The following is a 461373-nucleotide window of genomic DNA, read 5'->3' as shown; positions in this document are numbered from 1 at the left end:
TTACCTTTACCCACGGGTTTTGGCTCACGTGCTTTCCACTCCAAGGTAATATGGTCTTCGGAGGTTTCCACCAGTTTTCCCTCCACTTCTTCGGAGCTGGTTCTCACCTTTAATTTTCTTCCAATATTCTTTTTGTACTGACGGGGCAATTCCAATGGAGAAGTAGCTCCCGCAGAGGTCACTTCCAACGAAAAATCTTCATCTTCCCTATCCAAGTTATGCTCAATGGCACGGCTCACGTTCATGCAATCCTGAAGGTTCACCCCATTGTCACCATCCAAAATAACTCTGATTGTGTTATCACCTCCTACGGTAAAATCTATCAAAAACAAGGAAGGATTTTCTTCCAACGCCTTGTTCAACAAGGATTCCACTTTTTCCTTCAACATAAGAAATCAGTAATAAAAGAGGGGACTCAAGGTCCCCTCATGAATACTTTTATATCCGTTCAGTGGTGCAAATATACGACAAATTATATAGTCTACACAACCTATCCCTTTTTTAAAAAATGGTTAATTATTATTTATCAAGGATTTACTTTTTCCGAATCCACCCTCACCCTGAAAAAGGACTACAAATTCCTACATGCGAACACACTTTATCATAAAAGTGAACCATTGGCAGTGGTTTAGTCCAGTTTCGCAACAAATATTTTGAGGCTTAATAGTCCTGTTTAACTTTTGCGCCCAAATCATCAAGAGCAAATGGGCACAACCTCAACCAACATAAAACCCATAGATTTTTTAAAGAGATGGATACCTATAGTGATAATCTTGCTATTGGGGACATCACTTTCCTATTCACAAACCACGCTTTGGAGCGAGGATTTTTCTAGTTATGCGAATAATACGGAAAATGGAACTGCATCTGGATCATCTGCATCCAATTGGACAACAACCTTAACTGGTAATGTTTGGGTACAAGGAAATCGTATTGAAGCCAACAACCTAGGCACTGAGGGTATTTGGCAAACCAACCCAATCAATATTTATGGCTACCACACTGTAAATTTCAGCCTTGATGTAGCTACCCAATCTGCGACCAACCAGTTTGAAGCGGGTTCAGATTATTTTATAGGTGAATACAGAGTAGATGGTGGTTCCTGGATTGAATTTGAAAATGCATCTGGCGATTCCAACCCATCAGACCCTTTGGATTCCTCATACACCGTTAATCTACCTTCAACAGGAAACACTTTAGAAATTAGAATTCGGTTTTACAACACTGCAAGCAACGAATATTATTATATAGATAACATTTTAGTACAGGGCTCAACAGACTTTTGTAATGGAGAAGTTGACTTTGAGTTTTATGACAGCTCTCCTTCTGGAAGCACAACCGACAATATTCCTACTGCTGGATATCTAGGATCTGGAACTATTTCAACCTTTAATGTTGGAACCCTTCAAAATCAGGAAGACCCAGGAGACACGGATAATTTTAGTATTCGATATACTGGCTACATCCAAATAGATACCCAAGGATCATATACTTTTTACACCACATCCGACGATGGTTCCAAATTATATATTGATGGGACTCAAGTAGTGGATAATGATGGAGCTCACGGATCACAAGAAAGATCAGGTTCTATTACCCTTACTTCTGGCCTACATGACATCACTGTCTTGTTCTTTGAGAACGGGGGAGGAGAAAACCTTTCCGTTTCCTACCAAGGACCATCTATAAGCAAACAAAATATTCCATTTTCAAAATTATATTCCAACTGTAGTGTGGCAAGTGCTGACCTTGATGGTGATGGCGTGGACGATGTAACAGATATAGATGACGATAATGATGGCATTTTGGATGTTGATGAATGTGGTGGATTAGGTGGAAATTTTGTACAAACCGCGACCAATGTTCAAAATTTCAGCAACACTTCCAATGCGGAGGGAGACCCAGGTACCACATATGCCTCTAACCCTGTTTATACCTATTCAGGGTCATCTATTATTTTATTTCAGTTTGCCCAAGTAATTCCAATAGGAACAACAGTGAGTGTTTTCTTAAGTGCGGATCCCGCTGTTTCTACGTCAGATATGCAAATACAAAATTCTGGTGGAGGATGGATTGCCAGTGCTAACGCAATACCTTCTGGTTCCATAACAGAAATTACCTTTAACGTATCTTCCAGTAATTTCCAATCCTTTAGGGTTGAAGCTTACCAACTTGGGGCACGTGTACATGGTGCCAGTTATGGGGGCACCGTGGATTGCTCTACCGTAGATACTGATGGTGATGGAATTCCCAATTATCAAGATTTGGATAGTGATGGCGATGGCATACCCGACAATGTAGAAGCCCAAACATCTTTAGGCTATGTTGCTCCTTCTGGAGTCGACGCCAACAATAACGGTTTGGATGATGCCTATGAAAGTAATGGTATTTCCCCTATTGATACTGACGGAGATGGAACTCCAGATTTTATGGACACCGATAGTGACGATGATGGCACTTCTGATACAACGGAAGCAGCACTTACGCTTTCAGGATCCGATAGTGATAGTGACGGATTGGATAATGCTACGGATACCTCCACAGGATATTCCGACCCTGGAGGAACCATAGACAACCCGTTGAACACAAACGGTGGCTCTTTAATGCTACCCGATTCTGACGGTGACGTAAACTCTGGTGGCGACCTTGACTTTAGGGATGACACGGTGGACGATAACGACCCACCATCGATTACCGCCACAGGTGACCAAGTATTTTGCCCTGGTTCCACCATTGCAATTGCCGAAAGTGTTTCCATAACCGATGCCGACAGCAGTACTTTGGACGCGGTTTATATCCAAATTTCTTCGAATTATGATGTATCGGGCGATCTTTTGAGTTTAACAGGAACCCATCCAAATATCACGGCAAGTTGGGATACTTCAGAAGGGAAACTAACACTAACTGGCCCCGCTACCTTGGCTGAATTCGAAACTGCAATCGCCGCGGTTGAATTCCAAACCACAGCAACAGTAACTTCAGGAGACACAAGAACTTTCTCAATCGTATTGAACGAAGCCAATTATTTGGAATCTACTGGTCACTACTATGAATATGTACCTGCACTAGGAATTACATGGACCTCAGCTAAAGCTGCGGCAGAATTAAGAACATTTTACGGTCTTCAAGGGTATTTGGCCACTATTTCCATTCAAGATGAATCTGATTTATTGGGTTCCCAAGCTCCTGGAGCTGGTTGGATTGGAGCAAGTGATGCCACTACCGAAGGAGATTGGTACTGGGTAACTGGACCTGAAGCTGGAACTCTATTCTGGAGAGGGAACGCAGGAGGTACAGCTTACGCCTATGAATTCTGGAATTCAGGAGAACCCAACCAATCAGGCGATGAAGACTATGCTCATATTACAGCACCAGGTGTTGGTTTGCCAGGTTCTTGGAACGATCTTTCCAATACAGGAGCTGCAAGTGGAGATTACCAACCCAAAGGGTATTTGGTAGAATATGGCGGAATGGCTGGGGATCCACCTTATCCTAACTTGGCGGCAACAACCAACATCACCGTTGATACAATTGCTCCAACGGCAAGTGCCCCTGCACCTATTACAGTTTATTGTTCTGACGATATTCCAGCTGCAGATGTAACCGTTATTACGAATGAAGCTGATAATTGTGATGCCGATCCAACCGTAACTTTTGTAAGTGATGTAAGTGATGGAGGTTCAAACCCAGAAATTATTACAAGAACTTATAGGATTACAGACGATTCAGGAAACACTTTTGATGTAGAACAAACCATTACTGTTTCACCTTTCACAATTTCATCCCAACCGACGGATCAAACAGTGATTGTTGGAAACAATGGGACTTTTTCGGTTTCCGCGTCAAATGTGGACACCTACCAATGGGAAGTGAGTACCGATGGTGGAAGCAACTTTGCCACAATTGTGGACGGAGGAGAATACACAGGAACCCAAACGGCAAGCTTGAGCATTTCTCAACCCGACACCAACAAAAATGGATATATTTTCCGTGTCTTGGTTTCCAATAGTTCGGGCAGTTGTTCCGCATTAACATCTGACGAGGCAACCTTAACCGTTAAATCTGGACGAGTGATTACCAACCGCGGTATTACCTTTCGTGTGAACAAAAACTAAATCCTTCAGAATGCTCTTCCAAAATTGATTGTCAAACAAACAATTTTTTAGGACCCGAGCCGTTTTTATTTAGCTAGGGGGTTAGATTTTTTGGCTGGACTTTCCAGTCAACCTCTAGGTTATCATATGAAGATTATCCCATTAAGCGTAATACGGTTTTTGTTTTTCATTACCATCTCCGTTTTCGCATCAAAAGCAGTAAGCGCCCAATCTGTTGGCGACTATAGATCCATTGCATCTGGAAATTGGACCAACACTTCTATTTGGCAAGTTTATAATGGCACTAGTTGGGTATCCGCAACTGGTTATCCAGGTCAGTCAACAGGAACCAACGATGTTTACATTCAAGGTGGTTACAGCGTGACCTTAACCTCTAATATTTCGAACACCCTTAATTCCCTTACAGTGGGTGATGGAACTGGAGCAACCGATAATTTCTATATTGGAAATACCTCTAGCCTGCAAACCGAATTAGTGACAATTGAAAATGGAGGTTTGGTTGAATGGACTGCAAACAAAGACTTTTCCCTTCCTTCTGGGGCAGCATTTGTCGTAAATTCAGGAGGAACACTTGCTACCGACAACCCTTGTAGCGCTTCAAAACGATTAATTATCGGAAGTACCACCTATTCAACTTGTAATGGTAATGGAAGTGGGATTTACAGCTTTCAAGACATAAACGATTCAGGCGGAACCATAGCGGTGAACCCAACATCGAACGGCCCAATTTGTGAAGGTGAAACCTTGAACCTTTATAGCAATCCTTCTGGGGCTGGTTCCTCAAGCGCAACTTATAGTTGGTCCGCAACTGGACCATCTGGCTATAGTTATAGTTCTTCCAGTGAAAATCCAATAATAACTGGATTAATTGAAGGTTCTTACACCTATACCGTAACCATTTCCGATGGCACCATTAGCAATACCAAAAGTGTGGATGTAACCGTTAATGGAGCTCCTTCGGTAGTATTGCAGCCTCAAGATCAAGAAACTTTCAAAGGGACCAATGGTACTTTTTTCATCACTTCATCTAATGCTGATACTTTTCAATGGCAGGTGAGTATGGATAATGGAGCCAATTATTCCAATATTTCTGACGGAAGTGCCTATTCAGGAACCCAAACAGAAAACTTGACCGTAATCACACCAGATATGAACAAGAATGGCTATCTATTCCGAGTTTTGGTGTCCAATGTAGGGTCATCTTGCAACACACCTATTACCTCTGACGCAGCTACTTTAACCGTTAAATCAGGCAGTGTAGTTACCAACCGAGGTGTTACGTACCGAGTGAACAAAAATTAGAAGCGAATCTTAATTGGATTGTTTCACTTTTTTCTCGAACGAACCCACCATTTGGTCTTGAAACAACTTTTCGATTTCATTTAATATTTCTGGATCATCAATAGTTGATGGTACGGTGAATTCTTTTCCATCGGCAATGGCCCTTATTACTTTTCGTAATATTTTGCCTGATCTAGTTTTGGGCAATCGTTCCGCAATCAATACTTTTTTCAAAGAGGCCACTGGACCGATTTCTTTACGGACATCGCCCACTACTTCCGATTGCAATTGAAAACTCTCTATACATGCCCCTGCTTTTAATACTGCAATGGCCAACGGAATCTGACCTTTTAGGTCATCTTCAATTCCAACCACACAACATTCGGCAACATCGGGATGTTTGGCAACCACCTCTTCCATTTCTGCAGTAGACAAACGGTGTCCTGCCACATTAATGATATCATCTACCCTACCCGTAATGAACACATAACCATCTTCATCGATATATCCCCCATCACCAGAGAAATAATAACCATCAAATTTATTTAGGTATCCTTTTATGAAACGTTCGGTATCTCCCCATAAATTGGGCAAAGTACCTGGGGGCAATGGCAATTTTACAGTCACATAGCCTTCCTCTCCTCTTTCTGCTTCACTTCCATCTTCCCGCAAAATTTGCACATCATAACCACATACAGCTTGGGTTGCTGAGCCTGGTTTTACATCAAAATGTTCATTGAAGCCCATCATGTTGGCCACAATAGGCCATCCTGTTTCGGTTTGCCACCAATGATCGATAACGGGAACATTTAATTTTTCTCCTGCCCAATTCAAAGTGGAAACATCACAACGCTCGCCTGCTAAAAACAAATAACGCAATCGGCTCATATCAAATTGTTTGATGAATTCCCCTTCGGGGTCTTCTTTTTTAATGGCCCTGATGGCTGTTGGCGCCGTGAACATCACATCCACCTCATGGTCACTGATTACTCTCCAAAAAGTGGAGGCATCTGGCGTACGAACAGGTTTACCTTCAAACAAAACCGTTGTGCAACCATAAACCAAAGGAGCATACACGATATAACTATGACCTACCACCCATCCAACATCACTGGCTGCCCAGAACACCTCTCTTGGGTTGACACCATAGACGTGTTTCATACTGTAATGCATGGCTACGGCATGACCTCCATTGTCCCGAATAATCCCTTTGGGTTTTCCTGTAGTTCCTGAGGTGTACAAAATATATAATGGGTCTGTGGCATCTACCTCAATGCAACGAACAGGGTCGGCAATCTTCATTAAAGTTGCATAGTCGATGTCGTTTTCTTGATCAGGACGAACTGCCCCCATCCTACGGTTGTAGACAATTACATGATCTGGTTTATGGGTTGACTTGGCAATGGCTTCGTCCACCATGGGTTTGTATGGAATAATTCGATCTACCTCAATTCCCGAAGTGGCCGTGATGATCAATTTCGGCTTGGCATCATCTATTCGAATGGCCAATTCATGTGGGGCAAAACCACCAAAAACCACGGAGTGTACCGCTCCCAAACGGGCACAGGCCAACATGGAAATGACGGCTTGGGGTATCATGGGCATATATATAATGACCGTATCGCCCTTTTCAACCCCCAACCGTTTCATTCCTCCAGCCAGTCTGCTTACTTGATCTCGAAGTTCCAGATAGGTATATTTCTCAATCGATTGCGTAACAGGCGAATCGTAAATCAATGCTATGTCTTCTCCCCGACCATTTTCTATGTGAACATCTAGTGCCAAATAGCACGTATTTAGTTTACCTCCTTTAAACCAGCGGTAAAATCCATTTTGATCTTTGGTAAGTGCTCGTTGTGGTTTTTGAAACCAACTAATGTTCGAAGCTTGGTCCATCCAAAAGTTCTCTGGATCTTTGATGGACCGCTTAAATTCCTGCGCGTAATTAACCTCCGCCATCGTTCTTTAGTTTGAATAGTATTTTATGTGCTTGTTTGTTTGCCGTTGCAACCACCATTTCAAATCCTTGAAAATGAAACTTTTGAAACTGCAACTGCACTAAATTACTATTTTAAGACCCTGCTCTCTTCATAAATATCGCTAAATTGATATAGCTTACTTTGGATTTAAACAAGCATAAACTTCTGCACCTCAACAAAATCATTTTACTTTACAGCATGCGTCTGTTTAAAAACCCCAAGACCAAATACTATATAAAACGGATTTTACCCTTTGGGGTTATTTGGTTGGCATTGAGTTGGTTTATACTCTTAATTGAATCCATGGCCAATGAATACGAAAACCATAGGCCCGATACGGATATTACTGTTACTTGGACTGTTTTAATATTCGCCTCTACTGCTGTATTTCTTGTGGGTATCACTATGGGAGCCGTGGAGGTACTTTGGTTGGGAAAGCGGTTTAAATCGAAAAGCTTCAGCATTAAGATCCTTTACAAAATGGGATTTTACTTGTTGTTCATGCTGGTGATCAACCTTATCACCTATCCCATTGCCGCAAGTATTGAATTAGGCGATTCCGTTTTAAGCGAAGGTGTTTGGGAAAAGTTCTCCCATTATATTGTGAGCCTTACCTTTTTGAGCACCATGGTTTCGTTAGCCTTTAGCATTTTTGTTTCGTTATTGTATTCAGGTTTTAGCGAACATTTGGGACACAATGTGCTCCTAAATTTCTTTTCGGGCAAATACCATCAACCTAAAAATGAGTCGAGGGTTTTTATGTTTTTGGATATGCAATCCTCCACTTCACTTGCAGAGCAATTGGGTCACACTGTTTATTTTCGGTTTTTGAGTGACTATTACAATCAATTGTCAAATGCCATTATTCAATATGAAGGAGAGGTGTACCAATATGTTGGGGATGAAATTGTAATCACTTGGAAAAAGGAGGATGGTCTAAACCATGCAAACTGCATCCGCTGTTTTTATGCCATGAAGCAAAGCTTGACAAAAAAGGCTTCTTACTTTGAAAAAACCTACGGAGTACAACCTGCATTTAGAGCTGGTTTGCATTTAGGTGAAGTAACCACTGGTGAAATTGGTGCTTTAAAAAAAGAAATATTTTTTACAGGCGATGTGTTGAACGTTACCGCCCGCATTCAAAAGCTCTGTAAAAAATTTGATGAAGAACTGATTGTTTCAGATGATTTGGTCAACCAATTGACCAAAACAAAGGACATTTCATTTACTTCATTGGGCACCATGGATATTGAAGGCAGAGCGGCAGATATTGCTCTTTATGTGCCGAAAATCAAAAGTTAACTTGCAATCAATTGCTGTTCCCTCCGTTCAACATAAAATTCAAGCCCAAAGAAAGGTTGTTATACCCTTGCAAAGTGTAATCCAGATTAATACTGAACCAATTGATATTCACCTTGCCACCTAAGGAACCTCTTAGCCCAGAAATCTTGGTCTGTACATCAAAAGGATCTACAAACTCTAAAGTATTGTTCTGGGTTTCTATCACATAAACCCCTTTAAGCTCGTAATTAGATTTCCCTGTGATATACCCAATACTTCCATAGAGATTCCAAACGGGGTTTTTGGTGGAAATCAATGTTTCAAACAAAAAGGTATTCAAATATCCATCCACATGTTGGTCGCTACCTGTAATAAATCCATTGGCTTGAAAATCGTATTTGGCATCCAATCGGGTAAAGGCCCCAAACAACGAAATTGCCACAGGCAAGGATTTCCCTCCTTCAAAATGCTCGGTGATTTGATTTTTGAGACCAAAACCAATCACTCCAAATGCTGCATCATCAATATTTAGTTTGGGAAAATACCTGAAACTTGCTTCAAAATGCATTGGTAGACCAACACTTCCCTGCAATAAGGGAGCAGGCAACCAATTGGTGGAAAACAAACCAATACCTGTCGGTGCATCAAACTGATACTCCTCTCCCTCCACCGTGGCCACAAATGTGACATTGGAATTGGTGCTGCCTAAAATAGTTGGAATCTCAACTTGATTTCCTCCTCCCAACACCGACAAATTTTCATAATCACCAATATTAATGGTTCGGGATAATTTATCATTGGGAACAAAAGAACCATTGGTCACAAGGGATAATTGCACTTGCCATTCATTGAGTACTTGAGCATCATTGTTCCAGCCACCAGTCAAGGCATACATCAAACCTTCGTTCAAAGGCTCCAAATAAATGGATGTCAAGTCTTCGGCATACTCAACTCCCAACACCAAATAATCCTTGAAATTAAAATCCTGTGCTTGCGTGGGAGCTCCTACAATTAGAAATAAAAAGAAACAAGCTTTTTTAATTGAATTGGGCCACTTAACATGCCAATTGATTTCAGAACGCCGCATAACTGAAAGAGATTGAATTATACCTATTAAAGGTATTTAATTTTTGGCTCTTAAGCGAACACAATCAAGACTTAATTCAATCATTTTAAAATGATTACCTAATTAGGAACAACTTAGAATGTAGTTATGGAATAATTTTGAACACCTGGAGTAGACACAAAAAAACAAACCCCCTTAAAACGTGTTTAAGAGGGCTTTCTGTTGGCCTACAAGGACTCGAACCTTGAACGACTGAACCAAAATCAGCTGTGTTACCAATTACACCATAGGCCAGTACCATTCAAATGCCAAAACTGATTCAGCAATTGAGCGTGCAAATTTATAACAAACTTTGGTTTCAACAAATATTTTAATCAGAATCCGAATAATTTTTCTCCCAATAGCATGTTAAAGGTTTTCCAAAATTGGCTAACCGTCTGTGCTATATTTACTAAATTCGCCCCAACTCGGTCAATAACCAGCTTTATGTTTGCAAAAGACTTCAAAAAATGGGACACCATCCTTGGGTGGGTTTCTTTCGCTATCGCCTTTATAGTTTATGCACTTACCGTTGAACCCACTGGAAGTTTTTGGGATGCAGGGGAGTATATTTCCACCTCGGCAAAACTACAGGTAGGACACCCTCCAGGAGCACCCTTGCTTCAAATGATCGGAGCGTTCTTTGCCATGTTCGCCTTCGGGGATGAAACCAAAGTTGCCCTCATGGTGAATGCAGTTTCTATTGTTTCCAGTGCTTTTGCAGTGTTGTTCACCTTTTGGACCATTACGAATTTGGTGGGAAAACTTATTTCTAAAGAAACAGCCATTACCAATAGTCAAGCTATTGCTATTTTTGGTAGTGGATTGGTGGGTGCATTGGCATTTACTTTTTCCGATAGTTTTTGGTTCAACGCCGTAGAGACCGAGGTGTATGCCATGGCCAGTTTTATCATGGCGCTTTTACTTTGGCTGGGGCTTAAATGGACCGACAATCTGGAAGACCCTAGAGGCCACCGTTGGTTGTTGTTGATTTGCTTTGTAATCGGTCTGACCTTCGGAATCCAGTTCATGGGCTTCTTGGCCATTCCGTCCATTGGACTTTTATATTACTTCAAAAAATACAAGACCACCACCGTTAAGAATTTTCTATTGGCAAACATTATTGTGGTTGCCCTTTTGATTTTGGTCTATAAATTCTCCCTGACCTACGTATTGGAATTGTTTGGTTGGAGCGAGGTGTTCTTTATCAACGAAATTGGCCTGCCGTTCAACTCAGGGACCCTAATTATGGGACTGATTTTCGTAGCGGCCTTTTATTTTGGACTTCGATATACCAGAAAACATCATTTCCATAACCTAAACATCATTGTATTGAGCTTAATGTTCTTGCTTTTAGGTTTTTCTTCTTGGTTGATGTTGCCCATCCGTGCCAATGCCAAAACCGTGGTTAACGAGAACAATCCAGCCGATGCACGTTCCCTTTTAGCCTATTACAACAGGGAGCAATACCCAGGGGTAGACAGCCCTATTTATGGCGCTTATTATTCCGATACTTTTGCGCCAGCAGGAGATGACAGGGATGACAGCCCCAAATATGAAAAGGATTATGCAACGGGCAAATACATTATTGTAAACCATTACGAGGGTGCTGTTCCAGGACCAAATGAAAAGCATGTAGGCATTCTGCCAAGGATGTGGAGCGATCAACATGCCGAAAATTACATGCGCTACTTTGGCGCCCTTGATTTTAAAATAAAATCGGAATACATTTCCAACAACGAGCTACGTCAGGCCGTTAGCCAATTTAAAACTGCCTACTCACAAGGGGAGATTGATACACCACAATACATTCGATTCTTAAGGGAATTTGGAGAATACATCGAGGTGCAACCTCCTACTCTGGGTCAAAACCTAAGTTACCTGTTCGATTTTCAATTCGGATATATGTACATGCGCTATTTCATGTGGAATTTTGTTGGAAAGCAAAACGACATGCAAGGCAAGTACGACGAAAACGGAAATTGGCTCAGTGGTGTCGGGTTTATAGACAGTCTTCGCTTGGGAAGTCAAAAAAATCTACCTAGCGATTGGGAAAATAATAAAGGAAGAAACACCTACTATTTCTTGCCCTTATTGCTCGGAATTTTGGGTATCGTATTCCAGATTTCAAAAAACCCAAAACAATTTTGGATGCTGTTTGTGTTCTTCATGTTCACAGGATTCGCCATCCAGTTTTATACCAACCCTTCCATTTTCCAACCTAGGGAAAGGGATTATTCACTCGTAGGTTCGTTCTACGTATTCTGCATTTGGATCGGACTTGGGGTTTATGGATTGTTTGAAGAATTTAAAAAACTACTGTCTGCTAAAATCGCGGCACCAGCCATCAGCGCTATTTGTTTATTGGCCGTACCTTTTTTAATGGCTTTCCAAAACTGGGACGACCATGACAGAGCGAATCGCTACACGGCAAAATCAACAGCAAAAGCTTATTTGGATTCCTGCCAGGAAGATGCAGGGGCCATTCTGTTTACCATTGGGGATAACGATACGTTCCCAATCTGGTATGCCCAAGAAATTGAAAACTACCGTACCGATGTTCGTGTGGTCAACACCAGTCTTTTTGCTACGGATTGGTACATCGATCAAATGAAACGCAAAGCGTACGAAAGTGATCCGATTCCGTCTCAATTAACCCACGACAAATACCGCTATGGAACACGAGATGCCATTTATTACCGTGGCATTACCGAAAACCGTTGGGATATCAAAGATTTCATGAACTGGGTCGGAAGCGATAAAGAACAAACCAAATTTGGTCATATTTTGAGCAATCAAGGAGCTGATTTATCACAATACCCACAGAGTACTTTGGATATTGTGTACTACCCTACCAACAAAATCCGAATCCCTGTCAACAAGAAAAATGTTTTGGAAAGTGGATTGGTAAAAGAGAAAGACTCAGCATTGATTGTGGACTACATCGACATAGACCTTCCAGAAAGCGCTTTGCCGAAAAACCGAATTTTAATGTTGGATTTGCTAGCCAATAACGATTGGAAACGTCCAATTTATTTCTCTGGTGGAAGTTTTGACAGCGCGGAATACATTTGGTTGAAAGATTATCTACAATTGGATGGATTGGTATATAAATTGGTGCCAATTAAAACTCCAAACCGCAATTCTTTTGAAATGGGTCGCATTGATTCTGATTTGATGTACGACATTGTGAAGAATTGGGATTGGGGCAATTCAGGAAGTGATAAAATCTACCACGATCCACAAACCCGTTCTCAAGGACTTTCTTTTAGGAGCAACTTGGCCCGATTGATGGAAACTCTAATCCAAGAAAACAAAATTGACAAAGCCAAGGAGGTCATCGATATGTCATTGACCAACATGCCAGTTGAATATTATTATTTCTATGCGTTTGTAGAACCTTTCGTTGATGGCTACTATAAAGTTGGTGAAACTGAAAAAGCGCGGGAATTGTTCAACCAACTCAAAAAAATCTATCAAGAGCATTTGGAATACTACGCCGCCTTGCCTTTGGATGAGCAATACGATAAAATAGACGATATCTTATCCGATATGCAAGCCTATCGCCGAAACATTGATATCTTAATTGAGAACAGCGACAAAGACTTGGCAGAATCCGAGACCATCATCTTTAATGAATACATTGATATGTTCTCCCAATTTGTGGATGACGAAGAAGAGGTTTTGGACGACCCAATGCTCATGGACCCTGACTTGGAAGATTCCATTCCATTGGATACCATAGAATCGGTTCCCGATTCAATTGAAATGGAACAGCAATAAAAAAGAAAAGCGAGGTAAAAACCTCGCTTTTTTGTTTAAATATATTCGTTTAGAATGCCGATGAGTGTATTGGCATCTTGCTCACCGCTCTGTCGCCAGACCATTTCTCCTTTTTTGTAGATCATTAGGGTTGGTAGTCCTTTAATGCGCAAAGCTTGACTCAGTTCTTTGTTCTTATCCACATCTATCTTGATTACTTTTCCTTTTTCGCCAAGTGCCGCAGCAACATCGCTCAAAACAGGATGCATGGACGTGGATTGCTCGTTCCATTCTGCATAAAAATCCAACAGAACTGGAATTTTCAAATCGATAAGTTCACCAAATTTAGACATGAATTCAAAGGTTTACAGTCAAAAGTAAGAAAAATTGTTAACGTTTTTGCATGGAGTAGTAAGTTCAATTCTTTTCAAAATCAACTTACTCTAGCCTTCACTTGCTTCACCCCTAAAATCCATTGTCCTACCTCCAATTTTAGCAGTTTCACCTTTTTTACTTCCATAGCGCCTCAAGGATCAACCTAAACTTGCTTAAAATTTAAATAAACTACCATGAAAAAATTAATGTTTGCCTTAATGTTTTGTGTGTCTATTCTAGGTTTCTCGCAAGAGAGTGATGAGGAATTTGCAGCAGTTCTAGATCATCAAATCGAAACTTTACAATTAACAGGGGAAAAGAAAGAAGCCTTTGTTGAAATCAGCAATAAGTACTTTGAACAATTTAAGAGTACAAGGGAAAGTGAGGGGTCACGATTAACCAAAATGAAAGCATTAAAAACTATTCAGGACAATAAAAATGAAGAATTGAAACAACTTTTGAGCGAGAGTGAATTTGAATCGTTCAAAGAGATGCAAAAGGAAAATAGAAGTAAGCTCAAAGAGCGTTACAAGCAACGAAAGAATTCATAACAAATAACTTTTTCACACAGTGATCATGGCTTTCCCTGTCCAATGTTGTGGATTGGGGAAGCCTTTGTATTTTTAAACAATGAAAATGACCAAATCGGAAAAAAGAATACTGCTCCTCGCCTCAGTATTTTTGGCCATCGCATTAAACGTTCATCGCTTGTTCGTGATGCTGCCCGGAGAGGCTAGACGAATAGGGTTACCTTGGGTCTTCAATGCACCAGAGCTCGCCTATCAGACACTTTTCCAATTTGGCTATTGTATTTTTATTGGTTTCTTAAACTTAAAGTGGCTTCGATGGGAAAATACAAACAAGAAAGAAATCACCAAGAACCTGCTGTTTAATTTACTGTTTTTGGTTTTGTTTCTGGCGATTGGAAGCATTAGCCAAAAATATTTGTTTCAAAATGCTCCGAACCTTAAACTGTTTATACTGGGCTACATGTTTCGCTTGATTACCAGCTTGGTACTGCTTTCCATTATGCTCAAAATTGTTTTGCTGAATCGGGTTCAAAAACGAAAGGAACTCGAAAACGAACAATTGAAATCAGCTTATTTTGATGCCGAAATAAAAAATTTAAAGGCACAGATAAACCCCCATTTTTTGTTCAACGCATTGAGCAGCCTGTCTGCCTTGGTCAGGGAAAATCCAAACAAAGCACAAGATTACATTACGCACTTATCAAAGGTGTTTCGCTATTCCTTGGGCAACCATCACGAACAACTTATTGGTCTGGATAAAGAATTGGAACTGTTGGATTCCAATATACAATTGCTGAAAATGCGTTTTGAGGATGCCTTGGACATCCATATCCATGTTCCCAAAACCCATGGCATAAACCTACCCCATATGTCACTACAACCGCTTTTGGAAAATGCGGTAAAACATAATTATGTCTCTAAAGAATATCCGCTGCGCATCGATGTTTTTCAAGAAAATGATAAACTCATTTTCAAAAATACCCTCAAAGAAGCCATTTATAAGGAACCTTCAACAGGAATTGGACTTTTAAACCTCAACGAGCGTTACCAAATTTTGATGGGGAAATCCATAGATATCGTAAAATCCGACACACATTTTACCGTACAATTGCCCTTAAATCCATAACCCTATGCCTATCAATATTGCCATTATTGAAGATGAACCTGCCATTGCGCGTAATTTGGAATTCACACTAAAAAATTTGGAACCCGAAATCAATGTGCTTCAAAAATTGGACAGCGTAAAAGGTTCCATTGATTGGTTGCAAAATCATATGGGGGATTGCCAGCTTTTGTTCATGGATATTCGACTTACCGACGGACTTTCTATCGAAATTTTCAAATCCATTTCACCCAGCGTTCCAGTAATTTTTATTACCGCTTATGATCATTATGCCTTGGAGGCTTTTAGGGTGAACGGACTTGATTATATTTTAAAACCTTTTCAATCGGAAGATGTAGAAAAGGCCCTTAAAAAATATAAAACCACATTGGGCAACAAAACTGTGGAAAACGATAAGATCCACGAGCTTTTAAACTACATACAAAACAACACCAGCAAATCCTATCGCGAAGCCTATTTGGTTCATTACCAAAACAAGCTCATACCCCTTCCAGTTGATAAAATCCAATGGTTTTTTACGGAACAGGAAATTGTGTATGCCCACACCGCAGATGGAAAAAAATACACTATAGAGTCTACCTTGGACAAAATTCTGGCTGAAATATCCCCCAAACTATTTTTTAGGGCCAATCGACAATTTATTGTGCAGCGCTGGGCCGTTAGGGACATCGACTTTTATTTTAATGGCCGACTTGTGGTCAATGTGGAACCCAAACCACACGAAAAAATAATAGTGAGTAAGGCCAAATCCCCAGAATTTAAAAAGTGGCTGGACGAATAGCCTTCTTGAAAAGTCTCAACACCGATTTTGTCAGCTTCACCTTTTTTTCCCCTTCAGTAATTTCCATTTTAAGGCAACTTCACTTTAAAAAGTGAAGATTATGGAAAACGAAACACGAATGGAGCATGGAGGAGCAATCTTCCTTATTTTGCTCATCTTGGTAATCTTGGAGATTATCTGGAGCTGGAAAAATGATAAAAAAGTCTATGAAACAAAGGACACCTTAGCGAATCTGGCCATTTTTGCGGGTTTTCAAATGTCTAAAGTGTTCCTTTTTGGGTTTCAATATGCCACCATGTCCTATTTGGCGCAATTTGCCTTGCTTCAATTAAAAATCAATGCGTGGGTATTCCTCATCAGTTTTATCGCAGTAGATTTTATGTACTATTGGTACCATAGGTACAGTCATAAAATAAAATTTCTTTGGGCATTTCATTTGGTGCACCATTCGAGTTTGTTCATGAACCTTACCGTTTCCTACCGCCTCAATTGGCTCAGTGCATTGTTGACCCCTTTTGTGGTTGCTCCACTTATTTTAATAGGCCTTCCTTTTGAGTTGGTCGCTGTTTCCTTCGGATTAAACTTGTTGTATCAATTTTTTCTACATACCGAGGCCGTCGGCAAATTAGGATTTATTGAAGGTATTTTGGCCACACCTTCTGCGCATCGAGTACATCATGGATCAAATGAAGATTATATCGACAAGAATTTTGGCGGTGTACTTATGATCTGGGACCGTATGTTCGGCACCTATCAACCCGAAACCGAAAAACCCACTTATGGAATCACCACGGGTTTCATCAGCAACAATCCTTTGGTACTAATCTTCAAAGGATTTTATGATTATTTCAAGGGCAAAATGGATTACAAGGGCTAAGGGTTGATTCACCCCCAAAATTGACAGCTTCACCTTTTTTATGCCCCCCAAACATTACAGACCAGCCTAGTTTAGCCAAAAAATAACAATAAAAAGAAAATTAATTTTTAAACCTTATCAATTATGAAAAATCTAATCTTACCAAAAACCAAATTCAACACAAAAAACCTTATCGTATTGGGAGCTGCAGCTTTCACCTTGACTTTTGCTTCCTGTAGCAATGGAGACGATGGTGTAGGCGAACCAGAAGCTACCATTACCGAAGAGGAAGCCGCAGAAGCCATTGCAATGTCAGTTTCTCCAGACTCTGGCGGAATGGTAGAAATTACCCAAGAGGCCATTTACACTCTTGAGGAAGACAACTCAACTTCAGGTAAAGCTGAAGATTACGAATGTGGAGTGGAGTATGGCTCATCCTACAACATTTCGGGTCAATCCGGAAGCATCTCATACGATGCCAGTTTAATCTGGAGCTGGATGGTACAATGTGGAACGGGAATTATTCCTTCTGCTGCAGATTTTGAATTGGACGGCACATCAACCTACGATGGACCTAGAATTTCAAGCGAAGCCAGTACAAGTGCCACTATAAATATCACCAATCTGGATGATGCCAGCAATAGTTATCTTGTTAATGAAACCTTCAGTATTTCCGGAACACAAGAATCCAATGTGAGTACCATCAATTCATTTACAAGCACCATTGAATTCACTACTACAAACCTGGCCATACTAAAATCCAATTACAATATTGCTTCGGGTACCGTATATGCAAGTTTTGTAGGCAAAGCAACCAACGGAAACTCCTATAATTTTTCAGGCACCCTGGAATTTACGGGTAACCAAACTGCAACACTAACCATGGGCAGTGGAAACACCTACAATCTGGCGTGGTAGGTTAGTTCCATAATTCTAGTTTGTTGTTGATTAAGCCCCTTTTAAGGGGCTTTCCCTTTTTTACACCATGATTCATGATTTTTATCATACACTTTACTCCAGTTTATTAGTAGGTTTACACTAGATTTAACTGTACAGCATCTGACTGAACAATCTACTACACATCAGCCACTTACTGTGTAAAACCTCTTCGTATGAAAACTTTATTGGCAACACTTGTTGCATTATTAATGACCACCATCACCTTTTCTCAGGCAGGACACATTATGCAAGGTGTTGGATCGGTGAACATGTCCATGGGGGGAGCGGCCACCGCACAACCGCTGGACATCTCTGGAGCATTACAATGGAATCCTGCCACGATCACTACTTTTGATGACAACATTATTAAATTGGATGTTGGTTTGTTTTTCTCTTCACCTGAAGTAAGCTCAACTGTACCGGAATTTGATGATCAAGGACAGCCCACAGGTAATTTTTACAGTGGAACAACTGAAGATGACAGAGGTGTTTCGCCAATGCCTGCCTTGGCAATGGTTTGGAGCAAACCAGAAAGTAAAAGCACTTTTGGAGCTTCCATTTTTGGTATCAGTGGCTTTGGGGTCACGTTTCCTGAAAGCATGAGCAATCCCATTACCATGCCACAAGCCAATGGCGGTTTTGGACGCATTGAATCGGATTATATGCTGTTACAGGTTGGACTTGCATGGGCCTATGAGATTTCAGACGAATTCTCCATCGGAATCCAACCCACGTTTAACTACTCTTCATTGGAATTAATGCCAAACCCAACAGCAAATCCAACACAAGCAGGTTACCCAACCGCCGATAGGGCTTCAGCATTAGGTTTTGGAGGTCAAATTGGTGTGTTTTACCATTCATCAACAGGAATTAAAGCTGGGGTTTCCTATAAAACCACTCAGTATTTTGAAGACTTCGAATTGGAGAATACCTATTTGGATGGCTCAACAAGCACTAATGATTTTAATATGGATTACCCATCCATACTTTCCTTTGGATTGGGCTATTCTTTGGGAAACATCGACATTGCTTTGGACTATAGAATGGTCGATTATGAAAACACTGATGGATTTTCCACTGCTGGTTGGACACAAACCGCTTCTGTAGCTGGCTTTGGATGGGAGAACATAAACATTATTTCTGCAGGTGTGCAATACAAAGGAGTGAACAAATTACCCATTAGGGTTGGCTACACTTACAGTTCCAATCCTATTAATAGTGACGTTGCATTTTTTAATGTGCCTGCGACCGCCATCATTAAAAATGCCTACCAATTTGGGATAAGCTATGAATTTAGCGAACGCTTTACCTTGGATGCATTGATTCATTATGGCACAAGTGGCGATGCCACTTCAGGTCCATTGCTGAATCCCCAATTCATTCAAAACTTCCCACCCTACGGAGCCATTCCAGGAAGTGAGGTTTCTTATGACATGACCACTATGATGATCGGTTTTGGCGCATCCCTCAAACTTTGAAATAACCCAAAATAACCATAGAAAAAGGCGCTGAATTATCTTCAGTGCCTTTCTTAATTCAAGTATTCACCCCCAACAGGTAGATAATTATCTCACTGAATTTCAGTATCTTTAATAGGCAACACATAAATATATCGTCATGGCAATTAAAAGTTACACAGGAAGAAGAGTCAAGGAGATTCCCAAAGAAACAAGACTAAAAGTGAGTGATTATATGACTCGAAACCTCATCACCTTTAGCCCAGAACAACCCGTTGAAGAAGTTATTGAAGCATTGTTGAAATACAGAATTTCAGGAGGACCCGTAGTTAACGATAAAAACGAACTTATCGGGATGATTTCAGAGGGTGACTGCATCAAGCATATCAGTGATAGCAGATACTACAATATGCCCATGGCCGAGCGTAAAGTAGGTCTTCGCATGATCAAAAATGTTGAGACCATCGATGGCAACATGAATATCTTTGATGCAGCCAAGAAATTCCTCGAAGTAAGAAGAAGACGTTTCCCCATTGTTGAGAACGGCAAACTTGTAGGCCAAATTTCCCAAAAGGATATTCTGAAAGCCACTATGAGCTTAAAATCGGAACATTGGAAATAATTGCTTTAAGCAACCTTTCCTTTTTTCTTTAAGGTGATTACAGACACCTCTGGCCAAATACCAAAACGACCAGGGTAACCAATAAAACCAAAACCTCGGTTCACATTGATGAACTGATCCATTTCTTTATAAATACCAGCCCAATATTTGTAACGCCATTTTACAGGACTCCATTTTACCCATCCAGGAATCTCAACGCCAAATTGCATTCCATGGGTGTGACCACTCAATGTTAAATGAAAATGGTAGTCATCATGAATCACTACATCTTCCCAGTGGGATGGATCGTGGCTCAATAATATTTTGAAGTCATCTTGATGGACGCCCTCCTTGGCCAATTGTAGGTCCCCAGCTTTTATAAATCCACCACGGCCCCAGTTTTCAACACCGACCAAAGCAATTTTTTCGCCATCTTTCTCCAAATAACGGTTAGAATTCAAAATCAGGTCAAAACCCATTTCTTTTTGCATGGCCTTAAGGTCTTCCAAGTTTTGGGCTTTGGCTTCTTCGGTATCCCAAACGGCATAATCCCCATAATCGTGGTTTCCTAAAATGGAAAAGACTCCATCTTTCGCCTCCAAACGGGAAAATACCTCCTTCCAAGGTTTCAACTCTTCAGAACGATTGTTTACAATGTCACCCGTAAAGAAAATCACATCACTTTGTTGTTCATTCACCAAGTTTACCCCATATTCTACTTTTTGGTAATCATCAAAACTACCACTGTGCACATCACTAATCTGGGTGATTTGATAGTTGTGAAAAGCATCAGGTAAATCATCAAACTCAAGCTCGTATTTTAAAACTTGGTAGTTGTATTTACCTCGATACATGCCATAGAGCAATGCACCAAAAGGCAAAGAGGCCAAACCAAGGGCCAAACCACTGATAAATTTTCTTCGGGATGGAAAATAACCTGTATCGGCATCAGAAACTCCAACTATTTTATTGTAACCGTAGCCAATCAACCGTACCACATCTTCCAACAAAAGAAAGAAACCCAAAACCAAAGCCAACAGAAAAAAGGCGGCAAAAATGCTTCCTGCAATGGCTGCAGTTCCTTTAAACCCATCACTAGGGTCATAAGTCATCACCTTAACAGCCAAAAATAATAAGGCGCCCAAGAACAGGGCAATATAGGTCCAATGCATCCATGGACTTTTAAATAAGGTCCTAAATGCTTGAAAACCATAAGTAGCCAAAATCATATAAATAATGGCCAACACAATAAATCTCGACATACAATCTTTTTTGCAAAATTAGGGTTAATCTCCTATCTAGCAGTGCTTTTAAATATTATTTAACGGCTGCCACAATGGCCTTGAGCACTTCTGGATTGGAAACTGCAACTTGGTCTTCCACCAAATGTTTAGACGAGTTCATGCTTATTTTGTTACTGATGTTCACTGCATTCTGAAAAGAAGATCCTGAACAGTGAATAGCAATTAAGCCTTCATTTTTAAACTTCAACGCATTAGCTGATGAGACCCCTCCCCCAGCCATAATCGTCATGGTGGTTTGCTGCTGCCATGTCTTCAAATTTTTCAATCCTAGTTCTGCTGAAGTTTTGCCACCAGAAGTCAATACTGTCTGCACTCCGATGGATTCCAATTGTTTTATGGCTTTTGACGGATTCGCCACCCAATCAAAAGCGCGATGGAAAACAAAATGCAACTCCCCACTCAGTTCGACAAGAACTTTAGTTCTTTCAATATCAACTGTAAAATCAGGATCTAAAATACCAGACACAATCCCATCGACCCCCATTTCTTTACAAGCTAAAATATCGGCTTTCATTACCTCAAATTCATAATCCGAATAGGTGAAATGCCCCCCTCTCGGACGCAGCAGCACATGTACAGGAATATTCAACTCCTTTTTAACCAATCGGATAAGTCCAGCTGAGGGAGTTATGCCTCCAACACCAAGCTCCGAACACAGCTCAATTCTGTCCGCCCCAGCCCTTTCCGCATTCACTGCCGATTCCAACGAATTGGCACAAACTTCTACCAGCATATTGTATATTTATGACCCTTAAAAGTAAACATACCAACGCATGGAACGACGCAAATTCCTTAAAAATTCGAGCCTTACCGCTGCAGGACTGGTTTCTGCCACCACATTGGCCTCTTGTAAAACCGAAACTAAGTCCGAAGCAGCTGCGATTGCTGCGATAGAACCCATAAAACCTATTGTGGTTTGCACTTGGAATTTTCTCAATGCCACCAACAAAGCATGGGAAGTATTGAGCGCTGGTGGAAATGCCCTCGATGCCGTAGAACAAGGTGTGATGGTGGAAGAAGCTGATGTAACCAACGAGACCGTGGGTAAAGGTGGTCGTCCAGACCGTGATGGCAACGTGACTTTGGATGCCTGCATCATGGACAAAGATGGGAATTGCGGTTCCGTGGTCTACCTACAAAATATTGCGCACCCCGTTTCGGTAGCCCGTAAAGTGATGGAAGAAACCCCACACATTATTTTAGCTGGAAAAGGTGCCGAAAAATTCGCCTATGAGCAAGGCTTCAAAAAAGAGGATTTGTTTACAGAAAGTACCCGAAAACAATACGAAGAGTGGTTAAAAACCTCGAAATATGAAACCACCATCAACATAGAAAACCACGATACCATTGGCATGTTGGCCATCGATGCCAACGGGGATATTGCTGGAGCATGTACCACGAGTGGCATGGCCTACAAAGTAGGAGGTCGTGTTGGAGACTCCCCCATTATTGGCGCTGGACTTTTTATCGATAATGAAGTCGGTGGTGCTACCGCTACGGGAGTGGGTGAAGAAGTAATCCGTACTGTAGGCAGTTTTTTAATTGTGGAATTGATGCGTCAAGGTAAAAGTCCACAAGAAGCCTGCGAAGAGGGTGTAAAACGCATCATGAAAAAAAATAAGGGCCGAAAAGATTTCCAAATCGGATTCTTGGCCATCAATAAAAATGGAGAAACAGGTGGCTATTGTGTTCACCCTGGGTTTACCTATCGGGAATATTCCGAAAAAGGTCACGAGAATCGAGAGGTGATCAGTTTTTATGAATAGAAGTTAGAACGCTTCGCTGTTAGACGTGAGATGCTAGACCGCTGCGCTTTTAGATTCAAGAATTAAGAGCGCTTCTAGAGTCAAGGTAAACGATTTCAATAAAAAAATGACCAAATACTATTCATCCTCAAGCTATTTTATTTTTGAAGCAATTTTTGCCTCAATTATATTGTGCTTAATCGGTTATGGCCTATTCTCAGCAACTACTTCAATATTTTTGAAGACTACTACCATTTGCTTTACACTATTGATTTTGGTTTCAATTGCCTTATACTTAAGAAATATTGTGTTTAGTATTTTTTTTGAAGAGACTGAAATCATAATTGATTTTCATTTAAAAAAACAAAAAACTAGAATTCAATATTCCGACTTGGTTGAAATAAAATACATATCTGTTCAAAAAGCTCCCGACATGAACAGAATTTATTTTAAAACAAATAAAAGTAGAAAATCTAAAAAATTTCAAGCTGTTTCTATTAATGATGAATTTGTTGAATTTTATAATTGGCTCAAAACTAAAAATCCAAAAATCAAGGTTTCCCTAACTCCACCAGATCATTATTTAAATGAATTATTATTTGGTCCCAAATACAGGAAATTTATTAAAAAAACCTTGTGAATTAATTCTTCCTCTTGCATCCTGACTCTTGTATCCAATATCTAGAAGCGAAGCGTTCTCAAATCTAACATCTAGTTTCTTGCTTCTATTAAAACATCAATTCGTACTTTTAATCCCCATCCTATTTTGGGAACCTCATATTGTTTATTGAACATTGCTAATTGACAACTGAAAATACATGTCCGAACAAAAAAGACTTTTCCTTTTAGACGCCTACGCACTTATATTTCGTGGTTACTACGCCCTCATCAAAAACCCAAGAATCAATTCAAAGGGAATGGACACTTCCGCCATTATGGGGTTCATGAATTCCCTTTTTGATGTAATCAAACGTGAACAGCCCGACCATTTGGCCGTAGCTTTTGACAAGGGGGGCAGTGTGGAGCGTACTGAACTTTTTGAGGAGTACAAAGCCAATCGTGATGAGACTCCAGATGCCATTCGAATCGCAGTGCCCTATATTCAACAAATATTGGAAGCCATGAAAATTCCCGTGGTGGAATTGGCGGGCTACGAAGCGGATGATCTTATCGGTACTTTGGCCAAACAAGCCGAAAAAGAAAATTACAAAGTTTTTATGGTAACGCCCGACAAGGATTTTGGGCAGTTGGTAAGTGAAAATATCTTTATGTACCGTCCAGCCAGAATGGGTAACGGTATTGAGATTTGGGGGATTCCCGAGATTCAAAAACGCTTCGGAGTTAAACGTCCAGAGCAAGTTATTGACTATTTGGGAATGATGGGGGATGCCAGTGACAATATTCCTGGATTGCCAGGTGTGGGTGACAAAACGGCCAAAAAATTCTTGGAACAATTCGATTCTTTGGAGGGCTTATTGGCGAACACCGACCAGCTCAAAGGCAAAATGAAGGAGAAAGTTGAGGAAAATGCCGAGTTGGGCCGCCTTTCCCGAAAACTGGCAGAAATAAAAACGGATTGCGACGTACAATTCCATGCGGAGGATTACGAAATGTGTCCACCTGATGCAGAAAAAGTTCAGGAAATCTTTGAAGAATTGGAATTCCGAAGATTAAAGGATCAATTCATAAAACTTTTTACCGAAGAAGCCGAGGCAAGCACCCCTGTAACCAGCACGGAAACCGCCAAAGAGGAGGCCAAGGTTGCTGGCAGTGGTCAATTTACCTTGTTTGGTGGAGACCCAACTGAAGCGGCAGCGACCATCAAGGATGTGAATAGCAGAAAAACCATTGCCGATGTTTCCCATTTGTACCAAAACGTGCAAAACGGATTGGGCATGGACCTCTTTTTGGAAATGCTGATGAAACAACCCTCCGTTTGTTTTGATACTGAAACCACCTCCCTAAACCCATTGGAAGCCGAATTGGTGGGCATTGCCTTTAGTTGGTCACCAGGAAAAGGATTTTATGTCCCATTTCCCGATAACGAGAACGATGCCAAACCTTTGATTGAAAAACTACGCCCATTTTTCGAATCCGAGGATATTGAAAAGGTGGGGCAAAACCTAAAATACGACATCAAAGTGATGCAAAACTACGGTGTGGAAGTCAAGGGCAAATTGTTCGATACCATGTTGGCCCACTACCTCATCAACCCAGATATGCGCCACAATATGGATGTGCTGTCCGAGACCTATCTCAACTACACTCCCATTTCCATTACCGAACTGATTGGTAAAAAAGGCAAGAACCAGCTCAGTATGCGTCAAGTTCCATTGGAAAAGCAAACGGAATATGCAGTAGAAGATGCCGATGTTACCTTTCAATTGGGATTAAAATTTACTCCTGAGTTGAAAGAAGCCCAAACCGATAAATTGTTCAACGATATCGAAATTCCATTGCTTCGCGTTTTGGCCGATATGGAATTGGAGGGTATCAATTTAGATGAAAAGTATTTAAATGACCTCTCGACTGCGCTCGAGGTAGACATTGCAGATCTGGAAAAGAAAATTTATGAAGATGCAGGCGAAGAATTCAATATTGCTTCCCCAAAACAATTGGGTGACATCCTATTTGGAAAATTGAATTTGGTGGACAAACCCAAAAAGACCAAAACGGGACAGTTTTCCACTTCGGAAGATGTACTCTCCTATTTGGCCAAAGATCATGAGATCATTAAAAATGTGTTGGATTACCGCGGATTGGCCAAACTAAAAAGCACCTATGTGGATGCATTGCCCAACGAGGTGCAACCAAAAACAGGTCGCGTGCACACCGATTATATGCAAACCGTAGCGGCTACGGGCCGATTGAGCAGTAACAATCCGAACCTGCAAAATATTCCTATCCGAACTGAACGTGGACGCCAAGTGCGAAAAGCGTTTATCCCACGTGATGAAAACTATGTTTTATTGGCTGCGGATTATTCCCAAATAGAATTGCGTATTATTGCGGCATTGAGCGATGAGGACACCATGATTTCAGCCTTTAAACATGGAGAGGACATTCACGCATCTACCGCTTCCAAAGTGTTTAACGTACCGATTGAAGAAGTGACCCGTGAACAACGTAGCAATGCCAAAACAGTAAACTTCGGGATTATTTATGGGGTTTCGGCCTTTGGGTTGAGCAACCAAACTGATTTGAGCCGAACTGAGGCCAAAGAACTCATCGACACCTATTACAAAACCTATCCAAAATTGCGCAATTACATCAGCGAGCAGATTGATTTTGCCCGTGATCATGGGTATGTGCAAACGGTGTTGGGGCGTCGTCGCTATTTAAAAGACATCAATGCGGGGAACCAAGTGGTGCGCGGCGCGGCTGAACGCAACGCCGTAAACGCGCCTATTCAAGGGAGTGCTGCGGACATCATCAAGATTGCGATGATCAACATCCACAAAAAGCTTTCGGATGGCAAATACAAGACCAAAATGTTGCTGCAGGTGCACGATGAATTGGTTTTCGATTGCTACAAACCCGAGTTGGAAGAAATGAAAGCACTAATCAAAACTGAAATGGAACACGCTTATGAGTTATCCGTTCCCCTAGATGTCGAAGTGGGTATTGGCGAGAATTGGTTGGAGGCGCATTAAGGCATATTTTTTGATTACTTCCTAACATGAAGAATCAATTCAAAGTTTACTTGCTTATTTGTGCATCCACCATCTATTTAAGTTGTGAAAATTCAACAGAAAACTATCTAGATGGAAATCCAATTCAATTTTCTGCTTCAAAAATATACTCAAATGAATATTTAAAGTTTGAAGGCGACCCGAAATTTGAGGTCATCAATCTTGACGAAACATCTAACTTCGAATCTTTGATTGAAAAAATGCAGCTTTTATCTTGTGAAGATAAATTTACGGGACTCACATATAGTTTAAATGACACCATCCATTATCAATATGGCGTTACCATTTGCCCAACTAGCAACGTCACTTCATGCTTTTTCAATCGAAATACCATTCGCATAAAGAACGATTCATTAAAAAATTATCGTGTTTCCATTGACCAATATTATCCAATTGAGTCAATAGCCGAGCAATTGAAAACTATGGAACATGTGGACTACATTGACACCAGTGGAAACCCTATTCTAAAAAAGGTATTGATTTATTTGTATGTAGAAGAGAAATATCCAATTATAAAAACCAAGCAGATACTTTCAGAGATTGAAAATCAATTTAAGTTAGCGAATTTAGTAATGGGCGAAGACTATTATAGATACCTATTGATTTTTGAGGAGGAAAACTATTTTGATATTTCCTTTCCACCGCCACCACCACCCCCAATTTTTGAAGCTCAAGAAAACAAGGGATTTAAATTGAATTAAATATTACCTTAATTCGTAAGGCTAAATAAGTAAGTTAGACCAATCGTTTTTAAGTTCTTAACCTCAAACATTGATTTCCAGTCGTTGAAACCCTCTAAAATCATACTGCCCATCATTGTGTTTTCGCAGTTTTGCTGTACGTCACTTTGGTTTGCAGGCAATGGGGTGATGCAAGATCTTGTGTCCACTTTTGGGTTAAATGATAGCGCTGTGGGGCATTTAACCTCGGCGGTACAGTTTGGGTTTATCGTGGGCACTTTACTTTTTGCCATTTTATCCATAGCAGACCGCTTTTCGCCCTCCAAAGTGTTTTTAAGCTGTGCCATTTTGGGTGCAATCTTTAATCTTGGAGTGATTTGGGATGGCAATAGCCTTACCAGCCTTTTGAGTTTTCGGTTTTTCACAGGATTTTTCTTAGCTGGTATCTATCCCGTAGGCATGAAGATTGCCGCAGATTATTATGAAAAAGGATTGGGCAAATCTCTGGGTTTTCTTGTCGGGGCCCTGGTGGTGGGTACTGCATTTCCGCATTTATTAAAAAACATGACCCATGCCTTTCCTTGGAAAATGGTCTTGGTAGCCACCTCCAGTTTGGCAATTTTGGGAGGAGTACTTATGTTGAGTTTTGTTCCAGATGGACCATTCCGAAGACCAAGTCAAAAACTGGAAATATCGGCATTTGTCAAAGTCTTTCAGTTTCCCAAGTTTCGTGCTGCTGCTTTTGGCTATTTTGGACATATGTGGGAACTCTACACCTTTTGGGCCTTTGTTCCTATCATGCTGCAAACCTATGCATGGGCACACCCAGAAGTTGCATTTAACATTCCTTTGTGGTCCTTTTTAATTATTGCCTTAGGTGGATTGGCATGCATTGTAGGAGGATATATATCACAGCAATTGGGGACCAAAAAAGTGGCCTTTGTGGCCCTTTTGCTTTCTTGTATTTGTTGCCTGGTTTCGCCATTGCTATTTGGTCAATCATCCGAAGCAATTTTTATAGCCTTTCTTATTTTTTGGGGTTTGGTAGTGATTGCCGACTCTCCCCTATTTTCCACTTTAGTGGCTCAAAATGCTTCCCCAGAAATTAAAGGCACCGCACTTACCATTGTCAACTGCATCGGATTTGCAATTACCATCATCAGTATTCAATTGTTGAACATCATGAGAACCTGGACTTCTTCCAACTTCATATATATGGTTTTGGCCATTGGTCCCATTTTAGGGTTGTTGGCTTTGCTTTCTAAAAAACCTCATCTAGAACAAAAAAGATAATCAGCAATTAATCCGTATCTTGAAACGTCGTTGTAAAAACACATATACGACATCACATCAAACTAAACAGCTGAACAATGAAAATCATCAAATTCCTCCCCTTGCTACTTACTTTAGTGGCATTGACCAACTGTGGAAACCCTAATCCTGAAACTACCGAAACCGAAACCATTCCAGAAACAACCCAGGACGAACGAGAGTTTTATCAACTTAAAATCTATTCCTTTAGTTCCGAAGAACAAATAGCTGCTACCGACGATTACCTAAAAAATGCCTTTATGCCCGCGGTGAAAAAACAGGGCATAGAAAATGTGGGTGTGTTTAAATCCCGTACCAACGAGACGGATACGGTGCCTAAAACTTTTGTGCTATTGCCATTTAAAAGTTTGAAGCAGTTTCAAGAGTTGGAAAGTAAACTTTTGGAGGATGAAACATATGTAACAGCGGGTGATGCCTATATCAATGCGAAATTTGATAATCCACCCTATGACCGTATTGAATCGGTGCTGCTTCAAGCCTTTCCAGACATGCCTAAAATGGCCACTCCAAATTTGGACAGTCCACGTGCCGATCGCATTTATGAGTTAAGGAGCTATGAGTCGTCCACTGAAAAATATTATCGCAACAAAGTAGATATGTTCAATGCGGGTGGTGAAATTCCTCTTTTTGACCGATTGGATTTTCAGGCCGTATTTTATGGGGAGGTGCTTTCTGGGCCCAAAATGCCTAATTTAATGTACATGACCACCCATGCCGATATGGCCACAAGGGAAAAACATTGGGAGGCTTTTGTGGAATCCCCTGAATGGAAAGAACTGATTGCCATGCCCAAATACGAAAACAATATGTCGCATATTGATATGTGGTTCCTCTACCCTACCGAATATTCCGATTATTGATTTAAAATGATTTTTTAAATGATAGAACTCATCTACTTTACTGGAAAAACTTGTGGGGTTTGTAAAGTGCTAAAACCAAAACTACTTGAAGCGGTTCAAGAAAATTTTCCTGAAGTAAAGATTCGTGTGGTAGATGTTGAGGAAGAAGTGGAATTTACAGGGCAATCCATGGTGTTTACCTTACCTGTGGTCATCCTTAAAGCCGATGATAAGGAAATGTACCGTTTTGCCCGAAGCTTTTCTATTTATGAGGTACTTCAAAAACTAGAGCGACTGCAAGAAATTCAAAATGAAGGTTAATACTTCCTTTGATACCAAATAAAAAAGGCACCCCGAAAGGTGCCTTTTTCATCTTCTTCATAGCATAATTAGTTGCCAAAACTATTGGCCAATCGTGGTTGCGAAGTTTTGCTTTTTATAAACAAATCCGTAAGCGGTTTAAAGTGTCGCTTCCACTGGTATGGAGCAAAATCGAACCACAACTTAACTTCTGGGGCATGTCCTTCTGCTACTTCAAACCCTCCATCAATGGTAAAGTCCAAACGGTCGAATGCATTTGCAGATTCTTCTTTCCCATCCTGATACATAAATTGGTTACCCCAACCTGCCAAGTAAAAACGTAAGGCAGTATATGTTCCATTCGGCAAGGAGAGCACACTTTTGGAACGCAAAAATGTTCCAGAAGCGATTCCTTTTAAGGAAACTGGGTTTTGACCAGGAAAATCTATTATAAAATGTTCTTTACCACTTTCGTCGATTGCGGCGAATTTGGTAATGTTCAGCATCATTTCAGAAACCTTGAGCGATGTTGCAGGCTCGTTTCTTAAGATCAACTCGGCACTCCCGTTATGGGATTTGTACCAGCCTTCCATCACATGTGGTGCATAAGGCGCTGTTGACCATATTGTTGGGTAAAAATTTGTCTTTTTCATAGCAATTGTATAACTAACACTATACGGGTACAAAGTTGCGGCAGTTTTCCTACCACCACGTCCAATAAATTATCCATTTACTATGCTGTATTAACCTAAATAAGCGATTTTAAGATTATTTTAGGTTAAAATGACATAACCATAACTTTTCTATCTTTAGATTTCCAACAAAAGCACATGAAAAACATCTTTTTGGGCCTAACTATCCTAATGGCCTCAATTACCAATCTCTGGTCCCAAGATCCAGATGCATTATTGATTAATACCACAAACCGAAAAACCACCTCTCTCAACGGAGCTTGGCATTATATTGTGGATCCCTATGAAAATGGGTATTACGATTATCGTTATCAACCTTTTGACCAACAGGAAAAACCATCTCGCAATGCCTATTTCACCAACTCAAAACCCAACAGTCCATCAGATCTGATTGAATACAATTTTGATGAGGCAGATACTTTACAAGTTCCTGGCGATTGGAATACCCAGAAAGAGAAGCTATACTATTACGAGGGGACCATTTGGTACAAGAAATCGTTTGATTATACCAAAACGGATGCGGCCAACAGAGTATTTGTTTATATCGGGGCATCCAATTACAAAACCGAAGCTTATTTAAATGGGAAAAAACTCGGAACCCATATCGGTGGATTTACTCCTTTTAATTTTGAGGTAACCGACCTTTCAAAAGAAAAAGACAACTTTCTAATTTTTAAGGTAGATAACAAACGCTCTAAAGAGGGTGTTCCTACCTTAAATACAGATTGGTGGAACTACGGTGGCATCACACGAGATGTAAAACTGATTGAAACGTCCCCCACTTTTATTCAAGATTATGTGGTGCAACTGGATGCAGATGACACTTCACTTATTAAAGGTGAAATCAACTTAAATGGTCCATCCGAAGAGAACCAAAAAGTTTTGGTTGAAATTCCAGAGCTAAAAATCAAAAAGCAAGTGACCACAGATGCATCGGGTACAGCTTCTTTTGAAATCAAATCCAGAAAAATTGAATATTGGTCACCCGAAAATCCAAAACTTTATCAAGTGGATTTAACATTAAATGGGAATACGCTCTCCGACCGAATTGGATTTAGAACCATCACTACCAAAAACGATAATATTTTATTGAATGGAAAATCCATTGTGCTAAAAGGTATCAGTTTGCATGAAGAAAGCCCTATTTCCAAAGGACGGGCAAATTCTCTGGAAGATGCCAAAAAAGTATTAGGGTGGATCAAAGAAATGGGTGGAAACTATGTGCGCCTTTCACATTATCCGCACAACGAACACATTGTGAAATTAGCTGATGAAATGGGAATTTTGGTGTGGGAAGAAAATCCTGTCTATTGGACCATTCAATGGCAAAATGAAAGCACCTATGCAAACGCTGAAAATCAATTAAAGGAATTGATCCAAAGAGATAAGAACCGAGCTTCGGTGATTATTTGGTCCATGGCCAACGAAACTCCTGTAAGCGATGCCCGAAATACATTTCTAACTCGATTGATTGAAACAGCTCGTAATTTAGACCCGACCAGACTCATTAGTGCCGCCTTGGAACAAACCAGTTCACCTGACAATCCCAACGTAAAAATAATTGATGACCCCATGGCCGATGTGGTGGACGTGCTCAGCTTCAATCAATATTTGGGATGGTACGGAGGCACCCCAGAAAGTTGCCGAACAGCAGAATGGCATATTGAACAAAATAAGCCCGTGATCATTTCAGAGTTTGGGGCTGGAGCCAAACAAGGCTATCACGGAGATAAAAACACGCGTTGGACGGAGGAATATCAGGAATATTTATACGAGGAAACTTTGGCCATGCTCAAAAAAATTCCCCAATTAAGAGGAATGTCACCATGGATTTTGGTCGATTTTAGATCTCCGAGAAGACCGTTGGCCAACATTCAAGATGATTACAATCGAAAAGGCCTCATTTCTGAAGACGGCATAAAAAAGAAAGCCTTTTGGACCTTGCAGAATTTTTATAGCACTTGGGAATAGATCAGCATTTAAACGATAGGAAAAGCGTAACTTTTCTCTTTTAACCAGCAGTATGAAAATCAGCTATGTTTTTTTGTTGCTCGCGCTTGTGGCGGAAATTATCGGAACCATTGGAGGTTTTGGTTCTTCGGTGTTCTTTGTGCCTTTGGGTAATTTTTATTTTGATTTTTATTCCGTGTTGGGCATGACGGCCATTTTTCACCTGTCGAGCAACCTCAGCAAGATTTTCTTTTTTAAAAAAGGATTGGACAAAAAGCTATTGCTCTATATCGGGGCACCCTCAGTTTTGTTTGTGATTGTGGGTGGATTTCTTTCAAAAATGGTGAATGGTTATTATTTGGAAATCGTTCTGGGAATATTTTTAGTGGTTTTCAGCCTGTTGTTCTTGATCAAAAATGAAATTGTGGTGCTTCCCAATAAAAGGAATGCGGTAGTTGGAGGAATACTTTCTGGATTTTCTGCAGGACTTTTGGGTACCGGAGGTGCCATTCGTGGGTTGACCATGGCGGCTTTCAATCTGGAGAAAAGTGCATTTATCGCCACTTCAGCATTTATTGATTTTCTGATTGACTTCTCGCGAACCTTTGTCTACTATGAAAATGGCTATATCGGCAAACAAGAATTGATGTACCTACCTTTTTTATTGGTGATTGGATTGGTGGGCACTTATTTGGGCAAAAGAATATTGCACTATATCCCCCAGGATAAATTCAAAAAAATTAGTTTGATTTTAATTTTACTGATTGGTTTGGTCACCATCGCCAAAATCGCATTCAATCATTGGGGCTCTGTCTCGTCGTAGTTGGCCTCAATTTGATTCAAAACAATTAAAAAAGTGGCAAATTGGGCAGGATCAATATCTTTTACTGCCAATTTTCGAAGTTGCATGGCTGTGGGAAGTGTTACATCCAAAATTTCCTTTCCTTGAGGAGTAAGTTCAAGCTTGAATCGCTTTTGATCCCCCTCAAAACGAGTTTTGGATATCCAACCCTTCTTTTCCAAACCACCGATGACTCGAGAGGTAGTGGCTCTGTTTCTAAAATTGTTCTTTACAATGTCACGCTGGCTGGCTTCATCTCCCAATAAATGAATTTGATAAAGAATCACCCATTGCTCAATGGTGATATCCACACCCAAAGCCTCAAATGCCCTTAAATAGGCTTTTTGAATCTTCCGAAGCACCAAATCCAAATGGTACCCCATCCCCTGTATTTCATCTATTCGATTGAGCATGTAGTCAACAAAAATAGGGATTCAGACTTTATATTGGTCTTCTCACAAAATACCACATTCAATTTTAACCGAAAATTTGGCCAACGAAATCGCTTTCGTAATTCAATTTTACTATTTTTGTTGTTGATGCAACAAAAAAGAATTGAACAATAAAAACAAAACAAGTCATGGAAACTACAGTACTTCCAAAATCAAAAGATACCTCACAAGATTTTATGCCCATTAATGGGACAGATTACATTGAACTTTATGTGGGCAACTCCAAACAGGCCGCACATTTTTATAAAACCGCTTTTGGATTCCAATCTTTGGCCAAAGCAGGATTGGAAACTGGACTAAAAGACCGTGAAAGTTATGTTGTGGTTCAGGATAAAATTAGATTGGTGCTTACCTCTCCCCTTAAAAGTGGCACAGCTATAGGTGAGCATATCGACAAACACGGGGATGGCGTAAAAGTCGTTGCCCTTTGGGTTGAAGATGCTACCCATGCGTACAATGCAGCCATGGAACGTGGTGCCAAATCGTATATGGAGCCTACTGTCGAGGAAGATAAGAATGGTAAAGTGGTTCGTTCTGGAATTTACACCTATGGTGAAACCGTTCACGTTTTTGTAGAGCGCAAAGATTATGAGGGTACTTTTCTGCCAGGATTTGTACAATGGGAAACCCCTGATTACAATCCAACCTCAACAGGCCTGAAATTTGTAGACCATATGGTGGGCAATGTAGGTTGGAACAAAATGAACCACTGGGTGAGCTTTTACGAAAATGTACTTGGTTTCAAAAACATCCTATCATTTGACGACAACGATATTTCTACCGAATACACTGCACTGATGAGTAAAGTGATGAGCAACGGAAATGGTCGAATTAAATTCCCGATCAACGAACCAGCAGAGGGTAAGAAAAAATCACAAGTAGAAGAATATTTGGATTTTTATGAGGGTGAAGGTGTTCAGCACATAGCCGTTGCCACAGATGACATTATTCAAACTGTTCGCGACCTTAAAAGTAGAGGAATTGAATTTCTACACGTACCCGAAACCTATTACGATGCGGTGACTGACCGAGTAGGTGAAATCGACGAGGATATTGCACCGCTTCGCGAATTGGGCATTTTGGTGGATCGTGATGATGAAGGCTATTTACTTCAAATATTCACCAAGCCCGTAGAGCCAAGACCGACAATGTTCTTCGAAATCATTCAAAGAAAAGGGGCACAATCTTTTGGAAAAGGAAACTTTAAAGCCTTATTCGAGGCAATTGAACGCGAACAAGAACTAAGAGGCACATTGCATTAAAAATCGTAAATTTTAAGTGTTAAGTTTTGAGTTGAGGCTAAAACTCTTCACTTAACACTTTGAACTTAAAACTAAAGCAATGCCTATTTATCATAAACTCGGGAAAATTCCGCAAAAACGGCATACCCAATTCGAAAAACCGAATGGTGGACTCTATTACGAGCAACTTTTCGGCACTATCGGATTTGATGGCATGTCCTCACTTTCCTACCATGTTCACAGACCCACTCAGGTAAAAGAAATTGGAAAGGCGATAGACGTAAGCCCAAAAATTGCGGTGGCAAAAAACATCACCAGTCGAAAGTTTATTGGTTTTGATGTGACTCCCAAAGATGATTTTTTGGAAGCACGAGAACCCCTTTTGGTGAACAACGACGTTCATGTTGGTTTAGCTGCTCCGCAAAAATCCGTCACAGACTATTTTTATAAAAATGCTGATGCGGACGAAATGCTTTTCATCCACAGAGGATCGGGAACTTTAAAAACCTTTTTGGGCAATATTCCATTTGAATATGGGGATTACCTCATAATTCCAAGAGGTATGATTTATCAAATTGAATTTGATACCGAGGACAATCGCATTTTGTATGCTGAATCCTTTCATCCGATATATACTCCAAAAAGGTATCGCAATTGGTTTGGTCAACTTTTGGAGCACTCCCCTTTCTGTGAGCGCGATTATAAATTGCCTCAAGAGCTAGAAACTTTTGATGAAAAAGGAGAGTTTCTAATAAAAATCAAAAAACAGGGCATGTTGCACCAACTCGTTTATGCCACACATCCATTTGATGTGATCGGCTGGGACGGTTACAATTACCCCTACGGATTTTCCATCCATAATTTTGAGCCGATTACGGGTCGAGTGCACCAACCGCCACCAGTGCATCAAACTTTTGAGACTAGTGCTTTTGTGGTATGTTCGTTCTGCCCTAGGCTGTACGATTATCATCCCAAAGCGATTCCTGCACCCTACAACCATTCCAATATTGATTCGGATGAAGTATTGTATTATGTGGACGGTGATTTTATGAGCAGGACAGGTATTGGCCCAGGCTATATTTCATTACACCCAGCCGGAATTCCACATGGACCACACCCTGGTACTTATGAAGCTAGCATTGGTAAAAAAGGCACCGAAGAATTGGCTGTGATGATTGATACGTTCAAGCCTTTACAGGTGACTGAGAACGCCCTCAAAATTGATGATGGCAAATATTACAAATCGTGGTTGGAGTAGTTTAGTAGTTAGACATTAGATTTCAGATATTAGAAATGGAAAAAATCAACCTTATACGAAGAATCTAAATTCTAACTACTCAAATCTCACATCTTATAAAAAATGATCATAGAAATACCTGAAAACTCAGACTTTTCAATTTACAATATTCCTTTCGGGATTTTTTCCACGGAGGATAGAAGTCCACGGGTGGGCGTTGCCATTGGCGACCATATTTTGGATTTGGCCGCAGTGGCCGAATTGGATGTGTTTGATTTCAATACTGCCCTCTTGGAAAAGGACACCTTGAACGATTTTATTTCCCTAGGAAAAGAAATCACCTCTAGGGTTCGAAAAAAGATTCAGTTTTGGTTGAAAGATGATGAATCCGTTTTGGCAGGAAAACCCGAACTCTTCGTTAAACAATCGGAAGCACAAATGCATATGCCCGTTTCCGTGGGCGATTATACCGATTTCTATTCAAGTTTGGAGCACGCCACCAATGTGGGAAAAATGTTCCGAGACCCTGAAAATGCGCTATTGCCGAATTGGAAACACATTCCAGTGGGTTATCACGGCAGGGCAAGTTCTATCATCGTGAGTGGTCAACCCATCCACAGACCAAAAGGACAAACAATGCCCAAGGGAGCAACGAATCCTGTTTTTGGTCCTACCAAACGTTTGGATTTTGAACTCGAAATCGGTTTTATCTGCGGAAAAGAAACAAACTTGGGTGATTCCATTTCAACAGGCGAAGCCGAGGATTACATTTTTGGTTTGGTTTTGTTCAACGATTGGTCAGCCAGAGATATCCAAAAATGGGAATATGTGCCTTTAGGCCCATTTTTGGCCAAAAATTTCGCATCCTCCATTTCACCTTGGGTGGTGACTTTGAAAGCTTTGGAACAGTTCAAAACAGAAGGCCCTAAACAAAATCCCGAAGTACTTCCCTACCTACAATTCGAGGGCAAAAGGAATTACGACATCAACCTTGAGGTGAGCATAACTCCCGATTCTGGAAAGGAAACCACAGTTTGTCAAAGCAATTTCAAACATATGTATTGGAATATGAGTCAGCAATTGGCACATCATACCGTAAACGGATGCAACATTGCTATTGGAGACATGATGGCTTCTGGAACCATTTCGGGCAAAGATGAAAATAGTTTTGGCTCTATGTTGGAACTGTCTTGGGGAGGCACCAAGAACATCAAACTAGAAGATGGCTCGGAACGCACCTTTATTGAAGATAGGGATACCGTGACGCTTCGCGGTTTCGCCCAAAAAGGCGATATTAGAGTCGGATTTGGAGCAGTGAGCACTAAAGTGTTGCCTGCTAAATAAAATAGGTGGTTGAGCGTAGTCTAAACCACTGTGATTTTAATGTGACTTCGACTTCGCTCAGTCACCCACATAATAAATTAAATAGATTACCCACGGATGCTGAGCGGAGTCGAAGCAACCGAAATAAAAATTGTGACTTCTACCGAACTAAGTCACCTTTATATAATAGATTCCCGCTTTCGCGGGAATGACACTAAAAAGTGATATGATCAAAACCATAGACCCAGCAACATCCAATAATTTGGATTTATACAACCTCATGTCGACCGCGATTGCGCCACGACCCATTTGTTTTGCAAGTACGGTGGACAAAAATGGGAATGTGAACCTGAGCCCGTTCAGTTTTTTCAATATGTTCAGTTCCAGTCCACCCGTAATGGTATTTTCACCAGCTCGAAGCGGCAGGGACAACTCCTTAAAAAATACCCACGAAAATGTTTTGGAAGTGCCCGAGGTGGTCATCAATGTGGTGAACCACGACATGGTGGAGCAAATGTCGCTTTCGAGTACGGCCTATGCCAAAGGGGTAAATGAATTCGTAAAAGCAGGATTCACCGAAATTCCCAGTGAAAAGGTAAAACCGCCGCGAGTGGCCGAGTCACCCATTTCTTTTGAATGTACCGTGCAAGAGGTGATTGAATTGGCTCAGACTCCAGGGGCTGGTAATTTGGTGATTGCCAAGGTGGAATTAATCCATGTTGATGAAAAATATTTCACCGATGGCATTTTGGATACCGAAAAATTAGATTTAGTAGGCAGAATGGGTGGCAATTGGTACATCCGAGCCATAAAAGAATCACTCTTTGAAGTCACCAAACCCATCCGCACTTTGGGTATTGGAGTGGATGCTTTACCTAAAGGTATTCGGGAAAGCGATGTGCTCACTGGGAATGATTTGGGCCGTTTGGGCAATTTGGAGCATTTACCCTCTACTTCTGAAATTGATGTTGCTGCCGTTATGGAGGGTGCTGAAGCTTTATCCAAAAAAGATATCCATTTATTGGCCCAGCGTATGCTTAAAGATGGTAATACCAAAAAAGCAATGGCATTATTGCTTTATGGGGAGAGTTTGTAAAGATGATTTAAATGAAAAAAGACATCACATTCATTTTCAAGGCCCATTTGGTGCCCAAAGAGGTGTACCAAGGAGGAAAAAACATACCCCCAACCGATAAAAAAATTCATAAGCTTTCTTCCAACGAAAATCCATTGGGTGCATCGCCCAAGGCCGTTGCAGCGATGAAAGCCGCTTTGGACCATATTGATATTTATCCCGACCAAACCGATATCCGTTTGCGGGAAGCTTTGGTCAAAGATTTTAATGGCCAATTGACTGCCGAGCAGTTTTTGTGTGGCAACAGTGGTTCGGAAATTTTGGATATTCTACTTCGAGCATTTATCAATGAGGGAGATGAAGTGATTTTTTCCAACCCCTGTTTTCTGCCCTACGCTGTTTTTTCAAGGTGGTATGGTGCCAAACAAGTGGATGTTCCGCTTTTAGCTCCTAACTACGATTTGGATGTGGAGGGTATTTTGAATGCCATCAACGAGAAGACCAAAATCATTTTCTTGACCAGTCCCAATAATCCTACGGGCACCTACATTCCAAAATCGGTAATGGATGATTTTATGGCCCGTGTTCCCAAAAACATTGTGGTGGTTTTTGATGAGGTGTACCGTCATTTTGCGGTTGCCGAAGATTATGTGACCGCTTTGCCGTATGTTTTGGAGGGTCACAATGTTGTTGGACTGAACAGTTTTTCCAAAACCTATGGATTGGCTGGGCAACGTATTGGATACGGATACACTACGCCTACCATTGCCAATTATGTGCGATTGATCCATAAACCATTTTTACTTCCATTGACATCCATCGAGGCTGCCATTGGAGCTTTGAATGACACCGAATTCATTGAGAAAACGGTAAAAACTGTTTTGGAGGGCAGGGCTTTTATAGCCAAAGCCTTTAACGAATTGGGCATTACATATTGGCCAAGTCAAGCTAACTTTTTTATCATAGACCCACCTTTTCCTGAAATGGAGTTTACGGAAAAAATGATGGAAGAAGGGATTATGGTTCGTCCTGTTTCCCAATTCGGTGCTCCTGGCAAGGTTCGGATCACCATAGGTGATGCAGAAGCGAATGCTGCTTTGGTGAATGCGTTGCGGAAGATAATGCAGCATTAAAGAAATTCGTCAATTCGAGTGGTTTTTGAAGTGAAACGAAAAAATTGTATCAAGAATTAGAATTTTAATTTCACCAAACCAGATCTCGATACTTTTTCCTAAAGGAAAAAACTCGAACTGACGATTCGACCATTTGGATTCCTGCTTTCACAGGAAGAAAATCTAACTACAAGACATTTCAACTGACTGCCCTAGACAGAAATTCATTTTGACCAAAGAAATAGATTCTTCACTTCGTTCAGAATGACATCTAAATCCGAACACTCGTCATGCTGAATTTATTTCAACATCTCATCAAAGTTGTATTTAGCAAACCATATTTAACACTTCGACTTCGCTCAGTGTCCGAACAGAATTATTTTAGAGCACAAATCTATAGGTAGCCTTCAACAAGAAAATGTTTTGCGGTTTTTGACCAAAAATGTTGTCTCCCAAACTAGGCAATAATCCTGCTGTGGGGTCTCCGCTTCGGGATACATCTTGCGACCAAACCAAGAAAATTTCAGAACCTGGAATGTACTCCCATCGAATTACCAAATTTGAACGGAACTGTACAAAGGAGAAATCAGGGTCATCAAACGTAAAGTCATCAATACCATCCAAATCTTCATCAATGGCGTATACTCCATCCGAATAAGAAGTTTGTTGAGGGCTGTACTGTATAAATCGGTCTTCAAAATTCTTAGCTAACGGGTCTGTTATATGTTTGAAGTTGGAATATCGACCCCTCGAAATAAAAGGTTGCCCCCAATATTGAATGGTTAAATTCGGGTTAATGGTAAAATTCAATCGAAATGACATACTTAAAGTTCGTTGGTCGATTTCTCCATTAAGGTACCGCGGACTGCCATTGACATCATCATAATTATTTATGAATTGAAGTTTGTCGTGGTTCACGTTTAAGGAAGGGAATACCGAAATACGTAGTGCATTGATGGGTTGGTACGAAAATCCTCCCTCTATATAATAGGTCTTAAGGGAATTGTCCACCGCTTTTCTCCCATTGTGAAACACAGAAAATCGGAGCTTTTTTCTGTAATCGGTATTGATGCCATTCCAAAAACTCATCCAAGGGGATTGTCGAAGCCTTGGACCTCCCCTAAGCGCAAAATTATCATATTCGATGGGTGCATAATTGAAACCTATATTGGTTCGCCAGTTACCTTTCCAGTTTTGCCAACTGTTTGTGTTGAACTGTAAATAATTATGGTTCCCAGCAAAATCCCAAGCCGTCCAATGGTTGTAATTGATACCCACTCGTCTAAAAGTACTGTCTGGTTTTAGGGTTTGATACCCTACCCAAGTGTAATGCCGAATATCGTCACCTCTTCTTTGGAAACCAATATCGTTGAGTTCCAATTCGGGAGAACGCCAAGTGGCTCCAGATTCAAATTTCCAATGTCCGTTCCCTACTTTACCGATTTGTATATTACCACCAGTTCCCGTTAAGGATGTTCTGGTCGTATCCACACTCACATGGTCGGCGTCTACCCTATTAAATAAATGCCCAATGGATTGTTGGGTGTTGGTGATAGCCTCTTCACTACCTTTTACATGGCTATACGTGATATTTCCACCTACATACCAATCTCGGTTGGCCCATTGGTGTTTAAAATCGAATCCTCCAGTATAAGCCGAGGTATGCAAAAAGTTCAAGGTTTCGGGAAGGTTCTCCCGATTGGTTGCTGTGAAAAGTCCACCAATGTATGAGTTACGGTCATTGAAATCTTTTTGCAGTCGCCCCACAAAATAATTGGTCATGGGCTCCACCATTTCTTTTCTTTCATCACCATTACCTGTTCTAATCACCGCATTTCTTCTAGCCGTAACACTTTCCAATACACCAATGGCCCATCCATCTTTGGTTTTCCCACTAAATTTTGCCGCACCTATAATAGGTGTATTATCAGGTTGATCTACGAATTCACCGTCATTTGTACTGGGATAAGATTGCGGGCTCCTACCAATTCTACGGGAGTAAAACACATTGTCGGACCCAAAAGTATTTCCTGCTTCGGATTGCGATACTCTAAAATCAAAAATGTTCTTGTTCTCTACAAAAAAAGGACGACGTTCCTGAAAAAATATTTGAAATCCATCCAATGCAATGGCCGAAGGATCCGCATCCACCTGACCAAAATCGGGGTTTACCGTTAAATCCAAAGTAAGATCGTTGGTGATTCCAATTTTGGCATCTAGTCCAGCAGTGATGTTACTTTCGCTTCCATCCCTAAAGGGATTTCCTTCTTCTGCTTCATAGGTTTCAGTTTTGGCTACTGTATAAGGTTGGATTTCCAATTGTTTTTGGGGTTGAATATTTTTCAAACCGTGCAATTCACCAAACTCACTCACCCAACCTGGTTGATCCACAGGCTTACGTTGCCATAGGGAACGCTCTTCATTTCTAAAGTACCGTCTGGTAGATTGAAGTCCCCATACTTGTTCTTCTTCGTTTCCAAATTTTAACTGACTTAAAGGAATCCGAAGCTCGGCTGTCCAGCCCTCCTCATCAATATTTGTTTTTACATACCAAATGGGGTTCCAACTTGCGTCCCAATTGTTCCCATTGTTTGATACGAATTCATCGCCTTTTACCCCTGCGGCAGTTATACTAAAGGAAAATGCTGTTCTTTTATCATTATAGCTATCGATATTGAACTCGACCCAATCGCCCTCAAAGCCATCGCGCCGCGAAAGTCGCTTTACAATTTTATCGGGTTCGGCATCATAACAGCGTACACCTATATATAGGTTCTTACTATCATATAGGATTTTAAACTTGGTTTGCTCAGTGGGCGGCGTGTTTTCATCGGGTTGCCATTCTATATAATCGTTTCCCCATTCGACCAAGTCCCATGCTTGATCATTCAATAACCCATCAATGGCTGGGGCGTCCATTTCACCCAAGGCTTGGGTCACATATATTTTCTTTTCAATTACTTCGGTAGAATCTTGGGCGTAGGTTACAATGGTAAACAATAGGCATATTATGCCAAGGAAGGAGTGTTTCAAACTGTTCGTTTTTTGATTGATGATGTTTTAAAGACCCATCAAAATGCAATCAGTTACAGTTTGTGGTTTATTTTAAGATTTTTTAACAAAATCTCCCGATATTTGCACTCCAACTACACCCCAAAAATTGAATTATAAAAAAGGTGAAAAAATATTCCCTACCAACCGTTTGTAATTCAATCTAATAATTGTACATTTGCAGCCCGTTTATCGGGATAGGTTTTTAAATCAATAATATTCGAGAAGTGGATACATTAAGTTATAAGACTATTTCCGCCAATAAATCTACTGTAAACAAGGAGTGGTTATTGGTTGATGCTGAAGGACAGACCTTGGGAAGAATGGCGTCTAAAATTGCCAAATTTCTTAGAGGAAAATACAAGCCAAGCTACACTCCCCATGTTGACTGTGGAGATAATGTTATTGTCATCAATGCTGAAAAGGTTACTATGACCGGTAACAAATGGGATGACAAAGAATACCAAAGATATACAGGTTATCCTGGTGGACAACGTTCTGCAACTGCCAAAGAAGTATTGAGCAAACACCCGGAGCGTATTGTTGAAAACGCTGTGAAAGGAATGCTTCCAAAAAACAAATTGGGTGCAGAACTTTTTAGAAACCTTAAGGTGTACAGTGGTGCTGAGCACGGACAAGAAGCGCAAAAACCAAAAGCAATAAACTTAAACGACTACAAATAATGGAAGTGGTTCATAAGATAGGTAGAAGAAAAACTGCTGTAGCAAGAGTATATGTTTCCGAAGGTTCTGGAAACATTACTGTGAACAAAAGGGATTTGAACGATTACTTTCCTACTGGTACACTTCAGTACAAGGTAAAACAACCTTTCACCCTAACAGAAACCGATGGCAACTACGACGTAAAAGTAAATGTTTACGGTGGTGGTATCACAGGTCAAGCAGAAGCTGTTCGTTTGGCTTTGTCCAGAGCAATGTGCGAAATCAACGAAGAAAACAGAACTGTTCTTAAACCAGAAGGTCTTTTAACAAGAGACCCAAGAATGGTAGAGAGAAAGAAATTCGGTCAGAAGAAAGCCCGTAAGAAATTCCAATTCTCCAAACGTTAATATTACAGGGTGCTTTTGCACCTATTATATAAAGTTCATTGAAAACCCTGGAATCCATTTTTCAGGGTTAAATTTTTAACCAAGTTGTCGTTGTTCCAAAAGGAAAAAAGAATCGACTTTTTGGAATTTAGTTTAGCATCTAAATGGATTGGGCGAACCAAAAGTGACCACCAACCCATTGCTTACTACAACGGAACGTAAACTAAGTACAAAAATGGCAAGTAAGATTGAAGTAAAAGATTTACTGGAAGCAGGTGTGCATTTCGGACACCTAACAAGAAAGTGGAACCCAAACATGGCCCCTTACATCTACATGGAGCGTAATGGGATTCACGTAATCAACCTCTACAAAACGGTTGCAAAATTAGAGGAAGCCAACGAGGCCCTTAAAAAAATTGCATCCTCAGGAAGAAAAATCCTTTTTGTAGCCACAAAAAAACAAGCAAAGGACATCGTTGCGGATAAAGTATCCAAAGTAAACATGCCATACATCACTGAAAGATGGCCAGGTGGTATGTTGACCAACTTTGTAACCATCCGTAAAGCCGTTAAAAAAATGGCTTCCATCGACCGTATGAAAAAGGATGGTACTTTCAACACCCTTTCCAAAAAAGAAAGATTGCAAGTAGACCGTTTGCGTGCCAAGTTGGAGAAAAACTTAGGTTCCATCGCAGACATGACTCGTTTGCCTGGTGCTATCTTCATCGTGGATACCATGCGTGAGCACATCGCTGTAAAAGAAGCCCAAAAATTGAACATTCCAATTTTTGCGATGGTAGATACCAACTCTGATCCAAGAGATATCGATTATGCTATCCCATCCAATGATGATGCAGGAAAGTCTATCGAAATAATCTTGGAAGAAGTAACCAAAGCAGTTGCCGAAGGTTTGGAAGAGCGTAAAAGCGAAAAAAGCAACGGTAAAGAAGAGGAAAAAGAAGCTCCAAAAGCAGAAAATGCTCCTAAAAAAGGAACCAAAGCTGATGACCTTACCAAAATTGAAGGTATTGGACCAAAAGCTGCTGAAGCTCTAGTGGAAAGCGGTATCGTTTCTTTCTCTGATTTGGCTAAAGCCGATACAGAAGATATCAAAAGTGTATTGACCGAAGCTAGTTCTACTTTGGCTCACTTGGATCCAACTTCTTGGCCAAAACAAGCCAAAATGGCTGCCGATGGTGAGTGGGACGAACTAAAAGAATGGCAAGACAAAGTAAAAGGAGGGGTAGAATAATCCAACCTTGATTTAACATTGTCCTAAAACGAAACACTGTTATAGTGTTTTACTTTACATAAAATTTTAAAAAGCAAGAAAATGGCAAAGATTACCGCCGCAGAGGTAAATAAATTGAGAAAGACCACCGGAGCTGGAATGATGGATTGTAAAAAAGCTTTGGTTGAAGCTGAAGGTGATTTTGATAAAGCAATTGAGATCCTTAGAAAAAAAGGTCAAAAAGTAGCTGCAAAAAGAGCCGACAGAGATTCTTCTGAAGGAGCTGCAATTGCAAAAGTAAGCGACGACAACACTCAAGGTGTAGTTATCTCTTTGAACTGCGAAACTGATTTCGTAGCGAAAAACGATAGCTTCGTGAAACTTGCTACTGATTTGACTGAGCTAGCTCTTGGATTTGACAGTAAAGAAGATTTCTTGGCTGCATCTTTTGATGGTATGACCGTTGCTGAAAAATTGACTGAGCAAACAGGTGTAATCGGTGAAAAAATCGAGGTAGGAAGCTTTGAAAAATTGAGCGCTCCTTTCGTAGGATCTTACATCCACGCTGGTAACAAAATTGCTACATTGGTTGGTTTGTCTGCAAATGTTGATGGTGCTGGTGAAGCTGCAAAAGACGTTGCTATGCAAGCTGCTGCAATGAACCCGGTTGCTTTGAACGAAGAAGGTGTTGACCAATCTGTAATCGATAAAGAAATCGAGATTGCTAAAGACCAATTGCGTCAAGAAGGTAAGCCAGAAGCCATGTTGGATAACATCGCCAAAGGTAAATTGAAGCGTTTCTTTAAAGACAATACTTTGGTGAACCAAGATTTCATTAAAGATAACAAGCAAAGTGTTGCCCAATATGTTAAATCCGTAGACTCAAGTTTAGAGGTTACTGGATTTAAAAGGGTAGCCTTGGGTTAATCCCCTGCTAAATAAATTATAAGAAACCGCTTCTTTTAGGAGGCGGTTTTTTTATGCCCAATTCTCACCATTATTCTATATTTCCCATAAATAATTTTGACTATTTTTGTCCGGACTTCAAGAAACTTCAATGCAATACAAGAGAATTTTATTAAAACTCAGTGGAGAAGCCCTAATGGGGGAACAACAATACGGTATAGATGCCAAGCGACTGGAAGAATATGCCGAAGAAATCAAAGCCGTTGTAAATAAAGGTGTTGAAGTTGCCATTGTTATTGGTGGAGGAAACATTTTTAGAGGTTTGGCCGGTGCAAGTCAAGGTATGGACCGTGTTCAAGGAGATCATATGGGAATGTTGGCCACCGTGATCAACGGATTAGCCTTACAAAGTGCTTTAGAACTTAAAGGTGTGCAAACCCGTTTACAATCTGCCATTAAAATCAATGAAGTTGCCGAACCTTTCATCCGAAGAAGAGCCATGCGCCATTTGGAAAAAGGAAGAGTTGTTATTTTTGGAGGAGGAACAGGAAATCCTTACTTCACCACCGATTCAGCTGCCGTTTTAAGAGCCATTGAAATCAAAGCCGATGTGATTTTAAAAGGAACCCGAGTAGATGGTATTTACACCTCCGATCCTGAAAAAGACAAAACCGCCACAAAATTTGACTCCATATCATTCAACGATGTACTTTCCAAAGGTCTAAAAGTGATGGATACCACCGCTTTCACCTTAAGTCAGGAAAACGAATTGCCCATTGTTGTTTTTGATATGAACACCCGTGGCAACTTAATGAAATTATTATCTGGAGAAAATATAGGAACAGTGGTCAATGTGTAATTTGACTCACAATTTGGTTTCAATTTTTAAAATTTAAAATTATGGACGAAGAAGTAAAATTTGTACTTGATAGCGCAAAAGAAAGCATGGACGGTGGAATTTCCCACTTGGAAAAAGCCCTTATAAAAATCCGTGCAGGAAAAGCCAGTCCAATGATGTTATCCACCGTGATGGTGGAATATTACGGTTCAAAAACCCCACTTTCACAAGTCGCCAACGTAAATACTCCCGACGCTAGAACCATTTCGGTTCAACCTTGGGAAAAAAGTCTTTTAAGCGAAATTGAAACCGCAATCATGAATGCCAATTTGGGCTTCAACCCGATGAACAATGGAGAGATGATCATCATTAACGTACCACCATTGACAGAGGAACGAAGAATTCAACTGACCAAACAAGCAAAAGCTGAGGCGGAAGATGCAAAAGTTAGTATTCGAAGTGCTCGACAAGAAGCCAACAAAGATTTGAAAGCATTGGATATTTCTGAAGATTTGTTGAAAAATGCCGAAGTGGACGTTCAAGAGTTGACCAACAAGTACATTGCTAAAATTGACTCGATCCTTACCGTGAAAGAAGCGGAAATTATGAAGGTTTAATTCTTTAGGATTGAAAGGTTTGTTTCCTAGGAACACAGCATTTCATTTTTTACCTTTGCGCCCTATAAAAACCAAATGGTAGCAAAGCTCTCAAAAGGATTTTGGCCTAAGGTCGCTCGCATTATACTTCGGAATAGAATCCTCATTCTTTTAGGTGTTGTAGCATTCACTGTATTCTTGGCAATGCAGTGGAAAAACATACGCTTTTCCAATTCCGAAGCGAATATATTACCCGACGACCACCCTGCAACCATCGAGTACAGATCCTTTACCAAAATTTTTGGTGAAGAGGGCAATGCCGTTGTGCTGGCCATTAGGGACTCTGCACTGTTTGAACCCGACAATTTTAACCGTTGGAACCGACTCGCTAAACAATTGGCCGCTTTCCCTGAGATTGATTACGTAATCTCTTTGGAAAATCTTTTGGTTTTGGAAAAGGATAAGGAAACCCAATCCTTTACCATGGGGCCGTTCATTGAGAATGAGCCCACAACCAAACAAGAAATTGATTCACTTAAGTACCATTTATTTAAAGAACTTCCATTTTACGATAATCTAGTCTACAATCCAGAAAGTGGTACCATTCAGACCATTGCTTACATGGATAAGGACATCATGAACACGGCTGTTCGAAATGAGTTTATCTTGAATGATCTTCGTGATTTGGTTGACACTTTTGAGGCAGAAACCCAAATGGATGTTCGCATCTCGGGAATGCCCTACATCCGAACTTGGAACACAAAATCCATCACGGATGAAATAGGTATTTTTATTGTTGCTGCCCTGTTGGTCACCTCCATTATTTTCTTCTTTTTCTTTAGAAGTTTCAGAGCCACTTTCATCTCTATGTTTGTTGTGATCATTGGGGTAATGTGGGCCTTTGGAATTTTGGGACTTTTACAGTACGAGATTACCATTTTAACGGCACTTATTCCACCGTTGATCATCGTGATCGGAATTCCAAACTGTATTTTCTTGATCAACAAATACCAGCAAGAAGTAAATAAGCATGGCAATCAGGCCAAGTCATTGCAACGTGTGATTTCCAAAATTGGAAATGCCACATTGATGACCAACATTACTACGGCTTCTGGATTTGCCACCTTTATTATTTTGGATAGTGACCTTCTTAGAGAGTTTGGTATCGTTGCCTCCATTAACATAATTGGAATTTTTATCCTATCCCTTTTGATCATTCCAATCATTTACAGTTTTATGCCGCTTCCAAAAACCAAACACTTGAAGCACTTGAACAAAAAGTGGATGGATTTCTTTGTGAACTGGATGGAACGCATGGTTCGCGATCACAGAATTGCCGTTTATATGGTCACTGTTGGCGTTTTGGTTTTGAGTATCGTGGGTATTTACCAGATGAGAATTACTGGAAGTCGAATAGAAGACCTTCCCAAAGACTCGCATTTTTATAAGGACATTCAATTTTTTGAGCAAGAGTTCGATGGCATTATGCCCATGGAAATTGTGGTGGACAGCAAACGTAAAAACGGAGTGACCAAACCAGCTACGCTAAAACGAATGGATAGATTAGGTGAGGTAATAGATGAAATTCCAGAACTTTCGCGACCCATTTCCATTGTTGATTTGGTAAAATATTCCAAACAGGCCTATTACAACGGTATACCAAAATACTATCAATTGCCCACAAGCCAAGAAAACACTTTTATCATGGATGCCGTTTCAAGGTCCTCCACTGATGGCAATCTATTGGAAAGTTTTGTGGACAGTACAGGTCAAACCGCTCGCTTGACCACTTACATGCGCGATGTAAAAATCGACCGTATGGAAGAGATTGAAAAGGATATGCAAGAGGCCATCGCCAAAAATTTTCCAGCGGATCGCTTTGATGTGTTTATGACTGGAAAGGCACTTTTATTTTTAAAAGGCACCAAATATTTGGTAAAGAACTTGCTCATGTCATTGGCACTGGCTATTGGTTTGATATCACTATTCATGGCCTATTTGTTTCGATCATTCCGAATGGTGCTTATTTCATTGGTTCCGAATTTGTTGCCATTGGTCATCACCGCTGGACTCATGGGCTTTTTGGGAATCCCCATTAAACCTTCTACCATTTTGGTGTTTAGTATTGCCTTTGGTATTTCGGTGGACGACACCATTCACTTTTTGGCCAAATACAGACAAGAGCTGGCCACTCACCGTTGGCATATTAAAAAGTCTGTTTATGCTGCACTAAGGGAAACAGGAGTAAGCATGTTCTATACCTCCATCGTATTATTCTTTGGATTCTCGGTCTTCATAATTTCCGATTTTGGAGGCACCAAAGCATTGGGTGGATTGGTTTCTGCAACCTTGTTGTTTGCGATGTTGTCCAACTTGATCCTTTTGCCCTCCCTCCTACTTTCCTTGGAGCGAAGTATCGCGAACAAACAGGTCCTCAAAAAACCACAAATCGACATTCTACCCAAAGAAGAGGAGGCAGATTTGGACAAATAGTCTACGGAAGCACTATAAATTAGCCAATTCCATTGCCATCGTTTTTTATCAAAAAGCTATCTTTACCGACTAAATTACCATAGTCGAAAAATGATGTCTTATTCCATAAAAGAATTGCTAGAAAAGCAACCCGTAGGAGATTCCGTTGAAGTAAATGGTTGGGTAAAAACATTTAGAAGTAATCGATTTATCGCATTGAACGATGGATCGACCATACATAATTTACAATGCGTCGTTGATTTCGAAAATTTTGATGAAGCATTGCTTAAGAAAATAAGTACTGGTGCTGCCTTAAAAATAACTGGGGAGCTTGTGGAAAGTCAAGGTAGAGGACAATCTGTCGAAATTCAAGCTACCGATGTATTTGTTCACGGTACTGCCGACCCAGAGACTTATCCCATTCAACCAAAAAAGCATTCCTTGGAATTCTTAAGGGAAAAGGCACATTTGAGAGTACGCACCAACACTTTTGCTGCAGTTATGCGTGTAAGATCGGCCCTTTCATTTGCTGTACACCAATATTTTCAGCAAAACGGTTTTTACTATATGCACGCTCCGATCATCACAGGTTCCGATGCCGAAGGTGCTGGGGAAATGTTCCGCGTAACTACTTTGGATGCCCAAAAACCACCCGTTGATGAAGCAGGAGCAGTGGATTATTCCGAAGATTTTTTCGGTAAGGAAACCAACTTGACGGTTTCTGGGCAGTTAGAAGCGGAAACCTATGCCATGGGATTGGGCAAGGTGTACACCTTTGGACCCACTTTTAGAGCGGAAAACTCTAATACTTCCAGACACTTGGCCGAATTCTGGATGATTGAGCCAGAAATGGCATTTTTCGATTTGGATGCCAACATGGATTTGGCAGAAGATTTTATCAAAAATATTATCCAATACGTCCTGGAAAACTGCAAGGATGACCTTGAGTTTTTAGAAAATAGGTTGTTGGATGAAGAAAAATCTAAACCGCAAGCCGAGCGTTCTGAAATGGCCTTATTGGAAAAATTGAAGTTTGTTGTGGATAACAACTTTAAGCGCGTTTCTTACACCGAGGCTATCGAAATATTGAAAAACAGCAAACCCAACAAGAAAAAGAAATTCCAATTTCCAATCGAGGAATGGGGCGCTGACCTTCAAAGTGAGCATGAACGCTTCTTGGTAGAGAAACATTTTAAATGTCCCGTTATCCTTTTTGATTACCCTGCCAACATCAAAGCATTTTATATGCGTTTGAATGAGGATGGAAAAACCGTAAGAGCAATGGATGTATTGTTCCCTGGTATTGGTGAAATCGTGGGAGGTTCTCAAAGGGAAGAGCGTTTGGATGTGCTTCAACAAAAAATCAAAGAACTTGACATTGACGAAAAGGAACTTTGGTGGTATTTGGATTTAAGAAAATTCGGAACTGCGGTTCACAGTGGCTTTGGTCTTGGGTTTGAGCGCATGGTGCAGTTTGCTACTGGTATGGGCAACATCCGCGATGTAATCCCTTACCCAAGAACTCCGCAGAATGCCGAGTTTTAATTTGAATTTATACCTTTAAGGAAAGAAGTTTCCAATTGAACTAACATGCTGAAACAACATTTACAGTTTAAGCTTTCCCAAAAACTGTCTCCACAGCAAATCCAACTCATGAAGTTGATTCAATTGCCTACACAGGCCTTTGAACAGCGATTAAAACAAGAGCTGGAAGAAAATCCTGCATTGGAGAGCGGAAAAGAGGAAACTGATACCGTAGATGATCTTTATGAGGATAGTTATGATGATTCATCGGACAATGACAGCATTGATACTGATGAGATCAATATTGATGACTACCTAAGTGACGATGAAATTCCAGATTACCGTACCCAAGCGAACAACTATAGTGCGGATGATGAGGACAAAAATGTACCTTATGCTGCTGGTATTTCGTTCAATCAATACTTGCTCAATCAGCTCAACACGGTTTATTTGGATGATGAAGAGTGGTCCATTGCCGAGTTTTTAGTAGGCAGTGTGGATGAGAGCGGCTACATACGCCGTCCGTTGACCGACATCATGGATGACCTCGCTTTCACCCAAAATATTTATGCTGAGGAAGTCAAAATAAAAGAGGTACTCAAAGTGGTTCAATCTTTGGATCCACCAGGAGTTGCTGCACGTTCGTTGGATGAATGCCTGATCATTCAATTGAAGCGAAAAGAGAAAAAACCATCGGTTGAGCTGGCCATCAGTATTTTAGAAAAGTCTTTTGAGCAGTTTACCAAAAAGCATTACGACAAGCTCATCCAGAAGCACCATATAACCGAGGAGGAATTAAAGGATGCCATTTCCGAAATAGAAAAACTCAATCCAAAACCAGGTGGGTCCTATTCAGGTGGCACGCGAATGATCGAACATATTGTTCCTGATTTTTCCATCAAAATTACAGATGGGGAACTGGAACTTACCTTAAATGGCCGAAATGCTCCTGAATTGCATGTTTCCAAAGAATACAACAACATGCTTCAAGGCTATAAAGATTCCAAGGAAAAGTCAAAATCCCAAAAGGATACGGTTATCTTCATCAAGCAAAAATTAGATGCGGCCAAGTGGTTTATTGATGCTATTAGACAACGTCAACAAACGCTTTACATCACCATGAAAACCATCATGGATTACCAAGAGGAATATTTTTTAACTGGGGATGAACGCAAATTGCGTCCGATGATCTTAAAAGATATTGCTGATAAAATCGATATGGATGTTTCCACGGTTTCGAGGGTAGCGAACAGTAAATATGTGGACACACCCTATGGCACCAAATTGATCAAAGATTTCTTTTCCGAGGCTATGAAAAATGAGCAAGGAGAGGATGTTTCTACCAAGGAAATCAAAAAGATATTGGAAACCGTTATTGGTGATGAAGAAAAGAAAAAACCATTGACGGATGCAAAATTGGCCTCAATTCTAAAAGAGAGGGGCTATCCCATTGCTCGAAGGACCGTTGCCAAGTACAGGGAACAGCTGGGTATTCCTGTGGCAAGGTTAAGAAAGCAAATCTAATGCACCACGTTTATAACATCATCTCCTATGTGTTCCATCCATTGTTCATACCATTTGGAGGAACGGTGATGTATTTTTTGGTGGCACCTTATAGCACCTTGCAAACGGAAAGTGGGAACATTTTACCCATTTTCATTTTAACGGTGATCATCCCCATTATTTTCTTTTTGATATTGAAAAACCTGGGGTTGATAAGTTCCATCTTTTTACCCAAACTACAAGAACGAAAATACCCGCTTTATATTAGCTGTATCATCTTTTTGATGATATTGTATAAGGTAATCCCCAACAACTACGTAAACGAGCTCTTTTTCTATTTTACAGGCTTATTGACTGCCACCAGTGCAACGCTTATCCTATTGTTCTTCAAATTTAAAACAAGCATGCATTTATTGGGGATGGGAAGTATTTTAACTTTTATGGTAGCATTGAGCATTCATTTTGAAGTGAACATCACCTTGGCGATAAGCTTGTTTGTTTTGTTTACTGGATTGGTAGCCACGTCTCGCCTATATCTAAAGGCCCATAGCAGAAATGAATTGTTGATTGGATTTATTTTAGGATGTTGTTCTCAACTGATCATCCTAAAATACTGGTTATAAAATGTAAAAAATAAGCCCGATACGTAGTACTTGAAAATCCAACGGAGCACCTGAATCCAAAGCAACTCCATCTTCGAGTAAAGATTTTAACCCGTAATAGGCATGCATATTCCATGTATTGTAACCAAAATTAAAGGTCAATCCGTATTGGAAGTCTTCAATATCATTATTTGAAAATTTATGGTTTCCATCATCCGTGACCACCTTGGAAGTACCTGAAAACACATAGCCTAATTTAACCCCTGCATAAATACGCCAAAATTTATAGTCTTCTGCAGTTGATGTGCGCCATCTTATTTCAAAGGGTATCTCAAGTGAGTGTAGTTCAAACTTACTTCTATTGAACATGGACTGATCCATAATTTCATAGCTGACTACACTATTTGTTTCTGTGGCAACCACATTGGAGTAATAGGAATTTACAGCATATCCAACTCCCAGACCTATACCAAAATTTCGTCTTTTATTAAACGGAATGTCTTTCATAAAACCAGCTTGCAGATTGTAGGAAAGATTTCGCTGCACTACTCCATCTGGTCTATTCATCAAAATATTGTATCCAACACCAAAATAGAATTGGTCTTCCAGATACCGCGTATCTAGTTGTACGGAATCTTGTTCAACCTGAGCATAAGCGGTAAATCCGACACCCAAGAAACAAAAGATGAACAAATATTTTAGAACTGAATATTTCATTACATACTTTTTAAACAAAAAACGCTCCAAATATTATTTGGAGCGTTTCCCACTAAATCTAAGCTATTGCCTACTGTAGATTGTTAAAAGCGTCACCTTCGTAGGTGGTATAGTTTACCTTAAGGGCATTTACTTTTCTCAATTCCTGTTTAATGTCAGTGATAAGACCCATATTGGCATTCTTATCAACCTTCAAAGCAGTAGTCAATACATTTTGAAGTTCTTGCGGTTTTTTTGCACGCTCAGCCAAGATGTAAGAACCTACTTCGTCCACATTGGCAAACTTATCATTTAATTGGATTTTTGGTTCAGTACCAAAAACCTTTTGATATTCACGCGTCGGTGTACCTACAAAAATGTAGATTACACGGTCCTTCTTCTCCAATTTCTTTACTTCTGTAGCATTGGGAAGTGTATTTTCAACCATTAACGAACTATCTTTCATCGTGGTTACTGTCATAAAGAAGAAGAGCAACATGAAAACGATATCTGGCAATGACGCCGTGGACACCGCTGGCAAATCCCCATCCTTCTTTTTTGTAAACTTAGCCATACTAAATTATAGTTTAATTGGTTGATGTTTCGGCCTCTGAAAGCTTTTGTGGGAACATATCTTGGATACGTTTCACTTTATCTTTCAATTCATCTTTTACGGAACTTGGAGTTTCAGGATTCAAATAATCTGATTCCATAGTTGTAAAATCCTGTCCGTATAGACGTTGTGCCTCTCTGTTACGTAAATCGTTATAGGCTCCTACCAATTCATTCTGAACTGTGATGTAGGTGCTATATTTAGTTTCCCTATCATTTTTTAGCGAGATAATCGCCTTGGTAGGGTTGTCAGATGATGAAGGGTCTTTCTTTCCTTTACAGAAAGTACATGATCCGTCGGCATTGTTTTCAAGAAATGCCATTGCAGCTTCTCTCAAATCCTTAAGATCCATTAACCCATCTTCAACTAAAAGTTGACCATTTTTATTAATGTTAACCGTAAAAATGTTCTTCTGTCTAATTACAACATCAGTATCTGGCGGTTCTATTGGAGGCAACATACGATCCAAACCTGCATCTGTTTCAATGGTAGTAGTTACCAAGAAAAAGATAAGTAAGAGGAAAGCAATGTCAGCCATAGAACCGGCATTCACTTCCGGCGCTCCTTTTCTTCTAGGCATAATTTACTTTTTTACTTTACAAACATTTTTTTCAAACCTGGTAAAACCATTAGAAGTACTGCAATTACAGTAAGGATAAAGAATACATTCAATCCCATTCCAATATTTTTAACAGTTCCTTCTGTAGTTTCAAGACCTCTAGCGGCCATTTCTTCAACTACAGGGGCGTTCCCAGACGAAAGTCCGTAAGAGATAGCCACAATAATGGCCAATCCACCGATACCGAACAACGCCTTTTTTATACTGCCTGGTGTGGTAAGTAATTTTGTTATTCCGAAGAATACCGCAGAAATTACCGCAATGGCCAACAATATGTACATGATAATGAACATAAAGTTCATGGCACCACTATCTATAGCTCCTGGATCCTCAGCAGAAGGCAAAGAGAACCAAAGTACGGCAGCTATAAGTCCAATGACAATAAGTACTATTTTTATTATTTTATTCATGATTCTCGATAGTTTTTAATTCGTAATTATTTTTTGTGGGCAGCCAACATGTCAATCAAAGAGATTGAGCTGTCTTCCATGTCATTTACGATACTATCGATTTTAGCAATGATATAGTTGTAGAAAATCTGAAGGATAATCGCAACAATAAGACCGAATACTGTTGTCAATAACGCTACCTGAATATCACCTGCAATCAAAGAGGCACTCAAGTTACCAACAGCTGCAATTTTTTGGAAGGCCTGAATCATACCGATTACCGTACCCATGAACCCAAGCATTGGAGCAATAGCGATAAACAAAGACAACCAAGAAACGTTCTTTTCCAATTGACCCATTTGAACACCACCGTAAGCCACAACAGCTTTTTCAGCAGACTCCAAACCTTCATCAGCTCTATCCAAACCTTGGTAGAAGATAGAGGCAACAGGTCCTTTTGTGTTTCTACATACTTCTTTAGCAGCTTCAACACCACCGGAAGCCAAAGCATCTTCTACTTGTTGCTTCAATTTAGCAGAGTTTGTAGTTGCCAAATTCAAATAAATAATTCTTTCGATGGCTACAGCCAATCCCAAAATCAAACAAAGTAATACAATACCCATGAAAGCAGGACCCCCTTGGATAAATTGTTCTTTTAATACTTGGGTGAAACCTTTGCTGGCTTCAGCCTCTTGCAACATTGCTGCAGATGCATTCGTAGTTCCCATCACAAACATTCCGGCAGCAGCCAGAGTAAAGGATATTTTTTTCATTTTACTTAAACTTAAATTTAGTTAGTTAATAATATAAAGATATAAAAATTTTACAATTGAAAAACTAAAATACCTAGCAGAGAGGAAGGGATTCGAACCCTCGATACACTTTTGGTGTATACACACTTTCCAGGCGTGCGCCTTCGACCACTCGGCCACCTCTCTATTCCTTCAATAAGGGCGACCAATAAACGAAAAAATAATCAGTTATAGAAATTTGACGCGTTAATTTTACACCATCTCTCCACGCAGTGGCGTCTCAAAAATTGTCTTGAACAGTTTATCGGAAATACCAGTGCCCAAAAGGTACATTGCTTTGGCCAAAGCCGCCTCTGTTGTAATATCCTTGCCATTAACCAGTTGCATCTCTTTCAACTTTTCACTGGTTTCATAATGTCCCATAAAAACACTTCCTCCCGAACATTGTGTAACATTAATTATGTGCAATCCATTTTTTTTTGCAGATTTTAATCCATTTAAAAACCATTCGTCCATTGGCGCATTTCCAGCCCCGTAGGTTTCCAAAATCAAGACCCGCAAATCGGGAATATTCAACATACTTTGCAGTACTTTTTGATTAAGTCCCGGAAACAATTTTAATACCGCCACACGGTTATCCATTTTTTTATGAACCAACATTTTTTTTCGTTTGGCAGGTTTTTGCAACAAATAATTCTCGTGCACTTTTAAATGCACCCCGGATTCCACCAAAGGAGGATGGTTCAAAGAAGCAAAAGCTTCAAAATGTTCGGCATTAATTTTGGTGGTTCTGTTACCTCGGTACAGTTTGTACTCAAAATAAAGTCCCACTTCTTGCACTACGGGTTTTCCATTTTCTCGCAAAGCAGCAATTTCTATGGAAGTAATCAGATTTTCCTTGGCATCGGTACGCAAGTCTCCAATAGGTAATTGGGACCCCGTAAAAATGACCGGCTTACTTAAATGTTCCAACATAAAACTCAAAGCAGAAGCAGAATAACTCATGGTATCGCTACCATGCAAAACCACAAAACCATCGTTATCCTCATAATGCTCCTCAATTATGGAAGCAATCAAGGCCCAATAGGTCGGATTCATGTTAGAGGAATCGATGGGTTTTTCAAAAGAGACACCTCTAAGATTACAATCCAATTGTTTTAGTTCTGGAATGTTCTTTACCAGCTCTTCAAAATTGAAAGCTTTTAAAGCACCAGTTTTGTAATCCTTCACCATACCGATGGTTCCACCCGTATAAATTAATAGTATGTTGGATTTCCTTTTCATGCTCAAATACCGAATATGTCTTTTGAATTTTCCGTAGTGATTTTGGCAATTTCCTCTTCGGATAAACTGTAAATAGAAGAAAGCTTTTCCAATACCTTAATAATATAGGAACTTTCATTGCGTTTTCCGCGATAAGGTGTCGGTGCCAAATAAGGCGCATCGGTTTCCAAAACAATATGCTTAAGATCGAGTTGATTTAAAAACTGATCTATTTTTCCATTTTTAAAAGTGGCCACTCCTCCAATACCCAATTTCATATTATAGGAAATAGTAGTTTGGGCCTGTTCCAATGTTCCCGTGAAGCAATGAAAAATTCCAAAAAGACCTTCTCCTTTTTCTTGCTCCAACACCTCAAACACTTCATCAAAAGCATCTCGACAATGGATCACAATGGGCAATTCGTATTTTTTGGCCAACTGAATCTGATAGGCAAAGGCATCTTGCTGTTCCTTCAAAAAGGTTTTGTCCCAATATAGGTCCACCCCTATTTCGCCCACGGCGTAAAATTTCCGTTTAGTCAACATTTCCTCTACATGAGCTAACTCTTCCTTATAGTTTTCCTTTACATGGGTTGGATGCAATCCCGTCATTAAAAAAACATGATCTGGGTAATCAGATTCCAAATCCAACATGGATTGGGTATAAGTGGAATCGATGGCGGGAATAAAAAAACGCTCCACGCCAGCATCCAATGCGCGTTGCATCATTTCTTTTCTATCCTCGTCAAAGGCTTCACTATATAGATGGGTATGGGTATCGGTTATGATCATATTATATTTTAAAAATCTAGAATCTTTATTCTTAGTTTTTCATTTCAAGATTCAAAGAATCGTTATTATTCTCAAATAATTGAATGGCCTTTTGAAATTTGATTGCGCCTTCTTTTGTTTGGTCATACAAAAATCCATCAAGCTCTGGGTGATTCTTTTCCGTCCACTCCACCAGTTGTGCTCTTTTTGCACTCCATAAAGAATCGTTGAAATCGACGTACTCCACAATAGCAACACTGTAAATCTTTCCTTCTTTTATATTCATGACCTCACTTGAAAGAAATGGCGCCTCATGCAAAAAGCGCATGCGTTCACATTCTTTTGAAATGGTCAGATGTAGATTTTCACCTTCTTCCTTTATGTCCAAAATCTCATATTTTGGATTGAAAACAGAATCCCATTGGAACAAATCACGGTAGCCCTCTTTATCAAAAGTTCGTATGTATTCCATTTCGTTAAATCGAATGCTATCCTGAAAAAGCCCGACCAATTGTTCAAAATCTGAAGCATTCAATGCATGGATATAATTTTCAGCAATTGTAATTTTATCTACTTGCTTTGGATTGCCCCCACAGGACAAAAAGATGACCATTAATATTAATGGGGCCATTAGCTTCTTAAAGTTGAATTCAATCATAACACAAAAATAGATTTATCTTAGACGACCCAAAACTTTGTTTTGGTTTAAACCGATTTATCCTTCGACTGCGCTCAGGATGACATTGCCCAAACGAAATATATGGCTTCCCTTAAAAAATTCCTCAAATCCAAAAACTACATTAAAATACCATTGGTATTCACCGAGACCAACCATTTTGAGATTGATGCCACAATAAATGGTGTTGATGGGAAATTTATTTTAGATACGGGCGCCTCCAACACTTGTGTGGGCATGGACAAAATTGAGTTTTTTAAAATGGCTTCCGAATCCACAGACATAAAAGCGGCTGGAGCTGGTGCCACCGAGATGGAAACTATGATTTCCACCAAAAACAATATCCAAATTGGCAAGTGGACCAAAAAGAAACAGAAAATTGTGCTTTTTGATTTGGTGCATGTGAATCAAGCTTTGGTTGCACACAATGCATTGCCTGTTGATGGAATTATTGGTGCCGATATTCTCAATAAAGGAAAGGCCATAATCGACTACAATAAAAAATGCCTCTACTTAAAAAAGTAAAGGCATTTGTATTATAAACCTCTAACACAACACTTCGACTTCGCTCAGTGTCCAAGTTAGAGGTGACAATATTTTACAGCTCCAACGCTTTTTTCACGTTACCATCCATCAACAATTCTTCTGGACTTTCCAATGCTTCTTTAACGGCAACCAAGAAACCAACAGATTCTTTTCCGTCGATAATTCTATGGTCGTAAGAAAGGGCAACGTACATTACAGGTGCAATGGCAATGGCTCCATCCCTAACAATAGGACGCTCAACGATGTTGTGCATACCCAAGATTCCACTTTGTGGAGGGTTGATGATTGGAGTAGATAACATAGAACCAAATACCCCACCATTGGTAATGGTAAACGTACCTCCTGTCATTTCATCTACAGTGATTTCACCCTCCCTTGCGCGGATGGCCAAGCGTTTTACTTCAGCTTCTACACCTCTAAAAGTTAAGTTCTCTGCATTTCTGATTACGGGGACCATCAGACCTTTAGGTCCAGATACCGCAATACTGATATCACAGAATTCATAGGTGATCATTTCTTTACCATCGATCATTGAATTCACAGCTGGATACATTTCCAACGCACGAATTACAGCTTTGGTGAAGAATGACATAAACCCAAGGCTTACCCCATGTTTGTTTTTGAATTCTTCTTTGTATTCTGAACGCAATGCGAAGATGGCTGACATATCCACTTCGTTGAACGTGGTCAACATCGCAGTTTCGTTCTTGGCGGCCACCAAACGTTCTGCCACTTTTCTACGCAACATAGAAAGTTTGGAACGGGTTTCGCCACGGTTACCACCAGTTGGAGTTCCCATAGATGGCACGGCTTTTACTGCGTCATCTTTGGTGATTCGTCCATCTTTACCTGATCCAGAAACCGATGAAGGTGCGATACCTTTTTCATCCAAAATTTTCTTGGCTGCAGGTGATGGGGTTCCAGAAGCATACGTCTCTTTTTTAGGCTCAGCTTTCTTGGGCTCCTCTTTTGGTTCTTCTTTAGGCGCTTCTGCTTTTTCAGCTTTTGGTGCAGCACCTTCAGGTTTTTCTGCACTGGTGTCGATCAAGCAAACCACCTCTCCCACAGCTACGGCATCTCCTACCTCAGCTTTTAGGGTAATAATTCCGCTCTCCTCTGCAGGAAGCTCCAATGTTGCCTTGTCCGAATCAACTTCGGCAATGGCTTGGTCTTTCTCCACATAGTCTCCATCCTCTACCAACCACTCGGCGATTTCTACCTCTGTAATGGATTCCCCAGGTGAGGGAACTTTCATTTCTAAAACCATTCCTATATAGTTTATACTTGTATTATCTAATTAACATATTATCCTTAGTCTTGTCGAAAACATAGTCCAACACTTGGGCATGTCTTCTTCTTGAGCGCACTGCACTACCTGCTGCTGGAGCACCGTAAAATCTACGCGATGCCACCCTGAATTGCTTGGCTTCATCCAAATGCATCAACATATGGCTCCAAGCACCCATGTTTCTAGGTTCTTCTTGCGCCCAAACAATGTCATCCGCATTCTTGTATTTTGCCATTAGCTTTCTCATTTCTTCGGCAGGTAACGGGAACAATTGCTCTACCCTTACCAAAGCTACATCATCTCGTTGCAATTCTTCTTTTTTATCCAAAAGATCGTAGTAGAATTTACCTGTACAGAACACCAAAGTTTTTACTTTGTCCACTTTGGCCTCTGCATCGTCGATAACCATTTGGAAACCACCGTTGGCCATTTCCTCCTTGGTGCTCAACACTTTTGGGTGACGCAATAAACTTTTAGGCGTGAATACCACCAATGGTTTTCTGTAATCGGCTTTCATCTGTCTACGCAACAAATGGAAAAGGTTGGCAGGTGTAGTTACATCGGCCACGTACATATTATCCTTGGCACAAAGCTGCAGGTATCTTTCCATTCGGGCAGAAGAGTGTTCCGCTCCTTGACCTTCGTAACCATGTGGCAATAATAGCACCAATCCATTTTGCAATTTCCATTTATCTTCCGCAGAAGATAAATATTGGTCAATTACAATCTGTGCACCATTACTAAAGTCACCAAATTGTGCTTCCCAAATGGTCAATGTTTTTGGACTTGCCATGGCATAGCCATAATCAAATCCCATGACGGCATATTCTGAAAGCAGGGAGTTGTAGATATGGAACTTACCATTTTGGTTATCGCCCATTTCGTTCAACAACACCACTTCTTCTTCGTGCATTTCGGTTTTAATGACGGCATGTCTGTGCGAGAAAGTTCCTCTTTCGACATCCTGACCCGACATTCTAACATCGTAACCTTCCTCGATCAATGATCCATAAGCCAACAATTCACCCATGGCCCAATCGAGTTGGTTGTCTTCAAAGTACATTTTTTGACGACCTTCCACCAAACGCTCCAATTTTCTTAGGAACTTTTTACCTTCTGGAAGTTTGGTAATGCTCGTGGCCACCTCATCCAACTTTTTAAGGTCGTAAGTGGTATCCATCGGCTTCAACATCACGTCCTCAGCAACCTGACCAAAGCCTTCCCATTCATCTTGCATGAACGGGGTGATTCGGGTTTTTTCAATCTTTCGGGAATCCAAAAGATCTTCTTCCAAATCGTTTTTATATTTTTCCTCTAGGTCTTTTACGTAATTTTCATCGATAACACCTTCAGCGATCAACCTTTCTGCATAAATATCCCGAGGGTTTTTGTGCTTGGAAATGGACTTGTACAATAACGGCTGAGTAAACTTAGGCTCATCCCCTTCGTTGTGTCCATATTTACGGTATCCCAATAAATCCAAGAAAATATCGCGCTTGTAACGCATTCTATATTCCAAAGCGAAGATTGCGGCATGCACCACAGCCTCTGCATCATCGGCGTTCACGTGAAGTACGGGAGACAAAGTCACCTTTCCAACATCGGTACAATAGGTAGATGAACGTGCATCCAAATAGTTGGTGGTAAATCCAATCTGGTTGTTCACCACAATATGGATGGTTCCTCCAGTGTGGTAACCGTCCAAACGTGCCATTTGAATGATTTCATATACCACACCCTGACCTGCAAAAGCAGCATCTCCGTGCACCAAAATTGGCAATACTTCGGATACGTTTTCGCTGTGATTATGATCTTGCTTGGCTCTGGAAATTCCTTCAACAATAGAATTTACGGTTTCCAAGTGGGAAGGGTTGGGAGCAATATTCATGTTCACCATTTTCCCAGAATCGGTTTCTCGCATGGAGGTCCAACCCAAGTGGTATTTTACGTCCCCATCAAAGATGGTTTCCTCGTAATCCTTACCGTCAAACTCACTAAAAATGTCTTTGGGCGATTTACCAAATATATTGGTCAATACGTTCAAACGACCCCTGTGGGCCATCCCCATTACAAATTGTTTTACACCTTTGTCGGCAGCTTTTTCTATAATTACATCTAAAGCAGGGATCAAAGATTCGCCACCTTCCAATGAAAAACGTTTTTGCCCCACATATTTGGTATGCAAAAAGCTTTCAAAGGAAACAGCTTCGTTCAATTTCCTTAAGATGTTTTTCTTTTCTTCAGCAGAAAAGTTCGGATGGTTATCGTTTACGTTCAACCAATCCTGAATCCATTGGATACGCTCTGGGGTACGGATGTACATGTACTCCACCCCAATGGAATCGCAGTAGATGCTCTCCAAGTGACGAACGATTTCCTTTAGGGTAGCTGGGCCAATTCCCAATATCTTCCCTGCATCAAAAACAGTATCCAGATCGGCATTGGTCAATCCAAAATTGCCCAATTCCAAAGTTGGCTCGTATTGTCTACGATCTCTAACTGGGTTGGTTTTGGTAAAGAGGTGCCCGCGGGTACGGTAACCATCAATCAATCGAATTACCTGAAACTCCTTTTGTAGGGTCTCTGGCATTTCCACTTGCCTTCCATTGGAAAGCACAACCATTCCTGTTTTCTCTGATTCAATCCCTAGGTCTTCCAAGGATCCTTCCAATCCGAAATCAAACCCCTGAAAAAAAGCCCTCCAACTGGGCTCAATGCTATCAGGGTTTGTTAAGTATTTATCGTACTGCTCCGCAAAAAACGATGTGTGCGCAGCATTTAAAAACGAATATTTGTCCATTCTTCCTATTTCTCCAAAACTTTATGGAAAATTTTGTCAAAAATACGGGTTTTAGCGTTCATACAAATGAGATTTAAGTAAATATTACCCAAAATTTGAAACTATGTTATAGAACCAACGAGTAACCAATAAAAATGAAATTTATAACGGAATTCCATAGAATACATTAAAAAAACATAAATTGGATACACCTAAAAACCAAACCACAAATGTCCAAACTAAAAAACAGGTATCTGTCCCTAGATGTTTTTCGGGGATTGGATGTCGCTCTAATGATCGTTGTTAATTCCCCTGGTAACGGATCCACCTCATTTTCTCCATTATTACATGCCGATTGGAACGGTTTTACATTGACCGACCTTGTTTTCCCTACTTTTTTGTTCGTCGTGGGGAATTCCATGAGCTTTAGCATGAAAAAGTATGAAGAGATGGGAAATGCAGCCGTTTTCAAAAAAGTATTGAAACGAACTGCGATTATTTTTCTTTTGGGCTTTTTAATGTATTGGTATCCATTTTTTGATGATGGACAGTTAAAACCATTTTCAGAAACAAGGGTTTTTGGGGTGCTACAGCGAATTGCCCTTTGTTATATGTTCGCTTCCATCATTCTTCACTTTGTGAAGACCAAAACGGCCATTTGGCTAAGTGTTGGATTTTTGGTTGCCTATCAAATTATTCTGATGGCTTTTGGCGACCTGACCCTCACAGGAAATGCGGTTCTCAAATTGGATGAATGGCTGATCGGCGCTAACCATATGTACCATGGTGAAGGTTTAGCTTTTGACCCTGAAGGATTATTGAGTACACTTCCAGCCATTGTAAATGTGATCATTGGTTATTTGGCAGGGAAATTTATTCAGAAAAGTGGACAGAACTACGAGACCATTTCCAAATTGATGATGGTCGGGTTTGCTTTGGTTTTTGCTGGATTGGCATGGGATTTAATTTTCCCGATCAACAAGAAATTATGGACCAGTTCTTTTGTACTCCTAACTTGCGGAATTGACCTATTCGCCATTGCCACCCTGATCTACTTTTTAGATATGAAAAAAGCAAAAGGCTGGAGCTACTTTTTTGAAGTATTTGGCAAAAACACCTTGTTTATCTATCTACTTTCCGAAGTCATTGTTATTACCCTATTTGCTATAGATGTTAATGGAGAAAGTTTGTACAGATGGATTGCAGACAACGTATTTATATCTTGGTCTGGAGGATATATGGGATCCTTGCTATTCGCCCTTTGGGTGATGCTCACCTGCTGGGTTGTAGGCTATTTTATGGACAAAAAAGGAATTTATGTAAAGGTGTAGGCCAAGCTTATGAGCTATACTTGGCTTTGTACCATACTTTTTGCCACTCTCTTTTCAATAATAAGAAACATACCTCTGCCGAAATGTCCACGACATCCGAAGGAGGTATGTTTTTTACTGCTTGTTCCGAAATATCCACTACATATAAAAGATTGAGATATTCAGGAAATTTTTCAACAATGAGAAGATAAATTTTCTCGTGAAGTAAGCTTTTTAATTCGGTGGGCGAGATATCTGAAGGGATTTCCACAGACACATTAGCCAACTCAAAATCCTTTTGCAATTGCTGCAATAATTTTTGGTACAACTGTTCCTTTTGGACAGTTTCCAATAATTCAAGGCTATTGTTAAAGTTGGACAGCATACCTTAATTTACGTTCGAATTGGATTTTAGGTTTATTCTCCTTTAAAAACCTGACCCTCTTTCATTACAAAAACCACATTTTTCAAAGTTTCCACATCCTTACTTGGATTAGTATCCACAGCAATAATATCGGCCAAATAGCCCTTTTTTAATTGTCCTAGACTTTCACTCAAGCCCAACAAAGTAGCGTTGGTTACTGTAGCCGCTTTAATGGCTTCCATAACGGGCATTCCCGCTTCTACCATATACACGAACTCTCTTGCATTCTCTCCATGCGAATAAACTCCCGCATCGGTACCAAAAGCAATTGGAACACCTTTTTTATAGGCTCTTGCAAACATATCTTGGATCTGTGGGCCTATTTCTATTGCTTTTTTGGCCACCACTTCTGGATAATACCCAGGCTTTGCACCATTTTCAGCTGCTTGTTTTCCAGCTGTAATGGTAGGCACCAAATAGGTATCATGCTTCTTCATTAATTCCATGGTTTCTTCGCTCATCAATGTACCATGCTCAATGGTTTTGATCCCACCAATAATGGCTCTTTGCATCCCTTCGTCTCCGTGTGCATGGGCAGCCGTCAAAAAGTTGTAGTCTTTGGCTGTTTCAGTAATTCCTTTGATTTCTTCCAAAGTAAATTGTGGGTTTTGGCCACTTTTGGCCACACTCAACACACCACCTGTAGCCGTAATTTTAATCACGTCTGCTCCATCTTTGTAGCGTTGACGCACAGCTTTGCGAGCATCTTCAGCAGAATTTACAACTCCTTCATTAGGCCCTGGGTCACCCATCAAAGATTTTTTAACACCATTGGTTGGGTCAGCGTGTCCTCCAGTTGTTCCAATAGCTTTACCAGCCGTAAAAATTCTTGGGCCAATAATGGTTCCTTTGTTGATTGCATTACGCAAAGAAATGTTAACGCCACTTCCACCCAAATCACGAACTGTGGTAAAACCTGCCATTAATGTCGCTTTAGCATAAATGGTGGATTGAAATGCCACATCAGCCTCGTTCAAGGTAAATTTTTGAATGTAGGTACCTGGACTGGATTGTGATTCGATGTGCACGTGCATATCGATAAATCCAGGCATAACAGTTTTGTCTTTTAAATCGACAACTTTGTCTTTTTTACCTCCAGATTTAAATCCATCCACAATGGATGTAATGTTTTTTCCAGAGATAATAATAGTTTTTTCGGTAAGGACATTCCCTGTTTGAACATCCAAGATTTCACCACATTGCAAATACGTTTCTTGCGCAAACATTGTGGCACTAAAAAGTAAAGAGAAAAGAATAATTGATTTTTTCATTGGTCGGGGGTTATTTATTTTCTTCGAAAATAAACACTCCTTGTGGACCGCACCTAATTTAAATGGGTAAACGACAAAAAAAAACCCTTCTTCGGACGGGCTCTTGGTATATTTTATTTTTTGCTTACGCTCTAACTGTTTTTTCCCAATCCCAAGCAGATTTCAACGCTTCATCCAAAGTGGATTTTGCTTTCCATCCCAAAACTTCGTTTGCTTTTTGGGTATCTGCATAGGCTGCAATCACATCTCCAGCTCTGCGGTCCACTATTTTATAGTTTAGCTTTTCACCTGAAACGCGTTCAAAACTTTGAATCACCTCCAAAACAGAACTACCTTTTCCTGTTCCCAGATTGAAAACTTCATAATTGGAATCATTTTTATCTTCCAACAATCTTTGCAATGCTTTAACGTGGGCTTTTGCTAAGTCCACCACGTGAATATAATCCCGAATACCTGTACCATCTTCAGTTGGATAATCATTGCCGAAAACCAAAAGTTGTTCTCTTAAACCTATTGCTGTTTGAGTTACAAATGGAACCAAGTTTTGAGGTACACCTAAAGGAAGCTCCCCAATTTTAGCAGAAGGATGCGCACCAATAGGATTAAAATAACGCAATGCAATTGCTTTTAAATCCGAATTCACCTTGCAGGTATCCCTAATAATTTCTTCACCAACCTGTTTTGTATTCCCATATGGGGATTCGGCAGGTTTTACAGGAGCATCCTCGGTAATAGGTAAAGAATCCGCCTGACCATAAACGGTACAGGAAGAACTAAAAATAAAGCTGGCCCCACCCTTTTTTTCCAATTCTTGAAGGATATAAGTTAATACCCCAATATTGTTTTCGTAGTATAAAAGTGGTTTTTCAACGCTTTCTCCTACTGCTTTGGATGCAGCAAAATGAATTACACCAGCTATATCATCATACGAATTGAAAAACTCTTGAACCTTTGGCTTGTCCCGCAAATCGAACTCCTCAAAAAGGGGCTGCTTGCCTGTTATTGCTTCAATTCCCTTAAGCACATCTTTGGATGAGTTGGATAAATTATCCACTACTACCACTTCAAAACCTTCGCTTTGCAGTTCTACTACAGTGTGTGATCCAATAAATCCTAAACCTCCAGTTACTAGTATTTTCATTTTATTGATTTACAAAGTCAATTACCAATTTGGTAATGTAATTGATTTGTTCATCATCCAATTCTGTGTGCATAGGTAGCGAAATCACTTCCTTGACCAATTGATTGGTCACTGGAAAATCAGCTTCATTGTATCTTTCGTCCACGTAGGCTTTTTGCTTGTGCAACGGAACTGGATAATAGACACCACATGGAACGTTGTTATCGTTCAAATGTTGTACCAAGCCATCTCTTTTTCCATTGAGAATTCGAAGCGTATATTGGTGAAACACATGACAATCGCAAGTATTTTGGATTGAACCACAAGCACATGAAATCTTAGGCACAACAATATGTTCTTGCCCTTCCAATGCTTCGGAATATTTAGCGGCAGACTCCCATCTTTTTTGGTTGTAGGTGTCCAAATTCGGCAATTTGGCCCTTAAAACTGCAGCTTGAATGGAATCCAAACGGGAATTTACCCCAACCACATCATGATAGTATCTAGTGTACATTCCGTGGTTCACGATACCTCGGATTGTATGCGCCAATTCATCATCATTGGTGAAAATAGCACCACCATCCCCGTAGCAACCTAAATTCTTGGATGGAAAAAATGAAGTGGATGCCACATGCCCAATAGCTCCTGATTTTTGTTTCTTACCCGAACTTGAAGTATAGGTCGCCCCAATCGCTTGGGCATTATCTTCAATCACATACAGGTTATGCTTTTCTGCCAAGGCCATAATCGCATCCATATTGGCACATTGCCCGAACAAATGCACAGGAACAATGGCCTTTGTTTTAGGTGTAATTGCTTTTTCAATGGCTGCTACATCAATATTAAAGGTATCAGGTTCCACATCTACCAAAACAGGGGTGAGATTTAAAAGTCCGATTACCTCAACAGTGGCTGCAAAAGTGAAATCGGCAGTAATCACCTCATCTCCTGGCTGAAGACCTAACCCCATCATACAAATTTGCAAAGCGTCGGTTCCGTTGGCACAGGGAATCACATGTTTTACGCCCAAATAATCTTCCAATTCCTTTTGAAACGCATGAACCTGTGGACCATTAATAAAAGCTGAGGATTCCAAAATCTCGGTTATCGCATCATTTACCTCACTTTTTATGCCTTCGTATTGACCTTTAAGGTCAACCATCTGTATTTTTTTCATCCGAATAAATTAATAGTCCAAAATTAAGAAATTAAGCTGCCATAATGCCCTCTAAACGAAAGAATGTATTTTAGCGAAAAATGATGCCCTTGCGTTTTCTGTATAACATCCTAATTGCCCTTTCTTGGCAAGTACTCAAAGTGGTTGCCCTTTTTCAACCGAAGATAAAATTGTTTGTTTCGGGTAGGAGAAACACTTTCGCCTTTTTGGAAAGTAAACTTAGCGGCAAACCCAAAACCATTTGGATGCATGTGGCCTCTTTGGGTGAATTTGAGCAAGGACTTCCTATTTTGGAACGTTTACGGATTCAATATCCCTATCATAAATTGATACTTTCTTTTTTCTCGCCTTCAGGATACGAGGTTAAAAAAAATACTACCGCTGCCGATGTGGTGGTTTATCTTCCGATGGACACCCATACAAAGGCCAAACGATTTTTGAATTTGGTCTGCCCTGATTTGGCCATCTTTGTAAAGTATGAAATTTGGCCCAATTATTTGCAGCAATTGAAGCATCGCAACATTCCCACTTTATTGATTTCGGCGATATTTTCGGAGCGACAAGTATTTTTTAAAGGATATGGCGGATTTATGCGTAAAAGTTTATCCACTTTTTCCCATTTCTTTGTTCAGGATGAAACTTCAAAAAAACTATTGACGAGCATTGGATTTAAAAACGCAACAGTGGGAGGAGACACTAGACTAGATCGTGTTTCCGAAATTCAGAATCGAGACAATCAACTGGATTTTATGGACTCCTTTAAAGGAAACCTTAATTGTTTGGTTGCTGGAAGCACTTGGTCCGAAGATGAAGAGATCCTAATCGAATTCATCAATTCCACCAAAACAGAAATGAAATTCGTTATTGCTCCACACGAAATTAAATCTGCCCATATTGAGAAAATAACCTCCGCACTTCAAAAAAAGACGGTTCTCTATTCCGATTTGGAACATAAAGATCTTGGTGAATTCGATGTGCTCATCATAGACACCATTGGCCTGCTCACCAAAATTTACAGCTATGCTAATCTAGCTTACGTTGGTGGTGGTTTTGCTACGGGATTACACAACACCATGGAACCTGCCGTTTTTGGAATTCCCATCATAATCGGACCTCAATATTCAAAATTTAAAGAAGCTGAAGATTTGGTAAACCAGGGTGGTATTTTATCCATTTCAACTTATGATGAGTTTCAATCCTTGACGGAAAAATTAATTACGGACCCTGAACACACTCATAAAATTGGGGAGATCAACAGTGATTACATCAATTCCAATAAAGGCGCTTCGGATTTGATCATGAAGCACATCTCCGAGATTTTGTAAAATTTGGTTAGCTTTAACAAATTTCATCCTTCATGGACAAGCGTATTTTCAGAATTTCGATTACAGCTGCCTTAGCTGGATTTTTATTTGGCTTCGACACCGTTGTAATTTCGGGAGCTAATCAACCTATTAAAGAATTATGGGGCACCAATTGGTTTTTAGGTGATTCCATTTTTACATTCCACGGCATTTTTATCATGTCCATGGCTCTTTGGGGTACTGTTTTGGGTTCCCTTTTCGGAGGAATACCAACCGATCGTTTGGGTCGAAAAAAGACCTTGTTCTGGATAGGTATCCTGTATTTTCTTTCTGCTGTGGGCTCCGCCATGGCACCCGAAGCTTATAGCTTTTCCTTTTTTAGGTTTATTGGAGGAGTTGGAGTTGGTGCCTCTTCTGTAGCGGCTCCTGTTTATATTTCTGAAATTTCCACTGCAGCCAATCGTGGTAAGCTGACGGCCATGTACCAATTCAATATTGTATTTGGGATTTTGATTGCCTTTATCTCAAATTATTTGATTGGGGTGATTTTTGACGAAAGCATAGCTTGGCGATGGATGCTTGGCATTGAAGGGCTTCCAGCGTTGATTTATACCATATTAGTATTCAAAATTCCGCATAGCCCAAGATGGTTGTTGCTTAAGAATAAGGCTGATACCATTGTAATAGAGTCCATAACCTCCTTGGGAATAGCTACGGAAAAAGCTTCTTTGCATCTCACAGAAATAAAAACCGCTCTTTTTGATACCGCTGAAAAACATAAGGAAAGTCTATTTTCAGGCAAATACAACAAGTCTTTGGTTTTGGCTTTTCTGATTGCATTTTTCAATCAATTATCAGGAATCAATTTTGTGCTTTATTACGCTCCCGAAATATTGGAACGAGCTGGTTTGGCTTCTGGCGAATCGTTGTTCAGTTCCATTTCCATTGGAATCATCAACCTCATATTTACTTTTGTGGGAATTGCGCTTATTGACAAGTTAGGACGAAAACAGCTCATGTACATCGGCTCCATCGGCTATATTATAAGTTTGGCCATGGTTGGTTGGTGTTTTTATTCAGGAGCCAGTTCGGTGCTATTATTGACCTTTATTTTGATTTTCATTGCCTCACACGCTGTTGGACAGGGCGCCGTGATTTGGGTTTTCATTTCCGAAATATTCCCCAACAAAGTGCGCTCCTACGGACAATCTTGGGGTACAGGAACCCATTGGGTGTTTGCCGCTTTGATTACTTTAATCACCCCAACGTTTTTGGATGCTGAAATTGGGATTTTCAAAGACAATCCATGGCCCATTTTTATCTTCTTTGCGGTAATGATGGTGTTGCAATTGTTATGGGTCATGTTCATGATGCCCGAAACAAAAGGCATCACTCTGGAAGAACTTGGAAGGTTGCTCAGCTCCAAAAAGGACAAGTCCAATTGATTGTTTAACAGGATATGCCATAAAGCCAGCCTTTAGTCGAATATTGACATCGACTATACCAAAAGCTGATATAATTCCTTAAATTGAAGGAAATTACACTATTATGGCACATGAAATTAGCATTGGAAACAAGCTTATGGTTGGTTTCCTTCGAGTAATGGTTTTTGTATTGATTGTAATCTTGATTGCAATCCCAGTTTGTATTTTATTGGATTTTCTGGGCGTATTGGAAGCCATTGGATTTAATTAAAAAATCACTTCTTGCTCTCCCATTGACTTTGTGATTTTCTTGATGTAGTTCTCCACTGTTTTTTCCATATTGGTGGGATCGGTTACATCTACATCGCCTCTCCAAATCAATTCTACATCTTTACCGATACAAATACAGTAAAGTGAAGTTTCTACGTGGTAAATATTAAAACTATCGTAGTGTTCTGGATTGTAGAAAATATCTTGGTGTTCCAAATAATCTGCATTGAATCGAACAAACATATGGTCAATGTCGTTCATATGCTCTTGAAAGGTTCTTCGGTTTTCAGTTTTCACCAATTTGGTGAACAAAATGGCATCAAACCCTTTGTCCAATAATTGTTGTTCCACTTCTTCCAATTCCTTTTCGGTTTTTTCAGAAGCAGTAAACTCCACATCGAATAAATCAATGCTGCGCATGGCATCCACACCCTCTTTTTTTAACTCTTCAACAAAACGGGTTTCAAATTCCACGCGTGCGCCATCATCAGGAGTCATACCCACTACAAGAACTTGGTATGCGTCAAAGAGTACGATATCTGGATTTTTCCAGGTACTCACGAGCCTTGTAGAGGAACACCCCATGAGGAGCAATAACACTATGGCTACCAGTTTTGTTTTCATCAGAATGGGTTTATCGATTCATGCGCAGCAAAAATCATCTATTTATTTCAATGGGTAGAAAAAGTAGCCTGTCTTTTTTCAAGCTGCTTTCTCAAATCTTCCACGGTATTAGACATGGATTTCTCAAAATCATCAGAATTGGATTTGGCAAAAATTCTCGGTCCTGGAGCACTCAGTTCAATTTCGCAAATCTTGCCTTGTCCAGATTTATCGTTTTCAGTTTTAAATAACACATTGGCTTTGATTAACCAGCTGTACTTGTTTTCCAAACTTTCCAGTTTTTTCATCAACAAATCGGTCATTGCCTCACTGGTCATCATTTTCTGGTATTGAACATGTACTTCCATAATTATTGTTTTGATTCTATATCAAATCTACAACCTACACCCCTTAAATTTGATGACAATTGTCAGTTTTAAGACTGATTCCTAGCTCAAGAAAAAGGGTTGACCTGTACTTTGCAGCACTGAGAACCATAGTTCGTCTTCCAAGTCTATCTTTTTTCTTTTTTTGGTGACTTCAGAAATTGGAATGTACACATATTTGTTGTTCACTCTACTAGCTACAAACTTAGTTTTCCCTGCCATTGCTCCATGTACTGCGTGATAAGCCAATCGGCTACAATACACACTATCGCTCGAATTGGCAGGCGCACACCTCACAATATAACTTGGATCGATGTACTTTATGGTCACTGGTGTTTCCTTGGATTTAAAATAAGCTGAAATCTGTTCCTTTAGGAAAACCCCAATATCTTGATGCTGCACATTGCCCGATGCATCTTTCACTTCTTCCCGTTCTTGAAATAAATGCTGTCCTGCACCTTCGGCCACCACAATTACGGCATGCTTTTTCTGTTCAAGGCGGTGTTCCAATGCCTTTAAAAAGCCACGTTCACCGTCCAATGAAAAATGCATTTCAGGAATCAAAACAAAATTGACCACAGGCATCGCCAAAGCGGCAGATGCGGCAATAAAGCCACTATCCCTTCCCATTAATTTAATAATGGAAATTCCGTTATAAGCTCCAGTTGCCTCATTGTGCGCATCTCTTAAAATTGGGCTAGCTACATCAAAAGCGGTTTCAAAGCCGAAAGATTCATCAATCAGATCTATATCATTGTCAATGGTCTTTGGAATTCCAACCACACTGATCTTGGCATTACGCCTTCCTATTTCTTCACCAATGGCATTTACGCCTTTTAAGGTTCCATCTCCACCAATGGCAAACAACATATCCACATTATTGGCTTCAAGGGTATCCACCATAATCTCAACATCTTGCCCTCCTCTTGAAGATCCCAAAAATGTCCCTCCGAATTGATGTATGTTGTTTACCTTTTCGGGTGTCAACTCAACCAATTCATGGCCCTTTTCGGGATTGAGCCCTTCGTAACCGTAGGGTACCCCAATTATCCGTTTAACTCCATAAAAATAATGAAGCGCCATAACCACACCACGAATCACATTGTTGATTCCTGGACAAAGTCCGCCACAGGTAACTATGGCTGCGGTTACGTTCTTGGCATCAAAAAAAAGGTCTTCCCGTGGTCCAGCCATTTCCATACAATCGGGTTGAACCCCCGTTGATAGACAATGATGAAAATGATCTACGGAAAGGTCGAAAACCAATCGATTCGATTCGTTGATAAAATCGAACAATTGGTCTCCTGGCTCCTTCCCTAGTTCCATGGGTGATTTATATTTGGGCGCACCCAAATGTTCTATATCAAATTTGTTCTTATTGCTCACTTAATTCAATCTTATAAATGTTCTGTTAAGCTATGGTGCGAGTCAATTAGCGGTCCTCCTTCCATAATCTCATCCGATGCTTCACTGGCAAACTTATCAAAGTTAATATGGAACGAATGTGCCAATTGAATGGCCTTGCTCACATATGCTCCTTTTTGTAACCAGGTGTTCATTGGGTCCAATATTTCAGTTGGTACTCCAGGACAATATTTTGGCATATGTAGACCAAATATTGGGTGGGTTTCAAAATCCACATCATCCAATTTACCATCCAAAATGGCAGAAATCATGGCTCGTGTGTATTTCAATTTTATTCTGGATCCCACACCATAAGGGCCTCCACTCCAACCTGTGTTGATCAACCAAACGTTTACTCCTGCCTCTGTCATTTTTGCGCTTAGCATTTCGGCATATTTAGCTGGGTGCAATGGCATAAATGGTTCACCAAAACAAGCCGAGAACGATGGAACAGGTTCCGTAATTCCAGCTTCGGTTCCCGCTACTTTCGCGGTATATCCCGAAATAAAGTGATACGCTGCTTGACCAGGTGTTAATTTAGATACTGGAGGCAAAACACCAAAGGCATCACAAGTTAAGAAAAAGATATTCTTTGGGTTGGATGCGTAGGATGGAACTTGAATATTATCGATATGATCGATAGGGTAGCTCACCCTTGTATTTTGGGTAATGGAGCTATCAAAATAATCCACCTCCTTGGTTCCTTCTTTAAAAACTATGTTTTCCAACAAAGCTCCTGGTCGAATAGCGCGATAAATGTCTGGTTCCTTTTCTTCAGTTAGGTCTATTACCTTGGCGTAACATCCTCCTTCAAAGTTGAAAATATTGTTTTCCTTGGTCCAACCATGCTCATCGTCACCAATCAATTTACGGTTAGGATCTGCAGAAAGAGTTGTTTTTCCTGTCCCTGACAATCCAAAGAAAATAGCAGTATCTCCATCTTCTCCAACATTGGCTGAACAGTGCATTGGCAATACTTCTTTTTCGGTGGGCAATATGAGATTCAAGGCAGAGAAAATACCTTTTTTCATTTCACCTGTATATGCAGAACCTCCTACCAAGGCAACTTTTCTCGTAAAGTTCAAAATGGAAAAGTTCCCGCTCAAAATTCCATATTCGGATGGATTCGGCGCTTCATAACCTGGCGCACAAAGTACCAACCATTCTTCTTCAAAGTTTTCCAACTCGCTTTCATCAAGTCTCAAGAACATATTTTTGATGAAGTAATTGGACCATGGATATTCGGTCACAGTGCGCACATTCATTTGATATTGCGGATCGGCACATACAGCGGCATCCCTAACATATATCTCTTTTCCAGAAAGATAGTTTGCCACTTCATCATAAAGTTTATCAAAATTTTCTGGAGAAATTGGCTTATTGATTCTTCCCCACCATATTTTATCCTTGGTGTAATCATCTTTCACCAAAAAACGGTCTTTGGGCGATCTACCTGTAAACTTACCTGTATTCACGCAAAGCGTACCATTTTCGGTCTCTACGCCCATTCCTTTTTCCAATGTAATTTCCTGTAGCGTTTCTGGAGATAAATTCCAGTGTGCATTTACATCTTTTAATCCGTACTTACTTAGGTCTGTGGTTGTGTTCATATCGATTGTGTTTGTAGTGTCCATATCAATAGTTTTTATATTAGAAGTTCCAAATCCATGGAACCAAAATCAGTGTTGCGATAAAAAACAATAGTAACAATGGGCCACCTACCTTTAGGTAGTCCAAAAACTTATATCCCCCTGCCGACATTACCATGGCGTTTGTAGTTGTACCCACAGGGGTTAAAAATGCAGTAGATGCACTAATAGCTACCGCCATCATAAATGGTTTGGGTGATACTCCCAGCGTCATGGAAGCCATAATGGCAATTGGGGCCATTAACACAGCTGTTGCTGAATTATTTATGGTTTGACTCAATGCTGCGGTGAGCAAAAATACTCCTGCCAGCAATGCCACGGGGTGAATAGACCCCAATGTATCCACCAAACTGGTTGCGGCCATTTGGGCCACCCCTGTTTTATCCAAGGCCACACCCATCGGAATCATTGCTGCAATCATCACCACACTCGTCCAACTGATTCCTTTATAGGCTTTGCTAATGGGTACGCACCCTGTTAACATCATAATTCCTGCACAAACCAAAGCGGCAATCGCACCTGGCATCACTTTAAATACCAACAATAGAATCATTAATATCAGCGTACCTAAAGCGATATAGCTTCTTGGGGTAAGTTCGTCCACATTTTTAGCTAAAGCTTCGGGACTACCTGAAATTACCAAATTCTCATACACGGATTTTAGGGCAATGATGTTTTCCCATCGTCCTCGAATCACAAAGGCATCCCCTGCCTTGATTCTTATTTTTCCTGTTAGCGGAACATTGTCGCGGCTAACTGCCAATAATTGTACCCCTGCTTGTTGTAGGTGGTGCCCAAGTGGAATGGTTTTTCCCACAAAGACAGAGTTTGGGGTTATCAACATTTCGGCCATACCTACCTCTTGGTTGATCAGTTCTTTTTTGAGGTTATCATTCTCAGGTTTCCACGTGATAAACCCTAAATGAAATTTCAACACCAATTTATCTACATCTTCTGGTTCCCCTTTCACAGTGATGATATCGTGATAGCGCATTTCGGTATCCAACCCTGGCATTTCCACAAATTGGGGCACTCTTTTTAATTTATTTGGATGTCTACGTTTTAACCTCATAACGGAAACCTTATGGTTTTCCTCAAAATTCCAATCTCCAATTTTAGTATTGATCAATTGCGACATAGATCGGATACGAAGGCGATACATATTATCTCCAATACTGTAATTCTCCACCCATTTATGTAATTCTTGGTCTATTGCAATGGGCTTATTATCGGTTCTATGACTTGGCAACAATTTATACCCCACATACCTAAAATAGAGAATTGAAATAATCAATAATGGTAATCCAATCAGTCCAAATTCAAAGAACGAAAATCCTTCAATGCCATTTTCAACCAATGCATTGCTCACAATAATGTTTGGAGGTGTACCTGTCAGGGTCAATAATCCGCCCGTATTGGATCCGAATGCAACGGGAATCAGCAATTTGGAAGGGAATGTACCTGCACTCCAAGCTGCTGTAACTACTACAGGTAGCATAGCTGCCACTGTTCCCGTATTGCTCACAAATCCAGACAGCAAACTTGATCCTGACGAAACAATCACCATGAGCCTTGCAACACTTTTGTGGGCCCATTTCACGAACATTTGTCCCGCCATGGCCGTCCAACCTGTTCTTGAAAGCCCTTCTCCAATAATGAACAAGGCCGCAATCATAATCACCGTTGGATTACTAAAACCTGATAGGGTTTCGGTTAGGTTCAACACTCCAGTTAGAAAAAGTGCCAGCATGGCCATCAGGGCTACCACATCGGGCGGGAATTTTCCCCATACAAACAATACAATAGTGATTCCTAAAATAATCAGGAGTGCAATCATTCTGTGTGATTATGGTATTAATCCAAGGCCAAAACAGGAACCTCGGAGTGCAGGGTCAACAGCATGGTCAATCTGCCCTCGGATGGGGTACTCATTTCTGCATGGTTTCTTGGCAATATGGTTAAAAGGTCGATTTCCTTTTCTTTGATGTAGGTTAAAATTCCTTCCTCTACATCGTCGCTTTTTTTGAAAACATGATCTACATAAAAATGCTCCAAGTAATACTCCAACAAATTCTCGTTGGATTCTTTAATCGCATTTTCATCGTAAATGGATTCTTTATAAATGGTAAGCACGTGCACCTTTGCATTAAAGGTTCTGCTCAACACCAAAAGCATTTCGAGTGTATGTTTATCCTCAATTTTCTCACCACCCAAAACCAAAGCAATTCGCTCAGGAGTCTTAACCTCGGTTCCATAAGGAATTGAAATTACAGGGCAATTGGCTTCAACGACTAATTTTGAGGTATTTGTAATGGCTTCATCAGTGATTTTGTCACCCATGGTGCCCATCATGATCATGTCTGCTTTTGTTTCTGCTTGGGTAGCCAAAATGGTTGGTATTACCTTACCTACTTTAGTAGTCAATACAGGTACTACTTTCAATCGTACTCCAAAAGCTTCGACGGTTTTGGAAAAATCTTTTTTCAAACCCTCTTCATCGGATTCGCTCAAGGGCATTGTGCTAACATAAAGGGCCAAAATTTCTGTGGAACTTTCAGTTCCGACAAAATTGACCACATACTCCAGTGCGTTGACCGAAGCTTCAGAAAAATCAAAGGGGATTAATAATTTATTTAAACTGCTCATACCTAAAACTTTTAATTGTTTGCTTTTTCACTTTCAAAATTAGAACCGCCCTACCATCTAAAACATGACGGAAGTCAGGTTTATAACTTTACCTTGATATTAACAAAAATTCAAGCTTTAGAAAAGTATCCTAAGTTATTTTTTTGAAACCATTATGGTTATATTTAAAAACCCTAAAATAACAGTAGATTTTATATGGATTTAGTAATTGGAGTAGATATAGGTGGCACCAAAACCAAAATAGGTTTAGTTGATGAAACAGGACATTGCCATGAAAAAACATTTTTTAGAACACGGGAATACCCGAATCTGAATGAATATCTAGACAAAATCAAATCCACGGCCGATGAACTTATTGAACAATTGGGTAAAGAGGTCAATATAATTGGATGTGGTATCGGTGCTCCAAATGCATCCAGTAAAAATGGCACTATTGAAAGAGCCAGTAATTTGGTTTGGAAAGGCAGCGTTCCTCTGGTGGAAAAACTAAAAGAGCGGATGCCAATGCCCATTCGTATTATGAACGATGCCAGTGCGGCCGCTTTGGGTGAAATGTTGTTCGGTGAGGCCAAAAACATGACCGATTTTATCGTGATTACCCTCGGAACTGGATTTGGTGCTGGCATTGTTGCCAACGGCAGATTGATTGATGGTTATGATGGTTTTGCAGGTGAATTGGGACACGTGGACATGACCATTGGTGATGGACGACTAACTGGTTTGGGAGTTCGAGGTGGACTTGAAGCCTATGTTTCGGCCACAGGATTAAAGCGTACCATTATGTTTATGCAAAGCAAATATTTGGTGGAAAGTAGATTCAGGGATATCGCCTACAACGACCTTCATGGAGAAGACATTACTCAAGCCGCAGAGGAAGGTGATGAAATAGCCTTAAAAGCATTTGATTACACAGCACGAATAATGGCCCTGGCCCTGGCGAATTTTACCGCATTTACCCAACCCGAAGCTTTTATTCTTATGGGGGGACTTACCAATAGTGGAAAATGGATCATGGATCCATTGGAAAAATATTTTAATGGATTCTTACTTGACGTTTATAAAGGAAAAGTGAAGATAATCCATTCTGGGATGCACGGTAAAGATGCGGCCATTTGTGGAGCTGCAGCCTTGATCTGGGAACAGCAGAAAAAAGCGTAAAAACAACACTTTTTTTCAGTTCATGATAAACATCATACAATAAGGCCTTATTTATAAGAAAACTTTGTACTCCAGCAATCCCAAAATAGTAGATTATGGAGTTTGCAAAGTATGGCCCTAGATTACTTTGTTGCCTAATTTTCTCAATTTCCTCCCTCACTCCCCTTCATGCCCAAAATTCAGCAGAAAACGAATATGGCTCTTGGTGGATGTTTTGTGGCACTACCAAAATCCATGAAGCTTGGAGTATTCCTACTGTTGGCATCTTGAGGTACCACGATTTAATGGATAAATATGCCTTCGGATTTGTGAGTTCTGGAGTTTCTTATAAAATAAGTTCGGCCAGTTCCGTTGAGGGTGGCGTTGCATTTTTAAACTCGACCTCCTATTCCGACCTTTATGATTCGAAAAATTCAACCCAATTTTGGCTGTATGGTTCCTACACCTTAAAATCCAATTTTAAAAAGGACCTCATCCTTCAACGATTTCGAATGGAAAATCGCAGGTTGATCACAGATGAAGATCCTAAGGAGAACAACAGATTCCGTTACCGACTGCAATATGTAACTCCCATTTCAGAAAGTTTATATTTTAAAACCTACAACGAGCTATTCCTCAATCTAAAAGGAGATGTCTTTAACCAAAACCGATTGTTTGTTGGAATAGGCCAAAAAATCAATAACCATTTAAAAGTTGAAACAGGCTATTTTAATCGAAAATTCTCCAATAGACAGGAGCACATGATTTTGTTTGGATTGAGTTTTACCATCGATCTTACCAAAAACCAGGATTTAGCACTTCAATCAAATTAAGGGTTGTATTTTATCAATTTGGTAATTTAAGCCAACTTTTAAACCTGATTTTTATCATATTTTTTAAAACCATGGTCTTCTACCTTTATCATATATAAATACAAGAAGTCATGAAACCTAAAAAGAACCCAAACGCCGAAATAGGACGCAATAGCAGTCTTTATTTCATGATAGGCCTTACTTCCGTATTGTTTGTAACATGGCAATCCTTGGAAGTAAAGTTCTATGAGAAGGAGACCAAAGTTTCAGAAGTTGTTCAATTGACCGATGATCTTAAGGAAGAAGTTCCCATCACTGAAATGATAAAAACCCCTCCACCTCCTCCTCCACCATCTGCCCCAGAGGTAATTGAAATTGTGGAAGATGTGGTTGAAGTGGAAGAAACCGTAATCCAAAGTACAGAGAGCAGCCAAGAAACCTATATTGAAGATGCTGTTGTTTCTATAGACGATGTGGTCGTGGAAGAAGTAGAGGAAAATATAGTTGTTCCTTTTGCAGTTATCGAAAATGTTCCTGTTTTCCCAGGTTGTGAAGACTTGACAAGTCAAGCAGATCGAAAAGCATGCTTTAACCAAAAAGTGCAAGAGCATATTAAAAACAACTTTAAGTATCCTCCAACCGCATTGGAAATGCACATTACTGGGCGGGTTTATGTTCAATTTGTGATCGATAACCAAGGTCGAGTAACGGGAATTCAAAAAAGAGGCCCCGACAAACTTTTGGAAACTGAAGCTGAACGTATTATCGCTTCCTTACCTAAAGTAAAACCAGGGGAACAAAGAGGTAAAACTGTAAGTGTAAAATACAGCATCCCCATTAACTTTATAATGGATAACGATAAAGATGATTGATTTTAGATAAGATGTATTAGGGCCCAAGTGAAAGCTTGGGCTTTTTTTATGGTTAAAACCAAGAGGTTTCCACATAGTCATTTGTTCTGGAGGCTCTTTCCCTGCTTTTAATGCGTAAGTGGGTCTTATCAACTTGTCTTGCCCTATACCCCAGCAAGTGGAAAAGTTTTTTGGCAAAAAATCGGGTAATCCTTAAATCTACCACTAAGGTGTCCTTAACTTTGGAATCCCATTTAACACCTGGTAAAATTGCCAGCAAATAATCGACTTTAAATTGACGAAGTTGTTTGGACAACCATAACAAAAATCTCGGAACGGGTCGTACAAAATAAAATCCTTCGTTTCCTTGTTTTTGATACAAGGGCATAAAAATCTGACGTTGGTGCTTGGTCTTCAAAATAGTGTTGTTCTCCAATGCCAATTCCGTTCCTTTAGGAACTAGTTGAAAATTGATAAAGCCTGGTTTCATCTCAAAATTATGCCCAGGAGCAATTAAATGCTGATGGTAAATTTCATAGAACCGATGCGAAGTTGAACTAGCTTTAAATATGGATTCATAGTGTAGTTTTTTTGCTTTTTCATCTGCTGGAATGGAATGTGTAAGCATCAAAGAATACCAAATAAAATCGATGTTGGTTTCCACTGCTTTTACATCTTCGTGTTGCCCGCTTTCAAAACCCAAGGATACATAGCCCAATTCATTGATATAGCTCAAAAGGGCTCCATGCAAATATTCTTCAATCCCCAAAATAATGGGCAATGGGTAATTGGAGGCGTAATTACGATTCAAAAGACTATCATTCAGCACCATAAAAGGGGTAGTGTCGCTAGATGTAGTATGCAGATCTAAAAAATAAAAGGGAGGTTCGCCATTTTCCAGAATCTCTTCGATGATTTGAAACAGCTCTTTGAGCTGCTGCTCTTCGGGGTGCGCCAATACCTCTTCTGCTAATATCCTTTGAATTCTATCAGGAAACCAAATGCGATTAAAGTCCTCTTGCTGGAACCGCATTTTATGCTCGAGGGCACCAAGGTTACCCGACAAGGCATAAATGTTTCCAAAAACGGGTATTTTCTTTTCCCTTATTTCTTCAAAAACTTGCTCAGATGCCAAAACGCCCGCTGGTTCGTTCCCATGAATGCCACCAAAGAATACCACGGTGGGCCCATTTTTTTCACCTTGAATATGATCAATGACCCTCCTAACCTTCATTCCTTCTGCCTTCGCTACTTGTTGCATCATCGATATTTATAAATCCACTTTACTCACGATGCCCACCACATGGGTATCTACCAATACAGGCAAACATCCTATTTGATGGTCTTGCATTATCTTTTTTGCTGCTTTGATTTCTGTTTTGGGTTCAACAGTAAATACATCCTTGATCATAATATCCGAAACTCTTGCCCCATTTTGACTCATCGTGCCCAATCGTTCAATATGTGTCCAGGTTAAAAGCCCCACAAGTTCTCCCTGCCCATTCTCCACGGGTAAATGATGGATGTTGTTCCATTTCATAATGGCCATGGCAAGGTTAGCGTAGTCGTCCTCATAGAGTTTCATGAGTTTGGTGGACATAATCTGGCCCACCCATTTAAATTTATCGGTAGTTTCGGCCATATTTCCGACCGATTCCCATTCATGCACTGGTTTTTCTGTTTCCTGATTTTTGCTCATCGCTTTGGTCAGTTGCACAATGGCACTGTCCAACTTCATTTGCTTGCGGAGACTCCTAAAGTTTTTGATTTGCCATTCCGCCCCTGTTCCTTTTTTGGTGCGCTGTGCAATTATCCCTAGCAAGCGTTCAATATCCTGCTCGTCCACCCCGTATTTTCTTAACCCGTCATAAGCTATAGGCAAAAGTTCTTCCAGCACCATTTTCTTGGCCGTAATAGCTTTATCTTTCCAAGTGAACATGGCATTCCTTCCATTTGTAGCAGCCCTTAAAAAGTTTAATTTGGCTTCTTTAAAGTCCATTTGAGAGGGCATGTCATCAAATCTTTTTGGTCTCCCAGCCATTAATCCCACCCAAAAAGCGAAGTTGGCCATTTCATCAATCACTGTTGGGCCCGATGGAATATACCTATTCTCAATTCGAAGATGTGGTTTGCCATTCCCAACACCATAGCAAGGTCGGTTCCAACGGTACACGGTACTATTGAATAAACTTAACGCTTCCAACTTGGGTACTTCGCCCCGATCTAATAATTCCAGGGCATTTTGCTCAATGGGCTTGGTCAATAAAATTCGGTGGGTAGAAATATCTTGTTTGAATATTTCCGCAACTGAATGTTTTTGCCACCGTTCCCCGAATCCAACTCGGGCCACCTGTTCCTTCACAGCCTTGGTCCATTTGCGGGTATCCAAACTTTGTTGAAACAAGGCGATTCGGGTTTCGCTCCATAATTCTCTTCCCAAAAGCAGGGGTGAATTGGTGCAGATACTCAAAACAGGACCTGATATGGCCTGTGCCCAATTATAACTCTTTATAAAGTCGTCTGGGTGAATTTGTAAATGCAATTGAAAACTGGTATTACAGGCTTCGAACAAAACCGAATCGTGGTGCAAAGACAGTTCATCCACTCCTTTAATCCTTACAGAAAAATCATCTCCCCGCCACTTTCGCAACACATCATTTATGCGATAATATCGCGGAATAGGAGTCATAAAATCCATTCCCAATTCATCTTTGCTGATGGATGGCAAAATTCCCGTTAAAATAATTTTGGCATCAAATGCTTTGGAGGTGTGTTGTACTTTCGTCAATAACCCCCTTAATTGTTCCTCCATACCCGCAAAGCAGCCTGACTCCAAGGTTAAAGGATCTAGATTGGCCTCAACGTTATAAGTTGCGAATTCTGTGGTAAAATGGGAATCATCCAACGCCTTTAATACATCCATGGAAATTGGCGCTGGCCTATAATCGGAATTGACCAAACACATTTCTTGTTCGGCTCCAATTCGGACAATATCATCCTCTATCATCCCATTTTGAATCATTCGCTCCAAGGCTCGAATATCATCAATAAGATGTTGCACAAAAGCTTTTCGCTCCTGCTCATCAAATGCACTGGAAGCAATATGTTCTCCCATGGAATATTGATTTAATCCGTTATCTCAACTGCTTAAATGTACAATGAACCAACGGCCAAAAAAATGACGATTATCATTTATCAAACCCAACAAGGGGGCAATCCTGACAATTGTCATATTTTTTGAGAACATGCAAAAGTACCTTTGACCTATAATGTAATGGTATGCAGCTATGTGTGATTTAACCCAAAAATACAATGTCCCAGGTCCCCGCTATACGAGCTACCCTACTGTACCGTATTGGGATTTGGATAGTTTCTCTGGAAAACAATGGAAATCCAGTGTGCTGAAAACTTTTCAGGAAGACCCGAAGGAAGGAATCAGTATATACATCCACCTACCTTTTTGCGAAAATATGTGCACCTTTTGCGGTTGCCATAAACGCATCACCAAAAGGCACGAGGTGGAAAGACCTTATATCAATGCCGTGTTGAAAGAATGGGAGCTGTATTGCGACCTTTTGGGCACAAGACCTTTGATCAAGGAACTTCATTTGGGAGGTGGAACCCCTACCTTTTTCTCACCAGAGAATTTAAAAATACTTATCGAAGGTATTCTTAGATCAGGAAAGGTGGCCGAAACCTATGATTTCAGCTTTGAGGGTCACCCGAACAACACCACCAAAGCCCATTTGCAAACGTTGTATGATGTTGGTTTTAGAAAAGTTTCGTTTGGAGTTCAAGACTACAACTTGACCGTGCAACGGGCCATCAATAGGATTCAGCCTTTTGAAAATGTGAAGAATGTGACTGAATGGGCCCGAGAAATTGGGTACACTTCGGTAGGACACGATATAATTTATGGTTTACCTTTTCAAGATTGTGCCAATGTTGAAGAGACCTTGATCAAAACAAAAGCCATAAAACCAGATAGAATTGCCTTTTACAGCTACGCACATGTGCCATGGCTTAAAGGAAACGGACAACGTGGGTACAAAGATTCTGACCTTCCTTCATCTGTGGTTAAAAAAGCCCAGTACGAAATGGGAAAAAGAATGCTCACCGAGTTTGGCTATAAGGATGTAGGTATGGACCATTTTGCCTTGCCTACGGATAATTTGTACAAAGCACTTGTACAAGGAACTTTGCACAGGAATTTTATGGGCTACACGCCTTATAAAACCAACCTGATGATAGGTTTGGGAGCTTCGAGCATCAGTGATAGCTGGTACGGATTTGCCCAAAACGTTAAAAATGTGGAAGAGTATGAAAATTTGGTTTCCCAAGGGGTTATCCCTATTTTTAGGGGACATATTCTCAACTTGGAAGATCAAATCGTAAGAAAGCATATCCTCGACATCATGTGTCAATTTGAAACCACATGGACCAACGAGGAAGAGCAAGAAGTTGACTTTTCCAGCATATTGGAAAACCTCTCTGAACTGGAAGCCGATGGATTGGTTGAAACTACCTCGAATTCCATAAAAGTGACCGAGAAAGGAAGACCTTTTGTTAGAAATATCAGCATGGCTTTTGATCTTAAATTACACCGTAAGAAACCAAATACCCGAATTTTTTCCATGACCGTTTAACCTAAAAAACAAAAACAATGAAAAGTATAATCGTACCCGTTGATTTTTCAAATCAATCTGAGAAAGCGCTCAAGGTAGCTGCTTCTCTGGCCAAAAAAAACGGAGCCAAATTATTGGTGCTCCACATGTTGGAACTTTCTCCAGCAATTATGGGTGAATCTGGCTATATCTCCCAAGAACAAGTGGTACATCTAATAAAACTTGGTGAAAAAAGGTTTGAAGACTTTTTAAACAAACCTTACCTCAAGGATATTGAACTAGTTCCTGTAATCAAACATTACAAAGTGTTCAGTGAAGTGAATGAAGTTGCCGAAAAGCATAAAGTGGACCTTATTGTAATGGGCTCCAATGGTGCCGATGGTCTTCAAGAAATCTTTATCGGTTCCAATACTGAGCGTGTGGTAAGAACTTCCGATGTTCCTGTATTGGTTATTAAAGGGGACTGTGAAGACTTTAACCCAGAACATTTTGTATTTGCTTGTGATTTTGAGGAAGAAAGTGTTCCTGCACTTCAAAAAGCAAAAGAAATGTCCGATTTATTGGGTTCTAAATTGCATTTGGTATACATCAACACTCCAGGGGATGAATTCTTAAGTACTGCAGACGCCTACGACAAAATCTCTAAGTTCTTAAATGCCGCTGGAATTGGTATGGAAGTAGAAGTGTACAACGATTACACTGTGGAGAAAGGCGTTTTGAACTTCAGTGAAAAAATCGCTGCTGATTTGATCGGAATCCCAACTCACGGAAGAAGAGGATTATCCCACTTCTTTATGGGTAGTATTGGTGAGGATATTGCCAACCATTCCCAAGCACCTGTAATTACGTTTAAAATTTAATTTGGATTACATTTTTAATTGGTTTCATGTGATTCAAAAAAGGGAGCAAAAATTAATTTGCTCCCTTTTTTATTGGTTAGATTCTGGTTGTTAACCGTGAAACCTTTCATATGCTGCTTTTTCCAAGGCCTCCCTATGGTCTGGATGCGCAATGGAAATCAAAGCATTTGCTCGTTGTTGTAAGTTTTTTCCAAATAGGTTTACCACTCCAAATTCAGTCGCCACATAATGCATATGGGCCCTTGTGGTGGTTACCCCAGCGCCTTGCTTTAAAAATGGAGTGATTTTGGAAACACCTTTTTTGGTTATGGACGACATGGCAATAATCGGTTTTCCCCCTTTGGATAGCGAAGCTCCTCGCATGAAGTCCATTTGCCCACCTACCCCAGAGAATTGGTAACCTCCGATTGTATCGGCACACACCTGACCCGTTAGGTCTATTTCAATGGCACTATTAATAGCCGTTGCTTTTGGGTTTCTACGAATTCGAGCTGTATCGTTGGTATACCCTGAATCCCTAAAATCGCAAATAGGGTTGTCGTCAATAAAGTCGTAAAGTTTTCGAGATCCTACAGCGAAGCAGCTCACGATTTTTCCTCTTTTCACGGCTTTTTCCTTTCCATTGATTACACCACTTTCCAATAAAGGCAATACGCCATCGGAAAACATTTCGGTGTGGATACCCAAATTTTTATGGTTGCCCAAGTTGGACAATACGGCATTTGGAATGTTTCCGATTCCCATTTGAAGGGTTGCTCCATCTTCAATCAAAGAGGCTACGTGTCTTCCAATTTCATGCTCAACGTCGGAAATTTCAGTTGGATTATGTTCATGGATGTGTCTATCCACTTCAATGGCATAGGTTATTTCATCTATGTGCACGATTCCTGTACCATGGGTACGTGGCACTTGTGGATTGATCTGCGCCACAATTTTTTTAGCCGTTCTAACCGCTGGCAAAGCCACATCCACCGAAACGCCCAAAGAGCAATATCCATGTTTATCTGGGGGAGAAACTTGCACAAAGGCTACATCCAACGGAAGGTATTCGTCCGCAAACAACCAAGGTATCTCACTTAAAAACACAGGGATATAATCCCCCATATAGGTGTTTACAAAGGGTCTAACGTTGCCTCCCACAAAGCAGGCGTTTAGGGTAAAGGCTTCGCAATACGGTTTGCGGGTATATTTGGCATCTCCTTCGGTATGAATGGAAATAATTTCAACATCCTTTAGTTCATTGTGTCGCTCGCAAAGCCCATCGATCAATTCGTTAGGGGTCATGGCTGCTCCTTGAAAAAACACTCTATCTCCAGAATTAACTATTCCGACGGCTTCTTCAATTGTAGTTATTTTCACTTTATCTAAGTTTTAAGGTTGATGGCATTCAATGGTGGCGGTTACCGAGTTGGTGGCCATGGGTTTGGGAGATACATACGGAATTCCCAATCCAAGACCCCTAACAATAAACAAAGCACCAATGATTACCACAAATACGGGAATTAATTTTCTAAACTTGTTTTTTATGGAGTTGCCCAATATTCCTTTGGAATATACTACCAAAGACATTAAAGGTACTGTTCCCAATCCGAACAACATCATATATAATCCACCTTGTAATGGGTTGCCCATGGCAATGGCACCCAAAAGAGCCATATATACCAAGCCACAAGGCAAAAACCCATTTAGGAACCCAATGGTCAAAAAAGCATCGGGTGTTTTTTTCTTGAGTTCACCACCAAGTTTGGATTTTACTTTTCCTAATAGGGAATAAACGGGGGTCAAAAATTTATGCCCGTTCAGGTATTTTGTTGGAATCAGCACCAATAAAATCATGATGACTCCGATACCAATGGAAAGCTTTTGCTGGATTCCGAAAAGGGCCAAACCCTTACCTAAAAATCCGAACAACATTCCAATAATGCCATAGGCCAGCAATCTACCAAAATGGTAAATGGACAGCTGGATTGTCTTTTTGGTCATATTGCTTTGGTCCAATGGCAACATAAAGGCAATGGGGCCGCACATGCCCAAGCAGTGCAAGCTTCCCAAAAGTCCCAAAACCAAAGCCGACGTGATCATGATCAGTACACTAATTTTTGTTTATGTAAAAATGGCTTACCTTCATACTCCCATATAATGGAAATATCCCAGCGACCGTCTACCAAGCGATTGTCAGGTATGAGCAAATGTGTTTTGGACAAACTTATAGGAAAGTTAGAATCCAAGTGCTTGTTAGACGGTCTATAAAGGGACACTGTTCCAGTAATCTTTTCTGGGTCGAATTGCTCAGGAAACTCAATGACCAAACCTTCAACTGTTTTCTCGACCTTGAGTTCTACACCCGCTTCGGAAGCAGATTTTGAGGCATCTATTTCCTGTTGATAAGACAATTCTTTTTTATAATATTCTTCTGTTACCAAGTCGTGATTGGCCCTGTCGTCGGTACTCATGCGAACCACAAAGTATAGAATAAATGCAATGAAGCCTATAAATGCCAATACGATTCCTGTTCCCCAATTTATCTTCATCTCTTTCTCTTTAATTATAGCTTCTAGGTGCCAAAAACTGTGTTATGGTTGTTTCAATGAGCTTCTCGCCACTGTACACCCCAATTTTTAATTTATCCTTATCCCCGTTGAGTGCCGAAGCATTTATTTCGATGAACAAGGTTCCTTCTGCCAACTGTTCTGCTGGAATAGTGAACTTTTCCAACGAGACCATTTTTATTTCCCCAGGATGCGACATCAACTTAAAGGAAACGTTTTCTATATCATTGGTGGTCTTGTTCAACAATTTATAAGTAAACACATTACTGATGATGTTATTCTCCTTTCTTTCATACAACTGTCCTGGTAAGCGAAGTACATTGGCCTCTACTTCGTTCCGCATAAATAGCATTCCGATCAAAATCCCGATCAAAACCACAAGCACGGCTGTATATCCTTTCATGCGAGCTGTAAACTTGAACTTGTTCTTATGATTGATCTCGTCCTCGCTAGCGTATCTGATCAAACCTTTAGGCTTGTCAATACTTTCCATAATATGGTCGCACTCATCGATGCAAGCTGTACAGTTTACACATTCCAACTGGGTTCCATTTCGAATATCAATTCCTGTTGGGCAAACATTCACACATTGGAAACAGTCGATACAATCACCATGTCCCAATGCGTTTCTATCTTCATTTTTTCGGAACTTTTTGCGTCCGTTTTCGCCTTCCCCACGCTTATGGTCATAGGCCACAACTATGGATTTATTATCGAGCAATACGCCCTGCAATCTTCCATAAGGACATGCGATGATACACACCTGCTCCCTGAACCATGCAAAAATGAAATAGAACACTGCTGTAAAAATCAACAGAGGAACCATGGTGCTCACATGCGCCATAGGGCCATCGGTGATGTAGGCCAACAGCTGGTCACTACCGATCAAATAGGCCAAAAAGACGTTGGCAATAAAAAACGAAATGATGAAGAAAATACTCCACTTCAACAATCGTTTCCAGATCTTTTTTCCAGTCCAAGGTGCTTTATCCAAACGCATTTGGGCACCTCTATCGCCATCAATCCAAAATTCGATCCTGCGGAAAACCATTTCCAAAAAAATGGTCTGTGGACACATCCATCCGCAAAAGATTCGACCATACGCCACCGTAAACAGTGCGATGAAAATGACCCCAATGATCATGGAAATCACGACCAAATGGAAATCTTGCGGCCAAAACGGAAATCCGAAAATATTGAAACGCCGTTCGAGCACATTAAACATTAGAAATTGGTGTCCCCTAATTTTGATAAAGGGGGATGCTATCAAAAAAAGCAGTAGAAAGTAGCTTACGTACTTACGGTAATCATAGAACCGTCCACTGGGTTTTTTTGGAAAGATCCAATTCCTTTTTCCTTCTTCTGTGATTGTGCCTATGGAATCTCTAAAATTCTCTTCCATCGCATTTTGTGGTTTATGGATAAATGACTGTTGTCTGGCGCCTTAACAAGGCTTAATCCATGGCAACTTGTGTTGAATCTGTTGCTTGCTCCATTTGTTCGGGTTGGGCTTCAGATTCGCTTTCGTTTGTTTGTGGTGCATCGGGGTCTTTCCAAAGATCTCCTTCGGCTTCTTTTGGATTTGCTGGGGTTGTACCTCCCAAAGTGATGACATAACTCGCCACCTGTGCCATTTCAGCTGGTTTTAAGCTTTGCTTCCAAGCAATCATCCCTTTTCCTGGTCTACCTCCTTCGGATATGGTGTTGAATACATTTTTGATTCCACCACCATTGATCCAATAGGCATCGGTTAGGTTAGGACCAATTCCACCTCCACCGTCTGCCATGTGACATGCCACACAATTGGATTGGAAAATGGATTCCCCAGCACTTAGATCGGATGCATCTGTTAGCAATTCAACCGTATTTACATCCACCAAATCTTTGGCTGTTCTTTTGTATTCTTCAATTTCAATTTTGGCTGCTGCTACTTCCTGTTCGTATTCCAAGGCCTGATCATATTCACCAATCACATGGAAACGCACCAAATAAATAACACCAAAAATGATGGTTACATAGAACAAGTACACCCACCACGGCGGAAGTACGTTGTCCAACTCTCGAATACCATCGTAATTGTGGTCGAGAATAATCTCTTCCTCTTTTTCTATGGCTTTGGTACGGGTCAACTTTTTCATCAAGTTTTGAACCCATGTCCATTCGTACTTTTTGGTTTTTGCTTCCAAATAGCGCTCCTTGCCTTCTTCTGAAAGGGTTTGGAACATGATATTTTCGATGGAAGCTAGTATAAGCTCTATGGCTATTAAGATCATCAACACCAACAACAAGAAAAACTGTGTAATGGGATATTCTATGATTGCGGGTTTATCTCCAGAGTCAATAAAAAATTCCATCAATCCGAAGATCAAGAAGAATAAAACGGGGACACGAATCCACCAAGGTGTTTTAGTACTCATAATTTTATAGTTTGTTTTGTTGATCGTTGTTATCCAAAGGCAGTTCTCCCATTTCCTTGATGTGCTCCTTGGTAGCCGTGAACACCCACCAGAAAAGCAATACGAAGAACACGAAGAATATCATGAGGGAAATCATCGGATAGTTGGCTATCCCGTCGATGCTTTCCATATGGTTTTTTACAAATTTCAACATGGTTGTATTAGATTTTAAATTTGAGAGGCAAGAACCAAGACTTTAAAGTCTCTTTATGTAGTGCCCTGGTTCTTGACTCTTTTTTCATGATTCCTATTTTTTAGTCTTCTGCTTCAATAATTTTGATATCGGTACCCAATCGTTGTAAGTAAGCGATCAAGGAAACAATTTCTCTATCGCGCATTTCTACAAAGTCCTGTCCGTTTTCTGCGGCAAACTTTTTATCCGCTTCATAGGTTTTAGCAAACTCGGGGTCGGTGTACAAATTCTTTTCAATTTGTTCCGCTTGTGCAGCCATTGATGCTGGTGCATTGGCAATATCCTCTTCTGTATAAGGAACACCCAATTTTACCATGGCCTCCATTTTCGCCTGCACATCGCTTCTATCGTGTTCACTGGTCACTAGCCATTCATAGGATGGCATTATGGAACCTGCAGATGTACTTTGTGGATCGTACATGTGGTTCAGGTGCCAGTTGTCGGAGTATTTACCTCCTACACGCAAAAGGTCTGGACCAGTACGTTTACTACCCCACAGGAATGGGTGATCGTAAACAAACTCCCCTGCTTTGGCGTATTCGCCATAGCGTTCTACCTCACTACGGAATGGACGTATCATTTGGGAGTGACAACTCACACATCCTTCTCGAATGTATAGGTCACGACCTTCCAATTCCAAAGGTGTATATGGTTTTACACTAGTGATGGTAGGAATGTTTGATTTCACCAAAATGGTAGGTACAATCTGGATGATACCTCCTATCAAAATGGCGACGGTTGCCAAAATGGTCAACTGAACTGGTTTTCTTTCCAACCAGTTATGGAAGGTTTCGCCAGCCACTCTTCTTTTGGATACTCTTGCCAACGCTGGTGCCTCAGCCAATTCATCTTCAACTTTGCTACCTGCTTTGATGGTTTTAACAATGTTGTACAACAATACGAACATACCCAAGATGTACAAACTACCTCCGATTGCTCTCATCCAGTACATTGGAATGATCTGTGAAACGGTTTCCAAGAAGTTACCGTACACCAATGTTCCATCTGGGTTAAATTCTTTCCACATCAACGCTTGGGTAAACCCAGCTACGTACATCGGCAAAGCATAAAGTACAATACCCAATGTTCCTATCCAGAAGTGGAAGTTGGCCAATCCTTTGGAATACAATTCTGTTTTGAACATTCTTGGTACCAACCAATAGATCATACCAAAAGTCATGAATCCGTTCCAAGCCAAAGCTCCTACGTGAACGTGGGCAATGATCCAGTCACTAAAGTGGGCAATGGCATTTACGTTTTTCAGGGAAAGCATTGGACCTTCAAAAGTGGCCATACCGTAACCTGTAATGGCTACCACCATAAATTTAAGTGTGGCATCGCTACGCACCTTGTCCCAAACTCCACGAAGGGTCAACAGACCGTTGATCATACCACCCCAAGATGGAGCAATCAACATTACGGAGAATACCACCCCTAAGTTCTGAGCCCAATCTGGCAATGCAGAATACAACAAGTGGTGAGGTCCTGCCCAGATATAGATGAAAATCAATGACCAGAAGTGGACAATAGACAATCTATAGGAATAAATTGGACGGTTGGCCGCTTTTGGAACAAAATAGTACATCAACCCCAAGAACGGAGTGGTCAAGAAGAATGCCACCGCATTGTGACCGTACCACCATTGTACCAAGGCATCTTGTACCCCTGCATACACAGAGTAACTTTTTAGAGCGGTAACTGGAAGCTCCAAGCTATTAAAAATGTGCAGTACCGCAACGGTTACGAATGTTGCCAAATAGAACCAAATGGCCACATACAAGTGTCGTTGTCTTCTTTTTAAAATGGTACCGATCATGTTCCATCCAAAAACTACCCAAACGGCTGCAATGGCTAAATCGATCGGCCATTCCAATTCGGCGTATTCCTTAGATGTTGTGTATCCCAATGGCAAGGTCAACGCTGCGGCAACAATGATCAATTGCCAACCCCAGAAGTTGATGTTGCTCAGGACATCACTGAACATTCTCGCTTTTAACAAGCGCTGCAGTGAGTAATACACCCCTGCAAAAATGGCGTTACCCACAAATGCAAAGATCACGGCATTGGTGTGCAACGGACGCAAACGCCCAAAGCTCAGCCATGAAATACCCTCGGTTAAATTGGGAAACAGAAACATAAAGGCCAACAATAGCCCTACTGCCATACCCACCACGCCCCAAAGTATGGTGGCGTATAAGAACTTTTGCACGATTTTGTTATCGTAGCGAAACTGTTGTATTTCCATATTTATTGGTTTGTACTTTTAGTTTGTTTGATTTTATCTGTATTTGAATTAGATACATTTTTGTCGGATACCACCTCATCTTCAAATAGCATACGCACCGATGGTGTATAGGTATCATCGTACTGTCCGCTTTTTACCGAAAAAACAAAGGCTAAAAAAAAGACTATAGCCACAGTTATACTTATGGCCAGCAACACATAAATTACACTCATACCTTTTGTAATTTGGGGTTAAAACTACTGTGATGATATCCTTCAAAAAATGACATATATCAGCTTTATTTAATTTTTTAATCCTTTTCCAATATAATTTGTGGCCAGTGTAGCAAACACCACTATACTAATGGAACTCAAGGGCATTAAAATGGCCGCAATTACGGGTTGCAATTGTCCTGTTACCGCAAAATAGAGTCCCACAATATTGTAACATAGGGATAGGATAAAACTCAATTTTATAATTGAAATACTTTTTCTACTCAATTGGATAAACTTGGGGAGCCATTGCATTTTGGTGGCATCCAAAATTCCATCACAGGCAGGTGAAAAAACATTGATGTTTTCCGAAACCGCCAAACCTACATCACTTTGTGCCAGGGCTCCTGCATCGTTCAATCCATCGCCCACCATTAAAACACTATGATCTTGCTGTAAGTTTTTGATGAATTCCAGTTTATCTTCTGGTTTTTGGTTGAAAAGCATCTGGGTATTCTCTGGAAGAATTTGTTCCAACTGACCACGCTCCCCATCATTGTCACCCGAAAGGATTCCAAGTTGCAAATGTTCTTTTAAGGCTTCAAAAATTTGACCAATGCCATGTCGATAGGTATTCTTAAAAACAAAACGACCTTTTACATCTTCGTCTGCACTGATATACACTGCAGTGTTTGTTGTACTGGTCGATTTCTCGCTTCCCACATAGGAAGCGGAACCCACTTTAATGGAATGTTCGTTGGCTTTGCCCACAATCCCCTTGCCCGTATGTTCTTCAAATTCATCGAGGGTCATGATGGCATTGGATTGCAAAATATTATAAAGGGAACGACTCAAGGGGTGATTGGATGCCCTTAGAGTGGTTTTCAACAGCGCTTTTTCCTCATCGCTCAACGCAATACCTTCATAATAAATGGTATCTTTTTGACTTGTGGTCAAGGTTCCTGTTTTATCGAAAATTGCCGTATCGATTTTGGACAACCGTTCGATCACATTGGTGTTCTTCAAATAAAATTTATGCTTGCCAAAAATCCGCAGCATATTGCCCAAAGTGAATGGGGCTGCCAAGGCGATTGCACATGGACAGGCAATAATCAATACCGAAGTAAACACATTCAAGGCCATGCTGGGCTCAGCAATCAACCAATAGATCGTTGCCACGGTAGCTATGGTCAATACCGCCATAGTAAAGCGTCTTCCAATACTATCCGTTAAGGTTTGAAATTGACTGGCCTTATCTTTCGTGAACACCGAATTCCCCCATAATTGGGTGAGATAACTTTGGGAAACGGTCTTGAGCACTTCAACTTCCAATACGCCTGACAATTGTTTGCCTCCTGCAAACAACTTTTCCCCTGATTCCTTCATTACAGGTTCGGATTCCCCCGTAACAAAACTGTAATCGATTTCAGCTGTACCCTTGATCAGAATACAATCCACAGGAATGATTTCATGACTGCGTACCAAAATACGGTCCCCTACATTAATATTGTATATCTGCACATTCTCTTCTTTCCCATCTTTTTCCAAGCGGGTTACTGCAATGGGAAAATAAGATTTATAATCTCGTTCAAAAGAGAGATAGGCGTAAGTTTTTTGCTGAAAGAATTTCCCGAGCAGCAAGAAAAAAACCAAACCCGTAAGGCTATCGAAGAAGCCTGAACCCAAATCAAAGATGATGTCTGCAGTACTTCTCACAAAAAGAGTGAATATTCCCAGAGCAATGGGCACATCAATATTCAACATTTTGGAACGAATGCCTTTATAGGCAGATATGTAGTAATCCCTCCCTGCATAAAATACCACAGGAATTGAAAAGGCGAACATCAGCCAACGGAAAACATGCTTGTATTGATCCAACCAAAATTCCTCTACTTCAAAATATTCTGGGAATGACAACAGCATTACATTGCCAAAGGCAAAACCTGCAACGCCCAATTTATAAATCAAGGAACGATCTACCTTGTTTTGCTTTTTTTCAAATTCCTCTAAAGAGATGTAAGGCTCGTAACCGATACTTCCCAGCAAGAGCACCAAAGCTTTTAAAGAAAAATCGTTGGTTTTATAGGTGACCCGAATGGTCTTTTTTGGAAAGTCGACCTGTGAAACGGTAATGGATGGGTGCAAACGGTTCAAATTTTCCAGCACCCAAATACAAGAGCTACAATGAATGGAAGGAATACTTAACCCGACTACCTGAACACCTTCTTCATCAAACTCCACCAATTGCTTTACGATTTCTTGATTGTCCAAAAAATCGTATTTCTTGCGGATCTCGTTAGGTGTGGTTCCTGCCTTTGCCTCTATTTCGTAATAGGCGGAAAGACCATTGGATGAAAATATTTCATAGACAGTCTTGCAACCGTGACAACAGAAACTTTTATCATCGAAACTTACCCCATCTTCGCCGCAATCATCGCCGCAGTGGTAACAGGTTGTGTTTGCCATTTACATTTGCTTTACCTGACGCAAAATTGTAATAGTCTTACCCTTAAAAATATGATATTTATCAGTAAATTTGGGAGTATTAAACATTAATTTTGTTTAATCAGGTAAACACTACAGTTATGGAAAGCAGATGTGAAAATTGTATCATCAGACAATTTAACTCGCTCCGCGCGATGAGCAAAGAGGAATTAAAGCAAGTTTCTGACTCCAAGACTGTCAAAACCATTAAAAAGGGTGAGTCGCTTTTTCAAGAGGGCGACAAACTGAATGGTGTTTACTGTGTTAGAAACGGTGTTTCCAAACTTTCCAAACTAAGCTCCAACGGTAAGGACCAGATTGTAAAATTGGCCAGTAAAGGTGAAGTATTGGGCCAACGCTCCGTTATTTCGGAGGAAAGCACCAACCTTTCCGCCATCGCTGTTGACGATATGGAAGTGTGTTTTATTCCTAAGGAAAGCATCAACAACACACTTCAAAAAAATCCAAACTTTACCATGGAGGTGCTCCGACACATGGCACACGACCTTAAAGAGGCCGATGATGTTATTGTGAACATTTCCCAGAAAACGGTAAAGCAACGTATGGCCGAAGCCTTCCTATACCTTAAAAACAATTTTGGTGAGGATGAAGAAGGTTATTTGGCACTTACACTTTCACGCGAAGACATTTCCAACGTGGTAGGAACGGCTACTGAATCCGCCATCCGAATTATTTCCGAATTCAAGAAAAAAGGCCTCATAGTGGCCTCTGGAAAAAGAATTGGAATCAAGGATGAACGCAAACTTCTGGAGTTGGTAGAAGGGTTTTAATCCCTAAACTGACATTTGTCATAGTATTCCCTGTTTTACGCCTTTAATTTTATCGCATCTTAACCTTAATAAGATGCAGAAGATATTAATACCCACGGATTTTTCGGAAAACGCATGGAACGCGATTGACTACGCTATGCAGTTGTTCCGCAACAAACGTTGTACTTTTTATCTACTCAATACCTACACACCCGTTATACCCAGCAGTCGATTTATGGCTAAAATGATAGATGGCGTAAGTATTGTTGATGCGGTAAGGGAGACTTCTGAAAGAGGTTTGCAAAAAACCGTTCAAAGGATAAAAACTAAATATGGTAATCCCAACCATCGTTTTGAAACCATTTCTTCCTTTAACCTATTGGTGGAAGAGGTGAAAGATGTAGTGGAAACCTTTGGGATACATCTGGTGATTACGGGCACCAAAGGAGCTTCGGGCGTCGACGAGGTTTTTATGGGCAGCAACACGGTGCGTATTATAAAAACCACCAAAAAGTGCCCTATTTTGGCGATTCCTTACCATTTTGAATATGTAACTCCCACTGAAATAGCTTTTGCTACTGATTTTAATAGATTTTATACCACTTCAGAACTTGAGCCATTGTTACAAATGGCAAAAATGTTCAATGCTACCGTTCGCATAGTACATGTGCAATACGGAATCAAGGCCCTAACGGAACTGCAGCAATTCAACCTTAATATGCTGCGCAGATATCTCGGAGATGTGGAACACTATGTTCATACCGTATCAGAATTGAGTTCTGTTTCGCATACCCTGGAGACTTTTTCCAAAGAATTGGGCATCCATTTATTGGCTATGTTGAATTATCAGCATAGCTACATGGAAAAAATGACCCGTGAGCCCATTATTAAGCGTACGGCTTTCCACACCCAAATACCATTATTGGTGATACCTGAATTGGGCATGGAAGGGGTTGCTTCTACCGAAAAGGAAGAGGAACCCAGTGTTGAGGCACACAATTAAAGTTCTGTGGTTATCTTTATGCGGGGTTTTTACCCTACCAACTAACAACCCCGCATAAAGAATTCTATGGACAAACAACTTCTTATCGATTGCCACGAACGAATCAAGCCTTTTGTTCACAATACACCCGTTCTAACTTCTAGCCAAATCAATACTTTTGTTGGGGCTGAATTGTATTTTAAGTGTGAGAATTTTCAAAAAATGGGCGCATTTAAAATGCGTGGAGCTGCCAATGCCATTTTGCAACTTTCCCAAGCACAAAAAGAGAATGGCGTTGTCACGCATTCTTCGGGAAATTTTGCTCAGGCCCTGTCCTTGGCTGCAAAAAATCTGGGTGTGAAAGCTTACATTGTGATGCCCAATTCGGCACCTCAAGTAAAAAAAGATGCAGTGAGAGGTTATGGTGGTATTGTTTTGGAATGCGAACCCACTTTGGAAGCCCGTGAACGAGAATCGAAACGTATTCAAGACGAATTTGGTGCTACCTTTATTCATCCCTCCAATGACGATCAAGTTATTTTAGGCCAAGGAACTGCTTGTATGGAACTCTTAGCATTTCATCCAGATTTAAATTATGTAGTGACTCCAGTTGGTGGTGGCGGACTGATTGCAGGAACTGCTTTGGCAGCCCATTATTTTGGAAAAGATTGCAAGACCATCGGTGGCGAACCCATGGAAGTGGATGATGCCTACCGTTCCATGATCAGTGGAAAAATTGAAACCAATACCTCAATCAACACCATTGCCGATGGATTAAAAACACAATTGGGTGACCGAAATTTTCCGATTATACTAAAGTATGTGGATGAAATTATCCGCGTTTCCGAGGAAGAAATCGTTGCTGCAATGCGATTGATTTGGGAGCGATTAAAAATTGTTTGTGAACCTTCCAGCGCGGTGGCATTGGCTGCTATCATACGAGATAAAGAAAAGTTTAAAAATCGAAAAGTGGGGATAATTATTTCGGGGGGTAATGTTGATTTATCCCGATTACCTTTTTAAGAAAGTCATTTGGCGAAGTACACCCTAAAAGTTGTACCCACTCCGATCTCACTTTCAACTTCTATTTTTCCATTCATAGCCTCGATCTGATTTTTCACCAAATAGAGTCCCAACCCTTTTCCTTCTGTGTTGCCACTGAGTCTACCATACATATCGAAAATTTTGCGCTGACGCTCAGGAGTGAGTTCAATACCGATTCCGTTATCAGAAACTTTGAGCACAATATGCTCTAGGGCAACTTCAGTATTAATTTGAATAAGTAATTTCTCCTCTTCCTTTCGATACTTAATGGCATTCTGCACCAAATTGTACAAGATATTGGAGACATAACTTTTTGCCCCAAAAACAGTTTCCGCATTGGAAAAATCAGTTAAAACAGTGGTCTTTGTTTTGGTGATATCCTCGGCCAACAAAGTATCCACCTCCTTCATTACTTCATTTAAGTCTACCTCTCTAAATCTGTCCTTATCTCCAGATTTTAAAGAAAGGGATAAGTTTAAATCTTTAATGGTCTGATCGAGCGCCTCGGTGGTTTGCTCAATTTTTTGCATGATGTCATCGTTCATCTCATTGTGGCCCCAATCATAGATCTTGGACAACATTAAAAGATTGGCGATAGGCCCTCTTAGATTGTGGGAAATAATTCGGACAAAATTCTGAAGCTCGTGATTCTGTTCAATTATTTTATGATTGTAGGCAATATCTTTGGTGACATCCTGGGTGGTCCCAGACATTTGGTAAGGTTTCCCATTTTCATCATAAAAAACACTTCCCTTTTGATGCACATATCTTGTCTCACCATCATTTACAATAATTCGGTGTACTATGTCGTGCAACACATTGTTGGAAATGCTATTTTCAACATCTTCTTGGAAAGCCTCCCTATCTTCGGGATGAAGAATGGCCATTAAACTTTCGAACGTTGCTTCGAACTTTCCAGGAATTTGACCAAAAATTCGATACAGCTGATCGGACCATGTGATTTCGTCGTTAAGCATATCCCAGTTCCAGTGTCCTACATTGGCAACTTTTTGGGCTTCACGATACTTGGTTTCGCTCTCCTTTATTCTTTTATTGTTATTGACTTCTTCCGTAACGTCCTTTTGCCAAATACAACAACCGATTACATTTCCCGATCCATCCATGTACGGCTGAAAGGAAAACTCATGGACCAGCATGGCGCCATTAAGTTCGAGTGTATGGTTTGATGTAGTTGCATACCTATTTAAAGCACGTTCACACCCATTTTTACATGAGCTAAAAAACACCCCCTTTTCATAGATAGGCCTAAGGTCCATTCCCTTTTCGGGAATACCCAAATTCTCGTTTTGAAACTTTTGTTCAAAGGATTGATTGAAAGCCGTGAGTCGAAAATTGACATCCATAGCCCAGACTACGTCGTCTCGGTTTTCTACAACCTCTACTTTATTATGAATAAGTATTTGATTTTGCTTCACGTATAAAGTTTTGAGACCATAAGCCTAGCCAACATTTAAATATCGGGGTTAATGTGGTAACCTAGAGATGGAAAGATTAAATGGTTTTTTGCAGGTAATCTTCCAAATGCTCTATGCGCAAAGGTTTGGTTATAAACTCCTTTACGAATTTACCATATTTCTCAGCTTCTTCCTTGTCTGCGTCAGATTCTGATGATGTTACCAATAAAACCTCGTTGGTTTCGGGGAAATCTTCCAACATCATAAATTCCAAGAATTCAAATCCGCTCATTTCTGGCATATTGATATCTAAAAGAATCAAAGTTTTAACATCGGGGTTGTCTCTGTAACGAAGGTCATCCAAAGCCAATTCGGGGTTTGTAAAGGTTTTAACCCTGTCCTCCATGCCCATTCGTCTAAAATGAATCACATTAATGGTATTAACCAGGTCTTCGTCATCTACCAAATAAATTTCCTTATACATAAATTCTGGCTGTAAAAAATAGTTAGTCTTGGTTATTTAAAAATATTGACAAATATCAATATTTCTTTGTTTTAAAAACTCTAATTAATTTTTTTTATTGCTATTTCACAAGGTAAAACCACTTTTTTTAAACAGTTTTGATTGATGTTACTCGTCAAAACTTCAAAAATCAGAATACATTGTTAATTTAAATGTAGTGTTTTTAAAACAATTTGTCGGAAAGAATTTACACTGTAAACTCAAAAACAAACGAATGAGATTAGTAAAAAAGAATTCAAGTAAAGTTTGGAGTTAAAGCAATTTCTTCAACTTTTCTGGGGCATTAAAACGATATCCAACAAAGAACAGACCGTGCCATAAATTGTTGGTGATGGTATTTTCTTCCTCACTTTTATAGGAATAGCCATTGTAGTTTCCACGAACTCCCATATAAAGTTTATCGGTATTATACCCCACCTGAAAACCAGCTCCATAGTCAAAGACAAAATAGCTGTTCTTTTCCACAACACCATCCAAAGTATATTTAGAAAATTTTGGCCCAATTCCAGCTCTTACATATGGAGCAATATTTACATTCGATGTAACTACCCAATTGTAATAATAGCCCAAGTCAGCTCTTAAATCTACCTGGTTTTCCTTTCCATAGCTACCATCATCAAAAGGATTTGTCATTTTGGTAAAATCATAACGCAAGGCAGGAACAAAACTTCCACTGCTCTCCATCTGCCATTCTTGACGGCTGAGCAATGCTCGTAGGGAAAAATCCTTGTTGAGCACAAAACCTGTGTACCCTCCCCATTCTATACTTTTTAAATCCGAAAATTGAAAATAGGGATCGGTTCCCTCCTGCCATAATGGGAAAAAATCTTCCGTATTTTCCACATAAAAGCCTTTCATCCGTCTGTAGAACAAGTTTTGCACAAACTGTTTTGGAAACAAATTCACACTATATTCTGTAAAGGAGCTTTCCCCTTTTAATTCATCGTCATCATTTCCAGGTAAAAAACCAGGTGCAAACCCAAAACTAATGTCCAAAAACTTATAACTCATTCGCATGGTCATTTTAACATCGTTATTGGACACCAAATGAAAATTTAAGTCATTGTTATGTAGCACATATTCGGATAGATCCGTACTAAAATCAACACCAAAAGCTAATTGGTCAACATAAGATTTAATGCGATTTTCATCTTCTTGACCAAAGCTTTGTTCAATAAAAATTAATGCAAAAAGAATAAAGGAATATCGTAGCGATTTTGAAAAATAAAGATGGATGGTATTCATTTTACTTGAAATTAAAGTGATCGAAATAAGCCTAAAACCAATACTGGCTTAATACAAAAAGAAGCTAGATCAGTTTACTTCTGTAAAAAGAATGGTAAAGTCAATGATTTCATTTGAGGTTGATTTAAAAGTATTTAGCACTTAAAGATACATAAAATAAAACCTTAGAATTTCAGATAAAGGACTAATTATGTGAAGGTTAAATCACATCTGATTTCATTAAAATAAATGCCATAATCAATACGGTGACAATCAGTAGGCCAAACGAAGCAAGGAGCTGCTGTTTAACATTTTTCATTTTCTTTAGTTGAGTGTTCTAGATTCAATATAGTGTAAGATTATACAACATAAAAACTAAGGGGTTTATATTATTGATTATCTAAATGGTTTTTATTGAAAAATCAATATAATTGACTGATTTTTAATTAATTCACATCCATTCCCTCTTCATTTGGAGCAATTTTCTCAACATAAATCAAGTCAAGAGTCGAATTAAGTTGATTTAATTGCGTAAAAAACGCCCAAACATCGTTTGGGCGTTCCAACCAACCGTTCATGAATCACATGAACATTCGCCTTTGCACAGCAATTTAGTTTACAGTAATCGTAACTCTTACCAAGTTTTCTATCGCGGGAATATTTTCTGGCAAATCTATTTCCTCCATAACTAAACCATTCTCTGCTGCTCCAGTATCGGGTCCACTTTGTCTAGGGGCTTGATCTGCTCCTGCTCCAGGGTACTGATCCACTTCGGTCCCTGAATCATAAATATGAAGTTCCAAAGTAATATCGCCAGAAATAGGCATTCCATTTTCAAATAAACTTATGCCTTCCGATCCTACAACCCAATCGTTCGATTGCCCCAACATGGTGGCAAAAGACAAAATATCACCGTTTTCTGCAGTAAAATCAAAACTAAAGACATCGCCAGGAAAAATAGGTCCTGGACCTGAAGCACCAACTGGGGTATTGAAAATATTGTCGTAACCCGATGGATCGGCATCTTCTGCCAAAGCTTCAAAAGCCATAGTGGCGGCTACACCTTCTTCAAAAACTGGGCTGTTTATACCAAAAGCACCAGGGGCAAATGGCGAAACATATCCACTATTTTGATTCAATTCCATAGCAGTCATTTCATTATTTCCATCTTCGGCCATTCGCTCTAGACCTACCGAAGACGGCATTCCTTCCATAAAAAATGGAGCAATCCCATCACCATGTATCACCCAAGCTCCTGGAGCAAAAGGGGAAGTCAATCCACTCATATCAGATATGTTGTTAATAGTCAATGTGAACTCCGTTCCCCCATCATGAGACAACTCGACCCGTATCATTTCGGCTACTTCTGGATACATAAACCCATCTGAAATATTTTCTAATGATTCAACAGTTCCGTTTTCATCCATCCCCGTATTTGGCTCTGGTTGCCTTGGTGCCTGATTGGGACCAACCCCTGGCTCTTCGTTCACCTCGGTACCTGCATCCCATAAGGTTACCAAATTGGTAATATCTCCTGTTAAGGCGACTCTATTTTCATCATAAAGCTCAATTCCATTCTCATAAGGGGCAAAAAACAGATCGTTGGATTGCCCTAACATGGTGGCAAAATTTAGATAATGCCCAATTCCCGCATTGAATGAATAGGTCACTGATGCCCCTGGTGGTATTCCTTCCGTGGGACCGCTACTGAAATACGTTTTAGGGGTTATCACATTCTCAATGGTCACAGTAAAACTGGCACTTGGATTGGCATTTCTTGTTACCATAATGCTATTGGAAAGGTCGTATTCCCCAGAGAGATTGTTGAGATTCATTCCTGTTTCCAAGCCTTGTAAACCACCTTCATACACTACGTGATAAATAAGACAAATTCCTGTACCAGCAGCATCAAAATCAACTCCTTCCAATGCTTCTATTGTTGGTGGCATACCTAAAATTGCGCCTGTATCATCAGTAATCACAAAACCACTGTTACTTCCAACAAGTTCACTGGCATCCAATGTAATTCCACTAACCATATCTGGGGTACCATCAACGGTAAAAGTAAATGGCCCGCCATTAAGTACACCAGCATTAAGTTGAACGGGCGTAATACTGTTGTCATCATCACTACACGAGACTATTAATGTCCCGAAAATAAAAAGGGTAAATAATAATTTTAAAGTTTTCATTTCTGCTGTTTTAAAGTTTATGGCACAAATGAACCCTTTAGATATTGCAAAAGTTTCACATAAAATTCAAAAATTATTATCTATTGATTTTCTGATACTTAACCAAACAAATCACTGATTTTGTAAAGTTTTACGGCAAAACAAGACTTTTTAAAAGAGTACCAAATTCAAATGTTTAGAAATCGGTGAACTTTTTGTGATACTTCACCTTTTAATTAGCCTTAACATGAAAAAAGTATTAATTGTAGAGGACGATGTTGAAATCACCCATCTTTTAGAAATCCACTTAAAAGATCTGGGTTGCGAAGTTCTATCAGCTACTAGAGGTGATATAGGGCTAAAACAAGCTATTAAAGAACTTCCAGACCTTATCATTTTAGATGTGATGTTACCAGAAATGGACGGTATTGAAATCTGCCAAAAGATACGAGCCAAAAACATTACTTCTCCTATTATGATGCTTACTGCCCGTTCTGAAGAAATTGATAAAGTATTGGGATTAGAGGTGGGTGCTGATGATTACTTAACAAAACCTTTTAGCGTCCGCGAATTTATTGCCCGAGTAAAGGCGATTTTTAGAAGACAAAAAATGGACCTTACGGAATCTAATACCGAGAAAGATGCAAAACTGATGCATTTTGACAGTTTGTCCATTGATATTGAAATGCGAAAAGTAATCTTGGACGGAAAAAAGATAGAGCTCTCCCCGAAAGAGTTTGAACTTTTGGTGCTTTTATCTTCCAACCCAGGAAAAAGCTACGACCGCAGCAAATTGCTGAATATGATCTGGGGCTATGATTTTCATGGATATGAGCACACGGTAAATTCCCACATCAATAGGTTACGCTCCAAGATAGAGCCAGATATGGGAAATCCTAAATTTATATTGACCACTTGGGGTGTTGGATATAAATTCAATGAAGAGCTCCTTAAACCCTAGCCTACCACCATGAAAAACAATATTCTTTCTACAAGATTCATTTTAAAACTCGTCCTTTCTTTTTCTGCAATTTTGGTGCTTGCAGGAGTTGGCTACACTTTTATATCCTTTTATTTTTCAAACAAATATTTTTTTGAAACCACCCAACGCCTGCATTCAAATCTGGCACAAGATCTAATTGATGAAAAGTTTAAGGATGCACATCCCTTTGACTCAACTGGATTGGTAAACAAAGAGCTTTTTGGGGATATTATGCATGATATGATGGCCGTGAACCGAGCCATTGAAGTCTATTTATTGGATAGCAAAGGTCATGTACAATATTCAGTTGTATTAAACCACGATGCCCCAGAAACCAAATTAAAACAGATAGACCTAGCCCCCATTAAAAAGTTCATAGCAGATAAAGGATCCCATTATATCGTGGGCGACGACCCCAAAGATTTGACCAAACAAACAGTTTTTTCTGCCGCACATTTTAATAAAGAAGGTCGTGAGGGTTACATTTATATTATTTTGGCTGGAGAGGATTTTATAGCCACACGAAGTGACCTTTTCAGCAGTTATTTTATGCGTTTGGGAATGGGAGGTTCCATCCTTACCTTAATTTTCGCCACTATTTTGGGAGTTTTAGCCATATGGCACCTAACCCGTAGTCTTAGAGAAATTATTTATGCCGCAGAACGATTTCGAGAGGGTGACCTAAAGTATCGCATTGAGAATGCTGAAAAAACAGATCTGTCCAATTTGGCCACCACCTTTAATGGTATGGCCGATACAATCCTTGCGGACATGGAAAAAATAAAATCTATTGAAGAACTTCGCCGAGAACTTATTGCCAACATTTCGCATGATTTGCGAACGCCTTTATCCATAATTCAAGGATATATTGAAACCTTACATATGAAAGGAAGTCAACTATCCGTGGAAGAAAAAGACGTGTATTTAAAGACCATTTCCAAGAGCAGCGAAAAACTATCCAAACTAATTTCTCAACTGTTTGAGTATTCCAAATTGGAGGCCAACCAGATTCAACCTCAAAAAGAACCCTTTTTGATTAATGAGTTGGCCAACGACATTCATAGAAATTATTCATTAATCACAGAACAAAAAAACATTGAATTAAAATTATCAATGGATGATAATATTCCGCTAGTCTTTGCAGATATCTCTTTGGTGGAGCGTGCGATTCAAAACCTAATGGATAATGCCTTGAAGTTCACTCCAATTGGCGGTACCGTTATTGTTCAGATAAGAGCCATGGAAAAACATGTTCAGATTACTGTCCAAGATTCGGGACCGGGTATCGCTAAGGAAAATCAAGCACTCATTTTTGAGCGTTATCGTCAAACCAAGGTGGGACAACAAAAAGAAGGCATTGGTTTGGGTCTTGCCATAGTGAAGAAAATAATGGAAATTCACGATAGTCATATCAAAGTGCTTAGTCAACCCAATCAAGGAACATCTTTCAGCTTTGAACTTCCTGTCCATTTTAATCAATAACCAAAACCCACTTTTGGATCTAATCACGTAGATAAGGTTTAATTTTCAAGTTGAATTGGGCTTAAAACAAAAAAGCTCCCAATACATTGAGAGCTTTTTAGTGCGGGTGAAGGGAGTCGAACCCCCACGCCTTGCGGCACTAGATCCTAAGCCATCCCTATCTTGCACCAAAATAGGTCAAATCAACTGATTTATAATTGGTTACATTTTTAATGGATTCCTTTGAATTCAAGTAAAACCATCGAAAACCAATAAATGTTTTACTTATATTGTACCAATTTTTCAGTACATTTAAGACAGTACTTTCCAGTAGAGTATGTTTTTCCTGATTTGACTTTCCAACAGGACGAACATGGCTGCAAGTTTACAAATAATTTTGAGAAAAAAGCCCAATAAAACGGGCGAGTGCCCTCTTGCAATTAGAATAACCAAATATCGCCGTTCCACATACAAATACATTGGACTGCGGATAAGAAAAGAATTTTGGGACGATAATAAGAAGAGGGTAAAAAAGACCCATCCAGATTCGAAAAAATTGAACAAGTTTATAAAGGCCAGAATTAGGGAGGCCAAAAAAGGGATGGTGGCCCTCCAAACAAAGGACAAGGATGCCTCAGTACATTATATGAAGAAAGAAATTTATCGAGCTAAAAGAAAGCTTAGTTTCTTCGAGTTTGCCCAAGAACATTTGGATGAAGCTGAATTAGCGGGAAAACATGGAAGGTTCATCGCTGAATCAGCCTATACAACCTACATCTTGAAGTTCAGCAAAACCAAAGGATTGACTTTTAATGATATTGATGAACGGTTTCTAAAGAGGTTTAAAATCTATCTCAGAAAAAAACATTCATTAAAAGAGGTCAGTGTCATGAACGTCCTTGTTTACATTAGACTTCTATATAACAAGGCCATTAGGGAGGGAATTGTCAAAAGAAAACATTACCCCTTTGGGGCCGGCAAGGTCAAAATCAAATTCCCTGAAAGCGAAAAAATCGGTCTTACCAGGGAAGAAATTTTAACCATAGAAGGATTAACAGATTTAACAGAACTGGAAATCCATGCCAGAAATGTTTGGCTCTACTGTTTTTATTTCGCAGGAATCAGGGTATCGGACGCTTTAAGGACTCGTTGGAGTGATATTAGAGATGGGAGACTTTACTATAGAATGAGTAAAAACTCGAAATTGCTCAGTCTAAAAATCCCAGAGAAGGTATATCCCGTTTTGGATTATTATAAAAGAGAGCAACGAGACGCCAATGATTACATTTTTCCTGAAATGAAAGGTGTTGACCTAACAGACTCCAAAAAAGTTTACAATAGACTCAGAAACGGTAATTCAAAACTCAATATCAGGCTAAAATCAATTGCTGAAAAGGCCAAAATTGATAAGAAAATTACCATGCACATAGCCAGACATAGCTTTGGTAATATAGCAGGAGACAACATACATCCGCTCATGCTCCAAAAACTGTATCGTCATAGCGACCTAAAGACCACCATCAACTATCAATCGAGTTTTATCCATAAGGAGGCTGATGATGCCCTTGACAAGGTTATTAATTTCTAATGTAAAGAATATCAAACCTCTGGCATTTGCAAAGCAGTGGATTTATGTTAAACGTTTCATTTATTTCGTTTATTTCGTTTATTTTTGTTTCAAAACATTCAAAATTGACCCATGGAAGAACTGGAAAATATAAAGAGGCCTTCAAAAGAAGAGCAGTCTACTGCAATAGAATCCTATAATGCATTGGAAACCGTGTTAAAGGAAATTAAGGACAAATCGCCTGAAATTGAAATTGAGGAAACCCAGGATAAAATAAGAATCCCCCTTAAGGCCTTAAAGCTATTGGCCGAAATCCTAAAAGCAATGGGAGATGGAAAACCAATTTCCATAGTTCCAATCGCCGCGGAAATGACCACGCAATCTGCTGCAGAGTTTTTAGGATGTTCACGGCCTCATTTAGTAAAATTGTTGGAGCAGGGGAAAATTCCGTTTACCAAAATCGGAAAACATCGAAGGGTAAGATTTGAAGATATTTCCAAATACAAAAATCAAATGAAGAAAGAACAAGAGGCTTTAATCATTCAAATGATGAAGTCAGACGAAGAATCCGGGTTGTATGATTCATAGTGTCAGATTTACATGTGTTTTGGACACAAATGTCATTTACCCACTATTGATCAGGGACTTAATGTTTTGGTTTGCCCATTACGAATTGTTTACCCCGAAATGGAGCAAGCATATTTTTATGGAATGGGATGATGTTATGAAAAGAAAGAGGATTGGTAAGGATGAACGCAATAAGCGAATCGATGTTGCCAATAGAGCATTTCCAGACACAATGGTAAATAATTACGAGCCACTAATTGAAACTTTACAATTACCTGATGAAAAGGACCGGCACGTTTTGGCTGCAGCCATAAAAACAAACGCCAACGTTATTATAACTGAAAATTTAAAGGATTTCCCCAAAGAGTATTTAGCAACCTTTGGTCTCAGCGCGAAATCCAGTGATGATTTTCTAACAGATATCATTGACTTAAATCCAGAAAAAGCAGTAGAGGCTTTTAAAAAGTTAGTAATGAACCGAACCAACCCAAATCTAGATGAGTTTGAGATTTTGGATAGATTAAGGGCTCTTGGTTTGAAGGATACTGCGAATTATTTGCACGCTTACCTATAATTAGACAAGCCATACTTTCTCTAGAATCCAGGATATATACCTTTTTATAGGAGTTAAGCTGAAAAGTTTTATTCAGCTCATTTTTTTGACTCTCATGAGCCGAATAAGACCTATAAACGGCTCAAATGAAACACAATTAATTAAAAATCTACCTAGCGAACGAAGCGAAGCGAAGTGCTGCAAGCCCAAATCTTGCCAAACTAATTTACTGAGCGAGGCTAGACATCGTTATATTTTCGATTTTATTTAAAATTTTATGAGGACACGATATACTGTTTATCTTAGTTTGAATATTTGACGAACAATAGTCTATATGAGTATAACCCATCAAGATTTAGAAAAGTTTGAGAAGGACTGTGAACAGGATTTAAATTTAATTAAAACCCATTTAAATGCTTTCAACATATTCAATGTATTAGGAATTCAATTCAGGGAAATACGCCATAGTAACTTCTTGGGTTGGTTGTTGGACCCCATGGAATCCCATCACTTAAAAAGTACTATTTTAAAGGAGTTACTAAAACATCTTGCAACAATGAATTTAATTGGCAGCTCGGATTTAAATTATTTTTTTAATCCGGAGTTGGAAGGCACAAAAGTATTTCGAGAGAGCATAAACAATATTGATATTTTAATAGTCAACGAAAAACTCGGTCTTGTGATCACAATAGAAAACAAAATCCATTCGGACTTCTCCAAGCATCAATTATCCAAGTACTATGACTATATCGAAAAGCATTATAAAGCGTTAAAGACAAGAATTTATTTGACCCTGACACCTTTCGATAGCAATCGTCACAATGACTTTAAAGCAGGTGAATATTATACCAATATCACATACAAATCCATTATCAGACTTTTGGTGGCAAACGAGGAAAAGATTGACAAAACGAAACCTTCAATAAAAGAAAGTATACAACAATACATATCTATGGTAGAAAAAGACCTTACAAGAACAAGTAAAGAATTTGCCCTAGCAAAGGAGATATATAGAAAATACAAAAAGGAAATCGAGTTTATAATCAACAATCAAGAAGATTTTACAATTTATAAATCCATGATTGTTGATTATTTAAAAAACGGCATTGAAGGGTATGTTTTTAGCCATGAATCACCCAACAGAAATGTTCTCTTTTTGCTTCCAAACGATGCAAAAGTTCTTAACTTGTTCCATTATCCAAAGGCTGAATCCAGAGGAGGAAATTATATTTTTAGCTACGTTCTTCATATTGAAAAAAACAGAGTGTGGATAAAACTGGGATTCGGTAATATTGTTGATTCCGAAGAAAAGGACATGATTCTGGAAGAAAGGGACAACCTTCACTCCAAAATGAAAGAATTTCACACTATATATCAAAACAATATACCCAACCTTGAAATATTTTCAGATGATTCTAAAAGTGACTACATTAGAATTTGTAGCATATCCCTTTTTAACGATAATGACTTAATCTCTGCAGGAAAGACTTTTATGGATATGTTTAAGTACAAGTTCAATGATGTTGATAGAACTATTTTACAACCATTTACAGAAGAATGTGTAAGGTTACAAATACCATAAATTCTATTAGTTCATAAAGTATTAGTGTGAAATGTTATAATTGATATCTCTTAACTTATTGGGGTAGTGTCTAAAACAAACTATTTAATAAATTAATTTGGTGCTAATCTAGTAAAAACGTGTGGTTGTTAGATACACTAACAATCACAACATTAGGAAAATAATGCTCAATTGAGATAGTGTCGTTTATAAGGAATAAAACTGATTCCTTATGTATATTCCCTAGAATGTAAACTTAAACTATCGAAATAGGTCTTCATAGGTGTCCAAGTTTTCACGAAATCTTATTGCCTTAAGAATAAAATCTTGGTCAGATTTATTAAACATTTCCATAGCATTAGAACACATGTGTAGATTTGTGTAATCCGTTAGATTATTTTTAATATCATTTATGTTTTCTTTAAAGCCATTATATGAAATACTGACCATACTTTTGTGTTCTTCAACAACAGACAACCAACCTTTTGACAAAATAGTTCCTGAGTTGAATTCTTGTTTCCAACCTCTATTTAGGTCTTTGTAGAAATTAACTAATGTTGGAATCCTAAAAAGAGAATCAGTAACTTCAACATTAATAGTCTCTAATAGTTCCAAAATTGAATGGGGATTTTCTAAGAATGTATTATAGTGTTGCTTTCCCCCTCTGATTATCGACCATCTAAAGTCCCTGTAAGTACTCAGAAAAACGTTGTCGTAGATTCCTTCAAAATTTCTTTTACTATTATCAAAAACACAAGTGTAATTCCCATTCATCTCAAAAAAATTATTTGAAATGGCATAAAGTTGCAAAGCTGTAATGTGCTTAATTGTAAATAGATTATGAAACTTTTTAAATAATATGTCTATGAAAGAAAGATATTCTTCATTGGATAATGTAGAAAGTTGAAAAGACAGTCGTAAAATATATTCATGACCATTGCAAAAGTCATTTTCATCCAGCAAGTACTTCTCGTTTTGATTTAAAATATTCCAAAAATATTCATCGGATTGATCCATTAAAGCTTAGTATTTATTGGTTTGGGGAGCTTCTAATTTATATAAAAACAAATTGGCAAAAGCGAACCAAGTTAGCTGGTGAAATAGGATTAAGTCCTAATAGTATAGGAAAAGAATCGCTAGGGTTGAATTTAATGCTGGAATATGTCAATTAAAAATTATGATTTGAGTGCCAAGATTAACATCGTAATTTACTGAGCGAGGCAACATTAATCTTATTAATTCCTATGTTTTTCCAAATAGGCAACTTTGTCCTTTTCAGCTTGCAACAAACGCTCGTAAAGCTTTTTGTTCTCTTCATAAGCCTCAACTAATTTATCCAAAGGATTAAAAGTTGGCATGTAATTGAAAAATGCAGCATTATCATTATTGGTTACAGTATTACCAATAATGTTGAAAACCGCTTCTTCAGAAAAATTCTCAATCCCTTCCTTGGTAACACCCAGTGCCTTTGCAACCTGCTCCAACTTGGCATCATCTACCTTCTCACTGTTCTCAATATTGGAAACGGCCTGTTGGCTAATGCCCAATTCTTCGGCCAGAGTCTCCTGCTTCATTCCACGAAGTTCCCTAATCCTACTGATCTTTCTGCCTATATGATTGCTCTTGGTCATTGTCTCCATATCCCAAATATAGGGTGTTTCCCACAATAATCCGATTGTAAAATACAAAACAGCATCAATAAAGTACAAGTGCCCATGGTGGGATACATGGAAATGTGGCCTTAATATCGTGGATGATTCTCGAACCCTTTAATACACATTTCTATGACACATGGCACAAACATACCAAAACACTTTGAAAAAGCGGAAGAGCTGTCCGAATTGCTCGACAGCATCCTGAACATTATTACTATTGACAGGGCCTTTCTATCCCGTATACAAAATGAAGGCAATACAGAATATTATTTCCTCACCCTTTTTGTGGATGTAAACAATGATCCCCTTCCCAATGAGATCCGTTCCTTAGTTGCAAAAAAGGGAAAGAAACATCCTGATTTCAGGATAAGGGTCTATACAGAGAACCAATCCGAAACAGGTCTTGAAAGAGGTTCACTCTATTTCTTGGAACATTGCTGCTTCGGGAAAACCGTCTTCGCCCATCCCGAGGGGGAGAATATTATGGATTATTCAACAATGGCCTACAACACTCTCATGAAAAGGGCTTCTCGCTATCATAGATCGGAATTGGGAAAAATAAATGCCTTTGCCAACACCGCGGACATCTTGATCAAGGAAGGGGATTATGCCATTGCTGCCTTCAACATGCACCAGGCCTTTGAGCTTTCATTCAGGTTCATCGAACAGATGTGCATTGGAAGGAGCATGGTGACACACAGTATCATCAGCCACATCAACTATTGCAAACACTTCTTCCCCACCCTGCGGCCCTTTTTGGAAACTTCCGAGTTGAAGAGCAATGAACTTCTGCTCCTATTGGAACATGCCTACAGTGTTGCCCGGTATGGCAATGAGTTTGAGATTACAAAAGTTCAGACCAATACCATCCAATCCAAGATGAAGGATTTCATCCAAGAAGTGGAGTCCATTTTCACTAGACATCTCGAACAGTGCAAAAACCAAATCGAGGGAATTGAAAAGAATAAAACATCTCCAAAAGAAACCAGGACCGTCAAAAACAATAATGAACCATCCTTGTTCAGTCAATTGAAAGAACTGGAAAAAGAGCACTTCTTTGCCCTGAAGCCCTATATTCCAGAAAAGGGATTGTACAGCATCGATCTCATAACCGAGGGATATGGGGAAACCTCATTTATGATCTCCAACTTGATCAAGGTCTGTATCACGGCATTGGAAACCGAAAATTTCTCGACACGTTCCGTTCCCCAACCCCACCGAAACATAAGTGAGGTTCTTGGATATATTTTGCATTTGATACCCCATGATGAAATGGATTTCTTGGACAAGGTCAGAAAACTGTTATCCGAACAAAAGACAGCCACAACCCAATAAATCCATAGAAATGAAATCAAAGAACCAAAGGCTAAAGACCATGGAAGAAATCCAGCAGCTCAGAAGCAATCTTTCGGGACTGTTGGGAAATAAAAAGTCCATCGACCCCAAGGGAAACTATGTATCCTTCAAGGTCAGGGACAACAATCATCTTATGACACAGATTATCAGTCTTCTGGAGGTCTGTGTATTTGCTCTAGACGGAGAGGGAATGATGTTGTTCCCTGCCAACCAAAATGCATCAAAAGAGGATAGTGTCATCCAAGTATTGGAACTGGTATTGAGCATCCTTCCAGATAGTCAAATGTACTTCATGGACAAATTGGACGAAAAGCTATCGAAACTTGAAAACAAACAATGAATCCATGAACCCAAACGAAGAGAAGTTAATAAAGGATTTGAGACTTCACTCAAATGACCATTCCCCTACCTTGGTTCCCCATCCATTGTACATGGACAAATTCCAACCAGCGTTCTTTTACCTTGACGGTCATGCCGATCTATTATTGACCGTTCGCTCATTGCTATACCTTTCCATGAGGGCAATAAATCCTGATCTTGGTTCGGACGATGTAATGGACAGGAACGAAGAGGAATTCATCCATCAAGCGATGACCATTGCCAACCGATTGATGCCGGTCGGGGAAGAGGCTTTGATGGACCATTTGAACCTGTTTTATCGGGAGGAAAAGAAGGGCAAAGTAGAGGAATGATTAAGGAATAGCTAAACATTTTTTCCACAAATAAGCAGGGTTTTTTATGATTTTTACGCTAAAAATTCCTTGATTTTACTGGGCTGAAAGCATTTTTCCGTTAAAAATGGGAATACTCTAGAAATTTAAACTGGGTTAAAAGTGGAATGAAATCCACATCTAAGGGTCACAACAAATTACCGTTTTTTAGTCAAAAATCCATTGATTTTACTGGGCTGGAGGCCTTTTTTAGTCAAAAATGATGTAAACGCCAATAACCATTATTTTTAAAAAACATCCTAATAATGGGCTTTTCCGAAGGAAAATGAATCAATAGCGCCGCATTTGCGCGCTATCCTCTTGCTATACATTTCTCGTCCCGCAAGCGGGACAACAAATGATAGCCTTATTTAAACTATATTTTTTAAGGCATCAGTCCACTACCTTTGCTGGGCGGGTTCATTGCCACACCACGCTGTCTTTATCAGCCGTCTGTGCCCCCATTACCCGCAAGGTGCTAGCCCATTCTTAACCGCGGTATGGCAACTAAGGTGTAAAGTTATCTAAAACCGAGTTACTATGATAACTTTAAAAAGTTGCCGACACTGAAAAAGATTGAATAAAAAATAAAACCCATTATTATCAGTTGTAATTATGGATTAATTCCCCAAGATTTAGAAAAAAATTAACCAACCAATTATAAAAATGGCAGAATTTTTACAAGGCGACCAGCTTAATGCAGCACTTTCGACAATTTTTGATAAGGCCGAAGAAGATCTAATCATTATTTCCCCATTCATCAAACTTCATTCAAGAATAAAGGACATCCTAAAATCCAAGAAAGAAAATGACAAGCTAAAGATTACCATAGTTTTTGGTAAAAATGAAGGCAAGATTTCAAAAAGTTTCAGTCAAGAGGAATTTGAATTACTTAAGGATTTTCCAAGCATTGAAATAAAATATGAACCACGTCTTCACGCCAAGTACTATGCCAATGAATCATCAGCCCTTTTAAGTTCAATGAACTTATACGACTATTCACAGAACCATAATATTGAATTTGGCATATTGACCAAATTCAATTTATTGGGAGAATTGACAGGAAATATGCTTGGCGACACATTGGACAAAGAAGCCCTACAATACTTTTTAAAGGTTGCTGATAATAGTCAAACGTTATTTAAAAGAACACCAAAATATGATGAAGCACTAATGGGCTTAAAGAAAAGGTATACGGGTTCAACAACAGAGGATAACTTGACTGACTTGTATCGAGAAAGTTCTACTGAAACTAAATCTTCCAAAAAGAACCGTCCGGCCACAATGGAATCTTTCGGCTATTGTATTCGAACGGGTGTGAAAATTCCCTTTAATCCAGAGCGTCCCTTTTGTGATAAAGCGTATAGATCATGGGCCAAATACAAGGATGAAAATTATCAGGAAAAGTATTGTCATTTTTCAGGAGAAGAATCAAATGGTGAAACTTCCTTTTCCAGACCGATTCTTAGAAAGAACTGGAAAAAGAGCCAGGTTATTGCTTAAATACCAAACTACTTTTCGACATCATCATTAATTTTTAGGCTTGCCATAACTCGTGGGTAGGCCTAAATAGTTTATGCCATTTTCAAGGATGGCTTGAAACCCATATATTAGTAGGAAAAATCCACCTTATTTGGATTTTAATTTAACTCCCCCATTTATTTTATAATTCGAAGGTGTTTTAACAATAGATTCTAACAGGTTCAAATACGTTAATTTGAATTCCCTGATTAATTTCAGGAAGACCATTTATAAAAATTTTTAAATGTAAAATCAAATCATGGGTAAAACCAAGACTGAAAAAACCAAATCCATAGAAGAAACCCTTTGGCAATCTTGCGATAAATTAAGAGGCTCTGTTGAACCATCAGAATACAAACACGTAGTATTAGGGTTAATATTCTTAAAGTTTACCAGTGACAAATTTGAAAAACGTAAGGAAGAACTCATATCCGAAGGCAAAGAGAAATATGTAGAAATGAAAGATTTCTACAACATGAAAAACGTTTTCTTTTTGGAAGAAATTTCCCGGTGGTCATACATCAGCAAAAATGCGAAACAGGATGATATTGCCATTAAGATTGACACGGCATTACACACCATCGAAAAAAACAACCCATCGTTAAAAGGGGCTTTACCCGACAATTACTTTTCACGCTTGGGCTTGGATAAAGCCAAATTAGCCTCATTACTCGATAAAATCAATGAAATTGATACCCTTCAGAATGAAGGCCAAGATATCGTGGGCAGAGTTTATGAATACTTCCTGTCCAAATTTGCCTTAAAGGAAGGAAAAGGAAAGGGAGAATTCTACACTCCAAAAAGTATTGTGAACCTTATTGCGGAAATGATTGAACCCTACAAAGGAATCATTTATGACCCCGCTTGTGGTTCGGGCGGTATGTTCGTGCAGTCAATCAAATTCATCGAGAACCATCATGGTAATAAAAAGGAGGTTTCCATTTATGGTCAAGAATACACCAATACTACATATAAGTTGGCCAAGATGAACTTGGCTATCAGGGGAATTTCTGCCAATTTGGGTGATAAAGCAGCGGATACTTTCGCCCAAGATCAACACAAAGATCTAAAAGCTGATTTCATAATGGCAAACCCGCCTTTCAATCAAAAAGATTGGAGAGGTGCGGATGAGTTATTAGACGACCCACGTTGGAAAGGCTACGATGTACCACCAAAGAGTAATGCCAACTATGGTTGGATTTTAAATATGGTGAGCAAACTTTCCGAAAATGGTGTGGCAGGGTTTATTTTGGCAAATGGCGCTTTATCTGGTGGTGGCGAAGAATACAAAATCCGTAGAAAACTCATTGAAAACAACTTGGTGGAAGCGATTGTAATTCTACCAAGAAGTATGTTCTACACTACAGATATTAGTGTAACGCTTTGGATTTTAAATAAAAACAAAACCGAACGCACGGTTGAATTACCAGATACTACACGAAATTACCGCAATAGAGAGGATGAAATTTTGTTTATGGACTTACGCCAAATAGGCGAACCGTTTGAGAAAAAGTATACTCAATTTTCAGAACAACATATTCAAGAAATAGCCAAAACCTACCACAACTGGCAGCAAAAAGACTCAGGTTACCAAGATGTTCCTGAATATTGTTATAGTGCCAGTTTAGAAGAAGTTGCTAAAAAAGACTTCTCCTTAGTGCCAAGCAAGTATATCGAGTTTGTAAACCGTGACGAGAACATCAATTTTGATGAGAAAATGACTGCTTTACAAACCGAATTGACCCACTTACTACAACAAGAAGCCCAGAGCAAAACCGAATTATTAACCGTGTTTAAAGAGTTAGGTTATGCAATCAAATTATAAAAAACTCGGGGATTACGTACAACCAGTAAACAATCGCAACACGGATTTAAAAGTTGAAACACTTTTAGGGGTAAGTATTCAAAAAATCTTAATACCCTCTATTGCAAATACAGTAGGCACAAATATGAAAACCTACAAGATTATCAAACAAAATCAATTTGCTTATGGTCCGGTAACTTCTCGGAATGGAGATAAAATTTCAATAGCTCTATTACAAGAATATGATGAAGCTATAATTTCACAAGCTTACACAGTATTTGAAGTTGTCGATTCGAATAGATTGCATCCCGAATATTTAATGATGTGGTTTAGAAGACCAGAGTTCGATCGTTACGCACGCTTTAAATCGCACGGTAGTGCACGTGAAACATTTGATTGGGAAGAAATGTGCGAAGTAGAGCTCCCCATTCCAAGTATAAAAAAACAACGAGAAATTGTTAAAGAATACAACACCGTTATCAACCGCATCATACTCAACGAACAACTCAACCAAAAACTGGAAGAAACTGCTCAGGCCTTGTACAAGTATTGGTTTGAAGACTTTGAGTTTCCTAACGAAGAAGGAAAACCATATAAGTCTTCTGGTGGGGCTATGGTGTATAACGATGAATTAGATAAAGAGATTCCTGAAGGGTGGGCAGTTGTTTTTCTTTCCGATAAAATAGAGTTTAAAAACGGAAAATCAAAACCCAATCAAGTAGGAAATATTCCAATCTATGGTGGTAACGGAATACTTGGTTATGCAAACAAATTTAATTTTGAGAATATAATTGCAATTGGAAGAGTTGGTGCATACTGCGGTAGTCTCTATTATGTTCCAAATAAGTGTTGGATAAGTGACAATGCCATATGTGGCAAATCAAAAAACGACAACAACTTATTTTCATTCTATTTATTAAAATCCTTTAATCTTAATGAAAAAAGTGAAGGTACTGGACAACCTTTGCTAACCCAAGGATTGTTAAATTCATTAATACTTGAATATCCAAATAAAAATGTAATTAGAAAATTTGAAGATGTGATCCAAATAGTTTTTGATAATATTTATCAACTCTTAAATGAGACAGAATCATTATCAACTTTTCAAAAACTACTTCTCTCAAAAATGACAAGCGTTGAGGAGGTGAAAACGGAAATAGTATGAAATATAAATATCAATTAATCCTGCTCGGTACGCTTAGTGAAAACTCCAAGGATATAGAATCCTTGTTCTTTGATAAAGTTTCGGAACTAAAATTACCTGCTGACGCCTTTATTATAATTGACGAGAGGAATTTTAGCAGTGACTACAAGCAAAACCAGCCTGCCTTTTGTATGTACTTTGGGGATAACAAGGGTGATTTTAATAGTCTAGATGAATTAGATATTTTAATTAAAGATGCAACACCAATACTTCCAATATTCAATAATTCATTTAGTGCCGAAATTCCTAAAAAACTAGAAAACTACAACGGCCAAAAATACGGTGCCTCAAAAGACAATAAGATTGTAAACCTTGCTTTGGAGTCATTTGGAAAATTACGACATACTAGAAAGGTCTTTATAAGTTATAAACGTGAGGATTCCACCTCAGTAGCTATTCAATTATATGAGGCATTAGAGCGAAATAGTTTTGATGTGTTTTTGGATACCCATTCAATAAAACAAGGTGAGCTATTTCAGGAAGAACTTTGGCACAGGATGACGGATTGTGATGTCATTGTAATGCTTAACACCCCTCATTTTATGACAAGCCGATGGTGCAAGGATGAATTAGCCGAAGCAAGCGCTAAACAAATTGGCATTTTACAATTGATATGGCCAAAACACAAAATTGAAAGTATTTCCCATATCTGTGAACCACTGGAATTAAAGAGAGGAGATTTTAGAAGATGTAATTACTCATCCAAGAACACCTCTAAATTAAAGAACAAGGTAGTCGAACAAATTGTTCAATCCGTTGAATCTTTAAGGGCTAGAAATTTGGCGGCGAGACAGGATAATTTAATAACGGAGTTCACAAATATTGCAACTAAATATGGTAAATCCATTAACCTACAACCCGAACGTTATTTAACCGAAAATTTGAATAATACTAAACGGAGAGTGTTTATTCCAGCTGTTGGTATGCCTCAATCCATTGATTGTAACTATTGGGATGAACAAAAAATGAAAATTAAAGGGTTTAAAGTAGATAGTTTACACTTAATCTATGATGATATTAGGATTAGAGAAAAGTGGTTAAATCATTTGGCGTGGCTTAATAAGTCCTTACCCGTTAAAACAATAAAAAAACAAGAATTTGACAGATGGCTAAAAAGCAACTAGAAAATATTTTTCTTTCTGCGAGTATTCCATTACCGGAAAGAGATGAAAAATACCAGGCTAATTGTGATGTAATTGCTATTAGGGACGCAGTTATTGCTTTGGTCACAACTATTCTTCCACATTACAGATTAATATGGGGGGGGCACCCGTCCATTACACCATTAATTTATCATGTAATGCAAAAAATGGAAATTAATATCCAAGAACATCTGACCCTGTACCAATCTGATTTTTTTAGTCAATTTTACCCAGAAGACAACAATAAGTTCAAAAATGTAATTATCACTCCAAGAGGTGCTGATAGAGATTCCAGTTTAGAGATAATGAGACAACGAATGATTGCAGGAAATCAATATCGTGCAGGTATTTTTATTGGTGGCATGGAAGGTGTTGAAGATGAACACAATATGTTTTTGAAAAACCATGCTGCATCCTTGGTTTTACCTATTGCCAGTACAGGCGCAGCAGCAAAAATAATCTATGAAAGAAACTCGTATGCCCCCGATACAAGATTATTAGAAGATTATGCCTACGCTTCGCTTTTTAGAGACTATTTATTAAACGACAATTCAAATAATTATGGGGAGGAAGGTATTTATCAGCTATAAGTATGCTGATACACAAGTGGAGTCTTTGGGCAGTCAAGATTTAAAGTTTGATGGTTCCAAATTTTATTATCAAAATAGAACCACTAGAGTTCGGGATTATGTAGATGAATTACAAAAGTTAATTGGAAAGGATAATATAAATCTTGGAGAAAAAGATGGAGAAAGTTTAGCCGAATTTACAGATGAAACCATTAGAACTTCCTTAAAGGAAAAAATTTTTGGGAGCAGCATTACTATTGTTATGATTTCAAAAGGAATGAAAGATATTTTCAAATTGGAAAAAGATCAATGGATACCATGGGAAATTTCATATTCATTGAAAGAGATAACGAGGTCTGACCGAACCAGTAGAATGAATGCTGTTCTAGGGATTGTTCTTCCAGATATAACAGGCACATACACTTGGTTTTTAGAAAAGAACCCTACATGCAACTCATTAACTCATAAAACAGATCAATTATTTGACATTATTAAAAAGAATATGTTCAATCAAAAGTTACCAGAAACTTCGAATTGTAATGGTAATACAATATTCTATGGTGAGTCTAGCTATATTAAAATGGTTAGATGGGATGAATTTATATCAAACCACTCCACATACATTCAAACATCAATTGATATTAGGGATAATCAGGACAATTATAAAATCACAAAAACTATTTAATAATGGCTAAATATTCCGTTCATCAACAACCTGTGGAGACTCTTCTTAGTTGGATAAAATCCGGTGAAATAGCCATCCCTGAAATACAACGACCTTTTGTATGGAAAGCTTCAAAAGTTAGGGACTTTATAGATTCACTTTATCAGGGTTATCCAGTAGGATATATCATTACTTGGCGTAATCCTGACGTAAAGCTTAAAAATGGAGACCTATCTGCAGGCAAAAAAGTGTTGATTGATGGTCAACAGCGAATAACTGCGTTAACTGCGGCCATTGTTGGACAAAAGGTGTTGAACAAGAATTACAAGGAAGTTGCCATACGTATTGCATTTAACCCCTTAACAGAAAAGTTTGAGGTGCTTAATAAAGCTAAAGAGAAAAGCAATGAATGGATCAATAATATCAACCCTATAGTCAATGATGAAGTTTCTATTACCAAATCAATAAGGAATTATCTTAATGCCAACCCAGACGCTGACGAAGATTTAGTGGAAGATAGGATTGAAAACTTAAAACGCATAAAAAACAAGCAGGTTGGGATCATTGAGCTTGATCACTCCCTGGATATTGACACAGTAACGGAGATTTTTATTCGTATTAACCAAAAAGGTGTTGTGTTAAGCAATGCTGACTTTGTTATGTCGAAGGTTGCTGCTGACGAACTTAATGATGGAAATAAAATGCGGAAATTAGTGGACTATTTCTGCAGGTTAATCGTTGACAAAGGCTTTAAAAAACATATAGAAGATAACGACAAAGAATTTTCGTCACACAGATATTTTGGTGCCATTAAATGGATGGCCGGTGGAAAAGATGAGCTCTACGTCCCCAATTATGTTGATGTATTAAGGGTTTCATTTACTTATAAATTTAGTCGTGGTAAGTTTAGTGATTTAGTGGCCTTACTATCTGGTAGAAATTTTGAATTAAGAACTTATGAAGCGGAAATAGCGGAAAGTAGTTATAAGTTACTATCGGAAGGTCTTATGGATTTCGTGGATAAAACCAACTACCAACGCTTCTTGATGCTGGTACAATCTACAGGTTTAATACACAATAAGCTTATCTCCTCAAAAAACAGCTTAAATTTCTCCTACACCCTTTACTTAAAATTAAGAAATGAAGGTAGATCTGAAACCGAAGTACAACAATTTGTGAAACGGTGGCTGATTATGTCCTTGCTGGTTGGGCGATATTCTGGATCTTCAGAATCGATGATTGATGAAGACATCAAACAAATAAATGAAAAGGGCATTGAAGCATACTTGCTTCAAATGGAACAGACCTATTTAGGTGACGGATTCTGGGATTTTGGCTTGGTGTCAGACCTTGAAACAACGAGTGTAAACAATAATGCATACAATGTTTATTTGGCCGCACAATGTAATGAAAATGCAACAGCATTTCTTTCGAAGAGTATGAAAATAAATAGTCTTATTGAACAACGTGGGGACATTCATCACATCTTTCCCAAAAAGTATTTGACGGATAATGGGTTTGTTCAGAGACAATATAACCAAATAGCCAATTTTGTTTATACCGAGCAGTCTACAAACATTAAAGTTGGCAAAATGGCCCCCAAAGAATACATGAAGAAAGTGTTGGAAGAAATTGATGCAAAAAGATATGATATAAGCACTATTGATTCGAAACCTATAATAGAACAAAATCTTGAAACGAACGATATGCCAAATCTGCTATACAGCGCTGATTATACGGATTACCAAGACTTTTTAATTTCAAGACGTAGAATGATGGCAGATAAAATAAAGAACTATTACAAGAGTCTATAGTAGTAACACATGAAATTCATTGAAGCAAGATTAGAGGACGTATTTATTGAACTTTTGGGCAATCAGGATTTCCCACATTTCTTGGGCAATACTATAAACCGCGTTCCCGAAGAAGTCCTGATTGAAAAAGATTTAATTGATTTTCTGTTAAACCAATATAAAAATGAAGGGCTGACGCTAACTGAGGCCAAGTCCATTTTATTACAATTAAAAACCCTACCTGCTTCAGATCTATATGAGACCAACAAAACATTCATGCAATGGCTTTCCGACGGCTTTAGTTTTAAACGGGAAGACCGCAACCAAAAAGACATTTGGATCTATCTTATCGACTATTCCGAGATAAACAACAACACGTACAAGTTTGTAAACCAACTGGAAATCGTTGGTTCGGAAAAACGCATTCCCGATGGTATCATCTATATCAATGGATTGCCCGTTGTGGTGTTTGAGTTCAAAACGGCCATTCAAGAAAATTGTACCATTCATAATGCATACGTACAGTTGACCACACGTTACAAGAGGGATATTCCCGAGTTGTTCAAATACAATTCATTTTGTATCATCAGCGATGGGGTCAACAACAAAGCAGGTTCATTTTTTGCTCCTTATGAGTTTTTCTATGCTTGGCGTAGAATATCTGGCTCCAATAAAGAGGTTGATGGTATTGATAGTATGTTCACTCTTGTACAGGGTATGTTCCATCAGGATAGATTTAGAGATATCATCCAAAACTTCATTTATATACCCGATACCTCAAAAAAAGATGAGAAAATTGTATGCCGGTATCCACAATATTATGCAGCACGGGCCTTATACGAGAATATAATAAAGGCCCAAAAGCCTGAAGGCGACGGCAAAGGCGGAACCTACTTTGGCGCAACGGGAAGTGGCAAGAGTTTTACCATGCTATTTCTTACGAGACTATTAATGAAAAGCCCTTACTTCGAAAACCCCACTATTGTTCTCATTACCGACCGCACCGACTTGGACGACCAACTCTCAGGTCAATTCACGAATGCCAAGAGATATATTGGCGACAATTCGGTGACCAGTGTTGAAAGCAGGGCCGATTTAAGGGAACTGCTCCAAGGACGTGCCAGTGGTGGTGTATTCTTAACTACCATACATAAGTTCACCGAAGACATCGAATTATTAACAAAGCGTAGCAATGTCATCTGTATTTCTGATGAAGCCCACAGAAGCCAGACCAACTTAGATCAAAAAATACGGGTAACTGAAAAAGGTGTCAAAAAATCCTATGGTTTTGCCAAATATTTGCACGATTCATTGCCCAATGCCACCTATGTTGGCTTTACAGGCACTCCTATTGATGCCACTTTAGACGTATTCGGCAAAGTGGTCGACGCCTATACCATGACCGAATCGGTCCAAGATGAGATTACCGTAAGAATTGTATATGAAGGCAGAGCAGCTAAAATCGCCCTACAGAACAGCGAGCTTGAAAAAATAGAGAAATACTATGAGGAAGCAGCCGAGGCCGGGGCCAATGAATATCAAATAGAGGAAAGCAAAAAGCAATCTGCCAACATGAACGCCATTTTGGGCGACCCGGACAGACTAAAGGAATTGGCAGCCGATTTTGTTCAGCATTACGAAAAGCGGGTGACTGAAGGCGCGACCGTAAAGGGCAAGGCCATGTTTGTCAGCAGTTCTCGTTTTATAGCTTATGAGTTCTATAAAAACGTACTTGAATTAAAACCTGAATGGAACGATATAAAAGTAGCTGAGGACGGTGCTGTCTTGACCGACAAGGAAAAGCGGGAAATAAAGCCCATGGAACGGATCAAAATGATCATGACCCGGGGAAAAGACGATCCAAAGGAATTGTACGACATATTGGGAACAAAGGATTATCGCAAGGAACTGGACAGACAATTCAAGAACGAGAAATCCAATTTCAAGATAGCCATTGTGGTGGATATGTGGTTGACCGGTTTTGATGTCCCCTTCTTGGACACCATCTATATTGACAAGCCTATCCAGCAACATAACCTGATACAGACCATTTCCCGTGTGAACCGTAAATTCAAGGGAAAAAATAAGGGCTTAGTAGTGGATTACATTGGCATCAAAAAACAAATGAATCTAGCCCTTAAAAAATATTCCGAGGGCGACAAGGACAATTTTGAGGATATACAACAATCCTTGACCATAGCCCGTAATCATTTGGATTTACTGGACAAACTCTTGCACAAGTTTGACAGCTCAAAATATTTTAATGGCACCCCATTGGAGCAGTTGGACACATTGAACAAGGCCGCAGAATTTGTTCAACTGACCAAAGAAATGGAAACCCGTTTTATGGGCTTGGTCAAGCGACTTAAGGCCGCCTACGATATTTGTGCCGGTAGTGAGGAATTATCACAAAAGGAACGAGATCAAACCCACTTCTATTTAGCGGTGCGCTCCATAGTTTTCAAATTGACAAAGGGCAATGCACCCGATACAGCCCAAATGAATGCCAAGGTAAGGGAAATGATTAAAAATGCCCTGCAAAGTGATGGTGTGGATGAAATCTTCAAAATGGGCGAAGCAACCGACAAAGAGCAAGATATTTTTGACGAGGACTATTTGGCCAAAATCGATAAAATCAAGTTGCCCAATACCAAGATCAAGTTGTTACAACAATTATTGGCAAAGGCTATAGGAGAAATGAAGAAGGTAAACAAGGTCAAGGGTGTGGACTTTTCAAAGAAAATGGAATCCCTTGTAAATCGTTACAACCAAAGAGACGAGAACGATATCCTCCGAAGCGAGGTCTATGAAGAAATGGCCGAACAGCTGACCAATTTGATTTGGGACGTTTATACGGAGTACAAATCCGGCAATGATCTAGGGATAGATTTCGAGGAAAAAGCCTTTTATGACATCCTCAAGGAATTGTGTATCAAATATGATTTTACCTACCCAGAGGACAAATTGATAAATTTGGCCAAAGCGGTAAAGGAACTGGTTGATGGTCAAGCCAAATTCCCTGATTGGAATAAACGAAATGATATCAAAGCTGCCCTAAAGGTAGGCTTGATACTTTTGTTGGACGAACATGGTTACCCCCCTGTGGAACGGGATGAAGTTTATGAAGAAATCTTTGAGCAGGCAGAGAATTTCAAAAAGTATTCCAGTGGTAATTTCTGACCAAGAAAAGCGCTAAACAACATTTCATATTTTCACTTTTACTAAAGGTCGGAGTATCTAAATGGCAATCCACCAAAACAAGTCAAAAGGCATCAAAACAACTAGTCCAGAACTTGTTTAAAATCGGGACAAGCATTGAACAAGTACTGAACAAGTACTGAACAAGTCTTAATATGTATAATAAACATATATAAACTATTTAAAACATAATATAAACTGAATTTTAAAATTTCACTTTTTTTTGATTTACTCAAATTGGAACAAATAAAATGGGAGCATCCAGCAACCCATACAAGTTAAAATCGATCAATACGCAAAAAATCACCTGGTCCCCAAAGACATATCGGTCAGGGATGCATTCGTTGCAACAATATTACATCCCGCACAATCAAATTTAGACCTGATTTAAAAGCATAAATACCAATTCTCGTAAAATCATCGTTCCAACACATTTAAACATCTTAAATCGACCCCTATGGACGAATCAAGATTTACTCCAAAAAGTCAAATTTGGTCATTCCCTTCATTTGCATTTCTTTGATTTCTCACTCAAAAATCCATCAAACCATGGAAACCAAAACAATAACGAGAAAAGAACTTTATGAATTGGTCTGGACGACCCCATTGACCCAATTGGCCAAACAATACAACATTTCGGACAACTGCCTGAGAAAAATTTGCATCAAACATGAAATACCATTGCCCAGGGTCGGGCATTGGTCAAAGGTGAAGTATGGCAAAAAAGTGACAAAAACACCTTTGAAAAAAAAGGAGAAAAAACTAGATGACATCAATCTGTCAGAGAGAAAAGAGAAAAATGACAAAAAAGCGCATTTCAATAGCAAGTACAGTGCCTTGAAAAACGAAATTGTTAACGACCCCTCCCTACCCCTTTCTGTTCCGAGTAAAATGTACAAACCCGACATTCTCGTTCAAAAGGCAAAATCCGACCTAGCAACTTCTAACTTTCAACCCAACCATCAATATCAAGATATAATCCATACAACCAAAGGAAATTTAAACATAGAGGTTTCAAAAAAGATGGTTCCTAGGGCACTAAGGTTCATGAATGCCCTGATCAAATTACTTAGGAAAAGAGGTCATGACATTGAAATAGATGGATATAGTACTTATGCCATTGTGCTTGACGAAAAAATCAACATACGCTGTCGCGAAAAATCAAAAAGGGTGTTGGTCAAAAAAGAGCGGTGGACGAATTATGAATACCACGCAAGCGATATTTTAATGTTAAAGATGGAAGCAGATTACTTCTTGAGAAAAGATTGGGCAGACAATAAAAATGAACTTTTGGAGGAACAACTCGCCAAAATACTGACCAAGCTTGAGTTGACGGCCAAGCAGTTGAAAAAAGAACGAATCGAAAGGGAGGAATGGCACAAAAAATTTCAGGAAGAACAAAAAATCAAACAAGAGCTTCAAGACCGGAAGGACAAAGAACTTCAATCCCTGAAATCACTTTTCAAGGACATGAAAAGACATGAGATGACCGTTAGGCTCAGAAGTTATGTCCAAGAATTTAAAAACCACAAGGAATCGAACGGTGAACTGACAGAGGATCTATTGCTTTGGTTGGAATGGGCCAATGAGAAGATTGAATGGTTCGACCCCATGATCGAAAGGGAAGTTCCTTTGTTGGAAGATGTCGAACGAAATTCCCTTGTGGAAACCGAAACAAAAAGATCAAGTCTGTTTTATCCCTAAACCAACTATCAAGAAAAGTTTCTGGAAAAATAAATTGCCTTGGCCAAGATAAATAATCAAAATCAACTAAAAGAAAGCAAAAAAAAGTGCTAAAATTAAATTTGACGCCCTTTGAATTAGTATGTAAAAAGATCTAGTGTCGACAGTAAAAAAAGGCCAATGTTTTACCTATGTTGTACCAATACAAAAAAAGCCCCTCAAAATTGAGGAGCTTTTAACGTAAGTTTCAGAAAACTTAAAAGTGCGGGTAAAGGGAGTCGAACCCCCACGCCTTGCGGCACCAGATCCTAAGTCTGGCGTGTCTACCAATTCCACCATACCCGCATTTAACAATATTTTAAGAGCTTAGACTTGACTAGATCCTAAGTCTAGCGTGTCTACCAATTCCACCACACCCGCGGAAAGGAGTGCAAATATAAATCAAATTTCCGATTTGCAAATGCACACCCTATAAAAACTTGTTTTTTGTACTTTTAGTGTCCTTTTTAAAACATATATGAAAGATTTAAATAATTACATCGAGTCCAACAAAGACAGATTCCTTAACGAACTCATTGACTTACTAAAAATCCCCTCAATAAGTGCCGACACGGCCTATTCACAAGACGTTTTGCACACAGCGGAAGCTGTTAAAAAATCGTTGACGGAAGCTGGTTGCGACAATGCCGAAATTTGCGAAACCAAAGGTTATCCCGTGGTATATGCCGATAAAATTATTGACCCAAACCTTCCAACAGTATTGGTGTACGGTCATTACGATGTGCAACCACCAGATCCTATCAATCTTTGGGACTCCCCTCCTTTCAAGCCTGTGATCAAACCCACAAAATTGCATCCTGATGGAGCCATTTTTGCACGTGGTGCCTGTGACGACAAAGGTCAGTTTTTTATGCACGTAAAAGCTGTTGAATATATGATCAAAAACAACACCTTGCCTTGCAATGTAAAATTCATGATTGAAGGTGAAGAAGAAGTGGGCAGTGATAGCTTGGCTGGCTTTCTGGATGACAACAAAGAAAAACTCAAAAACGATATCATTTTGATTTCCGATACTGGCATGATTTCCATGGAAAATCCGTCCATTACTACGGGTCTTAGAGGGTTGAGTTATGTAGAAGTAGAAGTAACAGGGGCCAATCGTGATTTACATTCAGGAATTTATGGTGGTGCTGCACCCAATCCCATCAATGTTTTGGCAAAAATGATTGCTTCATTGCACGATGAAAACAACCACATTACCATTCCAGGATTTTATGATAAAGTAGAAATCATTTCAGATGAGGAACGCGCCGAAATGGCAAAAGCTCCGTTTGATTTAGAAGAATACAAAGCTTCTTTGGATATTGATGATGTGCATGGAGAAAAAGGATACTCAACCTCAGAGCGTTTCGGTATCAGACCAACCTTGGATGTAAATGGAATTTGGGGCGGCTATATGGGTGAAGGTGCTAAAACAGTAATCGCCAGCAAGGCTTACGCAAAAATTTCTATGCGTTTGGTGCCCAACCAAGATTGGCATGAAATCACCGATTTGTTCACCAAGCACTTTACGTCCATCGCACCCAAAAGTGTGAAGGTTAAAGTTTCCCCGCATCACGGAGGTCAAGCTTATGTAACTCCTATTGACAGCATAGGCTACCAAGCGGCAGCTAAAGCTGTAGAACAAACTTTTGGAAAAAGTCCTGTACCTCAACGTACAGGTGGTAGTATTCCAATCGTGGCACTTTTTGAAAAGGTACTGGAAAGCAAAACCATTTTGTTGGGATTTGGATTGGATAGTGATGCCATCCACTCACCTAACGAGCATTTTGGTGTGCTCAACTTCTTAAAAGGGATTGAGACCATCCCGTATTTCTATAAATATTTTGCGGAGTTGAACGCTTAAGTCTTTTTGACATATTTGGTAATTATGACAATCTGTTGACCGTCTACCTTACCTTCAATATATTCAGCATTTTCGTGATCCAGGGAAATCCGTCTAACGGCGGTTCCCTGTTTTGCGACCATGCTTGAGCCTTTCACTTTTAAGTCTTTAACAAGCACCACATTGTCACCGTTTTCCAAAACCACCCCGTTCACATCTCTGTGGATGATTTTCTCCCCTTCTTCTTGACCTTCACCCGTAGCTTTGGCCCAAGTGAGCAGCTCATCTTCCAAATACATCATATCCAAAAGATCTTGAGGCCATCCTTCAGACTTTAAACGGTTTAGCATTCGCCATGCCACCACCTTCACGGCATCATGCTCGCTCCACATGCTATCGTTCAAACAACGCCAATGGTTGGCATCTGTGGTATCGGGATTTTCAATTTGACCAATACAAGTAACACAACCCAATAGACTTCCATCCATTCCACCAACAGACACTGGTGGAACTTCATACATCTGTAAGTTTTCAGTTGACCCACAAAGTTCGCAGGTATTTCCACTTCGTTCCTTTAATTCATCCAATAATGCCATGATGCTTGATTTGATTGCAAAATTAACATTTTAGCACCGCTATCCTACTTAATCCTAAAGCAAAAACAAACTCTACATTTGTAGAATTAAAATAATTGTTCTATGTTTGTAGAGCACAAATGATAAAAGCCGAACAAATGCAGTTGTCAAAATCAGAAGAAGAGTTAATGAACATAGTCTGGAAATTAAAAAAGGCCGTTATGAAAGACCTTTTGGATGCCTATCCAGAACCTAAACCTGCCACCACTACAGTTGCCACGCTTTTAAAGCGAATGACGGACAAAGGGTTTGTTGCTTACAGCAACATTGGCAGAAGTAGGGAATACTATCCGTTGGTCAAGAAGAAAGATTATTTTTCCAAGCATGTGAACGGACTCATTAAAAACTTCTTTAATGATAGTGCCACGCAGTTTGCCTCCTTCTTTACCCAAGAAACCAATTTGAGCAAAGCTGAATTGGAGGATTTGAAAAAATTGATCGACAACGAAATTAAAAAGAAGTAATTATGCTGCCTTTTATTCTGAAATCAACGGCATGTTTGGCCATTTTCCTTGCCTTTTACAAATTGGTGTTGGAAAATGAAAACATGCACCACTTTAAACGTTTTTATCTAATTGGAGCTTTACTGGCTGCACTGATTATCCCAAATATTGTTTTTGTGGAATATGTAGAGGTTGCCCAAAGTGCTACCATTCTACATCCAGTTACGGACATAAATGACGCTCCTCAGCCTTTGGTTGAAACAGCTGATACCGAATGGAGCGAAATTCTTTGGGGAATCTATGCCCTTGGTGTAGTTGTATTTGCCATCCGTTTTTTCAAAAATCTGGGACAAATTGGATATCGCATCCGTAAAAACCCGAAGCTGAAGCAGCAATCGACCACTCGCGTTTTAATGGGTCAGCCCATTCCACCGCATACCTTTTTCAGCTACATCTTTTTGAACAAAAGGCAATATGAGGACCACAATATTCCTGAAGAAGTACTGCTTCATGAGGAAACCCATGCCAAACAAAAACACAGCTTGGATATTCTGTTGATAGAAATGGCCCAAGTCATCTTTTGGTTCAACCCACTCATCTATTTTTTAAAATACAGTATCAAATTAAATCACGAGTTCTTGGCCGACCAAGCCGTCGTTAATCGCAGTCAAGACCGTGCACAATACCAAAACACATTATTATCGTACTTATCACACGATAGTTTTGAAACACATCAGTCGATTGGCATTGCCAATGCCATTAATTATTCATCAATCAAAAAACGTTTTACAGTCATGAAAACAAACACATCAAAAACATCATTTGTATTGCGAAGCTTTTTGCTTCTGCCGCTAACGGCACTCCTATTATTCGGATTTAGTTCGTCTATCGAGGTTCCAAAAAATTCGGATATTGAAAATGATCCTGCTCCTATTGAAATTCAAGCTGACAATTCAGGTTCTGAGGTATTTTTCAACAAGAACAACACCCAAACCATCAACCCTATTGAAATTCAAATTGACAAAAACGGGAAATTATGGTTACAATCCAAAGAGGTTTCTATAACTGATTTAAGTGACGAACTCGAAAAACTTAATGGACATCTAACTTTTGATGAACGCAAAAACATCATTCGTTCCATTGTTCAAGTGGAGGCAAATACCCCTAAAGCTGTCATCAGCAAAATTGACAAAGCATTGGCAGAATACGGCTCTGCTACCATCAATATTTTAGGTCCAAAAGAAACACCTCAACAAAGTGCTTCCCGTGAGGAAATGAAAGCGTACAACAAGTTGGCCAAAAAGTACAATGCCATGGACCGCAACAATATGGCCATTCAAAAGAAAGAGGTAATGCGCCTAAAGGAAATCTATGGGAAAATGTCTAAAAAACAACGCGAAGATGCGGAACCCTTTCCAGATTTTCCGCCACCACCTCCAGCACCTGGTTCTCCAAAAGCACCAAAACCAACAAAAGAGGTAATTGAGGTGAACCCAAACAATCCTCCAGTTCCTCCTGCACCTCCCGCGCCTCCAAAGCCTATTGAGCATGTAAAAGAAATGGCCCAAAAAGGAGCATCTTTCACCTACAATGGCAAAGCCATATCAGCAAAAGAGGCTATTGAAGTGGTTCAAAAGAATCAACACATCAATATTGATGCTCGTGAAGCCAATGGAGCCAATCCTGTTGTTAAGATTTCAACAGATCCCATAGTGATAGAAAACTAAACTATCATCCCAATACAAATAATGTTAAAAGCCCCAATTCTGGGGCTTTTTATGTAACAAATCATCCAAAATTGCGTTCTAATACTCTATCAATCAAATCAGAACACTATAATGCTACAACGTTTTTTTATTTTCTGCTCGGGAGCCGACACCAACATTCTTGAAACCTGCTCCAATGGCGAGCGCAATAAGTATGCTGGCATTGGCGCCACCGTTTTCTTTACCGCCGTAATGGCTTTTATTGCTAGTGGTTATGCCCTTTACACCGTTTTCGACAACATTTACACTTCCATTTTTTTCGGATTTATCTGGGGTTTGCTCATTTTCAATCTGGACCGATACATTGTTTCCACCATTAAAAAGCGGGACAATTTTAAAGGGGAATTGCTACAGGCCGCACCTCGAATTGTGCTTGCTTTGATTATTGCCGTGGTCATTTCCAAACCTTTGGAGATGAAGATTTTTGAAAAAGAAATCAACCAAGTGTTGTTGGAAGAAAAGAACGCCATGACCTTGAACAACAAGGAACAATTGGCCTTGCAATTCACTCCTAAGATTGAAAGTCTCAACCAAGATATAGCCAATTTAAAAGGTGAGGTTACTGCCAAAGAAGCAGAGACCAATGCACTTTACGATACCTATATTTCAGAGGCTGAGGGAACGGCAGGAACAGGTTTATTGGGCAAAGGTCCTGTTTACCAAGAAAAGCGGGATAAGCACGACGCTGCTTTAGCGGAATTGAACAGTTTGAAAGAAACCAATGCCTCCAAAATTGAAAATATTGAAGCCCAAATAGCGGCTTTGGAAACGGATTACGCTACCGCCGTGACCAATTCACAACCGATTATTGATGGTTTTGATGGTTTGATGGCCCGAATCAATGCCCTGGGCAAATTGCCTTGGTTTCCCTCCTTTTTCATCTTTTTATTGTTCTTGGCGATTGAAACCGCTCCGATCATTGCCAAATTACTGGCTCCAAAAGGAGAGTACGATTATAAATTTGAGGAACAAGAAAGTGTAGTTGCTACTTGGGTGACCCAAAAAGTGGAACAGCGCAAATTGTTGTTGGCCACCGATGGGGAAATCAACCAGCAGATTTATGCCGACATTAAAAATGAAGAAGAACTGTACCGCTACAAAAAGCAAAAAGCAGAAGAATTGCTCCGCTTGCAGGCCGATTCGTTTCACAATGTGCAGGTAAAAGGGCTTTAATCCACAATCCCCATATTTTTCAGCAAGAAAGAGGCATTCATGTTTTGACAAATGCCCTCTTTAAACTTATAGTCAAAGTAGAGTTCGCCATTTACAATTTGGGCATCAAAATATTTGTTTTCCACTTGCGAGAGTTGGTCGGATAAGGTGCAGAGACTTAAATCGTGGGTGGCGACCAAACCTGTGGCGCCAATGCGCACCAATCGCTCCACAAACTTTTTAGAGCCCTCGGCTTTATCCACACTGTTGGTGCCTTTCAAAATTTCATCGAGAACCACGAAGCAGTCGCCTTTTTCCAGTTCTCCCACAATAAATTTTAAGCGCTTGAGCTCTGCGTAAAAATAAGAGGTCTCATCCGCCAACGAATCGGAAGAGCGCATACTCGTCAACAAACGGACAGGAGCATATTTTACATCCTTTCCTTTTACGGGCAATCCCAAGTTCGCCATCACAACTTGCAAAGCAACGGCACGCAAAAAAGTACTTTTTCCAGCCATATTAGCCCCAGTGACAATACAAAATCGACCTTTTCCAATCTCAAAATCGTTAAGCACATTCTTTTCAGGATCTACAAGGGGGTGCCCCACAGCTTTGGCTGTCAGCACCGTTTCCCCACTTTCAACCAATTCGGGATAGGTATGATCGGGATGGTTAAAGGCATAATTCCCTAAACTGATGTAGGCATCAAATTGCGCAATGGCCGAAAACCATTCTTCCACATCTTTGCCATAGGTTGCCACCCAAGATTCAACTTTATGGGCGAAAAACAAACTCCACAATCCGAGCCCTTGCCCAAAAATGGAAACGATCAAATTGTATTGCTGCTCCAACATGTTCATATTGTGGGCAAACTGTTTTAAAACTTTGGAGGTTTTGCCACCCTCAACGTTGAGTTTATGTTGCAGCTCTTTTAAAAGTTCAGATTCAAATTGTTGGTCTTCCAGTTCAGAAATCAACCGTTGGTGCTGCTGAATGGTTTCTTGGGCTTCGGTCACTCTTACAGAAAAAGAAAGAATAGATTTGGCATAACGTCCAACCAATCCGACACCTATAAAGTACCAGACCAACACCAAACTTTCTGGCACTTTTCCCATGACCGCCAAGGTGATCCATACAATAGAAAGCACTACAAAAATTGGAGTCACTACGCCCACCCATTTTGGAGTTACCGTTTTGTGGTTTTTCATCCAATCGGCAACTACTTTAGGTGCTACTTTAGGTTGGGTTTCCCCTACCAAGGCTGAAAAATGCTGTCGCCATTCGGGTAATTGGGACAACTCCTTAATCGCCTCTTGTTTTTTGATGATATCCTTTGGGTATCCATCCAACAATAGACTTGAAAAAACCTCTCGTCCCTGCTGCAAGGTGGTTCTGTTGGCATATTGATAAAAAGAACCGCGACCAAAAATGTCCAAATCTTGCGCGTAGGGATGCTCGGGTTGCAAAAACTCCTTTCCATCGGGCAAGTGATGAAACTTACGCTCCAACACCTCCAATTCTGTTTGGTTGATGGCCACCAAGCGTTCCAAATACGCTTTTTCCTTTTTTAGATTGACGAATCGGGCCACGAGATATAAAAACAGGGCCATGCCCACCACAAAAATTCCGAATACAAAAGAGGCACCCCAAAAGAAATAAATGCCTGCCACAAGGGCCAGAAAAACGGCAAGTCGAACCGTGGCCAAAAGACCCAATCGCTTTTTTACTTCTTGTAAATGAGTGGTATGCTTTTCCCGTTGCTGGGTATAGAACTGCTTTAAATCTTTCATTCAAAAATCAATCTAATTCCTTTAATTCCTGTTGCAGTTTTTTGGTGAGACTGCCTACGACCAAATCGTAGGAGTGGTCTACTAATTCAATGATCAATTGTGGGGGAAGTTGCTCCAAAAACAAGGTATTCCAATGCTTTTTGCTCATGTGATACCCTGGCGTGATCACGCCATCATGATCAGCACGAAGCTCTTCCGACCGTTCGGGATCACACTTTAAATTGCATTGCGAGGGCAACCGTTCCAAAGGAATGAGCGCGAACATTTTGCCCATTACCTTGAACACTAAAGTGTAGGCATCAAAAGGAAACTCCTCCGTAACGCCTTTTTTGGACAGGCACAGCTCGCGGAGCTCCTCTACATTCATTCTGTGATACCCTGAGAATCGTACACGATCACTTTCTCCCACATTTGTTGGCATTCCTCGATAAACACCAAATGAGGTGGTTCAGTCTGGTAGGCCGCTTGATCTTCGGCAGATTCAAAGGTCAAAATCAAGGAGTAGGTAAACGAATCGTCCACTACATCGCGAATGGCCTTTGGCGGTTTCCCAATAAATTTGGTTTTTGCGAATTGCGAATTTTCCAAAAATTTGGTCAACGAAGCCTCAAAAGTGGCTCTATCAGCCGCGCTATCCGGATCTTTGAACCAGAAATATACCACGTGGGCAAAAGTGTGGTCGAAATTTTTATTCATATCGTTCTTGATTTGTACACAACTGGAGGCTACTACGCCCACCAAAAGCAGGGTTAGGATTTTTGTTTTCATACGGATTCTTCTATAGTTTGTTTTTCTTGGTTAGATATTTCCAATGCGGAATAGTCCAGCTTCCACCCGATGGTTTCCACGATTTTCTCCACCACCAAAACGGCTTGCAAAGCTTCTTTTCGGGCGGTTTCCATCAATCCGCTTTCGGGTATTTTCCGTTTGATGTGCTCTTTGGCCTCTTGGTTCAAATTGGTCAAATCGGTAGGTGAAAAGCTATTGAAAATCCCATTTTTGATGTCGTAAAACTGCAATTCGGGCTCGATGGAAAGCACTTCGGGTTCGGGAAAATGACTCAAAATGATTCGTTTTCCATCATTGTCAGCCTTTAAGTTGAGCTTGTTCAGGTCGTAACCGATATGCGCCTTGGCCTTGATCACGATCAGTGCTTTCTTTTTGCTCTTAAAAAGGCTCATAAAGCTGTCCTTGGTGTTTTCGTAATGGTAAATCTCGGCGAAATCGCCCTCCACGGATACCAATTTACACACACTTCGGATTTTGTTCAAGATGACGGTGGATTGCTGTTCGGTAATTTCCCTGTTCCGTTTTTTTCGAAACAAAGAAAAGAACCAATACATGAGTATGGCTCCCAAAATCAATCCTAAAATCATTTCGACGACGTCCCCCATTAATTTTTTCCTATTTCACCCAAATGGGTAAACTTGAATCCTTTTTCGTATTTCAGACCATATCCCATGATGCGGTCAAAAGCGGAGTGGGAAAATAAAATAATCCCAATCAGTTGACATAAAGGTATTGAAAAGTAGGTTCCCAACAAGTAGACGACAATCGCCACCCCTTTGTGATGAAAAAGATTGTACCCGATGGCACCTGCCTTATTACCAAAAAGATAACCCAACATACCAATGTCGGGGGTCAATAGCAATACCAGGAACCACCACCAGGCGTAGTCCAGTTGATTGAAGAGGTAGATGCCCAAAACGAACATCATCAGCTCTTCCAATTTTAATGTTGTTTTCACTAGTCTTCGATTTTATATAAAATGGGCCTGCTGGGACTGGCATCGTTCTCCATGGGTGCCACCTGAAGATCTAAAAAATACGTACCGTCCTCCGCAGTGTTGGGCACATAGATAAACTCGGTGATGGTTGCTTTTTCCCTTGGTTTTCCATTCACGTTCCAAAAGGCTTTGTGCGCCAAAAGATCTCCGTTATCCCGTTCCTTATCCACCGAGGGCAGGTCTATCAATAAATGATCCACGCCTTTTTTTACCAAATATTGAGCGGCTTCCTCCAACAAATAGGGCGGATTGGAATCCGAATATTGTCGGGTACGCTTGTCGCTCAAATTGGGCAGGGTTCGGATCACTACGGCTTTTCGTTTTTTGTTGCCCAAGGCATATTTTAATTGCTTTTCGGAAATCACAAAATCCCCGTTCATTTGCTCGGGCGCTACGGTGACCAACTCGGCCAAAAAGAAAAACTTCTTCAACTTTTGGTTCACGGAATGAAACGCCTCGGTTATATGTCCCAAACACTCTGTATGTGTTACATGCGAATGCGGATTAAACCAAATATCATTGAAATTTACGGGGGCACCATCTTCCACGCTTCCGATAAAACCGTCCTGTTTATGGGCAGTAATGGTGGGCGGACCCAAATACCATGCGTTCACATTGTCTTCCTTGCCCGTTAACGGAATGGAAATATCTATGGGGTTGCCGAGGTCTATTTTATAAATTCTTGAGTTGTGTTTTATAGAGGCTATCATGTAGGCTGACTTGTTTATGGTAATTAAATCAATTCCGAGGATAAATCCAATTATTAAGTTCTTTTTGGATGAAATCTGCTAACTTCACAAATCCGTCGATAGAATTTATTGAATCGTAGTATTATTTATAATTTCAGCCCAATAATTCATGAATAATCTTTCATTTGATATAAATAGTTCAAAAGATTTTTTAAATAAACTAATTGAAGATTTCAAGGACTATTTAAAATCAGATAATTCTTCAAGAATGGCCTTGAATTGTGCAATGACTTCATGGCACTTATCTGAATGGGTCTTTCATGAGTATGAGTTAGGTGGACAATTTTCTAAAATAAAGGATTTCCAAAAACACTTAAAAGAACTATGTCCAAGTTTGCAAATAATGCATGATATATCTAATGGTTCAAAACATTACAAACTCAACACTCACAAACCCAAAGTAAAAGAAACAGAAAGAAAAACAGGCACCTTTGATAAAACTTTTGACTTCTCTTTTGATAGAACAATGTTAAAAATTGTTATGCCAAATAATCAAATTGCTGTTTTTGATGAAGAGCTAGAAAAGACGATTGCATTTTGGAAAGAATTTATGAATAACTTAGATAGTTAAAAGTTAGCTGTCATAATAAGGCATCAATAAATGCTAACTTTTAATTTAAACACCAACCCACCTCAACCTCGCAAATATGAACACTAAACCAAAATTGAAATCCTTATTGTCGGCATTGCTGCTTGCCTTGTTCGGGACAACTATAAATGCCCAACAACCTGAAAACAAAATGGAAAAGAAGATTGAAGTTGCCTTTATCATGTTCGATGATTATGAAACCTTGGATGTTTTTGGGCCAGCAGAAATTTTTGGTCGATTGGTGGATCAATATGCGCTTAAATTTTATTCCCTCGAGGGTGGTGTGGTCAGCAACAGGCATAAAGTTCCGATCATGACCGAAAAATTTGAGACAATGGGCAATGGACCCAAAATTATTTTGATTCCTGGGGGTATGGGCACCCGAAAGGAAGTGAACAATAACCAACTTTTGGATAAAATTGAGGAACTTTCCCAAACGAGTGAGTATGTGCTTTCCGTTTGCACAGGGAGTGCATTGCTTGCCAAATCTGGACTTTTGGAGGGCAAGCAAGCGACTTCCAATAAGCGAGCCTTTTCATGGGTGGTTTCTCAAGACACCAAGGTAGATTGGGACAAAAAAGCGAGATGGAAAGTCGATGGTAAATACTATACCTCTTCGGGTGTAAGTGCGGGCATGGATATGGCATTAGGTTTTTTAGCCGATAGACATGGCATTGATTTCGCCAGAAAAGTGGCCAAGGAAATCGAATACAACTGGACCGAGGATAAGGACAATGATAATTTCGTGGCGCAATAAGCTGTTTTACTCCACAAAAAACAAATCGCTTGCAATCCCATCCGCTAAAAACTTACCTTTTTTGGTGGTGAGCAGTTTTCCATCCACATATTGAAGTAAACCTTGCTCCACATATTTTTGGGCTTGTTGGTTCAGGTAGTCTAAGTAGGTATGTCCGAACTCCTTTTCGATTTTTTCTAAAGAAACACCCCAAATAGTACGCAGACCTGTCATTACAGCCTCGTTGTACCTGTCGGATTGGGAGAGGGTTTCCACTTCCATTGGCAAGATACCCTCGGTTATTTTTTTAATGTAGGTTGGGTTGTTTCGAATGTTCCAACTGCGGTTTGTACCGTCAAACGAATGTGCGGAGGGGCCTACTCCCACATATTTTTTGCCCAACCAATAGGCTGTGTTGTTTTTGGAGAAATACTCAGGTTTTCCAAAATTGGAGATTTCGTAGTTTACTAATCCATGGGCTTCCAATGTATCCACCAATATGTAAAATTGCTCTTGGGCCTGTTCGTCGTCCACATCGGGCACGGTTCCTTTTTCAATAAACTTTTGGAGCGCCGTTCGTGGTTCCACGGTCAATGCGTAGCTGGAAATATGCGGCAATCCAAAATCCAAGGCTTTTTGAATATTGTTCTTCCATCGCTCGTTGTCCATGCCAGGGATGCCATAAATCAAGTCAATGGTAATGTTATCAAAGTACTCCGTAGCTTGCTGAATGCATTTTTCTGCTTCGTAGGCATTGTGGGCACGGTTCATCAGTTTTAAATCTTCATCAAAAAAAGATTGGATGCCGATACTGAGACGGTTTATCCCTGACTTTTTATATGCTTCAAAGAGATCGCTCGACTGCGCTCGAGATGACACTAGATCATCGGGATTGGCTTCCAAAGTGATTTCGGGATGGTCAATTACTTTGTAATTGTCATAAACGGTTTGGATCAGGAATTCTATTTCCTCATTGGAAAGTACTGATGGAGTACCTCCTCCAAAATAAATGGTCTCGATTACATCCTCCACCTCCGATTTTCGAATGGAAATCTCCTTGGCAATGGCCTGTACCATGGCTTCCTTTTTTCCCAATTGTGTAGAAAAATGAAAATCACAGTAATGGCATGCTTGCTTGCAAAATGGAATGTGAATATATATCCCAGACATCAGTTATCAGTAATCAATAAACAATTTACAATAATCATTTAGCTCTCTTTGTAGTTTTTAGGATGGAGAACATGATTTTCGAAAGTTCATCTGCCTGTGAAATCAATTTATTGGCGTTGTCTTTGGTTACATAATCCGAATCTTTTAAAAGTGACAACCAATATTTCACTTCCAAACTTTCTTTATAGGCTATTGAAATCTTTGCTGAAAAATCGGCGGTGGAAATTGCGCCATTGGCCTCACTAATATTTGCTCCGATTGATGTTCCTGAACGCAACATTTGTTTGGACAGCACAAACTCCTTTTTTGATGACACTATGCGCTTATACAAACTGACCGTTTGCAAAGCAAAATCATAAGATTTTTCCAATAAGGGATTTTTGTTTTTCATAAAGTAGGCTCATTTGGGTATTGTTTATTGTTAATTGGTCATTGTAGATTGTTACTTGATTTTATCTGGATTTTGTTTGATGAATGCCTCCCAACCCGTGTAGTTTTTCCCGACTTCTACCCTACCCTCATTATAGAAATGACATACGGCCGCGGCCAATCCATCCGTACTGTCCAAGTTTTTGGGGAGTGATTTCAACTTTAAGACACTTTGCAGCATTTTGGCCACTTGTTCTTTACTTGCGTTTCCATTACCCGTGATGGCCATTTTAATTTTTTTGGGCATATACTCCGTAATCGGAATCTCTCTGGAGAGTCCAGCTGCCATGGCCACGCCCTGCGCCCTACCCAATTTGAGCATGGATTGCACATTTTTGCCATAAAAGGGGGCTTCAATGGCTATTTCATCAGGGTGATAGGTATCGATGAGTTCTATGGTGCGTTCAAAAATAAGCTTGAGTTTGGTGTAGGGATCATCGTATTTTTTGAGCATCAACTCGTTCATCTGCACAAAGTGCATCTGCTTATTGATGACCTTGATGATGCCAAAACCCATAATGGTGGTTCCGGGGTCGATTCCCAATATAATTTTTTCCGTTGCCAAATTTTAGTTGGTGTTAAGTACAAGGGGCAATCGAAATCGAAGTCCGACGGGATTCCCTCTTTTTAGTGCTGGGGCTACTGTGGTCAAATCGTTCAATCGGGCAGAAATCTTGTCGTTGAAATTTGAGATTTCATTGAGCACCGATGTTTTTTCCTCTACATTCAACACAGAGATAAATCCATGTTCGTCAATCAAAAAATCAATGTAGACCGTATCGTGCAAATCGTTTCGAACCTGAAATTCCAATCCTGCCAAGGCTTCTGCAAAGTATTCCGATATCACATTCTGAAAACATTCCCGCTGCGCCTCCTTGTCGGCTGTTTCATCACAATCTTCAAAAAGAGGGTATTGGTCCACATCGTTCCAGTCGATGGCCAAAAGTTCTTCGTTCACCAATTTTTGGGTCTTGACTTCCTTGGACTCAAAAAGCTCGCATGACACGAGCAGCCCTAAAAAAAAGGTTATCGACCATAACTTCCGCATAACAGCCCCTAGAATTTGGCTGAAATTACAATAATTTGAAGAATTTAATTGCGCGCCATGTGTATTTCCTCCTTTATTTCGGAAATGCGCTTTTTCACCCGTTCGGCAATGAATGGGGCTGCATCGGGATATAGGTGCAGCAATCTTTCGTAGTAGGCCAGCCTAGTTTCTGGATCTTTAAAATATTCATCGGCCAAAATACAGACCTGATAATAGTTGTAGTAATTGTCCTTGTTTTCTTCCCAAGCTTTGGTGTAGAGATCCATGGCTTGTTTGGTTTTCCCTTGAATTCGGGCAATGCGGCCCAAATCGGCATATTCTTGATCAAAAATTTCGGTGCGCTCTTCGATGGACTTTTCAATATAAAATTGCGCACTATCCAATTGCTTTTCTTGAAAATAGACATCGCCCAAACCTGAATAGGCATCGGCCACAGACCAAGGATCCATCGCCAGCATTTGATAGGTTTTTATGGCCTCCTCGTTTTTGTAGGCTCGGAAATAACAAAAGGCCACCCGTTTTAAAACAAAAGGTTGGGTTTCTCCCAGTTCCATCAACCGTTCAAAATGGGGAATGGCTAGTTTAAATTGCCCATTATTATAATAGGCTTGCGCCTTAAGGTTGATCATGGCCACATCGTTCTCATAAAAACGAAGTCCCTGGTCGATGTACACCAATGCGGAATCCCGAATTTCCTGACCCACAAAATATTTGCCGAGGGAATAAAGGCTCCGCAAATGGGTGCTATCCAATTGCACCGCTTTTCGGAATGCTTGGTTGGCCTTTACCTGGTTCATTTGGGTTTCCAAAGTGCGTCCGAGGTAATAATAATACTCAGGATTCTCCTGTTTTTGGTTGATTAAGGCATTGAAAGCAACTAAAGCAGCATCCTTATTTTTGGTTTTGAGCAGGAGTTTACCCAGTTCAAACTGGGCAATGCTCAATTCGGGATGGGATTGTAAAGTAGCCTGATATTGCGCAATGGCCTTTTCATAATTTCCGATGGCATTGTACGATCGAGCAATCTGAATACTGGACATTGGTGAATCTACCTTTGCATATTGATTGATGGCTGCCGTGTAGTTGCCCAAAGCATACAAACTATCCGCAACGGCCAAAGCCGATGTTTGCGCACCGACTTTGAACGAGAACAAAAATATTGCAATACTACATATTGGTATTACCCTTAACATTAAACAGAAGATTTAGACTTGTATTATTTTAAAAATCAGCCACCTTGACCATTTTGTTTGGCAGCCCTGCATATTGAAACTTCACTACATCTCCTTCATCAACTTCCAATGAAAAAACACCATTGAAATTTGACATTACTCCAGCTTCTTTTCCTTCTATGGAAACTATCACTCCAGATAACCCTAAAGATTCTCTGTCAGTTACAACTCCCTCAAATACTGTCTTCCCTTGTTTACTAATTTTACTTCCACTTACCAACATATAATCTTTGGAACCATTTACAGTGGTGCCTTCGGGTTGGGTTTGTAACCTAAAGGTTATCGGTATTGCATATGGTACATTCATCACTTTACCCTCATGTCTACCTGGTTGCATTTTGGGCAAACGTTCAATGATACGTACAGCCTCATTTTCCAGTAGTTCATGGGGTCCTCGTTTTTTAATAGAAGAAATATCACCGTTCACATCAATTGTAAACACAACACTCACCCTGCCTTGAATACCTTGCTCTTGTGCAGCTTCTGGATACCTGAAGTTCTTTTTGATATGCTCTACCAATTTTTCTTGAAAACACTCTTTTGGATCCGCTGCATTTTCACAGCCAGGAAATACAGGAACCTCATCTATAGTGGCGAAAGGAACCGATTCCGATTGTTCTTGACTATCAGTAGTTGGAGGGTTTCCGATTCCTGCTTTCACAGTCCACCCATTTACTTCCTTGGCTGACTTGTTCATTCGGTCAATCATGGTTTGGGCCATTTTGGCAATCTGATTTCTTTCATTCTCGGTTAGGGAATCTTTTCCCTCAATTTCACTATTCAGATTCACCAAACGTTCCTCTAAAGAGAGTTCTGCACTTTGATTTGAGTCTGAGCTTGAATCGGATTCACATGAAGTATACACCAACATACCCAATACCATGGGCAACAACAACACATACTTTAACTGCCATACGGCTTTGGATTGCTTTTTTTGTAACATGACTATTCGTTTTTTGATTAGTGATTTATTGAAAAATTGATTGACAAAACTGATGTTCTGGGTGTTGAATGCTTCGGACAATAGTATTTCAAAATGGGCCTGTTTGTTGTGTTTTACCGCTTTGGCATCGGCAATAAATTCGTGCAGTTCAGCCACTCGACTTTGATACACATACACCAAGGGGTTGAACCAAAATAGGATGCGAGCCATTTCAAAAAAGAGCAGATCAAGGGAATGTAATTGCTTTACGTGCACCAATTCGTGCGCCAAAATGTTGGGCTCTTTATCCTTTTTGATATTCTCCCCCATAAAAATGTTCCTGAAAAACGAAAAGGCCACGGCACTCTTAGGTACTGATATTTTGGTGAAATCGTTGTAATAGGTAACCGAACCGTTTTTGCGCATTTGGTTCAAACGAAGCAATTTATAAGCAAACCATAGTGAAGCTAAAAAGCAACCTGCCCCCAACACCCAATATGGCCATGGAATGCTTGCCAAAAAGCCTGGTTCACTTACTTCTGGACCTAAAACCACCCCGTTCAACTGGGTCAGATACACCGTTGTGGCTCCAAATTCTTGGGGCATGGTAGTTTGTAGTGCCTCTACCTTAATCCAAGGCAACACCAACGAGAGGGCAAATGTGCCCAATAAATACACACGGTTCCATTGAAAAAAGGTCTCTTTCTTTAGAAAAAGATCATAGGTCAACAAAAAGACCAATTGAAAAACCAAAGATTCTAGAATGTATGTGATCATTTTTCCTCGTCTTTAATGTTCTTCATGATTTCTTCTAGTTCCTTTAGGCTGATATCGTTCTTCTTCATAAAAAAGGATACCATACTGGAAAACGACCCTTGAAAATAGCCATCGACCAAGGTGTTCAAGCGTTGGTTGCTATACTCCGATTTTTGAACCAACGGAAAATATACATGCCCCTTCCCCACCTTTTCGTGGGAGACAAACCCCTTATCCTCCAAAATCCGAACGATGGTGGAAACTGTATTGTAGGCTGGTTTTGGTTCGGGCAATTCCTCTAAAATGGCTGCAACATTGGCCTTTTTTAATTGCCATAAGAGCTGCATTACTTCTTCTTCTGCCTTGGTGAGCTGCTTCATTTTTAACTAACTTTTTAGTTCAACATGAAACAAATATAACTAATTATTTAGTTTAAACTAATTTTTTAGTTAAAAAGTGAAAAAAAATCCGCCGGTGTAGTTTACTGACGGATAATTATTTAGTAGCGTTGGAATTTTTTTAATGACCATTCTAAATGTGAGGTCGAGCTGTCTTATCGAGCGCAGTCGAGATGCGAGACCGATATAATTCTCAGCTAAAAGACCTCTCGACTGCGCTCGAGGTGACAATTATTGACATCAATTTATTTAGAACGTTACGGTAACCTTTCCCCGTAAATAAAAAGGCGTGCCAGGTGTAAAATGTATCTCCTCAAATGAGTTGGGCTCATTGAATAAACGGCTTTCGGTTGCGAATTGCGTTTCGTTCCATTCAATATCGAATAGGTTTTCCACAATCAGACCAAAGGTCCAATTCTTTAGAGTATAATTGAGTGTGGTATCGGTCACAAAATAACCCTCGGCCACAATTGAATTGTCCTCATTGGCAGGTCTATCATCAATATAACGGTAATTGATTCCACCTGAAAAACCTTGATTACCTCCTATAGTTACACCGCCTGCCATGGTGAAATCAGGTGCCAATGGGATGTAATCTTCACCATCGACTTCCTCGGTGCTCCTCGCATGGGTATAATTGGCATCAGTATATAGGTACAACCAATCCAAAGGTTGGTAACGGGCCCCTACTTCAATCCCCATACGTCTTGTTTTTCCGCTAGGTTCAACTATGGCCGCATCGCCAACATAAACAAACTCCTGATCCAAAAACAAGGTCCATAAAGTTGCATTCACAACCAATTTGTCCGCAGGTCTGATGATTGCTCCCAAATCCACACCGTAAGCAGCAGGCAAAATATCTTCGCCCCCATTCGCAACCACAACCCGTGTATCGTTGGAATGAAACCCAATTCCCGTTTTCAAAAAGATTTGGGTATTTTCGGTTGGACTGTAAATAGTATTGAACTTAGGACTAAAAGCAACTTTTTCCTCACTTCGACTATCGTATAGTTCGTTCATCTTATCCACATAATCGAATCGAAAATAATCCATTCGAAGAGCGGGCTCAAAAGTGAACTTTCCTGATTTAAATTCTGCTCCTGCAAAGGCATAGCCATTCACTTCATCCACATCGCCGTAGGCTAAACGTTCCAACAACTCTTGACGGTTCAAGGTGTGGGACAGCTGGTTATCGTCTACATTGTCGTATCTGAATCCTATTCCTGCATTGTATTTGAAATCCACTCCGCCCAAGTTGGCCGAATTGTTCTGAAAAACAGTTTTAGCTCCTGCCAACATACGGTCTTCGAACTGGTTAATTTGGTCACCATTTACAGCATCTTCCAAGAAAAAAGTAAAATTGGAATAGAGTTCAAAATCGTAATGCGACACAAAAGCCATGGTGTTTAGGGATTTTCCTGTTCCAAGATTCTTGATATGGTTTAAAATGATGTTGGTTCTACTCGTTTGACCGCCCTCGGTATCGTCAATGGCCCCAAAACGACTAATCAATCCTTGATCAACTGCCCGTTGAGGAATTTGACCCGAGGCATCCCACTTACTCGAAAAATGTGAAGCGGTCAACAGCAACTCTTGATCACCTGGCAAGGCGTAGCGATATCTTCCCATAATATTGATCCGATTAAAATTCTGGGGGGAATCAAACGGACCATCTGTCAAATACAATTCGGAAGCCAAGTAGGCATTGCTGTTTTGGTTGTCCATCACGCTGAACATCCCAATGAATCTGCGAGTACCAAACTGACCAACTTCTGCGGACAATAAACTTTTGTCCAAGCTTTTTCTCAGTTTTAAGTCCACATAGCCTGCGGTGTTGAAATTCCCTTGGTCTGCATAATATGGACCTTTTCCAAAATTTACATTTTCGATGGTTTCTGGAATCACAAAATGAAGATCGGCATATCCTTGTCCATGGGCATGTGAAACCATATTCACGGGCATACCGTCAACATTGATAGCCACATCGGTTCCGTGATCCACGTCAAAACCTCTTAAAAATATTTGCTCCGCTTTTCCTCCACCAGCGTGTTGGCCAATGATCAATCCAGGAACTTTTCTTAAAATTTCTTGGGATGATTTTACAGGATTCGTTTTCACATCCGCATCCACCACTCGGCTCAAGGCATCCACTTCAGACACCAAAACCACTTGATCTAAAGAAATGGAGGTTTCCTCAAGTACCAAAGTCAATGGATTCTGAAAATCAGCCTGATTCACCACTCTGGTCAGCGTAGCATATCCTAATTTTGAAAAGTAAATCGTATCGTTAACCGAAGTTCGGTCCAGAACAAAGTGTCCTGTGCCATCGGTATGGCTATGTTGACCACTGGTTTTGTTAAAAATTCCAGCATCCTCTATTGGGGAACCAGCTTCGTCCACCAGTTCTCCTTTAATGTTTTGCGCAGCAATAGTGCCCATGAACAGCATGGACAATACCGCCATAAAATATTTCATGTCGTTGTCTTTTAATTTGAATTGTGTAAATAAATCTGAACAATAACAGCACTAGACCAGTCTCAAAAAGATTGAAACCCGTTCATAAAATTAACCTAGCTGTTTTTAGCTAATTTGAGGAGGAGGGGAATTTATACTTAAGCACCAAAATGAAGTCCTGTTTTGGTATGCCCAATTTCCATTACGGTTTAGTAATGCAGCTATTTCGGAATCAATCGAAATTTCTTCCGATATATGTTTGTCTAACTTTAGGCTGATATCGTCTTGGGATTCTTGTTCATCAGGTTCATTGGCTTGCAACAATTCTTTTATGGCTTCCAAGGCTTCGTGAGAGTGACCTGCCATGGCTTCCAATGAAGAGTAATCGATTTCTTCATGGTCAGAAGCAAAACCATGTTGGTGGGTTTTGGGAGACAAAACGTGTGATACCTCGTGCAAGGTTTCCAACACCAAACCATTAAAAAGTCCCAACAAATAAAAGAGACACATCAGCGTACATCCTATTCGAACGAACTTTGATTTTTTATGTGTTTTTGTTGCTTTCACCTGTATTTGAGATTCCATTTCAAATTTACCTACGAAAAAATTAAGAGGAGGGTTTTATTTTGATTTTGTGTGTAACAATTCTCGGCTACATTTGTCTAACAACAAAACACAACCATGGACATTGCCTTGCTTATTTTAGGGTTTCTTTTAATGCTAGTTGGCATATTAGGAAGCTTTTTACCCGTATTACCAGGACCGCCAATAAGTTGGGTTGGACTGCTACTACTTTATTTAACCAAAGCCGTTCCCGACAACTGGTGGGTGCTCGCAATTACCTTTGTTCTCGCCATAACTATCACCATTTTGGATTATGTAATTCCTGCCATGGGCACCAAAAAGTTTGGAGGCAGCAAAGCTGGTATGTGGGGTACGATTGTTGGATTGCTCGTTGCGATTTTTGTTCCTGTTTTTGGACCATTGGGTATCATTATTTGGCCATTTATTGGTGCTTTGGTCGGTGAATTGCTGAACAAAGCCAATAAAAAAACCGCTATGAAAGCGGCTTTTGGTTCATTCTTAGGTTTTTTAACGGGCACTTTTATGAAGTTCGTCCTAACTGTGGCCTACGCAGTTTTCTATGTGTACATCACCATCAAGTACGCTGGGGACCTATTCACTATTAGTTAGTCCAACCATGTAACTTTATCTGCAATTGGGGTTCTTGCTGACGGAATCACGTCTCCCTCAAAATACCCCATGTAGAAAAAGCCCAAACATTTTTCGCCCTCATTTAGGTCAAAAAACTCATCCATATATTTAATGAGCCCTGGGGAAGACCAATAACTACCAATACCCAGTTCGGTACAACACAACCACATGTTTTGCACTGCCATGGCCACGGCTGCGATTTCCTCCCATTCAGGTAGACTCTCAGCAGGCTCACGTTGCATACAAATAGCAATCACCGCTCCCGATTTTGTTGGGTTATAATGTAATTTTTTGATTTTAGTTTGCTTTGGATTTGGGTCCACTTCCTCATATTTATTGGAAAGAAAAACACCCAACTCCTGTTTCTTCTCACCAGTCAAAACCTTAAATCGCCATGGTTCGGTTTTTTTGTGTGTTGGTGCCCAATTGGCAGCCTCCAAAATCTTTTCGAGTGTTTCCTTTGCAATAGGTTTATCGGTGTATTGAGGAGGAAAAATACTTCTACGCTCCTTGATCAAATCAAATATCATAGGTCTTTTTTAAGTTGAATTCCAAAGTTACACCCCAAATCGTTCCTATCATAATTTCTGAAGCAAGTCCATACATTTTTGAAGCGCTGGATTACGATTATCCGTTTTCCATACCATGCTCAACACCGCCCGCTGTTTTATTTTTTTCATTTCAATGAACTTTACTTTCATTTGGAACCCATATTGAAGCGTGGTCGGCACTATTGCAATTCCCAATTTATTCTCTACCAATTTAAAAATGGTCTGTGCATGAACCGATTTATGCGAAACATGGGGTACAAACCCACTATCCTCACAAATGCTCAGCACCGTATCGTAATACATTGGGCTGTAATCTTGGGAGAAAAGGATGAAATCCTCATCTGCCACCTGATTGATGTTTTTGAAATGCTTTGCATCCAAAGGATGGTCTTCAGGCAACACCAAAGAAAAAGTATCCTCAAAAACGGGTTTTACATCTAACCCTTTGGGTACTCGTGATAAGCGTACAAAACCCAAATCCAAGCGGTCGGTCAAAATTGCATTGATTTGTGCTCTGTTTGAAAGTTCTTCCAAAGTGGTATGGACGGTTGGATATTTTTCTTTCAATCCCAACAATAAATTGGGTACTACATTTTGCATGGCCGAACCCAAAAACCCGATTCGCACCTCCCCTAATTGTCCATCTCCTATGAGTTTTACTTGTTTTTTGGTTTGATCAAGGTGATTCAAAATAAACTCCACTTCTTTTTTTAAAAACTCCCCTGCAGGCGTTAAACTCACCTTTTTCTTATCCCGAACAAATAATTGGGTTCCCAAAATTTCTTCCATTTGTTTGATTTGCGTACTCAAACCTGGTTGAGAAATAAACAACTTCTCAGCAGCCTTTCTATAATGAAGTTCTTCGGCCACGGCCAAAAAGTAGACGAAATGACGAAGTTCAATTTGATAATTCATACTTATTAATTATTACAAAAATAAGTATTGGTAATTATTAATCATAACCTTTAATTTTATGGAAAAGAAAAAAGCATGGCAAAAGACCCAACATTTCAATTTGGCGAGGACCATTTAACTGCAAGCATAGCTTTGGGATTGGCCCAAGGCACCATTAAAGGTGTTTTCTCAGAAAAGTGCCTGCAACATGTAAATGTAAGTTACCAACGGGTGCAGCGTATTGTGGAAAAAGGCAATACAGTGTATGGCATCAATACAGGTTTTGGCCCTTTGTGCAACACCAAAATCTCCAAAGAAGACACCAAAATTCTACAATCCAATATATTGCAAAGTCATAGTGTGGGTGTGGGAGACCCCATTTCCACAGAGTTGGCTAAAATTATGTTGATTCTAAAAATCCATGCCTTGTCAAAAGGATTTTCAGGAATTGCCGAGACTACTTTGCAACGTATGCTTTGGCATTTGGATAACGATGCCATTCCAGTAGTTCCCTCACAAGGTTCCGTAGGTGCTTCGGGTGATTTGGCTCCACTTTCCCATTTATTTTTACCCTTAATCGGCTTGGGAAAAGTGGAATACCAAGGAAAAACCATTCCAACACAAGAACTTTTTAAGCAAAATGGTTTACAGCCACTTGATTTGGGACCAAAAGAGGGGCTTGCCTTAATCAATGGAACCCAATTTATTGCTGCGCATGGTGTGATGGTAGTTCATAAATTGCAACATTGTTTACGACATGCCGACATTATCGGTGCCATGATGCTCGAGGGACTACAAGGTTCCATGAAACCATTTTTTGAGGAATTGCATCAACTTCGACCTTTTAAGGGCAACCAACATGTTGCAGGTAGAATCCGAACTTTGCTCCAAGGTTCAGAGATTCTGGAAGACCATATCGATTGCGAACGAGTACAAGATCCTTACTCCCTACGTTGCATGCCGCAAGTACACGGGGCTTCCCGTAATACATGGTTACACCTTAAAGAATTGTTGGAAATTGAACTGAATTCAGTAACCGACAACCCAGTCATCATAAATGACGAACTCACCATAAGCGGTGGAAATTTCCATGGACAACCTTTGGCCATGGCTTTGGATTATGCCGCTTTGGCCGCTTCGGAAATCGGAAATATTTCCGACCGACGCATCTATTTGGCTCTTGAGGGCAACAGTCCTGGAGTTCCCAAATTATTGATGAACGATACGGGCATCAATTCAGGATATATGATCTTGCAGTACACCACTGCGGCATTGGCCAGTGAAAACAAAAGTTTGTGTTTCCCCGCAAGTGCGGACAGCATTCCTACCTCATTGGGGCAGGAAGATCATGTAAGCATGGGGTCCATAAGTGGTAGAAAAGCACTCAATATTATAAATAATGTGGAGAAAATCCTTGCCATCGAATTGTTGACCGCAGCTCAAGCATTTGAGTATAGAAAACCATTGAAATCAGGTGTGGTTTTGGATGAAATCCATACATTCCTGAGAACCAAGGTCGCTTTTGCCGCAAATGATCGTGTATTTGCAGATGATATTGAAAAAGGAATCGAAATCATTCAAAACCATGAAATCATTGATTTGGTGGAATCAGTAATGAAAGAAAAAGAATTGACTTGGGATGCACCACATCTTGATGAATTTGAAACATACTAGCATGAACAAACCACTATTAATAGGACCATTCACCCAATTACTTCCCATGACGGGACTCCCTTTAAAGGGAGCGCTTAAGGATGAGCAACTGTCCATTATTGAAAACGGCGGGATTCTGGTTGCTGATGGAAAAATTGTCAAAGTCGGAGTTTTTGATGAATTGAAATCAGCCGATGTAGATATTCAACTTATCGATGGGAAAAATGTTTGCCTACCAGGATTTGTGGATTCCCACACCCATATCTGTTTTGGTGGCACCCGTGCCAGAGATTACGCCTACCGAAATGCAGGAAAAACCTATTTGGAAATTGCCAAAGCAGGTGGAGGAATATGGGACACGGTGACCCAAACCCGAAAAGCTTCACAGGACGAATTGGTGAAAGGCATTATTTCCAGAAGTCAAAAACATTTAAAAAATGGAGTTACCACCATCGAGGTAAAAAGTGGTTATGGTCTTTCGGTTGATGAGGAACTAAAAATGTTACGTGCAATCAAACAGGCGAACGAAACTTCAAAGGTGACCTTGGTACCTACCTGTTTGGCGGCCCATATGAAACCAAAAGATTGGAATCAGGACCAAGAATATCTAAATGTGATCATCAACGAATTGTTTCCTATCATCAAAACTGAAAACCTGGCCAATCGAGTGGATGCCTTTGTGGAAGAAAGTGCTTTTTCTCCAGAAGAAATCAAACCTTACTTTCAAAAAGCAAAAGAAATGGGATTCGATATTACGGTACATGCCGACCAATTTACCACAGGCGGGAGTCAAGTTGCCGTAGATTTTGATGCCGTTAGTGCCGACCATTTAGAAGCCAGCACCGAAAAAGAAATCCAATTGTTGGCCAAAAGTAACACCATTGCCACGGCATTGCCTGGTGCATCTCTCGGATTAGGATGTGCCTACACCCCAGCCCGTAAAATTTTGGATGTGGGCGGCGCCTTATCCATTGCCAGTGATCACAACCCAGGTTCCGCCCCCATGGGCGACCTGTTGACCCAAGCCAGTATTTTGGGAACCTTTGAAAAACTGTCAAATACCGAAGTACTTTCTGGAATTACCTTTAGGGCAGCTGCTGCATTACGATTGGAAGACCGAGGAAAACTGGAAGCAGGTGCACTAGCTGACTTTGTGGTTTTCCCAACCGATAATTATCAAGAAATCACCTACCACCAAGGGCAATTAAAACCAAGTATGGTATGGAAAAATGGAACACCTATACAATAAAATTTGCAACAATGACTGAATTTCAGCAACAGATACTTCAAGGCATACCCGAGCAACTTCCCGCAAAAAAAGCCTATCCAAAAAATGGGAATCCCGCGCCAAAACGGAAAGACATCCTTTCCAGAGAAGAGAAAAAACTGGCCGTGCAAAATGCGCTACGTTATTTTCCCGAAGCTTGGCATAAAGAACTTGCTTCTGAATTTGCGGAGGAGTTAAAAACCTATGGTCGCATTTATATGCATCGATTCAAGCCCGATTATGAAATGTTTGCCCGACCCATTTCAGAATATCCAGCGAAATCGCATCAGGCAGCTGCCATCATGTTGATGATCCAAAACAATTTGGATCCTGCTGTGGCTCAGCATCCAGAGGAACTGATCACGTACGGAGGAAATGGAGCGGTTTTCCAAAACTGGGCGCAATACCTGCTCACCATGAAATATTTGGCTGAAATGACAGAAGAACAGACCTTGAACATGTATTCAGGCCACCCAATGGGACTGTTTCCATCTTCCAAAGAAGCTCCTAGAGTAGTCGTCACCAACGGAATGATGATTCCGAACTATTCCAAGCCTGATGATTGGGAACGCTTCAACGCACTTGGAGTTACCCAATACGGGCAGATGACAGCAGGTTCCTATATGTATATTGGTCCACAAGGCATTGTCCACGGAACGGCCATCACGGTCATGAACGCTTTTAGAAAAGTATTGGACAAAAACGAATCCCCCGAGGGCAAAATTTTCTTGACTGCTGGACTTGGAGGCATGAGTGGTGCCCAACCCAAAGCAGGAAATATTGCTGGAGGTATTACAATTTGTGCAGAAGTAAACCCTGAAGCTGCCAAAAAACGTCACGACCAAGGTTGGGTGGATGAATTGTTGGTGGATTTGGATTTATTGGTAGTCAGAACCAAAGATGCGGTAAAAAACAAGGAAGTGGTTTCCTTGGCATACATCGGCAACGTAGTGGACGTTTGGGAGCGCTTTTACGAAGAGGACATTTTTATCCAATTGGGTTCCGACCAAACCTCTTTGCATAATCCATGGGCAGGTGGTTATTATCCCGTGGGACTTTCTTTTGAAGAATCCAACGCCTTAATGGTGGACAATCCCGAGGCATTCAAAGAAAAAGTTCAAGAATCGCTTCGACGACAAATCAATGCCATCAACAAGCACACCGCAAAAGGCACTTACTTTTTTGATTACGGAAATGCCTTTTTATTGGAAGTTTCCCGAGCAGGTGGCGATGTGATGGCCGAAAACAATATCGATTTCAGGTATCCGTCCTATGTGCAGGATATTTTGGGGCCCATGTGTTTCGATTACGGTTTTGGACCATTCCGATGGGTGTGCACCTCAGGCGACCCAAAAGATCTTCAAAAAACAGATGCCATAGCCCTTGAGGTGATGAAAAAAATAAAGTCTGAAGCTCCCGAAGAAATCCAACAGCAAATGCAGGACAACATCAAATGGATTTCAGAAGCGGAACAGAACAAATTAGTGGTTGGCTCACAAGCGCGAATCCTATATGCCGATGCCGAGGGACGAAGCAAAATTGCGGATGCTTTTAACAACGCCATTGCCAAAGGGGAAATCAGCGCTCCTGTGGTTTTGGGTCGCGACCATCACGATGTTAGCGGAACGGATTCTCCCTTTAGGGAAACCAGCAATATTTACGACGGTAGCAAGTTCACCGCCGATATGGCCATCCAAAATGTGATTGGCGATAGTTTTAGAAGTGCTACTTGGGTTTCCATCCACAATGGTGGAGGTGTTGGCTGGGGCGAAGTGATCAACGGTGGATTTGGCATGGTACTCGACGGTTCAGAAGAAGCCTCCATCCGCTTGAAGAGAATGCTGTTCTTTGATGTGAACAATGGGATTTCCCGCAGAAGTTGGGCACGGAACAAAGAGGCCCGATTTGCGATTGAACGAGAAATGGAACGCTCACCTAATTTAAAAGTGACTTTACCGTATCTTGTAGAATCAGATATTTTGGACGATCTTTTTTAATGTGATGAAACACTACGAAACCCCGAAAAAGAACCTTTGGACAGGCAAAATCACCAATAAATGGCTGTACCTGCATGAAAAAGTGCATTGCACACCCTTGTATGAGCTTCCCGAAGCCCAGAAAAAATCCATTGCCCTTTTGGGCTATGCCTGCGATGCTGGGGTGCACCGCAACCAAGGTCGAGTTGGAGCCGCCGAGGGCCCAGATGCCATAAAAAGTAGCTTTGGAAAAATGCCCAACCACTTAGGGAGCAATGTGCTGTTGCACGATGTAGGGTCCATTACCTGTTCCAACAGCGATATGGAATCGGCCCAAGAGCAACTTGCTGAAGCCATTACATCTCTTTTAGAGAAAAAACAATTTCCGATTGTTTTGGGTGGTGGGCACGATTTGGCCTATGGCCATTACCAAGGCATCAAAACCTATTTGGACGCCAAAAAAGAGGGGCAGACTATCGGCATCATCAATTTTGATGCTCATTTTGACCTGCAGAAAAACACCGAACAAGGGAATTCTGGCACTCCATTCTATCAAATTGCCAAGGATTGTAAAAAAGAGGGTATCAACTTTAATTATCTCTGTTTGGGTATCCGAAAAGATGCCAACGATAGAAACTTGTTCCAAACAGCAAGGGATCTTGATGTCATCTACGTGATGAACGACACCTTTCAAATTCCGCTTCTGGCTGAAATCACCACATGGATCAACGCCTTTACCAAAAATGTGGACCACATTTATGTGACCATTGATTTGGATGGATTCTCCTCGGCATTTGCACCAGGGGTGAGTGCACCCTCACCTATGGGTTTTACACCTCATATGGTTTTGGAATGCTTAAAACCCATTATTGCTTCGGGCAAACTGATCAGTATGGATATTGCCGAAATGAATCCCAAGTACGATATTGACGGACAAACGGCAAAACTGGCCGCTTCTTTGGTTCACCATGTAGCGCATAGCGTTTCTGGAAGTTGATATTAATTTGTCATTCTGAGCAAAGCGAAGAATCTATTATTACTTCCTACCAACAAATAGCTTGACACGAATTTAACGAATGCTTGCTAATATTTTGAACAGGCATATCGAGCGCCTGCCGAACGGGCAGGCAGTCGAGATACTGGGCCATAAGCAATAGCACCTCTCGACTACGCTCGAAGTGACATCTACTCGTATCTTTTCACTCCCCACCACAAACAAAAAAAGCCTTCCAAAAGGAAAGCCTTTCATTGGCGAGCATCGTTTTGATGCTTCAACCTGATCCCAATCATCGCGACTGGAATCCAACACAACGGGACAAAGATATAATGATTTTTCGGAAAAAGGGCACCGAAAGTTGTTCATATCTATTTTATGGATTATTTCCTTTTTATTGGATTTATTCCATTATTTAGCTTTCCCTCAATTAAACAATGGAAAAAACGATCTTGCATCTAGACTTGGATACATTTTATGTATCCGTGGAGCGCATCATCAATACAGAGCTTAAAAACAAGCCCTTATTGGTGGGCGGCACCAGTGACCGTGGTGTGGTTGCCGCTTGCAGCTACGAGACCCGTGGATTTGGGGTGCATTCGGGCATGCCCATGAAAATGGCCAAGGAACTTTGTCCAGAGGCCGTGGTGATTCGTGGCAATGCAGGCACCTACAGCAAATATTCGGATGTGGTCACCGAAATCATCAAGGAACACGTTCCCCTTTTCGAAAAATCGAGCATTGATGAATTCTATGCGGACCTATCGGGAATGGACCGTTTTTTTGGCTGTTACAAATACGCCACGGAAATGCGTCAGAAAATCATTCGGGAAACGGGTCTACCCATTTCGTTTGGTTTATCGGTAAACAAAGTGGTTTCCAAGGTGGCTACCAATGAGGCCAAGCCCAACAACCAGCTTAAAATAGATTTTGGTCTTGAAAAGCCTTTTTTGGCACCGCTTTCCATCAAAAAGATTCCGATGGTGGGCGACAAGACCTATCAAACCCTAAGAAATTTGGGCATACGGCAAGTAAAGACCATTCAGGATATGCCCATGGACATTATGCAACGGGTGTTGGGCGCCAACGGCCAAATCATTTGGAAAAGGGCCAATGGCATAGACGACACACCCGTGATTCCATTTCACGATAGAAAATCCATTTCCAACGAAAGAACATTTGATAAGGACACTATCGATGTCATCAAACTAAGAGGCATTTTGATTGCCATGACCGAAAACTTGGCCTACCAATTACGTCGGGGCGATAAATTGACGGCCTGCATTGCCGTAAAAATTCGGTATTCCGATTTCAACACCTATTCCAAACAATCACGAATTCCGTACACAAGTGCCGACCATACCCTTATCCCAAAAATTTTGGAACTGTTCAATTCACTGTACAACAAACGGATGTTGGTCCGCCTTATCGGGATTCGATTCAGCCATTTGGTCTCGGGGAATTACCAAATCAACCTTTTTGAAGATACCGAGGAGACCCTGAACCTTTACCAAGCCATGGACTATGTCCGTAACAGGTTTGGAAGTCGAAGCGTACTGCGCGCCTCTGCCATGGGAGCAAAGACCATCGGGAGCATGCACAATCCATTTAACGGAGAACCGCCAGTGGTTTTGGCACATCGAAAACAGTAATTTCTTGTCACCTCGAGCGCAGTCGAGAGGTGTTTTTAATACGTCGATCTCGCATCTCGACTGCGCTCGATATGACAGCTCGACCTCATAATTGAACATTAATAATTGATGACTGACAATTGTATTTAAACTGCCACACATATTACAGTTTACGGTTCGGGACGTTCTCGGAGGTGGAGCTATTGCAATTGGCACAACAGAACCACGTGACCCAATTGGTGCTCACCGACATCAACAATACCTCGGCGGGCTTGAATTTTGTTCGAAAAGCACCCGAATTTGGCGTAAAACCGATTTTGGGGATTGATTTCAGGAATGGGACCGAACCCTGCTTTATTGGTATTGCCCAGAACAACGAGGGGTATCTGGAACTGAACAATTTTTTGTCTCAGCATCTTTATGATAGTTCCAAGATTCCAGATCGAGCGCCTACTTTTAAGAATGTGTTCGTGGTCTATCCATTTGAACAGGTATTGCTCAATGAGCTGGACCATTTTCAGGAACATGAGTTCATCGGAATCTCCATCAAAGATCTGCGTAGGCTTCCGTTTTCCAAATTGGCATCGCTGACAAAAAAATTGGTGGTACAACAACCTATTACTTTTCGAAACAAGCAGGATTTTAATGCCCACAGATTGCTCAGGGCCATCGACAACAATGTACTGTTGAGCAAACTTCCAAAGGAAGAAGAGGCTAATGAAGAAGAGAAAATGTATCCTGTCCAGAATTTGGCCGCTGCGTTTTCAGAGTTTCCTTTTATTCTGGAAAACACGGAAAAACTGCTCAACAAGTGCAGTATCCATTTTGATTTTTCCAAAGACAGAAAACCACAAAACCTGAAAACCTTTTTGGGAAGCGTGGAAGAAGACGAGCAGCTCTTGGAAAAACTCTGCGAGGATGGACTCCCCTACCGATATGAAGAAGTAAACGATTCCATCAACAATCGGTTGAACAAGGAATTGGACCTTATCAAAAAAATGGGGTTTGTTTCCTATTTCTTGATCAATTGGGAAATTGTTTCCGAAGCAAGACGAAGAGGATTCTTTTATGTGGGCCGAGGTAGTGGTGCCAACAGCATTGTGGCCTACCTACTCCGCATCACCGATGTGGATCCCATGGAACTCGATTTATATTTTGAGCGGTTCATTAACCTCTATCGAGCTAATCCTCCCGATTTTGACATTGATTTTTCGTGGCGAGACCGCCCTGCGATGACGAAGTACATTTTTGAACGTTTTGAACATGTCGCCCTACTCGGCACCTACGTCACTTTTAAGGAACGGGGCGTTATTCGAGAATTGGGAAAAGTGTTCGGACTCCCTCCCCAAGACATAGAATTTTTGTTGACAGGAAGATATGTGCTTGACCAATTGGACCATGTATCCAAACTCGTACTGAAATACGGTAGCTTGCTCAAGAACAAACCTAATTATTTGAGCATTCACGCAGGGGGAATTTTGATCAGCGACAAACCCTTGCATTGGTTTTCGGCCACCCATCTACCACCAAAAGGTTTTCCAACCACGCAATACGATATGGTGATTGCCGAAAATGTGGGTCTCTACAAATTTGACATTCTGGGACAACGTGGTTTGGGCAAGATCAAGGAAGCCTTGGAAATTGTGGCCTACAATCAACCTGAAAAACTTGCGGACATTGACATTCACAACATCAAGGGATTTAAAAAAGACCCTGTGATCAATAACCTGATCAAAACCGCGCAATGCATGGGCTGTTTTTATGTGGAGTCGCCCGCTATGCGGATGCTACTCAAAAAACTTCAGGTCGATACTTATTTGGGATTAGTGGCTGCCAGTTCCATTATTCGTCCTGGGGTCGCCAAAAGCGGTATGATGCGAGAATATATTCTTCGTCATCGCAACAAGGGCAGAACCGAGGAAAAAGCACACCCGATCATGTTGGAAATTATGCCTGACACCTACGGGGTCATGGTCTACCAAGAAGATGTGATCAAAGTGGCCCACCATTTTGCAGGGCTGGATCTTGGTGAAGCAGACGTACTCCGCAGGGGCATGAGTGGCAAGTTCCGTTCACGGGCCGAGTTCCAAAAAGTGCAGGACAAGTTTATTTCCAATTGTAGAAAAAAGGGCTACGCAGAATCCTTAATCTCTGAAATATGGAACCAAGTGGCCAGTTTTGCGGGCTATGCTTTTGCCAAGGGACACTCTGCTTCCTATGCCGTGGAGAGTTATCAAAGCTTGTTTTTGAGAACCTATTTTCCTTTGGAATATATGGTCGCCGTACTCAATAATGGTGGTGGGTTTTATCGTTCGGAATTCTATGTGCACGATGCCCGTATGCTCGGCGCCACCATTCATCCACCTTGTGTGAACAACAGTATGGCCGTAAACCGCATTTATGGGACTCATATTTATTTGGGGATGATGTATCTCCGCGATTTGGAAAACAGGGTCATGGAACGCATCCTGAAAGAACGCATGCTCCACGGAAGTTTCACTTCTTTGGAAGATTTCTTAGATCGGGTGTTCATCCGCATGGAGCAACTTTCCATTTTGATTCGTATTGATGCTTTCCGATTTACAGGAATCAACAAGCACGAATTGCTCTGGAAAGCCCATTTGATGCTCTCCAAAAACGACAGATTGGAACACCCGAAGCTCTTTCCACCAAGGCATCAAAAATTCCAGATGCCCCAACTGAACACCACGGCTTTGGAAACCGCTTTTGAGCAATTGGAACTCTTGGGCTTCTGTCTCTGCAGTCCTTTTGAATTGTTGGAAGAGCCTCCCAAAAACACCAATGGACAAAAAGATTTGGAGGCTTATCTCAACAAACACATCGACATCTACGGCTATCTGGTAACGGTTAAGAACACTTCGACCCATGATGGAAAGCGCATGTATTTTGCCACTTTCGTAGATCAATTTGGCGAAGTGTTTGACACGGTGCTCTTCCCTCCCGTGGCGGTCAAATATTATTTCAGGGGAAAGGGCATCTACCGTTCCTATGGCAAGGTGGTGGAAGAATTTGGTTTCTTGAGCATTGAGGTCATCAAAATGAAAAAGGAAAACTACATCCAAGATCCTCGCTATGCCGATATGCGAACGAGCAAAAAATTACTGGACCAAAAGAAGTGAGCGGAATACCGTAACTTAGGATTAGAATTAAAACAAATCCTCAAGGTCCATGGCAAAAGAATTCACCAGAAACGTTTCACTCACAGGAGAAATCAAATTTACTGGACTGCGACTTAAGGAACCCATGCACCATTCTGCAGGGCTGCTTGGTGTAAAGGAGGCATTGCGGCATACCTTTAAGGAAATGGGAATTGCCAAGTCCATGAAAACCCTTGCAGAAATGAACCAAGAGGATGGCTTTCGCTGCCCCAGTTGTGCATGGCCCGTTCCAAAAAACCCCTCAAACATTGCTGAATATTGTGAAAATGGCGCAAAGGCATTAGCCGATGAAGCCACGAAAGATCATATTGGAGCGGACTTCTTCTCCAAACATTCCGTGGAAGAATTGTCCCTTTTAAGCGATTACGAACTCAACAAATTGGGACGCGTTGTGGAACCCATGGTGTTACGTCCCAACAGCGTTTATTACGAACCCATCGATTGGGCCGAAGCCTATGATTTGATTGCAGAAAAATTGCACCAATTGAATACTCCGAACGAGGCCATTTTTTATACTTCGGGGCGATCCAGCAACGAAGCCGCTTTTTTATATGGCATGTTCGCCCGAGCTTTTGGCACCAACAATATGCCCGATTGCTCCAACATGTGCCATGAATCTTCTGGGGTGGCCTTATCGCAAACGCTTGGCATTGGAAAAGGTTCGGTTACCTTGGATGATTTGCATGGAGCGGAAGTGGTTTTGGTAGTAGGGCAAAATCCAGGTACCAACCATCCTAGAATGTTATCTGCTTTGGAAAAATGCAAAAAGAATGGCGGAAAAGTCATTAGCATCAACCCTTTGGCAGAAACAGGACTGGTCAGTTTTAAAAATCCTCAAAAGGTATCGGGCATCTTGGGCCATGGACAAAAGATTGCCGATTTGCACCTACCAGTTCGCATCAATGAGGATATCGCTCTTGCCAAATTGATTTTGAAAAAATTAGTCACTTTGGATGCGCAACATTCAAATGTTCTGGACCATGAATTTATCGTAGAATATGTGGATGGTTATGATGAATTAATCGAAAACTTATCCAAATACGAAATAGAAGAACTGCAACGCAGAACAGGCGTTTCCATGCGTAAAATTGATAAAGCGGTTCAATTGTTAGCAGAAAAATCCAACATTGTGATCTGTTGGGCCATGGGCATTACCCAACACAAAAATGCCGTGAACTGTATTCAGGAATATATAAACATTCTCTTGCTAAAAGGTGCCATTGGAAAACCATTTGCAGGCACTTGTCCCGTTCGTGGCCACAGCAATGTGCAAGGTGACCGTTCCGTGGGCATTATGCACTATGTGAACAAAACGTTGAACCAAAAAATAAAGGAACACCTCCTATTTGACCCACCCACAGAACAAGGGTATGACACTGTGGAAGCCATACAAGCCATGCACGAGAAAAAGGCCAAAGTCTTTATTTGTTTGGGTGGCAACTTCGTAATGGCAGCTTCGGATACGCAATACACGGCCGAGGCCATTGAAAATTGTATCCTTACTGTTCAAATTAGTACCAAATTAAATCGAAGTCATTTGGTGACGGGAAAAACAGCTTTGCTTCTACCCACTTATGGTCGGTCGGAAAAAGATGAGAAAAATGGGGAACTGCAATTCATGACCATGGAAAGCAGTATGGGAAAAGTAAGGCAAAGCAAAGGGCTTCTCCCTCCAGCTTCGGAACATATTAAAAGTGAGCCCGAGATTATTTCACAAATGGCCCATGCCTATTTTAAAGGAGAACACCCTATGGATTGGAATGCTTTGGGTCAAGACTATAATCTTATTCGAAATTTGATTGATAAAACGGTAAAAGGGTTTGAAAACACCAGCGAGCAATCCAAAGGATTTGGCTATTATCTGCCCAACAATGTCCGTGAGCGGGATTTTAGAATGCTTCCGAACGGAATGGCACAATTGACCATCAACCCACTTTCTGAACATCAGTTAAAACCCGATGAATTACTGCTGATGACGATTCGTTCCCACGATCAATTCAATACCACAATTTATGGTCTAAATGATCGGTATCGGGGCATTTACAATGAAAGAAGAGTGGTTTTTATGCACGAAGATGACATGAAAGATAGAAACCTCAACAGGTTGGATGTGGTGAATTTGCACAGTTTTTATGATGATATCCAACGTACGGCTGAACAATTCTTGGTAATTCCGTACGACATTCCAAAAGGGAATATGGCCGCCTATTTCCCAGAGACCAATTTATTGGTGCCACACAACCAGTTTGCAGATAAGAGCCAGACTCCCATCAGCAAATCAATAAAGGTTACGGTCGAAAAAGTTTCTTAAACTATTTAAAAGCTGGAATCCCTGTGATATCTGCCCCAGTGATCAACAAGTGAATGTCATGAGTGCCCTCGTAAGTAATCACACTTTCAAGATTCATCATGTGGCGCATAATGCTGTATTCGCCTGTGATTCCCATTCCACCCAACATTTGTCTTGCCTCACGTGCAATTTTAATGGCCATTTCCACATTGTTTCGCTTCGCCATGGAAATTTGGGCTGTAGTCGCCCTACCCTCATTTTTAAGTTGCCCCAAACGGAAAGCCAATAATTGTGCTTTGGTGATCTCGGTGATCATTTCGGCCAATTTCTTTTGTTGAAGTTGATAAGCAGCAATTGGTTTTCCAAACTGTATACGTTCTTTAGCATATCTAAGTGCGGTATCGTAACAATCCATTGCTGCACCGATGGCACCCCAAGCTATTCCAAACCGAGCGGAATCCAAACAACCTAGCGGAGCACCCAATCCACTTTTGCCAGACAATAGATTTTCCTTTGGAACTTTTACATTATCAAAAATAAGCTCACCCGTGGCCGAAGCACGAAGCGACCATTTATTGTGCGTTTCTGGAGTGGAAAAACCCTCCATTCCACGTTCCACGATCAAACCATGAATTCGACCCTCTTCGTTCTTGGCCCAAACCACAGCCACATCGGCAAACGGGGAATTTGAAATCCACAATTTGGCTCCATTCAACACATAGTGATCACCTGCCTCCTTGAACTTGGTTTCCATCCCTCCAGGGTTGGATCCATGATTGGGCTCTGTCAATCCAAAACACCCCATCCACTCCCCTGAGGCCAACTTGGGCAAGTATTTTTTACGCTGTTCTTCCGAACCGTAGGCAAAAATGGGATACATCACCAAAGAAGATTGTACCGAAGCCGTTGAACGAACCCCGCTATCTCCTCGCTCAATTTCTTGCATAATCAACCCGTAACTTATCTGATCTAATCCTGCTCCGCCATATTCTTCGGGAATGTAGGGGCCAAAAGCACCGATTTCTGCCAAACCAGCAATAATCTGCTTTGGGAATTCTGCTTTTTGGGCATATTCCTCAATGATTGGGGACACATCTCGCTTTACCCATTGACGTGCGGCATCGCGCACTAATTTATGCTCTTCAGAAAGCAAATCATCCAAATTGTAGTAGTCAGGGGCTTCGAATAAGTCGGGTTTCATTGATTATAATTTTATTTTGTCATTCCTGCGCAGGCAGGAATCCATTTTTATTGTAACTGAATTTTCTTGTTGCTTCGACTATCTGCCTGCCGCAGGCTGGCGCTCAGCAACCATTTGATATGAATTTTAACACATCACACAATTTGTCAAATATAACATTTAGCTTTGGTATTGTTACATTTTTAAATAAAATGCTTGCGTAAGCTCAATATACTCTTTTGTGTAGTCATGACGGCCATGTTCTATGGTCAATTCATTTTCCTTTACCGCTACTTTTTTTCTGCTAAATTCCATTAGGCTTCTTTTAAAATCAGCGTCAGGATTTCCCTTAACTCTTGTGATTCGATTTGGGTATAATCCGACATTGGAACACAACTCCATAAAATAGATTTCTTCTTTATGAGGAATAATGACTGCAAATCGTCCATCTGCAATCAATAGTTTGGAAACCCCATCGACCAATTCATCAAAAGGCAACGAACTGTTCTGTCTTGCTTTGTCCCTTGCATCATCTCCACTACCCACTTCTTCAGCATAAAATGGTGGATTGGAAATAATTAAATCATACTCCTCATCCATTTCATCCACAAATTCATCAAAACCTGCATGATAACAGAAAAGTCTGTCTCCCCATGGTGAAGCCTCAAAATTGGCAACGCATTGCTCATAGGCATCATCATCCAACTCAATGGCATCGATAAGTTCGGCATGGGAACGCTGTGCCATTTGTAAAGCAATCAGGCCCGTGCCAGCTCCGATATCCAAAATGGAATACGGTTGATGTTCCAAAGATGCCCATGCACCTAAAAGCACGCCATCGGTGCCCACTTTCATGGCGCATTGATCTTGGTGAATCGTGAATTGTTTGAATTTAAAGGGTGTTGACATTACACAATTAAATTGGGGTATACTTTGCAAAAATAAAATTTGATGGCATTAAATTACCATCTTCATAATTCTTATCCGTCATTACCCTTGAAGTTTTGTATTGATTTCTCCAAGCCCGATTTTTGGGGCATAATAACCAACCAAAAACCCCCGATGAACAGAATATTTCTAGTTGCCGTTCTTTCCATTTTTTGTTTCAACCTAACCAACGCCCAAAAGAAAATTTGGGACGAAACGGACGCCGAAAAAGAAAAACGCTTAGAATGGTGGACCGAAGCTCGGTTCGGCATGTTCATTCATTGGGGGCTTTATTCCCAAGCTGCCCGCCACGAATGGGTACAGAAAAAAGAGCGCATTCCGAATGAGGAATACCAAAAATACTTCGACCTGTTCAACCCAGACCTTTACGACCCCACCGAATGGGCCAAAAAAGCTAAGGCCGCTGGCATGAAATATGCCGTGATCACCACAAAACACCATGAGGGTTTCACCCTTTTCGATTCCAAATACACCGATTTTAAAATCACCAATAGTCCTTATGGAAAAGATGCCATTCAAGAGTGGGTTGATGCTTTTAGGGCAGAAGGATTGAAAGTTGGATTTTATTATTCGCTTTTGGATTGGCATCACCCTGACTATACCATTGACCGTAACCATCCTATGAGTGTCGAAACCCAAAAGGAATACGATAAATTGAACAAGGGCAAGGACATGGATGTCTACCGACAGTACCTGAAAGACCAGGTTACAGAAATCCTTACCAATTACGGTAAAATTGACCTTTTATGGTTGGATTATTCGTTTCCCGATCCCTTTGGGAAAAGTGGCGAGGATTGGGATTCGGAAGGACTTCTGAAACTAGTTCGTAAACTTCAACCTGAAATCATCATAAATGACAGAGCTGGCATTAAGGATTATGCTGGTGGATGGGATTACACCACTCCTGAGCAGTTTAAGGTGAAAAAATGGTTGGAATATGAGGGCAAACGTGTGCCTTGGGAAACGTGCCAAACCTTTTCTGGATCTTGGGGCTATTACCGTGACGAGCATACTTGGAAAAACAAAAGACAATTGTTGACACTTTTGATTGAATCTGTGAGCAAGGGTGGAAACGTGCTATTAAACGTCGGCCCTACAGGCAGAGGGACTTTTGATTATAGAGTAGACAATGCATTGGAAGGTATGGGTGAATGGATGAAATACAACGACCGCTCCATTTATGGAGCTACCCAAGCTCCTGATGACATTAAAGCTCCTGATAATTCCATTTTGACGTACAACCCTAAAACGAATAGACTTTACATTCACTTGTTGGATTACCCTATAAAATATTTGTTGTTGGAGGGGATGAAAGATAAAATCAAATATGCGCAGTTTTTGCATGATGCCTCTGAACTTGAAATTTCTGAACCTTACAGCCACTGGATGCACAAGCAGACATTCGGGGAAAACGATATCAATTTGATTTTACCCGTAAACAAGCCGAATGTAGAAATTCCAGTGATTGAAGTGATTTTGAAATAACACACATCTTCATATATAGTTTTTAAAATCCACCTAAAGGTGGATTTTTTTTGTAATTGAATTACCCCGTCAATTGAAAACTAGCATTCGTTGGTTGAAACAAGCCATCCGTTAGATCACCTCAATTTCTTCAAAACCAACACCCTTAATTCGTGGCTTTAATAATGAATAGGCTAATTCCTATTCCATAAAATTCCAATTCTTAAACATCTTATTATGAAGAAATTTTTAGTTGCGATGGTCATTATTGCTGGTACATTTCAAATGGCACAAGCGCAAGAAGAAGGTAAATTCCGTGCTGGACTAGACTTTGGTTATACCATGCCTGATGGAGGAGGTGGTCTTCTATTTGGTATTGAACCCAAGTACAATGTTGCAGACAACATGAACGTGGGTATTCGTTTTGAATCAGCAATTATGGCTAAAAACGTAACTGACTCAGGAGTATCTTTGGAAGCAGATTTAGCTGCAAGTTCATCTTATTTGGGAACTTTTGATTACTATTTTAACAATGGCAGTTCCTCCTTTGCTCCATTCGTCGGTGCAGGTGTAGGTTTTAGCGCTCTAGCCAACCTTAGTTTTGAAGATTTTGGTCCTGATGCGGAAGCAGAAGTTGACGGGAAGTTTGGCGGTATGATTCGTACTGGATTCGAATGGGGTAAATTCCGCGCGGCGGTTAACTATAATCTTATTGGAAAGACCGAAATAGATGGTGCTGAAATTAAAAACTCCTACTTAGGCATTTCCTTAGGCTTCTACGTAGGTGGAGGAAAATGGAAAAAATAAAACTGGCTTTTCAGTTCTATATACCAACAACCACAAAAAGGGCGGCCAATGGCCGCCCTTTTTATTGATAGTATAGTTTTTTATTCTCCAAGATACAAATCCACCAAACCCTCTGGAGTTTTCACATGGATGGTTTGGTTTTCACGGTCCACTTTAATGATGATCTCATCACTTACTGGAATCAGAAGTTCCTTACCGTCCTTTTCCACTTCAAAAAGATCTTGGGAAGCACTATCGTTTACGGCAACAATTTTTCCAATGTCACCATGCACCTCATCCAACATGGTGAACCCAATCACTTCATGAAAGTAAAATTGGTTTCCTTTTAATTTAGGCAACATGGTAAGGGGCAAATACAGTTCCGAACCTATGATTTTATCCGCAGTGGGTTCGTCCTTTACTTCTTCAAAATCAATACGAAGCAAATTGGATTTATGAAGTCGACAGCGGTCAATAAAAAATGGAACCAGATTGTTTCCCAAAGAAACAAATACTGATTCCATATTTTCGTAGATATCGGGTTCATCGGTGTCTAATTTTACCAACACCTCACCCTTAAAGCTGTATTTTGAAACGACTTTGCCCAGGTAGAAACAGTCTTCCTTGCGCATCGTCTAGAGTTCTATTCTTCTTCTTTGGCAGCTTCCTCGGCAGCAGGAGCCTCAGCTTCTGGAGTAGCCTCTTCGGTTGCAGCTTCAGCAGTTTCTTCTGCAGCTTCCTCAGCAACTTCTTCCTCTACTGGCAATGCAGCAGCAGCTCTCTTCTCGTTCACTTCTTTCTCAGCTTCCAAGGCTTTTGCTCTAGCTTCTGCTTCAGCTTTGCTCAAACCATCTTTTTTGGCCTGGATTTTTTGCTCTTTCTCTTCCAACCAAGCTTTGAATTTCTCTTCAACTTGCTCTTCGGTCAAGGCTCCTTTACGAAGTCCACCCAACAAGTGGTGCTTCATCATAACACCTTTATAAGAAAGAATAGCTCTTGCAGTATCGGTAGGTTGTGCACCATTCTGCAACCATTTTACAGAACCATCAATATCCAAGTCGATAGAAGCTGGATTGGTGTTTGGGTTATAAGTTCCCAATTTTTCCAAAAATTTACCGTCTCTTTTTGCTCTGGAATCTGCGGCAACCACCCAATAAAATGGTTTACCTTTTTTACCGTGTCTCTGAAGTCTAATTTTAACTGGCATATCACATTAATTTGTAGGGTGCCCGACCCTTGTTATTAATTCTATTTAATCGCTTGTCTGTTAAGCGGGTGCAAATATAATCCAAATCTCCTAATCCACAACAACTAAACTATTTTTTATTGGTTGATAAATCGTAAAAACTCAATTTCCACAAACAAGACGACTTCCGTACATTTATCCATTCCTTTTTTTGATAGAGAACCTTAGCCTATGTACCTGATTTTTGATACGGAAACCACTGGATTGCCCAAACGATGGGATGCACCCATTACCGATACCGACAACTGGCCGAGATGCGTGCAGATCGCATGGCAGTTGCACGACGAAATGGGAAATTTGGTGGAGCACCAGGATTTTTTGGTTCGTCCCGAGGGATTTAACGTTCCCTATGAAGCAGAACAAATACATGGCATTTCCACTGCCTTGGCAGAACAAGAGGGTAAATCTTTGGAGTTTGTTTTAGAGGCTTTCAACAAAGCTTTGATTCAAGCCAAATTTATTGTGGGTCAAAATGTAGGTTTCGATGTAAATATTATGGGGTGCGAGTTCCACCGTAAAGGAGTGGAAAACAAAATGGAAAACCTCCCAATTTTAGACACCTGTACTGAACATACCGCAGAATTGTGTAAAATTCCTGGTGGTCGCGGTGGCAAGTTCAAACTACCCACCTTGACCGAATTGCACGAGTTCCTTTTTGGCGAACCTTTCGCAGAAGCGCACAATGCAACCGCCGATGTGGAGGCTACTACCCGTTGTTTTTTAGAACTAGTTCGTAAAAAGCAATTCAGCGTTCAGGAGCTGGATGTGCAGCCTGATTATTTTGAGCATTTTTCCGAGGCCAATCCAAAAGAGATTGAGCTTATCGGTCTAAAACATATCAACCTAAAGGCGGCTTCCAAAAAAATTGCGGATGCCCTTTGGGCCCAAGATACGGGTGAAATATCCGAAGCGGAAATCCAAGAAAACATCCAAACCTTGGAGGATGCCCCTTTTGCCCATTTGCATAACCATTCCCAGTTTTCGGTACTTCAGTCTACCATTAATATTAAGGACCTGGTAAAAGCTACTGCTCAAAATGGAATGCCTGCCGTTGCTCTTACCGACCACGCTAATATGATGGGTGCCTTTCACTTTGTGAAAGAGATCATGGCGCACAACAAGGCTGCAAAAGACAAAAATGCCGAACTCGAAGCGAATGGGGAACAGCCTACCGAGACTGAAATCACTCCCATTGTAGGATGCGAGTTTTATGTCTGTGAGGATTACACCAATAAAAATGTAAAAGACTACGGGCATCAAATTGTATTGTTGGCCAAAAACAAAAAAGGGTATCACAACCTCGCCAAAATGTCGTCTATCGCCTATACCGATGGATTTTACTATGTGCCCCGTATCGACAAAAAAATTGTGGAGCAATACAAGGAAAATGTGATTGCCCTCACGGGAAACCTTTATGGTGAAGTCCCAAACAAAATATTGAATGTTGGTGAAAAGCAGGCCGAAGAAGCCTTACTTTGGTGGAAAGAGCAGTTTGGCGAAGATTTCTACATCGAAATTATGCGTCACGGACAAGAAGATGAGGACCGCGTAAACCAAGTGCTCCTGCAAATGGCCAAGGACCATAATGTGAAATTGGTGGCTACCAACAACACCTATTATTGCGATAAAAAAGATGCCGAGGCCCACGATATTCTCCTTTGTGTTAAGGATGGAGAAAAACAGTCCACCCCAATTGGTCGTGGACGCGGTTATCGCTACGGATTGCCCAACCAAGAATATTATTACAAGTCTTCGGATGAAATGAAGGAACTCTTTAAAGATGTTCCCGAAGCCATTTTAAATATTAAGGAGATTGTAGATAAAATAGAGCCTTACAACCTTGCCAGCGATATTTTACTTCCAAAATTTGGCATTCCTGAAGAATTTAAAGTGGCCGAAGATGATGAGGATGGTGGAAAAAGAGGTGAAAATGCCTATTTGAGACATATTACTTACGAAGGGGCCAAAAAACGGTATGGGGAAATCACTCCAGAAATCTCCGAACGCATCGATTTTGAGTTGGAGACCATCAAAAACTCTGGCTACCCTGGTTACTTTTTAATTGTGGAAGATTTTATCCGCGAAGCGCGAAACATGGATGTATCCGTAGGTCCAGGTCGTGGTTCGGCAGCGGGTTCGGTGGTCGCCTATTGTTTGACCATTACGAATATTGACCCGCTTAAATACGATCTGCTTTTTGAGCGTTTCCTAAACCCAGATAGGGTGTCCATGCCCGATATTGATATTGATTTTGATGATGAGGGCCGTGGACGTGTCATGGATTATGTGATCAATAAATATGGTGCCAATCAGGTGGCACAGATCATCACCTACGGAACCATGGCGGCCAAAAGTTCCATTAGGGATACAGCAAGGGTACTGGATCTTCCGTTGAGTGATGCCGACCGAATTGCGAAGCTTATTCCCAACATGTCCAAACTGGGTAAGATTTTTGGGGTTCCAGAGGCCGATTTAAAGAAAAAATTCCGTTCCGAAGAACTGGAAAAGGTCAACGAATTGTTGAACATTTCCGATAGCGACGATTTGGAGGGACAAACCGTGAACATGGCCCGAGTGCTGGAAGGTTCGGTTCGAAATACGGGAATTCACGCCTGCGGTGTGATCATTACCCCAGATGATATTACCAATTTCGTTCCTGTTTCTGTTGCCAAGGATTCCGATTTGTACGTAACCCAATTCGATAACTCGGTGGTGGAAAGTGCAGGGCTCCTTAAAATGGATTTCTTGGGACTGAAGACCTTGACCTTGATCAAGGACACCGTGAAAATCGTAAAAGCTCGGACGGGTATTGATTTAGTTCCTGATGATTTCCCATTGGATGACGAGAAGACCTATGAGCTATTTCAACGAGGAGATACGGTAGGGATATTCCAATACGAATCCCCTGGGATGCAAAAGCATATGAAAACCTTGAAACCAACGGTTTTTGATGACTTGATTGCCATGAACGCGCTGTATCGTCCAGGTCCAATGGAATATATTCCAAGTTTTATTGCACGGAAGCATGGGGAGGAAGAGATTACCTATGATCTTCCCGACATGGAGGAATACCTCCAAGAAACCTACGGGATTACGGTGTACCAAGAGCAGGTGATGTTGCTTTCCCAAAAATTGGCAGGATTCTCCAAAGGTGATGCGGACGTTCTCCGAAAAGCGATGGGTAAAAAGATTTTCGCCCTGCTGGAAAAACTAAAACCCCAATTTTTGGATGGTGGTGAAAAAAATGGCCATCCACGTGATGTTCTAGAAAAAATTTGGAAAGACTGGGAAGCATTTGCCTCCTACGCATTCAACAAAAGTCACTCTACCTGCTACGCCTATATCGCTTATCAAACGGCTTATTTAAAAGCCCACTACCCTGCCGAATATATGGCTGCGGTGTTGTCCAACAACATGAACGACATTAAGCAGGTGACTTTCTTTATGGAAGAATGTAAGCGCATGGGATTGGAAGTTTTGGGTCCAGACGTAAACGAATCCTACTACAAATTTGCCGTAAACAAGGAAAATGCGGTCCGTTTTGGGATGGGAGCCATTAAAGGCGTAGGTCGTTCTGCAGTGGAAACCATTGTAGAAAACCGAAAAGAGGATGGACATTATCGATCCATATTCGATATGGCAAAACGGATTGATCTTCGTGCTGCCAACAAAAAAGCGTTTGAGAACTTGGCCTTAGCTGGTGGATTTGATTCCTTTTCCGATACGCATCGTGCACAATATTTCCATGATGAGGGAGACGGTATTACCTTTTTGGAAAAGGCTGTAAAATATGGTGCAAAGTTCCAAGAGAATGAGAATTCCTCCCAAGTAAGTTTGTTTGGGGAAGCCAGTGATGTGCAGATTCCAGAACCTATTATTCCACCATGCGAAGAATGGGGTACTATGGAAAAACTGCGTCGCGAAAAAGAAGTGGTCGGAATTTATTTATCGGGACACCCATTGGATGATTTCAAAAAGGAGATCACTGCCTTTTGCAATAGTGACGTTTCTGCTTTTTCTAATTTAGAGCAATACGTGAACCGTGAACTCACTGCTGCAGGAGTAATTACCGATGTGCAGCACCGTATTTCCAAAAACGGAAAAGGTTGGGGCTTGTTCACTATGGAAGATTATAACGAATCCTACGAGTTTCGAATTTTTGGAGAGGAGTACCTAAAATTCCGTCACTTTTTGATGATTAATTCCTTTGTGTACGTTCGTGCTTATGTGAAAGAAGGTTGGGTGAACCGAGATACGGGCAAAAAAGGAGATCCACGATTACAGTTCAACGATTTTAAGCAGCTTCAAGATGTGATGGAGGCCTTTGCTAGAAAACTCACCATCAAACTGAATCTTGATAAATTACAGGAAAATCGAATTCAAACCTTAAAGGAAACCCTCAACATGCATAAAGGGGATCACCCGTTGAGTTTTGAAGTGTATGAAATGGAGGAAGAAATCAAACTGAAATTATCGGCCCGAAAACAGAAAGTAAAGATAAACAGCGAGTTACTTTCTGAGTTGGAAGCACACGAAATTCATTACAAATTAAATTAGACCATAATTATTGTTGATGGCACAATAATTAAAACGAATATGTTGAATGTAAGTTAGATGGATTTTATTTGACTAACTTTGCCTAATATTAAAAAGAGATAAAAAATGGCACTAGAAATAACAGATGCAACTTTTGACGAAGTAGTTTTGAAAAGCGATAAACCTGTACTAGTTGACTTTTGGGCAGCTTGGTGCGGACCTTGTAGAATGGTTGGACCAATCATTGAAGAAGTAAGCCAAGAATACGATGGCAAAGCTGTTGTTGGTAAGGTAGATGTTGATGCCAATCAGCAATTCGCAGCCAAATATGGTGTGCGTAACATTCCTACCGTATTGGTTTTTAAAGGTGGAGAAGTGATCAACCGTCAAGTAGGGGTATCTCCTAAAAAGGTTTATACCGACGCAATCGACGCGGCTTTATAATATTGTTTTTACAATGGAATTAGAAAAGGTTTGGCAAATGCCAAGCCTTTTTTGTTTTATCTTGTCGCAAGAAATCACCCATGGACGTACGCTCGGAATTACATAAAGCCCAACTATTTCAAAATCTGGAGCTCTTGGCCAATCAGATTGTTGAAGGATTTATCAGTGGGATTCATAAAAGTCCTTTTCATGGGTTTTCGGCCGAGTTTGCCGAACATAAAATCTACAATCAAGGCGAAAGCACACGACACATTGATTGGAAATTGTTTGCCAAAACGGACCGATTGTACACCAAAAGGTTTGAGGATGAAACCAATTTACGGTGCCATATGATTTTGGACAATTCAGCATCCATGTATTATCCTGAAGTAAAAAATCCATCGATTGAAAACCTGAACAAAATTGGTTTTGGTGTACTGGCCATTGCCACTTTGATGCAGGTTTTGAAAAAACAACGGGATGCTGTTGGGTTGAGCATTTATTCGGACAACTATGATTTTCATAGTTCGGAAAAGAACAGTGAGCGTCATTTTCAGATGTTGTATTCTAAATTGAATGAGGTTGCATCGCATCAAAATGCATCTACTACCACAAAGACCTATACGTACTTGCATCAAATTGCGGAGAAAATCCACCGAAGAAGTTTGATTTTTTTGTTCACAGATATGTTCCAGACCGAAACGGAAGAGGCAAAACTTTTTGAAGCCCTACGTCATCTCAAATACAACAAACATGCTGTGGTTCTTTTTCATTTATTGGATTACGAACACGAATTAAATTTCGACTTTGACAATGCTCCGAAGCGATTTGTAGATGTGGAAACGGGAGCTCATGTAGATTTATATGCAGATTCGATTAAAAAAACCTATGCCGAAAAGGTGATGCAATATCAAGAGGAACTCAAATTAAAGTGCGCTCAATACCGCATTAAGTATGTGGGTGTGGATATTAAATCTGACTTCTCCCAAGTATTGAATTCCTTTATGATCGAGCGTCAAAAATTTGCGTGATCATTTTTTTAAAAAAATGTTTTGTCGAATCCGAAATGAGAATGTATATTTGCACTCGCTTTAAAAAAGCAAATGAACAAGATTTGAATCCCGCTGTTGCAGGAGTCTTTTAGATAAAATCATTGGTCTGGTAGTTCAGTTGGTTAGAATACCTGCCTGTCACGCAGGGGGTCGCGGGTTCGAGTCCCGTCCAGACCGCTTGGAATATTTCCAAATTTATGCAAAAGCCTGTAAATGAAATGTTTACAGGCTTTTTTAATTTCTATTGGCACCAAAAAACGTCAAAAAACACCATCTAAAAGGTGAGCAATTCGGTGCGCATTCCACATTCAAAAAAATGCTCACCGCCATCGCTGTAATTATCTGTTTTATAATTTATTGCAAGGTTTTGTTAACATTTATTTAAGACCTCTTTTTGTACCTTCAAAGTGTTAAATCAAAACCTTTTGCCATGTTCAATACAATCAATGTCATTTTTTACCCCAAAAAAAGAAAATCAAGCAACAATAAATTAGTACCCATCTATGCCCGCATTACATTGGACAGCAAGCGTGCAGAATTCAGCACGGGCAAACAAGTCGACCCTTTAAAGTGGGATGCCAACACTGGTCGATTACGAGGAAAAACTGCAGAAACACTGGTATTGAACCGATTTTTCGACACTTTGAAAGCCAAGTGTGTTTCCATCTATGACGATCTGGTACGCAATGAAGAATACGTGGATGCCGATACCGTAAAGAACATCTTTTTGGGCAAGGGCCAAAAACAGTATATGATCTTGGAAATATTCCGAAATCACAATGACGAAATGGAAAGTTTGGTGGGCCGGGAATATTCCGCCGGAACACTTCAGCGATATAAAGCCGCCAAATCGCATATCTCAGATTACATAGTACACAAGTACCAAAAAAAGGATTTTCCGCTTAAAAAGCTCGATTACGAGTTTATAACAGGCTTTGATTATTATTTGAAGAGCAAAAAAAAGGTTTCACACAATACAGCGACCAAATATATTGTCAATTTAAAGAAAATTGTTCGCATCGCCTATGCCAACCAATGGATCGATCGGGATCCTTTCTTCCACTGGTCGGCCAGTTGGAAACAAAAAGAACGTGAGTTCCTGACCCATGAGGAACTGGAAGCCATGTTAAAGCAAGAATTTGAATTCGAAAGACTTGATACGGTACGTGACATGTTTTTGTTCTGCTGTTATACCGGTCTTGCATTCGCCGATATCGAAAAGTTGACCAAAGATGATCTTGTCAAGGACATCAAGGGAAACAAATGGATCAAGACCAAAAGGAAAAAAACCAAAGTTTTAAGCAGCATTCCACTGTTGAGCATTCCAGAGGCGATTATCGACAAGTACAAAGAACATCCGAGGGTGATCGAAAAAAAGACATTGCTCCCGGTTTACACGAATCAACGCACCAATTCCTACCTCAAGGAAATCGCCACTGCATGCAAGATCAATAAAACTTTGACCACACATTTGGCCAGACACACCTTTGCGACGACCGTTACCCTTTCCAATGGAGTACCCATTGAGTCGGTCAGCAAAATGTTGGGTCATACCTCTTTGAAGACGACCCAGATCTATGCCAAGGTATTGGACAGTAAAATTTCAAACGATATGGAAAAATTGAAAAATGATCCTGCTTTATTAGAGTTCGCCAAGTCCATTTGATTATTATATTCACTTGTTTACCAATTGTCTCATATTGAGACACTCCAATTTTATTTGTATCAATTTGATGAATCTAAAAAAAGCAAAAAAATTCAACTTTTCTATTTTTTTAATGTTTGTATATAGTTTATATATGTTTGTATATACATACTAATGCTTGTTTAGTACTTGTTCACAGCTTGTCTCGATTTTAGTACAGTATCGGTACAGCACTTGTTCCAATTTTAATCAAGTTGTTTCCTTTTTTCTGATATGATTTGATTCCGTTTATAACTTATCTCAAATATGTAACATTTTATTTTATGTTTACATAATGTAAACTTATATATTTGACTCATGGAATCAAACAGAGCGCAGCAAGTTCAAAGAGAATTTGGGTGGTACAAAGCCTCAGGTATTGAATTCAAAATATTGGATTCAAACTCCCAGGGTTTTCCAAAAAAAGTATTGGTAACCCAAACTAAAGTCATCAACGGTTATATGCTGAACCAAAAACAATTGGTGGAGCGGACCAAAGCATTATTCGGGAGAGAAGTCAAAGTCATTCCGAGCGTGCATTCTTTGGATGTGAATGGAATCGATTTGGGTTGGATAGTGGACAAAATGAAAGACCTCGGAATTAAACGAAAAGATCTAGTTAAGCAAACAGGTTTGGATAAAACTTATTTAAGCAGATTGTTTTCGGGACAAATAGGCCTATCAACACCTATGAGGGCATTATTCCATTATTACTTTCAAACGTATGAATTGAATGGAATTTTCCGAACAGAGAAAAATTTTCAATAACAAACTTTCCATCTGGAATCATATTCTTCACTTTAAAAATTCAAGATCACCACCATATGAACCCAGAATCTCATCCTCTATATTAACAATGGGATCCATCCAATTGGCTTTGTTAGTGGCCCATTGAATCCAATCCAAATTTTCTTTGGTCATGGAATCTGATTTGACCGCCTGATTTTTGACCGCTTCGATAGATTCTCGCAAATCCATTGCCTTTTTCCATCGGGAAGCAATTTGGAAAAGTTCAATTGTTTTGTCTTGTTCATCCACTTTTCGTTTTTCTGCCTCCATCTCCTTAAGCCTTTCCTCCTTCCGTATCCTATTTCTTTCCTCAAATTCCAAAGTTCTTGCCTTGGATTCCATCGCCCTGGTTTCCAAAGAGATCAAAATTTTGAGTAATTGGCCCTCCAATGGTTTATCACTTGATTCCTTCCACATTTGTTCAGAAAACCATTGTGCATCTGCGCGAATGGAAAGTATCCCTGAGGGGATCAGTTCTGTATGACCCCACTTATTCTCTTTGACTACTACCCTTTTTACCATCTCCTTGAGTCTAATTTTTACAGACTCCCCATCAATTATCACTTTGGTTGTACTTCCCACTTCTATTTTATGACCCCTCTTTTCTAAAAGTTTTACCAATCTGTCCATAATCTTTAAAGCTCTTGAAAGACTTTTCTTGGAAACAGAAATGTTTAGGACTCCTTGAGATGGTATCAACAATCCTTGACCATTGCACCATTCTCTCGGCTTTTTATTTTTTAAATCCATTTTTGTTTTACGAATCAAAACGTGTGGATTGGATAACTTATCGGGAATTGTAAAATTTAATTTTCGATCCTGCTCAATTTCTTTCCTGACAATGGCTCTTATGGAATTTGAGTGGATGCCATTATCTTCATCTTCTTCTCGAATGGAAAGTTCGATCGGAACGACTTCTCCCTTTAACTTAGGCAATGGTAACTTGGCAACCTTCTTGTTATATTTCACTTTAGACCAATAACCAGCCTTGGGCAATGGAATATTATGTTTGATACAAATTTTACGAAGCCCATTGTCAGAATACGAAAACTCATTTGCCAATGTTGTCAATGGTTTTGACCATACGAGTTCATACAGTTCCTTTCTTGAGATTGTTTTGGTTTTCAATGTTATATACTTTAATGGTGAAATTTCAAATCAGATGATTATTTTATTGGGATTTAGATTGCGATGAACTTAAATAGCAAATCAACAAGAATTAGGATTATCTAATTATCAGTAGTAAAAATTCGAGTTTATACCTACAAAATGGGGCTTTTCTCGAAAAATTACTAACGCTGGAGTCATCTCTTAAATATTACTCTGATTCATGGGTTGAACTATATCATGTTTGAAGAAGAAAATGTCTTATTCAGTATCAAAATAGAAATTTCAAACCACCAATATTATCTTTTTTCAGAATAGTTTAATTCATTCTGGGCTATAAAAATGCAATTTATAGCTCATTTTTTAGTTATATTTGAGCTATAAACTACAATTATTTAGCTCATGACAGCTTTTAAATGGAACTGGCAACAGAAAGGTTGGCCAAATTTCACATATAACGAGGCAGCCTTGAAAGACTTGGAATATCAGTTTGTTCAAACAAGTGGTATTGCCATGGGTTCCATAAAACATATAAATGCAAATGACAAGAATGAGCTTTTAATTGAAGTTTTGTCTGATGAAGCCTTTACCACTTCAGCAATTGAAGGGGAGTATCTTGATCGTGGAAGCATACAGGAATCCATAAAAAAGAATTTGGGGCTTAAAACTGAAAGACAAAAACTCCCACAGGCCGAATATGGGATATCTGAATTGATGGTCAACCTATATCAGACTCATGCTGCCCCATTAACACATGAACAGCTTTTTGAATGGCATCAAATGCTTACCAATGGCAGAAGGGATTTGATGGATATCGGAAGATATCGCACTCATGAGGACCCTATGCAGGTAGTTTCTGGACGAATTGATAAACCGACTGTTCATTATGAGGCTCCTCCCTCTTCGCAAATGACAAACGAAATGGAAACTTATGTTCGTTGGTTCAATGAAATCCATACCGTGAACAAAACCAAAATGCTTCCATTAGCTAAATCTGGAATGGCCCATTATTACTTTTTGGCCATTCACCCCTTTGAAGACGGTAATGGGCGAATCGCTAGAGCTCTTTCAGAAAAATCAATATCCATGGATTTGAGAAATCCATCACTTATATCTTTATCACAAATTATTGAGTCAAATAAAAAAGAATATTATTCTTCCATAGAGGCCCACAACTTCAAACTAGACCTTACCGAATGGCTTATATATTTTGGAAAAACAATAATCACAGCACAAAATCATACTATTAAAACCATTGACTTTTTGATTCAAAAAGCAAAATTCTTTGATCACAACTCTTCTTTGATGAATGAACGTCAACTAAAAGTTGTCCAACGGATGTTTAAAGCAGGATATAGTGGATTCAAAGGAGGTCTTAGTGCAGATAATTATATCCGAATAGCTCGAACATCTGCATCAACAGCGACAAGGGACTTAAAGGATTTGGTCAACAAATCAATTCTAGTCAAAACAGGTGAACTTAAAAGCACACGGTATACCCTTAATCTAGAATTTAAAATTGTAGTTTAATGCAACTTCAATAAGCCAAGTCTTGTTCATTATTCTCAATTATTTATGAAATATGAACTTTCCTTTAAAAGGAACATCAATTTTAATCTTCATCAAAATCATCAGCACCTTCTCCTAGTTCCAAGGCCTTAACAGATTGAATTGCATTTCCGGCTATACCCTTTATTGACCCATACATATCTATAGTGTTGGTAATGACTTTTTCAATTTGACGCTCACGTTGTTTCCAGATACGCTGCATGGACCGTTTTTCGCTCTCCAAATCTGATTTCATTTGAGAGAAGCCCTCAACAATGGCCTCTATCTGCATACGAAACGTGGTGCTCGTCAAGAAATCATAAAGCATTCCCATTTTGTCACCCTTGTTTTCCTGGGTGGCCATGGCAAGACTTAATTTGATAATAGATTCTCGCAAAACTGCTGAAAGTCCTTTGAATTCTTCAAAGGTGCAGACCCAAACGCCTTCCATCATTCCCATACGGTCTAGCCCAGCGGGCATTACCTCGGTCACGAGGACACCGATATCCGCATCACGTTCGCGCATGTCGGCCTTGAATTTCTCTATCCAACTGGTATGAAAATCCTTGGTACGCTTACTTTCATAATAGATTTTCCCGCAATTTTGACGGCTTCGAGTGTTAACTATTTGAATACAATCAGCACCACGCGCTCCTTTTTTTACTTCATCAATAGTGTCCAACGGAAATTGCGTAGCAAGCCATTCTTCAATGGCCAGTTCTTGTACCTCACCCTGAAGCTGCATAGATCCTTGTGTAAGCTACCCTTAAAACCGAACTGTTTAAAAGTAGAATAATAATCTTAATTTTAAACAGCATTATGAGGAAGAGCAAATTTTCACCAACACAGATCGCGAAGATTTTAAAGGAGTTCGACAACGGCAAGTCCGTTGCCGAGATAACCCGTGACCACGGGGTCAGCTCCGCCGCGTTTTACAAGTGGCGTTCGAAGTACGCCGGGATGAGCGGGAAGGAACTCAAGCGCATCAAGGAGCTCGAGGAGGAGAACCGCAAGCTCAAGCAGATGTACGCCACTTTGGCCCTTGACCACCAAATGGCCAAGGAGATCATCGAAAAAAAGCTCTGAGGCCCTGCCGCAAGCGAAGCATCGGCAAAGATCTTGCCCATTACGGCATCAGCAGGGCGTGCCGTGTCCTTAACATGAGCAAGAGCGTTTATTATTACAGTCCGTTGCCAAAGGATGACGGCGAGATCGAGCAGGCTCTACGGGCAAAGGCCAGGGAACATCCGGAGGAGGGTTTCTGGATGGCCTATCACCGTTTGAGGGCAGAGGGAAGGCCATGGAACCATAAGCGCGTCCACCGTGTCTACAGGGCACTGGGACTGCCATTGAGAAGAAAGGTGAAGAAACGCCTGCCCGCACGTGTAAAGGAACCGTTGGAGGTGCCGGCGGAGGCGGACCACACCTGGAGCATGGACTTTGTCACCGATGTCCTGGAGAACAAACGACGGTTCAGGGCACTCAACATCATGGACGATTACAACAGGGAGGCGCTGCACATCGAAGTGGACTTTTCCCTGACAAGCAACCGGGTGGTATGGGTCTTGAACCATCTGATAAACCGAAGGGGCAAGCCCAAACGCATACGGATGGACAACGGTCCCGAGTTCATCGCTAAGCTAACGTCCCAATGGAGCGAGATGCACGATATCGAATTCAAATATATCCAACCGGGCAAACCGACCCAGAACGCATTCGTGGAAAGGTTCAACGGCCGTTTTTGGGAGAGGGACCCTCAACAGGTTCATCTTTGAGGACATCGACCAAGTAAGGGAACAGGCACGGATTTGGATGGAGGATTACAACAATCATAGGCCACACAAGGCCCTGGGATATGTGTCCCCCAAACAATATCTGGAACTTAATTCCTTGTGCGGTACCGCACAAGGAATTAAAAACGATAAATTTGATGAAGTTTTAGAAGAATAAGCAGTTCTATCTAGGGGTAGCTTACACTTGTTCTTGTTTGCGTTTCATCTCTTCCGTCAACTTCTTTTGGTCTTCCAGTTGTTTTTGAAGTTCCCGGAATTTTAGTTCTGTTTTTTCTTCCTCCGATTTTCTAATTTTTTCGCGTTCTGCAAATAGTACCTCGTTCAGTTTCTTTTGGGCCTCGGCCTCAGCGGTCTCCTTTAGTTCCGATTTTTCACGTTTGAGTTTTTCGATTTCGGCCTTGGAGCGGTTCAATTCCTTGACCTGTTCTGATTTTTCGTTCAGTTCTTTCTGCAAAGTCTTGAATTGCTCGGATTGTTCATCGGTCAGTTTAGCCTTAAGTTTTTCTTCGAGAGCCTTGCGGTCTATCCGCAATTGTTTGTCCAAACGTTCTTGAAAAAGCTCGTTCTCTTGTTTCTTCTTTAGCTCGAATTCTTGTTTGGCTTTTTCGAGTTTTTCTTGTTCTACTTCGTATTTCTTTTTTTCATCGGCCAATTGGGATTGATATTTTTGCCGAATCTCATCTTCCAACTGATGGGCCAAAATGTCTTGTACATCAATGGATGTTCCGCAGTTTGGACATTTTATTTGAGTCTCGTTTTTCATTTTCTATAACTTTGAATTACATGAAGTGTCTTTTCTTACTGTGATTCTCCAATACTAGTTAATAAAGCTTCATATTGATCAAAATCTTCCTCTTTAATTCTTTCAATAATTAGTTTGGCTGCAGTATTCATTTCAGGAACTTCAACAACAGTTTCACCTCTTTCAAAAACTCCACTTAAATGTGAATACTCGTTATTCAATCTATCAGTAAAAACTGCTGGAATATTCTCGTCCCCAAAGAACTTTTTCATTTTATCCATTGGACTTGTTGAATCTGGATATTTATAATAGAGGTATAATTCTAAAAATTTTCTTGCATTGTTACCGAAATTGTAAAACGCAGTATAGCTACTATCATCAACATTCTCCATTGTTGAGCACTTGTATATTTGACTGAATAAATAGTTAAACTCAGAAACATAATCTCTTAAATAATTTGGCATTATTTTAATGGAAGATTTTTTATCATTCCTTTCGATTACTAAATATCGATACAGTTTTTTTCTTTCAGATTTTTTATCATCATTATTGGCATTTGGCAATCTTTTCAGGTATTTCAAAAAGTTTAAATTATGAGTTGAAATGAATAATTGCTCAAAATCATCTTCTCCATATATCTGAGTATTTATTAATGTGTAAATAAAAAAGATGTGATTACTGTCAAGGCTTGAAATAGGGTCATCAATCCAAATAATTGGCTTTTTTCCTTTTGTTTCAATATCTTGAAGCTTAGCCATAAAATAGCAAAATGCAATTAAGCTATTTTCTCCTTCACTTAAGTGGAATGCCTTTTTATTCTCTCTATGTATTTCAAATCTGTAATGCTTATTACCTGTATCTTCATCTTCAAACTCAATTGCTTTTAATGATAAGAAGTTATGCCCAAAATAATTGTTTAGTAGTTCATTAACCTTATCAGCACCTTTGCTCTCATCTTTCAACTGCCTTTGCTTTTCTGAAACCTGACTTAAAACATCATCTATTTCAACTTGCTTATCGTCTCTTTTTTTCTTTTCCTCTTCTAGCTTAGTTTTAAGCAAATCGATATTAGCAACCTGTTCATTATACTTTATTGTAGCTATAAAGTCATAAATCTCACGTAAACGTAATTTCTTCTTAGCTTTCTCTTGGTCTTTGCTTAATTTTTCGGTGTATTCATTGGATTTTACTCTTAACTCTTCTATTTTTTCTACAGCTATGTCTACGTGTGATTTCGCATTATCTGGAGCTTCAAAAAGTTGAGCATTTATGATTTCATTTTTTCTTTTTTCTAATTGCGATATCAATAAGCCAAGTGTCCTTTGATAATTTATAATACTATTGTCAAATGCTGCTTTTGCCGTTTCAAACTCACCATGATACTTCGAATAAAAATCATCTTTTTTTATGATTTTTATTGAATCCAAAAGCTTACTCTCATTTTTAATTTCGGTAACCAAGTCAGTGATTTCCTTTTCCAACTTATCTGATTCTTCATCAAAGTGTTTTTCTAATTCATCCCATCGGGTTTCTTTAATTTCACTACTACAGAATGCACAAGTATCTAATTTATCCTTGTGTAGATCTCGCCCTTCTTTCACCCATCTATTTAATACAGCATCTTTAACTAAATCCTCAATTTTATCGGATTGAGCAATTGGCTTTTCTACCAATTCCTTTGTCTTGGTTGAAAAAATTTCAAATGATAAAATCAATTCTTTTAAATCAGGAATATCATCTTTAGCTTGTTCCAGAAGCATCTTTTCTTCTGCTGTTTTTTCTTCATCAGAAATCGGAACAAATTCGTCTTTTTTGACTACTAATATTTCCTTTCTAAGTTTAGCATTAGTGTAATTTTGATCACCATATTTTTCAGAATTATATTTAATCCCATTTGGATTGCCAATAGCTTTTTCATTAAGTTGTGAAGCTAAAGTTCTTTCAGCAGTCTGATGTACCAATTTAGCGGTATCGTAACTTTTTTGGAGAGATTTTAAATCTTTGTACAAAGCTGTTTCTTGATTCTCTTCATTAACCCCCAATTTTTCCTTTAGAACCTTTATTTCCTCTTCAATAACATTATTGTCTCCGCCAAGTATTGCAAAGGGTTCAACATTTTCATTGGGATTTATAATAAACTTTAAATTTTGTTTAATAAAATCGTCATTAAAAACCCTAATTACTTTGTTGTGAGAGGAAAAATCGACTTGCGTAACATCATCATTATCATGTATAGAAATACAACATTCAGGGTTTTCATATTTCTCTGAGATAGAACCTGTTTCCATAGCCCGTATTACTCTTGAAAGTGTAGTTTTTCCAGAGTAATTTCTACCATAAATAATGTTTGTCTTTTTTAAAAGTAAAACATTGGAACTATCATCAATTACTGCTGAATCCCAATCAAAATCATTAAATACTGCAAGGTTTTTAAGGAATTTAATTTTTTCTATCATTTCACAGTATTTAGTTACTCTCCACAACTTTAATCTCTTCCTCTGTCAGTCCATAAAGCTGATATACCATCTGGTCAATCTCACTATCAATTCGATTGGTTTCTGATTTCAATTCCCGGACATTATGCTTTTGTTCATTGAAATACTGCATCCATTCCGATTCTTCGGATAAACTTAATTGCACTTTCGCTTTTTTCAACTCTTTCAAAAAATCCTTAAACTCCAATTTATACCAGTTTTGCAGCTTGGTTGAAATTTTTTCTAATCCAAATTTGGATTGTATTAATCCCGCAAAAGTTTCAACCGCTTTTTGTAATTGGCTTGTTGCTGATACTATGTTATTGACAGCACTTATAAAGGGTTTTTGATCAACTTCTGGAATTTGCTTTATGGGGAATTCCTTTGCGTCTTTTATTAAAATCTTTTGAAATCGGTCTTTGAATTCTTCCAAATATTTTTTTCTATGATAAAACGAAATCAACCTACTGTTAATCAAAGCAATTAAGTATTCAGGGATATAACCTTCTTTTGCTATTAGATTAAATGCGTTTTGAGTGTTATAAAGTTCTTCTTCTATAATGGCTGCCCATATCCTTTTGTCAGACCAATCAATTATTTGTTTTACTAGAATTCGTTTCTTCGTAAAGAATTTTGGTTCTCTTGGGGCTCCAAGCCAATCTCCATAACTTATCCACTCTGCACCTCCCCATTCCACATGGTATCTCGTTATGTCATTTCCTGCTAGTAACTTTTTGAAGGTTTCGTCTTTTTGATAGGTAGCATGAAAAACTCGATTTTTAATTTGATCTTGCGTATGACCTTTGTATTTATCATAAGGGGTCAACCCCAAACAGAAATGAGCGCAATCAACCAACTTTTCCGTTTTAAACTCACACTTCTCAACGATTTCCATTGTTTTATTATCGACATTTATCCTAAAGATGTATGAATCATCTTTTTTCCAGTCAAATGGATTGGTAAAAAAATGTATATCAGCATTATGAGTTGTTATTTCGTTAATTCTATCAAATCCTTTGTAAATGTATATTTCAGCGGAAGTACGTGGTTCAACTTTTAATTTAAAACTTAGAATTATAGTGTCTACTTTAACCTCTCCTGCACTACCTCCAAAGGATTCATTTGGCAACCTAACAATGTTCGTAATTGTAGTATATTCAAGTAGTATTTTTCTAAGCTCCTTATATGATTCTTGGGTTAGTAATGACGATGGAATTATAAAAGAAAAATATTTGTGTTTATTTAAAAGATTTAATGACCGTTCGATAAATGATGAATATAAATTAACTCGGTTATTTGCACTTTGAAATTTTTCAAATAAATAAGTTACAATATTTTTATCCAAGCCTTTTATATCCACATAAGGAGGATTCCCAATCACTGCGTCAAATCCTCCCTTCTCAAAAACCTTTGGAAACTCCTTTTTCCAATTAAACGCTTTTTCCCCTGCAACCACTCGATCATCAATTAAAGAATTGCCACATTTAATATTGTTGTTTAGGGAAGTCAATTTACGCCCTCTTTGGGCTGTTCTCAGCCACAAGGAAAGTTTGGCTATCTCAACACTTTCTTCGTTGATGTCAACGCCGTAAATATTCTGTTCCAGAATCTGGGTTTCTATATCACTCAGTACTAAGGGTGATCTGTGGTACTGGGCAGTAAGTTCATCCAAATACTTGTGTTCATCGATTAAAAATTCCAATGCTTGGTTTAAAAAAGCTCCAGAGCCACATGCTGGGTCGCATATCTTAAGATCCAACAACCAATCACGGTAGGCCTGTAAATCGGCTATTCCCTTTCGGGATCGCTTACTGGCCAGACCAAAGCGTTCATCGGAAATGGAAAGTTCAGCCTTCTTTTCTTCGCAAAGTTTGCCAATTGTGTTATCAACAATATATTTTGTAATGTATTTAGGAGTATAGAAAACCCCGTCCTTTTTACGTTTGGTCTTGTTCTTGTCTATTTGTTGCCCCTCCAGCTCGGCGGTAATGTTCTCAATTTCATTCAATGAGTTTTCAAATATGTGGCCAAGTATGTTTACATCCACTTCACTTTGAAAATCATAAGTGGAAAGTTTTTCAGAGTACTTCAGCAATATATCATCATCGATTTTAATATTATCCAAAATCGAATCCTCAATAAACAACCCTCCATTATATCCAAAAATCTCTGCACGTTCATCTTTTGCGGGCCGACCTGAGTTGATAAACCCAAAATATTGTTTAAAGATATCGTACAACTTCCTTTCATCGCCCCAGTCGGTATCATCCTTCCATTTATCGATTATCTTCTTGACGGAATTAGGAGGTAACAACCCACTATCTTCGGCAAAAAAGATGAACAAAAAACGGTCGAGCAGCTTCTGTGTTTTTTTGAACAAGATCAATTGGTCATAATCCGGATGGTTTTTGACCATATTTTGCCACAAAGCGGTCTTAAATGCCGAATAATCTTTGTAGAGTTGTTTTGTTATGTCCTCCTCTGCAAGTAAGCTCTCTTCTTTTATTTTTAGTGGGATTCCTGATAACAGGTTCTCGACATGCATACAGAGCCATAGCAGCTTAAATTCCTCCTGCGTAAGTGTAAAAAGGTTGAACTCTATGTGTTCAACGGCATTTTGAACAAAAAAACGGAGTTTCTCAAAGTTTGAGGTAATGACATAAACACACGCAGAATGATTGTTCTTGTAACTAAAAGCTTGACTATTGACCTTGTCCAAGTCTTTGGTGCCGGTTCCTTTCAATTCAACAACCCCAAGAGCTTTCCCTTCCTTTAAAATTGCGCCATCTGCTTTCTTTGCACCTTTTTCATTTTTGAATTCCGTTGTTAAGTTATACTTAGGGCTTGGGTTTATCGAGTAATCAAGAACATTCACGAATAATTCTGTGAGAAAGGTTGCCTGAAACTGTTCTTCTTTGCTGTTACGGATATTTTGTTGAATTTCCTGATTTAGGAAATACTTTGAATATTTTAGGTATGCTTTTTCTATTGCAACCTCATCTTGTTGCGAAAGGTAGTTTTTAAGTACCGAGGTTTGGAATAAAGGCATTAATCTGGTTATTTTTTTGGAAATATTTTAAAGCAATGGGGAGGGTGCTTTGCTACCAAAATAGAAATAACCGTACAGTTAAACAATAAGTAATCCAAGGAATTAAGAATTTTCTTATTTATTTCCAAAGAGGCTGCTCCCTCCAATCCTCTGGAAAGCCCATGTGGTATAGATCAGCCTGTGGGAATTCTTCAAACAATTCCAAAAGACGCTTCTTGTATTTGTGATGAGGATTAATAAATTGAAGACAGTACAATATGGAGCAAATTGAAGCATATAATTTAAGAATCCTGTCATTTTTATCCACCCGTTCCAAGGTGTGTCCAGTTGGATCATAATCATTTTCCCAACGATTGATCCAATCGCCCTTTGGGGATTTTAGCCATTCCGGTTTAATGGTCAGGATTATATTCCACAATCGCCCATGGTGTGCACAAATATTTCTTATATATACAAAGCTTTCCAACCAAGATATAAGAAGGCTATGATGAATGCCGATACTTTTTGCGATGGGAATAAGCTGCTTATTGTCCTTAATGTTCTTTAAGATGGAAACCAGATTGGTAAAGGTCAGCAATTCGAAAGATTTCCATGCCGGTGGCAGAAATTGCTCGTACTTTCTATGATATTTTAAAATAAACTCTTGCTTTGTATCCTGAACATTCTTGGTGATCTTGGACAAAAATTGAACATAAAAAGGGTAACTCGAAAAGTCGTCCTCGTTCCCATACCAAAAACCAGAATTGTGGTTATGGGAAAAGTGATAAATAATCTGGGTTCGAACCGCAATTTCAATTTGTTCAATCGCCTGAAAAGTTATTGCCCTTAGCTCGCTATCAAATTGATAAAGTCTAAAAATTGTTTCAAAAGATGAGCCATCTTTAAAAATTTCATCTTCCTTTGGGGCCTTGAGCATTGGATACCAATAATTACTTAGCCTATTATAACTGATGTAGGTTAGGATACGCTCGGCCTTTTCTTCATTTGGGATCGTCAAACCTCTTTTTTTTAGAAGTTCGACTTGATTTTTGAAAGTTTTAGGAAGTTTTTGGTAGCGTTCTTTAGGCATGTAAATAAAAACAAAAAACCCCCCAAAAGTGCACATCGTTGAGAGGTCCGGGAGGTATTGATAAAACAAAGATATAAATTTTTATGAACTTGTTATTCATGTTTGCCTTTACTGTTTTGGTTTTCAGAAAAATGTAAGTTCTAAAGTAATTGTACACTAAATTCAATTTTGCAGCTCCATTAGCATTTCATCCAATTGGTCCAAAAAGTACATTTGACCATCGGGAAGGATGCTCAAAATCAGTTCCAATACTTGGATGACACTCTCCTCTTTTGATGCATTTTGGTTGCCAGGGGATAGCATCATTCCCTCTCCGTCAAGGGCTAATACACAGATCTCCAAAAGGCTTTTGATCTGTATCAAAAAATGGTTGTTGTCCCTGACCTTGAAGTATACATAGTTTCCCTTGGGGTCCATTGACCCATTGTTTCCCAAAAGTCCCGAAAGATTGTTTCTGAGCTCTTGGATATCTTCCATGGTCTTTAGTATTTTCTTCTTTGATTTCATATCATTGAATTTATTCGGTTGTGGTCGTAAGTTGTTCTGATAATAATTTTCTGACCTTGTCCAAGAATTCCATTTCATCATGGGGAATCAAATCCAAGATATATCCAAGAACCTCGCTTATGTTTCGGTGGGGCTGGGGAACGGAACGTGTCGAGAAATTTTCCGTTTCCAATGCGGTGATACAGACCTTAATCAAGTTAGAGATGATAAATGAAGTTTCTCCATATCCCTCGGTTATGAGGTCGATGCTGTACAGACCCTTTTCGGGGATGTATGGCTTTAGGGCAAAGAAGTGCTCTTTTTCCAATTCCTTCAATTGAACAATCAAGGAGTTTCCGTCTTTGTTCTCAATTCCCTTAGTTTCTTTAGGGAATGCTTTCTCAAATTCCTTTTCGATACCCTCCTTTTGGTTTTTGCACTGTTCAAGATGCCTATGGAAAATGGATTCAATCTTTTGGATGAAATCCTTCATCTGTGATTGGATGGCGGTGGTTTGTGATTTTATGATCTCAAACTCATTGCCATAACGGGCAACACTGTAGGCATGTTCCAACAGGAGCAAAAGTTCATTGTTCTTTATATCGGAAGATTCCAAAAAAGGTTGGAGGGTGGGAAAGAACTGTTTGCAGTAGTTGATATGGCTAATGATACTGTGTGTCACCATGCCCCTTCCTATGCACATCTGTTCGATGAACCGAAATGAAAGTTCAAAGGCCTGGTGCATATTGAAGGTGGCGATGGCATAATCTCCTTCCTTAATCAAGATGTCCGCAGTATTGGCAAAGGCATTTACCTTTCCCATTTCCGATTTGAAATACCGAGTGGCCCTCTTTATGAGGGTCTCGTATGCCATGGTGGAATAGTCCATGATGTTCCCTCCTTGTAAACGTGCAAAAACGTTTTCTCCCAGACAGCAATGTTCCAAGAAATAGAGTGACCCTCTTTCAAGGCCTGTTTCGGATTGGTTCTCCGTATAGACCCGTATCCTGAAATCTGGGTGCCTCTTGCCTTTTTTGATTACTAGTGAACGAATCTCATTGGGAAGTGGGTCATTGTTTACATCCACAAAAAGAGTTAGGAAATAATAGATTACATTACCTTCCTTCTGTTTTCTGGACAAAAAGGCCCTGTCAATGGTAATGATGTTCAGGATGCTGTCGAGCAATTCAGACAGCTCTTCCGCTTTTTCAAAGTTTTCCGGTATGTTTGTGTCATATTTCATGGGATTATGGTTTAAAGAGTTCGAGAATCGAAAACCATATTAAGGCCATATTCCCAAGTACCCCACCATGGGCACTTGTATTTTATTGAACCAGATTTGTATTTTACAATCGGATTATTGTGGGAAAGACCCTATATTTGAGATATGGAGACAAAGACCAAGAACAATCACATAGGCAGAAAGATCAGTAGGATCAGGGAACTTCGCGGGATGAAGCAAGAGACCCTTGCCGAAGAACTGGGTATAAGCCAACAGGCCGTTTCCAACATCGAGAACAGCGAAAAGGTGGACGATTTGAAATTGGAAGAGATTGCCAAGGCTTTGGGAGTGACTACAGATGCAATCAAAAACTTTTCTGAGGAGTCTGTTTTGAATATTATTTCAAATTCCTTTCATGACAATTCAGTTCTTAACGGAGTTTTGTATAATCCGACCTTCAATCCAATTGACAAACTTGTTGAAGCCTATGAAGAAAACAAAAAACTTTATGAGCGTCTTCTTCAAGCAGAAAAAGAGAAGGTTGCTTATTTGGAAAAGCTTGTCAAATAGCAAAAAGCCCTTGTCATCACCCTAAGTTTTAATCAAGACTCAGTTATTAATAAGCTGAATTTTATCGTTTACCTCATCAATGAATCCGTGTAAATAGTTCGGCACCTGACTTTTTGCTTGATCTATCCTCCAACTTTTCAATGAACCGTTGTAATAATATTGAATGAAAAGACCGCCACCATCCGCGCAATCAGGACAGCCCAGGATAGTTTCATTTTCACTTAAAAGTTCTTTGGGGAAATAATCCATCAGGTTTTTGACCTGTTCAAATTTTTCATTGTCCAACTTAATGAAATTCAGGTTGCTGCCAGAATAATCATCCTCAGTATCCTCAAACAACTCCGAATCAGTCAGCTTGAATGTTTCGACACATTCTTCCCCTACACACATCCCATAGAAATGCCCAAAAACCAAATAATCCTTTTCATCCAGAAGAAATCTGTTTTCATCATCATTGTCAGTGCATGACAAAATGAAACAAAGGCAACAAAAAGCGGACACTATTTTTTTCATGGGTGTTTTATTATAAGATACTGAGAAACCCTTACAGTTGCCTAATGAAATTTGTCAATGCCATGTCTTAACCTAAATTTCATATGCCGATTTAACTTAAATCTCCAACCTATTGAACAATGTAGGCCACTGCCTCTAACAATAAATGTTTAATACCCGATTCTTTCATTAAATTTGTCGCATAGTCGCCATACCGCGGTTAAGGATGTGCCAACACCTAGCGGGTGATGGGGGCACAGACGGCTGATAAAGACAGCGTGGTATGTCAATGAACCCGTTTTTTTTCCATTTTTGGTAGCTTTTGGTTATTGTAAGTTGAATCGATAAGCCTTGACTAATTGTCCCTAAATCCCACTACTCCTTTTTAAAGTGACCATTGCCTATTTTTTGCACGCTAGACCAGGCAGGCACAAACAAAAACCCGATGGTCAAATACCGGTTATTAGCATAAAAATAGTGACATACATAATTACATATTCTTGAGTTTTGTTCGGTATTTTTCGATGGCCCCAGGATTGAGGTCAAGTTTGAGGTGATTCTTGCCAAAGTGGTTCTTGACAACGGAAACATGATCCAGCACATAGGCGAAATCATCCTTGAGCTCTTCCATTTCCTCCTTCAAATGTTCATGCAATATTTTGGGGACATGGACTTCGGTATCCAACAGCTCGGGATTGGAGGGTGCCTTCTTTTCGGTCAACTGCTGCTCAAAAAAATCGAAGTCCCCTTCCCATCCGTCCTCCTCTTCGGATTCCAGTTCCTGCTGAAAAAGCGCCTGAATCATACTTACCGTGGGCAGGGTCTGCTCCTTTTCGATACTTCGCATAATGGCCACCATCGCATTGAAACGTCTTTTGATCAAATATTTTAAACTCGCTATGGTTTCGTGCATCCTTTCGTCCGGTGAGATTCCATTATGTTCAAAAAACTCCACCATGGCCAATAAGGTCATGGAATGGGACTTCCCTTGCCGTTTGGAAAAACCCCTAAATTTTCTTGCCACTGAAACCTTGACCTTCAGAGCCGCAAACCGTTCTTTTTCGTATCCTTTATCCATTTTTTCTCCAAAAATTCCTTGATTTTACTGGGCCAAGCCCATTTTTTCATCAAAAACCATTTGACCCTAAATTCCTTTAAATTCCAAAAACCCTTATAAACAGGGCTTTTCCGAAGGAAAATGAATCAATAGCGCGGTGCTTGCCCGCTATCCTCTTGCTCCTCCTTTTCGTCCCGCAGGGACAAAAGCGAATCGCTCAACATGGTTTAAAAACCAGTTGCATTCTAATAAAAAGTCAAATCGAATGGTACGGCTCCAGGAAAGTCAAACCAATTGGATTGCCGTAATTGGGTTATTATTTAACCTGTTTTTAAAGGTATGGAATTCATGCCTTTGAACATAGAAAAACCCAATCATAATGATTGGGTCCTTTTGGTCGAATCTGACATCCGTTTTTTGTTGCCAATTCTTAATATTTCACATCAAACCATGATCGGCAAAACTGTAATATCGTCCATCGGGTGCCAGGATGATATGGTCCAATACCTTGACATCAAAAAGTACTGCTGCCTGTTGGATCTTTTTGGTCAACTGCTTGTCGGCTTCACTTGCTTTTAACTGGCCGGATGGATGGTTATGTGTCAATATGATGCCCACGGACAAAGTTTTTAAAACAATGGCAAAAAGGATTCGCATGTCCACCAAGGTTCCCGTGATACCACCAATGGACAATGAATAGATTCCTTTGACCTTGTTGGATTGGTTGAGCAAAAGAATCTTGAAGCATTCGTTCAATCCAATGGTGTCAGCGTCCCAATTTTTGAAGAGCAATTGTGCCACGTCGTTTGAATTGGTCACGGAAAGGGATTTCAAGGTACTGAGCTTTTCCCTATAACTGATCTGTATTTCATTGACACGGTGTTCCATTTCAAATGTTTTAAGGATGAAAAAGAAAGGGATGCCCAAGGTCTGAACACCCCTTATTCATTTTACTCGGTGGTATTGTTATCACCACCACCCAAAAGCAGGATCTCACTGGCCACTACTTCGGTCACATACTTTTTATTGCCCTCTTTGTCCTCATAGGATCGGGAGGTCAATTTCCCTTCGATGGCAACTTCCTTGCCCTTGGTCACGAAGCCTTCGATGATGTCGGCCAGTTTCCCCCATCCGATGACGGTATGCCATTCGGTATTGGTCACCCGTTCCCCTTCGGAGTTCTTGTAATGTTCGTTGGTGGCCATGGTGAAGCGTGCCACACGTTTGCCTTTGTCAAGGTCTGTGATGGTGGGATCCTGTCCCACGTTTCCGATAAGTTGCACTTTGTTTCTCAATGTACTCATGATAAAAAGTTTTAAAGGCCTGCCGTCTTCCTTTATGGATAGATCAGCAAACAGGGTTAAAATTTTCCCCTCTATTTTTTGGTCTTTGTTTCCCAAATTTTAAGGGGGCGTTTGTTTGCTTCTTACGTGCGTAGCACAATAAAAGAAGGGGGTTCTGTCAAGGCTTTTGGACTGAAATGGGGAGGCTCCGCGACGTAGTAAAATCCTGGGATTTTCAAGGAAGTGGAACCCCTATTTATGGACAAAACCTGTCTTGGCCTTGACAGGTTCTATGAAGGCCTTAGGAATTCCATCCGACCCATTGGCAAGGGAGCGTACGGGAAGTTAAGCGACTGCAGGCAATGGTGTCCTGATTGGAAGTCCTTGGGCACTGCCCTGTTTTTCGATGCCCCGAAAAACAACCAGGGCTTCTTTTATTAAGGACCCCTTAAAATTTGATGGGCGGACGGACGGATTTACGGCCTTCCCAGGCAAAGCCCCAAGAAGGGTTTGCAAAGGAAGGACGCACAAAAAATCCGTTTGGACGACTTCCGTATTGGCCAAATGCCAACACATCAACTATTGCGATAGTAATGGGTCAATGATCCTAGAACTTGGTTTCTTTTTAGTCTTTCTGGAACAGCTCTCCCTGATTGTTAGGGGAAGGTCCGCTCAACTTTGGCATTGAAGTTTTCATCCTCTCCTTTATAGTTTGTCGCCGTTTCTCATAGATCCAGACCCTTAACCTTTTCAAAAGACCCATCTCATATTCGGAGAGTTGTTGGGGGGCCAGTTCCTCCATGGCCTTAATCTGTCCCGTTTTGAGAAAGGTCGTGGCATACTGGAGCCCACACCATGTGTAGATGTTCACTCATTCACTGGCCATGGGAGATTCGAAGGTCCTGGGCATCATATAGGCTACAACCTCGGTCAAGGAGGCCATGTGTTCCCCACGCATCTGGGTCAACATCCGGGCCATGGTGATATTGTTTAAAAGGTGTTTGGGCACGGCATCCTGCCATTGTGATGGATACACAATGATGGGACTTTGCAATAGGTCCATAAAGTCAAGGACAAAATCGGATTTGGCCTTTATGAAAGACTTCGGTCTTAAGTTTGGAATTGTTGTTTTCGCTGGCTCCAGTCCAAAGCCAAAACCCAGTTGCACTACGTTTTGTTTTCCATGATTTGCGTTTTAAATTGAACAATAGTGGCAGACCGCCAAACGCAAGGGAAAATTTTGGAGTGGCAAGGAAACGGAAATAGTGACATCAGCAACGGCTTTATGTGTCCCTTGTCCGAGAAAATAGTGCAAGCTTAACTTTAGGGAATATTGATTAGAAAATAATTGCCAGCAAGGCCATTCATTTATAAAAAAGCCATTTCCCATCCTTTTGGAAATATATCTTCATTGGATATGGGAAAGTATATTTATCAGCTCCTCTTCATTAAGGAAACAATTCAAGGAAACTGATAGGACCGTTAAGAATAAGAACAATTTTGACAAATCAAATCCAAACTAATGAAGTTCATATCAACCTTGCTTTAAAATGGAGTGTGTTTCTTTAATAAAGCATTCAATATTGAAAAATATATTCAAGTTTCGAATTGAATTGGAAGGACCCCCCTAAAATATCGCGTGAATTTTTGGCCCCTGCCAACACGAAACTTTATAGACTCCATCATATCATCCCAATCGTAATGGGATGGGAGAACCATCACCATTACAAAATCACAATCTTTAACTACTAGGAAATTCCTGCATTTATCAAAGTTCAAATAACCGATTCCAATGAAAGACAATCGGTTATATTCCAATTAGGCAATATCAGGTGTTGTTTTTTTTCCATACATTTAAGTAGTTCACAGGGCTAAAAAACTATAAAAGATGAAAAACGTACTCATAGTGCTCATACTATGGACAGTCTTTGGTTGCAGGCATAAAGAGGGTCAAAACGAAAATGCCAAAACAAATGAAAATCCTGGGGAAGTAAATCCTGTGAAAGAACGTTTTGCCAAAATGGAGGCGGAGGCCTTGAAAGAGCCATATATTGGAATCTTTTCAGAGGAGGGTGATTCAAACAATTTATTCCAAATTCGTTCAACTGGTGTTTCGACTTTACCGATTCAACAAGCCGCTGAGATATTTTTAAGAAACCTGTCCGCTTCACAAGTAGAACGCACCACATTTACTGTTGATGACGAGGAATGGAGGAAATGGTGCAACGTGGATAATGGAATTTATGACAGACAGGGCGTTAGCCTAAAAGAGTTGACCGACGATCAGAAAAAAAAGGCCTTTGGTTTAATACAGGAATCGTTAAGCGCAAAGGGGCTGCAACTGAGTAAGGACATCATGAAGACCGACCAGACGCTTAAAGAGCTCAATAATGGATCATTGGATTATGATGAAGAATTATATTTCTTGACCATAATGGGAAAACCTTCAAGTACTGAGCCTTGGGGATGGCAATTGGATGGACACCATCTGGTCATCAACTACTTTATATTGCGAGACCAAGTGGTAATGTCACCTGTATTTATGGGCGGTGAACCAATAATTACCACTTCAGGTAAGTACAAAGGAAATACCATTTTTCAGGATGAACAGAATATGGGATTGGCACTGATGCAGTCCTTAGGGCCCGTAAACCAGAAAGAAGCCACTATTACAAGGTTCAAAACTGGCAACAACAATTTGGCTGAGGCCAATAAAGATAATTTAACCCTTAATTATGAAGGTATTCCAGTCTCAAAGTTTTCAGATGAACAAAGGCAAAAACTTTTGGACTTAATTTATTTGTACATCAGCAATATTAGAGAGGGGCATGATAAGGTAAAAATGAGGGAAGTGATGGAAAATATTGATGATACATGGTTTTCTTGGGTCGGAGACACTTCCGAGAATGCCGTTTTTTACTATCGAATCCATAGTCCAGTTGTACTTATCGAATTTGATCATCAAAGAGTCGTTGGCGTACCCAATGCCGATGATGGGAAGCCATCAAGAAACCACATCCATACGGTGGTAAGAACCCCAAACGGCAATGATTATGGGAAAGACTTATTGAGACAACACAAAGAAAGGCATCATCACAATTGAGGTCAAAGTTAGAATAAACGATAATCAAATACTTCAATATCCATCTATTTTGGATATATCGATATTTTACATTGATATAAACAAGTTGTGGTCAATTTAAAAACGCCAAATGAAATCAAGACTATTGATCCTTTTTACAATTCTTTTGCCTCATTTAATTTGTTCCCAAGAATTTAAGGGCTACACTTTGGAAGAGATACAAGCCATCCATGCCGATTTTGACATTCATCAACAATCGAATAAAGGAGGTGATTTCACGCGGTACATCAATTCTCACATGTCCGAATTTTGGCCACACCAAGTCCTTAGCCGATCGGGTGATATACGACAACTGGATTATCATTTTAGGGAGGATGTGAGGAAATTCGTCACTAAAACTTGGGAAGGGGAGATACCCTTGGAAGAATATATAAAGAGCCCCTTAGTAGATGGCATGATCATTGTGCATAAAGGCAAAATCGTGTTCGAGGAATATCCCCACATGAAAGAGTACTATAAGCATCATAGTTTTTCAGTGACCAAACCCTATGTTTCTACTATTATTGCCTTGTTGGAACAGGAGGGTAAAATAGATGTTCACCAACCGATATCGACCTATTTAACAGAACTGAAAGGAACAGACTGGGGTGCGGTTCCCATTATTGATGTATTGGACATGAGCTCCGGAATGGGAATCGATGACAATCATTTTGCACAACTATTCTTTAACGAGAATGGCTGGATCGGTAATGATAAATCCAAAGGAGGACCATCAGGTCAACTTGCTCCGATGAAAAAGACAGGACCTTCCGGACGGATTTATGAATACTTCTCCCTCAACACCGAAGTTCTGGGGTGGATCATTGAGCGGATTACAAATAGGACTGCCGTTGAACTCATTGAAGAAAGAATCTGGCAAAGAATGGGTGCGGAATCGGATGCACTGATGTTTTTACCGAATTCGAACGATAGGATGTATATGGGAGGACTCAGTGCTACCTTGAGAGATCATGCCCGTTTTGGACTGTTGTTCACTCCATCGGGTAGAATCTCCCCCTATGATTTTATACCAGTAGCTTACATCAATAAAATACAACAAGGCGGCCGACCTGAAATCATTAAAAATTCGGGCCCAATTGATTTGTTCATTTACGATGATCCAATTACAGCTGAACATTTAGTGGACGGTGAGCCTCCAAGGCATTCCACTTATCAATGGGATGTAGTGATGAACGATGGCGATTTTTTCAAAGAGGGAGGTGGCGGACAGGGACTGTACATTTCACCTAGCCGTGATTTGGTCATCGCGTATTTCGGTACCCGTGGTTTTGACGGTGAAGGCCGAATTTTACTCAATAACTTGCATCAAATAGCCCGACAGCTGGCAAAATCGGGATTGTTTGACGAATAACCCGTTCAATATAGGCTATAATTAGGTGCTTATTTTAGGGCTACCTCTCCAAATATTGGCGGATTCTCAGTTTCGTGTGTACTTATATAGTTTCTTGCCAACGCGCACAACTATTGATAACTGAGAGCATTACCAAAGTTCAAATAAATGACGAATCAGAAAATTCAAATCTTATGGAATTTCTAATTTCTGATCAACCAGTTTACCTCGCAAACCATTTCTTGATTTTTATTTGTATTAAATCCAAATAAGATTTGTGTTTATCGTATTATACCTTATTTTTGATTCCTTATTTTAAATAAATCCAAATTAATGAAACTCATTACGCTTGCTACGGCTCTACTATTCACCTTTAGCGCATTTTCCCAGTCGAATCTCAACGGAAAAGTGACCGATGAACAAAACCAGCCCCTTATGGGGGCCACAGTCTACATCCCAGCTTTACAAATTGGAACCACGACAGATTATGATGGCAACTTTGAACTCACTTCCATTAAAGAGGGTACCTGGGAAGTGACTTTCAGGATGTTGGGCTATCGGACACGTGTGGAGCAAATAACATTTTCGCATGATGGCACCATCCCGTTCACGGCGGTATTGACCGAAGACTTGAACAGTCTGGACGAGGTCGTCATATCGGCCAGCAGAAACTCGGAATACCTTTCAGAAATCCCGGCCTCCGTGACCGTGGTGGGCGAGGTCAAACTACAGGAATTCTCAAACTCCACCTCGAACATCAGTGAAATATTGGAGTTTACGGTACCCGGTCTTGCGGTGTCCACCGGAACCTTTTCCAATTGGGGACAGACTTTGCGAGGACGTTCGCTATTGGTTATGGTCGACGGGATTCCCCAGTCCACCCCACTTCGGAATGGACAGTTGGGCATAAAATCAATAAGTCCCAATGATATCAGCCGGGTCGAGGTCATCAAAGGGGCCACCTCCATTTTTGGAAATGGGGGCAATGGGGGTTTTATCAACTATATCACCAAAAAGCCGAACGTTGCCGAAAAAATAGAGGGCACCACAAATGTTTGGGGTACTTCCAACCTGGCGGCCACAGATGACGCCCTTGGTTTTGGGCTATACCAGTCCCTCAAGGGCAATTTGGACAGATTTAAGTACTATATCAGCGGGAGCTATGAAAAGACCGGAAACAAATATGATGCCGACGGGACTGTGATCTTGCCCACTTATGGTCTGGACAACACGAAGATCTACAGTGCCCTGGCCAAGTTGGAATACCGGATTTCCGATAACCAAAATATCACTTTGGGAGGTAACCTATACAAATCGGCCCAGGACACCCCATTCATACCTGTTCCGGCAGAGTTCGAGGTCTTTAACGAGGAAGGGGACTATATCCTCACGGCCGGGTACGGGGTCGAGGGTTCTGTAGAGGGACAGGAGCCCACGGGATCGACACTTGTGAACGGGCAGCTAAAATATAACCTGACCCAAATTTTCTCGGGTACCACGGATTTTACGGCGGACTTATATTACCAAAACACGGAAAACATCTTCTTTTATTCCGATAAATTTGAAAATGGTGGCCAATCCGTCATCAATGCCGAAAAATATGGACTGAGGCCCAATTTCAATACGACCTTTCCCATCAATACTGCAACGGACATCTCCCTGACCTATGGTGTGGACCTGCTCCGCGACAAGACCAATCAAGGCCTTTTGGATGGCAGGTTATGGGTGCCGAACATTAAAATGTTCAGTTGGGCCCCTTACCTTCAGTCCACTGCCAAGTTCAATGGGACCTGGGTAGTGAAGGCCGGTCTTCGTTTTGATGACATGAACTTGGACATTGAGGACTACAATACGCTTCCCTATTCCCCTCTTGGGGATGACAACTTCAACCCATCAGTGGCCGTCGAAGGTGGTAAGATAGGTTTTGACAATCTGGCCTTCAATGTCGGTCTCCGTTATATCAAACACCAAGAGTTCATTCCCTATGTGAGCTATTCCCAAGGATTCTCCATTGCCGATCTGGGTTCGGTACTCCGGTCCGCAACAGCAGACAACATCAATGAGATCCAATTGGAACCGGCAGTGACCAAAAATTATGAGTTCGGCTTCCTGTCCAAGTTCCATAACATCAAATTTGAAGCTGTGGGATACTACAGCACCTCGAATTTGGGCACTGGCGTTGTATTCGATGAGAACATCAATTCGTTTGTTCCTTCAAAACAACCCCAGGATATCTATGGAGGGGAGGTTGCCCTGGATTATTTTTCCCCGGACAACAAATGGCAACTGGGCACCTCATACACCTATGTGGAAGGAGTGACCCATAATGGGGGCAATGAAAACAATCTGGTCTACTTGGGAGGTGATGTCATTGCCGCCCCAAAGTGGACGGCCTATGTCAATTGGGCACCAACGGACAAATTGGGCACCTCCCTACGAATGACCCATTTGGGGGACAGGGACAGGTTTGACCCCTATCTGGATGCCAACGACAATTACACCTTTAGGCACACCCAATTTCCAGTGGAAGGATATACCTTGCTCAATTGGTCCGCGACCTATCGATTGCAGTCCAATATATCCGTCTCCTTGGCCATCAATAACCTGTTGAACGAATATTACCTGCCCGCAAGGTCGCAATGGGCAGCACCCTTGCGCACCTTTACCGGAGCCGGGGAAGGCATCAATACGAAATTGAGCCTTTTGTACAGTTTCTAATCCATAAGAAAGCGGTGTCGATGTTCCCATTGGCACCGTTTTATAACAACATCAGGTACCCTTCTGACCACTATGAATAGAACGATTCGGAAAATACACCTTTGGTTGGGCCTCACCTGTGGGCTTATCGCCTCATTTTCCGGTCTCACAGGTTCCCTCTATGTCTGGCAACCTGAACTTTCCGCATTTCTCAATCCCGACCTGCTCCAGGTGGAGGACTTTGGGAATCTGGACGATAGGACCATCATGGAAACCACGGCAAGTTTGGTTGCCATTCATGGGGACAGCATCAACAGTATGTTCCTCCCCTATCGGGAACAACAGACGATCTCCATTACGTTCAATAATGGAAAGACCAGTTATTACCACCCCGAGACCCATGCCTATCTCGGCAAAAAATCAGCTTCCATTCGCTTTTTTGAAAACCTGTTGGTCCTTCACCGGACCTTGGGCATTCCAACGTTTGGCAAATACATTGTGGGGACCAGTGCCATCATTTTCTTTTTGTTCCTGTTGACCTCTGGTTTCTATATCTGGGCAACATCCTATCGCAACAACTTGAAAGAGGGCTTTACCATTCAATGGAAGGGAAAAAGAAAGAAAATCAATTTCGATCTGCACAAGACCTTTGGGGCCTATTTTATGGTGCCCTTGCTCATCATGGCCCTCAGTGGTTCCTACTTTACCTATAACTCCTACTACAAATCGGCCCTCGGCCTTTTTGATGGGAAACGCGACAGCACGGGCCTAGAGGCTCCACGACCATGGGCACATGGGGATTCTCCACGATTGCTGGATTATCTGTCAAAAACAAATGAATCCTACGCCTTACGGGCCATCCACTTTCCCAAGAATGGAACGGACCATTATAGGCTTCGATATATCAAGGAACGGTTTATAACCTCAGGGCTTCGAAGGACCAAAGAAGTGGAACTCGATGCCAATGGTCATGTTACGGTGGTGAGTGATTTTAGGACGGACCCCAACAGCAACCGAATGGCAACGCAGTTCTACCCTATCCATATCGGTGAAATGGCCGGTACCATCGGCAGGATATTGGTCTTCGTCTCCGGTCTGGTCCCTTTGCTGTTGTTCTTGACGGGGCTCAACATATACCGGAACAAAAAAAGAAGGAAGACCGGAAAGAAGAACGGGATGCAGAATTCCCCACAATCTCAGCTTCATCATATCCCAACCCTCGGGCCGGAAAATAGAGGTGGTGAAGATCAACTACGACTTTTTTCGGGGAACAAACAAAGAGATGCATGATTACGATTCATTTGATTTTATTTCACTTAATTTATAATATTAAAATATTTTTGATTAAAATCCGTTACAGATAAAATTCCTTGGGTCTTGGAATTTCAATTTAGTAAACCAACCATATCCACATAGGCAACATGCTTCAGAACTTAATTCTTTACCAGTGACGTTTGGTTATCCAACCGTTTCAGTTATCCCAAACTTTTTAAACCAACCTCAAAGGAATGTCCCCCATCCTAGATGCTTCCAGTTTATCGGAAGACCATATTTTTGATTTTTGTCCACATCCCATGTGGATTTACGATTTAGAGACACTTCGTTTTCTAAAGGTTAACAATGCGGCCCTGCAACAGTATGGCTTTACCAAAGGCCGTTTCCTTCGTATGACCCTTAAGGCGATAAGACCTAAAAAGGATATCGCCAAATTGGAAATGGCCATCGAGAACACCAAAAAGAGAAAGGACACCTACAAAGAGGGCTTTTTTCGCCATAAGAAAAAGGACGGTACGGTCTTCCCCGTATTTCTGAAGAGCAACCTCATCCAATACAAAGGTAGACCTGCTGAACTTGTCATAGCCATGGATATTTCCGATTCCGTGGAGTACGAAAAAAGGTTACTTTCCCAAAACCGACTTTTCCAGGCCATTTCGGATATGAACAACAATTTGATTCGAAATCCGGATTGGTTGAAAGCATTGGATGTTTGTTTTACGTTACTATTGGAGACCTTGAAAATCCATCGGGTCTATTTCTTTCAGAGCGATTCGAAACTTGATAGGATCACGTTAATGAAAATTAAGACCGACCGAGATCCTAAATCCGATCTCGATGGATACCCTGCCTTGCCCTTTCCGCTTCTACAGCACCTAATTGGGCGTTTGAGGAAGGGAAGGGTCTTTTCGATGAACCGATCGAAGGTCTCGGAACCTAATCTTGCGGAAACTTTGGAGACAGAATGCCTAAAGTCATTATTGGCTCTTCCAGTTTTTTCATCTGGCACATTCAGGGGTTTTATCGGCTTGGAGGACCATGAGACAGAAAGGAAATGGACGAAAGAAGAAGTGCAATTGTTGAACACCCTAACCACCAATCTATCCCATTTGATCAATCAATCGGATGTCTTGGACCAAGTAAAGAACAGCGAAAGCAGGTTCAAAAATTTGGTGCTGAACGGGACCGATCTGATCTCTATCGTGGATACGGACGGAATCTACCTTTATGCTTCCCCATCCTTTGACAACCAATTGGGGTACTCAACCCATGATTTGATGGAGACTTGTTTTTTTGATCAATTGTCCAAAGACGATATACCACGGTTAAGGAAGGCCCTCGAAATGGTACAAGAGGTCGAACATGTTGAGATCGAACCATTCCGATTCAAACATTCCAATGGAACCTGGAAGTGGATTGAATCCATTTGGAGCAACCATTTGGCCACGCCCCACATTCAGGGGATTGTCATGAATTCCAGAGATATTACCGAAAGGATGAGGTCCAAATTGAAAAAAGAGCTTTGGCTGGACCTCGTTAAAGCTTTTGGAAAAAAGGGAAGCCTTCGGGACGGCCTTGATACCATCATGGAAAAATTGGTCGAAGTGTGCGAAATACAAGCTGCTGAGGTGTGGTTAAAATCAAGGGACGGGGCCAAATTTAACCTGTTAGGCCAAGCCAGCGGTGGGAAGAGTGGCGAACTTTTTTTGAAGCAACCCATGCCTGTGGATTATTTTTCAATGGAGAAGGGAATACAAGGCAAAATCGAACAAGCGAATGCATTGATGATTTGGGATGACTTTGACAAGAACCCTGAATTTGTTCGATCAAATTTCGCCAAAAAGGTTGGGATCAGAACCTGCATTGGCCTACCCATACTTTCGGGCCAGGAATCCATTGGATGTCTCCTTTTATTTGCAAAGCAACCAAAAGAGGACTTGAATGATATCTTATATCTTGTTGAGGGAATTGGCCATCAGATAGGGGGACCCATCAAACAAAAAATGGTCCAAGCGGAATATTTGGAGTTTTTTGAGCTCTCACCGGATCCCTTTTGCATCATTGGTTTTGATGGGAGAATAAAACAGGCCAATAAAGCCTTCTCTAAAGCAATAGGCAAAAATCGAACACAAATTGTGGGAATGGCATTTGAAGCCTTTATACATGCATCCGATCAGGAAAAATTGGACCAAGTGTTGCCCAATCGACGTGGTTCGGGAAGAACTGATGGTATTGAAATGCGTATGTTGACCATAAGCAATACGGAAAAATGGTTCATATGGTCAAGTACTGCCAATATGGACCATGAACTTGTATTGGCGGTCGCCAAGGATATCACTGACCAAAAGGAACTTGAGCATTCTTTAAGGATGTCAAACACCAGACTCAACCGGGCACATCGGATAGCTAAAATTGGATATTGGTATAGAAATTTCGATTCGGACCTTAGTGAGTGGAGCCCGGAAACCTATGGGATTTTTGGATATACCCCTGAAAATTTCCATCCGACCATGGAAAATGTCACCAAAGCCTTCCATCCAGAAGACCGATACCTTATCGAGGAAAGTCCCAACATCCATTTGGAACCAGGGGTCATTACGAAATTTGAACATAGGATCATCACCGGGGACGGGGCGGTTAAATGGGTGCACCAAGAATTCCAAATGGTCGTCGATGAATCCTCAGGGGAACCAATGCATTTTGAAGGAACGGTCCGGGATATTACCCAAGAGAAGGAGTATGAGTTGCAATTAAGGATAAGTAGGGAACGGTTCCTTTTGGCCATGTCGGCCAGTAAGCAGGTCATTTGGGAACTTGACCATCGATCCAAAACCTTATTATATTGCCAAGTTTTGGACCGAGTGGAGGAACGAATAACCAAACAGCCCTTTGAAATTGAAAATGATTGGTTCAAAAGAATCCATCCAAAAGACAGGGAACATGTCTGGAATACCCTTGAAAACCATTTGTACGAGTCTGAAAAGAAGGATTGGGCCATCGAGTATCGGACCATATCCGAAAACGGCTCCATGGGATATGTACTAGATAGCTTTTATGTCCAGAGGGATGGCCGCAACAACCCTATTAAAACCATTGGTTCAGCAATGGATGTAACAGAGGCAAGGGAACAAATGGAAAAAATTAAGGGCCAAAACAAAATGCTTACGGAAATTGCCTGGCTGCAGTCGCATGCCATCCGTTCGCCCCTGACCAGGATTATGTCACTTCTGATCCACCATAGAAGCTATGGAGAAGAAGTTTTCTCAACAAAGGACCTGTTGGATATCATTTCAACCTCCATTGATGAAATTGACCGTGAACTACATAAAGTAATAGAGATAACCAATAAAAAATTTCAAAATGGCCAAAGAAATATTATTGATCGATGACGATGCCATCACCAATTTTTTAAATCAAAATTTGATCGAACAGAAAATAAAGGGCATTCCCATTTCCATATTCTATAACGGTTTGGAAGGCCTTAAATATATCAAGAACAATCCAGACAAACACTATATCGTTTTTTTGGACATCAATATGCCCGTGATGAACGGCTGGGAGTTTATTGAAGCAGTGGACTCCCTAACGGTTGAAACAAACGTGGAGATTCATGTTTTGACGTCTTCCATAAACCCTGGGGATAGGGAAAGGGCCAATGGTTTGCCAAATGTTGATTCGTTCATTGAAAAACCTTTGGATGAACTTGCGATGGAGTCATTTATGGTGGCGAAGCTAAAAAAGCCACTTTGATTTCAGTATAAGGCCGTTCACGGATATATCCATACCCAGTGCTTTATGCAGTTTCCCTGCAAATGCGGTATATGCGGTTTGCCTTATCTGTAGAGAAGTAACACCACAACACGGCATTTGGTTATTGCGCCTTTTTCATTTTCAATGAATAGCAAATGACACAAAAGATTGGCGTTTTGAATAAATAGCTTCGGTTTTATGTTTTAGGCATTATTTCCTGGAACCTTTAAATGTATTTTAGAGGTAAATTCATATTTCTGGATCATAATTTTACTTTGTCTAGGTGATTGACTTTAAAAATTGAGACCTTATTAACAACAATTAAATTGAATAGTTCCGTATTGTTTTTAACGAAATATTTTTCTTCTTCAACACTACCACAAATCGGCTCCTTGTACGGAAAGGTTATACAATTCTCAAAAAAGTATAGAATTGCTTTTTGTGAATCCCTTATGTTTCGCACGAAAGAGGAAATATCAAAACCAAGGACTTCGCTTTAAGCCATTGTAATAATTTAAGCATATAATCGGATATTATCCGATTATATGCTTGTTTTTTCGCATTAAATTGTTACATTTAAATACTTTAATCGGAAATAATCCGATTATCGTGTGAAAATATATCAATATGGATTTTAGAGCATTAGTAAAGGAATATGCCGAAGGCCCAATATCAAGGCACCTGATTCTGGCACTACTACATGAGTACCAAAGTCCGAACGATAAAATCAGTGAATTGATCAAAAACCAGGAGCTTATCTCCATTCGGAGAGGCCTTTATGTCATAGGCCCAAAAATAGACCTGCCGTCCCCCGAGCCTTTCTTGATCGCCAATCATCTCAGGGGGCCAAGTTATGTATCACTGGAATCCGCTCTGTCCTATTGGAACATGATTCCGGAGCGCTCCTATGAAATAAGTTCCGTGACCCTAAAAACTTCCAAAACCTATAAAACCCCTGTTGGGCGGTTCAGTTACCGGCACTTAAAAACTCCTTATTATTCATATGGCCTAAAAAATGTGGCATACTCCAGTAAACAAACAATCATCATTGCTTCTCCCGAGAAAGCCATATGCGACAAAATTGCCCTGACAGCAGGTATCAATCTTAGAAGTATCGGTCAAACCAGGGCATTGTTATTGGAAGATTTCCGAATGGACATCGAAGTACTGCGTACATTGGATACAAAGACCATGGAAACTTGGATAGAAAATGCACCAAAAAAAAATAGTTTAAAAATCCTCATCCAAACCCTAATTGCATTATGATCAAAGAATGGATTGCTGAATATGACCCAAAAAATGAAGAAGAGATACTGTCCGCATTGCGTGAAATCATGCAGGAAATTACCCTCGCAGGTCTTTCAAGAACCGATTTTTACGAGAAGGCTGCTTTTTATGGGGGTACCGCACTGCGCATCTTTTATGGCCTTGATCGATTTTCAGAGGATTTGGATTTCTCCCTACTACAACCTGACCCCAATTTTTCCATTGAGCCCTATTTCAAAGCCATTGTGGATGAATTCAAATCATTGGGGCTCAATGTCAGCATAAAGGAAAAACAAAAAGCTGAAAAGTCCTCGATCGACTCCGCTTTCCTGAAAGCTGAAACCATATGGCAAGAAATTGTATTGGAGGACATCATCAAAGAAACCGGGGTCCGTTCAAACAAGACCCTGAAAATTAAAATAGAAGTGGACCGAATGCCCCCTCTAAATTTCAACACCGAAGAAAAACTGCTACTTCGTCCATTTTCCTTTTATGTGAAATGTTTTACCCCACCAAGCCTATTTGCAGGAAAAGTCCACGCCCTACTTTTCAGAAAGTGGAAAGATAGGGTAAAGGGAAGGGACTGGTATGATCTGGAATGGTACATTAAAAAGGGTATTGAATTGGACACAAATCACTTTTTGGCAAGGGCCAAAGATACGGGTGACTGGAAAGAAGACAGCATTTCACCTGAAGATGTCATGGAATTGCTCCATAAAAAAATCGAATCCGTTTCATTTAAAAGTATCAAAGAAGATGTTGTAAGGTTTATTAAAAATGATGATGTTTTAAGTATTTGGAGCCCTGAATATTTCAATGATTTAATAGAGAAAATCAAATTTGGGAATACCTGATATACAAAATATTTAGAGGAATTGTAAAAATTAAAAGGGCACTTTAATGGCTTAAAAAGAATCAAAAAAATTAGTTCCAAAAAAAGATTTCATATGTACATATATACAATACAAAACAGATAATTCAATCCATATTGAAACCAAAACCCTATTTCAGAGCAAAATCCATCATTTTTTATGTTAGAAAGGTTAAAATTTGTTAAAAGGTGAGCAATTCGGTGCCTCTCAATAATGACCCTCCAGGAAGCCCTGAAAAATGGGCTATTTTGTCAAAAAGTTCGAGTCCCGTCCAGACCGCAAAAAGCTCCGATTTCTCGGAGCTTTTTTTGTTTGTAGTAATGATTAATGGAACATTGTTCAAGTCTCAGTACCAATTTGGCCTTTTGTTGGGATAAAAAACGATGAATAAAAATAAGATGCCAATAACGGTTAAAAAACCAATTTCAAGGCTGGAGAGCAGCTTGCTCACCTTAAGGGATTTCTGACTTCTATGGGTCAATTGTTGAGCTTCGGTCAATTGAACCTCGGCAAGTTCATCCAAGTTGGAGTTGATTGCCTCCAAAACCTTGTTCCGTTGCGATATAAAACCAGATTCATCCGCCATTTGACTTTCCAATTGTTGTAATTGATCAAAGTTATTTCGTAGCTCTGTAAAATAAACCAGCTCCTTTGCAGTAAGTTCAGTATCAGCAAAATCATTGAAAATTTGGTTGATGTTATCCGTAACCACATCTTTTTTCTGCTGTAAGCTTGCATTACTGAATTGCATTTCTTTATCGTGGAACAGATTATTGAGCTGGTAGATGTATTCCTGGGCAACCAATCTGTCTTCATAAACAGAACTTACGGTTTGTTCCAATATTTTAAAGGAATCTGAATTCGTTTCATTTTTTATTTCATCACCTGAAGCCAATCCTATAAGTTTAGCTCCCAGTGTACTCACTACAGACAGACTTCCGTCTTTTAAGTTTTCTTCCATCGGCATCACCAATTGATAGTGTTGCACCGCGTCATTAATTGTCGACACCCTTACTTCAGAGTATAACCTCACTACATCCTTTGGCATTTCATCATCACCTACAATTATCGCTTGTTCCATTTTATTACTTAATTGCGCCAATGCATTCTTGTGGGCTACATCTTCGTAGTGCTTATGAAAGTTTAGGATCCGCTTGATCACCAAATATTCTTTCTTCTCCACTATTAAACTTCCATATTTCATTAGGACACCAAGTATATTTTTAACTCGATACGTAAAAGGCAAAGGGTGTGCCATTTAAGGGCATGGAATCGTCAAAATAACCTTATGTATTTGTAATACAGCTATTTAAAATATTATTGAATCAGATGATAGAAAAATAGAATCGGGGAGTTTTTACCCAGTTGGGATGTATTTCCCCAGTAGGTTACTTTAATTTTTCGCGAAGTGTTTTTCGGTCTATTTGAAGAATTTCGGCAGCTTTGGTTTTGTTGCCTTTGGTATGAACCAATACTTTTTGGATATACTCCCTTTCAAAATCTTTAAGGGATTGATATCCTTTTTTAGGAAAGTCGATTTTATATTTAAGTTCTTCAGGCAATTCCTTTAAAGTGATTTTTCGGTCACACATGATAACCGCTCTCTGAATCACATTTTCCAATTCCCGAATATTGCCTGGCCATGAATATCGTTGCAAGATTTCAAGTGCTTGCGGTTCTATTTGCACAATATGGTCCTTGTATTCCACACCATATTTGAATAAAAATCGATTGACCAACAACGGAATGTCATCCTTTCTATCTCGTAAGGGAGGAACTTTTACACTCACTACACTCAATCGATAATACAGGTCTTCCCGAAACATCTTTTTTTCAATGAGTTCTTCCAAGTCAATATTAGTGGCAGCAATCACACGAACCTCTAACTTTTCTGCTTTTTGAGAACCGATCTTGGTCACTTCCTTTTCTTGCAGAACCCTCAGCAATCGAGTTTGAACAGGCAATGGCGCATCCCCTATTTCATCCAAAAAAATAGTTCCGTTATTAGCTGCCTGAAAAAAACCGTTTCTAGTTTCATTAGCCCCCGTAAAAGCACCTTTAGTATATCCGAAAAGTTCGGCTTCCAATAAATTTTCAGGAATAGCTGCGCAGTTAACCGCGACAAATGGGCTACGGGCAAACTTTCCAGAATAATGAATGGCTCGGGCCACGAGTTCTTTTCCTGTTCCACTCTCACCACGAACCAAAATGGTCGCCCTATTGTCTTTTACCCGATCAATAATCTCAGTGACCTTTTGAAAAGCTTCTGACTCCCCAATCATATCGGCATAACCATTTGAGGTATTTGCAGATTGAGCTATGGGTTTTTCCTTTTTTGGCTTTACACTGACCAACGATTTTTTTACCGCTTCGGCCAGTTCCTTTTTGGTAAAGGGTTTGGTTAAATAGTCCGTGACTCCAGACTTGAATACACTGAATGCATCTTCTGCTGAGGGAAAACCTGTCACCACCAATTTGGGCATATCGGGGAAATGTTCTGCCGTGTATTTTACCAATTCTATCCCATTGATCTCGGGCATATTCACATCCGTGATCAACAAATCCACAGGAGTATCCTTTAGGATATACAATGCTTCTTTAACTGAAACAGCCTTAAACGTATGGAAGTCCATAGATTCCAAATGCCGTTGCAGCAGCTCCAGAATCTGGATGTCGTCATCGACCAATAATATGTTCTCCTTTTTTAGCAATGTTAAGTGCTTTTTGGAAATTCCATGGTAAAGATAGTACCTGTTGGTGTATTGGACCTATGGGTAATTTTACCTTGATGACTCTGAATAATTCCATGCACCACACTTAACCCCAAACCTGACCCCTCACCAATGGGTTTTGTAGTGAAAAATGGCTCAAAAATATGCTCGTCCTGCTCTTCTGAAATCCCACTGCCCTGATCCGAAATTGTGATGACTACCTTACTTTCTTCATCCTTTACATCCACTGAAATAGTGCTTTTTGGAGGAGAAAAATAAATGGCATTTACCACTAAATTGAAGACCACTTGGGTCAATTGCACTTTATCAATTCGAAGAAATATTTCTTCCGCAGATGTGGTAAATGAACAAGTGATATCTTCTTTAGCCAAGGTGGTGCGCATGAGCGCAATGGCATTTTCAAGCACAGGAACAATATCCAATAGTTCTTTCTCCTGAGGAATTTCGCAGGCGAAGAACATGAGTTTCTTTACTACTTCCCTAGAAAAAATGGTATTGGTGATAATTTTATCCAAATCCTTTGAAGCCTGAAGATCATCCTCAACCCGTTCTTTCAGCAATTCGGTAAAACCTAAAATATTGGCAAGGGGTGTATTGAGCTCATGAGCTATTCCAGCAGTGATTTCCCCTAAAATCCGCAAACGATCCGTTTGTTCTACCTGTCTACGAATATTGGCCTCGTTATCCTTGATTTCCTTTCGCTCTAACAAATTCCCTACCTCCAAACACACATTATCGAGCAGTTGTTGTTCCTCCTCCAAAAAATCTTCCAATTTGTACTTTGGCGATGGGTAGCCTACCTTGATTCGGCCTTCCTTTTTATTGAAAATGGTAATGGGCGATTCCATAAAAACGTATTCCTTACCTTTTTCTTCGGTTTGTATATCGTAGGAACCCACTTGTAGACTCACAAAGGTTTCCTGATCAAACTGCCAAGCAATTTCAAGGCATTGCACAATGCCTTTCAGCGCCGTTTCCACATCATCATAATCGCAATGCACAATCAAAGAAGTCACCTCATACAAACAGGTAAGCTCCTTGATGCGTTCTTTTAATTTTTGTTCAGCAGTGTGCAAGTCAATTTCATTAAAGGTTCAGCGTTTAAATTACGGTTTTCCCTTTAAATAAAATAGACGTAGTGAAATGAGATGTAATTATAGTTTGATTACGGTTTCTTTATTACCCAATTTAATTTGGTAGGCACCCCTAACTTTTTTGAAAGGAAGTTCAACGCCCTCTCGTACACGTAAATAGGCGAAAGGGGTGTGCTCCGTACTACTTTCCAAAGTGAGGGTCACTTCGCCAGTTTTTTCATTATAGATTACCTTATTGAATGAACCAGCATCCAGCGTAAGCCATAGTTTTTTTGGAGCTATAAAAACTCGGGATTTGGTAGCAGTCGTAATCTCCATTACTACCTCATCTCCTCTTTGAGATAAATTCCCTCCAAAGGCCAACCAACCCAAATCCTCATCTTTTACCAAATAGGAAGAGGAATTGACAGCATACCCATAAAACCCAGAACCATAATCCCCAGAAATTCCATCTATTTTAAGCGTAGAGGGATAGGAATGGAATGCAGCAGGACCGAAACCATCTTGGGTTATATTGGAAATTCCACCCAAAAGTCCTCCGTATCCCACTTTTAACAAATACAAGTCATCTGGATTTTTGCGGTAATGGGTCAACACAGGAATAGCATTTAATGATGATCCATAATGGTGAATTTGACGTTCGACACGAGAAGTCTTGCCTGCTTTGCCCCCGTATAGAAAATCCCAATATCTTCTGGCGTTTCCATTGTACGCCCAATGGGAAATGGTGGGCATATAGGCTAAAATCGCGCTAAGGGTCACATTGGCCTTATAATCGTAGCCAAAATAACTAGACCACATATACACTTCTTCCTGTCCCGTGGAATCCCATGGCATTTCACTCCCAAAAGGATAGTCCAAAGCTCTCCAATGAATGGCTCTTTGCTTCATTTGTTCCTCCAAATCATTAGCCATTTCTGTTAGCCCCTCATTCTTTAAATCTTCCAAAATAAAAAGGAACACAGAACCTTCCATCTGACCGAATTGGGCATAATAAGGTGCATGCTCCACCATGGCTACACTAGTTTGATAGGCATTTTCCAGATACCAATCCCAAGATCTATTATCTACCAATCCTTCATGGTAGCGAGACAAACGATAGAGCACCCAATAGGCAGCTGCTACGTGTGGATAATTATAAGATCTTCCCAAATCATTGGCATGTTTATGGTCCCATGCCGCCCAAGTATTGTAATTTATAGTATCGCTATAGGTACCTTTGGGCAAAGAGTCGGGTTCATAGTAAAACAAGCTCTTTTTAACTCCGTACTTTTCGGGACCCTCATTGTTTTGAATGCCACCCCAAAGTGTTTCGCCAACAAAGCCCTGTATTTTTTGGATTTCTTCCTTGTCTGGCTGGACAAATTGTTTCATGACTGCTGCCAACCAGCTTCCAGCTCCTCCTTCGTCACTCAATCCACTGATCCAGACCCGACCATCTTGCACTACTTTTTCTTTTTTCTCATAATCGTAGCTAATGGCGGATGGGTTTCGACCAAAAGGGTCGTTGGGGTCATCGAACCATTGTTCCGTGGTCAAAAAATGACCAAAATCTTTGACCAACTCCGCTTCTGGCTTGATGACTTTATAGTTTATGGTTTGTTCAACCCCGTTTTCATAGGTAATGGTAAGTTTAGCCCTACCCCATTTTTCACCTTGAACCAAGTATTTTTTCTTTCCCGAAGAAGTAGTTCTCGCTTCTTTGATTTCCAAAGCGCCTTTGGGTTCAATTTTTATTGAAGCAATTTCACTTGCATAATCGATAAACAATTGACCCTTCACATCTTTCGGGAGAACATAACCAGGCACACCAACGGCTAGCGGATGTTCTTCCTTAACCAAGGTTTCTTGAATATTCTTGATGCCCTCGGAAAGCACAAATTTTAAAGCGAAGTTTTTTGATTCTCCTGGTTGAAGTACTAACGATGTAGGGGTATTCCACTGCTCCACACCTTTCCATTCATTTTCTGCATATGCCTTGCTGTGGACCATCCATTCATGAAAGCCTTCAAAAACAATACTCTTGGGCGTTGGGTCATCCAACAAGGGTCTGTAGGCTTCAAAAGCCATATTTTCTTTTGGAAGTACCAAAAGTGCTGGGCCTTTTCCACTCAATCGTTTCACTTCCAGATAACCCGCGTCCATTCCAATATAGGGATCAAAGAACACGTTCTGGGCATGAGTTTCCACCAAAGATTTACCCTCGAGAATATTGTTAAAAATCATGGGAACCCCCAAAGCACCAATTTCAACTGGAACATCTTGTTTATTGGTAATTTCGAAGCGCATCACCAATTGATTGTTGTCCAATTCGTAAAAGCGCTTTACTGAAACTGGAGTATCACTGGGCAAGGTGTTCGCTAAATCAGCTGCAGCCAATACATTCCCGCTCGTTTCCAAAGCTTGAACCTTGGCTCGTGAAGTGGCAGTGGAATAATTTTTCCAAACTCCATTTGCATCTTTAATTCTAAGGTTGATATCCCCCAAATGATAAAGACTATCCTTATCCCTAATTTCCAATCGTTCTCCAGGGGTAAAATCAAAATAAGGTTCGTTATTGGGTCTAAGTGCGGCAACCGTTTGTGAAGCTTTGACCAACTTTAGTTGAAAATCTGGTGTATTGAATTTCAGATACACATCAGCCACACCCAAGGTCGATTCCCTTTGCTCTACCCTACTCCAATAGGTTTGTTGTGCTTTTAGGGTTGGCGTAGCCAAAAAACAAACTACCGCGACCATCCAATACTTCACATGCTTCATTATTCTGCTAGTTTGGTTTTATATTTATAATGAATTGGACTATTTAAAATCCGTGGCGAACTTCCATTGGGTTTTGTAGTTCTTGTTCAGGGGAAGTTCTTGCAACAAACTACGCAAAATCTCTACAGGCATTCTGCCCTCAACCATAACTCGATCATGGAATTCCTTTTCGGTCCACCCTTTGTCCAACATTTCCTTGCGAAGTGCATAAAATTGCAATCCACCCATCATATAGGCCAATTGGTACAAGGGAGGGTAGCTGGTGGTGAACGAACGACGTACCTCAGCCTCTGCGTTAGCATATTCGTGACCTACCTCATCCACCAATAGGTCGATACATTCTTGAGGGGTCATTTCACCCAAATGGAATTTTAGGGAGAAAATGATACGGGCACAACGGTGGATTCTCCAGAACAACATCCCCAACTTTTGCTCAGGTGTTTGAGGGAATTCTTTGTTCCACAAGATGATTTCCCAATACAGCGACCAACCCTCTGTCCAAAATGGATTGTAAAAAGGTCTTCTGTAGCTTTTATGTCTGCTGGTCATAAAATGTTGCAGGTTGTGACCAGGCAATAACTCGTGCTGCACGGTTGGGAACGAGAAATTAGGATTGTTCCCGCGCATACTCATTAACTTGTCGTTGTGATTCATTTCCAAAGTCGGATAGGAAATAATGATATCTGGCCCACCCAAAAAGAACGGACTTACCTTCTGGCGTTCTGCACTCATCATTTTCATGCCCCAAGTTTCTTTGGCCAATTCGGGCAATGTGATTAAATCCCTTTCTTCGATAAAATCAACGGAGTGCTGGTACAAATCAAAAATGGCTTGGGGTTGATCACCAGCAGGAACGTAGGTATTTTTTACGTGTTCCAAAGCTTTTTTCCAATCGTCACCATATCCCAATTCTCGGGAAGCTTTTATCATTTCACTCTTGCACCAAGCAAATTGCTCTTCTGCGGTTTTGATCAATTGTGCTGGAGTGTACGGAATAAATTCCAAGGCCAAACTTTCTTTTAGTGCGGCTTCACCGATAGGCTTTCCGATAATACCACTTCCATCATCTTTCACACTTCCCTCAGAATAATTCTCTTTTAAAAATTCAGCGTAGGCGGTCAACTTTTCGTTGAGCTTTTCATACGGTTTTTCTACCCACCACGTAAACTCAGGATCGTATCCGTAATAAAATTCATAGGATTCTTTCAATCCCTTTTGGAACGAAGAAATCACATCGGATGCCTTATCTGCAGTTTGCCAATCTTTAAATGGTTTGGCTTTCCAAGCTTCGATTTCGGCATCAATTTTATCCGAAGCATCTTGAAATTGCTGTGATAAAAGCTTCGCATCAGGTCTTTTTCCTCTGCGTCTTTCTTGCATGAACCTAAAGATGTCTTTCCCGAAATCACCAACTTTATCCACCTCTTTAAATTCATCGTAATCCAATCCCAAAAGATACGCTCGCTTGTTTACCAAATTCTTCAACAGCACATAATCGACCTTTCCTTGCTGGGACATGGCATTGAAATCCACCTTATCCAATTTGTCATTCCAATCAGAATAGTGTTTGGTGTAACGTTGGTAATATTCTTCGGATTCATCAACAATATAAGTGCGTCGCAACGCCCAATTATCAGCTTCGAATTCGGTGACCATATCGGCCATTTCGCTGTTTTGCGCCGATGACATTATCCCGAATAGGACCGTAAATAGAAATCCGATTTTTTTAAGACCTGTGTGTTTCATAATTTTTGGTTTATCTGAACTACCTAAAGGTAGCGGTTGGTTTGGTTTGATGGTTATTGTGATATAAGGCTCACATCCAAATACACGGAATGCCTCCCATAAGTTTCATAAAATGGTTTGAATGTGATGCCATCAATGGTAAATTCATATGTTGATGGGTCTCCTTGAATGGTTTTCCCTAAATCATTTGCATCCAATGAAATTTTACGCCAATCCGTTCTTGCTTCTGTTTCTTGGGCCACCAACAAGATAGGCCCATAAAAAAGACTGGCAATGTTTTGTTGATCCATGATGGGATCTAAATGAAATTGGAATGGCATTTTGATATCCACTACATCTCCATTTTTCCATTTTCGGTTCAGGGAAAGATAGCTACCTGCTGAAGTTTCAATTTTCTCCTCTTTTCCATTGACTTTCACAAGCACCCCTTTGGTCGCCCATTCAGGAACACGAACTTTCAAATCGAATTTACCCTTTCCACTAATCACTAATTGGGTATGGTCTTCTTTTGGGAATGCGGTTCTTTGATCGACCATAATTCCTTTTTCTTTCCATTCCAATGTTGATGGAACAAAGAGGTTCACATAAAGCTCATTGTTGTCCAAACTTTTAAAATAAATGGAATTCTGAAGCTTGGTGCTACTTTCCAATGCGGTTCCATTGCAACAAGTGAAACCAGTCATATCAGCATTTCCAAATCGTTTTATGGAACCAGGTCGCAAAGGCACGTGATAGGTATTGGCTGGGCTATCGGCTGCTACCGAAGCTAAAATATGGTTGTACAATCCTCGCTCGTAATAGTCCATAAACTCGGTTCGCTGATCAAAAAGGAACAGGTTTTTGGTCAACTTGAGCATATTATAGGTCGCACAGGTTTCATTTTGACCGCCTGATGATAGACCATTTTCATACAAAGTTCCAGGTTGCGCTACAAAACATTCAGCATTGGTGGGATTTCGAGCTCCTGCTACTCCTCCGATGCTATACATATAATCGTTTCGGGCTTTATACCAAAAATTATCCGCAATCTGGTAATATTCAGGTGCATTGGAATCGCGATAAATTTCAAGGGAACCCAATATTTGTGGGATATGTTGATTGGCATGAAGCCCCCTAAACGTATCCACATTACTGGCCAGTCCGTGGGAATGTTCAGCATCGCCAAAAAACATTTTAATGTTATCGAACAACTGCGCTACTTTTAAAAAGTTGGGTTCGCCAGTGATTCGATTCAGTCTAGCCATGGCCTCGTTCATTCCACCAAATTCTCCTGCGATATAAGTATTCCACATTTGAATCAGGGTTTCCGTCGGCAACAAACTCAATCGGGCATAAACCCAATTTCCCATCCCTTCGGCAATTTCCAATGCTTTTTGATTTCCAGTGATCTCATAAATATCCATCAGACCTGCCAATAGTTTATGCAAAGTATAATAGGGCGCCCAAATTTGAGTGGGTTGAGTGCCATATGTAGCTCCATTTTCCAACATAATAAATTGGTCAGGAGGGTAAGCACTGATAAAACCTTTACCCCAATTCCAATAATCAGTTCGAATGCTATTTTCGCTCAAATCGGAATCGAAAGTAGATTTGCCCGGGCCTGGGGGAACTGCAGTGGGGTCGGCAATTGATTCACCTCCCTCTTTAGTTGGACGCCCAGACAATCTAGAAAGTTGATGGAGCACCTCCACCATATAATCCATCTTTTGCTGAAAATTGGATTGTAGATTTTTATCATATCCTGTGCTCGCGTAGGCCTGAGCCAAAGCGGTCAAGTAATGTCCTGTGGCATGACCTCTCAATTTGGTCTCTTGGCTGTCCCAAACCCCTAATGGAATTGCTCCTTCAGGTTGTTCCTGTCCAAAAGCATTACGGAACATGTACAAAAACGAATCTGGATTGGTGTTCGCCAAGGTGTTGATGAACTTATCCCGATTTTCTATGAATTTGGTTTGATATCCATGGGCGTCCATATTTAAGAACACTTGACTCAATGGAAAAACTTCTAAAGTGCGGCTGGGTGTTACAGATGCCTGAGCACCTTTTACCACAACCTTTGCCTTAGGTTTAAAATCGGTTCCCGATACTTTTCCAATGACCTCATATGTCCCTACTTGTGCAACATTGTCGTTATTGGTTGGTGCTGGCCATTGCACTCTAACTTTTGGACCATCAATTCCATTTTTGTAATCACCTAGCACATATCTTGGCAATCTTGGCAAGACACCTACCGTAGTTTCCACGGCAACATCGGATACCCCAACCAAATATTGATTGTACAATTGAGGCTTGTTTGGATCAAATTGTGGTAAGTCGTCCCTTGGTTTTTCTCGTTTCGTAACCGAAGTATTCCCTTTCAAAGCATTGTCACGAATCACTTCAATTTGGGATTCGCTTAAAGGGATTCTATACAATCTGAAATCATGAATGCTTGCATTCAAATAAGAATCACTAGTAGGAATTGACCGCCCCACATATAATTTGTTCTCATGGGTAAACAAATCGTCAAGTTCTACCTCAACTTGTTCAATTTTCTCGATTTGTTTTCCATTGAGATAGGCAAATATTGACTTTGATGGCGCATCAAAAACTAGGGCTAGATGTGCCCATTCATCTTTTGGAATTGACTTATTTGAATTAGAAGTTTTGTAGATTTCATTTCCATCTTTTATCAAATGAAATTGCCCTGATGCCTCTACATAAAAATGGTTTCTGCCATCTTTTCCAAAATCAAAAAGCACTTGATTCTTTTCGGTTGATTTCAAATTGACCCAAGCTGAAATACTCAAAGATTCTTCTCCCTCAACTGCTTCCCCTGGAATGGCAACATAGTTTTGGTTCTCTGCAGATAAGGTAAGTACCTTTTCAAAAGGCTCACTTTTATCAAATTTTATGTTGGAGCCATAAATTCTGGCATGCAACGTATTCCGTGACCAATCCTTAGCATCCCTATCCAAAATGTAGCGGGAAATCATTCCTGTTTCGCCAATGCCATCCAATATCTGGTTACCCTCTTGGGCATGTACAAAGGATAAACAAAATGAAAAGCAACTCAAAATAGTGCCTATGATTAATTTAGTTGGTTTCATGTATTTTTAATTTCTCATTTGACCACATCATCCCGCACTTTCTTTTTTTCAATTAAAGTACTTGAAATCCGTGGGCATATGGATCATCATCATCTATAATGATATTATTGTATCCTGTTACTTGCGCCCACCCTTGAATGCTGGGTACAATGGCCAATGTATCTCCTAAGTTGGTTTCGCCCTCGACCTTACCCACAAATTTGCTGCCGATAAAACTTTCATGAATGTATGACTCTCCCACTTTTAATTTGCCTTTACTGTACAACTGGGCCATTCGAGCCGAAGTTCCCGTGCCGCAAGGGGAGCGGTCTATGGCCTTGTCGCCATAAAAAACTGCATTTCTACCTGATGATGTTGCATCCAATGGTTCCCCCGTCCACATCATATGGCTCACATCGCGAATGGTCGGATTTTCTGGATGGATGAACATATCGGGATATTTCTCGTTGATGGCCTTGCGCACTACCTGCGAAAACAGAATAATTTGTCCCGCAGTGAAATCTTGCAAACCAGAAAAATTCTTTTGAGGGTCAACAATGGCGTAATAATTTCCACCATAGGCCACATCAAAAGTCAATTCTCCCAAACCTGGGCATTCTATGGTCAAGTTTTCGGCAGCCAAGTATGATTTTACATTCACCAATCGCACCCAATCCACCTTTTTTCCCGTTTGCTGGTATTCTATTTCCACCAATCCTGCAGGGGCTTCCATCTTGATTTTACCAGGCGTTTTTGGCGTAATCAATCCCTCCTCAATGGCTACGGTGATGGTTCCAATGGTGCCATGACCGCACATGGGCAAACATCCCGAGGTTTCAATAAAAAGAATGGCAAAGTCATTTTCTGGGTCATGGGGAGAAAGCAAAATACTCCCACTCATCATATCGTGCCCTCGAGGTTCAAACATCAATCCTTTTCTTATCCAGTCATATTCCTTAAGGAAATGCTGGCGTTTCTCACTCATATTGGCTCCCAAAAGATTTGGACCTCCACCTGCAACCACTCGTACTGGATTGCCACAGGTATGTGCATCAACACAAAAAAATGTTTTTCTGGCCACTCGCGTTTCTTTACTTGACTATTTTCTTAAATGTTCTGGCAACAATTCCAATGGGAACGATTGATAACTCACAGGTCGTACCCATCTTTTTATGGCATGGATTCCCACCGCTGTAAACCTCGAATCGGTCGAAGCGGGATAGGGTCCGCCATGTTGCATGGATGGACAAACCTCAACGCCTGTTGGCACACCATTATAAATAATTCGTCCCACTCTATTTTGAAGCGCATCAACAATCTCTGCAATGTCCAAATCATCATTGTCTTCTGCTATCAAAGTACCTGTCAACTGACCCTCTAATTCTTCAATCACTTGAAGTAATTCCGCTTCATCCTTACATTGAACCACCAATGAAAAAGGTCCAAAAACTTCTTGGTGCAATTTGGTGTTTTTCAAAAATTCAGTTCCAGAAACAGTGGCTACTGCAGAAGCGGCATAATTCGGATCTAAATCACCTTTCAATTGGCCAACAATGGCTACTCCATCTTGTGAAGTAACACTTTCGCCTTTGCTCACATAGCCAGATTTGATATTCGGGTGCAGCATACATTGAGCATCCAAAGCGATGGTTTCCTTGGCCAATTCATTTATGAATGCCTCGGTATTTTCATCTTTTATAGTCAACAACAACCCTGGATTGGTACAGAATTGTCCTGTTCCCAAGGTAATGGAACCTGCATAGGTCTTTGCGATATCATTTCCGCGTTTTGCAATCGCATTCGGTGTGATGATGACAGGGTTGATACTTCCCATTTCAGCAAAAACAGGAATTGGCTCTGGTCTTTTGGCCGCTAAATCGAATAACGCACGTCCACCTGTAATACTTCCTGTAAAACCAACGGCTTTTATTTTTGGGTGGCTTACTAAATCCACCCCTGCCTGAATTCCTCCATTGATGCTTGAGAACACCCCTTTTGGCATTCCCGTTTTTTCAGCAGCTTTTACAATGGCCGAAGCGATCAACTCTGAAGTTCCAGCATGCATGGGGTGCGATTTTACCACCACAGGACATCCAGCAGCCAAAGCACTTGCGGTATCCCCTCCTGCAGTTGAGTAGGCCAATGGGAAATTACTGGCCCCAAAAACGGCAATTGGTCCCAAAGGAATCATGGTTTTCCGCAAATCGTCTTTTGGCATTTGTTTTCTATCGGGTTCGGCCGCATCAAAGGTGTTTTCTCTCCAATCTTCGTTGGCCACCAAAGTTGCAAACGACCGCAACTGGTTCATGGTTCTTCCGCGCTCACCAATGGCTCTACCTTCGGGCAAACCTGATTCCATACAATAGGTATCCAACAATTCTTGATCCAAAGCCAAAATTTCATCGGCAATGGCATTCAAAAACTCGGCTCTTTTGTCTCCTGGTAATTTTCGAAACACTTTAAAGGCATCCCATGCCGAAGTCACCGCCAATTCGATTTCTTCAGATGAGGCCTCCACAAAAGTGGTTTCGTTTTGAATATTCAATTTGGGATTGGTGGTCTTGAACTCCACATTCCCCTTTGCACTAAACTCTCCTGCTATACAGTTTTTACCTGTAATCATGCTAAACTTGTTAAATTTTTATAATCTGGAAGAACGGGTCTGTTTTTCATGGCGTTGTCAATCACACCCAATACCCGTTCGCGTTCTGCTCCTTGCAATGGCAAACGAGGTGCTCTTACATGCTCTGTTCCAATTCCCGTAGCTACCTCAGCCAATTTAATGTTCTGTACCAATTGTGGGTTAATGTCCAACTCTAACAATGGAATAAACCACTTATAAATTTCGAGGGCTTCTTGGATTCTCCCCGCTTTTACCAATTCGTAGATGGCAACGGTCTCGGCAGGATAAGCACAAACAAGTCCTGCTACCCATCCATCGGCACCGACCACCAAACTTTCCATTCCGAGGGTATCCACTCCAGTGAAGACTTTTAAACGGTCTCCAAAACGGTTTTGGAAACGAATCACATTGGTGATATCCCTTGTAGATTCTTTGATGGCCTGAATGTTTTCACACTCCAAAAGTTCTTCCATCATATCCAGGGTGACTTCGATTTTATAATCCACTGGGTTGTTATAAATCATAATGGGTAAGGAAACGCTATTGGCAATGGCCTTAAAATAGGTCACAGTTTCATAATCTGTTGCCTTGTATCGCATCGGAGGAAGCACCATCAAACCTTTGGCACCCACCTTTTCGGCGTTTTGGGCCACTTCGATGGCTTCTTTGGTGCTCTGCTCGGCTATATTGATGATGACAGGAACTTTTCCCTCCACAATATCCAAAGAGGTTTTGATCAAAATTTCTTTTTCCTTTTTGGTCAACGTACTGGCCTCACCCAAGGTACCACCTAAAATAATACCGTTAACCCCAGCGTCCAATTGCGCTTTGATGTTCTTTTCGAACATGACCAAGTCCAGTTCGTCCTCACTTGTAAATTTTGTGGTTACGGCTGGCATAACCCCTTCCCATGTAATCATGATGTTATCTATTTTACTACAAAAATAGGGGACGAAACCCCAGAAATGCCGCCTTTTATTAGCTCATATTGATACTATATTACCCCAAAAATTGAATTTGATTGTTTTTGTGATGATATTTGTATAATCAATGAAAGTACTTCCGTTTAAAATTCCGAAACCCAGTGATGAGGCCTTGGTCTACCAAATAGACCATGAACGAATATTTTATGACCATTTGCACCAACATGAGGAAATACAGATCAGTTACATTGCCAAGGGTTCTGGATCGTTGGTCGTGGCTGATTCAATCTCTGATTACCAAGAGGGGGATGTATTGGTGATCGGTGGGTTTGTGCCCCATGCTTTTAAGAGTGATGCCTCGGCTTCTTCCAAATCCATTATGCATACCTTATTTTTTGACATCAATTCTTTTGGAAAGGATTTTTTTGGCATCACCGATCTTGCTTCGACCAAAGAGTTCTTTAAAAAATCGGAATTGGGTATTCGGGTGGTCTCGAACAAAGATGTAATTATTGATGCTTTTCAAAAGTTGAAATCACAGAACAAGGTAGAGCAAATTGCCACCTTGTTATTGGTGATCAGTGAAATCTTGAAAGCGGAGACCCAACCTTTGTCTTCCTTTGTGTACCGAAAAACATTTTCGGACGATGAGGGTAAACGCATGAACGATGTTTTTAAACACGCCATGGAAAAATTCAACGAACCCATAGAACTGGATGAAATTGCACAAGTCGCCAATATGAGCAAGAATGCTTTTTGCCGATATTTTAAAAGACGTACCAACAAAACCTTTTTCCAGTTCCTAATCGAAATTCGGATTGAAAATGCCTGCAAGCTTATTTTAAGTCAGCCTGAACTGGCGATTTCGGCAGTTTCCGACCAATGTGGCTTTAATAACATTGCCAATTTCAATAGAAAATTCAAGGCGTTGAAAGGCTGCTCTCCAACACAGTTTCGCAGTATGTTTTAGCTATCCTTATTCACCAATTCCAAGGCTTTTTCGAGCACCTCGTCCCTTCCCTCTTTTAATCCTTGGATGGTCGGGCGTACCTCAACATCCACTTTTACCCCTTTGCGTTGGGTCTCGGTACCATCGGGATAAAAAATGCCAATCCCAGAAATGGAAGTTTTAATGCCCCCTCCCAATTCCAAGCGGGACACATTGCCATCGGCACCTGCAGTTTGACTCCCAACGGTTACCACATTGTCGGCTGTTTGCAAGGCCATAGTAGTAAACTCCGCATGGCTTTGGGTAATTTCATTCACTAAAAGCACAACTTTCCCTGAATAATTTTCCTTGTTTTTAAAACTTCCACACTGCATACCATCACGCCATTTGAACTTCCCTGGATAATCGAGATCAGGATACGTTACCTTGAAAAAATCCCTTCGCTCTGGAACTAAATAATGAGCAATATAGTACATGGTACCTTTTGGGTAGTTTCTAATATCAAAAATGATGGCCTTAGTGTCTTTAAAGTTTTCCATCATATCTTTAACATCTTTCCTTTCCAACTTACCCATGTTTACATAACCAATACTATCATGAATAATTTCCCAACTTCTTAAGTCATTAGGTTTTGACCTTAATGCGTCCACGTCAAAATATTCAACCTTTGCTTCTTTAATTTGATTACCTCTTAGAACTTTGACTTTACGTGACGACTTTTTTGTTGATCTTACAAATCTATATTTTAAAGTACGATTCTTCGCTGCCTCATTGGATCCCCAAACCAATGATTTGTTATCTTCCATAAGTTCTTGAACTGGTATTTCGTCAAATGCTAAAATGACATCTCCTTTTTTTAATGGACAATTAAATTTTAAGGAATCCTTATAGAAGCCACTGACAACCAATTTATCGTTAAAAATTTCAGTTTTAAATGCGGGCCAAAAATACGTTTTTGGGTCTGTAGGTGCTCTAAACCAACCATGAGAGTCATCAATCCTCACTACCAATTTCTGTATCGCTTCATGAAACTCCTTTTCGGTGGAGGAGGATTGCAATTGAGGAATGGTAGTAAGCAACACTTCATCCCAAGGTTGGTCGGTTTGGTATTTGTAAGGGAAAAAATATTCCACAATGTTCCAATATTTAAAAGCAATCAACAACCTCATATTTGGGTTAGTCCAATCCAAATCCTTGTATTCGGGTTCATTTTTTAAGGTAATGTTGCCCACTTGTTTATATTGGGAATACACGTAATGGTTTTTTCCTTGAAATCGGTTTTGCTCAATAAACTTTAGTTTATCGCTTAATTCTGGGGTAAAAACTTCGCCGTCATCAAACCAGGAGAGGTCAAAATTTTTATCAAAATAGTCTTGATCTGAGTTCTTTGCGCATTTTTTACAAATGGGAATTTCTCCCAAGTCTTCTATCCAATCCAAATAGATTTTGGAAAGATCTTCTTTGTTTTGGGCCTGTTCCACTTTCGGAAGCACTTCCAGCAGTTGTTCATCCCAATTGAATTTACCCTTGGCAACTTGTGGATGGTAGTATTTTAAAAATCCCCAGATTTTTGCAGTAGAAGCAAGTTTTTGTGTTTCATTGAGTTGTGGGGCATGTGCAAGACATACGGATTGCGTCAATAACAACCCGAACAGGAAGACAATTTTGTTCACCATGATAATTTGATTAGCGTTTGGATTTCAATATAACCCTCATTCTTTCAGACTGATATATTCCCAACCCATATTTAAGAAGATTTAACGCAAATAAAGCCAATTTTAAGTAAGCTTTAATATTTGATACTGAACCAAATAGCAAAAAGTCCATCATATTTCAAAAATCATTCAAAAACGTTACAAAAAACATAAAACCCAGTATAATTGGGATTTACGGATTACTTGCCTTACCTTTGTACTGCGATGAAAATCAAACTCCACGAGAGAAAAAATTGTCGAATCCTAAGTTTTAACTATCTGGTATTCCGTAACCAGCCAGATAAGTTCATTCCGCCTACCTTTTAATCAATTTCCCTTGAAGAGGGAATTGTTACCCATGGGAAATTAGGGATTTTCTATTCCGTGATTTTTCCATCCCACTGTTTTTACCCATAATCTAAACACAACAATTATTATCGTCCAAGACAAAAGCATGGTCATCAAAACCTACGATGCCTATACACGACTTTCAACCCTAGAAGCCAATCGGTTCGCCAATTTTCTTTTTGAACATCAAGAGGGAAAAAAAGCGACCAAACAAGCCATTCGAAAGGCCATTCAATATTCAACCAAGGAAATTCCTGGATTGGGGGGCTACGTTTTTTCTATGGAGGACAAAGATGATATTCTCGGCCTTGCCGTGGTGAACAAAACAGGAATGGGGGACTATATCCCTGAAAACTTTTTGGTCTTTTTTGTGGTACATCGCAACTATCGTGACCAAGGTATCGAACAAAAATTACTGGAGTACACGCTTCAATATTGTAAAGGGGATGTTGCTATTCATATTACCAGCGAAAACCAATGCCCCAACAAGCAATTTTTTGAAGCCTACGGGTTCAACGTAACCCACACCGAAATGAGATTGAACAGATAAACCATTATATGCTAAAAATTGAAGTAAAACCAGGAGAAAGTATCGAACGCGCCCTGAAGCGTTACAAACGAAAGTACAGAAATACCAAACGTTTGGACCAAATCAGGGATAGGCAGGAGTTTACCAAAAAATCCGTGGCAAAAAGAAAAACACTTAAAAAAGCACAATACAAAGAACAGTTCCTGAACGATCAGGACAATATTTAATAATCAAAAACTCTATTATCAACAACAAAATGAAACTTTCAAAAATTAAAAGGGAAACCAAATATGAAAAACGCTACAGTGTTACCATGGGGGAACTGACTACCCAGGTAACCTACATAAAGCAGTACATTCTGGGCCTCCCTTTCCGTACGTTGCACAAGTACCGTGAGACCTACTACGGAGAGGTAAAGGATTGCGCAGATTGTAATTTGTTTGTTTGAAATAATTGATCACCCTTTAAAATTTTAAAATGAAAGTACTAGTTATTGGTGCAGGTAACATGGGACTTACCTATGCCACAGGAATGTCTAAATCCAAATTGCTGAAAAAGCGCAATATCATGGTTTTGGACAAATCAAAAGAAAAATTGGAAGAAGTGGGCAAACTCGCCCATTTCGATGCCATGGATAAATTGGAAGATTGCGTACCGCAAGCCGACATTATCTTTTTGGCCGTGAAACCCTATCACGCAGAAGATCTCTTCCAACGCATGAAAAAATTGGTGAACCCAGAGCAATTGTTCATTTCCATAATGGCAGGGGTCACCATCAACTATATCCAAGAATCACTTGGCATTCAGAAAGTGGTTAGAGCCATGCCCAATTTGCCCGCACAGGTTGGCAAGGGATTGACCAGTTATGTGTCTTCCGACGAAGTTTCCCGTTTGGAACTTTTTATGGTGGAAGGACTGCTGGACACCACTGGAAAATCACTCCGCGTTAAAAATGAAAAATACATTGATGCCTCTACGGGTATTTCTGGTAGTGGACCAGCTTATGTGTTCTATTTTATGCAGAGTATGATGGAGGCTGCCCTACAAATGGGCTTTTCCGAGAACGTATCCAAAGTTTTGGTGAGCCAAACCTTTACGGGTGCCGTGGAGCTCTTCAACCAGAACAATCTTACCCCCGACACTTGGATGGAAAGAGTGGCCTCCAAGGGCGGAACTACCCGAGCAGCTTTGGACTCGATGGAAGACAACAACGTAAACGAATTAATAAAAGAAGCGGCATTTGCTGCTTTTAACAGAGCCGTAGAACTAGGCGAAGAATACTAAATCATGTATAAAGAACTCGTGGTCATCAAGGTAGGAACCAATGTGATGACCAACAAAGACAACAGAATAGTACGACCCGTGCTCAACGGTTTGGTGCAACAAATTGCCGAATTGTACGAGCGTGATATTATGACCATTTTGGTCTCTTCGGGATCGGTAATTGCAGGTAAAGAAGTATTGGGAAAATCTAAAATTAAGGACAAGACCCAACGCAGACAGGTGTATTCATCCATTGGTCAACCAAGAATGATGCGCCATTACTATAACATTTTTAATGATTATGGTATGAAATGCGCCCAGGTACTTCCTACGAAAAGGGATTTTAATCCTGGAGTACACCGCGACAACATGATCAATTGTTTGGAAGGCTTGTTATCCGAAGGAGTAATTCCGATTGCCAACGAGGATGATGCTGTATCCGTATCCATGTCCATGTTTTCAGACAATGACGAATTGGCCACCCTTTTGGCCGAGTTGATGAATGCGGACAAATTGATCTTAATGACCGATATCGACGGTTTATACGATGGACACCCTGACAAAGCTGATTCAAAGGTTATTGAAAAAGTGGAGCCAAGGGAAGATTTGGACAAGTACATTGAAGAAGGAAACAAAGAAGAAGGCGAAGGCCGAGGAGGAATGGGTTCTAAATTGAACTATGCCCAAAAGGCAGCCGCCAACAACATTCCATCTTACATTGTAAATGGAAAAAAAGAAAACGTAATCATAGATATTGTAGAAGGAAAGAAAGTGGGAACCGAAGTTTCCCTTTAAAATGACAGAAATGAAATTACTAAAGACAGAAATAAAAAACCAAGTATTAAAAGATATGGAGCACATTCTCGATACAAATCGGGAGGAGCTGCTCCAGGCCAATCAAAAAGATCTTGATGCCTTTAATCGAGATGACCAAGCATTGTACGATCGCTTGATCGTGAACGATAAAAAGGTAGATCAGATGATTCAGGCCGTAAAAGAAGTTCGATTACAGGAAGACCCTGTAAGCAAAGAAATATCAACCCGAAATCTGGACAACGGGTTAAAGATCATCAACAAAACGGCTCCTTTCGGAACCATTATGATCATTTACGAATCCCGACCCGATGTTACGGTCGAAGCTGCCGTACTTGCCTTTAAGGCCAACAACAAAATTTTACTCAAAGGAGGTAAAGAAGCTTATCACAGTAACAAAGCTTTGGTAAAGTTTTGGCACCAAGCCTTGGAACAAAATGGACTTTCGGAAGATTTTATCCAGTTTTTGGAAATGGACAGAACCCAGACCCAAGAATTTTTGAAAAATCCAGATCAAGATCTGGACTTGATCGTACCAAGAGGTGGTGAACGTTTGATCGCTTTTGTTAAAGAGCATGCAAAATGTGCTGTATTGGTGAGTGGTAGAGGAAACAATTTCCTATATGTGCACAAAGAGGCCGATTGGAAAAAGAGTTTGGAGGTGATCGTAAATGCGAAGACCCACAAGATATCTGCCTGTAATGCTTTGGACAAAGTTTTGCTCGATACTCAAATTGAGGGTTATGAAGCAAAATTGGTAGAACTTAAAAACCTTTTGTCCGAAAAAGGAGTATCCATTTTAGTGGATGAGAAGGTGAAAAATGTGCTTACCGATGAGGAAACCATTACCGATGATTCAGTTTGGCAAGAAGAATTTTTGGCTATGAAATGTGTAATCGGTGCCGTGGACAATCTGGATGAGGCCATCATCAAAATCAATAAAAATTCTGGTGGACATTCAGCCTCCATCATGACAGAGAACAACAGCGTGGCCCAAACCTTTATGGAAAATGTGGATTGTGCGGCCGTATACCAAAATGCATCGACCCGTTTTACCGACGGTGGACAAATGGGCGTTGGGGCAGAATTGGCCATTAGTACCGATAAATTGCACCACAGAGGTCCATTGGGACTTAAACAATTGGTCACCAACAAATACTATGTATTTGGCGACGGACAGATCAGGGTATAAATCCCTATCAACATACAACTTAAAAGGAGGCCAAACGGTCTCCTTTTTTTGTGCATTATGCCGACCTTATTAAGAATCTTTTCAAAAAAAGACCTTAAGGGTTGATTTAATGATAAATTATAACTGATTTATTGGTCAATTTTTAATAAAATCTCTAGCTTTAGTATTCAAAATATATAAGCATGGGAAAATTTGAGATTAAAACGGATAAAGCTGGCAAGTTCAGGTTTAATTTAAAGGCTGGTAACGGTCAAGTTATTTTAAGCAGTCAAGGCTACACCACCAAAGCTGCCTGTGAAAACGGCGTAGAGTCGGTAAAAAAACACTCACAGGACGATGGTAACTTTGAAAGACTAACTGCCAAGGATGGAAGTCCGTATTTTAACCTAAAAGCATCCAACGGCCAAGTAATTGGCAATAGCGAGATGTATTCCAGCGTATCCGCCATGGAAAACGGCGTAGCTTCCGTTAAAAAAAATGCTCCCGATGCTTCTGTTGAAGAAGTTTCGGAATAAACCTATCCATTAATTAAAAAAAGCAGCTTGAAAAGGCTGCTTTTTTGTTTTAGCGCATTTATAAATTTCGCTTTCCTTTTCGCTAAATATTGAATTCCAATTTTACTCCACCAATTCAAATAGGGCATCCGTTGGTTGAAAACACCCATCCGTGAATTCAGCTCAAATTATTCCAAAGGATCATTATATGTTTGAAGTGCAATTACGCGTTGAACTAAATTGAAAAGCAAGATCAATTTTAACGCATGCACATATAGCAATTCACTTTAACGACTGTTAGTCATAAAAGTGTTTAGTTTAGTTGAGGTTTCCGTTACGCCAAGGGATTAGCAAAGTCCCTTGGTAGTAATGGTTTTTTTGTTTCCGCACCTATTAAATTTCTATTCCAGTAAGATTTTTCAACCTCCAAAACGCGATACATAAACTCAATTTGCCTATCCGTCAACTCAAAACCCCCATCCGTTCATTCACTCCTTATTTACATGTTTTAATGTATTCAATTTGTCAATTCCAAACGGAAAAATAGATCTCAAAACAAGATACAATGAAACATAAAATGAATCTTTTGAATAAACTAGGAATGTGTTTATTGTTCCTACTTCTTTGCAACAAAATCTATTCACAATCCTATGTTGGGTTTTTGGAGGATAATTACAGTGGTGTTCACAGTGTAATATCCAACCCAGCCAACATTGCAGACTCAAGATTAAAAACAGATATCAATTTAGTGGGTATTAGTGCCCTGTACGGAAATGATTATTTAGGATTCAATCTGGGAGATGCCTTTAAAAACTTTGGAGATACTTTCGATACTGCCAATACGTATCCTTCCGACGATAACTTTTTAGCCCTGAATATTGATGTGATGGGACCATCGGTTATGTTGAGCATGAGTGAAAAGCATTCTTTGGCCGTTTTCACTCGTGGTCGTGGCTTCTTCAATTTGAATGAAGTCAACGGTAATGTCCTGAAAAAAGAAGGAGGTTTTGATGAAGATGAGGATTTTTTCTTGGAAGAAGACAACGTTTATGGCTCCTTTAGTGGTTGGGCAGAACTTGGTGTTAGTTATGCTCGGGTACTTTACAACCAAGAGGAACATTTTATCAAGGGTGGAGCTTCTTTAAAACTATTACAGAACATCGGCAATGTATATGCTTATGGAGAAGATATTTCTTTCGACTACAATTCAAACACCAGAGAAGTTACCACAACTGGGTATTTACATCATGGTAATACAGGTGAAGTAAATGAGGAAGGCAATTTTGGAGACGCCTTCGGTTCTAGAAACGGAACTGGAATAGGTGCAGACTTAGGTGTTGTTTACGAATGGCGACCAGAATATGACAACTTCAAAAAACTGAAGGGAAATGGTACTTCCATAACCAATCGTGGTGTAAACAAATACAAAGTAAAACTTGGACTTTCCGTAACCGACATCGGTAGAATAACCGACATTGTAGGTAGGGACCGTTTATACGATCTGAACACAACCCAGAGTATCGATAATTTTGATGGCGATGTGCTCGAAGAAGCCTTATTGGACAACTTCGAAATGATTTCCGAAAAAGATTCCAAAAATTACGCCCTGCCAACGGCACTCCATTTTAATGCAGATTATAGCATCAACTCCAAATTCTATGTAAACCTGAACACCGATTTCTCCCTAACAGCAAAAAATGCGGTAAATACAGGTGGCATTCTTAACCAATACAGACTTACTCCTCGTTTTGAAAGCACCTGGTTGGCATTTTATTCTCCAATCAGCATCATCCAAGAAGTTGGTTTTATGTGGGGAGCTGGCTTACGACTAGGGCCACTGTATATGGGTTCTGGTTCCGTACTTTCTTCCTTGGTAGGTAAGGAAACCAAAGGTTTAGATCTTTACGCTGGACTTAAGGTACCTATTTATCAAAACAATTTAAAAGACAAGGACAACGATGGCATTGTAAACAAGGAAGATGCCTGTCCAGATATTCCAGGTCCCGTGGAAAACCAAGGATGTCCTTGGCCCGATACCGATAAAGATGGTGTATTGGATAAAGACGATGCCTGTCCTGACATTTCAGGACCAAAAGAAAACAAAGGGTGCCCATGGCCTGATACTGATAATGATGGTATTTTGGACAAAGACGATCATTGCCCTTCCGAAGCAGGTTTACCTAAATTCAATGGTTGCCCAGATACCGACGGGGATGGTTTGGCAGATAAAGACGACCGCTGTCCACAAATTCCTGGAAGTTTGGAAAACAAAGGATGCCCCGATACCGATGGTGATGGATTGGTTGATTTGGATGATTTGTGTCCAAATGTACCAGGACCTATTAACAACAACGGATGCCCAGAAGTAACAATAGAAGTTCAAAAACAGTTGAACGATTATGCCAAGACCATTTTGTTCGATACTGGTAAAGCCACCATTAAAACCGAGTCGGTATCCACCATGGTCGATATCATCCAAATTTTAAACGAATATCCAAACGCCAAATTTACTGTGGAAGGCCATACCGATAGTGTGGGCAGTAGCAGTAGCAACCAAAGGTTGTCCGAAGCTAGGGCAAATTCAGTAAGGGATTTCTTGATCAATGAAGGAGTGGCTGGCAATCGTTTAATCGCTATCGGTTATGGAGAGGAAAAACCCATTGCATCCAACACTACCAAAATAGGAAGAACCCAAAACCGAAGAGTGGAAATTAACCTGATCAAATAACCATCCTACTATTTTCAACAATAAAATCTGAAGAACAATAAGGTTTGGTGTAACTCCTAAGTTCATAAGATTCAGGATGGTTTGGGCCGCCAAAATTGGTGGCCCATTTTATTTCCAAGGATTAAAAACAAGCTATTTTATAAAGATTTTACTTACAATTTAACATTTTTACTCAATCCGCATCCATAAACTCAAAATGGGCATTCGTCAATTGTAACCCCCCATAGGTGAATCGGTTACACCTACCTAGAGATAAACCCTTTTATTTTATACTAAATATTCTTCTTGTCCCACCCCACCAAGAAAGATCCCAAATCTATCGGTATGGCAAAACTTCTACTCTACTCCTTTTTTGATGCTATAAATTTTTTAAAAGTGCATCGCAGTGCTTTTCACCCCAAAGCGGCAAAAGCTGTTTTTAGGTGCTTGTTTTTCTTTTTATTTTTCTTAACCAGCCAATCTACGTTCGCTCAAAACATTGAACTGGACACTTGGTTTGCAGCCGATAGGGCCGTTAATGCCCCGTCCTTACCCTATAGCCCAGGCAGTAACCTTTTTCTCCTTACACCTCACCCTCCTGCCGATGGTACAGCAGTGGAGTATTGGTCAGATTTGGTGGACTTTACCCCTCAAGATGCGTACCGATATCCAGCCCCAGCAGATTATGTAAATATCCCTACAAATCCTGGCAACCCATTACCTACATATTCTTACCCGCAGCACATACTTTCGCTACCTGACTTACCAGGTTTCGATTACCCAAATTCTTTAAGTGGTGATGGAACCACCTATTTAGATCTTGGGATTATTGCTCCTGCGGGCTTGCCAACCCTCCAAAGAAATGAAATCAATTTTAATCCCGTTATCGAATTTGATGGTGCAGCTAATGGTAGTGTGGGCCAAGCACTACATTTCAGGGCCAGTTCTAGGGAAGAGGTCACTATTTTTATCGTATTTCGCGGCCTTGGTGCAGGAAATTCGGCAAGTAGCCAACGCCTACTTTTCGGGGGTGATACAGATGATTATCCATTCAGCACTACCAATCTTTCATTGGGAGTGTCAGATGGCAACAATTTCTCTATAGGCAGAACATGGCGGACTGGTGGTGCTACAGAATATTTTCAGTCTGGAAGTATTGATCTCAATAACGAGCCCACGGTTGCAGTCTTTAATCGGAGAATAACTGGTGACTTTGAATATCTGGATACGTGGGTCAATGGCTTGCACGATATAGATATCAACGGGTATGGTGAAGCCGATTCAAGAAGAAAACTATTTTATTTCAACAGTATAGGAAGGCATTTTAACAGTAACAATGCCAACAGGAACTTTACAGGACAAATCGCCGAAATTTTTCTGGTAGATGACCAGATAGCGAATAACTATCCAGACGAAATTAAAAAAGTAGAAAGTTATTTGGCTATAAAATATGGCATTACCCTATCTGAAAATGTTGGAAATGTTCTCGGAAGTACCTTTGGTAATGGTGACTATAACTATTTGGCAGCTGATGGTACCGAAATATGGACACCACATATACAGTATAAGTATGATATCGCGGGTATTGGGGTAGATAGATACGACGATGTGGCCATACCAGGTGGTGAACTCAAACTCAGATACAACCAAGATCAAAGAATCTCCAAGAGTGTAAATACCGAAGCCATTGTAACCATATCTACTAATAGTGATTTCTTATCTCCTGACGATGAAGAAATTGAAGGTACCGAAAATTTCCGACCACATATTGATGGTGACGGCTCCGACTACGACCATAACTACCTTTTATGGGGTAGTGACCGTGCCAGCCTAGATGTTACGGCTGCTGCTTTGGCAGAACTACCTGGTGGTACCGTAACCACAAGAATTGAAAGAGAATGGAAAGTACAGAAAAACACCTCGGGCGGAGAAACACCTATATCTGGGGTAAGCGTTAGGGTTGAACTGGCAGGGTCTGATATTTTATCATTACCTGATTTCAATACTTGTGCCCTTTACTTAATGATTGATACTGACGGAAATGGAGATTTTACAGATGGTCCTATAACCTATATCCTAGCCACAAGTGTTGTAGGAACAGATGCATTCTTTGACAATGTAAATTTTGAAGACGAAGATGTTTTCACTATTGCTTATGGAGATTTTACACCACCAAAAGCATCCATTGGCGATGATACAGTTTGTGGTCCTATACCTGCACCAGATGCTACTTTAGTTACAGCAAGCGATAATTGTGCTGTAGATACTATTGAACAATTAGGAGTGGATAATATTATCGACGCAGGTCCAAATCCTATGATTATTGAACGTACCTATCGGGTTACGGATACCTCTGGTAACACAACTGATGTCGTTCAAACTATTACCGTATATACCCCTCCAAATGCGGGAAGTGCCAATATTGTTAATTTATGTACCAACAGCCCAGTCGTTAATCTTTTTGACTTTATAGATGGAGAAGATATTGGCGGTACTTGGACTGATGACAACAACACTTTAGGAGGAGGTATTGACTCTGTAATTGCAGACCCAACCAATGTAGACTTTTTTGGAATACTTCCTGGTATGTATCCCTTTACGTATGCAGTCTTAGGGGCGGGAACTTGTCCGAATGACGAAACAACAGTTACCATTACAATTACCCAACAACCATCTGCCGATGCAGGCTCAGATGAATCCCTTTGCGAAGGAGAAACACTTTCCCTTTCAGATTCTGCTGTGGCACCTACGGCATCAAATTATGATACCTTATTATGGGAATCATCAGGAACTGGTTTCTTTAATGATGCAACAGTTTTACATCCTAAATACACACCTAGCAACGATGATATAATTGCTGGGTCAGTAATTCTTACCCTAACCGCTACAGGAAATGGTGGTTGTGCCCCCGCCGCCTCCACCATGACCTTGTCTATTACTGAAATTCCCAATATTTCTATTTCAGCCACTTCTGACCCTACCACCTGTGGCGGCAATGATGGATCAATCACATTCGAATTCGATGACGTTCCTGATGGTTTCTACACACTGACATATGACGGAGGTAGTTTCCTTAATGTAGAAGTAGATGGTGGGTTTGCAACCATAAACGGACTCACTGCTGGGGATTATAACAATTGGTTCATAGATATTAATGGATGTATCTCTGCCGAATTTCCTGATGTTACTCTTATAGCCCCTCCTGCACCATTACCCCCTGCTGCTGTCAATCAAAACTTCTGTTCTTCGGATAGTCCAACAGGAGCAGATTTAGTACCTGCAATAGATCCAGGTGTCATTACTTGGTACAGCGATGCTGGTCTCACCACTGTAGTAAACGTAGACGATGACCTTACATCTCAGGACTACTATGTGACCAATACGCAAGCAGGATGTGAGAGCCCTGCAACAACCGTGACCGTGACCGTGGACCCTACGGTCACACCGACGTTCAGCTTCGCCACCACATACTGTGAGGACGGGACCCCAGAGGCACTGCCTGCGGCCTCTGACAACTTGATAACAGGTACTTGGTCGCCCAATGCCATAGACACCTCCATAACAGGCAACACCGACTACACCTTCACACCCGACGATGCCAGCCAGTGCGGAGAGCAGGTAATCGTAACAGTAACCGTACAGCCACAGCCCGATGCAGGGACCGACGGAAGCATCACCATCTGTGAGGGCACCGTGCTCTCCGAGGCGGACCTTTTCAACCAGCTCGGGGGATCCCCGGATGGAGGGGGGACCTGGAGCCCGGCCTTTGCAGGCGCGGGAGACTATACCTATACCGTGGACCCAACGGCACCGTGCGCAACCCAGGCAACGGCCATCGTGACCGTCACAGTTCAGCCACAGCCCGATGCAGGGACCGACGGAAGCATCACCATCTGTGAGGGGACCGTGCTGTCCGAGGCGGACCTTTTCAACCAGCTCGGGGGATCCCCGGATGGAGGGGGGACCTGGAGCCCGGCCTTTGCAGGCGCGGGAGACTATACCTATACCGTACAACCAACGGCTCCGTGCACCACAGAGGCAACGGCAACAGTCACCGTAACCGTGGACCCGACGGTGACACCCACATTCAGCTTCACCACCACCTACTGTGAGGACAGGACACCAGAGGCACTGCCATTGGTCTCCGACAACGCAATAACAGGTACATGGGCACCCAATGCCATAGACACCTCCATAACAGGCAACACCGACTACACCTTCACTCCCGACGACCCAACCCAGTGCGGGGAACAGGTGACCGTGACCGTGACCGTGAACCCGACGCCAACCACACCAATAGCAAACAACCAAATCTTCTGTTCGGGCGACAACCCCACGGGCGCGGATCTTGTTCCTATGATTGGCGCAGGCATTACCTGGTACAGTGACGCCATGCTCACAACTACTGTCAACCTAGGAGATGCCCTTTCGATACAAAATTATTATGTGACACAAACTACCAATGGATGCGAAGGACCCGCAACCATGATATTGGTTGGAATTGAAGAAGCTCCTATTGTTGATGCAGGAAGTGATGAAGAAATTTGTGAAACCGATGAATTTAGATTAATAGATTCCTCTATAATTCCTTCAGCAACTAATATCAGTGATGTAGTATGGAGTACTTCTGGTGATGGAAATTTTAGTAATCCTATTGTCCTAGCTCCAAGATATTTTCCTGGTCCCAATGACATAATAAACGGTTCCGTGGTGTTGACATTACAAGGAAACCCGAATGCTCCATGTACAGACCCTGCACTAGACAGCATGACACTAAGCATTTTGTCTTCACCAATTGCGAATGCTGGGCCGAATATTGACCAATGTGAAAACGGGGATTTTGTAATGTCTGCCAACACCCCTTTAATTGGCACAGGAACTTGGTCACAATTAAACGGTCCTATGGTGACCATAGTTGATGCCAATGACCCGAGCACCAACGTGACTGGACTTCCAATCGGAAGTTCTGCTACACTTAGATGGACTGTTACAACTGGAACCTGCGCTGATGTATCTGATGATATTATCCTAACAAACAATTTGATACCACTCGTTATGGTAAATGGTTTCGCAGACCCAACAATTTGTAGTGGAAACAATGGTTCTATCGGGCTTGAATTTAACAATGTACCGGATGGTGTATATGATATTGTTTATGACAATGGAATATTCAATGGAGTAGTTATATCAAATGGAAGCGCATTCATTAATGGATTGACAGCAGGTGACTATCACAATATGCGAATCACAGTAAATGGATGTACTTCCTTAAGTGATCCAGATGTATCACTAGATGACCCAACACCGCCAGACTTAGACCCACTAATGAATGTTAATGAATGTGATGCATATATTTTACCTCAAATTACAGGTACAGGTAAAAGTGGAAACGAAGCTTACTACACGCAACCTAATGGAGGGGGTGTTCAATATGCAGAGGGTCAGGTGTATGACATCATTGGAACAAACACGCTCTATATTTACGATCAAAATGGAACCTGTTCCGATCAAGAGAGTTTCCAGATAACCATCAATCAATCACCGTTGGCTGATAATCCCTCAGATGTTGAGCGATGTGAATCTTACATTCTGCCTCCTTTGACCAACGGCAACTACTTTGATGCACCAAATGGTGGCGGTAATGCGCTATCCGCTGGGGATGAAATCACCACTACATCAACAATCTTTGTATTCAGTCCCAGCATAGGCAGTTGTCCTGACACAGAGAACTCGTTCACGGTTACCATCAACACAACACCTGTGGCCGATGCACCATCAAATGTGGAACAATGTGATTTTTATATCCTTCCTCCTTTGACCAATGGCAACTATTTTGATGCACCCAACGGAGGCGGTAATGCGCTATCCGCAGGGGATGAAATCACTTCTACATCGACCATCTATGTATTCAATCCAGGTATGGGAAGTTGTCCTGATGCAGAGAACTCCTTTGTGGTGACCATCAACGAAACTCCATTGGCCGATGCACTATCAGATGTGGAACGATGTGATTTCTACATTCTGCCTCCTTTGACCAACGGCAACTATTTTGATGCACCAAATGGCGGTGGTAATGCACTGTCCGCAGGCGATGAAATCACCTCTACATCGACCATCTATGTCTTCAATCCAGGCATGGGAAGTTGTCCAGACGCAGAGAACTCCTTTGTGGTGACCATCAACAATACACCAATGGCTGATGCTCCAGCAAATGTTGAGCGATGTGAATCTTACATTCTGCCTCCTTTGACCAACGGCAACTATTTTGATACACCAAATGGTGGCGGTAATTCATTGTCCGAAGGGGATGAAATCACCTCTACATCGACCATCTATGTCTTTAGTAGAGGTAATGGAAGTTGTCAAAACGCAGAGAACTCCTTCACCGTCACCATTAATGGATTCTCAGCAACTATTTTGGTTGAAAATGAAAGCTGCACGGATAGTATGGATGGCGCTGCTACCATTGATTTGAAAAATGCAGCACTTCCTGTCACTGTTCAAATAAATGGTCTGGCTCCAATGGCATTCAACTCAAGTTCATTCACTCTAAATGATTTGACTGCAGGAAGCTATAATGTATCCATAATGGATAGTAATGGATGTGAAGTAACAGACAGTTTTGAAATTGAATCGGACGGTATGATCATAGATGCTACGGTTGAAGTAGTGTATTTATGCGACGACAACCTTCCATCCAATGCGCTTTTCGTAAACCTTTCTGATACATCCATAAGTAATGAGGTACTCTACGGGTTGAATACAACAAATCCTGATGAGTTTTTATTGAACCCGGATTTTGAGAATCTAAGTGCTGGAGAGCACATGCTTTACATTATGCACAACAATGGATGTATGTCCGAGATACCTTTTGAAGTTGAAAGTTCAACTCCATTGACTCTTACATTATCCAATGAAAATGTAAATGAAATCACTGCAAATGTTAGTGGTGGAAATGGTCCTTACACCTATTACTTTGAAAATAATGATGGAACAACTTCTAATACGTTCACGATTGATAGAAGTGGAACTTTTATAGTTAGGGTAGTTGATGACAAAGGTTGTGAAACTACGGAAACCATTACTTTAAATTTTGCAGACATCTCCATTCCTAACTTCTTTACTCCAAACAATGATGGCCAAAACGATTTCTGGAAGCCACGCAATATGGAGCTGTTCTCTGACATTGAGACCTTCATTTTTGACAGGTACGGAAGAAAAATCAAGATTATGGGACCACTTGATGCTGGATGGGATGGAAGTTATGAGTCCAAACCTCTTCCTTCTGGAGATTACTGGTATATGGTAAAACTGAACGATGGATCTGGACGTGAATATGTCGGACATTTCACTTTGTACCGATAAAATGAACAATAAATAATGAAGCGAATATTAATTTTTTTGATACTTATAAATTCCATTTGGATGATTGGTCAGGAACTTACGGTTCCGCAGTTATCTCAATACTTATCTGACAATCCGTTTTTAATGTCTCCTTCATATGCTGGGATCGGTGACTTTGTTAAGGTACGAATGAATGGACTTACGCAATGGGTGGGTATTCAGGATGCTCCTGATACCCAATCCTTGTCTGCTGATGTTAGATTGGGGAATCGTTCAGGAATAGGAATTCTGCTTTACAACGATTCCAATGGACAAACTAAACAGCGTGGAGGCAAAGTTTCGTTTGCTCACCACCTAACTATAAATAAATATGAAGAAAGCTATTTCTCATTCGGACTCTCATTCAATTTAAACCAATTTCGTATTGATATTGAAGATTTTGACGATAATAATGATTTAGCTGTTGTTAACGACCGGGCATCTAGTAATCCAAATTTTGATATTGCGACTCTGTATAGAAAGGGCAATTATTATTTGAGTCTGAATGTCTCCAATATTTTTAATAAGGATTTCAAAAAGTTTAATCCCATTTTTGAGCCTAATACGCTCCGTAATTATTACCTCTATTCGGGATATAAATTTCGAAAACACAGACGGGCCGATTTTGAAATTGAACCCTCTGTATTTTTTCAATATTTTGAAAGTGATGGAAGGTCCATTACCGATGTTAACACCAAGTTTAAATGGTTCGACTTTCTTGATTATTACTATGCTGGTTTTACTTACCGTTTTTTGAACGACCAGATGGGTTCACCTCTTTACATTGCCCCAATTATAGGACTAAAAAAAGGTGATTTTTATTTCGGGTATAGCTATCAGATTGTTATGAATGAACTCTTAGGGTATTCCTCTGGCACACATGTTGTTACTGTGGGCATTGATTTATTCCAAGGTGTTTCTAATTGTTCTTGCGCTTATTAATAAATAAAACTATGAAAAAAGCATACAAATCTATTAACAGTTTCAACCTACTTGTTCTTTTTACATTTTTACTTTGGTTAGCATGTAGTAAAGATGATGATTCGGGATTTAATCATCCCATTTCTACAGAAGTTGTTGTTTCCTCCAAAACGACCGATACAATTGTTTATACCGAGGTTAATAACAGTACGGTACCTATTTACATCTCAATTCCAGAGGGTTGTGATAATCCTAATTTTCCAGCTGTTGTGGTGATGCATGGTTCGGATGGTATGTGGAGCGACCATGATATTAACACGGGAAAAATGTCGGGTCAAAACAATGACTGGCGTGAACTTTTTGATCAAAACTGCATAATCGGAGTTTATGTGGATAGCTATTCAGGAAGAGGTACTCCAACTAGAAGAGGTGATTGGGAAGACCCACCCAAAAATTTTAAAATCAGTTCACAGTTTATTAGACCAAGGGATGCCAATGCTGCCCTTGCCTTGATCAAGGAACTTAAATATAAAGATGGTACACGTTTGGTTCGCCCCGAAGATGTGGGTCTAGTCGGATTTTCGGATGGAGCCGCTTCAGTTGCCGCAACCCTATTTGACACCAATGCAATTCCTGATGGATGGGAATGGAACCAAAGCTTCGGAGGCAAAGAATACTATGAGTCTGATGGGGTTTTGCCACCAGAACCTAAACCAACCTCTGGTTTTGCTGGCGGAATATTTTATTATGGCGGTTCTGTTGGTCATAATTATTTTGGCAAACATCCATGTGGTGATGAAGCTTATGAAAAAAACTTCTATCAACCCTACGCTCCTATGTTATATCAAATCCCCACTGAAGGCTATTTGACAGAAAATACTTTATGTATGGTTTATCTATTACAACAAAAAGGGATGCCTGTTACACTCAATCTTTATGAAGGAGTTGGGCATGGTTTTGATTTTGAAGACACAGAGCAGAGTGCACAAGCTAGAGCTAGTTCCATGGTCTGGCTTAGAGAATTATTACATATGAACCAATAATCAAATGATTAAAATATAACGGATTGTAAAACCACTTTTACTAAAAGTTCAATTCGTCTTTACCTCAATTAAATTATGATTTCTATGATATTCAGGTGAGTTTGTGTCGACCTGCGCAATAAAACCTCTATTACCTACTCCAAAAGAAATCACTCTTCAACCTCACAATATTAAATGAACCAAAAGTGCTCTTAATGGGCATCCAAATCAGAACAACTATAAACTTAACCGACAATGAAAAAAGATTTTTTAGAACAATGGATTATGGACCTTGTCAAATCGGAATATGAACATGGAAAAATCCCAAAACAAGCCAGTTATAAACTAAGGGAACGCATGAACGATTTTATTGAAGTTACCATTGAATGGATGGACACCCAAAACAATAACAATAAGATTGTATATCATGCAAGATCCTATGGCAAAATGAAAGTCAATGAAAATCTAGAGTATGTGAAAGACCCCATTTTTGAACTTGAGAACTATTACACATTGGAAATTCATACCTACAAAAATCATATCAAGCGTAATTATAGCACACGTAAGATTGCCAACTATGATGTTATGGCTGTAATTGGACAATTGGATGAATCCAAAGAAGCACTCTAATCGAATTCTTCACTATACATTTCAACCGATAAATGTGCTTTTAATCGACAATTTTATATTCGTCAATTCAAACAGCCCATCCGTCCATTGGTAGGGGTAACGGAGGAATTTTCTTTGTTATTTGGTATATGAATAAAGTTCCCAAAGTTTAATTCACCATAATCTGACAACCATGCAAATAATAACTATAATCTGGACCTTGGTTTGTGCAATAATAATTATTGGATACCCACTTTACCTATTGAATAAATCCAATTCGATGCCAACTTCGCAATTTGATCAAATTAAAAATAGATCCGCAAATACGGTTGAGCTGTTATCATTTGATATTCGTGAACAATTGCCTGGATGGTCATTTACATTGGATATTCCACAAATCACAGAGCAAGTTCTTCTTGAAAATCCGATTTTGTTTTATCTGGAATCGGAAGAAGCCTGCTTAAAGCTACCTCTTAATAATTGCAAAATGGGTTATAGGGCCAATGTATTTAAGAATGTTGGCAAAATATACGTCACATTTAAATCCTTAAAGGATGGCGTGTCCAATTTTTATGTTCCCCCACAGCATCTAACCAAATTAAAAGTTTTGATTATAAAGCCTGCCAAAACTACCATTTCAAAGCAAATGATCGACAATAAAAATTTAAAAAGTGCTGGTATCAACATTAACGATTATGAAGATGTACTGGGCTATTTAAGCAACATGGCCAGTATTGATTTTAAAGGGCATTTTATTACTCGCATGGCAAAAAAACCAGTAAAATCAGTTGGAAGAAGTACTATTAAAAGTCCAGTAGTTTACTCAACAGCATCTTAAAGTTAAAAACTTAGTGTTCTCCCTTTTTTGCAATGTGGGGTTTCACTCTCTGAAATCCCACATTACTATAAATCTGTTAATGATAATTTATTCATGAATTGAAAATAGGCATTCATAAACCCAAACCTATCATTCGTCAAATCAGCAACTTTTTTATGGAACACTAAAAGTAAATTTAGCAAGAACAATGTAAGACAGTATTAAAAAATGGCTGCACTAAGACAATTGTCTAATCTTCTTTTCTGGCGATGAAGGTTGTGCAGCCAACGAATTAAGCAAGTTAAATCACTAGCCAAAAAACCCACCATTGGAATTCCTTAAGCTGAAAGCAAGTATGGGGTTATGCTGCAATACAGTTGTACCAAAGGAAGGAAAATGGTGGGTTAATTTTTAAATCAATTAAAATATTAACCCCAAATAAATCATATAAGATTCTGGTTTGTAGGCACATATTTACACTTCCCCCAAAAAATAATTGTATTTTAATAGTTTTAAGGCAGGTTTTGTTTTCGAAGAAAGAATTTAAAACCTTGTATTGCCAGTACAACCAAAAGTATAATTGATGACGATATATTTAATTCATTATACTACCTATTGCTTTTTAAACAAAATAAGCAATGTCTAGTGTGAATTAAATTGCACAAATAAATGTTATCACCTATAAATCAAATATATAAATTATTTTATATCGTACAAATTTTGAAAGATTAATCTTTCAAAATATTTAAAAGAAATAACCCCTAACCATAACCCAATGATTCTTAAAGCAGTAATCATAGAAGATGAAAAACATAGTAGAGAAACTCTCAAATCCATGTTGGAAGAGTTTTGCAGAGATGTAAAAGTAATTGCAATGGCCAGTTCAGTGCAGGAAGCAGTAAAGGTATTATCCATTTATAGTCCAGATATTGTTTTCCTGGATATTGAACTACAATCTGGTGTTGGATTCGATGTGTTGGAACAAATCAAAGACCCATCATTTGAAGTTATTTTTACCACTGCTTTCGAGAAATATGCCATAAAAGCCATAAAATTTAGTTCACTCGATTATCTACTCAAACCCATTGATTTGGACGAGCTTCAACAGTCCGTTGAAAAAGCCAGAACACGAATGGACACCAATGTATATCGTGAACAATTGGATACTTTAATGCAAAGTATTTCCAGAGGTAGTGTGAGGCCCGAAAAAATATGTTTGGCAACAACAGCAGGAATGGAATTTATTGCCATTGATGATATTATTGCTTGCAAAGCGGATGGTTCTTATACCAGTTTTCTTTTAAAGGACAGCAGTACGCTTTTGGTAAGCAAACATCTTAAAGAGTATGAAAACCTTTTAGGTGAACACAACTTTATGAGAGTACACAACAGCTATGTCATCAATTTAAAAGAGGTGAAAAAATACTATAAATCCGATGGCGGATATTTGATCATGAGCAACGATATGCAGGTCAACATTTCACCCCGTAAAAAAGATGATTTGATAGAGGCCATGAAACGCTTATAGCTTTCCTATTCTTTTCGATTCACCAATCCTTTGGTAAACTCGTTCAACGCTTCCACTTTTTCTTCAAAATCCCCTTTAAGGGTTTTGCGGTACTCATTTAGGTTCTTTACCAAATCATCTATATTCTCTGGCAGCACATCCTCAAAAAATTGTCGTAATCGCTTGGCAGTTGTTGGCGACTTTCCGTTGGTAGAAATAGCCACCTTTACATTACCCTTGGTCACAATCCCACCCATATAAAAATCGCAAAAAGGCGGATTGTCGGCCACATTCACCAAAATACTGCGTTCCCTACAATCGTGGTACACCTCCTCGTTCACTTCGGGCTTGTCCGTACAGGCAATTACCATGTGTTTTCCCTCTATAAATTCCTTTTTATACACCGCTTCGGTAATGGTTACATCATGTTTTTGGGCCAGTTCCAAGGTAGCGGGCAAAAATTCTGGCGCCACCATTAATACCTTGGCATTCGGACTCGATTTTAATAAAAACGAAAGCTTTTCCAACCCAACATTGCCTCCACCCACTATGAGCACTTGTAACTGGGATACCTTTAAAAAAATGGGATATAGCTCATTCCTTTCCATAACATCATTTTAATGATATAAAGATACTCACTATTTCTGTTGATAGAGAACGCTTGTGATCTAGCTCGCTAAACCCTTAAAAGGTAGGGGCCTCCTTTTGAGCTTCTTTGGATTTAAATTCGTACCGAATGAAAATCTCGTGAGATCCTCCCGTATAGCTCGCCAAGTTGGATGAAGTAAGGTCGTAGGCATAGCCTGCGCTAAAATTAGGGTTGATCTGCATGCCCAACAAAGTTGAAAACGAATCGTTCCAGCGATAGGCCAATCCAAAAGTGAAGGTTTCTTTTAAAAGTACATTGCCCGAAATATCCGCAATCATCGGCGCCCCTGGCACCCATTTCATAAAAAAGGCAGGCTTAAACTTCACATCTGCCGACACATCGAACACCATTCCACCTATCACATAATAATGCATACGTTCCGAGGCAATTTCCTGCTCAGCGCCATCATAATGTTCTTGCGAAAGAAAATTAGGAATCGCAACCCCTAAATACCCTTTTTTAGAGTTGTAGTAAAGTCCAGCGCCTATGGTCGGGAAAAATTTGCCCTTTATATTATTTTGAAATGCCATATCAGCATCCTCGGCCAACCCTTTTGAAAAATCCACATTAAAAATACGTCCTCCCATTTTTAAACCGAATGATAATTTGTTGCCCGCACTGTCCAATTGAATGGTGTAGGACACATTTCCGTCCAAGAATATTTCTGAAGATGGTCCTAAAGCGTCATGGGCCAAAATTCCGCCTACCCCAATTTTATTTTCAAGAGGGGCATCTACGGCCAAAACTTGGGTATTTGGAGCTCCATTTACACCCACCCATTGTGAACGGTGCATCAACAATGCCGTTAAATGACCATTAGAACCCGCATAAGCAGGGTTCACACTCATGGTATTGTACATGTATTGTGTAAACTGAGGGTCTTGCTGTGCCTTTACTGCTATGGGTGCCAAAAACAGCAGTAGCAAACCTAATTGCCCAACTATAATCTTTCTATATCTTGCTGATACCATCCCCATGCTTATCTATTTATATACAACCAATCCGTTTGCGGTTCCGACCCATCGCCCAAATCCAACACATAATAGTAGGTTCCAGCGGGCAGTCCGTCTCCTTTTTGACCGTCTGCGGTTCCATCCCAATCATTTTTATAGTTTTTGGCATGGTGCACCATAGTTCCCCATCTGTTGAACACTTCCAGCGTATTGTTTGGATATCTGGACAGACAATCTATTCGGAAAGTATCGTTTACCCCATCACCATTGGGTGAAAACTCATTGTATACCAACAAACAGGTCGGGTTTACAAAGGCATCGGCCCTATTATTGGTTTCATCGGTATCCCATTGATCTACATAGGTCAGTTGGGCCACGTTCAAATAATCTTCTATATCCAAAATCTGAACGGTAAGTTCCAAAGTTGCCGTTTCGGATGACATTAGTTCTTCAATTTCCCAAAGTCCCGATGGATCATAAGTTCCGATGGTTGCTGAGTGACTTACATAGCGATATCCCAAAGGCAATAGTTCTTCTATACTTAAATTGGTTGCAGATTCCTCGCCCTGATTGGTTGCCGTAATTGAAAAAACTACCTCATCTCCTATTCTTGGGGATGTATTATCCACCGTTTTGCCAATTGAAATATCCGTAGTTTGAGGTTCCACAAAAGCGGTCGCTTCGTCATCATCTTCTAAACCATCAAACAAGTCATCTTCTTCAATGCCAACGTTAGGGTCACTATCTGGATCGGCATATTTACTGGCTGAAATAAAAGCAACATTCAAATATTCCTCTGGAGTATCCGTAGGTGGATTTACCATCGCCAAAACTTCCAAGCTTTCGGTATCTTGACTTGGGATAGATCGGTTCACATCCCAAATTCCTGTATTCGGATTGTAAACTCCTGCAGTGGTTGTGTGCGATTGATAAGTATATCCCGTCGGAAGTATATCGGTCACCTCAACTCCAGAAGTTCCTGAAAGTCCATGGTTGGTTACACTCACTAAAAAACGAACTACATCACCCACATTTGGCTCGGGATTGTCTACGATTTTTTCCAAAGACAGGTCGTTAGACCCAAACGGTTCCAAGGTTACAGCATCTTGATCATCCTCTGAGGCCAAATTATTGTTTGGTGTTGAATCTGGATCGAAAGTTGCCAATGCAATCAACTCCGCTTTGTTGGTGTGAATACCATCAGCAAGTACCAAAGCCGTTATCTCCAAAGTTTCGGTTACACCATTGTTCAATTCTGATATTCCCCAAGATCCTGCCAAAACATCATAACTTCCAGACGTAGCAGTTGAAGAAATAAATTGAAACCCTGTTTGCAAAACATCTTCAATCACCAATCCAGAAGCATCATTCGGCCCTTGATTGGTCACTTCAATGGTAAATACTACTTCCATACCCACATTTGGAGTAAGATTATCCACAGATTTTACCACTTCAATATCGGTAACGTGTCTAGGTGTCGTAACCTGTGCATCTTGATCGTCTTCAGACAGCACATTGTTATTTGGAGTTGAATCTGGATCAAAGAAAATTGCATCAGTTACTTCGGCAACATTGGTATAGTCGCCATCAGCATTCACCTCAGCTACAATATTCAATTCCATTTGGGAATTCAAACCTATGGTTCCAACATTCCAAATGCCACTGTTAGGGTTAAATCTCCCAGCTCCATCATCAGAAATATAAGTATAGCCATTCGGAAGATTGTTTCTAAGTCGAACACCAATAGCATCACTTGGTCCTTCATTGATCAGAGTTACCTTAAAAATTACCTGTGTACCCACATCAGGCGTTTCGTTATCCACGCTTACCTCAACAGCTAAATCCGCGGAAGGAATTGGTGTGGTACCCGCATTATCTTGATCGTTCTCAAAAATATTGTTGTTGTTCGGGGTTGAATTCGGGTCTATTTGGTCGGAAGCATATACTTCGGTCACATTAAAATAATCGCCAGAATTGTTCACCTCTGCCACAATGTTCAGGGTTTCTGTATTTCCATCTGGAAGCGGTCCTCCCAAGACCCAAAGTCCAGTTGCATTATTATAGTTGCCCGACGTAGAGCTATGCGACACATAGGTATACCCATCGGGCAATAGATCCATCACTTCTACTCCTGTCGCATCACTGGGCCCAAAATTGGTCACATTCAAGGTGAAAATCACTTCTTGTCCCACAAATGGACTCAACACATTTACCGACTTGCGCAATAACAAATCTGCTACTGGAATTGGAATGGTCGAAATGGTCTGTTGATCATCTTCAAACTCGTTGTTGTTCCCTGGGGTTGAATCCACATCCAATTCGGTAAGATTGGTCAACTCTGCCGTATTGGAATAATTTCCTGTTGGTAAAACTTCTACCGTAATTTCCAAGGTTTCGGTATTTCCACTGGCCAAATTACCAACCACCCACGATCCGTTGATAGAATTGTAAGTTCCTGAAGTTGCAGAAATACTCACCAGATCATATCCCGAAGCCAACATATCGGTTACCACCACATTGGTGGCATCACTAGGTCCATCATTCGTCACATTCACCGTAAACACAATTTCGCTCCCTACTTCAGGGATAAATTCATCTACCATTTTAGTCACTGAAATATCCACCAAAGGATCTGGGTAAACATTTACCTGATCTTGATCATCCTCTCCTGGCGCATCGTTATTGGGTGATGAATCAATATCGGTTTGATCGTGTCCTGTGATTTGAGCTGTGTTGTTATAGTCACCAGATGGGTTAACATTACATAAAATACTTAAGCTACGGGAACTGCCTGATGGAATTGTTCCCACATTCCAAATTCCAGTTGCTTGATTATAGGCTCCTCCTGCATTATCCGAAACATAGGTATAGCCAGATGGTAATTGATCTGTTACTTCTACCGAAGTGGCCGTGCTTGGTCCATCGTTGGTTACCGTGATGGTGAAACGAACATTATCACTCACCAAAGGTGGAGATTTGTCAATGGTTTTTGTCAACGATAGATCTATCACTGGAGATGGCACAACAACCAAATCGCCTTGATCATCTTCCGAAGAAACCCCATTAGCGGGTGTTGAATCTGAATCATAGGCATCCGAAGCAATTATCTGTGAAGTATTAGTATGGTTACCTGATGAATTTACCGTTACATTAATCGTCAATGTTTCGGTATCTCCATTAGCTACTGTTCCAACTTCCCAAAAACCTGATGTTGAATTATACGTTCCAGAAGTGGCTGAAGAAGAAACAAAACTAAAACCAGATAATAACTGGTCTACCACCCTAACATTGGTGGCATCATGAGGACCATCGTTGGTAACTGAAATCTCAAAACTTATTTGTTGTCCCACATAAGGTGCCAAATTACCTCCAACCACAGATTTGGTCAACGAAAGGTCGGACTGTAAAGGAGCGGCGGTAACGGTATCTTCATCATCCTCGCTTTGATCACCATCATCATTATCTGGGGTGCTATCGAAATCATCTTGGTCTGCGAGAACCACCTCAGCAATATGGGTGTATTCCCCACTGGTAGAAGTTGGCGTTTGAACCGTTGCATTAAAACTTAAAGAGGCGGTTTTGGAACCTACAGGAACGGAAATACCCGTCCAAACCACCCTATCTGGTGATGGATAAGAGGCACCAGAGTTATTGATGGCCGTAATATTATCATATCCAATCGGAACCAAGTTTTGAACAGAAACACCTGTGGCATCCACATCACCCAAATTGCTCAGGTTTATGGTAAAAGTGACGACATCGCCAATTTCTGGAACGGTATTGCTTGCCAACACCTCCAATTCAAGATCTATTCCCTGGACAGAAATAGCAACAGTGTCCGAATTGGTATCACAAGTAGCATCCGAAACGGTCCACTCAAAAAAGTAGGTGCCAAATGTAGTATTGCCTACTCCTGTAGTGGGATCGTTGGCGTCATCAAAAATTACGGTGGTCGGTCCAGAAACTTGGGACCAAACACCAGTACCTACTGCAGGAGTGGCTGCATTTAAGCTTACAGATGAAACTTGGGTAAAAACCTGATCTGATCCAGCATCAACAGCACAAGACTGTGAATACCCCATTTGAAGTGAGGTGATCAGAAATAGTAGAAAATATAAAAAAACCTGGGACGGGGTTTTATTCATAGTCAGTTTGGATGAGGTTTATCTTACGTAGTAAGACACTCAAACTTATCAAGAAGTTGTCAGTTTATCGAAGTTATGTTGTATTTCGGCGATCGTTTGTTGTGAAAACATGGAAACATGATGCAAAAACTAGGTGTATAAATGCAAAAAGGGAGATTATGTTGGTCATAACCTCCCTCTTGTAAATGTATTTTGCTAAAATCTATGCCTCGCAGCTAGCGCACTCTTTCTTTTGTTTGAATTTCTGAGCAGCGTTCATGCTGTGTTGATAGTACAACGATTTAAGACCCAATTTCCAAGCCGTAACGTGGATTTTGTTGATGTCTTTTGTTGGCATATCAGGGTGTACAATAATGTTCACCGATTGACCTTGATCAATATGGTTTTGTCTGTTGGCTGCTTGGTAAATAATATCCAACTGATCCAATTCAGAATAGGTTTTGAATACTGCTTTTTCCTCATCAGTTAAGAAGTCCAAGTGTTGAACAGATCCATCCATATCACGGATACTTTTCCAAACTTCTGGTGTATTTTGCCCTTTTTCTTCCAACAAGTCCGTTAAAAATGGGTTTTTGATAGTAGTCTTGATCTTGGCAATATCTTTCACGTAGCAGTTAGACCAAATCGGCTCAATTCCTTGTGAAACCTGGCCTAAAATAAAGGCTGAGGAAGTGGTTGGTGCTACCGCATTCAAGGTGGCGTTTCTTCTTCCGTACCCTTTCAAAACAGCTGGCTCTCCAAAACGTTCTGCCAATTGCTCAGATGCTTTGTACGAACGCTCTTTGATTTCCTTGAAAATCTCACTGTTCAAGTTGTAAGCTTCTTGGCTATCGAAAGACAATCTTTTAGACTGCAACAAAGAGTGCCATCCAAGAGCCCCTAAGCCCAATGAGCGGTTTTCTTTGGCAAAATTATAGGCTCTTTCCATGAACAAAAAGGTTTGTCTATCCTCACGGTCTTCAGAATCTCTATAAACTTCCAATTTTTCAATAAACTCGGTAATTACTGCATCCAAGAAGTGAACCATGGTTTCAACGGCATCGGTCTCTTTCCATTTGTCGTAATGCAATAGGTTAATACTAGAAAGCACGCACACAAACGACCAATTATCGTTACTTGGCAACATGATTTCGGTACACAAGTTACTAGCATGTATTCTGTGTCCTTTATCTTGATACACATCTACCGCTCCGTTGTTGGCGTTGTCGGTAAAGAATACATATGGATACCCCATTTCACCTCTACGCTGCAATACCTTGGCCCAAACGGTTCTTTTATCGGTATCACCCTCAATCATTTCCTGCATCCATTCGTTGGTCACAGTTACCCCGTGTGTCAACTGTTGAATTGGATTTCCTTCCGTACCGATTTCTAAAAATTCCATGATGTCTTTATGATCGATAGGCAAATATGGAGAAAAACGACCACGACGCACAGAACCTTGGCTCACAACATCGACCATAGATTCGAACAACTGCATAATATGCACTGCACCCGAAGCTTGACCATTGTTTTTTACAGGAGCACCACGATGTCTGATTTTTCCAAAGTAACCAGACGTTCCCCCTCCCAATTTGGACATCATTCCTACTTCTGATTGGGTGTAAAGAATGTTCCCCATATCATCATCAATGTGAGAGCCAAAACAGCTGATGGGAAGACCTCGTTTTTTACCAAAGTTAGACCAAACTGGAGATGCCAAAGAGAAGAATCCTTCGGACATATAGTGGTAGAACTTGTCGGCATAGCCTGGAATTCCCAAGATATCCTCTGCTCTTTCGGCAATTTCCCTAATACGCCCTTCTGGAGTTACCCCCTCGGTAAGGTAGCCTGATGCCAAGAATTTTCGACTGTATTCGTTCAACCATTCAAAACCTGCAGATTCCTCCGTGGTTTTAAGCTTGGCTAAAGCGTCTTTTCTGGCATTTACTAATTCTTGAGTTTTGTTTTCTGGCTGTTGATCAGCAATCTGTGGGGCTTGTGTTCTCTTCTCCATATTTTAAAAAAGGTCGTCGCTGGTTATACTTTGTGTTCTTTTGCTATAGTTAATGGATCTTTTTACGAAAAAGTCACCATGTTTTGTTCCAATAATTTCATCATCAAACCATTCGGTCTGATCTAATAGTTTTTGATCTACTTCGAATATTTTGTCGATACCAATGCTTTCCAATGAATTGTTGAATCTGTTTTTGATAAATTCGTTTACCAAATTCTTTGGTAAGAAATCCAATTCACCCTCCTCAAAAATCCAATCTACGATCAAGCTCTCCGCATCAAATGCCTTGGAACATAAATCCTGAATCATGGCTTTATATTGGTCATCGAACCATTCTGGATGTTCTTTCTTTATAATATTGATGATGTCAATTCCGAAATCTCCGTGAATCTGCTCTTCTTTGGATGTGGCCTCCACCACATTCGAAATTCCTTTCAGCACATTCTTATGCTTATTGAAAGCCATGATGATCAAGAACTGGCTGAACAGGGAAACATGCTCTATAAATAGGGAGAACAGCAAAATGGACTCTGCGTACTCTTTATTGTTCTCGCTTTTTGCATTTTTCAGGGCCGCCTCCAAGTACTGCACCCTTTTCATGATCACTGGTTTTTTCTTCAAGTTTTCGAACTCTTGGTTCAATCCAAGAATTTCCAAAAGGTGGGAATACGCATCGTGGTGGCGCACTTCACTTTCCGCAAATGTGGCCCCTACCGAACCGATTTCTGGCTTCGGCATACGATGGTAAATATCTCCCCAGAATGTTTTCACGGCTACCTCAATTTGAGAGATGGCCAACATGGTATTTTTAATCGCACTTCTTTCCACTTCGCTCAATCCAGATTTAAAATCTTGGATGTCGCTAGTAAAATTGAACTCCGTATGGATCCAATACGAGTGACGGATAGCTGGAACATATTCGTACAGTTGAGGGTACTCATAAGGCTTTAGGTTGATACGCTTTTCGAAAATATCCGACTCACGCATCTGAGCTCTTTTGTTCCTGTAAATAATGTAAGCTTTGGCAGCATCGTGGAACTCACTGTCCATAAGTTCGTTCTCCACAACATCCTGTACCTCTTCTACGGTAGGAACATAATGTTCATCTTTGCTTTTTCGCTCCAACAATGTCTTTTCAACGTTGTTGGCAATGGTCTGTGCATCATTAATCTGACCATGGTCCACAGCGGTCATGGCCTTTAAAATGGCATTCGTAATCTTGTGTAAGTCAAAAGTCTGTGTACTAAAATCCCTTTTAGTTATATGAGTAATGTGCATGAGAAAAATGGTTTGGAGTTGTACTAAATCGCTCGAATGTAAAATTCATATTTTCTTTACTTTGATTTTAGGTTTCGGCGATCAGGTTCTTAACACTTTTATCAACATTTATGTTGAGAAGCATTCCAAATAGATCCTAACAAACGTAAAATAAGGGCTCTGAAAAGATTCAGTAACGGCGCCACCCCAAGAACAATCCTTTCACAATTTTTTAACAATAATTGTTTAAAACTCAGATCAGCCCAGCAACCACAAAACCTCACCGCTATTGTGCCGAAAAATGTTAATTTTTGGAAATGGCTTTTTCCTTAAAATCCCGACAAAAGTTATCAACTAGATAAAGTTGATTTTAATATTATCAATGATTAGGAACATAAAAAAAGGCACCCAAATATTGAGTGCCTTTTTTATTTCAAAATATTCATTTAGTTATTAGTACCCCTCAGCCACTGCATCACCAGTTCGGGTATTATCAGCTGCACCTTCATAGGAACCGTCGGGTCGGACTAAAATCGCTTCAGTTCTCCCCAATTGTTCCGTAATGCGAATGGCATGCCCCATGGATTTCAATTTTTCAAGGGCAAGACTATCCAGCGCTCCATTTTCCACCACAATTTGATCGGGTAACCATTGCGAATGGTGCTTTTTGGCATCCACCGCTTCTTGCATTGTCATTCCATGATCAATTACATTTACGATGTTCTCATAGATCACATTTATAATGGTAGACCCACCAGGAGTACCCACCACCATATATAAATCCCCATTTTTTTCAATAATGGTCGGACTCATACTACTGAGCATTCGTTTTCCTGGGGCAATGGAGTTGGCCTCCCCACCAACCAAACCAAATATATTTGGGAAACCTGGTTTAAGACTAAAGTTGTTCATCTCATTATTCAAAAAGAAACCAGCATTGTCCACCAAAACCTTGCAACCAAAATACCCCACTAAAGTAGTGGTGATGGAAACAGCATTCCCCTCTTTATCGACAATGGAAAAATGGGTAGTTTCCAAACTTTCGATTTTTTCAACAGAACCTGCCTTAATTTCGTTGGACGGAGTTGCTTTATCCATTTGAATGGAACTGTTTCGGGAGGCAATGTATTCGTCATCCAACAACATATCAATTGGAACATCATAAAAATCCATATCACCCATATGTTCCGCTCTATCCGCATAGGCCCTACGTTGCAATTCAGTCATTACATGCACAGTTTCCACTGAATTATGACCCATTTTCTCAAAATCATAGGCATCCGAACCTTTGAGTTGCTGTACAATTATAATTCCCCCACTTGACGATGGCGGCATGGAAACAATATTAAAAGAGTCACGGTAAATTCCCTCAATGGGTTCTCGCCAAACGGATTTATAGTTTTTAAGGTCTTCTTTGGTAATAATCCCATCGCCAGATTGCATTTCATCTACAATATATTGGGCTGTCTCTCCCTCATAAAAACCTGCGCGCCCGTTATCCCGAATTCGCTCCAAGGTTTTGGCCAAATCTTTTTGAATCAAGGAATCCCCCTCAACCCAAAGGGAGTCTTTTAAGAAAATCATGGTGGAGTCATTCACCGCTCGAAACTGTTCTTGAGCATTATTAAAAGTGGAAGCATCATAATCGGTTACTGCAAATCCATGTTTTGCAAAATCAATCGCTGGTTGAATCAACTCGGTAAAAGTGAGTCCTCCAAATTTTTTATGAATTTGCTCCATGCCATCAACGGTTCCAGGAATACAAGCTGCCAAATGCCCTAAAAGTGCTTTTTGCCTGAGCACAGAATCCGTTTCAAATTCAATAAACATATCACGACTAGCAGCAGCGGGGGCAGTTTCTCGAAAATCCAATGCTCCTTTTTCGCCATCCGAAGTCCTGTAGACCATATAACCTCCACCTCCAATGTTTCCAGCCTTGGGTAACACAACTGCGAGAGCATATTGCACAGCCACGGCTGCATCAAAGGCATTACCTCCATTCTTTAACACTTCCAATCCGACTTTAGTTGCCAAAGGATGGGCAGTGACTACCATTCCATTGGCACCAACAACGCCTTCGTTGTTCTGTCGCTCCAACTTTACAGTCTTTTGGCTTGTTTCTTTGGATTCTTCACATTGGAAGCAAGTGATTGCCCCAATCAATAAGAGCAGGATTTTGAGATTTTTCATTAATTAAGGAGGTTGGTTTATAAAAAACACTGTTCCTATCAAAAACAGTATAATTCACCTTGAAGTTAAGGATAAAATCGTCCCAACGATAGAAGTTAAAATCGCTTTATGTAATTACTAATACTCCCGTAAAATATTATTGAAAATGCAATAAAGTTGAAGATGCGCCAATAAAAAAAGGATCGTAATGCTATCACGATCCTTTTTGGTTGTACCTTGGGTGGGAATCGAACCCACACTCCCGAAAGAACTGGATTTTGAATCCAGCGCGTCTACCAATTCCGCCACCAAGGCAAATGGTCATTTTTTCAAATGCGAGTGCAAAGCTAAACAATATTTTTTATTTCTCAACAAAAAATACTTCCATTTATACTTTAGCAACCCGAATTAATTTTTAAATTTGCACCTCTTTACAAAATAGCAGTTTAAAAAGCTAGTTAACAAGAGTTTGTAATGGCATATCAAGTTCCCGAACCTAAAATTTTTGCCTGCACCCAAAGTACTGAACTGGGTGAGAAGATTGCTGCATCCTACGGTGCGGAATTGGGTAAGATCCAATTCTCCAGATATAGCGACGGTGAATTTCAGCCTTCGTTCGAGGAATCTATTCGTGGAGCGCGAATTTTTATCATTGGATCTACCAATCCAAGCTCGGAAAACTTGATGGAAATGTTGTTGATGTTGGATGCTGCTAAAAGAGCTTCGGCCAGACACATTACTGCTGTTATGCCCTACTTTGGTTGGGCCAGACAAGACCGTAAAGACAAGCCTAGAGTTCCGATTGCTGCCAAATTGATAGCAAAGATGTTGGAAACCGCTGGTGCAACTCGAATCATAACCATGGATCTGCACGCAGACCAAATCCAAGGCTTTTTTGAAAAACCCGTGGATCATCTGTTTGCTTCCACCATGTTCTTACCTTATTTAAAAGGATTGAACTTGGACAATCTTTGTATTGCATCTCCTGACATGGGAGGTTCCAAAAGAGCCTATGCCTACTCCAAAGCTTTGGAGTGCGATGTGGTTATTTGTTACAAGCAAAGAGCCAAGGCCAATGTAATTTCTCATATGGAATTGATTGGTGATGTTCAAGGAAAGAATGTGGTTTTGGTGGATGACATGGTGGATACTGCTGGAACGCTTACCAAAGCTGCCGACCTTATGATGGAACGTGGTGCGCAAAGCGTAAGAGCGGTAACAACTCACGGATTGCTTTCGGGCAATGCGTATGAGCGTATTGAAAAATCACAGTTGACGGAGTTGATTGTAACCGATTCAATTCCCGTTGATCATACGCAACGAAAATTAAAGGTATTGTCTTGTGCCGACCTATTTGCAGATGTAATGCACAGGGTTCACCACAACACCTCAATATCTTCCAAATTTCTAATGTAAATTAATTTAATATATAATAATGAAGTCAATTACAATCAAAGGATCCCAAAGAGAAAGCGTGGGCAAGGTTTCTACCAAAGCCTTACGTAATGCTGGAAAGGTCCCTTGCGTACTGTACGGAGGGGATAAACCAATGCACTTTTCAGCTGAAGAATTATCATTCAAAGACTTAGTGTACACTCCAAATGCGTATACTGCAGTAATTGAATTGGAAAGTGGCGAAAAATTTGACGCCGTATTGCAAGACATCCAATTTCACCCTGTAACTGATAAAATCCTTCACGTGGATTTCTACCAGTTGTTCGAGGACAAACCTATCACAATGAACATTCCTGTTCGTTTGGAAGGAAACTCTCCAGGGGTAAGAAATGGTGGTCGTTTGCTTTTCAGAAAACGCAAATTGGCTATCAAGGCTTTGCCAAACTTGCTTCCAGATTTCATTACAGTTGATATCTCCAAACTAAGAATTGGTGGTACTATCGCTGTTGAAACTATCCTAAATGATGATTACACTATCCTTCACCCTGACAGTACTGCAATTGTACAGGTGAAAGCTTCTAGAACTTCTGTTGCCGGTGCAGATGACGAAGAAGACGAAGAAGCAGAAGGTGGTGAAGCAGCAGAGGGAGCAGAAGCTTCTGAAGCAGCGGAATAGCCCAACGCATAAGTATAAAAGCATCCCTATTTTTGCTACGGTGAAAATTTGGGATGCTTTTGTATTTTTAGGAAACTCAAATTCTAAATGCTCCACATTTTAAAAACCCTTTTTGGTAAACCAAAACAACTACTAGACGAATCTGACCCCATGAAAAAATTTTTAATTGTTGGCCTAGGTAATATCGGTTCCGATTACAACGAAACCCGTCACAACATCGGTTTTAAAGTATTGGATTTTTTGGCCGAACAAGAAAGTTTTGTTTTTGAAAGCGCCAAATTGGGATCCGTTGCCACTTTTAAACACAAAGGAAAAAGTGTGGTGTGCCTAAAACCATCCACTTACATGAATTTAAGCGGAAAAGCGGTGAAGTATTGGATGGAAAAAGAAAATATTGGTCTGGACAATGTATTGATCATTACCGACGATATTAATTTACCATTTGGCACATTACGCGTTAAAACCAAAGGCAGCGATGGCGGACACAATGGGCTAAAAGACATTCAGAATACGTTACAGACTTCCCAATACAACCGTTTTAGATTTGGTGTTGGTTCAGATTTTGGTCAGGGCAAACAAGTTGATTATGTTTTGGGCAAATGGGGTGAAGAAGAACAAAAATCCATGCCTGAACGGTTAAAAAAGTCTACGGACATTATCCGTTCATTCATTTTTGCTGGTGTAAAAAACACCATGAATCAATACAACGGCAAATAAATTAGAACACCTTAAAATCGAATACACCCGAATCGGAGGTATTACCTTCCAAATCGGTGGTCACCACTTTCCAATAATAAACTACCCCAGAGGTGACACCAACTGACATTTGCATAGTTGATGCATCAGTTGTACCCAAGGTAGTTGTTGGCGGATTGGTTTCGGAGAAAAATACTTGGAAGGTATCAATATCGTTATCCACATCAGCTCCATCCCATTCCAAAGTGACCTCATTAGCGATATCCATAATTACTGTTTCACCCGACTCAGGAGATACCAATTGTGCAGGAAATGGTGCATAGGTGGTTTCTGAGCCCGCATTGTAAAATAACCATGTTTCACTAACTGCGGATTCGTCCGAATCTGAATTGAAAGACATGACCGTCCAAGCGAAAGGAGCTCCTTTTGCAATAGAAAGACTAGCAGAAGTAGCCGTAGTGGTTAAGTTTTGAGGAGAGTTGGTCTCTAGATTCACCACATTTAGAGCATATCGCTCAGCATGATTGGCGGCACCCCATCGAAAGGTGACTTGACTCAAAGTTTCACTAAGGCTCGTCCCTGTGGTGCACTCAGAGTTTTCTTCGGGAAAAATCAAGTTGGTAGCTTCTGGAGCTGGCGGCGTATCGTCCCCTCCACAAGAAACCAAGAATGCAAGAAACAATATGCCAACAATATTCTTCATCATTCCTTTATGAATTTAAACGTTTCCCTGAGTCCTTCTTTATTTATTCGCATGTAATAGATTCCTTTGGATAATCCCGATAAGTCCAATTCTAGATCATTACCATTCACCCTTCTGTTTTCTATTTTGACCAATCTTCCGTTCGCGGTAAAAATCTCGATACCAACCAGCCCTTCAAATCTACCCAAATAAACTTCCGTGGTTGTATATACAGGGTTGGGACTTAAAATAGGTTTTGAGGAATAAAACAAGGTTTTCTCTACCACCCCTTGACACGGAATATTGGAATATACCCTTAGGGTATTTGCTCCTTCTTTTAATGGCAGGGTGAGATTTGAACCGCTTGTTTGCGTCACCACACCGTTCAACTCAACATTGTAAAGAGAGGCACCGCTCATTTCCAGATTTACCGAACTAGCATCCAGCAGGGCTGCGACATCCAATACATCAGGTTGGGTGATTATTGCTGTAAAGCACACTTCTTCGTAAGTAATAACCCCATTTGTTCCTGTTATGCATACCGAATATTCACCTGCATTCAAGCTGCCAATAACCAAAGAATCTGTAAAATCCAAAGCTGTTGATGTATCTCCATTCAAAACAGCTGTGTAGGTTATCGCTGTATCGAAAGGTGTGATGGTAATTGACCCATTATCTCTGGTTCTACAGGTTTCACTTTCAATTTCCAACTCAAAATTGTCCGTAGCGAAACGATAAATAGCGCAACCGTTTGTATCTACCTCAACACCTTTTGGTGTTCCCAAGCATAGGTCATCACCATCATCAAAAACACCATCTTCATCCTCATCAGGCCTATAATTGCCTTCCACGCAAATTTCCAAAGAAAAACCTATTAACGCTCCTCCATCACTCGCAGCTGTATCTTCAATGCGCAGCACCCATTCCCCTAAAATCGACTCTCCCTTTAAGGAAGCCAACGATCCCAATGGACTCACAATACCTGAAATGGCGGGATTATCGGAACAAGTCAAAGGGTCACCTTCGTCATCAAAAACTGCGTTAATATTGTTCAAACTTCCGCAAGTATTCGAAATTAAAGTAACCTCTGTGCTTTGAGGAGAGATTAAAGTAATGATCAAATCCTCGAGATAAGTGTGATCCAATTCCAAACTCACATTGACATCGGAAATGGGCAAATCCTCCAAAAACACCACAGAAGTTGACACCGTTGGGGTTCCCGTTGATGAAATAGTTAGCGGTAAATCGCCTGGTTCCATACTTTTACAATCCACCTGTGTGGTTGTAAAACTAAACGGAGCACTAAAGGTTCCTGTTCCGCATCCATTGTTGGGCCTGACCCTCCAATAATATTCAATTTGGGCATCTAAGCCCGTAATTTTATAAGTGGCAAACGGGATATTGGCCGATTCCAATATATTGGCAAACCCTAAATCGGTAGCTATTTCCACATCATAATTGCTGTACAATGGGTTTGCCTCCCAAGTTAAATCAGCATCCAATGAAACACCTCCTTCCGCATTGGCAGGTGATACCAAAACCACATCAGAAAAAGTTCCATCCTGCACCGTGAGGGATAAATCTATACTCTTGGCAACAGACGCAGAGGTGGCGGTCACAGTAACGTCATACACTCCAGGTGCAACACCAATCGTGTTAGACAAAGTAAAATCTACCGCCGTGTTATTGTCGGTTGCATTTGTTGGTGAAAAAGTAACAGTTATTCCTGTAGGAACCGTGGCTGAAAAAGTCGCATTTTCATTAAATCCAGCATAAGTTTCATATACAAACGGAATCACTAAATCATCTGGCTGGCAAACTTCATAGGAAAGCGCATCAAAGTTCAGCACAATTTCAGATTCTTCAATAGTGAAATTGGCACTGTTCACTGCAAAGAAAATATTGTCACTGGCTTTCACCATAAATCGACCATTGACAGTTGCATCACCAGGCAACAAAACCTCTTGCGAACCATCATTAGGTGTGTTTTCCAATAAAGAAATAGGAAAAGTCAATCCCCCATCCAACGATAAAAATATATCAACAGTTTCCGCATGAATTGGAGCCACATTGGTATTAGCCACATCCCATGTGATTTCCTGAACACTTCCACCTTGGTATACTTCTATTTCACTTTGCGAAGTGACCGTAAAGGGCCCAGCCGCTTTGATCACATTTACATCCAAAACATCAGATGTCACTTGTCCTCCTCCAGCAGCATTATCACGAACTGTAAAGGCAAAACTAAGATTCCGTTCTACTTCCGAAACGGTCTCCCAAGCGTCTCCAATGGTTGGGTCGGTTTGGGTGAGGTTGCCCTGTGCCACTTCAGACAATTTTGGAAAATAGCGAACAGGATCAGTAGTTGGCGGTAATGATCTGAAATTGGCCCCGCTTGGGTTTGTGGGTCCAAAAGTGGTGTTGGTCACCAAACCATCATTTATTTGTTCCCAAGTATAGGTCAGCACATCTCCCACATCAGGGTCAGTTGCAATTCCCTCTAATATAAAGGCAGTTCCTTTTGGAATGATAAAATCATCAACAGGAGTCAAAACTGGAGGTGAATTTGTCAATGCGGTTGTTTCCGCACAGGAAGTTGTAGCTAAGTATTCCGAAATCTGTAAAATGCTATAAAAATGAAAATAATCATCGCCACTGCTGGCTACATTATTGGCCCCAACAATGCCCGCGTAACCCATAATGGTGCTTCCACTTGCTGGTTCGGCCTGCACCCCTGTTCCTTCGGACTCAAATGACCAGGTATGATTGGCCCCAAATTGATGCCCTATTTCATGTGCCACATAATCCAAATCGAACACATCCCCTTGTGGGTTAAAGGCTGCTGAAAATCCACTTCCCTTACTATTGTCCACACAAACAGCACCAATGAATCCTGCATTACCATTATCCTGTCCTTGTCCCACTTTATGAAAAAGATGCCCCACATCGTAATTGGCCTCCCCAATAATTGAAGTAATAGTTGATTGCACCTGAGCATTCAAACTATCATCATAAGGATCAAGATCGGGATCCGTGAAAACAATAAGGTCATTATTGGCAATGAGCTCCAAAGTAACGCCCAAATCCGTTTCAAAAACTTCGTTTACCCGTGTGATGGTCGCATTGATACCCGCCAAGGCATCTTCAACCGTTCCTCCGAGTTCTTGGGTGTACTCCCCAGTGGCCGAAATTGCGATTCTATACTTTCGCAATAATTGATCATTAACTAAAGGAGCAATGGTCTTGGAAGTGGTGCCCGAAGATTTATTTAAAGTACCATATAAATCCTTGCTCGTTTTACATATAAAATTGATTTCATCAGTAAGTCCTGCATCATTTTCATAGATTACATAAACATTATCCTTGTTCGAAACAGGCTCCATAAATACTTGCTTCTGGCTCTTTAAATCGACCACCATACTTTGCAAGCCTTTGTGGGAACTGCTCAGTTTTATTCGATATTGACCGTTGTCACTTGTACCTGTGTACGATTTAATATTGGGGTATTTTTTTGCTAAATCAGGGTGAAGCACAGAGGTTTCCACCAATTGAAAAGGCACTATTTCACCATTGGTATCGGGGAGATAAATGGTCTTGGTTTGTCCTTTTAAAGTTGAAGAAGATGCTAACTGCGATTTGAAGCTGGTTCTGTCCAGTTCTAGCAACTTTTTAGCCGCATCCATGTCCTTCAAGGAAGCACTTTTTAAACCAGATTCTTTGGGTATAGATTTCCAATAACCCTGCTGACTATAAATACAAAAGCTAGTAAAAAATATTGCTATTGATAAAACAAGGTGTAATTTAGCTTTCATACAAAGTTGAGGCATAGTACAAATTCAAATGTAAGCCTTTTTTATTTCTTGAACCTTTGGAAACAATCCAGAACATTTCTCAATATAAAGATTTTAACCACCACACGGTAATTACCATTGGCACCTTTGATGGGGTACATTTGGGACACCGTAAAATACTGGAACGCCTCATAAATAGTGCCAAAAAAAGTGGGCTTAAATCTACAGTACTCACTTTTTTCCCTCATCCACGCATGGTGCTGCAAAAAGATGTGGATATTAAACTGCTGAACACCATTGAAGAGAAAAAACAGATTTTGGAGACCCTAGGGCTCGATTATTTGATCATTCACCCCTTTACCAAAGAGTTCTCTAGGCTTTCTGCAACCGATTTTGTCCGTGATTTATTGGTAAATGGACTCAAGGCAAAAAAAATAATCATCGGGTATGATCATCGTTTTGGGAGAAACAGAAATGCCAATATCCAAGATTTGATTGCCTTTGGAAATGCCCTCGATTTTGAAGTGGAGGAAATTCCAGCCCAGGAAATCGATGATGTTTCTGTGAGCTCAACCAAAATTAGAAATGCCCTTTTGGAAGGTGATGTGGAAACAGCAAACAACTACCTGAGTTATGCCTACACCCTATCTGGAACCATAAAAAAAGGTAAAGGATTGGGCAAGGAATTTGGATTCCCAACGGCCAACCTTCACATACCAGAATCTTATAAGCTTATCCCTAAAACTGGTGCTTATGTTGTTCGAAGCAACATTGAAGGCAAGTCATTTTATGGGATGATGAACATTGGCTTTAATCCAACAGTCGATGGCACCGAAAAAAGCATCGAAGTCAATTTTTTTGATTTTGATGGAGATCTTTACGATAAAAAACTACAAGTAGAAATTCTGCACCGAATTCGCGACGAGCACAAATTCAATTCCATTGATGAGTTGAAAGCACAATTGAAAAAAGACAAAGCCTTTTCGTTGGATCTAATTTCCAAGTAAATGTTCGACCAATTTCTTTTTAAGAAAATTGACAATGCCCAATTAGTGGTGTTTCGAGTATTTTATGGATTGTTGGTCAGTGCAGAATGCTACGGAGCAATCTTTACGGGTTGGGTTCGACGCACTTTGGTAGAACCCCAATTCACTTTTTCATTTATTGGTTTTGAATGGTTACAGCCTTTACCTGGTCATGGCATGTATATCTATTTTACTTTGATGGGTACTTTGGGTCTTTTAATTGCCTTAGGCTATAAATATCGATTTAGCGCCTTCGCATTTGCGCTTTTGTGGACGGGGGTGTATTTAATGCAAAAAACATCATACAACAACCACTATTATTTATTGATGTTATTGGCCTACATCATGGCCTTTTTACCTGCACACAAAGATGCTTCGTTGGATGCCAAACTCAACCCCAAAATAAGATCACATAGCATGTTCAATTGGGTTCGCTGGGTGATTATTTTACAATTATTCATTGTCTATACATACGCATCAATTGCAAAACTTTATGGTGATTGGCTGGATTTCAGCATTATTGAAATATTGATGCAATCCAAAAAAGAGTTTTGGCTCATAGGGGATTTTCTGCAATTGAAATGGGTTCATAAAATTGTGGCATTTTTCGGAATTTTATTCGACCTTTTAATTGTTCCCGCTTTACTTTGGAAACGCACTCGGAAAGCTGCTTTTGTTCTAGCTATCTTCTTCCATTTGTTCAACAGCATTGTTTTTCAAATTGGGATATTCCCGTATTTATCATTGGCCTTTATTGTCTTCTTTTTTGAACCGCAGACCATTCGAAATCTATTTCTAAAAACGAAAAACATAACACTGGATTCTTCGGTTTCCATTCCTAAAACAAAAGGGTTGATTTTATCCGTTTTGAGCATCTATTTTATCATTCAATTGGTGTTGCCCATCCGACACCACTTTTTTCAGGATGATGTGCTATGGACCGAAGAGGGACATCGGATGAGTTGGCGGATGATGCTTCGAACCAGAACGGGTAATATTCAGTATCGCATCGTGAACACATCAAATGGAGTAACTACGCATATTGACTTGGACGATTATCTCACCTCAAAACAAAAAAGTCGGGTAGCCTGTTATCCCGATTTCGCATGGCAATTTGCCCAGCATCTTAAAAAAGAATACGCAAAAAATGGGGAAGACATTCAAGTGTTCGTAAAAAACAAAGTGAAAGTCAATAATGGAATCTATGCCGAATTTATCGATCCAGAAACCGACTTGGCCAGTGTTCCATGGAAACATTTTGCACATAACGAATGGATTCTGCCCTCCCCGACCGAATAATTGTTGGGCACTTCTTCAGATTCAATTAAATTTGCGGCTCAAAACAGGGCTATGCTTCAATTACATACCATTCGAGAAAATAAGGAAAGTATTATCACCGCTTTAAAAAAGCGCAACATCGATGCAGCACCGATGCTATCTACAGTTTTGGAACTGGACGAAAAAAGACGTTCCATCCAAACCGAATTGGACAGTACCTTGGCTGAATCGAACAAACTTTCCAAAGAAATTGGTATCCTTTTCAAATCTGGAAAGGCACAAGAAGCCAACGAAATGAAAGAAAAGACCGCTGGTTTAAAAGAGACTTCCAAACAATTGGGAGACGAATTAAACGAAGTGGCTTCAGCTTTGCAGGATGCCTTGTACCTTATCCCAAATATTCCACATGAATCCGTTCCTGCTGGAAATTCCGATGAGGACAACGAAGAAATTTATAAAGAGGGTGATGTTCCCACGCTATTTGAGGGTGCATTGCCACACTGGGAATTGGCTAAAAAATATGACATCATCGACTTTGAGTTGGGTGTAAAAATCACTGGAGCAGGTTTTCCCGTGTACAAAGGCAAAGGTGCACGTTTACAACGCGCCTTGATTTCCTATTTCTTGGATAAAAATACTGAAGCTGGTTATACCGAAATGCAAGTACCTCACATGGTAAACGAAGCATCAGGGTATGGCACAGGGCAGTTGCCCGACAAAGAAGGGCAAATGTACCACGTACAGGCCGATGACCTTTATTTAATCCCAACTGCGGAAGTTCCCGTGACCAACTTGCACCGAGGCGATATTTTGGCAGAAGGAGATTTACCCATTAAATATACGGGCTACACCCCTTGTTTTAGAAGGGAAGCAGGTAGTTACGGTGCACATGTTCGCGGCCTCAACCGTTTGCACCAATTTGATAAAGTAGAGGTTGTACGCGTGGAGCACCCAAACAATTCATACCAAGCATTGGATGAAATGGTGGAGCATGTGAAAAACATTCTTCGCGAATTGAAATTGCCTTATCGCATTCTTCGCCTTTGTGGAGGGGATTTAGGTTTTACTTCTGCCCTCACCTACGATTTTGAAGTGTTCTCCACCGCTCAAGACCGTTGGTTGGAAATCAGTTCCGTGTCCAATTTTGAAACCTTTCAGGCCAACCGCCTAAAATTGCGTTACAAAGATGAAAACGGAAAAACCCAATTGGCCCACACCTTGAATGGAAGTTCACTGGCATTGCCAAGGGTGTTGGCTGGAATTTTGGAAAATTACCAGACCGAGGACGGCATTAAAATTCCAGAAGTTTTGGTTCCCTACTGCGGTTTCGACACCATTGACTAGGTTATTCAGAACTTAATTTGGATTCACTTAACAGAATCCCAAGCATTTCTACGTTATATTTGAAATAAAACACGCATTTGCGCCATTTTTTATTTCTCATATCAATCTGCCTACTTTCATTTTCGGCCATGGCCCAAGAAGATTTCTTGGCCAAACGCTACTTAAATGATGGTGACTACAAAAAGGCAGTGGTGTTCTACGAAAAATTGGTCGAAGCCCATCCCAGAAGAACCGATTACTCCGAAGGATTGGTGGCTTGCTATCAACAATTGGAACGTTTTGAGGATGCTGAAAGCTTTTTATTGGAAAAAGTGCAGGACGAATATGCTTTCCCAACTTTTTATATTGAATTAGGCTATAACTACACCCTGCAAAATCAACCAGAAAAAGCAACCGAGTTTTATGATAAGGCCGTTGAAAAAATCGACACCAACCCCAATTTTGGATACAGTGTCGGATATCGGTTTCAGAAATATGCGTTGTTGGATTATTCCATTAAGGCCTATACGCGAGCGATGGAACTTAAACCTGAATTGAACTACGACTTTCAGCTCGCAAGGATATATGGGGAACAAGGCAACATTGAAAAAATGTACCAATCCTATCTCAAGCTTATTTGGGAGGGAAAAACATCCCGCTCCAATGTGCTTCGGAATATCGATGATTTTATCTCCGAAGACCCTGAAAACGAAAACAATATCCTCCTTAGAAAGGTATTGCTCACCAACGCTCAGAAAAACCCAGATTTACTTTGGAACGAACTCTTGAGCTGGTTATTTGTACAGCAAAAACAATACAATAGTGCTTTCAGTCAAGAAAAAGCCATTTATAAGCGAGCCGATGGTAATAATGTAGATCGATTGGAGAGTTTGGGAGAAATTGCATTGGAAGAAAAAGACCTAGAAAGTGCCACAGACATTTTCCAATACATTGTGGACAACAATGAAGATCCCAGAATCAAGTTGAATGCGCAATTACAGCTCATTGATATTGAATTGGAGCAACCCACGGAAAAATCATTGGAGACGGTAGAAAAACAATTCGAAAAATTGGTGGAAACTTACGGGAACCAAAGCACGACCCTACAATTGCAAATTGCTTACGCCAATTTTCTCACCTTTAAAAGAGATACCCCTGATCCCGCAATTACCATGCTCAAAGAAAGTTTGGAACTTCCTATGGGCAGAATGACCATGGCCTACGTAAAATTGGCCCTAGGCGATATCTTGGTGTACGATCAGCGTTTCAATGAAGCGCTAATCCTGTTTACCCAAGTTCAAAAAAGCTTAAAAAATGATGTTCTAGGTCAAGATGCACGCTTTAAAGTAGCCCAAACTAGCTTTTATAAAGGAGATTTTGATTGGGCTTTGACCCAGTTAAAAGTGCTTCGAGGTTCAACATCGCAATTAATCGCCAACGATGCCATGCAATTGAGTTTATTGATTTCAGACAACTCCTTGGAAGATTCCACTCAAACCGCATTAAAAAAATACGCACGAGCCGATTTGCTGGCCTATCAAAATAAAGATAAAGAAGCCATAGCTTCCTTGGAAGACATCTTGGAAAACCACAAAGGGGAAAAGATAGAAGACGAAGCTTTGCTTAAGCAAGCAGAACTTTTGGTGGAGCAAAAAGATTACGAAAGTGCCGAATTCAACTATTTAAAAATCGTGGAGTTTTATTCCGATGGAATTTTGGCCGATGATGCACACTTTGCCCTCGGGGAACTCTATACAAACATTTTAAACGAACCTGAAAAAGCCAAGAGTCATTACGAGAAAATTATTTACAACTATCAAGACAGTTATTATTTTCCCCAAGCTCGACTTAATTTTAGAAGGCTTCGCGGAGATGCCATCAATTAAACCTCTCCTGTAATTCCTGCAAAAGCAGGAATCCACTCTCCTACTCTTTTATTAGATTGGCAATTGCAATGCTCCATTTTCTAAATGCCTTGCAAATCCTATTGAGTTCGCAAAAAATACCCTAATTTTCGCCCATCAAACCACAGGCTAATGCTTATTTATAATGTAACCATCAATATAGATACCCAAGTTCATGATGAATGGTTGTCTTGGATGCGGGACAAACACATTCCCGATATGCTTTCCACAGGTAAATTTTCACATGCCAAAATGGTAAAAGTATTGGTGGAGGAAGATATGGGAGGTGTAACCTATTCCATTCAATATACCACCCAAGACCGTAAAACCTTGGAAGCGTATTACAAAGAAGACGCTGAAAGGTTACGTGGAGATGCCCAGAAGTTGTTTCCCAATAAGTTTGTGGCCTTTAGGACAGAATTGGAAGTGGTAAGCCAACAAATTCCATAGATTCATGGAATATTTGTTTACCTATGGCACCCTGCAAGACACGCAGGTGCAGGAATATATTTTTGGTCGAATATTGAATGGACAATCCGATTGTGTTCTCGGATTCAAAGTCTTGGAAAATGCCGTTTATGGCAAATATGCCTTGGCGCAACAAACCCTAAACCTAGCAGATGAAGTGCCAGGTGTGGTTTATGAGGTAACCCTTTCCGAACTTAAAAAAGCCGATGTGTATGAAACCAGTGCCTATCGTCGAGAGAAATTCCCCTTGAAATCTGGCAAGCAGGCCTGGATTTATGTCGAAAATTCCAACTAACTTGCAAAAAAACACCCGTGTCCAAAAAGAAGAAAAAGAAATACACCCCTCGCGGACCGCAATCCCATAACAACGATCATGATGGCGCCGTTAAAGCCAAAAAGCATTTAGGGCAGCATTTTTTAAAGGATGAATCGGTAGCTCAGAAAATTGCGGAAACACTTTCACTTACTGGCTACAAAAACGTTTTGGAAATTGGTCCAGGAATGGGGGTACTAACCAAACACTTGTTGCAACGCGATTTGGATCTAGTGGCCATGGATTTGGATGAAGAATCCATCGTGTATCTCAACCACACCTTTCCTTTGGAATATCACGATATTCTAAAAAAGAATAATCGTCTCAACATTATCGAAGCGGATTTTTTAAAGTTCAATCTCACGGAACTTTATGGGGAGGAGCAATTCGCCATTACAGGAAACTTCCCTTATAATATTTCGAGTCAGATTGTTTTTAAAATGCTCGAAATGCGTCAACAGATACCCGAATTTTCAGGAATGTTCCAGAAAGAAGTGGCCAAGCGCATCTGCGAAAAACCAGGAAGCAAAACCTATGGCATACTTTCCGTTTTGGTACAAGCATTTTATACCGCGGAATATCTTTTCACAGTTCCACCAGGAGTTTTTGACCCACCACCAAAGGTGGATTCTGGGGTTTTGTTATTGACCCGCAAAGCAGAACAGCAACTGGACTGTGACGAACGATTGTTTTTCAAAGTGGTAAAAACTGCATTCAACCAACGAAGGAAAACCCTCCGAAACAGCCTTAAAACCTTTGCGCTTTCTGATAATCTAAAAGAAGACACTATCTTTGACCAACGCCCAGAACAGCTTAGTGTGGCAGATTTTGTAACGTTGACCCAAAAGATAGCCAATGACCCCGTTTAAACTCACAGACGAACTTTTAGAAGACATCAAGCAACTGATCGCCGATAATGGGGATGCCCAGCTTCAGGAGATGATGAAAGAGTTCCACTACGCCGATATTGCCGAAATAGCGGACGAATTGGAAGTGGAGGAAGCCACCTACCTCATCAAATTGCTCGATAGTGAGAAAACTTCGGATATCCTGGCCGAAATGCACGAGGACATTCGTGAGGCCGTATTGAGCAATTTAACCGCTAAGGAAATTGCTGGCGAGCTGGAGGAATTGGATACGGATGACGCGGCGGATATTATCAACGAACTTCCCAAAGAAATTGTCCAAGAGGTAATTTCTGAAATTGAAGATAGGGAACACGCCAAGCATATTGTTGACCTTTTACGCTATGAGGAGGACACCGCTGGTGGACTTATGGCTAAAGAGTTGGTGAAGGTGAACGAAAACTGGAACGTACTTACCTGTGTGAAGGAAATGCGTGCCCAGGCAGAAAACGTGACCCGTGTGCACTCCATTTATGTTGTGGATGATGAAGGCAGGTTGAAAGGCCGACTTTCGTTAAAAGATTTGTTGACCACCTCAACGAAGACCAATATCAAAGATGTGTACATCGATAAAGTCGATTACGTAAATGTGAATGAAAAAGGTGAAGAAGTTGCAAAGATCATGTCCAAATATGACTTGGAAGCCATTCCAGTTGTTGATGAAATTGGCAGACTGGTAGGTCGTATTACCATTGATGACATTGTGGATGTAATTCGGGAAGAAGCCGATAAAGATTACCAAATGGCGGCTGGTATATCGCAAGATGTGGAAGCGGATGACAGCATTTGGGACCTTACCCGTGCCCGATTGCCTTGGTTGATTCTTGGATTAATCGGTGGACTTGGAGCAGCAGCTATAATGGGTGGTTTTGAAGAAATGATATCCAAACATGCCGTACTGTTCTTTTTCACTCCTCTTATTGCTGCGATGGCAGGAAATGTCGGAGTACAATCCAGTGCGATTATTGTTCAAGGTCTTGCCAATGACGATTTAAAAGGGAGCATTAGCGGTAGATTGGTCAAAGAAATGCTTTTAGCCCTATTGAATGGTGTTATTTTGGCGGTCTTACTATTGGTTTTTACATGGGCATGGAAAGGTACTTTCTCCACTGCAGCAGCTATTTCACTTTCATTGATTATCGTAATTGTTGTTGCTGGATTGATAGGAACCTTTATTCCTCTTTTTCTCCACAAAAGAAACATCGACCCAGCCATTGCCACAGGGCCCTTTATCACCACAAGTAATGACATCTTCGGAATTTTGATCTACTTCACCATTGCTAAAATTATTTTGGGAATTTAAGCTATATGAAATCCATCAACCTAAAAGCTAAGCACGCAGAGTTTACCAATCAATGGCATCCACACCAGATTGCGGTTGTGGACGATATGCAAGTGCTATTGGCCAAGATACAAGGTGAATTTGTTTGGCACGCCCACGAGCATGAGGATGAACTTTTTCAAGTAATCAAGGGCACCCTTTATATGCAGTTTAGGGATAGAACCGAAGTAGTTAATGAAGGTGAGATCATTGTGGTTCCAAAAGGTGTGGAACATAATCCCATGACCAAAAACGGAGAAGAAGTGCATGTGCTTCTATTTGAAAAACTATCTACGGCGCATACAGGAAATGTGCAGCACGAGAAAACCCAAACTGTTTATCCAAAAATCTAGGAGTTGTATATTTGACCCTATGAAAGTTCTCCACCTTGACACCAATCACCCACTGCTTTTAGATCAATTCGCAGAGTTAGGTTTTGAAAACCACGAAGATTATACCTCAACTAAAGAGGAAGTAGAAAACAAAATCCACGAATACGACGGAATCATCATTCGCAGTAGGTTTACCATTGACCAACAATTTTTGGACAAGGCCACCAACCTCAAATTTATTGGTCGTGTAGGAGCTGGTCTGGAAAACATTGATGTGGAGCACGCCAAGTTCAAGAACGTATTTATGGCTTCTGCTCCAGAAGGTAACCGAAATGCTGTTGGGGAACATGCTTTGGGCATGTTATTGTCACTCATGAACAACCTTTGCAAAGCCAACAAACAGGTGAAAAAAGGAAAATGGGACCGCGAAGGAAACCGCGGTGTGGAATTGGATGGCAGAACCGTCGGAATCATCGGATACGGAAACATGGGGAAATCCTTTGCCAAAAAACTACGTGGGTTTGATGTAGAGGTAATTTGCTATGACATAGTTGGTGGAGTTGGTGATGAAAATGCACGTCAAGTAGGTATCATGGAATTTATGCAACGTTCGGATGTCGTCAGTTTGCATGTACCGCAGACAGAATTAACCACTGGTATGGTCAACACCGAATTTATTGAAGGATTCCATAAACCTTTTTGGCTGTTGAACACGGCCAGAGGTAAATGTATTATTACCAAAGATTTGGTTGCTGCACTTAAATCGGGAAAAGTATTAGGTGCTGGTTTGGACGTATTGGAGTATGAGAAAAAATCGTTTGAGAACATGTTCATCCAAAAGCCAAAAGCTTTTAAATACTTACGCAAAGCCAAAAATGTATTGCTTACTCCCCACGTTGCTGGCTGGACTGTGGAAAGCAAAGAAAAACTGGCCCAAACAATTGTAGACAAGGTCAAAGAAAGATTTTGCTAATTTTAATGGGTGAAAAAGACCGTTTTTGTTTTCTCGGCACTTATAATTGCTTTGTTGCTGCTCTTCAAGTTGAGTAGATATGCTTACCTATCGGGTGACCTTTCCATAGAAATTGTAATTGGAGTTATTGCTATTGTCTTTTTTGTAGTTGGGATCTACATCAATAAAAAATCTCTGCAAAAAGAAAAAAACCACTTCATTGATCATAAAAAAATAGAAGAGTTGGGTATTAGCAAACGGGAATATGAAGTGTTGGTGCAAATTTCCAAAGGGTTTTCCAACAAAGAAATAGCAGATACACTTTTTCTATCAGAAAGCACTATCAAAACCCATGTATCTAACCTTTTGGTGAAGCTCGACTCCAAACGCAGAACCCAGGCCATAGAAAAGGCAAAAAATCTTCAAATTCTCCCTATTTAGCTCTTATTAAACAAACAATTGGTGTTTTTGGTACTTTAGTATGAGTACTGAACAGGCTCTTACAGCTACTTTTGATTCAACCAATAAGCAGTAAAAATGAAAAAGACGATTTTGAGATTTGGAGCCTATGGCAGTATTACCATATGTATCCTATTTATAATTAGTTGGTTTGTTCTGGACCATCTTCCCATGTACATACAGGAGGTTTTGGGTTTTGCCTCCATGATTGTCTCCTTGAGCTTTGTGTATTTTGGAATCAAGCATTATAGGGATAAGGAGAATGGTGGGAAGGTAGGTTTCAAAAAAGCCTTGGCCATCGGCATTCTGATCAGCTTGATCACGGCCCTAATTTTCGGGTTGTTGGATATGCTATACTCCCAAGTACTCAATCCAGAATTTATGGACGAATATTACAGTGAGGTGATCCCCGATATGAAAGCAAGTCTTCCCGCCAACGAATTGGATGCCAAATTGGCCGAACTGGAAGCCCAGCGCGAACAGTTTTCCAACCCGATTTTTTTGTTTGTCTTTATGGCCTCAAACGTTTTTGTCATAGGATTTATAATTACCTTGTTATCATCACTCATACTCCAACGCAAATAGCATTGTTATGACGATAGATGCAAAAACACCTGAAGAATACCTTGAAAAATTGCCTGAAGAGCGAAAAGATGCCTTTTCCAAACTTCGAGAAACCGTTAAAAAGCATTTGCCCGAAGGTTTCGAGGAGTGCATCAACTATAAAATGTTGGGCTATGTGGTGCCCCATGCCCTATATCCAGACGGATACCATTGCGACCCAAAACTTCCATTGCCGTTTATCAATATTGCATCACAAAAAAACTTTGTGGCTTTGTACCACATGGGCATTTATGCCAATCCTGAAATGTTGGATTGGTTTGTGAAAGAATATCCCAAGCATGTTTCCACCAAACTGGATATGGGAAAAAGCTGTATCCGTTTCAAAAAGATGGATCAAATTCCATTTGATTTGATTGGGCAACTCTGTGAAAAAATGACTCCACAGGATTGGATAAAAATATATGAAAACCAAATTAAAAAATCATGAAAAATAGAGTTACAGGATTGGGCGGGTTTTTCTTCAAGACCAAAGACCCAGATCACATTAAAAGTTGGTACAAAACCCATTTGGGATTAAACACCGATCAATACGGCTGTACTTTCTGGTGGAAAGACAAAGAAGGGAAAGATTGTTCCACCCAATGGAGCCCGATGGGAGAAAAGACCGAATACTTTAAGCCCAGTGAAAAGCAGTTTATGATAAATTTTAGGGTGGAAAATTTAGCTGAATTGCTGGAAACCTTAAAAGAGGAAGGAGTAACAGTAGTTGGTGAAATGGAGGAGTATTCATACGGTAAGTTTGGATGGATTTTAGATCCTGAAGGAAACAAATTGGAATTATGGGAACCTATAGATAAAGCCTTTCTTTAATATTGATTTATTTTCTACTTTTAGGTACACATTAACCAACACATTAAAACATGTCAGAAGAAAAAAAAGATTTCGGTGACAAAGCCGAAGAAGCAGCCAAAGAATTCCAAGAGGATGTAAAAGAAGCTTTTTCTCCCAACAATCCTGATAGTGGTAAAACAGTTGCCATTATTGCACATTTAACATTGATTGGCTGGATTGTCGCAATAATAATGAACAGTAGCAATAAAACCGAAATAGGGTCATTCTATGTGCGACAAGTATTGGGAATTGCCTTGATAGGAATTGTTTTAGGTCTTATCCCTATCATTAATATGATTGCTTGGATTTTTCCATTTGTTTTGTGGATTGCCAGTTTAATTGGTGCCATCAATGGAAACCAAAAACCAGTCTTTTTGGTGGGTGAATATTTCCAAAATTGGTTCAAAGGATTATAAGGAATTTTAAAAGTCGGATTTAAAATATCCGACTTTTTTATTATCTACATCTATCGCAATATTACAATAAAAGAAAAACGACTTATGAAAATTAGACCAATGACTGCGGAGGATTGGGATTCGGTTTCCCAAATTTATGCCGAGGGAATTGCTACAGGTTTTGCCACATTTGAAACCCAAACCCCAACTTTTGAGCATTGGGACAAGGCCCATATTTCCAAATGCAGATTTGTAGCCGAAGAGGATGGTGAAATTATGGGTTGGGTAGCCCTTTCACCCGTATCAAGCCGTTGTGTGTATGGTGGTGTAGGTGAAGTAAGTGTCTACATTGCAACCAAAAGTCGTGGAAAGGGCGTTGGTAAACAACTGATGCAAAGACTGATCGAAGAAAGTGAAAAAGCTGGGTATTGGACACTGCAATCAGGGGTGTTTCCTGAAAATGAAGCCAGTATTAAACTCCATGACAAGGTAGGGTTTCGATTTATTGGAAAACGAGAACGGGTTGGCAAGATCCATGGGATCTGGAAAGATAACTTGCTTTTTGAAAAGCGAAGTGAAAAGGTTGGGGTAGACTAATCTTCTTCTGTAATTCCGTTTCCTTCAGCCAATTTACGTTCCAACTCCGCTTGAAATTCTTCCATAACAGGTTTTACGGTGCTCTCGGGCAAATCGGCAATTTTAATGTACATCAAACCATCCACCGAGTTGTTGAACAAAGGATCTACATTAAATGCCACCACCTTGGCATTCTGCTTAATGTATTTTTTGATCAATACAGGCAAGCGAAGACTTCCTGGTTCCACCTCACTGATCAGCTTATCAAATTTATTGAGGTCAGCCTGAGTTTCATCAAATACGAATTCCTTGTCCGCATCATTGAGTTTTACCTTAAATTCCTTTTTAGGTCGAATGTATTGGGCCACATAAGGATCCCAATAATTGGACTTCATAAACTCAATCATCAAGGATTTTGAGAAATTGGAAAACTGATTGCTGATGCTTACCCCTCCAATCAAATATTTATGTTCTGGATGCCTTAAAGTGGTATGCACTATCCCTTTCCAGAGTAAAAAGAGCGGCATTGGTTTCTGTTGATATTCTTTCACAATATAAGCCCTACCCATTTCAATGGATTTCTCCATCATGCCATACAATTCAGACTCAAATCGGAACAAATCCTGCAGATAAAAACCATCTATCCCGTACTTTTTAAAAATCTGTGACCCTAATCCCATGCGGTAAGCTCCTACGATGGCTTTGGATTCATCATCCCACAAAAACAAATGATGGTAGTATGAATCGAACTTGTCCAAATCAATGGCATTGTTGGTCCCTTCCCCTACTTCCCTAAAAGTAACTTCGCGTTGTCTCCCGATTTCATTCAAACAAAAAGGCATGTCCTTGGCTTGGGCCAAATACACTTCATAGTTTTTGCTTTGGAGCATTCTACAGTCCTTTTTGCGCAATTTTTCAATCTCACCCTCCAATACTTTTGCACTAATCGGAGAAGCAATCTTTTTAGGTGGTTTAGGAATTTTAAGTGAAGTTGGCACCTTATCAAACAATCGTTCCCTTTCAAAAACATTGGCCAACAAATACGTTTTTTTGCGGAGCAATTCGGTATAACCATCCAAGGTTTCCTCTTCTTGTTGAGTTGCCACCGAAATGGGTTGACCAATCCGCACTTTAATAGGTCGTCTACTTTGAGAGGTCAATTCCGATGGTAATTTGGCCGTTCGGAATACATCATCAATCTTGGACAATCGGTAAAAGAGTCGACTGTTCTTCGCATGAAAATAAATGGGAACCACGGGAACTTCCGCTTTTCGAATCAGTTTGATGGCGGCTTCTTCCCAAGGTTTGTCCACCACCAATTTCCCATCTCGATACGTTGACACCTCCCCTGCAGGAAAAATACCTAGAGGATGCCCCTCATTTAGGTGTTTCAGTGCATTTTTGAAACCAGCGATACTGCTTTTGGCATCCTTATGGTTTTCAAAAGGATTCACTGGCATAATGTAGGGCTTTAACGGCTCAATCCGATGCAATAAAAAGTTGGCTATAATTTTATAATCGGGTCGTTCGTTCGACAAAAGCTTTAATAACAACACCCCATCAATTCCGCCTAAAGGATGATTACTAATGGTGATGTACGGACCTGTTTTAGGGAGACGTTTGATATCTTCTTCAGGAATATCGAAATCAATTTCATAATGATCCAATATGCTGTCCAAGAACTCTGGACCAGACAAATCTTTGTTCTTATTATAAAATCGGTTGATGGTGGTTATTCTGGTGGCTACCATTAAAAGCCATCCGACAAAGGTGCCAAAAAAGCCATATTTGTCCATATTGATGACTTTCGCCACCTCTTTTGCCGTAACCAAACCCATGAAGTAGATATTTAGGTAAGCGTAAAGATAGAAAATTAACGCTATTGGGTTTTTTACCTAAATATGAAATCTAACAATCCTATTTCACCACCAACTGAACGGTCTCTTTTCCACGCTGTTCCACCAAAACAGATTTTCCATTTTGAAGTGATTTTACGGCCTCATCATTAAAATGACGAATGGTATAAAGTGATACATCTTCGTGACATACTACTTTGAATTTGCGTTTTAACTCTTCCAACAAAGGTTGAAGTCCTTTGAATTTATTGTCCAAACAAACCGAAAAACTAATGGCTGAATTCTGGATCATATCCACTTTTAGTCGATGATCATGGAACAATTTGAAAATTTCGCTGATATTATTTTCCACAATGAATGAGAAATCCAAAGATGATAATTTCAACAACACTTGATTCTTTTTCACAATAAAACAAGGCACTTTGGGCACAATGCCTACTCCTTTCCCAACTGTGGTTCCAGGATCTTTTGGGCTTACAAAAGATTTCACATGCAGAGGAATTTCTTTTCTTTGAAGTGGCTGTAATGTTTTTGGGTGAATAACCGATGCGCCATAAAATGCCAACTCAATGGCCTCACGATAGGAAATCTGTTCCAACAATTCCGCATTTTCAAAATTTCGTGGGTCAGCATTCAACACGCCAGGAACATCTTTCCAAATGGTCACCGATTCGGCATTTAAGCAATAGGCCAGAATTGCTGCGGTATAATCCGAACCTTCACGGCCTAAAGTAGTAGTAAAGTTATTATCGTCACTGCCCAAAAATCCTTGGGTGATGTTCAAATTGGCCATATCCACATGGTTCACCACTTCTGCTTGGGTACGTTCCCAATTTACTTGTGCATCGCGATAGGTGTTATCCGTTTTGATCATGCTACGCACATCCAACCATGTATTTGGAATGTTCACTTCATTCAAATAGGCACTCATAATGGTGGTCGACAACAATTCACCATAACATACCACTTGATCATAGACAAAGGCATATTTAGGGGACTTGTTCCAAGCCAAAAATCCTTTCAACTCCTCAAAAAGCAATTTCACTTTTGCGTGAATTGGGTGTTGTGGGTTTTCAAATAGATCGGCTAAAATCCCCTGGTGATATTCCTCAACTTCTTGAATGGCTGTTGGTAGATTATTTTTATCATTAAAGTAAGACTCCACCACATTTTCCATGGCATTGGTGGTCTTTCCCATAGCGGAAATTACAACCAAGGTGTCTTTGTAACCCACTTCTTGTAAAACGCTCACCACATTTTTTACCGCATCTGCATCTTTAACCGATGCTCCTCCAAACTTAAATACTCTCATGTATTTTATGCTCTTATTTGTTTGAAAACCTAGTTAAGGGTTTCCATATAATTTTTAATTCCTGTTTCGTCCATTTGTACTACATCCCAATCGCGCAGTACTTTGGCTCCTTTTTTCTCGTAAAACTCAATGGCGGGTTCATTCCAATCCAAAACCTCCCAACAAATACGTCGAACGCCAAGGTTGTGACCATACTTTATAACTTCATCCAATAAGGCAGAACCTAAACCACTTCCTCGCATACGTTCAGCCACAATAAGATCTTCCAAATGAATGGCAGGTCCTTTCCAAGTGGAATATCTCGGATACACCAATGCGATACCAGCAATACCTTCTGAAGTTTCAGCCACAAAACAATGGAACATCTTCTCTCCTTCAAAACCATCCTTTATAAGGTCCTCCACAGTGACTTCTACCGCATCAGGTTCCTTTTCAAAATCAGCCAGTTCCTGAATCAGCCCTAGTACTTGTTCCATGTCTTCGGGTCGTGCATCCCGTATTGAAAAATCCATATTGTTATAAATAAAACTCAAAGTTATAAAATTTCAAAAGTAATCTCCAACGAAAACGTTGTAGTTTCACAAAATGCACGATATTTGCCTATAAATAAAACAGCCTTTCATGTTCGATAAACAGCGACTCACCATGGGCGAGTTCATCATCGCCAACCAAAACTCATTTCGATACACTTCAGGGGAACTTTCTAGACTACTAAATGGCATTCGTTTGGCGGCCAAAGTAGTGAACCATGAGGTAAATAAAGCTGGGCTTGTTGATATCACTGGAGCTGCGGGTGACACCAACATTCAAGGTGAAGACCAACAAAAATTGGATGTGTTGGCAAACGAAAAATTTATTGAAACACTGAAGAACCGTGAAATTGTATGTGGTATTGCTTCCGAAGAGGAAGATGATTTTATCAGCATCAATAGTTTTGACAGGCAGCACCAGAATAAATATGTGGTTCTGATCGATCCTTTGGATGGGTCCTCCAACATAGATGTAAATGTATCGGTTGGAACTATTTTTTCGATATACCGACGAGTGACTCCTGTGGGGACTCCTGTTACTTTGGAAGATTTTCTTCAACCTGGTAAAAACCAAATTGCAGCAGGATATATTATTTATGGCACATCAACCATGTATGTTTACACTACAGGGCATGGCGTAAATGGTTTCACCTTAAACCCTGCCTTGGGAACTTTTTATCTTTCGCATCCTAACATGCAATTTCCAGAAGATGGACAAATTTACTCTGTAAACGAAGGGAACTACATCCACTTTCCGCAAGGCGTTAAAGATTATATTAAGTATTGCCAGATGGAAGAGGGCGACCGACCTTATACCTCAAGGTATATTGGATCCTTGGTTTCAGACTTTCATAGGAACATGATCAAAGGAGGAATCTACATGTATCCAAAAAGCAGCAAAGCTCAAAATGGTAAGCTTCGTTTACTTTATGAATGTAACCCCATGGCATTTTTGGCCGAACAAGCCAATGGAAAAGCCAGTGATGGATACAGACGCATCATGGACATTCAACCTACAGAATTGCACGAAAGAGTTCCTTTCTTCTGCGGAAGTAAAAAAATGGTGGAAAAAGCCGAAGAATTTATGTCTCGTTCTTAACGAGTAACCAATTCGTGGTAATCTTCGAATGGGATTTTACCAGTGAAGATTGCGATGGACTTGTCTACAATTTCCGAAGCTTTCTTAGGTGAAAAGCCAAGACCTACCGCATATTTTTCTACCAATAATCGCTCTTCTTTGTCAATACCGTGGTCACTGAAAATTATTTGAAAGAACTCAAATAATCTTTTAAATCTTTTTTCACCACTGTGAGGCGTTTCAATTGGGTATTTATTTTCCTTTTTCATTACCTCCTTAATCTCGGCTTCGGTAATGTTCAATTTAAAGGCAAATTTTTCCAGAATTGCTTTCTCCTCTGGATTGATCTCACCATCTATCGCGGCCAAACTTGCCAAAGTGGCAAAATGGGCCAAGTTTTTTCTATGGTCTCCGTGCTCGTAAAGATCTAAAATTGGCATGTCTCTAATTTTGTGCAACAAATATAAATCTTATCGCAAAAAAGCAGGTACAAACCCATGAAAGAAATTCGTAATTTTCAATTTTAAGTAGCTCTACCCTGCAAGACCCTGAACTTTTTCATATTGCCAAAAATTGGTTCCAAGAGCAAAATTGGACACCATTTCCGTTTCAAAAAGAGACCTGGAAGGTCTTTTTGGATGGTAAACATGGATTGTTGAATGCACCCACGGGAAGCGGAAAAACCTATGCCCTCTGGTTTCCGATTGTTTTGAATTACATCAAAAACCATCCCGACTATAAAACCAAACATAAAAAAGGATTAAAAGCGATTTGGATTACCCCACTCCGTGCTCTTTCGCAAGAAATAAAACAATCTGCAGAACGAATTACCCAAGATTTGGACACTCAAATGACGGTTGGCATCCGAACTGGAGATACTTCAACCAAAGAACGGGCAAAAATGCGTACCAACATGCCCGATTTGTTGATCACTACTCCTGAAAGTCTTCATCTGTTGCTCTCCTCAAAAGGGTATGCCAAAACTTTTAAGGACTGTACTGCCATTGTGGTAGACGAGTGGCATGAACTATTAGGTTCCAAACGAGGGGTTCAGATGGAATTAGGTCTTTCCCGATTAAAAACAGTTTGTAAAGAATTACGCATTTGGGGCATATCGGCAACTATAGGCAATCTGGAACAAGCAAGAGAAGTTTTATTGGGACCAACCTCACCTGAACTCGAAAATTCAGTTTTGATCAAAGCCAACCTCAATAAAAAAATCACGGTAAAGAGTATTATTCCAAAGGAAATGGAAACTTTTCCTTGGCGCGGGCATTTGGGATTGCATTTGTTGGACCAAGTGATTCCAATCATCAAAAAAAGTAGAACCACTTTGCTTTTTACCAATACCCGAAGTCAATGTGAAATCTGGTTTCAAAAAATTCTGGAAAAGTATCCAGAGTTTGCTGGTGAAATGGCCATGCACCACGGTAGCATCAACAAAGAAACCCGACTTTGGGTGGAACAGGCCATTCGAAATGAAAGTTTAAAAGCCGTGGTCTGCACTTCCAGCTTAGATCTCGGAGTAGATTTTGCTCCCGTGGAAACAGTCGTCCAAATTGGGGGACCTAAAGGCGTTGCCCGATTTTTGCAACGTGCGGGACGCAGCGGACACCGCCCAGGAAAGGAAAGTGTCATCTATTTTTTGCCCACACATGCCATGGAACTTATTGAGGCTTCTGCCATGCAAAAGGCAGTACTGAACAGTGCAGTGGAAGACCGAATTCCTTACTTGAACAGTTTTGATGTACTTATTCAATATTTAACAACCTTGGCTGTTTCGGACGGGTTTTATCCTGACGAAATTTATCCCGAAATCAAACAGACATTTTGCTTTCAAGCCATTTCTGATGAGCAATGGCAATGGTTGCTCAATTTTTTGGTGATGGGGAGTCAAAGTCTAAAAACTTATGACGAATACAAAAAAGTAGAGGTTAAAAATGATGGCAAATTTGTGGTGAACAGTAGGATGGTTGCCATGCGACACCGATTCCAAATCGGAACCATAGTTGGTGACGCTTCCATTTCCGTTCGCTATCAAAAAGGAGGCTACATTGGCACTATTGAAGAATATTTTATCTCCAAATTAAGTCCTGGGGATGTTTTCACCTTTGCTGGTCGAAATTTGGAGTTTATAAGAATCCAGGGGATGTCTGCCCATGTTCGAAATTCAAACAAAAGAACCAACAAAGTACCCAGTTGGATGGGCGGCCGTTTGAGTTTTTCAGCAAAAATGTCCGAATTACTACGTCAAGAACTTTATACAGCCGAGTTGGACATTTCGGAACAATCGGAAGAAATTCAAGCATTGGAACAAATGTTTTCCAAACAGCGAGAAGAAAGCATTGTTCCCCAACCCCATCAGTTTTTGATTGAAACGTTCAAAACACGAGATGGCTTCCACCATATGTTTTACCCCTTTGAGGGACGTGCCATCCACGAGGGAATGAGCAGTTTATTGGCCTATCGTATCAGTTTGTTGTCACCCATCACCTGCTCACTCGCGTTCAACGATTATGGATTCGAATTACTTTCTGACCGAGAAATTGATATCCAAGAGGTTTTGGACAACAATCTTTTCACTCCAGAATATATGTTGTCCGATCTTCAAAAAAGTTTGAACTCCAACGAAATGGCCCGAAGAAAGTTCCGTGACATTGCTGTTATCAGCGGAATGGTGTTTACGGGACAACCTGGAAAAGGCATAAAAATGAAGCATCTGCAAAGCAGTTCCCAATTGCTGTTTGATGTTTTCCGTGATTTTGAGGATGATAATTTGCTTTACCAACAAGCGTACACCGAAACTTTTGAACATCAATTGGAAGAGGGGCGTTTACGATTGGCTTTGGAGCGCATTGCCCAACAAGAAATAGTTTGGAAACAGTGTTCACAGCCCACGCCTTTTTCATTTCCAATTATAACCGATAGACTACGGGAAAAACTATCCAATGAAAAATTGGCGGATCGCATTAAAAAAATGATGGCTAAATTGACCAAATAATTAGATTTTTCCTTGTATGTCATTCCGTGCGGATACTGAGCGTAGCCGAAGTACCAAACGGAATCCAATTTGAGTGAGATGCTGAATCAAGTTCAGCATGACGCCAAAAAGTCATTTCGAAATGAGGAGTGCAACGACGATTGAGAAATATATTTTTAAGATTTCTCGACTGCGCTCGAAATGACAATTGAACTAAATTTGAGGTGTCAATGCAAATGATGCAAAAAATTCAAATACATAACCAAGATTTTCATCTCCACCCTTTGGGCGGATTGTTTTGGGAAGCAAAATCCCTTTTGCTGATCAGTGATGTGCATTTGGGGAAAGTATCCCATTTTAGAAAGTTTGGCGCTGCAGTTCCAAGAAAGGCCATTCACAAAAACTTTCTATTGTTGGATAAAATCGTTGCTGATTTTGAGCCTTTTCAAATTTGTTTTTTAGGGGATTTGTTCCATTCATCATTGAACAAGGAATGGGAATTGTTTGAAAATTGGGTCGCTAAAACACCAGCTGAAATAGTATTGGTAGCGGGAAATCATGACATCATTGCACCTGAAAAGTTTGAAAAAATAAAGGTTTCCATTTTCCCAGAATTGGTCATTGATTCTTTCTTTTTGACCCATCATCCCGAAGAGCGAGAGGGTTACTTCACCTTTTGCGGGCATGTCCATCCATCCATCAAACTCAAAGGAATAGGAAGAGACCGTTTAAAATTACCCTGTTTTTTCAAGTCTGAGAATCAAATGATATTACCTGCTTTTGGTCAATTCACGGGCACACACTCCCTTGATCCCAAAAAATCGGATGAAGTATTTGCTATTGTTGAGGATAGTATCATTAAAATTTAGAGTTTGTATGTCATGCTGAACTTGATTCAGCATCTCATCGTAAATGGTTTATAAGATTTCTCGACTTCGCTCGAAATGACATTGGAATATTCGAGTTAATTCGAGCCATTCGCGTCAAACCCTTAATTAGATTCTTCGCTTTTCTTCTACTTTGCTTAGCCTACCGCTCAGGGAACTATAGCCAATTGTCATTCCTGCGAAAGCAGGAATCCACTTAAAAACTAATGGATTCCGCATCAGGTGCGGAATGACATACCGTTCATCTGCAATAATTCGTGCCATTTGTGTCAAACAATTATTAGGCAAGAAACCCAAAAAAACATTTTTTGTAAAAGTTTCCGCGGTTTATCTTTGTCGCAAAGTTTTTTGGATTGACCAAAACCCCGATTTCCCAACTTTTTGAGCAGTCTCCCCCACTTGGGAAACTGAGGGATACTATTGCCCAAACTCAAGATAACGCTTCAGAAACATCACAAAAAATAAACCTTAAAGGACTGGTGGGTTCTTCACTTTCCTTTGTGGTTTCAGAAGCATTCAAATCTGCCGATTCACCCTTTTTGTTGGTTTTGAACGACAAGGAAGAAGCTGCCTATCATTTAAATGATTTGGAGCAATTGATTGGTGAAAAAGATGTGCTTTTTTATCCTGGAAGTTACCGAAGACCCTATCAAATTGAGGAAACGGACAATGCCAATGTATTGTTGCGAGCGGAAGTGCTCAACCGCATCAACTCTAGAAAAAAACCTGCGGTAATCGTCACCTATCCTGATGCCCTTTTTGAAAAAGTGGTGACACGAAAGGAACTCGATAAGAACACCCAAAAGATTAAATTAGGCGACGAAATCTCATTGGATTTTTTAAACGAAGTCCTTTTTGAATATCAGTTTAAACGTGTGGATTTTGTCACCGAACCTGGAGAGTTTTCAGTTCGCGGGGGTATTGTCGACGTCTTTTCATTCTCGCATGATGAGCCCTACCGTATCGAGTTTTTTGGGGATGAAGTGGATAGCATCCGAACTTTTGATGTGGAGACACAACTTTCGACGGACAAAGTGAAGAAAATTACGATCATTCCAAATGTAGAAAACAAATTCACCGAGGAAATACGGGAAAGTTTTTTAAAATATATTTCGGCTAATACGGTGGTCTTTGCCAAAAGCCCTGCACTGATCTACGACCGTATTGATTCCTTTTTTGAAAAAGCGGAAGAGAGTTTTGCAAAGTTGAGCAAGGAAATCAAACATGCGCAACCCAAAGAACTATTTTTGGATTCAGCTTTGCTGAAAAAGCAGTTGCAAGATTATTTATTCATTGAAATTGGGAACACTTCTGTCACTTCGAGCGGAGTCGAGAAGCAGACAGAAACTAATCCCTCGACTGCGCTCGGGAAGACAGCTTCAATTATTCAATTCAACACCAAACCACAACCTTCTTTCAATAAAAAGTTTGATATTCTAATTGATAACCTGAATGAAAATCGGGATTTAGGTTTCAATAACTATATATTTTGCTCCACAGAGCAACAGGCCAAACGTTTGCATGATATTTTTGATGAAGTGGACCAAACGGTGCATTATCAAACCATCATTTTTCCACTTTTCCAAGGTTTTTTAGATCATGATTTAAAAATTGCCTGTTATACCGACCACCAAATTTTTGAACGTTACCACAAGTTTCATTTAAAAAATGGCTATGCCAAAAAGCAAGCTATCACGCTTAAGGAACTCAACAAATTGGAAATTGGGGACTACGTGACCCATATTGACCATGGTATCGGCAAGTTTGGTGGATTACAAAAAATCGATGTAGAGGGCAAAAAGCAAGAGGCCATTAAACTCATTTATGGTGACCGCGATATTCTCTACGTAAGCATCCACTCGCTCCATAAAATTTCGAAATACAACGGCAAGGATGGAGCACCTCCAAAAATATTCAAGTTGGGTTCGGCAGCTTGGAAAAAGTTAAAGCAAAAGACCAAAGCAAGGGTCAAAAAGATTGCCTTCGACCTTATTCAAGTCTATGCCAAACGCCGATTGGAAAAAGGATTCCAATACGCCCCAGACAGCTATTTGCAATATGAACTTGAAGCCTCTTTCCTTTACGAGGACACGCCTGATCAAGAAAAAAGTACGCAAGATGTAAAAAAGGACATGGAGAGCGAACGACCCATGGACCGACTTGTTTGTGGCGACGTAGGTTTTGGTAAAACAGAAGTTGCCATACGAGCCGCATTTAAAGCCGTGGACAATGGCAAACAAGTTGCGGTTTTGGTTCCGACCACCATTTTGGCCTTTCAACATAGCAGAACTTTTAGGGAACGTTTGAAAGAGATGCCCGTTACAGTAGAATACCTCAACCGCTTCCGAACTGCCAAGGAGAAAAAGGATGTGTTGGAACGTTTGGCTGCTGGAAAAGTGGACATTATCATTGGCACCCATCAACTGGTGAACAAAAATGTGCAGTTCAAGGATTTGGGTTTATTGATTGTTGATGAGGAACAAAAATTTGGCGTTTCAGTAAAAGAAAAATTGCGTTCCATTAAGCAAAATGTGGATGTGCTTACCCTGACCGCTACTCCAATTCCACGAACCTTGCAATTTAGTCTGATGGCGGCTCGTGATCTTTCCGTAATCAATACCCCGCCACCCAACCGTTACCCTATCGAGAGTCAGGTGATTCGATTGAACGAAGAGATTATTCGTGATGCGGTTTCCTATGAAATTCAAAGAGGCGGACAGGTATTCTTTATCCATAACCGAATTGAGAACATCAAGGAAGTAGCGGGCATGATCCAACGTTTGGTACCCGATGCCAAAATCGGGATTGGACATGGACAAATGGAGGGTAAAAAACTGGAAGCCTTAATGCTAGCTTTTATGAATGGGGAGTTTGATGTTTTGGTTTCCACCACGATTATTGAAAGTGGATTGGATGTGACCAACGCCAACACCATTTTCATTCATAACGCCAATAATTTTGGTTTGAGCGATCTTCACCAAATGCGTGGTCGTGTAGGCCGAAGCAATAAAAAGGCTTTCTGTTACTTCATCACTCCGCCTTATGAAGTGATGACCCCCGAAGCTCGAAAACGTATTGAAGCTTTGGAGCAGTTCACTGATTTGGGAAGTGGTTTCAACATTGCCATGAAAGATTTGGAAATTCGTGGTGCAGGTGATCTTTTGGGAGGTGAGCAAAGCGGTTTCATTAATGAAATTGGATTCGAGACCTATCAAAAAATATTATCCGAAGCAATTGATGAACTCAAAGAAAATGAGTTCAAGGATTTATATGATGAAGTTGAGGGCGACAAAGAAAAAGTGTATGTGAAAGAGATGCAGCTCGATACCGATTTTGAACTTCTTTTCCCAGATGACTATGTCAACAATATTACCGAGCGACTGAACCTGTACACGCAATTAAATGATATTGAAGACGAAGAGGGCCTGCAAAAATTTGAGGCTCAATTAGTGGATCGATTTGGAGAACTGCCTGAACAAGCTGTCGATTTGATGAACTCAGTTCGAATTAAATGGATTGCCACACATATTGGTCTGGAAAGGGTAATCATGAAAAAAGGCAAGTTTGTTGGATACTTTATTGCCGATCAGCAATCCAGTTTTTATCAAAGCCCTGCATTTACCAAAGTGCTTCAATATGCCCAAACACATCCGCAATTGGTAAAACTTAAAGAAAAAGAAACCCGAAATGGACTTCGCCTATTGCTTACATTCGACAGGATTACCAATGTGGAAAAGGCCTTGAAGGTGCTTCAAGCGTTTACTCCTCAAAAAGAGAATATTTCAGCTTAGCATAAGATTTCTCACATTTCTGCCTGTTCGGCAGACAGGCGTTCGAAATGACAAGAACACCTAAAGGTTTCATTTCGATGGAGCAAGGCAACGAGAAATCTAAAAATATTAGAGATTCCGTGTCATACTTCGGCTACGATCGGCATCCGTACGGAATGACATCAATTATGATTCGTGATAATTAGTGAAATTCGTGTCTTTTTAAAAAGCCTCGTAAACCTGCTTTACAAACTCCCCAATTTTGGAAGGTTCCAACCAACGGGTCACAATGACCAATCCACTTTTTTGATCCACAACAATAAAATTCCCACCAAATCCAGCGGCATAGAACACATGTTCTGGAACACCATCCCAATGACGGCCACCTTGTTGGTTCAACCACCACATATAGCCATAGTTCACATTGGGTACAGATGGGGTAGTTGCTTTCTTGATCCAATCTTCACTGATAATTTGCTCGTCTTCCCATTTTCCGTTGTTCAAGAATAAGGTTCCAAAACGGGCCATGTCTTCTGTGGAAATAAAAAGTCCAGCGCCTGAGTGTCCACCACCTGTTACGGATTTCATTTTAATTCCGTCGATTACGGTCCAAGCATTTTCATATCCGAACCATCTCCAAGAAGTGGTCGCCCCAATTTTATCCATCACCTCTTCTTTAAGCACCAAGGGAACAGGTTTTCTCCAAACATGAGTCAATGAATAAGCTAGCACATTCACGCGAACATCATTATACTCCATTACAGTGCCAGGCTCGTTTAGTGTTCTAAACTTCCAATCGTCAAGGCCACCTTCACTTGGTGGACGGTCTGCCCAATCTTTTCCTCCCCAAAGTTCTCCTGACCAATCAGAATTTTGTTGTAATAAGTGCTCCCAAGTGATTTTGGAATTGTGGGCCCCATCAAAAGTGCCATCCCAAATGTAGCCACCCACCTTATCCTTGGTATCCTTGATCAAACCTTGATCTTCGGCAAGACCAGCAACGGTTGATAAAAAACTTTTGGTCACGCTAAAGGTCATATCCACACGCTTGGTATCACCCCATGAAGCCAAAACATAGCCATTTTTCATAATCATACCTGCAGGACCTCCGCGTTTTTTGGTCGGTCCCAATATTTGATGAAAAGGTTCTTTTTCAAAACCTTTTAAAATGGCAATTCGTAAATCCCTAGAACCTGAATATTCGTTCGCATTGGCATATTCCACTGCTTTGTCCAACGCTTTTTGGTCAACCTTAAATTGCCCTTTTCCAGCAGTTTTCCAAGTTTCGTAGCGGTCAGGAAAATTGATCTGTTGAGCGTTGGTTTGAAGTGATGTTGAGCATGCAACTAGAAGAACAGTTGCAAAAAGCAAATTTTTCATTTTTCGGAGGTTTGGTTTGGGCAAGAAAGGTAGTGATTGTTGAGGAATTGCTACAATCGACTTTGGAAATATATTTAAAAGAGATTCTTCGCTTAGCTCAGAATGACATTAATAATCTAAAACCGTTTTTTAAAGATCTGTTCTCCCTCTTGATTATAGAATCGCCAAGTGCCCACCTGTTCGTCATTTCGGAATCGACCACGGATTTTTCGAGTTCCATCAAAATAGAATTCTTGGTAACGACCATGTTTTAAGCCATCCTTTAATTCAACTTCAAACCGAATATTTCCGTTGGCATATTTTTTACTGAATGAATCTGCATTTAAATCGTTGGGATAAATGGGTTTCAAATCAAAAACAGCATCCGTTATTTCGGTTGTTGCCAAGTTTGGAGTAGATGGCTCTGATTGCTTAGGAAGATTGTTGGTCTTTTTCACCTCTTCCACATCACGATAGTTCAACACCAATCTACTTTCAAAAAGTTCGTCTTCAGGAGTCAATTGCAATCCTACTTGAGGGAAGCAGATGATAAAATCCTTGTTCTTGCGCATTTTTTGTTTGGTCGGCGCATCAGCTAGCGCATACATATTATCAAACAATAAAGGCACATTACTATAGGCAAATACCGTGGATTCGGAATCAAATTGTTCGTCGAACTTTCTAAATTCCTCATTAGTGGACAAAGTTTCACCTGCAGTTACTTTGTCAATAATACCCTTAAGGGTATTGGGGTTATCACTAAAAACCACAAAATCATCCATTTGGGTGAAATAGGGTTTGTCGAATTCATCAAACCTACCTCCCAACAACATTTTAAAGAAACCCTTTATGGAAAGAAAATTGATTTCGTATCCTTTATAATCAACTGCTTTAAACTTTACTGGGGTCTTCTTGCGGATTTGTTCGACCACAAAATCCAGATTGGTCTTAGCATCTTTTGCATTATTTGCTTTCAAGACCAAAGCCAAATCATTTTTACCTTGGTTGATGTGCGATTTAATTTGAAGCACACCAATTTCATCCCCTATCCAACTCACAAAATGCTCCTTGACATCAATTTTCAGGAATTTTTCCACTTTGGCAATCCCCTCTTGGTAGCTATCAAACTGTTCGGGGTCACTTTGCTGGACCATTTCAAAATTTTTATAGAACTCGGAGAAACTATCAAAACCATAACTCATATAAAGGGCCGTAGTATTTGGCGCAATTTTAGGAATAGAGCGTTCAGCCGTACCTGATTTTTGAAGCGCCTCCAAATAATACTCGTTTACAGCACTAATATTGGTATATCCATTGGCTGTTAAGGTACCGTTTTCATCCAAATCAAAATAAAAACCAGAAAACAAAAAGTTCTCACTCACACGTTTCACCCAATCGGAAGGTCTATCCGAATACATTTTAATATAGTCATCAAAATAATGGTATTGGGTATACAATCGGAACAAATCCTCGTGTCCCACCTTTTGATTGATTTCCAAAAAATTGAGATTTCGACCCAAAATAGGTTCATTATATTGATCAATGGATGCTTCAACCAGAGTATGTGTGTATGAAGCCACCAATTGATTTTTAATAAATGCCAAGTGCATGGTCTCCTTACTATCCCTATCGTGCACTTCCAAAATTTCGTGCTCATGATAAGTGCGCTTGCTCAGCACATAGCCATCATCCAACAGCGTATTCAAATAAGTTTTGAGGAGTTGAAGTTTGGCAATACGTTTTAAATCCAACACATAAAAAATCCCATAGTCTTTTGGGGAGATCATATGGATGGAAATAAAAAGGGAGCGATCATCAAAAAACTCAAAGAGTTTGTGATTATCCTTAAAAATGCCATCTACCCTTTGAATGTTCTGTGTAAGATTGGAAAAGTAATCGTTCTTTTTAAGATGGTTCCAAGCTTCACTATTGCTTACTTTTTCCCAACTTTCCACAGGTTGTTCCGATTCAATGATGAAAACGGCATCCTGAGGAATCAAATAAATGGACTGAAGATTGGTTTTTGGAGATAACACAAATATGTACACCAAGTAACACACATAAAGTGTAAACAAGGTCAAAATCCCCAGCAGAATCCGTTTTTTGGTCATTCCTTCAAAAGTGTCTTTTTCTTAAACGAAGGAGATGCCCATTTAGTTTAGGAAACCCGTGGCAATGTAAAAATTATAAGGATTTTAGATCTTTAATGGTTCGGAAAGCTACATCCACTTGTTCATCGTTCACCAAAATAGTAAACTCGTTGGTTGTCGAAATCACTTCGTATAGCACAATGCCCTCCCAAGCCAATCGCTGAAAAATAAAATAATAAATTCCAGGTACTGAAACGTTCTCCGCAGGTAATTTCACCGTAATCGAAGATAACCCTTCAGCCTTTTGGGTACAACGCTCACTCTTGAAATATTTCTCCACAACGCTATCCATCACATTGCTGATTACAATGTTGATCTCGTTCACACCTCTTGAAGAAGTATAAAACACATCTTGGTTCTCATTGACCTCTTCCAACAATTTGGCCTGTTGTTCCAAAATGGTATCGGAGGCCAAAAAGGTATAATCGGAAAGGTTGGAACGAACGGTAATCTCACCAATATTCTTGAGCACCTTTACAATACGATGGGTGGCCCTAAACTCCAAATCGTCGGACAAACGCTTCAATGCCATCACAATGGCACCATCTTTAACATCCTTACCCAATTCTTCGGCGATCTCGGGTTTTATCTGTCTAGATAATGATGTAAGGTTGATAATACCCTGTGCCAAAGCTGTTTGCAGAAATGGTTTTTTCTTAATGTAGTGCTCAACTACCGCAGATATGGTTTTCATTCTTCATTGGTTTTGAGCAAAAATAACATATTGTTACAAAACAAACAAATGGTTAGAAAAAATAAAATGCGTTTTCAAAGTGCTCAATTTCAAATTTTTCCCTGTTTTTAATGACTGTAATTACATCAAAACGCACCTCAAGATCCAGGTCATTTTCTTCCACATACTGGTTGGCCGCTAGGGCTAAAAGCTTCACTTTTTTAGGGTGGATTACTTCTGATATATCCTCCAAAAAGCCTTTATTTCTTGACTTCACCTCCACTATCACCAAAACATCCCGCTTTAAGGCAATGATATCGACCTCAGCTTTTTGAAAGCGATAATTTTGGGCACAAATCTCATATCCAGAAGCAAGCAAATGTTCCTTTGCCATTTTCTCACCAAGCTTCCCAAATTTGTTATGATTTGCCATACGATTACCCAATTTTATAAAATTTTACGCATTTCATCGAAAAATTTGGTCGTTGATGGACTTTAGAACGTTAAGGTTGTAATTTGTTGGCTCAATTGAACCACCCCAACACTAGCATAAACATATAGTTGCCCCAAAACTATGTACCTAATTAACGCCAGACATTGCTATGGAGTACTTCATCAATTGTAATTCCTCTACTTTGGCGCCGTATACTACTCCATTGGATGAGTTACGTGCGGCCCATTTGTACCGAAGGCTAGGTTTTAGTGCCTCTGTTGATACCATAAATGCCGCTGTGGGACAAACCGCAGGTACTTTGGTAGATGCATTGGTCGACCAAGCTTTAGCTGCCCCACTGATTCCAGCACCCGAATGGGCCGATTGGAACGATGCCAACTATCCTGCTGATGATGATTTGGCAGGTCAAATACGGAGAGCACAAATTGAGGATTTTACAACCGCCTACGGAAACGCACTATTGGACAACAACCTCAGAGATCGATTGAGTTTTTTCTGGAGCAATCATTTTGTGACCCAGTTGGAAACTTATAATTGTCCACAGTTCCTGTTTTATTATATCAATTGCCTACAGCGAAATGCCTTGGGCAATTTTAAGACCTTCACCAGTGAAATTGGCCTAACCAGTGCCATGCTCTATTATTTGGATGGGGTACGAAACAGAGGTAATAATCCCAATGAAAACTACGCCCGTGAGCTTTATGAGCTTTTTACATTGGGTGAAGGGAACAATTATACAGAAGAAGACATTATTGAAACCGCGAAAGCACTTTCTGGTTACACTGAACGTGGTGAGGAAGGCTGTACCCAAGTAACATTTGACCCAGAAGAATTCAACACCGAGAACAAAACCATTTTTGGGCAAACAGGTAATTGGGGGTATGATGATGTTATCGATATTTTATTCAACCAAAGACCTGATGAAATCGGATGGTACATTTGTAAAAAGCTGTATGAGTTTTTTGTACACCCCGATTCAACCAACGATGAAGGAGGAAATGCTCCTGAAATTATTGATGGGTTGGCCCAAACCTTTATCTCCAATAATTTCGATTTGGCACCAGTGCTGCGTCAACTCTTTAAAAGCCAACACTTTTTTGATGAAACCACAATTGGGGTGATCATCAAAAGTCCAATCGACCTTTATTTCAATTTTTTAAAGGAAACGAACTTTACGTATGATGATTCCGATGTACTGACAATGATCGATTCTTGTTCCTTATTAGGTCAACGATTTTTTCAGCCTCCCGAAGTGGAAGGTTGGCAGCGTGACAGACAATGGATCAATACGAATTTTATAATTGGTCGTTGGCTCACCATGGAATTCTTTTTGGAAAGAGCTTTCCAAGATAACGATGAACAATTTAGAACCTTGGCGATGGATGCTGTTGGGGCTGCCGAAAGCAATACCAGTAATCCAGAAACCGTGGTTAGGGCATTGGTAAACAAGTTTACACCCAAGGGCCTTTTGACAGATGCTGATTTTGAACGCGCTATGGATGCTTTCAAAATAGATGATGTTCCAGAAGATTATTATTCTTCGGATTACATTCCAGGCGGTAACGGATGGTGGGTGCTTTCTTCAAGTATGGAAGTACCGACCCAAGTCTATGTTTTACTGCGCCACTTGTCCAGAGAACCCGAGTTTCAACTTAAATAACCCCATCACCCATGTGCGATAATCACCATAACCACAATACATCTCCTCACAAAGGCCTAGAACACGAAGGTCATGATTTGGAACACAAAAAATGGAGTAGACGTTCCTTTGTGCAAGCCCTTGGGATTGCGGGGTCTGGCTCCATGTTTTTAGGAAGCCACTTTGTTTCAGCCTCGGCGCCTTCTCCCCTTACTGCAGCTGTTGCGGCAGCAGAAACCGATAATATTTTAATCCTGATTCGCTTATCAGGTGGAAATGACGGTCTTAGTACCGTAATTCCGATCCAACAATACGACACCTATGCCAATGCTAGGCCAAATATCTACATTCCAGAAAGTAAAGTATTAAAACTTACGGACGATTTTGGAGTACCTACCTATATGAATGCTTTGGAATCCCTTTGGGGAGATGGACAGTTTAAAGCTGTTCACGGCGTTGGATACGAGAATCAAAGTTTATCCCACTTTACGGGTTCCGATATTTTTGCCAATACCGATTTGACCACAACAGGATTCTCGGGTGAAAATACAGGATGGATGGGTAGACATTTTGAACAATTGTATCCTGATTATCTGATTTCACCTCCTCCAGCACCTGCTGCTATTCAAATTGGAAACTTGGCCAACTTGGTGTTTCAGGGCGAGGAAACCAACTACGCCTTTGTTACCAACAATGTGGATCAATTGGAGCAAATTGCAGAAACAGGTCTGTTTTATGATGTTGATGCCAATACTCCTTTTGATAATTGTATGTATGGCGACCAACTTCGTTTTTTAAGAGGGGTTGCGAATACCACTTACGAATATGCTGGCACCATTCACGATGCATATATGGCAGGTCAAAACCAAGTGGAATACCAAGATAATGGATTTGCTAGACAATTAGCGCTTTTGGCTAGATTGATCAAAGGCAACTTGGGCACCAAAGTCTACATGATCTCTATGGGTGGATTTGATACCCACGGCAATCAACCTATAGTGCATGAAAGATTGATGAGTAACCTATCCGTGGCCATCAATAATTTCTATGAAGACCTTGCGTACACGGAACAAGACAATAATGTGTTGAGTATGACCTTCTCAGAATTCGGACGACGAATTTTTGAAAATGGTTCCAACGGTACCGATCACGGAAAAGCCGCTCCAACCCTATTTTTTGGTTCTGGATTAAATGGTAGTGCCTTCGTGGGCGACCATCCATCTTTAGATGAACCCAACAACCGTGGTAATTTAGAGTACACCATGGATTTTAGGGATTTGTACGGAACCGTATTGGCCGAATGGCTTTGTGTACCCAGAAATTTAGTGGAACAACACCTTTTGGGCCACCCCTATAGAGCTATTGACCTCGGATTTAATTGTAGTGGAGAAACATTGGAGGATATTGCCATGGATAACGATCCACCAATTTTACCCGAAACACCACCAAGTCAAGATCCGAACAACCCGAATGTGGATATTTTGGACGGTATTGTTCATTCACCTTATTATCCAAGTTCCCGAGCACCGCATATTCATTTAGAGATGCCTGTTTCGGCCCATGTTGATATTGAACTTTTCAATATTTTGGGACAACGTGTTGGAACATTGTTCAACGAAATAATGTTGGAAGGTTCCGTTGAAATCAATATTAGAGAACGAATGCGTGATAGCCTTTCCACTGGAAAATACATTTATCGCATATCTGTAGGAGAGAAAAAAATGAGTAAATCCGTGATGATCTCTTAGAGAAACAAGAACTATAATCCTCAATTTTAGGAAGCCTTCGATAGTGCACCCCATACCCCAAGTTGGGTCGCATTATTGGAGGTTTCCTTTTTTAGGAAGTATCCCGCTAAAATCAGTATTTTTGGGGCCTAATTAGAATTTTTCATGGCCCAGAACCCATCACCATCAAGATATACGATTACAGCTGCACTCCCCTACACCAATGGCCCCATTCACATTGGGCATTTGGCAGGAGTCTATGTTCCTGCGGATATTTATTCCCGTTACCTTCGCCTAAAAGGCAATGATGTCGCTTTTGTTTGCGGTAGCGACGAACACGGTGTGGCCATCTCCATGAAAGCCAAAAAAGAGGGTGTTACTCCAAAAGAAATCATTGACAAATACCACGCTATCATTAAAAAATCCTTTGCGGATTTTGGTATTTCTTTTGACAATTACTCCAGAACTTCTGCGGAAGTACACCATAAAACAGCTTCAGACTTCTTTAAAAAGATGTACGAAGCAGGGGATTTTATTGAAGAGGTAACCGAACAATTGTACGATGAAGAAGCCAATCAATTTTTGGCCGATCGTTTTGTCATCGGTACATGTCCAAAATGTGGCAATGAAGAAGCTTATGGCGATCAATGTGAAAGATGTGGTTCGTCATTGAATGCTACCGACCTTATTAACCCAAAATCGACCATTACAGGTGCAGTTCCGACCCTAAAAACAACCAAACATTGGTTTTTACCTTTAGATCGTTACGAAGGATTCTTAAAAGAATGGATTCTGGAAGGCCATAAAGCCGATTGGAAACCCAACGTGTATGGCCAATGTAAATCTTGGATAGATGATGGCCTTAAACCACGTGCGGTAACCCGCGATTTGGATTGGGGGATTCCCGTTCCCGTTGAAGGTGGCGAAGGAAAAGTATTGTATGTATGGTTTGATGCCCCCATCGGATATATTTCTTCCACCAAAGAATGGGCCGAACGCGAAGGAAAAGATTGGGAGCCTTATTGGAAAGACAAAGACACCAAATTGGTGCACTTTATTGGAAAAGATAATATTGTTTTCCACTGTATCATCTTCCCGAGCATGCTAAAAGCCCATGGAGATTTTGTGTTACCCGAGAATGTTCCAGCCAACGAATTCCTGAACTTGGAAGGCAATAAATTGTCCACCTCCAAAAACTGGGCGGTTTGGTTGCATGAATACTTGGAAGAATTTCCAGATATGCAAGACGTACTTCGTTATGCATTAACGGCCAATGCTCCAGAAACAAAGGACAATGATTTTACTTGGAAGGATTTTCAGGCACGCAACAACAACGAATTGGTGGCCATTTTTGGCAACTTTGTGAACCGTGTCGCTGTGCTTACCCATAAATATTATGATGGCGTAGTTCCAACTCCTGGTGAGTTCACCGAAACGGATTTGGAAACCTTAAATACATTAAAAACCTATCCAGGTATCCTTTCCAGCTCTTTGGAACGCTATCGTTTCCGTGAAGGAAGTCAAGAATTGATGAACTTGGCCCGATTAGGCAACAAATATTTGGCCGATGAGGAACCTTGGAAACTCATCAAAACCGATGAGGAGCGCGTAAAGACCATTATGTATGTTGCACTTCAAATTGCAACTGGATTGGCGGTTTTGAGTGAACCCTTTTTACCATTTACTTCGGAAAAACTGAAAGGCATTCTTAATGTCAGGTCGAGCGCCCGCCTGCAGGACGGGCAGGCAGTCGAGACTTCATGGGAAAGTGTAGCTACTAAAGACAGTTTACTTCCTGCTGGACACACCATAAACAAAAGTGAATTGCTTTTCCGTAAGATTGAAGACTCAGAAATTCAACAGCAATTGGATAAACTAGAAGCCACTAAAAAAATAAACGCGCAAATGGAAAAAGAAGTAGCGCCGCAAAAAGATACCATCACTTACGATGATTTTGCCAAACTCGATATGCGAGTTGGTACCATTATAGAAGCAGAAAAAATGCCAAAGGCCAACAAACTTTTGGTATTGAAAATAGACACGGGTCTGGATACACGAACCATTGTTTCTGGAATTGCTGAAAGCTTTAAACCTGAAGACATCATTGGTAAAAAGGTTACAGTTTTGGTGAACTTGGCCCCTAGAAAACTACGTGGCGTAGAAAGTGAAGGGATGATTTTGATGACTGAGGATAAAGAAGGTAAACTCGTTTTTGTGAACCCAGATGAAGATGGGGTCAATAACGGGGAAGGTATTAGCTAATTCATGTCCAAAGAAAATGTCAGGTCGAGACCTACTTTAAAAATGGATGAAAAGACTTCTCGACTACGCTCGAAGTGACATCTACTAAACAAACATCATGCAACTTGTTCCCTACATTGTTCGCCACACCCAACTTTCAGAAAAAAGCGTTGTCAATACAGTAGCCCTTTTGGATGAAGATTGTACCGTTCCATTTATTTCCAGATACCGAAAAGAACTTACAGGCAATTTGGATGAGGTTCAAATTGGGGCAATTGTGCAATTTAAAGCCCAGTTTGAAGCTCTTGAAAAACGAAAAGCAGCTATTATCAAAGCGGTTGAGGAACAAGATGCCCTGACTCCCGAGTTAAAATCCAAATTTTTAAGCTGCGAGGATTTGACAAGTTTGGAGGATTTGTATCTCCCTTTCAAAAAAAGCAAGAAGACCAAAGCGGAGACTGCCCGTAAAAATGGATTGGAGCCCTTGGCCAAAATCATTATGGCACAACGCAGCGATGAAATCGAATACATTGCCTCCAAATATTTGAGCAAAGAAGTCGTAAACGAGGATGATGCCCTTGAGGGAGCGCGACACATAATTGCCGAATGGATCAACGAACGCACCGATCTCCGAAACCAATTGCGAAATCAATTGGAGCGTTTTGCTTTAATCACCACTAAAGTGGTGAAGGCCAAAAAAGACGATGAAAAAGCCCAAAAATTCCGTGATTATTTTGATTGGAGCGAACCTTTGAGCCGATGCCCATCGCACCGTTTTTTGGCCATTATGCGAGCAGAAAAAGAAGGTTTCATTCGGGTTAAAATTGAGATAGATGATGAAAGGGCACTGCAAAATATCGAAAGGCGCATCATTAAAACCAACAATGCTTGTGCCGAACATATTGAATTGGCGATTGCTGATTCCTTTAAAAGACTTCTGCTACCCTCGCTATCCAATGAACTTTTAAAATCAGCCAAAGAAAAAGCGGATGCTTCCGCAATTCAGGTGTTTTCCAAAAACCTAAAACAATTGTTATTGGGAGCACCTTTAGGTGAAAAACGCATTTTGGCCATCGACCCTGGTTTTAGAACAGGATGTAAAGTGGTCTGTTTAGATGAACAGGGCGACCTTAAACATAACGAAACCATTTATCCCCATCCGCCACAACGGGATAGTTCAGGGGCTATCAAAAAAATAAGTTCTTTGGTAGATGCCTATAAAATTGAGGCCATTGCCATTGGCAACGGAACGGCATCTCGGGAAACAGAACAGTTGGTAAAACGCATTGCGTTTAAAAAACCCATCGAAGTATTTGTGGTAAGTGAAGCTGGAGCCTCCATTTATTCGGCTTCCAAAATTGCACGTGATGAGTTTCCGAATTACGATGTTACGGTAAGAGGAGCTGTTTCCATTGGTAGACGATTAGCCGATCCCTTGGCGGAATTGGTGAAAATTGATGCGAAATCCATCGGTGTTGGGCAATACCAACACGATGTGGATCAAACCCAACTTAAGACCTCATTGGATACCGTGGTAGAAAGTTGTGTGAACTCCGTTGGGGTCAACATCAATACAGCAAGTGTTCCTTTGTTGAGTTATGTTTCTGGGATTGGTCCGAAATTGGCAGAGAACATTGTAGCCCACCGAAATGAAAACGGAGTATTTAAGAACCGTGACGAAATCAAAAAAGTGGCTCGTTTGGGTGGAAAGGCTTTTGAACAAAGTGCTGGGTTTTTGCGCATCAAAAACGGCGATAATCCTTTGGATGATTCGGCAGTGCACCCAGAAAGTTATGGTCTGGTTTCCAAAATGGCCAAGGACCAAGGCATTCCCTTAAAAGAAATTGTTGGTAACAAAACATCTTTACAAGGCATTGATCTTAAATCGTATTGCACCGACACGATTGGTATGCCCACTTTGGAAGATATTGTAAAGGAATTGGAAAAGCCAGGATTAGATCTTCGCGAAAAAGCCAAGGTGTTCACCTTTAACCAGAACATCAGGGAAATTACCGATTTACGAGAGGGACAATTGTTGCCTGGAATTGTAAACAACATCACCAATTTTGGTTGTTTTGTGGACATTGGCATTAAAGAAAGTGGTCTAATTCACGTTTCCAATCTTTCGGATACTTTTGTGAAAGACGTGAACGAACACGTGCACTTGCACCAACAAGTTGTGGTAAAAGTTTTAGATGTTGATGTACCTCGAAAACGCATTCAATTGGCACTGCATAAATAAGGCAACCCCATGCTGAAAATAGCGTACCATCCTATTTACAAACATCCTTTGCCTGAGAAACATCGGTTTCCGATGATCAAATATGAGCTTTTACCCCAACAATTGCTTCATGAAGGAACCGTTTCGGAAGCCAACTTTTTTGAGCCTATCCTTCCTGATAACAAGCATATATTAGCAGCCCATAATCAAGAGTATTTTGAGAATTTGGTAGGTTTGAAGCTCACTGCCAAGGAAGCTAGAAAGATTGGTTTTCCATTAAGTGAAACATTGGTACAACGGGAACGCATTATTGCCGATGGCACCATAAAAGGGTGTCAATTTGCATTGGAACATGGCATTGCAATGAATATTGCAGGGGGGACACATCATGCCTACTCCGACCGTGGTGAGGCATTTTGCATGCTCAACGATCAAGCCATTGGTGCTCGGTATCTCATCAACCAAAATTTGGCAAAAAAGGTTTTAGTGGTCGATTTAGATGTGCATCAAGGCAATGGAACGGCAGAAATCTTCCAGAACGACCATTCTGTTTTTACCTTTTCCATGCATGGGAAGGGCAATTATCCCTTTAAAAAGGAAACATCAGACTTGGATATTCCTTTGGATAAGGGCACAAACGATCAAGAATATCTTTCCATATTAAAAAAGACCATACCCGAACTTTTAGAGCAGGTTCAACCTGATTTTATCTTCTATTTGAGTGGGGTTGATGTGTTGGAATCTGACAAATTAGGTACTTTGTCCTTAACGTTGGAAGGATGCAAAGAACGTGATAGTTATGTTCTTCAAACTTGTTACGACTATAAGATTCCAGTCCAATGCAGTATGGGTGGTGGATACTCGCCAGACATCAAAATAATTGTTGAGGCACATGCCAATACGTATAGGTTGGCACAGCATATTTATATGTAATTTTAGCACATCTTATTTTCAACCTCTATGAAGCTCATAAAATACCTCTTGCTCTTTGTAGCTGTTTTGCCAACAATGGCTCAGGATTTCAACACTAAAAAAGATAACACGCTTTGGAACGATTTTACCTATGATATCGGTAACATTTTCGGTGGCGTAGGTTATGCCTACTCACGACCGTTTCATTGGCAAGGAAATGATTGGGCCAATTTTGGTTATTTAACAGGAGGAACCTTGTTGTTAACTACTGTTGATGATGAAATCAACCATTGGACCAATGGATTTCAAAATGATGTACCTGATTTTATTATGGATTATGGCCACGAATACGGAAGTCCAGAGAACAATTATATGTTGACAGGAGGGGTTTATCTTGCTGGTCTTTTCACCAAAAACGAAAAATTGAGGCGAACTGGTGTACTTTTAATAGCATCAGCAACAGCAGGTGGTTTTTTGCAACAAGTCACCAAACGAATTATTGGTAGAGCAAGACCAAAGAGTGGACAAAGTTCTGCTACTTTCGACCCGTTTCATTTTAACCGAGTGTATAATTACGATTCCTTTCCCTCAGGACATGCCATGTTAGCTTTTAGTAACGCTTATGCCATCGGTAAACAATTTAAGAGCCCTTGGGTAAAAGCAGGGATTTATACGGTGGGACTTATTCCAGGATTCGTTCGTGTTGTGGATGATTTTCACTGGTTTTCGGACGTAGCCTTCAGTACAGTGTTGAGCATTTTTATTGTGGAATCCATTGACCGTTATTTGGATTCCAAATACGATGAAAAATATAATAATCAAGAAAAAAACGTAAGCTGGAACCTTTCTTTTGGACCAGGAACTATGGGTGTCTCCCTTCAATTTTAATCTGCAAGAATCACTTTAATGTTAATTTCTTATTTAGATTAATTAAAAACAATTATTTTCGCCCCATCTCTATTCATAATCATGGGGAAAAAGAAGAAGGATAAAGAAAAGAAGAAACTTAAAAAAGCACTTTTACGTGAACTTCCTCCTAGTGGGAACGTAAAATCCAAGTGCTGTAAAAAGTTTAAAAAAGGTGAGAACAAGCGTTGTAAAAAATGTCCTTGTTTTGACCTGATGAAGAAAGTCGCTTAACCCCCAACCGATTTTTAAACTCCAATTTTTCAAGTATTCTGCATAGGTGCTCTAAAAGTTCTATTTTTAGGGAAAACTAACTCAAATGATACGCAAGAATACTTTAATCACTGCATTATTTACTTTATCGGTTTGTTTGGTTTCGGCTCAGGATAAAGACCCTGTTGTTGAATCCATCATCAAAGAAGCTACCGAAAACTCCCAGTTGGAAACTTTGGGACATGAACTAATGGACGGCATCGGACCTCGTTTGGTAGGTACGCCGCAAATGAAAAATGCCCATGATTGGGCGGTTGCCAAATACCAAAGTTGGGGCATTCCTGCTGCAAACGAGCAATGGGGCGAATGGAAAAGTTGGGAGCGCGGTATTTTCCATATCGATATGGTTTCTCCAAGAGTTCAGAGTTTAAGGGGAACCCAATTGGCTTGGAGCCCTTCTACTTCAAAAAAAGGGGTGACTGCCGAGTTGGTGGTTTTGCCTACCGTAAAAGATTCTATGGCCTTTGCAAATTGGTTGCCCAACGTTAAAGGTAAACTAGTGATGATTTCAATGCCACAACCTACAGGCAGACCCGATTACAATTGGGAGGAGTTTGCTACAGAAAAGTCCTTTGAAAAAATGAAAAAAGAACGTGACGAGCAAAACGAGGCTTGGAACGAAAACATGAAAAACACTGGATTGGACCGACGTTCACTTCCTGTTGCTTTGGAAGAAGCTGGTGCGGTAGGTATTGTTGCATCGTATTGGTCACGTGGTTTTGGTGTAAACAAAATATTCAGTGCTTATACCAAAGAAATTCCAACAGTAGATTTGGAATTGGAAGATTACGGAATGTTGTATCGCTTGGTTGAATCTGGACAAAAACCACAATTGCATATTGTAGCCGAATCCAAGGATTTAGGCGTTGCTCCTACATTCAATACCATTGCAGAAATCAAAGGTTCTGAAAAACCAGACGAATATGTTATCCTTTCTGCGCATTTCGATTCTTGGGATGGTGGAACTGGAGCTACTGACAACGGAACTGGCACATTGGTGATGATGGAAGCCATGCGTATCTTGAAAAAAGTTTATCCAAATCCAAAACGTACCATATTGGTAGGGCATTGGGGAAGTGAAGAACAAGGTCTGAACGGTTCTCGTGCTTATGTGGAAGATCATCCTGAAATTGTATCGGGTGTTCAAGCTGTTTTCAATCAAGATAATGGAACAGGAAGGGTAGTTCGCATTTCTGGAGGTGGATTCTTAAAATCCTATGACTATTTAAGCAAATGGCTTAACGCAGTTCCCGATGAAATAACCGATGAGATCGAAACCACTTTCCCTGGGACACCAGCACGTGGAGGTTCAGATTATGCCTCTTTTCAAGCTGCGGGAGCTCCAGCATTTAGTTTGAGTTCTTTGAGTTGGTCGTACTGGAATTATACCTGGCACACCAATAGGGACACATATGATAAAATTATTTTTGATGATGTTCGTAACAACGCCATTTTAACTGCAATTTTAGCTTATAAAGCTAGCGAAGATGCTGAAAAAACGGATCGTGAAAAAGCTGTGTTGCCCATTAACAAAAGAACAGGAGAACCCATGGAATGGCCATCTCCTAGATCTCCCCAACGAAAAGGCGGGTTAGATTAACCAATAAAAAAAACGCTCCGAAATCGGAGCGTTTTTTGTTAACTAACCAAATTAACTTAGAAGTTTTCTACTTCCAGTCCGGATGTCTCCACCCTTACCTCTGAAATCATGGCACTGCTTTCTCGAGGATAATAATATTCGTAATACTTTATGTAAAAAATCGCATGTTGCATATAGTGTTCACTATGCTTGCAATTTTGATTACACTTTTTTGCATATTCGCTATAAGCATAGGATTTTTCTTTTAAATAAACGTGATAGGCATTTGAATCCCATTGTTTTAAATCACTTTCGTATTGAAGTTGATCGTTCCAAAAATCTATTTCATCCTCCTCGTTTAAAGGGATAAAAGATTGTTCGTAGTGGGCATCTATTTTAGCCTTTTCTTTAAAAAAGGAAACATCAACTTGCTTTTCTTGTGCTGAAGTTTGGTACGCCAGTACAGAAACAAACAAAACCATAACTAATGTTTTGTAATTCATTTGATAGAACTTTTAATAGGTTGTTCATCTAAATTTATTCTGGCGTTCGTCTTAATAACAATCCAAGAAGATTATACCCTACCTTAAATAAAAAAAAGGGGCGATTACCCCTCTTTTAGTCACATTTTTATACGATTACTTACTCAGCATAAGCAGTTCATTACACCGAACCTCGGTAATGTACCGCTTCTCACCTTCCTTGGTTTCGTATGAACGGGAAGTCAACTTTCCTTCAATCATAACTTCCTTGCCTTTGGATAAAAAGTTTTCCACGATTTCGGCAATCTTTCCCCATGCTACTATATTGTGCCATTGGGTATCTGTTACTTTTTCACCCTCATGGTTTTTATAGGTTTCGTTGGTTGCAATGGCGAACTTGGCCAATTTGCTCCCATTTTCCATGGTGATGATTTCAGGATCGTTACCCAAGTTTCCGATTAACTGTACTTTGTTTTTTAAAGAATTCATACGATAAGATTTAAGATTTGTATTTGTTACATCGAACTTCATTGTTTCGACAGGGCAAACATAAATTGCTTAAAAAATGGGATTCGGTTTTAAAACATTTGCTTTCGTTTGTATCCGTTTGTAAATATTTATACAAAAAAGAGTGACCAAAAAGTGCATTAGGTGTCTAACCCTTTTTAGAGCATTCAACTATGGGCATACGCAAAATCGATAAATATCAAGTAGTTAATAGATTTAGTTTGGGAAAATGCATGTATGATACATCGGACTACATTTATATTCAAGAGCATGACCCGATCCATGGTGAACCCCAAAAAGTATTCAGTGCCAGTAAGGAATATGTGACCGACATTTCTTCAGAAATATATCTTTCACTCTGTCAGGGGTTTGTGGTCCTTATAGACGAATAGCAGCTCCGTTTATAATATTTCCCACTTGTTAAATCATGTTAAATACTTGATTTTCTTCTATATAAGTGTATATTGTATATATATGAATTACACAATAACACACTTCAAGACATTGGTATTCTAGGCCCTTCTTGGCCAATTTTTATTTGAAAGGATACTTCATCCTATTTCAAAAATCATTTCTACTTAAAAAATCATCAAACGAATTGTTTGTGATGCTGTTATGCATTTAACTGAAGTCAAATCAAAAAAAATTATTACATGGAAACCGTAAAAGCAAAAAACAAAACTTTCAAAAAATTAGGATTTACATACTTGGAAACCGCAGAAATTGTGGTCGCTCTTAACACCCTCTTAGCCAACTACCAAGTATTCTACAATAAACTCAGAAACTTTCACTGGAATATTGAAGGTCCCGAGTTCTTTGAACTTCACGAGGAGTTTGAAAACGAATACAACACTACCAAAAAGAACATAGACATTGTCGCGGAACGCATCCGTGTATTTGGGGTAAAACCAAATTTCACTCTAAAAAAGACATTGGAACTTTCCGATTTAGAGGAACCCACCAAAGAGCTTTCTGCCATTGAAATGGTAAGAGAAGTGCTTAGGGATTTTGAAACTCTACATAATAATATGTTGGATGGTGTAAATGCATCCTTGGAAACTGGAGATGTTGTTACCGAACAGCTTTTGACCGATTTCATGACCCATTTGGAGAAAAGAAATTGGATGTTCACTTCTTATCTTAAATAAGAACGCTTGAACCATAGAAAATAAAATCATTAACTATAAAATATTAAACATGAAAACACTCACAGCACTATTATCATTATGTATGTTAACTGGCATTTACAGTTACGGACAATCCAATAGCGGAACTATGAACGCGTCCATCAACAAAACTTTTTCAGTTGAAAAAAATGGAACCGAATTTCCGTATCACGTAAAAGTGATGGAACATCGTAATTACCCCATTGATTTGGAAAACAAGAATAAAAATATGGTCAATAAAGACCGCGAAAACAAAGCCGCACAAGTCGTAAAGCTTATTGCTGTTGACTCCAACAACGATAGCAATTATGAACACTACATGGTATTAAAATACTATAAAACAGTGACCGATAGTTTTAAAGTTGTTCCAACTGATAAAGGTTTTGCCGTAAAAGTGGACGACAAAACCATGGAATACTTTGTGGATGAAGGAATTTATTTCATCAACAATAAGGACCAAGATTTCTTTATGATTGAAGAATTCAAAGAAATTGGATAACATTAGGTTTCGTTTTTTGATTGACAAAGGGTCGGGGGTTTTCCCCGGCTTTTTTGTTTGTGAAAATGGCATTAAATACTCCTATCTTTGGACTCTAAACACTATATATGGAATCTTGGTTACAGCCCCTTGAACTTGAGGGAAATCTTGTAAAGCTTGTCCCACTTCAAAAAACACATAAAGTGGATTTGGTTTTTGCCGCTTCGGATGGTAATCTATGGGAACTTTGGTATACTTCTGTCCCCAATCCAAAAACCATGGATTCATACTTGGATACCGCACTTGCAGAGCAAAATTTAGGCAAATCACTCCCTTTTACAATAATCGATAAAAGAACCAATACCGTTGTTGGGACCTCCCGTTTTTTAAATGTTGATGCAAAAAACAAACGGTTAGAAATTGGTGCCACCTGGTATGCCAAAAAAGTGCAACGAACGGGAATCAATACAGAGTGCAAATACCTATTGTTGAAATATGCCTTTGAACATTTGAATTGTATTGCCGTTGAGTTCCGAACGCACTTTCACAACCATCGTTCCCGGAATGCTATTTTGCGATTGGGTGCCAAACAGGATGGTATTTTAAGGAATCACCGTTTGGATGAAGCAGGGAATTTACGCGACACCGTTGTTTTCTCTATTTTGGATAGCGAATGGAAAACCGTAAAAGCTTCCTTGGAATTTAAAATGAAAAGAGGCGCCAATTACTAGGCCATACTTTGTTTTAAAAGTCGAGCAAAATTATAGGCCGCCAATTCCAAATTTTGCACAGTTTTGGCCTTTGCATCCTCTAAATTCCCTATTTGATTAAGAATGGACACGGCATAATCCAATCCCATGGCCTCCATTTGCTCCATTGTCACATCCACCGAACCACAAAAGGCGGCAACTGGAATCTGCTTTTGCTTTGCAGACTGAATCACTCCATTAATGGTCTTGCCCGACAAAGTTTGGCCATCCAACTGCCCTTCTCCCGTAATTACCCAATCGGCACCTTCCAAAACTTGTTCAAACTGGGCCATTTCCATCACCATATCGACTCCAGAGACCAGTTCTGCGTTCAAAAACACAACTGCACCTCCACCAAGACCACCTGCAGCGCCAGCACCTTGTATTTGTTGCACATCTATATTAAAAGTAGAATTCAATATTTGGGCAAAGTGCTCCAAACCTTTATCTAAAAAAGCAACTTCCTCTTCCGAAGCACCTTTTTGAGGACCGTAAACATGCGCAGCTCCTTGGTTTCCGTAAAAAGGATTGTTCACATCACAAGCCACTTCGATTTTGGCCTCTTTTAATTTGGGATGAACTTTATCCGCTTTAATTTCTGAAACATGCGCCAGATGCCTTCCAATGGGCTCCAAAATTTGACCTTCCTTATCTAAAAACTCAAATCCCAAAGCAGCGGCCGTACCCATACCTCCATCGTTGGTGGCACTTCCCCCAATGCCCAAAACAATATGTTTGGCTCCTTTTTCCAAGGCATCCACAATCATTTCACCAGTACCATAAGTGGTGCTGCGCATGCAGTTCATTTCCGATTTATCGAGCAATTTATAACCTGATGCTTCGGACATTTCAATAAAGGCCGTCTGTTGATCAGCAGAAAGTAAATAAGGGGCAGAAATCTCTCGAAAAAAGGGGTCTTTCACTTTTGTGGAAACCACCGAAGCATTTAAATAGTCCTTTACCACATCAATGGTGCCATCGCCGCCATCGGCCAAAGGCCTGCTCACAATTTCACCTTCTGGAAAAACTTTTTGAAGGCTACGGGCAACGGTTTCACAAAATTCACGTCCTGATAACGAACCTTTATATTTATCGGGTGACAAAATAAATTTCATCTTTACAATGTACTCAAGATAATTGAGTTAATCCAGAAATTTTGCTCCCTTTAGGGATGAATTTTAAAACGGCATAGGTTTTGAATGTAAGGTCGAAGTATTTACATTTAATCAAATTACATCATGAAAAAAACAATTCTATTTATAGCTACAGCCTTGTTCACAACGGCAATTTTTGCCCAAACCAAGAATTTTTTAGACACCCCTTATTTGGAAACTACGGCCCAAGTGGACACTTTGGTTACTCCTGATAAAATCTATTTGAGCATTATTATTCAGGAAAAAGACACCAAAGGAAAAGTTTCGGTGGAAGAGCAGGAAAACAAAATGGCCGCACGGTTCAAAGCCTTGGGCATTGATTTAGAAAAGCAATTGGTGATCAAGGATATGGGCAGCAACTTTAAAAAATACTTTCTGCGTCAGCAAGAAGTACTCAAAAGCAAGCAATATTCCCTATTGGTCTATTCTGGCAAGGAATTGGGCGATGTTATGGTCGCTTTGGAGAATTTGGATATTGCTAACACTTCGATTGAAAAGGTAGAATACTCCAAAATGGAGGAACTGGAATTAGAACTCAAAACAAAAGCCGTTCAAAAAGCCAAACAAAAAGCGGTTGCTTTGACCCAACCCTTGGGACAAAAAGTGGGAATGGCTATTCATATTGTGGACAACTCCCAACCCTATTACCCTAGATACAATGCAGCACCCATGATGGAAATGAAAGCAGTTTCAGCTAACATGAATCAAGCAGCGCCATTGGATATTGATTTTGAGAAAATAAAGGTGGAAACTTCGGTCAACATCAAGTTTGCTTTAACTAATTAAGTAAATTACCTCATCAATCAAAAAACACCCATTATGAAAACCATTACATGTTTAATGCTGCTTTGTGTAGGCATTGTTTCGGCACAACAAACTCTTTCACTGCCTGAAGGCGAGACTTCTCCTAAGGCAAATCTGGACCAAGTTGCTTGGATCGAAGGCCATTGGAAGGGAGAAGCATTTGGTGGTATTGCCGAAGAAATTTGGTCACCGCCCTTGGGCAATTCCATGATGTTCGTGTTTCGATTGGTGAACGATGGCAAAGTTTCTTTCTACGAATCAGGGCATATTCAACAAGTGGATGAAACCATTATTCTGCAACTCAAACATTTTGATGGCAACATGAGGGGCTGGGAAGAAAAAAATCAGACCATCGACTTCAAGTTGGTTAAAATTGAGCCCAACAAGGTCTATTTTGATGGATTGACGATGGAAAAAATCAATGAAAATCAAATTAATGTATGGGTATTAATTGAATCTGAAGGAAGTACGGAGGAAGTCCTGTTTTTATACAAACGTGTTTAAGCAAGTTTAGCCCAAAACTGATAAACCAGATTTTACGAGTTTCCGAAGCTTGATTGGATCAGAATCAACCTTGGCCATTACTTGCAGACCACTGAATAGGGCAAAAAGCATAGTGCCAATACTGTCTGCATCTTTGGATGCATCTATTTCACCTGATTCAATTCCTTTTTTAATCTGCTCAATAAAAAGGTTTTCAGCATTTTCCTTGTTCTTTCGCAAGGCGTTGTGAATTGCTTCATCCCCTGGAATAAGCTCTGTAGTGGTGTTAACAACAAAGCATCCCTTTTGAGCCTGGTCCAACTGTGCTTTTTCAATCGCATTTTCAAATAGCCTACAAAAACCAGCTTTCACAGAGTTCTCATTTTCAAAAGTGGCGCGAACCTCTTCACTGCTTTGTTTGCGATAATGTTCAAAAACTTTGTTGAACAATTCTTCCTTGCCACCAAAAGTGTCGTACAAACTGGCCCTATTTATGCCCAAACAGGTCACCAAATTCTGAATTGAAGTGGCATGGAACCCTCTTTCCCAAAAGAGTTCCATAGCCTTTTTCAATATTTCCTCTTCATTAAATTGCTTTGTTCTAGGCATTCATTTGGAATAATTGTTCCAAATTTATCCAAAAAAATTTACACTTGAGCCAAACCTCCATCAACTGGGATCTCTGCTCCTGTAATAAAACTGCTATCGGAAGATGCCAAGAACAATGCTGTTGAGGCTATCTCACCTGAGTTACCATACCTTCCTAATGAAACCATGGAAGGGAAAGATTCAGCCATTTCATCAAAAGACTCCTTTGGCATATTGTGCTTATCATAAATAGGAGTATCAATTGGCCCTGGTGCTATAGCATTCACTCTAATCCCTTTTGGTCCGAATTCTGTGGCCAACGTACGAACCAATGATCGTAAGGCCGCTTTGCTAGATGCATAGGCAGCCAACCCTGGAAAACCTTTTACATTTACAACAGAGGTATTGAAAATAATACTGGCACCTTCATTCAAAAAATTATAAGCTTCCTTAACGGTAAACAAAGGTCCTTTTACATTCACATCGTACACTTCGTCAAAAATGGTTTCAGTAAGCGCTTCAATGGGTTCCAAACGTAGAATTCCTGCATTCAAGAAAATAATATCGATTTGTCCAAAAGCCTCTACAGTTTTGGAAATCAAAGCTGCGCTATCTTTTGAGCTGGAGGCTTCAGCCTTTACCAAGAGATAATCACCTTGCAATTCACCTTTCAGAGCATCCAATTTTTCTTGGTTTCTACCCGTAAGAACCACCTTTGCTCCTTCTTGAAGATACTTTTTGGCTGTTTCCAAACCCATTCCACTTGTTGCGCCCGTAACTATGGCGACTTTTCCTTCTAATTTGTTCATGATGATTTTGATTGTTAGATTAATATTAGAACGATTGTTCCAGAACAAATCTATTTAATTTGGAACGAATGTTCCGTTATAAATCATTATTTATCTTTTTATTAACAATGTGGTGGTGGTTTTGTATATTTCCGTAAGCTAATTCAACTCAACCAAAATGAAACTATTTCAACTCCTTCTGGCGCTGTTTTTACTTCAACCCTTCACTGGGGAAGCGCAGCGCAGAAACAAAAAATCAGACGAACCCTCCATTATTGTAAACGACTCCCTTTTTCCAGGGTTAAAATGGCGTAATATTGGCCCTTTTCGTGGTGGTCGAAGTGTTACCTCATCTGGAGTTGTGGGCCAACCACATACCTATTACATGGGTAACACTGGAGGTGGAATTTGGAAAACCACCGATGATGGCGTTACCTGGAAAAATGTTTCTGACGGTTTCCTGAAAACAGGAACCGTAGGTGATATTGCCGTTTCCGAAAGCAATCCCAATTTGGTAATTGCTGGAATGGGTGAGCATGCCGCCCGTGGGGTAATGACCTCAATGGGAGATGGTGTATACAAATCAACAGACGCAGGAAAAACATGGCAACACATTGGTTTGGATCATACACGCCATATCGGTGATGTTATTATCCATCCAACCAATCCCGATATCATTTTTGTTGCGGCACAAGGTGCCCAATATGGCCCTTCTGAAGACCGAGGGGTTTACCGCTCCACAAATGGAGGAGAAACTTGGGAAAAAGTGCTTTATGTAAATGATATTACTGGAGCCGTATCCTTGAGCATGGACATGAACAACCCATTGATTTTGTATGCTGCTATGTGGCAACACGAAAGAAAACCTTGGACCATCACTTCGGGAGGTGCTTCATCAGGATTTTACAAGTCTACCGATGGTGGAACCACTTGGGATAAAATAGAAAAAGGACTGCCTCAAGAATTTGGAAAATCAGGTATATCTGTTTCAAGGGCAAATTCCGATGTGGTTTATGCCGTAATTGAAGCTGAAGGCGAACAAGGCGGTGTGTACAAAAGTATGGATGCAGGGAAGACTTGGAGTCAAACCAACAAAAACCGAATCAACATTGCTCGTTCTTGGTACTATATGGAGATTTTTGCCGATACGCAAGATGAAAACATCGTTTATGTACTCAATGCGCCCGTAACCAAATCCATTGATGGTGGAAAAACCTTCACTCCTATCCCAGTTCCGCACGGCGACAACCATGACCTTTGGATCCATCCAGAAAACAATCAGGTAATGATCAACTCCAACGATGGTGGAGCCAACGTGTCCAACAACGGAGGTAAGAGCTGGAGTTCACAACAATATCAACCAACAGCACAATTTTATCGTGTAATTACAGACAATTTGGTACCTTATAATGTGTATGGCGGGCAGCAGGATAACACTTCTGTTTCCATTGCTAGTCGTACCCGTGATAATGGCATTGATTGGAAAGATTGGCATCCTGTTTCAGGCTGCGAAAGTGCTTATTTAGCCTTTGACCCAGACAATCCAGAGTTTGTTTACGGAGGATGCTACCAAGGAATCATTGAAAAATGGATAAAAGCATCACATACGGCTAAGCCTATTCAAGAGTATCCCGAATTGGGCTTGGGTAACATCCCGAAAGATTTCAAATTCAGATATAACTGGAATGCACCTATCATTAGTTCGCCACACGATAGAAACACCATTTACCATGCAGGGAATGTAGTATTCAGAACTAAAGATGGCGGCTACACTTGGGATGTGGTAAGTCCAGATTTAACACGTAACGAAATTGAAAAACAAGGTCCTGGAAGTGGTCCTTATACCAACGAAGCTGCAGGAGGTGAAAACTACAACACCATTATGTATTTGGTGGAATCACCGCATGAAGAGGGCGTGCTCTATGCTGGCTCAGATGATGGTTTGGTTCACATTACCAAAAATGGTGGAGAGTCATGGGACAATATCACCCCTCCAAACATTAAAGAAGGTATCATCAACAGCATTGAAGTTTCACCACATGATGCCGCAACGGCTTATATTACTTTAATGCGCTATAAGTTCATGGATTTGGACACTTATATCTTCAAAACCACCGATTACGGTCAAACTTGGACTCAAATCTCCAATGGAATTGACGGCGAGCACAACTTTGCCCGTGTGGTACGCGAGGATAAAAAACAAAAGGGATTATTGTATGCTGGTACTGAAACAGGATTGTTTGTTTCCTTGGATGATGGTCAGCATTGGCAACCGCTTCAATTGAACTTGCCCGTGGTTCCCATAAACGATTTGTATATTCATGATAATGATTTGGTAGCTGCCACCGCTGGACGTGCTTTTTGGATTTTGGATGATTTAGGAGCGATTCAAAGCAGTTTGTCCCTTGCATCAAAATTGAGCATTGTGACGCCAAAAAATACTTATCGCATTTATAATGAAAGCTCAGACAATTATGTGCCAGGCGTAGGGCAAAATCCAAAATCAGGGGTAACTTTCGATTATTATTTGCCTCAGAAATTGGATTCCACTGAACTTAAATTGGAAGTGTTATCTGGTGGAAAAGTGATCAGAAGCTATTCCAATCAACCTCCAAAAGGTTTTAAAAGCTGGCCTGGTGGTCCTTCAAAACCACAAGTTTTACCAGCCTTAAAAGGCTACAATCGATTCACTTGGGATTTTTACCGTGAGTCTCCTCCTGCTATTGATGGCGTTTTTGCCATGGATGGATACAGCGGTTCGCGAGTAGCACCAGGAACGTATACCCTTCGCCTTACTCTTGGGGAAGAAATGGTTGAGACCAAAGCAGTTGTTTTGGCCGACCCATTGATTGAAGGAACACCTGCTGATTATGCCGAGCAACAATCCTATTTAACCAAAATTGATGAAACCTTGGTGAACATGCACGAGGCAGTCAACCAAATGCGCACAGCCAAAAGTCAGCTGGAGAAATACAAGGAATTGTTGAAGGATAATGATGATGCAAAAGACCTTTTGGAAAATGGGGATAAACTATTGGAACGCATCTCCACTTGGGAAGAAAATCTGATTCAACCCAAACAGAAAACCTTCCAAGATGTGGTGAACTTCAGCAGTAAACTGAATGCAGATTTTATGAACCTTAAAGGTTTTATCGATGTGGAGGAACCCAAAGTAACGGGAGGTGCCAAAGAACTTTATAAGGACTTGATGGCTGAATGGAAAACCTATGCAGATGAAAAAACCGCCATTATAGACGGTGAGATGAAGACGTACAACGATATGTTCAAAGCATTGGATATTCCTGCTATAATAATGACTGGCAAATAATGGAAAAACCCTTTTGGTTAGATCAGGAGTTCACAAAACAGGATTATTCGCAAAACAAATTGCCTAAAGGTGATTACGAGAATTGCCGTTTTGTGGACTGCCTGTTCACCGAGGGGTTTTTGGACAACCAAAACTTCGTGGAATGCACCTTTGAAGGGTGTGATTTCACGAATACGAACATTTCGCACACCATTTTTAATGAGGTAACTTTTATAGGTTGCAAAATGGTAGGATTACAATTTGATTCGTGCAATCCCATTTTGTTAACCTTCAATTTTCAGGATTGCAACCTATCACTTGCCTCCTTTTACAACATGGACATTCCAAAAACCACATTTTTGGATTCCAAATTGCATCAAGTTGACTTTTCTGAGGCCCAATTGTCCAAAGCCAACTTTTCCAACTGTGATTTTGAAGGTGCCATATTTTCAAACAGCAATCTGGAGCAAGCTGACTTTACTACTGCCTTTAATTTCAACATTGATCCAACCCAAAATAAAATTAAAAAGGCCAAATTCAACAAAGAGGGATTGATCGGTTTATTAAAAAAGTATGATATTGTAGTCACCTAATCTTATGCTATGTCCGATAGAACCTGTTTGGAATGCGGTGACAAACTCATAGGCCGTATTGACCAAAAATACTGTTCCGACCACTGCCGAAATGCCTACAACAACCGATTGAACCGCGATGGAAAAAACCTCATGCGGAACATCAATAACAAACTCCGAAAAAATTATAGGATTCTAGATAGTTATACGCTACGCGATGGTAAAACCAAGACCACCAAAATGCGGTTGATGGATAAAGGCTTCGATTTTGAATACTTTACCAACCTGTACACCACCAAAAAAGGCAGCACCTACTATTTTGTGTACGACTTGGGCTATTTGCCCCTCGACAATGATTATTATATGATTGTAAAAAGGGAATAAATTACTTCCAGCTATGCGAAGTTAATTTTAGCGCAGCAATCACAATATCTTTTCGACTGATTTGCCCTACCAAAATATCGTTTTTCATCACGGGCAGCCTTCTACGGTTATGACGGTCGAATACCCCAGCCGCATCAAAAATGGACATGTCATGCGGAATAGTCTCCACGTTCTTGGTCATAAAACGCTCCACGCTTTTATCCAGAATAGGTTGGTTAAAATAGCGGCTCTCGGATATTTGCTTCATACAATCCGCCTCGGAAATGATGCCTACCAAAAAACCGTTCCCATCCATCACTGGCCCCCCAGAAATATGATGTTTGGCAAAAGTCTCCATAACTTCCAAAATGGACTGGTCTGGAGAAAAAGTAATCAAATTTTTGGTCATGTAGTCCTCTACCAAAATTGGTGCGTTGTATTTTTTCTTGGACTCTTCTTTGGAACGTACGCCTTGAAAACTTTTGATTGCCATAGGGTTAGGATTTAAAGTTGAATAATAAATATAGTCTATTTTAGCGAATATCCTAATTTTAGGTATTAAAATATGAGAACCTTTCATAATTTCATACATTTAAAATACAACTAAACCATACCATGAAATTTTCACGTTCCCTCGCCCTTATTCTCCTACTTTTTGCGGTTTATTGGAGTTTTAAATCGTTGATGCCCTCCTACCAACCAGATGAAGACCTAAATTTGAATTCTTTCTCTACGGACAGGGCTTTGGTCCATGTAAAAAATATCTCACTTGAGCCACATGCAATAGGTTTTCCAGCTCACGAAAAGGTGAAAAGTTATATTGTTTCTGAGCTCAATAAAATGGGATTGGAGACTTCAATTCAAGAGGGATACACTGCAGGAGATTGGGGTAATTTGAGTAAAGCCTCTAACATTTTGGCTCGAATTGACGGTACTGGTAATGGCAAGGCTCTTTTACTCATGTCACATTACGATAGTGGACCTCATTCATCCTACGGGGCCAGCGATGCAGGCAGTGGCGTGGCTACGGTTTTGGAGGGAATCAGAGCTTTTTTGGAAGAAAATCCCAATCCTAAAAACGATATCATCATCCTAATTACCGATGCAGAGGAACTCGGACTTAATGGTGCAGACTTGTTTGTAAAAAAACACCCTTGGGCCAAAGAAGTGGGACTCGCCCTAAATTTTGAAGCACGAGGAAGTGGGGGTCCAAGTTATATGCTGGTTGAAACCAATAGAGGCAATGGCAACCTTATCAAAACCTTTAAAGAAGCTAACCCAAAATATCCCGTAGCAAACTCCTTGGCCTATAGCATTTATAAAATGTTGCCCAACGATACCGATCTAACGGTTTTTCGGGAAGATGGTGATATTGAAGGATTCAATTTTGCCTTTATCGATGATCATTTTGATTACCACACCGCTTTGGACACTTACGAACGGTTGGATAGAAACACTTTGGCACATCAAGGTAGTTACCTAATGCCCTTGCTCACCTATTTTAGTGAAGCCGACCTGAACAACCTCAAAAGTTTGAACGACGAAGTCTATTATAACTTGCCTGTGTACCGAATGGTCTCCTACCCTTTTGAATGGATTTGGCCAATGTTCGGATTTGCAGTGATTGCCTTTATCCTATTATTGGTTGTTGGCTTTAAAAAACAAGTTCTCAACCTACCAGACATTTTTAAAGGATTCATCCCCATGCTGATTACTTTAGTAATCAACGGAGTTGTAGGCTATTTTTGTTGGACCATAATTACGTGGTGGTATCCTGGTTTTAAAGACATGCTTCACGGATTCACCTACAATGGCCATTTATATATTGCAGTTTATGTGTTATTTTCTCTAGCAGTATGTTTTTACACCTACAATAAATTTCGAAAAACAAGCACGCCGAACATATTGGTCGCTCCAATGCTCCTTTGGTTGATCATTTGTGGATTGGTTGCCCAGTATTTAAAAGGAGCAAGCTTTTTTATTGTTCCAGTATTTGGGGTTCTCGCCGCATTTTTGGTGGTTATCTATCAAGAAAAGCCAAATCCGTTTTTATTGCTGTTTTTTGCCCTCCCAGCGGTTCTCATATTTTCCCCTTTCATTAAAATGTTCCCAGTTGGGTTGGGATTAAAAATGATGGTAGCTGCTACGGTTTTAACCACTTTACTATTCTTTTTGGTACTTCCGTTTTTTGGTCAACTCAAAAGCAAAGGACGACTGTCCTACCTGTTTATTTTATTGTTTTTCGGATTTGGTATCGCAAGCCATATCCAATCCAATTTTAATGACAAGCGTCCAAAACCCAGCAGCCTAATTTATGTGTATGATGAAGATAAGGATACATCGGTATGGGCTACCTACGACCAAGTATTGATTGGCTGGAACGGACAGTTTTTGGGTGAAAACAAAAGAAAACCTGATGGCGAGACCATTTCGAGCAAGTACAGGACCAACTTAAGCTATATCTCAGATGCTCCAAAAAAGGATATTCCTACACCTTATATCGATAAAACTTTGGATACCATTATTGGGCAAAACCGAATGATTGAAATTTGCATTACCCCAAAAAGAAAAGTGAATCGATTGGAAGTTTTCACCAATCCTATCCCCATACAAGCCGCCAAGGTGAACCAAATTGAGTTGTCCTCCTACTTTTTGGAAAATCGAAGAAGCAAACTCATCACCCATTACATTACCAACAACGATTTTACGGAATTGGCATTGACCTTCCCCAAAGATTCGGTTTTGGAACTAACCTTGTATGAAGCTTCCAATGATTTATTGACCCACAAAGATTTTAGCGTTCCTGAACGACCACAAAACAGTATTCCCATGCCATTTGTACTCAATGATGCCATTTTGACCATTAAAACCTTACGATTTGAGTAAAAACAGCATCGGCGTTTTGGGTTGTGGGTGGCTTGGATTACCCTTAGCTAAAACATTATTATCCAAAGGTTATTCGGTCTCTGGAACAACAACTTCTCCAGAAAAAATGGAAGAATTGCGGGCCTTGGGCATTAGTCCATTTCAAATAAACCTGTCACCCAATGCTATTGAAGGTGATATTAAAGAGTTTCTTTCCAAACTTGATGTATTGATCATTAATGTGCCTCCCAAATTACGTGGTACCCAACGCGAAAGCTATGTGGACAAGATGCAACTGTTGTTAACCGAAATAGAGGCCAGCCACCTGTCTAAGATTGTCTTTGTGAGTAGCACCGCAGTTTATGGCGATGCAGAGGGTGAAGTCACAGAAGCCACCATTCCAATACCAACAACCGAATCGGGCAAACAACTATTGGTTTGTGAGCAATTATTTCAAAATACTTCAGATCTAAAAACCACAATTATCCGTTTTGGGGGTTTGATAGGCCCAAAGCGACATCCCATAACCATGTTATCGGGCCGTCAAAACCTATCTAATGGCAATGCACCCATCAATTTGATTCATTTAAATGATTGCATTAAAATGATCATCACCATAATTGAAAAGGATTATTGGGATGAAACCTTTAATGGGGTGTATCCGCTGCATCCTACCAAGCGAGAATATTACACCTCGGAAGCTAAAAAAAGAAACCTAGAACCACCTCATTATTCAAGCGAAACGGATAATGCTTCTGGTAAGATGGTTTTAAGTCAAAATTACCTGGATAAAGGACATGCTTTTACTGCAAATATCCACTCCTAAAGGCCTTGATTTACTTATCGTATTCTTAACAACTTGGTTACAATTAATTTGTTAGTTTTGGCGCACTAATTTGATGATCAATGAAAAAGACAGTTCTCCTACTGCTTTTACTAGTAGGCTTTAGCGGTGTTGCACAAACCAACAATCAACTTCTTGAACACTATCAAGCATTTTACAAAGAAATGCGACTACAAGGTGATGTTGAAGGTGTGATCAATGCCATGACCCACTTAAATGTGCTATCACCATCCGAACAAAGAAGGGACACACTTGCATTCGTGTACATGAACAATGGTCAACACATGCAAGCCTTGAACACTATCGGTATAGAAAAAAAAGATTCTGATTCTGATTTGGCGATTCAGGTAAAAGCTTTTTCATTAAAAGCGTTGAACCAACCCAAAAGAGCTTTGGAACAATTTGAAGCCCTTTTTAGTAGAAACCCTTCTCCTTATTTAGCTTATGAAATGGCTGATTTAAAGATTCAGACGGGTGATACAGGCGGAGCCTCTACCAACATTGAATATGGGATTGCCAATGCGCAAGATGACATGATGTATGCCTTCTACGAAAGACAACAACCATACGAAGTTCCTCTTAAAGCGGCCTTTTTGCACTTAAAAGCTTTGGCCGATTTTAATTTGAACAAAGACAATATTGATCTTGCTATTGCATCAATTGATGAAGCGTTGAAAATTGCGCCGAATTTTAACTTGGCCAGTTTGAGCAAACAGGCTTTGGAAGCAAGAAGAAACGAAGCCCCTGAAGGCGGAAACTAGATCTAATTCTTTTTCTTTAGCTCAAGGAGTAAAGCATCATCTTTTGCTTCCTTGATTTGAATCAGTTCGTCCACATTTTCGTTGGGCACTGCAATTGAAAGTACATAATGGGCAATTTTCCATTGCCCATTTTCTTTTTTAAGCACCCCCGAGCCTCTACATATTTTCATTTGGGTATCTAACAACTCATCAAACCAAGCGAAGGTCTTGGCTTCATTTAGGTACACATTTCGTTCTACCGAAGTAAAGCTCCATGCCTTCCCTTGATCAAAATAGGGTTTGGAGAAGGACCGAAACTCATCATTCTGCCAATTTTCGGTGGCATCAGTACCCAAAAACACCCCGTCCTTGGTCATTAAACCAAAGTAGGCATCAAAATCTGCATTGGCAGCAGCCAAATGCCAATCGTCCAAAACTTGATTGATTTTTTGTTTTTCGCTATTCTGTGCAGTAACTACCAATGATAAAAATAGTAGTCCGATTAGTGCTTTAAATTTCATCCAAGATTATTTTTTTGTCCAACTGACTGTTCATAATCACGTTCAACTGTTTACGTAAAGCATTATAGGCTTCCAACATTTGAATGGTAGGCTCCGTGGTAGGCTGATTTTCCAAAATACTAGCCTTCACTTTATATAAATAGGTACGTAAAACCTGTTGTCTGCTTTTTACTTGAAAGGAATCGAAAAGCTCGGGATACTTTCCTGTTTCCAAATTTTTCTCTTTTTCAATTAGGTCATCAACCGCCAAGGCCAAATCCTCATTGTTGGTGGCTTTATATAGCACATCTATACTTGCATTCAGTGCATTAAATTCTTCCCAGTTCTCCACAAGAACTGCAGCATCTGGGTTAATGGCAATCTTATCTGGCATTTTTTGGTAGTTAAACTCCAAATCCACCTGCTGCGTTGTGGTCGCAACTGCTTCATTTTTTTTACACCCTAACAAATAGGATGTTATCACCACAAGGACTAACAATTTTCGCATAGGCGAATGTACAAATTTTAATAAAGGGTATCTTTGCGACCAAACCGAATTAACTTCAATTTTAATGCAAAAAACAATTCTTATTATTGGGGCATGTGGCCAAATTGGAACAGAACTAACCATTGAACTCAGAAAAAAGTACGGTAGCGAAAATGTGATTGCTAGCGACATACGTGAAGGTGGTGAATCTTTGATGCAATCGGGACCTTTTGAGCTTTTGGATGCCACCGATTATTCAGCCGTTGAGGATGTGGTTATGCATTACGAAATTGATGAAATTTACCTGATGGCCGCCATGTTGAGCGCCACCGCGGAAAAATTCCCGATGAGGGCATGGAACTTAAATATGAATTCTTTGTTCCATGTGTTGAACCTAGCCAAAGAGAAGAAAATATCCAAGGTGTTTTGGCCATCCAGTATTGCTGTTTTTGGACCGAACACCCCAAAGGAAGATACTCCTCAAAACACCATAATGGAGCCGAGCACCGTGTATGGTATCAGTAAACAATCTGGGGAACGTTGGTGCGAATATTACCATAAAAAATACGGGGTGGATGTGCGAAGTGTTCGCTACCCTGGTTTGATCAGTTGGAAAACCATGCCTGGAGGTGGCACTACCGACTATGCAGTTGATATTTACCACGAAGCATTAAAAAATGGGAGCTACGAATGCTTTTTAAAAGCCGACACCCAATTGCCCATGATGTATATGGACGATGCCATTAGAGCAACCATTAGTTTAATGGAAGTTCCTTCGGAAAAGGTAAAAGTGCGCTCTTCCTATAATTTAAACGGGATGAGTTTTAATCCTGAGGATATCGCAGAAAGTATCAAAAAACATATTCCTGATTTTAGCATAAGCTATGAGCCCGATTTTAGACAGGAAATTGCAGATTCTTGGCCCAGCAGTATTGATGATACACCTGCTAGAAATGAATGGGGTTGGCAGCCAGAATATGATCTGGACCAAACCACTGCTGAAATGCTTGGAAATTTAAAAAAGTAGGCTACTCTTCCTCGTCGGAAAAGTCTTCATCTTCGTCATCTGGGAGTTTGCCCAAATCTTCGGATTCAAGGTCAGAGTTATCGCTATCGTCCTCATCCTCGTCGTAATTGGCCATGGAGTGCTCTAATTTAGAACTGATCTTTACCAAGTATTTGGTGTCTTCGGTTGACACCTCTACAGCTTCAATGGATTCTCCTTTTAGGTTTTTGAAGTTGATGACATCATCATCACCATAGCCATCAGGATATTTTTCCACCAAAAGCTTCAGGACTTCTGGTGTCAACTTCTTAAAATCTACTATTACACGTTTGAGGTTATGCATTGCTTTGGGATTGATTTGTGATTGTCCTAAAATTAGAATAAAAGTGTTGACATGTAAAAATTATAAAAACTTTTTTATTTCAACCAAAATATTAAACTCAATTCAATCAATGGAGATTTTAACACCTCATCATTTTTAAATGAAAAAGTAGTAGATTCATATTCAATTACTTCCTTTTAGGCTTACAAAACGTTGGAATGCATGATAAAAGAACTTTACAAACGTATTGATGATGAAAATTTATGGGAGAAAAACTTTACCATAGAAAGGAATGAATACCTTAAAGTTGCTGGAACCACAGACACCAATCTTTATTTTATTGAGTCTGGAAGCTTAAAAATATCGATTATCAATGAATATGAAGAACATATCATAAGGTTTGGATACCAAGGTAATTTTATCATCTCATTAGATAGTTTCTTTACCGAAAAATCTTCGGACCTATACATACAATCTATTAAAAAAACAGCGCTTAAATCTGTATCGAAAACGCGCTTTATGGAATTCGTACGGTCAAACCCCGAAAATGTTTCGCTTTGGGAAACCATTATGGAACAATTGGTGCTTCAGCAATTTGAAAGAGAGAAGGATATTTTAATCTCATCTCCCAAAGAAAGATTTGAAAGAGTTCTGGCAAGAAGCCCTCAATTATTTCAAGAAATTCCCAACAAATATATCGCCACCTACTTAAGAATGACCCCCGAAACCTTATCCAGGCTAAAAAAGTCTTGACTTGAATCAAGAATCATTTGCTTTTTATCCAGCAATTTTGTCTTCGAAAAACATTAAACATGGATGCAGCAAAACTTTTAAAAGAACTTATTGAATTAACCCAAAAGAATATGAACGTTGTACAATCGTTCAAAGAATTGACGGATGAACAATTAAATTATAAGTCCAATGCAGAAAGTTGGAGCATTTTGGAGTGTATTGAGCATCTTAATAGATATGGTGAATTTTATATTCCAGAAATCACAAGACGGTTGGAACATTCAAAATATCCCAAGTCAAAAAAATTCAACACTGGCGTTTTAGGTAATTATTTTAGTAAGATGATGCTTCCCAGTAAAGGAATGAAAAAGATGAAGACCTTCACCGAAATGAATCCATTGAACAGTACGCTAAGTCGAGATGTATTGAGCAAGTTTATCCACCAACAAGAAGTTATGCTTCAACTATTGAATAAGGCCAAAAATTCCAATCTCACAAAAATCAAAACCTCGATTTCCATTTCCAAATGGATAAAATTAAGACTGGGAGATACTTTTAGAGTTGTTATATACCATAACCTAAGACATATTGAACAAGCTAAAAATATTTAACACCATCACTTTTAGTTTTATTTCAAACATAAGGTTCAGCTTTTTACTCTGAACCTTATTTAATTTTAATGCTTATCTTCAATTCATTAATATTAGGTAATTCCTAAAAACTTCAGGACTATGAGCTTACTCAAAGACCTGCCAGAACTAGAAAAAGCTGGAGTTATCACTTCAGAGACTGCGGTAAAAATTGAAGCATACTACAAATCGCAACATGGTTCCTCCACCAACAAGCTTTTTGTGGTCTTCGGCATTTTAGGAGCCATTTTGGTGGGTTTGGGTATTATTTTGATCATAGCCCACAATTGGGATGAACTCTCCAAAATCACCAAAACTTTTTTCGCCTTTTTACCCTTACTGGTAGGACAGTTTTTCTGTGCTTTTGCGCTTTTCAAGAAAAAGGAGAGTGTTGCTTGGCGCGAAAGTACCTCTGCCTTTCTGTTTTTCGCTTTTGGATCAAGTATCTCGTTGGTAAGTCAAGTGTACAATATTCCAGGAAATCTTAGTTCGTTCTTACTCACTTGGATGTTACTTTGCCTTCCTCTTTTTTATGTGATGAAGTCCTCTATAACATCATTGTTGTACTTGATCGGAATCACATATTATGCCTGTGAAACCAGTTATTGGAACTTCCCAACTTCCACTTCTTATGCGTATTGGGCTTTATTGTTATTGGCCCTACCCTACTATTATCATTTATTAAAAAACAAAACCAAAAGCAATTTTACCAGTTTTCATAATTGGGTGGTTCCATTATCTGTTATCATTGTTTTGGGAACCATCACCGATAAATTTGAAGAATTGATGTTTGTGGCCTATATCAGTCTATTCGGACTGGTTTATTTGGTCGGGGAAAGCAAGTTTTTTGCAAGTCAGTTGAGTTTTAGAAACGGGTATCGCATTCTGGGTTCTTTGGGAACCATAATTTGCCTTCTAATTTTAAGCTTCGATGATTTTTGGGGTCATTTACGGCAAAAAGACTTTTTATTTGATGAACTAGCCAGATCACCAGAGTTAATTGTTTCGGTATTGATAGCTATAATCGCTGGAGTGATGTTCTTTTTTCATTTTAAAGAAAGAGGAATTAAGCAACTAAAACCTATCGCTCCTGTTTTTCTCTTTTTTATTCCCCTATTCATTTTGGGAATTTATACCCCCTATCCGATTTTTTTGGTCAATATTTTAATCTTTTTAATTGCCATACAAACCATTAGGGTCGGTGCTCATCACAACCATTTGGGCATTCTCAATTACGGATTACTAACGATTGCGATTTTGATTGTTTGCCGATTTTTTGATTCGAACCTTAGTTATGTTTTAAGGGGAATATTATTTGTAATAGTTGGCGCAGGTTTCTTTTTTGCGAATTATTGGATGCTCAAAAAAAGAAAGGAACATGGATAAAAAGAAAATCACGATCACGCTTTTTGCCTTGGTTGTTTTGGCGCAACTTTTTGTCCCAGCAAAAATGATATGGGACCAAGAAGATGTTTTAAGATCTGGAAACGAATTTAAGTTTAAAACGGCTCCAGTTGACCCCAATGACCCTTTTCGAGGTAAATACATTACGCTAAGTTTTGATCATAACACCGTCGAGGTGGAAAATACCGAAGATTGGTATCGAGGTGATGAAGTTTATGCAATAATAAGCAATGGAAAAGATGGCTTTGCTCGCATTCAATCCATTAAAAAGGAAAAACCATCGGGAAATAAGGATTACCTAAAGGCAGAAATAGGATTCTCAACTGGAACTGCCAACAGAGTTAGTATTGATTTTCCTTTCGACCGATTTTACCTAGAAGAATCAAAAGCTGAAGAAGCAGAATACACTTATTGGAGCTCCCGAAGAGATACCACTAAAATCACTTACGCCTTGGTGAACATTAAAGATGGGCAAGCCGTCTTAAAAGATGTATTGATTGATGGGGTATCCATAGTAGAATTGGTGAACAAAGAGTAAAAGAAGAACTGTAAATTTGCAAGAATAATCAAGTCTTCATTTTTGACTGGCAAACTAATAGGTATTGGCAACTGGCTCACCGTTAATAGATCCAAAACTAGTTTATTTAAAAACGAATGGGCAAGATCCAATTCCTGATTCATTTGAATATCCTCATTTTTATACGCCAATTGGAATAGCCAAGAAATCGGCTAAAGACCTTCAAACTCGATTGCAACAACATTTACCAGAAATGGTGAATCAACCCACAGGGCACATGTTGGGAGTTCTTGTTGTTCAAACTAAGGATGGTGAACTTGGATATCTAAGTGCTTATTCGGGTGAACTGCAACCTGAGCTGGAAATATTACCTTTTGTGCCTCCTGTTTATCAATTGTCTAAAGGAGAAGATTTTCCAGAAATGGCTGCCATTAATGCCATTTCAAAAGAAATTAATGAACTAGAAAAAAGTAAACAGTTCATAAGCACAAAACAACACTTAACAAAGACCTTAAAGGAGACCAAAGAAAATATAATCACCGCCAAAAAAGAAGCGAAGCAGCGCAAAGCTGAACGTGACAGACTTCGAAAAGAGTCAATTCACCTGCCTGAAAAAGAACGACAAGAGCTTTTTGAAAAGTTGACAGAACAAGGTACGAATGATGGAATGGACCTAAGACGTTTTACCCGTTCGGAGAATTTACGATTGGAAAAAGTCACAGCTGCCTATGTTGAATTCGAAGAACGAATTGAATCCCTAAAAACGCTACGCAAAACCAAATCCAATGAGCTGCAGGACTCCATTTTCACATCTTATATTTTTTTAAATGGGGAGGGAGAAGGCAAAAATGTTAAAAAGGTATTCACCGATTTTGGAGTTGAAGAACCACCTGCTGGGGCTGGGGAATGTGCTGCTCCTAAATTGTTTCAATACGCTTTTAAAGAGGGAATGACACCTGTTGCACTGGCAGAGTTTTGGTGGGGACCATCTCCAAATTCAGAAATAAGAGAGCATGGTAAGTTTTACCCAGCTTGTAAAGGCAAATGCCAACCAATTTTAGCACACATGCTCAAAGGAATTTCTGTAAAACCAAACCCCCTGTTGGAAAATTTTGCGGCAGAAAAGCAACTGGAAATTCTATTTGAAGACGAACATTTGGTGGTTGTAAATAAACCTACGGGCATGTTGTCCGTTCCTGGAAGGTACATAAAGGATTCGGTCAAGACTCGCATTCTGGAACAATATCCTGAAGCCAATGGCCCCATCATTGTACATCGGCTAGATCAAGATACTTCTGGAATTATGATCGTTACCCTTTCCAAAAAGGCGAACAAGCTGCTACAACAACAATTTTTGGAGCGTACCATTCACAAAACCTATTTTGCTGTTTTAGAAAAACCTATTGAAGAAATAAAGGGCGTGATAGACCTCCCCCTTATTTTGGATATCAACAACAGGCCCATGCAAATGGTAAGCTACGAACATGGCAAACCTGCATTGACGCATTATGAGGTCATAAAAAAGACTGCCTCCCAAACCTTGATTAAATTGAATCCGATTACTGGGCGTTCACATCAATTGCGGGTACACTGTGCCCATAAATTGGGTCTACATATACCCATGGTTGGAGACAATTTATATGGCACTCCATCTGATCGGCTTTATTTACATGCCCAACAGGTTGAATTCACGCATCCCATGACCAAGGAGCAGATGAAAATCAGCACTGAACTGCCTTTTGATATTTGATGATTAGGTGATTTTGAATGATAAAAGAAAGTAGCCCCGGCAAGAATCGAACTTTTCTCTCGGACCCCTTGTTTTATTAGGGTTTTCGATTTTTGATTTCAAAATGTTGACGATTTGTGAACTTTTGTGATTGATTTGTCTTTCGTCATTTCAAATATACTTAAAGCAATATAAATTACACTTTTTGAAGTACTATATTAAACTTTGTCTTCTTGCCTTTTGCACGGCCTCTAACTTGTTGTGAACTTGGAGCTTTTTGTAAATATTCTCGATATGCTTCCTTACCGTACTGGGTGAGAGAAAGAGATTTTTGGCAATCAGGGTATAGCTTAACCCCTCGGCCAGTTGCTCCAGCACCTCCTTTTCGCGGTCGCTGAGCAAAATTTCTTCCTCTTGCACGGACAGTGATTCCTGTCTTTCGGGATAGCGTAATAATTTCAGGGTCTTTACCGCTATTGAAGGGCTCATGGCCGCACCCCCGCCAATGGTCTCAACAATGGCATTGTGCAACTTTGGCCCTTCGATCTCTTTGAGCAAATAACCATCGGCACCGGCCTGGATGGCATTGAAGATATTTTCATCATTGTCAAAAACGGTAAGCATGAGCACTTTAATGTGGGGATATTTCTGTTTTACGATACGAACAGTTTCTATCCCATCCAAAATAGGCATTTCTATATCCATTAACACTAAATCCAGATTATGGCTTTTTTCCAGTTTAGCAAGCAGCTCGCTACCATTAAAAACCATGTACTTGATGTCCAATTCCTCAAAATCGACCAATTTTTCTTTGATGGCCCTAGCTAAGAACGTATTGTCATCCACAATGGCCAGTTTGATTTTGCTCATGGTCTTGTTTTTTTTTGTGCTGAAAGAATTATGCCTTAACCTGTAATGTTACCTTGGTGCTTTTACCGATTATACTTTCTTGTTTGAAATCAATCCCGGCTTTTTCGGCTCTGTTCTTCATAATTTGAAGTCCGTTGCCATTTGATGACTGCAATGTGTCAAACCCCTGGCCAAAGTCCTCTATTTCAATTTGTACTTTTTCATCAATATCGGTAAACCTGACTTGAATCTGTTCACTCCCGGAATGTTTTACGGCATTGTTCACGGATTCTTGAATAATTCTGAAAAGATTCATCCCTACAAAGGCATTGAGCACCTTATGATCCGGCCTCCCTTCAACCTTCATCCTGACTTTATCATCCGTGGCTTCATGAACGGTCGCGGCCAATTGCTGGGTTCTTTCTTTGATATCTTCCAAACTGATCTCATCCTTGTTCATGGCCCAAATGGTATCCCGAAGCTCGGATATGGTTACCAGTGAAAACTGTTTCATTTGGGTGAGCTTTTCCATCAAGAATACCTCTCCCTTGTCTATGCCCCTTTTAGCGGAATCGGTTATGGAGGTAAGATATGTGAGCTGCGAACCTATGTTATCGTGCAGGTCGCGGGCAATCCGTAAACGTTGTTCCTTTAGGTTTTCTTGTGCCCGAGCCTCTGCCATAGCCTTCTCCAAAGCGGTTTCCCTTGCAAAATTCTTCGCCTTAACCTTTTGCTCACGAAAAATCACAAAACCGACAATAAGCAGAATGGCCAAAAGAGCCCCACTGCCCATAAGCATATTGTTCCTATTTTTTAGAGCAAGCTCGCCTTCGACCAGTTCGTTCTTTTGACGGAGTATCTCATTTTCCTTTTGTTCCGACTCGTACTTTTCCTTTAGGTTAAACATTTCCTTGGCCTTTTCTGTAAAGTATAAGCTATCTCTTGCTGCCTTATGTTTTTGGTGATAAACATAGGCCTTTTTAAAATCCGGTTTTTCTTCGTAAATCAAGGACAGGGTCTTGGAAAGTGCATCAATACCTGGAAGGTAATCTATAGAATCTGCTTCTCGATATGTGGTCAAAGCCAATTTTTCAGCACGATTCATTTTTCCCTGATTAAGATATATATTGGCCAAGTCATTTTTTAGGGAAATCAGGGCCAAACGCTCTCCCTTTTTTTCCTGAAGGGCTATGGCCTCAATATAATAAAGTTCCGCTTCATCATATTTACCAAGTGCCCAACTGGCTAAAGCCAAATTCGTCAAAGGATACGCGAGCTCTAAAACAGCTCCTACATCTTTATTGGTGTCGTACGATTTTTTGGCATATTCAATGGCCTTGTTATACTGTTTGTTTTCTAAATAGGCCACGGCCAAACTGTTATAACACATCGCCATAAAATAGTTGTTCCCGATTCTTTCGTACAAATCCAATGCTTTGAGATAATACTCCATGGTTAGACCAGGTTCTTGAATCAACTTATATCTATTCCCCAAATTCAAATAGGATCCTGCTATCCAGAGGGTATCCTTTCCTTCCGTAAAGCTTTCCAAAGCCTTAAACTGAAAATCTACCGCCTTATCAAACTCAGATAGTGCTTCGTACGTATTGGCTAAATTGGTATAGAGACTTCCCAAAACAAAATAATCTTTGGAGTTTTCCAAAATAGGTTTAGCCTTCAAATGAAAACTCAATGCTTCTTTGGGCCTGCCCTCGTCCCAAGAGAGAATCCCGTACACAATCCATATCCTGGCCCTGTAATAATCGTCATCCAAAGCTTCTGCTTCATTAAATGCCAATTTTGTATAATATCTGGCACTGTCCATATCTATGGAACGAAACTTCATTGCGATATCTTTCAAGACAAGAATCCTGTCCTCACCTTCCTTGACTTCCAAGGTATCTTTCAACGCATTGATGGCCTGTTGAATATCCTGCGCCTCAACAGTATGCAAAGACAATAGGCCGAAAAGTAAAATGGGAATCAGGGTCTTCTGAAAAATGGTCATTAGAGAAAAAAATGGTTGGTGCTTAAAACTAATCCAATTGAGTATATAATTTAAGTTTTTCCAGAAAATTTAATTCGCCTTGTCCACCAACTTTTCGATAGTGGCATCCAAAAATGATGTAATGGCTAGTTCTGCTCCTTTCTTATATGTTTCTGGATTACATTTTACGACTGAAACATTTATATCTTCCTTGTCCTCTACGCGCCAAACGTGAAACACGCCAGCATCCATTCCTCTCCTGTCCACATCTGCTCCTTGAGAAGCATCAAATTTTTGCTTTTCAAGAACCCCTTCGACCTCTACACCACGATTGGAAACCATCATACCAATATTAAACTTATTGTAACTTTTTGAATCAATCTTAAAATCGGTCTCTGCCTTTACCTGTGCATATCCGGCATGTCTGTTCAAGGCTCGTGTAGTTTCGCTCAATGCATTATCGAAAGCGAGTACGTTCAAAACCACCTTATTGAATATAAAATCAGTTTTTTGGTTGGATACTTTCATTTCGACTTGCTCTTCATAATTGGCTATTTTCAAGGGACCGGTCTTCTTATTTTCCATGGATTGCTTGTTCACAATAAATTTTTGACCGGTAGGACGCATCACAATGGCCCCGAACTCATCTCCTTTTTCACCTCCTTGACCTGATCTTAAATCCCATCGCTTTTCACGGTTTTTTTGATAGGTGCTATGGTTCCATAACTCTTCAATGGGAACTATCTCAAATCCATTGGAAGCGAGGTCTGCCTTATATTGTTCAAAGAGCTTATCGGTTAGTTGCTGCAGCTGGTCCATATTAAGCCCATCCAACACCAAGGTCAAAGATGCCTTGGCATCACCTTTTATTCCACCTCTCCACAGTTTTCCGCCTTTTTTCTTGTCCTCTAATTGAAGTGCTGTTTGGAAATTGACTTGAAAATCGGAAATAACAATTCTCTTAGGGCTCTTTCTAAAATTCAAATTAGCAGGCCCCAACATTTTGATTTTAAAATCCTTGACATTTTGCGCATTGACCTCTGGCAAGACACACATTAGGATCAATAAAAAAGAAAATACAGATAAATTGATACGTTTCATACTATTGGTTTAAAGTTTTGAACAAACCTAGTCTCCCAGTATCTTGGTTTCAATAGGGCAATTGTCGTAAAATGAAGGAAAACCGACAGTTTTCATCTTAAATATCAAAATAAAGGAAGCTTACAAACCCCATCAATATTGCAGCCATTAACAAGGCGGTATTTATTCGTATCAACTTCGGGTTCAGATTTTTGCGGACAGTACATAGATGTAGTGCAAGTGCAAGAAGGAATACGGGCAAACTCAAATAGAGGTTAAACAGATAAAACCATAACCAACTTGTAAAAAAGGACCAAGCTGAAAGCGCCGATACTAGCGCCGGAACCCATTGATCAAATCCATTGACATTCTCAACGGGAAAAAGATAATGTAGAAAAGTTGCCAAGAGTACCATAGGCCCTATCATCGCAATCAATAACAACACACTGCCGAGCATAATTAGCTTTTAGAGAAGATGAATTTCTTCACCATTGGGAAGCACTAAACTTAACGGTATATTGCCATATTGGGTTTTATATAAAATTACCTTATCACGAACAGAAAGTTTATCGTACAAGACCGTATTTACCATGAGTGACCCTGTTGTAAGTACGATCCGATTGTTATTTGAATGTCGATTAGAGGCATAGGTAAATTTATCCTCCACTACCTCGGGGACCCCACGTTTGTATGATCTATTCTTGTTCCTATTATAATTTCGGTAAGCTGCGTAAAGTCTATATCCTTGATAAAGAGGTACGGCCCATAGCGGAAAAAGAACAACTACAAAGCTCCAAAATCCATTTATGATCAATAGAAATCCGATGGCTAGAAAAGGACTGGATTTGACCAAGCGATTTTTTATTTCAGCTTTCCATTTACGATTCAAAACCTCATGGTCTTTTGGTGTATACCTCGCGTGGGGCACATGCTTCTCCAAATGTTTTTCCTCTTCATCTTCTTTTGCAATATCATTGGTTTCATCAGCCCGCCGCACCACTTGAAGATCTAATGTAATTCCTGATTTGGGGGCACGGTCCAACTGCACTTCTGTACCTACCCTAGCTTTAGAGTAACAAGAGTAGTCTACGGCAAACTCATCATTATCAATATAGACATAATATGAACTTCTGGTTTTTGTCCTATTTCTATGACCATGAACAGGTCTATTACTAACAGTAGACTTGTGCAGCCTCTTATCCGTAATCTTTCCAGAAATCCGTGTTTTAACCCTTCTTTTTAAATCGATTGCTGTAGATGCAATGATATAGGCTATGACGCCAAAAAATAAAACCGAGAATGCCATCATCATATAAATGCCAAAGGCATCATTGGCAAAACTGGAATTGAATATAATAGAAAGGAACGACCAGAATATTCCAATCACGACTACCGGAAATAGCAACATGCCATATAACTGACGCCTAAGCTTGGTCTTGTCTCCATGTTCTAAGGGCAATGTTTCTAATGTGGGCATGAGTCATTTATTTTGCAGACCCAAAATTAGAACCTGTACAAATCCATACAATAGGGCAATTGTCCTATTGCACTATAGGTGGGGTTTCCGATAGTTTTGCTGGGAACCAATCCATCAAAACAGATGAATTCCAAAACCATTATCAAAAAACTCCCCACTGCCTTACTTATAATTCTTGCACACTTTTTTCATTACAACGGGTCTGCTCAAAACCTGCACCTTAGCAATTTTGATATCAAGGATGGACAGGTAAAAGCGATGTCCATCACCAAATATCATGCTATTGGAGCCCATTTATATAGTGAAAAGAATGAACTTCTGTTCGACTCTAATGGGTATTTGACAGAGGATAAACTTTACTTGGACAACCATTACGAAACACGTACCTCGTATAATTACTTGGCCGATAGTTCAAAAGCCATTATGAAGAAGTTCAACTCATCGAGAAAACAAGAAGGAATCGCCAAAACACTTTATATCTACAAAACACCTATTGGTATAATTTCGGATGACTTGCCAGAAACCGTAAAAAATGATGAAGGGCAATATATTGTTCTGGGTGGTTTAAAATATGGGGCCATCTTTAAATATCAAAAATATGTGATTGTTTATGAACTTGCCGAATCCAGCAACGGTAAAGCCACAGTTTTCTATACGAGCAATTATTCCTATGATGGATTAAAATTACATGAATCCTATAACCAAGATGACATACGCTACTTTCGGTACAATGACCAAAACCATTTGGAGGAAGAATTGGGGATGTCCGATATATGGGAAAGCATTTTATACGATTATGTGTATGATGAATATGGCAATTGGATCAAAAGAACAAAATTCAAAGCATCTAACTATTCGGGAAGTAAGTATCAATGGAATATTGACGAAGTAAAATACAGGACCATCACCTACACTAACGGCACCATTAGCGGTAACGGTATACCAACAACTCCAGAATTGGCTTATTCATCCAATCAGGGGAAATTACAAGACCTGCCAAAACTCAGCGACCCCATTTTAATGTCTAAATCAATGAAATTTCTTCAAGACATTACCAGGCTCAGGAACGACACTAAACAAGGGAAGGCTGAAGCGACCAAAAACGAGGTCACCATAACATGTTTAAATGGTGACTGTTCCAATGGCTTTGGGAAAGCAGATTTTGGGACCTACACTATTGAAGGCTTTTTTAGCAATGGAAAGGCAAATGGGCAAGGAACTTTATTTTACAAGGACAATTCAGGATACTATCAGGGAAACTTTGTTGATGGATTTAGAGGTGGATTTGGCATATACACATGGATAGACAGTAAGAACTATTACATTGGACAATGGGCAAAAGGGTATCAGAATGGCTATGGCTATATTAAAAACGGAGGTGAAATATTGCAGGCAGGCAAATACGAAAAAGGAAAGTTGGTTCAGGATTTCCTTACCGATGATTACAAGAAGAAAATTGCACGGGGAAACTGTGTAGGTGACTGTCAGAATGGATTTGGGTACTACAAGTTTGACAATGGAGATAGCTATGTTGGATTTTTTACCAATGGTAAAAGAGATCATGTAGGTGCTTATTCTTGGAAATCTGGAATGGCGCATATCGGAACAATTGTAAATGAACAGCATAACGGTTACGGTCAAGAATTCTATAGACCTAGCGGACAATATTATCTTGGTGATTTTTCACAAGGAAAACGCACTGGACTTGGCATTTTTTATAACAATGAGCATAAAATACTACAAAAAGGTATTTGGGGTGATGGACAATTGACAGATGAGTTCTAGAAAACTTGATTTTATGAAAAGCTTGCGCTACCCAAGATTCATTTAGTATTAAAAATCAAAATTTAGCGAGCGTAACGCAGTGAAGTGCTGCAAGCGTCCCAAAACTTACCCTTAACTAATACTACTGAGCGAGGTAATTTTATCCATTAATCCGATATACTCTTCTCATCATTTGAGGTAATCCAACGGTCTGTTAGCCTCAATTTTATATTGTTCCAATCTCCATTCCGTTATTTTAAGCTTTAGACTGCTTCCATAGGCCATTTTGTTTTTTCATCAAATTGTGTCAATTTTTTCGTCAAAAATTTCCAGGGCTTACAGGGCTTCCCAAAGGGTTTACTGTAGATTTAGGAAAAGTTTACTGTAGCCCCGATCTTTGTGAAGTATTACAAAATCAGGTCAATCAACTGGTTTTCAACTTGTTGAAGACCCGAAAACAACCATGATGGCGCAATCTGCGCATCACCCTCTTGCTATTCCTTTTTTCACGCAAGCGTGAAAACCGAAATACCTTTCTTTGGTGTATAGAGTAACAATAAATTCAGTGGTTTTTGTTTATTAGAAGCTGTTGAATGAATTTATCTTCCCGAACACTACAAAAACTCGATAGGAACCAAGCGCAAAAGTCTGGGTAAGATTGGGACTTGCAACACTACGTTACCCTTGGTTCGCTTTCTTCTTTAAATCTGATTCGGTTGCTACTTCTAATTTGCTTCTCAAAATCTCCATATCCTCACCAACCTTCCTTTCCAACACCTTTGCATAAATCTGGGTGGTGGTAAGTTTTCGATGTCCCAACATTTTTGAAATGGTTTCTATGGGTACACCATTGGTCAGGGTAACTGTCGTGGCGAACGTATGCCTTGCCATGTGAAATGTAAGATTCTTTTTAATTTTTGCTTCACTTGCAATCTCTTTCAAATAGGCGTTCATCTTTTGATTTGATATTCTTGGGAACAGCGTATTATTTATTACTGATCTGGAATCTTGTTTATACCGTTCAATCAAATCCATAGCTTTTTTTAAAAGTGGTATTTTAACAGGGTTATGGGTTTTCTGCCTTTTAGTGATTATCCAATATTTTTTATCCAACCCCATTATTACGTTATCTTCGGTCAGAAGCATTAAATCAGTATAGCATATACCGGTATAGCAACTGAATACAAAAAGATCTCTAACAGTTTTTAATCGCTTGGTTTGAAGCTCCAATTCTTCAATCGCTTGAAGTTCCTCGGAACCTAAATATTCTCTGTTCGTAGGGGTCAACCTTTGTTTAAACTGCCTAAACGGGTCTTTATCTATCCACTCCAGTCGATAGGCCAGAGAGACCATTTTCCTCAGTCTTTGAATATGCTTCATTACAGCATTGTTACCAATTTGCTTCTGATAGTGATTAGGTTTATGCTTGCGAAGAAAATTTTCAAAGTCAAGGATAAACTTATAATTCAGTTCATCAAGTCTGATGTCTTCCAATTTTAATTTTGTTTTCAAGAATAAAAAGATATACTTCTGGCTTGTCAGGTAGAGTCTCGAGGTATTTCCGTGGAGCTTGGTAAACATATTGGAATTATGGTAGGACACTAAGTCCTTCATGGTAAAATGTTGATTCTCCACTTCCTCATCCAGAAACCTAGCCTTTACACTCTTAGGAGTGATATGTTTACCCTCTATTCGTAATTGTTGGAATGAATGAAACAAACCAGAGTAGAACCCATCAAGATATTGGTTGATGGATTTGGCATCAATAGTAGAATTTTTTACCCGCTGCCTTTCGGAGTCCCAGTGATTGATTTGGATTCTCCGCTTTAAACTAATGTTCAGTTTTTTACCATTGACAGAAATCCTGGCATAAATAGGGGCTTTTCCATTTTTTGACCTACCGGAATAAAGCCAAAACAGGACGGAAAAAGTGAAATTTGACCTCATAGTTGTCTTCTTTTTGTTAAACGTTGACGAAGACGAAAGTCAAATCAAATCGAGTGTTCCAACTAAATTACTGAATTTTAATTACTTATCTTAAAACAGCAACCTGAAAAATGTTGACGATTTGTGAACTCTAAAAGCCAAAATCAAAGGAATTCAATTAAAATCAAAAAATATTAAATATCTGATTTTCATTCATTTAATGATTTATTGAATCATTCAGAAGTCAAAAAGTAGCCCCGGCAAGAATCGAACTTGCATCTAAAGTTTAGGAAACTTCTATTCTATCCATTGAACTACGGGGCCATTATAAAAATGGACTGCAAAAATATGTTTTTTCTTAAAAACTATTATTCCCTCAGCACTTAAGATTGGCTGCGATTCTTCTCCTCTTCACTTAGGATTTTATCCATGCAGGAACGGGATAACGGTTTATCGATATATCCAGAAATCATCTTGTGACCTTTGGCTACCGTTCGGTCATAGGAATTGGTAAATGCGGATAAAATATAAACACTTGGCAAGTCCTTTCCTTTAAAAAGGTTTTGAAGATTATCCAAGAAGGTCCAGCCATTCATTCCATCCATGATCAAATCCAAAAATATGATATCTGGAAGCTTGTTTTCGGTTTCAAACAGGTCAACACATACTTGTAAACCCTCTTCTCCACTGGAACAGGTTATGATCTCAAAATCGGCATGGGACTGTTGAATGCAATAGCGGGTGGCAAATTGAGACACCAAGTCATCGTCTATAATGCAGGTTGTAAGTTTCATGCAAGGACATTTATGTAAGGTTTGGGACAGCCAAAGCTAATGGCCAGCCGCCAACGAACCATTCATAATCGTTGTTTTGCCCAAATATCCCGTTGATTTTACCTTAATGCGGTAATTTAACCCTTAAAACACCATATAAAAAGGCCCCTAAAATGGCTCCAATCAAAACTATGATTATGGGCCAATATCCAGCTCCCACCAAAATATAGATAGGTCCTGGACAGGCTCCTGCCAATGCCCAACCCAATCCAAAAAGGGTTCCACCCAAGATATATCGGGTAAAAGATTTTTCCTTATCCTGTATATTTATCGCTTCTCCAAAAAAGGATTTGGTTTTTGATTTCTTGATCCATTGCACCAACACAATTCCAACAGCTAAAGCAGATCCAATGATACCATACATGTGGAATGAATCGAACTGGAACATTTCATAAATCCTGAACCAAGAAGCCGCTTCAGATTTGTACAATACAATACCCAAAAAGGTACCCAATATGATGTAGACTATATTCTTCATGCTGCAAAAATTAAGGGGAACAACAAGTGAACCATGATCAATCCACCAATAAAAAATCCAATAACAGCGATAAGGGAAGGTCGCTGTAAATTACTCAAGCCAGAAATGGCGTGTCCAGAGGTACACCCACCAGCATAGCGAGTTCCGAAGCCTACTAAAATTCCTGCAATCAAAAGTATGATCCAAACTTTAGGTTCGGACAGCGATTCCAAACTAAAAAGCTCCGTGGGCAAATAGGCTTTTCCCGCACTATCAAATCCCAATTCCTGAAGTTTGGTTACGGTTTTGGGTGAAATATCGACTGCGGGATTGGGCGACAACCAATGTGCTCCCAAAAATCCACCGATAACGGAGCCTAGAACGACCAATAGGTTCCAGCGTTTGGATTTTATATCTACTTTGAAGTAATCCGTAAATTTTCCAGCACCTCCTATAGAACAAAAAGTTTCTAAGTTGGAGGACATTCCGAAGCGTTTGCCCATTAAAATGAGCAATGCCATACAAATGGCAATAAGGGGCCCAGCTACATACCAGGGCCAAGGTTGATAAAGCATTTTCGCGAGGTTTTGTGCAAATGTCACGAAAATGCTTTAATTATCAAATATGGGTGAAGTTTAGCAACAGTTCTTTTCGCCGTCAGATACCCCAAACTTTTTCAAGATATCTTCCAACAAACACCATTTGGTCAAGGAAGATTGCAACAAATTGGCTCCGACAAATGCGGTAAACCAAAGCCAGTTCTGACTCACAAAAATGGCCAAGATCAAACTGATCAATATAAAGCTTCCTGCTACTCCTCTTACTATTCTATTTCTCATGCTAAAATTTTAAACGGTTCTTTCTATAGGTAATTCTACGGCTCTAATCGGGTTGGTGGTTTCACTTTTCTCATTGAATTGCTTGATCAACTTGAACAATTCGCTCACCTTTTCTTCTTCAGTGAACGAAAAGAACATGTTTGAAGCAGCCCCACCTTTTTCACTGGGAAACCAACTGCTGGTGTACATAAATGGCGCAGCACTTTTATATCCATCGATGTCGGATTCGCTAAAGCTGTCTACTCCAGCTTGTTTAAAGAGTTTAAAAACTTGGCTTTTATACTCTTCGACTGTGGTAACAATGATCATTTTCATCTTACTTGTAATTTTTACGTTCAATCATATAATACACCAATGGCACCACCAATAGCGTCAACACGGTGGACACTATGGTTCCTCCCATTAGTGAAATGGCCAATCCCTGGAAAATGGGGTCGAACAAGATCACAAAAGCTCCGATAACAACGGTTCCTGCGGTTAACAAAATAGGTGTGGTTCGCACGGCACCTGCTTCAATTACGGCTTGCTTTAGGGGAACTCCCTCATTCAACCTAAGGTTGATGAAGTCGATAAGCAATACCGAGTTCCGCACCATGATTCCCGCCAGGGCAATCATCCCGATAAAGGAGGTTGCGGTAAAAAATGCACCCAACATCCAGTGGCCCAACACAATTCCAATCAAGGAAAGTGGAATAGCCACCATCATCACCATTGGCGCTTTAAAGTTTTGGAACCACCCTACGATCAACATGTAAATGATCACAATCACACCAAGGAACGCGATTCCCAAATCACGGAACACCTCAAGGGTTATTTGCCATTCCCCATCCCATTTTACCGTGTAGTCATCCTCATACTGGGGTTGCTCCATATAGAGCTCGTTAATGGAATAGCCTTGAGGTAGCTCCAATTGATTTAACTTATCCGTCATGCCCAAAATGGCATACACTGGGCTTTCCAGTTCACCCGCCATATCGGACATCACATACACCACTCGCTTTTGGTTTTTTCTATAGATGCTCTTGGCCTTTGTCCCCTCTTTAATGGAAACCAAATCACCAACGGACACCATATTCCCTTGCTGGGATGTTATTTTTAATTGTTGAATCTGATCCAAGCTCGATTTGTCCTTTTCACTAACGGATAACACAATTCCGATTTGGTCAAATGCTTCCTCACGATAGATGTGGGAAACGGGCTGCTCACGGAAAGCCATGGCCATCACTTGAACAATTTGTTGTGGCGTTACGCCATAAAGCATCGCTTTCTCTTTGTCCACCACAAAATCGTATTCCACTTGGTCATCCTCAACCATCCAATCCACATCCACAACGTCGGTGGTATTGTTCAAGATGCCTTTTACATCCTCGGCCAATGCAATCTGCTTGTCGTAATCGGGCCCGTACACCTCAGCAACAATGGTGGAAAGTACAGGGGGACCTGGTGGCACCTCAACAATCTTGATGTTCGCGTTGTACTTTTTGCCCAATTCTTGGATTTTAGGCCGCAATAATTTGGCGATATCGTGACTTTGCTCGCTTCGATCATGCTTATCGGTAAGGTTCACCTGAATATCGGCCATGTTGCTTCCTCCACGTAAATCATAGTGTCTTACCAATCCGTTGAAAGTAATTGGTGCTGATGTGCCCACGTAGGTTTGATAGTTCACCACCTCAGGTCTTGTGGACAAATAAGCCCCTACTTCTTTAGCCACGGCTGATGTTCTTTCCAAAGTAGAACCTTCTGGAAGATCAATCACCACTTGGAACTCGTTCTTATTATCAAAAGGAAGCATTTTTACGGCTACCGATTTGGTAAAGAACATACCCACTGATGCAAATAACAATGCCACTGTGATGCCAATAAAAACCCATCGCTTCTTTCTACTTTCAATCAGTGGTTTTTCGAATTTCTCGTAGGCTCTATAAATAAAAGTGTCCTGAATTTCGACCGCTTCTTTTTCTTTTTTATTTTTCTTTTTGTCCTTTTCCCTCAAGAAGATGAAACCCAGATAAGGGGTAATGGTCAAGGCCACAAACAGGGACAACAACATGGCAATGGATGCTCCGATGGGCATTGGGGACATATAAGGCCCCATCAATCCCGATACAAATGCCATGGGCAATACGGATGCGATTACCGTAAAAGTCGCCAAAATGGTCGGGTTTCCTACCTCGTTGATGGCATAGAGTGCTGCATCTTTGAACGGCAAACGTTTCATCTTAAAGTGGCGGTGCATGTTCTCCGCAATAATAATGGAGTCGTCCACCACGATACCTGTAACAAAAACCAAGGCAAACAAAGTGATTCGATTCAAAGTGTAATCGAGCATGTAATAGCTCAACAAGGTTAAAGCGAATGTGATCGGTACAGAAAGGAACACTACCAATCCACCTCTCCAACCCATGGCCAACATCACCACAAAGGTCACCGCAATGATCGCCCCGATCAAGTGCATCAATAATTCGGATACTTTTTGCGAAGCTGTTTGACCGTAGTTACGGGTTACCTCAACATGTACATCATCGGGAATCAAATTTGATTTCAAGTGCTCCACCTTGTCCAACACCACATCGGCAATCTTCATGGCATCAGCCCCTTTTCTTTTAGCAATGGAAATGGTTACCGCTGGATATTCAGAATTGAAAGTTTCTGACTTCTCGCTTGCAGCTCCAAATCCAAGGGAAACATAGTTTTTGGGCAATTCTGGGCCATCCAATACGGTTGCCACCTGTTTTAAATAGATGGGTTGATTTTGTTTGGTGCCCACTATCAGGTTTTCCAGGTCTTCTTTGCTTTCCAAAAAGTTACCTGTACTGATGTGGAACTCGGTATCATTGGATAGGAAATTCCCAGCATCCATTTGTTGGTTGTTAGCCTGAATCATTTGGGCTACGGCCAACATGTCAATTCCAGATTCGGCCATTTTATCCTTATCTACCACCACACGAAGCTGACGGTTTCTTCCACCAATCTTTTTGGTAATGGAAACCCCGTTTACTTTTTCAACTTCATTGATCAATTCTCCAGAAATCTCTCGTAACTGAAAATCATCATACTCATCGCTCCATAAAGTTAGAGCAAGCATAGGCACATCGTCAATCGCACGGGTTTTTACCAAAGGCATGGTAACCCCGTTTGGCATTTGATCCATATGTTTGTTGATCTCATCGTACAAACGCACCAATGATCTTTCAATATCTTCCCCAACATAGAATTGTACAATGGCCATCCCCTGCTCCTGCATGGAGGTGGTATACACGTACTCTACGCCTTTAATGTTGGATATAATTTTTTCAAGCGGTTTTGTGATTCTGGATTCCACTTCTGTTGGGCTGGCTCCAGGGTATCCCACAAAAATATCCGCCATGGGCACATCAATCTGTGGCTCCTCTTCCCTTGGGATCAAAAAAGAACTGTACACCCCAATGACCATGAACACGATCATTAAGAGCACCGTTAGTTTGGAGCTGATAAACCCTTTGGCTATTTTTCCTGCTAGTCCGTCTTTCATTGTTAGCTTTTTAGGGTTATTGAATGCTTACTTTAGCTCCATTGTACAGCTTTCCATCGGCTGATACGATGTATTGATCTCCTTTGGACAATCCAGATAACACTTCTACTTCATCTCCATAATTCTCACCCAAACGCAACCAACGCAATAGCGCCACATTGTCTTGACCAAGCGTATAAACACCTGTCAATTGCCCTTTGTGCACCAAGGCTGTGGACGGAACAGTCACAACTGTTTTTCCATTGCTCTCATTTTCCGCCTCTAGCCTAACGGTTGCATACATACCTGACAAAATCTTGGCATTTGTTTCATCCAAGCTTACTTTCATTACATATTGTCCACCTGTATTTTGTGCTGAAGCACTCAATTCGGAAACCTTACCTGTGATGGTGGTATCCAATGCTTTTACCAAAACTTGGGCTGTTGTACCTACTTTAATGGCAGAAATATTGTTTTCGGCTACTTTCGCCTCTACCTCAAATCCTGTTCCTGGGGATTCCACTGAAACCAAGGGCACTCCAGGATTGGCCATATCTCCCTCATCGATGTAAGTGTTGGTGACCACACCACTAAATGGCGCTCTGATATCTGCATAAGCGAATTGGGAATTCACTTCGTTCTTCATTTGATTGGCTGCTTCCAATCTAGCTTTTGCCATTTCATATTGGGCAGTCATATCATCCAATTCCTTTTGAGAGGCACTGCTTTCTTTAAAAAGGTTTTGAAATCTTTCGTAGTCCTTTTTCGCATTGTTGAATGCAACCGTTGCCTCGGTAATGGAAGCTTCTACTTGTGCTTTTTTAGCTCTTAGATCTCCATTGTTGATGGAAATAAGCAAGTCTCCCTTGTTTACTTTCTGACCTATTTTAACAGGTAAGGATTCCACATGGCCCATCATTCGGGTGCTCAACGTAGCGCTGTTCACAGCTTTGATTTGACCACTTCCTGCCAAAATGGTGGAGCTATCGCCCATATCCACATCGGCAACTGTTACTGGCACCGCTGCAGAAGTGTCAACAGTTTGTTTTTCGTCACTCCCGCATCCCATTAAGGTCAACCCCAAGGACATGATTAAAATGATGCTTTTATATATCGTAGTGTTTTTCATGTTGCAATTATTCTTTGGTTAAAAATGTGAGTAAGGATTGTGCTTGATTGTATTCAAAAATGGTTTGATAATAGGCCAATTGCTTTTCGGCATAAGTGGCCTCGGCCATTAATAAATCAGTTGTTTTTTCCAATCCCTCTTTAAATCGGTTTGTACGTATTCTCAATGATTCTTCGGATTGCTCCATAGCCAATTTTGATGTCTGGAGCCTGTTCTCCGCGTCTTCGACCATCCGCTTGGTGCGTTTAAGCTCAATAGTACTTTTGGCGACGTATTGTTCGTATTCTTTCTGTGCTTTTTCATAGTTTGTTTTGCTTTTTCCTGCCTTGGCAAATCGCTGTGATCCTTTAAAAACATCCCAACTTAAGCTTGCCCCAACAATGTATCCTTTGGAATCTGCCTGAAATATTTGATCATCATACATCTCATAGCTGGCAAAGGCATTCAACCTTGGCAAAAAGGTCATATTATCCGCTTTCATGTTTGCTTTGTATGCTTCGGATACCAAATCCATTGCCTTGACATCCGCTCTGTTTTCCAAAGTGGCATCAACTTCTTCACCCATGTTTTCTGGCAACAATTCTTGGGTGGGTTCAAAAACAACGTTTCCTTGTTCGTTCATTAAAAAAGCCACGTAGTCTGAAGCATTTTTTACATTGCTCTTAGCAGTTTTTAATTGATCTGAAACTTCGGTCACCCTCACTTTTACTTCCAATAGATCTGCTTTTTGAAGCAATCCTTGATCAAAACTGTTCTGTGCCATGTTCAAGTTGGCGGTTGCTGCATCGTAGGCTTTCTGCATTACTTCCACAGCACGATAGGCCAATTGCAATTGACCATAAGCTTTCTGAGCCTCAAAATCCAAATAATCCCTAGTTCTCATGGCTTGAAGCTCTTTGGCCTCCATGGTAGTTTTGGCTGCCTTTCGCTGATAAAAACCATCCATATTGATCAAAGGTTGCTGAACAGAGACCACGGTGGCGAAATTTTCCACCTGATCGGGATCGTTCAATAAGTCTGGGTTAAAATCGGCCTGGGTCAAAATCCCTTGGTTGAGTTTGGACCCAAATGCCATTAAAGGGTTTGTAGTTGCCATTCCCGTATGCGATACAGAAATCTGTGGCAAAAAGACAGAATTTGAAAATCTATAATCGTATTTGGCCATTTTGGCTTCCTGATCGGAAACCTGAATGCTCGCATTGGACTCTTGCACCCTAGCCAAGACATCATCCAATGAAATCTTCACTTGATCTTGGGCAAAAATCACCTGCGTGAGCACCAATGACATTAATAAAATAGTTCGCTGCATTTTAGTTCATTTTGAGCCAAAATTAGAGCGATGGAATTGTTCCCACAGTAACATTGGTTACTTAGGTATAGGGTAACTTTATACTATATGTCAGGTTGGGATATACTACTTTTTTCCACTGTTCATCATGGCCAAAACGGCAACTACAAGGACCACCACCACAAGGGCGAACAGACCTATCATCCAAATGCCATTTTCCCAAACTACCAAGGGTATAATATTGCTAAGTGTTTTCACAATTGTATTGGTTTTATTCATCAAAAATAGGGGCTATTCACCCCTAAAAACATGATTTATCTCATATGCGCTGGAAGCATCAAACATTTTTGCCTTTCAACATTTTGTTCCAGTACAAATGGGGAAGCCCATATTTTTTCAACATCCAAAGTCTCCAATGCTCTTTATCACTATTAAAAACCAGCATACGTTTGAGTTTTGGATCGGGTATAAAATTGTTTTTATAATCAAATTCAGCTAAGGTCATTTTTCCATAGCCCGTCACCAATGGACAGGATGAATATCCGTTATAGGATGTATTGTCAGCAGTGGCAAGGGACATTAATTTTTGGATATTGTCCACTACAACTGGCACCTGTTTACGAACCGCTGCCCCTGTTTTTGCAGTTGGAAGTGCGGCTACATCACCCATTCCAAAAATATTTGGGTACTTGTTATGCTGCATGGAATGATGATCCACATCCAACCAACCTGCATCGTTGACCAAGACAGAATCCCTCACAAATTTTGGCGCTGCCTGGGGAGGGGCCAAATGCAGCATATCAAATGGGACACTGATATCCACATCGCCAACCATTTGTTCTCCTAATTCATTGTCTTCATTGATGATACATCGGTTCTCTTCGGGTGCGGTATGATTAAAATGCAGTATTCGGTTTTCAACATCGATTTCTTTTGGGGAATAAAAAGGTTTAAAATGAATTCCGTAGCGGTCTATGACCTTGGTAAGGGTATCCCGAATTTCTTTCACCCCAAATATTACGCTACCAGGTGTTGCGAAAATCACATTGGTGCTATTCTTCAACCCTTGCTTTCTGAAATGATCTGCCGCCAAATAGGCTATTTTCTGGGGTGCACCCCCACACTTGATCGGCGTAGTGGGTTGGGTAAAGAGCGCATTTCCCTTTTTAAAGTTGCGAATCACTTCCCACGTATATTCTGGATTGATGTAGTTGCTACAAGCCACTCCTTTTTCCAAAGCTTCGGGTAAACCCTTGATTAAACTGGGTTCCATGACCAATCCAGGAGCCACTACTAAATAATCATAGGTAATATCTCTACTTGTTTCGGCAGACACACTGTTCTGTTCTGGATTAAATCCAGTCGCTTTGTCCTTTACCCAATCCACCCCAGATGGCATTACATCTGCCATTGGTTTTGCCGTTTTCTTAAAATCATAAGCTCCAGCACCAACCAAGGTCCATGCAGGTTGATAATAATGCGTTTCGGAGGGTTCGATTATGGCAATATCCAGTTTCTTCTTTTTTGCCAAAAGTTGGGCAGCGGTCATAATTCCAGCAGTGCCACCCCCAACAATCAATACTTGGTAGTGCGATTTCATGTTTTGTTTTGTTAATTTTTCAGTAAAGTATTGATGATAATCATAAAAAAATGTAACTAATGTTACATAATTGATAATCAGCAATCTTCATTACATGAGAATCATCAGGCCCAACCCATAAAAAAAGCCGCTCTTTTCAGAGCGGCTTTCCTTAATCAACCAACCAAAAAACCTAGTTTTTAGTCTTGCATGTATTTAACCCGAAGAGGGTGTACAATGGACAAAAACTAATTAAACTTGTTAAAACAAAAATCGCTGCCAGTGCCAAAAGCACATAGGCCAATGTTCCTGTAATTATATTAAAATAGAATAGGGCCACTACTGCCAGTGCCAAAATTATTCGAATCGTGCGGTCTGCTCCGCCCATATTTTTTTTCATATTATATGATTTGTGGATTACTATACTGTTTCGAAAATTTCAATCAATCTATTCTACATTATTTCAATCTCTTACACCAAAATTAGTATTTATACCAACTCTAAATAGTAACATTGGTTACATAGGCCATATTATTTTTGTCGTAATTTTAAGTTTGACTAAAAATGCACGACATAACCCTATATGATGCAAGATTATATTGATGCTTTGACCAGCGGTTTTGTGGGCACACTTAGGTGGACATGGAGGTCCATTTTGTTCGATGTGCCTTGGTACAACAATTATTTTTGGGGATTGATTTTGATTTCGCTTCTGGTATGGAGTTTGGAAATTCTGTTCCCGTGGCGGAAAGAACAATCCATTTTTCGTAAAGACTTTTGGTTGGATGCCTTTTATATGTTTTTCAACTTTTTCATTTTCGCGATCATCATCAGTGGAGTGTATAAATTCCTTGGCGTCCTATTTAAGGATATGGGTATAAGTGCCACTACTTTAACTATTGTTGATATCGCACATTGGCCACAATGGTTACAATTGGTCGTCTTTTTTATCGTGTTGGATTTTGTGCAGTGGTTCACCCATGTGCTTTTGCATAAATATCCAGTGTTGTGGCAGTTCCATAAGGTACACCATAGCGTTAAGGAAATGGGATTTGCTGCCCACTTAAGGTATCATTGGATGGAAAACATCTTATACAAACCCCTAAAAACTATTGGGGTAATGGTCTTGGGTGGATTTGAACCCGAGCAAGCGTTTATTGTTCATTTTGCTGCCATTGCCATTGGGCACTTTAACCATTCCAATATTAAAATCACCTATGGTCCTTTAAAATATATTCTGAACAATCCTGTGATGCACTTGTATCACCATGCTTACACCATTCCTGAAGGCTCCTATGGGGTCAATTTTGGAATAAGTTTGAGTATTTGGGATTACATCTTCAAAACCAATTACATTCCTGAAGACAGTGGGAAGATCGAACTAGGTTTCCCAGGGGATAAAAAATTGCCCAAAGGATTTTGGGGTCAACTGGTGTACGGATTCAAAAAGGAGAAGTAACTGTTATTTTTGGGGTTGAACTGCATCAAAAACAATGCTCCAAATACCCCTAACCTCATTCTCTCCATATCCCATTGCTTGGTCTGTTGGATATAATTGCGCCAATGTATTGGATACTTCAGGAGACACTTCTTTACCCTTTGTTCCATGACAGTTTAAACACATACTATTGGTCACAATGGGATAATAGAAATTCACTTTTCCATCTTTTTCGGAAACAATAGGTTCGTAAGATTCGCCAGCCTTTACTTTGGATTTAAAGGTGGCAATATGTGCCATTTCAATAGCGTTGGCTGTGTTTTTCGGGTTGCGGGGTCTATCTGATACCCTTTTTATGCTTGCATTAAAATTCACGGCCATACTATCGGTTAAAGGATAGGCTCGTTCATTACAAAACAACAAAGCTTCTTCCACTCCTTTATTTTGAATAGTCCCTATGAGATTTTTACCCAACACTTTTTGGGTTTCTTGAGCATATTTCATGCCCATTTCTTTTGGGCTTGATTCAACAGAAACTTCAGTGAGTTTTTTGCCTTGATTGTACAAAGAATCTCCTCTACGCTCTATCCAATGTGCTTTGAACCACTCTGGCTCCGCAATTTGATATTCGTACATATACTCAGCAATCTTTTTAATTTCTTCTTCAGGGAATTGTTGTGTTGGCATTATGCCAAATCGGCGAACTGCACCTCTCATTTGGGTGTTATCTTCAGAAGGTGCTTTTACAAAATCCACAACACCTTGAACAAAGTCCGCTTTGGTTTTGAATACATCCAAATAGTGTGCCTTTACGGCTATCATCGGCGGCGCAATGCGTTGCCCATTTTCTGGCACTTCTGGATTATGACATAGGTAGCATTTGGCTTCCATCAGCTTTTTGCCCTCTTGATAAACAACCTCTGAATGGGAAGTTGAATCTTCCAATGCTATTTCTTCCGATTTAGGTCCTTGTTTACAGGAAACCATCATCAATACTACACCAATGAAAATAAATACATGTTTCATTACTTGGTCATTTTACCAGTGGCGCAACTCACAAAGGATTTGGCCTTGTCCACAAAACCATTTTCTTCATCGATGGTCGGATACCCCAAATTTTTCAGGGTTTCTTTAACTAAGGAAGCGTCCTCAGCGCTTTGATGCTCAAAGCTAACTGATGAACGCTCCCTTTCCACAATCACATCGTTAATTCCGTTCAGTTCCGACAATTTGTTGGATATGGTTTTGGCACATCCACCACATTTAAGATTTTGTACCTCAACAACTGTTCTCATCTGTATTTTTTAATAAGTCCATCTTCCGTAACCGCCCCTAAGATCATAGATCTTGGTGAAGCCCATGCTGGCCAATTTTCTGGCTGCTTGCTGGCTTCTGTTACCTGATTGACAATAGATATAAAGTGGTTTATCCTTTTTGAATTTTGAAAAAGCTGACGCAAATGCAGATCCTTGGAAATAATCAATATTACTGGCTCCTTTTATATGACCGCCCATAAATTCGGACTTGGTCCTTACATCTACCAATTGCACTTTTCCTTTGGAAATGGCTTCGTGGTATTCCTCTCTGTCCAATATTTGAATTTCTTCTGGAAGTGTTCCTCTGAACAACATGCTTAATAATGACATATATTATATTTTATGCCACTAAAGTATCTTGGTTTTGTGTGATGGTCAGTAACGATTGTTACACAAGATGTTATCTGTAAAAACTTTTTAATTTCTTACCCAATCGCTGTAGCCCCCAGAGTAGTCAAAGACTTTGGTGAACCCTTTATCCTGAAGAATTTTTGCTGCATAAGCACTTCTAGAACCCACCAAACAATACACATAAACAGGCTCGTTCTTGTCCAAGGTCTCAATTTGTTTTAAGAAACCACTTTGGTTGCTCAAATCAAAGTTAACTGCATGGTCAATATGGCCAGCTTTGTATTCCCCTGGTGTTCGAACATCCACAAGTTGCACCTCTTTTCCGATTACTTCGGATTTAATGACCTGCTTATCTACCTTGGTGATAGTTTTATCTTGCTGTGATTGACATGAGGCTACATTGGCAAAGACTGCCAAGAAAAACACCCATTTGATCAATTGCTTCATGCTTCCTTATTTCAAGGTTGTTGGGCAAACATAATCGGTCACAGGAATCCCTACTTTTTTAATGTCGGCAAAACCTCCTGACACATCTACCAAATTATGAATCCCTCTACTTTTAAGAATAGAAGAGGCTATCATACTCCTATACCCTCCAGCGCAATGAATGTAGAATTTCTCTTTTTCAGGGAATTCGGCCAAGTGGTCGTTTAGGTAATCCAAAGGTGTTAAATGGGCATCAACTACATGTTCTGCCTTATACTCCGATTCCTTACGGACGTCATATACAGGAACACCTTGCTCCACTTTTTCTTTAAATTCCTGGGCATTTACATTCTCTACGGTATCAACTTCCTTTCCCGCTTCTGCCCAAGCTTCAATTCCTCCTTTCAAATACCCCAAAGTATTATCAAATCCAACTCTTGATAATCTGGTTACAGTCTCTTCTTCCTTGCCTTCTGGCACTACCAAAAGTATCGGTTGTTCCACATCTGCGATCAAAGCACCTACCCATGGAGCAAAACTCCCCTTCAATCCAATAAAAATGGATCTTGGCACATGTCCTTTTGCAAAATCATCTTGATGACGAACATCCAATACTACAGCTCCTGTTTCATTGGCTGCAACTTCAAAAGCATCAGGAGTTAAAGCATGGGTTCCTCTTTTTAGAACTGTTTCTATATCCTCGTACCCCTCTTTGTTCATTTTAACATTAAGTGGGAAATATTGAGGTGGTGGCAACAATCCGTCTGTTACCTCCGCGATAAATTCATCACGGGTCATATCTGCCCTTAGGGCATAGTTCATTTTTTTCTGATTGCCCAAAGTGTCCACGGTTTCTTTCATCATGTTCTTACCACACGCTGAACCTGCTCCGTGCGCTGGATATACAATTACATCATCGGCCAAAGGCATGATCTTGGTGCGAAGACTGTCAAACAAGGTGCCTGCCAACTCTTCCTGTGTCATATGAGCCGCCTTTTGGGCTAAATCTGGTCGTCCTACATCTCCCAAAAACAACGTATCTCCACTAAAAATGGCATGGTCTTTCCCGTTTTCATCTTTCAATAAATAGGTAGTACTCTCCATAGTATGCCCTGGGGTGTGCAGCACCTTGATGGTGAGTTTACCCAAGGTAAATTCCTGTCCATCTTCTGCGATGATGGCATCAAATGCGGGTTGGGCTGTTGGGCCATAAACAATAGGCGCCCCAGTTTCTTTGGAAAGGGTTATGTGACCACTCACAAAATCAGCATGAAAGTGAGTCTCGAAAATATATTTGATGGTGGCTCCAGCTTCTTCCGCTTTTTTAATATACGGTTGCACCTCTCTTAGTGGGTCAATAATCGCTGCTTCACCTTCACTCTCTATATAATATGCCCCTTGGGCCAAACATCCTGTATAAATCTGCTCTATTGTCATGTGATTATGGTTTTGGTCAAAAATATAATTGTGATCCCAAAAGTTCAGTGACCAAAGTTACAAACTCTTGGTTTTAGATTGAAAAGACACTTTTCGTTGGATTCCCGTTCGCTCTTTTGGATTGGAACAGCATTCCACAGCATCAAAGGTTTGGGCAAAGAGATTTTCTTCTCCCAGCACATCAATAATGCCGCTGCTGTACAAAATATCTCGAGTCGGTCCAATTGCGCCAGCTATTAAAAATTGAATGCCTTTTTCTCGTAACTCCAAAATAATCCGTTCCAACAATACGGTCGCACTGCTATCAATATAATTGATAGGTTCTGCATTGAGGACTACAAATTTTAGTGCAGGGCCTTTCTTTTCGATTTCTTTATAAAGTTGTTTTTTGAAATAATCCTTATTCCCAAAATACAGTTGGGCATCAAAGCGTAAAATCAGTTTATCATCATCTACCAGTACGTCTTCGGAAAATCGATTGACGTTTTTAAAATAATGTGTGTCCTTAATTCGACCCAGAATCGCAATATGGGGATGCGAAATGCGGTACACCAACAATAAAAGAGACAACAAAACTCCCAAAATGATTCCTTCTATTAATCCAATGGAAAGCGTCATAATGAATGTTGCAATCAACAAGAGGAACTCATCTTTTCTGTTTTTCCATAGCATTAATGGGTATTGCAAATCGATAAGTCCAAAAACGGATACGATGATGATACCGCCCAAAGCCACAGTTGGCAGATTATAAAACACTGGGGTTAAAAAGAGTAAAACGCCAGCAATGAAAATTGAGCTAAACACCAAAGATAAACTGGTTTTGGCCCCCGTTTCATCATTGACCGCACTTCTTGAAAAACTACCCGAAACGGAGAATGATTGAAAAAAGGAACCCAAAATATTGGACAATCCCAATGCCCTGAGTTCTTGATTCGCATCAATTTCATATTCAGGATGTCTTTCTTCCACGGTTTTTGCAATAGAAATGGATTCCATAAAGCCAAAAAGGGCAACTGTGAGTGCAATAGGCAAGAATTTACCTATCTGGTCCCAGTGGGCAACAGGAAGTTCAAATTTGGGCAATCCTCTTGGAATTTCACCCACTATTTTGATTCCCTTAGCTTCCAATCCAAAGATAACAACGGCCAGAATTCCCAAAACAACAATGAGTAAGGGTATCGGCAATTTTTTATTGATTTTCCGAAGTACTACAATCAAAACGATAACCACAATACCCATTGCCAAAGTCAATAGGTTCGCATTGCCAAGACTGCCAAAAATGTTACTTAAAAGCACATGAATCTTTCCCGATTGGGGCAAACTCACACCTAAAATGTACTTGAGCTGTCCCAATCCTATTAAAATGGCTGCTGCGGAAGTAAATCCATTGATCACAGGTTTGGATAGAAAATTGACAAACGAACCCATTTTTAAAAATCCAAACAGCAACTGCACCAATCCGATAAGCAGCGTCAAGAAAATAACGGCAGCAATATAAGCTCCTTCACCTGACAATTGCATGGCTCCGATTCCTGCTGCCACCAATAAGGAGTCCATGGCAACTGGACCAACGGCCAATTGTCTTGATGTTCCAGTGAGTGCATAGACAAATTGCGGCACCAATGCTGCGTACAACCCATAGATGGGTGGCATTCCCGCAATCATGGCATAGGCCATTCCCTGGGGCACCAACATAATGCCCACAGTAATGCCAGCCACTAGATCACCATAAAAATACGAGCGATTGTAGTTGGACAAAGAAGATAAAAAAGGAAAAATCCTTTTGAGCATCTGATTGGTTTTATGCAAAAATAGACGGCCCGTGGGCTATTTTCAGTAACAAAGGCTACATTACAGGTCGGTCACATGGATATAACTCCGATGCAACTTTACTTTTTTCATTTTTTCGAGCTTCTTTAACAGTCTGGACACCACTACCCTTGATGTATGCAGATCATACGCAATTTCTTGGTGGGTGCTTCTAATTTTGTCATCGTTGGTGACTTCCACTTTCTTTTTAAGATAGTCCACCAAACGTTGGTCCAAATTCTTGAAAGCAATATTATCCACAGTTTGCAACAACTCGTTCAAACGGTTATGGTAACTATCGAACACATAATTGCGCCAACCTTTGTATTTCCCCATCCATTCTTCCATTTTTTGAACGGGCACCATCATAATCTTGGTATCGGTTTCGGTAATGGCTCGAATTTCACTTTTGGTCTGACCCATACAACAGGCCATGGTCATGGAACAGGTTTCTCCTTGTTCCAAATAGTACAAAAGCAACTCGTCCCCCTCTTCATCTTCCCGCAACACCTTAATGGCTCCAGATAACAGCAAAGGAATACTGCGAATATACTGGCCTATATCCATAATGGTTTCACCTGCAGGTACTTCCACAATTTTTCCGACCTCAACAATTTCATCGATCAGAGGTTGCTCAAAATAATTACTAAAGGTGCCTAAAAGTTCTTCTTCCATAGTGTAGTTAATGCTGCCCTAAGGTAAGTATTTTAACACAACTGTTCCATGTCGGTTTGTGGGATAAAAAAAGACCTACACCAACGATGCAGGCCCTTGACAAACTAAATTACTGAATTTGAATCTACTTAAACTTTATTTTAAGGGAGTTCCCTTTATCTCTTTAGGAATAGGTTGTCCCAATATTTTTAAAATGGTCGGTGCAAATTGATTGGAGTACAATTGCTCGTCTTGTTTTACTTCGCCCATGGCCTCTACATCTTTTCCAAAAGTCACGAACCAAACTTGACCCGCGCCTTTTACATCACTGCCATGGCCTCTCCAAGTATCCAAAGGTTGCGTTCCCCTCCCGTGGTCGGTGGTAATCATAAAAATGGTCTGATCTTTATAGAAATCATCCTGTTGGGTAAATTCCCATAGATCTTTGATCAATGCATCGGTATTGTGAGCCGATTTTAAATAAGCCTGATAATCGCCATCGTGGGCAAAATCATCGGTTTCGCCATAGGAGATAAAAACCAACTTCGGATGTTCCTTTTTCATGTGCTCCAAAGCATAATGGTGCGTAAAGGCATCCAATCGCACACTGCCCCAAGGACTCGGAATCTGGTCTTGCAATTCGTTCAGGAATTGCTCCTTTTCGGTCAAATCTCCTGTTGCTTCTTCAAAACCTGCATTCACAGGAACCCCAGAACGCTTTTCGTTCACGATAAATGGGAAAACGTCCCAGCTACCAAAGGCCGCCACCTTACCTTTCCCTTCGGATGTATTGTTGAAATGCTCTAAAATGGTAGTGTTGGGGTTTTGCATTTTATCATTGCTTCGGATACGGGCATCATCAGCTGTTCCTGTTAAAATTTCGTTGTAACCAGGATAGGAAAACCACATGGAATTGGTCAAGTTTACCTTGCTGCCCAAGTTTCTATTTCCATGTATTTGACCCATTTTCTCCGCTTGATTCCAGAAAAAAGGCATCAATGCCACTCTTCTTTCTGCTGGAGTTTCTTTCCAAAAAGCTTCTTTCAACATGTCAACCTCATGGACATAATCTTTGTTCCCCACCAAAAGGGAATCGGCTCCTGTGAACAATTCTTGCCAACGGAAGCCATCCAACGTGATCAAAATCACCTTGGTGTTATCCGCATTTTGTGCTTGAATATTGAAAATCGCTGCAAAACCAGCCATTAAAAGCAAAATCTTATTTTTCATTTTCTTCCTGTGTTTTAAATGATGCCATTTCGGACCAATCACTCCAATTTAGGTTTTGGTCACGGTACCTTACCCTCCAAAAATAGGCGGTGCCCGGTTTTAATCTCTTGGTTGGCTCATCGGTAAGGTCGTCCTCTTTCTGACGGTCTTCTTTGTAATACCAATTTTCAAATTGTTTCCAGCTGTCCAAAGCCAACTTTTCAAAATTTTCGGTTTCGGATAACTGCCAGTGTGCCGCTGCATGGAATGCCCCACTCAATGGACTGGAAAATTCACCAGCTTTCAAGGTAGCAAAATCATCAGTTACCACAACGTTGTTTATTGGCGAGATGACCTTAGGTGCTTCGGGTTTCTTTTCCAATCGCCAAATGGTAATGCTATCGCGAAGTTCATTTTCTCTGGACTCGATAGTGTTTCCTCTACTGATTCTTTTGATCGTGAATTTTGGATCGTTTCTGTTACCGTCCACTTCAACCATTACAAATCCGTATTCGTCTTGGGTAACAGTGAACTCATCGTAATCCCTACCTTCGAATTCACCCCAATTGTCTATGGCGCCACCTGCAGAGGCTACATTGATCCAAAGGTGTTTATGATCTCTCGACTGGCCTCGGGAATAGCCATGCGTATGTCCAAAAAAATGAACGCTCGGTTTTCCTGTTTTGGTTGAGAATGCTTCCAACATTTTTACCACTTTTCCCGTTGATTCTTCTTCCCCTGGAATCCAAAGTTCAGATTTATGCGGATGGTGCAATTGGGCAAAAACAAAGTCAATGTCCTCGTTCTTTTCAGTTTCATCCAAAACTTTTTCCAGCCATTGGTATTGCTCCCCAAGATCGCGATAGCCATCATTGGAATTTAAACCGATAATACGGGTGTTGCCATAATCTTTGTACCACCAATGTTCAGCATAAGCTGGGGTTCCATTTTCGGGCAAACTGAAATATTTGAAATAGAAAACAGAGTTTCGCTCATGGTTTCCCAAAACTGGATACACAGGTACTTCAGCAAACAATTTTTGCGCTGGGTCGAAGAAGTGTTCTTTCCATTGGTAATATTTGCTACCACTTTGAACCAAATCGCCAGGTATCATCACCATGGCTAAATTATCGGGTAATTTACCACCATGTTCCTTTTCCAAATATTGAAGAAGACCTTGATTAACGATTTCCGAAAACTTGTTGGGCTGCTGGCTATCGTATTGCATATCGCTCATAGCAACTATGTTGAAACTCTCCTCATCACTCGAAAATGGCGGGGTTTTAAACTGGAAAATATCCGACTTGGCCTTTCCCGTTTTCACACGATAATAGTATTCCGTGAATCGTTTTAGGCCTTCCAACTTAACGGTATGCACCCTTGATTCGGAGAAATTGATATCCTCGGCTTTTCCAGAGGTCTTTTTGCCTAATTTTTCGGTCGTTCCCCACTCCACAATACTTTCTTCGCCACTGGTGGTTTCCCACATAATCACAATGGATGTTGGCTCGGCATCTTGAAGATAGGGTTGCACCAAAATTTGAGGTTCGGTCTGGGCAGCGAGGTGCGTCACTCCAGCAAAAAATAGAATGCATAATTGGTTAATCTTTTTCATTAGGCTATAGCATTGGTTTTTAAAAAGGCACAGTTCAATATTTCAAATGCCTTTTCCAGTTCTTCTCTTGTTATGGTCAATGGTGGGGAAAGTTGCAATACATTTCCTTTGGAAACCTTAAAACTTAATCCCTGTTTTAAGCACTCGTACATAATTTCTTCGGCTTCGGCGGTCGCTTTTTCTTTGGTAGTTCTATCGGACACCAATTCGATGCCCCACAAAAGTCCAACACCTCGAATATCCCCGATCAAGGAATATTTTCTGTGCATTTTGTAGAGGGCCTTTCTCATAAATTCTTGGTCTTCTTTTACTTTTTGAAGTAGATTTTCTTCTTCTATTACTTCCAAAAGGGTCAATCCAGCGATGGAGCCCAATGGACTTTTTTCGTGGGTGTAGTGGCCCAGTGAAATATCTCCGAACTTGTTGTACTCATCTCGAGTTACAATGGCAGCTTGTGGAATAATTCCGCCACCAAGGCCCTTACCCAAACACAGAATGTCGGGTTCAATACCAAACAATTCGTAGGCAAACATTTTTCCTGTTCGTCCAAAAGCAATCGGAATCTCATCCAAAATCAGAAGCACTCCATGTTTTGTGCACAGTTCGCGTGCACCTTTCCAAAACTTATCGGATGGAATCTGTACATCGGTATTTCGGATGATTTCTGCCAAAAATGCCCCAATCTGGTTGTCCTTTTCCAGAACATATTCCAAATATTCGAGGGCTTTGGCCTCATTCCCTTCAAAAATACCGCGATAGGTTATTGGAGGTGGAATTCGTTCAACTCCTGGCATCATTGGTCCCATATGTTCCTGAAATATGGATTCGCCACCTACACTAATAGCATCCAAATTAGCCCCGTGAAATGAATCCCAAAAAGAGACCACTTTGTGTTTTCCAGTGACGGCTCGGGCCAATTTTAATGCAATTCCAATGGCTGAACTGCCATTTGGGGTCAATAGAATTCGGTTGAGTCCTTTTGGTGTGTAGGATGTTAGTTTTTCAGCAAACTGAATGGCGGTTTCATTGGCATATCGTCGAGTGGAAAACGTCAAACCTTGAAGTTGTTCGGTTAACCGAGCTATCATTTTTGGGTGCGAAAACCCAATTTGATGCACATTATTCCCGTGAAAATCCAAATATTTTTTTCCAGATACACTTTCAATGTAAGAGCCTTCACAATTTTTGAGCACGTCCAAACAAGGGGTCGACATGGATTGATGCATAAAATATTTTGCATCCTTTTCCAGTAGTTCCTTGGTTTCTTCGCTTACTTCGTTTTGCAACCACTCCTTTCGTGCTGGAGTCAGGTTGATATCGCCTTCCACAACAGATTCTGAGTTGTGCTTATCGCGCTTTATATGGTCCATGTTTAGTTAGTATTTCGCGTTCTTCGGATGCATCGTTCAACACATAAATATCATATGTATCACCATTATCGTACACCCGAACAACAATATGTCCGTTTTGACTTTTATATTGATCCAACCTGCCACCGATCACGTCCCTGGTGCCTTGTAGCATAATGGTTGAAAAAATATCCCGATCACCGGGGTATAATTTTTTTGATGTTATTCTTCGGAGGACTTCCTCCCCTGGATGGTCTGCCGTCCAGTTTTGTTGTATCCAAACGCGAGGGCGAATGGTCCGAACATAATAGGGATTTTGGGAATCGCGATTGCCATGATGGTTCAAGGTTGCGACATCCACAGGCCCCACTACTGGCGCCACATGGGATTCCAGTCCATTGATATCCGTTTCTCCATAGCCATCAATCCCAGCAATATCGCCTCCTGTATAGTAATTGAATTTTCCATAATCTATTCGGATAGCATTGCTCAATGGGTTTTCACCTGGGTATTCGCCTTTTTTAAATAGGGAGTAGTATGAAGCATCATAACCCGTCCAAATATTTCCGTTTGAGGCTATGTTTTGAACTTTAAAATCAGGATAATCCTTTGGGTGATATTGTAAATGAATCTGATTATTGCTACCCACTTGCAAAGCTTCATTTTCCAACCCAGATTCTTTGTATTGAAATTCGATAAACTTCCAATACTCTTTTAAGGTGGGAATCATTCCGTAGGCATCGGAAGCGAATCTTTCTTGGGACTGCACTTTCGAATCTTTGAGATCTAATGGAAAATCGAACCCGCGATCAATCAATGTTTGTATCGGAATCAAGGTTCCCACTTCCATAATTCCAGTTAATTGATAGCTTCCTGAAGCTATTTTTCGCAAGGAATCAATCTCCCCAAAATGGTCGTCGTGGTAATGGGTAATCAGGGCATAATCCAACCTTTGATCCTGCTTTTTCGACAGAAATTGATCTATGTAATCCACTATCCATTCTGGGGCTGTTTTGGACCTATTCGGAACCAACTTTGCATTTCTGCTCGAAGTGGTTCTCGGATGTGTCTCGGACATATCCCCAGCATCCACCAACATAGTTGTGCCATCGGGAAAAACCATAAAAGCAGCATCACCCCTACCCGTGTTGATATGATGAATGTCCAAAAAACCAGGTTGCCAAGCAGGCAAATTTTTGGTTTGCCCAATGGAAATAGATGTCATCAAAATGGTGATGACCAGTAGACCCATTTTTTTAAGTTTGAATTGCATTCTTATTTTTTTCTATACAAATGATTTGCAGGAATAATCTGTTTTGGAGTGCTCGGGCCTTTGAATTTTACATCCAAATGATAGCCCCCACCTCCGTTGAAGAACTCTACTCGTACCAAATGTTTTCCTTGGGTCAAATCCAACGAACCACTGCGCTCCATTACGCCATGATCGCCATCATTGTCCACAATTTCGTTACCGTTTACGTAAAGTTTGCTACCATCATCGCTATTGGTGAAAAATGTATAATTTCCATCTTCCAAAATTTCCAAATAACTTTCAAAAACCACGGCAACTTGCTCTTGAGGCCTATCTCCTGAAAGCGCTTCCTTGTGCGAAAACTCGGTTACAAAACCTTCATGCAATGGGCTCAAATTTGAAAAATCGGGCAACATGGCAATACCGCTAACTTCATAGATTTGAAATTTTACAGCATCCTCCTTTGATTGGGGAACTATTCTAAAATTCCCCTCGGCAATCGTACTCACCAATCGACCTTCTTGAAAAATCCCAGCTTTGATAATGCTGGTCTCTTTTACATAGAAAGTATCCTGATAGGCTTGACTATTTTCCAAAGAGGGCACTTTGTCACCTATGGTGTATCTGATCTCCCCCAAATTGTTGGGGTTTTGAATCACTACTGCTACGGAATCCGCTTTAAAAACCCCACCAGCAGGTTCAAAATAACCCGCATCTGGAAGTATTTTGGGTTGGGTGATTTGGGCTTTGCGCTTGTAGATCAATTTTGGCGCTTCATTTCCTATAAATGCCCCTTTAACAGGCCGACCAATCCAAGCTTGGGGCGTTTTCAACCCCATAGCATAGGCGACAGTCGGTGCATTATCGTATTGGTAAACGGTTTCTTCAATAGTGTATCCTTTTTTGATACCAGCCCCATATAAAATGAAAGGGATTTCCATTTCGGCCAAGCTTTCTCCGCCATGACCAAAGCCTAATCCACCATGATCGGCAGATACAATGAACATGGTTTTTTCAAAGATTCCAGCTTGTTTGGTGGCATCTACTATTTCTGTGATCAACGAATCAGCCTTTTCTACCGATTTGTAATACTCTGGACTTCCGTGACCCAACGCATGGCCTGCATGGTCCACATGATCCAAGTGCACAAAAGTGAACTTTGGGGTATGTTCCTTGATGTAATTTACTGCTGCCCGTGTGGTTTTATCCTCGTGGTCTCCATCAATGTCAAAATCAACATCTGATTTCTCGAACAAACGACCAAATCCATCCCAATCGTAAATGGCTCCTACATGAGCTCCAGGTTGTTGATCTTTAAAAAGGGTGAAGATTGTTGGAAAGGTTCCGTTCTCTGTTTGTACTACGGGTGGTAATTGATGGTCGAATTTTTCCCAACCATTGGAGGTTACACCATGTTGTTCGGTATCGGCACCCATGATCATACTGGCCCAGTTTGGACTGGAACTGGATGGAAGTACCGACCTTGCATGTAGGGTTGCAGCTCCATTCTGGATCATGGAATCCATCATGGGCGTATTGGCCTTTTGAATTCCATTGGGACTCATTCCGTCTATTCCTATGACGACGATGTGCTCAATGCCCTTTGGAGTTACCTCTTGATTAGAAGAACAAGACCACAGGAACAAAGTTCCCATGGTCATGATCATTGCTATATTAAACGTCTTAAAACACATTGGCAAGCCTTAGTTTTCCCACCAAACCTTGGTGGTAATTTGGTCACCACCGATTCTGGTAGCAGCTTCGGTATAGTTTGTATTGTTCAAGGATTCCTCGTTGCTAGGATACTCGAACCTACTTGGGTACACATCATAGAATGCATCTGGTCCAGGAGCAATCGTTGCTGGAAATCCAGTTCTTTTGTACTCGATAAAACCTTGGTAATCGGTATAGAACAAGTTGATGTATTTCTGGGTCATGATGGTTTCCAACGAATTGTCAAAAGCAACTCCTGCACTGGTCAAATAATCAGCTGGCATGTCAACTCCCCAATACCCGAAGTTGGCAGTAATCCCTTCTTCGTAGAACGATTGGGCATCACCAGTAATCCATCCTCTTTGGGCCGCTTCGGCCAAAATAAATTGCACTTCAGAAAACAACATCAACCTCGCTTGATTGGTATTGGATTGGTAATAGAAATAATCAATGTTGAATTTAGACAAAAATGCATCCCCTCCTTGGTAGGTGTAGGCAGGTCCATCCACAACCCCGTTCAACATCCCAACAATTTCTGGAGTGCCTTGCTCCACAGAATTCGCTGTAGGATCTGCGAAGAATTCCAATCTTGGATCATTCAATCCATCCAATAGGTTTACAAAGTGCTCTGAAATTCGGTATTCGTTATAAGAACCAACACGGTAAACAGACTCCTCGGTTACTGGGTGCGCATCTGGGTTAGCTGCCAAAAAGGTAAGGGTCGCATTGTCATCATTGGAATCCATAACTGGGTTCTGAGCAGGACTTCCATAAATAGCAGAAATAACACTTGATGCAGTTGAAGGTGCTACTTCACTCAAACGAAGTGCCAAACGCAATCTCAATGAGTTTGCAAACTTTCTCCACATAGCCAAATCGCCATCGAACAACAAATCCCCTTTAATTTGGGTAAGGTCTGAACCTCCCAAAATGGTATTGGCCTCAGCCAACTCTGCTAACATGGAAGTGTAAATTGCCTCCTGTGTGTCGTACATTGGTGTGTAGTTCTCCTCGCTAGCTTGATTTACCTCAGAGTACGGAACATCACCCCACATATCGGTCAAAATACTGTAGGCCCAAGTTTGCATGATCTTAGAAACAGCGATATAACTGTTCAATCCATTTGCATTGGCTTGTTTTTCCAACTCTTTGGCATCTCTAATGGTATAGTAATAGTTGTTCCAAGCACCGCTTTGATCTCCCCAGTCGAACAGGTCGAAAGAGGTAAATACGATACGGGCGCCATACTGACCCATTAGGTTTCCTTCACTCCAAGAACCTCCTACTGCTTCACGAATGGACCTTCTTTGAAGATTGGTCAAAAGCAATTCTGGGTTTTGGCTAATGTTCAATGCAACATCTGGATTATCGTTGCTCACGTCAAACTTGTCACAGGACCAAAGGGCCGTTGCAAGTACTGTCGCTATTATAAATATCTTTTTCATGTTGTTATTGTTAACCTGATTAAAATTCTACGTTGATTGCAAATCCTAAACTACGTGTAGTTGGAACAGTTGCATTTTCTACCCCTGGCACATAGTTTCCTCCACCGAAAGACAATAGTTCTGGGTCACCATGGTTGTAATCTTTAGCCCACATCCAAAGGTTGGTGCCGATCAAAGAGAAACTTAAGTTTTTGATGTCATCTCCTCCGAACAATTTGGTTGGGAAATCGTAGGTCAATCTTGCTTCTCTCAATTTGATGAAAGTAGCATCGTAAATACCTTCTGTATCGTTATCTCTTCTGTATCTGTTGTTGTGGTATGCATTGGCAGCAACGATTACATTGTTGGGCACATACTCCCCATCTTGTAACATTACCCCATCACCAATAATACCATCTGTCTGGGCAACGCCATTCCCATCGGTATAAGAAAGTCCCGAATCTGTAATACCTGGGTGTGGACCACCGTATTCTGGTGAACGACCCCAAAGTGTTTCTACTACGTTACCTGAAGTGGCTGCAATCAAACGGGTTCTGGAAAGCAATTCACCACCTTGTCTCCAATCAAAAAGGAAGTTCAACGATACATTTTTGAAAGAAATAGTATTGTTCCATCCCAAAGTAAAGTCAGGATTAAAGTTTCCAACTTTTCTTAAAGTGTTATCCTGTTGTACCAAACCGTTATTGAAGATTACTTCACCATTGTACGGACTATCTTCGTCTTCAACTTTTACCAAACCTGTTCCGTACATATCACCTAGGGAACCACCTTCTTCAGCCACCAATGAAATTCCGTTACCTCCGTATTGGTATCTTTCCACATCATCAGCCAATTCCAACACTTTGTTTCTGTTCAAACCAAAGTTGAAAGAGGTATTCCAGTTGAAAGTTTCATTGGAAATTGGATTGGCGCTCAACATAATTTCCAAACCTTGGTTTCTGATCTTACCAGCATTGATCGTTCTTGCGGTTTTACCTGATGTAATCGGCAAGTCGATATCCAAAATCTGGTTTTTGGAAACGGAGTTATAGTAAGTGGCATCCAACGAAAGTTTGTTGTTGAAGAACCTTAAATCGGTACCGAACTCGTAGGAAGTCTGAATCTCTGGCTTCAAATCGAAGTTTGGCAATGTATTGGTTGGACTTGCAGTTGGATTATCCCCTACTGGAGTTCCCAAAGCATAGTATTCTGAAAGTCTGTAAGCGTCGGTATCGCTACCCACTTGTGCCCAACCTCCACGAAGTTTGGCGAAGCTCAATACATCCTGACCGCTAAAATCGAACAAATCTGAAAGCACCACACTTAACGAAGCAGATGGGTAGAAATAAGAATTGTTCTGCTCTGGCAATGTTGATGACCAGTCGTTACGAGCGGTAAGATCTAAATAAATACTACTGTTCCATCCCAATTGCGCAAAAGCATACAAAGAGTTGATTTGCTTTTCTGGACGGCTGGAACGCTGTACCAAGGCTCCATCAACATTCGAGAAGGAATAGATGCCAGGAATTAAAAGCTTATTGGCCATTAAAGAGTTGTAATGGTTCTTTTGTACCATTCTGTTACCACCAAAGTTGGCATTCACATGGAATTTATTGGTAACATCTTTGTCATAGGTCAACAAGAAATCCAAGTTGGTTTCCTGGAAGTTGATTTTATCTTCCCTGAACTGTCCATTTGGAAAACGTTGTGTGGAATACGCTCTTTTAATGGTTCTGTATTCGGAGAAGAAATCGCGACCGCCGCGTACCATAAATTTGAAATCATCGCTGATATCATAAGTGGCAGAAAGGTTTCCTATGATTCTATCCTTGGCCAACCCATTGGTGTTTTCATACATGGTAAAGTATGGGTTATCATGATAGTTATAGTTGTAGTTGTACTGCTGGAAGCCTTCCAAACCATCTTGCCAGTAGTTTCTCAAACTATTTACATTCACTTGCTGACCCCACCAGATGAACAAGTACATTACAGATTCTGTACCGTACCCATTTACGTGACGGTTATCCGAATCGGAACGGATGTAGTTGATTTTGGAAGAAACCTTTAATCTATCCGTTACCTGATAATCTCCTGAAGCAGAAATAGTATTTCTTCTGATATCTGTGTTTGGAACAATACCTTTATTATCCAAGTTGGTATAACTAACACGGTAGTTTCCATTATCGTTGGAACCGTAGAAAGAAACGGTATTGATTAATGTTCTACCAGTTTCCATGAATTCTTCGGCTGGGTTACCTCCGTACACAAAAGGTGTTGGAGTAATGGTACCTCTTCTGTTTAAATCAACACCTGAAGAACCCAATACGTAATCCAAACCGTGAACATCACCTCCACGAAGTCCATTTGAAGTTGGAGAATCGTGCTGAGCACGCAAAGTACCATCCAAAAGTGGACCCCAAGATTCATCTACACCATCATAGGTTCCGCTACCGTAACCATCTACAAATTGGAAATCAAAGTTTTTACCTTGACCATATACACCTTGATATTCTGGCGCTTTTAAAACACTTTCGAAAGTGGTCTTGGAGCTAAAACTAATTCCACCTTTACGTCCTCTACCCGATTTGGTCGTAATGATCACCGCACCGTTGGCGGCTCTGGAACCGTAAAGTGCTGTTGCATTGGCTCCTTTAAGTACAGAAATAGATTCTACATCGTCTGGGTTGATTTCGGCAGCTCCGTTACCATAATCCAAGTTCATGTTGGAAGCACCACCCAACGTATTGGTTCTTGTATCGGTAGTATTATTAATAGGAATACCATCTACAATAAATAAAGGTTGGTTATCACCCTGCATGGAAGAATATCCACGAATCACAACGGAAGATGATTGACCAGGACCAGTTCCGTTGGTCACCACCTGCACCCCTGCAGTTCTGCCTGATAAAGTACTTACGGTGTTGGTACTGGTAGATTGGGAAATTTCTTCACCACCCACTTTTTGAACGGAGTACCCTAAGGATTCTTCATCTCTGGTAATGTTCAAAGCGGTTACCACTACCTCATCCAATTGTTGGGAATCAGGTTGAAGCACAACTGTAATAGAGGTTTTCCCCGCAGTATTTACTTCTTGGGCAATGTACCCAATGTAAGAAACCACTAAAATTTCACCACCATTTGGCAATGTAATCTCAAAGTTTCCATCAAAGTCGGTAGCTACCCCATTGGTACTACCTTTTACAACAACAGAAGCACCTGGTAAGGGTATGTTGTCACCGTCTACAACCTTACCTGTAAAAGTAGATTGGGAATACCCAATAATACTTACAGTAAGAGCAAGTAAAAACGTAAGAATTGATTTTTTCATTTGTTGAGTATTAGTAAAATTGTGTTAATTATTTATCAACAAATATCCAACTCATGAGTTAAGGCATCCATTCATACAGATTAAAAAAATGATATGGAAAGGTTAAAAGAAATAACCCAATGTTATGTTAACATTATTTACAAATATTCAACTTTTAAAAATCACATAAGATTGGTCAATTCACAATATATCCTTGTTTTATAGTGGATTAATCAATTTTTTTAGTAATTATGATTTTGAAAGAATTATTATAAATACTAAAATTCAGTTTCGGAGATAAAATGGAAGATTACTTAATAGGTATTGGTAAGCGAATCAAGGAAATACGCAAGAACAATAAAAAGACCATAAGCGATGTTGCCATCTCCGCAGGAGTAACCGCTGGACTCATTTCCCGTATTGAAAATGGCCGTACCATTCCCTCACTTCCTGTTTTTTTGAAAATTGTTGGCGCCCTTGAAACCGAGATGACCGATTTTTTTGATGGTATTCCCAAAGCCCTCGGGCAAAACTTTTTGGTGACCCGTAAAAACGAACAATCCATTATTGAAAAAGAGGACGAAGCTGTTGGGTTTACCTATAATTATATTTTCGGAAAACAACTAAACTCTGTCGGATTTGAAAGTGTGCTTTTGGAAGTGCAACCCAATTCGGAACGTGAAAAGGTAGTAACCGATGCTTTTGAGTTCAAATACCTTCTGACTGGTGAATGCTATTACGAAATCGGTGACCAGGAAGTGCTTTTAAAAGAGGGAGACTCTATATTCTTTGATGGCAGAATCCCCCATGTACCTATTAATAAGGGCAAAGTACCTTCTAAAATGTTGGTGGTTTATTTCTTTATATAATTAAGAAAACAACACTTGGGCCAAATCAGCTAAAGAATCTAAAATCAAAGTAGGTTCGGCCGTGGCCAATTGCTCGCGGGTTTGTGCACCTGTCAACACCCCAACGGTAATTCCACAGTTGGCATTCTTGCCTTCTTCAATATCAATCACCGAGTCCCCTGCTTTTAATACTTTTTCAGTATCTGTGATTTCAAAAAGTTCCATCGCCTTGTCAATCATTTCGGAAGAGGGTCTTCCCTTGACCACATCATCAGCTGTGATTAAAGCATCAATTTGATTGCCTGGCTCCCAACCCAATTTGGTTAAAAGGGATTGAGCCGTTTTTTTATCATATCCCGTGTTCAACACCACTTTTACATCATGGGATTTCAAAATCTTAAACAAATCCTCAACGCCATCATAAGAAGTCACGGCTAAATTGGCGTATGCTTCCTCCAACATGCCTTTAAAATCTTCGAAAACTTTGTTGGCATCAACGGAAGTGTTTTCGGTCTGCACCAAAATATCAGCAATGGCCTTGAATTTTTCTTTACCTGCTCCAAATTCCAGAACCGTTTCCAAAGTCACTTGAACACCATGCTTTCCCAAGGCGTCCCTTACCGTTTTGTACACTACATTATCTTCATTCACCGTGGTACCTGCCATATCAAAAACGGCTAGTTGTATCTCTTTCATAAATTGATTTTCTGTCGATTAAAAATTTTAGCAATATTCTTTTTGGAAAAACCCGCACTTCCTGTCATTCCCTTTCCTCCGATTCCAGTTACAATATGAATGTTGTTGTCGATGGTCTTTTGAAAAATATCGCTGTTCTTACATTGGGAATACATACCATACCATCTGTTTTGAATTTGATAGGTAGGCAAATCAAATATTTTCTGCGCTTCGGCAATCATAAAATTGTCGATATCCATGTCTAGGTCATATCCCAAATCCTCCATGTTGGCGGCATCCGCATATTGATGGGAATCCCCTAAAATGATAGAACCGTCCACTGCCTGTTTAAATAGAATATGCACTCCCCACTTTTTCTGAAGGCTATCCTCGGTTTCATTCGCCTTTATTTGTGCAAAGGATGGACATTCATGAAAGGCTTCGTACCTACGAATGGACCAACCTGTTAAAATGGAACCTTTTAAGCTATAATTTTCTTGAGGTTTGGTCTGCATCATCTGCAATTTTGAAACTTCAAGGTCACTTGAAGCAAATATTTCGGGATATAGATTCTTAAAATCGCTCCCATTACAGATAATCACTTTTTTTCCAAATACTTCTTCATTGTTAGAACTCTTAACAGATACCCACTCCCCATCAGTTTCACAAGAAATCACAGGAAAATTGAACTTGATTTCCAGTCCTTTTTGGGTCACCAAATATTCTTGAAGTTTATGGATCATGGTTCTGGGTTCCACGGTAACCTCCTCGGGAAAATAAAGTCCAGCTTTCACATAATCCTTTCGCAATCCAGGGTATTTATCCAGACACTCCTTTTTGGTCAACATTTTGGAAGCATAATCGTTCCCGTTATTAATGCCTCGTAGCTCCACCAACAATCTTTCCTCCTCTTCATTCGATGCCAAATACACACTCCCATTTTGACGAATGCTGATATCGAATTGGGATTGTATCTCTTTATAAATTCGAAGACTTTCCCTTCCGAATTTTTGCCATTTGGAATTCATTCCCGAAGGCACCACCTGACCAAAGTTTTGGGTCGTGGCTCCTTTAGCATAGTTATCTTTTTCTACCAAGCAGACCTTTAGGCCCAGTTCCATAGCATGAAAAGAATGAAACGTTCCCAAAATGCCCCCACCAATTATGACGGCATCATATCTATTTTCCATAATCCAATTGCTTGTTGATTTGTTCTGTTTTGTATCGTGCACCAAAATGGAAAAACAGCATTATGGTCGATACGATTCCGATAAGCGCTACCGCATAGGTTCCGTAAACGAAGAAGTTAAGCCATGATACATTGGCCTGACCGAAATTTTTATAAAGCAACACCAAAACGCTGCCCACATAACCAAAAGCATCGGCGATGTATATGAGGAATCCTGAATTTCCCTTCACCTTAAAAGTGGCAATAAAACGGTCGAAAAACAGACAGTTGAACGGAACATAGCAAATGTAAAGTCCAAAACCAGTGCTTACCATCCAAACAAAAGGGTCTAGAACTCCCATTTGAAACATTATGGTTGAACCTGCCAACACCACAGTTCCCAAAAGTAATAGGGCATGATAAGTAAGTAAGGCCTTAAAATTGTTTTTGATATAAAATATGGCTCCAATGATCAAAAGCACCACAATGGCAATGATAATTTCCGAAGTGGAAAAAACAGAAACATCCCCTTCATAGCCAATACTGTCCCAAAGTTCACGGGCAAAGTTGTCCCGAAAATCTCTAAAGGCAGTTAAAAAAGTGTAGAATAGCACAACCAATAGCAATGGAAAAAAGAATTGCTTCACCAGATTTTTTCTATCCAAAGCTGTCATTGGAATACGCTCCGTTCTGTTGGCTATATCTTCTTCCGTAGGTGGTGGCACTTTTTGAAGTGCATAGGAACATATCAATAGAGGAACAAAAAACAAGGCGCCCGTTACCGAGGGCATCCAAAACTCACTTATCCCCCACGACGTCATCACATAAAGCCCAACCGATTTAACCACTCCACTTGAAACAATAAAACTAGATGATAAGACCACACCTAGAATATCGGTAACCCGCCTTCCCTCAACATAAGAAAACACAATGCCCCAGATCATACCCAAAGGCAATCCATTAAAAAACATGAAAACCATATTGTAGGGAGCTGGTACTATACCGAACAAAATCAAGGAAAATTCAGCTATCGCAATCAAAGAAATAAGGTAAAGTAACCTACGATTGGGTTTGAGTTCAGAGATTACTTTGATTCCGATAAATTTTGAAAGCGCATAACCCAAAACTTGGATGATCACTAAAAGAATCTTGTAGTTAATGCCCCAAAAGGCCAATCCATCAAAGGTGGCCACCGAAAAAGGTTTCCGAAAGGCGTACATACAAAAGTAGGTGCCAAAAGCAGCTAAGGAAGCGTGCAACACAAAAACTAAATTCGACTGCTTTTTACCCATATGATCAAATAAGTTTACAAATAATAAAATTATGTTTCAAATTACTCAAATTTATAAGAAACCACCCACTTTTTTTAGATTAAATAATCGTTAGTAAAAAATTATTTTACATCGTAGATTTAGAATTTTATTTCCCTATAAAATTTGAATTCATTAATAAATACCTATTTTAATTGCATTTTTTAACAACAGTACATGTATTGGATTGGATATGATATTGGCAGCTCCTCTATAAAAGCTGCTTTAATATACGAACATGACGGTGGAGTTTTAGCGGTTGAACAGTTTCCAAAGAAGGAAATGCCCATAGTTTCCGAGCAAAAAGGATGGGCAGAACAAGACCCCGAGTTATGGTGGCAACATGTTTGTACCGTTACCAAAACATTAATTGAGCATAACGGAATTTCCAAAGATGACATTAAAGGTATCGGAATTTCCTATCAGATGCATGGTTTGGTAGTTGTTGGGAGAAATTTGAAACCCCTTCGACCTTCCATTATTTGGTGCGATAGCCGAGCTGTTGCCATTGGAGAAAATCTTTTCCATAGTGCTGGAACCGAAAAATGTGTGGAGCATGTTTTGAATTCTCCAGGCAACTTTACCCTTTCCAAATTAATTTGGATCAAAGAAAATGAGCCTGAAATTTATAACCGCATTTATAAATTCATGCTCCCTGGCGATTTTATTGCCTTAAAATTATCTGGTGAATGCGTAACTACCCCTTCTGGACTTTCCGAGGGGATCATGTGGGATTTCAAGAACAATACCTTGGCCACATGGCTTTTGGAAGAAGCTGGAATTGACGAATCCTTAGTTTCAGATATTCGACCTTCATTTTCAGAGCAAGGTTTTGTAAACAAACAAGGAGCATCTGAAAGCGGATTACCCGAAGGTATTCCAATCATGTATCGAGCAGGGGATCAACCCAACAATGCACTTTCGCTAAATGTGATGGAACCAGGAGAAATTGCTGCAACGGGAGGAACTTCTGGGGTTGTTTATGCCATTTCAGGTCAAAAAAATACTAACGAGCATACAAGAATCAACAGTTTTGCTCATACCAACCATAGCGCAGAACAAACCAGAATTGGAAAATTATTGTGCATCAATGGCACAGGGATTCAATACAGTTGGATCAAAAATGAACTGACTAGTAACCTATCCTACAACCAAATGAACCAAGCTGCAGAGTCTGTTCCTATTGGTTCGGATGGCTTGCAAATACTCCCTTTTGGAAATGGTGCTGAGCGTATGCTGGAAAATTGCAATAAAGGTTCCAGAATACACAATCTAAATTTTAATGTACACAAATCTGCCCATATCTTTAGGGCAGCGTTGGAAGGTATTGCCTTCTCTTTTGTTTATGGGATGGAAATCTTAAAAAATGATGGTGTAGACATCACCTCTATAAAAGCAGGAAACGACAACCTTTTTAGGGCCGAAGTTTTTGCTAAAACCATAGCGACCCTAACACAAAGCAAAATCAACATAGTTGAAACAACAGGTGCTGTAGGTGCCGCCAGAGCAGCCGCTTATGCCGCTGGAAAATTTACAGACATGAGCGAAGCTACAGCCTCAGATAAGGTGGAACTCACTCACGAGCCAGACGCTTCAGTGGAGCCATATCAAGAAGCATACAATGCATGGAAAAAGACTTTACAAGAATATTTAAAAAACTGAACAAACAACAATTATGATTACAACAGGAGACAAGGAGTATTTCAAAGGAATTGGAAAAATTGCTTTTGAAGGAAAAGAGTCGGACAACCCAATGGCCTTTAAATATTATGATGAAAATAAAATGGTGGGCGGTAAGTCCATGAAAGACCATTTTAGATTTGCCATTGCCTATTGGCACACCTTCACGGGTGTTGGTGGAGATCCTTTTGGGGCACCCACTCAAGATTTCCCATGGATGGTGAATGCAGACCCAATTCAACAAGCGAAGGACAAAATGGATGCTGCCTTTGAGTTCATTACCAAGATAGGTGCGCCTTACTTCTGTTTCCACGATTTTGATTTGATTGCCGAGGGCAACACTTTGGCCGAATCCGAAAAGCGATTGGACATCATTACCGATTATGCCAAGGAAAAAATGGCTGCTTCTGGAGTGAAATTACTTTGGGGAACTGCCAATTGCTTTAGCAATCCAAGATATATGAACGGTGCAGCCACCAATCCCGATTTTGATGTGGTTGCCTATGCTGGTGCACAAGTGAAAAATGCCTTGGATGCCACCATTAAATTGAGCGGTGAAAACTACGTGTTCTGGGGAGGGCGCGAAGGCTATATGTCACTTTTGAACACCGATATGGGTAGAGAATTGGATCATATGGCCCGTTTTCTTCACATGGCAAAAGATTATGCTAGAAAACAAGGCTTTAAAGGCACTTTCTTTATAGAACCAAAACCTATGGAGCCTACCAAGCACCAATACGATTTTGATTCTGCAACAGTTCTTGGATTCTTATCCAAATACGACTTATTGAACGACTTTAAATTGAATATCGAAGTGAACCACGCTACCTTGGCGCAACACACTTTTGAGCACGAGCTTCAAGTTGCTGCGGACAATGGACTTTTGGGAAGCATCGATGCCAACCGAGGGGATTACCAAAACGGTTGGGATACCGATCAGTTCCCTGTTAACGTGTACGAGCTCACAAAAGCGATGTTGGTGATTTTGGAAGCTGGCGGTTTCCAAGGTGGAGGAATCAATTTTGATGCAAAGATCAGAAGAAATTCGACGGACTTGGATGACATCTTCCATGCACATATTGGAGGGATGGATACTTTTGCAAGAGGGCTTTTGGCCGCACATAGCGTTTTGGAAAATTCCCAGTATCTTAGTATGCGAAAAGACCGTTACGCCTCTTTTGATTCTGGATCGGGGAAAGCTTTCGAGGATGGTAAATTCTCTTTGGAAGAACTTTATGCACATGCCTCGTCCAACCAAGACATTAAAAAACGTAGCGGTAAACAAGAGTTGTTTGAAAACATCATCAACCAATTCGTTTAATTAACAATCAAACTAATCTTATTGACTTTTAACCCAAGGTCAAAACATACAAATTTTATTTTATGGCACTAATATCATTTTTGGGCTTTACCCTTTTGGTAGGATTCATTTCGTGGTGGTCCGTTAGAAAAACCGATGAAACATCTTCTGACGGCTACTTTCTTGGAGGAAGAAGTTTAACGGCAGGTGTAATTGCAGGTTCGCTGCTTTTGACTAACCTCTCCACCGAACAAATTGTGGGCCTTAATGGTAGTGCCTATAAAGATGGATTGTCGGTAATGGCTTGGGAAACCTTAGCAGCATTGGCCATTGTGGTCACGGCATTGTTCTTATTGCCCCGTTATTTAAAAGGTGGACTGACCACAGTTCCCCAATTTTTGGCAAAACGATTCGACACCACCACCAAAACCATAACCTCAGGACTGTTCTTAACAGGCTACGTAGTTGTGCTTTTGCCCGTAATTTTATATTCTGGTTCTGTGGCCATCAGTGGCATGTTTGATATTCCCCAAGTTTTGGGCGTTTCGGATTCAACGGCTTTGGTGATTTGCATCTGGGGTATTGGAATTATTGGTTCTATATATGCGGTATTTGGTGGGTTGAAAGCCGTAGCTGTTTCAGATAGTATCAATGCCATTGGATTGATCATTGGTGGTATTCTTATTCCTGTTTTTGGTTTGATGGCCATTGGTGATGGAAGTGTTTTGGGAGGTTTGGAAACTTTGATGAATGCCAATCCAGAACGTTTTGATTCCACAGGTAACCCAGGACAAGAAGTGCCTTTTGCGACCATTTTTACTGGTATGATGTTGGTTCAGCTTTTTTATTGGGGTACCAACCAGCAAATCATCCAAAGGGGATTGGGAGCCAAAAACTTGGCCGAAGGACAAAAAGGATTGCTTTTAGCAGCCTTTTTAAAGATTTTAGGCCCCATCATCTTGGTTTTACCAGGAATGATCGCCTATTACTATTTTGAAGGTGGATTGGCCAGTAGCGACCTTGCGTATCCTGAATTGGTTAGAGCAGTTTTACCCAAACCCTTAATGGGCTTTTTCGCCGCTGTACTTTTTGGTGCTATTTTGAGTTCCTTCAATAGCGTGTTGAACAGTTCTGTGACTTTATTCGGAATTGATATCTATAAACAGCACATCAACAAAGATGCTCCAGAAATGACCGTTGTGAAATACGGGAAAATATTTGGTATTTGTTTGGCACTTGCTGCCATGCTTATCGCTCCTTTAATTGCAAATGCAGGAAGTTTGTTCAACTATCTACAAGAAATCAATGGTATTTACAGTATTCCAATTTTCACCATTATTGTGGTGGGCTATTTGACCAAAAGAGTTCCTGCGATTGCTGCTAAAATTGGAATCTTGTCTGGATCCATCCTTTACATCATCAGTCAGTTTATTGTTGGCCCAAAAATGGTGGCCAACGCATTGGCAGAAGCAAAAGCAAATGGAATTACCGACCCTGCAGAATTACACATGGTAGAAGCTGGTGCTTATCCACATTACTTGCACGTAATGGCCATTTTGTTCGTGGCCAATATCATCATCATGTTGATCATCGGGAAATTTAAACCTAGAGCAGAGGCCTTTCAATTGGAGTATACCGAACAGGTGTCCATTGAACCTTGGAAGCACGTAAAACTAGCGGGAGCAGCAATCTGTGTGATTGTGATCGCCATCTACATCTACTTTGCTAAATAGATAAAATTAATAGGGTCTATAAAATACTTTTAAGAAAGTCTTCTTTGTAGGCCCTTCCCATTGGGATTTTAGAGCCATCGGTCAACATCACCATATTACCAGAAATTCGGTCTATCTTCTTGGTGTTGATGATATGGGATTTATGCACTTGCAAAAAATGATTAGATCCCAGAACCTCCAACCAATGGCGAAGTGATTCGTTGGAAAGTATCTTCTTCTCTTTTAGGTAAATTTCAGTGTAATCCGAGTCTGATGAAATGGTATAGATATCCTTGATCAGCACTTTGATATGCTCATGACTGGATTTCACATAAATTTCTGTCAATGGAGCATTAGTAACCGTACTCTGGGCAGCTTCCTGTTTTACGTTCACTTTTCCTACTGCTTGCAAAAAACGCTGAAACGAAAACGGCTTTAATAAATAATCCACTACATTCAAATCATATCCCTCGAGGGCATATTCGGAAAAAGCTGTAGTTAGTATAACTTGGGGCGGATTGGGAATACTTTTCAAAAAATCAAGACCGTTGATCTTGGGCAAATGAATATCCAAGAACATTAAATTCACCGATTCCGAATTCAAAAAATCCATGGCATCCACACCATTTGAAAATGCACCGACCAATTCCAAAGTTGGAACATCATCAATGAACTTTTTTAAAATTCGCTGGGCTGGCGGCTGGTCCTCAACAATAATGCATCTCATGATCCCCCAATTTTATAGTTCTAGTTTAAGATACACATTGTAGCTCTTATTCTCATCTTTTATGATCAATTCGTGCTTTTTAGGATAAAGTAGTTCCAACCTTTTCTTCACGTTGGCCAAGCCTATTCCTTTTGCTATGGTATCTAAACTTTCTGTAGGCTCAAAATTGTTGCGGCAATTAAATTCCAAAATACCATCCACAACCTTAATGGATACATCAATTTCTATATCTGAAGATTGTCCAGACTGACTGTGCTTAAATGCATTTTCAATGAACACAATCAGAATTAGAGGTGCTATTCGATATTCCCCATCCACCTTTTCAACATTGAATTCTACCTTACCACGCTCCTCAATCTGCAATTTGTACAAACGTATAAAGTTGCCCAATTGCTCCAATTCCTTTTTAAGAGGAACAAATTGCTCCTTGGATTCATAAAGCATATATCGCAACACACCGCTCATCTCCAAAATTATCTCAGGTGTTTTAGGTGAATCCTGTAGGGCGTAGGAATATAAATTGTTCAAATTGTTGAACAAAAAATGGGGGTTGATTTGGTTTCTTAAAAACTGAAGTTCACTTTCTTGGATCGTGGACTGTAATTGATTGATTTGTTCTTGCTTTTGTAGGGCGTCCCAACCAAATTTTGATCCTGATAGAATAAACATAATAGGTAAAGTGCTCAAAAGGGCAACGTAAAGCCCTGGAAAATCATCTCCCCTTTTCGTGCCAGCAAACATCAAGGGCTCTAACAATACCTCCTCTATAATAATTACCAAAATTACAATGAGCGCCGAGCCGATAAAAAACTTCCAATATTTTTTTTGATATAAGAACTTGGGCATCAAATAATAGCTGATTCCAAGTGTCGCCACACTGTAAAGAAGCGGAAATATAGCTTTGGTAAAGTTAATGCTCTCCTCCATTCGATCGAATGAGAAAAACAACAACACCAAAACGTGCAATACAATTTGAAATATTAATTCTCTTCTAGAAATCAAGGCGTGTTTATTTATGGGAAGGTAAAACTAGGCATATTACCTTGGCCTTAAAAAACCAGTTATACAAACAACCAAAATAATACCCTAAACGACAGATGACCACATATTTTACAACCAATTGGTTGATTGGAGGTTAAGCCCCGTCGTTCACAGAAAATAATCGTCTGTTTTAACAGAAATAGTGAATTTTATGCAGCAATTAAGCTTAAGTGTTGAGCTTTAACACTTATGGATTAACTTTACAAACACACAATTACTAAAATCACGCGATCATGAAAAAAACAATTTTTGCCTTTGCCTTTCTAACTACTTTAATGGTAAGTGCACAATCTACATGGAAATCGGATGGAGCACACTCCAAGGTTGGATTTTCCATAACCCACCTTATGATTTCCGAAGTTGAAGGAAGTTTTGGAGAATTTGATATCACAGCTACCGCAAACGACGCATTTGAAAATGCAGATTTCACCGTTGATATCAAAACAACTAGTATTGATACCGATAACGGTAGAAGAGATGACCACTTAAGAAGTGGAGACTTTTTTGATGCTGAAAAGTTCCCATCCATCACTTTTAAAACAACAGGATACGAAAAAACTGGCGATAAAACCTTTAAACTAACAGGTGACCTTACCATGCACGGCGTAACAAAATCAGTGACGTTGGATGGTAAAGTAAATGGAATCATTACCGATCAGCGCAGCCAAAAACTAAAGGCTGGTTTAAAACTGACCGGTACTGTTGATCGTTTGGCCTTTGGTGTAGGTGGTGACACGCCTACCTTAGGTGATGAGGTAGAATTGACCATTAATTTAGAAATGGCACAACAATAAAACCTTAATATTAATTTTTTACTTGAAGAAGGGTTTTCATCCTATAAACCCTTCTTCATTTATTTTTAGACTTTTACGCATGGGAAGAAAATCGGAAAACACATTTAGGGAATTCCACCGTTATTTGGGATTCTTTTTGGCAGGAATTATGGCTGTTTATGCCATTAGTGGTATTGTATTGACTTTTAGAACTACAGATTTCTTAAAAAGCGAATATGAGGTAAACACCACCCTTGAAACCAACCTAAATGAAGAAGCATTGGGTGCAGCCTTGAGAAAAAGAGGGTTTGCCGTTGAGAAAACTGAAGGCGACCTTATGTATTTTGCTGGAGGTACCTACAATGTAAAAACGGGTGAAGCTTCTTACACCGAAAAAAGATTGCCATTAGTGTTGGAAAGCATGAACAAATTGCACAAGATGCACACTGGGAATCCGTTATTTTGGTTAGGCATCTTTTTTGGAATTGCCTTATTGTTCTTTTCGGTTTCGGCCTTCTTTATGTTCCGACCAAGTGCTCCCATATATAAAAAGGGACTGTATTTTGCAGCTGCTGGATTTTTGTTGACCATTGTGTTACTGCTGGTCTAAAAAACAATCTTTAAAAGGGAAATTACTATTGACAAAAGTTTTCAGCGAGGATTTCTTTAAGGACTTCCTCGTTGATAGGCTTTATAATGTAGTTTCCAACAACCTCATACTGTTTTGCTTTTTCCATATCTGAAGGATTAATGGAAGAGCTTACCACATATATGATCACTTTTTCGCGATTGTGATGGGGTATTTTTACAAAATCGTCCAAAAAGCCCCAACCATCTTTTATAGGCATATTCAAATCCAGAAAGATCATAGAGGGTAACTGCTCACCTGCATTCAAAAGATCCAAGACGGCATCTATAGCCTCTTGACCATCGCGAAACACCAAAATTTCTTTGGAAAATGCAAGACGACTCATCATGCGCTTCATTCCAAACTGATGAATTGGATCATCATCAACGATAAAAGTTTTTTGTACTGGATTCATTATTTATCCTTTTGCAAATTTGACTTTAAATGTGGTTCCCTTACCAACCTCACTATCTACCATAATACTACCTCCCATCGCTTCGATTTGATTTTTGGTAATAAAAAGGCCTATACCCCTGGCGTCTTTGTTATGATGAAACGTTTTGTACATCCCAAATAACTTTTCACCATATTTATCCATATCTATTCCCAATCCATTATCGGAAACTTTCATAACTACGAATTCATCCTCTACTACAGATGTTATAAAAACAGTTGCCATTTTCGCAGTGTCACGGTATTTAATGGCATTGGTCACTAAATTCAATATTATACTTTCTATGTAGGCGATTACACCATTAACCATGTGGTCGGGCGAAACATTTACACTTACTTGTACTTGATTCTCATTGATAAGCGCCGCAACATCTTTCAATACTTTGTTCACGGTCTTGCCAAGGGACACTACCTTCAACTTTTTTTCTGAACTCAACTTTACTTGAACCACCTCATTCAAATGGGTAATGGTCTCGTTAAGTCCGCCAGAAGCGCGCTCCAACATTCCCAAAGTAGCCACTTGTTCCTCTTCACTTAGTTCATCTTCCACCAAAAAACCAGTGATCATGGATAAATTGGCTGCATGTGAACGAAGGTTATGCGATACGATATGTGCAAAATTGATAAGACTGTTGTTCTGGTTTGTAGTTACTTGCAACAGCCCTTTTAATTTGTTTTCGGCCTTGATTCTGGATGAAATATCAACGATTTGGGATATGAAATGAGAAAGTTCCCCATTGATCTTTCGCACCGAGGTTACGGTAAGAAACACATGAACCAACTGTCCGTTTTTTCCAAAATACCTTTTTTCAATTTGATAGGTGCTTCGTTTACCATCGATGACTTCATACAGCATGGATAGGTCGATCTCCAAATCATCTGGATGGGTAATATCTTGAAAAGTGAGTTTCAGCAACTCCTCTTCGGTATACCCCAAACTTTTACATAAACTTTGGTTAACCTGAATAAACTTTCCATCTGTTGCAACCAAAGCCATACCTACGGAAGAATTTTCAAAGGCTCCTTGCAATGATTCTTCACTTTGCACCAATTCAAGCTGAGTATTCTTTAATTCCGTGATATCATCATTAACCCCAACCATTTTAACGGGAATACCTTCTTCATTTTTAATTACCGTGGCTTCCGACTTGATCCAACGTACTTCACCATTCGGCCACTTAATCCGATAAATGGTTTCAAATTCCTTTATCCCATTTAGGGCATCCTTATATGCTCGATTTACCTCCTTTAAATCTTCCTCAAAAAGGCAAGCTTCCCAAGCTTCAATAACACCTGCAAATTCAGATTCTTCTATCCCATATAATTTGTACATATTGGCATCCCACAACACCTCGTTGTTTGGAATATCGAATTCCCAAATGCCAATTCCAGCTGTCTTTGTAGCCAAAGCTAAGCGGTCACTTGCTTGGGTATATTGAAGTTCTGCTTTTTTGCGTTTGTCTATATCCTGAAAAGTTCCATTGATACGAATGCATTTACCATTCAAAATTTCTGGCTCTCCAATGGCTTTTACCCAAACATCCTTACCATTGGCTGTTACTATTTGTAGTTCGGTATCCCAAGGCTTGCCATTTTCTATACAGTCCTTTACCAGTCGGGTTATGGTTTCCCTACTTTTTCCTTCTTTATAAAAAGAAATGCCCTTTTCAATATCTGGCACATAATCCTGCGGCACCTCATGAATCTCTTTTGTGATTTTGGACCAAAACACGGTGTTTTTGATCAAATCCACCTCCCATGCTCCAATTCTAGCTACTTCTTGAGACTTTAAATAGAAAGACTCCTTAAACTTTTTCTCGGTTACATCTTCCAGTATCAAAATGACACCGTTCACATCTCCATCCTCCGTTTTGGATGGGCTAATTTTCCATTCGTACCAAACTGCATCACCATTTTTTGAAAGGATTCGTTGCACGTCGGTTCTTTGGTCCAAACCTTCCAGACAATATGTAATGTCCATTCTTAGCTCCTCGGGCAATTCGGGCATACAATCAAAAATGGATTTTCCTTTTATGGCTGTACTAAGATTGAATTGCCGCAACCACTCTTCAGAAAAATCAATAAAACTGAAATCTTGACCGAGCAATGCCATGGGAACTGGGCAATTTTGCAGTAAAGAATAATGTGTTGTAATGGACATTTTTATAGTTGAGGTTAACTAAAGTTAAATAAATTGGTGTAATTACCTACCTCAACGAAAGAAAAAACCATCTTATTGTTTGTAAGATCGACCAAACCTCACAAGATTGAAGAAATTTGAAGCATCTCCTTAGGTTTGACTTTAGGGCAAAAAAAAACGCCGATCAAATCGACGTTTTCTAAAGGTAGCTCCCCCTCTTGGGCTCGAACCAAGGAATATAACATGCTAAATACATTTTATTTACTAATAATTTGTGTAAAGCTAATCCGAAAAGTGTACCTTTTTTATGTTGATATTACCATAAAAAATTATGTATTATCACTTCTTCTGTTTTGATATCTGATCTATCCTAAGTTGTTTGTCAACAGGTATATTCAAAAAACTTAATATTTTGTTCTTTTGAACGTGATTTGTCGGGTATAAATACAAATAATTTACTACCATTCGTTTCATTACAAATAATGAGAGTCTTGAATCACTGAACTCTTTTGACAATCTTTTAATTTCAGAATCTGGGAAACCTTCAAAATGATCAAGCTTAATTGCTAGTTTAAGAAGTTTGACAGAATTATAATCATGCTTAGCATATACTTTTTCTGAAATTGCCTTCAAATGTTCAGTTCCAACTGAATCACTAATTTTTTTAATAAAACTGTATGATATTTGGGAACATAAACCAAAAAGAGTTGTTTTGGATAAAACTTCAATTTTTTTTGCAGAAACTTCTATTTTCTTTGGATTATCGACCTTTTTCCCCCTTGCAATTTCAATTTCTTCAATAATTGAATTCACCTGATTTATAACATATTCCGAGTTCTCTTCAATAATTCCAAAAAACATATTCAACGACCGTAATCCTAGTAAAATTGTTTCTTCAAGCAATTTTTCAATTTGGCTATTTTCAATCTTACCATAATTGTTTTTTAAAATTTGACCGACTATTTCAATAGTCTTAAAACCAGTGTTTAGGTTAGAAATAGCATTTAGCTCATCATCTAGTTCGTCATAAATATTTTGAGCTGGTTCTATTAACTCAGCGTTTCTAACTTCTATATAATATTCATCTTTAAGTTTATTTTCTTCTTCCCTATATTCATCAATACTTCGAGATTTATAAACCAATTCTGGGATTGAATTTCCCAACTCATTAAGTTTACTTATATCCTCTTGTAATTTACAAGGCTTTAAGTCCTTAAATATAGACTGAGCTTTTTCTAGCAATTTTTGCAGTAAAAATTTATCTCTGGAATGATGCGTAAGAAATAAAATAATATTGGAGAATTCAGATTTATATAATCGCTCCGATAACCTAGAAATTATCGTTTTAATCTTTGATTCATCAATATGATTCGATAAGTAATTTGAAACAAAATAATAATGAACGTAAGAATACTTATATTCATAAACACCATCAAGGTGCTCAATAATTTTCCCCTTAACCAAGTTTTTAACTATAGTTTCAAAGGATTCCGAAATAGTATATTTTTCACGATATAAAGAATCAAATGATTCAAATTCATATCTGTCAATTTCCCGTAAAGAATTTTCCAAAAGATAAAAGGAAAATTCACTTAAATAATTTTCATACTCTGTAATTTGTCGCTGACTTGACAAAATGCTAGTAAAAGATTTTTGGATTAAAAATTGATAATAATGCCCAAAGGTACTAGCTGATAAATCTGTTGGGTTTCCTAATTCAATTGATTGTAAAATAGTAAGTATAAAAAATGGATAGCTTGGAACAAAGTTAATCCCTGTTACGGTATTTACGGTCATTTCAGCATTATGTAGTTTTTTAATCCTTTCTTCTTCTGAAATTGAGTCTTCAACACCCAATGTATTCCATTTATTAATCAGCTTACCCTTTAAATGAAAACCAAACTCTTTTAATTCATAGAGTGAAAAAGATGAATATAAGTCAACGGAACTACTTTCATCTAAAATGATATCCTCCAATGACATCAATTCATTTCCTGCGATGATTATATTTGGGAAATAGGCAATCAAATTTTGTAACAATCTTGCCTTATATCTTAAATTGACCTTTACTTTATTAAAGTCATCAATTATGATTATTAATTTTGACCTATCTAACTGTTCAATATCTTCCTTTTCCTCAGATGAATATTGTTGTAAAAAATTTTTAACCAATAACTTTTTAAAGTCATCAATTGAGGTACTTTTAATTTGAATGCCATCAAAAAATATAGGCACAAGCCCCCTACTATGTAGATCTAAAAAATATCTTTTTAAAAGCGATGTCTTCCCAATATTTTCCGCACCACTAATAATAATTCTAATATCTAAATCCGCTTCAATTATCTCTTTTTTAAATAGTTCAGCAGAACTTAAAGTAATTACCACAGGTTGTTCCTCACCATCATCTACTTTTTTTAACAATTCAAGGTTCGGATAAACAAAAACATCGGATAATTTGACTACCTCTCTATTTGGGTGTGAAAAATTTGCTCCATTTTCATCTAATTTAAAGTAAAACTTATCCTCAATTAAAAATGGATTGTTTATGGTCTTTCTACTTCTTTCAAATGAAATCTTTTCATTTGGAATTTTAACGTATTTATTCTTTTCCCATTTGAAAGAATTAATTTGAAAAGATTTTTCGCATAAATTAAAGTTCACAAGATTGTATCCACTTTTTTCATCATCAACAGAATCTTGCAATACATCACCCTCGATGTGGTAAATATTGTTTTTAGAAATAAGATCCTTTATTTGGTATCCACCATCAACATGTTCATGTCCTGTAAAAAAAACATCACTGTTTCTTTCTATCAATGCTTTAAACTCTCTTCTATTATCAGGCTCAAACCAATTCAACGGATGATGAAAACATGACACCCTTAAATCCGCTGAATCTGATTCTATTTCTGTCGGGATAAGGTTTATTGGAAAAATCATTTTTCCTGGGATTTCCTTCAGTACAGATTGAAAAGAAGTATTGTAACAATAAAAAATTACTTTTTTATCCAACACATCAAATTCAAAAGTTTTTAATAGTATAGAAGAATTATTGGAGTAGGTATTTTGATTAAACGAAGATTCAAATTCATAATAATTGTCCAAATTTTTACCAATTGTATTTACAAGTTGTAAATCACATGATTTCGGGGAATTTTGAAACTTCTCCAAGAGAATTTCCCTTACTGAATCCACCTCTGTCAACCTACTACAATCATGGTTGCCTGGAACAATAATAACTTTCACCTTGCATTTTGCCTTTTCATTGACAGCATCAATTATTTTCCCAAAAAAATCATTGGCTATTACAAATTCTTTCTTACTACCTGAAAAAGCACTATCTCCAGTAATTAAAATAATTGTTTCATTAGCATTTTCTAATTCATTTAGAATCGAATCTATGAGTTTATCCAGCTTATTAATTAGTGAGTTGTTGTTTTCTCTAAAGTGAATATCGGAGAAATGAATTATTTGAAGTTTCATAAAAATAGAGCTTTGTGATATTTAAGAATTTTCACACAAGACCCTAAGATAACTGTTTTCTTCAACTAATACGAACCCACAATAAATCTACATGATTTTTAACCGTTTTATTGCATTAGTCAACATAATACCAAACGAATCCTCCACTATATTTACGTTCTCCTCTGCAAACTCTTGAAATGGAGGTTTTGCTCAATCCAGAAACCTTGCTAGCTTGTGATACTGAGTCAAAACAATTAATTAATACATTATTCATGTCATATTGGCAAACACGCTTTTTTCTTAAATCGGTTGGTATGGTAAAGTTTTTATTATAACTCCAATAGTAACCTTTATAGCTTTTAATGTAGCCTAAACAAGCATTTGAAATTCCTTTTTCATTACCCAGAACTTCTGTTGACGCATCTATCAATGAATCCCATTCACCAACAAGTAAACCCGAATCAGTGAATTGGTAAATTTTTTTCTTAAATCCTCCGCCATGATCATTGTTATAACCATTTCTAAATGAATCGTAACTTGCAATGTATTGTTTTTCCTTAAACGCAAGTTCGTTCACTGAATTAGCTACATCAATAGATTCCCATTTGAAATTATCAGGACCATAGGATGAAATTGCTTCATGAAAGAAACTTCCAGCTCCTATTTGAGCTTTTTGAATATGATCTTTTTTCCTTTCTTCTACAGTTTTGGTTGTCGAACCAATGTATACCATCCCATTTTCAGTATTCTCAGCCTTATAAATTACTCCCGTAATTTTATTTATCTCATCTAGCAAATTGCTTTTAACTTCAGTGTAGACACCAAGTTGTTGTATTGTTTCATTCATGGTAGCTATAACAGTACCTGCTTGGCTTTTTTTGCAATACAACGCATCATAAACGTATATTACATAAATACCCTCTTGATTTAACCTTTTAATACATTCGGTCATTATCTCCACCTCTTTAGCAAACATTAACCTTGCAGTGATTTTGTAACCATACTCTTTTTTATCCTTTATCAATTTAGAAAGCATTTCAGGTTCATTTTTTAGGAAATAATTATAGAGAATACTTTCTTTCATCTGATTATGATGCTTATTGAAAAATGACAAATGCTCTTTTTTAATTTCCTTTACATCCATGATAAGTTTATCTGCCAGCATTTGGTGATTCAAGAATTTTTGTTTTCCACCGTATAAAGACATTACAATATTGGGATGCAAAGCTGTAAAATCAAGTTCAACAATTTCTTCTTCATCTATTTTGCACATCATCCTTATCCATGACGGCATTAAATTAAAACTGTCTACAACTCTACCTCCAGACTTTAAATCTCCTACTATAGGTGTCATAAAACCATTCTTAGTTAGATAATTGAACTGTTTTATGTTGTCCTCCACAAAACTTCTAATTACATCATTGGAAAAATCATCTCTTTTCTTATGGTTCAAAAAAGTTAAAAGTTTACCTTTTTTGGAATGGTAACTTTCCTTTATCAGTTGTTTTGCCCTTAAAATGATTTCTCTCTCCGTCGGTAAGCTTATAAGCGGGTATACGTTCAATAAATTAAAGCCGATGATATTATTTGATGCCTTAGCCAATAACTTATATTGGTATTTTCTTCGCTGAGCAATACATTCTTTGGTCTTAAATTCATAACTCGATAGGGTTTTGCCCCTAAAGGCGTCTGTATATCTATATTGTTTGGATACTACTCCTGTTTGATATGAATCTTTACCCTCAGAATTCTTCTTTGATTCAATTATAGGTTCTGTGCTCGACGTAAAGTACTGTAGTGCATTTAATACAGTTGAGTATAAAAAAGTATTGTCATTTCCTCTCTTTAATTGCTCATGAAGGATACTAGAATTCAATGCTTTCCAACAATCGGGATCATCCATAAACAAAGATGATGTTAAGCTAGATACTGTCATCAAACATTTTTCAACAGCAAGTATTTTGTCCTGATCAATAGATGATAGGACTCTTTTAGGTAGACGTTCCAGTATCCTTTTTACTCCTTTGGGGACCCATACTTTAGTTGCTTCAGCAAGAAATGTCGGAAAAGTGTCATTGATTTCCCAATAATTGGAATCTACAAAACCTTTCGAAACCCCTTTTAATACAGAGGGTTCTTCATTTTTACCGTTAATTTCTTTACCAGTAACATAATTGTAGGTGTATTGTGTGGTTGAAACTGGATTGGATAGGGATTTGGAGGGTTCCTCCATTTTTCTTTGTTGCCCATGTGGTACATTATTACACATGTCAACATCATTGCTTTTCTTTCGCATATTTTAAATTTTTTATTTTGATAGTCCTAAAGACCTTATTGGCAAATAATGTTCAGTAGAAAGGTGAATGGTTTTTATGCCATTAGATAATCCAATCTCATGACCAAATCGTTTTAGGAATATTAAGTTGTCGAATCTATCCTTTTGGTGTTCTGATATCCGATTTTGTTTGGTCAGAATACATTTTCAGGATTTTTGTGAAGTACCCCAATATACGAGATCAGCTACCCTAAAGTCAACCGATTAAAGGTTTAACTGGGCGGCAACGTGAATTGCTAATAGCTATTTCGTGAAGTCTTAAATGACCTAATTTTAAAAATTGCCCCTTGGTTTGGTAAAATTTGGCACCCCAAAATCAAATTTATGGGATGCCATTTTACTTATTTGAAGCGCCTAAATACATTTTCAGTGGTTTTTTGTTCAAGGGGAAACCGTCTCAAAATGTAATACAGCATAACCCCGTTAAGTCGTAGTCAATCATAAAATAATATCGAAATAGAAGTAGAAATAAGCCCTACCCTTGATCATAAAAAGTGTAATCAACGTAGGAGTTACCTTGATTTGGTCTACTTCATAAATTTGACCAGTCATTAGTTCGCCTATGGAATCCAATGTCATTACGCTAAAGGGGCACCTTACCACAACTAACTTGTTCATTTCATCCACCACCAAAAGCTCATAAGAATTACTGAATTTCAATATATCAGCCAATATTTTATTATCCATTTATAGGTTGACATTTTTCGTTTTAGCCATGATATTAATTATGAGTGTACCAATTTTTCTCCCCTATTTCAAGCGATAATGCGATGTTTTGCATCAGGTCGAATGCATTTACATTCCGCTCCAGACTACTGTCTATATAGGAGGATTTGTTGGCTTCTGTGAACAGGTTGTATAGGTTCCACAGGTTTATCGACCCATTGGATTCTTTACCAAAGTTTGGGCATTCGTAATAATCCCTTACCACTTTGGTTATCTGTCCGTCATTTAGTTTGCTCGGAAAGATTCCCCTTTTCTCTTCATTGCCAAGAAACTGGAACATTCTCAACCTTCCCACAAAGTGTGAGAATTGGTGCTCGTCCAGAATATAGTTTTGGAGCAACTGAAGATGGTTTAGGTGCATTTCCATATCATATCCATTGAACAGCTCTTTTGCCTTGTTCATTAACTCAATTGTAGAACATGACCTTATCTCATTGGAAAACCCATCGGTACTGATACATAGGTTGGTGCATACGAGATTCTTGAACCCTATGAATAGTTTGAACTTCTCCATGGTTTTTTTGCTGTAGAGGTTCTCTTGGTTATATGCCCTAACACCACCAATGGTCAATGACAGTAAATTGTCCCCAACCCTACGTTGAATTGACGGCACCTCAATTACGAATGCACACCTTTCATAATAGATGGTCTTTTCATGCTCTTTCAGTTCCTTGACTGGTTTTCCTATGGCAGTAGGCACCCTTCCCTTGATGACGTGGCTTACCCTAATATCTGGCATGTTCAAGACTTCCCCATGAAACAATTCCTTTGCCAAGTTGTCCACTGAATGGATAAATTCATGATGGCTAATCGTGGTTTCATTGTCCTTGGAAAATACTGGGACTATGCAATCGTTTCCCAAGTGATTTATACTCACTTTTTGGGTGTTGGCTTCAATGAAACCAGAATGCTTTCCACTATCATTGTCCAAAGTTTTAAGTGAATTATTGTGATTTTTAATTATTAAAGTATTCATCGCCTTAGTCTTTATTGGGTTGGGTTTGATGTTTTGATTCCTTGGCTCTCCAGCTCCGTTTTCCTGTTGAGTACTATTGGGTTCAACTGTTTCTTGAAAGCTTCGTATTTCGCATATAAATGTCTTAGACCCTCGACTGTGGTCGTTTCATTGATTTCATTTATAGCCTTGTCTAATGAAATTCCCTCATTGCACCAATCCACCAACTTTTTCCCTGTTGAGGCATTGATGACAAATTCAGGTCTATCCATGAACAGCCCTGTTCTATCCTTACTGGCTTTTGCCAAATGGCTGTCATTGATGAGCTCAAAGTTCACAGTAAGTTCATATTCGTAACCCTCTCTAGTAATCTCTTTCGTCCCGTGCTTGACCACTTTGGTCTTACCATTGTTGGATACATCAAGGGAATAATCTATTTTTCTCCTAGTAGTGGTTATGACATGGCATTTTGAGTTTAGAATTGATTCAATAAATGCTTGGTGCCTTGGTGAAACCTTGCTCCAGTCCTGAAAGCGACCACCCAATTTTTCATGGATTTCCAGACACCCGCCCTTACCTTGCCATTCATGGGTGATACTGTCAATAATGATTACCTCTACATCTGCTTGTTCACACAATCCCAATGCCTCAATGTATCTTTCGGGATTATAGGGGTCCATCAGGTTCAATACATTAAAACCGCCTAAATGGGAATAGAGGTTTGAGCTTCCATTTTCAGTGTCAATCACGGCTATCTTGGACCATTCCTTGGTCATTCCATATGCAAGTAATAATGCTGAATAAGTCTTTCCAAACCCGCTTGGTCCACTAAGACCTATTCGCAGCTTCAATTGCTGTCTTTTTGCTTTACTGAGTTTCATTTTATTAAAAATTATAGGTTATACTTTTTTTGATTAGAGGGTATAAAAAAAGAGGTTATAGTTTCCCATAACCTCTTTGCTAACTGCTGTTTTGATTTTTAAACAACCGCTTCTTCTGCAATCACATGGTCATCAATGATGTCATCAACATCACTAATAAATTCATAACGATGCTCCAAAGTGACCAGTTCACCCGTATCTGGAATCATATACTCATACGGTTCCACGTTCACTTTCTTGATTTTACCCTCCAGTGAGGTGCCAATCAGTGATTCACATGTGTTTTCGTCAAAAGTGCATGCCACCTTTGCTTGTCTTGCGGTCAAATACGTTCTGCCTGTTTCTTGGCTTCTGACTGCTTCTACTCCGCCTTGTACCACCAAGGCATAAAATTCCGACCCATCCTCCCTGGAATAGGTTTTGTACCCTACGATTGTAACCATAGTTCTTAAATTTTAGGATTAATATTGATTTATGGGGGGGATATCCCCGAAACCAAAAAAGGGTGGGGGGTGATGTTGGATTAATGTGCTCTCTTAGAAAGAACAAAAAAAATCAAACTTACTTATTTTGTCTAACCAATCTATCTCCTTCGATTAGGTAAACAATTTGGCTTTGATCGTCTGGAAAATTAGTTTTTGATAGATGCAATAGCTTTTTGTTCTTCTTATCTATCATTTGAATTTTTAGGTAATCCCAATCCTCTTCATGCACGAATTTTTTTGTAGTTGGGTTATAAATGTAATATTGTGACCAATTATCATTTATAGGTACACTAAAGTCAATGTTTCCATCTAGATTGAAATCATAAAATACAAATGGAATTTTTCCTAACCCAATTCCATCTTCTATATTTTGAATAGTTTGGGTTTTCTCGTCATCAAGGTATATGTTTAATGTTTGTATTCCACCATAATAACCTATGTTGTTGGAATAGCTCAATTCGTTGTTCCAACTAAAGTTGAACTTGAATTTATCAACCTTAAATTCTAGATTTTTACTTACTACTTTACTGATTTTTGGTTCTTTTGAAAATAATTCCCAATTACCTTTTATATCTTGTGCGTACAACTCTATAACACCTAAAGCCAATAATAATAAGGTTATGGTTCTCATCTGGTTTACAAGTTTTTTATTTTGAAGCATCTATCTATTGAGTACGCTTCCATCTGTAAAAGCTACAGATTGAATCCATACTGAAGGTACAATATCATTGTTTAGTGAATACTTTCTTGCCTTTTCCAAAAGGAAACTTTCCAGGCTGTTTTTATTGTAGAGCACATTGAATGTCTTTCCATTCCGTATATCATATTCAAAAAAAACATCATCCTTTCCAGCCATACTGCAATCCTTTCCAGGTTTTAAGGGAAAATCCAAGGTGATTGTCTGATTATCTGAAAGGTATAAAGGTTCTTTGAATTCATCCTCTATAACAAGTTTAAACCTTATGGCGGATATGATTCGATAATCACATGGCTGACCTCTTGCAGGGTTGATATCATACATAAATTCGTAGATTCCATCACCCCTCTTTCGCCATCTCGGTCTAGGATTATTAACGATTACCAATTCTTCAATATTAATATTTGACTCTATGGAGTCTTTTAAGAATTTATTATAGGGTTCAAAATTTGATGATTTATAAAATATTTGATGAACCAAATTATTTTCACCCACAGATTCGGTTTTGTATTGAATATTTAATCTTTGATTTTTCCATAAAAAAGAACTTGTTTTACGATTCAATTCGGCATTATATTGCTCTATTGTATCTGGAGTCCCATACCAACTAGAATATGCTTCATAGACCATGTTTTTTAACTCTTTGGAATTATTCTCATAAAAACTAAGTTCAAAACTGGTTTGCTTCCCAAAACCATAAATATCCTGATTGAAGTCGATTGAAAAATTGAATGTGTCCGCTTTAACTACAAATGGATAATCATAAGTTGGTTCATTCGACAACCAGTCTTTCTTGCCTTCAAATACTAGACCCAAATCAATTAATTCTTTAATAAAACTATTTTTGTCAACTTGCCCAAATGACGGGATATCTAACGGGTCTTGACCCATTGAACATGAGTAATTAACTATTAAAATAATTACCAATGTTATTACGCTGCTTTTTTTCATTGTAAATAAATTTCAAATTAAAAATAGGCATATGTGCCTATATATAAAATTGTTGAGTCCACGATTTTTAAACTGTGGACAAATCAAGTGAAAAGGAGTTCTTAGTTAAATTTGGTCAAAACCTGAGAAGATTACGCAAACAGAAAGGGTATACTCAGGAAGAACTTGCCAATGAGCTTGATATTGAGATTTCCCAGATAAGCAGAATTGAACGAGGAGTAATCAACACTTCTGTTTCTTTGGTAAAATCTATTGTCGATTGTCTTCAGGTAAAGGCTAACGAGCTTTTCGACTGATTAATGGTTTAATTTCTTATCGCACTCAATCACAAATCGTTCTCTATAGCTGGATATAATAAACCGATTCGTTAGGCTCTTATTCCTTTTTTTTGTTTGAAAAACCATTTTTTGAAGATACAAGCCCTTTGTAATAGTCCTTTTCTCTTAAAAAGCAAATGTGTATTTCTTACCGTTTAAAGGCACAACTACATTTAATCCCTTTATTTTTCTGGAGAAAGGTATATTGATGAAGCCTAAATATTCTGTTTCGTTAAAAAGTGTATGTCTTTTTAAATATCCCTCGTTTAAAGTGTTTTTAATTTCATATTGTTCACCTTGGAATTGATTAAGCACGTTTGTGGCATTTTGTTGAGCCTCATATGCAGCGGCTCCATTGTAATTAGCAGTATAGGTAGTACTATAAGTGGTCGAATATGGGTAAGTTGTATAATCATAGGTTGTTTCATAGGAAGTTGAGCTTGAATACCCCGCCGAGGATGCCGAAAGCCCTGCACTAAACCCTAGAGCTAAAGAATTCCAGTTTTGACGTCGTTTCACTTTTTTCATGTACTCTTCATGGCTAAGTGGCTTTGTTTGTTTGGCTAATTCTCCATATTCATCTATATAGTCTACATAAATATCTTCTGGATTTATTTCTATACTTTGACCTGTAAGATTCTTTATGGAAAAATCAACTTGGAAATATTTTCCATAGGTCTTGTCTAATACAATTTGAGCGGCTATAATTAAACCACTAGAATCGGAAAGGAATTGAACTATATCTCCCTCATTATAGAAGTACTTTTTCTTTACTAGGGGTGTTTGATTCAGGAAATCATCCAAATTTAAGTATGTGTCCGTGGTCTTGTTAATGTCAATAAGTACTCCATAAATATTAAATGCATTTTTATTCCCTTCCATTTCGACCACATCAAAGTAATTAAATCCTTCCCTGACCTTTTCAAATTCCAAAGTAAAATTCAACTTTTCTCCAAATTTCATTAAACACCCAAATTCATTACTATTATCTAGGGGAATGTTGTAACTATTGATAAGTTGATAAGTTTTCTTGGACGCAATTTCTATTAACTTAATATCCCTACTGATGTAAATGCAGTTTTCTAAGGGAGAGGGACTTGTAAAAGTAAAATGTAGGAGAGTGGAATTTTCACTAAAATCAATCTGTACCAATTTTAATGCCTCAAAATCACCACGAAATAATGGCTTTTCAATACTGAACGTCTTGAATTGGGAATAGCACATGGTTGAAAATGTGAAAATCAAGATAACTGCAGTGCTTAAACGGGCTTTTCCTCCTATCGTTGTAATCATATTTAGTAACATAGTTTAATCTTTACTAACAATTATGGCAGAACAAAATTTGAGACCACTCAGCTATCAAAATTCATCATTTCTGATAATGCCACACTCATCGCATAAGTTCTCTCGTTTGAGTCCCATTTCTTCTGGGAATAAGAATAATCAATAGAGCATATCAATAATTGTTGACTTCATGGGTTTTTATTGTTTTAATAAATAATTAGCAGTTATTGTTTAATCATTCGAATATTTTCATTTACCCCAATGTATCTTCATTTTTGATGCTGTGTCCATTGTTTCATGCTTATCTCCAAAAAGTTGTTGAATATTCCTACTTATCAAAACTAAGAGCATATTTTAAATTAGGATTAAACGACTAGATGCATTTTCAAAATGCCTTTATTAATTTAGCAGTCTTGCAAGTTCGTTAAGTTTTAATGCTTGTTTTGATTTTATATTAGTTTCAGCATACCCCTTTGAGGTATAAACACGTATCTTATCTAAGTTCTTTTCTTTTAATTTTAAAAGAATTGTATTATCAATTAAACAGATCAGTTCAACACCAAGCATTTGACTCCCTACAATCCCAATAGCTCCATCTCCAAAATTGGATAGTTGATATTCAGCATTAAAAAGTTTAACAATTTCGTCGTCTACAAATTTTAAATACAATACTTCTCCTTTATCCACCGAAAAAACTTTATTCCCGATCATAAACTTAAAGTTTAAAAAAACTTCATCGTCAATTTTCCTAAATCGGACATAAGAGTAAAGACTAGAATTTTTTGTTAAGCTTTCCCAAGAAGATTCTATCACTCTACTTCCCGTAAATTCGTCAACTTCATTTTTGACTATTTCTTGTCCTAAAACGAATTCTGACATTGATGAAAATAATATTAAAGCAAAGCTTATTTTCATGATGTAAACTTTAAACAATGTAGATGTCATCTTTGAAACAGTATTTAAAATATCAATAAATATCAGAAAACTATAGATACAAACCCGATTCCAAGTTTAGAAAAATGATATTATGCGATTTAAGGAAATCAGCAACTTAGATAATTATTTTAGATATTCTATTCATCTCCTCGCTTACCCTCCTCTGAACAATCTTGCCATAATATTCTTGGGTGATTTTAATGCTTGAATGCCCTAATAACTCACTTACTATTTCCATTGGCACATTATTATATAGCAAAACAGTAGATGCAAACGTTTTGCGGGCTGTATGATGGGTGATTCGCTTTTCAATTCCGACAATCTCAGCAATCTCTTTAAGATAGGAGTTTACTTTCTGATTACTGATCTTTGAAAACACATTTGTAGAATTGGATTTATATCGGTCAATAATTTGAATTGCTTTAGGCAACAGAGGAATTGAGAGACTTCTATTGGTCTTTTTTCTATGAATTGAAATCCAGAGATTATTATCAAATGAAGTCTGAATGTTCTTCTCTTCCAACGACATTACTTCTTGATAAGGCAACCCAGTATAACATGAGAATACAAACAAGTCCTTCACATATTCCAACCTTGATTGAACGAATTTAAATTCTTCCAATTTGATCAACTCCTCATTAGTAAGAAACACTACATTATTTATCACCCTTTTAGGTTTAAAGGAATAGAACGGGTCCGTTTTCAAAATACCCTCTTGCACAGCAAGCCTCACTGGCTTTCTAAAACGCTGTATTGCTTTATTTACTGTTACCTGAACCTGATTCCTTTCAACTTTTAAATAATGGTCCAAATCGGCTAAAAACTTGGGATTAAGGTTATCTAAGGTGATGTCATTCTTAGAAAATTTCCAATGAATAAATTCCTCTACCTGATTATATACATACTGGAATTTACTATAAGTGCTTTCAGAAATATCCCTCCCGCACAACCCCTTTAGTTGGTCCAAATATTCTGCAAAATACTCCAATGTGCCAGGTACCGATTTACCATTATTTTCTCCATTATAGTAACCATATATATCACTAACACTAAAGGAGTCATTTTCCAACCTTAACTTCAAATAAGCTGTTTGAATATTTGAAACGGTAAGCTTTATTTGGGAATTAATTAGGTTATTTTTGGAAAGTTGCTTCTTAGCATCCCAATCCTTGTCCCTAATAAAATGACCTGTTGCAAATTGTTTACGGTTTTGTTCATAGGTCATTCTACAATACAAGGGACATTCTCCTTGTTTGTTCTTCCTTGCTTTATTTATAATAAAGCGAATTGATAATTTGTTTTGATTCATACCAATTGATTTTGATTAAACAATTGGCACACAATTCGGAATGGTAAGGTTGCTACCTTTTATATTTTTTGAAGCAACCTTTTTGTATACCCTTTTTAAGAGGAAAGAAGAGTTCACTTAATTTTTCAATTATAGAAAAATCATTGAAAGAACCCATAAAACAACAAAATCCAACACTATTTCTAGTATTGGATTTCTAATTAAGCTCCCCCTCTTGGGCTCGAACCAAGGACCCTCTGATTAACAGTCAGATGCTCTAACCAACTGAGCTAAGGAGGAATTTTTTACCTTAAGCGGGTGCAAATATAATTGATTCTTTATTACACTACAAAGAAAAAAATTGCTTTTCTATTTAAAAAGCCATTTATATAAATCATTACCGTTGGCAAACAGCAACAAAGCAATCAATAAAAAGAAGCCGATCATTTGCGCGTACTCCAAAAATTTATCGCTTGGTTTGCGTCCTGTAACCATTTCGTACAACAAAAAGGCCACATGTCCACCATCCAATGCAGGGATAGGTAAAATGTTCATAAAGGCTAAGATAATCGAGATAAATGCTGTGGTAGACCAAAAGGCTGCCCAGTTCCATGTATCTGGGAACAATCCACCGATGGCAGCAAAACCACCAACACCTTTATAGGCTCCTGTTTCTGGATTGAATATCTTCTTCAATTGTTTTACATAGCTCGATAAAGTAGAAACTCCTTTATTGATTCCTGCTGGAATGGCCTCCATAAAGGAATACTTTTGGGTCTCAATGCTGAAAATGCCCCTTTCCTGCATTTCTTCCATAGTAAGAGGTGCAGTTTGCAATCCCAATTTACCATTGCTGTTCACTTGAGCTGTCACATGAGCTTCGGTTCCGTTTTCGCGTTTCACCAACACATCAATATCCTTACCCTTGTTGCTATCAAGCAAAGACATTACTTGATCACGATAAACGGCCGTTGAACCATTGATGGCCAAAAACTCATCCTTTGGTTCAAATCCAGCATTTTTATTGTGTGAAGTATCTGGGACTTGGTTTACGATAAATGGAGCCCTGAAGCTCAGGAATCTCATTTTATCCTCATCTTCCAAAAGCGTGGAAATAAAATCCACAGGAATTTCCTTCTCTATGCGCTGACCATCTCTTTCAATGGTAAAGCTGTTTCCATTGATCAATTCCATAATGGCACTACTGAAAGTCTTCACTTCGTTCCCATCTACAGAAATGATCTTATCCCCTGTTTGAATTCCAACTTCGTCACCTATAGACTTTTCAATAACCCAAACTCCATCCTTTAAACTGCTCATGGGAATATACTGATCACCATACGAGTAAGCCATTCCAATATAAATGATAACAGCCAACACAAAATTCACGGTAACACCACCCAGCATTATGATCAAACGCTGCCAAGCTGGCTTACTACGAAACTCCCAAGGTTTAGGCTCCTCCTTCATTTGTTCGGTGTCCATGCTTTCATCAATCATTCCCGAAATCTTCACATACCCCCCTAAAGGCAACCAACCAATTCCGTAAACGGTCTCCCCTATTTTCTTTTTGAACAAAGAAAATTTAACATCAAAGAATAAATAAAACTTCTCCACCCTCGTCTTAAAAATCTTGGCTGGAATAAAGTGTCCCAGCTCGTGAAGCACGATAAGTAGGGATAAACTTAGAAAGAATTGTATGGCCTTTATTGCTATTGGAGTCATCCGTAGTCTTTTGTTAAAACGCACAAAAGTAAACTTTTAGGGAGTGATAAAAAAACCTTGAATTTGATAGCCTTCGCATTTAAGAAAGATTTAATAACAAAACCTGTCTTAGATCTTGAAGATTAGCCGTATGGGCCGTAATTTTGCATTCATGCGTTCGTTTTTTGCCAAATACAAAATGTTCGGAATAGTGATGCTCATCCTATCAGTGGTGATCATGTACCTATTTTATGATGCATTACAGCCCAAAAAAATGCTTCCTGTGTATCAGCCCAACATGGTTGACCCGACTTTGGTGGATAGCACCCTACACTACACCAAAAAATACCATAAGATTTCAGACTTTGCCCTAGTGAACCAGAATGGTGATACTGTTACCCAGGCCAATTACAAGGACAAAATTTATGTGGCGGATTTTTTCTTCACCACATGCCCTACTATTTGCCCGATAATGACGAAGAACATGGCCGAAATTCAAAATGAAGTTTTGGAGGACCCAGATATCATGTTGCTTTCCCATTCCGTTACCCCAGTAATTGACACGGTGGAACAATTAAAAAGATATGCGATTGAAAAAGGGGTAGTAGACAGCAAATGGAACTTGGTTACGGGTGATAAAAAACAGATTTACGAACTTGCCAGAAAGTCCTATTTGGCCGTGAAGAATGATGGTGATGGTGGCCCCTATGACATGATCCACACCGAAAATTTTATTCTCGTGGACAAAGAAAAAAGGATTCGCGGTTTTTATGATGGCACCAATCGGGAAGAAATAGCCAAACTTTTGGACGACATTAAAATACTTGAAGCCAGTTACAATGAGTAATTGCTCTAGCTTTATATGCAAAATCATCGTCTAGTTTCCCATTTTTACTTACATTTGCCTTAATTAAATTTATTCTAAATAAGAAGAGTGGCTACCGTTGCAGATTTACGTCATGGACAAAAGGGAATCATAAAGGATTTCACCGAAAACACCCTCCCCATAAAATTATTGGAACTCGGTTGCCTTCCAGGCAACAGTGTTGAATTGGTGCAAGTAGCTCCTTTAAACGACCCTATCTACATTAATCTTAGTGGAAGCCATTTAGCAATAAGAAGGTCTTTGGCCGAACTCATCGAGCTGGATATAGTAGAAGAAACCAAGTCCAAATGAGCAAGAATATCAATGTAGCCCTAATTGGCAACCCCAACACAGGGAAAACCTCCGTTTTTAACCAACTCACAGGACTAAAACAAAAAGTTGGAAATTATCCTGGCATCACCGTAGAGAAAAAAGAGGGCATTTGTAAGCTACCCCGAGGTGTAAAGGCCCATATTTTGGATCTACCTGGAACCTATAGCCTCAACACCACCTCTTTGGACGAAAGTTTGGTAGTGGAATTGTTGCTCAACAAAAATGACAAGGATTATCCAGATGTTGCCGTGGTGATCAGTGATGTGGAAAACCTAAAAAGGAACCTGCTTCTCTTTACCCAAATAAAAGACCTTAAGATTCCGACCATTTTGGTCATCAATATGGCAGATAGAATGTCCCGAAAAGGTATTTCCTTGGACATCGAAGCCATGGAAAAGAAGTTGGACACCAAAATTGCCTTGGTCAGTACCCGAAAAAATACTGGGATCGATCGTATCAAGGAACTTATTGCCGATTACAAGAGCATTTCCTCCAAACCCATTTTGGATCCCAACAGAATTTCCCCTGAATATTTTGAGCGTTTACAAAAGACCTTCCCACAGAACGATCTTTACAAACTTTGGTTGGTGATTACGCAAGACGTGAATTTTATGCCCATCGAAAAGAAACGGATTCAAGATGCGACAGACTTTGCCACCAAATCCAAGGACGAGCTTAAAAAATTACAGCATAAAGAGACCGTTCTTCGGTACCAACTCATCAATAATATACTAAAAGAGACCTATAAGGTCGATTTTATGGCCGCCAAAGGATTGCGTGCCTCAATGGACAAAATTCTGACCCACAAAGTTTTTGGTTACCTCATTTTCTTTGTAATTCTACTTACCATTTTCCAAGCTATTTTTGATTGGAGTGGTTACCCCATGGATTTTATCGATGAGCAATTTGCTTTGGGTGCTGAATGGATCAAAAACACCCTGCCTCCTGGCATTTTCACCGATTTATTGGCTGAAGGTATCGTAGCAGGTATTGGAGGAATCGTGATTTTCATTCCCCAAATCGCCTTTTTGTTCCTTTTTATCTCCCTGTTGGAAGAATCAGGATACATGAGCCGTGTGGTCTTTTTAATGGACCGCGTAATGCGTCCTTTCGGTTTGAGCGGTAAAAGTGTAGTCCCTTTAATTTCTGGTAACGCCTGTGCCATTCCAGCTATTATGGCCACCCGTACCATTGAAAACTGGAAAGAAAGACTCATCACCATTTTGGTGACGCCTTTCACAACCTGTTCGGCAAGATTGCCTGTTTATTTGATATTGATTGCACTCGTTATTCCAGAAGGTAATTTTCTAGGACTTAGCTATCAGGCCTTAACATTGATGCTGCTTTATCTCATTGGATTCGGAATGGCCTTATTGTCGGCCATGGTATTGAACAAGATTTTGAAAATAAAAAGCAGATCGGTATTCATGATTGAAATGCCAACCTATCGTTTGCCTTTATTAAAAAATGTTGGGTACACTGTAATTGAAAAAACCAAAAGCTTTGTACTTGGTGCAGGAAAAATCATCTTGGCCATTTCCATTGTATTATGGTTTTTGGGTTCCAATGGGTATTCCGATGATTTTAAGGATGCTGATCAAATCGTAACGGAACGCATTGAAAATGAAGGATTGAGCACTTACAGTAAAAACTATATCCAGAATAATATCGCAGCATATCAAGCAGAAGCTCAGGCTGAAGGAATGTCTCCGACCGCAATTCAAGATTCTATTCAAGTTCTGTCTGAAGAACTTTCTGAAAGAGCCGTTGCACAAGAAATTGCCAGCTACAAATTGGAGCACTCCTATATTGGGCAAGCTGGAAAAGCTTTTGAACCCATTGTAAAACCTTTGGGGTACGATTGGAAAATTGGAATCGCGGTATTGACCTCTTTTGCCGCCCGTGAAGTGTTCGTGGGCACGTTAGCCACTATTTATAGTGTGGGTAGCGATGAAGAAGAAACCATCAAAAATCGAATGGCTGCTGAATTGGATGAAAACGGTCAACCCTTGTTCAATTTGGCCTCTGGAATTTCTTTGATGTTGTTTTATGCTTTCGCCATGCAATGTATGAGTACCCTAGCTATTGTAAAACGGGAGACCAACTCATGGAAATGGCCTATGATCCAATTGGGCTTTATGAGCGTTTTTGCGTATATTATAGCTTTAATAGCCTACCAAATCCTTATCTAATTCCAGCATGATTCAACAACTTTTGGCATACGGAACTTTATTGCTCGCAGCAGGCTATTTGGTGTGGAAATTCTTGCTTCCAAAATCTCTTTTCAGCAAAGGAAAAGGCAATTCCCATTCATGCGGAAGTGACAACTGCGGCTGTAGTTAAAACAATCTAATTAAAACATGTCAGGCCGAGCGGAGTCGAGACCTTGATTCAGTTTTACCGACCTCTCGACTGCGCTCGAGGTGACATTTAAGTATCTTTTCGTCAATTTGAGTGCTCTTTTTGAATACAAAACGAAGAAAGATTGTATCGATAAATAATGACGTAAATTCCTGTTCTCGATACTTTTTCCTTGAAAAAAATCGAACTGACGCTCTATTTTCCATCTATCTATAATTTTTTTCTTCCCCTTTCTGTAACCTTTCTTAATTTCCTGACTATATAAGTTAAACGCCAACTAAAAAGCTGCATTTGGAAACGCTTTCAGATGAAATGATCATGCAAAAAGTATCCGAGGGTAACTTGGATTTGCTTAAGGTACTTTTTGACCGACACCACAAGCATGTGTATAATTTTTTATACAAAATGTCTGGTGATCAAATGTTGGCCGAAGATCTTACACAGGATGTTTTTTACAAGCTGATCAAGTATCGGAACTCATACAATAATGGATCTTTCTTGTCATGGCTGTTCACCATAGCACGGAACAACCTTAAAACACATTACACAAGAAACCACAAATCCCATGACGATATTGAGGTGCTGGCATACAAAGCTGTTGAGGAAGAAAATGATGTGAGCGAAAACAATGCACATCTTCAATATGCTTTGAGCCAACTTGATCCAGAAGACAGGGAGCTAGTAATCTTGAACCGCTACAAGGAAATAAAATACGATGAACTAGCGGAAATTTTTGGAAGCACCCCAGGAGCTGTAAAAACCAGAGTGTGCAGGATCTTAAAGAAATTAAAGAATATCTATTTAGAAAGTATATAGCCATGGAAAAGCAACACGTTTTTGACCAAATACCAGATTATCTGGATGGCAATCTGAGCAAGTCGGAAGCATCAGTATTCGAAAAGCACGTAGAAAACTGTGCGGATTGCCAAAAGGAATTGGAAGAGATGCAGGCATTTTTGAATGTCATGGATAAAGAAGTTCATACGCCCTCGGATAAACTAAAAGCGAATTTTGAGGCAGCCTTAGAACAAGAAAAACAGCATCAACGCAAAGTGGTTCAATTGAAATCTAAATCATCATCCAACTGGACAGGAAATGTATTGAAAATTGCAGCTAGCATTGCTTTATTGGTTGCCTCATTCCAGATGGGAAGTCTCTTTCAGCAAAGGAAAGTGGATGCGAGCATTGCACAACTCCAAGATGAGACCAATCAGATGAAACAGACTGCCATGCTCTCGTTGATGGAAAATCAATCTGCTAGTAAACGTATACAAGGGGTAAATTATATCGAAGAATTTGAACGGCCTGATGAAGCCATCATTCAAGCATTGGCCAACCGATTGCTGTATGATGAAAACGACAATGTTCGAATGACCGCCTTTGAAGCATTGGCCAAATTCACTTCTTCTGAAACGGTGAAAAACACCCTTATCGAAGCCCTGGAAAATGAGAAAAACCCAAGTATTCAGGTCGCTGTCATTCAAGCGTTGGTGCAAATTCAAGAGAAAAAAGCAGCCGAACCTATGAAGAAATTGTTGGATAAAGAGGATACACAACCCTTTATCAAAGATCAAATCAAGGCCGTATTGCCCAGTTTAACTTAATATCAAAAACCGAAAATCATGAGAAAATTCACATTCATTTTAATGGCCCTTTTCATAGGCACAATTGCCCAAGCACAATCCGATTACACCAAATCTTTGGATGGTATCAAATGGGTGAAAATCAACTCAACCTCAGACATTGTTGTAAAATCACATAGCTCAAATGAACTATTAATTAAATCTGCCCAAAAAATTGAAACTCCCGAAAAAGCCAAAGGATTAAAGTTGGTTGGCGAAGGAGGCACAGACAACACCAATGTTGGGTTTTCCGTTGTTCAAGATGGAAGCAATCTAATCGTACACAACTTAAATAAAAACAATAAGGCCGAAATTTATCTACCAAAAAATCAGAACGTTTCAGTAAAAACAACTTGGAACGGAGACATTTCTATTGATGGTTTTTCTGGAGAAATAGAAGCTAATTCCGAATTAAATGGCAGCATAAATATTACCAATGTAAATGGTCCAATTACGGCAAATTCTTTAAATGGTGGATTGAACATTGTTTTTGGAAATGTAAAGCAAGATTTACCCATCTCACTATATTCTACTAATGGCTCAGTTGATGTTAGCCTCCCATCCAGTACCCCTGCTAATATTACCTTAAGTACTTGGAATGGCAATGTCTACACTGATTTTGACATTAAAGCTGAGGAAAAAGATGGTATGAAATCGGTTTTGGGCAGAAACATCAATGCTTCCATCAATGGAGGTGGTGTTAAAATCTCCATGAAATCCACTAACGGGAACATGTACCTCAGAAAAAAATAATATCAATCATATAAAATCAAAAAACGAACAGTCATGAAAAAATTCATCCTTACCGCAATTGTGGGATTGGCGACCCTATCCCTAAGTGCACAGAAAATCATTGAAAAAAACTTTAACTACTCAGGACAATCCATCGACTTGGATGTGAAATTTGCCAAGAATATCCAAGTGAAAACCTGGGATAAATCCACCGTGTATTTTAAAGCTGATATCACCATTGAAGATGGGAAATATCTAGATAAATATGAGTTGGATATTGATGAGAGCAGCAGTTCATTGAGTATTGCTTCGGATGTTGAGGAGGTTTTTAAAGCCTTTAAGAAAGAATGGGATAAAACGCACACCGATAAAAAAGGATACTATTTTACCAGCGACACATACGAGTTCAATTATGTGCTCTATGTACCCAAAGGAGCAACTTTTAAAGTAAGCAGCATTAATGGTGACTTAACTTCTGACATCATTGAAGGGGATTTTACCGCTGAATTGATCAATGGGGATATTGACATTGCCAAATACAGTGGCGATATGGACCTACAGACCATCAATGGGGAAATTGATTTGGTGATGAAAAATTCCAGTTTGGTAGCCGAAACCTTGAATGGAAACATTTACGCTGATGAGAACATGAAACTCATGGTAGCCGATCGTTATGTAGGTCAAAAAGTAACGGGAAGCTTTGACGGTGCAGCACACAGGTTAAAACTGAACACCATCAACGGGAATCTGTATCTGCGTCTTTAAATCAAATTGGCAATAAAGGAATAGAGCAACAAGCCCCAACCTACGACCAAAAGTAGACCACCCATCGGAGTCACTGGTCCTAAAAAACGGGGTTTGTTTCCTTTTGCAGCACCTAAACACAGTGCATAAATACTGAACGAAAACAATAGCGTTCCAAAAATAAAGCAGTTGACTATCGCAGAATCCAAGGGTTTATCGAAACTAAGATTAAAGCCCAAAACCAATAATACAATCGCGTGATACATTTGATATTTGACCCCTGTCTCAAAACTTTGTAGCAGTTCGGGGGTCAATTTCTTTTTAAGGGCATGGGCACCAAAAGCACCAAAAATCACCGACAAAAGCCCATATAAAGCTCCCATAAATTGAGCCATAAATATTGTTTCCATAGTGCAAGACCAGTTTAAAAATCAATGTGAATTTCGTAGTCCGAATTTACGGTAAAAGCACATTCTTTGTATTTGGGAGGGCCAAAAGTCTTCATTTTGGCATTGCTGAAAGCTACTTTTTCCTTGGGAATGCCCAACCAATTGGTATCCAGTTTGCCATTATCATTTTCATCATGAAAAACAGCCAAAGCATATTCGCCATCTGGCAAATCAGTAATGGTAAGGTCAACAGTTCCTTTATGTGCCGATACACCGTGGGTCTTCATTACCTTATCAAATGACAAAAATGCCTCGTGAGAATTGTACACCGCCACATTTACCTTTCCCTCGTTAGATGTCACATTATTTACCTTAACGGATAAGGTATGCTGTGCAAAGACACTGGTAGAAAACACCATCAAACAGATAACTACTAATCTTTTCATACTATTGGGCAACTTTTGCCTGCTCTGCACGCTGGAGCAAATCGGCCTGCAAAACTGAAAATAATTCTTGGGTCTGAATGCTATCTTGAAGGTTGATGTACAATTGTAACGAATCGTGGTGGACCAATTTTATCTTATGTTGATACAAATTGTCCACGAACACATACACTTTGGATTGCGTAATGGAATCAAAAAAAACGCCTTTTTCACGTTCCATCCATGAAAAACCACTCGAACGTTCCATTTCGGGTAATTTTTCCACCAAAAGCACGCTATCCAATTCAGCTAATGGGATTTTTTGATAATAAAGACCAGAAAACACCTTGAAGTTTCCCTCTTCAATTTTGTGCCAGTTTTTATAGTGTTCCACAAAGGCAAAAACACAAACCAAAACAGTGAGAACAATCAAAATGTTCCACAAAACATGTCTTTTTTTAATTCCCATAGTAATTCTCGAATATCCAGTTGCACTCAAAAAATCTAAATACAAAGGAAGCTAATTAATACAACAACCCCATATTCCATATAATATTGTGCATTAAGTTGTTATCTTTAAACAAACCACCAACCATGCCAACCTTATTCAGAAATCAATCCCACCTTGATTAATTTTTAGAATTGTGAATTAAGGTTGACCTTTGTACAAAACCAACACTAATGGATTTCACCAACAAATATGTACTCGTAACAGGTGCTTCACGAGGCATTGGAAAAGCAACTGCGATGGCCTTTGCCAAAAAAGGTGCGAAAGTGGGCCTCAATTATCGAAACAATGATGAAGTTGCCCAAAAGACCTTGGCAGAATTACCTGGGAACGGGCATCAACTTTTTAAAAGGGACATTTCCCAAAAGTCAGAAACAGAAGCTTTAATCAACGATTTTGTTGCCGAATTTGGACGTTTGGATGTATTGGTGAACAATGCAGGGATTTCCATTTTTCACGAAATAGACCAAGTTGATTTTGACCATTGGTCCCACGCTTGGGAAAAAACCTTTGAAACCAATCTGTTTGCCGTAGCCAATTTGTGTTATTGGGGCGCAAAAGCCATGATGAAAACGGGTGGCGGACATATCGTAAGTGTATCCTCCCGTGGCGCTTTTAGAGGTGAACCTACAAAACCCGCTTATGGCGCCAGCAAAGCTGCTTTGAATTCCATGAGTCAATCCTTGGCCAAAAAATTGGCGCCACATAACATTTATGTTGGGGTTGTTGCACCAGGATTTACCGAAACCGAAATGGCCAAAGTAACCCTTACCCCTGCCGAACGAGAAAATTTGCTCCGAGAATCACCCTTTAAAAGAATGGCCCAACCCGAAGAAGTGGCCCACGCCATCTTGTTTTTGGCTTCTGCCGAAGCAGCCTATTCTTCAGGTACCATAATCGATGTAAATGGAGCATCTTATTTAAGATAAAAAAGTATGAAAGCAGCCACCGTTGCACAACTCAAGAAAGAACTTCAGTTTAAATCGCAAGATGAAGTGATGCAGCTGTGTCTTCGTTTGGCGCGCTTCAAAAAAGAGAACAAGGAACTTCTCACCTATTTGCTGTTTGAATCGGAAAGTGAGGAAGGCTACATTGAGACCGTCAAAGAGGAGATGGATGAAATGTTTTCCGAAATCAATGTGAACAGTTACTTCTACATTAAAAAAAGTGTTCGCAAGATCCTGCGCACCATCAAAAAGTACATTCGTTATTCGGGAGACAAAGCGACCGAAGTGGAACTACTCCTCTATTTCTGTGAAAAGTTGAAATCTTTCAAGCCATCCATCAACAGAAACATTACCCTAAAAAATTTGTACAATAGGCAATTGGAATACATTGGCAAGAAAATCCCATTGCTTCACGAAGATCTTCAACACGATTACGGAGTGATTCTCGAAGAACTTACCCTTTGAATTTTTCTCAATAAACCGCAACCTATTCTTTAGAACGCTTCAAAATATGCAAGGGTTTACACTTTTTGGCTAAATTTTCTCATCAATATTGAGTAAATTAGGGGATTATTCTAACTTAACTCAACCAACCTTGACATCATGAGAATGCCAATTACCTCAACAAAGACTTGGGCGCTACTCTGCCTATTTCTTTTTACACTATTTACCTATTCACAAAATGCATCCCCCACAACCATTGACACCAGTTTTTACAGCGGTTTCAAATGGAGAAATATCGGTCCCGAACGTGGAGGCCGCTCTTTGGGAAGTTCTGGAAGTCCATCCAGACCCAACGAATATTATTTTGGTGCCACAGGCGGTGGTCTTTGGAAAACCATTGATGGTGGAAATACTTGGAATCCTGTTACCGATGGCCAGGTAACCAGTTCTTCTGTAGGTGCCGTAGCCGTAGCCGAAACCAACCCTGATGTAGTGTATATCGGGATGGGAGAAACCCAATTGCGTGGAAGTATTACCCAAGGAGATGGGGTATACAAAACCACGGATGGTGGTAAAACATGGACACACTTGGGCTTGGAAGAAACCCAAGCCATTGCAAGAGTTCGTGTAGACCCAACCAATGAAAATATTGTATACGTAGCGGCCCTTGGTCACCCATATGGCGACAATGAGGAACGAGGTGTTTTTAAATCCGTAGATGGAGGCGAAACATGGAAAAAAGTGCTTTATGTAAGCGATAAAGCTGGTGCTGCCGACTTGATTATAGACCGTAATAACCCTAATGTCCTTTATGCCAGCACTTGGCAAGTTTACCGAAAAGCTTGGAAAATGTGGGGTGGCGGACCTGACAGTAAATTATGGAAATCCACCGATGGTGGTGAAACTTGGACCGACCTTACTGAAAATCCAGGAATGCCAGAAGGACCCATAGGAAAAATTGGTGTAACCGTTTCTCCTGCAGATTCTAACAGAGTATGGGCCATTGTAGAAGCCAATGAAGGTGGTGTTTTCCGTTCCGATGATGGTGGAAAAACTTGGGAAATGACCAACAACGAACGTAAATTGAGACAACGTGCATTTTACTATTCCCGTTTGGTCGCAGACCCAAAAGATAAAGATGTAGTATATGGTCTTAACGTAGGCTTCTATAAATCAACAGATGGTGGTAAAACTTTTGATGTGACCATTAACCCACCACACGGTGACAACCACGATTTATGGATAGACCCCAACAATCCAGATAGAATGATCAGCTCCAATGATGGAGGCGGTGTGGTTAGTTTAAACGGAGGTGAAACTTGGACCGAACAAGATTATACCACAACACAGGTGTACCACGTAATGGCAACCAGCGATGTTCCTTACCATGTAGCTGGTGCACAACAGGACAACTCTACCTTGGCCATGCCAAGTGATGGATGGGATTTTAAACAAGCTAGAGGACCAAACCACGGTTGGTATTATGCCGTTGGTGGTGGAGAAAGTGGATGGATCACACAAAGCCCAACCAATCCCGATATTTTTTATGCAGGAAGTCAAGGCGCCTTATTGACCCGTTACGACCGTAGCAATGGACAAACAAGGGATATTCAAGTATACCCAAGATTCTTTTCAGGGGAACCTGCAAGTGCTTTGCCAGAGCGTTGGCAATGGACGTTCCCCATCATGTTTGCTCCAAAAGACCCTAGCATCATGTATACTTGTTCCCAGCACGTTTGGAAAACGACCAATGATGGTCAAACTTGGGAAAAAATTAGTCCAGACCTTAGCTATGCCGATCCAGAAACGTTGGGTAAAACGGGTGGAGTGATCACCATGGATATGAACGGACCTGAGATTTACGCAACCGTATTTGCTTTGGCGCCATCAAACCATGATGTAAACACGATTTGGGCAGGTTCCGATGATGGAAAAATCCATATTACAAGAGATGGTGGTGCTAACTGGGAAGACATCACTCCAGAAGATTTACCAAAATACTCCAGAGTAAGCATCATTGAAGAGTCTATTCACAACCCAGGCACTTTGTATGTGGCTGCCAACCGATACCAAGTGGACGACCGTGAGCCTTATGTTTTCAAAACACACGATTACGGAAAAACCTGGACCAAAATCATCACAGGAATTGAAAAAGGGCATTTCGCCAGAGCTATTCGTGAAGACCACCAAAGAGAGGGGCTATTGTTCTTGGCCACGGAGCACGGCGTTTATTTTTCTATAAATGATGGTGAAGAATGGCAATCTCTACAATTGAACTTACCAGATACTCCAATCCGTGATTTGGTGATCAAGGACAACGATGTGGTTTTGGGATCACACGGTAGAGGTTTTTGGATTTTGGACGACATTCAACCGATAAGAGAATACTCTGAGGAATTATTGAGCTATAAAAATGTACTCTTTAAGCCTACCAATGCCATTAGAGGGATTTATAATGCCAACTTCCAGTACTATTTGGAAGAAGAAGTAGATACGGTAACCTTTTCCATTTTCGATGCGAACAACAAGTTGATTGATACTTTTGGTGGAAACAAACCAAAGTATGAGTCAACTGGAGGTTCATCTTGGTATAGCCGTTTCAGCAGCACCAAACCAACCACCGCCAAAGGCATCAACACCTTTAGTTGGAATTTGAGATATCCTGGTCCAACGACTTTTGATGGCATCATTATTTGGGGCGCTTCTGCTACTTCTGGGCCTAAAGCACCGCTTGGCACCTATACGGTTCAAATGAAAGTGGGTGAAGAAGTGATTAAGAGTTATCCTTTCAAAATTGAAATGGATCCCAACTTAAAAGGCATCAAAGCGGAAGATTTGCAAGAGCAATTTGAATTGGCTTCCAAAATCACAGCCAAGGCAACCATTGCCAACGAAGCCGTTATTCAAATTAGAAGTATTCGCAAGCAATTGGATAGTTTGGGCAAGGGTGTATCCAGCAGAAAATTCAAAAAACTTTCTGAGGAATTCATGACAAATTTGACTGTTATCGAGAATGATCTATATCAAACCAAGAACCAATCTGGGCAAGATCCATTGAACTTCCCTATCAAATTAAACAATAGATTGAATGCTTTGCAACGAAGCATTGAAAATGGGGATGCCAAACCAACGGATGCTGCTTATGTGGTTTATGATGAGCTTACCAAAGAATTGGATGTTCACATGGGTAAACTTGAAGCTACTTTGAGCAAGGAGCTTCCTAAAGTGAATGCTTTGTTGGAAGACAATGGTGTTTCTGCCATAAGTTTGGAGTAGAAATAGTCCAAAGCCTAAAAATATAAAGGCAAATCGTTAACTTTAAGGGAATCAGCGCATAAATTAAAAATTATGAAACGTTCCACGATAAGGTTGGCTATTTGCCTTTCCTTTTTTGTTGGCACTTCGTGTAAACAAAATCAACCTCAAACCGCCAATACTTTAATTGAAAATGCCACTTGGTGGAAAGAAGCTATTGTGTACCAAATCTATCCTCGAAGTTTTAAAGATTCCGATGGGGATGGTATTGGTGACCTAAAGGGCATCATTGAAAAGTTGGATTACATTAAAAGTTTAGGGGTTACTGCTGTTTGGTTGAATCCAATTTACACCTCCCCGAATGCCGACAATGGTTATGATGTGAGTGACTACAGAGACATCATGGCAGAATTCGGAACCATGGAGGATTTTGACAACATGCTCGAGGGTATGCATCAAAGGGATATTAAATTGGTGATGGATATTGTGGTGAACCACAGTAGCGACGAACACGAATGGTTTAAACAATCTAGAAGTTCTCGGGACAATCCTTATCGCAATTATTATCATTGGTGGCCTGCGGAAAAAGGCAAACCTCCTTACCGTTACAGTCTTTTTGATGCCAAAGGAGATGCCTGGCAATATGATTCAATCACTGACGCTTTCTATTTGCATTACTTCGCCAAGCAACAACCCGATTTGAACTGGTCCAACCCAAAAGTGCGACAGGAAGTGTACGACATCATGAAATTTTGGGCCGAAAAGGGTGTGGATGGATTCCGTTTGGATGCCTTTCAGTTTGCTGCTAAAGACACCACCTATCCTAAATTTCCAGATGGTTTCGAAAAAGATTTTATTCAATATTACGCCATGCAAGATGGGCTCCACTCCTATTTAAAAGAAATGAATGAAGAGGTTTTTAGCAAATACGATGTGATGAGTGTTGCCGAGGGAGCGGGACGCAATTTTGAGGATGCCCACAATTTAGTGGATGCCGACCGAAAGGAACTGAACATGGCCTATGCCTTTGAAGGGGTCGATATTCCCAAATATGAGGGATATGATTTATCAACCATGAAAGAAATTTTTACGAAATGGGATCAAGAGTTTGCTAAAGAGGGTTGGCTTTCTATCTTTTTAGCCAATCATGATCAAGCCAGAATGGTGAGCAGATGGGGCAACGATGATCCAAAATTCAGAAGCGCATCTACTAAACTTTTGAACACTTTTATGCTGAGTATGCGAGGTACACCTTATTGTTATTATGGGGATGAATTGGGGATGACCAATATTGATTTTGATTCCATATCCCAATATCAAGATATAGCAGCCATTAATGGATACCAAAAAGCACTTTCGGAAGGTGAGGACATGGAACTCTTTATGGAGAAACTTAATTTTTCTTCGCGGGACAACGGTCGAACTCCTATGCAATGGAACGAAACAGAAAATGCGGGGTTCACATCAGGCACTCCTTGGCTACCTGTGAACGAAAATTATATAGATATTAATGTGGATGAAGAAAATTCCAATCCCAAATCAGTCCTCAACCATTTCAAAAAGATGGCAGAGCTTCGCAAGCAAAATCCCATTTTGATCTATGGGTCCTATGAACTTGTGGAACCAGAACATCCAACAATTTATGCCTACACCAGAAATTTAGATGGCAAATTGGTGCTGGTATTGTTAAACTTTTCTGAAGAAAAATCTGAAATCACTCTTGATAAAAAATGGGGCAACCATACCGTACTGATCAATAATTATTCTGGCTTGGATTATATTGACAAATCCATAAAATTGATGCCCTATCAAGCCGTCATTTTAAATATTGACTAATGTGCTGAAAGAAATGAGAATAATTCTAAATTAAGGTCAACTGTTTATCCTACAACACATTATTCTTAATTTTACGAAGTCAGGATGAATAAAATAGTTATCATAGGGATATCCCTGCTCATTTTGCTCCAAGGGACCAGCATTCATTTAAAGGATTTGGTTGAAATTGGACAGTTTGTTGAGCATTACCAGTTCCACAGTGAGGAATATGGGGATAATCTTATGGTTTTTGTTTCCAAACACTACGGTGAACTCAAAGCTTCGCACAGCGAAAAACACCAAGAGGAACAAAAAGAGCATGAAAAATTGCCCTTTCAGCATCAATCTCCATGTGCACAACCACTAGTGTTCGTTTTAGACTCCGATAATTTTATTGAAACACGTTCCGATACACCTTTGGTGGTCAAAGGAAACTTTCATTATCAAATGTCCTACTCCCACATCTGGGGAGACGACCCTTTTCAGCCACCCAAACACGCATAATTCATAGTATTTCAGCATCGCTGGACACTTTTTCGCAAGCCTTATTCTATTTAATAATGCTATCATTCTCTATGAATCATGTTTTCAAAAATTATAAACTTTAGTATTAAGAACAAGTTTATTGTTCTTCTTTTCACAGCGTTTATAGCCTTTGTTGGGCTGTATTCCCTATCACAAATTCCTATCGGGGCCGTTCCCGATGTAACCAATAACCAAGTTCAGGTGCTGACCACTTCCAATAGCCTGTCCACTCAAGATATGGAACAATTTGTTACCTATCCCGTGGAGCTGGAAATGGCCAATTTGCCTGGCGTAAAAGAAATCCGTTCGGTTTCAAAGTTCGGTTTGTCTGTGGTCACCATCGTTTTCGAAGACGATATGGGCACGTATCTGCCCAGACAATTGATTGCCGAAAAAATTAAATCTGCATCCAGCCGAATTCCAGAAGGTTTCGGGACACCTGAAATGGGCCCGATTACTACGGGATTGGGTGAAATCTACCAATACATTTTGGATGTAGAACCCGAATATAAAGACCAATACTCCTCGACTGAGTTACGAACCATTCAGGATTGGATCGTAAAGCGTCAACTTTCGGGTATCCCAGGAGTGGTCGAAGTAAATACCTGGGGAGGTCACCTAAAACAATATGAGGTTGCCATTCAAACCCAAAAATTGAATGCTTTTAACATCACCGCCAAAGAAGTTTTTACGGCTTTGGAAATGAACAACAGCATTTCAGGTGGTGGATATATTGAAAAAGTAAACCAAGCTTATTTTATCCGAGGAGAAGGTTTGGTCGGCAGTCTTAAGGACATTGAAGACATTGTAGTCACCACTCGTAACAGTATTCCTATTTATATAAAGGATGTGGCAAAGGTCGGATTTGGAAGCGCCCCTAGATTTGGTGCTATCACTGGGAATGGTGAAGGTGAAAAAGTACTCGGTCAAATTATGATGCTCAAAGACGCGGATTCCAAACGCGTAATTGAAGCCGTTAAGGAAAGGGTAGCCTCCATTTCAAAATCTTTACCCGAAGGTGTTTACATCAATCCCTTTTTGGACCGAAGTGAGTTGATTGGAAGAACAACATTTACCGTAACCGAAAACTTAGTTTTGGGTTGTTTGATCGTAATCTTCGTTGTGGTTCTTTTATTGGGCAACTGGCGATCTGGACTTGTTGTTGCCTCGGTAATTCCACTCTGCTTGTTGTTCGCATTGACCCTAATGAACATATTTGGGGTAGACGCCAACTTGTTGAGTCTTGGTGCCATCGATTTTGGTATCATTATCGACGGAGCGGTAATTATTGTGGAATATATCGCATTTCAAATCACCCAAAAGAAAGCAGAAATTGCCAATTTGGGTAAAAATGAGGTACAATCCATCAAGGATGACATTACTTTAAAGGGAGCAACCAAAATGATGAACTCTGCCGTTTTCGGGCAGTTGATTATCTTGATTGTGTTCATCCCAATTCTGTCATTAAGTGGTGTTGAGGGTAAAATGTTCAAACCCATGGCACTGACATTCAGTTTTGCCTTGTTGGGAGCCATTTTACTTTGTTTTACATATGTGCCCGTTGCATCGGCTTTGTTTTTAAAGCCGTCCAAAGAGTCAGAAAAAAGTATTTCGACCCGTTTGGTCAACTGGATCAACAAACAATACGAGCCTGTTATCGAATGGGCCATGAGAAGCAAAAAATTAGTGCTTTCGCTCGCAGGAGCAATGTTGGTGGGTGCCATTTTACTGTTCGCATCTATGGGAGGTGAATTCGTGCCTACGCTGGATGAAGGAGATTTTGTGATTCAACCTGTGTTAAAAACAGGAACCTCTTTGGCCAAAACGGTAGAAACCACCACCAAAATTGAACAAATTTTATTGGATCAGTTTCCAGAAGTGAAACAAGTGGTGAGCCGTATTGGTGCTGCCGAAGTACCTACCGACCCGATGTCGATGGAGGAAAGCGATGTGATCATTGCCTTAAAACCTAAAGACGAATGGGTATCAGCAGAAACCAAGGATGAGCTTGCCGATAAATTTAAAGAAGCCATTTCTGTACTTCCAGGGGTTGAAGTTGAATTTACCCAGCCGATTGAAATGCGTTTCAATGAGTTGATCACTGGGGTACGTGCTGATATCGCCATCAAAATATTCGGAGAAAATCTCGAGACCCTGAATAAAAAGGCGAATGAAATCAAAAGCCTGATTCAAAATGTTGAGGGAGCATCCGATATTATTGTAGAAAAAGTTGAGGGACTTCCGCAAATGAATGTGTCATTCAACCGAGCTAAAATTGCGCGTCATGGACTCAACATTGCTGACCTGAACGAAATGATCGCAATGGGCTTTGCTGGTAAAATTGTCGGTAGTGTTTTTGAGGGAGAGCGACAATTTGATATGGCGGTGCGATTGGATGCAGCAAATCGTCAAGATATTTCCAACCTTAGAAATCTGTATGTGGATATTCCCAATGGTGGTAAAATCCCAATGAGCGAATTGGCCGAGATCACTTATCAAAAAGGAGCTGCCAAAATCTCAAGGGACGATACCAAGCGTAGAATTGTGGTGGGAATCAATGTGAGGAACCGCGATTTACAATCCGTAGTGGATGATGTTCAATTATTGATTGACAAAAACATCACCTTGCCACCTGGATACACCATCACCTATGGTGGTCAGTTTGAAAACTTGCAAAATGCCAAGGCCCGTTTGATGATTGCGGTGCCCATTGCGTTATTGCTCATTTTCATCATGTTGTATTTTGCATTTGGATCTGTGAAAGAAGCTTTGCTTATTTTCTCCGCGATTCCATTATCGGCAGTGGGAGGTGTGCTTTTACTTTGGTTACGCGATATGCCTTTTAGTATTTCAGCAGGAGTTGGATTCATTGCACTATTTGGGATTGCGGTGTTGAACGGAATTGTATTGATTGAACACTTTAAGGAACTCAAAGGAAAAGATTTTGATTCCATGGAAGACCTCATCAAACAAGGAACCAAAGACAGGCTTCGAGCCGTATTGTTGACCGCATCTGCAGCAGCATTAGGGTTCTTGCCCATGGCAGTTTCGACCAACGCAGGAGCGGAAGTGCAAAGACCTTTGGCCACCGTTGTAATTGGTGGATTGGTAACGGCAACCATGCTTACCTTGGTGGTACTGCCCGTATTATATGCTTACTCCCACAACATTAAATTCCGTGGTATGAGAAAAAGACGAAGAGAGCGTAAAATGAAAAAGAATGCGCTGACCATCATAATACTTTTAATTTCAGCTTCAGGATTTTCACAATCCCAATTGAACCTTGAAGATCTAATGGCGTTATCCTTGGAAAACAACAAAGGGATTCAAGCCGAATCTTTATTGGTAGACCAAGCGGAAACCTTAAAAGGAACTGCTTTTGAATTCGATAAAACGGACATTTATTACCAATACGATGAAAATAACCTGGCATTGAACGGGGAACCCCTTAAGGTGTTTGGCGCTCAACAACAATTTGAGTTTCCTACAGTTTATGGAGCAAAGAGCAGACTTCAAAAATCAAATTATGAGCTGCAAAAATCCTCGTTTGAGATTCGAAAGAAACAATTGTACCAATCGTTGAGCAATGCGTATTACGAGTACCAAACGTTGAATCAAAAAGCAAAGCTCTATAAAACGTTGGATAGTATTTATAGCACCTTTGCCCATGCCGCCCAACGGCGTTTTGAGTTGGGTGAGACCAATTATTTGGAAAAAGTGACCGCCACTGCCAAACAACGGCAGATTGCAAACACCTATTCCAAGATTCAACAGCAGATGTTAACCACCTACGGTCAAATTGTGAGTTTGGTGCAAAGTGAAGATTCGTTGCTCATTGCAGATGAAAAACCTGAAAAGTTGATGGTTTTAAATGCCCAAGGGATGTTGGAAACCGAGACTTCATTTTTGGACAATCGCCAAGAGTTAAGCAATGCGCAAAAAAGCTTGGAAGAAAACAGATTGTTGCCCGACCTTAACTTGCAGTACTTTCAGGGCACCAACAGCGGATTGGGCACTTCTTTGTACGGGATTCAATTAGGGGTTCGCATTCCCATCTTGTTCTTTGGACATAGCAGCAAGGTGAAATCTTCAAAGATTCAGACTCAAATTACAGAGATGCAGAACACCGAAATCACGGTGGCCGTGAACCAACGCTACAAAACTTTGTTGGGTCAGCTGGAGCAACAAACCAAGGAACTTTCTTATTACGAAGACGAGGGTGGACAACTTTCCGACCAAATTTTGAAAGCAGCCACGGGCAACTTTCAAAACGGAGAAATTGACTTTTTCCAATACATCCAAAGTTTGGAAAACGCCTACGATATCCAAGTCAATTATCTGGATATCCTCAACCAATACAATCAAACTGTAATCGCCATTAATTACTTGACAATAACATTTTAAAAAATGAAAAATATATTTCACATCGCCGCTGTATTCCTATTCATAATGGGCTGTGGCAATAAAAACACCGAAGAATCTGCATCCGAAGAACAAGCTGAGGCAACAGGAATCGTGGTATCCCAAGATCAATTCGACACCAATGATCTTATGATCGGTGCCATGGAACGAAGAACTTTTCCAAAAATGGTGGAAACCTCTGGAATGATTGATGTTCCGCCAGAAAACCGCGCCAGTGTAACCGCTTTTATGGGTGGTTTTGTTAAGCAAACATCATTATTGATTGGGGATCAAGTAAAAAAGGGACAACTATTGGTGATTTTGGAAAACCAAGAATTTGTGCAAATGCAACAGGACTATTTGGAGGTGTTCAACCAGCTGGATTATTTAAAAGCTGAGTTTGAAAGAAACCAGACCCTTTTTGATGAAAAAATCGCGTCGCAAAAGAATTTTCTTCAGGCCAAAAGCAATTATGAAACCGCTAAGGCACGTTACCAAGGGTTGAAAGAGCAATTACAAATGCTCAATATTTCACCCAGCAAAGTTGAACAAGGCAACATTTCGTCACAAGCGGCCATTTATGCTCCGATTGCAGGAAGCATCACCAAAATGAATGTAGCCAAAGGAAGCTACGTTTCACCTGCCACCGAAATATTGGAAATAGTGGATAATGAGCATGTGCATTTGGAATTGACTGTTTTTGAAAAGGACATTTTAAAAGTGAAAAAAGGACAAAAAATCGAATTCAAAATTCCCGAGGCTTCCGAGGAAACATTTAATGCCGAGGTTCACTTAGTGGGCACTTCAATCGACAATTCGCAACGCACCATAAAAGTTCATGGACATTTGGAGCACGAAGATGAAAAAGCCAGTAATTTTCTTCCAGGCATGTTTGTTGATGCCATGATCATGACGGATACGATCAAAACATTGTCCCTGCCCGAAGAAGCGGTAATTGAATCTGAGGGCGGTTATTATGTGCTCAAATTAATTGACCAAAAAGATGGTGGTTACACTTTTGAACGAGTAGCCGTAAAACAAGGAAGCACTTATGGTGGATTCACTGAAATAAATTCATCTGAACTCACCGAGAGCGACAAATTTTTAACCAAGGGTGTCTTTGATTTGATTGGGGGATAGTTCTGCTAACCCAAACCTACATCCAAGGTCATCATAATGATAAATCCACCGATAAAACCCATTGTGGCGATATCGGTGTATTTGTCTTGTTGCGTTTCTGGAATTACTTCTTCCACCACTACAAAGATCATGGCACCTGCGGCAAAAGAAAGTGCGTAAGGCAAAATAGGCTCAAAGGTAAGAACGGCCCAAGCACCTAATACCCCTGCAATAGGTTCTACCAATGCCGAAGCCTGACCATACATAAAACTTTTGGTTCTACTCAACCCTTGTCTTCGCAATGGCATGGCCACAGCAAATCCCTCTGGGAAATTCTGAAGCCCAATTCCCAAGGCCAAAGCAACTGCTCCTCCGATGGAAGCTCCCTCAAAACCAGCTGCCACCCCACCAAAAAGCACCCCGACAGCCAACCCCTCAGGTATGTTGTGCAAGGTAATGGCCAAAGTGAGCAAAGTAGTTCTATGCCAAGGCGTTTTTACCCCCTCAGCCTCACTCATTTTAAAATTGATATGCAAGTGAGGTAGGATCTTATCCAATCCAAAAATAAAGGCTGCACCCAGCAAAAATCCTACGGCAGCTGGAATCACTTTTACGAAACCCTCGCCTGGACTCATTTCAATACCTGGAGACAACAAGCTCCAAAAACTTGCCGCGACCATAACACCGCCAGTGAATCCGAGCATGCCATCCAAAAGGGCACGGTTCATCCCCTTGAAAAAGAAAACCAATGCAGCTCCTGCCGCGGTTAACCCCCAAGTGAAAAGTGTGGCATACAATGCAGCCAAAACAGGGTCAATCTCTTGAAAATAATGTATTACTTGTTCCATCAGTCGTTCTTTTTTACATAAAGGTTAGACGCTATTTGATGTGATATTCGTATTTCTTTCCCCTCCAGCTGAATACGTAGAGAGTTGTCAAAATCTTCTTTATCCAATACTTTGATACTGTTCCCGAGTGCAATCTTGTTTTTGTCCAAAAACTTAAGAAAGGGTACCGAAGAATCTTTGACCCCAACACAAACTCCAGTAGCATTAATCGCCATTTCACTGAGCAATTTCTTGTCTCGCTCCTGAAACTTTCCATCTTTGGTCGGAATAGGGTCACCGTGGGGATCGTATTTGGGAAAATTGAGGAGTTCATCAATCTTGTCAATGAGCTTTTCACTTTTAATATGCTCCAATTGTTCGGCCACTTCATGCACCTCATCCCAAGAAAAATCCAATTTTTCTACCAAAAAAACTTCCCACAAACGATGCTTTCGAATTATGGACAAAGCAGTCTTTACTCCAGAATTGGTTAGGGACACTCCTTGGTACTTCACATAATTCACGAGTCCTTTTTCCGCTAATTTCTTCGCCATATCGGTCACCGAAGATGGTTTGGTTTCCATCTGCTCGGCAATGGCATTGGTGGTGATGGACTTGGAATCACCTCCCCCTAAATGAAAAATGGTCTTTAAATAATTCTCCTCTGATCGGGTCATCAAAAAATATTTTTTCAAAAATACATTTTTATTTAACAAAATCTATTTTTAGTTTTGTCTAAATTTAATTTTATACCAATTGAAATCAATTTGTAGACATCTCGCTCTCTTGTGGATAGCTTTGGTTAGCAGTTGTTGTTTTGGCCAAATGGCATCCTTAAGTGGAAAGGTTACCGACAATGGATCGCCTTTACCCTTGGCAAACGTATTGCTGAAAGGAACAGAAGTCGGAGCAGCTACAGATATTGATGGATTATTTCGATTGGAAAACATTGAAGCAGGAGATTATGTATTGCTAGTGACTTCTCTCGGCTATCTTCCCTACCAAACTAAAATCAATTTTGAAGCTTCGGAAGAAAAGAGCATCAACATTCAATTAGAACCCTCAGCTCAAAGTTTGGATGAAACGGTGGTTACGGGCACCTTAAAACCAGTGAGTCGATTGGAAAGTCCAGTACCCGTGGAGGTCTACTCTCCCACTTTTTTAAAGAAGAACCCTACCGCCAGTGTTTTTGATGCGCTTCAGAACGTAAATGGCGTGCGTCCGCAGATCAATTGCAATGTGTGCAATACGGGCGACATCCATATTAATGGATTAGAGGGCCCCTACACCCTTGTTTTAATTGATGGTATGCCAATTGTGAGTGGTTTAGGCACTGTTTATGGATTGACAGGTATCCCAAACTCATTAATTGAACAAATTGAGATCGTAAAAGGTCCTGCTTCCTCACTTTATGGGAGTGAAGCTGTAGGAGGACTCATTAACATCATCACCAAAAATGCCTTGAGTGCTCCTGAATTTTTTGCCGATGGCTTTGCCACAGGCTGGGGCGAGTACAACTTGGATGTGGGCAGTAAAATTTCAATTGGGAATAAAACAGATCTATTATTAGGCGTCAACTACTTTAATTACGACAATCCCATCGACAATAATGGTGATAATTTTACGGATCTGACACTCCAAGATCGCATTTCCATTTTCCAAAAATGGGATTTTGAACGTAATGAAAATCGGGTACTCTCTTTAGCAGGACGCTTTTTTTACGAAGATCGTTGGGGTGGAGAAATGCAATGGACCCCTGAATATAGAGGTGGAGATGAAGTCTATGGTGAAAGCATTTATACCCGAAGATGGGAGGTACTGGGAAAATATCAATTGCCGTTTGAGGAAAAATTCTTGTTATCATTTTCATATAATGATCACAATCAGAATTCGGTATATGGCGATACGGAATATTTGGCAGACCAACGTATCGGTTTTGCTCAACTGACCTGGGACAAGGCTGCTGGCAATCATGATTTGCTCTTCGGAAGTGCGGTTAGATATAATTTTTACGACGACAATACGCCTGCGACCATAGAAGCCGATAATATTTGGATTCCAAGTTTATTTGCCCAAGATGAATATACTTTTGCTGCTAAACATTCTTTTTTAGCTGGTTTACGATATGATTACGACCAAAGGCACGGAAATATTCTTACCCCTAGAGCAGCCTACAAATGGAAAATCTCGGACAACGACATTTTTCGAGTGAACGCAGGAACTGGTTTTAGAGTAGTGAATCTATTTACCGAAGATCATGCCGCGCTTACGGGATCTAGAGAAGTGATTATTGCTGAAGAATTAAAGCCAGAACGGTCTGTCAATGTCAACATCAATTATTTAAAGAAGATTTATAGCACCAATGGCACCTTTATTGGGATTGATGCTTCTGCGTTTTATACCCGATTTTCGAACGTGATTCTACCCGATTACGACACAAATCCTAACCAAATCATTTATGATAATTTGGATGGAAGATCTATTTCGCAAGGGGTTAGTGCGAATTTGGACGTAGCTTTTCCAAGCAGCTTTAAGATTATGGTTGGAGCTACTTGGCAGGATGTGAGCACTACAGAAAATGGAGTGACCCAACAGCAAATTCTAACCGAAAGTATCACTGCTACGTGGAATTTATCATACACCTTTCGTTCCCTTAACCTAACTGCAGATTATACAGGAAATTTGTACGGCCCCATGCGCTTACCGCTTTTGGGTGAGCTTGACCCAAGACAGGAATATTCGCCTACTTGGAGCATTCAAAACATCCAGTTTACCTATAAAGGGCTCAATAATATTGAAATCTACGGTGGAATAAAAAACCTATTGGATTGGACTCCAAATCGAGGAAATCCATTTATCATAGCACGAGCCAATGACCCCTTTGACAAAGAAGTTACATTTGACAGCAATGGTAATGCCGTTGCTACGCCAAACAACCCTTATGCCCTTACTTTTGACCCTGGCTATGTGTACGGACCCAACCAAGGTATTCGTGGATTCTTTGGGTTACGGTATACTGTTTTTTAAGGTGATCAAAGATTGGTTATCTTAGTTGTTGACAAACCTTTCTCTTTTCTATTAAAAATAAAAGACTAATTCTTATGCTAAAAATAATTCTACCAGCAATTTTAACGATAGTTGGTAATTTAATTTTTTATTTATGGATTAAAGGAAGGGTAGACAAGTCAATAGAAAAACAAAAAACTGCATACAGTGGTATTTTTAAAGAAAAAATAGACATCTACCGAGAGCTTCTCAGAAAAACATATTCAATAAAAAAAGAGCTCAATCGATTTAGGTATGTTGGAACGAAAGAAGAGGGTGCTGAGATTATGCAAAACATAAATGATTATATACAGTTCTATAGTATTAACCAACCTTTTCTCTCAGATTCAATGTTATCTGATTTAAAGGTTTTAAGGGCGGAATTCCAAGATATATTTGATAATTTTTATTTACATATTTCAAATAAAGACCCTAAAGACCTCACTAATTTTTTTAATGCAGGAAATAAATTGAGAACTAACAAACCATTTGAAGAAATAGAAAATCGGTTGATAAAAGAAATGAAAGATGATTTACGCATTAAGGATTTTAATAAAAAATAAAATCATTCTTTAAGGAAACCATCCTCTTCTTACTTTTTGAAATATGCCCAAGTACGATTACATCATTTTAGGAGCTGGCGCTGCTGGTCTTTTATTGGCCGATGCCTTGGGCAAGGATGACTACTTTGCTTCCAAATCTATTTTGGTGTTGGACAAAGATGACAAATCCAAGAATGATCGTACTTGGTGTTTTTGGGAACACGGCAAGGGTCAGTTTGATGATTTGGTCCATAAAACCTGGAGCCATATTTATGTGGGTGGTGAGCAGTTGCAAAAATCCACTTCGATAGCCCCGTATACTTACAAAATGCTTCGTGGTATTGACTTCTACAAACATTACTTACCGAAGGTAAAAGCATATCCGAAAATTACTTGGGTTCAAGAAGAAGTTTTGACCATTGATGAACAAGAGAATGAGGTTTTAGTGACCACCTCTACACAAAAATTCACTGGACAAACGGTATTTTCCAGCTTATATGATGCCTCTATCCCTTTAAAACAAAAGGATTTTCCTGTTTTACAACAACACTTTGTGGGATGGGTTATTAAAACCGAACAATCGGTATTTAATTCCAAAGAAGCCACTTTCATGGACTTCTCGGTGCCTCAAAATGGCAATACGCGCTTTATGTATGTACTGCCATTTTCCGAAAACGAAGCTTTGGTGGAATACACTTTGTTTTCTGAATACCTTTTGGAAAAAAGCGAATACGAGGAAGCGATTAAAACATACATTTCCGAGAACTATGGAGATACCAAATACACCATTGAAGAAAAAGAATTCGGTAGTATTCCCATGACCTGTTATCCGTTTCACCAACACAATACGGACCGAGTTTTTCACATTGGTATAGCAGGTGGATGGGCTAAGCCAAGTACAGGATATACATTTTACAATACGAGTCAGCAAGTGCCTAAATTGGTGGAGTATTTAAAAACTGGGAAGCCACTTTCTCAATTCTATCAAAAAAGTAGGTTTACATTTTACGACATGCTTTTACTCGATATTTTATACGAGAACAATCATTTGGGGCACGAAATTTTCGAGTCGATGTTCAAGCGAAGAAAAGCTTCATTGATTTTAAAATTCTTGGAGAACGAGACCAATTTATGGGAAGAATTCAAAATTGTAACAGCTCCGAAACCCTTGCCCTTTATCAAAGCACTTATTAAACGAATCTTCTAAACAGTACGATTCATCAAAGCTTCACCAAAAGCCTGTAAAAGTTGCTTTTTGGGAGCTGGCAAATCCAAAGTATCCAAAACATCAAATGCCTTTTGGGTATAATTCTCGATGGCTTGTTTGGTTTCGTCGACGGCACCACTTTCCTTGAAAATGGTTTTTACCGCTTCAACTTTTGCATCTGCATCGGCTGGTTTAATGGAATACAAATGCAACAACCCATCTTGGTCATCTTTCGTTGCTTTTTCTAAAGCTTTTAGGTACAGGTAAGTTTTCTTGTTTTCCATAATATCTCCCCCAACTTGCTTTCCGAACGTTTTTGGATCTCCAAAAGCATCCAAATAATCGTCTTGCAATTGAAATGCAATGCCCAAGTTGCGACCAAACTCATAAATCGCATCGGCATCCTTTTGTGGAGCGTTAGCCACCAAGGCACCCATTTTCATAGCAGCGGCCACCAAAACCGAAGTCTTATACTCAATCATTTTAATGTATTCGGGAATGGTCACATCGTCACGGGTCTCAAAATCGACATCGTATTGTTGCCCTTCGCAAACTTCCAAAGCAGTTTTACTGAACAACTTGGTGAGTTCCAAATACAATTCGGCGGGGTACTCTTCAAAAAATTGGTAGGATAGAATCAACATGGCATCCCCAGAAAGAATCCCTGTGTTTATATCCCATTTTTCATGCACCGTGATTTTTCCGCGACGTAATGGGGCATCATCCATAATATCATCGTGGACCAATGAAAAATTATGGAACATTTCAACAGCTAAAGCTGCATCCAATGCATCTTCCACTTTAGCACCGTACATATCGGCAGTCATCAATGTTAGAACAGGGCGCATGCGCTTGCCACCCAAATCCAAGATATAGCGAATAGGTTCATACAGATTTTCAGGCTCTTGCCATTGCACTTTGTCCTTTAAATAAGTAACAAATGTGTCCCTATACTGACTAATAAAATCGAATTCTGCCATGGAGTCAAAAATACATGCAAAAAATCGAAATGAAATAGCAGACGGAGGTAATACTTCAAATTTTAAGGGTGGAAATTGAAGCCTTTTCCAAAAATTTTGAAAAAAGTTTCGAAAAAAGTGCAATGGATTGCAATTCGTTCGTCTCTATTAATAAAGACAACAACCAGTCACCAGAAAAATGTCGGCCAAAACGGAAAACCGAAATAACCTATCCCAATTTTTCAACGAGGAATATGGCTCGTTGCGAAACTATGTGCAGTCGCGCATTCGGGATACGTCGGAAAGGGATGCCGAAGATATTGTGCAGGATGTTGCTTTGAGAATGTTTTCTAGATCTGATGATGCCATTCCCATTACTAATATAGGTGGGTATGTTTACAGTGCCATTCGCAATCGCATCATAGACATTATGCGGGGCAAAAAAGAACAAAATCTCCCAAGTGAAAACATAGACGAACAGTGGCAGGAGTTTGCAGAGTTCTTTTACGGTGATGCGGATAATGCCTATTCCCCAGAAATGGAAGCGGAACTCAAAACTGCTGTGGAAAACCTTAAACCTTCCTATCGTGATATTATTATCGCCATAGATTTTGAAGGGTATACCTATAAACAAATATCGGAACGAACTGGAATTCCCGCTGGCACTTTAATGTCGCATCGACACCGTGCCATGTCGGAACTCTCTAAAAAATTAGAAAATATAAAAGCACTGAATTATGGAGCATAAACAAGAATTCGAAAGAGTTGTGGAAAAAAAAGTGGAGCACACCGTTAAAAAGGTGGTTAAAATAATCGCCTTTGTTATTTTAGGAATAATTGTTTTCCTATTGGCTAATTACCTATTAATGCGATTATGGAACTGGATAATGCCTGAAGTTTTTGGTCTGGGAACAGTTACCTACTGGCAAGCCCTGGGCATCTTTGTCTTGGCCAAACTCTTATTTGGCTTTGGTGGCGGTAGTGGTAAAAGCAAAGGGAAATCCGACCACAAAAAACGCATTCAACACAATAAAAAGTGTACGCCTTGGCGAAGGGATTTTGATGAGTGGAAGCATTACGATCAATTTTGGCAAGAAGAAGGCGAACAAGCTTTTAAAAATTTTGTAGATAACATCAAAAACGAAAATCATGATAAAGAACAGTAAAACTTCATTGAAAGAGCGCTTAATTCGCTTTAAAAGACCCTTTTATTGGAATTTAGGCCCAGTAGCTGTTCCTGTGAAAACCCAAGAGAATCCAATCAGCAACTTACCGTTCAGGAACAAAAATTGAAATAAATAATTACGGCTTTGTTAAAAAACTGTAAAACCATGGAAACTTTTTTTGTTTTTAAAGTTTCCTCATCTACATTTGCGCCTTCATTATGAAGGATAAAATAATAGAGAAAGCGAGTGAAATGTTCTTAAACCTAGGTTTTAAGAGCGTTACCATGGATGATCTGGCCAATGAAATGGGAATTTCAAAAAAAACGATTTACTCCCATTTTAAGAACAAGACGGAATTGGTGGAACAAACCACTATGACCATGTCAGAGTTTATCACCTGTGGTATTGGTGATATCATCACAGAGGAAAAAAACCCTATTGAGGAGTTATACGAGATCAAGAAATTTGTAATGCTGCATATGAAGGACGAGAAATCATCCCCATTGTACCAATTGCAAAAATATTATCCCAAGATCTTCAAATCACTAATGGCCATTCAATTTGAATGCACCAACAAATGTGTTTCAGAAAATGTGAGAAGAGGGATGGAAATGGAAATTTATAGGGCCAATTTAAATCCTGAATTCGTTTCCAGAATTTATTTTTCGGGGGTAATGACAATCAAGAACACCCAATTGTTTCCTACTGAAAAATTTAGCCAGCACCAATTAATGGACAACTATTTAGAATATCACCTCAGGGGTATTGTTACTCCGAAAGGAAGAAAAATTCTTAACTCAATCATCAATTCAAATCAAGATTAAATGCGAAAAACACTAATCAGCCTGCTCTTACTTTTACCTGTTCTGGTCTCGGCACAGGACACCATTCCAAGTTTTAGCTTGGATCAGGCCATTACATATGCATTGGAGCATAATTACAGTGCGATAAATGCCGAAAGGGACCTAGATGACGCCCAAAAACAAAAATGGGAGACTATTGCATCGGGTTTACCACAGATCAATGGGGCGGTAAGCTATCAGAACCAATTGAAACAACCCGTTTCACAAATTCCTGCTGAATTTTTTGGTGGTGAGCCAGGCACATACCAAGAAGTGATCTTTGGGCAATCCCAATCCATGTCTGCCAGCGCAACTTTACGCCAGCAAATATTTGACGGATCTTACATTGTTGGGGTACAAGCCACCAAAACGTTTTTGGCCTACAGTGCGAACAGCAAGGAAAAAACCGAACTCGACGTTCGCAGATCGGTAGTGGAAGCTTATGGAAATGTGCTTTTGGCCCAAGAAAGTGTTCGTATTTCGGAAAGAAACGTGAACACCTTGGAGCAAAATCTTTATGAGACCAAGCGAGTTTATGAAAATGGACTTGGAGATGAAGAAAGCGTAGATCAATTGCAGATTACGCTATCCAGTATGCAGAATTACCTAAAAAATGCGCAACGTATGGAGAAAATCACGCTCCAGATGTTGAACTTGGTTCTAGGTTTACCTATTGACGCTCCCACAGAATTGACCGAAAATTTGGATGACCTTACTCAAAGTCAAATTGATTTTCAACTATTGGATTCCGAATTCAATATAGAGAACAACGTGGATTACAAAATGGCAGTTAACCTTAACGAACAAAGAGCGTTAGAGTTAAAATTGGCCAAGAGCTACGCCTTGCCAACGCTCAATGCTTTTGTCAACTACGGTGGAAATTCATTTAGCAACGAATTCAACTTTTTCAGTAGTGGTCAGCAATGGTTTGGTTCCTCCATTTTAGGAGTCGACCTCAACATTCCAATTTTTAGTTCTTTAAGAAGAAGCGCTACCACCCAGCGCGCTAAAATTGCTTTGGACAAAGCCAAAACCCAATTTACCGAAGCCCAGGCGCAGATTCGTTTACAGCTAGAGACTGCAAAAAGTGATTACATCCTTGCCATAGAACAATACGGAACATCCAAAGAAAATTTGGAACTGGCCGAGCGTATCGAAAAGAAAAACGAAATAAAGTATACCGAAGGTTTGGCCACCAGTTTTGAATTAAGACAGGCACAGACCCAATTATATACCAATCAACAAGAATATTTACAATCCATGGTCGATGTGATCCTAAAGAAAACCGAACTGGAAAACATATTAAATCAATAAACAAAGAAGAAACCATTACGTCATGAAAAAAGCAATATATATAACCCTAATAGCTGCAGTACTAGCTTCTTGTGGAGGCTCTGGAAGCAAATCCATCGAAAAAGTATTGGCCAGCAAAGATGTAGAAGCCATTCGTGCCAAGCGAAATGACCTCAATACAGAACTAAAAACATTGGAAGACCAAGTAAAGCAATTGGACGATGCCATTGCCGAATTGGATAATAGCGCAAAGTTACCATTGGTATCCGTACTTACCGTTCAACCACAAGAATTCCAGCACTTTTTAGAATTACAGGGCGATGTAAAAACTGACCAAAACGTTTTGGTCTATCCTGAAATGTCGGGAACGCTTTATCGCATTTATGTGGAAAAAGGGCAAAAAGTAGCTAAAGGACAATTGTTGGCTTCCATTGATGATGGTGGACTTTCCAGCCAATTGGCGCAAATGCGCACCCAAGCTGAATTGAGCAAAACAACTTTCGAACGTCAAAAAAGATTGTGGGAGCAAAACATCGGTTCAGAAATCCAATACCTACAGGCGAAAACCAATTACGAGGCGCAAACCAGTGCCGTAAAGCAATTGGAAAGTCAAGTAGGAAGATCATCCATTCGCGCTCCATTTTCGGGTATTATTGACGATGTGATCAAAGATCAAGGTACCGTGGTTAGCCCAGGTCCAGGTTCTGAGGTTTTCAGAATTGTGAACCTGTCCGACATGTACATAGATGTAGAGGTGCCAGAGGCGCATTTGCCAACGGTTTCCCCTGGTAAATTGGTAAATGCCTATTTCCCTGTTCTTGGTGAGACCATTACTACTAAAGTGCGTCAAACCAGCAACTTTATCAATCCAAGTAACCGTTCCTTTAAGGCTGAAATTCCAGTTCCGAACAACAATGAACATATCAAACCGAATTTAACGGCCAAGGTGAAAATCAACGATTACACCAATGAAAAAGCCATTCTAATTCCGCAAAGTGTGGTTTCTGAAAATGCGGAAGGTGAGCAATTCATTTATGTAATTGATGATAAAGATGGAAGTATGGTGGCCAAAAAAGTGGTTATCCAGCCTGGAACCACACAAGGAGATTATCTAGAGGTACTTGAAGGTATTTCTGCAGGGAGCAAAGTAATTGTTGAAGGTGCCCGTAGCATTAGAGAAGGACAAGCTGTTCAAATTTTGGACTCAACCTTAACATCTAAAAACTAACCTACCCAAATGGAAAAAGCTAAAAAGAACGCAAGTAAAGAATTCCGCCTTTCATCTTGGGCCATAGACAATCCGTCTGTGATCTATGTGATGATCGGTATATTCTTGATCATAGGGCTTTCCGCCTATTTCGCTATGCCGAGGGAAGATTTTCCTGAGGTGGAAGAGACCAAAATTTATGTGAGTACCATTTATCCAGGGAACACTGCCGAGGATATGGAGCGTTTGGTCACGGACCAATTGGAAGATGTACTTAAAAACGTGAGTAATGTGGTTGAGATCACTTCTACTTCCCAAGAGGATTATTCCATGTTGGTTGTGGAGTTCGATGAAGACATCTCCGTACAGTATGCCAAACAAAAGGTAAAGGATGAAGTAGATTCGGAAAAAGCCAGTGAGGATTGGCCAGTTTTTAATGGTGCCAAGGTAGAACCCAATGTTTTTGACCTGAATTTGGCGGAATCGTTCCCAATCATGAACGTAAACCTTACAGGAGATTACCCTGTGGAACGTTTAAAGGAATTTGCCGAATATCTGGAGGATGAAATAGAGGACCTTCCGCAAATTAAGGAGGTTGATATTAGAGGAGCTCAGGAACGCGAAGTTGAAGTTGCTGTAGATGTGTACAAAATGATGGCATCTCGAGTGAATTTTGACGATGTTATCCAAGCTATTGGGAATGGAAACATGACCATGTCTGCAGGGAACTTGGTGACCAGTGGTCAAAGAAGGACCATCCGTATTATGGGTGAAATAGAAAACCCTGCCGAACTTCAAGATTTTGTGGTAAAATCTGAAAACGGGGCCATCTATCTAAGAGATATTGCCACTGTTTCCTTTAAGGAAGAGGACAAAACCACTTATGCAAGGGAGCATGGTTCTCCTGTTGTGATGCTGGATATTAAAAAGCGCTCAGGAAAAAACACCATTGAAGCAGCAGATGAAATCCGCAGAATTGTTGATGAAGCAAAAGAGAATTATTTTCCGAAAGACCTTCAAGTAAGTATTGCGAACGACTCCTCGAGTAGAACACTGAACCAAGTGGATGACTTAGTAAACAACATCATCTTTGGTATTATTCTCGTAGTAACCGTTTTGATGTTCTTCTTGGGCTTTAGAAATGCTTTGTTCGTTGGATTCGCGATCCCGATGTCGATGTTTATGTCATTCATGATCCTAAATGCACTTGGCTATACCTTGAACACTATGATCCTTTTTGGTTTGATTATGGGATTGGGGATGTTGGTGGATAACGGGGTTGTGGTTGTAGAAAACGTGTACCGACTCATGGAGAAAGAAGGTATGTCCCGTAAAGAGGCTGCCAAAAAAGGGATTGGAGAAATTGCAGTTCCTATTATCATTTCCACGGCAACCACAGTTGCGGCATTTGTTCCGCTCGGGGCATGGCCTGGAATTATGGGTAATTTCATGATTTTATTCCCAATCACATTATCAGTTGTACTTGGTTCATCTTTGTTCGTGGCCATTTTTATGAACTCCATGTTGGTTTCTCAATTTATGGAAGTGGGTGACAAAGAATTGACCAAAAAACAATTGATCCGATTGAGCATAATCCTAGGTGTTCTGGGTGTATTCATCTTTATAGTAGGAGGTGAAATGCGAGGCCTTGGAACATTGATGATTGTTATCGGAATTATGTTCTGGATATACAAATACTTTTTAAAACCTTGGGCAAGAGCATTTCAAACCAAAAGTTTGGTACGCTTGGAGAACTTCTATGAAAAGCAACTCAAGAGTGCACTTCGTGGTAAAAATGTGTACTTATATTCAGGGCTCACTTTTGTATTGTTGCTTTTGGCATTTGCATTCTTTGGATGGTCTTTAGATTCTCAACGAACCAAAGTAGAGTTCTTCCCAGACAACACTCCGAACGAGATTTACGTGTACATCGAGTATCCTCAAGGAACAGATATCGAAAAGACCAATGCCATTACCAAAAATATCGAGGAACGGGTTTATGGTGTAACCGATAGAAGCAAGTACAACAAGGGCGACTATAATTTTTTAGTACAATCCAGTGTTTCCCAGGTTGGAAAAGGAGCAGAAAACCCATTTACAGAAGGAGGTTCTGCAGCAGAAATGCCACATAGAGGTAAAATCACCCTTTCCATGCGTGAATACAAGTATAGGGATGGCTTGGATACCGAAGAACTTCGTCAACAAATTCAAGATACCTTAACTGGTGTTTATCCTGGGGTTACCATTTCTGTGGAGAAAGATGCAGTTGGTCCACCAGCAGGATATCCTATCAATATTGAAATTGAAGGGCAGAACTATGACACCTTGATCAGTACCGCTGAGCGCATGCGCAACTTCATAAACAGTAAAAATATTGCTGGTATTGAAGAATTGAAAGTGGATGTGAACAAGAGCAAACCTGGTATGCAAGTGCAAGTGGATAGAGCAAAAGCTGGTGAGCTTGGTGTATCTGTGGGTCAGGTAGGTCAACAGTTACGTAGATCTATTTTTGGTGATAAGGCAGGTATTTACAAAAAGGATGGCGAGGATTACGACATCAATGTTCGTTTTAACCAAGACTTGAGGTACAACACCAGTGCCCTTTTCAATCAAAACATCATTTTTAGAGATCCATCCAATGGACAGATCAAAGAGATTCCTGTTTCTACAGTGGCCAGCCAAAGAAACACCTCTTCGTTCAGTGCGATTAAACACGTAGATACCAAGCGTGTGGTGACCGTTTATTCAGCTTTAAAACCTGGGTTTACCGATGCAGCAGCCATTGTAACTGAAATTCAGAATGAGATGCAGGAGTTCAAAGGACTTCCTCCAGGTGTGAAAATTGACTACACAGGTCAGATTGAGGAACAAAACAAACAAATGGCGTTCTTGATGAGTGCATTCTTTTTAGGTCTTGGTTTGATCATGTTGATACTCATCTTCCAATTTGGGGGCATTTCCAAACCGACGATTATCATGATTGCCATATTCTTGAGTTTTATCGGGGTATTTGGTGGATTGATCGTTACAGGTTGGCCGTTCGTGATCATGATGACCATGATGGGAATTATTTCCTTGGCGGGAATTGTGGTAAACAATGGGGTGGTGCTTTTGGATTATGCCCAGATTTTGATTGACCGTAAAAAGGTGGAAATCGGAATTTCTGATGAGGACTTGTTGAACAATGAAGATGTAACCGATGTAATCATTAAAGCGGGTAAAGCTCGTTTGCGTCCTGTATTGCTGACAGCAATTACAACTGTTTTAGGATTGATTCCATTGGCCATCGGTTTGAACATCAACTTTGTAGGCCTGTTCTCAGATTTTGATGCCCAAATTTATATGGGAGGTGATAACGTGATTTTCTGGGGGCCCTTGGCTTGGACCGTAATCTTCGGTCTGATCGTGGCCACCTTCTTGACCTTGATCATCGTACCTGTATTGTTCAACATTACCTACAGGCTTAAAATTAGAATTAGAAGCTGGAAATCTGCAGATTCAACTCCCGAAGCAATAACGGAGTAAATCCAGTTGACGGTATAAAAAAAGCCCCGACCTAACGGCCGGGGCTTTTTTCTTAAACACTGATTTTAATCTACTGGTTTACCGAGACAACTTCGCCTTGGTTCCAGTCTTTTACATTCGCGATACGGTTATCGGTAAAGTCAACTTCACGCAATACATCTTCTTTCCAGAAAAACCATTTTCCTGTTTTTGCACCATTTTCATACTGTCCAGATGCAATTTTTTTACCTTGGTCATTAAACATGAACCAAGTTCCGTGTAATTTACCATCCAACATTGTCCCAACTTGGGCAATTTCACCGTTATCGTGATAATAGGTAGCTTTTACCATTTTTCCCTCTTTCTCATATGTCGGTTTTACATCTTGTGCAGATATAAAAGCTGTAAACATCAACGCCACAAAAAATACTGCTTTCTTCATTTTATTTGGGATTTAATTCATTAATACTTATCTGATAACGTAACAAAGATACTTAAATTTTACATTGTTCACACATTTAGATAACATTTAGTTTACATTGAATTAACATTAAATCTTTTATTATTTGTTTTTCAATGTTTTATATTTTTCATTTTAACACTTTTAAACTCATTTTATCGGTCAGATATTCGACAAAACGAATCAAAATCATCACCTTTTGTAAATTTTAGGTTAACTATAAGTTAGTTAAACATCATAAACTATACTCTCAAAAGACCATCTTTAGTTGTATATAATTATGAAGCAGAGAAAATGATAATTACTGGCCATTAATAATCCGATTACTCTTAAATTTGCCCCTCTCATTAAATACATCATGTACAGAAGTAACACTTGTGGTGCACTAAGAGCATCGGATATTGGTTCGGAAGTAATTTTAAGTGGATGGGTTCACAAACTCAGAGACAAAGGTTTTGTTGCTTGGGTAGATCTTCGTGACCGTTATGGTATTGTTCAATTGGTTTTTGACGAAGAACGTACTAGCAACGAGCTTATGGAAAAAGCAAGAGAGCTGGGTCGTGAAACCGTGATTCAAGTTAAGGGAGAAGTGATAGAACGTGCTTCCAAGAATCCTAACATTCCAACAGGTGATATTGAAGTATTGGTGAAGGAGCTGAATATTTTGAACGAATCCAAGCTTCCCCCCTTCACTATCGAAGATGAAACTGATGGTGGTGAAGATATTCGAATGAAATACCGCTATCTGGATATCAGAAGAAATCCTGTAAAAAATAACCTCATCTTCAGACACAAAGTGTCCATGGAAGTGCGCAAGTACCTTTCCGACCAAGGTTTTATTGATGTTGAGACTCCATATTTGATCAAATCCACTCCTGAGGGTGCAAGGGACTTTTTGGTGCCTAGCCGTATGAACGAGGGACAGTTTTATGCGCTTCCACAATCCCCACAAACTTTTAAGCAGTTATTGATGGTCGGTGGTATGGATAAGTATTTCCAGATTGTGAAATGTTTCAGGGATGAGGACCTTAGAGCCGACAGACAACCTGAGTTTACCCAGATTGACTGCGAAATGGCCTTTGTGGAACAAGAGGATATCCTGAACACCTTTGAAGGGTTGACCAAGCATCTTTTAAAAGAAATTAAAGGTGTAGAAGTGGACGAATTCCCAAGAATGACCTTTGATGATGCCATGCGTTTGTACGGAAACGACAAACCAGACATCCGTTTTGGAATGCAGTTTGGTGAATTGAACGAAGTAGCTCAACACAAAGATTTTAATGTGTTCAACACTGCGGAATTGGTAGTTGGCATAGCTGTTCCTGGAGCTGCATCCTACACCCGTAAAGAAATTGATGCCTTGATTGATTGGGTTAAACGACCTCAAGTTGGTGCCAAAGGCATGGTGTATGTAAAATGTAACGAAGATGGTTCCTTTAAATCATCCGTTGACAAATTCTACGACCAAGATGACTTGGCCAAATGGGCAGAAGTAACAGGTGCCGAAGCTGGCGACCTTATTTGTGTGCTTTCGGGGCCCATCAATCAAACAAGAGCACAATTAAGTGCTTTGCGTATGGAATTGGCGACGCGTTTAGGGCTTAGAAAATCAGATGAATTTGCCCCACTTTGGGTCATTGATTTCCCATTATTGGAATTGGATGAAGAAACAGGCAACTACCACGCCATGCACCATCCATTTACCTCACCAAAACCTGGTCAATTGGAACTTTTGGATTCTGACCCAGGTGCTGTGAAGGCCAATGCCTACGATTTGGTATTGAATGGTAATGAGATTGGTGGTGGTTCTATCCGTATCCATGATAAAGAAACACAAGCCACAATGTTCAAACATTTGGGCTTTACTCCAGAAGAAGCTAAAGCGCAGTTTGGATTTTTAATGGATGCCTTCCAATATGGTGCGCCTCCTCACGGTGGAATTGCATTTGGTTTGGATAGATTGGTTTCTATTTTGGGAGGACAGGAAACCATTCGCGATTTCATTGCTTTCCCAAAAAACAATAGTGGAAGAGACGTAATGATCGATGCTCCAGCAAACATTGACAATGAGCAATTGAAAGAGCTACATTTAAAATTGGACCTCTAAACATATACATCCCGCCTTCGAGCGGGATTTTTTAATACTTTTAAGTGCATCAGCGACACCGATGGCCTTAAACCAAAAAAAACTGCTAACCCGTTTTCTAAAATGGCGATATAGAAATATCTCCAACAGGACTTTTATTCAGGTAATGAGTCTGGTAGTGGGATTTTTGGCAGGACTGGTTGCCGTAACCGTTAAGAACAGCACCTATTTTATTGAATCCCTTTTAAAAAAGGGAATCGTATTCTCAGAGAATCAACTCTATTTTATTTTGCCTACCATTGGGCTTACGTTGGTATACCTCTATGTGAAATTTGTGCACAAAGAACCCCTACAGCATGCGGTATCCTCCATTATTTTTTCGCTTTCCAAAAAACGGGGATTACTTAAGCTAAAGGATATTTACACCCCATTGATCACTGCACCGTTAACAGTTGGTTTTGGTGGTTCTGTAGGATTGTTGGGCCCAGCGGTAAAATCTGGTTCCGCAGTAAGTTCCAACTTGAGCAGACTGTTTCATATTGATGCTAAAACACGAACCTTGTTGGTCGCTTGTGCATCGGCGGGAGCCATTGCCTCGATTTTTCAATCCCCGATTGCCGCTATAATTTTTGCTGTTGAAGTGTTCACTTTGGATTTGACCATGATGTCTATGTTGCCCCTTTTATTAGCTTCCATTGCTGGGGTATTGACCTCCTATTTCTTTCTGGGGAACGAAACTTTGTTCAGTTTTTCCCTTTCCGAAGGTTTTCAATTGAAGGATACGGCATTTTACATTTTGTTGGGCGTAGGAACAGGATTCGCTTCCATCTACTTTACCAAAATGTATTTTTCAATTCTATCTCTTTTTAAAAAATTGAAAAGTCCGAAATACAAATTATTGGTAGGCGGTATAGCCATCGGTATTATGTTATATGCCATTCCCCCACTCTACGGTGAAGGTTTTGGCTTTATCAATAACCTTTTGGATGGTGATCATATAAAAGCACTGGGCACAACCCCTTTCGATAACTATACCGATAACATTTGGGTGGTCATAGCCCTTTTGTTCGGCATAACCATTTTTAAGGCCATTGCGATGACCACCACCATTGGCGCTGGAGGGGCAGGTGGAGTATTTATCCCTACTATGGTTATGGGTAGTGCTTTGGGAAATGTAGTTGCCAAAGTAATCAATCATTTAGGATTGGGGTTTTCGGTATCGGAAAGTAATTTTACACTGATCGGAATGGCGGGCCTTATTGCTGGAGTAATCCACGCTCCATTAACGGCCATCTTCCTTATTGCTGAAATCACGGGAGGTTATCAACTTTTTGTCCCCCTGATGATTACCGCTGCCATTTCGTATCTGATTACCAAAAACGCTTTGGATTATACCATCTACACCAAAGAATTGGCCAAAATAGGAGCCCTTTTATCCCACAATAAGGATCAAATGGTCTTGAACCTCATGGAAATGGACGATGTAATCGAAAAGAATTTTAGAGTGGTTCATCCAAAAATGTCTTTAGGCGAAATGTTGCACCAATCTGTATCAAAATCAAAAAGAAATTTATTTCCCGTGCTGGATGATGACAAAAAATTGATTGGCATAATAGTTCTTGATGACATACGATCTATGATGTTCGACACTGAAATCTACGATACTGTGTTTGTTAAAAATTTGATGCACGCACCGCCTGAAGTTATCTTTTACGAAACGGACAACATGAAAACGGTAATGAAAAAATTTCAGGATAGTGGAGCTTGGAACTTACCCGTAATCCGAAACGGAAAATATGAAGGGTTCATTTCCAAATCTAAAATGCTCACAGCCTATCGCAGAAAATTGATCAATTATTCACAATGAAAATCAAAATTAAATACATCGTTGTTCTCATTACACTGGCCTCCCTTGGTTCCATTATTTATGGTTTTACGTTGGAAGAAGCCCATCCTTTGGCACCAAAATTTATAGGCGGAGGCACTATTGGGTTGTTTTTAATTGCGATGCCGCTCTTTCTTTACAAAGAGAGTAAGGGTAAAAACATGAAAGATTACATGTTAACCAAAGAGAATATTGATAAAATGCAAGAAAATGAACGTAAAAAGCCTGAAAATCAATAATTTTCAAAAGATTTAATCCACATTTTATACGACCGCCAATAAAATAGTATACTTTAGTGTTTTAACATATTTATATTATTTTAATGACTGGTACAGTAAAATTTTTCAATGAATCCAAAGGTTACGGGTTCATTACTAACGACGACACAGGAAAAGACATCTTTGTTCATGTTACGGCATTGAACGGAGTGGAATTGAACGAAGGCGACAAAGTAGAATACGTAGAAGAAGACGGAAGAAAAGGAGTGGTTGCTGCCAAAGTGCAGGTAATCTGATAAAAATATTTTATTTTGATTTGATCTAAACCTCGGCTAGTAGCCGGGGTTTTTTTAGTTCAAATTTCTACGTTGGATAAAAAATCGCTTTAGCATTTCGGCAGATTCATTTTCCAAAATCCCATTCACAACTTCAGTCTTCGGATGCAAGTGACCTCCCATTACATTAAATCCCCTTTCCAAATCAGCAGCTCCATACACCACCTTCGATATTTGGCTCCAATACAAAGCCCCTGCACACATTTGGCAAGGTTCCAAAGTCACATATAAAGTACAACCCCGCAAATACTTTCCACCCAAAAAATTGGATGCTGCAGTAATGGCCTGCATTTCGGCATGGGCAGTAACATCATGAAGTCGTTCTGTAAGGTTGTGCGCCTTCCCAATAATTCTATTGTTCGCTACAATAACGGCACCAACGGGCACCTCACCATTTTCAAAAGCAATCTCGGCCTCTTGTAGGGCCTTCTTCATAAAATATGTGTCATCAAAAGGATTCTCTACCATTTCAATTCAAAATTCATGTATTCGCTAAGCTAAGCATAAATAATTATGGGGATAATCGATACTTTTGTTTTTTTATTTCTTGGAAAATCTACTGGTACATATTGATTCCCCCAAAGACCTCAAAAAACTGACCTTGGCTGAGTTGCCACAACTTGCCCAAGAACTACGGGATTTTATAATTGATATTGTCTCCACCAAGGAAGGACACCTCGGCGCCAGTTTAGGTGTTGTGGAACTTACCATAGCCCTTCATTATGTGTTCAATACCCCAACCGACAAACTTATTTGGGATGTGGGGCATCAAGCTTACGGACACAAAATTTTAACTGGAAGAAAAGACATTTTCGAAACCAATAGGCAATTGGGTGGCATAAGTGGTTTTCCCAAAAGAAGTGAAAGCGAGTACGATGATTTTGGAACAGGACATAGTTCAACCGCCATTTCGGCGATTTTAGGAATGGCCATGGCCTCAAAATTGAAAGGAGATGTAGATAGACAGCATATCGCCGTAGTGGGTGATGCCTCTATAGCCGGTGGAATGGCATTTGAAGGTCTCAACCATTTGGGAGTCACCGATGCAAATGCACTTATTATCCTTAACGATAATGCCATTGGAATCGATCCTAGCGTGGGAGCACTCAAAAAATACCTCACCAATGTTAAAAAAGGCACTGCCAAAGATGAAAATATCTTTGAATGCCTTAATCTAAATTATTCTGGCCCAATAGATGGTCATGATGTTATGGTCTTGGTTTCAGAATTAGAACGTTTGAAGCATATACAAGGTCCTAAATTACTCCATGTAATCACCAAAAAAGGTAAGGGTTTAAAAAAAGCCGAAGAAGACCAAGTGGTGTACCATGCACCAGGAAAATTTGATAAAAAAACTGGCGAACGTCTTAAAAAGTCGAGTACCAACGAACCTCCAAAATACCAAGAAGTTTTTGGGTACACCCTTGTGGAATTGGCTCAAAAAAATGAAAAAATTGTGGGCATTACCCCAGCCATGCCAACAGGGAGTTCACTTAAATTAATGATGGATCAAATACCAGACAGGGCTTTTGATGTGGGCATTGCGGAACAACATGCCGTTACCCTTGCTGCTGGAATGGCCACTCTGGGATTGATTCCATTTTGTAATATCTACTCCACTTTTTTACAGCGTGCCTATGATCAGGTAATTCATGATGTGGCTTTACAAAACCTGCCCGTGATCTTTTGTTTAGACCGTGCGGGACTAGTGGGTCAAGATGGACCAACACACCATGGCGTTTTTGATCTGGCCTATTTGAGATGTATCCCCAACATGATTGTTTTTGCCCCAATAAACGAAATGGAATTGCGCAATATCATGCACACTGCCCAACTTGGACTGGATAATCCCATTGCGATCCGATACCCTCGTGGTCGTGGTGTCAATTTAAACTGGCGTCAAGATTTTCAACCCATTGAAATTGGGACGGGAATCTGCCTAAAAGAGGGATCTACAACCGCAGTTTTGACTGTAGGGCATATTGGAAATGAAGTTGGAGAAATTATCGCATCCTTGGACCAAAACGAATCCATCGGACATTACGATATGCGATTTGTAAAACCATTGGATAAAAATATGCTTCGAACTATTTTTGGACAGTACGAGCAAATCATAACCATTGAAGATGGATGCAAGATGGGTGGATTTGGTTCGGCAGTGCTGGAATTTGCCAATGAGGAAGGGTTTACCAAACCAATTAAAATTTTTGGTATTCCTGATGAGTTTATTGCTCAAGGCACCATAGATGAGACACATAAAATAGCTGGTATAGATTTTGATACCCTAAAAACTTTTATACAATCAACCACAGACCAATGCGAATAAGTTTTTTTCTATTCCTATTCCTTACGCTTTCCTTTTCCGTCAATGCGCAGATTACCCGTCTAAAAGTTTTTGAACCCGATAGTACCGATTCTGGATTTAAAGTGGTGCGCATAAAAGAGGTTAAACTTAAATATCCCGTTCGAAGTGCAAAGCTTACCGATCCACGCACGGTTCTTAATCGAGTTAAACCTGTTAGCAGATGGTACCGACGATTTAAGCCAACATCGTTTTGGAAAAAAGTGAATGAGTTTGGGTTGAACATCAATGAAGTTGCTTTTGTAAACTGGAATGCAGGGGGTGATAATTCCGTTTCAGCGTTAGCTAGCTTCAAATTTGTGCGAAACTATAAGTTTCGATATCTGAGTTGGGACAACGAAGTACAAATGCGATATGGATTAAACGCACAGGAAGGGAGAAAACTTCGAAAAACGGATGATCAATTGCGATTATCGACTACTTTAAGTTTCAGGAACGATACCATTACCAAATGGTACTATTCCGTTAAAATGAACTTCAATACCCAGTTTTCCAACGGTTATAAATATCCCGACCGTGAAAACCCGATTTCCAAATTCATGTCGCCTGGTTATCTCTTTCTGGGTATGGGTACCTCGTATATTCCAAACGATAAGTTTAATTTGTACATATCGCCTGCTACCTTAAAATCTACTTTTGTTTTCGATGAAAGATTGTCTAACCAAGGTGCATTTGGGGTCGATCGAGGGAAAAATACCTTTGTAGAACTTGGTTTTTTGATCACCAACACTTGGGAACATGAAATTCTCACCAATGTAATCTTAGACCATCGAATAAGTCTTTATACCGACTACGTGCGCAGTTTTGGCAATATAGATGTGGATTGGCAAATGAATTTCAACTTGAAAGTGAACAAGTTTCTCACAGCCAATATTGGCACCCATCTTATTTATGATGATGATATAAAATTTGACGAAGTAGTAGATGACGATGGTTTGATTGTTGATCCTGGTGAACCTCGCATCCAGTTTAAACAGCTTTTGGGAGTTGGTCTCCTCTACTCCTTTTAAATCATTCTGCCAGTTAATTTATCATGAATGTGTACTGCGGCACTATCCGATAAACTAGCAACAAAACAACTGGTGTCTAGCAATATTTGGTATACAGAGGTGTCAAAATTTCGATAGTTTTCAGGTAAACTTTTAATCAACAAACGGTCATAATTGGTATCGTTTCCGTTTTTGGCGTTGACCAAAGAGGAAGTAAACATATCCAATAGATCCGAAATAATACGGTAACCCGCCAATTCTTTGTCAACTACATCTTGGGATTGGTAAATTTTTTCGACACTTAGTTTGATGATGTCCTCTACTTGAGCCTGATATTTTCCTTTGTCCAAAAGGGCTGCATCAAAAGTGCCGTTCATGATTTTTTCTTCGTTCTTCACAAAAACCTCAACTGCATCTTTGATCAGGGTACTGATTGCCAATGCCCTCAAATAACTCAATCGGTCAGAGGAGTTCGTCATGGCATTATACTTTTTAGTATTGATGTTTTCTTTTACCAAATTGATCAAGTATTCCAACGCATATTCCTCGGGGATTAATCCCAAATTGATACCATCTTCAAAATCAATGATGGTGTAGCAGATATCATCAGCCGCTTCCACCAAATAGGTAAGTGGATGCCGTAAAAATCCTGTTTTAGGGTGACTTGGATTGGGCAACAGCCCTATTTCATTGGCAACTTCCAAAAAGAACTCCTTCTCCGATTGAAAAAAACCAAACTTCTTATCGGCAATGTTTTTGGATGGTTTTTTGGGCAAGGATCCTTTAGGATATTTCATAAAAGCGCCCAAAGTGGCATAACTTAATCGCAATCCGCCAGGAACACCTGCCCTAGATTCCGTTAAAAGTTTAAAACCATTTGCGTTTCCTTCAAAATCAATCAAATCTTGAAACTCTTCTGCTGTAAGTTGCTCCTTGTATTTAAAACCGCTCCCCTGTTTAAAATAGTTGCCGATGGCTTTTTCACCACTGTGTCCAAAGGGTGGGTTTCCAATATCGTGTGCCAATGCAGCGGCAGCGACGATGGCTCCGAAATCATTAAAATGATAGCCGTGAACTTCACTTAAAAAAGGGTATTTAGCAATAATTTGTTGTCCTGCACTTCGTCCAAGGCTTCGCCCAACCACAGATACTTCCAAACTATGCGTTAATCGTGTGTGTACAAAATTCTTTTGGGAGCCAACACTAATGGGCATTGGAAACACCTGGGTCTTATCTTGCAAACTTCTAAAGGCAGAGGAAAAGATGATGCGATCATAATCCACCTCAAACCCAAGTCGGGTCTCATTTTGCTCTTTTCGCAATCGCTTCGAGGTATCTCCCTGTCGTCTTAAAGAAAGTAATTGTTCCCAGTTCATTGGAATTGATTTGTGGCGAAGATATATCAAAAGATAAACCTTTGGTATTTGTGCCACATTTATTGGTATTTTTAGCACCGTATTTGGTAACATTATGTTAACCTCATTGCGAATTTATAGTGGCATTTTTGCCATATTTATTAAAGAATGGGTGATAATATCTACATTTTCATGGTTGCTGCCCTCGGTATTTTGGCCATTACCGATTTGGTGGTTGGGGTAAGTAACGATGCAGTCAACTTTTTGAATTCGGCCATTGGGTCTAAAGCCATATCCTTTAAAACCATTATGATTGTTGCCAGTGTTGGAATTGCCTTTGGTGCAGTTTCATCCAGTGGAATGATGGAGGTTGCTCGAAAAGGAATCTTTAATCCTGGTGAATTCGTTTTTGAAGAGATCATGTTCATATTTATGGCGGTAATGATCACCGACATACTCCTGCTCGATTTTTTCAATACACTGGGAATGCCCACATCAACAACGGTATCCATTGTATTTGAACTTTTGGGAGCTTCTGTAGCCATTTCTTTGATCAAGATTGCAGACTTAAATGGTGGTTTCTCAGATTTAGCCACTTATATCAATACCGATAAAGCAGCTGAAATTATATTCGGAATACTCCTTTCAGTCGTCATTGCATTTTCTATTGGTGCACTGGTACAATTCATATCACGGATATTGATTTCATTCGATTTCAAATCCAAATCCAAGTGGGTAGAATCTATTTTTGGCGGATTGGCCATCACAGCCATTGTATATTTCATCTTGGTAAAAGGACTTAAAAGTGCCGCCATTTTTGATGGTGCCATTTCTGATTTTGTCGCTGCTCAACCCGAATTGTTCCTGTTGGCCAACATGGTTATTTGGACTTTAATATCCTACCTAATGGCCACTTTAGGTAGAGTAAATATTTATAAGTTGGTAATCGGCTTTGGAACTTTTGCCTTGGCCATGGCTTTTGCAGGTAACGATTTAGTAAACTTCATCGGAGTTCCTATTGCTGCATTGCAATCCTACCAAGATTGGCAAGCATCTGGTATTGCACCAGGTGATTTTAATATGCAAGGTCTGGCTGCTGCTGTGCGTACTCCTACCATGCTCCTACTATTTTCTGGTGCAGTAATGGTGATTACACTTTGGTTTTCATCTAAAGCTAAAGGAGTGGTAAAAACCAGTGTGGATTTAGCTAGACAGGATGAAGGAGATGAGCGTTTTCAACCCAACTATTTATCGCGTCAAATTGTAAAATTCAGTATTGCCGCTGCAGAAAGCTTAGGAAAAACAATCCCACCCTCTCTTCAAAAGAAAATAGATAAGAGGTTCGTAATTCCTTACACTTATGTTCCAAAAAGTAAAGTACAAGAACAACCTGCTTTTGATTTGGTTCGTGCTTCGGTAAACTTAATGGTGGCCAGTGTGTTGATTTCTATCGCAACCTCAATGAAATTACCTTTATCCACTACCTACGTAACCTTTATGGTAGCCATGGGTACTTCTTTGGCCGATAGGGCTTGGGGTGCTGAAAGTGCTGTGTACAGGGTTGCTGGGGTGCTCAACGTAATTGGAGGTTGGTTCTTTACAGCACTAAGTGCATTTGTTGCTGCAGCCATTATTGCCTATTTATTGTTTATTGGAAAGTTTGTGGCTTTGACCATTATGTTGGTTGCCGCAGCTGCCATCTTGTTGAGAAACTACTTATCTCACAATAGGAAGACCAAAGAGATCAAGGCTGAAGATAGTCTTCGTAAAGCTGAAAGCAGTTCCATCCAAGGAGTGATTGAAGAAAGTGCGACCAACATTGCCAATGTAATAAAGCGTAGCAACCGAATCTACACCAACTCTATTAACGGTCTTGCCAAGCATGATCTTGACTTTTTGAAGAAAAACAAAAAGCAAGGTGCCAAACTTTCCACAGAGATTGATGGACTGCGTAACGATACTTTTTACTTCATTAAGAATTTGGATGAAGCCCATGTGGGTGCCAGTAATTTCTACATTAATATTATGGGACACTTAACAGATATGTCCCAGTCGCTTGAGTATATTGGAAAAGTGAGCTACAATCATGTTCACAACAACCATAAAAAACTCAAATACAACCAGATCAAAGAGTTAAAAGAAATTGATCAAAAGCTGGAAGAAATATTCAATACCACCCAACAGGCTTTTGAAAAACGTTCTTTTGAAAAAATAGGAACCATTCTGAATTCAAAACAGGAACTGAATGATATGGTTTCCCAAAAGATTGATCACCAGATTTCCCGAACCAGAACCGAAGAATCAAGTCCAAAGAACACTACGTTGTACTTCTCTTTGTTGTTGGAAAGTAGGGATTTGATCAATGCCATGATGAATCTTTTGGAGCAATACTTCGCAGAATACGATAGCTCTGTTACACCAGCTAAAATTGAAAAGAAATAAAAAATGGTATCTTTCATTTCGGTAAATCATCCGATATGAAAAAACAGATTCCATTTTTACTTTTCTTGGTTTTTATTCAATTCCAAAGTTTACAGGCACAACAAGAAACCGCCCAACAGGTTCTGGAAAAAGCAATTGCTTATCATGACCCTAATGGTAACTGGGGAGGACTTAAAACCACTTTTAAGGTGACCATGACCACTCCAGAACGACCCGAACGAGTGAGCACCATTCAGGTTGATTTTCCGAAGCAAGTTTTTAATCTAACTGTAAAACAAGCCGAAAACACTTCGCATTTTAAAATTACCAATGATGGGTGCGATATTACCTTAAATGGTAGTGCTGAATTTTCGGAAGAGGATAAAGAGAAAATGCGATTGACCTGTGAGCGGGGTAACTTTATGAAGGATTATTACACTTATCTATATGGGTTACCGATGAAATTAAATGACCCTGGCACCCAATTGAATCCTAAAGTGCAAAAGAAAACTTTTAAAGGGAAAGAATATTTGGTTTTGAATGTCACGTACGATGCTGAAGTAGGTACTGATGAATGGTATTTTTATTTTGATCCAAGTACCTACGCCATGGAAGTCTACCAATTTTACCACGATGAAAGCAAGAATGATGGTGAATACATCCTGCTTGAAGGCATAGAGGAAATTAATGGAATTAAAATGCCGAAAACACGTGCTTGGTATGTGAACAAAGACAATAAATATTTGGGCACAGACACCTTGGACAAAATTTAAGCCAGATGGGAAAAGAAACCGTTCATACACTGATTCTTTTACTTTTTTGTACTGCTGTTTTTGCTCAAACTAAAGAAAAGGAATGGATGTTGGGTCCTTTTGTTCGAGCAGAAAATGCGCAACCCATTTTACAAAAAGATGGTGAATCTACCTTTAAAGATCCAATAACTGAAAAGGTGGTTCATTGGGAATCCATGGCCACTTTTAATCCAGCAGCCATTGTTAAGGAAGATTCCATTTACGTCTTGTACCGTGCCGAAGAAAAATTAGGTGAAAAGGAAATCGGTGGTCACCGTTCCCGAATAGGAATGGCAACAACTTCTAATGGCACCACTTATAAGAAATGGGCTAATCCTGTTTTTTATTCGGACAATGACAATCAAAAAGAAAATGAATGGCCAGGGGGTATTGAAGATCCAAGAATTGTTGAGACCGAAGATGGTCTTTATGTACTAACCTATACACAATGGAACCGAAAAGTGCCTAAGTTGGCTGTTGCTACATCCAAAGATTTGGTGCATTGGGAAAAGTATGGCCCCGTTTTTAGAAATTATAAGGATGGGCTGTACCATGAAAATGAAACCAAATCAGGAGCAATAGTTACCGAACTTAAAGATGGAAAGTTGGTTGCTGCCAAGATCAATGGCAAATATTGGATGTATTATGGAGTACCACACGTTTGGTTGGCTTCTTCAACCAATTTAACCGATTGGACCCCTGTGGAAACCTACGAAGGTAAACTTGCCCCTGTATTAAGCCCAAGACCAGGTTATTTTGATTCGTGGTTGGTGGAAGCTGGCCCACCACCCCTGCTCACCGATAAAGGCATTGTTGTAATGTACAATGCAGGAAATTCCCAAAACATTGGAGTAAAAGAATTGGGCAATAGAATTTATACGGGTGGACAAGCGCTTTTTGATGCCAAAGAACCGTGGAAACTATTGGACAGAACTACTCAACCATTCATTCAACCAGAATTGCCTTTTGAAAAATCGGGTCAATATAAAGACGGAACTACCTTTTTGGAGGGATTGGTGTTTTTCAAAAATGTATGGTATTTGTATTATGGAACGGCGGACAGCATGGTAGGTCTGGTCACATTTAAACCTTAAGACTACCTGTAAAAATTCATCTCATCCATATATTTCCAAACCGAATAAGGTAATAAAGGACGGATATTTTTACCTGCATTATGCGCTTTGCGGATAAAGGTGGATGATATTTCCATAATGGGCGCATCCACTTTAGTGATTTTGGGATGTCCTTTAAACTGATGCTCAATTTCCCCGTTTGAAATCCTTGGATACACATAAATGGAATACAGGTCTAAAATGGTCTCATAGTTTTTCCATTTATGGAAACTCTTGAGGTTATCCTCACCCATGATCAGCGCAAATTGATGATTCCCTCCGTACTTTTCATCCAAATGCACCAAAGTATTGATGGTATAATTGGGCTGCGGAAGATCAAATTCAATTTTACTGGGTTGTAACTTGGGGTAGTCTTTGACAGCTTCATAAACCATCTGATACCGATGATTATCATCCAAAAGCGATTGCTTGGTCTTAAATGGACTTTGGGGAGTGATTACAAACCAAACCTCATCGAGATCGGAAAACTCCACCAAATGGTTTGCAATGGCCAAATGACCTATATGAATAGGATTAAAGGTCCCAAAAAAGAGCCCTACCTTTTTCATGGTCTAATCTTCTTTGGAATCTGGAATTTTGGCACCTACATAATCGGCCACCAATTTATGGGCTTCTTTTAAGGCCACATCCAACTCGTAGTTTTTAATGATGGTATCGAACTGAGGAGCAGTTGCCAACTCAACAGAGGCTTTGGCGACCCTCATATTGATTTTATCCTCGCTTTCAGTACTTCTTTTCTTAAGCCTAATTTTAAGCTCATCCACACTTGGTGGTTTCACAAAAACGGCCAAGGTTTTATCTGGGAATTTCTTTTTGATACGCAATCCTCCAACTACGTCAATGTCAAAAATTACATTCTTGCCTTCAGCCCAAAGACGTTCAACTTCGCTTTTGAGAGTACCGTAAAAATTATCTCGATACACCTCTTCCCATTCCAAAAAATCCTCGTTTTTGATGTGTCGCTTAAACTCGGAAACCGACATGAAATAATAATTTATCCCATTCTTTTCTTTTCCACGTCTAGGTCGCGAAGTAGCAGAAACGGAAAATGCCAGATTGAGTTCTGGCTGGTCCAACAAATACTTTACAATGGTAGTTTTACCACTGCCAGATGGTGCTGAAAATATGATAAGCTTGCCTCCTTCTGTCATAAAACATTAAGCATTTGTTCCTTGATTTTTTCCAATTCGTCCTTCATCTGCACCACCAATTGTTGCATGGGAGCATAGTTCGCCTTGGAACCAATGGTATTGATTTCCCTTCCAATTTCTTGGGAGATAAACCCCAATTTTTTTCCATTGCTTTCTTTGGAATTCAAGGTGGTTTCAAAATATTTTAAGTGGTTGGCCAATCTCACTTTTTCTTCGGTGATGTCATACTTCTCTAGATAGTAAATCAGCTCTTGCTCAAATCTATTGGCATCGAGTTCTACCTTAAGGTCAGCAACAGCACGTTCCAAACGTTCACGAACCGATCCCAATCGTTCAGGATCCATTGTTTTCACTTCTTCCAGCAAACGGTTTAGGTTTTGAATCCTTTCCACAAAATCCTTTTCTAGTACTTCACCTTCCTCATTTCTGAATTCAACGATATTGCTCAGCGCCTCTTTCATGGCCGAAACAATAGATTTATATTCCTCCTCGTCAATATCGTTTTTGTCTGTTTTCAGGGTGTCTGGCATGCGAAGCGCCAATTCCAATAATTTAATATCGTCGCCCTCTGCAATTTTTGCCAACTGGCTCATGTAGTTTTTCACCACGCCTTGATTTACTTCGGCAGTGGTTTCTTCACCAGTTATCTCCACATACAATCCAAAATCGACTTTACCTCTAACCAGATTGTCCGCTATCATTTTACGAAGCTCCAGCTCCTTTTCACGATACGCTTGTGGAATTCTGGCATTGATGTCCAAACTTTTACTATTGAGCGATTTCAACTCAATGGTAATTTTTTTGGAGGGAAGTTGAATTACGTGCTTCCCAAAGCCTGTCATGGATTGAATCATAAGCAAAAGAATTTTGCCAAAGGTAACCAAAATAGCTTTTGTACCCTTGGCAATTAAACTGTTGTAAAAGAGTGGGAATTAAAGTTCCCTTACCCAAATATTGCGATAGCTCACACGGCTGTTATCTCCGTGATCCTGTAATTTAAGTGGTCCTTTTCCATGCACTGGATTTTTGGGCCAACCGATATAGGGTGTTGTGCCCTTGATCTCTACATGATCCTGAATCAATACACCATTATGAATCACAGTTAATGACCCTGATTTTACTTTTTGACCTTTCTCAAATTCTGGAGCATGGTAAATAATGTCGTAGGTGTTCCATTCTCCTGTTGGAACAGAAGCCATGGCCAAAGGCACATGCTGCTTGTAAATAGAACCTACTTGACCATTCACGTAGGTGTCATTATTATTGTTGTCCAAAACCTGCACCTCATAAAGTCCATTTAAAAATATACCACTATTTGCACGGTGTTGACCCTCTAATTGCACATCGGCTGGGGATTTCCATTCGATATGCAATTGGATGCTTCCAAAGTTCTGTTTGGTCTGGATATCGCCAGTTCTGTTGTTTACCGTCATGCTACCATCTTTGTTCAAGATCCATTTTGCAGCAGTGCTGTCGGCAACACTTATCCAATTGTCCAATGAAGTACCATCAAAAAGTACAATGGCATCACTGGGAGCAGAACCATTGGTTCCTGGGGTAACTTTGGGTGGTTTTGGTTCGTAAAATTCGGTTTCTTCTGGTGTTGTGGGCTCTACCTCTTGGGCGGAAACAAATCCAGCAGCAAGTAGCGATAGTGCCAATAGTCCGTTTGTTAATTTTAACATGCTTATAGTTCTTTAATTTTTATGTTTCTGAAAGCGACTTTATCACCATGATCTTGTACCCCAATTTTTCCAGTTGTAAACTTGGCAAAATCTTCCCAATCAGCAAATTTTGATTTGGCCACCAATTCATCCCATTCAGGGCTGTTCACTGGAAACTCTACAATTTTTACTCCATTTTGAATCACATGGCCTTCATTGGTTTTGTGATTGATCATCAACTCAACAGAATTCCATTCTCCAGCAGGGTTCACCGAATTCTCCGATGGTGGAACTATATCATACAAAGAACCTGCCAAACGATCTTCGCCATTTTTGGCATCTGGGTGGCGCTCATTGTCCAATACTTGAATTTCTGGTCCAGTGATATAAGGCTGTCCGAATTTTTCATCCTCCTTTACACCCCAAAAGAAACCACTGTTTCCTCCTTCGGCAATGTTCCATTCCAAGGTCAGAACAAAATCTGTGTATTCGGTATCTGTTACCAAGTTGTAGTTGGCTCCTTCTGGTCTTGGGTCTGGCGTGTACAGTACCATAGCACCATCTTCCAATACCCAAGGTTCGGTCACTTCCCCTCCGTTGTAAAAATGCCATCCGTCAAATGAAGTACCATCGAACAATACGCTCCATTCGGGTTCCTCTACTACTTCAATAACTTCTTCGGTTACTTCTTCAACCTTTTCTTTTGGTTTTTCCTTGCATGCAAAGGTTACAGCCAGGACGGCTAATAAAAGTGGTTTTCTCATAATCCTAGTATTCGTTTTAGTTGTTCTTTATCTATTTCAGCACCTGCAAAATCATCAAAGGTCTTGGTTGTGGCTTCAATAATGTGGTCTTGGATAAATTTAGCTCCTTCCCTTGCACCTTGCTCTGGACTTTTAATACAGCATTCCCACTCCATTACGGCCCAAACATCACATCCGTATTGGGTCAATTTGGAGAAAATGGTCTTAAAGTCGATTTGACCATCTCCCAAGGAGCGGTATCTACCTGCTCTATCTCCCCAATCGTTATAGCCTCCGAAAGCTCCTTTTTTTCCTGTTGGATTGAACTCGGAATCTTTTACGTGGAAGGATTTGATGAATTCGTGGTAAAAATCGATGTACTCGATGTAATCCAATTGCTGCAATACAAAATGGCTTGGATCATAAAGAATATTCACCCTTTTATGATTGCCAGTTGCTGCTAAAAAGCGCTCAAAAGTATCCCCATCGTGAAGATCTTCTCCTGGGTGAATTTCATAACACACATCAACACCTTCTTCATCAAAATGGTTTAGAATAGGCATCCAACGATTGGCCAATTCTTCAAACCCCATTTCTACCAAACCAGCAGGGCGTTGTGGCCAAGGGTGTGCGGTGTGCCAAAGTAAGGATCCAGAAAATGTAGCATGGGCATTCAACCCCAATCTACGGCTGGCAGTTGCTGCTTTTTTTACGGTTTCCACAGCCCATTTTGTGCGTTCTTTGGGTTTACCGTGCAATTCTTTGGGAGCAAAATTGTCGAACATTAGATCGTATGCAGGATGTACGGCTACCAATTGACCTTGCAAGTGTGTAGAAAGTTCGGTGATTTCCAAACCGTATGAGTTGATTTTGCCTTTAAGTTCATCACAATAATCTTGACTTTCGGCAGCTTTGTCCAAATCTATCAGAAACGATTCCCAAGTAGGAATCTGAATACCTTTGTACCCCAAATCGGATGCCCATTTGCATAGACCATCCAACGAATTGAAAGGGGGTTGACTATCTACAAATTGTGCCAAGAATACGGCTGGCCCTTTAATTGTCTTCATTGATATTGATTTTTAGGAATTTATAAATCCGCATATAATTGGGATTTATCTTCTATATTTAAGAAAAAAAGTATGTTAATTTTATGTCGCATGTAGTAAGATATAAATATAGCGATTCGTTAACAATTAATAATACTTAGCGATTTTTTTAAATACCATTTATGGAAAATGCTTCTGCCCGTAATCTTTGGGGCGATTTTTTAGACGCACATTTGGAATTTGCTTCGGAAGATGCTCCAAAGGTGATTCATTTTTGTGATAATGAAACGGATGCCAATACGTGCGCGGAATTGGTCTGTAAGGAAACCAAAAGAGCCACTTCTCATTCGTTAAAAGGGCTACAATTACGCAATGAAAATTTACCTAAAATCGGGGATTTTTATGTAGTCACGGATTGGAGTGGAAATGCCAAGTGTGTTATTAGAACCACAGGGGTAAAACTGCTTCCTTATTTTAGTATCAAAGAAGATCATGCACGATTGGAAGGTGAAGGCGATAAAAGCCTTGATTATTGGAAGAAATCCCATTGGGATTATTACACCAGAGAATTGGGCGGTTTAGGAGCTTCTCCAAAAGAAAGTATGATCGTGGTTTTCGAAGAGTTTGAAATGCTCTACAAAAAATAATGACTGCTTAAAAAGTTTGATGCCGTCATTCTGAATTTATTTCAGAATCTCATTGTCTAAAGACAAATTTTGATGAGAACCTGAAACCAGTTCAGGTTGACTTCTTCTTTTCAAGCAGCCATTTTCTAGAAAGGCCTTAATCCATATCTACCCAAATATTTCCCTGTTTGTGGGAAGCTACGGTATTCTCAATAAATTTAAGACCACGAACCCCATCCATCATGGTTGGGAATTCACCGCTATTGTATTCTTCTCCACGGATAGCTTTAGCAGCTCCTAAATAGATATTCGCCATCGCATCGAAAATTCCCTCTGGGTGTCCTGGAGGTAATTTTGTTCCATCCAAAGACAATTTGGAATTATAAGCGTGACCTGGTTTATATACCTGCAACGGTTCTGGATCGTTTAATTTGTATAGATAATTTGGGTTTTCTTGCTCCCATTTTAATCCTCCTTTTTCACCATAAATGGCAATGGTCAAATTATTTTCTTCTCCTGTTGCAACTTGACTGGCTCTGATAACACCTTTCACGTTTCTATCCATTCGGATTAAGGCAGTACCGTCCATATCCATCACATTGTCATCGTACATATAGTTGAAATCACAAAGTAAGGACTGAACTTGCAATCCTGTTGTAAATTCCACCATGTTGAAGGCATGCACTCCAATATCCCCCATACAAGAGCTGATTCCTGCTTTTTTAGGATCTAATCTCCAAACGGTTCCACGTTTTTCTTTATCGTGAATGATTGGATTCATCCAACCTTGATAATATTGTGCATCTACTTTGTGTACCTTGCCAATCACACCCTCTTTGATCATTTCGCGCATTTGGCGCACCATTGGGTATCCTGTGTAAGTGTGGGTAACTGCAAATACAGTTCCTGCTTTTTCCAAGGTTTCTTGTAAAATCAATGCCTCTTCATAAGTAGTGGTCATTGGCTTTTCACAAATCACATTGAACCCGTTTTCCAATAGTTTTTTGGCCATTGGAAAGTGCAAAAAGTTAGGGGTTAGAATGGAACATACCTGAATACGCTCATCTTCAGGCAATTTCATTTCCTCTTCGATCAACGTATCAAAATCTTTATAGATTCGGTTCGTTGGAACATCTATCTCTTCTGCAAAAGCAAGGTTGTCGTCATAGTTAGGGTTAAAAACCGCCCCAACAATTTCATAATTATCATTGATAAAGGATGCTACTCGGTGCAAAACCCCAATTAGGGAATCTCCACCACCACCAAGTATTCCTAGTCTTATTTTTTTTGGCATTTTCTTTTACTATTAATTTTGGGTTATAAAATCTATTCTGATGTGTGCTCTTGTGGTACTCTTCTTTCTTCCAATTTTTTACGGAACAAGAACAAAATGGCAAACAAAATGGCTACTGCCAATGGGAAAAACATCATTTTTCCAAGAGTTGCCTTTCCTGCTGAAAGCTCCGCTACTTGATCTGATAATCCAGATGAAACCGCTGCTTCTTTGGCACTATCCAACCAGCCACCGATCACGGGTTGCCAAATGGATGTGGCGAACATTCCTGCCCCACCTACCAACGACATCCCCAAAGCTCCTGTTTTAGGAAGGTACTCGGATGTAAAGCCGATCATAGTAGGCCAAAAATAACAAACTCCCAATGCAAAAATAACTGCTGCCAAGTAAATCATGGATCCTTCAGCTATACTCATACCGTACACCGCTACAGTTGTAATAACAGCAGACATTAAGAGTACACCAATTGGGTTGATTCTATGGACAATCGGACCTGCAAAAAATCGTCCTATGGCCATAATCCCTGTAACCATGGCCAAAACCAACATTGGACTGGCTCCTGAATTTCCAAGGATTCGCTCTACCCATTGCTGTGGGCCAAACTCGGATATGGCAGTCAAGGTCATACAGATCATGATGAAAATAAACAATGGATCGGCCAGCGACTTGATGTTTTTGGCAGTATCTGTTTCGATATGCTCGCTCTCTGGAAATTCTTGTTTGAAGAACATGTATCCATAGATCAAGGTCGGAATCAACATTACGCCAATCTGTAATTGCCATCCCATTCCAAAATCTGTCATAAATTTTGAGATCAAGGAACCGATCACGATACCTCCAGGGAACCAAACATGAAACCTGTTCAGCATAGCTGTACGGTTTTTAGTAAACATGTCTGCAATCATGGGGTTACAGGCTGCTTCCACAGAACCATTTGCAAATCCAATAAAGAACGTGGAAATGATCAAGGTCCAGAAACCTCCAGCTACAATGGTAAGCACCAATCCCAAAAGGTGGCAAACGAACGCCGTAACCATTAGTTTTCGGGCACCAATTTTATTGTAGAGCAAACCTCCGAATATCATGGCCAAAGGGAATCCCAAAAAGGCCATACTGTTGATCCACCCCAATTGCTGGTTGGAAATTCCAAATTCCTCACCCAATTGGGTTAGAATACCTGCCCTAATGGCAAAGGTCATGGATGTTACGACCAGCGAAATACAGGCAGCTAAAAAAAGCTGTTTTTTGTTTACGTTTTTCATGTTTGTATCAGTTAATTTTTGGTTGTTGTTATTTTATGGCATTATGTGTTTTATGATTTGTATTCTACTTTTTCATTTTTAAAGATCAATGCAAACAATATAAATACTACTGCTGCAAATGCGGATGGATAAATCCAAATGCTTTCCCAAGCGTGAGTTCCATCCTCCAAAGTAAGTGAATCTGTGATTTTTCCCGCAATCCAGAATCCAATCAACATTCCCACTCCATACGTGGCCAATGTGATCAAACCTTGGGCAGCACTTTTATATTTTTCACCCGCTTTGGTATCGGTATAGATCTGTCCAGATACAAAGAAGAAATCATAACAGATTCCGTGCAATGCAATTCCCATGATCAACATAAAGGAAAGTTCGCCTGCATTACCATAGGCAAACAACAAGTAACGAACTGTCCAAGCCAACATTCCTACCAATATGGTTTTCTTAAATCCGAATTTGGTAAAGAAAAATGGTAAAGCAAGAATGAACAAGGCTTCTGAAATTTGACCAATGGCCATTTTACCTGTTGGATTTGCCAATCCGATTTCCGCTAAGAAAGGGTTTGCATTCTGATAGTAAAAAGCCAATGGAATACAGATTAAAACGGATGAAATGAAGAAAACCAAGAAGTTTTTATCCTTCAACAATTTTAAGGCATCCAAGCCCAACATATCCGAAATGGTCACCTTTTCACTTTTATCAACTGTTGGTGGTGTTTTTGGCAATGTAAAGCTGAAAACTCCCAAAATAGCAGAAGCGATTCCTGCCATTAAAAAGGTGTTCTTCAACATTCCTGCTCCTAAAGCCTCTGGTGAATCCCAAACAAAAACGTAGCTGATCACCAATCCTGCCAAGATCCAACCGATGGTTCCAAACACACGAATGTTCGAAAATTCCTTTGCGGGATCTTTCATTTGGTTGAATGAAATGGAATTTACCAAAGCCAATGTTGGCATATACAAAATCATATACCCTAAAACATAGGGATAAAAAGAGGTAAAGTCTGTTGAGCTATACATTTGATACATTAAAAATGCACCGATTAAATGAAGCACACCTAAAATCTTTTCGGCATTAAAATATCTGTCGGCAATCAATCCAATAATAAAAGGTGCTATGATCGCTCCCCAGGATTGGGTTGAAAATGCCATTGAAGATTGTCCAGCCGTAGCTTCAAGATTGTTCCCAAGGAAAGTCCCCAAGGTCACGAACCAACCGCCCCAGATAAAAAATTCTAGGAACATCATAAAAGACAGTTGGAATTTGGTTTTAATATTCATGTTTAATTGAGTTAGTTTTCATCGTTTGTAATGCACATAATCCAATGGATCTGGGACAAAACCTGCGTTTCGCATTTCCATCATAATTTGTCCCCTATGGTGCGTGGAGTGGTTGATTATATGAAAAAGAATATCCTTTATTTGATTGGTAAAGGCTCTCCCTTCGCTGTTTTCGTACTCCAGTCTTTTTTCAAAATTATCCGTATTGCTGACAATTTCAAAGGAAGTGCGTTGGTTTTCGTAGTGGATTTCTTCCCATTTAACAAAAGAATGTAAATCCCATACCCCTAACACACTCGGAATGCCCATCATTCTGTGATTCCAGATATGATGGGCATTTAAAATGTGACTAAAAAGTCGTTCGCAGTTGTTAGGCAACTTATCCAAAGCACCACACTGCTGAATTATTTTTTTGTTACAATAAAAATTGTAATCGAACAGTTCATGAAAAAATCCCTTCATGGACCTTTAGTGGTTGATTCTTTTATTCCAATATCCTTTCAAGCAGTTTTTTTGTTGCCAAGATACCTTCTTCTTCACTCAATTCGGAACCTTCGTATTCTACATCAACATATCCAGAAAATCCAGCATCTTCCACAATTTTCAGCATTCTTTCAAAATCGATGGTAGTTTCATTTCCTTCAGCATCAAAATCAAAGGATTTACAGCTAACTCCCTTAGCATATGGCATTAATTCCTCTACACCTTTATACTTGTCATATTCTTCCACACATTTAGAGGAGTAGTAATCTCCAGCTTCTCTTTTGATGCAGAAATTACCAAAATCGGGAAGGGTTCCAACATTGTCCATCCCAACTTTATCCATAACCTCTGCCAACATTTTCGCATTGGATGATGGTCCGCCATGGTTCTCTACGATAATATTGATGTTTTTGTCCTTTGCATAGGTTGCCAATTGGGTAAGCCCATCAACAGAGGAAGGCGTCCAAACTTCTGGATCCATACTTCCATTCAGGTTCACTCGAATGGAGTGACATCCCAAAGCAGCTGCAGCATCAACCCACTTATAGTGGTTTTCAACGGCTTCTTTTCTTTTGGCAGCATCTTCAACCGCGATATCTCCTTGACCATCTACCATGATCAATAAATTGGTCATTCCGTATTTATCGCTTTCAGCTTTACTTTTTGCCACCCAATTGTTCATGGCCTCTTCAGAAAAATTGGCTGCCTGTAATTCTTTGTAATAAAGGGCACTAACGTATTCCAATCCGTCAAATCCCCATTTGTTTGCTTTTTCGGCAAAGGTGTAAGGATCAACGCCTTCTTCAAAAATCATTTTGTGCATGGACCATTGTGCCAGGGATATTTTAATGTCTGGTTTGGTCTCTTCAACAGCAACAACTTCGGCAGTGGTTTCCTCTGTATTTTCTGTCTTTGGATTTTGCTTACAGGAATAGATTCCCAATAATGCGATCGCAATCAAGCTTAAAATGCTGTTTTGCGCTAAACTTCTTTTGTTCATATCTTTAGTTAGTTAATTTCATGTGGAACTCAAAAACTATAACGTTATAGTGCTGAATTCTCAATAAACATAGGGTTTAAATGTAGAAAATTAATTTAATAATTAATACATTTAGCAAATAAACAATCCGAATAAATGAGTAAATTTTATTACAACCAGGAACAGGAATCCTATGATGCCATAGTGGTAGGAACGGGCATTAGTGGCGGTTGGGCTGCTAAGGAACTGTGTGAAAACGGTCTTAAGACTTTGGTCTTGGAGCGTGGTCCGATGGTAAAACACCGTGAGGATTACCCAACGGCCAATATGGACGATTGGGATTTTCCACATGCAGGAAGAGCTACCCGAGAAGATGTGAAACAACAGGAAAAACAATCCAGAACAGGGTATACTACAGGTGCTGCCTCCAAACACTGGTTTGTAAACGATTTAGATCATCCTTACAATGAAACCAAGCGTTTCGACTGGATGCGCGGATACCATGTAGGTGGTCGTTCCATTATGTGGGGGCGTCACAGCTACCGCTGGAGCGATATTGACTTTGCTGCCAACAAGAATGAAGGTATTGCCGTTGACTGGCCTGTTCGTTACAAAGATATAGCTCCTTGGTACGATAAAGTAGAAAGTTACATCGGAGTTTCTGGAGAACTACTTGGTTTGCCACAATTGCCCGATGGACAGTTCGAGCCTATGATGGAGTTGAACTGTGTGGAAGGTTTGGTACGTGAAAAGGTAGCCGAGAATTTTGGTGGTCGTGTTGTAACGGCTGGTAGGGTTGCCCACATTAACAGTGATAAAAAGTTTGAAGGTGATGGCCGTGTGCGTTGCCAATTTAGAAATAGATGTATTAGAGGGTGTCCTTTCGGAGCTTACTTTAGCAGTGTTTCTTCTACCTTGCCTGCTGCCGAAGCTACGGGCAACATGACTTTGAGACCAGATTCCATTGTTCACGAAGTAATTTATGACCCAGATACCAAATTGGCTACAGGTGTTAAGGTAATCGATAGAGAAACCAAAGAAGAATTCGTATTCAAGGCCAAAGTAATTTTCCTTTGTGCTTCAGCCATTGCTTCTACTTCTATTTTGATGCAATCGAAATCCGACAGATTCGAAAACGGATTGGGTAACGATTCTGGAGAGTTGGGCCATAACGTAATGGACCACCACTTCTTGGTAGGTGCATCTGGTAAATTTGACGGTTTCGAAGACAAATATTACAAGGGTAGAAAACCAAATGGAGTTTATATTCCAAGATTTAGAAACTTGGGTGGCGATTCCAATATGAAAGATTTTGTTCGTGGTTATGGTTACCAAGGTGGTGCCAATAGAGGTAACTACGAAGAAATGGTTGCGGAAGCTGCTTATGGTAAAAACTATAAAGATGCTGTATTGACCCCAGGTGGTTGGAACATGAGTATCAATGCTTTTGGAGAAACACTTCCTTACCACGATAATAAAATGACCTTGGATTACGACAAAAAGGATAAGTGGGGATTACCTACCGTTACTTTTGATGCCGAAATCGGAGAGAATGAACACAACATGAGAAAGGATATGCAAGATCAAGCCGTTCAAATGTTGGAAAAAGCTGGTGCTAAGGATGTGGTTGCATTTAACAGACCTTACGCTCTTGGATTGGGCATACACGAAATGGGAACTGCCCGTATGGGTCGTGATCCTAAAACCTCCGTGGTTAATGGTAACAACCAGGTGCACGCTTGCAAGAACGTTTACGTGACCGATGGGGCCTTTATGACCTCAGCAAGTTGTGTGAACCCTTCGTTGACCTATATGGCGTTTACCGCAAGAGCAGCTAATCACGCCGTTCAAGAACTTAAAAAAGGAAACATATAATGGAAAGAAGATCAGCACTCAAAAATATGGGGATGGCCTTCGGGTACGCCGTGGCCACTCCAACACTATTGTCACTGCTCAACAGCTGTAAGGACAAACCTGCCTTTGCAGAATGGACCCCTAGTTTCCTTGATAAGGAAAAAGGATATGCCCTGGCGCAGACCGTGGACGTGATCCTTCCAAAGACCGATACACCTTCTGCAACAGAAATGAACGTGCATACCTTTATAGATGCCTATCTGGACGAGGTAATGCCGTTGGAGCAAAGGGAATTTGTAATGATGAAAATGGATGCCTTCTATGACAAGGTACTTGCCGATTCTGGAAAGACCTCACTCATGGACATCGAAGCTGCGGATATTGAGCCTGCTCTGCAGACATATCTTAAAAAGCGTTCCGATGAGGAAGAGAAACTGCACTTTGAGGCCATTATGAATTACATGGAGGCCATCAAAGAAGGTGGAGCTGCTACCCTTGATGAGGAAATCTCCCGTTTTTCCTTTGCGACCGAATTGAGAGATCTGGCCACTTGGGCCTATAAATCATCGGAATATATTGGTGAAGAGGTTCTGGCCTATCTACCTGTACCTGGTGAGTACATCGGTTGTGGAGACCTTCAGACATTGACAGGCGGAAAGGCTTGGTCTATATAACCAAGACTCCTATGATAATTACAAGAAACCCTCCAAGTTGGAGGGTTTTTTATTTTAAA

390 protein-coding genes, 7 tRNA genes and 1 pseudogene (1 of these 398 running past the window's edge) are annotated in these 461373 nt (G+C 40.0%); 207 read left to right on the top strand and 191 right to left on the bottom strand.

Annotated elements, in window-relative coordinates; all coding sequences use genetic code 11:
- On the bottom strand, positions 1 to 389 hold the 5' portion of the coding sequence (gene rimP, locus BLQ18_RS05535; RefSeq protein WP_090293389.1) for a ribosome assembly cofactor RimP. The gene continues 73 nt to the left of window position 1, outside the view; 389 of the gene's 462 nt are visible here — the first part of the coding sequence; it begins with the start codon at positions 387 to 389; its stop codon lies off the left edge, out of view.
- Between the two features lie 315 nt (positions 390 to 704).
- Between rimP and BLQ18_RS17055 the strand changes: the two genes are divergently transcribed.
- Together BLQ18_RS17055 and BLQ18_RS05520 are read left to right on the top strand one after the other, a co-directional pair.
- Positions 705 to 4115 (top strand): PA14 domain-containing protein, encoded by a 3411-nt coding sequence (locus tag BLQ18_RS17055; RefSeq protein WP_217630567.1) that lies wholly within the window; start codon positions 705 to 707, stop codon positions 4113 to 4115.
- 126 nt (positions 4116 to 4241) lie between these two features.
- Entirely contained in the window at positions 4242 to 5417 is a 1176-nt protein-coding gene (locus tag BLQ18_RS05520) for a hypothetical protein (RefSeq protein ID WP_090293388.1), read from the top strand.
- Between the two features lie 9 nt (positions 5418 to 5426).
- Here BLQ18_RS05520 and BLQ18_RS05515 read toward each other — a convergent pair whose 3' ends face one another.
- Positions 5427 to 7355, bottom strand: a complete 1929-nt coding sequence (locus BLQ18_RS05515; protein WP_090293387.1) for a propionyl-CoA synthetase — start codon at positions 7353 to 7355, stop codon at positions 5427 to 5429.
- Between the two features lie 218 nt (positions 7356 to 7573).
- On the opposite strand from BLQ18_RS05515, the gene BLQ18_RS05510 reads away from it, so the two are divergent.
- Positions 7574 to 8677, top strand: coding sequence for an adenylate/guanylate cyclase domain-containing protein (locus BLQ18_RS05510; protein ID WP_090293386.1), 1104 nt, complete (start codon positions 7574 to 7576; stop codon positions 8675 to 8677).
- A gap of 7 nt (positions 8678 to 8684) precedes the next feature.
- Here the strand turns inward: BLQ18_RS05510 and BLQ18_RS05505 are convergent, their stop codons facing one another.
- Positions 8685 to 9743: a DUF6588 family protein gene (locus BLQ18_RS05505; RefSeq protein WP_090293385.1), complete on the bottom strand. Its 1059-nt coding sequence runs from the start codon at positions 9741 to 9743 to the stop codon at positions 8685 to 8687.
- Positions 9744 to 9944: 201 nt separating this feature from the next.
- A tRNA-Gln gene (locus BLQ18_RS05500) sits at positions 9945 to 10016 on the bottom strand.
- A 192-nt stretch (positions 10017 to 10208) separates the two neighbouring features.
- On the opposite strand from BLQ18_RS05500, the gene BLQ18_RS05495 reads away from it, so the two are divergent.
- Positions 10209 to 13544, top strand: coding sequence for a DUF2723 domain-containing protein (locus tag BLQ18_RS05495; RefSeq protein ID WP_090293384.1), 3336 nt, complete (start codon positions 10209 to 10211; stop codon positions 13542 to 13544).
- Positions 13545 to 13579: 35 nt separating this feature from the next.
- On the opposite strand, the gene BLQ18_RS05490 is transcribed toward BLQ18_RS05495, so the two are convergent.
- On the bottom strand, positions 13580 to 13876 hold the full coding sequence (locus BLQ18_RS05490; protein WP_090293383.1) for a thioredoxin family protein: 297 nt from the start codon (positions 13874 to 13876) through the stop codon (positions 13580 to 13582).
- Between the two features lie 216 nt (positions 13877 to 14092).
- On the opposite strand from BLQ18_RS05490, the gene BLQ18_RS05485 reads away from it, so the two are divergent.
- From BLQ18_RS05485 to BLQ18_RS05455, 7 genes are all read left to right on the top strand, one after another.
- Positions 14093 to 14449, top strand: a complete 357-nt coding sequence (locus BLQ18_RS05485; protein WP_090293382.1) for a hypothetical protein — start codon at positions 14093 to 14095, stop codon at positions 14447 to 14449.
- Positions 14450 to 14534: 85 nt separating this feature from the next.
- Positions 14535 to 15554, top strand: coding sequence for a sensor histidine kinase (locus BLQ18_RS05480; protein WP_175443720.1), 1020 nt, complete (start codon positions 14535 to 14537; stop codon positions 15552 to 15554).
- A 4-nt stretch (positions 15555 to 15558) separates the two neighbouring features.
- Positions 15559 to 16332 (top strand): LytR/AlgR family response regulator transcription factor, encoded by a 774-nt coding sequence (locus BLQ18_RS05475; RefSeq protein WP_090293380.1) that lies wholly within the window; start codon positions 15559 to 15561, stop codon positions 16330 to 16332.
- A 100-nt stretch (positions 16333 to 16432) separates the two neighbouring features.
- Positions 16433 to 17209 (top strand): sterol desaturase family protein, encoded by a 777-nt coding sequence (locus BLQ18_RS05470; RefSeq protein WP_090293379.1) that lies wholly within the window; start codon positions 16433 to 16435, stop codon positions 17207 to 17209.
- A gap of 123 nt (positions 17210 to 17332) precedes the next feature.
- Positions 17333 to 18106, top strand: coding sequence for a hypothetical protein (locus BLQ18_RS05465; protein WP_090293378.1), 774 nt, complete (start codon positions 17333 to 17335; stop codon positions 18104 to 18106).
- Positions 18107 to 18300: 194 nt separating this feature from the next.
- Positions 18301 to 19605 carry an OmpP1/FadL family transporter gene (locus BLQ18_RS05460; RefSeq protein WP_090293377.1) on the top strand — a complete coding sequence of 435 codons (1305 nt, stop codon included), beginning with the start codon at positions 18301 to 18303 and terminating at the stop codon, positions 19603 to 19605.
- A gap of 139 nt (positions 19606 to 19744) precedes the next feature.
- The gene (locus tag BLQ18_RS05455) at positions 19745 to 20206 is read left to right on the top strand and encodes a CBS domain-containing protein (protein WP_090293376.1); all 462 of its coding nucleotides are present in this window, start codon (positions 19745 to 19747) and stop codon (positions 20204 to 20206) included.
- Positions 20207 to 20211: 5 nt separating this feature from the next.
- Here BLQ18_RS05455 and BLQ18_RS05450 read toward each other — a convergent pair whose 3' ends face one another.
- Both BLQ18_RS05450 and BLQ18_RS05445 read right to left on the bottom strand, forming a co-directional pair.
- Positions 20212 to 21447, bottom strand: a complete 1236-nt coding sequence (locus BLQ18_RS05450) for a metallophosphoesterase (protein ID WP_090293375.1) — start codon at positions 21445 to 21447, stop codon at positions 20212 to 20214.
- A 55-nt stretch (positions 21448 to 21502) separates the two neighbouring features.
- Entirely contained in the window at positions 21503 to 22222 is a 720-nt protein-coding gene (locus tag BLQ18_RS05445; protein WP_090293374.1) for a copper homeostasis protein CutC, read from the bottom strand.
- A 40-nt stretch (positions 22223 to 22262) separates the two neighbouring features.
- Between BLQ18_RS05445 and BLQ18_RS05440 the strand changes: the two genes are divergently transcribed.
- From BLQ18_RS05440 to BLQ18_RS05410, 7 genes are all read left to right on the top strand, one after another.
- Positions 22263 to 23255 (top strand): glycosylasparaginase, encoded by a 993-nt coding sequence (locus tag BLQ18_RS05440; RefSeq protein ID WP_090293373.1) that lies wholly within the window; start codon positions 22263 to 22265, stop codon positions 23253 to 23255.
- A gap of 106 nt (positions 23256 to 23361) precedes the next feature.
- Positions 23362 to 23874 (top strand): hypothetical protein, encoded by a 513-nt coding sequence (locus BLQ18_RS05435; RefSeq protein ID WP_139150366.1) that lies wholly within the window; start codon positions 23362 to 23364, stop codon positions 23872 to 23874.
- 178 nt (positions 23875 to 24052) lie between these two features.
- Entirely contained in the window at positions 24053 to 26887 is a 2835-nt protein-coding gene (gene polA / locus BLQ18_RS05430) for a DNA polymerase I (RefSeq protein ID WP_090293371.1), read from the top strand.
- Between the two features lie 26 nt (positions 26888 to 26913).
- The gene (locus tag BLQ18_RS05425; protein ID WP_090293370.1) at positions 26914 to 27627 is read left to right on the top strand and encodes a hypothetical protein; all 714 of its coding nucleotides are present in this window, start codon (positions 26914 to 26916) and stop codon (positions 27625 to 27627) included.
- Between the two features lie 84 nt (positions 27628 to 27711).
- Complete coding sequence (locus BLQ18_RS05420; protein ID WP_090293369.1) at positions 27712 to 28899, top strand: MFS transporter; 1188 nt, start codon at positions 27712 to 27714, stop codon at positions 28897 to 28899.
- Positions 28900 to 28976: 77 nt separating this feature from the next.
- Positions 28977 to 29798, top strand: coding sequence for an NIPSNAP family protein (locus tag BLQ18_RS05415; protein ID WP_090293368.1), 822 nt, complete (start codon positions 28977 to 28979; stop codon positions 29796 to 29798).
- 18 nt (positions 29799 to 29816) lie between these two features.
- On the top strand, positions 29817 to 30098 hold the full coding sequence (locus BLQ18_RS05410; protein ID WP_090293367.1) for a thioredoxin domain-containing protein: 282 nt from the start codon (positions 29817 to 29819) through the stop codon (positions 30096 to 30098).
- A 68-nt stretch (positions 30099 to 30166) separates the two neighbouring features.
- Here the strand turns inward: BLQ18_RS05410 and BLQ18_RS05405 are convergent, their stop codons facing one another.
- Entirely contained in the window at positions 30167 to 30730 is a 564-nt protein-coding gene (locus BLQ18_RS05405; protein ID WP_090293366.1) for a hypothetical protein, read from the bottom strand.
- Positions 30731 to 30907: 177 nt separating this feature from the next.
- Here BLQ18_RS05405 and BLQ18_RS05400 point away from each other — a divergent pair, with 177 nt between their 5' ends.
- A complete protein-coding gene (locus BLQ18_RS05400; protein ID WP_090293365.1) occupies positions 30908 to 32740 on the top strand; it encodes a glycoside hydrolase family 2 protein in 1833 nt (610 codons plus the stop codon).
- A gap of 52 nt (positions 32741 to 32792) precedes the next feature.
- On the top strand, positions 32793 to 33542 hold the full coding sequence (locus BLQ18_RS05395) for a sulfite exporter TauE/SafE family protein (RefSeq protein WP_090293364.1): 750 nt from the start codon (positions 32793 to 32795) through the stop codon (positions 33540 to 33542).
- Here the strand turns inward: BLQ18_RS05395 and BLQ18_RS05390 are convergent.
- Positions 33518 to 33973, bottom strand: a complete 456-nt coding sequence (locus BLQ18_RS05390; protein WP_090293363.1) for a MarR family winged helix-turn-helix transcriptional regulator — start codon at positions 33971 to 33973, stop codon at positions 33518 to 33520. The genes BLQ18_RS05395 and BLQ18_RS05390 overlap by 25 nt on opposite strands.
- Before the next feature lie 167 nt (positions 33974 to 34140).
- On the opposite strand from BLQ18_RS05390, the gene hppD reads away from it, so the two are divergent.
- The 5 genes from hppD to BLQ18_RS05365 all read left to right on the top strand — a co-directional run bounded on the left by hppD (position 34141) and on the right by BLQ18_RS05365 (position 40021).
- A complete protein-coding gene (gene hppD, locus BLQ18_RS05385) occupies positions 34141 to 35274 on the top strand; it encodes a 4-hydroxyphenylpyruvate dioxygenase (RefSeq protein WP_090293362.1) in 1134 nt (377 codons plus the stop codon).
- Between the two features lie 79 nt (positions 35275 to 35353).
- Positions 35354 to 36511, top strand: a complete 1158-nt coding sequence (locus BLQ18_RS05380) for a homogentisate 1,2-dioxygenase (protein WP_090293361.1) — start codon at positions 35354 to 35356, stop codon at positions 36509 to 36511.
- 102 nt (positions 36512 to 36613) lie between these two features.
- The gene (gene fahA, locus BLQ18_RS05375) at positions 36614 to 37834 is read left to right on the top strand and encodes a fumarylacetoacetase (protein WP_090293360.1); all 1221 of its coding nucleotides are present in this window, start codon (positions 36614 to 36616) and stop codon (positions 37832 to 37834) included.
- Positions 37835 to 38039: 205 nt separating this feature from the next.
- The gene (locus BLQ18_RS05370; protein WP_090293679.1) at positions 38040 to 38909 is read left to right on the top strand and encodes a flavin reductase family protein; all 870 of its coding nucleotides are present in this window, start codon (positions 38040 to 38042) and stop codon (positions 38907 to 38909) included.
- 11 nt (positions 38910 to 38920) lie between these two features.
- The gene (locus tag BLQ18_RS05365) at positions 38921 to 40021 is read left to right on the top strand and encodes a pyridoxal phosphate-dependent aminotransferase (protein ID WP_090293359.1); all 1101 of its coding nucleotides are present in this window, start codon (positions 38921 to 38923) and stop codon (positions 40019 to 40021) included.
- A gap of 360 nt (positions 40022 to 40381) precedes the next feature.
- On the opposite strand, the gene BLQ18_RS05360 is transcribed toward BLQ18_RS05365, so the two are convergent.
- Positions 40382 to 43033 (bottom strand): DUF5916 domain-containing protein, encoded by a 2652-nt coding sequence (locus tag BLQ18_RS05360; protein WP_175443719.1) that lies wholly within the window; start codon positions 43031 to 43033, stop codon positions 40382 to 40384.
- 245 nt (positions 43034 to 43278) lie between these two features.
- Between BLQ18_RS05360 and rplM the strand changes: the two genes are divergently transcribed.
- The 10 genes from rplM to BLQ18_RS05310 all read left to right on the top strand — a co-directional run bounded on the left by rplM (position 43279) and on the right by BLQ18_RS05310 (position 53792).
- Positions 43279 to 43734 (top strand): 50S ribosomal protein L13, encoded by a 456-nt coding sequence (gene rplM, locus BLQ18_RS05355; protein WP_090293358.1) that lies wholly within the window; start codon positions 43279 to 43281, stop codon positions 43732 to 43734.
- On the top strand, positions 43734 to 44120 hold the full coding sequence (rpsI, locus tag BLQ18_RS05350; protein WP_090293357.1) for a 30S ribosomal protein S9: 387 nt from the start codon (positions 43734 to 43736) through the stop codon (positions 44118 to 44120). The genes rplM and rpsI overlap by 1 nt, the downstream gene beginning before the upstream one ends.
- A 214-nt stretch (positions 44121 to 44334) precedes the next feature.
- Positions 44335 to 45351: a 30S ribosomal protein S2 gene (gene rpsB, locus BLQ18_RS05345; protein WP_090293356.1), complete on the top strand. Its 1017-nt coding sequence runs from the start codon at positions 44335 to 44337 to the stop codon at positions 45349 to 45351.
- An 81-nt stretch (positions 45352 to 45432) separates the two neighbouring features.
- Positions 45433 to 46257, top strand: coding sequence for a translation elongation factor Ts (tsf, locus tag BLQ18_RS05340; RefSeq protein ID WP_090293355.1), 825 nt, complete (start codon positions 45433 to 45435; stop codon positions 46255 to 46257).
- Between the two features lie 130 nt (positions 46258 to 46387).
- Positions 46388 to 47095 carry a UMP kinase gene (gene pyrH / locus BLQ18_RS05335; protein WP_090293354.1) on the top strand — a complete coding sequence of 236 codons (708 nt, stop codon included), beginning with the start codon at positions 46388 to 46390 and terminating at the stop codon, positions 47093 to 47095.
- A 41-nt stretch (positions 47096 to 47136) separates the two neighbouring features.
- Positions 47137 to 47691 carry a ribosome recycling factor gene (gene frr, locus BLQ18_RS05330; protein ID WP_090293353.1) on the top strand — a complete coding sequence of 185 codons (555 nt, stop codon included), beginning with the start codon at positions 47137 to 47139 and terminating at the stop codon, positions 47689 to 47691.
- A 75-nt stretch (positions 47692 to 47766) separates the two neighbouring features.
- Positions 47767 to 50163 (top strand): efflux RND transporter permease subunit, encoded by a 2397-nt coding sequence (locus BLQ18_RS05325; RefSeq protein WP_090293352.1) that lies wholly within the window; start codon positions 47767 to 47769, stop codon positions 50161 to 50163.
- Between the two features lie 90 nt (positions 50164 to 50253).
- The gene (gene asnS / locus BLQ18_RS05320; RefSeq protein WP_090293351.1) at positions 50254 to 51687 is read left to right on the top strand and encodes an asparagine--tRNA ligase; all 1434 of its coding nucleotides are present in this window, start codon (positions 50254 to 50256) and stop codon (positions 51685 to 51687) included.
- Between the two features lie 45 nt (positions 51688 to 51732).
- Entirely contained in the window at positions 51733 to 53190 is a 1458-nt protein-coding gene (gene rpoN, locus BLQ18_RS05315; protein WP_090293350.1) for an RNA polymerase factor sigma-54, read from the top strand.
- Positions 53190 to 53792, top strand: a complete 603-nt coding sequence (locus BLQ18_RS05310) for a hypothetical protein (protein WP_090293349.1) — start codon at positions 53190 to 53192, stop codon at positions 53790 to 53792. Before rpoN ends, BLQ18_RS05310 begins: the two co-directional genes overlap by 1 nt.
- On the opposite strand, the gene BLQ18_RS05305 is transcribed toward BLQ18_RS05310, so the two are convergent.
- The 9 genes from BLQ18_RS05305 to BLQ18_RS05265 form a co-directional block, all read right to left on the bottom strand.
- Positions 53787 to 54488 (bottom strand): porin family protein, encoded by a 702-nt coding sequence (locus tag BLQ18_RS05305; RefSeq protein WP_090293348.1) that lies wholly within the window; start codon positions 54486 to 54488, stop codon positions 53787 to 53789. The two genes, BLQ18_RS05310 and BLQ18_RS05305, sit on opposite strands and share 6 nt — an antisense overlap.
- 70 nt (positions 54489 to 54558) lie before the next feature.
- Positions 54559 to 55041, bottom strand: coding sequence for an ExbD/TolR family protein (locus BLQ18_RS05300; protein ID WP_090293347.1), 483 nt, complete (start codon positions 55039 to 55041; stop codon positions 54559 to 54561).
- Between the two features lie 13 nt (positions 55042 to 55054).
- Positions 55055 to 55660, bottom strand: coding sequence for an ExbD/TolR family protein (locus tag BLQ18_RS05295; RefSeq protein ID WP_090293346.1), 606 nt, complete (start codon positions 55658 to 55660; stop codon positions 55055 to 55057).
- An 11-nt stretch (positions 55661 to 55671) separates the two neighbouring features.
- Positions 55672 to 56109, bottom strand: a complete 438-nt coding sequence (locus BLQ18_RS05290; protein WP_090293345.1) for a hypothetical protein — start codon at positions 56107 to 56109, stop codon at positions 55672 to 55674.
- A gap of 26 nt (positions 56110 to 56135) precedes the next feature.
- Entirely contained in the window at positions 56136 to 56861 is a 726-nt protein-coding gene (locus BLQ18_RS05285) for a MotA/TolQ/ExbB proton channel family protein (RefSeq protein WP_090293344.1), read from the bottom strand.
- A gap of 77 nt (positions 56862 to 56938) precedes the next feature.
- Positions 56939 to 57026 (bottom strand) — tRNA-Ser (locus tag BLQ18_RS05280).
- 66 nt (positions 57027 to 57092) lie between these two features.
- Positions 57093 to 58124, bottom strand: a complete 1032-nt coding sequence (locus tag BLQ18_RS05275; protein ID WP_090293343.1) for an asparaginase — start codon at positions 58122 to 58124, stop codon at positions 57093 to 57095.
- A gap of 2 nt (positions 58125 to 58126) precedes the next feature.
- On the bottom strand, positions 58127 to 58894 hold the full coding sequence (locus BLQ18_RS05270) for a TatD family hydrolase (RefSeq protein ID WP_090293342.1): 768 nt from the start codon (positions 58892 to 58894) through the stop codon (positions 58127 to 58129).
- 31 nt (positions 58895 to 58925) lie between these two features.
- Positions 58926 to 59504, bottom strand: a complete 579-nt coding sequence (locus BLQ18_RS05265; protein ID WP_139150365.1) for a nuclear transport factor 2-like protein — start codon at positions 59502 to 59504, stop codon at positions 58926 to 58928.
- A 129-nt stretch (positions 59505 to 59633) separates the two neighbouring features.
- Between BLQ18_RS05265 and BLQ18_RS05260 the strand changes: the two genes are divergently transcribed.
- Positions 59634 to 60074: a retropepsin-like aspartic protease family protein gene (locus BLQ18_RS05260; RefSeq protein WP_090293340.1), complete on the top strand. Its 441-nt coding sequence runs from the start codon at positions 59634 to 59636 to the stop codon at positions 60072 to 60074.
- 73 nt (positions 60075 to 60147) lie between these two features.
- Here the strand turns inward: BLQ18_RS05260 and odhB are convergent, their stop codons facing one another.
- Together odhB and BLQ18_RS05250 are read right to left on the bottom strand one after the other, a co-directional pair.
- Entirely contained in the window at positions 60148 to 61362 is a 1215-nt protein-coding gene (gene odhB, locus BLQ18_RS05255; protein ID WP_090293339.1) for a 2-oxoglutarate dehydrogenase complex dihydrolipoyllysine-residue succinyltransferase, read from the bottom strand.
- A gap of 22 nt (positions 61363 to 61384) precedes the next feature.
- A complete protein-coding gene (locus BLQ18_RS05250) occupies positions 61385 to 64183 on the bottom strand; it encodes a 2-oxoglutarate dehydrogenase E1 component (protein ID WP_090293338.1) in 2799 nt (932 codons plus the stop codon).
- A gap of 209 nt (positions 64184 to 64392) precedes the next feature.
- Here BLQ18_RS05250 and BLQ18_RS05245 point away from each other — a divergent pair, with 209 nt between their 5' ends.
- Positions 64393 to 65493 carry an acyltransferase family protein gene (locus tag BLQ18_RS05245; protein WP_090293337.1) on the top strand — a complete coding sequence of 367 codons (1101 nt, stop codon included), beginning with the start codon at positions 64393 to 64395 and terminating at the stop codon, positions 65491 to 65493.
- Positions 65494 to 65500: 7 nt separating this feature from the next.
- Here the strand turns inward: BLQ18_RS05245 and BLQ18_RS05240 are convergent, their stop codons facing one another.
- From BLQ18_RS05240 to BLQ18_RS05225, 4 genes are all read right to left on the bottom strand, one after another.
- Entirely contained in the window at positions 65501 to 65857 is a 357-nt protein-coding gene (locus tag BLQ18_RS05240; RefSeq protein ID WP_090293336.1) for a hypothetical protein, read from the bottom strand.
- A gap of 32 nt (positions 65858 to 65889) precedes the next feature.
- Positions 65890 to 67167: a metal-dependent hydrolase family protein gene (locus BLQ18_RS05235; RefSeq protein ID WP_090293335.1), complete on the bottom strand. Its 1278-nt coding sequence runs from the start codon at positions 67165 to 67167 to the stop codon at positions 65890 to 65892.
- 124 nt (positions 67168 to 67291) lie between these two features.
- Positions 67292 to 68308, bottom strand: a complete 1017-nt coding sequence (gene galE, locus BLQ18_RS05230; protein ID WP_090293334.1) for a UDP-glucose 4-epimerase GalE — start codon at positions 68306 to 68308, stop codon at positions 67292 to 67294.
- Between the two features lies 1 nt (position 68309).
- Complete coding sequence (locus BLQ18_RS05225; protein WP_090293333.1) at positions 68310 to 69464, bottom strand: DegT/DnrJ/EryC1/StrS family aminotransferase; 1155 nt, start codon at positions 69462 to 69464, stop codon at positions 68310 to 68312.
- An 83-nt stretch (positions 69465 to 69547) separates the two neighbouring features.
- Between BLQ18_RS05225 and BLQ18_RS05220 the strand changes: the two genes are divergently transcribed.
- The 3 genes from BLQ18_RS05220 (at position 69548) to BLQ18_RS16970 (ending at position 72463) form a co-directional block, all read left to right on the top strand.
- The gene (locus tag BLQ18_RS05220; protein WP_090293332.1) at positions 69548 to 70789 is read left to right on the top strand and encodes a 3-deoxy-D-manno-octulosonic acid transferase; all 1242 of its coding nucleotides are present in this window, start codon (positions 69548 to 69550) and stop codon (positions 70787 to 70789) included.
- 32 nt (positions 70790 to 70821) lie between these two features.
- A complete protein-coding gene (locus tag BLQ18_RS05215; protein ID WP_090293331.1) occupies positions 70822 to 72213 on the top strand; it encodes a sugar porter family MFS transporter in 1392 nt (463 codons plus the stop codon).
- Between the two features lie 103 nt (positions 72214 to 72316).
- Positions 72317 to 72463: a hypothetical protein gene (locus tag BLQ18_RS16970; protein WP_175443718.1), complete on the top strand. Its 147-nt coding sequence runs from the start codon at positions 72317 to 72319 to the stop codon at positions 72461 to 72463.
- Here the strand turns inward: BLQ18_RS16970 and BLQ18_RS05210 are convergent.
- From BLQ18_RS05210 to BLQ18_RS05185, 6 genes are all read right to left on the bottom strand, one after another.
- Positions 72460 to 73086 (bottom strand): hypothetical protein, encoded by a 627-nt coding sequence (locus BLQ18_RS05210; protein ID WP_090293330.1) that lies wholly within the window; start codon positions 73084 to 73086, stop codon positions 72460 to 72462. The genes BLQ18_RS16970 and BLQ18_RS05210 overlap by 4 nt on opposite strands.
- Positions 73087 to 73133: 47 nt before the next feature.
- Positions 73134 to 73433: an HPF/RaiA family ribosome-associated protein gene (locus tag BLQ18_RS05205; protein WP_090293329.1), complete on the bottom strand. Its 300-nt coding sequence runs from the start codon at positions 73431 to 73433 to the stop codon at positions 73134 to 73136.
- A gap of 81 nt (positions 73434 to 73514) precedes the next feature.
- Complete coding sequence (locus tag BLQ18_RS05200) at positions 73515 to 74837, bottom strand: ATP-dependent 6-phosphofructokinase (RefSeq protein WP_090293328.1); 1323 nt, start codon at positions 74835 to 74837, stop codon at positions 73515 to 73517.
- An 11-nt stretch (positions 74838 to 74848) separates the two neighbouring features.
- A complete protein-coding gene (gene pckA, locus BLQ18_RS05195) occupies positions 74849 to 76465 on the bottom strand; it encodes a phosphoenolpyruvate carboxykinase (ATP) (protein WP_090293677.1) in 1617 nt (538 codons plus the stop codon).
- Positions 76466 to 76505: 40 nt separating this feature from the next.
- Positions 76506 to 78341, bottom strand: coding sequence for an SLC13 family permease (locus BLQ18_RS05190; protein WP_090293327.1), 1836 nt, complete (start codon positions 78339 to 78341; stop codon positions 76506 to 76508).
- A 17-nt stretch (positions 78342 to 78358) separates the two neighbouring features.
- Positions 78359 to 79150 carry a universal stress protein gene (locus BLQ18_RS05185; RefSeq protein ID WP_090293326.1) on the bottom strand — a complete coding sequence of 264 codons (792 nt, stop codon included), beginning with the start codon at positions 79148 to 79150 and terminating at the stop codon, positions 78359 to 78361.
- A 195-nt stretch (positions 79151 to 79345) separates the two neighbouring features.
- Between BLQ18_RS05185 and BLQ18_RS05180 the strand changes: the two genes are divergently transcribed.
- The 3 genes from BLQ18_RS05180 to BLQ18_RS05170 all read left to right on the top strand — a co-directional run bounded on the left by BLQ18_RS05180 (position 79346) and on the right by BLQ18_RS05170 (position 81971).
- The gene (locus tag BLQ18_RS05180) at positions 79346 to 80308 is read left to right on the top strand and encodes an ROK family protein (protein WP_090293325.1); all 963 of its coding nucleotides are present in this window, start codon (positions 79346 to 79348) and stop codon (positions 80306 to 80308) included.
- A gap of 95 nt (positions 80309 to 80403) precedes the next feature.
- Positions 80404 to 81120 (top strand): DUF2490 domain-containing protein, encoded by a 717-nt coding sequence (locus BLQ18_RS05175; RefSeq protein ID WP_090293324.1) that lies wholly within the window; start codon positions 80404 to 80406, stop codon positions 81118 to 81120.
- A gap of 110 nt (positions 81121 to 81230) precedes the next feature.
- On the top strand, positions 81231 to 81971 hold the full coding sequence (locus tag BLQ18_RS05170; RefSeq protein ID WP_090293323.1) for an energy transducer TonB: 741 nt from the start codon (positions 81231 to 81233) through the stop codon (positions 81969 to 81971).
- Positions 81972 to 82023: 52 nt separating this feature from the next.
- On the opposite strand, the gene BLQ18_RS05165 is transcribed toward BLQ18_RS05170, so the two are convergent.
- Positions 82024 to 83214, bottom strand: a complete 1191-nt coding sequence (locus tag BLQ18_RS05165) for a succinylglutamate desuccinylase/aspartoacylase family protein (protein ID WP_090293322.1) — start codon at positions 83212 to 83214, stop codon at positions 82024 to 82026.
- A 6-nt stretch (positions 83215 to 83220) separates the two neighbouring features.
- On the bottom strand, positions 83221 to 85065 hold the full coding sequence (locus tag BLQ18_RS05160) for a glutamate-cysteine ligase family protein (RefSeq protein WP_090293321.1): 1845 nt from the start codon (positions 85063 to 85065) through the stop codon (positions 83221 to 83223).
- A 172-nt stretch (positions 85066 to 85237) separates the two neighbouring features.
- On the opposite strand from BLQ18_RS05160, the gene hemN reads away from it, so the two are divergent.
- Both hemN and BLQ18_RS05150 read left to right on the top strand, forming a co-directional pair.
- Positions 85238 to 86596 carry an oxygen-independent coproporphyrinogen III oxidase gene (gene hemN, locus BLQ18_RS05155; protein WP_090293320.1) on the top strand — a complete coding sequence of 453 codons (1359 nt, stop codon included), beginning with the start codon at positions 85238 to 85240 and terminating at the stop codon, positions 86594 to 86596.
- Between the two features lie 17 nt (positions 86597 to 86613).
- Complete coding sequence (locus BLQ18_RS05150) at positions 86614 to 87435, top strand: universal stress protein (RefSeq protein WP_090293319.1); 822 nt, start codon at positions 86614 to 86616, stop codon at positions 87433 to 87435.
- 90 nt (positions 87436 to 87525) lie between these two features.
- Here the strand turns inward: BLQ18_RS05150 and BLQ18_RS05145 are convergent, their stop codons facing one another.
- From BLQ18_RS05145 to BLQ18_RS05105, 9 genes are all read right to left on the bottom strand, one after another.
- Positions 87526 to 88794 (bottom strand): acetyl-CoA hydrolase/transferase family protein, encoded by a 1269-nt coding sequence (locus BLQ18_RS05145; protein ID WP_090293318.1) that lies wholly within the window; start codon positions 88792 to 88794, stop codon positions 87526 to 87528.
- Between the two features lie 12 nt (positions 88795 to 88806).
- Entirely contained in the window at positions 88807 to 89517 is a 711-nt protein-coding gene (locus BLQ18_RS05140; protein WP_090293317.1) for a sulfite exporter TauE/SafE family protein, read from the bottom strand.
- Between the two features lie 2 nt (positions 89518 to 89519).
- A complete protein-coding gene (locus tag BLQ18_RS05135) occupies positions 89520 to 89966 on the bottom strand; it encodes a FixH family protein (protein ID WP_090293316.1) in 447 nt (148 codons plus the stop codon).
- A gap of 10 nt (positions 89967 to 89976) precedes the next feature.
- Positions 89977 to 91386, bottom strand: coding sequence for a cytochrome c oxidase accessory protein CcoG (gene ccoG, locus BLQ18_RS05130; RefSeq protein WP_090293315.1), 1410 nt, complete (start codon positions 91384 to 91386; stop codon positions 89977 to 89979).
- Between the two features lie 52 nt (positions 91387 to 91438).
- The gene (locus tag BLQ18_RS05125) at positions 91439 to 92401 is read right to left on the bottom strand and encodes a cbb3-type cytochrome c oxidase N-terminal domain-containing protein (protein WP_090293314.1); all 963 of its coding nucleotides are present in this window, start codon (positions 92399 to 92401) and stop codon (positions 91439 to 91441) included.
- A gap of 4 nt (positions 92402 to 92405) precedes the next feature.
- On the bottom strand, positions 92406 to 92594 hold the full coding sequence (locus BLQ18_RS05120) for a CcoQ/FixQ family Cbb3-type cytochrome c oxidase assembly chaperone (RefSeq protein WP_090293313.1): 189 nt from the start codon (positions 92592 to 92594) through the stop codon (positions 92406 to 92408).
- A 100-nt stretch (positions 92595 to 92694) separates the two neighbouring features.
- Entirely contained in the window at positions 92695 to 94878 is a 2184-nt protein-coding gene (ccoN, locus tag BLQ18_RS05115; RefSeq protein WP_090293312.1) for a cytochrome-c oxidase, cbb3-type subunit I, read from the bottom strand.
- A 2-nt stretch (positions 94879 to 94880) separates the two neighbouring features.
- Positions 94881 to 95090 carry a cbb3-type cytochrome oxidase assembly protein CcoS gene (gene ccoS / locus BLQ18_RS05110; protein WP_090293311.1) on the bottom strand — a complete coding sequence of 70 codons (210 nt, stop codon included), beginning with the start codon at positions 95088 to 95090 and terminating at the stop codon, positions 94881 to 94883.
- A gap of 69 nt (positions 95091 to 95159) precedes the next feature.
- Positions 95160 to 97535, bottom strand: coding sequence for a heavy metal translocating P-type ATPase (locus BLQ18_RS05105; RefSeq protein ID WP_090293310.1), 2376 nt, complete (start codon positions 97533 to 97535; stop codon positions 95160 to 95162).
- A gap of 119 nt (positions 97536 to 97654) precedes the next feature.
- Here BLQ18_RS05105 and BLQ18_RS05100 point away from each other — a divergent pair, with 119 nt between their 5' ends.
- From BLQ18_RS05100 to BLQ18_RS05090, 3 genes are all read left to right on the top strand, one after another.
- Entirely contained in the window at positions 97655 to 98344 is a 690-nt protein-coding gene (locus BLQ18_RS05100) for a Crp/Fnr family transcriptional regulator (protein WP_090293309.1), read from the top strand.
- 73 nt (positions 98345 to 98417) lie between these two features.
- Entirely contained in the window at positions 98418 to 99326 is a 909-nt protein-coding gene (locus BLQ18_RS05095) for a universal stress protein (protein ID WP_090293308.1), read from the top strand.
- 66 nt (positions 99327 to 99392) lie between these two features.
- Complete coding sequence (locus BLQ18_RS05090; protein ID WP_090293307.1) at positions 99393 to 100328, top strand: pyridoxal-phosphate dependent enzyme; 936 nt, start codon at positions 99393 to 99395, stop codon at positions 100326 to 100328.
- Between the two features lie 5 nt (positions 100329 to 100333).
- Here the strand turns inward: BLQ18_RS05090 and BLQ18_RS05085 are convergent, their stop codons facing one another.
- The 4 genes from BLQ18_RS05085 to BLQ18_RS05070 all read right to left on the bottom strand — a co-directional run bounded on the left by BLQ18_RS05085 (position 100334) and on the right by BLQ18_RS05070 (position 105703).
- Positions 100334 to 101785 carry a sensor histidine kinase gene (locus tag BLQ18_RS05085; protein WP_090293306.1) on the bottom strand — a complete coding sequence of 484 codons (1452 nt, stop codon included), beginning with the start codon at positions 101783 to 101785 and terminating at the stop codon, positions 100334 to 100336.
- Between the two features lie 76 nt (positions 101786 to 101861).
- Positions 101862 to 102248: a response regulator gene (locus tag BLQ18_RS05080; RefSeq protein ID WP_090293305.1), complete on the bottom strand. Its 387-nt coding sequence runs from the start codon at positions 102246 to 102248 to the stop codon at positions 101862 to 101864.
- Between the two features lie 291 nt (positions 102249 to 102539).
- Positions 102540 to 103532 (bottom strand): DUF4421 family protein, encoded by a 993-nt coding sequence (locus BLQ18_RS05075; RefSeq protein ID WP_090293304.1) that lies wholly within the window; start codon positions 103530 to 103532, stop codon positions 102540 to 102542.
- Positions 103533 to 104122: 590 nt separating this feature from the next.
- A complete protein-coding gene (locus BLQ18_RS05070) occupies positions 104123 to 105703 on the bottom strand; it encodes a spondin domain-containing protein (RefSeq protein WP_090293303.1) in 1581 nt (526 codons plus the stop codon).
- A 226-nt stretch (positions 105704 to 105929) separates the two neighbouring features.
- Here BLQ18_RS05070 and BLQ18_RS05065 point away from each other — a divergent pair, with 226 nt between their 5' ends.
- The 6 genes from BLQ18_RS05065 (at position 105930) to BLQ18_RS05040 (ending at position 112394) form a co-directional block, all read left to right on the top strand.
- Positions 105930 to 106643 carry a response regulator transcription factor gene (locus BLQ18_RS05065; protein ID WP_090293302.1) on the top strand — a complete coding sequence of 238 codons (714 nt, stop codon included), beginning with the start codon at positions 105930 to 105932 and terminating at the stop codon, positions 106641 to 106643.
- A 9-nt stretch (positions 106644 to 106652) separates the two neighbouring features.
- Entirely contained in the window at positions 106653 to 108146 is a 1494-nt protein-coding gene (locus BLQ18_RS05060; protein WP_090293301.1) for a sensor histidine kinase, read from the top strand.
- Between the two features lie 352 nt (positions 108147 to 108498).
- Complete coding sequence (locus tag BLQ18_RS05055) at positions 108499 to 109713, top strand: site-specific integrase (protein ID WP_090293300.1); 1215 nt, start codon at positions 108499 to 108501, stop codon at positions 109711 to 109713.
- 111 nt (positions 109714 to 109824) lie between these two features.
- Positions 109825 to 110280 carry a helix-turn-helix domain-containing protein gene (locus tag BLQ18_RS05050; protein WP_090293299.1) on the top strand — a complete coding sequence of 152 codons (456 nt, stop codon included), beginning with the start codon at positions 109825 to 109827 and terminating at the stop codon, positions 110278 to 110280.
- Positions 110270 to 110833 carry a PIN domain-containing protein gene (locus tag BLQ18_RS05045; protein WP_090293298.1) on the top strand — a complete coding sequence of 188 codons (564 nt, stop codon included), beginning with the start codon at positions 110270 to 110272 and terminating at the stop codon, positions 110831 to 110833. The genes BLQ18_RS05050 and BLQ18_RS05045 overlap by 11 nt, the downstream gene beginning before the upstream one ends.
- A gap of 313 nt (positions 110834 to 111146) precedes the next feature.
- Entirely contained in the window at positions 111147 to 112394 is a 1248-nt protein-coding gene (locus tag BLQ18_RS05040) for a PDDEXK-like family protein (RefSeq protein WP_090293297.1), read from the top strand.
- 240 nt (positions 112395 to 112634) lie between these two features.
- Here the strand turns inward: BLQ18_RS05040 and BLQ18_RS05035 are convergent, their stop codons facing one another.
- Entirely contained in the window at positions 112635 to 113390 is a 756-nt protein-coding gene (locus BLQ18_RS05035; protein WP_090293296.1) for a hypothetical protein, read from the bottom strand.
- Between the two features lie 218 nt (positions 113391 to 113608).
- Positions 113609 to 114013 carry a helix-turn-helix domain-containing protein gene (locus BLQ18_RS05030; RefSeq protein ID WP_090293676.1) on the bottom strand — a complete coding sequence of 135 codons (405 nt, stop codon included), beginning with the start codon at positions 114011 to 114013 and terminating at the stop codon, positions 113609 to 113611.
- Positions 114014 to 114157: 144 nt separating this feature from the next.
- Here BLQ18_RS05030 and BLQ18_RS05025 point away from each other — a divergent pair, with 144 nt between their 5' ends.
- From BLQ18_RS05025 to BLQ18_RS04970, 12 genes are all read left to right on the top strand, one after another.
- Positions 114158 to 115363, top strand: a complete 1206-nt coding sequence (locus BLQ18_RS05025) for a HEPN domain-containing protein (RefSeq protein WP_090293295.1) — start codon at positions 114158 to 114160, stop codon at positions 115361 to 115363.
- A gap of 10 nt (positions 115364 to 115373) precedes the next feature.
- Positions 115374 to 115724 (top strand): hypothetical protein, encoded by a 351-nt coding sequence (locus BLQ18_RS05020; RefSeq protein WP_090500019.1) that lies wholly within the window; start codon positions 115374 to 115376, stop codon positions 115722 to 115724.
- Between the two features lie 4 nt (positions 115725 to 115728).
- Entirely contained in the window at positions 115729 to 116076 is a 348-nt protein-coding gene (locus tag BLQ18_RS05015; RefSeq protein WP_139150364.1) for a hypothetical protein, read from the top strand.
- 684 nt (positions 116077 to 116760) lie between these two features.
- Positions 116761 to 117597 (top strand): phospholipase D family protein, encoded by an 837-nt coding sequence (locus BLQ18_RS05010; RefSeq protein ID WP_090293292.1) that lies wholly within the window; start codon positions 116761 to 116763, stop codon positions 117595 to 117597.
- 277 nt (positions 117598 to 117874) lie between these two features.
- On the top strand, positions 117875 to 119440 hold the full coding sequence (locus BLQ18_RS05005; protein WP_090293291.1) for a type I restriction-modification system subunit M: 1566 nt from the start codon (positions 117875 to 117877) through the stop codon (positions 119438 to 119440).
- On the top strand, positions 119424 to 120584 hold the full coding sequence (locus BLQ18_RS05000; protein ID WP_090293290.1) for a restriction endonuclease subunit S: 1161 nt from the start codon (positions 119424 to 119426) through the stop codon (positions 120582 to 120584). Before BLQ18_RS05005 ends, BLQ18_RS05000 begins: the two co-directional genes overlap by 17 nt.
- Positions 120581 to 121747, top strand: a complete 1167-nt coding sequence (locus BLQ18_RS04995; protein ID WP_090293289.1) for a toll/interleukin-1 receptor domain-containing protein — start codon at positions 120581 to 120583, stop codon at positions 121745 to 121747. Before BLQ18_RS05000 ends, BLQ18_RS04995 begins: the two co-directional genes overlap by 4 nt.
- Entirely contained in the window at positions 121729 to 122355 is a 627-nt protein-coding gene (locus tag BLQ18_RS04990; protein WP_090293288.1) for an SLOG domain-containing protein, read from the top strand. The genes BLQ18_RS04995 and BLQ18_RS04990 overlap by 19 nt, the downstream gene beginning before the upstream one ends.
- A complete protein-coding gene (locus tag BLQ18_RS04985) occupies positions 122327 to 123019 on the top strand; it encodes a TIR domain-containing protein (RefSeq protein WP_090293287.1) in 693 nt (230 codons plus the stop codon). Before BLQ18_RS04990 ends, BLQ18_RS04985 begins: the two co-directional genes overlap by 29 nt.
- Positions 123020 to 123021: 2 nt before the next feature.
- Positions 123022 to 124812: a GmrSD restriction endonuclease domain-containing protein gene (locus BLQ18_RS04980; protein WP_090293286.1), complete on the top strand. Its 1791-nt coding sequence runs from the start codon at positions 123022 to 123024 to the stop codon at positions 124810 to 124812.
- Positions 124813 to 124821: 9 nt separating this feature from the next.
- Positions 124822 to 127971: a type I restriction endonuclease subunit R gene (locus BLQ18_RS04975; RefSeq protein WP_090293285.1), complete on the top strand. Its 3150-nt coding sequence runs from the start codon at positions 124822 to 124824 to the stop codon at positions 127969 to 127971.
- A gap of 567 nt (positions 127972 to 128538) precedes the next feature.
- Positions 128539 to 129693 (top strand): hypothetical protein, encoded by a 1155-nt coding sequence (locus tag BLQ18_RS04970; RefSeq protein WP_090293284.1) that lies wholly within the window; start codon positions 128539 to 128541, stop codon positions 129691 to 129693.
- A gap of 242 nt (positions 129694 to 129935) precedes the next feature.
- On the opposite strand, the gene BLQ18_RS04965 is transcribed toward BLQ18_RS04970, so the two are convergent.
- Positions 129936 to 130017, bottom strand: a tRNA-Leu gene (locus BLQ18_RS04965).
- Positions 130018 to 130189: 172 nt separating this feature from the next.
- Here BLQ18_RS04965 and BLQ18_RS04960 point away from each other — a divergent pair.
- On the top strand, positions 130190 to 131578 hold the full coding sequence (locus BLQ18_RS04960) for a dipeptidase (protein WP_090293283.1): 1389 nt from the start codon (positions 130190 to 130192) through the stop codon (positions 131576 to 131578).
- On the opposite strand, the gene BLQ18_RS04955 is transcribed toward BLQ18_RS04960, so the two are convergent.
- Positions 131575 to 132153 carry a PhnA domain-containing protein gene (locus BLQ18_RS04955; RefSeq protein WP_090293282.1) on the bottom strand — a complete coding sequence of 193 codons (579 nt, stop codon included), beginning with the start codon at positions 132151 to 132153 and terminating at the stop codon, positions 131575 to 131577. The two genes, BLQ18_RS04960 and BLQ18_RS04955, sit on opposite strands and share 4 nt — an antisense overlap.
- Before the next feature lie 137 nt (positions 132154 to 132290).
- Here BLQ18_RS04955 and BLQ18_RS04950 point away from each other — a divergent pair, with 137 nt between their 5' ends.
- The 3 genes from BLQ18_RS04950 (at position 132291) to BLQ18_RS04940 (ending at position 135574) form a co-directional block, all read left to right on the top strand.
- Entirely contained in the window at positions 132291 to 132656 is a 366-nt protein-coding gene (locus tag BLQ18_RS04950; RefSeq protein WP_090293675.1) for a BlaI/MecI/CopY family transcriptional regulator, read from the top strand.
- Between the two features lie 2 nt (positions 132657 to 132658).
- Positions 132659 to 134362, top strand: coding sequence for a M56 family metallopeptidase (locus BLQ18_RS04945; protein WP_090293281.1), 1704 nt, complete (start codon positions 132659 to 132661; stop codon positions 134360 to 134362).
- Positions 134363 to 134473: 111 nt separating this feature from the next.
- The gene (locus BLQ18_RS04940) at positions 134474 to 135574 is read left to right on the top strand and encodes a DUF4407 domain-containing protein (RefSeq protein WP_090293280.1); all 1101 of its coding nucleotides are present in this window, start codon (positions 134474 to 134476) and stop codon (positions 135572 to 135574) included.
- Here the strand turns inward: BLQ18_RS04940 and BLQ18_RS04935 are convergent.
- Genes BLQ18_RS04935 through BLQ18_RS04910 form a run of 6 tightly spaced genes read right to left on the bottom strand, consistent with a single transcriptional unit; the run spans position 135571 to position 139839 of the window.
- Complete coding sequence (locus BLQ18_RS04935; protein ID WP_090293279.1) at positions 135571 to 137343, bottom strand: MutS-related protein; 1773 nt, start codon at positions 137341 to 137343, stop codon at positions 135571 to 135573. The genes BLQ18_RS04940 and BLQ18_RS04935 overlap by 4 nt on opposite strands.
- A 7-nt stretch (positions 137344 to 137350) precedes the next feature.
- Positions 137351 to 137710, bottom strand: coding sequence for an MmcQ/YjbR family DNA-binding protein (locus BLQ18_RS04930; protein ID WP_090293278.1), 360 nt, complete (start codon positions 137708 to 137710; stop codon positions 137351 to 137353).
- Positions 137707 to 138111, bottom strand: coding sequence for a Dabb family protein (locus BLQ18_RS04925; RefSeq protein WP_090293277.1), 405 nt, complete (start codon positions 138109 to 138111; stop codon positions 137707 to 137709). Before BLQ18_RS04925 ends, BLQ18_RS04930 begins: the two co-directional genes overlap by 4 nt.
- A complete protein-coding gene (locus BLQ18_RS04920; RefSeq protein WP_090293276.1) occupies positions 138108 to 138737 on the bottom strand; it encodes a DUF4230 domain-containing protein in 630 nt (209 codons plus the stop codon). The genes BLQ18_RS04925 and BLQ18_RS04920 overlap by 4 nt, the downstream gene beginning before the upstream one ends.
- Positions 138737 to 139090, bottom strand: coding sequence for a DUF4260 domain-containing protein (locus tag BLQ18_RS04915; RefSeq protein ID WP_090293275.1), 354 nt, complete (start codon positions 139088 to 139090; stop codon positions 138737 to 138739). The genes BLQ18_RS04920 and BLQ18_RS04915 overlap by 1 nt, the downstream gene beginning before the upstream one ends.
- Complete coding sequence (locus tag BLQ18_RS04910) at positions 139090 to 139839, bottom strand: cyclase family protein (RefSeq protein ID WP_090293274.1); 750 nt, start codon at positions 139837 to 139839, stop codon at positions 139090 to 139092. The genes BLQ18_RS04915 and BLQ18_RS04910 overlap by 1 nt, the downstream gene beginning before the upstream one ends.
- A 148-nt stretch (positions 139840 to 139987) precedes the next feature.
- On the opposite strand from BLQ18_RS04910, the gene BLQ18_RS04905 reads away from it, so the two are divergent.
- Positions 139988 to 140449 (top strand): hypothetical protein, encoded by a 462-nt coding sequence (locus tag BLQ18_RS04905; RefSeq protein ID WP_090293273.1) that lies wholly within the window; start codon positions 139988 to 139990, stop codon positions 140447 to 140449.
- A 76-nt stretch (positions 140450 to 140525) separates the two neighbouring features.
- On the top strand, positions 140526 to 141224 hold the full coding sequence (locus BLQ18_RS04900) for a DJ-1/PfpI family protein (RefSeq protein WP_245668069.1): 699 nt from the start codon (positions 140526 to 140528) through the stop codon (positions 141222 to 141224).
- Between the two features lie 6 nt (positions 141225 to 141230).
- On the opposite strand, the gene hemW is transcribed toward BLQ18_RS04900, so the two are convergent.
- From hemW to BLQ18_RS04855, 9 genes are all read right to left on the bottom strand, one after another.
- Positions 141231 to 142373 (bottom strand): radical SAM family heme chaperone HemW, encoded by a 1143-nt coding sequence (hemW, locus tag BLQ18_RS04895; protein WP_090293272.1) that lies wholly within the window; start codon positions 142371 to 142373, stop codon positions 141231 to 141233.
- A 34-nt stretch (positions 142374 to 142407) separates the two neighbouring features.
- Positions 142408 to 142764: a four helix bundle protein gene (locus BLQ18_RS04890; protein ID WP_090293271.1), complete on the bottom strand. Its 357-nt coding sequence runs from the start codon at positions 142762 to 142764 to the stop codon at positions 142408 to 142410.
- A 51-nt stretch (positions 142765 to 142815) separates the two neighbouring features.
- Positions 142816 to 143367 carry a crossover junction endodeoxyribonuclease RuvC gene (gene ruvC, locus BLQ18_RS04885; RefSeq protein ID WP_090293270.1) on the bottom strand — a complete coding sequence of 184 codons (552 nt, stop codon included), beginning with the start codon at positions 143365 to 143367 and terminating at the stop codon, positions 142816 to 142818.
- 3 nt (positions 143368 to 143370) lie between these two features.
- On the bottom strand, positions 143371 to 143850 hold the full coding sequence (locus BLQ18_RS04880) for a hypothetical protein (RefSeq protein ID WP_090293269.1): 480 nt from the start codon (positions 143848 to 143850) through the stop codon (positions 143371 to 143373).
- Positions 143851 to 143894: 44 nt separating this feature from the next.
- Positions 143895 to 145043, bottom strand: a complete 1149-nt coding sequence (locus BLQ18_RS04875; RefSeq protein WP_090293268.1) for a tetratricopeptide repeat protein — start codon at positions 145041 to 145043, stop codon at positions 143895 to 143897.
- 28 nt (positions 145044 to 145071) lie between these two features.
- Positions 145072 to 146781 carry a M56 family metallopeptidase gene (locus BLQ18_RS04870; protein WP_245668068.1) on the bottom strand — a complete coding sequence of 570 codons (1710 nt, stop codon included), beginning with the start codon at positions 146779 to 146781 and terminating at the stop codon, positions 145072 to 145074.
- On the bottom strand, positions 146778 to 147140 hold the full coding sequence (locus BLQ18_RS04865; protein WP_090293267.1) for a BlaI/MecI/CopY family transcriptional regulator: 363 nt from the start codon (positions 147138 to 147140) through the stop codon (positions 146778 to 146780). Before BLQ18_RS04865 ends, BLQ18_RS04870 begins: the two co-directional genes overlap by 4 nt.
- 267 nt (positions 147141 to 147407) lie before the next feature.
- The gene (locus BLQ18_RS04860) at positions 147408 to 149633 is read right to left on the bottom strand and encodes a TonB-dependent receptor (protein WP_090293265.1); all 2226 of its coding nucleotides are present in this window, start codon (positions 149631 to 149633) and stop codon (positions 147408 to 147410) included.
- A gap of 105 nt (positions 149634 to 149738) precedes the next feature.
- The gene (locus tag BLQ18_RS04855) at positions 149739 to 150197 is read right to left on the bottom strand and encodes a hypothetical protein (RefSeq protein ID WP_139297737.1); all 459 of its coding nucleotides are present in this window, start codon (positions 150195 to 150197) and stop codon (positions 149739 to 149741) included.
- A 96-nt stretch (positions 150198 to 150293) separates the two neighbouring features.
- On the opposite strand from BLQ18_RS04855, the gene BLQ18_RS04850 reads away from it, so the two are divergent.
- Positions 150294 to 150806, top strand: a complete 513-nt coding sequence (locus BLQ18_RS04850) for a DUF456 domain-containing protein (RefSeq protein ID WP_090293262.1) — start codon at positions 150294 to 150296, stop codon at positions 150804 to 150806.
- On the opposite strand, the gene BLQ18_RS04845 is transcribed toward BLQ18_RS04850, so the two are convergent.
- Positions 150803 to 151357: a nitroreductase family protein gene (locus tag BLQ18_RS04845; RefSeq protein ID WP_090293260.1), complete on the bottom strand. Its 555-nt coding sequence runs from the start codon at positions 151355 to 151357 to the stop codon at positions 150803 to 150805. The two genes, BLQ18_RS04850 and BLQ18_RS04845, sit on opposite strands and share 4 nt — an antisense overlap.
- Positions 151358 to 151405: 48 nt before the next feature.
- Complete coding sequence (locus tag BLQ18_RS04840) at positions 151406 to 152293, bottom strand: LysR family transcriptional regulator (RefSeq protein WP_090293257.1); 888 nt, start codon at positions 152291 to 152293, stop codon at positions 151406 to 151408.
- A 75-nt stretch (positions 152294 to 152368) separates the two neighbouring features.
- Between BLQ18_RS04840 and hutH the strand changes: the two genes are divergently transcribed.
- The 7 genes from hutH to BLQ18_RS04805 all read left to right on the top strand — a co-directional run bounded on the left by hutH (position 152369) and on the right by BLQ18_RS04805 (position 165283).
- The gene (gene hutH / locus BLQ18_RS04835; RefSeq protein ID WP_090293255.1) at positions 152369 to 153946 is read left to right on the top strand and encodes a histidine ammonia-lyase; all 1578 of its coding nucleotides are present in this window, start codon (positions 152369 to 152371) and stop codon (positions 153944 to 153946) included.
- A 1-nt stretch (position 153947) separates the two neighbouring features.
- Positions 153948 to 155174: an imidazolonepropionase gene (hutI, locus tag BLQ18_RS04830; RefSeq protein WP_090293673.1), complete on the top strand. Its 1227-nt coding sequence runs from the start codon at positions 153948 to 153950 to the stop codon at positions 155172 to 155174.
- Between the two features lie 11 nt (positions 155175 to 155185).
- A complete protein-coding gene (locus BLQ18_RS04825) occupies positions 155186 to 157189 on the top strand; it encodes a urocanate hydratase (RefSeq protein ID WP_090293672.1) in 2004 nt (667 codons plus the stop codon).
- Positions 157190 to 157193: 4 nt separating this feature from the next.
- Entirely contained in the window at positions 157194 to 158165 is a 972-nt protein-coding gene (hutG, locus tag BLQ18_RS04820) for a formimidoylglutamase (RefSeq protein ID WP_090293253.1), read from the top strand.
- Between the two features lie 434 nt (positions 158166 to 158599).
- Positions 158600 to 159814, top strand: coding sequence for a DNA polymerase IV (gene dinB / locus BLQ18_RS04815; RefSeq protein ID WP_090293250.1), 1215 nt, complete (start codon positions 158600 to 158602; stop codon positions 159812 to 159814).
- 119 nt (positions 159815 to 159933) lie between these two features.
- Positions 159934 to 162933, top strand: a complete 3000-nt coding sequence (locus BLQ18_RS04810) for a DNA polymerase III subunit alpha (protein ID WP_090293247.1) — start codon at positions 159934 to 159936, stop codon at positions 162931 to 162933.
- Between the two features lie 49 nt (positions 162934 to 162982).
- A complete protein-coding gene (locus BLQ18_RS04805; RefSeq protein WP_090293245.1) occupies positions 162983 to 165283 on the top strand; it encodes an FdhF/YdeP family oxidoreductase in 2301 nt (766 codons plus the stop codon).
- 1 nt (position 165284) lies between these two features.
- Here BLQ18_RS04805 and BLQ18_RS04800 read toward each other — a convergent pair whose 3' ends face one another.
- Complete coding sequence (locus tag BLQ18_RS04800; protein WP_090293242.1) at positions 165285 to 166463, bottom strand: acyl-CoA dehydrogenase family protein; 1179 nt, start codon at positions 166461 to 166463, stop codon at positions 165285 to 165287.
- Between the two features lie 174 nt (positions 166464 to 166637).
- A complete protein-coding gene (locus BLQ18_RS04795) occupies positions 166638 to 167351 on the bottom strand; it encodes a tRNA1(Val) (adenine(37)-N6)-methyltransferase (RefSeq protein ID WP_090293238.1) in 714 nt (237 codons plus the stop codon).
- A 153-nt stretch (positions 167352 to 167504) separates the two neighbouring features.
- Here BLQ18_RS04795 and BLQ18_RS04790 point away from each other — a divergent pair, with 153 nt between their 5' ends.
- Both BLQ18_RS04790 and BLQ18_RS04785 read left to right on the top strand, forming a co-directional pair.
- Positions 167505 to 168875: an alpha-L-fucosidase gene (locus BLQ18_RS04790; protein WP_090293236.1), complete on the top strand. Its 1371-nt coding sequence runs from the start codon at positions 167505 to 167507 to the stop codon at positions 168873 to 168875.
- A 216-nt stretch (positions 168876 to 169091) separates the two neighbouring features.
- Positions 169092 to 169661, top strand: coding sequence for a porin family protein (locus tag BLQ18_RS04785; protein WP_090293233.1), 570 nt, complete (start codon positions 169092 to 169094; stop codon positions 169659 to 169661).
- Between the two features lie 80 nt (positions 169662 to 169741).
- Here the strand turns inward: BLQ18_RS04785 and rimM are convergent, their stop codons facing one another.
- Positions 169742 to 170272, bottom strand: coding sequence for a ribosome maturation factor RimM (gene rimM, locus BLQ18_RS04780; RefSeq protein WP_090293231.1), 531 nt, complete (start codon positions 170270 to 170272; stop codon positions 169742 to 169744).
- An 11-nt stretch (positions 170273 to 170283) separates the two neighbouring features.
- Positions 170284 to 170847, bottom strand: a complete 564-nt coding sequence (locus BLQ18_RS04775; RefSeq protein WP_090293229.1) for a 30S ribosomal protein S16 — start codon at positions 170845 to 170847, stop codon at positions 170284 to 170286.
- Positions 170848 to 171057: 210 nt separating this feature from the next.
- On the opposite strand from BLQ18_RS04775, the gene dnaE reads away from it, so the two are divergent.
- The 6 genes from dnaE to BLQ18_RS17080 all read left to right on the top strand — a co-directional run bounded on the left by dnaE (position 171058) and on the right by BLQ18_RS17080 (position 179349).
- Positions 171058 to 175443, top strand: a complete 4386-nt coding sequence (dnaE, locus tag BLQ18_RS04770) for a DNA polymerase III subunit alpha (RefSeq protein WP_090293227.1) — start codon at positions 171058 to 171060, stop codon at positions 175441 to 175443.
- 105 nt (positions 175444 to 175548) lie between these two features.
- Entirely contained in the window at positions 175549 to 175866 is a 318-nt protein-coding gene (gene trxA, locus BLQ18_RS04765) for a thioredoxin (protein ID WP_090293224.1), read from the top strand.
- An 80-nt stretch (positions 175867 to 175946) separates the two neighbouring features.
- Positions 175947 to 176876: a DUF58 domain-containing protein gene (locus tag BLQ18_RS04760; RefSeq protein WP_090293222.1), complete on the top strand. Its 930-nt coding sequence runs from the start codon at positions 175947 to 175949 to the stop codon at positions 176874 to 176876.
- A gap of 124 nt (positions 176877 to 177000) precedes the next feature.
- Positions 177001 to 177074 (top strand) — tRNA-Asp (locus BLQ18_RS04755).
- Between the two features lie 253 nt (positions 177075 to 177327).
- Entirely contained in the window at positions 177328 to 178563 is a 1236-nt protein-coding gene (locus BLQ18_RS04750) for a site-specific integrase (protein WP_090293220.1), read from the top strand.
- Between the two features lie 336 nt (positions 178564 to 178899).
- Positions 178900 to 179349: a hypothetical protein gene (locus BLQ18_RS17080; protein ID WP_245668066.1), complete on the top strand. Its 450-nt coding sequence runs from the start codon at positions 178900 to 178902 to the stop codon at positions 179347 to 179349.
- Positions 179350 to 179376: 27 nt separating this feature from the next.
- Here BLQ18_RS17080 and BLQ18_RS04740 read toward each other — a convergent pair whose 3' ends face one another.
- Entirely contained in the window at positions 179377 to 180498 is a 1122-nt protein-coding gene (locus BLQ18_RS04740) for a hypothetical protein (protein ID WP_090293218.1), read from the bottom strand.
- Positions 180499 to 180879: 381 nt separating this feature from the next.
- Here BLQ18_RS04740 and BLQ18_RS04735 point away from each other — a divergent pair, with 381 nt between their 5' ends.
- Positions 180880 to 182007 carry a Fic family protein gene (locus BLQ18_RS04735; protein WP_090293216.1) on the top strand — a complete coding sequence of 376 codons (1128 nt, stop codon included), beginning with the start codon at positions 180880 to 180882 and terminating at the stop codon, positions 182005 to 182007.
- An 82-nt stretch (positions 182008 to 182089) separates the two neighbouring features.
- On the opposite strand, the gene BLQ18_RS04730 is transcribed toward BLQ18_RS04735, so the two are convergent.
- Positions 182090 to 182770: a DUF2130 domain-containing protein gene (locus tag BLQ18_RS04730; RefSeq protein ID WP_090293214.1), complete on the bottom strand. Its 681-nt coding sequence runs from the start codon at positions 182768 to 182770 to the stop codon at positions 182090 to 182092.
- A 74-nt stretch (positions 182771 to 182844) separates the two neighbouring features.
- On the opposite strand from BLQ18_RS04730, the pseudogene BLQ18_RS04725 reads away from it, so the two are divergent.
- A pseudogene (locus BLQ18_RS04725) lies at positions 182845 to 183975 on the top strand (IS3 family transposase).
- 21 nt (positions 183976 to 183996) lie between these two features.
- Here the strand turns inward: BLQ18_RS04725 and BLQ18_RS04720 are convergent.
- From BLQ18_RS04720 to BLQ18_RS04695, 6 genes are all read right to left on the bottom strand, one after another.
- Positions 183997 to 184581 (bottom strand): hypothetical protein, encoded by a 585-nt coding sequence (locus tag BLQ18_RS04720; RefSeq protein ID WP_175443717.1) that lies wholly within the window; start codon positions 184579 to 184581, stop codon positions 183997 to 183999.
- 35 nt (positions 184582 to 184616) lie between these two features.
- Complete coding sequence (locus BLQ18_RS04715; protein ID WP_090293212.1) at positions 184617 to 187016, bottom strand: AAA family ATPase; 2400 nt, start codon at positions 187014 to 187016, stop codon at positions 184617 to 184619.
- A gap of 10 nt (positions 187017 to 187026) precedes the next feature.
- Positions 187027 to 189159, bottom strand: a complete 2133-nt coding sequence (locus BLQ18_RS04710; RefSeq protein WP_245668065.1) for an Eco57I restriction-modification methylase domain-containing protein — start codon at positions 189157 to 189159, stop codon at positions 187027 to 187029.
- Positions 189160 to 190201: 1042 nt separating this feature from the next.
- A complete protein-coding gene (locus tag BLQ18_RS04705; RefSeq protein ID WP_175443716.1) occupies positions 190202 to 191080 on the bottom strand; it encodes an Abi family protein in 879 nt (292 codons plus the stop codon).
- Between the two features lie 234 nt (positions 191081 to 191314).
- Positions 191315 to 191659 carry a hypothetical protein gene (locus tag BLQ18_RS04700; protein WP_090293204.1) on the bottom strand — a complete coding sequence of 115 codons (345 nt, stop codon included), beginning with the start codon at positions 191657 to 191659 and terminating at the stop codon, positions 191315 to 191317.
- A 10-nt stretch (positions 191660 to 191669) separates the two neighbouring features.
- Positions 191670 to 192881, bottom strand: coding sequence for a HEPN domain-containing protein (locus BLQ18_RS04695; RefSeq protein ID WP_090293202.1), 1212 nt, complete (start codon positions 192879 to 192881; stop codon positions 191670 to 191672).
- 144 nt (positions 192882 to 193025) lie between these two features.
- Here BLQ18_RS04695 and BLQ18_RS04690 point away from each other — a divergent pair, with 144 nt between their 5' ends.
- Positions 193026 to 193430, top strand: coding sequence for a helix-turn-helix domain-containing protein (locus BLQ18_RS04690; protein ID WP_090293200.1), 405 nt, complete (start codon positions 193026 to 193028; stop codon positions 193428 to 193430).
- 39 nt (positions 193431 to 193469) lie between these two features.
- Here BLQ18_RS04690 and BLQ18_RS04685 read toward each other — a convergent pair whose 3' ends face one another.
- From BLQ18_RS04685 to BLQ18_RS16870, 5 genes are all read right to left on the bottom strand, one after another.
- Entirely contained in the window at positions 193470 to 193943 is a 474-nt protein-coding gene (locus BLQ18_RS04685) for a hypothetical protein (protein ID WP_139150362.1), read from the bottom strand.
- Between the two features lie 469 nt (positions 193944 to 194412).
- A complete protein-coding gene (locus BLQ18_RS04680) occupies positions 194413 to 195000 on the bottom strand; it encodes a BfmA/BtgA family mobilization protein (protein ID WP_090293196.1) in 588 nt (195 codons plus the stop codon).
- 417 nt (positions 195001 to 195417) lie between these two features.
- A complete protein-coding gene (locus BLQ18_RS04675; protein WP_090293193.1) occupies positions 195418 to 195867 on the bottom strand; it encodes a JAB domain-containing protein in 450 nt (149 codons plus the stop codon).
- 62 nt (positions 195868 to 195929) lie between these two features.
- On the bottom strand, positions 195930 to 196283 hold the full coding sequence (locus tag BLQ18_RS04670) for a single-stranded DNA-binding protein (RefSeq protein WP_067031187.1): 354 nt from the start codon (positions 196281 to 196283) through the stop codon (positions 195930 to 195932).
- A gap of 850 nt (positions 196284 to 197133) precedes the next feature.
- Entirely contained in the window at positions 197134 to 197430 is a 297-nt protein-coding gene (locus BLQ18_RS16870) for a hypothetical protein (protein ID WP_090500014.1), read from the bottom strand.
- A 440-nt stretch (positions 197431 to 197870) separates the two neighbouring features.
- On the opposite strand from BLQ18_RS16870, the gene BLQ18_RS17205 reads away from it, so the two are divergent.
- The 9 genes from BLQ18_RS17205 (at position 197871) to BLQ18_RS04610 (ending at position 210576) form a co-directional block, all read left to right on the top strand.
- Positions 197871 to 198014, top strand: coding sequence for an IS1096 element passenger TnpR family protein (locus tag BLQ18_RS17205; protein ID WP_417935097.1), 144 nt, complete (start codon positions 197871 to 197873; stop codon positions 198012 to 198014).
- Between the two features lie 136 nt (positions 198015 to 198150).
- Positions 198151 to 199365 (top strand): DUF3500 domain-containing protein, encoded by a 1215-nt coding sequence (locus tag BLQ18_RS04645; protein ID WP_090293180.1) that lies wholly within the window; start codon positions 198151 to 198153, stop codon positions 199363 to 199365.
- A 109-nt stretch (positions 199366 to 199474) separates the two neighbouring features.
- Complete coding sequence (locus BLQ18_RS04640) at positions 199475 to 200755, top strand: serine hydrolase domain-containing protein (protein WP_090293178.1); 1281 nt, start codon at positions 199475 to 199477, stop codon at positions 200753 to 200755.
- A gap of 312 nt (positions 200756 to 201067) precedes the next feature.
- On the top strand, positions 201068 to 203452 hold the full coding sequence (locus BLQ18_RS04635) for a TonB-dependent receptor (protein ID WP_090293175.1): 2385 nt from the start codon (positions 201068 to 201070) through the stop codon (positions 203450 to 203452).
- 72 nt (positions 203453 to 203524) lie between these two features.
- Positions 203525 to 204721, top strand: a complete 1197-nt coding sequence (locus BLQ18_RS04630; protein ID WP_090293172.1) for a PepSY-associated TM helix domain-containing protein — start codon at positions 203525 to 203527, stop codon at positions 204719 to 204721.
- 218 nt (positions 204722 to 204939) lie between these two features.
- The gene (locus BLQ18_RS04625) at positions 204940 to 208095 is read left to right on the top strand and encodes a PAS domain S-box protein (RefSeq protein ID WP_090293170.1); all 3156 of its coding nucleotides are present in this window, start codon (positions 204940 to 204942) and stop codon (positions 208093 to 208095) included.
- Positions 208067 to 208456 (top strand): response regulator, encoded by a 390-nt coding sequence (locus BLQ18_RS04620; protein ID WP_090293168.1) that lies wholly within the window; start codon positions 208067 to 208069, stop codon positions 208454 to 208456. Before BLQ18_RS04625 ends, BLQ18_RS04620 begins: the two co-directional genes overlap by 29 nt.
- Before the next feature lie 627 nt (positions 208457 to 209083).
- Positions 209084 to 209722, top strand: a complete 639-nt coding sequence (locus tag BLQ18_RS04615) for a type IV toxin-antitoxin system AbiEi family antitoxin domain-containing protein (RefSeq protein ID WP_090293165.1) — start codon at positions 209084 to 209086, stop codon at positions 209720 to 209722.
- Positions 209719 to 210576, top strand: a complete 858-nt coding sequence (locus BLQ18_RS04610; protein ID WP_090293162.1) for a nucleotidyl transferase AbiEii/AbiGii toxin family protein — start codon at positions 209719 to 209721, stop codon at positions 210574 to 210576. The genes BLQ18_RS04615 and BLQ18_RS04610 overlap by 4 nt, the downstream gene beginning before the upstream one ends.
- A gap of 364 nt (positions 210577 to 210940) precedes the next feature.
- Here BLQ18_RS04610 and BLQ18_RS04605 read toward each other — a convergent pair whose 3' ends face one another.
- The 9 genes from BLQ18_RS04605 to BLQ18_RS04565 form a co-directional block, all read right to left on the bottom strand.
- The gene (locus BLQ18_RS04605) at positions 210941 to 211798 is read right to left on the bottom strand and encodes a GreA/GreB family elongation factor (protein ID WP_175443714.1); all 858 of its coding nucleotides are present in this window, start codon (positions 211796 to 211798) and stop codon (positions 210941 to 210943) included.
- Positions 211799 to 211982: 184 nt separating this feature from the next.
- Positions 211983 to 213305, bottom strand: a complete 1323-nt coding sequence (locus BLQ18_RS04600; protein WP_090293157.1) for a sigma-54-dependent transcriptional regulator — start codon at positions 213303 to 213305, stop codon at positions 211983 to 211985.
- A gap of 2 nt (positions 213306 to 213307) precedes the next feature.
- Positions 213308 to 214402 carry a sensor histidine kinase gene (locus tag BLQ18_RS04595; RefSeq protein ID WP_090293154.1) on the bottom strand — a complete coding sequence of 365 codons (1095 nt, stop codon included), beginning with the start codon at positions 214400 to 214402 and terminating at the stop codon, positions 213308 to 213310.
- A gap of 78 nt (positions 214403 to 214480) precedes the next feature.
- A complete protein-coding gene (locus BLQ18_RS04590; RefSeq protein WP_090293151.1) occupies positions 214481 to 217180 on the bottom strand; it encodes a DUF5695 domain-containing protein in 2700 nt (899 codons plus the stop codon).
- A gap of 39 nt (positions 217181 to 217219) precedes the next feature.
- Positions 217220 to 218926: a DUF885 family protein gene (locus BLQ18_RS04585; RefSeq protein WP_090293149.1), complete on the bottom strand. Its 1707-nt coding sequence runs from the start codon at positions 218924 to 218926 to the stop codon at positions 217220 to 217222.
- Positions 218927 to 218979: 53 nt separating this feature from the next.
- Positions 218980 to 222015 carry a beta-L-arabinofuranosidase domain-containing protein gene (locus tag BLQ18_RS04580; RefSeq protein ID WP_090293147.1) on the bottom strand — a complete coding sequence of 1012 codons (3036 nt, stop codon included), beginning with the start codon at positions 222013 to 222015 and terminating at the stop codon, positions 218980 to 218982.
- 52 nt (positions 222016 to 222067) lie between these two features.
- On the bottom strand, positions 222068 to 223075 hold the full coding sequence (locus BLQ18_RS04575) for a 4-hydroxyproline epimerase (protein WP_090293144.1): 1008 nt from the start codon (positions 223073 to 223075) through the stop codon (positions 222068 to 222070).
- Positions 223076 to 223093: 18 nt separating this feature from the next.
- Entirely contained in the window at positions 223094 to 224617 is a 1524-nt protein-coding gene (locus BLQ18_RS04570) for an aldehyde dehydrogenase (NADP(+)) (RefSeq protein ID WP_090293142.1), read from the bottom strand.
- Positions 224614 to 225537 carry a dihydrodipicolinate synthase family protein gene (locus BLQ18_RS04565; protein WP_090293140.1) on the bottom strand — a complete coding sequence of 308 codons (924 nt, stop codon included), beginning with the start codon at positions 225535 to 225537 and terminating at the stop codon, positions 224614 to 224616. The genes BLQ18_RS04570 and BLQ18_RS04565 overlap by 4 nt, the downstream gene beginning before the upstream one ends.
- A gap of 130 nt (positions 225538 to 225667) precedes the next feature.
- Here BLQ18_RS04565 and BLQ18_RS04560 point away from each other — a divergent pair, with 130 nt between their 5' ends.
- Complete coding sequence (locus BLQ18_RS04560; protein ID WP_090293139.1) at positions 225668 to 226510, top strand: AraC family transcriptional regulator; 843 nt, start codon at positions 225668 to 225670, stop codon at positions 226508 to 226510.
- Here the strand turns inward: BLQ18_RS04560 and BLQ18_RS04555 are convergent.
- Positions 226507 to 228165 carry a S41 family peptidase gene (locus tag BLQ18_RS04555; RefSeq protein ID WP_090293137.1) on the bottom strand — a complete coding sequence of 553 codons (1659 nt, stop codon included), beginning with the start codon at positions 228163 to 228165 and terminating at the stop codon, positions 226507 to 226509. The genes BLQ18_RS04560 and BLQ18_RS04555 overlap by 4 nt on opposite strands.
- A gap of 472 nt (positions 228166 to 228637) precedes the next feature.
- On the opposite strand from BLQ18_RS04555, the gene BLQ18_RS04550 reads away from it, so the two are divergent.
- From BLQ18_RS04550 to BLQ18_RS04485, 14 genes are all read left to right on the top strand, one after another.
- Positions 228638 to 229081 (top strand): GNAT family N-acetyltransferase, encoded by a 444-nt coding sequence (locus BLQ18_RS04550; RefSeq protein ID WP_090293134.1) that lies wholly within the window; start codon positions 228638 to 228640, stop codon positions 229079 to 229081.
- Positions 229082 to 229089: 8 nt separating this feature from the next.
- Positions 229090 to 229287, top strand: coding sequence for a 30S ribosomal protein S21 (gene rpsU / locus BLQ18_RS04545; RefSeq protein WP_090293132.1), 198 nt, complete (start codon positions 229090 to 229092; stop codon positions 229285 to 229287).
- Positions 229288 to 229316: 29 nt separating this feature from the next.
- Positions 229317 to 229508 carry a hypothetical protein gene (locus BLQ18_RS04540; protein WP_090293130.1) on the top strand — a complete coding sequence of 64 codons (192 nt, stop codon included), beginning with the start codon at positions 229317 to 229319 and terminating at the stop codon, positions 229506 to 229508.
- Positions 229509 to 229537: 29 nt separating this feature from the next.
- Positions 229538 to 230344: a pyrroline-5-carboxylate reductase gene (gene proC, locus BLQ18_RS04535; protein WP_090293127.1), complete on the top strand. Its 807-nt coding sequence runs from the start codon at positions 229538 to 229540 to the stop codon at positions 230342 to 230344.
- Positions 230345 to 230347: 3 nt separating this feature from the next.
- Positions 230348 to 231118 carry a glutamate 5-kinase gene (gene proB, locus BLQ18_RS04530; protein WP_090293124.1) on the top strand — a complete coding sequence of 257 codons (771 nt, stop codon included), beginning with the start codon at positions 230348 to 230350 and terminating at the stop codon, positions 231116 to 231118.
- 10 nt (positions 231119 to 231128) lie between these two features.
- Positions 231129 to 232328, top strand: a complete 1200-nt coding sequence (locus BLQ18_RS04525) for a glutamate-5-semialdehyde dehydrogenase (protein ID WP_090293670.1) — start codon at positions 231129 to 231131, stop codon at positions 232326 to 232328.
- Between the two features lie 182 nt (positions 232329 to 232510).
- Positions 232511 to 232843 (top strand): YegP family protein, encoded by a 333-nt coding sequence (locus tag BLQ18_RS04520; RefSeq protein ID WP_090293122.1) that lies wholly within the window; start codon positions 232511 to 232513, stop codon positions 232841 to 232843.
- A 544-nt stretch (positions 232844 to 233387) separates the two neighbouring features.
- Positions 233388 to 235550 carry an OmpA family protein gene (locus tag BLQ18_RS04515; protein ID WP_245668064.1) on the top strand — a complete coding sequence of 721 codons (2163 nt, stop codon included), beginning with the start codon at positions 233388 to 233390 and terminating at the stop codon, positions 235548 to 235550.
- Between the two features lie 324 nt (positions 235551 to 235874).
- On the top strand, positions 235875 to 242894 hold the full coding sequence (locus BLQ18_RS04510; RefSeq protein WP_139150361.1) for a T9SS type B sorting domain-containing protein: 7020 nt from the start codon (positions 235875 to 235877) through the stop codon (positions 242892 to 242894).
- Positions 242895 to 242909: 15 nt separating this feature from the next.
- Complete coding sequence (locus tag BLQ18_RS04505) at positions 242910 to 243854, top strand: PorP/SprF family type IX secretion system membrane protein (protein WP_090293114.1); 945 nt, start codon at positions 242910 to 242912, stop codon at positions 243852 to 243854.
- Positions 243855 to 243865: 11 nt separating this feature from the next.
- The gene (locus BLQ18_RS04500) at positions 243866 to 244876 is read left to right on the top strand and encodes a dienelactone hydrolase family protein (RefSeq protein WP_090293112.1); all 1011 of its coding nucleotides are present in this window, start codon (positions 243866 to 243868) and stop codon (positions 244874 to 244876) included.
- A gap of 234 nt (positions 244877 to 245110) precedes the next feature.
- Complete coding sequence (locus BLQ18_RS04495) at positions 245111 to 245485, top strand: hypothetical protein (protein ID WP_090293110.1); 375 nt, start codon at positions 245111 to 245113, stop codon at positions 245483 to 245485.
- Positions 245486 to 245744: 259 nt separating this feature from the next.
- The gene (locus tag BLQ18_RS04490; protein WP_090293107.1) at positions 245745 to 246302 is read left to right on the top strand and encodes a hypothetical protein; all 558 of its coding nucleotides are present in this window, start codon (positions 245745 to 245747) and stop codon (positions 246300 to 246302) included.
- Between the two features lie 754 nt (positions 246303 to 247056).
- A complete protein-coding gene (locus BLQ18_RS04485) occupies positions 247057 to 247809 on the top strand; it encodes a LytR/AlgR family response regulator transcription factor (RefSeq protein WP_090293105.1) in 753 nt (250 codons plus the stop codon).
- Positions 247810 to 247814: 5 nt separating this feature from the next.
- Here the strand turns inward: BLQ18_RS04485 and BLQ18_RS04480 are convergent, their stop codons facing one another.
- The 7 genes from BLQ18_RS04480 to BLQ18_RS04450 all read right to left on the bottom strand — a co-directional run bounded on the left by BLQ18_RS04480 (position 247815) and on the right by BLQ18_RS04450 (position 259272).
- Positions 247815 to 248396, bottom strand: a complete 582-nt coding sequence (locus BLQ18_RS04480; RefSeq protein ID WP_090293102.1) for a precorrin-2 dehydrogenase/sirohydrochlorin ferrochelatase family protein — start codon at positions 248394 to 248396, stop codon at positions 247815 to 247817.
- 76 nt (positions 248397 to 248472) lie between these two features.
- Positions 248473 to 249414 (bottom strand): PorP/SprF family type IX secretion system membrane protein, encoded by a 942-nt coding sequence (locus BLQ18_RS04475; protein ID WP_090293100.1) that lies wholly within the window; start codon positions 249412 to 249414, stop codon positions 248473 to 248475.
- 2 nt (positions 249415 to 249416) lie between these two features.
- Complete coding sequence (locus BLQ18_RS04470; RefSeq protein ID WP_175443713.1) at positions 249417 to 253472, bottom strand: T9SS type B sorting domain-containing protein; 4056 nt, start codon at positions 253470 to 253472, stop codon at positions 249417 to 249419.
- A gap of 265 nt (positions 253473 to 253737) precedes the next feature.
- A complete protein-coding gene (locus BLQ18_RS04465; protein WP_090293096.1) occupies positions 253738 to 255531 on the bottom strand; it encodes a ribonucleoside-diphosphate reductase subunit alpha in 1794 nt (597 codons plus the stop codon).
- Between the two features lie 3 nt (positions 255532 to 255534).
- Positions 255535 to 256809, bottom strand: coding sequence for a ribonucleotide-diphosphate reductase subunit beta (locus tag BLQ18_RS04460; RefSeq protein WP_090293094.1), 1275 nt, complete (start codon positions 256807 to 256809; stop codon positions 255535 to 255537).
- 432 nt (positions 256810 to 257241) lie between these two features.
- Complete coding sequence (gene ggt, locus BLQ18_RS04455; protein WP_217630558.1) at positions 257242 to 258978, bottom strand: gamma-glutamyltransferase; 1737 nt, start codon at positions 258976 to 258978, stop codon at positions 257242 to 257244.
- Positions 258979 to 259190: 212 nt separating this feature from the next.
- Positions 259191 to 259272 (bottom strand) — tRNA-Leu (locus BLQ18_RS04450).
- A 159-nt stretch (positions 259273 to 259431) separates the two neighbouring features.
- On the opposite strand from BLQ18_RS04450, the gene BLQ18_RS04445 reads away from it, so the two are divergent.
- The 3 genes from BLQ18_RS04445 to pth all read left to right on the top strand — a co-directional run bounded on the left by BLQ18_RS04445 (position 259432) and on the right by pth (position 261745).
- On the top strand, positions 259432 to 260373 hold the full coding sequence (locus BLQ18_RS04445; protein WP_090293092.1) for a ribose-phosphate pyrophosphokinase: 942 nt from the start codon (positions 259432 to 259434) through the stop codon (positions 260371 to 260373).
- Between the two features lie 19 nt (positions 260374 to 260392).
- Complete coding sequence (locus BLQ18_RS04440) at positions 260393 to 261028, top strand: 50S ribosomal protein L25/general stress protein Ctc (RefSeq protein ID WP_090293090.1); 636 nt, start codon at positions 260393 to 260395, stop codon at positions 261026 to 261028.
- Between the two features lie 87 nt (positions 261029 to 261115).
- Entirely contained in the window at positions 261116 to 261745 is a 630-nt protein-coding gene (pth, locus tag BLQ18_RS04435; protein WP_090293088.1) for an aminoacyl-tRNA hydrolase, read from the top strand.
- A 1-nt stretch (position 261746) separates the two neighbouring features.
- On the opposite strand, the gene BLQ18_RS04430 is transcribed toward pth, so the two are convergent.
- On the bottom strand, positions 261747 to 262430 hold the full coding sequence (locus tag BLQ18_RS04430; RefSeq protein ID WP_090293085.1) for a hypothetical protein: 684 nt from the start codon (positions 262428 to 262430) through the stop codon (positions 261747 to 261749).
- Complete coding sequence (locus tag BLQ18_RS04425; protein WP_245668079.1) at positions 262427 to 266089, bottom strand: reprolysin-like metallopeptidase; 3663 nt, start codon at positions 266087 to 266089, stop codon at positions 262427 to 262429. The genes BLQ18_RS04430 and BLQ18_RS04425 overlap by 4 nt, the downstream gene beginning before the upstream one ends.
- 185 nt (positions 266090 to 266274) lie before the next feature.
- On the opposite strand from BLQ18_RS04425, the gene BLQ18_RS04420 reads away from it, so the two are divergent.
- The 16 genes from BLQ18_RS04420 (at position 266275) to BLQ18_RS04345 (ending at position 278924) form a co-directional block, all read left to right on the top strand.
- Positions 266275 to 267204 carry a bifunctional riboflavin kinase/FAD synthetase gene (locus BLQ18_RS04420; protein WP_090293081.1) on the top strand — a complete coding sequence of 310 codons (930 nt, stop codon included), beginning with the start codon at positions 266275 to 266277 and terminating at the stop codon, positions 267202 to 267204.
- The gene (locus tag BLQ18_RS04415) at positions 267205 to 268521 is read left to right on the top strand and encodes an HTTM domain-containing protein (RefSeq protein WP_090293078.1); all 1317 of its coding nucleotides are present in this window, start codon (positions 267205 to 267207) and stop codon (positions 268519 to 268521) included.
- A 51-nt stretch (positions 268522 to 268572) separates the two neighbouring features.
- The gene (gene serS, locus BLQ18_RS04410) at positions 268573 to 269844 is read left to right on the top strand and encodes a serine--tRNA ligase (RefSeq protein ID WP_090293668.1); all 1272 of its coding nucleotides are present in this window, start codon (positions 268573 to 268575) and stop codon (positions 269842 to 269844) included.
- 128 nt (positions 269845 to 269972) lie between these two features.
- Positions 269973 to 271709, top strand: coding sequence for a tetratricopeptide repeat protein (locus BLQ18_RS04405; protein ID WP_090293076.1), 1737 nt, complete (start codon positions 269973 to 269975; stop codon positions 271707 to 271709).
- A 150-nt stretch (positions 271710 to 271859) separates the two neighbouring features.
- The gene (locus BLQ18_RS04400) at positions 271860 to 272177 is read left to right on the top strand and encodes a DUF4286 family protein (RefSeq protein ID WP_090293074.1); all 318 of its coding nucleotides are present in this window, start codon (positions 271860 to 271862) and stop codon (positions 272175 to 272177) included.
- Between the two features lie 4 nt (positions 272178 to 272181).
- Positions 272182 to 272490 (top strand): gamma-glutamylcyclotransferase family protein, encoded by a 309-nt coding sequence (locus tag BLQ18_RS04395; protein WP_090293071.1) that lies wholly within the window; start codon positions 272182 to 272184, stop codon positions 272488 to 272490.
- A gap of 17 nt (positions 272491 to 272507) precedes the next feature.
- Complete coding sequence (gene rsmA / locus BLQ18_RS04390) at positions 272508 to 273377, top strand: 16S rRNA (adenine(1518)-N(6)/adenine(1519)-N(6))-dimethyltransferase RsmA (protein WP_090293069.1); 870 nt, start codon at positions 272508 to 272510, stop codon at positions 273375 to 273377.
- The gene (gene mgtE, locus BLQ18_RS04385; protein ID WP_090293066.1) at positions 273364 to 274716 is read left to right on the top strand and encodes a magnesium transporter; all 1353 of its coding nucleotides are present in this window, start codon (positions 273364 to 273366) and stop codon (positions 274714 to 274716) included. The genes rsmA and mgtE overlap by 14 nt, the downstream gene beginning before the upstream one ends.
- A 5-nt stretch (positions 274717 to 274721) precedes the next feature.
- The gene (locus BLQ18_RS04380; protein ID WP_090293064.1) at positions 274722 to 275087 is read left to right on the top strand and encodes a cupin domain-containing protein; all 366 of its coding nucleotides are present in this window, start codon (positions 274722 to 274724) and stop codon (positions 275085 to 275087) included.
- Positions 275088 to 275106: 19 nt separating this feature from the next.
- Positions 275107 to 276039, top strand: coding sequence for a 2-hydroxyacid dehydrogenase (locus BLQ18_RS04375; protein ID WP_090293062.1), 933 nt, complete (start codon positions 275107 to 275109; stop codon positions 276037 to 276039).
- Between the two features lie 9 nt (positions 276040 to 276048).
- The gene (locus BLQ18_RS17165) at positions 276049 to 276459 is read left to right on the top strand and encodes a response regulator transcription factor (RefSeq protein ID WP_090293059.1); all 411 of its coding nucleotides are present in this window, start codon (positions 276049 to 276051) and stop codon (positions 276457 to 276459) included.
- Between the two features lie 96 nt (positions 276460 to 276555).
- Entirely contained in the window at positions 276556 to 277062 is a 507-nt protein-coding gene (locus BLQ18_RS04365) for a DUF4199 domain-containing protein (protein WP_090293057.1), read from the top strand.
- A gap of 7 nt (positions 277063 to 277069) precedes the next feature.
- On the top strand, positions 277070 to 277528 hold the full coding sequence (locus BLQ18_RS04360) for a DUF1801 domain-containing protein (RefSeq protein ID WP_090293054.1): 459 nt from the start codon (positions 277070 to 277072) through the stop codon (positions 277526 to 277528).
- Positions 277525 to 277911, top strand: a complete 387-nt coding sequence (locus BLQ18_RS04355; protein ID WP_090293052.1) for a VOC family protein — start codon at positions 277525 to 277527, stop codon at positions 277909 to 277911. The genes BLQ18_RS04360 and BLQ18_RS04355 overlap by 4 nt, the downstream gene beginning before the upstream one ends.
- Before the next feature lie 50 nt (positions 277912 to 277961).
- On the top strand, positions 277962 to 278348 hold the full coding sequence (locus BLQ18_RS04350) for a hypothetical protein (protein ID WP_090293049.1): 387 nt from the start codon (positions 277962 to 277964) through the stop codon (positions 278346 to 278348).
- 84 nt (positions 278349 to 278432) lie between these two features.
- Positions 278433 to 278924: a GNAT family N-acetyltransferase gene (locus BLQ18_RS04345; RefSeq protein WP_090293046.1), complete on the top strand. Its 492-nt coding sequence runs from the start codon at positions 278433 to 278435 to the stop codon at positions 278922 to 278924.
- Here the strand turns inward: BLQ18_RS04345 and BLQ18_RS04340 are convergent.
- The 3 genes from BLQ18_RS04340 to BLQ18_RS04330 all read right to left on the bottom strand — a co-directional run bounded on the left by BLQ18_RS04340 (position 278921) and on the right by BLQ18_RS04330 (position 282583).
- On the bottom strand, positions 278921 to 280741 hold the full coding sequence (locus BLQ18_RS04340) for a GNAT family N-acyltransferase (protein ID WP_090293044.1): 1821 nt from the start codon (positions 280739 to 280741) through the stop codon (positions 278921 to 278923). The genes BLQ18_RS04345 and BLQ18_RS04340 overlap by 4 nt on opposite strands.
- Before the next feature lie 79 nt (positions 280742 to 280820).
- Positions 280821 to 282071, bottom strand: coding sequence for an aspartate kinase (locus BLQ18_RS04335; RefSeq protein ID WP_090293041.1), 1251 nt, complete (start codon positions 282069 to 282071; stop codon positions 280821 to 280823).
- A gap of 29 nt (positions 282072 to 282100) precedes the next feature.
- Complete coding sequence (locus tag BLQ18_RS04330; RefSeq protein ID WP_090293040.1) at positions 282101 to 282583, bottom strand: GNAT family N-acetyltransferase; 483 nt, start codon at positions 282581 to 282583, stop codon at positions 282101 to 282103.
- A 109-nt stretch (positions 282584 to 282692) separates the two neighbouring features.
- Between BLQ18_RS04330 and fbp the strand changes: the two genes are divergently transcribed.
- Positions 282693 to 283700: a class 1 fructose-bisphosphatase gene (fbp, locus tag BLQ18_RS04325; protein WP_090293037.1), complete on the top strand. Its 1008-nt coding sequence runs from the start codon at positions 282693 to 282695 to the stop codon at positions 283698 to 283700.
- Here fbp and BLQ18_RS04320 read toward each other — a convergent pair.
- Positions 283697 to 284119, bottom strand: coding sequence for a tellurite resistance TerB family protein (locus BLQ18_RS04320; protein ID WP_090293035.1), 423 nt, complete (start codon positions 284117 to 284119; stop codon positions 283697 to 283699). The two genes, fbp and BLQ18_RS04320, sit on opposite strands and share 4 nt — an antisense overlap.
- Positions 284120 to 284217: 98 nt before the next feature.
- Between BLQ18_RS04320 and BLQ18_RS04315 the strand changes: the two genes are divergently transcribed.
- The 3 genes from BLQ18_RS04315 to mfd all read left to right on the top strand — a co-directional run bounded on the left by BLQ18_RS04315 (position 284218) and on the right by mfd (position 291337).
- The gene (locus BLQ18_RS04315) at positions 284218 to 286680 is read left to right on the top strand and encodes a ligase-associated DNA damage response DEXH box helicase (RefSeq protein ID WP_090293032.1); all 2463 of its coding nucleotides are present in this window, start codon (positions 284218 to 284220) and stop codon (positions 286678 to 286680) included.
- Between the two features lie 215 nt (positions 286681 to 286895).
- Positions 286896 to 287528 carry a ligase-associated DNA damage response endonuclease PdeM gene (gene pdeM, locus BLQ18_RS04310; RefSeq protein ID WP_090293030.1) on the top strand — a complete coding sequence of 211 codons (633 nt, stop codon included), beginning with the start codon at positions 286896 to 286898 and terminating at the stop codon, positions 287526 to 287528.
- 371 nt (positions 287529 to 287899) lie between these two features.
- Positions 287900 to 291337: a transcription-repair coupling factor gene (gene mfd / locus BLQ18_RS04305; RefSeq protein ID WP_090293029.1), complete on the top strand. Its 3438-nt coding sequence runs from the start codon at positions 287900 to 287902 to the stop codon at positions 291335 to 291337.
- 201 nt (positions 291338 to 291538) lie between these two features.
- Here the strand turns inward: mfd and BLQ18_RS04300 are convergent, their stop codons facing one another.
- The 4 genes from BLQ18_RS04300 to BLQ18_RS04285 all read right to left on the bottom strand — a co-directional run bounded on the left by BLQ18_RS04300 (position 291539) and on the right by BLQ18_RS04285 (position 295931).
- Complete coding sequence (locus BLQ18_RS04300) at positions 291539 to 292696, bottom strand: serine hydrolase domain-containing protein (RefSeq protein WP_090293027.1); 1158 nt, start codon at positions 292694 to 292696, stop codon at positions 291539 to 291541.
- 116 nt (positions 292697 to 292812) lie between these two features.
- Positions 292813 to 294786 (bottom strand): DUF3352 domain-containing protein, encoded by a 1974-nt coding sequence (locus tag BLQ18_RS04295; RefSeq protein WP_090293025.1) that lies wholly within the window; start codon positions 294784 to 294786, stop codon positions 292813 to 292815.
- A gap of 73 nt (positions 294787 to 294859) precedes the next feature.
- Positions 294860 to 295519, bottom strand: a complete 660-nt coding sequence (locus tag BLQ18_RS04290; protein WP_090293023.1) for an aspartate kinase — start codon at positions 295517 to 295519, stop codon at positions 294860 to 294862.
- Positions 295520 to 295571: 52 nt separating this feature from the next.
- A complete protein-coding gene (locus BLQ18_RS04285; protein WP_090293020.1) occupies positions 295572 to 295931 on the bottom strand; it encodes a YraN family protein in 360 nt (119 codons plus the stop codon).
- A gap of 169 nt (positions 295932 to 296100) precedes the next feature.
- Between BLQ18_RS04285 and BLQ18_RS04280 the strand changes: the two genes are divergently transcribed.
- From BLQ18_RS04280 to BLQ18_RS04250, 7 genes are all read left to right on the top strand, one after another.
- Entirely contained in the window at positions 296101 to 297612 is a 1512-nt protein-coding gene (locus BLQ18_RS04280) for a DUF1800 family protein (protein ID WP_090293017.1), read from the top strand.
- 11 nt (positions 297613 to 297623) lie between these two features.
- Positions 297624 to 299339 (top strand): DUF1501 domain-containing protein, encoded by a 1716-nt coding sequence (locus BLQ18_RS04275; protein WP_090293015.1) that lies wholly within the window; start codon positions 297624 to 297626, stop codon positions 299337 to 299339.
- 144 nt (positions 299340 to 299483) lie between these two features.
- Positions 299484 to 301580, top strand: a complete 2097-nt coding sequence (metG, locus tag BLQ18_RS04270; RefSeq protein WP_090293012.1) for a methionine--tRNA ligase — start codon at positions 299484 to 299486, stop codon at positions 301578 to 301580.
- 97 nt (positions 301581 to 301677) lie between these two features.
- Complete coding sequence (locus BLQ18_RS04265) at positions 301678 to 303801, top strand: Tex family protein (RefSeq protein ID WP_090293009.1); 2124 nt, start codon at positions 301678 to 301680, stop codon at positions 303799 to 303801.
- Positions 303802 to 303810: 9 nt separating this feature from the next.
- Positions 303811 to 304713, top strand: coding sequence for a histone deacetylase family protein (locus tag BLQ18_RS04260; RefSeq protein WP_090293006.1), 903 nt, complete (start codon positions 303811 to 303813; stop codon positions 304711 to 304713).
- 27 nt (positions 304714 to 304740) lie between these two features.
- The gene (locus tag BLQ18_RS04255; RefSeq protein ID WP_090293003.1) at positions 304741 to 305580 is read left to right on the top strand and encodes a phosphatase PAP2 family protein; all 840 of its coding nucleotides are present in this window, start codon (positions 304741 to 304743) and stop codon (positions 305578 to 305580) included.
- Positions 305581 to 305917: 337 nt separating this feature from the next.
- On the top strand, positions 305918 to 307471 hold the full coding sequence (locus tag BLQ18_RS04250) for a M20/M25/M40 family metallo-hydrolase (protein WP_090293000.1): 1554 nt from the start codon (positions 305918 to 305920) through the stop codon (positions 307469 to 307471).
- Between the two features lie 56 nt (positions 307472 to 307527).
- On the opposite strand, the gene BLQ18_RS04245 is transcribed toward BLQ18_RS04250, so the two are convergent.
- Both BLQ18_RS04245 and BLQ18_RS04240 read right to left on the bottom strand, forming a co-directional pair.
- The gene (locus BLQ18_RS04245) at positions 307528 to 307953 is read right to left on the bottom strand and encodes a hypothetical protein (protein WP_090292998.1); all 426 of its coding nucleotides are present in this window, start codon (positions 307951 to 307953) and stop codon (positions 307528 to 307530) included.
- A 135-nt stretch (positions 307954 to 308088) separates the two neighbouring features.
- Positions 308089 to 308421, bottom strand: coding sequence for a single-stranded DNA-binding protein (locus BLQ18_RS04240; protein ID WP_090293667.1), 333 nt, complete (start codon positions 308419 to 308421; stop codon positions 308089 to 308091).
- Positions 308422 to 308612: 191 nt separating this feature from the next.
- On the opposite strand from BLQ18_RS04240, the gene BLQ18_RS04235 reads away from it, so the two are divergent.
- The 4 genes from BLQ18_RS04235 (at position 308613) to BLQ18_RS04220 (ending at position 310814) form a co-directional block, all read left to right on the top strand.
- Positions 308613 to 308831 (top strand): hypothetical protein, encoded by a 219-nt coding sequence (locus tag BLQ18_RS04235; RefSeq protein WP_090292996.1) that lies wholly within the window; start codon positions 308613 to 308615, stop codon positions 308829 to 308831.
- Positions 308832 to 309092: 261 nt separating this feature from the next.
- Complete coding sequence (locus tag BLQ18_RS04230; RefSeq protein ID WP_090292993.1) at positions 309093 to 309587, top strand: Dps family protein; 495 nt, start codon at positions 309093 to 309095, stop codon at positions 309585 to 309587.
- A gap of 49 nt (positions 309588 to 309636) precedes the next feature.
- Positions 309637 to 310104 carry a hypothetical protein gene (locus tag BLQ18_RS04225; RefSeq protein WP_139150360.1) on the top strand — a complete coding sequence of 156 codons (468 nt, stop codon included), beginning with the start codon at positions 309637 to 309639 and terminating at the stop codon, positions 310102 to 310104.
- A gap of 107 nt (positions 310105 to 310211) precedes the next feature.
- Positions 310212 to 310814 carry a GNAT family N-acetyltransferase gene (locus BLQ18_RS04220; RefSeq protein ID WP_090292989.1) on the top strand — a complete coding sequence of 201 codons (603 nt, stop codon included), beginning with the start codon at positions 310212 to 310214 and terminating at the stop codon, positions 310812 to 310814.
- Here the strand turns inward: BLQ18_RS04220 and BLQ18_RS04215 are convergent.
- Positions 310811 to 311947 carry a glycerate kinase gene (locus tag BLQ18_RS04215; protein ID WP_090292988.1) on the bottom strand — a complete coding sequence of 379 codons (1137 nt, stop codon included), beginning with the start codon at positions 311945 to 311947 and terminating at the stop codon, positions 310811 to 310813. The two genes, BLQ18_RS04220 and BLQ18_RS04215, sit on opposite strands and share 4 nt — an antisense overlap.
- A 123-nt stretch (positions 311948 to 312070) precedes the next feature.
- On the opposite strand from BLQ18_RS04215, the gene BLQ18_RS04210 reads away from it, so the two are divergent.
- Entirely contained in the window at positions 312071 to 312772 is a 702-nt protein-coding gene (locus BLQ18_RS04210) for an SIMPL domain-containing protein (protein ID WP_090292987.1), read from the top strand.
- Between the two features lie 33 nt (positions 312773 to 312805).
- The gene (locus BLQ18_RS04205; protein WP_090292986.1) at positions 312806 to 313294 is read left to right on the top strand and encodes a DUF6265 family protein; all 489 of its coding nucleotides are present in this window, start codon (positions 312806 to 312808) and stop codon (positions 313292 to 313294) included.
- Between the two features lie 6 nt (positions 313295 to 313300).
- Here the strand turns inward: BLQ18_RS04205 and BLQ18_RS04200 are convergent, their stop codons facing one another.
- On the bottom strand, positions 313301 to 313882 hold the full coding sequence (locus BLQ18_RS04200; RefSeq protein ID WP_090292982.1) for a TetR/AcrR family transcriptional regulator: 582 nt from the start codon (positions 313880 to 313882) through the stop codon (positions 313301 to 313303).
- Between the two features lie 38 nt (positions 313883 to 313920).
- A complete protein-coding gene (locus tag BLQ18_RS04195) occupies positions 313921 to 314670 on the bottom strand; it encodes a glucose 1-dehydrogenase (RefSeq protein WP_090292977.1) in 750 nt (249 codons plus the stop codon).
- A 157-nt stretch (positions 314671 to 314827) separates the two neighbouring features.
- Here BLQ18_RS04195 and BLQ18_RS04190 point away from each other — a divergent pair, with 157 nt between their 5' ends.
- The 3 genes from BLQ18_RS04190 to BLQ18_RS04180 are packed head-to-tail and all read left to right on the top strand — an operon-like array spanning position 314828 to position 318912.
- Positions 314828 to 317977 (top strand): WD40/YVTN/BNR-like repeat-containing protein, encoded by a 3150-nt coding sequence (locus BLQ18_RS04190; RefSeq protein WP_090292976.1) that lies wholly within the window; start codon positions 314828 to 314830, stop codon positions 317975 to 317977.
- Positions 317977 to 318549, top strand: coding sequence for a pentapeptide repeat-containing protein (locus BLQ18_RS04185; protein WP_090292974.1), 573 nt, complete (start codon positions 317977 to 317979; stop codon positions 318547 to 318549). Before BLQ18_RS04190 ends, BLQ18_RS04185 begins: the two co-directional genes overlap by 1 nt.
- A 9-nt stretch (positions 318550 to 318558) precedes the next feature.
- A complete protein-coding gene (locus BLQ18_RS04180; RefSeq protein ID WP_090292972.1) occupies positions 318559 to 318912 on the top strand; it encodes a hypothetical protein in 354 nt (117 codons plus the stop codon).
- Between the two features lies 1 nt (position 318913).
- On the opposite strand, the gene BLQ18_RS04175 is transcribed toward BLQ18_RS04180, so the two are convergent.
- Positions 318914 to 319384: a CBS domain-containing protein gene (locus tag BLQ18_RS04175; protein ID WP_090292970.1), complete on the bottom strand. Its 471-nt coding sequence runs from the start codon at positions 319382 to 319384 to the stop codon at positions 318914 to 318916.
- Positions 319385 to 319506: 122 nt separating this feature from the next.
- Between BLQ18_RS04175 and BLQ18_RS04170 the strand changes: the two genes are divergently transcribed.
- The 3 genes from BLQ18_RS04170 to BLQ18_RS04160 all read left to right on the top strand — a co-directional run bounded on the left by BLQ18_RS04170 (position 319507) and on the right by BLQ18_RS04160 (position 323361).
- Entirely contained in the window at positions 319507 to 321777 is a 2271-nt protein-coding gene (locus BLQ18_RS04170; RefSeq protein ID WP_090292968.1) for a M20/M25/M40 family metallo-hydrolase, read from the top strand.
- Positions 321770 to 322582: an SDR family oxidoreductase gene (locus BLQ18_RS04165; RefSeq protein WP_090292964.1), complete on the top strand. Its 813-nt coding sequence runs from the start codon at positions 321770 to 321772 to the stop codon at positions 322580 to 322582. The genes BLQ18_RS04170 and BLQ18_RS04165 overlap by 8 nt, the downstream gene beginning before the upstream one ends.
- Positions 322583 to 322662: 80 nt before the next feature.
- Entirely contained in the window at positions 322663 to 323361 is a 699-nt protein-coding gene (locus BLQ18_RS04160; RefSeq protein ID WP_090292962.1) for a tetratricopeptide repeat protein, read from the top strand.
- Between the two features lie 2 nt (positions 323362 to 323363).
- Here the strand turns inward: BLQ18_RS04160 and BLQ18_RS04155 are convergent, their stop codons facing one another.
- Both BLQ18_RS04155 and BLQ18_RS04150 read right to left on the bottom strand, forming a co-directional pair.
- Entirely contained in the window at positions 323364 to 323861 is a 498-nt protein-coding gene (locus BLQ18_RS04155; protein ID WP_090292959.1) for a nuclear transport factor 2 family protein, read from the bottom strand.
- On the bottom strand, positions 323851 to 324348 hold the full coding sequence (locus BLQ18_RS04150; protein WP_090292957.1) for a hypothetical protein: 498 nt from the start codon (positions 324346 to 324348) through the stop codon (positions 323851 to 323853). The genes BLQ18_RS04155 and BLQ18_RS04150 overlap by 11 nt, the downstream gene beginning before the upstream one ends.
- A gap of 64 nt (positions 324349 to 324412) precedes the next feature.
- Here BLQ18_RS04150 and BLQ18_RS04145 point away from each other — a divergent pair, with 64 nt between their 5' ends.
- Positions 324413 to 325354: an NAD-dependent epimerase/dehydratase family protein gene (locus tag BLQ18_RS04145; protein ID WP_090292954.1), complete on the top strand. Its 942-nt coding sequence runs from the start codon at positions 324413 to 324415 to the stop codon at positions 325352 to 325354.
- 1 nt (position 325355) lies between these two features.
- Here the strand turns inward: BLQ18_RS04145 and BLQ18_RS04140 are convergent, their stop codons facing one another.
- Complete coding sequence (locus BLQ18_RS04140) at positions 325356 to 325676, bottom strand: hypothetical protein (RefSeq protein WP_090292951.1); 321 nt, start codon at positions 325674 to 325676, stop codon at positions 325356 to 325358.
- A 201-nt stretch (positions 325677 to 325877) separates the two neighbouring features.
- On the opposite strand from BLQ18_RS04140, the gene BLQ18_RS04135 reads away from it, so the two are divergent.
- The 5 genes from BLQ18_RS04135 (at position 325878) to BLQ18_RS04115 (ending at position 330687) form a co-directional block, all read left to right on the top strand.
- Positions 325878 to 326408, top strand: a complete 531-nt coding sequence (locus BLQ18_RS04135; protein WP_090292948.1) for a Crp/Fnr family transcriptional regulator — start codon at positions 325878 to 325880, stop codon at positions 326406 to 326408.
- 59 nt (positions 326409 to 326467) lie between these two features.
- Positions 326468 to 326998, top strand: a complete 531-nt coding sequence (locus BLQ18_RS04130; RefSeq protein WP_090292946.1) for a DinB family protein — start codon at positions 326468 to 326470, stop codon at positions 326996 to 326998.
- A gap of 120 nt (positions 326999 to 327118) precedes the next feature.
- On the top strand, positions 327119 to 328402 hold the full coding sequence (locus BLQ18_RS04125; protein WP_090292944.1) for a DUF2157 domain-containing protein: 1284 nt from the start codon (positions 327119 to 327121) through the stop codon (positions 328400 to 328402).
- Positions 328395 to 328958, top strand: coding sequence for a GDYXXLXY domain-containing protein (locus tag BLQ18_RS04120; RefSeq protein ID WP_090292942.1), 564 nt, complete (start codon positions 328395 to 328397; stop codon positions 328956 to 328958). Before BLQ18_RS04125 ends, BLQ18_RS04120 begins: the two co-directional genes overlap by 8 nt.
- A gap of 64 nt (positions 328959 to 329022) precedes the next feature.
- On the top strand, positions 329023 to 330687 hold the full coding sequence (locus BLQ18_RS04115) for an RluA family pseudouridine synthase (RefSeq protein ID WP_090292939.1): 1665 nt from the start codon (positions 329023 to 329025) through the stop codon (positions 330685 to 330687).
- Between the two features lie 192 nt (positions 330688 to 330879).
- Here the strand turns inward: BLQ18_RS04115 and BLQ18_RS04110 are convergent, their stop codons facing one another.
- The 4 genes from BLQ18_RS04110 to BLQ18_RS04090 form a co-directional block, all read right to left on the bottom strand.
- Positions 330880 to 331536 (bottom strand): response regulator, encoded by a 657-nt coding sequence (locus BLQ18_RS04110; protein ID WP_090292936.1) that lies wholly within the window; start codon positions 331534 to 331536, stop codon positions 330880 to 330882.
- A 28-nt stretch (positions 331537 to 331564) separates the two neighbouring features.
- Complete coding sequence (locus BLQ18_RS04105) at positions 331565 to 333523, bottom strand: tetratricopeptide repeat-containing sensor histidine kinase (RefSeq protein WP_090292933.1); 1959 nt, start codon at positions 333521 to 333523, stop codon at positions 331565 to 331567.
- Between the two features lie 69 nt (positions 333524 to 333592).
- Positions 333593 to 334603, bottom strand: coding sequence for a hypothetical protein (locus BLQ18_RS04100; protein ID WP_090292930.1), 1011 nt, complete (start codon positions 334601 to 334603; stop codon positions 333593 to 333595).
- A gap of 445 nt (positions 334604 to 335048) precedes the next feature.
- A complete protein-coding gene (locus tag BLQ18_RS04090) occupies positions 335049 to 336059 on the bottom strand; it encodes a hypothetical protein (protein WP_090292925.1) in 1011 nt (336 codons plus the stop codon).
- Positions 336060 to 336182: 123 nt separating this feature from the next.
- On the opposite strand from BLQ18_RS04090, the gene BLQ18_RS04085 reads away from it, so the two are divergent.
- Complete coding sequence (locus BLQ18_RS04085) at positions 336183 to 337844, top strand: MORN repeat-containing protein (RefSeq protein ID WP_090292922.1); 1662 nt, start codon at positions 336183 to 336185, stop codon at positions 337842 to 337844.
- A 657-nt stretch (positions 337845 to 338501) separates the two neighbouring features.
- On the opposite strand, the gene BLQ18_RS04080 is transcribed toward BLQ18_RS04085, so the two are convergent.
- The 13 genes from BLQ18_RS04080 to BLQ18_RS04025 form a co-directional block, all read right to left on the bottom strand.
- Positions 338502 to 339770: a site-specific integrase gene (locus BLQ18_RS04080; RefSeq protein ID WP_090292920.1), complete on the bottom strand. Its 1269-nt coding sequence runs from the start codon at positions 339768 to 339770 to the stop codon at positions 338502 to 338504.
- Positions 339771 to 340001: 231 nt separating this feature from the next.
- Positions 340002 to 340073 (bottom strand) — tRNA-Arg (locus BLQ18_RS04075).
- A gap of 59 nt (positions 340074 to 340132) precedes the next feature.
- Positions 340133 to 340543: a response regulator gene (locus tag BLQ18_RS04070; protein WP_090292917.1), complete on the bottom strand. Its 411-nt coding sequence runs from the start codon at positions 340541 to 340543 to the stop codon at positions 340133 to 340135.
- Positions 340544 to 340646: 103 nt separating this feature from the next.
- The gene (locus BLQ18_RS04065; protein WP_090292914.1) at positions 340647 to 341060 is read right to left on the bottom strand and encodes a YeeE/YedE family protein; all 414 of its coding nucleotides are present in this window, start codon (positions 341058 to 341060) and stop codon (positions 340647 to 340649) included.
- The gene (locus tag BLQ18_RS04060; protein ID WP_090292911.1) at positions 341057 to 341614 is read right to left on the bottom strand and encodes a YeeE/YedE family protein; all 558 of its coding nucleotides are present in this window, start codon (positions 341612 to 341614) and stop codon (positions 341057 to 341059) included. The genes BLQ18_RS04065 and BLQ18_RS04060 overlap by 4 nt, the downstream gene beginning before the upstream one ends.
- Before the next feature lie 60 nt (positions 341615 to 341674).
- The gene (locus tag BLQ18_RS04055) at positions 341675 to 341878 is read right to left on the bottom strand and encodes a YgaP family membrane protein (RefSeq protein WP_090292909.1); all 204 of its coding nucleotides are present in this window, start codon (positions 341876 to 341878) and stop codon (positions 341675 to 341677) included.
- Between the two features lie 9 nt (positions 341879 to 341887).
- Positions 341888 to 342193, bottom strand: coding sequence for a hypothetical protein (locus BLQ18_RS04050; RefSeq protein WP_090292906.1), 306 nt, complete (start codon positions 342191 to 342193; stop codon positions 341888 to 341890).
- Position 342194: 1 nt separating this feature from the next.
- Complete coding sequence (locus BLQ18_RS04045; RefSeq protein ID WP_090292904.1) at positions 342195 to 345392, bottom strand: efflux RND transporter permease subunit; 3198 nt, start codon at positions 345390 to 345392, stop codon at positions 342195 to 342197.
- Between the two features lie 16 nt (positions 345393 to 345408).
- Positions 345409 to 346500 carry an efflux RND transporter periplasmic adaptor subunit gene (locus BLQ18_RS04040; RefSeq protein ID WP_090292902.1) on the bottom strand — a complete coding sequence of 364 codons (1092 nt, stop codon included), beginning with the start codon at positions 346498 to 346500 and terminating at the stop codon, positions 345409 to 345411.
- A gap of 7 nt (positions 346501 to 346507) precedes the next feature.
- Positions 346508 to 347809 (bottom strand): TolC family protein, encoded by a 1302-nt coding sequence (locus BLQ18_RS04035; RefSeq protein WP_090292899.1) that lies wholly within the window; start codon positions 347807 to 347809, stop codon positions 346508 to 346510.
- A gap of 105 nt (positions 347810 to 347914) precedes the next feature.
- On the bottom strand, positions 347915 to 348046 hold the full coding sequence (locus BLQ18_RS17145; protein WP_262492767.1) for a hypothetical protein: 132 nt from the start codon (positions 348044 to 348046) through the stop codon (positions 347915 to 347917).
- 79 nt (positions 348047 to 348125) lie between these two features.
- Positions 348126 to 349388 (bottom strand): NAD(P)/FAD-dependent oxidoreductase, encoded by a 1263-nt coding sequence (locus tag BLQ18_RS04030; RefSeq protein ID WP_090293666.1) that lies wholly within the window; start codon positions 349386 to 349388, stop codon positions 348126 to 348128.
- A gap of 172 nt (positions 349389 to 349560) precedes the next feature.
- Positions 349561 to 349767: a YgaP family membrane protein gene (locus tag BLQ18_RS04025; RefSeq protein ID WP_090292896.1), complete on the bottom strand. Its 207-nt coding sequence runs from the start codon at positions 349765 to 349767 to the stop codon at positions 349561 to 349563.
- 186 nt (positions 349768 to 349953) lie between these two features.
- Between BLQ18_RS04025 and BLQ18_RS04020 the strand changes: the two genes are divergently transcribed.
- Entirely contained in the window at positions 349954 to 350826 is an 873-nt protein-coding gene (locus BLQ18_RS04020) for a sterol desaturase family protein (protein ID WP_090293665.1), read from the top strand.
- Positions 350827 to 350829: 3 nt separating this feature from the next.
- Here the strand turns inward: BLQ18_RS04020 and BLQ18_RS04015 are convergent, their stop codons facing one another.
- From BLQ18_RS04015 to BLQ18_RS03950, 14 genes are all read right to left on the bottom strand, one after another.
- Entirely contained in the window at positions 350830 to 351831 is a 1002-nt protein-coding gene (locus BLQ18_RS04015; protein ID WP_090292893.1) for a c-type heme family protein, read from the bottom strand.
- Positions 351831 to 352100: a heavy-metal-associated domain-containing protein gene (locus BLQ18_RS04010; protein WP_090292891.1), complete on the bottom strand. Its 270-nt coding sequence runs from the start codon at positions 352098 to 352100 to the stop codon at positions 351831 to 351833. The genes BLQ18_RS04015 and BLQ18_RS04010 overlap by 1 nt, the downstream gene beginning before the upstream one ends.
- Before the next feature lie 9 nt (positions 352101 to 352109).
- A complete protein-coding gene (locus tag BLQ18_RS04005; protein ID WP_090292889.1) occupies positions 352110 to 352451 on the bottom strand; it encodes a rhodanese-like domain-containing protein in 342 nt (113 codons plus the stop codon).
- Between the two features lie 87 nt (positions 352452 to 352538).
- Complete coding sequence (locus tag BLQ18_RS04000; RefSeq protein WP_090292887.1) at positions 352539 to 352919, bottom strand: rhodanese-like domain-containing protein; 381 nt, start codon at positions 352917 to 352919, stop codon at positions 352539 to 352541.
- 6 nt (positions 352920 to 352925) lie between these two features.
- Positions 352926 to 354335, bottom strand: a complete 1410-nt coding sequence (locus BLQ18_RS03995) for an MBL fold metallo-hydrolase (RefSeq protein WP_090292884.1) — start codon at positions 354333 to 354335, stop codon at positions 352926 to 352928.
- 57 nt (positions 354336 to 354392) lie between these two features.
- On the bottom strand, positions 354393 to 356126 hold the full coding sequence (locus BLQ18_RS03990) for a SulP family inorganic anion transporter (protein WP_090292881.1): 1734 nt from the start codon (positions 356124 to 356126) through the stop codon (positions 354393 to 354395).
- Between the two features lie 60 nt (positions 356127 to 356186).
- On the bottom strand, positions 356187 to 356819 hold the full coding sequence (locus BLQ18_RS03985; protein WP_090292878.1) for a Crp/Fnr family transcriptional regulator: 633 nt from the start codon (positions 356817 to 356819) through the stop codon (positions 356187 to 356189).
- Positions 356820 to 356954: 135 nt separating this feature from the next.
- Positions 356955 to 358028, bottom strand: a complete 1074-nt coding sequence (locus tag BLQ18_RS03980; protein WP_090292875.1) for a sulfatase-like hydrolase/transferase — start codon at positions 358026 to 358028, stop codon at positions 356955 to 356957.
- Positions 358018 to 359622 (bottom strand): fibronectin type III domain-containing protein, encoded by a 1605-nt coding sequence (locus tag BLQ18_RS03975; RefSeq protein ID WP_090292872.1) that lies wholly within the window; start codon positions 359620 to 359622, stop codon positions 358018 to 358020. Before BLQ18_RS03975 ends, BLQ18_RS03980 begins: the two co-directional genes overlap by 11 nt.
- Entirely contained in the window at positions 359622 to 360992 is a 1371-nt protein-coding gene (gene pbfA / locus BLQ18_RS03970) for a (R)-1-hydroxy-2-aminoethylphosphonate ammonia-lyase (protein WP_090292869.1), read from the bottom strand. The genes BLQ18_RS03975 and pbfA overlap by 1 nt, the downstream gene beginning before the upstream one ends.
- Positions 360970 to 362244, bottom strand: a complete 1275-nt coding sequence (locus BLQ18_RS03965; protein ID WP_090292866.1) for a ComEC/Rec2 family competence protein — start codon at positions 362242 to 362244, stop codon at positions 360970 to 360972. The genes pbfA and BLQ18_RS03965 overlap by 23 nt, the downstream gene beginning before the upstream one ends.
- A 2-nt stretch (positions 362245 to 362246) precedes the next feature.
- On the bottom strand, positions 362247 to 363917 hold the full coding sequence (locus tag BLQ18_RS03960; RefSeq protein WP_245668062.1) for an alkaline phosphatase family protein: 1671 nt from the start codon (positions 363915 to 363917) through the stop codon (positions 362247 to 362249).
- A 9-nt stretch (positions 363918 to 363926) separates the two neighbouring features.
- Positions 363927 to 365381 carry a SusD/RagB family nutrient-binding outer membrane lipoprotein gene (locus tag BLQ18_RS03955; protein WP_090292862.1) on the bottom strand — a complete coding sequence of 485 codons (1455 nt, stop codon included), beginning with the start codon at positions 365379 to 365381 and terminating at the stop codon, positions 363927 to 363929.
- Positions 365382 to 365400: 19 nt separating this feature from the next.
- The gene (locus BLQ18_RS03950) at positions 365401 to 368688 is read right to left on the bottom strand and encodes a SusC/RagA family TonB-linked outer membrane protein (protein WP_090292859.1); all 3288 of its coding nucleotides are present in this window, start codon (positions 368686 to 368688) and stop codon (positions 365401 to 365403) included.
- Positions 368689 to 368969: 281 nt separating this feature from the next.
- Between BLQ18_RS03950 and BLQ18_RS03945 the strand changes: the two genes are divergently transcribed.
- Positions 368970 to 369536 (top strand): helix-turn-helix domain-containing protein, encoded by a 567-nt coding sequence (locus BLQ18_RS03945; RefSeq protein ID WP_090292856.1) that lies wholly within the window; start codon positions 368970 to 368972, stop codon positions 369534 to 369536.
- Here the strand turns inward: BLQ18_RS03945 and BLQ18_RS03940 are convergent, their stop codons facing one another.
- Genes BLQ18_RS03940 through BLQ18_RS03930 form a run of 3 tightly spaced genes read right to left on the bottom strand, consistent with a single transcriptional unit; the run spans position 369537 to position 372650 of the window.
- Positions 369537 to 370211 carry a phosphonatase-like hydrolase gene (locus BLQ18_RS03940; RefSeq protein ID WP_090292853.1) on the bottom strand — a complete coding sequence of 225 codons (675 nt, stop codon included), beginning with the start codon at positions 370209 to 370211 and terminating at the stop codon, positions 369537 to 369539.
- The gene (locus tag BLQ18_RS03935) at positions 370208 to 371380 is read right to left on the bottom strand and encodes a TIGR03364 family FAD-dependent oxidoreductase (protein ID WP_090292850.1); all 1173 of its coding nucleotides are present in this window, start codon (positions 371378 to 371380) and stop codon (positions 370208 to 370210) included. The genes BLQ18_RS03940 and BLQ18_RS03935 overlap by 4 nt, the downstream gene beginning before the upstream one ends.
- A complete protein-coding gene (locus BLQ18_RS03930) occupies positions 371370 to 372650 on the bottom strand; it encodes a DUF5690 family protein (RefSeq protein ID WP_175443712.1) in 1281 nt (426 codons plus the stop codon). Before BLQ18_RS03930 ends, BLQ18_RS03935 begins: the two co-directional genes overlap by 11 nt.
- A 195-nt stretch (positions 372651 to 372845) precedes the next feature.
- On the opposite strand from BLQ18_RS03930, the gene BLQ18_RS03925 reads away from it, so the two are divergent.
- From BLQ18_RS03925 to BLQ18_RS03915, 3 genes are all read left to right on the top strand, one after another.
- Complete coding sequence (locus tag BLQ18_RS03925; RefSeq protein ID WP_090292848.1) at positions 372846 to 374330, top strand: xylulokinase; 1485 nt, start codon at positions 372846 to 372848, stop codon at positions 374328 to 374330.
- A 13-nt stretch (positions 374331 to 374343) separates the two neighbouring features.
- The gene (gene xylA / locus BLQ18_RS03920; RefSeq protein ID WP_090292846.1) at positions 374344 to 375669 is read left to right on the top strand and encodes a xylose isomerase; all 1326 of its coding nucleotides are present in this window, start codon (positions 374344 to 374346) and stop codon (positions 375667 to 375669) included.
- A 62-nt stretch (positions 375670 to 375731) separates the two neighbouring features.
- A complete protein-coding gene (locus BLQ18_RS03915) occupies positions 375732 to 377381 on the top strand; it encodes a solute:sodium symporter family transporter (protein ID WP_090292844.1) in 1650 nt (549 codons plus the stop codon).
- Positions 377382 to 377397: 16 nt separating this feature from the next.
- On the opposite strand, the gene BLQ18_RS03910 is transcribed toward BLQ18_RS03915, so the two are convergent.
- Both BLQ18_RS03910 and BLQ18_RS03905 read right to left on the bottom strand, forming a co-directional pair.
- Positions 377398 to 378087 (bottom strand): LytR/AlgR family response regulator transcription factor, encoded by a 690-nt coding sequence (locus BLQ18_RS03910; RefSeq protein WP_175443711.1) that lies wholly within the window; start codon positions 378085 to 378087, stop codon positions 377398 to 377400.
- A 12-nt stretch (positions 378088 to 378099) separates the two neighbouring features.
- Positions 378100 to 379089: a sensor histidine kinase gene (locus tag BLQ18_RS03905; RefSeq protein ID WP_090292838.1), complete on the bottom strand. Its 990-nt coding sequence runs from the start codon at positions 379087 to 379089 to the stop codon at positions 378100 to 378102.
- A 272-nt stretch (positions 379090 to 379361) separates the two neighbouring features.
- Here BLQ18_RS03905 and BLQ18_RS03900 point away from each other — a divergent pair, with 272 nt between their 5' ends.
- The gene (locus BLQ18_RS03900; RefSeq protein ID WP_090292835.1) at positions 379362 to 379922 is read left to right on the top strand and encodes a YceI family protein; all 561 of its coding nucleotides are present in this window, start codon (positions 379362 to 379364) and stop codon (positions 379920 to 379922) included.
- Between the two features lie 22 nt (positions 379923 to 379944).
- Positions 379945 to 380511: a PepSY domain-containing protein gene (locus tag BLQ18_RS03895; RefSeq protein ID WP_313795028.1), complete on the top strand. Its 567-nt coding sequence runs from the start codon at positions 379945 to 379947 to the stop codon at positions 380509 to 380511.
- A gap of 25 nt (positions 380512 to 380536) precedes the next feature.
- On the opposite strand, the gene BLQ18_RS03890 is transcribed toward BLQ18_RS03895, so the two are convergent.
- From BLQ18_RS03890 to BLQ18_RS03845, 10 genes are all read right to left on the bottom strand, one after another.
- On the bottom strand, positions 380537 to 380944 hold the full coding sequence (locus tag BLQ18_RS03890; protein WP_090292830.1) for a response regulator: 408 nt from the start codon (positions 380942 to 380944) through the stop codon (positions 380537 to 380539).
- A 3-nt stretch (positions 380945 to 380947) separates the two neighbouring features.
- Positions 380948 to 383143: a PAS domain-containing sensor histidine kinase gene (locus tag BLQ18_RS03885; protein WP_090292827.1), complete on the bottom strand. Its 2196-nt coding sequence runs from the start codon at positions 383141 to 383143 to the stop codon at positions 380948 to 380950.
- A 318-nt stretch (positions 383144 to 383461) separates the two neighbouring features.
- A complete protein-coding gene (locus tag BLQ18_RS03880; protein ID WP_090292825.1) occupies positions 383462 to 386605 on the bottom strand; it encodes a metallophosphoesterase in 3144 nt (1047 codons plus the stop codon).
- Between the two features lie 115 nt (positions 386606 to 386720).
- Positions 386721 to 388883, bottom strand: a complete 2163-nt coding sequence (locus BLQ18_RS17070) for a GIY-YIG nuclease family protein (protein ID WP_245668061.1) — start codon at positions 388881 to 388883, stop codon at positions 386721 to 386723.
- A gap of 477 nt (positions 388884 to 389360) precedes the next feature.
- Positions 389361 to 389609 (bottom strand): hypothetical protein, encoded by a 249-nt coding sequence (locus BLQ18_RS03870; protein WP_090292823.1) that lies wholly within the window; start codon positions 389607 to 389609, stop codon positions 389361 to 389363.
- Positions 389610 to 389643: 34 nt separating this feature from the next.
- Positions 389644 to 390624 (bottom strand): DUF3871 family protein, encoded by a 981-nt coding sequence (locus tag BLQ18_RS03865; protein ID WP_090292821.1) that lies wholly within the window; start codon positions 390622 to 390624, stop codon positions 389644 to 389646.
- A gap of 11 nt (positions 390625 to 390635) precedes the next feature.
- Positions 390636 to 391484: an AAA family ATPase gene (locus BLQ18_RS03860; RefSeq protein WP_090292818.1), complete on the bottom strand. Its 849-nt coding sequence runs from the start codon at positions 391482 to 391484 to the stop codon at positions 390636 to 390638.
- Positions 391485 to 391582: 98 nt separating this feature from the next.
- The gene (locus BLQ18_RS03855; RefSeq protein ID WP_090292815.1) at positions 391583 to 391927 is read right to left on the bottom strand and encodes a hypothetical protein; all 345 of its coding nucleotides are present in this window, start codon (positions 391925 to 391927) and stop codon (positions 391583 to 391585) included.
- Positions 391928 to 392045: 118 nt separating this feature from the next.
- Complete coding sequence (locus BLQ18_RS03850) at positions 392046 to 392600, bottom strand: XAC2610-related protein (protein WP_139150359.1); 555 nt, start codon at positions 392598 to 392600, stop codon at positions 392046 to 392048.
- A gap of 30 nt (positions 392601 to 392630) precedes the next feature.
- A complete protein-coding gene (locus BLQ18_RS03845; RefSeq protein ID WP_139150358.1) occupies positions 392631 to 393617 on the bottom strand; it encodes a hypothetical protein in 987 nt (328 codons plus the stop codon).
- A gap of 74 nt (positions 393618 to 393691) precedes the next feature.
- Between BLQ18_RS03845 and BLQ18_RS03840 the strand changes: the two genes are divergently transcribed.
- The gene (locus BLQ18_RS03840) at positions 393692 to 393913 is read left to right on the top strand and encodes a helix-turn-helix domain-containing protein (protein WP_090292808.1); all 222 of its coding nucleotides are present in this window, start codon (positions 393692 to 393694) and stop codon (positions 393911 to 393913) included.
- Between the two features lie 147 nt (positions 393914 to 394060).
- Here BLQ18_RS03840 and BLQ18_RS03835 read toward each other — a convergent pair whose 3' ends face one another.
- The 5 genes from BLQ18_RS03835 to rseP all read right to left on the bottom strand — a co-directional run bounded on the left by BLQ18_RS03835 (position 394061) and on the right by rseP (position 399167).
- Positions 394061 to 395239 carry a hypothetical protein gene (locus BLQ18_RS03835; protein ID WP_090292806.1) on the bottom strand — a complete coding sequence of 393 codons (1179 nt, stop codon included), beginning with the start codon at positions 395237 to 395239 and terminating at the stop codon, positions 394061 to 394063.
- A 378-nt stretch (positions 395240 to 395617) separates the two neighbouring features.
- Complete coding sequence (locus BLQ18_RS03830) at positions 395618 to 396133, bottom strand: hypothetical protein (RefSeq protein WP_139150357.1); 516 nt, start codon at positions 396131 to 396133, stop codon at positions 395618 to 395620.
- A gap of 136 nt (positions 396134 to 396269) precedes the next feature.
- Complete coding sequence (locus BLQ18_RS03825) at positions 396270 to 397463, bottom strand: site-specific integrase (protein ID WP_090292801.1); 1194 nt, start codon at positions 397461 to 397463, stop codon at positions 396270 to 396272.
- A gap of 205 nt (positions 397464 to 397668) precedes the next feature.
- A tRNA-Asn gene (locus BLQ18_RS03820) sits at positions 397669 to 397742 on the bottom strand.
- Between the two features lie 69 nt (positions 397743 to 397811).
- The gene (gene rseP, locus BLQ18_RS03815; RefSeq protein WP_090292799.1) at positions 397812 to 399167 is read right to left on the bottom strand and encodes an RIP metalloprotease RseP; all 1356 of its coding nucleotides are present in this window, start codon (positions 399165 to 399167) and stop codon (positions 397812 to 397814) included.
- Positions 399168 to 399318: 151 nt separating this feature from the next.
- Between rseP and BLQ18_RS03810 the strand changes: the two genes are divergently transcribed.
- From BLQ18_RS03810 to BLQ18_RS03775, 7 genes are all read left to right on the top strand, one after another.
- Positions 399319 to 399993: an SCO family protein gene (locus tag BLQ18_RS03810; RefSeq protein ID WP_090292797.1), complete on the top strand. Its 675-nt coding sequence runs from the start codon at positions 399319 to 399321 to the stop codon at positions 399991 to 399993.
- A gap of 87 nt (positions 399994 to 400080) precedes the next feature.
- Positions 400081 to 400323 (top strand): FeoA family protein, encoded by a 243-nt coding sequence (locus BLQ18_RS03805; RefSeq protein ID WP_090292792.1) that lies wholly within the window; start codon positions 400081 to 400083, stop codon positions 400321 to 400323.
- Positions 400320 to 402536, top strand: a complete 2217-nt coding sequence (gene feoB / locus BLQ18_RS03800) for a ferrous iron transport protein B (RefSeq protein WP_090292790.1) — start codon at positions 400320 to 400322, stop codon at positions 402534 to 402536. The genes BLQ18_RS03805 and feoB overlap by 4 nt, the downstream gene beginning before the upstream one ends.
- A gap of 460 nt (positions 402537 to 402996) precedes the next feature.
- Entirely contained in the window at positions 402997 to 403521 is a 525-nt protein-coding gene (locus BLQ18_RS03790; RefSeq protein ID WP_139150356.1) for an RNA polymerase sigma factor, read from the top strand.
- Between the two features lie 2 nt (positions 403522 to 403523).
- The gene (locus tag BLQ18_RS03785) at positions 403524 to 404309 is read left to right on the top strand and encodes a HEAT repeat domain-containing protein (RefSeq protein ID WP_090292782.1); all 786 of its coding nucleotides are present in this window, start codon (positions 403524 to 403526) and stop codon (positions 404307 to 404309) included.
- A gap of 18 nt (positions 404310 to 404327) precedes the next feature.
- A complete protein-coding gene (locus BLQ18_RS03780) occupies positions 404328 to 405080 on the top strand; it encodes a DUF4097 family beta strand repeat-containing protein (protein WP_139150355.1) in 753 nt (250 codons plus the stop codon).
- A gap of 33 nt (positions 405081 to 405113) precedes the next feature.
- Positions 405114 to 405824, top strand: coding sequence for a DUF4097 family beta strand repeat-containing protein (locus BLQ18_RS03775; protein ID WP_090292777.1), 711 nt, complete (start codon positions 405114 to 405116; stop codon positions 405822 to 405824).
- Here the strand turns inward: BLQ18_RS03775 and BLQ18_RS03770 are convergent.
- Genes BLQ18_RS03770 through BLQ18_RS03760 form a run of 3 tightly spaced genes read right to left on the bottom strand, consistent with a single transcriptional unit; the run spans position 405821 to position 407128 of the window.
- Positions 405821 to 406213, bottom strand: a complete 393-nt coding sequence (locus BLQ18_RS03770; RefSeq protein ID WP_090292775.1) for a DUF423 domain-containing protein — start codon at positions 406211 to 406213, stop codon at positions 405821 to 405823. The two genes, BLQ18_RS03775 and BLQ18_RS03770, sit on opposite strands and share 4 nt — an antisense overlap.
- Positions 406214 to 406227: 14 nt before the next feature.
- The gene (locus BLQ18_RS03765) at positions 406228 to 406638 is read right to left on the bottom strand and encodes a DUF2141 domain-containing protein (RefSeq protein WP_090292772.1); all 411 of its coding nucleotides are present in this window, start codon (positions 406636 to 406638) and stop codon (positions 406228 to 406230) included.
- Position 406639: 1 nt separating this feature from the next.
- Positions 406640 to 407128, bottom strand: a complete 489-nt coding sequence (locus tag BLQ18_RS03760; protein ID WP_245668060.1) for a hypothetical protein — start codon at positions 407126 to 407128, stop codon at positions 406640 to 406642.
- A gap of 167 nt (positions 407129 to 407295) precedes the next feature.
- Between BLQ18_RS03760 and BLQ18_RS03755 the strand changes: the two genes are divergently transcribed.
- The 7 genes from BLQ18_RS03755 to BLQ18_RS03725 all read left to right on the top strand — a co-directional run bounded on the left by BLQ18_RS03755 (position 407296) and on the right by BLQ18_RS03725 (position 419649).
- On the top strand, positions 407296 to 408051 hold the full coding sequence (locus tag BLQ18_RS03755; protein ID WP_090292768.1) for an SDR family NAD(P)-dependent oxidoreductase: 756 nt from the start codon (positions 407296 to 407298) through the stop codon (positions 408049 to 408051).
- Between the two features lie 6 nt (positions 408052 to 408057).
- Positions 408058 to 408534 (top strand): hypothetical protein, encoded by a 477-nt coding sequence (locus tag BLQ18_RS03750; protein WP_090292766.1) that lies wholly within the window; start codon positions 408058 to 408060, stop codon positions 408532 to 408534.
- Between the two features lie 138 nt (positions 408535 to 408672).
- The gene (locus BLQ18_RS03745) at positions 408673 to 411789 is read left to right on the top strand and encodes a VPS10 domain-containing protein (RefSeq protein ID WP_090292765.1); all 3117 of its coding nucleotides are present in this window, start codon (positions 408673 to 408675) and stop codon (positions 411787 to 411789) included.
- Between the two features lie 72 nt (positions 411790 to 411861).
- Positions 411862 to 413604, top strand: coding sequence for a glycoside hydrolase family 13 protein (locus tag BLQ18_RS03740; RefSeq protein ID WP_090292763.1), 1743 nt, complete (start codon positions 411862 to 411864; stop codon positions 413602 to 413604).
- Between the two features lie 84 nt (positions 413605 to 413688).
- The gene (locus BLQ18_RS03735; RefSeq protein WP_090292761.1) at positions 413689 to 414087 is read left to right on the top strand and encodes a hypothetical protein; all 399 of its coding nucleotides are present in this window, start codon (positions 413689 to 413691) and stop codon (positions 414085 to 414087) included.
- 78 nt (positions 414088 to 414165) lie between these two features.
- On the top strand, positions 414166 to 418512 hold the full coding sequence (locus BLQ18_RS03730; protein ID WP_090292759.1) for a CusA/CzcA family heavy metal efflux RND transporter: 4347 nt from the start codon (positions 414166 to 414168) through the stop codon (positions 418510 to 418512).
- 3 nt (positions 418513 to 418515) lie between these two features.
- Positions 418516 to 419649, top strand: a complete 1134-nt coding sequence (locus tag BLQ18_RS03725; RefSeq protein ID WP_090292757.1) for an efflux RND transporter periplasmic adaptor subunit — start codon at positions 418516 to 418518, stop codon at positions 419647 to 419649.
- A gap of 5 nt (positions 419650 to 419654) precedes the next feature.
- Here the strand turns inward: BLQ18_RS03725 and BLQ18_RS03720 are convergent, their stop codons facing one another.
- Entirely contained in the window at positions 419655 to 420476 is an 822-nt protein-coding gene (locus BLQ18_RS03720) for a ZIP family metal transporter (protein WP_090292755.1), read from the bottom strand.
- Positions 420476 to 421132: a metal-dependent transcriptional regulator gene (locus BLQ18_RS03715; protein WP_175443710.1), complete on the bottom strand. Its 657-nt coding sequence runs from the start codon at positions 421130 to 421132 to the stop codon at positions 420476 to 420478. Before BLQ18_RS03715 ends, BLQ18_RS03720 begins: the two co-directional genes overlap by 1 nt.
- Before the next feature lie 148 nt (positions 421133 to 421280).
- Between BLQ18_RS03715 and BLQ18_RS03710 the strand changes: the two genes are divergently transcribed.
- The 3 genes from BLQ18_RS03710 (at position 421281) to BLQ18_RS03700 (ending at position 425249) form a co-directional block, all read left to right on the top strand.
- Positions 421281 to 423482: a TonB-dependent receptor gene (locus tag BLQ18_RS03710; protein WP_245668059.1), complete on the top strand. Its 2202-nt coding sequence runs from the start codon at positions 421281 to 421283 to the stop codon at positions 423480 to 423482.
- A gap of 74 nt (positions 423483 to 423556) precedes the next feature.
- Positions 423557 to 424063: a hypothetical protein gene (locus BLQ18_RS03705; RefSeq protein ID WP_090292750.1), complete on the top strand. Its 507-nt coding sequence runs from the start codon at positions 423557 to 423559 to the stop codon at positions 424061 to 424063.
- 43 nt (positions 424064 to 424106) lie between these two features.
- Entirely contained in the window at positions 424107 to 425249 is a 1143-nt protein-coding gene (locus tag BLQ18_RS03700; protein ID WP_090292748.1) for a lycopene cyclase family protein, read from the top strand.
- Here the strand turns inward: BLQ18_RS03700 and BLQ18_RS03695 are convergent.
- The gene (locus BLQ18_RS03695; RefSeq protein WP_090292746.1) at positions 425246 to 426229 is read right to left on the bottom strand and encodes a polyprenyl synthetase family protein; all 984 of its coding nucleotides are present in this window, start codon (positions 426227 to 426229) and stop codon (positions 425246 to 425248) included. The genes BLQ18_RS03700 and BLQ18_RS03695 overlap by 4 nt on opposite strands.
- Before the next feature lie 178 nt (positions 426230 to 426407).
- Between BLQ18_RS03695 and BLQ18_RS03690 the strand changes: the two genes are divergently transcribed.
- The 6 genes from BLQ18_RS03690 (at position 426408) to BLQ18_RS03665 (ending at position 434241) form a co-directional block, all read left to right on the top strand.
- Positions 426408 to 426956 carry an RNA polymerase sigma factor gene (locus BLQ18_RS03690; RefSeq protein ID WP_090292744.1) on the top strand — a complete coding sequence of 183 codons (549 nt, stop codon included), beginning with the start codon at positions 426408 to 426410 and terminating at the stop codon, positions 426954 to 426956.
- The gene (locus tag BLQ18_RS03685; RefSeq protein ID WP_090292742.1) at positions 426946 to 427374 is read left to right on the top strand and encodes a hypothetical protein; all 429 of its coding nucleotides are present in this window, start codon (positions 426946 to 426948) and stop codon (positions 427372 to 427374) included. Before BLQ18_RS03690 ends, BLQ18_RS03685 begins: the two co-directional genes overlap by 11 nt.
- A 218-nt stretch (positions 427375 to 427592) precedes the next feature.
- Positions 427593 to 428198, top strand: coding sequence for a TetR/AcrR family transcriptional regulator (locus tag BLQ18_RS03680; RefSeq protein WP_090292740.1), 606 nt, complete (start codon positions 427593 to 427595; stop codon positions 428196 to 428198).
- The gene (locus tag BLQ18_RS03675) at positions 428199 to 429530 is read left to right on the top strand and encodes a TolC family protein (RefSeq protein ID WP_090292739.1); all 1332 of its coding nucleotides are present in this window, start codon (positions 428199 to 428201) and stop codon (positions 429528 to 429530) included. It begins immediately after the preceding gene.
- Positions 429531 to 429552: 22 nt separating this feature from the next.
- Positions 429553 to 430737, top strand: a complete 1185-nt coding sequence (locus tag BLQ18_RS03670; protein WP_090292738.1) for an efflux RND transporter periplasmic adaptor subunit — start codon at positions 429553 to 429555, stop codon at positions 430735 to 430737.
- Between the two features lie 9 nt (positions 430738 to 430746).
- Positions 430747 to 434241, top strand: a complete 3495-nt coding sequence (locus BLQ18_RS03665) for an efflux RND transporter permease subunit (protein ID WP_090292736.1) — start codon at positions 430747 to 430749, stop codon at positions 434239 to 434241.
- 70 nt (positions 434242 to 434311) lie between these two features.
- On the opposite strand, the gene BLQ18_RS03660 is transcribed toward BLQ18_RS03665, so the two are convergent.
- Positions 434312 to 434662 (bottom strand): toxin-antitoxin system YwqK family antitoxin, encoded by a 351-nt coding sequence (locus tag BLQ18_RS03660; protein ID WP_090292734.1) that lies wholly within the window; start codon positions 434660 to 434662, stop codon positions 434312 to 434314.
- 376 nt (positions 434663 to 435038) lie between these two features.
- On the opposite strand from BLQ18_RS03660, the gene aspS reads away from it, so the two are divergent.
- From aspS to BLQ18_RS03640, 4 genes are all read left to right on the top strand, one after another.
- On the top strand, positions 435039 to 436787 hold the full coding sequence (aspS, locus tag BLQ18_RS03655; RefSeq protein ID WP_090292732.1) for an aspartate--tRNA ligase: 1749 nt from the start codon (positions 435039 to 435041) through the stop codon (positions 436785 to 436787).
- Between the two features lie 61 nt (positions 436788 to 436848).
- The gene (locus BLQ18_RS03650) at positions 436849 to 438633 is read left to right on the top strand and encodes a chloride channel protein (RefSeq protein WP_090292729.1); all 1785 of its coding nucleotides are present in this window, start codon (positions 436849 to 436851) and stop codon (positions 438631 to 438633) included.
- The gene (locus BLQ18_RS03645; RefSeq protein WP_090292726.1) at positions 438630 to 438890 is read left to right on the top strand and encodes a hypothetical protein; all 261 of its coding nucleotides are present in this window, start codon (positions 438630 to 438632) and stop codon (positions 438888 to 438890) included. Before BLQ18_RS03650 ends, BLQ18_RS03645 begins: the two co-directional genes overlap by 4 nt.
- 83 nt (positions 438891 to 438973) lie before the next feature.
- Positions 438974 to 439165, top strand: coding sequence for a cold-shock protein (locus BLQ18_RS03640; RefSeq protein ID WP_090292724.1), 192 nt, complete (start codon positions 438974 to 438976; stop codon positions 439163 to 439165).
- Positions 439166 to 439219: 54 nt separating this feature from the next.
- On the opposite strand, the gene BLQ18_RS03635 is transcribed toward BLQ18_RS03640, so the two are convergent.
- Positions 439220 to 439672 carry a nucleoside deaminase gene (locus BLQ18_RS03635; protein WP_090292722.1) on the bottom strand — a complete coding sequence of 151 codons (453 nt, stop codon included), beginning with the start codon at positions 439670 to 439672 and terminating at the stop codon, positions 439220 to 439222.
- A gap of 64 nt (positions 439673 to 439736) precedes the next feature.
- Between BLQ18_RS03635 and dxs the strand changes: the two genes are divergently transcribed.
- Together dxs and BLQ18_RS03625 are read left to right on the top strand one after the other, a co-directional pair.
- Positions 439737 to 441530: a 1-deoxy-D-xylulose-5-phosphate synthase gene (dxs, locus tag BLQ18_RS03630; protein WP_417935093.1), complete on the top strand. Its 1794-nt coding sequence runs from the start codon at positions 439737 to 439739 to the stop codon at positions 441528 to 441530.
- A complete protein-coding gene (locus BLQ18_RS03625) occupies positions 441521 to 442576 on the top strand; it encodes a DUF3078 domain-containing protein (RefSeq protein WP_090292718.1) in 1056 nt (351 codons plus the stop codon). The genes dxs and BLQ18_RS03625 overlap by 10 nt, the downstream gene beginning before the upstream one ends.
- Here the strand turns inward: BLQ18_RS03625 and dgt are convergent.
- A complete protein-coding gene (gene dgt / locus BLQ18_RS03620; protein ID WP_090292715.1) occupies positions 442573 to 443931 on the bottom strand; it encodes a dGTP triphosphohydrolase in 1359 nt (452 codons plus the stop codon). The genes BLQ18_RS03625 and dgt overlap by 4 nt on opposite strands.
- Positions 443932 to 444078: 147 nt before the next feature.
- Here dgt and BLQ18_RS03615 point away from each other — a divergent pair, with 147 nt between their 5' ends.
- Genes BLQ18_RS03615 through BLQ18_RS03605 form a run of 3 tightly spaced genes read left to right on the top strand, consistent with a single transcriptional unit; the run spans position 444079 to position 448216 of the window.
- Complete coding sequence (locus tag BLQ18_RS03615) at positions 444079 to 446352, top strand: inorganic phosphate transporter (RefSeq protein ID WP_090292713.1); 2274 nt, start codon at positions 444079 to 444081, stop codon at positions 446350 to 446352.
- A 35-nt stretch (positions 446353 to 446387) separates the two neighbouring features.
- The gene (locus BLQ18_RS03610) at positions 446388 to 447104 is read left to right on the top strand and encodes a DUF6503 family protein (RefSeq protein ID WP_090292710.1); all 717 of its coding nucleotides are present in this window, start codon (positions 446388 to 446390) and stop codon (positions 447102 to 447104) included.
- A gap of 5 nt (positions 447105 to 447109) precedes the next feature.
- Positions 447110 to 448216, top strand: coding sequence for a glycoside hydrolase family 130 protein (locus BLQ18_RS03605; RefSeq protein ID WP_090292707.1), 1107 nt, complete (start codon positions 447110 to 447112; stop codon positions 448214 to 448216).
- A gap of 2 nt (positions 448217 to 448218) precedes the next feature.
- Here BLQ18_RS03605 and nadD read toward each other — a convergent pair whose 3' ends face one another.
- The 6 genes from nadD to BLQ18_RS03575 all read right to left on the bottom strand — a co-directional run bounded on the left by nadD (position 448219) and on the right by BLQ18_RS03575 (position 452883).
- On the bottom strand, positions 448219 to 448803 hold the full coding sequence (gene nadD / locus BLQ18_RS03600) for a nicotinate (nicotinamide) nucleotide adenylyltransferase (RefSeq protein ID WP_090292705.1): 585 nt from the start codon (positions 448801 to 448803) through the stop codon (positions 448219 to 448221).
- Positions 448804 to 448806: 3 nt separating this feature from the next.
- A complete protein-coding gene (gene gmk, locus BLQ18_RS03595; RefSeq protein WP_090292703.1) occupies positions 448807 to 449406 on the bottom strand; it encodes a guanylate kinase in 600 nt (199 codons plus the stop codon).
- Positions 449403 to 450260, bottom strand: coding sequence for a YicC/YloC family endoribonuclease (locus BLQ18_RS03590; protein ID WP_090293661.1), 858 nt, complete (start codon positions 450258 to 450260; stop codon positions 449403 to 449405). Before BLQ18_RS03590 ends, gmk begins: the two co-directional genes overlap by 4 nt.
- 78 nt (positions 450261 to 450338) lie before the next feature.
- Positions 450339 to 451091 carry a 3-keto-disaccharide hydrolase gene (locus BLQ18_RS03585; protein ID WP_090292700.1) on the bottom strand — a complete coding sequence of 251 codons (753 nt, stop codon included), beginning with the start codon at positions 451089 to 451091 and terminating at the stop codon, positions 450339 to 450341.
- A gap of 2 nt (positions 451092 to 451093) precedes the next feature.
- A complete protein-coding gene (locus BLQ18_RS03580; RefSeq protein WP_090292698.1) occupies positions 451094 to 451834 on the bottom strand; it encodes a 3-keto-disaccharide hydrolase in 741 nt (246 codons plus the stop codon).
- Positions 451831 to 452883: a sugar phosphate isomerase/epimerase family protein gene (locus BLQ18_RS03575; RefSeq protein ID WP_090292695.1), complete on the bottom strand. Its 1053-nt coding sequence runs from the start codon at positions 452881 to 452883 to the stop codon at positions 451831 to 451833. Before BLQ18_RS03575 ends, BLQ18_RS03580 begins: the two co-directional genes overlap by 4 nt.
- A 161-nt stretch (positions 452884 to 453044) precedes the next feature.
- Here BLQ18_RS03575 and BLQ18_RS03570 point away from each other — a divergent pair, with 161 nt between their 5' ends.
- Positions 453045 to 453509, top strand: a complete 465-nt coding sequence (locus BLQ18_RS03570) for an ASCH domain-containing protein (protein ID WP_090292692.1) — start codon at positions 453045 to 453047, stop codon at positions 453507 to 453509.
- Positions 453510 to 453645: 136 nt separating this feature from the next.
- Here BLQ18_RS03570 and BLQ18_RS03565 read toward each other — a convergent pair whose 3' ends face one another.
- Genes BLQ18_RS03565 through BLQ18_RS03545 form a run of 5 tightly spaced genes read right to left on the bottom strand, consistent with a single transcriptional unit; the run spans position 453646 to position 458807 of the window.
- A complete protein-coding gene (locus BLQ18_RS03565) occupies positions 453646 to 454782 on the bottom strand; it encodes a Gfo/Idh/MocA family protein (protein WP_090292690.1) in 1137 nt (378 codons plus the stop codon).
- Positions 454783 to 454814: 32 nt separating this feature from the next.
- A complete protein-coding gene (locus BLQ18_RS03560; RefSeq protein WP_090292688.1) occupies positions 454815 to 456044 on the bottom strand; it encodes an MFS transporter in 1230 nt (409 codons plus the stop codon).
- A gap of 50 nt (positions 456045 to 456094) precedes the next feature.
- Positions 456095 to 457324 (bottom strand): nucleoside permease, encoded by a 1230-nt coding sequence (locus BLQ18_RS03555; RefSeq protein WP_090292686.1) that lies wholly within the window; start codon positions 457322 to 457324, stop codon positions 456095 to 456097.
- A gap of 18 nt (positions 457325 to 457342) precedes the next feature.
- Positions 457343 to 457786, bottom strand: a complete 444-nt coding sequence (locus tag BLQ18_RS03550; protein WP_090292683.1) for a DinB family protein — start codon at positions 457784 to 457786, stop codon at positions 457343 to 457345.
- A 22-nt stretch (positions 457787 to 457808) separates the two neighbouring features.
- Positions 457809 to 458807 (bottom strand): sugar phosphate isomerase/epimerase family protein, encoded by a 999-nt coding sequence (locus BLQ18_RS03545; RefSeq protein ID WP_090292681.1) that lies wholly within the window; start codon positions 458805 to 458807, stop codon positions 457809 to 457811.
- Between the two features lie 135 nt (positions 458808 to 458942).
- On the opposite strand from BLQ18_RS03545, the gene BLQ18_RS03540 reads away from it, so the two are divergent.
- Both BLQ18_RS03540 and BLQ18_RS03535 read left to right on the top strand, forming a co-directional pair.
- A complete protein-coding gene (locus tag BLQ18_RS03540) occupies positions 458943 to 460661 on the top strand; it encodes a GMC oxidoreductase (RefSeq protein WP_090292679.1) in 1719 nt (572 codons plus the stop codon).
- On the top strand, positions 460661 to 461314 hold the full coding sequence (locus BLQ18_RS03535) for a gluconate 2-dehydrogenase subunit 3 family protein (protein WP_090292677.1): 654 nt from the start codon (positions 460661 to 460663) through the stop codon (positions 461312 to 461314). Before BLQ18_RS03540 ends, BLQ18_RS03535 begins: the two co-directional genes overlap by 1 nt.
- Positions 461315 to 461373 lie beyond the last annotated feature (59 nt).

The sequence above is a fragment of the Flagellimonas zhangzhouensis genome (assembly GCF_900102925.1).
GTDB classification, from domain to species: Bacteria; Bacteroidota; Bacteroidia; order Flavobacteriales; family Flavobacteriaceae; genus Flagellimonas; species Flagellimonas zhangzhouensis.
The sequence above is the reverse complement of the archived record's forward strand: the minus strand, read 5'-3'. Positions and strand labels throughout refer to the sequence as shown.

Coding starts and splice junctions, on each gene's coding strand:
- BLQ18_RS17055 (WP_217630567.1), top strand. CDS start 705: ATGGGCACAACCTCAACCAACATAAAACCCATAGATTTTTTAAAGAGA.
- BLQ18_RS05520 (WP_090293388.1), top strand. CDS start 4,242: ATGAAGATTATCCCATTAAGCGTAATACGGTTTTTGTTTTTCATTACC.
- BLQ18_RS05515 (WP_090293387.1), bottom strand. CDS start 7,355: ATGGCGGAGGTTAATTACGCGCAGGAATTTAAGCGGTCCATCAAAGAT.
- BLQ18_RS05510 (WP_090293386.1), top strand. CDS start 7,574: ATGCGTCTGTTTAAAAACCCCAAGACCAAATACTATATAAAACGGATT.
- BLQ18_RS05505 (WP_090293385.1), bottom strand. CDS start 9,743: ATGCGGCGTTCTGAAATCAATTGGCATGTTAAGTGGCCCAATTCAATT.
- BLQ18_RS05495 (WP_090293384.1), top strand. CDS start 10,209: ATGTTTGCAAAAGACTTCAAAAAATGGGACACCATCCTTGGGTGGGTT.
- BLQ18_RS05490 (WP_090293383.1), bottom strand. CDS start 13,876: ATGTCTAAATTTGGTGAACTTATCGATTTGAAAATTCCAGTTCTGTTG.
- BLQ18_RS05485 (WP_090293382.1), top strand. CDS start 14,093: ATGAAAAAATTAATGTTTGCCTTAATGTTTTGTGTGTCTATTCTAGGT.
- BLQ18_RS05480 (WP_175443720.1), top strand. CDS start 14,535: ATGACCAAATCGGAAAAAAGAATACTGCTCCTCGCCTCAGTATTTTTG.
- BLQ18_RS05475 (WP_090293380.1), top strand. CDS start 15,559: ATGCCTATCAATATTGCCATTATTGAAGATGAACCTGCCATTGCGCGT.
- BLQ18_RS05470 (WP_090293379.1), top strand. CDS start 16,433: ATGGAAAACGAAACACGAATGGAGCATGGAGGAGCAATCTTCCTTATT.
- BLQ18_RS05465 (WP_090293378.1), top strand. CDS start 17,333: ATGAAAAATCTAATCTTACCAAAAACCAAATTCAACACAAAAAACCTT.
- BLQ18_RS05460 (WP_090293377.1), top strand. CDS start 18,301: ATGAAAACTTTATTGGCAACACTTGTTGCATTATTAATGACCACCATC.
- BLQ18_RS05455 (WP_090293376.1), top strand. CDS start 19,745: ATGGCAATTAAAAGTTACACAGGAAGAAGAGTCAAGGAGATTCCCAAA.
- BLQ18_RS05450 (WP_090293375.1), bottom strand. CDS start 21,447: ATGTCGAGATTTATTGTGTTGGCCATTATTTATATGATTTTGGCTACT.
- BLQ18_RS05445 (WP_090293374.1), bottom strand. CDS start 22,222: ATGCTGGTAGAAGTTTGTGCCAATTCGTTGGAATCGGCAGTGAATGCG.
- BLQ18_RS05440 (WP_090293373.1), top strand. CDS start 22,263: ATGGAACGACGCAAATTCCTTAAAAATTCGAGCCTTACCGCTGCAGGA.
- BLQ18_RS05435 (WP_139150366.1), top strand. CDS start 23,362: ATGACCAAATACTATTCATCCTCAAGCTATTTTATTTTTGAAGCAATT.
- polA (WP_090293371.1), top strand. CDS start 24,053: ATGTCCGAACAAAAAAGACTTTTCCTTTTAGACGCCTACGCACTTATA.
- BLQ18_RS05425 (WP_090293370.1), top strand. CDS start 26,914: ATGAAGAATCAATTCAAAGTTTACTTGCTTATTTGTGCATCCACCATC.
- BLQ18_RS05415 (WP_090293368.1), top strand. CDS start 28,977: ATGAAAATCATCAAATTCCTCCCCTTGCTACTTACTTTAGTGGCATTG.
- BLQ18_RS05410 (WP_090293367.1), top strand. CDS start 29,817: ATGATAGAACTCATCTACTTTACTGGAAAAACTTGTGGGGTTTGTAAA.
- BLQ18_RS05405 (WP_090293366.1), bottom strand. CDS start 30,730: ATGAAAAAGACAAATTTTTACCCAACAATATGGTCAACAGCGCCTTAT.
- BLQ18_RS05400 (WP_090293365.1), top strand. CDS start 30,908: ATGAAAAACATCTTTTTGGGCCTAACTATCCTAATGGCCTCAATTACC.
- BLQ18_RS05395 (WP_090293364.1), top strand. CDS start 32,793: ATGAAAATCAGCTATGTTTTTTTGTTGCTCGCGCTTGTGGCGGAAATT.
- BLQ18_RS05390 (WP_090293363.1), bottom strand. CDS start 33,973: ATGCTCAATCGAATAGATGAAATACAGGGGATGGGGTACCATTTGGAT.
- hppD (WP_090293362.1), top strand. CDS start 34,141: ATGGAAACTACAGTACTTCCAAAATCAAAAGATACCTCACAAGATTTT.
- BLQ18_RS05380 (WP_090293361.1), top strand. CDS start 35,354: ATGCCTATTTATCATAAACTCGGGAAAATTCCGCAAAAACGGCATACC.
- fahA (WP_090293360.1), top strand. CDS start 36,614: ATGATCATAGAAATACCTGAAAACTCAGACTTTTCAATTTACAATATT.
- BLQ18_RS05370 (WP_090293679.1), top strand. CDS start 38,040: ATGATCAAAACCATAGACCCAGCAACATCCAATAATTTGGATTTATAC.
- BLQ18_RS05365 (WP_090293359.1), top strand. CDS start 38,921: ATGAAAAAAGACATCACATTCATTTTCAAGGCCCATTTGGTGCCCAAA.
- rpsI (WP_090293357.1), top strand. CDS start 43,734: ATGGAAGTGGTTCATAAGATAGGTAGAAGAAAAACTGCTGTAGCAAGA.
- rpsB (WP_090293356.1), top strand. CDS start 44,335: ATGGCAAGTAAGATTGAAGTAAAAGATTTACTGGAAGCAGGTGTGCAT.
- tsf (WP_090293355.1), top strand. CDS start 45,433: ATGGCAAAGATTACCGCCGCAGAGGTAAATAAATTGAGAAAGACCACC.
- pyrH (WP_090293354.1), top strand. CDS start 46,388: ATGCAATACAAGAGAATTTTATTAAAACTCAGTGGAGAAGCCCTAATG.
- frr (WP_090293353.1), top strand. CDS start 47,137: ATGGACGAAGAAGTAAAATTTGTACTTGATAGCGCAAAAGAAAGCATG.
- BLQ18_RS05325 (WP_090293352.1), top strand. CDS start 47,767: ATGGTAGCAAAGCTCTCAAAAGGATTTTGGCCTAAGGTCGCTCGCATT.
- asnS (WP_090293351.1), top strand. CDS start 50,254: ATGATGTCTTATTCCATAAAAGAATTGCTAGAAAAGCAACCCGTAGGA.
- rpoN (WP_090293350.1), top strand. CDS start 51,733: ATGCTGAAACAACATTTACAGTTTAAGCTTTCCCAAAAACTGTCTCCA.
- BLQ18_RS05310 (WP_090293349.1), top strand. CDS start 53,190: ATGCACCACGTTTATAACATCATCTCCTATGTGTTCCATCCATTGTTC.
- BLQ18_RS05305 (WP_090293348.1), bottom strand. CDS start 54,488: ATGAAATATTCAGTTCTAAAATATTTGTTCATCTTTTGTTTCTTGGGT.
- BLQ18_RS05300 (WP_090293347.1), bottom strand. CDS start 55,041: ATGGCTAAGTTTACAAAAAAGAAGGATGGGGATTTGCCAGCGGTGTCC.
- BLQ18_RS05295 (WP_090293346.1), bottom strand. CDS start 55,660: ATGCCTAGAAGAAAAGGAGCGCCGGAAGTGAATGCCGGTTCTATGGCT.
- BLQ18_RS05290 (WP_090293345.1), bottom strand. CDS start 56,109: ATGAATAAAATAATAAAAATAGTACTTATTGTCATTGGACTTATAGCT.
- BLQ18_RS05285 (WP_090293344.1), bottom strand. CDS start 56,861: ATGAAAAAAATATCCTTTACTCTGGCTGCTGCCGGAATGTTTGTGATG.
- BLQ18_RS05275 (WP_090293343.1), bottom strand. CDS start 58,124: ATGAAAAGGAAATCCAACATACTATTAATTTATACGGGTGGAACCATC.
- BLQ18_RS05270 (WP_090293342.1), bottom strand. CDS start 58,894: ATGATCATAACCGATACCCATACCCATCTATATAGTGAAGCCTTTGAC.
- BLQ18_RS05265 (WP_139150365.1), bottom strand. CDS start 59,504: ATGGCCCCATTAATATTAATGGTCATCTTTTTGTCCTGTGGGGGCAAT.
- BLQ18_RS05260 (WP_090293340.1), top strand. CDS start 59,634: ATGGCTTCCCTTAAAAAATTCCTCAAATCCAAAAACTACATTAAAATA.
- odhB (WP_090293339.1), bottom strand. CDS start 61,362: ATGGTTTTAGAAATGAAAGTTCCCTCACCTGGGGAATCCATTACAGAG.
- BLQ18_RS05250 (WP_090293338.1), bottom strand. CDS start 64,183: ATGGACAAATATTCGTTTTTAAATGCTGCGCACACATCGTTTTTTGCG.
- BLQ18_RS05245 (WP_090293337.1), top strand. CDS start 64,393: ATGTCCAAACTAAAAAACAGGTATCTGTCCCTAGATGTTTTTCGGGGA.
- BLQ18_RS05240 (WP_090293336.1), bottom strand. CDS start 65,857: ATGCTGTCCAACTTTAACAATAGCCTTGAATTATTGGAAACTGTCCAA.
- BLQ18_RS05235 (WP_090293335.1), bottom strand. CDS start 67,167: ATGAAAAAATCAATTATTCTTTTCTCTTTACTTTTTAGTGCCACAATG.
- galE (WP_090293334.1), bottom strand. CDS start 68,308: ATGAAAATACTAGTAACTGGAGGTTTAGGATTTATTGGATCACACACT.
- BLQ18_RS05225 (WP_090293333.1), bottom strand. CDS start 69,464: ATGAAAAAAATACAGATGGTTGACCTTAAAGGTCAATACGAAGGCATA.
- BLQ18_RS05220 (WP_090293332.1), top strand. CDS start 69,548: ATGCCCTTGCGTTTTCTGTATAACATCCTAATTGCCCTTTCTTGGCAA.
- BLQ18_RS05215 (WP_090293331.1), top strand. CDS start 70,822: ATGGACAAGCGTATTTTCAGAATTTCGATTACAGCTGCCTTAGCTGGA.
- BLQ18_RS16970 (WP_175443718.1), top strand. CDS start 72,317: ATGGCACATGAAATTAGCATTGGAAACAAGCTTATGGTTGGTTTCCTT.
- BLQ18_RS05210 (WP_090293330.1), bottom strand. CDS start 73,086: ATGAAAACAAAACTGGTAGCCATAGTGTTATTGCTCCTCATGGGGTGT.
- BLQ18_RS05205 (WP_090293329.1), bottom strand. CDS start 73,433: ATGGAAGTACATGTTCAATACCAGAAAATGATGACCAGTGAGGCAATG.
- pckA (WP_090293677.1), bottom strand. CDS start 76,465: ATGAACACAACCACAGACCTAAGTAAGTACGGATTAAAAGATGTAAAT.
- BLQ18_RS05190 (WP_090293327.1), bottom strand. CDS start 78,341: ATGATTGCACTCCTGATTATTTTAGGAATCACTATTGTATTGTTTGTA.
- BLQ18_RS05185 (WP_090293326.1), bottom strand. CDS start 79,150: ATGAGCAGTTTAAATAAATTATTAATCCCCTTTGATTTTTCTGAAGCT.
- BLQ18_RS05180 (WP_090293325.1), top strand. CDS start 79,346: ATGGATTTAGTAATTGGAGTAGATATAGGTGGCACCAAAACCAAAATA.
- BLQ18_RS05175 (WP_090293324.1), top strand. CDS start 80,404: ATGGAGTTTGCAAAGTATGGCCCTAGATTACTTTGTTGCCTAATTTTC.
- BLQ18_RS05170 (WP_090293323.1), top strand. CDS start 81,231: ATGAAACCTAAAAAGAACCCAAACGCCGAAATAGGACGCAATAGCAGT.
- BLQ18_RS05165 (WP_090293322.1), bottom strand. CDS start 83,214: ATGATGCAACAAGTAGCGAAGGCAGAAGGAATGAAGGTTAGGAGGGTC.
- BLQ18_RS05160 (WP_090293321.1), bottom strand. CDS start 85,065: ATGGGAGAACATATTGCTTCCAGTGCATTTGATGAGCAGGAGCGAAAA.
- hemN (WP_090293320.1), top strand. CDS start 85,238: ATGTGTGATTTAACCCAAAAATACAATGTCCCAGGTCCCCGCTATACG.
- BLQ18_RS05150 (WP_090293319.1), top strand. CDS start 86,614: ATGAAAAGTATAATCGTACCCGTTGATTTTTCAAATCAATCTGAGAAA.
- BLQ18_RS05140 (WP_090293317.1), bottom strand. CDS start 89,517: ATGATCACGTCGGCTTTGGTTTTGGGACTTTTGGGAAGCTTGCACTGC.
- BLQ18_RS05135 (WP_090293316.1), bottom strand. CDS start 89,966: ATGAAGATAAATTGGGGAACAGGAATCGTATTGGCATTTATAGGCTTC.
- ccoG (WP_090293315.1), bottom strand. CDS start 91,386: ATGGAAGAGAATTTTAGAGATTCCATAGGCACAATCACAGAAGAAGGA.
- BLQ18_RS05125 (WP_090293314.1), bottom strand. CDS start 92,401: ATGAGTACTAAAACACCTTGGTGGATTCGTGTCCCCGTTTTATTCTTC.
- BLQ18_RS05120 (WP_090293313.1), bottom strand. CDS start 92,594: ATGTTGAAATTTGTAAAAAACCATATGGAAAGCATCGACGGGATAGCC.
- ccoN (WP_090293312.1), bottom strand. CDS start 94,878: ATGGAAATACAACAGTTTCGCTACGATAACAAAATCGTGCAAAAGTTC.
- ccoS (WP_090293311.1), bottom strand. CDS start 95,090: ATGAGTGTAATTTATGTGTTGCTGGCCATAAGTATAACTGTGGCTATA.
- BLQ18_RS05105 (WP_090293310.1), bottom strand. CDS start 97,535: ATGGCAAACACAACCTGTTACCACTGCGGCGATGATTGCGGCGAAGAT.
- BLQ18_RS05100 (WP_090293309.1), top strand. CDS start 97,655: ATGGAAAGCAGATGTGAAAATTGTATCATCAGACAATTTAACTCGCTC.
- BLQ18_RS05095 (WP_090293308.1), top strand. CDS start 98,418: ATGCAGAAGATATTAATACCCACGGATTTTTCGGAAAACGCATGGAAC.
- BLQ18_RS05090 (WP_090293307.1), top strand. CDS start 99,393: ATGGACAAACAACTTCTTATCGATTGCCACGAACGAATCAAGCCTTTT.
- BLQ18_RS05080 (WP_090293305.1), bottom strand. CDS start 102,248: ATGTATAAGGAAATTTATTTGGTAGATGACGAAGACCTGGTTAATACC.
- BLQ18_RS05075 (WP_090293304.1), bottom strand. CDS start 103,532: ATGAATACCATCCATCTTTATTTTTCAAAATCGCTACGATATTCCTTT.
- BLQ18_RS05070 (WP_090293303.1), bottom strand. CDS start 105,703: ATGAAAACTTTAAAATTATTATTTACCCTTTTTATTTTCGGGACATTA.
- BLQ18_RS05065 (WP_090293302.1), top strand. CDS start 105,930: ATGAAAAAAGTATTAATTGTAGAGGACGATGTTGAAATCACCCATCTT.
- BLQ18_RS05060 (WP_090293301.1), top strand. CDS start 106,653: ATGAAAAACAATATTCTTTCTACAAGATTCATTTTAAAACTCGTCCTT.
- BLQ18_RS05055 (WP_090293300.1), top strand. CDS start 108,499: ATGGCTGCAAGTTTACAAATAATTTTGAGAAAAAAGCCCAATAAAACG.
- BLQ18_RS05050 (WP_090293299.1), top strand. CDS start 109,825: ATGGAAGAACTGGAAAATATAAAGAGGCCTTCAAAAGAAGAGCAGTCT.
- BLQ18_RS05045 (WP_090293298.1), top strand. CDS start 110,270: ATGATTCATAGTGTCAGATTTACATGTGTTTTGGACACAAATGTCATT.
- BLQ18_RS05040 (WP_090293297.1), top strand. CDS start 111,147: ATGAGTATAACCCATCAAGATTTAGAAAAGTTTGAGAAGGACTGTGAA.
- BLQ18_RS05035 (WP_090293296.1), bottom strand. CDS start 113,390: ATGGATCAATCCGATGAATATTTTTGGAATATTTTAAATCAAAACGAG.
- BLQ18_RS05030 (WP_090293676.1), bottom strand. CDS start 114,013: ATGGAGACAATGACCAAGAGCAATCATATAGGCAGAAAGATCAGTAGG.
- BLQ18_RS05025 (WP_090293295.1), top strand. CDS start 114,158: ATGACACATGGCACAAACATACCAAAACACTTTGAAAAAGCGGAAGAG.
- BLQ18_RS05020 (WP_090500019.1), top strand. CDS start 115,374: ATGAAATCAAAGAACCAAAGGCTAAAGACCATGGAAGAAATCCAGCAG.
- BLQ18_RS05015 (WP_139150364.1), top strand. CDS start 115,729: ATGAACCCAAACGAAGAGAAGTTAATAAAGGATTTGAGACTTCACTCA.
- BLQ18_RS05010 (WP_090293292.1), top strand. CDS start 116,761: ATGGCAGAATTTTTACAAGGCGACCAGCTTAATGCAGCACTTTCGACA.
- BLQ18_RS05005 (WP_090293291.1), top strand. CDS start 117,875: ATGGGTAAAACCAAGACTGAAAAAACCAAATCCATAGAAGAAACCCTT.
- BLQ18_RS05000 (WP_090293290.1), top strand. CDS start 119,424: ATGCAATCAAATTATAAAAAACTCGGGGATTACGTACAACCAGTAAAC.
- BLQ18_RS04995 (WP_090293289.1), top strand. CDS start 120,581: ATGAAATATAAATATCAATTAATCCTGCTCGGTACGCTTAGTGAAAAC.
- BLQ18_RS04990 (WP_090293288.1), top strand. CDS start 121,729: ATGGCTAAAAAGCAACTAGAAAATATTTTTCTTTCTGCGAGTATTCCA.
- BLQ18_RS04985 (WP_090293287.1), top strand. CDS start 122,327: ATGGGGAGGAAGGTATTTATCAGCTATAAGTATGCTGATACACAAGTG.
- BLQ18_RS04980 (WP_090293286.1), top strand. CDS start 123,022: ATGGCTAAATATTCCGTTCATCAACAACCTGTGGAGACTCTTCTTAGT.
- BLQ18_RS04975 (WP_090293285.1), top strand. CDS start 124,822: ATGAAATTCATTGAAGCAAGATTAGAGGACGTATTTATTGAACTTTTG.
- BLQ18_RS04970 (WP_090293284.1), top strand. CDS start 128,539: ATGGAAACCAAAACAATAACGAGAAAAGAACTTTATGAATTGGTCTGG.
- BLQ18_RS04960 (WP_090293283.1), top strand. CDS start 130,190: ATGAAAGATTTAAATAATTACATCGAGTCCAACAAAGACAGATTCCTT.
- BLQ18_RS04955 (WP_090293282.1), bottom strand. CDS start 132,153: ATGGCATTATTGGATGAATTAAAGGAACGAAGTGGAAATACCTGCGAA.
- BLQ18_RS04950 (WP_090293675.1), top strand. CDS start 132,291: ATGCAGTTGTCAAAATCAGAAGAAGAGTTAATGAACATAGTCTGGAAA.
- BLQ18_RS04945 (WP_090293281.1), top strand. CDS start 132,659: ATGCTGCCTTTTATTCTGAAATCAACGGCATGTTTGGCCATTTTCCTT.
- BLQ18_RS04940 (WP_090293280.1), top strand. CDS start 134,474: ATGCTACAACGTTTTTTTATTTTCTGCTCGGGAGCCGACACCAACATT.
- BLQ18_RS04935 (WP_090293279.1), bottom strand. CDS start 137,343: ATGAAAGATTTAAAGCAGTTCTATACCCAGCAACGGGAAAAGCATACC.
- BLQ18_RS04930 (WP_090293278.1), bottom strand. CDS start 137,710: ATGAATGTAGAGGAGCTCCGCGAGCTGTGCCTGTCCAAAAAAGGCGTT.
- BLQ18_RS04925 (WP_090293277.1), bottom strand. CDS start 138,111: ATGAAAACAAAAATCCTAACCCTGCTTTTGGTGGGCGTAGTAGCCTCC.
- BLQ18_RS04920 (WP_090293276.1), bottom strand. CDS start 138,737: ATGGGGGACGTCGTCGAAATGATTTTAGGATTGATTTTGGGAGCCATA.
- BLQ18_RS04910 (WP_090293274.1), bottom strand. CDS start 139,839: ATGATAGCCTCTATAAAACACAACTCAAGAATTTATAAAATAGACCTC.
- BLQ18_RS04905 (WP_090293273.1), top strand. CDS start 139,988: ATGAATAATCTTTCATTTGATATAAATAGTTCAAAAGATTTTTTAAAT.
- BLQ18_RS04900 (WP_245668069.1), top strand. CDS start 140,526: ATGAACACTAAACCAAAATTGAAATCCTTATTGTCGGCATTGCTGCTT.
- hemW (WP_090293272.1), bottom strand. CDS start 142,373: ATGTCTGGGATATATATTCACATTCCATTTTGCAAGCAAGCATGCCAT.
- BLQ18_RS04890 (WP_090293271.1), bottom strand. CDS start 142,764: ATGAAAAACAAAAATCCCTTATTGGAAAAATCTTATGATTTTGCTTTG.
- BLQ18_RS04880 (WP_090293269.1), bottom strand. CDS start 143,850: ATGCGGAAGTTATGGTCGATAACCTTTTTTTTAGGGCTGCTCGTGTCA.
- BLQ18_RS04875 (WP_090293268.1), bottom strand. CDS start 145,043: ATGTTAAGGGTAATACCAATATGTAGTATTGCAATATTTTTGTTCTCG.
- BLQ18_RS04870 (WP_245668068.1), bottom strand. CDS start 146,781: ATGATCACATACATTCTAGAATCTTTGGTTTTTCAATTGGTCTTTTTG.
- BLQ18_RS04865 (WP_090293267.1), bottom strand. CDS start 147,140: ATGAAGCAGCTCACCAAGGCAGAAGAAGAAGTAATGCAGCTCTTATGG.
- BLQ18_RS04860 (WP_090293265.1), bottom strand. CDS start 149,633: ATGAAATATTTTATGGCGGTATTGTCCATGCTGTTCATGGGCACTATT.
- BLQ18_RS04855 (WP_139297737.1), bottom strand. CDS start 150,197: ATGGAATCTCAAATACAGGTGAAAGCAACAAAAACACATAAAAAATCA.
- BLQ18_RS04850 (WP_090293262.1), top strand. CDS start 150,294: ATGGACATTGCCTTGCTTATTTTAGGGTTTCTTTTAATGCTAGTTGGC.
- BLQ18_RS04845 (WP_090293260.1), bottom strand. CDS start 151,357: ATGATATTTGATTTGATCAAGGAGCGTAGAAGTATTTTTCCTCCTCAA.
- BLQ18_RS04840 (WP_090293257.1), bottom strand. CDS start 152,293: ATGAATTATCAAATTGAACTTCGTCATTTCGTCTACTTTTTGGCCGTG.
- hutH (WP_090293255.1), top strand. CDS start 152,369: ATGGCAAAAGACCCAACATTTCAATTTGGCGAGGACCATTTAACTGCA.
- hutI (WP_090293673.1), top strand. CDS start 153,948: ATGAACAAACCACTATTAATAGGACCATTCACCCAATTACTTCCCATG.
- BLQ18_RS04825 (WP_090293672.1), top strand. CDS start 155,186: ATGACTGAATTTCAGCAACAGATACTTCAAGGCATACCCGAGCAACTT.
- hutG (WP_090293253.1), top strand. CDS start 157,194: ATGAAACACTACGAAACCCCGAAAAAGAACCTTTGGACAGGCAAAATC.
- dinB (WP_090293250.1), top strand. CDS start 158,600: ATGGAAAAAACGATCTTGCATCTAGACTTGGATACATTTTATGTATCC.
- BLQ18_RS04805 (WP_090293245.1), top strand. CDS start 162,983: ATGGCAAAAGAATTCACCAGAAACGTTTCACTCACAGGAGAAATCAAA.
- BLQ18_RS04800 (WP_090293242.1), bottom strand. CDS start 166,463: ATGAAACCCGACTTATTCGAAGCCCCTGACTACTACAATTTGGATGAT.
- BLQ18_RS04795 (WP_090293238.1), bottom strand. CDS start 167,351: ATGTCAACACCCTTTAAATTCAAACAATTCACGATTCACCAAGATCAA.
- BLQ18_RS04790 (WP_090293236.1), top strand. CDS start 167,505: ATGAACAGAATATTTCTAGTTGCCGTTCTTTCCATTTTTTGTTTCAAC.
- BLQ18_RS04785 (WP_090293233.1), top strand. CDS start 169,092: ATGAAGAAATTTTTAGTTGCGATGGTCATTATTGCTGGTACATTTCAA.
- rimM (WP_090293231.1), bottom strand. CDS start 170,272: ATGCGCAAGGAAGACTGTTTCTACCTGGGCAAAGTCGTTTCAAAATAC.
- BLQ18_RS04775 (WP_090293229.1), bottom strand. CDS start 170,847: ATGCCAGTTAAAATTAGACTTCAGAGACACGGTAAAAAAGGTAAACCA.
- dnaE (WP_090293227.1), top strand. CDS start 171,058: ATGTACCTGATTTTTGATACGGAAACCACTGGATTGCCCAAACGATGG.
- trxA (WP_090293224.1), top strand. CDS start 175,549: ATGGCACTAGAAATAACAGATGCAACTTTTGACGAAGTAGTTTTGAAA.
- BLQ18_RS04760 (WP_090293222.1), top strand. CDS start 175,947: ATGGACGTACGCTCGGAATTACATAAAGCCCAACTATTTCAAAATCTG.
- BLQ18_RS04750 (WP_090293220.1), top strand. CDS start 177,328: ATGTTCAATACAATCAATGTCATTTTTTACCCCAAAAAAAGAAAATCA.
- BLQ18_RS17080 (WP_245668066.1), top strand. CDS start 178,900: ATGGAATCAAACAGAGCGCAGCAAGTTCAAAGAGAATTTGGGTGGTAC.
- BLQ18_RS04735 (WP_090293216.1), top strand. CDS start 180,880: ATGACAGCTTTTAAATGGAACTGGCAACAGAAAGGTTGGCCAAATTTC.
- BLQ18_RS04730 (WP_090293214.1), bottom strand. CDS start 182,770: ATGCAGCTTCAGGGTGAGGTACAAGAACTGGCCATTGAAGAATGGCTT.
- BLQ18_RS04720 (WP_175443717.1), bottom strand. CDS start 184,581: ATGAAAAACGAGACTCAAATAAAATGTCCAAACTGCGGAACATCCATT.
- BLQ18_RS04715 (WP_090293212.1), bottom strand. CDS start 187,016: ATGATAGAAAAAATTAAATTCCTTAAAAACCTTGCAGTATTTAATGAT.
- BLQ18_RS04700 (WP_090293204.1), bottom strand. CDS start 191,659: ATGAAATCAAAGAAGAAAATACTAAAGACCATGGAAGATATCCAAGAG.
- BLQ18_RS04695 (WP_090293202.1), bottom strand. CDS start 192,881: ATGAAATATGACACAAACATACCGGAAAACTTTGAAAAAGCGGAAGAG.
- BLQ18_RS04690 (WP_090293200.1), top strand. CDS start 193,026: ATGGAGACAAAGACCAAGAACAATCACATAGGCAGAAAGATCAGTAGG.
- BLQ18_RS04685 (WP_139150362.1), bottom strand. CDS start 193,943: ATGAAAAAAATAGTGTCCGCTTTTTGTTGCCTTTGTTTCATTTTGTCA.
- BLQ18_RS04680 (WP_090293196.1), bottom strand. CDS start 195,000: ATGGATAAAGGATACGAAAAAGAACGGTTTGCGGCTCTGAAGGTCAAG.
- BLQ18_RS04675 (WP_090293193.1), bottom strand. CDS start 195,867: ATGGAACACCGTGTCAATGAAATACAGATCAGTTATAGGGAAAAGCTC.
- BLQ18_RS04670 (WP_067031187.1), bottom strand. CDS start 196,283: ATGAGTACATTGAGAAACAAAGTGCAACTTATCGGAAACGTGGGACAG.
- BLQ18_RS04645 (WP_090293180.1), top strand. CDS start 198,151: ATGAAAAACGTACTCATAGTGCTCATACTATGGACAGTCTTTGGTTGC.
- BLQ18_RS04640 (WP_090293178.1), top strand. CDS start 199,475: ATGAAATCAAGACTATTGATCCTTTTTACAATTCTTTTGCCTCATTTA.
- BLQ18_RS04635 (WP_090293175.1), top strand. CDS start 201,068: ATGAAACTCATTACGCTTGCTACGGCTCTACTATTCACCTTTAGCGCA.
- BLQ18_RS04630 (WP_090293172.1), top strand. CDS start 203,525: ATGAATAGAACGATTCGGAAAATACACCTTTGGTTGGGCCTCACCTGT.
- BLQ18_RS04625 (WP_090293170.1), top strand. CDS start 204,940: ATGTCCCCCATCCTAGATGCTTCCAGTTTATCGGAAGACCATATTTTT.
- BLQ18_RS04620 (WP_090293168.1), top strand. CDS start 208,067: ATGGCCAAAGAAATATTATTGATCGATGACGATGCCATCACCAATTTT.
- BLQ18_RS04615 (WP_090293165.1), top strand. CDS start 209,084: ATGGATTTTAGAGCATTAGTAAAGGAATATGCCGAAGGCCCAATATCA.
- BLQ18_RS04610 (WP_090293162.1), top strand. CDS start 209,719: ATGATCAAAGAATGGATTGCTGAATATGACCCAAAAAATGAAGAAGAG.
- BLQ18_RS04605 (WP_175443714.1), bottom strand. CDS start 211,798: ATGAAATATGGAAGTTTAATAGTGGAGAAGAAAGAATATTTGGTGATC.
- BLQ18_RS04590 (WP_090293151.1), bottom strand. CDS start 217,180: ATGAAGCATGTGAAGTATTGGATGGTCGCGGTAGTTTGTTTTTTGGCT.
- BLQ18_RS04585 (WP_090293149.1), bottom strand. CDS start 218,926: ATGAAACACACAGGTCTTAAAAAAATCGGATTTCTATTTACGGTCCTA.
- BLQ18_RS04580 (WP_090293147.1), bottom strand. CDS start 222,015: ATGAAACCAACTAAATTAATCATAGGCACTATTTTGAGTTGCTTTTCA.
- BLQ18_RS04570 (WP_090293142.1), bottom strand. CDS start 224,617: ATGATTACAGGTAAAAACTGTATAGCAGGAGAGTTTAGTGCAAAGGGG.
- BLQ18_RS04565 (WP_090293140.1), bottom strand. CDS start 225,537: ATGATTACATGGGAAGGGGTTATGCCAGCCGTAACCACAAAATTTACA.
- BLQ18_RS04560 (WP_090293139.1), top strand. CDS start 225,668: ATGAAAGTACTTCCGTTTAAAATTCCGAAACCCAGTGATGAGGCCTTG.
- BLQ18_RS04555 (WP_090293137.1), bottom strand. CDS start 228,165: ATGGTGAACAAAATTGTCTTCCTGTTCGGGTTGTTATTGACGCAATCC.
- BLQ18_RS04550 (WP_090293134.1), top strand. CDS start 228,638: ATGGTCATCAAAACCTACGATGCCTATACACGACTTTCAACCCTAGAA.
- rpsU (WP_090293132.1), top strand. CDS start 229,090: ATGCTAAAAATTGAAGTAAAACCAGGAGAAAGTATCGAACGCGCCCTG.
- BLQ18_RS04540 (WP_090293130.1), top strand. CDS start 229,317: ATGAAACTTTCAAAAATTAAAAGGGAAACCAAATATGAAAAACGCTAC.
- proC (WP_090293127.1), top strand. CDS start 229,538: ATGAAAGTACTAGTTATTGGTGCAGGTAACATGGGACTTACCTATGCC.
- proB (WP_090293124.1), top strand. CDS start 230,348: ATGTATAAAGAACTCGTGGTCATCAAGGTAGGAACCAATGTGATGACC.
- BLQ18_RS04525 (WP_090293670.1), top strand. CDS start 231,129: ATGAAATTACTAAAGACAGAAATAAAAAACCAAGTATTAAAAGATATG.
- BLQ18_RS04520 (WP_090293122.1), top strand. CDS start 232,511: ATGGGAAAATTTGAGATTAAAACGGATAAAGCTGGCAAGTTCAGGTTT.
- BLQ18_RS04515 (WP_245668064.1), top strand. CDS start 233,388: ATGAAACATAAAATGAATCTTTTGAATAAACTAGGAATGTGTTTATTG.
- BLQ18_RS04510 (WP_139150361.1), top strand. CDS start 235,875: ATGGCAAAACTTCTACTCTACTCCTTTTTTGATGCTATAAATTTTTTA.
- BLQ18_RS04505 (WP_090293114.1), top strand. CDS start 242,910: ATGAAGCGAATATTAATTTTTTTGATACTTATAAATTCCATTTGGATG.
- BLQ18_RS04500 (WP_090293112.1), top strand. CDS start 243,866: ATGAAAAAAGCATACAAATCTATTAACAGTTTCAACCTACTTGTTCTT.
- BLQ18_RS04495 (WP_090293110.1), top strand. CDS start 245,111: ATGAAAAAAGATTTTTTAGAACAATGGATTATGGACCTTGTCAAATCG.
- BLQ18_RS04490 (WP_090293107.1), top strand. CDS start 245,745: ATGCCAACTTCGCAATTTGATCAAATTAAAAATAGATCCGCAAATACG.
- BLQ18_RS04485 (WP_090293105.1), top strand. CDS start 247,057: ATGATTCTTAAAGCAGTAATCATAGAAGATGAAAAACATAGTAGAGAA.
- BLQ18_RS04480 (WP_090293102.1), bottom strand. CDS start 248,396: ATGGAAAGGAATGAGCTATATCCCATTTTTTTAAAGGTATCCCAGTTA.
- BLQ18_RS04475 (WP_090293100.1), bottom strand. CDS start 249,414: ATGGGGATGGTATCAGCAAGATATAGAAAGATTATAGTTGGGCAATTA.
- BLQ18_RS04470 (WP_175443713.1), bottom strand. CDS start 253,472: ATGGGGTATTCACAGTCTTGTGCTGTTGATGCTGGATCAGATCAGGTT.
- BLQ18_RS04465 (WP_090293096.1), bottom strand. CDS start 255,531: ATGGAGAAGAGAACACAAGCCCCACAGATTGCTGATCAACAGCCAGAA.
- BLQ18_RS04460 (WP_090293094.1), bottom strand. CDS start 256,809: ATGCACATTACTCATATAACTAAAAGGGATTTTAGTACACAGACTTTT.
- ggt (WP_217630558.1), bottom strand. CDS start 258,978: ATGAAAAATCTCAAAATCCTGCTCTTATTGATTGGGGCAATCACTTGC.
- BLQ18_RS04445 (WP_090293092.1), top strand. CDS start 259,432: ATGGCATATCAAGTTCCCGAACCTAAAATTTTTGCCTGCACCCAAAGT.
- BLQ18_RS04440 (WP_090293090.1), top strand. CDS start 260,393: ATGAAGTCAATTACAATCAAAGGATCCCAAAGAGAAAGCGTGGGCAAG.
- pth (WP_090293088.1), top strand. CDS start 261,116: ATGCTCCACATTTTAAAAACCCTTTTTGGTAAACCAAAACAACTACTA.
- BLQ18_RS04430 (WP_090293085.1), bottom strand. CDS start 262,430: ATGATGAAGAATATTGTTGGCATATTGTTTCTTGCATTCTTGGTTTCT.
- BLQ18_RS04425 (WP_245668079.1), bottom strand. CDS start 266,089: ATGGATGCGGCTAAAAAGTTGCTAGAACTGGACAGAACCAGCTTCAAA.
- BLQ18_RS04415 (WP_090293078.1), top strand. CDS start 267,205: ATGTTCGACCAATTTCTTTTTAAGAAAATTGACAATGCCCAATTAGTG.
- serS (WP_090293668.1), top strand. CDS start 268,573: ATGCTTCAATTACATACCATTCGAGAAAATAAGGAAAGTATTATCACC.
- BLQ18_RS04405 (WP_090293076.1), top strand. CDS start 269,973: ATGGCCCAAGAAGATTTCTTGGCCAAACGCTACTTAAATGATGGTGAC.
- BLQ18_RS04400 (WP_090293074.1), top strand. CDS start 271,860: ATGCTTATTTATAATGTAACCATCAATATAGATACCCAAGTTCATGAT.
- BLQ18_RS04395 (WP_090293071.1), top strand. CDS start 272,182: ATGGAATATTTGTTTACCTATGGCACCCTGCAAGACACGCAGGTGCAG.
- mgtE (WP_090293066.1), top strand. CDS start 273,364: ATGACCCCGTTTAAACTCACAGACGAACTTTTAGAAGACATCAAGCAA.
- BLQ18_RS04380 (WP_090293064.1), top strand. CDS start 274,722: ATGAAATCCATCAACCTAAAAGCTAAGCACGCAGAGTTTACCAATCAA.
- BLQ18_RS04375 (WP_090293062.1), top strand. CDS start 275,107: ATGAAAGTTCTCCACCTTGACACCAATCACCCACTGCTTTTAGATCAA.
- BLQ18_RS04365 (WP_090293057.1), top strand. CDS start 276,556: ATGAAAAAGACGATTTTGAGATTTGGAGCCTATGGCAGTATTACCATA.
- BLQ18_RS04360 (WP_090293054.1), top strand. CDS start 277,070: ATGACGATAGATGCAAAAACACCTGAAGAATACCTTGAAAAATTGCCT.
- BLQ18_RS04355 (WP_090293052.1), top strand. CDS start 277,525: ATGAAAAATAGAGTTACAGGATTGGGCGGGTTTTTCTTCAAGACCAAA.
- BLQ18_RS04350 (WP_090293049.1), top strand. CDS start 277,962: ATGTCAGAAGAAAAAAAAGATTTCGGTGACAAAGCCGAAGAAGCAGCC.
- BLQ18_RS04345 (WP_090293046.1), top strand. CDS start 278,433: ATGAAAATTAGACCAATGACTGCGGAGGATTGGGATTCGGTTTCCCAA.
- BLQ18_RS04340 (WP_090293044.1), bottom strand. CDS start 280,741: ATGGGTTTGGTTACGGCAAAAGAGGTGGCGAAAGTCATCAATATGGAC.
- BLQ18_RS04335 (WP_090293041.1), bottom strand. CDS start 282,071: ATGAGAGTATTTAAGTTTGGAGGAGCATCGGTTAAAGATGCAGATGCG.
- BLQ18_RS04330 (WP_090293040.1), bottom strand. CDS start 282,583: ATGGATTTTTCAATACGGGATGCACGACCCGAAGACATGGAACAAGTA.
- fbp (WP_090293037.1), top strand. CDS start 282,693: ATGTTCGATAAACAGCGACTCACCATGGGCGAGTTCATCATCGCCAAC.
- BLQ18_RS04320 (WP_090293035.1), bottom strand. CDS start 284,119: ATGCCAATTTTAGATCTTTACGAGCACGGAGACCATAGAAAAAACTTG.
- pdeM (WP_090293030.1), top strand. CDS start 286,896: ATGATGCAAAAAATTCAAATACATAACCAAGATTTTCATCTCCACCCT.
- BLQ18_RS04300 (WP_090293027.1), bottom strand. CDS start 292,696: ATGAAAAATTTGCTTTTTGCAACTGTTCTTCTAGTTGCATGCTCAACA.
- BLQ18_RS04295 (WP_090293025.1), bottom strand. CDS start 294,786: ATGACCAAAAAACGGATTCTGCTGGGGATTTTGACCTTGTTTACACTT.
- BLQ18_RS04290 (WP_090293023.1), bottom strand. CDS start 295,519: ATGAAAACCATATCTGCGGTAGTTGAGCACTACATTAAGAAAAAACCA.
- BLQ18_RS04285 (WP_090293020.1), bottom strand. CDS start 295,931: ATGGCAAATCATAACAAATTTGGGAAGCTTGGTGAGAAAATGGCAAAG.
- BLQ18_RS04280 (WP_090293017.1), top strand. CDS start 296,101: ATGGAGTACTTCATCAATTGTAATTCCTCTACTTTGGCGCCGTATACT.
- BLQ18_RS04275 (WP_090293015.1), top strand. CDS start 297,624: ATGTGCGATAATCACCATAACCACAATACATCTCCTCACAAAGGCCTA.
- metG (WP_090293012.1), top strand. CDS start 299,484: ATGGCCCAGAACCCATCACCATCAAGATATACGATTACAGCTGCACTC.
- BLQ18_RS04265 (WP_090293009.1), top strand. CDS start 301,678: ATGCAACTTGTTCCCTACATTGTTCGCCACACCCAACTTTCAGAAAAA.
- BLQ18_RS04260 (WP_090293006.1), top strand. CDS start 303,811: ATGCTGAAAATAGCGTACCATCCTATTTACAAACATCCTTTGCCTGAG.
- BLQ18_RS04255 (WP_090293003.1), top strand. CDS start 304,741: ATGAAGCTCATAAAATACCTCTTGCTCTTTGTAGCTGTTTTGCCAACA.
- BLQ18_RS04250 (WP_090293000.1), top strand. CDS start 305,918: ATGATACGCAAGAATACTTTAATCACTGCATTATTTACTTTATCGGTT.
- BLQ18_RS04245 (WP_090292998.1), bottom strand. CDS start 307,953: ATGAATTACAAAACATTAGTTATGGTTTTGTTTGTTTCTGTACTGGCG.
- BLQ18_RS04240 (WP_090293667.1), bottom strand. CDS start 308,421: ATGAATTCTTTAAAAAACAAAGTACAGTTAATCGGAAACTTGGGTAAC.
- BLQ18_RS04235 (WP_090292996.1), top strand. CDS start 308,613: ATGGGCATACGCAAAATCGATAAATATCAAGTAGTTAATAGATTTAGT.
- BLQ18_RS04230 (WP_090292993.1), top strand. CDS start 309,093: ATGGAAACCGTAAAAGCAAAAAACAAAACTTTCAAAAAATTAGGATTT.
- BLQ18_RS04225 (WP_139150360.1), top strand. CDS start 309,637: ATGAAAACACTCACAGCACTATTATCATTATGTATGTTAACTGGCATT.
- BLQ18_RS04220 (WP_090292989.1), top strand. CDS start 310,212: ATGGAATCTTGGTTACAGCCCCTTGAACTTGAGGGAAATCTTGTAAAG.
- BLQ18_RS04215 (WP_090292988.1), bottom strand. CDS start 311,947: ATGAAATTTATTTTGTCACCCGATAAATATAAAGGTTCGTTATCAGGA.
- BLQ18_RS04210 (WP_090292987.1), top strand. CDS start 312,071: ATGAAAAAAACAATTCTATTTATAGCTACAGCCTTGTTCACAACGGCA.
- BLQ18_RS04205 (WP_090292986.1), top strand. CDS start 312,806: ATGAAAACCATTACATGTTTAATGCTGCTTTGTGTAGGCATTGTTTCG.
- BLQ18_RS04200 (WP_090292982.1), bottom strand. CDS start 313,882: ATGCCTAGAACAAAGCAATTTAATGAAGAGGAAATATTGAAAAAGGCT.
- BLQ18_RS04195 (WP_090292977.1), bottom strand. CDS start 314,670: ATGAACAAATTAGAAGGAAAAGTCGCCATAGTTACGGGCGCAACAAGT.
- BLQ18_RS04190 (WP_090292976.1), top strand. CDS start 314,828: ATGAAACTATTTCAACTCCTTCTGGCGCTGTTTTTACTTCAACCCTTC.
- BLQ18_RS04185 (WP_090292974.1), top strand. CDS start 317,977: ATGGAAAAACCCTTTTGGTTAGATCAGGAGTTCACAAAACAGGATTAT.
- BLQ18_RS04180 (WP_090292972.1), top strand. CDS start 318,559: ATGTCCGATAGAACCTGTTTGGAATGCGGTGACAAACTCATAGGCCGT.
- BLQ18_RS04175 (WP_090292970.1), bottom strand. CDS start 319,384: ATGGCAATCAAAAGTTTTCAAGGCGTACGTTCCAAAGAAGAGTCCAAG.
- BLQ18_RS04170 (WP_090292968.1), top strand. CDS start 319,507: ATGAAATTTTCACGTTCCCTCGCCCTTATTCTCCTACTTTTTGCGGTT.
- BLQ18_RS04160 (WP_090292962.1), top strand. CDS start 322,663: ATGAAAAAGACAGTTCTCCTACTGCTTTTACTAGTAGGCTTTAGCGGT.
- BLQ18_RS04155 (WP_090292959.1), bottom strand. CDS start 323,861: ATGAAATTTAAAGCACTAATCGGACTACTATTTTTATCATTGGTAGTT.
- BLQ18_RS04150 (WP_090292957.1), bottom strand. CDS start 324,348: ATGCGAAAATTGTTAGTCCTTGTGGTGATAACATCCTATTTGTTAGGG.
- BLQ18_RS04145 (WP_090292954.1), top strand. CDS start 324,413: ATGCAAAAAACAATTCTTATTATTGGGGCATGTGGCCAAATTGGAACA.
- BLQ18_RS04140 (WP_090292951.1), bottom strand. CDS start 325,676: ATGCATAACCTCAAACGTGTAATAGTAGATTTTAAGAAGTTGACACCA.
- BLQ18_RS04135 (WP_090292948.1), top strand. CDS start 325,878: ATGATAAAAGAACTTTACAAACGTATTGATGATGAAAATTTATGGGAG.
- BLQ18_RS04130 (WP_090292946.1), top strand. CDS start 326,468: ATGGATGCAGCAAAACTTTTAAAAGAACTTATTGAATTAACCCAAAAG.
- BLQ18_RS04125 (WP_090292944.1), top strand. CDS start 327,119: ATGAGCTTACTCAAAGACCTGCCAGAACTAGAAAAAGCTGGAGTTATC.
- BLQ18_RS04120 (WP_090292942.1), top strand. CDS start 328,395: ATGGATAAAAAGAAAATCACGATCACGCTTTTTGCCTTGGTTGTTTTG.
- BLQ18_RS04110 (WP_090292936.1), bottom strand. CDS start 331,536: ATGAGCAAAATCAAACTGGCCATTGTGGATGACAATACGTTCTTAGCT.
- BLQ18_RS04105 (WP_090292933.1), bottom strand. CDS start 333,523: ATGACCATTTTTCAGAAGACCCTGATTCCCATTTTACTTTTCGGCCTA.
- BLQ18_RS04100 (WP_090292930.1), bottom strand. CDS start 334,603: ATGAAACGTATCAATTTATCTGTATTTTCTTTTTTATTGATCCTAATG.
- BLQ18_RS04090 (WP_090292925.1), bottom strand. CDS start 336,059: ATGCCCACATTAGAAACATTGCCCTTAGAACATGGAGACAAGACCAAG.
- BLQ18_RS04085 (WP_090292922.1), top strand. CDS start 336,183: ATGAATTCCAAAACCATTATCAAAAAACTCCCCACTGCCTTACTTATA.
- BLQ18_RS04080 (WP_090292920.1), bottom strand. CDS start 339,770: ATGAGGTCAAATTTCACTTTTTCCGTCCTGTTTTGGCTTTATTCCGGT.
- BLQ18_RS04070 (WP_090292917.1), bottom strand. CDS start 340,543: ATGAAACTTACAACCTGCATTATAGACGATGACTTGGTGTCTCAATTT.
- BLQ18_RS04065 (WP_090292914.1), bottom strand. CDS start 341,060: ATGAAGAATATAGTCTACATCATATTGGGTACCTTTTTGGGTATTGTA.
- BLQ18_RS04060 (WP_090292911.1), bottom strand. CDS start 341,614: ATGCTTTATCAACCTTGGCCCTGGTATGTAGCTGGGCCCCTTATTGCC.
- BLQ18_RS04055 (WP_090292909.1), bottom strand. CDS start 341,878: ATGAGAAATAGAATAGTAAGAGGAGTAGCAGGAAGCTTTATATTGATC.
- BLQ18_RS04050 (WP_090292906.1), bottom strand. CDS start 342,193: ATGAAAATGATCATTGTTACCACAGTCGAAGAGTATAAAAGCCAAGTT.
- BLQ18_RS04045 (WP_090292904.1), bottom strand. CDS start 345,392: ATGAAAGACGGACTAGCAGGAAAAATAGCCAAAGGGTTTATCAGCTCC.
- BLQ18_RS04040 (WP_090292902.1), bottom strand. CDS start 346,500: ATGAAAAACACTACGATATATAAAAGCATCATTTTAATCATGTCCTTG.
- BLQ18_RS04035 (WP_090292899.1), bottom strand. CDS start 347,809: ATGCAGCGAACTATTTTATTAATGTCATTGGTGCTCACGCAGGTGATT.
- BLQ18_RS04030 (WP_090293666.1), bottom strand. CDS start 349,388: ATGAAATCGCACTACCAAGTATTGATTGTTGGGGGTGGCACTGCTGGA.
- BLQ18_RS04025 (WP_090292896.1), bottom strand. CDS start 349,767: ATGAAAAAAAATATGGGCGGAGCAGACCGCACGATTCGAATAATTTTG.
- BLQ18_RS04020 (WP_090293665.1), top strand. CDS start 349,954: ATGCAAGATTATATTGATGCTTTGACCAGCGGTTTTGTGGGCACACTT.
- BLQ18_RS04015 (WP_090292893.1), bottom strand. CDS start 351,831: ATGAAACATGTATTTATTTTCATTGGTGTAGTATTGATGATGGTTTCC.
- BLQ18_RS04010 (WP_090292891.1), bottom strand. CDS start 352,100: ATGAGAACAGTTGTTGAGGTACAAAATCTTAAATGTGGTGGATGTGCC.
- BLQ18_RS04005 (WP_090292889.1), bottom strand. CDS start 352,451: ATGTCATTATTAAGCATGTTGTTCAGAGGAACACTTCCAGAAGAAATT.
- BLQ18_RS04000 (WP_090292887.1), bottom strand. CDS start 352,919: ATGAAGCAATTGATCAAATGGGTGTTTTTCTTGGCAGTCTTTGCCAAT.
- BLQ18_RS03995 (WP_090292884.1), bottom strand. CDS start 354,335: ATGACAATAGAGCAGATTTATACAGGATGTTTGGCCCAAGGGGCATAT.
- BLQ18_RS03990 (WP_090292881.1), bottom strand. CDS start 356,126: ATGCTCAAAAGGATTTTTCCTTTTTTATCTTCTTTGTCCAACTACAAT.
- BLQ18_RS03985 (WP_090292878.1), bottom strand. CDS start 356,819: ATGGAAGAAGAACTTTTAGGCACCTTTAGTAATTATTTTGAGCAACCT.
- BLQ18_RS03980 (WP_090292875.1), bottom strand. CDS start 358,028: ATGAAAAATAAGATTTTGCTTTTAATGGCTGGTTTTGCAGCGATTTTC.
- BLQ18_RS03975 (WP_090292872.1), bottom strand. CDS start 359,622: ATGAAAAAGATTAACCAATTATGCATTCTATTTTTTGCTGGAGTGACG.
- pbfA (WP_090292869.1), bottom strand. CDS start 360,992: ATGGACCATATAAAGCGCGATAAGCACAACTCAGAATCTGTTGTGGAA.
- BLQ18_RS03965 (WP_090292866.1), bottom strand. CDS start 362,244: ATGCAATTCAAACTTAAAAAAATGGGTCTACTGGTCATCACCATTTTG.
- BLQ18_RS03960 (WP_245668062.1), bottom strand. CDS start 363,917: ATGTGTTTTAAGACGTTTAATATAGCAATGATCATGACCATGGGAACT.
- BLQ18_RS03955 (WP_090292862.1), bottom strand. CDS start 365,381: ATGAAAAAGATATTTATAATAGCGACAGTACTTGCAACGGCCCTTTGG.
- BLQ18_RS03950 (WP_090292859.1), bottom strand. CDS start 368,688: ATGAAAAAATCAATTCTTACGTTTTTACTTGCTCTTACTGTAAGTATT.
- BLQ18_RS03945 (WP_090292856.1), top strand. CDS start 368,970: ATGGAAGATTACTTAATAGGTATTGGTAAGCGAATCAAGGAAATACGC.
- BLQ18_RS03940 (WP_090292853.1), bottom strand. CDS start 370,211: ATGAAAGAGATACAACTAGCCGTTTTTGATATGGCAGGTACCACGGTG.
- BLQ18_RS03935 (WP_090292850.1), bottom strand. CDS start 371,380: ATGGAAAATAGATATGATGCCGTCATAATTGGTGGGGGCATTTTGGGA.
- BLQ18_RS03930 (WP_175443712.1), bottom strand. CDS start 372,650: ATGGGTAAAAAGCAGTCGAATTTAGTTTTTGTGTTGCACGCTTCCTTA.
- BLQ18_RS03925 (WP_090292848.1), top strand. CDS start 372,846: ATGTATTGGATTGGATATGATATTGGCAGCTCCTCTATAAAAGCTGCT.
- xylA (WP_090292846.1), top strand. CDS start 374,344: ATGATTACAACAGGAGACAAGGAGTATTTCAAAGGAATTGGAAAAATT.
- BLQ18_RS03915 (WP_090292844.1), top strand. CDS start 375,732: ATGGCACTAATATCATTTTTGGGCTTTACCCTTTTGGTAGGATTCATT.
- BLQ18_RS03910 (WP_175443711.1), bottom strand. CDS start 378,087: ATGAGATGCATTATTGTTGAGGACCAGCCGCCAGCCCAGCGAATTTTA.
- BLQ18_RS03900 (WP_090292835.1), top strand. CDS start 379,362: ATGAAAAAAACAATTTTTGCCTTTGCCTTTCTAACTACTTTAATGGTA.
- BLQ18_RS03890 (WP_090292830.1), bottom strand. CDS start 380,944: ATGAATCCAGTACAAAAAACTTTTATCGTTGATGATGATCCAATTCAT.
- BLQ18_RS03885 (WP_090292827.1), bottom strand. CDS start 383,143: ATGTCCATTACAACACATTATTCTTTACTGCAAAATTGCCCAGTTCCC.
- BLQ18_RS03880 (WP_090292825.1), bottom strand. CDS start 386,605: ATGAAACTTCAAATAATTCATTTCTCCGATATTCACTTTAGAGAAAAC.
- BLQ18_RS17070 (WP_245668061.1), bottom strand. CDS start 388,883: ATGCGAAAGAAAAGCAATGATGTTGACATGTGTAATAATGTACCACAT.
- BLQ18_RS03870 (WP_090292823.1), bottom strand. CDS start 389,609: ATGGATAATAAAATATTGGCTGATATATTGAAATTCAGTAATTCTTAT.
- BLQ18_RS03865 (WP_090292821.1), bottom strand. CDS start 390,624: ATGAATACTTTAATAATTAAAAATCACAATAATTCACTTAAAACTTTG.
- BLQ18_RS03860 (WP_090292818.1), bottom strand. CDS start 391,484: ATGAAACTCAGTAAAGCAAAAAGACAGCAATTGAAGCTGCGAATAGGT.
- BLQ18_RS03855 (WP_090292815.1), bottom strand. CDS start 391,927: ATGGTTACAATCGTAGGGTACAAAACCTATTCCAGGGAGGATGGGTCG.
- BLQ18_RS03850 (WP_139150359.1), bottom strand. CDS start 392,600: ATGAGAACCATAACCTTATTATTATTGGCTTTAGGTGTTATAGAGTTG.
- BLQ18_RS03845 (WP_139150358.1), bottom strand. CDS start 393,617: ATGAAAAAAAGCAGCGTAATAACATTGGTAATTATTTTAATAGTTAAT.
- BLQ18_RS03835 (WP_090292806.1), bottom strand. CDS start 395,239: ATGTTACTAAATATGATTACAACGATAGGAGGAAAAGCCCGTTTAAGC.
- BLQ18_RS03830 (WP_139150357.1), bottom strand. CDS start 396,133: ATGAAAATAAGCTTTGCTTTAATATTATTTTCATCAATGTCAGAATTC.
- BLQ18_RS03825 (WP_090292801.1), bottom strand. CDS start 397,463: ATGAATCAAAACAAATTATCAATTCGCTTTATTATAAATAAAGCAAGG.
- rseP (WP_090292799.1), bottom strand. CDS start 399,167: ATGACTCCAATAGCAATAAAGGCCATACAATTCTTTCTAAGTTTATCC.
- BLQ18_RS03810 (WP_090292797.1), top strand. CDS start 399,319: ATGCGTTCGTTTTTTGCCAAATACAAAATGTTCGGAATAGTGATGCTC.
- feoB (WP_090292790.1), top strand. CDS start 400,320: ATGAGCAAGAATATCAATGTAGCCCTAATTGGCAACCCCAACACAGGG.
- BLQ18_RS03785 (WP_090292782.1), top strand. CDS start 403,524: ATGGAAAAGCAACACGTTTTTGACCAAATACCAGATTATCTGGATGGC.
- BLQ18_RS03780 (WP_139150355.1), top strand. CDS start 404,328: ATGAGAAAATTCACATTCATTTTAATGGCCCTTTTCATAGGCACAATT.
- BLQ18_RS03775 (WP_090292777.1), top strand. CDS start 405,114: ATGAAAAAATTCATCCTTACCGCAATTGTGGGATTGGCGACCCTATCC.
- BLQ18_RS03770 (WP_090292775.1), bottom strand. CDS start 406,213: ATGGAAACAATATTTATGGCTCAATTTATGGGAGCTTTATATGGGCTT.
- BLQ18_RS03765 (WP_090292772.1), bottom strand. CDS start 406,638: ATGAAAAGATTAGTAGTTATCTGTTTGATGGTGTTTTCTACCAGTGTC.
- BLQ18_RS03755 (WP_090292768.1), top strand. CDS start 407,296: ATGGATTTCACCAACAAATATGTACTCGTAACAGGTGCTTCACGAGGC.
- BLQ18_RS03750 (WP_090292766.1), top strand. CDS start 408,058: ATGAAAGCAGCCACCGTTGCACAACTCAAGAAAGAACTTCAGTTTAAA.
- BLQ18_RS03745 (WP_090292765.1), top strand. CDS start 408,673: ATGAGAATGCCAATTACCTCAACAAAGACTTGGGCGCTACTCTGCCTA.
- BLQ18_RS03740 (WP_090292763.1), top strand. CDS start 411,862: ATGAAACGTTCCACGATAAGGTTGGCTATTTGCCTTTCCTTTTTTGTT.
- BLQ18_RS03735 (WP_090292761.1), top strand. CDS start 413,689: ATGAATAAAATAGTTATCATAGGGATATCCCTGCTCATTTTGCTCCAA.
- BLQ18_RS03730 (WP_090292759.1), top strand. CDS start 414,166: ATGTTTTCAAAAATTATAAACTTTAGTATTAAGAACAAGTTTATTGTT.
- BLQ18_RS03725 (WP_090292757.1), top strand. CDS start 418,516: ATGAAAAATATATTTCACATCGCCGCTGTATTCCTATTCATAATGGGC.
- BLQ18_RS03720 (WP_090292755.1), bottom strand. CDS start 420,476: ATGGAACAAGTAATACATTATTTTCAAGAGATTGACCCTGTTTTGGCT.
- BLQ18_RS03715 (WP_175443710.1), bottom strand. CDS start 421,132: ATGACCCGATCAGAGGAGAATTATTTAAAGACCATTTTTCATTTAGGG.
- BLQ18_RS03710 (WP_245668059.1), top strand. CDS start 421,281: ATGGCATCCTTAAGTGGAAAGGTTACCGACAATGGATCGCCTTTACCC.
- BLQ18_RS03705 (WP_090292750.1), top strand. CDS start 423,557: ATGCTAAAAATAATTCTACCAGCAATTTTAACGATAGTTGGTAATTTA.
- BLQ18_RS03700 (WP_090292748.1), top strand. CDS start 424,107: ATGCCCAAGTACGATTACATCATTTTAGGAGCTGGCGCTGCTGGTCTT.
- BLQ18_RS03695 (WP_090292746.1), bottom strand. CDS start 426,229: ATGGCAGAATTCGATTTTATTAGTCAGTATAGGGACACATTTGTTACT.
- BLQ18_RS03690 (WP_090292744.1), top strand. CDS start 426,408: ATGTCGGCCAAAACGGAAAACCGAAATAACCTATCCCAATTTTTCAAC.
- BLQ18_RS03685 (WP_090292742.1), top strand. CDS start 426,946: ATGGAGCATAAACAAGAATTCGAAAGAGTTGTGGAAAAAAAAGTGGAG.
- BLQ18_RS03680 (WP_090292740.1), top strand. CDS start 427,593: ATGAAGGATAAAATAATAGAGAAAGCGAGTGAAATGTTCTTAAACCTA.
- BLQ18_RS03675 (WP_090292739.1), top strand. CDS start 428,199: ATGCGAAAAACACTAATCAGCCTGCTCTTACTTTTACCTGTTCTGGTC.
- BLQ18_RS03670 (WP_090292738.1), top strand. CDS start 429,553: ATGAAAAAAGCAATATATATAACCCTAATAGCTGCAGTACTAGCTTCT.
- BLQ18_RS03665 (WP_090292736.1), top strand. CDS start 430,747: ATGGAAAAAGCTAAAAAGAACGCAAGTAAAGAATTCCGCCTTTCATCT.
- BLQ18_RS03660 (WP_090292734.1), bottom strand. CDS start 434,662: ATGAAGAAAGCAGTATTTTTTGTGGCGTTGATGTTTACAGCTTTTATA.
- aspS (WP_090292732.1), top strand. CDS start 435,039: ATGTACAGAAGTAACACTTGTGGTGCACTAAGAGCATCGGATATTGGT.
- BLQ18_RS03650 (WP_090292729.1), top strand. CDS start 436,849: ATGGCCTTAAACCAAAAAAAACTGCTAACCCGTTTTCTAAAATGGCGA.
- BLQ18_RS03645 (WP_090292726.1), top strand. CDS start 438,630: ATGAAAATCAAAATTAAATACATCGTTGTTCTCATTACACTGGCCTCC.
- BLQ18_RS03640 (WP_090292724.1), top strand. CDS start 438,974: ATGACTGGTACAGTAAAATTTTTCAATGAATCCAAAGGTTACGGGTTC.
- BLQ18_RS03635 (WP_090292722.1), bottom strand. CDS start 439,672: ATGGTAGAGAATCCTTTTGATGACACATATTTTATGAAGAAGGCCCTA.
- BLQ18_RS03625 (WP_090292718.1), top strand. CDS start 441,521: ATGCGAATAAGTTTTTTTCTATTCCTATTCCTTACGCTTTCCTTTTCC.
- dgt (WP_090292715.1), bottom strand. CDS start 443,931: ATGAACTGGGAACAATTACTTTCTTTAAGACGACAGGGAGATACCTCG.
- BLQ18_RS03615 (WP_090292713.1), top strand. CDS start 444,079: ATGGGTGATAATATCTACATTTTCATGGTTGCTGCCCTCGGTATTTTG.
- BLQ18_RS03610 (WP_090292710.1), top strand. CDS start 446,388: ATGAAAAAACAGATTCCATTTTTACTTTTCTTGGTTTTTATTCAATTC.
- BLQ18_RS03605 (WP_090292707.1), top strand. CDS start 447,110: ATGGGAAAAGAAACCGTTCATACACTGATTCTTTTACTTTTTTGTACT.
- nadD (WP_090292705.1), bottom strand. CDS start 448,803: ATGAAAAAGGTAGGGCTCTTTTTTGGGACCTTTAATCCTATTCATATA.
- gmk (WP_090292703.1), bottom strand. CDS start 449,406: ATGACAGAAGGAGGCAAGCTTATCATATTTTCAGCACCATCTGGCAGT.
- BLQ18_RS03590 (WP_090293661.1), bottom strand. CDS start 450,260: ATGATTCAATCCATGACAGGCTTTGGGAAGCACGTAATTCAACTTCCC.
- BLQ18_RS03585 (WP_090292700.1), bottom strand. CDS start 451,091: ATGTTAAAATTAACAAACGGACTATTGGCACTATCGCTACTTGCTGCT.
- BLQ18_RS03580 (WP_090292698.1), bottom strand. CDS start 451,834: ATGAGAAAACCACTTTTATTAGCCGTCCTGGCTGTAACCTTTGCATGC.
- BLQ18_RS03575 (WP_090292695.1), bottom strand. CDS start 452,883: ATGAAGACAATTAAAGGGCCAGCCGTATTCTTGGCACAATTTGTAGAT.
- BLQ18_RS03570 (WP_090292692.1), top strand. CDS start 453,045: ATGGAAAATGCTTCTGCCCGTAATCTTTGGGGCGATTTTTTAGACGCA.
- BLQ18_RS03565 (WP_090292690.1), bottom strand. CDS start 454,782: ATGCCAAAAAAAATAAGACTAGGAATACTTGGTGGTGGTGGAGATTCC.
- BLQ18_RS03560 (WP_090292688.1), bottom strand. CDS start 456,044: ATGAAAAACGTAAACAAAAAACAGCTTTTTTTAGCTGCCTGTATTTCG.
- BLQ18_RS03555 (WP_090292686.1), bottom strand. CDS start 457,324: ATGAATATTAAAACCAAATTCCAACTGTCTTTTATGATGTTCCTAGAA.
- BLQ18_RS03550 (WP_090292683.1), bottom strand. CDS start 457,786: ATGAAGGGATTTTTTCATGAACTGTTCGATTACAATTTTTATTGTAAC.
- BLQ18_RS03545 (WP_090292681.1), bottom strand. CDS start 458,807: ATGAACAAAAGAAGTTTAGCGCAAAACAGCATTTTAAGCTTGATTGCG.
- BLQ18_RS03540 (WP_090292679.1), top strand. CDS start 458,943: ATGAGTAAATTTTATTACAACCAGGAACAGGAATCCTATGATGCCATA.
- BLQ18_RS03535 (WP_090292677.1), top strand. CDS start 460,661: ATGGAAAGAAGATCAGCACTCAAAAATATGGGGATGGCCTTCGGGTAC.